Annotated in this window: 421 protein-coding genes, 15 tRNA genes, 3 rRNA genes, 1 other RNA gene, 1 pseudogene and 3 riboswitches (2 of these 444 only partly in view); of the genes and pseudogenes, 219 read left to right on the forward strand and 222 right to left on the reverse strand. The window is 71.1% G+C overall.

The features are described from left to right. The 5 genes from OG462_RS22500 to OG462_RS22520 form a co-directional block, all read right to left on the reverse strand. On the reverse strand, positions 1-648 hold the 5' portion of the coding sequence (locus tag OG462_RS22500) for a zf-HC2 domain-containing protein (protein ID WP_406060140.1). 303 nt of this gene lie to the left of the window's left edge; 648 of the gene's 951 nt are visible here — the first part of the coding sequence; its start codon is at positions 646-648; its stop codon lies beyond the left edge, outside the window. Next, positions 645-1349, reverse strand: a complete 705-nt coding sequence (sigM, locus tag OG462_RS22505) for an RNA polymerase sigma factor SigM (RefSeq protein WP_406060141.1) — start codon at positions 1347-1349, stop codon at positions 645-647. The genes OG462_RS22500 and sigM overlap by 4 nt, the downstream gene beginning before the upstream one ends. A gap of 25 nt (positions 1350-1374) precedes the next feature. Continuing rightward, positions 1375-3063, reverse strand: coding sequence for a protein kinase family protein (locus OG462_RS22510; protein WP_406060143.1), 1689 nt, complete (start codon positions 3061-3063; stop codon positions 1375-1377). A 118-nt stretch (positions 3064-3181) separates the two neighbouring features. Next, the gene (murJ, locus tag OG462_RS22515; RefSeq protein WP_406060145.1) at positions 3182-5419 is read right to left on the reverse strand and encodes a murein biosynthesis integral membrane protein MurJ; all 2238 of its coding nucleotides are present in this window, start codon (positions 5417-5419) and stop codon (positions 3182-3184) included. A 45-nt stretch (positions 5420-5464) separates the two neighbouring features. After that, on the reverse strand, positions 5465-7849 hold the full coding sequence (locus OG462_RS22520; protein WP_406060146.1) for a DUF6049 family protein: 2385 nt from the start codon (positions 7847-7849) through the stop codon (positions 5465-5467). A gap of 212 nt (positions 7850-8061) precedes the next feature. Between OG462_RS22520 and OG462_RS22525 the strand changes: the two genes are divergently transcribed. Beyond that, complete coding sequence (locus OG462_RS22525; RefSeq protein WP_406060148.1) at positions 8062-9528, forward strand: CCA tRNA nucleotidyltransferase; 1467 nt, start codon at positions 8062-8064, stop codon at positions 9526-9528. A gap of 81 nt (positions 9529-9609) precedes the next feature. Here OG462_RS22525 and OG462_RS22530 read toward each other — a convergent pair whose 3' ends face one another. The 3 genes from OG462_RS22530 to OG462_RS22540 all read right to left on the reverse strand — a co-directional run bounded on the left by OG462_RS22530 (position 9610) and on the right by OG462_RS22540 (position 12756). Then, positions 9610-10869, reverse strand: coding sequence for an MFS transporter (locus OG462_RS22530; protein ID WP_406060150.1), 1260 nt, complete (start codon positions 10867-10869; stop codon positions 9610-9612). Between the two features lie 75 nt (positions 10870-10944). After that, complete coding sequence (locus OG462_RS22535) at positions 10945-12027, reverse strand: inositol-3-phosphate synthase (protein WP_406060152.1); 1083 nt, start codon at positions 12025-12027, stop codon at positions 10945-10947. Positions 12028-12075: 48 nt separating this feature from the next. Continuing rightward, positions 12076-12756, reverse strand: coding sequence for a PadR family transcriptional regulator (locus tag OG462_RS22540; protein ID WP_189833684.1), 681 nt, complete (start codon positions 12754-12756; stop codon positions 12076-12078). 372 nt (positions 12757-13128) lie between these two features. Here OG462_RS22540 and OG462_RS22545 point away from each other — a divergent pair, with 372 nt between their 5' ends. Further along, positions 13129-15888, forward strand: coding sequence for a transglycosylase domain-containing protein (locus tag OG462_RS22545; protein WP_406060154.1), 2760 nt, complete (start codon positions 13129-13131; stop codon positions 15886-15888). 135 nt (positions 15889-16023) lie between these two features. Further along, positions 16024-17541: a glycosyltransferase family 87 protein gene (locus OG462_RS22550; RefSeq protein ID WP_406060156.1), complete on the forward strand. Its 1518-nt coding sequence runs from the start codon at positions 16024-16026 to the stop codon at positions 17539-17541. 58 nt (positions 17542-17599) lie between these two features. On the opposite strand, the gene OG462_RS22555 is transcribed toward OG462_RS22550, so the two are convergent. The 3 genes from OG462_RS22555 to OG462_RS22565 all read right to left on the reverse strand — a co-directional run bounded on the left by OG462_RS22555 (position 17600) and on the right by OG462_RS22565 (position 20266). Next, positions 17600-18631 (reverse strand): alanine racemase, encoded by a 1032-nt coding sequence (locus tag OG462_RS22555; RefSeq protein WP_406060157.1) that lies wholly within the window; start codon positions 18629-18631, stop codon positions 17600-17602. A gap of 82 nt (positions 18632-18713) precedes the next feature. Further along, positions 18714-19832, reverse strand: coding sequence for a lipid II:glycine glycyltransferase FemX (locus OG462_RS22560; protein WP_406060159.1), 1119 nt, complete (start codon positions 19830-19832; stop codon positions 18714-18716). A gap of 119 nt (positions 19833-19951) precedes the next feature. Continuing rightward, positions 19952-20266, reverse strand: coding sequence for a hypothetical protein (locus OG462_RS22565; RefSeq protein ID WP_406060160.1), 315 nt, complete (start codon positions 20264-20266; stop codon positions 19952-19954). 285 nt (positions 20267-20551) lie between these two features. Between OG462_RS22565 and rpsF the strand changes: the two genes are divergently transcribed. The 4 genes from rpsF to rplI all read left to right on the forward strand — a co-directional run bounded on the left by rpsF (position 20552) and on the right by rplI (position 22271). Then, positions 20552-20842, forward strand: coding sequence for a 30S ribosomal protein S6 (rpsF, locus tag OG462_RS22570; protein WP_015034882.1), 291 nt, complete (start codon positions 20552-20554; stop codon positions 20840-20842). A 74-nt stretch (positions 20843-20916) separates the two neighbouring features. After that, entirely contained in the window at positions 20917-21513 is a 597-nt protein-coding gene (locus OG462_RS22575; RefSeq protein ID WP_406060162.1) for a single-stranded DNA-binding protein, read from the forward strand. 56 nt (positions 21514-21569) lie between these two features. Beyond that, on the forward strand, positions 21570-21806 hold the full coding sequence (rpsR, locus tag OG462_RS22580; RefSeq protein WP_003956534.1) for a 30S ribosomal protein S18: 237 nt from the start codon (positions 21570-21572) through the stop codon (positions 21804-21806). A gap of 18 nt (positions 21807-21824) precedes the next feature. Continuing rightward, complete coding sequence (gene rplI, locus OG462_RS22585) at positions 21825-22271, forward strand: 50S ribosomal protein L9 (protein WP_030317964.1); 447 nt, start codon at positions 21825-21827, stop codon at positions 22269-22271. 157 nt (positions 22272-22428) lie between these two features. Here the strand turns inward: rplI and OG462_RS22590 are convergent, their stop codons facing one another. Next, the gene (locus OG462_RS22590; protein WP_406060163.1) at positions 22429-23766 is read right to left on the reverse strand and encodes an MATE family efflux transporter; all 1338 of its coding nucleotides are present in this window, start codon (positions 23764-23766) and stop codon (positions 22429-22431) included. A gap of 423 nt (positions 23767-24189) precedes the next feature. Here OG462_RS22590 and dnaB point away from each other — a divergent pair, with 423 nt between their 5' ends. Beyond that, complete coding sequence (dnaB, locus tag OG462_RS22595; RefSeq protein WP_406060164.1) at positions 24190-25674, forward strand: replicative DNA helicase; 1485 nt, start codon at positions 24190-24192, stop codon at positions 25672-25674. A gap of 79 nt (positions 25675-25753) precedes the next feature. Next, a complete protein-coding gene (locus OG462_RS22600; RefSeq protein WP_406060166.1) occupies positions 25754-27136 on the forward strand; it encodes a serine hydrolase domain-containing protein in 1383 nt (460 codons plus the stop codon). An 84-nt stretch (positions 27137-27220) separates the two neighbouring features. On the opposite strand, the gene OG462_RS22605 is transcribed toward OG462_RS22600, so the two are convergent. The 3 genes from OG462_RS22605 to OG462_RS22615 all read right to left on the reverse strand — a co-directional run bounded on the left by OG462_RS22605 (position 27221) and on the right by OG462_RS22615 (position 29231). Continuing rightward, positions 27221-27673: a GNAT family N-acetyltransferase gene (locus OG462_RS22605; RefSeq protein WP_406060167.1), complete on the reverse strand. Its 453-nt coding sequence runs from the start codon at positions 27671-27673 to the stop codon at positions 27221-27223. Positions 27674-27785: 112 nt separating this feature from the next. Further along, entirely contained in the window at positions 27786-28244 is a 459-nt protein-coding gene (locus OG462_RS22610; protein ID WP_406060169.1) for a MarR family winged helix-turn-helix transcriptional regulator, read from the reverse strand. Between the two features lie 123 nt (positions 28245-28367). After that, positions 28368-29231, reverse strand: a complete 864-nt coding sequence (locus tag OG462_RS22615) for a GNAT family N-acetyltransferase (protein ID WP_406060171.1) — start codon at positions 29229-29231, stop codon at positions 28368-28370. A gap of 117 nt (positions 29232-29348) precedes the next feature. Between OG462_RS22615 and OG462_RS22620 the strand changes: the two genes are divergently transcribed. Both OG462_RS22620 and OG462_RS22625 read left to right on the forward strand, forming a co-directional pair. Then, a complete protein-coding gene (locus tag OG462_RS22620; RefSeq protein WP_406060173.1) occupies positions 29349-30002 on the forward strand; it encodes an HAD family hydrolase in 654 nt (217 codons plus the stop codon). Positions 30003-30108: 106 nt separating this feature from the next. Beyond that, positions 30109-31341 carry a globin domain-containing protein gene (locus OG462_RS22625; RefSeq protein ID WP_406060175.1) on the forward strand — a complete coding sequence of 411 codons (1233 nt, stop codon included), beginning with the start codon at positions 30109-30111 and terminating at the stop codon, positions 31339-31341. Here OG462_RS22625 and OG462_RS22630 read toward each other — a convergent pair. The 5 genes from OG462_RS22630 to OG462_RS22650 all read right to left on the reverse strand — a co-directional run bounded on the left by OG462_RS22630 (position 31284) and on the right by OG462_RS22650 (position 35007). After that, positions 31284-31763 carry an NUDIX domain-containing protein gene (locus OG462_RS22630; RefSeq protein ID WP_406066657.1) on the reverse strand — a complete coding sequence of 160 codons (480 nt, stop codon included), beginning with the start codon at positions 31761-31763 and terminating at the stop codon, positions 31284-31286. The two genes, OG462_RS22625 and OG462_RS22630, sit on opposite strands and share 58 nt — an antisense overlap. A gap of 90 nt (positions 31764-31853) precedes the next feature. Continuing rightward, positions 31854-32750 carry a LysR family transcriptional regulator gene (locus OG462_RS22635; RefSeq protein ID WP_406060177.1) on the reverse strand — a complete coding sequence of 299 codons (897 nt, stop codon included), beginning with the start codon at positions 32748-32750 and terminating at the stop codon, positions 31854-31856. 246 nt (positions 32751-32996) lie between these two features. Further along, entirely contained in the window at positions 32997-34121 is a 1125-nt protein-coding gene (locus OG462_RS22640) for a cystathionine gamma-lyase (RefSeq protein ID WP_406066658.1), read from the reverse strand. A gap of 5 nt (positions 34122-34126) precedes the next feature. Beyond that, a complete protein-coding gene (locus OG462_RS22645) occupies positions 34127-34618 on the reverse strand; it encodes a low molecular weight protein-tyrosine-phosphatase (protein WP_406060179.1) in 492 nt (163 codons plus the stop codon). 11 nt (positions 34619-34629) lie between these two features. Further along, positions 34630-35007, reverse strand: a complete 378-nt coding sequence (locus tag OG462_RS22650; protein ID WP_406060181.1) for a phage holin family protein — start codon at positions 35005-35007, stop codon at positions 34630-34632. 51 nt (positions 35008-35058) lie between these two features. On the opposite strand from OG462_RS22650, the gene OG462_RS22655 reads away from it, so the two are divergent. From OG462_RS22655 to OG462_RS22670, 4 genes are all read left to right on the forward strand, one after another. Continuing rightward, positions 35059-35376, forward strand: a complete 318-nt coding sequence (locus OG462_RS22655; RefSeq protein WP_406060183.1) for a cupin domain-containing protein — start codon at positions 35059-35061, stop codon at positions 35374-35376. 257 nt (positions 35377-35633) lie between these two features. Continuing rightward, complete coding sequence (locus OG462_RS22660; RefSeq protein ID WP_406060184.1) at positions 35634-35852, forward strand: DUF5326 family protein; 219 nt, start codon at positions 35634-35636, stop codon at positions 35850-35852. A gap of 237 nt (positions 35853-36089) precedes the next feature. After that, complete coding sequence (locus OG462_RS22665) at positions 36090-36860, forward strand: IclR family transcriptional regulator (RefSeq protein ID WP_406060186.1); 771 nt, start codon at positions 36090-36092, stop codon at positions 36858-36860. A gap of 138 nt (positions 36861-36998) precedes the next feature. Beyond that, positions 36999-37442 (forward strand): SsgA family sporulation/cell division regulator, encoded by a 444-nt coding sequence (locus tag OG462_RS22670; RefSeq protein WP_055599121.1) that lies wholly within the window; start codon positions 36999-37001, stop codon positions 37440-37442. 9 nt (positions 37443-37451) lie between these two features. Here the strand turns inward: OG462_RS22670 and OG462_RS22675 are convergent, their stop codons facing one another. Further along, positions 37452-38870 carry a YibE/F family protein gene (locus OG462_RS22675; protein WP_406060188.1) on the reverse strand — a complete coding sequence of 473 codons (1419 nt, stop codon included), beginning with the start codon at positions 38868-38870 and terminating at the stop codon, positions 37452-37454. Positions 38871-38941: 71 nt separating this feature from the next. After that, positions 38942-39088, forward strand: a riboswitch (TPP riboswitch). Between OG462_RS22675 and thiC the strand changes: the two genes are divergently transcribed. Continuing rightward, positions 39082-40875 (forward strand): phosphomethylpyrimidine synthase ThiC, encoded by a 1794-nt coding sequence (gene thiC, locus OG462_RS22680; RefSeq protein ID WP_406060190.1) that lies wholly within the window; start codon positions 39082-39084, stop codon positions 40873-40875. (Overlaps the previous riboswitch by 7 nt.) Positions 40876-41007: 132 nt before the next feature. Here the strand turns inward: thiC and OG462_RS22685 are convergent, their stop codons facing one another. The 3 genes from OG462_RS22685 to OG462_RS22695 form a co-directional block, all read right to left on the reverse strand. Then, on the reverse strand, positions 41008-41670 hold the full coding sequence (locus tag OG462_RS22685) for a hypothetical protein (protein WP_406060192.1): 663 nt from the start codon (positions 41668-41670) through the stop codon (positions 41008-41010). Positions 41671-41830: 160 nt separating this feature from the next. Beyond that, on the reverse strand, positions 41831-43213 hold the full coding sequence (locus tag OG462_RS22690) for a metallophosphoesterase (protein ID WP_406060194.1): 1383 nt from the start codon (positions 43211-43213) through the stop codon (positions 41831-41833). A 273-nt stretch (positions 43214-43486) separates the two neighbouring features. Continuing rightward, complete coding sequence (locus OG462_RS22695) at positions 43487-44593, reverse strand: LacI family DNA-binding transcriptional regulator (RefSeq protein WP_406060196.1); 1107 nt, start codon at positions 44591-44593, stop codon at positions 43487-43489. Positions 44594-45161: 568 nt separating this feature from the next. Between OG462_RS22695 and hisC the strand changes: the two genes are divergently transcribed. The 5 genes from hisC (at position 45162) to OG462_RS22720 (ending at position 54380) form a co-directional block, all read left to right on the forward strand. Further along, entirely contained in the window at positions 45162-46265 is a 1104-nt protein-coding gene (gene hisC, locus OG462_RS22700; protein WP_406060198.1) for a histidinol-phosphate transaminase, read from the forward strand. Positions 46266-46480: 215 nt separating this feature from the next. Beyond that, positions 46481-47989, forward strand: coding sequence for a cytochrome ubiquinol oxidase subunit I (locus OG462_RS22705; protein ID WP_406060200.1), 1509 nt, complete (start codon positions 46481-46483; stop codon positions 47987-47989). Between the two features lie 18 nt (positions 47990-48007). Continuing rightward, on the forward strand, positions 48008-49009 hold the full coding sequence (gene cydB / locus OG462_RS22710; protein WP_406060201.1) for a cytochrome d ubiquinol oxidase subunit II: 1002 nt from the start codon (positions 48008-48010) through the stop codon (positions 49007-49009). Positions 49010-49038: 29 nt separating this feature from the next. Further along, the gene (cydD, locus tag OG462_RS22715) at positions 49039-52647 is read left to right on the forward strand and encodes a thiol reductant ABC exporter subunit CydD (protein WP_406060203.1); all 3609 of its coding nucleotides are present in this window, start codon (positions 49039-49041) and stop codon (positions 52645-52647) included. 20 nt (positions 52648-52667) lie between these two features. Further along, positions 52668-54380 (forward strand): GAF domain-containing sensor histidine kinase, encoded by a 1713-nt coding sequence (locus OG462_RS22720; RefSeq protein ID WP_406060205.1) that lies wholly within the window; start codon positions 52668-52670, stop codon positions 54378-54380. 56 nt (positions 54381-54436) lie between these two features. Here OG462_RS22720 and OG462_RS22725 read toward each other — a convergent pair whose 3' ends face one another. Continuing rightward, positions 54437-55318, reverse strand: a complete 882-nt coding sequence (locus OG462_RS22725; protein ID WP_406060207.1) for an HAD hydrolase family protein — start codon at positions 55316-55318, stop codon at positions 54437-54439. Positions 55319-55502: 184 nt separating this feature from the next. Between OG462_RS22725 and OG462_RS22730 the strand changes: the two genes are divergently transcribed. Further along, entirely contained in the window at positions 55503-56204 is a 702-nt protein-coding gene (locus OG462_RS22730) for a DUF6083 domain-containing protein (RefSeq protein WP_406060209.1), read from the forward strand. A gap of 43 nt (positions 56205-56247) precedes the next feature. On the opposite strand, the gene OG462_RS22735 is transcribed toward OG462_RS22730, so the two are convergent. From OG462_RS22735 to OG462_RS22760, 6 genes are all read right to left on the reverse strand, one after another. After that, positions 56248-57141 carry an LLM class flavin-dependent oxidoreductase gene (locus tag OG462_RS22735; protein WP_406060211.1) on the reverse strand — a complete coding sequence of 298 codons (894 nt, stop codon included), beginning with the start codon at positions 57139-57141 and terminating at the stop codon, positions 56248-56250. Between the two features lie 58 nt (positions 57142-57199). Then, positions 57200-57652 (reverse strand): hypothetical protein, encoded by a 453-nt coding sequence (locus OG462_RS22740; protein WP_406060213.1) that lies wholly within the window; start codon positions 57650-57652, stop codon positions 57200-57202. 138 nt (positions 57653-57790) lie between these two features. Continuing rightward, a complete protein-coding gene (locus OG462_RS22745; protein ID WP_406060215.1) occupies positions 57791-58351 on the reverse strand; it encodes an RNA 2'-phosphotransferase in 561 nt (186 codons plus the stop codon). A gap of 122 nt (positions 58352-58473) precedes the next feature. Further along, complete coding sequence (locus OG462_RS22750; protein ID WP_406060216.1) at positions 58474-59421, reverse strand: MerR family transcriptional regulator; 948 nt, start codon at positions 59419-59421, stop codon at positions 58474-58476. A 139-nt stretch (positions 59422-59560) separates the two neighbouring features. After that, a complete protein-coding gene (locus OG462_RS22755) occupies positions 59561-61396 on the reverse strand; it encodes an SDR family oxidoreductase (protein ID WP_406060218.1) in 1836 nt (611 codons plus the stop codon). Beyond that, on the reverse strand, positions 61396-62241 hold the full coding sequence (locus OG462_RS22760; protein ID WP_406060220.1) for a M24 family metallopeptidase: 846 nt from the start codon (positions 62239-62241) through the stop codon (positions 61396-61398). The genes OG462_RS22755 and OG462_RS22760 overlap by 1 nt, the downstream gene beginning before the upstream one ends. A gap of 263 nt (positions 62242-62504) precedes the next feature. Between OG462_RS22760 and OG462_RS22765 the strand changes: the two genes are divergently transcribed. The 4 genes from OG462_RS22765 to OG462_RS22780 are packed head-to-tail and all read left to right on the forward strand — an operon-like array spanning position 62505 to position 66011. Beyond that, positions 62505-63470, forward strand: a complete 966-nt coding sequence (locus tag OG462_RS22765; RefSeq protein ID WP_406066661.1) for an ABC transporter ATP-binding protein — start codon at positions 62505-62507, stop codon at positions 63468-63470. Beyond that, the gene (locus OG462_RS22770) at positions 63467-64369 is read left to right on the forward strand and encodes an ABC transporter permease (RefSeq protein ID WP_406060222.1); all 903 of its coding nucleotides are present in this window, start codon (positions 63467-63469) and stop codon (positions 64367-64369) included. The genes OG462_RS22765 and OG462_RS22770 overlap by 4 nt, the downstream gene beginning before the upstream one ends. Continuing rightward, positions 64366-65277 (forward strand): ABC transporter ATP-binding protein, encoded by a 912-nt coding sequence (locus OG462_RS22775; RefSeq protein ID WP_406060224.1) that lies wholly within the window; start codon positions 64366-64368, stop codon positions 65275-65277. Before OG462_RS22770 ends, OG462_RS22775 begins: the two co-directional genes overlap by 4 nt. 14 nt (positions 65278-65291) lie before the next feature. After that, positions 65292-66011: an ABC transporter permease gene (locus OG462_RS22780; RefSeq protein WP_406060226.1), complete on the forward strand. Its 720-nt coding sequence runs from the start codon at positions 65292-65294 to the stop codon at positions 66009-66011. Between the two features lie 85 nt (positions 66012-66096). Here the strand turns inward: OG462_RS22780 and OG462_RS22785 are convergent, their stop codons facing one another. Together OG462_RS22785 and OG462_RS22790 are read right to left on the reverse strand one after the other, a co-directional pair. Next, complete coding sequence (locus OG462_RS22785; RefSeq protein ID WP_406060227.1) at positions 66097-67506, reverse strand: MFS transporter; 1410 nt, start codon at positions 67504-67506, stop codon at positions 66097-66099. Continuing rightward, positions 67506-68183, reverse strand: a complete 678-nt coding sequence (locus OG462_RS22790; protein WP_406060229.1) for a FadR/GntR family transcriptional regulator — start codon at positions 68181-68183, stop codon at positions 67506-67508. Before OG462_RS22790 ends, OG462_RS22785 begins: the two co-directional genes overlap by 1 nt. Positions 68184-68306: 123 nt before the next feature. On the opposite strand from OG462_RS22790, the gene lpdA reads away from it, so the two are divergent. Both lpdA and OG462_RS22800 read left to right on the forward strand, forming a co-directional pair. Further along, positions 68307-69710, forward strand: a complete 1404-nt coding sequence (lpdA, locus tag OG462_RS22795; RefSeq protein ID WP_406060231.1) for a dihydrolipoyl dehydrogenase — start codon at positions 68307-68309, stop codon at positions 69708-69710. 65 nt (positions 69711-69775) lie between these two features. After that, positions 69776-70432: a rhomboid-like protein gene (locus tag OG462_RS22800; RefSeq protein WP_406060232.1), complete on the forward strand. Its 657-nt coding sequence runs from the start codon at positions 69776-69778 to the stop codon at positions 70430-70432. A gap of 142 nt (positions 70433-70574) precedes the next feature. Here the strand turns inward: OG462_RS22800 and OG462_RS22805 are convergent, their stop codons facing one another. The 9 genes from OG462_RS22805 to OG462_RS22845 all read right to left on the reverse strand — a co-directional run bounded on the left by OG462_RS22805 (position 70575) and on the right by OG462_RS22845 (position 80433). Then, positions 70575-71381 (reverse strand): HAD family hydrolase, encoded by an 807-nt coding sequence (locus tag OG462_RS22805; protein WP_406060234.1) that lies wholly within the window; start codon positions 71379-71381, stop codon positions 70575-70577. After that, on the reverse strand, positions 71378-72667 hold the full coding sequence (serS, locus tag OG462_RS22810) for a serine--tRNA ligase (RefSeq protein WP_406060236.1): 1290 nt from the start codon (positions 72665-72667) through the stop codon (positions 71378-71380). Before serS ends, OG462_RS22805 begins: the two co-directional genes overlap by 4 nt. A gap of 497 nt (positions 72668-73164) precedes the next feature. Beyond that, positions 73165-74100 carry a prephenate dehydratase gene (gene pheA / locus OG462_RS22815; RefSeq protein WP_406060237.1) on the reverse strand — a complete coding sequence of 312 codons (936 nt, stop codon included), beginning with the start codon at positions 74098-74100 and terminating at the stop codon, positions 73165-73167. Positions 74101-74214: 114 nt separating this feature from the next. Then, entirely contained in the window at positions 74215-75486 is a 1272-nt protein-coding gene (efeB, locus tag OG462_RS22820; RefSeq protein ID WP_406060239.1) for an iron uptake transporter deferrochelatase/peroxidase subunit, read from the reverse strand. Positions 75487-75489: 3 nt separating this feature from the next. Continuing rightward, positions 75490-77466 (reverse strand): copper resistance protein CopC, encoded by a 1977-nt coding sequence (locus tag OG462_RS22825; protein WP_406060241.1) that lies wholly within the window; start codon positions 77464-77466, stop codon positions 75490-75492. Between the two features lie 45 nt (positions 77467-77511). Then, on the reverse strand, positions 77512-77970 hold the full coding sequence (locus OG462_RS22830) for a copper chaperone PCu(A)C (protein ID WP_406060243.1): 459 nt from the start codon (positions 77968-77970) through the stop codon (positions 77512-77514). Continuing rightward, on the reverse strand, positions 77967-78701 hold the full coding sequence (locus OG462_RS22835) for an SCO family protein (RefSeq protein WP_406060245.1): 735 nt from the start codon (positions 78699-78701) through the stop codon (positions 77967-77969). The genes OG462_RS22830 and OG462_RS22835 overlap by 4 nt, the downstream gene beginning before the upstream one ends. A 47-nt stretch (positions 78702-78748) precedes the next feature. Continuing rightward, positions 78749-79525, reverse strand: a complete 777-nt coding sequence (locus OG462_RS22840) for a YcnI family protein (protein ID WP_406060247.1) — start codon at positions 79523-79525, stop codon at positions 78749-78751. 113 nt (positions 79526-79638) lie between these two features. After that, on the reverse strand, positions 79639-80433 hold the full coding sequence (locus tag OG462_RS22845) for a hypothetical protein (protein ID WP_406060248.1): 795 nt from the start codon (positions 80431-80433) through the stop codon (positions 79639-79641). 213 nt (positions 80434-80646) lie between these two features. Here OG462_RS22845 and OG462_RS22850 point away from each other — a divergent pair, with 213 nt between their 5' ends. Further along, positions 80647-81156 carry an ATP-binding protein gene (locus OG462_RS22850; protein WP_406060250.1) on the forward strand — a complete coding sequence of 170 codons (510 nt, stop codon included), beginning with the start codon at positions 80647-80649 and terminating at the stop codon, positions 81154-81156. 79 nt (positions 81157-81235) lie between these two features. Here OG462_RS22850 and OG462_RS22855 read toward each other — a convergent pair whose 3' ends face one another. After that, positions 81236-82696 (reverse strand): aminopeptidase P family protein, encoded by a 1461-nt coding sequence (locus OG462_RS22855; RefSeq protein ID WP_406060252.1) that lies wholly within the window; start codon positions 82694-82696, stop codon positions 81236-81238. Between the two features lie 139 nt (positions 82697-82835). Further along, positions 82836-84287: a PP2C family protein-serine/threonine phosphatase gene (locus OG462_RS22860; RefSeq protein ID WP_406060254.1), complete on the reverse strand. Its 1452-nt coding sequence runs from the start codon at positions 84285-84287 to the stop codon at positions 82836-82838. 565 nt (positions 84288-84852) lie between these two features. Between OG462_RS22860 and OG462_RS22865 the strand changes: the two genes are divergently transcribed. Both OG462_RS22865 and OG462_RS22870 read left to right on the forward strand, forming a co-directional pair. Next, complete coding sequence (locus tag OG462_RS22865; RefSeq protein WP_406060256.1) at positions 84853-85533, forward strand: bifunctional DNA primase/polymerase; 681 nt, start codon at positions 84853-84855, stop codon at positions 85531-85533. A 199-nt stretch (positions 85534-85732) separates the two neighbouring features. Continuing rightward, on the forward strand, positions 85733-86353 hold the full coding sequence (locus OG462_RS22870) for a hypothetical protein (RefSeq protein WP_406060258.1): 621 nt from the start codon (positions 85733-85735) through the stop codon (positions 86351-86353). Positions 86354-86572: 219 nt separating this feature from the next. On the opposite strand, the gene OG462_RS22875 is transcribed toward OG462_RS22870, so the two are convergent. The 3 genes from OG462_RS22875 to OG462_RS22885 all read right to left on the reverse strand — a co-directional run bounded on the left by OG462_RS22875 (position 86573) and on the right by OG462_RS22885 (position 89384). Next, entirely contained in the window at positions 86573-87550 is a 978-nt protein-coding gene (locus OG462_RS22875; RefSeq protein ID WP_406060260.1) for a DUF5926 family protein, read from the reverse strand. Between the two features lie 265 nt (positions 87551-87815). Further along, a complete protein-coding gene (locus OG462_RS22880) occupies positions 87816-88439 on the reverse strand; it encodes an ATP-binding protein (protein ID WP_406060262.1) in 624 nt (207 codons plus the stop codon). Positions 88440-88562: 123 nt separating this feature from the next. Then, positions 88563-89384, reverse strand: a complete 822-nt coding sequence (locus OG462_RS22885; RefSeq protein WP_406060264.1) for a glycerophosphodiester phosphodiesterase — start codon at positions 89382-89384, stop codon at positions 88563-88565. Between the two features lie 205 nt (positions 89385-89589). On the opposite strand from OG462_RS22885, the gene OG462_RS22890 reads away from it, so the two are divergent. The 13 genes from OG462_RS22890 (at position 89590) to OG462_RS22950 (ending at position 102103) form a co-directional block, all read left to right on the forward strand. After that, positions 89590-91089: a S1C family serine protease gene (locus tag OG462_RS22890; protein WP_406060265.1), complete on the forward strand. Its 1500-nt coding sequence runs from the start codon at positions 89590-89592 to the stop codon at positions 91087-91089. Positions 91090-91137: 48 nt separating this feature from the next. Next, positions 91138-91224, forward strand: a tRNA-Ser gene (locus OG462_RS22895). 233 nt (positions 91225-91457) lie between these two features. Next, a complete protein-coding gene (locus OG462_RS22900) occupies positions 91458-91667 on the forward strand; it encodes an antitoxin (protein WP_406060267.1) in 210 nt (69 codons plus the stop codon). A 122-nt stretch (positions 91668-91789) separates the two neighbouring features. Continuing rightward, positions 91790-92323 (forward strand): O-acetyl-ADP-ribose deacetylase, encoded by a 534-nt coding sequence (locus OG462_RS22905; RefSeq protein ID WP_406060269.1) that lies wholly within the window; start codon positions 91790-91792, stop codon positions 92321-92323. Positions 92324-92707: 384 nt separating this feature from the next. Continuing rightward, positions 92708-93013, forward strand: coding sequence for a hypothetical protein (locus OG462_RS22910; RefSeq protein ID WP_406060271.1), 306 nt, complete (start codon positions 92708-92710; stop codon positions 93011-93013). A 224-nt stretch (positions 93014-93237) separates the two neighbouring features. After that, positions 93238-94404 (forward strand): acyl-CoA dehydrogenase family protein, encoded by a 1167-nt coding sequence (locus OG462_RS22915; protein ID WP_406060273.1) that lies wholly within the window; start codon positions 93238-93240, stop codon positions 94402-94404. Then, complete coding sequence (locus tag OG462_RS22920) at positions 94401-95399, forward strand: bifunctional MaoC family dehydratase N-terminal/OB-fold nucleic acid binding domain-containing protein (protein WP_406060275.1); 999 nt, start codon at positions 94401-94403, stop codon at positions 95397-95399. Before OG462_RS22915 ends, OG462_RS22920 begins: the two co-directional genes overlap by 4 nt. Position 95400: 1 nt before the next feature. Continuing rightward, complete coding sequence (locus tag OG462_RS22925) at positions 95401-96519, forward strand: acyl-CoA dehydrogenase family protein (protein ID WP_406060277.1); 1119 nt, start codon at positions 95401-95403, stop codon at positions 96517-96519. Between the two features lie 8 nt (positions 96520-96527). After that, positions 96528-96911 carry a MaoC family dehydratase gene (locus OG462_RS22930; protein ID WP_406066663.1) on the forward strand — a complete coding sequence of 128 codons (384 nt, stop codon included), beginning with the start codon at positions 96528-96530 and terminating at the stop codon, positions 96909-96911. Beyond that, positions 96908-98074 (forward strand): lipid-transfer protein, encoded by a 1167-nt coding sequence (locus OG462_RS22935; protein ID WP_406060278.1) that lies wholly within the window; start codon positions 96908-96910, stop codon positions 98072-98074. Before OG462_RS22930 ends, OG462_RS22935 begins: the two co-directional genes overlap by 4 nt. Before the next feature lie 415 nt (positions 98075-98489). Next, positions 98490-99371 (forward strand): DUF1906 domain-containing protein, encoded by an 882-nt coding sequence (locus OG462_RS22940; protein ID WP_406060279.1) that lies wholly within the window; start codon positions 98490-98492, stop codon positions 99369-99371. A 246-nt stretch (positions 99372-99617) separates the two neighbouring features. After that, entirely contained in the window at positions 99618-100163 is a 546-nt protein-coding gene (locus tag OG462_RS22945; protein ID WP_406060281.1) for a SigE family RNA polymerase sigma factor, read from the forward strand. Positions 100164-100450: 287 nt separating this feature from the next. Then, positions 100451-102103 carry a long-chain fatty acid--CoA ligase gene (locus OG462_RS22950; RefSeq protein WP_406060282.1) on the forward strand — a complete coding sequence of 551 codons (1653 nt, stop codon included), beginning with the start codon at positions 100451-100453 and terminating at the stop codon, positions 102101-102103. A gap of 90 nt (positions 102104-102193) precedes the next feature. On the opposite strand, the gene OG462_RS22955 is transcribed toward OG462_RS22950, so the two are convergent. Then, positions 102194-106291, reverse strand: a complete 4098-nt coding sequence (locus OG462_RS22955; protein ID WP_406060284.1) for a PAS domain-containing protein — start codon at positions 106289-106291, stop codon at positions 102194-102196. Between the two features lie 145 nt (positions 106292-106436). Next, positions 106437-106865 (reverse strand): SSI family serine proteinase inhibitor, encoded by a 429-nt coding sequence (locus tag OG462_RS22960; RefSeq protein ID WP_406066664.1) that lies wholly within the window; start codon positions 106863-106865, stop codon positions 106437-106439. Between the two features lie 430 nt (positions 106866-107295). On the opposite strand from OG462_RS22960, the gene OG462_RS22965 reads away from it, so the two are divergent. The 4 genes from OG462_RS22965 (at position 107296) to OG462_RS22980 (ending at position 109147) form a co-directional block, all read left to right on the forward strand. Next, positions 107296-107386 (forward strand) — tRNA-Ser (locus OG462_RS22965). Positions 107387-107619: 233 nt separating this feature from the next. Then, positions 107620-107692 (forward strand) — tRNA-Arg (locus OG462_RS22970). Positions 107693-107799: 107 nt separating this feature from the next. Next, the gene (locus tag OG462_RS22975) at positions 107800-108165 is read left to right on the forward strand and encodes a PH domain-containing protein (protein WP_030204774.1); all 366 of its coding nucleotides are present in this window, start codon (positions 107800-107802) and stop codon (positions 108163-108165) included. 157 nt (positions 108166-108322) lie between these two features. Continuing rightward, complete coding sequence (locus tag OG462_RS22980) at positions 108323-109147, forward strand: BRO family protein (RefSeq protein ID WP_406060287.1); 825 nt, start codon at positions 108323-108325, stop codon at positions 109145-109147. Here OG462_RS22980 and OG462_RS22985 read toward each other — a convergent pair. Further along, positions 109132-109533: a hypothetical protein gene (locus OG462_RS22985; protein ID WP_406060289.1), complete on the reverse strand. Its 402-nt coding sequence runs from the start codon at positions 109531-109533 to the stop codon at positions 109132-109134. The two genes, OG462_RS22980 and OG462_RS22985, sit on opposite strands and share 16 nt — an antisense overlap. A 26-nt stretch (positions 109534-109559) precedes the next feature. Between OG462_RS22985 and OG462_RS22990 the strand changes: the two genes are divergently transcribed. From OG462_RS22990 to OG462_RS23030, 9 genes are all read left to right on the forward strand, one after another. Beyond that, on the forward strand, positions 109560-110429 hold the full coding sequence (locus OG462_RS22990) for a DUF2797 domain-containing protein (protein ID WP_406060291.1): 870 nt from the start codon (positions 109560-109562) through the stop codon (positions 110427-110429). Between the two features lie 96 nt (positions 110430-110525). Beyond that, entirely contained in the window at positions 110526-110861 is a 336-nt protein-coding gene (locus tag OG462_RS22995; RefSeq protein ID WP_406060293.1) for an antibiotic biosynthesis monooxygenase family protein, read from the forward strand. Next, positions 110848-111783 carry an amidohydrolase family protein gene (locus OG462_RS23000; protein WP_406060295.1) on the forward strand — a complete coding sequence of 312 codons (936 nt, stop codon included), beginning with the start codon at positions 110848-110850 and terminating at the stop codon, positions 111781-111783. The genes OG462_RS22995 and OG462_RS23000 overlap by 14 nt, the downstream gene beginning before the upstream one ends. 89 nt (positions 111784-111872) lie before the next feature. Beyond that, entirely contained in the window at positions 111873-112616 is a 744-nt protein-coding gene (locus OG462_RS23005; RefSeq protein ID WP_406066666.1) for a response regulator transcription factor, read from the forward strand. Between the two features lie 99 nt (positions 112617-112715). Then, complete coding sequence (locus OG462_RS23010; RefSeq protein ID WP_406066668.1) at positions 112716-114356, forward strand: sensor histidine kinase; 1641 nt, start codon at positions 112716-112718, stop codon at positions 114354-114356. A 40-nt stretch (positions 114357-114396) separates the two neighbouring features. Further along, on the forward strand, positions 114397-115668 hold the full coding sequence (locus OG462_RS23015) for a glycosyltransferase (protein ID WP_406060297.1): 1272 nt from the start codon (positions 114397-114399) through the stop codon (positions 115666-115668). Further along, positions 115665-117899, forward strand: coding sequence for an ArnT family glycosyltransferase (locus tag OG462_RS23020; RefSeq protein ID WP_406060300.1), 2235 nt, complete (start codon positions 115665-115667; stop codon positions 117897-117899). The genes OG462_RS23015 and OG462_RS23020 overlap by 4 nt, the downstream gene beginning before the upstream one ends. A 90-nt stretch (positions 117900-117989) precedes the next feature. Then, positions 117990-119543 (forward strand): MFS transporter, encoded by a 1554-nt coding sequence (locus OG462_RS23025; RefSeq protein WP_406060301.1) that lies wholly within the window; start codon positions 117990-117992, stop codon positions 119541-119543. A 35-nt stretch (positions 119544-119578) separates the two neighbouring features. Next, a complete protein-coding gene (locus OG462_RS23030) occupies positions 119579-120349 on the forward strand; it encodes a TetR/AcrR family transcriptional regulator (protein WP_406060304.1) in 771 nt (256 codons plus the stop codon). A gap of 81 nt (positions 120350-120430) precedes the next feature. On the opposite strand, the gene OG462_RS23035 is transcribed toward OG462_RS23030, so the two are convergent. Further along, complete coding sequence (locus tag OG462_RS23035) at positions 120431-122050, reverse strand: MDR family MFS transporter (protein WP_406060306.1); 1620 nt, start codon at positions 122048-122050, stop codon at positions 120431-120433. Between the two features lie 15 nt (positions 122051-122065). Further along, entirely contained in the window at positions 122066-122509 is a 444-nt protein-coding gene (locus OG462_RS23040; RefSeq protein ID WP_406066670.1) for a MarR family winged helix-turn-helix transcriptional regulator, read from the reverse strand. 214 nt (positions 122510-122723) lie between these two features. Between OG462_RS23040 and OG462_RS23045 the strand changes: the two genes are divergently transcribed. Then, the gene (locus tag OG462_RS23045) at positions 122724-122954 is read left to right on the forward strand and encodes a hypothetical protein (RefSeq protein WP_406060307.1); all 231 of its coding nucleotides are present in this window, start codon (positions 122724-122726) and stop codon (positions 122952-122954) included. A 73-nt stretch (positions 122955-123027) separates the two neighbouring features. Here OG462_RS23045 and OG462_RS23050 read toward each other — a convergent pair whose 3' ends face one another. Continuing rightward, entirely contained in the window at positions 123028-123660 is a 633-nt protein-coding gene (locus OG462_RS23050) for a TetR family transcriptional regulator (RefSeq protein ID WP_406060309.1), read from the reverse strand. A gap of 100 nt (positions 123661-123760) precedes the next feature. Between OG462_RS23050 and OG462_RS23055 the strand changes: the two genes are divergently transcribed. Next, a complete protein-coding gene (locus tag OG462_RS23055) occupies positions 123761-124699 on the forward strand; it encodes an oxidoreductase (protein ID WP_406060311.1) in 939 nt (312 codons plus the stop codon). Here the strand turns inward: OG462_RS23055 and OG462_RS23060 are convergent. The 9 genes from OG462_RS23060 to OG462_RS23100 form a co-directional block, all read right to left on the reverse strand. After that, a complete protein-coding gene (locus tag OG462_RS23060; protein WP_406060313.1) occupies positions 124686-125555 on the reverse strand; it encodes a hypothetical protein in 870 nt (289 codons plus the stop codon). The genes OG462_RS23055 and OG462_RS23060 overlap by 14 nt on opposite strands. Positions 125556-125605: 50 nt before the next feature. Further along, entirely contained in the window at positions 125606-126511 is a 906-nt protein-coding gene (locus OG462_RS23065) for an RNA polymerase sigma factor SigF (protein WP_406060314.1), read from the reverse strand. A 235-nt stretch (positions 126512-126746) separates the two neighbouring features. Continuing rightward, positions 126747-127592 carry an RNA polymerase sigma factor SigF gene (locus OG462_RS23070; RefSeq protein WP_030318136.1) on the reverse strand — a complete coding sequence of 282 codons (846 nt, stop codon included), beginning with the start codon at positions 127590-127592 and terminating at the stop codon, positions 126747-126749. Between the two features lie 244 nt (positions 127593-127836). Then, positions 127837-128130, reverse strand: coding sequence for a Dabb family protein (locus tag OG462_RS23075; protein WP_406060316.1), 294 nt, complete (start codon positions 128128-128130; stop codon positions 127837-127839). A 9-nt stretch (positions 128131-128139) separates the two neighbouring features. Further along, positions 128140-128304: a hypothetical protein gene (locus OG462_RS23080; RefSeq protein ID WP_015034987.1), complete on the reverse strand. Its 165-nt coding sequence runs from the start codon at positions 128302-128304 to the stop codon at positions 128140-128142. Positions 128305-128760: 456 nt separating this feature from the next. Further along, positions 128761-128845 (reverse strand) — tRNA-Ser (locus OG462_RS23085). A 55-nt stretch (positions 128846-128900) separates the two neighbouring features. Continuing rightward, complete coding sequence (gene tadA, locus OG462_RS23090) at positions 128901-129329, reverse strand: tRNA adenosine(34) deaminase TadA (RefSeq protein ID WP_406060318.1); 429 nt, start codon at positions 129327-129329, stop codon at positions 128901-128903. A 62-nt stretch (positions 129330-129391) separates the two neighbouring features. Continuing rightward, on the reverse strand, positions 129392-129928 hold the full coding sequence (locus OG462_RS23095; RefSeq protein WP_406060320.1) for a hypothetical protein: 537 nt from the start codon (positions 129926-129928) through the stop codon (positions 129392-129394). A gap of 202 nt (positions 129929-130130) precedes the next feature. Continuing rightward, complete coding sequence (locus OG462_RS23100; RefSeq protein WP_406060322.1) at positions 130131-130340, reverse strand: hypothetical protein; 210 nt, start codon at positions 130338-130340, stop codon at positions 130131-130133. A 92-nt stretch (positions 130341-130432) separates the two neighbouring features. On the opposite strand from OG462_RS23100, the gene upp reads away from it, so the two are divergent. Then, the gene (gene upp, locus OG462_RS23105; RefSeq protein WP_024756127.1) at positions 130433-131068 is read left to right on the forward strand and encodes a uracil phosphoribosyltransferase; all 636 of its coding nucleotides are present in this window, start codon (positions 130433-130435) and stop codon (positions 131066-131068) included. Positions 131069-131180: 112 nt separating this feature from the next. Here the strand turns inward: upp and OG462_RS23110 are convergent, their stop codons facing one another. Then, positions 131181-131810: a LytR C-terminal domain-containing protein gene (locus OG462_RS23110; RefSeq protein ID WP_406060323.1), complete on the reverse strand. Its 630-nt coding sequence runs from the start codon at positions 131808-131810 to the stop codon at positions 131181-131183. Between the two features lie 117 nt (positions 131811-131927). Beyond that, on the reverse strand, positions 131928-132224 hold the full coding sequence (locus OG462_RS23115; RefSeq protein WP_015034993.1) for a type II toxin-antitoxin system VapB family antitoxin: 297 nt from the start codon (positions 132222-132224) through the stop codon (positions 131928-131930). A 96-nt stretch (positions 132225-132320) separates the two neighbouring features. Between OG462_RS23115 and OG462_RS23120 the strand changes: the two genes are divergently transcribed. Then, positions 132321-134003 (forward strand): helicase HerA-like domain-containing protein, encoded by a 1683-nt coding sequence (locus OG462_RS23120; protein WP_406060326.1) that lies wholly within the window; start codon positions 132321-132323, stop codon positions 134001-134003. Positions 134004-134037: 34 nt separating this feature from the next. On the opposite strand, the gene OG462_RS23125 is transcribed toward OG462_RS23120, so the two are convergent. The 4 genes from OG462_RS23125 to OG462_RS23140 all read right to left on the reverse strand — a co-directional run bounded on the left by OG462_RS23125 (position 134038) and on the right by OG462_RS23140 (position 138002). After that, complete coding sequence (locus tag OG462_RS23125) at positions 134038-135591, reverse strand: M28 family metallopeptidase (protein ID WP_406060327.1); 1554 nt, start codon at positions 135589-135591, stop codon at positions 134038-134040. Positions 135592-135706: 115 nt separating this feature from the next. After that, on the reverse strand, positions 135707-136351 hold the full coding sequence (locus OG462_RS23130) for an HhH-GPD-type base excision DNA repair protein (RefSeq protein WP_406060329.1): 645 nt from the start codon (positions 136349-136351) through the stop codon (positions 135707-135709). Positions 136352-136393: 42 nt separating this feature from the next. Further along, positions 136394-137419 carry an alpha/beta fold hydrolase gene (locus tag OG462_RS23135; RefSeq protein ID WP_406060331.1) on the reverse strand — a complete coding sequence of 342 codons (1026 nt, stop codon included), beginning with the start codon at positions 137417-137419 and terminating at the stop codon, positions 136394-136396. 10 nt (positions 137420-137429) lie between these two features. After that, positions 137430-138002: an RBBP9/YdeN family alpha/beta hydrolase gene (locus tag OG462_RS23140; protein ID WP_406060332.1), complete on the reverse strand. Its 573-nt coding sequence runs from the start codon at positions 138000-138002 to the stop codon at positions 137430-137432. 50 nt (positions 138003-138052) lie between these two features. Between OG462_RS23140 and OG462_RS23145 the strand changes: the two genes are divergently transcribed. Further along, entirely contained in the window at positions 138053-139234 is a 1182-nt protein-coding gene (locus OG462_RS23145) for an erythromycin esterase family protein (RefSeq protein ID WP_406060334.1), read from the forward strand. Between the two features lie 13 nt (positions 139235-139247). Here the strand turns inward: OG462_RS23145 and OG462_RS23150 are convergent, their stop codons facing one another. Further along, entirely contained in the window at positions 139248-141527 is a 2280-nt protein-coding gene (locus tag OG462_RS23150; protein WP_406060336.1) for an ATP-binding cassette domain-containing protein, read from the reverse strand. Positions 141528-141647: 120 nt separating this feature from the next. On the opposite strand from OG462_RS23150, the gene OG462_RS23155 reads away from it, so the two are divergent. After that, entirely contained in the window at positions 141648-142427 is a 780-nt protein-coding gene (locus OG462_RS23155; protein WP_406060338.1) for a TetR/AcrR family transcriptional regulator, read from the forward strand. A gap of 90 nt (positions 142428-142517) precedes the next feature. Here OG462_RS23155 and OG462_RS23160 read toward each other — a convergent pair whose 3' ends face one another. Beyond that, positions 142518-143153 (reverse strand): TetR/AcrR family transcriptional regulator, encoded by a 636-nt coding sequence (locus tag OG462_RS23160; RefSeq protein ID WP_406060340.1) that lies wholly within the window; start codon positions 143151-143153, stop codon positions 142518-142520. A 175-nt stretch (positions 143154-143328) separates the two neighbouring features. Between OG462_RS23160 and wrbA the strand changes: the two genes are divergently transcribed. Beyond that, complete coding sequence (gene wrbA, locus OG462_RS23165; RefSeq protein ID WP_406060342.1) at positions 143329-143937, forward strand: NAD(P)H:quinone oxidoreductase; 609 nt, start codon at positions 143329-143331, stop codon at positions 143935-143937. Positions 143938-144089: 152 nt separating this feature from the next. Here wrbA and OG462_RS23170 read toward each other — a convergent pair whose 3' ends face one another. Together OG462_RS23170 and OG462_RS23175 are read right to left on the reverse strand one after the other, a co-directional pair. After that, positions 144090-144377, reverse strand: coding sequence for a metal-sensitive transcriptional regulator (locus OG462_RS23170; protein WP_030318196.1), 288 nt, complete (start codon positions 144375-144377; stop codon positions 144090-144092). A 79-nt stretch (positions 144378-144456) separates the two neighbouring features. Then, positions 144457-145197 (reverse strand): TetR/AcrR family transcriptional regulator, encoded by a 741-nt coding sequence (locus OG462_RS23175; RefSeq protein WP_406060344.1) that lies wholly within the window; start codon positions 145195-145197, stop codon positions 144457-144459. 64 nt (positions 145198-145261) lie between these two features. Here OG462_RS23175 and OG462_RS23180 point away from each other — a divergent pair, with 64 nt between their 5' ends. Continuing rightward, positions 145262-146719 (forward strand): DHA2 family efflux MFS transporter permease subunit, encoded by a 1458-nt coding sequence (locus tag OG462_RS23180; protein ID WP_406060346.1) that lies wholly within the window; start codon positions 145262-145264, stop codon positions 146717-146719. Positions 146720-146768: 49 nt separating this feature from the next. Here the strand turns inward: OG462_RS23180 and OG462_RS23185 are convergent, their stop codons facing one another. After that, positions 146769-148904 (reverse strand): TerD family protein, encoded by a 2136-nt coding sequence (locus OG462_RS23185; RefSeq protein WP_406066672.1) that lies wholly within the window; start codon positions 148902-148904, stop codon positions 146769-146771. Between the two features lie 196 nt (positions 148905-149100). Then, on the reverse strand, positions 149101-149517 hold the full coding sequence (locus tag OG462_RS23190) for a YciI family protein (RefSeq protein WP_406060348.1): 417 nt from the start codon (positions 149515-149517) through the stop codon (positions 149101-149103). 151 nt (positions 149518-149668) lie between these two features. On the opposite strand from OG462_RS23190, the gene OG462_RS23195 reads away from it, so the two are divergent. Next, a complete protein-coding gene (locus OG462_RS23195; protein ID WP_406060350.1) occupies positions 149669-150298 on the forward strand; it encodes a MarC family protein in 630 nt (209 codons plus the stop codon). Positions 150299-150397: 99 nt separating this feature from the next. Here OG462_RS23195 and OG462_RS23200 read toward each other — a convergent pair whose 3' ends face one another. Together OG462_RS23200 and OG462_RS23205 are read right to left on the reverse strand one after the other, a co-directional pair. Further along, positions 150398-151654 (reverse strand): winged helix DNA-binding domain-containing protein, encoded by a 1257-nt coding sequence (locus OG462_RS23200; RefSeq protein ID WP_406060351.1) that lies wholly within the window; start codon positions 151652-151654, stop codon positions 150398-150400. Positions 151655-151670: 16 nt separating this feature from the next. Continuing rightward, positions 151671-152516 carry an alpha/beta fold hydrolase gene (locus OG462_RS23205; protein ID WP_406060352.1) on the reverse strand — a complete coding sequence of 282 codons (846 nt, stop codon included), beginning with the start codon at positions 152514-152516 and terminating at the stop codon, positions 151671-151673. Between the two features lie 202 nt (positions 152517-152718). Here OG462_RS23205 and OG462_RS23210 point away from each other — a divergent pair, with 202 nt between their 5' ends. Further along, positions 152719-153570, forward strand: a complete 852-nt coding sequence (locus tag OG462_RS23210) for a helix-turn-helix transcriptional regulator (protein ID WP_406060353.1) — start codon at positions 152719-152721, stop codon at positions 153568-153570. Positions 153571-153672: 102 nt separating this feature from the next. Here OG462_RS23210 and OG462_RS23215 read toward each other — a convergent pair whose 3' ends face one another. The 3 genes from OG462_RS23215 to OG462_RS23225 form a co-directional block, all read right to left on the reverse strand. Further along, complete coding sequence (locus tag OG462_RS23215; RefSeq protein WP_406060354.1) at positions 153673-154731, reverse strand: aldo/keto reductase; 1059 nt, start codon at positions 154729-154731, stop codon at positions 153673-153675. A 141-nt stretch (positions 154732-154872) separates the two neighbouring features. After that, a complete protein-coding gene (locus OG462_RS23220) occupies positions 154873-155724 on the reverse strand; it encodes an alpha/beta fold hydrolase (protein WP_406060356.1) in 852 nt (283 codons plus the stop codon). Between the two features lie 14 nt (positions 155725-155738). Further along, positions 155739-156719 carry a DUF5937 family protein gene (locus OG462_RS23225; RefSeq protein ID WP_406060357.1) on the reverse strand — a complete coding sequence of 327 codons (981 nt, stop codon included), beginning with the start codon at positions 156717-156719 and terminating at the stop codon, positions 155739-155741. 116 nt (positions 156720-156835) lie between these two features. Here OG462_RS23225 and OG462_RS23230 point away from each other — a divergent pair, with 116 nt between their 5' ends. Then, the gene (locus OG462_RS23230) at positions 156836-158056 is read left to right on the forward strand and encodes an MFS transporter (RefSeq protein ID WP_406060359.1); all 1221 of its coding nucleotides are present in this window, start codon (positions 156836-156838) and stop codon (positions 158054-158056) included. Between the two features lie 9 nt (positions 158057-158065). Here OG462_RS23230 and OG462_RS23235 read toward each other — a convergent pair whose 3' ends face one another. The 4 genes from OG462_RS23235 to OG462_RS23250 all read right to left on the reverse strand — a co-directional run bounded on the left by OG462_RS23235 (position 158066) and on the right by OG462_RS23250 (position 161763). After that, on the reverse strand, positions 158066-158275 hold the full coding sequence (locus OG462_RS23235) for a DUF4287 domain-containing protein (RefSeq protein ID WP_406060360.1): 210 nt from the start codon (positions 158273-158275) through the stop codon (positions 158066-158068). Between the two features lie 98 nt (positions 158276-158373). After that, entirely contained in the window at positions 158374-160605 is a 2232-nt protein-coding gene (locus OG462_RS23240; protein ID WP_406066674.1) for an FtsX-like permease family protein, read from the reverse strand. A gap of 17 nt (positions 160606-160622) precedes the next feature. Then, entirely contained in the window at positions 160623-161297 is a 675-nt protein-coding gene (locus OG462_RS23245) for an ABC transporter ATP-binding protein (RefSeq protein ID WP_406060362.1), read from the reverse strand. Between the two features lie 58 nt (positions 161298-161355). Beyond that, on the reverse strand, positions 161356-161763 hold the full coding sequence (locus tag OG462_RS23250; protein ID WP_406060364.1) for a hypothetical protein: 408 nt from the start codon (positions 161761-161763) through the stop codon (positions 161356-161358). 211 nt (positions 161764-161974) lie between these two features. On the opposite strand from OG462_RS23250, the gene OG462_RS23255 reads away from it, so the two are divergent. Then, positions 161975-162544, forward strand: a complete 570-nt coding sequence (locus OG462_RS23255; RefSeq protein WP_406060366.1) for a hypothetical protein — start codon at positions 161975-161977, stop codon at positions 162542-162544. Positions 162545-162624: 80 nt separating this feature from the next. Here OG462_RS23255 and OG462_RS23260 read toward each other — a convergent pair whose 3' ends face one another. Together OG462_RS23260 and OG462_RS23265 are read right to left on the reverse strand one after the other, a co-directional pair. Next, on the reverse strand, positions 162625-163509 hold the full coding sequence (locus tag OG462_RS23260; protein ID WP_406060368.1) for a VOC family protein: 885 nt from the start codon (positions 163507-163509) through the stop codon (positions 162625-162627). 121 nt (positions 163510-163630) lie between these two features. Continuing rightward, on the reverse strand, positions 163631-163864 hold the full coding sequence (locus OG462_RS23265; protein ID WP_406060370.1) for a hypothetical protein: 234 nt from the start codon (positions 163862-163864) through the stop codon (positions 163631-163633). A gap of 112 nt (positions 163865-163976) precedes the next feature. Between OG462_RS23265 and OG462_RS23270 the strand changes: the two genes are divergently transcribed. Then, positions 163977-164657 (forward strand): TetR/AcrR family transcriptional regulator, encoded by a 681-nt coding sequence (locus OG462_RS23270; protein ID WP_406060372.1) that lies wholly within the window; start codon positions 163977-163979, stop codon positions 164655-164657. A gap of 69 nt (positions 164658-164726) precedes the next feature. Here OG462_RS23270 and OG462_RS23275 read toward each other — a convergent pair. Next, positions 164727-164814 (reverse strand) — tRNA-Ser (locus tag OG462_RS23275). A 151-nt stretch (positions 164815-164965) separates the two neighbouring features. Between OG462_RS23275 and ffs the strand changes: the two genes are divergently transcribed. The 6 genes from ffs (at position 164966) to OG462_RS23305 (ending at position 173592) form a co-directional block, all read left to right on the forward strand. Further along, positions 164966-165064, forward strand: an RNA gene (ffs, locus tag OG462_RS23280) — signal recognition particle sRNA small type. Positions 165065-165144: 80 nt separating this feature from the next. Continuing rightward, positions 165145-167322, forward strand: coding sequence for a DNA polymerase III subunit gamma and tau (locus OG462_RS23285; RefSeq protein WP_406060374.1), 2178 nt, complete (start codon positions 165145-165147; stop codon positions 167320-167322). Between the two features lie 61 nt (positions 167323-167383). Next, a complete protein-coding gene (gene purD / locus OG462_RS23290; RefSeq protein ID WP_406060376.1) occupies positions 167384-168634 on the forward strand; it encodes a phosphoribosylamine--glycine ligase in 1251 nt (416 codons plus the stop codon). A 251-nt stretch (positions 168635-168885) separates the two neighbouring features. After that, positions 168886-170853, forward strand: coding sequence for a hypothetical protein (locus tag OG462_RS23295; protein WP_406060377.1), 1968 nt, complete (start codon positions 168886-168888; stop codon positions 170851-170853). A gap of 281 nt (positions 170854-171134) precedes the next feature. After that, positions 171135-172595, forward strand: a complete 1461-nt coding sequence (locus OG462_RS23300) for a N,N-dimethylformamidase beta subunit family domain-containing protein (protein WP_406060379.1) — start codon at positions 171135-171137, stop codon at positions 172593-172595. Between the two features lie 88 nt (positions 172596-172683). After that, entirely contained in the window at positions 172684-173592 is a 909-nt protein-coding gene (locus OG462_RS23305) for a phosphoribosylaminoimidazolesuccinocarboxamide synthase (protein ID WP_406060381.1), read from the forward strand. A gap of 70 nt (positions 173593-173662) precedes the next feature. Here OG462_RS23305 and OG462_RS23310 read toward each other — a convergent pair. From OG462_RS23310 to OG462_RS23345, 8 genes are all read right to left on the reverse strand, one after another. After that, positions 173663-173738: transfer RNA gene (locus tag OG462_RS23310), tRNA-Gly, on the reverse strand. A gap of 22 nt (positions 173739-173760) precedes the next feature. After that, a complete protein-coding gene (locus OG462_RS23315; RefSeq protein ID WP_406060383.1) occupies positions 173761-174363 on the reverse strand; it encodes a response regulator in 603 nt (200 codons plus the stop codon). Between the two features lie 116 nt (positions 174364-174479). Further along, positions 174480-175838 (reverse strand): sensor histidine kinase, encoded by a 1359-nt coding sequence (locus OG462_RS23320; RefSeq protein WP_406060384.1) that lies wholly within the window; start codon positions 175836-175838, stop codon positions 174480-174482. Positions 175839-175876: 38 nt separating this feature from the next. Then, positions 175877-176677, reverse strand: coding sequence for an ABC transporter permease (locus OG462_RS23325; protein WP_406060386.1), 801 nt, complete (start codon positions 176675-176677; stop codon positions 175877-175879). Continuing rightward, positions 176674-177624: an ABC transporter ATP-binding protein gene (locus OG462_RS23330; protein ID WP_406060387.1), complete on the reverse strand. Its 951-nt coding sequence runs from the start codon at positions 177622-177624 to the stop codon at positions 176674-176676. The genes OG462_RS23325 and OG462_RS23330 overlap by 4 nt, the downstream gene beginning before the upstream one ends. Positions 177625-177849: 225 nt before the next feature. Then, positions 177850-177925 (reverse strand) — tRNA-Gly (locus tag OG462_RS23335). 81 nt (positions 177926-178006) lie between these two features. Then, positions 178007-178078: transfer RNA gene (locus tag OG462_RS23340), tRNA-Gly, on the reverse strand. A gap of 158 nt (positions 178079-178236) precedes the next feature. Beyond that, positions 178237-178578, reverse strand: coding sequence for an Lsr2 family protein (locus OG462_RS23345; protein ID WP_406060388.1), 342 nt, complete (start codon positions 178576-178578; stop codon positions 178237-178239). Between the two features lie 366 nt (positions 178579-178944). Between OG462_RS23345 and purS the strand changes: the two genes are divergently transcribed. From purS to OG462_RS23370, 5 genes are all read left to right on the forward strand, one after another. Beyond that, complete coding sequence (purS, locus tag OG462_RS23350) at positions 178945-179190, forward strand: phosphoribosylformylglycinamidine synthase subunit PurS (protein WP_030221400.1); 246 nt, start codon at positions 178945-178947, stop codon at positions 179188-179190. Next, positions 179187-179867, forward strand: a complete 681-nt coding sequence (gene purQ / locus OG462_RS23355) for a phosphoribosylformylglycinamidine synthase subunit PurQ (protein ID WP_030318250.1) — start codon at positions 179187-179189, stop codon at positions 179865-179867. Before purS ends, purQ begins: the two co-directional genes overlap by 4 nt. Beyond that, on the forward strand, positions 179867-182116 hold the full coding sequence (purL, locus tag OG462_RS23360; protein ID WP_406060390.1) for a phosphoribosylformylglycinamidine synthase subunit PurL: 2250 nt from the start codon (positions 179867-179869) through the stop codon (positions 182114-182116). The genes purQ and purL overlap by 1 nt, the downstream gene beginning before the upstream one ends. Positions 182117-182217: 101 nt before the next feature. Next, complete coding sequence (locus tag OG462_RS23365) at positions 182218-182724, forward strand: ArsR/SmtB family transcription factor (protein WP_406060393.1); 507 nt, start codon at positions 182218-182220, stop codon at positions 182722-182724. A gap of 25 nt (positions 182725-182749) precedes the next feature. Further along, a complete protein-coding gene (locus tag OG462_RS23370; protein ID WP_406060395.1) occupies positions 182750-183577 on the forward strand; it encodes a M23 family metallopeptidase in 828 nt (275 codons plus the stop codon). On the opposite strand, the gene OG462_RS23375 is transcribed toward OG462_RS23370, so the two are convergent. Next, positions 183565-183969 (reverse strand): nuclear transport factor 2 family protein, encoded by a 405-nt coding sequence (locus OG462_RS23375; protein WP_406060397.1) that lies wholly within the window; start codon positions 183967-183969, stop codon positions 183565-183567. The two genes, OG462_RS23370 and OG462_RS23375, sit on opposite strands and share 13 nt — an antisense overlap. Before the next feature lie 75 nt (positions 183970-184044). Between OG462_RS23375 and OG462_RS23380 the strand changes: the two genes are divergently transcribed. The 4 genes from OG462_RS23380 to purM all read left to right on the forward strand — a co-directional run bounded on the left by OG462_RS23380 (position 184045) and on the right by purM (position 188823). After that, on the forward strand, positions 184045-184836 hold the full coding sequence (locus OG462_RS23380) for a sterol carrier family protein (RefSeq protein ID WP_406060398.1): 792 nt from the start codon (positions 184045-184047) through the stop codon (positions 184834-184836). Between the two features lie 213 nt (positions 184837-185049). After that, positions 185050-185901, forward strand: a complete 852-nt coding sequence (locus OG462_RS23385; protein ID WP_406060400.1) for an META domain-containing protein — start codon at positions 185050-185052, stop codon at positions 185899-185901. Positions 185902-186172: 271 nt separating this feature from the next. Continuing rightward, positions 186173-187699 (forward strand): amidophosphoribosyltransferase, encoded by a 1527-nt coding sequence (gene purF / locus OG462_RS23390; protein WP_406060402.1) that lies wholly within the window; start codon positions 186173-186175, stop codon positions 187697-187699. A 44-nt stretch (positions 187700-187743) separates the two neighbouring features. Beyond that, a complete protein-coding gene (gene purM, locus OG462_RS23395; RefSeq protein WP_406060404.1) occupies positions 187744-188823 on the forward strand; it encodes a phosphoribosylformylglycinamidine cyclo-ligase in 1080 nt (359 codons plus the stop codon). Positions 188824-189011: 188 nt separating this feature from the next. Here the strand turns inward: purM and OG462_RS23400 are convergent, their stop codons facing one another. After that, positions 189012-189266, reverse strand: a complete 255-nt coding sequence (locus OG462_RS23400) for a DUF3073 domain-containing protein (RefSeq protein WP_030318267.1) — start codon at positions 189264-189266, stop codon at positions 189012-189014. A 323-nt stretch (positions 189267-189589) separates the two neighbouring features. Beyond that, positions 189590-190681, reverse strand: a complete 1092-nt coding sequence (locus tag OG462_RS23405) for a Leu/Phe/Val dehydrogenase (RefSeq protein ID WP_406060406.1) — start codon at positions 190679-190681, stop codon at positions 189590-189592. 155 nt (positions 190682-190836) lie between these two features. Here OG462_RS23405 and OG462_RS23410 point away from each other — a divergent pair, with 155 nt between their 5' ends. Next, complete coding sequence (locus OG462_RS23410; RefSeq protein WP_406060408.1) at positions 190837-191721, forward strand: hypothetical protein; 885 nt, start codon at positions 190837-190839, stop codon at positions 191719-191721. Between the two features lie 583 nt (positions 191722-192304). After that, on the forward strand, positions 192305-192511 hold the full coding sequence (bldC, locus tag OG462_RS23415; protein ID WP_003949541.1) for a developmental transcriptional regulator BldC: 207 nt from the start codon (positions 192305-192307) through the stop codon (positions 192509-192511). Positions 192512-192852: 341 nt separating this feature from the next. On the opposite strand, the gene OG462_RS23420 is transcribed toward bldC, so the two are convergent. The 3 genes from OG462_RS23420 to hrpA form a co-directional block, all read right to left on the reverse strand. Beyond that, the gene (locus OG462_RS23420) at positions 192853-193065 is read right to left on the reverse strand and encodes a DUF6274 family protein (RefSeq protein WP_406060409.1); all 213 of its coding nucleotides are present in this window, start codon (positions 193063-193065) and stop codon (positions 192853-192855) included. 127 nt (positions 193066-193192) lie between these two features. Beyond that, a tRNA-Asp gene (locus OG462_RS23425) sits at positions 193193-193266 on the reverse strand. An 87-nt stretch (positions 193267-193353) separates the two neighbouring features. After that, the gene (gene hrpA, locus OG462_RS23430; RefSeq protein WP_406060411.1) at positions 193354-197301 is read right to left on the reverse strand and encodes an ATP-dependent RNA helicase HrpA; all 3948 of its coding nucleotides are present in this window, start codon (positions 197299-197301) and stop codon (positions 193354-193356) included. A 177-nt stretch (positions 197302-197478) separates the two neighbouring features. Here hrpA and OG462_RS23435 point away from each other — a divergent pair, with 177 nt between their 5' ends. From OG462_RS23435 to OG462_RS23445, 3 genes and pseudogenes are all read left to right on the forward strand, one after another. Beyond that, a complete protein-coding gene (locus tag OG462_RS23435) occupies positions 197479-197838 on the forward strand; it encodes a hypothetical protein (protein ID WP_406060412.1) in 360 nt (119 codons plus the stop codon). A gap of 57 nt (positions 197839-197895) precedes the next feature. After that, positions 197896-198675, forward strand: a pseudogene (locus OG462_RS23440) (DsbA family protein); the annotation flags it as partial. A gap of 233 nt (positions 198676-198908) precedes the next feature. Continuing rightward, positions 198909-199751, forward strand: coding sequence for a cytochrome c biogenesis CcdA family protein (locus OG462_RS23445; protein ID WP_406060413.1), 843 nt, complete (start codon positions 198909-198911; stop codon positions 199749-199751). A 138-nt stretch (positions 199752-199889) separates the two neighbouring features. Here the strand turns inward: OG462_RS23445 and OG462_RS23450 are convergent. The 3 genes from OG462_RS23450 to OG462_RS23460 all read right to left on the reverse strand — a co-directional run bounded on the left by OG462_RS23450 (position 199890) and on the right by OG462_RS23460 (position 200172). Beyond that, positions 199890-199963: transfer RNA gene (locus OG462_RS23450), tRNA-Phe, on the reverse strand. A gap of 22 nt (positions 199964-199985) precedes the next feature. Next, positions 199986-200059, reverse strand: a tRNA-Asp gene (locus OG462_RS23455). Positions 200060-200099: 40 nt separating this feature from the next. Then, positions 200100-200172, reverse strand: a tRNA-Glu gene (locus OG462_RS23460). Positions 200173-200276: 104 nt separating this feature from the next. On the opposite strand from OG462_RS23460, the gene OG462_RS23465 reads away from it, so the two are divergent. The 6 genes from OG462_RS23465 to OG462_RS23490 all read left to right on the forward strand — a co-directional run bounded on the left by OG462_RS23465 (position 200277) and on the right by OG462_RS23490 (position 206455). After that, entirely contained in the window at positions 200277-200627 is a 351-nt protein-coding gene (locus OG462_RS23465) for a metallopeptidase family protein (RefSeq protein ID WP_033208941.1), read from the forward strand. Between the two features lie 175 nt (positions 200628-200802). After that, entirely contained in the window at positions 200803-201522 is a 720-nt protein-coding gene (locus OG462_RS23470) for a hypothetical protein (protein ID WP_406060415.1), read from the forward strand. 198 nt (positions 201523-201720) lie between these two features. Beyond that, on the forward strand, positions 201721-204078 hold the full coding sequence (locus tag OG462_RS23475) for a DEAD/DEAH box helicase (protein ID WP_406060416.1): 2358 nt from the start codon (positions 201721-201723) through the stop codon (positions 204076-204078). Positions 204079-204231: 153 nt separating this feature from the next. Continuing rightward, positions 204232-204304: transfer RNA gene (locus OG462_RS23480), tRNA-Lys, on the forward strand. A gap of 154 nt (positions 204305-204458) precedes the next feature. After that, on the forward strand, positions 204459-205874 hold the full coding sequence (locus OG462_RS23485) for a diacylglycerol/lipid kinase family protein (protein ID WP_406066676.1): 1416 nt from the start codon (positions 204459-204461) through the stop codon (positions 205872-205874). Further along, the gene (locus tag OG462_RS23490) at positions 205871-206455 is read left to right on the forward strand and encodes a phosphatase PAP2 family protein (RefSeq protein ID WP_406060418.1); all 585 of its coding nucleotides are present in this window, start codon (positions 205871-205873) and stop codon (positions 206453-206455) included. The genes OG462_RS23485 and OG462_RS23490 overlap by 4 nt, the downstream gene beginning before the upstream one ends. An 84-nt stretch (positions 206456-206539) precedes the next feature. Here OG462_RS23490 and sigJ read toward each other — a convergent pair whose 3' ends face one another. Continuing rightward, entirely contained in the window at positions 206540-207481 is a 942-nt protein-coding gene (gene sigJ, locus OG462_RS23495; RefSeq protein ID WP_406060420.1) for an RNA polymerase sigma factor SigJ, read from the reverse strand. 198 nt (positions 207482-207679) lie between these two features. On the opposite strand from sigJ, the gene OG462_RS23500 reads away from it, so the two are divergent. The 3 genes from OG462_RS23500 to OG462_RS23510 all read left to right on the forward strand — a co-directional run bounded on the left by OG462_RS23500 (position 207680) and on the right by OG462_RS23510 (position 209147). Further along, complete coding sequence (locus tag OG462_RS23500; RefSeq protein ID WP_406060422.1) at positions 207680-208174, forward strand: rhodanese-like domain-containing protein; 495 nt, start codon at positions 207680-207682, stop codon at positions 208172-208174. A gap of 52 nt (positions 208175-208226) precedes the next feature. Continuing rightward, positions 208227-208300 (forward strand) — tRNA-Met (locus tag OG462_RS23505). A gap of 106 nt (positions 208301-208406) precedes the next feature. Continuing rightward, positions 208407-209147 carry a MerR family transcriptional regulator gene (locus OG462_RS23510; RefSeq protein ID WP_406060424.1) on the forward strand — a complete coding sequence of 247 codons (741 nt, stop codon included), beginning with the start codon at positions 208407-208409 and terminating at the stop codon, positions 209145-209147. A 31-nt stretch (positions 209148-209178) separates the two neighbouring features. On the opposite strand, the gene OG462_RS23515 is transcribed toward OG462_RS23510, so the two are convergent. Further along, positions 209179-210312, reverse strand: a complete 1134-nt coding sequence (locus OG462_RS23515) for an FAD-dependent oxidoreductase (RefSeq protein WP_406060426.1) — start codon at positions 210310-210312, stop codon at positions 209179-209181. A 294-nt stretch (positions 210313-210606) separates the two neighbouring features. Between OG462_RS23515 and OG462_RS23520 the strand changes: the two genes are divergently transcribed. From OG462_RS23520 to OG462_RS23550, 7 genes are all read left to right on the forward strand, one after another. Then, positions 210607-211212, forward strand: coding sequence for a TetR/AcrR family transcriptional regulator (locus tag OG462_RS23520; protein ID WP_406060427.1), 606 nt, complete (start codon positions 210607-210609; stop codon positions 211210-211212). A gap of 302 nt (positions 211213-211514) precedes the next feature. After that, entirely contained in the window at positions 211515-211895 is a 381-nt protein-coding gene (locus OG462_RS23525) for a hypothetical protein (RefSeq protein WP_406060429.1), read from the forward strand. A gap of 65 nt (positions 211896-211960) precedes the next feature. Continuing rightward, a complete protein-coding gene (locus tag OG462_RS23530; protein ID WP_406060431.1) occupies positions 211961-213001 on the forward strand; it encodes a PLP-dependent cysteine synthase family protein in 1041 nt (346 codons plus the stop codon). Beyond that, positions 212998-214221, forward strand: coding sequence for an MFS transporter (locus OG462_RS23535; protein ID WP_406060433.1), 1224 nt, complete (start codon positions 212998-213000; stop codon positions 214219-214221). The genes OG462_RS23530 and OG462_RS23535 overlap by 4 nt, the downstream gene beginning before the upstream one ends. Positions 214222-214416: 195 nt before the next feature. After that, the gene (locus tag OG462_RS23540; protein ID WP_406060435.1) at positions 214417-215622 is read left to right on the forward strand and encodes a PP2C family protein-serine/threonine phosphatase; all 1206 of its coding nucleotides are present in this window, start codon (positions 214417-214419) and stop codon (positions 215620-215622) included. 201 nt (positions 215623-215823) lie between these two features. Further along, positions 215824-215969, forward strand: a riboswitch (cyclic di-AMP (ydaO/yuaA leader). An 11-nt stretch (positions 215970-215980) separates the two neighbouring features. Further along, on the forward strand, positions 215981-217138 hold the full coding sequence (locus OG462_RS23545) for a M23 family metallopeptidase (RefSeq protein ID WP_406060437.1): 1158 nt from the start codon (positions 215981-215983) through the stop codon (positions 217136-217138). A gap of 150 nt (positions 217139-217288) precedes the next feature. Then, on the forward strand, positions 217289-218236 hold the full coding sequence (locus OG462_RS23550; RefSeq protein ID WP_406060439.1) for an aldo/keto reductase: 948 nt from the start codon (positions 217289-217291) through the stop codon (positions 218234-218236). Positions 218237-218291: 55 nt separating this feature from the next. Here OG462_RS23550 and OG462_RS23555 read toward each other — a convergent pair whose 3' ends face one another. From OG462_RS23555 to OG462_RS23575, 5 genes are all read right to left on the reverse strand, one after another. After that, the gene (locus tag OG462_RS23555) at positions 218292-218705 is read right to left on the reverse strand and encodes a peptidoglycan-binding domain-containing protein (RefSeq protein ID WP_406060441.1); all 414 of its coding nucleotides are present in this window, start codon (positions 218703-218705) and stop codon (positions 218292-218294) included. 101 nt (positions 218706-218806) lie between these two features. Then, a complete protein-coding gene (locus OG462_RS23560) occupies positions 218807-220135 on the reverse strand; it encodes a PrsW family intramembrane metalloprotease (protein WP_406060443.1) in 1329 nt (442 codons plus the stop codon). A 149-nt stretch (positions 220136-220284) separates the two neighbouring features. After that, a complete protein-coding gene (trmB, locus tag OG462_RS23565) occupies positions 220285-221022 on the reverse strand; it encodes a tRNA (guanosine(46)-N7)-methyltransferase TrmB (RefSeq protein WP_406066677.1) in 738 nt (245 codons plus the stop codon). A gap of 151 nt (positions 221023-221173) precedes the next feature. Further along, positions 221174-222358, reverse strand: a complete 1185-nt coding sequence (gene lhgO / locus OG462_RS23570; protein ID WP_406060445.1) for an L-2-hydroxyglutarate oxidase — start codon at positions 222356-222358, stop codon at positions 221174-221176. A gap of 122 nt (positions 222359-222480) precedes the next feature. After that, a complete protein-coding gene (locus OG462_RS23575) occupies positions 222481-223962 on the reverse strand; it encodes an MFS transporter (protein WP_406060447.1) in 1482 nt (493 codons plus the stop codon). A 570-nt stretch (positions 223963-224532) separates the two neighbouring features. Between OG462_RS23575 and OG462_RS23580 the strand changes: the two genes are divergently transcribed. The 3 genes from OG462_RS23580 to OG462_RS23590 all read left to right on the forward strand — a co-directional run bounded on the left by OG462_RS23580 (position 224533) and on the right by OG462_RS23590 (position 231066). Further along, entirely contained in the window at positions 224533-226782 is a 2250-nt protein-coding gene (locus OG462_RS23580; protein ID WP_406066679.1) for an asparagine synthase-related protein, read from the forward strand. Between the two features lie 128 nt (positions 226783-226910). Continuing rightward, entirely contained in the window at positions 226911-227507 is a 597-nt protein-coding gene (locus OG462_RS23585; protein ID WP_406066681.1) for a Uma2 family endonuclease, read from the forward strand. A gap of 58 nt (positions 227508-227565) precedes the next feature. Beyond that, on the forward strand, positions 227566-231066 hold the full coding sequence (locus OG462_RS23590) for an AfsR/SARP family transcriptional regulator (protein WP_406060448.1): 3501 nt from the start codon (positions 227566-227568) through the stop codon (positions 231064-231066). Between the two features lie 84 nt (positions 231067-231150). Here OG462_RS23590 and OG462_RS23595 read toward each other — a convergent pair whose 3' ends face one another. Together OG462_RS23595 and OG462_RS23600 are read right to left on the reverse strand one after the other, a co-directional pair. Further along, complete coding sequence (locus OG462_RS23595) at positions 231151-233262, reverse strand: sigma-70 family RNA polymerase sigma factor (protein WP_406060450.1); 2112 nt, start codon at positions 233260-233262, stop codon at positions 231151-231153. Between the two features lie 209 nt (positions 233263-233471). Continuing rightward, positions 233472-234257: a TetR/AcrR family transcriptional regulator gene (locus OG462_RS23600; protein WP_406060451.1), complete on the reverse strand. Its 786-nt coding sequence runs from the start codon at positions 234255-234257 to the stop codon at positions 233472-233474. A gap of 353 nt (positions 234258-234610) precedes the next feature. On the opposite strand from OG462_RS23600, the gene OG462_RS23605 reads away from it, so the two are divergent. Further along, the gene (locus tag OG462_RS23605; RefSeq protein ID WP_406060453.1) at positions 234611-235975 is read left to right on the forward strand and encodes an NAD(P)/FAD-dependent oxidoreductase; all 1365 of its coding nucleotides are present in this window, start codon (positions 234611-234613) and stop codon (positions 235973-235975) included. A 106-nt stretch (positions 235976-236081) separates the two neighbouring features. Then, positions 236082-237734 (forward strand): SpoIIE family protein phosphatase, encoded by a 1653-nt coding sequence (locus OG462_RS23610; RefSeq protein ID WP_406060454.1) that lies wholly within the window; start codon positions 236082-236084, stop codon positions 237732-237734. Between the two features lie 4 nt (positions 237735-237738). Here the strand turns inward: OG462_RS23610 and OG462_RS23615 are convergent, their stop codons facing one another. Then, positions 237739-239007: an MFS transporter gene (locus OG462_RS23615; protein WP_406060456.1), complete on the reverse strand. Its 1269-nt coding sequence runs from the start codon at positions 239005-239007 to the stop codon at positions 237739-237741. Positions 239008-239162: 155 nt separating this feature from the next. On the opposite strand from OG462_RS23615, the gene OG462_RS23620 reads away from it, so the two are divergent. The 4 genes from OG462_RS23620 (at position 239163) to rrf (ending at position 245501) form a co-directional block, all read left to right on the forward strand. Beyond that, positions 239163-239729 carry a MarR family winged helix-turn-helix transcriptional regulator gene (locus tag OG462_RS23620; protein ID WP_030318311.1) on the forward strand — a complete coding sequence of 189 codons (567 nt, stop codon included), beginning with the start codon at positions 239163-239165 and terminating at the stop codon, positions 239727-239729. Between the two features lie 644 nt (positions 239730-240373). After that, positions 240374-241899, forward strand: a 16S ribosomal RNA gene (locus OG462_RS23625). Between the two features lie 288 nt (positions 241900-242187). Beyond that, positions 242188-245310, forward strand: a 23S ribosomal RNA gene (locus OG462_RS23630). Between the two features lie 74 nt (positions 245311-245384). Further along, positions 245385-245501, forward strand: a 5S ribosomal RNA gene (gene rrf, locus OG462_RS23635). The 16S, 23S and 5S rRNA genes sit together here, the layout of an rRNA operon. Before the next feature lie 102 nt (positions 245502-245603). Here rrf and OG462_RS23640 read toward each other — a convergent pair. The 4 genes from OG462_RS23640 to OG462_RS23655 are packed head-to-tail and all read right to left on the reverse strand — an operon-like array spanning position 245604 to position 249249. Beyond that, a complete protein-coding gene (locus tag OG462_RS23640) occupies positions 245604-246272 on the reverse strand; it encodes a response regulator (RefSeq protein ID WP_406060458.1) in 669 nt (222 codons plus the stop codon). Next, entirely contained in the window at positions 246269-247519 is a 1251-nt protein-coding gene (locus OG462_RS23645; protein ID WP_406060460.1) for a sensor histidine kinase, read from the reverse strand. Before OG462_RS23645 ends, OG462_RS23640 begins: the two co-directional genes overlap by 4 nt. Positions 247520-247531: 12 nt before the next feature. Beyond that, positions 247532-248350 carry an ABC transporter permease gene (locus tag OG462_RS23650; protein ID WP_406060462.1) on the reverse strand — a complete coding sequence of 273 codons (819 nt, stop codon included), beginning with the start codon at positions 248348-248350 and terminating at the stop codon, positions 247532-247534. Continuing rightward, positions 248347-249249, reverse strand: a complete 903-nt coding sequence (locus OG462_RS23655) for an ABC transporter ATP-binding protein (RefSeq protein ID WP_406060464.1) — start codon at positions 249247-249249, stop codon at positions 248347-248349. The genes OG462_RS23650 and OG462_RS23655 overlap by 4 nt, the downstream gene beginning before the upstream one ends. Before the next feature lie 135 nt (positions 249250-249384). On the opposite strand from OG462_RS23655, the gene OG462_RS23660 reads away from it, so the two are divergent. After that, the gene (locus OG462_RS23660) at positions 249385-249942 is read left to right on the forward strand and encodes a GNAT family N-acetyltransferase (protein WP_406060466.1); all 558 of its coding nucleotides are present in this window, start codon (positions 249385-249387) and stop codon (positions 249940-249942) included. Positions 249943-249961: 19 nt separating this feature from the next. Here the strand turns inward: OG462_RS23660 and OG462_RS23665 are convergent, their stop codons facing one another. The 6 genes from OG462_RS23665 to OG462_RS23690 form a co-directional block, all read right to left on the reverse strand. Next, the gene (locus tag OG462_RS23665; RefSeq protein ID WP_406060468.1) at positions 249962-251518 is read right to left on the reverse strand and encodes a type VI secretion protein; all 1557 of its coding nucleotides are present in this window, start codon (positions 251516-251518) and stop codon (positions 249962-249964) included. Next, entirely contained in the window at positions 251519-252913 is a 1395-nt protein-coding gene (locus OG462_RS23670) for an ATP-binding protein (RefSeq protein ID WP_406060470.1), read from the reverse strand. A 20-nt stretch (positions 252914-252933) separates the two neighbouring features. Then, entirely contained in the window at positions 252934-254487 is a 1554-nt protein-coding gene (locus tag OG462_RS23675; RefSeq protein ID WP_406060472.1) for an SCO6880 family protein, read from the reverse strand. Continuing rightward, positions 254484-255800 (reverse strand): hypothetical protein, encoded by a 1317-nt coding sequence (locus tag OG462_RS23680; RefSeq protein ID WP_406060474.1) that lies wholly within the window; start codon positions 255798-255800, stop codon positions 254484-254486. The genes OG462_RS23675 and OG462_RS23680 overlap by 4 nt, the downstream gene beginning before the upstream one ends. Next, a complete protein-coding gene (locus OG462_RS23685) occupies positions 255790-256626 on the reverse strand; it encodes a hypothetical protein (RefSeq protein ID WP_406060475.1) in 837 nt (278 codons plus the stop codon). The genes OG462_RS23680 and OG462_RS23685 overlap by 11 nt, the downstream gene beginning before the upstream one ends. Positions 256627-256734: 108 nt before the next feature. Next, positions 256735-257043: a hypothetical protein gene (locus tag OG462_RS23690; protein WP_024757447.1), complete on the reverse strand. Its 309-nt coding sequence runs from the start codon at positions 257041-257043 to the stop codon at positions 256735-256737. Between the two features lie 365 nt (positions 257044-257408). Here OG462_RS23690 and OG462_RS23695 point away from each other — a divergent pair, with 365 nt between their 5' ends. Both OG462_RS23695 and OG462_RS23700 read left to right on the forward strand, forming a co-directional pair. Continuing rightward, positions 257409-258437 (forward strand): NlpC/P60 family protein, encoded by a 1029-nt coding sequence (locus OG462_RS23695; RefSeq protein ID WP_406066683.1) that lies wholly within the window; start codon positions 257409-257411, stop codon positions 258435-258437. Between the two features lie 232 nt (positions 258438-258669). Beyond that, positions 258670-259392 carry a phosphatase PAP2 family protein gene (locus OG462_RS23700; RefSeq protein ID WP_406060477.1) on the forward strand — a complete coding sequence of 241 codons (723 nt, stop codon included), beginning with the start codon at positions 258670-258672 and terminating at the stop codon, positions 259390-259392. Between the two features lie 54 nt (positions 259393-259446). Here the strand turns inward: OG462_RS23700 and OG462_RS23705 are convergent, their stop codons facing one another. Next, positions 259447-259611, reverse strand: a complete 165-nt coding sequence (locus tag OG462_RS23705; RefSeq protein ID WP_406060479.1) for a hypothetical protein — start codon at positions 259609-259611, stop codon at positions 259447-259449. 133 nt (positions 259612-259744) lie between these two features. Here OG462_RS23705 and OG462_RS23710 point away from each other — a divergent pair, with 133 nt between their 5' ends. Both OG462_RS23710 and OG462_RS23715 read left to right on the forward strand, forming a co-directional pair. Next, positions 259745-260590 (forward strand): hypothetical protein, encoded by an 846-nt coding sequence (locus tag OG462_RS23710; RefSeq protein WP_406060480.1) that lies wholly within the window; start codon positions 259745-259747, stop codon positions 260588-260590. 127 nt (positions 260591-260717) lie between these two features. Then, positions 260718-260903, forward strand: a complete 186-nt coding sequence (locus OG462_RS23715; RefSeq protein WP_406060481.1) for a hypothetical protein — start codon at positions 260718-260720, stop codon at positions 260901-260903. Positions 260904-260952: 49 nt separating this feature from the next. On the opposite strand, the gene OG462_RS23720 is transcribed toward OG462_RS23715, so the two are convergent. Then, positions 260953-261309 carry a metal-sensitive transcriptional regulator gene (locus OG462_RS23720; protein ID WP_148003210.1) on the reverse strand — a complete coding sequence of 119 codons (357 nt, stop codon included), beginning with the start codon at positions 261307-261309 and terminating at the stop codon, positions 260953-260955. 192 nt (positions 261310-261501) lie between these two features. Between OG462_RS23720 and OG462_RS23725 the strand changes: the two genes are divergently transcribed. Then, the gene (locus tag OG462_RS23725; RefSeq protein ID WP_015035093.1) at positions 261502-262122 is read left to right on the forward strand and encodes a DUF47 domain-containing protein; all 621 of its coding nucleotides are present in this window, start codon (positions 261502-261504) and stop codon (positions 262120-262122) included. Between the two features lie 6 nt (positions 262123-262128). Then, entirely contained in the window at positions 262129-263127 is a 999-nt protein-coding gene (locus tag OG462_RS23730; RefSeq protein WP_406060483.1) for an anion permease, read from the forward strand. Positions 263128-263403: 276 nt separating this feature from the next. Here the strand turns inward: OG462_RS23730 and pstB are convergent, their stop codons facing one another. The 4 genes from pstB to pstS form a co-directional block, all read right to left on the reverse strand. Next, positions 263404-264180 (reverse strand): phosphate ABC transporter ATP-binding protein PstB, encoded by a 777-nt coding sequence (pstB, locus tag OG462_RS23735; protein ID WP_406060485.1) that lies wholly within the window; start codon positions 264178-264180, stop codon positions 263404-263406. 26 nt (positions 264181-264206) lie between these two features. Continuing rightward, positions 264207-265283 carry a phosphate ABC transporter permease PstA gene (pstA, locus tag OG462_RS23740; RefSeq protein ID WP_406060487.1) on the reverse strand — a complete coding sequence of 359 codons (1077 nt, stop codon included), beginning with the start codon at positions 265281-265283 and terminating at the stop codon, positions 264207-264209. Further along, a complete protein-coding gene (pstC, locus tag OG462_RS23745; RefSeq protein WP_406060488.1) occupies positions 265280-266254 on the reverse strand; it encodes a phosphate ABC transporter permease subunit PstC in 975 nt (324 codons plus the stop codon). The genes pstA and pstC overlap by 4 nt, the downstream gene beginning before the upstream one ends. 105 nt (positions 266255-266359) lie before the next feature. After that, complete coding sequence (pstS, locus tag OG462_RS23750) at positions 266360-267502, reverse strand: phosphate ABC transporter substrate-binding protein PstS (RefSeq protein WP_406060490.1); 1143 nt, start codon at positions 267500-267502, stop codon at positions 266360-266362. 309 nt (positions 267503-267811) lie between these two features. Between pstS and OG462_RS23755 the strand changes: the two genes are divergently transcribed. After that, positions 267812-269464, forward strand: a complete 1653-nt coding sequence (locus tag OG462_RS23755; protein WP_406060492.1) for a recombinase family protein — start codon at positions 267812-267814, stop codon at positions 269462-269464. Here the strand turns inward: OG462_RS23755 and OG462_RS23760 are convergent. The 7 genes from OG462_RS23760 to mshD all read right to left on the reverse strand — a co-directional run bounded on the left by OG462_RS23760 (position 269415) and on the right by mshD (position 276496). Beyond that, on the reverse strand, positions 269415-269867 hold the full coding sequence (locus OG462_RS23760; protein ID WP_406060494.1) for an NUDIX hydrolase: 453 nt from the start codon (positions 269865-269867) through the stop codon (positions 269415-269417). The two genes, OG462_RS23755 and OG462_RS23760, sit on opposite strands and share 50 nt — an antisense overlap. Further along, entirely contained in the window at positions 269864-270865 is a 1002-nt protein-coding gene (locus tag OG462_RS23765; protein ID WP_406060496.1) for a CHAD domain-containing protein, read from the reverse strand. Before OG462_RS23765 ends, OG462_RS23760 begins: the two co-directional genes overlap by 4 nt. Beyond that, positions 270852-273107 carry an RNA degradosome polyphosphate kinase gene (locus OG462_RS23770; protein ID WP_406060498.1) on the reverse strand — a complete coding sequence of 752 codons (2256 nt, stop codon included), beginning with the start codon at positions 273105-273107 and terminating at the stop codon, positions 270852-270854. Before OG462_RS23770 ends, OG462_RS23765 begins: the two co-directional genes overlap by 14 nt. A 233-nt stretch (positions 273108-273340) precedes the next feature. Continuing rightward, on the reverse strand, positions 273341-274258 hold the full coding sequence (locus OG462_RS23775; RefSeq protein WP_406060499.1) for an ABC transporter permease: 918 nt from the start codon (positions 274256-274258) through the stop codon (positions 273341-273343). Beyond that, positions 274255-275097, reverse strand: a complete 843-nt coding sequence (locus OG462_RS23780) for an ABC transporter ATP-binding protein (RefSeq protein WP_406060501.1) — start codon at positions 275095-275097, stop codon at positions 274255-274257. The genes OG462_RS23775 and OG462_RS23780 overlap by 4 nt, the downstream gene beginning before the upstream one ends. Next, the gene (locus OG462_RS23785) at positions 275094-275480 is read right to left on the reverse strand and encodes a GntR family transcriptional regulator (RefSeq protein ID WP_030323302.1); all 387 of its coding nucleotides are present in this window, start codon (positions 275478-275480) and stop codon (positions 275094-275096) included. Before OG462_RS23785 ends, OG462_RS23780 begins: the two co-directional genes overlap by 4 nt. Positions 275481-275569: 89 nt before the next feature. Then, positions 275570-276496 carry a mycothiol synthase gene (mshD, locus tag OG462_RS23790; protein ID WP_406060502.1) on the reverse strand — a complete coding sequence of 309 codons (927 nt, stop codon included), beginning with the start codon at positions 276494-276496 and terminating at the stop codon, positions 275570-275572. 164 nt (positions 276497-276660) lie between these two features. On the opposite strand from mshD, the gene OG462_RS23795 reads away from it, so the two are divergent. Together OG462_RS23795 and OG462_RS23800 are read left to right on the forward strand one after the other, a co-directional pair. After that, entirely contained in the window at positions 276661-278481 is a 1821-nt protein-coding gene (locus OG462_RS23795; RefSeq protein ID WP_406060504.1) for a bifunctional metallophosphatase/5'-nucleotidase, read from the forward strand. 115 nt (positions 278482-278596) lie between these two features. Further along, positions 278597-279463 carry a phosphatidylinositol-specific phospholipase C gene (locus OG462_RS23800; RefSeq protein WP_406060505.1) on the forward strand — a complete coding sequence of 289 codons (867 nt, stop codon included), beginning with the start codon at positions 278597-278599 and terminating at the stop codon, positions 279461-279463. Here OG462_RS23800 and OG462_RS23805 read toward each other — a convergent pair. The 5 genes from OG462_RS23805 to OG462_RS23825 all read right to left on the reverse strand — a co-directional run bounded on the left by OG462_RS23805 (position 279428) and on the right by OG462_RS23825 (position 284841). Beyond that, positions 279428-280855: a sensor histidine kinase gene (locus tag OG462_RS23805; protein ID WP_406060507.1), complete on the reverse strand. Its 1428-nt coding sequence runs from the start codon at positions 280853-280855 to the stop codon at positions 279428-279430. The two genes, OG462_RS23800 and OG462_RS23805, sit on opposite strands and share 36 nt — an antisense overlap. Continuing rightward, on the reverse strand, positions 280852-281580 hold the full coding sequence (locus tag OG462_RS23810; protein ID WP_406060508.1) for a response regulator transcription factor: 729 nt from the start codon (positions 281578-281580) through the stop codon (positions 280852-280854). Before OG462_RS23810 ends, OG462_RS23805 begins: the two co-directional genes overlap by 4 nt. A gap of 32 nt (positions 281581-281612) precedes the next feature. Beyond that, positions 281613-282833: a S1C family serine protease gene (locus tag OG462_RS23815; RefSeq protein ID WP_406060510.1), complete on the reverse strand. Its 1221-nt coding sequence runs from the start codon at positions 282831-282833 to the stop codon at positions 281613-281615. A 124-nt stretch (positions 282834-282957) separates the two neighbouring features. Further along, a complete protein-coding gene (locus tag OG462_RS23820; protein WP_406060512.1) occupies positions 282958-283986 on the reverse strand; it encodes a LacI family DNA-binding transcriptional regulator in 1029 nt (342 codons plus the stop codon). 24 nt (positions 283987-284010) lie between these two features. Beyond that, the gene (locus OG462_RS23825; protein WP_406060514.1) at positions 284011-284841 is read right to left on the reverse strand and encodes a response regulator transcription factor; all 831 of its coding nucleotides are present in this window, start codon (positions 284839-284841) and stop codon (positions 284011-284013) included. Between the two features lie 257 nt (positions 284842-285098). Between OG462_RS23825 and OG462_RS23830 the strand changes: the two genes are divergently transcribed. The 8 genes from OG462_RS23830 to OG462_RS23865 all read left to right on the forward strand — a co-directional run bounded on the left by OG462_RS23830 (position 285099) and on the right by OG462_RS23865 (position 290345). Continuing rightward, positions 285099-285929 carry an alpha/beta hydrolase gene (locus tag OG462_RS23830; protein ID WP_406060516.1) on the forward strand — a complete coding sequence of 277 codons (831 nt, stop codon included), beginning with the start codon at positions 285099-285101 and terminating at the stop codon, positions 285927-285929. Positions 285930-285974: 45 nt separating this feature from the next. Then, complete coding sequence (locus tag OG462_RS23835; RefSeq protein WP_030323286.1) at positions 285975-286229, forward strand: MoaD/ThiS family protein; 255 nt, start codon at positions 285975-285977, stop codon at positions 286227-286229. Positions 286230-286239: 10 nt separating this feature from the next. Beyond that, a complete protein-coding gene (locus tag OG462_RS23840; protein ID WP_406060518.1) occupies positions 286240-287490 on the forward strand; it encodes a hypothetical protein in 1251 nt (416 codons plus the stop codon). A gap of 148 nt (positions 287491-287638) precedes the next feature. After that, positions 287639-288325: a DUF2993 domain-containing protein gene (locus OG462_RS23845; protein ID WP_406060520.1), complete on the forward strand. Its 687-nt coding sequence runs from the start codon at positions 287639-287641 to the stop codon at positions 288323-288325. A 217-nt stretch (positions 288326-288542) separates the two neighbouring features. Then, the gene (locus tag OG462_RS23850) at positions 288543-288623 is read left to right on the forward strand and encodes a putative leader peptide (protein ID WP_350497993.1); all 81 of its coding nucleotides are present in this window, start codon (positions 288543-288545) and stop codon (positions 288621-288623) included. A 176-nt stretch (positions 288624-288799) separates the two neighbouring features. Then, positions 288800-289645, forward strand: a complete 846-nt coding sequence (locus OG462_RS23855) for a sulfurtransferase (protein ID WP_406060522.1) — start codon at positions 288800-288802, stop codon at positions 289643-289645. A gap of 52 nt (positions 289646-289697) precedes the next feature. Beyond that, complete coding sequence (locus OG462_RS23860; protein ID WP_015035121.1) at positions 289698-289985, forward strand: DUF1416 domain-containing protein; 288 nt, start codon at positions 289698-289700, stop codon at positions 289983-289985. A 96-nt stretch (positions 289986-290081) separates the two neighbouring features. Beyond that, a complete protein-coding gene (locus OG462_RS23865; RefSeq protein WP_073911713.1) occupies positions 290082-290345 on the forward strand; it encodes a DUF3099 domain-containing protein in 264 nt (87 codons plus the stop codon). 63 nt (positions 290346-290408) lie between these two features. On the opposite strand, the gene OG462_RS23870 is transcribed toward OG462_RS23865, so the two are convergent. Further along, complete coding sequence (locus tag OG462_RS23870) at positions 290409-290774, reverse strand: DsrE family protein (protein ID WP_406060525.1); 366 nt, start codon at positions 290772-290774, stop codon at positions 290409-290411. Between the two features lie 211 nt (positions 290775-290985). Between OG462_RS23870 and OG462_RS23875 the strand changes: the two genes are divergently transcribed. From OG462_RS23875 to OG462_RS23900, 6 genes are all read left to right on the forward strand, one after another. Next, the gene (locus OG462_RS23875; protein WP_406060526.1) at positions 290986-291732 is read left to right on the forward strand and encodes a hypothetical protein; all 747 of its coding nucleotides are present in this window, start codon (positions 290986-290988) and stop codon (positions 291730-291732) included. After that, the gene (locus OG462_RS23880) at positions 291729-292520 is read left to right on the forward strand and encodes a hypothetical protein (RefSeq protein WP_406060528.1); all 792 of its coding nucleotides are present in this window, start codon (positions 291729-291731) and stop codon (positions 292518-292520) included. Before OG462_RS23875 ends, OG462_RS23880 begins: the two co-directional genes overlap by 4 nt. Continuing rightward, on the forward strand, positions 292517-293362 hold the full coding sequence (locus OG462_RS23885; RefSeq protein WP_406060530.1) for a hypothetical protein: 846 nt from the start codon (positions 292517-292519) through the stop codon (positions 293360-293362). The genes OG462_RS23880 and OG462_RS23885 overlap by 4 nt, the downstream gene beginning before the upstream one ends. 241 nt (positions 293363-293603) lie before the next feature. Further along, positions 293604-294176, forward strand: coding sequence for an FABP family protein (locus tag OG462_RS23890; RefSeq protein ID WP_406060532.1), 573 nt, complete (start codon positions 293604-293606; stop codon positions 294174-294176). 40 nt (positions 294177-294216) lie between these two features. Then, entirely contained in the window at positions 294217-294744 is a 528-nt protein-coding gene (locus OG462_RS23895) for a Fur family transcriptional regulator (RefSeq protein ID WP_406060533.1), read from the forward strand. Positions 294745-294754: 10 nt separating this feature from the next. Next, positions 294755-295735, forward strand: coding sequence for a YgfZ/GcvT domain-containing protein (locus OG462_RS23900; RefSeq protein WP_406060535.1), 981 nt, complete (start codon positions 294755-294757; stop codon positions 295733-295735). A 57-nt stretch (positions 295736-295792) separates the two neighbouring features. On the opposite strand, the gene dtd is transcribed toward OG462_RS23900, so the two are convergent. Beyond that, the gene (dtd, locus tag OG462_RS23905) at positions 295793-296218 is read right to left on the reverse strand and encodes a D-aminoacyl-tRNA deacylase (RefSeq protein ID WP_364290993.1); all 426 of its coding nucleotides are present in this window, start codon (positions 296216-296218) and stop codon (positions 295793-295795) included. A gap of 137 nt (positions 296219-296355) precedes the next feature. Here dtd and OG462_RS23910 point away from each other — a divergent pair, with 137 nt between their 5' ends. Further along, positions 296356-296976 carry an ABC transporter substrate-binding protein gene (locus OG462_RS23910; protein ID WP_406060537.1) on the forward strand — a complete coding sequence of 207 codons (621 nt, stop codon included), beginning with the start codon at positions 296356-296358 and terminating at the stop codon, positions 296974-296976. A 64-nt stretch (positions 296977-297040) separates the two neighbouring features. Next, the gene (locus OG462_RS23915) at positions 297041-298285 is read left to right on the forward strand and encodes a GNAT family N-acetyltransferase (RefSeq protein ID WP_406060539.1); all 1245 of its coding nucleotides are present in this window, start codon (positions 297041-297043) and stop codon (positions 298283-298285) included. Positions 298286-298329: 44 nt separating this feature from the next. Here OG462_RS23915 and OG462_RS23920 read toward each other — a convergent pair whose 3' ends face one another. Next, positions 298330-299097 carry an ABC transporter permease gene (locus OG462_RS23920; RefSeq protein ID WP_406060540.1) on the reverse strand — a complete coding sequence of 256 codons (768 nt, stop codon included), beginning with the start codon at positions 299095-299097 and terminating at the stop codon, positions 298330-298332. Beyond that, positions 299090-300055 carry an ATP-binding cassette domain-containing protein gene (locus tag OG462_RS23925; RefSeq protein WP_406060542.1) on the reverse strand — a complete coding sequence of 322 codons (966 nt, stop codon included), beginning with the start codon at positions 300053-300055 and terminating at the stop codon, positions 299090-299092. The genes OG462_RS23920 and OG462_RS23925 overlap by 8 nt, the downstream gene beginning before the upstream one ends. A gap of 230 nt (positions 300056-300285) precedes the next feature. Between OG462_RS23925 and OG462_RS23930 the strand changes: the two genes are divergently transcribed. The 3 genes from OG462_RS23930 to OG462_RS23940 all read left to right on the forward strand — a co-directional run bounded on the left by OG462_RS23930 (position 300286) and on the right by OG462_RS23940 (position 303794). Beyond that, the gene (locus tag OG462_RS23930) at positions 300286-301038 is read left to right on the forward strand and encodes a TetR/AcrR family transcriptional regulator (RefSeq protein WP_406066685.1); all 753 of its coding nucleotides are present in this window, start codon (positions 300286-300288) and stop codon (positions 301036-301038) included. After that, a complete protein-coding gene (locus OG462_RS23935) occupies positions 301035-301688 on the forward strand; it encodes a TetR/AcrR family transcriptional regulator (RefSeq protein WP_406060544.1) in 654 nt (217 codons plus the stop codon). The genes OG462_RS23930 and OG462_RS23935 overlap by 4 nt, the downstream gene beginning before the upstream one ends. A gap of 111 nt (positions 301689-301799) precedes the next feature. After that, positions 301800-303794: a HelD family protein gene (locus OG462_RS23940; protein ID WP_406060546.1), complete on the forward strand. Its 1995-nt coding sequence runs from the start codon at positions 301800-301802 to the stop codon at positions 303792-303794. Here the strand turns inward: OG462_RS23940 and OG462_RS23945 are convergent. From OG462_RS23945 to OG462_RS23960, 4 genes are all read right to left on the reverse strand, one after another. Then, positions 303706-304119: a WYL domain-containing protein gene (locus OG462_RS23945; protein WP_406060548.1), complete on the reverse strand. Its 414-nt coding sequence runs from the start codon at positions 304117-304119 to the stop codon at positions 303706-303708. The genes OG462_RS23940 and OG462_RS23945 overlap by 89 nt on opposite strands. Positions 304120-304176: 57 nt before the next feature. Further along, positions 304177-304713, reverse strand: a complete 537-nt coding sequence (locus OG462_RS23950) for a helix-turn-helix transcriptional regulator (protein ID WP_406060550.1) — start codon at positions 304711-304713, stop codon at positions 304177-304179. Then, positions 304710-306146 (reverse strand): MFS transporter, encoded by a 1437-nt coding sequence (locus OG462_RS23955; protein WP_406066687.1) that lies wholly within the window; start codon positions 306144-306146, stop codon positions 304710-304712. The genes OG462_RS23950 and OG462_RS23955 overlap by 4 nt, the downstream gene beginning before the upstream one ends. Positions 306147-306332: 186 nt before the next feature. Further along, positions 306333-306818 carry a MarR family winged helix-turn-helix transcriptional regulator gene (locus OG462_RS23960; RefSeq protein ID WP_406060552.1) on the reverse strand — a complete coding sequence of 162 codons (486 nt, stop codon included), beginning with the start codon at positions 306816-306818 and terminating at the stop codon, positions 306333-306335. Between the two features lie 126 nt (positions 306819-306944). Between OG462_RS23960 and OG462_RS23965 the strand changes: the two genes are divergently transcribed. Together OG462_RS23965 and OG462_RS23970 are read left to right on the forward strand one after the other, a co-directional pair. Beyond that, positions 306945-307424: a hypothetical protein gene (locus tag OG462_RS23965; RefSeq protein ID WP_406060554.1), complete on the forward strand. Its 480-nt coding sequence runs from the start codon at positions 306945-306947 to the stop codon at positions 307422-307424. 166 nt (positions 307425-307590) lie between these two features. After that, positions 307591-308337: a class I SAM-dependent methyltransferase gene (locus OG462_RS23970; protein WP_406060556.1), complete on the forward strand. Its 747-nt coding sequence runs from the start codon at positions 307591-307593 to the stop codon at positions 308335-308337. 81 nt (positions 308338-308418) lie between these two features. Here OG462_RS23970 and OG462_RS23975 read toward each other — a convergent pair whose 3' ends face one another. The 3 genes from OG462_RS23975 to OG462_RS23985 form a co-directional block, all read right to left on the reverse strand. Continuing rightward, positions 308419-308835 (reverse strand): VOC family protein, encoded by a 417-nt coding sequence (locus tag OG462_RS23975; RefSeq protein ID WP_406060558.1) that lies wholly within the window; start codon positions 308833-308835, stop codon positions 308419-308421. Positions 308836-308984: 149 nt separating this feature from the next. After that, positions 308985-309380 (reverse strand): helix-turn-helix transcriptional regulator, encoded by a 396-nt coding sequence (locus OG462_RS23980; protein ID WP_406060560.1) that lies wholly within the window; start codon positions 309378-309380, stop codon positions 308985-308987. A 120-nt stretch (positions 309381-309500) separates the two neighbouring features. Then, complete coding sequence (locus tag OG462_RS23985) at positions 309501-310169, reverse strand: TOPRIM nucleotidyl transferase/hydrolase domain-containing protein (RefSeq protein ID WP_406060562.1); 669 nt, start codon at positions 310167-310169, stop codon at positions 309501-309503. Positions 310170-310264: 95 nt separating this feature from the next. On the opposite strand from OG462_RS23985, the gene OG462_RS23990 reads away from it, so the two are divergent. From OG462_RS23990 to OG462_RS24000, 3 genes are all read left to right on the forward strand, one after another. Beyond that, positions 310265-310750: a helix-turn-helix domain-containing protein gene (locus OG462_RS23990; RefSeq protein ID WP_406060563.1), complete on the forward strand. Its 486-nt coding sequence runs from the start codon at positions 310265-310267 to the stop codon at positions 310748-310750. A 42-nt stretch (positions 310751-310792) separates the two neighbouring features. Then, positions 310793-311401: a hypothetical protein gene (locus OG462_RS23995; protein ID WP_406060564.1), complete on the forward strand. Its 609-nt coding sequence runs from the start codon at positions 310793-310795 to the stop codon at positions 311399-311401. An 89-nt stretch (positions 311402-311490) separates the two neighbouring features. Continuing rightward, positions 311491-311835 (forward strand): DUF2516 family protein, encoded by a 345-nt coding sequence (locus tag OG462_RS24000; protein ID WP_030323240.1) that lies wholly within the window; start codon positions 311491-311493, stop codon positions 311833-311835. A gap of 90 nt (positions 311836-311925) precedes the next feature. On the opposite strand, the gene OG462_RS24005 is transcribed toward OG462_RS24000, so the two are convergent. From OG462_RS24005 to OG462_RS24015, 3 genes are all read right to left on the reverse strand, one after another. Then, positions 311926-313179: a PP2C family protein-serine/threonine phosphatase gene (locus tag OG462_RS24005; protein WP_406060566.1), complete on the reverse strand. Its 1254-nt coding sequence runs from the start codon at positions 313177-313179 to the stop codon at positions 311926-311928. A gap of 423 nt (positions 313180-313602) precedes the next feature. Beyond that, positions 313603-314652, reverse strand: a complete 1050-nt coding sequence (locus OG462_RS24010) for a C40 family peptidase (protein WP_406060567.1) — start codon at positions 314650-314652, stop codon at positions 313603-313605. 353 nt (positions 314653-315005) lie between these two features. Continuing rightward, positions 315006-315800, reverse strand: a complete 795-nt coding sequence (locus OG462_RS24015) for a class I SAM-dependent methyltransferase (RefSeq protein WP_406060569.1) — start codon at positions 315798-315800, stop codon at positions 315006-315008. A 289-nt stretch (positions 315801-316089) separates the two neighbouring features. Here OG462_RS24015 and mshA point away from each other — a divergent pair, with 289 nt between their 5' ends. The 3 genes from mshA to OG462_RS24030 all read left to right on the forward strand — a co-directional run bounded on the left by mshA (position 316090) and on the right by OG462_RS24030 (position 319742). After that, positions 316090-317457: a D-inositol-3-phosphate glycosyltransferase gene (mshA, locus tag OG462_RS24020; protein WP_406060571.1), complete on the forward strand. Its 1368-nt coding sequence runs from the start codon at positions 316090-316092 to the stop codon at positions 317455-317457. Continuing rightward, positions 317450-317950, forward strand: coding sequence for a YbjN domain-containing protein (locus OG462_RS24025; RefSeq protein ID WP_406060573.1), 501 nt, complete (start codon positions 317450-317452; stop codon positions 317948-317950). Before mshA ends, OG462_RS24025 begins: the two co-directional genes overlap by 8 nt. Before the next feature lie 121 nt (positions 317951-318071). Then, positions 318072-319742 carry a glycosyl hydrolase family 28-related protein gene (locus tag OG462_RS24030; RefSeq protein WP_406060574.1) on the forward strand — a complete coding sequence of 557 codons (1671 nt, stop codon included), beginning with the start codon at positions 318072-318074 and terminating at the stop codon, positions 319740-319742. On the opposite strand, the gene OG462_RS24035 is transcribed toward OG462_RS24030, so the two are convergent. Beyond that, positions 319729-320676, reverse strand: a complete 948-nt coding sequence (locus tag OG462_RS24035; protein ID WP_406060576.1) for an AraC family transcriptional regulator — start codon at positions 320674-320676, stop codon at positions 319729-319731. The two genes, OG462_RS24030 and OG462_RS24035, sit on opposite strands and share 14 nt — an antisense overlap. Positions 320677-320792: 116 nt before the next feature. Between OG462_RS24035 and OG462_RS24040 the strand changes: the two genes are divergently transcribed. Then, positions 320793-321707: an MBL fold metallo-hydrolase gene (locus tag OG462_RS24040; RefSeq protein WP_406060578.1), complete on the forward strand. Its 915-nt coding sequence runs from the start codon at positions 320793-320795 to the stop codon at positions 321705-321707. A gap of 19 nt (positions 321708-321726) precedes the next feature. On the opposite strand, the gene OG462_RS24045 is transcribed toward OG462_RS24040, so the two are convergent. After that, positions 321727-323061: an MDR family MFS transporter gene (locus OG462_RS24045; RefSeq protein ID WP_406060579.1), complete on the reverse strand. Its 1335-nt coding sequence runs from the start codon at positions 323059-323061 to the stop codon at positions 321727-321729. Between the two features lie 126 nt (positions 323062-323187). Here OG462_RS24045 and OG462_RS24050 point away from each other — a divergent pair, with 126 nt between their 5' ends. Then, on the forward strand, positions 323188-323946 hold the full coding sequence (locus OG462_RS24050; RefSeq protein WP_406060581.1) for a phosphoglyceromutase: 759 nt from the start codon (positions 323188-323190) through the stop codon (positions 323944-323946). Positions 323947-324049: 103 nt separating this feature from the next. On the opposite strand, the gene OG462_RS24055 is transcribed toward OG462_RS24050, so the two are convergent. Continuing rightward, the gene (locus OG462_RS24055; RefSeq protein ID WP_406060583.1) at positions 324050-325195 is read right to left on the reverse strand and encodes an epoxide hydrolase family protein; all 1146 of its coding nucleotides are present in this window, start codon (positions 325193-325195) and stop codon (positions 324050-324052) included. Positions 325196-325258: 63 nt separating this feature from the next. Between OG462_RS24055 and OG462_RS24060 the strand changes: the two genes are divergently transcribed. From OG462_RS24060 to OG462_RS24075, 4 genes are all read left to right on the forward strand, one after another. Beyond that, entirely contained in the window at positions 325259-326227 is a 969-nt protein-coding gene (locus OG462_RS24060) for a helix-turn-helix transcriptional regulator (protein WP_406060585.1), read from the forward strand. Between the two features lie 250 nt (positions 326228-326477). Beyond that, the gene (locus OG462_RS24065; RefSeq protein ID WP_406060587.1) at positions 326478-327815 is read left to right on the forward strand and encodes a S41 family peptidase; all 1338 of its coding nucleotides are present in this window, start codon (positions 326478-326480) and stop codon (positions 327813-327815) included. Between the two features lie 117 nt (positions 327816-327932). After that, positions 327933-328328: a hypothetical protein gene (locus OG462_RS24070; protein WP_406060589.1), complete on the forward strand. Its 396-nt coding sequence runs from the start codon at positions 327933-327935 to the stop codon at positions 328326-328328. 146 nt (positions 328329-328474) lie between these two features. After that, entirely contained in the window at positions 328475-328942 is a 468-nt protein-coding gene (locus tag OG462_RS24075) for a GNAT family N-acetyltransferase (RefSeq protein ID WP_406060591.1), read from the forward strand. Between the two features lie 47 nt (positions 328943-328989). Here OG462_RS24075 and OG462_RS24080 read toward each other — a convergent pair whose 3' ends face one another. Further along, positions 328990-329145, reverse strand: coding sequence for a hypothetical protein (locus OG462_RS24080; RefSeq protein ID WP_406060593.1), 156 nt, complete (start codon positions 329143-329145; stop codon positions 328990-328992). Positions 329146-329388: 243 nt separating this feature from the next. Further along, positions 329389-330069 (reverse strand): phosphate signaling complex protein PhoU, encoded by a 681-nt coding sequence (gene phoU / locus OG462_RS24085; protein ID WP_030323218.1) that lies wholly within the window; start codon positions 330067-330069, stop codon positions 329389-329391. Between the two features lie 265 nt (positions 330070-330334). Between phoU and OG462_RS24090 the strand changes: the two genes are divergently transcribed. Beyond that, positions 330335-331564 (forward strand): sensor histidine kinase, encoded by a 1230-nt coding sequence (locus OG462_RS24090; protein WP_406060595.1) that lies wholly within the window; start codon positions 330335-330337, stop codon positions 331562-331564. Then, positions 331561-332241, forward strand: coding sequence for a response regulator transcription factor (locus OG462_RS24095; protein WP_015035162.1), 681 nt, complete (start codon positions 331561-331563; stop codon positions 332239-332241). Before OG462_RS24090 ends, OG462_RS24095 begins: the two co-directional genes overlap by 4 nt. 142 nt (positions 332242-332383) lie before the next feature. Here OG462_RS24095 and OG462_RS24100 read toward each other — a convergent pair whose 3' ends face one another. Beyond that, complete coding sequence (locus OG462_RS24100) at positions 332384-333034, reverse strand: DUF461 domain-containing protein (protein ID WP_406060597.1); 651 nt, start codon at positions 333032-333034, stop codon at positions 332384-332386. 639 nt (positions 333035-333673) lie between these two features. Here OG462_RS24100 and OG462_RS24105 point away from each other — a divergent pair. The 6 genes from OG462_RS24105 (at position 333674) to OG462_RS24130 (ending at position 340089) form a co-directional block, all read left to right on the forward strand. Continuing rightward, positions 333674-334156 carry a CarD family transcriptional regulator gene (locus OG462_RS24105; protein ID WP_003953493.1) on the forward strand — a complete coding sequence of 161 codons (483 nt, stop codon included), beginning with the start codon at positions 333674-333676 and terminating at the stop codon, positions 334154-334156. Positions 334157-334475: 319 nt separating this feature from the next. Further along, positions 334476-335225 carry a 2-C-methyl-D-erythritol 4-phosphate cytidylyltransferase gene (gene ispD / locus OG462_RS24110; RefSeq protein ID WP_406060599.1) on the forward strand — a complete coding sequence of 250 codons (750 nt, stop codon included), beginning with the start codon at positions 334476-334478 and terminating at the stop codon, positions 335223-335225. Next, positions 335215-335715 (forward strand): 2-C-methyl-D-erythritol 2,4-cyclodiphosphate synthase, encoded by a 501-nt coding sequence (gene ispF / locus OG462_RS24115; protein ID WP_406060601.1) that lies wholly within the window; start codon positions 335215-335217, stop codon positions 335713-335715. The genes ispD and ispF overlap by 11 nt, the downstream gene beginning before the upstream one ends. 212 nt (positions 335716-335927) lie before the next feature. Next, the gene (gene cysS / locus OG462_RS24120) at positions 335928-337328 is read left to right on the forward strand and encodes a cysteine--tRNA ligase (protein ID WP_406060602.1); all 1401 of its coding nucleotides are present in this window, start codon (positions 335928-335930) and stop codon (positions 337326-337328) included. Between the two features lie 77 nt (positions 337329-337405). Further along, positions 337406-338365 (forward strand): 23S rRNA (guanosine(2251)-2'-O)-methyltransferase RlmB, encoded by a 960-nt coding sequence (gene rlmB / locus OG462_RS24125; RefSeq protein ID WP_406060603.1) that lies wholly within the window; start codon positions 337406-337408, stop codon positions 338363-338365. A gap of 107 nt (positions 338366-338472) precedes the next feature. Then, positions 338473-340089 (forward strand): DoxX family membrane protein, encoded by a 1617-nt coding sequence (locus OG462_RS24130; protein ID WP_406060605.1) that lies wholly within the window; start codon positions 338473-338475, stop codon positions 340087-340089. A gap of 155 nt (positions 340090-340244) precedes the next feature. On the opposite strand, the gene OG462_RS24135 is transcribed toward OG462_RS24130, so the two are convergent. The 3 genes from OG462_RS24135 to OG462_RS24145 all read right to left on the reverse strand — a co-directional run bounded on the left by OG462_RS24135 (position 340245) and on the right by OG462_RS24145 (position 342768). Next, positions 340245-340961 carry a nucleotidyltransferase family protein gene (locus OG462_RS24135; RefSeq protein ID WP_266894701.1) on the reverse strand — a complete coding sequence of 239 codons (717 nt, stop codon included), beginning with the start codon at positions 340959-340961 and terminating at the stop codon, positions 340245-340247. 65 nt (positions 340962-341026) lie between these two features. Beyond that, the gene (locus OG462_RS24140; protein WP_406060607.1) at positions 341027-341437 is read right to left on the reverse strand and encodes a hypothetical protein; all 411 of its coding nucleotides are present in this window, start codon (positions 341435-341437) and stop codon (positions 341027-341029) included. 233 nt (positions 341438-341670) lie between these two features. Then, positions 341671-342768 carry an ABC transporter ATP-binding protein gene (locus OG462_RS24145; protein WP_406060609.1) on the reverse strand — a complete coding sequence of 366 codons (1098 nt, stop codon included), beginning with the start codon at positions 342766-342768 and terminating at the stop codon, positions 341671-341673. A gap of 182 nt (positions 342769-342950) precedes the next feature. On the opposite strand from OG462_RS24145, the gene OG462_RS24150 reads away from it, so the two are divergent. Next, a tRNA-Thr gene (locus OG462_RS24150) sits at positions 342951-343027 on the forward strand. A 77-nt stretch (positions 343028-343104) separates the two neighbouring features. Here the strand turns inward: OG462_RS24150 and OG462_RS24155 are convergent. The 10 genes from OG462_RS24155 to OG462_RS24200 form a co-directional block, all read right to left on the reverse strand. Beyond that, positions 343105-344271 (reverse strand): tyrosine-type recombinase/integrase, encoded by a 1167-nt coding sequence (locus tag OG462_RS24155; protein ID WP_406060611.1) that lies wholly within the window; start codon positions 344269-344271, stop codon positions 343105-343107. After that, positions 344271-344468 carry a helix-turn-helix domain-containing protein gene (locus tag OG462_RS24160; RefSeq protein ID WP_395361925.1) on the reverse strand — a complete coding sequence of 66 codons (198 nt, stop codon included), beginning with the start codon at positions 344466-344468 and terminating at the stop codon, positions 344271-344273. Before OG462_RS24160 ends, OG462_RS24155 begins: the two co-directional genes overlap by 1 nt. Then, positions 344465-345865: a replication initiator protein RepSA gene (repSA, locus tag OG462_RS24165; protein ID WP_406060613.1), complete on the reverse strand. Its 1401-nt coding sequence runs from the start codon at positions 345863-345865 to the stop codon at positions 344465-344467. The genes OG462_RS24160 and repSA overlap by 4 nt, the downstream gene beginning before the upstream one ends. A 90-nt stretch (positions 345866-345955) precedes the next feature. After that, positions 345956-346276 carry a SpdD-like protein gene (locus OG462_RS24170; protein ID WP_406060614.1) on the reverse strand — a complete coding sequence of 107 codons (321 nt, stop codon included), beginning with the start codon at positions 346274-346276 and terminating at the stop codon, positions 345956-345958. A 26-nt stretch (positions 346277-346302) separates the two neighbouring features. Continuing rightward, a complete protein-coding gene (locus tag OG462_RS24175; RefSeq protein WP_406060616.1) occupies positions 346303-346461 on the reverse strand; it encodes a hypothetical protein in 159 nt (52 codons plus the stop codon). A gap of 13 nt (positions 346462-346474) precedes the next feature. Beyond that, on the reverse strand, positions 346475-346669 hold the full coding sequence (locus tag OG462_RS24180) for a mobile element transfer protein (RefSeq protein WP_406060618.1): 195 nt from the start codon (positions 346667-346669) through the stop codon (positions 346475-346477). A gap of 17 nt (positions 346670-346686) precedes the next feature. Beyond that, positions 346687-347337, reverse strand: a complete 651-nt coding sequence (locus tag OG462_RS24185; protein ID WP_406060620.1) for a DUF2637 domain-containing protein — start codon at positions 347335-347337, stop codon at positions 346687-346689. Between the two features lie 90 nt (positions 347338-347427). Continuing rightward, the gene (locus OG462_RS24190) at positions 347428-348795 is read right to left on the reverse strand and encodes an FtsK/SpoIIIE domain-containing protein (RefSeq protein ID WP_406060621.1); all 1368 of its coding nucleotides are present in this window, start codon (positions 348793-348795) and stop codon (positions 347428-347430) included. 2 nt (positions 348796-348797) lie between these two features. Continuing rightward, positions 348798-349154: a hypothetical protein gene (locus OG462_RS24195; RefSeq protein WP_267044160.1), complete on the reverse strand. Its 357-nt coding sequence runs from the start codon at positions 349152-349154 to the stop codon at positions 348798-348800. Between the two features lie 138 nt (positions 349155-349292). Continuing rightward, positions 349293-350072, reverse strand: coding sequence for a GntR family transcriptional regulator (locus OG462_RS24200; RefSeq protein WP_406060624.1), 780 nt, complete (start codon positions 350070-350072; stop codon positions 349293-349295). Positions 350073-350090: 18 nt separating this feature from the next. On the opposite strand from OG462_RS24200, the gene OG462_RS24205 reads away from it, so the two are divergent. Continuing rightward, positions 350091-350558 (forward strand): NUDIX domain-containing protein, encoded by a 468-nt coding sequence (locus tag OG462_RS24205; RefSeq protein WP_406060626.1) that lies wholly within the window; start codon positions 350091-350093, stop codon positions 350556-350558. A 20-nt stretch (positions 350559-350578) separates the two neighbouring features. Further along, positions 350579-350785 (forward strand): e9imm peptide, encoded by a 207-nt coding sequence (locus OG462_RS24210; RefSeq protein ID WP_406060628.1) that lies wholly within the window; start codon positions 350579-350581, stop codon positions 350783-350785. Positions 350786-351401: 616 nt separating this feature from the next. Here the strand turns inward: OG462_RS24210 and OG462_RS24215 are convergent. The 10 genes from OG462_RS24215 to OG462_RS24260 all read right to left on the reverse strand — a co-directional run bounded on the left by OG462_RS24215 (position 351402) and on the right by OG462_RS24260 (position 357380). Then, positions 351402-352301, reverse strand: coding sequence for an S-4TM family putative pore-forming effector (locus OG462_RS24215; RefSeq protein ID WP_406060630.1), 900 nt, complete (start codon positions 352299-352301; stop codon positions 351402-351404). Positions 352302-352308: 7 nt separating this feature from the next. Next, entirely contained in the window at positions 352309-353187 is an 879-nt protein-coding gene (locus tag OG462_RS24220; RefSeq protein ID WP_406060632.1) for a nucleotidyltransferase, read from the reverse strand. A gap of 454 nt (positions 353188-353641) precedes the next feature. After that, positions 353642-354010 carry a hypothetical protein gene (locus OG462_RS24225; protein WP_406060634.1) on the reverse strand — a complete coding sequence of 123 codons (369 nt, stop codon included), beginning with the start codon at positions 354008-354010 and terminating at the stop codon, positions 353642-353644. Next, the gene (locus tag OG462_RS24230; RefSeq protein ID WP_406060636.1) at positions 353988-354488 is read right to left on the reverse strand and encodes a hypothetical protein; all 501 of its coding nucleotides are present in this window, start codon (positions 354486-354488) and stop codon (positions 353988-353990) included. The genes OG462_RS24225 and OG462_RS24230 overlap by 23 nt, the downstream gene beginning before the upstream one ends. Next, entirely contained in the window at positions 354485-354766 is a 282-nt protein-coding gene (locus OG462_RS24235; protein ID WP_406060638.1) for a hypothetical protein, read from the reverse strand. Before OG462_RS24235 ends, OG462_RS24230 begins: the two co-directional genes overlap by 4 nt. Positions 354767-355371: 605 nt before the next feature. Beyond that, positions 355372-355716, reverse strand: coding sequence for a hypothetical protein (locus tag OG462_RS24240; protein WP_406060640.1), 345 nt, complete (start codon positions 355714-355716; stop codon positions 355372-355374). Then, the gene (locus tag OG462_RS24245) at positions 355713-356384 is read right to left on the reverse strand and encodes a GntR family transcriptional regulator (RefSeq protein ID WP_406060641.1); all 672 of its coding nucleotides are present in this window, start codon (positions 356382-356384) and stop codon (positions 355713-355715) included. Before OG462_RS24245 ends, OG462_RS24240 begins: the two co-directional genes overlap by 4 nt. An 8-nt stretch (positions 356385-356392) precedes the next feature. Further along, positions 356393-356617, reverse strand: coding sequence for a hypothetical protein (locus tag OG462_RS24250; protein WP_073917670.1), 225 nt, complete (start codon positions 356615-356617; stop codon positions 356393-356395). 172 nt (positions 356618-356789) lie between these two features. Continuing rightward, positions 356790-357089, reverse strand: a complete 300-nt coding sequence (locus OG462_RS24255; protein WP_406060643.1) for a hypothetical protein — start codon at positions 357087-357089, stop codon at positions 356790-356792. Positions 357090-357101: 12 nt separating this feature from the next. After that, positions 357102-357380 carry a hypothetical protein gene (locus tag OG462_RS24260; RefSeq protein WP_406060646.1) on the reverse strand — a complete coding sequence of 93 codons (279 nt, stop codon included), beginning with the start codon at positions 357378-357380 and terminating at the stop codon, positions 357102-357104. A gap of 78 nt (positions 357381-357458) precedes the next feature. Between OG462_RS24260 and OG462_RS24265 the strand changes: the two genes are divergently transcribed. Both OG462_RS24265 and OG462_RS24270 read left to right on the forward strand, forming a co-directional pair. After that, positions 357459-358214: a GntR family transcriptional regulator gene (locus tag OG462_RS24265; RefSeq protein WP_406060647.1), complete on the forward strand. Its 756-nt coding sequence runs from the start codon at positions 357459-357461 to the stop codon at positions 358212-358214. Between the two features lie 35 nt (positions 358215-358249). Next, positions 358250-358657, forward strand: a complete 408-nt coding sequence (locus OG462_RS24270) for a hypothetical protein (RefSeq protein WP_406060649.1) — start codon at positions 358250-358252, stop codon at positions 358655-358657. A gap of 253 nt (positions 358658-358910) precedes the next feature. On the opposite strand, the gene OG462_RS24275 is transcribed toward OG462_RS24270, so the two are convergent. Then, a complete protein-coding gene (locus OG462_RS24275) occupies positions 358911-359204 on the reverse strand; it encodes a hypothetical protein (protein ID WP_406060650.1) in 294 nt (97 codons plus the stop codon). 248 nt (positions 359205-359452) lie between these two features. Between OG462_RS24275 and OG462_RS24280 the strand changes: the two genes are divergently transcribed. Both OG462_RS24280 and OG462_RS24285 read left to right on the forward strand, forming a co-directional pair. Continuing rightward, positions 359453-360928, forward strand: coding sequence for a hypothetical protein (locus OG462_RS24280; protein ID WP_406060651.1), 1476 nt, complete (start codon positions 359453-359455; stop codon positions 360926-360928). Positions 360929-361059: 131 nt separating this feature from the next. Next, positions 361060-363150, forward strand: a complete 2091-nt coding sequence (locus OG462_RS24285) for a restriction endonuclease (RefSeq protein ID WP_406060653.1) — start codon at positions 361060-361062, stop codon at positions 363148-363150. A 169-nt stretch (positions 363151-363319) separates the two neighbouring features. On the opposite strand, the gene OG462_RS24290 is transcribed toward OG462_RS24285, so the two are convergent. Further along, on the reverse strand, positions 363320-364708 hold the full coding sequence (locus tag OG462_RS24290; protein ID WP_406060655.1) for an NAD(P)/FAD-dependent oxidoreductase: 1389 nt from the start codon (positions 364706-364708) through the stop codon (positions 363320-363322). Between the two features lie 164 nt (positions 364709-364872). Here OG462_RS24290 and OG462_RS24295 point away from each other — a divergent pair, with 164 nt between their 5' ends. The 4 genes from OG462_RS24295 (at position 364873) to OG462_RS24310 (ending at position 367492) form a co-directional block, all read left to right on the forward strand. Further along, complete coding sequence (locus tag OG462_RS24295; protein ID WP_406060657.1) at positions 364873-365631, forward strand: DsbA family protein; 759 nt, start codon at positions 364873-364875, stop codon at positions 365629-365631. A gap of 9 nt (positions 365632-365640) precedes the next feature. After that, positions 365641-366528 carry an aminoglycoside phosphotransferase family protein gene (locus OG462_RS24300; protein ID WP_406060658.1) on the forward strand — a complete coding sequence of 296 codons (888 nt, stop codon included), beginning with the start codon at positions 365641-365643 and terminating at the stop codon, positions 366526-366528. Between the two features lie 139 nt (positions 366529-366667). Beyond that, a complete protein-coding gene (locus OG462_RS24305) occupies positions 366668-367147 on the forward strand; it encodes a GNAT family N-acetyltransferase (RefSeq protein ID WP_406060659.1) in 480 nt (159 codons plus the stop codon). 9 nt (positions 367148-367156) lie between these two features. Continuing rightward, the gene (locus tag OG462_RS24310) at positions 367157-367492 is read left to right on the forward strand and encodes a hypothetical protein (protein ID WP_406060661.1); all 336 of its coding nucleotides are present in this window, start codon (positions 367157-367159) and stop codon (positions 367490-367492) included. A gap of 33 nt (positions 367493-367525) precedes the next feature. On the opposite strand, the gene OG462_RS24315 is transcribed toward OG462_RS24310, so the two are convergent. Together OG462_RS24315 and OG462_RS24320 are read right to left on the reverse strand one after the other, a co-directional pair. Further along, entirely contained in the window at positions 367526-368524 is a 999-nt protein-coding gene (locus tag OG462_RS24315; protein WP_406060663.1) for a zinc-binding dehydrogenase, read from the reverse strand. Positions 368525-368674: 150 nt separating this feature from the next. Beyond that, positions 368675-369865 (reverse strand): NAD(P)-binding protein, encoded by a 1191-nt coding sequence (locus OG462_RS24320; protein WP_406060665.1) that lies wholly within the window; start codon positions 369863-369865, stop codon positions 368675-368677. Between the two features lie 124 nt (positions 369866-369989). On the opposite strand from OG462_RS24320, the gene OG462_RS24325 reads away from it, so the two are divergent. Beyond that, entirely contained in the window at positions 369990-370664 is a 675-nt protein-coding gene (locus tag OG462_RS24325; RefSeq protein WP_406060667.1) for a pentapeptide repeat-containing protein, read from the forward strand. Between the two features lie 22 nt (positions 370665-370686). Here the strand turns inward: OG462_RS24325 and OG462_RS24330 are convergent, their stop codons facing one another. Genes OG462_RS24330 through OG462_RS24340 form a run of 3 tightly spaced genes read right to left on the reverse strand, consistent with a single transcriptional unit; the run spans position 370687 to position 373161 of the window. Continuing rightward, entirely contained in the window at positions 370687-371187 is a 501-nt protein-coding gene (locus OG462_RS24330; RefSeq protein ID WP_406060669.1) for a hypothetical protein, read from the reverse strand. Between the two features lie 13 nt (positions 371188-371200). Continuing rightward, positions 371201-371884, reverse strand: a complete 684-nt coding sequence (locus OG462_RS24335) for a response regulator (protein ID WP_406060671.1) — start codon at positions 371882-371884, stop codon at positions 371201-371203. Beyond that, the gene (locus OG462_RS24340; RefSeq protein ID WP_406060673.1) at positions 371881-373161 is read right to left on the reverse strand and encodes a sensor histidine kinase; all 1281 of its coding nucleotides are present in this window, start codon (positions 373159-373161) and stop codon (positions 371881-371883) included. The genes OG462_RS24335 and OG462_RS24340 overlap by 4 nt, the downstream gene beginning before the upstream one ends. Positions 373162-373443: 282 nt before the next feature. On the opposite strand from OG462_RS24340, the gene OG462_RS24345 reads away from it, so the two are divergent. Continuing rightward, positions 373444-374442, forward strand: coding sequence for an ATP-binding cassette domain-containing protein (locus OG462_RS24345; RefSeq protein ID WP_406066689.1), 999 nt, complete (start codon positions 373444-373446; stop codon positions 374440-374442). Then, positions 374439-375242 carry an ABC transporter permease gene (locus OG462_RS24350; RefSeq protein WP_406060674.1) on the forward strand — a complete coding sequence of 268 codons (804 nt, stop codon included), beginning with the start codon at positions 374439-374441 and terminating at the stop codon, positions 375240-375242. The genes OG462_RS24345 and OG462_RS24350 overlap by 4 nt, the downstream gene beginning before the upstream one ends. 19 nt (positions 375243-375261) lie before the next feature. Here OG462_RS24350 and OG462_RS24355 read toward each other — a convergent pair whose 3' ends face one another. The 3 genes from OG462_RS24355 to OG462_RS24365 all read right to left on the reverse strand — a co-directional run bounded on the left by OG462_RS24355 (position 375262) and on the right by OG462_RS24365 (position 378449). Then, complete coding sequence (locus OG462_RS24355) at positions 375262-376485, reverse strand: FAD-dependent monooxygenase (RefSeq protein ID WP_406060676.1); 1224 nt, start codon at positions 376483-376485, stop codon at positions 375262-375264. A gap of 147 nt (positions 376486-376632) precedes the next feature. Further along, positions 376633-377253, reverse strand: coding sequence for a response regulator transcription factor (locus OG462_RS24360; RefSeq protein WP_030223700.1), 621 nt, complete (start codon positions 377251-377253; stop codon positions 376633-376635). Further along, on the reverse strand, positions 377253-378449 hold the full coding sequence (locus tag OG462_RS24365) for a sensor histidine kinase (protein WP_406066691.1): 1197 nt from the start codon (positions 378447-378449) through the stop codon (positions 377253-377255). Before OG462_RS24365 ends, OG462_RS24360 begins: the two co-directional genes overlap by 1 nt. Positions 378450-378853: 404 nt before the next feature. On the opposite strand from OG462_RS24365, the gene OG462_RS24370 reads away from it, so the two are divergent. Both OG462_RS24370 and OG462_RS24375 read left to right on the forward strand, forming a co-directional pair. Next, a complete protein-coding gene (locus OG462_RS24370; RefSeq protein WP_406060678.1) occupies positions 378854-379393 on the forward strand; it encodes a heme-binding protein in 540 nt (179 codons plus the stop codon). 101 nt (positions 379394-379494) lie between these two features. Continuing rightward, complete coding sequence (locus tag OG462_RS24375; protein ID WP_406060680.1) at positions 379495-380985, forward strand: M1 family metallopeptidase; 1491 nt, start codon at positions 379495-379497, stop codon at positions 380983-380985. 14 nt (positions 380986-380999) lie between these two features. Here the strand turns inward: OG462_RS24375 and OG462_RS24380 are convergent, their stop codons facing one another. Further along, positions 381000-381527, reverse strand: coding sequence for a GNAT family N-acetyltransferase (locus OG462_RS24380; RefSeq protein ID WP_406060682.1), 528 nt, complete (start codon positions 381525-381527; stop codon positions 381000-381002). 93 nt (positions 381528-381620) lie between these two features. Continuing rightward, a complete protein-coding gene (locus OG462_RS24385) occupies positions 381621-382196 on the reverse strand; it encodes a TerD family protein (protein ID WP_266894750.1) in 576 nt (191 codons plus the stop codon). Between the two features lie 115 nt (positions 382197-382311). Between OG462_RS24385 and arfB the strand changes: the two genes are divergently transcribed. Next, the gene (gene arfB, locus OG462_RS24390) at positions 382312-382749 is read left to right on the forward strand and encodes an alternative ribosome rescue aminoacyl-tRNA hydrolase ArfB (RefSeq protein ID WP_406060684.1); all 438 of its coding nucleotides are present in this window, start codon (positions 382312-382314) and stop codon (positions 382747-382749) included. Positions 382750-382859: 110 nt separating this feature from the next. Here the strand turns inward: arfB and OG462_RS24395 are convergent, their stop codons facing one another. Then, the gene (locus tag OG462_RS24395) at positions 382860-383423 is read right to left on the reverse strand and encodes a flavin reductase family protein (RefSeq protein WP_406060686.1); all 564 of its coding nucleotides are present in this window, start codon (positions 383421-383423) and stop codon (positions 382860-382862) included. A 364-nt stretch (positions 383424-383787) separates the two neighbouring features. Between OG462_RS24395 and cdgB the strand changes: the two genes are divergently transcribed. Next, complete coding sequence (gene cdgB / locus OG462_RS24400; RefSeq protein ID WP_406060688.1) at positions 383788-385569, forward strand: diguanylate cyclase CdgB; 1782 nt, start codon at positions 383788-383790, stop codon at positions 385567-385569. A gap of 95 nt (positions 385570-385664) precedes the next feature. After that, the gene (locus tag OG462_RS24405; protein ID WP_406060689.1) at positions 385665-386642 is read left to right on the forward strand and encodes a CBM35 domain-containing protein; all 978 of its coding nucleotides are present in this window, start codon (positions 385665-385667) and stop codon (positions 386640-386642) included. A gap of 49 nt (positions 386643-386691) precedes the next feature. Here OG462_RS24405 and OG462_RS24410 read toward each other — a convergent pair whose 3' ends face one another. The 3 genes from OG462_RS24410 to OG462_RS24420 form a co-directional block, all read right to left on the reverse strand. After that, positions 386692-387618 (reverse strand): 1-phosphofructokinase family hexose kinase, encoded by a 927-nt coding sequence (locus tag OG462_RS24410; RefSeq protein ID WP_406060691.1) that lies wholly within the window; start codon positions 387616-387618, stop codon positions 386692-386694. 148 nt (positions 387619-387766) lie between these two features. Continuing rightward, a complete protein-coding gene (gene nagA, locus OG462_RS24415) occupies positions 387767-388921 on the reverse strand; it encodes an N-acetylglucosamine-6-phosphate deacetylase (RefSeq protein WP_406060693.1) in 1155 nt (384 codons plus the stop codon). Further along, positions 388921-389880 (reverse strand): ROK family protein, encoded by a 960-nt coding sequence (locus tag OG462_RS24420; protein WP_406060695.1) that lies wholly within the window; start codon positions 389878-389880, stop codon positions 388921-388923. Before OG462_RS24420 ends, nagA begins: the two co-directional genes overlap by 1 nt. Positions 389881-390075: 195 nt before the next feature. On the opposite strand from OG462_RS24420, the gene OG462_RS24425 reads away from it, so the two are divergent. The 3 genes from OG462_RS24425 to otsB all read left to right on the forward strand — a co-directional run bounded on the left by OG462_RS24425 (position 390076) and on the right by otsB (position 392817). Next, positions 390076-391383: an ABC transporter substrate-binding protein gene (locus tag OG462_RS24425; protein ID WP_406060697.1), complete on the forward strand. Its 1308-nt coding sequence runs from the start codon at positions 390076-390078 to the stop codon at positions 391381-391383. A gap of 12 nt (positions 391384-391395) precedes the next feature. Next, on the forward strand, positions 391396-391659 hold the full coding sequence (locus OG462_RS24430; RefSeq protein ID WP_406060699.1) for a DUF3263 domain-containing protein: 264 nt from the start codon (positions 391396-391398) through the stop codon (positions 391657-391659). A 315-nt stretch (positions 391660-391974) separates the two neighbouring features. After that, the gene (gene otsB, locus OG462_RS24435; RefSeq protein ID WP_406060701.1) at positions 391975-392817 is read left to right on the forward strand and encodes a trehalose-phosphatase; all 843 of its coding nucleotides are present in this window, start codon (positions 391975-391977) and stop codon (positions 392815-392817) included. A 25-nt stretch (positions 392818-392842) separates the two neighbouring features. Here otsB and OG462_RS24440 read toward each other — a convergent pair whose 3' ends face one another. Next, complete coding sequence (locus OG462_RS24440; protein WP_406060703.1) at positions 392843-393733, reverse strand: NAD(P)-dependent oxidoreductase; 891 nt, start codon at positions 393731-393733, stop codon at positions 392843-392845. A gap of 99 nt (positions 393734-393832) precedes the next feature. Between OG462_RS24440 and OG462_RS24445 the strand changes: the two genes are divergently transcribed. Then, positions 393833-394180, forward strand: a complete 348-nt coding sequence (locus OG462_RS24445) for a winged helix-turn-helix transcriptional regulator (protein ID WP_406060705.1) — start codon at positions 393833-393835, stop codon at positions 394178-394180. On the opposite strand, the gene OG462_RS24450 is transcribed toward OG462_RS24445, so the two are convergent. The 3 genes from OG462_RS24450 to OG462_RS24460 form a co-directional block, all read right to left on the reverse strand. Beyond that, a complete protein-coding gene (locus tag OG462_RS24450; protein ID WP_406060707.1) occupies positions 394177-395616 on the reverse strand; it encodes a trehalose-6-phosphate synthase in 1440 nt (479 codons plus the stop codon). The two genes, OG462_RS24445 and OG462_RS24450, sit on opposite strands and share 4 nt — an antisense overlap. Positions 395617-395715: 99 nt before the next feature. Further along, complete coding sequence (locus OG462_RS24455) at positions 395716-397536, reverse strand: hypothetical protein (protein ID WP_406060709.1); 1821 nt, start codon at positions 397534-397536, stop codon at positions 395716-395718. A 38-nt stretch (positions 397537-397574) separates the two neighbouring features. After that, positions 397575-398543 carry a glucosyl-3-phosphoglycerate synthase gene (locus OG462_RS24460; protein WP_406060711.1) on the reverse strand — a complete coding sequence of 323 codons (969 nt, stop codon included), beginning with the start codon at positions 398541-398543 and terminating at the stop codon, positions 397575-397577. Positions 398544-398703: 160 nt separating this feature from the next. Then, positions 398704-398899: riboswitch (SAM riboswitch) on the forward strand. On the opposite strand from OG462_RS24460, the gene thrC reads away from it, so the two are divergent. The 5 genes from thrC to OG462_RS24485 all read left to right on the forward strand — a co-directional run bounded on the left by thrC (position 398893) and on the right by OG462_RS24485 (position 403764). After that, on the forward strand, positions 398893-400203 hold the full coding sequence (thrC, locus tag OG462_RS24465) for a threonine synthase (protein ID WP_406066692.1): 1311 nt from the start codon (positions 398893-398895) through the stop codon (positions 400201-400203). (Overlaps the previous riboswitch by 7 nt.) Before the next feature lie 63 nt (positions 400204-400266). Further along, on the forward strand, positions 400267-400545 hold the full coding sequence (locus OG462_RS24470; protein WP_406060713.1) for a MoaD/ThiS family protein: 279 nt from the start codon (positions 400267-400269) through the stop codon (positions 400543-400545). 458 nt (positions 400546-401003) lie between these two features. Continuing rightward, entirely contained in the window at positions 401004-401207 is a 204-nt protein-coding gene (locus OG462_RS24475) for a cold-shock protein (RefSeq protein ID WP_015035246.1), read from the forward strand. A gap of 332 nt (positions 401208-401539) precedes the next feature. Beyond that, the gene (gene groL / locus OG462_RS24480) at positions 401540-403168 is read left to right on the forward strand and encodes a chaperonin GroEL (protein ID WP_017238234.1); all 1629 of its coding nucleotides are present in this window, start codon (positions 401540-401542) and stop codon (positions 403166-403168) included. Positions 403169-403293: 125 nt separating this feature from the next. Then, positions 403294-403764 carry an SRPBCC domain-containing protein gene (locus tag OG462_RS24485; RefSeq protein WP_406060715.1) on the forward strand — a complete coding sequence of 157 codons (471 nt, stop codon included), beginning with the start codon at positions 403294-403296 and terminating at the stop codon, positions 403762-403764. A 10-nt stretch (positions 403765-403774) separates the two neighbouring features. Here the strand turns inward: OG462_RS24485 and OG462_RS24490 are convergent, their stop codons facing one another. Further along, positions 403775-404095 (reverse strand): deoxyxylulose-5-phosphate synthase, encoded by a 321-nt coding sequence (locus OG462_RS24490; protein ID WP_406060717.1) that lies wholly within the window; start codon positions 404093-404095, stop codon positions 403775-403777. A gap of 61 nt (positions 404096-404156) precedes the next feature. Continuing rightward, entirely contained in the window at positions 404157-405023 is an 867-nt protein-coding gene (locus tag OG462_RS24495; RefSeq protein ID WP_406060719.1) for a class I SAM-dependent methyltransferase, read from the reverse strand. 380 nt (positions 405024-405403) lie between these two features. Here OG462_RS24495 and OG462_RS24500 point away from each other — a divergent pair, with 380 nt between their 5' ends. Together OG462_RS24500 and OG462_RS24505 are read left to right on the forward strand one after the other, a co-directional pair. Continuing rightward, complete coding sequence (locus OG462_RS24500; RefSeq protein WP_406060721.1) at positions 405404-408604, forward strand: FG-GAP-like repeat-containing protein; 3201 nt, start codon at positions 405404-405406, stop codon at positions 408602-408604. A 518-nt stretch (positions 408605-409122) separates the two neighbouring features. Then, positions 409123-410415, forward strand: a complete 1293-nt coding sequence (locus tag OG462_RS24505; RefSeq protein WP_406060723.1) for a lysine 2,3-aminomutase — start codon at positions 409123-409125, stop codon at positions 410413-410415. A 50-nt stretch (positions 410416-410465) separates the two neighbouring features. Here OG462_RS24505 and OG462_RS24510 read toward each other — a convergent pair whose 3' ends face one another. Together OG462_RS24510 and OG462_RS24515 are read right to left on the reverse strand one after the other, a co-directional pair. Continuing rightward, a complete protein-coding gene (locus OG462_RS24510) occupies positions 410466-411203 on the reverse strand; it encodes a transporter substrate-binding domain-containing protein (protein WP_406060725.1) in 738 nt (245 codons plus the stop codon). Between the two features lie 11 nt (positions 411204-411214). Continuing rightward, a complete protein-coding gene (locus OG462_RS24515) occupies positions 411215-412153 on the reverse strand; it encodes an aldo/keto reductase (protein ID WP_406060727.1) in 939 nt (312 codons plus the stop codon). A gap of 383 nt (positions 412154-412536) precedes the next feature. Here OG462_RS24515 and OG462_RS24520 point away from each other — a divergent pair, with 383 nt between their 5' ends. Further along, entirely contained in the window at positions 412537-414081 is a 1545-nt protein-coding gene (locus OG462_RS24520; protein WP_406060729.1) for an alpha/beta hydrolase, read from the forward strand. A 74-nt stretch (positions 414082-414155) separates the two neighbouring features. Here OG462_RS24520 and OG462_RS24525 read toward each other — a convergent pair whose 3' ends face one another. The 3 genes from OG462_RS24525 to OG462_RS24535 all read right to left on the reverse strand — a co-directional run bounded on the left by OG462_RS24525 (position 414156) and on the right by OG462_RS24535 (position 417606). Beyond that, positions 414156-415640 carry a PTS transporter subunit EIIC gene (locus OG462_RS24525; protein WP_406060731.1) on the reverse strand — a complete coding sequence of 495 codons (1485 nt, stop codon included), beginning with the start codon at positions 415638-415640 and terminating at the stop codon, positions 414156-414158. A 48-nt stretch (positions 415641-415688) separates the two neighbouring features. Further along, complete coding sequence (gene murQ / locus OG462_RS24530; RefSeq protein ID WP_406060733.1) at positions 415689-416624, reverse strand: N-acetylmuramic acid 6-phosphate etherase; 936 nt, start codon at positions 416622-416624, stop codon at positions 415689-415691. A gap of 64 nt (positions 416625-416688) precedes the next feature. Then, a complete protein-coding gene (locus OG462_RS24535; RefSeq protein ID WP_406060735.1) occupies positions 416689-417606 on the reverse strand; it encodes a MurR/RpiR family transcriptional regulator in 918 nt (305 codons plus the stop codon). Between the two features lie 112 nt (positions 417607-417718). Here OG462_RS24535 and OG462_RS24540 point away from each other — a divergent pair, with 112 nt between their 5' ends. Further along, positions 417719-418075, forward strand: a complete 357-nt coding sequence (locus OG462_RS24540) for a hypothetical protein (protein ID WP_329281424.1) — start codon at positions 417719-417721, stop codon at positions 418073-418075. Positions 418076-418219: 144 nt separating this feature from the next. Then, on the forward strand, positions 418220-418489 hold the full coding sequence (locus OG462_RS24545; RefSeq protein WP_406060737.1) for a DUF4031 domain-containing protein: 270 nt from the start codon (positions 418220-418222) through the stop codon (positions 418487-418489). Positions 418490-418510: 21 nt separating this feature from the next. Here OG462_RS24545 and OG462_RS24550 read toward each other — a convergent pair whose 3' ends face one another. The 6 genes from OG462_RS24550 to OG462_RS24575 all read right to left on the reverse strand — a co-directional run bounded on the left by OG462_RS24550 (position 418511) and on the right by OG462_RS24575 (position 423394). Beyond that, entirely contained in the window at positions 418511-419863 is a 1353-nt protein-coding gene (locus tag OG462_RS24550; RefSeq protein WP_406060739.1) for a hemopexin repeat-containing protein, read from the reverse strand. 73 nt (positions 419864-419936) lie between these two features. Next, positions 419937-420167, reverse strand: coding sequence for a hypothetical protein (locus OG462_RS24555; RefSeq protein ID WP_406060741.1), 231 nt, complete (start codon positions 420165-420167; stop codon positions 419937-419939). Between the two features lie 73 nt (positions 420168-420240). Then, positions 420241-420441, reverse strand: a complete 201-nt coding sequence (locus tag OG462_RS24560; RefSeq protein ID WP_406060742.1) for a hypothetical protein — start codon at positions 420439-420441, stop codon at positions 420241-420243. Positions 420442-420486: 45 nt separating this feature from the next. Then, entirely contained in the window at positions 420487-420687 is a 201-nt protein-coding gene (locus tag OG462_RS24565; RefSeq protein ID WP_406060743.1) for a hypothetical protein, read from the reverse strand. 28 nt (positions 420688-420715) lie between these two features. After that, positions 420716-420898 carry a hypothetical protein gene (locus OG462_RS24570; protein ID WP_406060745.1) on the reverse strand — a complete coding sequence of 61 codons (183 nt, stop codon included), beginning with the start codon at positions 420896-420898 and terminating at the stop codon, positions 420716-420718. 33 nt (positions 420899-420931) lie between these two features. Beyond that, complete coding sequence (locus tag OG462_RS24575) at positions 420932-423394, reverse strand: S8 family serine peptidase (RefSeq protein ID WP_406060746.1); 2463 nt, start codon at positions 423392-423394, stop codon at positions 420932-420934. 560 nt (positions 423395-423954) lie between these two features. Here OG462_RS24575 and OG462_RS24580 point away from each other — a divergent pair. Continuing rightward, positions 423955-424437 carry a BTAD domain-containing putative transcriptional regulator gene (locus OG462_RS24580; RefSeq protein ID WP_406060748.1) on the forward strand — a complete coding sequence of 161 codons (483 nt, stop codon included), beginning with the start codon at positions 423955-423957 and terminating at the stop codon, positions 424435-424437. Between the two features lie 75 nt (positions 424438-424512). Here the strand turns inward: OG462_RS24580 and cpt are convergent, their stop codons facing one another. The 3 genes from cpt to OG462_RS24595 form a co-directional block, all read right to left on the reverse strand. Further along, the gene (gene cpt, locus OG462_RS24585) at positions 424513-425043 is read right to left on the reverse strand and encodes a chloramphenicol phosphotransferase CPT (RefSeq protein ID WP_406066694.1); all 531 of its coding nucleotides are present in this window, start codon (positions 425041-425043) and stop codon (positions 424513-424515) included. A 114-nt stretch (positions 425044-425157) separates the two neighbouring features. Continuing rightward, the gene (locus OG462_RS24590) at positions 425158-425478 is read right to left on the reverse strand and encodes a putative quinol monooxygenase (protein WP_406060750.1); all 321 of its coding nucleotides are present in this window, start codon (positions 425476-425478) and stop codon (positions 425158-425160) included. A 34-nt stretch (positions 425479-425512) separates the two neighbouring features. Beyond that, on the reverse strand, positions 425513-426715 hold the full coding sequence (locus tag OG462_RS24595) for a Cmx/CmrA family chloramphenicol efflux MFS transporter (RefSeq protein WP_406066695.1): 1203 nt from the start codon (positions 426713-426715) through the stop codon (positions 425513-425515). 460 nt (positions 426716-427175) lie between these two features. On the opposite strand from OG462_RS24595, the gene OG462_RS24600 reads away from it, so the two are divergent. The 3 genes from OG462_RS24600 to OG462_RS24610 all read left to right on the forward strand — a co-directional run bounded on the left by OG462_RS24600 (position 427176) and on the right by OG462_RS24610 (position 435605). After that, positions 427176-427412, forward strand: coding sequence for a hypothetical protein (locus tag OG462_RS24600; protein ID WP_406060752.1), 237 nt, complete (start codon positions 427176-427178; stop codon positions 427410-427412). Positions 427413-427822: 410 nt separating this feature from the next. After that, positions 427823-435178 carry a polymorphic toxin type 27 domain-containing protein gene (locus OG462_RS24605; RefSeq protein WP_406060754.1) on the forward strand — a complete coding sequence of 2452 codons (7356 nt, stop codon included), beginning with the start codon at positions 427823-427825 and terminating at the stop codon, positions 435176-435178. A gap of 19 nt (positions 435179-435197) precedes the next feature. Continuing rightward, positions 435198-435605, forward strand: coding sequence for a hypothetical protein (locus OG462_RS24610; protein WP_406060756.1), 408 nt, complete (start codon positions 435198-435200; stop codon positions 435603-435605). 75 nt (positions 435606-435680) lie between these two features. On the opposite strand, the gene OG462_RS24615 is transcribed toward OG462_RS24610, so the two are convergent. Continuing rightward, positions 435681-436433, reverse strand: coding sequence for a hypothetical protein (locus OG462_RS24615; RefSeq protein WP_406060758.1), 753 nt, complete (start codon positions 436431-436433; stop codon positions 435681-435683). Between the two features lie 101 nt (positions 436434-436534). Continuing rightward, entirely contained in the window at positions 436535-437233 is a 699-nt protein-coding gene (locus OG462_RS24620; protein ID WP_406060760.1) for a hypothetical protein, read from the reverse strand. A 165-nt stretch (positions 437234-437398) separates the two neighbouring features. On the opposite strand from OG462_RS24620, the gene OG462_RS24625 reads away from it, so the two are divergent. The 16 genes from OG462_RS24625 to OG462_RS24700 all read left to right on the forward strand — a co-directional run. After that, positions 437399-438832, forward strand: coding sequence for an MFS transporter (locus OG462_RS24625; RefSeq protein WP_406060762.1), 1434 nt, complete (start codon positions 437399-437401; stop codon positions 438830-438832). An 86-nt stretch (positions 438833-438918) separates the two neighbouring features. Further along, positions 438919-440124, forward strand: coding sequence for a trans-sulfuration enzyme family protein (locus tag OG462_RS24630; RefSeq protein ID WP_406060764.1), 1206 nt, complete (start codon positions 438919-438921; stop codon positions 440122-440124). A gap of 64 nt (positions 440125-440188) precedes the next feature. After that, entirely contained in the window at positions 440189-440728 is a 540-nt protein-coding gene (locus OG462_RS24635) for a MaoC family dehydratase (protein ID WP_406060766.1), read from the forward strand. A gap of 94 nt (positions 440729-440822) precedes the next feature. Continuing rightward, positions 440823-441671 (forward strand): class I SAM-dependent methyltransferase, encoded by an 849-nt coding sequence (locus OG462_RS24640; protein ID WP_406060768.1) that lies wholly within the window; start codon positions 440823-440825, stop codon positions 441669-441671. Further along, positions 441668-442711, forward strand: coding sequence for a class I SAM-dependent methyltransferase (locus tag OG462_RS24645; protein WP_406060770.1), 1044 nt, complete (start codon positions 441668-441670; stop codon positions 442709-442711). Before OG462_RS24640 ends, OG462_RS24645 begins: the two co-directional genes overlap by 4 nt. Before the next feature lie 26 nt (positions 442712-442737). Next, positions 442738-443631, forward strand: coding sequence for a diiron oxygenase (locus tag OG462_RS24650; protein ID WP_406060772.1), 894 nt, complete (start codon positions 442738-442740; stop codon positions 443629-443631). A 47-nt stretch (positions 443632-443678) separates the two neighbouring features. Beyond that, positions 443679-444578 (forward strand): hypothetical protein, encoded by a 900-nt coding sequence (locus tag OG462_RS24655; RefSeq protein ID WP_406060774.1) that lies wholly within the window; start codon positions 443679-443681, stop codon positions 444576-444578. 1 nt (position 444579) lies between these two features. After that, complete coding sequence (gene acpS, locus OG462_RS24660; RefSeq protein ID WP_406060775.1) at positions 444580-445047, forward strand: holo-ACP synthase; 468 nt, start codon at positions 444580-444582, stop codon at positions 445045-445047. A 22-nt stretch (positions 445048-445069) separates the two neighbouring features. Then, positions 445070-445321, forward strand: a complete 252-nt coding sequence (locus tag OG462_RS24665; protein ID WP_030322008.1) for a phosphopantetheine-binding protein — start codon at positions 445070-445072, stop codon at positions 445319-445321. Then, on the forward strand, positions 445318-446526 hold the full coding sequence (gene metK / locus OG462_RS24670) for a methionine adenosyltransferase (protein ID WP_406060777.1): 1209 nt from the start codon (positions 445318-445320) through the stop codon (positions 446524-446526). The genes OG462_RS24665 and metK overlap by 4 nt, the downstream gene beginning before the upstream one ends. A gap of 3 nt (positions 446527-446529) precedes the next feature. After that, positions 446530-447513: a carbohydrate kinase family protein gene (locus OG462_RS24675; RefSeq protein WP_406060779.1), complete on the forward strand. Its 984-nt coding sequence runs from the start codon at positions 446530-446532 to the stop codon at positions 447511-447513. A 19-nt stretch (positions 447514-447532) separates the two neighbouring features. Next, a complete protein-coding gene (gene metH, locus OG462_RS24680; protein ID WP_406060781.1) occupies positions 447533-451018 on the forward strand; it encodes a methionine synthase in 3486 nt (1161 codons plus the stop codon). After that, complete coding sequence (metF, locus tag OG462_RS24685) at positions 451015-451875, forward strand: methylenetetrahydrofolate reductase [NAD(P)H] (RefSeq protein ID WP_406060782.1); 861 nt, start codon at positions 451015-451017, stop codon at positions 451873-451875. Before metH ends, metF begins: the two co-directional genes overlap by 4 nt. Continuing rightward, positions 451868-453268 (forward strand): adenosylhomocysteinase, encoded by a 1401-nt coding sequence (ahcY, locus tag OG462_RS24690; RefSeq protein ID WP_406060784.1) that lies wholly within the window; start codon positions 451868-451870, stop codon positions 453266-453268. The genes metF and ahcY overlap by 8 nt, the downstream gene beginning before the upstream one ends. Beyond that, the gene (locus tag OG462_RS24695; RefSeq protein ID WP_406060786.1) at positions 453268-453939 is read left to right on the forward strand and encodes a maleylpyruvate isomerase family mycothiol-dependent enzyme; all 672 of its coding nucleotides are present in this window, start codon (positions 453268-453270) and stop codon (positions 453937-453939) included. Before ahcY ends, OG462_RS24695 begins: the two co-directional genes overlap by 1 nt. 505 nt (positions 453940-454444) lie before the next feature. Further along, on the forward strand, positions 454445-456778 hold the 5' portion of the coding sequence (locus OG462_RS24700; protein WP_406060788.1) for an amino acid adenylation domain-containing protein. The gene runs 1416 nt beyond the window's last position; only the first 2334 of its 3750 coding nucleotides appear in the window; it begins with the start codon at positions 454445-454447; its stop codon lies off the right edge, out of view.

Consider the following 456778-nt stretch of genomic DNA (forward strand, 5'->3'; position numbering starts at 1 on the left):
CTGGGCCGCGTCGCCCTCGGCCAGGAGCTGGTGGACCCGGTCCTCGACCGGAGAGCCGGAGAAGGGGCTCAGGGCCGCCCCGGCGGCGGTGTCGGCCTTCTTGGTGTCGGTCGCGTCACCACCGGCGGTCAGGTTGCCCGCCTGGCTGAGGTACAGGCTGGTCCCGAGGACCACGGCTCCGAAGGCGGCGCCGAGCGTCGAGAGCAGCGCGATGCGACGGCGACGCGGCTTCCTGGAGCGGCCGGGCCCGGTGGCGGCGCTGGGACGACCGGAGGGGCGGTCCGCGGGGCGGTCCGTGACAGGAGCGGGAGAGACAGCGGGAGCCGTCTCGGCCGCGGCGCGCGATGTTTCACGTGAAACAGCGGTGTCGCTCTCCGGCGTGGTGGCGTTGAGGAGGGCTTCGGCGGCGAGGGCGGCATCGATCCGTCCGGCGATCTCCGCGGGCATGCGGGGCGGCCCGGGAAGAGTGCCGAGCAGCCCTCGGATCTCCTCCAGGGAGGACCGTACGTCCGCGCAGAGGGGACAGCCGTCCAGATGCCGGCGGACGGCGGCGGAGCGGGTCGGCGAGAGCAGCCCCTCGGTCAGATCGGAGATTTCCGAGACGTCCGGGTGCTGTGTGGTGTTGGCCCTGTCGGCCGTGGAAGTCACGTGCGCCCACCTCCGCCCTTCACAGCAGCTGGATCAGTCGGTCCGGTATCCGTCGGCCCCGGCACCGGTGGGACGGATGTCCCCGGCGTCCGGTTCCTTCCCCCATCGAGGGGCTGGTTACCCACAGTGTCGGCGCGCAGATGAGTGACCATCGGAAGCAGTCGTGCCCGCCCGCGCGCGCAGCGGCTCTTCACCGTGCCGGTGGGAACGCCGAGGATACGGGCCGCCTCCGCGACCGGGTATCCCTGCATGTCGACCAGGACGAGGGCGGCGCGCTGGTCCGAGGGCAGCGTGGCGAGAGCGGCCAGCAGCTCCCGGTGGAGGTCCTGGCGCTCGGCGGGGGCCTCGGCCGACTCGTGGGGTTCGAGGAGCTGCTCGAACCGGGCGGGGTCGTCGACGGACGAGGTCTTGCGGGAGGCGGTCTTGCGAGCGCGGTCGATACAGGCGTTCACCGTGATGCGGTGGAGCCAGGTTGTGACGGCCGACTGGCCCCGGAACGTGTGGGCGGCCCGGAAGGCAGAGATGAGGGCGTCCTGGACGGCGTCAGCGGCTTCCTCGCGGTCGCCGAGGGTCCGCAGGGCCACCGCCCACAGCCGATCGCGATGACGGCGCACGAGTTCCCCGAAGGCGTCCGGGTCTCCCGCGACATGGCGTGCCAGGAGTTCCCGGTCGTCGGTGGCGTCGTCTATCGGTCGGTCCAACGGTGAGCCCCCTCCCCTGCGGTCGTCAGCTCATGATCTTGATTTCGCTCAGCTTGCCGCGGAAGCCCCCGTCGTTGGAGGGAAGCTCCGTCAGCCAGACGAGAACGTAGCGGGTCGTGACGGGCTTCGTGGGCTTCAGCATCACCTGGCTGCCGGCACCGTCCGCCTGGGTGGTGTACGCGTCGGGCAGGGACGGCTCCGACGAGGCGTCCGAGGGCGCGGTGCGCAGTTCCACCGAGGTGTGGCCCACGAACGACAACTCGACCGAGCTGATCTTCTGGGCCTTGCCCAGGTCGAGCACGAGGCCCACGCCGGTCTTCAGATTGGCGAAGTCGGCGCCGTAGTAGTTCTCGGTGTACCAGAAGGTGCTGGGATCGCCGTCGAAGGCGAGATCTATGGCCTGGGGCTTCTCGGAGCCGTTCCCCAGCGGGTCGAAGTCGTGCGCCGACTCGATGGTGACGGGCTTGGGAGGCTCGGGCTTCTCGTCGGCCGTCGGTGACGTGACCGGAACTTCCTTCTGCGTGGAGTCCGGGGCGAGGAGACGGTTTGCGATCTGCCAGCTGCCGAGGCCCAGGGCGGCGATCAGGAGGGCCGAGACGGCCCACTTCAGCGCCTTGCCGGTACGGCTCTGCAGCGGGGGCGGCGGGACGACCACCGGCTGGGTGACCACCGGGCGCACCTGGGGACGCCCGTAGGTGCCCTGCTGGTACGTCGTGCGCTGGTACTCCGGCGGAGGGGTGAACTCCGGCTCTGGCGGCTTCACACGGGGCATCGCGGCCACGGCCTTGGCCAGCTCGTCCGGGGTCGTGCAGGGCGGCTCCTGGCGCGAGGCGGTGGCCCCGTCGTTGGCCAGGGCGCGCATGGCGATCTCGGAGAGGCCCCGGTGGACACCGGCGCGGACCTGGTCGGGCGGGAGCAGGCCGACGCCCTTGGGCAGGCCGGAGAGCCCGTAGGCGTCGCTGTCGTACGGCCAGCGCTGGGTGAGCGCGGCGTACAGGAGTGCGCCGATGGCCTCGGTGTCGCTGCGCTGCGGCCGCTCGGCGGTGATGCCGCGCAGGGCTGCGTTCACGGCCAGGCCACGGATCCGGTACTGGCCGGTGGAGCTGCGCAGGACGGCGCTCGGCGTCAGCCGGAGGTGGGCGAGGCCTTCGCGGTGGGCGGCGGCCATGGCCTGGGAGACCTGGCTGACGAGCTGGTAGGCGTCGTGGGGCTCCAGGGGGCCGGCCGCGAGCAGCGTGGTCAGCTCGGTGGAGTCGGGCAGCCACTCGTGCACGACGTACACGAGGTCGTTCTCCTCGACGGCGTCGAGGACCTGCACGAAGCGAGGGTCGCCGAGGAGGGCCGAGGAACGGGCCGCGGCCAGGACCGAACGGGCCCTGGGGTGGTCGGCGGGCAGCAGGTGGACCCCGACGGCACGCCGTAGTTTCTCGTCGACGGCACGCCAGCTGCTGAACCCGTCCAGACGGGTGACGCACTCCTCCAGCCGGTAGCGTCTGGCCAGCTTGTGGCCGCTGTGCAGCTCCGGAGCCGTGATGGAGGGCTGTTCGCCGCTCTGTCGTTCGACCGCCTTCTTGTCCGTGGTCTCGGCGGTCTGTTCCGCCGTCTTCTGCTTGTCCGCCACCCCGTCGGTCGCGGCCGTGTCCGCCTTGGCGGTCAGCGGGTCGTCACCGCTGTTGTCGGCCACGTCGACGGCAGCCGTGCTACGTTCCGCCACCGTCGTTCCTGCCTCCCCATCCGTTGCGCCACATCCAACAGCCAAGCCAATTGTGCCCACAGTCGGACGCTATGCACGACACGCGGTTCCCCCCGATGGTTGTGCGGGCCCGGCCGGTTCAGCGTCCCAGGCGTCCGCGCACCATCCCGACCAGGGTGTTCAGCTCCGCGATCCGCATGCGCTTGGCCGCGACGAAGAAGACACCGAGGAGCACCGCTCCACCGACGAACAGGGCGACGAGCGAGCCCAACGCGCCTTCTCCGAGGAGCTTCAGAAGGCCGAAGCCCACGGCGCCGGAGACGATCGCGGCGGGCACGGAGGCCATGCAGAGGCGCGCGTAGGTCCGCATCACGTGGGTGCCGTCCAGATCGCCTCCCAGCAGCTTGCGGAGGCGGCGCCAGGCGATTCCGACACCGACGGCGTAGGCGAGCCCGTACGAGCCGGCCATGCCGACGACGGCCCACTGGGCGGGCAGGACGACGTAACAGATCGCCGAGGCGGCCGCGTTGACGGCGGCGACGATGACCGTGTTGTAGAAGGGCGTCCGGGTGTCCTCGTAGGCGTAGAAGCCACGGAGCACGACGTACTGGACGGAGTAGGGAATCAGGCCCAGGCCGAAGGCCATCAGGATGAAGCCCATGCCTTGGGCGGCCTCGACGCCGCTGGAGGCGTAGAGCAGGGTGCACATCGGGACGCCGAGCGCCAGGAAGGCGAAGGAGACCGGGACGATCGCGACGGCCGAGTTGCGCAGCCCCTGCGAGATGTCGTCCCGGACGGCGCCCGGGTCGTTGTCGTGGGCGGCGCGGGAGATCCGCGGCAGCAGGGCGGCCATGACGGAGACCGTGATGATGGCCTGCGGCATGCCCCAGATCAGCTGGGCGTTCGAGTAGGCGAGGAAGCCGGCGCCGTTCCTCCCGGACTCCTCACCGGCCGCCGTGGCGAGCTGGGTGACGACCAGGACGCCCGCCTGGTTGGCGAGGACGAAGAGCACGGTCCACTTGGCGAGCTTGACCGTCTTGCCGAGCCCGTGGCCCTTCCAGTCGAAGCGGGGCCGGAACCGGAAGCCCGTCTCACGCAGGTAAGGGATCATCGCCAGAGCCTGGACGACGAGCCCGAGCAGGGTGCCGATGCCGAGCAGGCGGATGCCGTCGTCGGGGATGGTCTGCACACCCATGTGGGACTCGGCGGAGGTGCCGTAGACCCAGATGAACAGGCCGAAGGTGACGATCATGACGATGTTGTTGAGGGCCGGGGTCCACATCATCGCGCCGAACTTGCCGCGTGCGTTGAGGATCTGACCCATCACCACGTGCACGCCCATGAAGAAGATCGTGGGCAGGCAGTAGCGGGCGAACGTCACAGCCACACTGTTGGCCGCGGCGTCGTCGGCGATGGTGTTCGACATCAGCCGGATGAGCAGCGGCGCCGCGAAGACGGCGAGAAGCACGATCGCGCCGAGCGCCACCATGACCAGGGTGAGCAGACGGTTGGCGTAGGCCTCGCCGCCGTCCTCGTCGTTCTTCATCGAGCGGACGAGCTGCGGGACGAAGACCGAGTTGAGCCCGCCGCCGACGGTCAGGATGTAGATCATCGTCGGCAGGGTGTAGGCGATGGTGAAGGTGTCACCGAGCAGGGCGGCGCCGAGTGCGCCGGTGATCACCAGGCTGCGGACGAAGCCGGTGAGCCGGGACACCAGGGTGCCGGCGGCCATCACCGCGCTCGACTTCAGCAGCCCGGAGGCACGACCGGACTTCTTGGGGGCGGGGGCGGGCATGGGATCCGGCTCCGGGGCGGGCGGGGGCACCTGGCCGGGCGTCTGCTGGTCCCGGTAGAGGTGTGCGAAGGCGTCCGGCTCGGGCTCCTCCTCACCGGCCCGGGTCACCAGGTCGTCGACGCCGGTGAACTGGACGGTGCGCGCGTCGTCGCCGTACGGCAGGTGGCGCGAGGGACCCTCGGGTTCCGGCGCCGGGGTCTGCGCCCACACACGGGGGTCGGGAGCGTGGTGGGGCGCGGCCGGCTGCTGGTAGAGCGGCTGCGGCTCCTGGTACAGGCCGGGCGGGGGCGGCGGGTGCGCGGCGCGGTCGTAGAGCGCCTCGGTCACCGGGTCCTGCGCGGACAGGTCCTGGGCCCGGTACGGGTCATGGGTGAAGGCGTCCTGGACGTAGGGGTCCTGGGCGTACGGGTTCTGCTGGTAGGCGTCCTGGGCGTAGGGGTCGTGCCCCTGCGGGCCAGGGGCGGCCTGCTGCGGGGGCGGCACCGGCGGGTAGCCGGAGCCGGCGGGTGCCGCGGGCGTCTCACCGGACGGCGGGGTGCCGCCCGTGCCCTGGCCGCGGTCACCGTCGTACGGCGCGTTCATGGTTACCCCACCTCATCGTCCCCGGCCGACCGGCCACGACATCGCTCAACGGTCCACTTTCTCACCCGGGCCGGACGGGTCGCCGCTTTCGGGCCCGGTGTCCGGTGTCGGGTCACTCGGCTGCTCGGGTTCGCCCGTGTCGGGCTCCTCCGTCGGGGCCTCCGCCTCCTCCGGTGACGCCGGGTCCGGCTCCGTCCCGGGCTCCGTCTCCGGCTCCTCCGGCTCGGTGTCCGCCTTCGCCGCTTCGGCCTCGGCGTTCCGCGCGGCCACCCGCTTGCGCTGGCTGTACATCCGCACGCCGGCGAGGACGAGCAGGAGGACGCCGCCGGCGATCACGAGCATCACCGTGGCGGTGATCTCGGAGACCTTCACGGTGAACGTCATCGGCTGCCCGTAGGGGGTGCCGTCCTCGGTGTAGAGCTGGGCCGTCATCGGCACCTGGCCGTTGACGTTGGCGGAGGCGGAGAACTTCACCGACTGGCTGTGACCGCCGTTGATCCTCACCGGCAGCTCTTTGTACCTCTCGCCGCTCAGGTTGAGCCGGTTCTTGCTGCCGGAGGTGAGCCGCAGCACGAGGTGCACGTCCTGCAGCAGCTTGTTCTGGACGGTCACGGGGATCGTCGCGCTGCGACCGGAGAGGGTGAGGTCGGACTTGTCGACCAGCTGGACCCCCTCGGTGAGGGTCTGCAGATACTCCAGGACGTTGATCCGGTAGAGCGCCGCGGCTCTCGCCTGCCCCCGCCACGAGGTCGACATCTCGCGGTTGATCGCGTTGGTGAACGGGGGCACGACGCGGTACTGGGCGGTGAGGATGACCTTGAAGTCGTCCAGCTCGTCGCGGGTGGTCTTCATGTCCCGGAAGGCCTGGACCGGCAGCTCCCGGTCGCGCAGCTTCTTCGGGTACCGGGAGGTGCCGGGCACCGCCGTGGAGGCGTCCGGGTCCGGCTTGGCCGCGGCGGCCGCCAGGAGGTCGCTCGGCTGGCTCCACCGCTTGCCGGAGAGCCCCTGCAGGGCAGCCGCCATGGTCTGCGCCTGCGCCGCCGTCGGCACCCGCTGCGGGGCGACCACGATGCTGCGCTGGTCCTCCGGCTGTTCCAGGGTGATCGCGAGGGACTGGGAGAGGAACTCCTGGATCGCGAGCGTGGAGTTCTCCGCACGGACCATGTCGCCGTCGAACGTCGTGGACAGGAGCGCGTCGCTCACCACGGCCGTGGTGCTGCCGTCGCCGAGAGGGCGGGCCGCCGTGGCCGTGTACGAGAGATCGTCACGGACGCTGTCGCTGCGGGCGATCACCTTGTCGGCACCCGCCGAGGTCGCCACCGACACGATGGAGGGGTCGACGGCCCCGTCGACGGGCCAGGCGAAGTCGGTGGCGGGCTGGACGTGGAGGACGGTCTCGACCGTCGCCCCGGCGAGCGCGGTCGCCGACTGGAGGTGTCCCAGCGAGCCGGGAACGTCCTTGCCCCGGTGGGCCAGCGAGGCGAGGTCGGGGTCCGCGAAGGGAAGGGCGACGACCTTGTGGCCCTGGATCGCCTTCTCCAGCGAGTTCAGCCACCGCTCGGCGACGGCCTGGTTCTTGCCGGGGACGTGCAGGGTGCCGTCCTTGACGCGGTAGCCGTTCGCCATGGCGTCGACGGAGGCCAGCAGGTCCGGGTCGACCACCCAGGTGACCGGGAGGTCCTTGCCCAGCGAGACCAGCTCGTCGAGCCGCCCGCCCGGCTTCAGCTCGGCCGCCAGGGCGTCGTCCTCGAACACCGGGGTCTGCTGATCGTCGGTGGCCGTCTCCGCCGACACATGGGCCGCGGAGATCAACGGCCAGAGATAGGTGAGCTGGGTCTTCTTCTCGGTGGCCTCGGGCTGGTACGGCACGAAGGTCCGCTCGATGCCGAGGACCCGGTCGTAGCGCCGGTCCGAGGTCTGCCCGGTGAGGGAGACGCCCAGCTGGTAGACGCCCGCCTCGTCGAGCCCGAGGTCGGAGACCGGCACGGAGAGCGAGAAGTCCGCGCTGAGGCCTGGGCCCAGTCGGGGGACCTTGATGGTGGGGGCGTCCTCGACGGGGGCGGGATCGCTGTCGCTCCGGTAACCGGTGCGCCCGGTCACCTGCTCGATCTCGCTGCGGCTCGTCATCCGCGGCCCGACACGCAGGTCCACGGTCGCGTCGGTCACCGTCTTCTTGCCGCGGTTGGTCACCGTCCCGGTGACGGTGACCGTGTCCCCCTCGACGGGTGCGCTCGGCGTCAGCGTGGCGAGAGACACATCGACGGTCTTCGAACCGGTGGCGTCCTCGGCGGCGGACGCCGGTGACGTCACAGCCGGGGCCTGGAGCAGGCCGGCGAGGAGCGGCGCCCCGAAGGCGACGGTGACCGTGCGCCGCAGCCATCGGCGGGCAGGTGAGGGACCGGTTCCCTGGATGTCTGCCGCCTCGGCCACGCGTTCGCCCGTCCTCGTCGTTGTCTGTGATGCCAGTGGTGTAGGTGGTTCCCGGTTGCTGTGTCCAGGCATGGTAACGAGGCACGCTGGGAGCAAGTGCCGGGGACTGCTCCAGCCGATCTTCGACGGGCCTCCGTCCGGCGGTCCCCCGGGCCTTGCCCACGGGAAAACGAGGACGTCACCGCGAGCCGGGGCACGTACCCTTTTCTGTTGTGCCGAACGCCAACGAAGACACCCCGACTGCACTGAGCCAGGTGCAACGCCGCGCGGTCAGTGAACTGCTGCGTGTGTCCCCTGTCGCCGACGACCTCGCCCGCCGCTTCCAGGAGGCCGGGTTCAGCCTCGCGCTGGTCGGTGGCTCGGTACGGGACGCGCTGCTCGGCCGGCTCGGCAACGACCTGGACTTCACCACCGACGCCCGCCCCGAGGACGTACTGAAGATCGTCCGCCCGTGGGCCGACGCGGTGTGGGAGGTCGGCATCGCCTTCGGGACGGTCGGCTGCCAGAAGGAGGCCCGCGTCGGAGACGCTGATCAGAGCTTCCAGATCGAGGTCACCACGTACCGCTCGGAGGCGTACGACCGGACCTCGCGCAAGCCCGAGGTGTCCTACGGCGACTCCATCGACGAGGACCTCGTCCGGCGTGACTTCACCGTCAACGCCATGGCCGTGGCCCTCCCGGAGAAGACGTTCATCGACCCGTACGGCGGCCTTGAGGACCTCGCCGCTCAGGTGCTGCGGACGCCGGGTACGCCGGAGGAGTCCTTCTCGGACGACCCCCTGCGCATGATGCGGGCCGCCCGGTTCGCCGCTCAGCTGGACTTCGAGGTCGCCCCCGAGGTCGTCACGGCGATGAAGGAGATGTCCGGCCGGATCGAGATCGTCTCCGCCGAGCGGGTCCGTGACGAGCTCAACAAGCTGCTGCTCTCCGCCCACCCGAGGAAGGGCCTCGGGCTCCTCGTGGACACCGGTCTCGCAGACCATGTGCTCCCCGAGCTGCCCGCACTGCGCCTGGAGAGTGATGAGCACCACCGCCACAAGGACGTCTACGAGCATTCGCTGACCGTGCTCGACCAGGCCATCGACCTGGAGGAGGACGGGCCCGACCTGGTGCTGCGCCTCGCGGCCCTGCTCCACGACATCGGCAAGCCGCGTACGCGTCGCTTCGAGAAGGACGGGCGGGTCTCCTTCCACCACCACGAAGTGGTCGGCGCGAAGATGACCAAGAAGCGCATGACCGCGCTCAAGTACTCCAACGAGATGATCAAGGACGTCTCGCGGCTCGTGGAGCTGCATCTCCGCTTCCACGGTTACGGGACCGGTGAGTGGACCGACTCGGCCGTGCGCCGCTACGTCCGCGACGCCGGGCCGATGCTCTCTCGTCTGCACAAGCTGACCCGCTCGGACTGCACCACCCGCAACAAGCGCAAGGCGGGCGCCCTCTCCCGCGCCTACGACGGCCTGGAGGACCGCATCGCACAGCTCCAGGAGCAGGAGGAGCTCGACGCGATCCGTCCCGACCTCGACGGCAACCAGATCCAGGAGATCCTGGAGATCGGCCCTGGTCCCGCCATCGGTCAGGCGTACAAGTTCCTGCTGGAGCTCCGGCTGGAGAACGGGCCGATGAAGCACGACCAGGCCGTGGCCGCGCTCAAGGAGTGGTGGGCCACGCAGGGCTGAGCCGCGTCCGGGTGCAGCGACGTTTCACGTGAAACATCGGTGCGCGCAACGCCTGTGAGGGGTGATGTTTCACGTGAAACATCACCCCTCCGCGCGTTCCCCTCGCAAGGCCAGTGCGATCGCCGCGTAGATCACGGCCACCAGCACGACCAGTAGGGCGGAACGGCCGTCGGGCGGCAGCATCAGCGCCGCGACCCCCGCCGCGGCGACGAAGGCCACGTTGAACAGCACGTCGTACAGCGCGAAGACCCGGCCCCGGTAGGCATCGTCCACGGAGGTCTGCACCACCGTGTCCGTCGCGATCTTGGCTCCCTGGGTGATGAGTCCGAGGACGAAGGCGGCGACGAAGAAGGGCGTGGGGGCGAAGGTCAGGCCGAGCAGCGGTTCCAGCACGGCGGCCGTCGCCGCGCACACCGTCATCCAGCCGAAGGGGCCGAGCCGTCCCACCGCCCACGGGGAGAGCACGGCCGCCGCGAAGAAACCCGCGCCTGAGGCGGCGACGGCGATGCCGAGGAGCTTGAGACCCTCGGACTCCGTGGAGCTCCACTCGTAGCGGCAGAGCATGAGCACGGTGACGAGCAGGGCTCCGTAACAGAAGCGCATGAGGCCCACCGCGGCGAGAGCCCGGGCGGCGGGCCGTCGCTCGGAGAGGTGCCGCAGCCCCTCGGTGAGGCCTCGGGCCGTGGAGGCCAGGGCCGAGGTGAGCCGCTGTGGCACGAGGCCCGGATCGGGCCCCAGGAGCTCCCGGGACATGCGGAGCGAGGCGAGGGCGGCGCAGAGGTAGAGGACGGCGCCGAAGGCCACCACGGCCGCGTCGGACTTGTCGGCGATCAGTTGGATGCCGAAGGCGAGACCGCCTCCCAGGGTCGCGGCGAGGGTGCCGGCGGTGGGGGAGAGCGAGTTCGCCACGACCAGCCGTTCGGGGTCGACGACACGCGGGAGCGAGGCCGAGAGCCCCGCGAGGACGAAGCGGTTGACGGCCGTGACGGAGAGCGCGGAGGCGTAGAAGAGCCACTCGGGGACCGAGGCGAGGACGAGCACGGCGGTCCCGCAGGCGAGCAGGGCGCGCAGGAGGTTGCCGTACAGGAAGACCTGGCGGCGCTGCCAGCGGTCGAGGAGTACACCGGCGAAGGGCCCGACGAGCGAGTACGGGAGCAGGAGGACCGCCATGGCGGAGGCGATGGCGGTCGGGGAGGTCTGTTTCTCGGGGGAGAACACGACGTACGTGGCCAGGGCCACCTGGTAGACGCCGTCGGCGCACTGGGAGAGCAGCCGGACGGCGAGCAGGCGGCGGAAGTTCGTCAGGCGCAGGAGTACGCGCAGATCACGTACGACGGACATGGCAGCAAGACTCACATACGACGAGGGCCCCCGGGCAGTGCCGCGGGGACCCTCGATCGACAAGCGTGTGGCGCTTTAGCGCTCGACCTCGCCCTTGATGAACTTCTCGACGTTGGCCAGGGCCTCGTCGTCGAAGTACTGCACCGGCGGGCTCTTCATGAAGTAGCTCGACGCGGAGAGGATGGGGCCGCCGATGCCGCGGTCCTTGGCGATCTTCGCGGCGCGCAGGGCGTCGATGATGACACCCGCCGAGTTCGGGGAGTCCCACACCTCGAGCTTGTACTCGAGGTTCAGCGGAACGTCACCGAAGGCACGGCCCTCGAGGCGCACGTACGCCCACTTGCGGTCGTCCAGCCAGGCCACGTAGTCCGACGGACCGATGTGGACGTTCTTCTCGCCCATCTCGCGGTCGGGGATCTGCGAGGTGACGGCCTGGGTCTTGGAGATCTTCTTGGACTCCAGGCGGTCGCGCTCGAGCATGTTCTTGAAGTCCATGTTGCCGCCGACGTTGAGCTGCATCGTGCGCTCAAGACGGACACCGCGGTCCTCGAACAGCTTCGCCATCACGCGGTGCGTGATGGTGGCGCCGACCTGCGACTTGATGTCGTCGCCGACGATCGGGACGCCCGCCTCGGTGAACTTGTCCGCCCACTCCTTGGTGCCGGCGATGAAGACCGGAAGGGCGTTGACGAAGGCGACCTTGGCGTCGATGGCGCACTGCGCGTAGAACTTCGCGGCAGCCTCGGAACCCACCGGCAGGTAGCAGATGAGAACGTCGACCTGGCGGTCCTTGAGGATCTGGACGACGTCCACCGGCTCCTCGGCGGACTCCTCGATGGTCAGGCGGTAGTACTTGCCGAGACCGTCGAGCGTGTGACCGCGCTGGACCGTGACGCCCTTGTTCGGGACGTCGCAGATCTTGATGGTGTTGTTCTCGCTGGCGCCGATGGCGTCCGAGAGGTCGAGGCCGACCTTCTTCGCGTCGACGTCGAAGGCGGCGACGAAGTCGATGTCACGGACGTGGTAGTCGCCGAACTGGACGTGCATCAGGCCGGGCACCTTGGCCGCCGGGTCGGCGTCCTTGTAGTACTCGACGCCCTGCACCAGCGAGGCGGCGCAGTTGCCCACGCCGACGATGGCTACGCGAACCGAACCCATTCCGGTTGCTCCCTGTTAGATCGTGGAAGCCCTGCTGTGCGCAGGGTTTCACTTGGCGGTGTCGTCGGACGGATCCGGCCGGGTACTGCCCCCGTGCCGGGGCAGGCCGCCCGTCTCTCCAGAATCGTTGTCGTGCAGAGCGGGGGCGTCGGGGCCGGATCGCTGATCCCGCCCTGCACGCTCGCTCTCGATGAGCTCGTTCAGCCAGCGCACTTCGCGCTCCACGGACTCCATACCGTGGCGCTGCAGCTCAAGCGTGTAGTCGTCGAGGCGCTCTCGGGTCCGGGCCAGGGAGGCGCGCATCTTCTCCAGACGCTCCTCCAGCCGGCTGCGGCGGCCCTCGAGGACCCGCATCCGCACCTCGCGCTCGGTCTGCCCGAAGAAGGCGAAGCGTGCGGCGAAGTGCTCGTCCTCCCAGGCGTCCGGGCCGGTGTGGGACAGGAGCTCCTCGAAGTGCTCCTTACCCGCGGCCGTCAACCGGTAGACGATCTTGGCTCGGCGTCCTGCGAGTGAAGCGGCGAGCGCCTCCTCGGGCGCGCTGCCCGGTTCCTCGATCAACCAGCCGTTGGCGACCAGCGTCTTGAGGCAGGGATACAGCGTTCCGTAGCTGAAGGCTCGGAAGACGCCCAGCGAGGTGTTGAGGCGCTTTCGCAGCTCGTACCCGTGCATCGGGGCCTCGCGCAGCAGGCCGAGAACGGCGAACTCGAGGATGCCGGAGCGTCTGCTCATTCGTCGCCTCCTCCTCCGCCTTCGGGGCCCTTATGCCGTGCTGATGTATCGACTCGATACATCAGCACGATAGAACGGCCTCTCTGTCTCGACAAGTGGGACCGCCGTGACCGGCGTCACATCGTCAATTCACAGCGTTCGACTTGCCTGATTTGGGGTGAAGTCCGGCCCTAGGAGGGTTTTGGCCGTGCGTAGTCTGTGCGGCATGCAGAACACCGGGAACCGAGCGCTGCCGCGGGGCGTCAGTGCTCCGGGTGACCGGCTGCGATACGGAGGGGCCTCCGATGGGGTTCCGGCCGTACGCATTTCGGGGGGACCGGAACTCAACTGCCGCTTCCAGGCGTATGTGCCTGCCCGAGGAGTAGTCGTTCGATGAGCGAGCATCGTCGCAAAATGCCGCCGCAGCAGCCGCCGACGGGCGGACGCGCGGCGGCACGGCGCGCTGCCCAGCAGCCGGTGGGCCGCAGGTCGGCCCCGGCCCAGGATGTCGGTACGGGGGCCCCTTCGGCCTCGTACGGGCCCGCTTCCTCCCATGGGGAGGAGCAGCGCCCCTACGGAGGTCGCGCGGAGGCCCGCAGGGCCGCCCAGCGTGGCAGCCGCCGGAAGGGGGCCGAGGCCGGCCCCGGGGGCCCTGGTGGTCCTGGGGGCGGACGGCGTGGTGGCGGCGGTGGCGGCCGCGGCAGCGGTCCGGGACGGGGCTCAAGCGGCCGTGGGCCGGGCAAGAAGCGGGCGATCGACTACCCCCGGTACGGCAAGTACGGCTGGCGTCGCTGGATGCCGTCGTGGAAGCTCGTGACGGGTACGTTCCTGTTCTTCGCGGCGAGCCTGATGGGCGCTGCCGCGTTCGCGTATTCGCAGGTGGACGTCCCGAACGAGGCCTTGACCGCGAAGTCGCAGAACAACATCTACTACTGGGCCGACAAGTCCCGGATGGTCGCGACGGGCAGCGGTACGAATCGCCAGATCGTCCCGTTCGAGAAGATCCCGAAGTCCATGCAGAACGCGGTGATCTCCGCGGAGAACAAGACCTTCTGGGACGACTCCGGAATCGACCCCATGGGTATCGGCCGTGCCGTGTGGAACATGGCCAAGGGCGGCGAGACGCAGGGTGGTTCGACGATCACCCAGCAGTACGTGAAGAACAACCGCCTTGACGACCAGTCGCAGACCCTCAGCCGGAAGGTGAAGGAACTCTTCATCTCCATGAAGGTCGGCAACGAGACCGGCAAGCCCGAAATCATGGCCGGATATCTGAACACCGCGTACTACGGGCGTGGCGCCTACGGCGTTCAGGCGGCGGCGCGCGCCTACTTCAACACGGACGCCGAGCACCTCAATCCCAGCCAGTCGGCGCTGCTCGCCGCGGTCCTCAAGGGCGCGACGTACTACGACCCGGCCGGCTATCCCGAGATCGACGCCGAGGCGACGCCCGAGAAGAACACCGTGCGCGCCAAGAAGCGCTGGGCGTGGATCCTCGACGAGATGAAGAACGACGGGCACATCACGGCCGAGGAGCGCGCGAAGTACACGGAGTTCCCCAAGGTCGAGGGGCCCAAGAAGAGCGCCAACCTGAGCGGTCAGATCGGCTATCTGGTGACCACCGCCAAGGCGAACGTCAAGGCTCAGTTCGGTATCACCGAGCAGGATCTGGAGCGCGGCGGCTACGAGATCTACACCACCTTCGACAAGAAGAAGGTGAATGCCCTCGAGAAGTCGGTCACGAAGATCCTGGACGAGTACATCGACCCGAAGAAGCGCCCGAAGGAGGACACCAACGTGCAGTTCGGTGGTGCCTCCGTCGACACGGCGACCGGGAAGATCGTCGCCCTCTACGGCGGCGTCGACGCGACCAAGCACTTCCGGAGCAACGCCGACAACACCGGTGCGCAGGTCGGATCGACGTTCAAGCCCTTCGTGCTCGCCGCCGCGATGACGGACGGGGTCCGGGACAAGGAGCTGGGGGAGAGCCAGGACGCGTCGACCCGCACGATCGTGGACCCGGACAAGAGCCGCTACTCCGGCAAGAACGAGCTGACGATCCGCAAGTACAACGGCGAGATCTGGCACAACGACAAGGGCGAAGAGTGGCGCCAGACCAATGACGACGACGCGAGCTACAAGGACATGACCCTGCGCAGGGCCATGATCAAGTCGGCGAACTCGCCGTACGTGCAGCTCGGCATGGACGTCGGCATCGACAAGGTCCGCGATGCGGCCATCAAGGCGGGCCTGCGCTCCGACTCGCTCGTCCCGGGCGAGTTCCCCTCCTTCTCCCTCGGTGTCTCCAGCCCGAGTGCCATCCGCATGGCCGGCGCCTACGCGACGTTCGCCAACGAGGGCAAGCAGAACGACCCCTACTCGGTGGAGTCCGTGAGCAAGGGGGGGGTCGAATTCAAGCACCACGAGGCGAAGGAGAAGATCGCCTTCACCCCCGCTGTCGCCAACAACGTCACCGACGTCCTCCGGGACGTCGTGGAGGACGACGAGGGCACCGGCCGCAAGGCGCGGATCCCGGGCCGTGACGTGGCCGGCAAGACCGGTACGACCGACGGCAACAAGTCGGCCTGGTTCGTGGGCTACACCGCGCAGCTGTCGACCGCGATCGACATGTACCGCTTCGACGACGACGAGACGAAGAAGAAGCGCGAGTTCCAGAAGATGTACGGCACGGGTGCCCAGCCGCGTATCCACGGTTCGTCGTTCCCGTCACGGATCTGGCAGGACTACATGACCGGGGCCGTGGCGAACGACCCGATCAAGGACTTCCCGGAGCCGGAGAAGCTGGAGGACGCCAAGCCCGTCTTCGGCGGTGGTGCCACCAGCCCGACGCCGAGCCCGACGGCCACGCCGACGCCCACCGAGACCACGATGGCGCCGACGACGACTCCCCCGGCCACGACGCCGCCGCCGACGACTCCCACGCCGAGCCGGACGCCGAAGCCGGGCAAGACGACCTGTGGCGTCTGGGACTGGAACTGCAGCACCGGGGATCCGGGCAACCCCGGCGGCAACACCGGGCAGCCGACCACCACGCCACCCGCCACCAGCCCGACGCCGACCGACACAGCGACGGGCGGCAACGGCCCAGGCGGGGGAAACGGCAAACCCGATGACGGGACCTGGATTCCCTGATCCTCCGCCGAGGTGCTCCCCGCTCCTCGGCCAAGGCGCCACCTGAGGGCCGCCGCGTCCGCTCCGTACCTTCCGTACGGGCCGGCCGCGGCGGCCCTCGCCGTTTTCCCGGAGACGTACGGCAGGATGTCCCCCATGCCGAGCCTCCAGAAGACGAGCGCGCCGCAGGACCGGTCGCAGGGCCGTTCGCAGACGGTCAGCCCCACCCACCGGGACAAGGTGGCCGCCGCGGGCAGCGAACTGATCGGCGGCCCCTACGGCCGCCGGGCGGCGCGCGGCACCGGGCAGCTGACGCCGGTGCGGGTGATCGCCCTCGTGGCCATCGGCATGTTCGCCCTCGGCATGGTGCAGAAGCTGCCCTGCTACAACTGGGCCTGGTTCCGTGGCACGACCTCCCAGTACACCCACGCCTGTTACTCGGACATCCCGCACCTCTTCTCGGGGCGGGGCTTCGCCGACGGCCTGGTGCCCTACTTCGACCGGCTGGGCGGCGACATACCGTTCCTCGAGTACCCGGTTCTGACCGGGCTCTTCATGGAGGTCGCGGCCTGGCTGACGCCGGGCGGCGGCGACACCATGCAGCAGGAGCAGTCGTACTGGCTGGCCAACGCGGGTCTGCTGATGGTCTGCGCGGCCGTTCTAGCGGTCTGTGTGGCCCGGACGCACCGTCTGCGCCCCTGGGACGGGCTGCTCGTCGCCCTGGCGCCCTCGGTCGCGCTGACCGCCACGATCAACTGGGACATACTGGCCGTCGCGCTGACCGCCGCCGCGATCCTCATGTGGTCGCGTGAGCGGCCCCTGGCCTTCGGAATCCTGCTCGGCCTGGCCACCGCCGCCAAGTTCTACCCGATACTGCTCCTCTGCCCGCTGCTGCTGCTCTGCTGGCGGGCCGGGAAGTGGCGGGAGTACGGGACAGCGGTGCTCGGTGCGGGCGGCGCGTGGCTGGTGGTGAATCTGCCCGTGATGCTGATGGCGCCCGAGGGCTGGAAGCAGTTCTACCTCTTCAGCCGGGACCGGAACGTCGACTTCGGTTCGATCTGGCTGCTGGTCAGCCAGCGGACGGGTGACGCGATCACGCCGGGCCGGGCCAACCTGTACGCGCTGCTGCTGATGCTGGCGGCGGTCGCGGGGCTCGTCTACCTGGCCTTCACGGCGCCCCGCAGGCCCCGCTTCGTCCAGCTGGCCTTCCTGATCGTCGCCGCGTTCGTGCTGACCAACAAGGTCTACTCACCGCAGTACGTGCTGTGGCTGGTGCCGCTGGCGGCGCTCGCCCGGCCGCGCTGGCGCGACTTCCTGGTCTGGCAGGCGTGCGAGGTCATGTACTTCGTGGGCGTCTGGATGTACCTGGCGTTCACGGCCAGCGGCAACAGCAAGCAGGGACTGCCGGTGGACGGCTACCAGTTCGCCATCGTGCTGCACCTGCTCGGCACCCTGTACCTGTGCGCGATGGTCGTACGCGACATCCTCACGCCCGAGAAGGACCCGGTCCGGCAGGACGGTGCGGACGACCCCTCGGGGGGCGTCCTGGACGGTGCGGAGGACGTCTTCGTCGCGGGCAGGGCCGCCCATCCGGCCCGGCATGCGGCACCGGCCGCCGAGGACGGGCCGCTGGTGGAATGGGGAAACCCCCAGGAGCTGAGCTCCCGGGGGTGAGGGGGACCGGCCGCAGCAGTTCGCGGCGGCCGGCCCGGGCCACCTCGATCTCCTCGGCTCAGCGCTCGACGATCCGGTCGAACTGCGTCGTGGTGTGGCGCAGATGGGCCACGAGCTCGTCGCCCACCCGGGGCTCCTGGGCGTCGGCCGGCACGAACAGGATCGACACCTGCATGTGCGGCGGCTCGGCGAACCAGCGCTGCTTCCCGGCCCAGACGAAGGGCGAAAGGTTCCGGTTGACGGTGGCGAGACCGGCCCGCGCGACGCCCTTGGCGCGCGGCATGACGCCGTGCATCGCCTTGGGGGCCTCCAGGCCCACGCCGTGCGAGGTGCCGCCGGCCACGACGACCAGCCAGCCGTCCGACGCGGCCTTCTGCTGGCGGTAGCCGAAGCGGTCGCCCTTGGCGACCCGGGTCACGTCGAGGACCGCGCCCCGGTACTCCGTGGCCTCGTGGTCGCCCAGCCACAGCCGGGTGCCGATGCGGGCGCGGAAGCGGGTCTGGGGGAACTGCTGCTGGAGCCGTGCCTGTTCCTCGGCCCGCAGGTGGCTGACGAACATGGTGTGCAGCGGCAGCCGGGCGGCCCGCAGCCGGTCCATCCAGCCGATGACCTCCTCGACGGCGTCGGTGCCGTCGGGGCGGTCCAGCGGGAGGTGGAGCGCGAAGCCCTCCAGGCGGACGTCCTCGATGGCGGAGTGGAGCTGCTGGAGCTCCTCCTCGCGGACGCCGTGCCGCTTCATCGAGCTCATGCACTCGATGACGACGCGGGCCCCCACCAGGGCGTGGACGCCGTCCACGGACGAAACGGAACGGATGACCCGGTCGGGCAGCGGAACCGGTTCCTCACCACGGCGGAAGGGGGTGAGGACCAGCAGGTCGCCGCTGAACCAGTCCTTGATCCGCGCGGCCTCGTACGTGGTGCCCACGGCGAGCATGTCGGCGCCGAACCGGGCCGCCTCGTCCGCGAGGCGCTCGTGGCCGAAGCCGTAGCCGTTGCCCTTGCAGACCGGGATGACACCGGGGAACTGATCGATGACGGTCTTCTGGTGCGCGCGCCAGCGAGCGGTGTCGACGTAGAGGGAGAGCGCCATGGCCGGCCCGGAACCTTTCTGATGGCAGCGGTGTATCAAAGGTATGTACGAGACTACGGAAACGTCAGCAGCACGGCACGGGTCAGCGGCGCGACATGTAGATGTCGAGCGCCTTGTGCAGCAGCTTGTTCAGCGGGAAGTCCCACTCGCCGACGTACTCGACGGCCTCGCCGCCCGTGCCCACCTTGAACTGGATGAGCCCGAAGAGGTGGTCGGTCTCGTCGAGCGAGTCCGAGATGCCGCGCAGGTCGTAGACGGTCGCGCCCATCGCGTAGGCGTCGCGCAGCATGCGCCACTGCATCGCGTTCGAGGGCCGGACCTCACGGCCGATGTTGTCGGAGGCGCCGTAGGAGTACCAGACGTGGCCGCCGACGACGAGCATCGTCGCCGCGGAGAGGTTCACGCCGTTGTGGCGGGCGAAGTAGAGCCGCATGCGGTTGGGGTCCTCGCTGTTGAGGACGGTCCACATGCGCTGGAAGTACGAGAGCGGGCGCGGCCGGAAGTGGTCACGGACGGCCGTGATCTCGTAGAGCCGCTGCCACTCGGCCAGGTCCTCGTAGCCGCCCTGGACGACCTCGACACCGGCCTTCTCGGCCTTCTTGATGTTGCGGCGCCACAGCTGGTTGAAGCCCTTGAGGACATCGTCGAGCGAGCGGTTCGCGAGCGGTACCTGGAAGACGTAGCGGGGCTGCACGTCGCCGAAGCCGGCACCGCCGTCCTCGGCCTGCTGCCAGCCCATCTTCCGCAGCCGGTCCGCGACTTCGAAGGCGCGCGGCTCGATGTGGGTGGCCTCGACGTCCTTGAGCCGCTTGACGTCCGGGTCCTGGATGCCGGACTTGATGGCGGCCGAGTCCCAGCGCCGGATGACGACCGGCGGGCCCATCTTCACCGAGAAGGCGCCCTGCTGCTTGAGGTGCGCCAGCATCGGCTGCAGCCAGTCGTCGAGGTTGGGCGCGTGCCAGTTGATGACCGGGCCCTCGGGCAGATAGGCCAGGTAGCGCTTGATCTTCGGGAGCTGGCGGTAGAGCACCAGGCCGGCCCCGACGAGCTCGCCGTTCTTGTCGAACCAGCCGAGGTTCTCCGAGCGCCACTCGGTCTTCACATCAGCCCACGCCGGGACCTGGCAGTGGCTCGCCGCGGGCTGGCTCTGGATGTACGCCAGATGCTGCTCACGGCTGATGGTCCTCAGGGTCAGGCTCATGCGGGGCGCTCCTCGGCAGGTGTGTCCCCATCGGTCAGGGGCTCCGGCTCTCGCGCCGAAGCCTACTGTGACCGGGGAGCGCCCCGGATGGGCGTGTACGCCCTGACGTGCCGTTCGGCTCAGCTGATGACGCTGCCGAAGAGACCGCCGTGGGCCATACCGAGGTAGAAGCCGAACGCCGATGCGCCGAGTCCGAGGATCAGCAGGAAGCGTTCGCGGGTCGTCACGGAGATGAACTGTCCGTAGCCGCCGGTCAGGATGCCGATCAGGCCCGCCCAGGAACTCAGCAGGTGCAGGCTGTGGAACTGGGCGGTGACGAAGGCGACGACGCCCAGCACCAGTGTCACTCCGACCAGGGTGTCCTGGATCGGATGCGGTTTGCCGTCGGTGGCGAAGAGGGAGTGGCCGGGGTCGGGTCGCATTGCCTGTGCCATGGGGCACCTCCTGGCGTGGCTACCGGAAGGCGGCGCATCGTAGCGCCGCCGACATCCGTTGTGTACAGATTGCGTCCCCTCACCAGTGAATTTCAACCGCAGGGGGATGAGCGGGTAGTCTGTACGGTCTGCACCGGTGTCTGCCCTGGTCCGTCCTGGATCCCGGCGGTGCCCCTCGTTCGCCGAGGGGGACTGTCAGTGGTGGCCGATACCGTTGCTTACGCATCACGACCCTCCTGCCACGGAACGACCGTGGCCGCTGAGTCCAAAGGAGGTGGGTTCCACATGCGTCACTACGAAGTGATGGTCATCCTCGACCCCGATCTCGAGGAGCGCGCTGTCTCCCCGCTGATCGAGAACTTCCTTTCCGTCGTCCGTGAGGGCAACGGAAAGGTCGAGAAGGTCGACACCTGGGGCCGTCGTCGTCTCGCCTACGAGATCAAGAAGAAGCCCGAGGGCATCTACTCGGTCATCGACCTGCAGGCCGAGCCTGCAGTCGTCAAGGAGCTCGACCGACAGCTCAACCTGAACGAGTCGGTCCTCCGGACCAAGGTCCTCCGTCCCGAGACCCACTGAGCATCTAGCTCAGTGGTCATCGGATCCGAGTAGCAACAAAGCAGCCAGAAGCAATCCCGCCGAGAGGTTCCCCCATGGCAGGCGAGACCGTCATCACGGTTGTCGGCAATCTTGTCGACGACCCCGAGCTGCGCTTCACCCCGTCCGGTGCGGCGGTCGCGAAGTTCCGTATCGCGTCCACCCCCCGCACCTTCGACCGTCAGACCAATGAGTGGAAGGACGGCGAAAGCCTGTTCCTGACCTGCTCGGTCTGGCGTCAGGCGGCGGAGAACGTCGCCGAGTCGCTTCAGCGAGGCATGCGCGTCGTCGTGCAGGGCCGGCTGAAGCAGCGGTCCTACGAGGACCGTGAGGGCGTCAAGCGCACGGTCTACGAGCTGGATGTCGAGGAAGTCGGCCCCAGCCTCAAGAACGCCACGGCCAAGGTCACCAAGACCACCGGTCGAGGCGGCCAGGGTGGTTACGGCGGGGGCGGCGGCGGCCAGCAGGCCGGCGGCGGTGGCAGCTGGGGTGGAAACTCCGGCGGTGGCCAGCAGGGTGGTGGCGGTGCTCCCGCCGACGACCCGTGGGCGACCGGCGGTGCCTCCTCCTCCGGCGGCGGCCAGCAGCAGGGCGGCGGAGGCAGCTGGGGTGGAAACTCCGGCGGCGGCTACTCGGACGAGCCCCCCTTCTAGGGCACGCCCCCAGAAGCAGCTCGTACCCCCATTCTTGATCACACAGGAGAAACACCATGGCGAAGCCGCCTGTGCGCAAGCCTAAGAAGAAGGTCTGCGCGTTCTGCAAGGACAAGACCGTCTACGTGGACTACAAGGACACGAACATGCTGCGGAAGTTCATTTCCGACCGCGGCAAGATCCGTGCCCGCCGCGTGACCGGCAACTGCACGCAGCACCAGCGTGACGTCGCCACGGCCGTCAAGAACAGCCGTGAGATGGCGCTGCTGCCCTACACGTCCACCGCGCGATAAGGAAAGGGTGACCGAATAATGAAGATCATCCTGACCCACGAGGTCTCCGGCCTCGGCACCGCCGGCGACGTCGTCGACGTCAAGGACGGCTACGCCCGCAACTACCTGGTCCCGCGTGGTTTCGCGATCCGCTGGACCAAGGGTGGCGAGCAGGACGTGGCGCAGATCCGCCGCGCCCGCAAGATCCACGAGATCGCGACCATCGAGCAGGCCAACGAGATCAAGGCCAAGCTCGAGGGTACGAAGGTGCGCCTGGCCGTTCGCTCCGGCGACGCCGGCCGTCTCTTCGGCTCCGTGACCCCGGCCGACATCGCCTCGGCGATCAAGGCTGCGGGTGGCCCCGACGTCGACAAGCGTCGCGTCGAGCTCGGTTCGCCGATCAAGACCCTGGGCTCGCACCAGGTGTCCGTGCGTCTGCACGCCGACGTCGCCGCGAAGCTCGGCGTCGAGATCGTCGCCGCGTAACGCTGCCCTCGGCAGTCTGCGCTCAGCAGTGAGGAAGGGCCGCACCCCTCGGGGTGCGGCCCTTCCGCTGTTCCACGCGTCTCTCTGTTTCCCGGGCCTTAGTTGTTTCCCGGGTCTTCGTTGTTTCACGTGAAACAGGGCGTTTCACGTGAAACATTCAGCGCGTGGCGCCGGTGACGATCCAGCGACCGGAACGGGAACGGAGCCAGAGCGTGGCCATCCGGACCGACATCATCAGCGTCATCGCCCACCAGAGCGCCGTGAGCCCGCCGCCGAACGCCGGGACGAGGAGGGCGACCGGGGCGAAGACGACGAGTGTCAGCAGCATTGCCCAGGCCAGGTAGGGGCCGTCCCCCGCGCCCATCAGGACGCCGTCGAGGACGAAGACGACCCCGGAGATCGGCTGCGAGAGCGCGACCACGAACAGGGCCGGGAGCAGAGTGTCCTGGACGGTGGTGTCGCCGGTGAAGAGCGGGATGAACAGGGGGCGGGCGACGATGAGCAGTGCGCCGAGCACCACGCCGGAGACGACACCCCACTGGACCATGCGGCGGCAGACCTGGCGTGCGCCGTCGGCGTCGTCCGCGCCGAGATAGCGGCCGATGATGGCCTGGCCGGCGATGGCGATCGCGTCGAGGGCGAAGGCCATCAGACTCCACAGAGACAGGATGATCTGGTGGGCGGCGACCTCCGCATCGCCCATCCGGGCCGCGACGGCCGTGGCGATCATCAGGACCGCACGGAGCGAGAGCGTACGGACGAGGAGCGGGACACCGGCCTGGGCGGAGGCGCGTATGCCGGCGGCGTCGGGGCGGAGGGAGGCTCCGTGGCGCCGGGCGCCCCGTACGACCACGACGAGGTAGGCGGCGGCCATGCCGCACTGGGCGATGACCGTGCCCCAGGCGGAGCCCGCGATACCCAGACCGGCGCCGTAGACCAGCCCGACGTTGAGCGCGCCGTTGGCCGCGAAGCCGCCGATGGCCACGTAGAGCGGTGTACGGGTGTCCTGGAGGCCGCGCAGGACGCCTGTGGCGGCCAGGACCACGAGCATCGCGGGAATGCCGAGGCTGGAGATCCGCAGGTAGGTGACGGCGTGGGGAGCCGCAGTGTCGGAGGCCCCGAAGATGCCGACGAGCCACGGCGCCGCGGGCAGGGTCAGCACGACGACGACGGCGCCGAGGAGAAGGGCGAGCCAGATGCCGTCCATTCCCTGCCGGATCGCGGCCGGAAGGTCCCCGGCACCGACACGGCGGGCGACGGCGGCCGTGGTGGCGTAGGCGAGGAAGACGAAGACACTGACGGCGGTGGACAGCAGGGCGGCGGCGATCGCGAGACCCGCGAGCTGGGGGGTGCCGAGATGGCCGACGATGGCACTGTCGACCATGAGGAAGAGCGGCTCGGCGACAAGAGCGCCGAAGGCCGGCAGGGCGAGGGAGACGATCTCGCGGTCGTGCTGTCGGCGGACGGCCTTGGGCGTCGCGGGGGCCTGGGTCATGGGGTCAATCTAATCTTCCACAGGTAAGAGATGCAATGCATCTATGGTCCTTACTTTTGGGGGGCAAGGTGCTTCGGGTGTGGGTCGTTTGTTCTGATCTTGGTCCAGGGGGGAAAGTTTTTCTCCCCCACAGCCCGTGGATGGGAAAAGGCCAGGTCAAGCCCGTAAGGCCAGGGGTCCTATGAGTTTGTCCACATGGCTGTCCCCCGGTCCGTGCACAGGTTCCGGCGAGTTCTCCACAGACTCGGGCCCTTCACCCACAGGGCCTGTGGATAACCAGATTGGCTGACGCCCTCCGCGGGCCTACCGTGGACCGGCGCCCGACGCGCCAGAAGCGGTCGCGAAGCCACTCGTCGATCAAGGCGTGGCGTAAGAAAGAGTGGCACGGCGAGGGTCCGCGCAGCGGACGGGAAGAGGTGCTTGGTGAGCGTTCCCGAGCCGATGGACGACCCCTGGGCGGACAGCGGACCGAGTGACCGACTGCCCACCCGTACCCGAGGCGAAGGGCGTGGCCGCGGCCGCGGGCGCGACGACCAGCACGAGCGGGGCGGCGAAGGCGGGCCGTGGGACGGCGGGCTCTCCGGCTTCGAGCGGGTTCCCCCACAGGACCTCGACGCCGAGCAGTCCGTCCTCGGCGGCATGCTCCTCTCCAAGGACGCCATCGCGGACGTCGTGGAGATCATCAAGGGCAACGACTTCTACAAGCCCGCCCACGAGACCGTCTACGCCGCGATCCTCGACCTCTACGCCAAGGGCGAGCCGGCCGACCCGATCACGGTCGGCGCCGAGCTCACCAAGCGCGGCGAGATCACCCGTGTGGGCGGTGCCTCCTACCTCCACACCCTGGTGCAGTCGGTACCGACGGCGGCCAACGCCTCGTACTACGCGGAGATCGTCCACGAGCGGGCCGTCCTGCGCCGACTCGTCGAGGCCGGTACCAAGATCACGCAGATGGGCTACGCGGCCGACGGAGACGTCGACGAGATCGTGAACTCGGCCCAGGCCGAGATCTACGCGGTCACCGAGCAGCGCACCACCGAGGACTATCTGCCGCTCGGCGACATCATGGAGGGGGCGCTCGACGAGATCGAGGCGATCGGCTCCCGCAGCGGTGAGATGACCGGTGTGCCCACCGGCTTCACCGACCTGGACTCGCTGACCAACGGCCTGCACCCCGGCCAGATGATCATCATTGCGGCGCGTCCCGCCATGGGTAAGTCGACCCTCGCCCTCGACTTCGCCCGGGCGGCGTCCATCAAGCACAACCTGCCCAGCGTCATCTTCTCGCTCGAAATGGGCCGCAACGAGATCGCGATGCGCCTGCTCTCGGCGGAGGCCCGGGTCGCCCTGCACCACATGCGCTCCGGCACGATGACCGACGAGGACTGGACCCGTCTCGCCCGCCGGATGCCGGACGTCTCGCAGGCGCCGCTCTACATCGACGACTCCCCGAACCTGTCGATGATGGAGATCCGGGCGAAGTGCCGCCGCCTCAAGCAGCGCAACGGGCTCAAGCTCGTCATCATCGACTATCTGCAGCTGATGCAGTCCGGTGGTTCGAAGCGGCAGGAGAGCCGGCAGCAAGAGGTCTCCGACATGTCGCGAAACCTGAAGCTCCTCGCCAAGGAGCTGGAACTGCCGGTGATCGCGCTCTCCCAGCTGAACCGTGGCCCCGAACAGCGCACCGACAAGAAGCCGATGGTCTCCGACCTGCGTGAGTCCGGCTCGATCGAGCAGGACGCCGACATGGTGATCCTGCTGCACCGCGAGGACGCCTACGAGAAGGAGTCACCGCGAGCGGGCGAGGCGGACATCATCGTGGGCAAGCACCGTAACGGCCCGACAGCCACGATCACCGTGGCCTTCCAGGGCCACTACTCCCGCTTCGTGGACATGGCCCAGACCTGACCTTTCCCGAGGAGTGCGGGATCGCGGCGCACCGGTAATCCGGAAGCCGTCACGGGGGAGATCACGTTGGATGGGTCCCATGACGACATCTTTCGAAGACCTGTTGCCCGGTACCGCGCGGGCTCTGCTGCATCGCGTCGCGGTCGCCCAGTCCGAAGGGCGGGCGCCTTCGTTCGTGGGGGCGGTGGTGCGCGACGGAGCGCTGGTGTGGAGCGGTTCGCGCAGTTGCGTGGACGGGCACGCGCCGGACGCCGAAACGCAGTTCAGGATCGGGTCGATCACCAAGGTCTTCACCGCCGTGCTGGTGATGCGGCTGCGGGACGAGGGACTCCTCGGGCTCGACGATCCGCTGGAGCGGCACCTCAAGGGCACGGGCGCCGGTGAGGTGACGATCGCTCAACTCCTCGGGCACAGCGGCGGTCTCGCGGCCGAGACGCCCGGTCAGTGGTGGGAGCGCTCGTCCGCCGCGCTGCGGCCGGAGCTCTCCGACGTTCTGGGGGAGCAGCCCTTCCTCAGGGCGCCGGGGCGCCGTCACCACTACTCCAACCCCGGTTACACACTGCTCGGTTCGCTGATCGAGGCTGTGCGAGGAGTCTCCTGGGAGGAGGCGCTGCGGCGCGAGATCCTGGAGCCGCTGGGGATGAGCCGTACGACGCTCGATCCGGTCGCCCCGCACGCGGGCGGCTGGGCGGTGCACCCCTGGGCCGACGTGATGCTTCCGGAGCCGTCCGAGGACCTTGGGCTGATGGCGCCGGCCGGGCAGCTCTGGTCGACGGCGGCGGATCTCGCCCGCTTCGCCGCGTTCCTCGCGGCGGGTGACGAGCGGGTGCTCGCCGCGGCCTCCGTGGAGGAGATGCGGGCTCCGGCCTCCGCGGCCGGGGAGGGGGACTGGGACGGGAGCTACGGACTCGGGCTCCAGCTGCTCCGCAAGGACGGCCGGACTCTGATCGGTCACACCGGATCGCTTCCCGGCTTCGTCGCCGCCCTGTGGGTGAGCGTGGAGGACGGGCTGGCGGCGATCGCCCTCTCCAATGCCACCTCAGGGCCGCTGACCGGGGTCGTGGCCGCCGATCTCGTACGGATCGTGGCGGAGGCGGAGCCGAGGTTCCCGGAGCCCTGGCGACCGCTTCCGGAGGCCGAGGCCGACGAGGAACTGCTGGCCCTGACGGGGCCCTGGTACTGGGGTACCTACGCCTACGGGCTCCGGCTCGCCCCCGATCGGGGTGTGGTTCTCGAACCCCTGCGGGGAGCCGGGCGGCGGGCCCGCTTCCGGGCGCTGCCCGAAGGCGGCTGGGTCGGGCTGAACGGCTACTACGAGGGGGAGACGCTCCGGGCGGTGCGGCGTGCCGACGGCAGCGTGAGCCATCTCGATCTCGGCTCCTTCGTCTTCACACGCGAGCCGTACGCACCGGCGGACGCGGTGCCGGGTGGAGTGGACGAGGCGGGCTGGCGCGGGCTCTGAGCCGTTCTGTGGTGTTTCACGTGAAACACGCGTGATCGGCGCGCCGGGACCGTGTCCCGGCGCGCCTTCGGAGAGCTCGCTGCCTCAGAGGTTCTTCTTGAAGCCCAGGTGAGAGGCCTCGAAGCCGAGGCGCTCGTAGAAGCGGTGGGCATCCGTGCGGCTGACGTCGGAGGTCAGCTGGACGAGTCGGCAGCCCTGGCGTCCGGACTCCTCGACGGCCCACTCGATGAGCTGGGTCCCGAGGCCGCTGCCGCGCTCCTGGGCGTGGATACGGACGCCCTCGATGATCGAGCGGGTGGCGCCCCGGCGCGAGAGGCCCGGGATGATCGTCAGCTGGAGGGTGCCGACGACCTTGTCCTCGCGGACGGCCACGACGAGATGCTGCTGGGGGTCGTTCGCGAGGCGCTCGAACGCGGTGAGGTACGGGCCGAGGTCGTCCGGGGATTCGCGCTGCGCGCCCAGGGGGTCGTCGGCGAGCATCGCGACGATGGCTTCGAGGTCCTCCGCGGTGGCGGGACGCATCTCAAGATCACTCATGCCTCGCAGCGTACGCCGGGCCTCTCAGCCTTGCTCATGGCGAGTGACGCGCCTCGGGCTCCGGCTATCCGACCTCCTCGGAGCCCTTAAGGAGCGGCGTCGGCCCGTGCCCTCAGGCGGGAACGCTCACGCCCTCCACGACCTGGACCAGCGGGGCCAGCTCGGGGTTCTTGGCGGCCTCGTCGAGGGCTTCGCGCAGCGCGCTGTCGTTGGTGGGGCGGGCCTCCGCCAGGAGCTTCTGGCCGGCCTCGGTGACGTCGGTGTAGATACCGCGCCGGTCGGTGGCGCAGAGGTACCGGGTGAGCAGGCCGCGATCCTCGAGCCGGGTGACCAGCCGGGTGGTGGCGCTCTGGCTGAGGACGACCGCGTCGGCGACCTGCTTCATCTGGAGGTGGCCGCCCGGTCCGCTGTGCTGCCGGCTGAGGACGTCGAGGAGCGAGTACTCCCGCACGCTCAGACCGTGCCCGGTCTCCAGGGCGCGCTCGATGTGCGACTCGATCCTGCCGTGCAGCAGGGAGAGGGCGCACCAGCGCTGGGAGAGCGCGGTGAGTGCGGGGTCCGTCGCGGTCATGGTCTCTCTCCTCGGTCTCTCCTGGGCACCGGAGTGGCTCTCGACCCAGGGTAGACGATGCGGCGCAATAATGCGCGTGTGCAAGTAAATCTTCTCCGGGCCTCGCCCTGGCCCGGCCTCCGGCTAGCCGGCCGCGACGGTCAGGGGAGCGAAGCGGCGGCGCCAGTCTCCGGGGAGGTCGGGGAGGGAGCGGACCATCACCGCGTTGGAGGCGATCGAGTCGATGCCGTTCCCCTTCACCCAGCTCAGCAGCTCCGAGTGGCGCACATCGATGTCCGTGCGCAGAGGGCGGTCGGTGGCCGCCGCGAGCGAGGCGATCAGGGCCTGGGCGGTGGCAGGGTCCCGGGCGATCAGCGGTCCGACGACATGGGTGTCCATGTTGGGCCAGGCTGCCGCGAAGCCGGTGATCTCGCCGTCCTCCTCCGCGACCCGGAGATGGTCCGCGAAGGCGGGGAGCCGGGTGATCACGTGTGTGCGGTCGAGGCCGAAGACCTCGCGGTCCAGGCGCAGGATCGCCTGGAGGTCCTCCGCTGTCACCGGACGGACCGGAACGGCCGGGGCGGGTGTGGTGAAGGTGAAGCGTCCGCGCACCATCTCCGCGCGGCTCGTCTCCCTGAAGCCCAGCTGCTCGTACAGGGGCTGCCCGTTCGGCGTGGCGTGCAGGGTGAGCGGGGTGTCCCCGGCTTCCGCCAGGACGTGTTGCATGAGCCGCCGTCCCACTCCTTGGCGTGCGTACTGCTCGGCGACGAGCACCATGCCGATCGCGGCGAGCCCCGAGCCGTAGGACGTGACCACGGAACAGGCGATCAGCCCGGCTCCGGACGGGTCGTCGATGCCGTAGCCGGTGCCCGCGGTGAGCAGCAGACCCCACTTGTGTTCCTCACGCGGCCAGCCCCGGTTCTCGGAGAGGTCGGAGCAGGCGAGGAGGTCGTCCCCGGTGAGGCGCCGGACGGGGAGCTGCGTGAGCGTGGAGGGGGAGATCGGCATGCTGTCAGGCTGTCCGACACGGCGATCTTCCGTCCACCGCTTTTGTGGATCTGGCCGATACCGTGTGCGGCGCGTAGTCGGGCGAGGGCGTTGATTCCATCCCGTGGGATGAGGACGATGTTTCACGTGAAACATCGAAAGCAGCGACTGCACTTCTTCGACCTGGACGGCACCCTCATCCGAGGGTCGGCCGCGGCGGTGGAGATCTCCCGGCAGCTGGGCGTCGACGATGAGATCGCCGCTCTGGAGGCGGGCTTTCTGCGGGGGCTCACCCCGGACGAGTTCGCCGTCCGGGCCCGCGAGCTGTGGTCCGCCCTCACGGTGGACCAGGTCGCGGCGGCCTTCGAAGGGGCGCCCTGGCTGCTGGGCATCCGCGACGTCTGGGCCGACATCCGGGAGCGGGGCGACCGCTGTGCGGTCATCTCCCTCTCGCCCGACTTCTTCGTCGAGCGGCTTCTCGACTGGGGCGTCGACGTGGCGCATGGTTCGCGCTGGCCGACTGTCCCGTTCACCGAGCCGATCCACCGGCCCGACATCCTCGACGCGCGGGCGAAGGTGCGGATCGCACGGGGCCTCTGTGCGGAGTACGGGGTGGACCCGGCCGACTGCGTCGCGTACGGGGACTCGATGTCCGACGCGGAGCTCTTCGCGATCGTGCCGGACACCGTGGCGGTGAACGCGGACCACCATCTCGCCGGGCTCTCCCGCCACAGCTACACCGGGGGAGATCTGCGCGAGGCCTACGCCTTGGTCCGAAACAGCGCAGCTTAGCCAGAAACCCTGCCCTATGGCCCGAGAACGCCGCTTTCACTCCGAAGCGGCGTTCGGACGGGTCATGCTGCGACCACGGAAGCCGGCCAGCGCGAGGGCGAGGCACATGATGGATGCTCCGACCACCACGAGGGCAGCGGAGGACGGGGACGAGCCGCGAATACCCCGGGAAGCGTCCGCCGACGCGGTGCTCGTCCGCCGCACCCTCGCGGAGATCGCGCCGGTCGCCGACCGGGTGACCTCGTACTTCTACGCCCTGCTCTTCATCCGGAACCCGGGGCTGCGCGAGATGTTCCCCGCGGCCATGGACACCCAGCGGGACCGACTCCTGAAGGCGCTCCTCACCGCGGCGGAGCACCTGGACGACACCCCGGTGCTCACCGCCTACCTGCAGAACCTCGGCCGGGGCCACCGCAAGTACGGCACCCACTCCGCCCATTACCCGGCCGTCGGCGAGGCCCTCATCGGCGCGCTCGTGCGGTACGCGACGACGAGTTGGGACGAGGAGACCGAGGCGGCCTGGGTCCGTACGTACACGACGATCTCCCAGATCATGATCGACGCGGCGGCGGAGGACGAGCGCTCGGCGCCCGCCTGGTGGCAGGCCGAGGTGGTCTCCCACGATCTGCGCACCCCGGACATCGCCGTCGTCACGCTCCGGCCCGACCAGCCGTACCCCTTCCTCGCGGGGCAGTACACGACGCTGGAGACCCCGTGGTGGCCGCGGACATGGCGCCACTACTCGTTCGCGGCGGCACCCCGGCCCGACGGGCTGCTCTCCCTGCACGTCAAGGCGGTCCCGGCGGGTTGGGTGTCCAACGCGCTGGTCCACCGGGCGCGTCCCGGGGACGTCCTGCGCCTCGGTCCGCCGGCCGGCTCCATGACCGTCGACCACGAGACGGACACCGGCCTGCTCTGTGTGGGCGGCGGCACCGGGATAGCGCCCATCAAGGCCCTGGTGGAGGACGTCGCCGAGCATGGGGACCGGCGCCCGGTCGATGTCTTCTACGGGGCCCGCAGCGGCCACGACCTGTACGACATCGACACGATGCTGCGGCTCCAGAAGACCTTTCCCTGGCTCTCCGTCCACCCGGTCACCGAGGAGCAGGGGCGGCTTCCGGAGGCCGTCTGCCGCTACGGCCCCTGGAGCGAACGCGACGCCTATCTCTCGGGGCCGCTCGGCATGGTCCGTCGCGGGGTGGACGCGCTGCGGGGAGCGGGGGTCCCCGCCGAGCGCATCCGGCACGACTTCCTCGCCGAACTGGCCCCGGCGGCCGACGATCAGCCCAGGTCGGGGGCGTGCATCGCCCGGACGCCCTCGATGTTGCCGTCGAGGTAGTGGCGCAGGGAGAGCGGGACGAGGTGCACGGCGGCGATGCCGACCCGGCTGAAGGGCACCCGGACGATCTCGTACTCGCCGACGGGTTCGTCCATCTCGGGGCCGTGCCGCAGTGAGGTGTCCATCGAGTCGAGCCGGCACACGAAGAAGTGCTGGACCTTCACCCCGGAGACCCCGCCGTCGACGATGTGCTCGACGGTGTCGACGAAGCAGGGCACCACATCGATGATCTTGGCGCCGAGCTCCTCGTGCACCTCGCGGTGCAGGGCCTCGACGACGGTGGTGTCGGTGGGTTCCACGCCGCCACCGGGCGTGAGCCAGTAGGGATCCATCCCCGGCTTGGTGCGCTTGATGAGGATGAGATCGTCCCCATCGAGCAGGATGGCGCGTGCGGTGCGCTTGATCACGGGCCGTTCGTTCATGGGCCGTTCGTTCATGGGAAGAAAATGGCCCGTCCGAGGTGTCCTGAAACTCGCTGTCCGCGGCGGAAACTCACCATGCCCCGCGGAAGCTCACCAGTCCCCCGCGGCCCGCAGCAGTTCCTCGTGCGCCCGGGCGATGGGCGAGAGCGCGAGCGTCCCCGTACGCACGACCAGGAAGTAGGTCCGCAGCGGCGGGACCGGGGGATCGAGCAGCGCCACGAGTCGCCCGTGCTCCAGGGCGTCCTCGCACAGATAGCGGGGCAGGACGGCGAGCCCGGCGCCGGAGGCTGCGGACTCCCGCACGGCGCGCAGATCGGGAGCGATCACGGTGGCGGCGACCGCCGGCTTGGTCTCGAAGACGCTCGCCCAGTAGCGGGCGACGAACGGCAGCGACTCGTGCACCTCGACCACCGGAAGCTGCTCCAGGACCACCGCGCCCTTGCGGAGGAGCACGTCGGGGGAGAGCCGGGCCGCCCATCGTGGGGCCGCGACCAGGACGTACTCCTCGTCGCAGAGCGGGGTGGAGACGAGCAGGCCGCCCCGGGGGCGGGCGGTCGCGACGGCCAGATCGTGGTGGCCCGCGGCGAGCCCGTCGAGGATTTCTTCGGTGTTGCCGAGGAACGACGCCCGTACGGCGAGCCCCTGGCCGACCAGCGGCGTGAGGGCGGGCAGGACGCGGAGCGCGGTGAACTCCGGGGGCCCGGCGACATGGAGGGTACGGACGCCGCTCTCCTCGTCGAGGCCGGTCTCGGCGATCTCGACGAGGGCGTCCAGATGGGGAGCGGCGCGGTGCGCGAGCTCGTCGCCGATGGTGGTCGGCGTGACCCCGCGCGCCTGTCTGAGGAAGAGAGGACGCCCGAGCTGTCGTTCGAGCGTCCGGATCTGGCTGGTGACGGCCGGCTGGGAGAGCCCGAGGAGCGCGGCGGCGCGGGTGAACGAGCCGGCCCGGTGCACCGTGACGAACGTGCGCAACAGGGCCAGATCCATGTCCGCCCCCTCCCGGCCATGCGGCCGTTCGACTCAGGCGGTCGGCTGACTTCGCCTCAGGACCGTCCAACTATAAATAAGTCGATAGGTCTCTGTCGCTACCGTGATTGGACACTGACGCACAGTCAACTAGCCTTGTTCAGGCGGTCTCCGCGCATGGAACCGAGGCGTTCCGAGCCACGAGGGGGGAGGCTCGGAACGCCTCGTTCCGTACGCCGTCCCCACCCCGTCCCGGCTAGGCCCCGGCTAGGCGCAGGCCTCGTCGAGGGCCCGCAGCACATCGGCGATCAGGTCCTCCGGGTCCTCGGCACCGACCGAGAACCGGATGAAGCCCTCCGCGACCGCGTCCCCGCCCCAGCGCCCGCGTCGCTCCGCCGTGGAGCGCACACCGCCGAAGCTGGTGGCGTCGTCCACGATCCGCAGCTCCTCCAGGAACCGCTCGGCCCGCTTCCGGTCCGCCAGCTCGAAGGAGACCACGGACCCGAAGCGCCGCATCTGCCGGGCGGCCACCGCGTGCGAGGGGTCGTCGGGCAGCCCCGGGTACCGCAGCCCGGTCACGTCCGCGCGCCCGGCGAGCGTCTGCGCGAGCACGAGCGCGGTGGAGCACTGGCGGTCGATCCGCAGCTGGAGCGTGGCGAGCGAACGGTGGGCGAGCCAGGCCTCCATGGGGCCGGGGATCGCGCCGACGACCTTGCGCCAGCGCCGTACCTCCGCCGCCCGCTCGGGATCGCGGCAGCTGACATGGCCGAGCAGGATGTCGCCGTGCCCGGTCATGCCCTTGGTGTCGCTGGCGACGGAGAAGTCCGCGCCCAGTTCGAGCGGCCGCTGGCCGAGCGGGGTGGCGAGGGTGTTGTCGACGGCGACGAGCGCGCCCGCGGCATGCGCCTCGCGCACCAGACGGCGGATGTCGCAGACGTCGAGCCCGGGGTTGGACGGGGTCTCGATCCACAGCAGCCGGGCTCCTTCGAGGACGGCGAGCTGGCCGTCGCCACCGGTGGGCGCCGTGCGGACCTCGATGCCGAACGCCCTCAGCTGCTCGTGGAGCAGGGGCAGGGCCTGGTAGCCGTCGGTGGGCAGCACCACGGCGTCGCCCGACTTCAGCTGGGAGAGGAGGACGGCGGAGATCGCAGCCATGCCCGAGGCGAAGACCAGTGTCTCGACGTCCTGCTCCCCCGGTGCCTCCAGCTCGCCGATCGCCCGTTCCAGATGCGTCCAGGTCGGGTTCTCGTCCCGGCCGTACGCGTATCCGCCCGTCGGCTCGCCCGGCAGATGGAAGTGCGCGGCGAAGACCGGCCCCGGCAGGGTCGGCTCGTACTTCACGGGTTCGGGAAGCCCGGCCCGTACCGCGCGCGTGCCGTCGCCGATGTCCATGTCCGTCACAGTGTCCGGTCCTCCAGTTCCAGGCGTATGGCCGCGAGCAGTCCTCCGCTCGCGGCCTCCACCATCTCAAGGCACTGCTCGTAGTCCTCACGGCCCCCGGAGTACGGGTCGGGGACGTCGAGCGCGTCCCCGGCGGCCGGGTCGAAAGAGCGCAGCAGCCGTATCCGCGCCGCCTCCTCGGGTGTGCGGGCGAGCCGGAAGAGCTCCCTCAGATGCCCTTCGTCCAGCGCGATCACCAGGTCGAGGGCCGGGAACCAGGAGGCCCGGAACTGACGGGCGGTGTGCGCGGAGGCGTAGCCGTTCTCCTCGAGTACGGAGACCGTGCGCGGGTTGGCGGCGTCGCCCTCGCGCCAGACTCCGGTGCCGGCACTCTCGATCACCACCAGCCCGCCGAGGCCGGCGTCCTCCACATGTCTGCGGAAGACGTGCTCGGCCATCGGCGAGCGGCAGGTGTTGCCGGTGCAGACGAAGCAGACGCGGTAGGTCACGGGTCCTCCAGTCAGTCGCTGTCGGGGAGCACGACGTTCAGCGCCCACGAGACGACGGAGATGATCAGGCCGCCGAGGACGGCGGTCCAGAAGCCCTCCACGTGGAAGCTGAGATCGAACTTGTCGGCAAGCCAGGAGGTGAGGAGCAGCATCAGGGCGTTGATCACGAGGGTGATCAGACCGAGTGTCAGGATGAAGAGCGGCAGCGTGAGCAGCTTGACGATCGGCTTGACCAAGAAGTTCACGAGCCCGAAGACCAGGGCGACGAGAATGAGGGTCAGGGCCTTCTTGCCGGTGCTCTCACCGGTCAGGGTGATGTCCTGGAGCAGCCAGATGGCGACTCCCAGGGCGCCCGCGTTGGCGAGTGTCTTGACTACGAAATTCATCATGTGTCTGATCGTGGCAGACGTGATCGGGCCGAGGGCAGGGGCTGACAGGCGATGAAGGCATTCCGACTTGATGAACTGGAGGCGGAGCGTGCCGCGAACAAGGGCGCGTACCTCCAGTTCCTGCGGGAGCGGAACATGTCGGTGGGCCTGTACGCGCTGGACGCCGGGGAGCTCGACCCGCAGCAGCCGCACGGTCAGGACGAGGTGTACTTCGTGGTGAGCGGCCGGGCGGCGATCACGGTGGGGACGGAGACGACCCAGGTGGCGCGCGGCAGCGTGGTCTACGTGCCGGCCGGGGTGGAGCACAAGTTCCACCACATCAGCGAGGACCTGCGGGTGATGGTGGTCTTCTCCCCGCCGGAGGCCTGACGCACGGGGACGCCTGTCGCACCGGAGGCCTGACGTACCGGAGCCCTGGCCCTCCCGAGCCCTGGTCCGCCCGAGCCCGGGCCCGCCCGACAGCCGGCCCGTCCGAGACCTGAGGGTCGGACGGGCGAAGCCCCTAGGGGGCGGATCAGGGGAGAGCGGGGGCCACAGGGCCCCCGTGGGCCTGCCCCGGCCCCTAGCCTTGAGGTTGTTCGGCGCGGAGTGCGCGGAACGGATCTTCGAGAGCGAGGGAGAGGTCGATGGCCGTACAGGAGGTTCTCGCGGGGATGCCCTGGTGGGTGAAGTGGGTCGCCATACCCGTGCTCGCCCTGCTCGTCTTCGGCGGACTGATCACCAGCGTTCTGGCCTTCGTGGTCGGACTGCTCTTCAAGGTGCTGCTCTTCGTGGCCCTCGTCGCCGGACTGATCTACGTCGTACGGAAGTTCAGCTCCTCCGACCGGTCGCGCGACGAGTGGTAGCACAAGCTACCGATCGGTATGCAGGCGACGCAGGGTATTAGCCCAGCCGGGGGAACGCGCTGGTCGAATCAGGGCGTGGGCCCAGGGGCTGCCACTAGAGTGGAATCCCTCCGCCGCGTAGGGGACTACAGGTGTAGACCTCCGTTCTGACCAGCGGTTTCCCAGGCCCGGCGGGCGCGCGGGGGCGGCCCCCGCGGGCGGATGCAATGCATCCGTCGTCACGCCTGGGGGTGACCTTTGGCCACGGCTACGCAGACGGCTGCGCCTACCCTGATCGGCTCGGTGCAGCGAGCGCTGAGACTTCTGGAGGCCGTGTCCTCCCACGCGGACGGCGCCCCGGCCAAACAGCTCGCCCGTGAAACGGGCCTTCCGCTGCCCACCACGTACCACCTACTCCGCACCCTGACGCACGAGGGCTATCTGGTCCGCGAGAAGGGTGTGTTCGTCCTGGGCGACGCCGCGGTCCGACTGGCCGGCGGCGGAGATGTGCAGAATCGTCGCATCAAGATCGAAGACTCCCTTGCCCGCTGGCGGGACACGATCGGTGTGCCCGTCTACTTCGCCCTCTACCGCGAGGGGGAGATCGAGCTCGTCGCTGTCGCCGACACCCCCTCCGCTCCCGCGGTGGAGGAATGGGCCGACTTCCGAGAGACCGCGCACGCCCATGCGATCGGGCAGTGCCTGCTGAGTCAACTCGATCTGAAATCTCGTCAAGACCACCTTGACCGCCACCCGGTGGAAGCCATCACTCCGTACACGGTGCGTAACCGTCGTGTGCTTTTGGAGCGTTTGGGCGGTTTGGGGCGAATGGAACCCTTGGTAGAACGTCAGGAATATGCGCTCGGCACGGTCTGTGCCGCAATCCCCATCACTGCGGGCTCCACAGCGGCCGCAATGGCCATTTCCCTCCCCCTTCACCAGGAAGAACGGTTGCTCCCAGCAGTCGAGCAGCTACGTACAGAGATCGGGAAGCTCTTCAGTTCGCTCGCGTTCTCTATCAGTATCTGAAAAATCACTCCTTGTGATCTGGTAGCGCTTACAGCACGATTGCGTCAAGAGGGCCACGGGGGATCATTCCTGGCCGTTTCGGTCACAGCTTTCAGCAGCTGTGTTTACACAACTGCTTCATCTACTGCGGGGTACATGATGCGAGAGTCGGTTCAGGCCGAGGTCCTGATGAGCTTCCTCGTCTCCGAGGAGCTCTCCTTCAAGATCCCGGTGGAACTGCGATATGAGACCCGGGATCCCTACGCGGTGCGGATGACCTTCCACCTCCCCGGGGACGCGCCTGTCACCTGGGCGTTCGGCAGGGAGCTGCTGCTCGACGGGATCAACCGGCCGAGCGGGGACGGCGATGTGCACATCGCCCCGACGGAGCCCGAGGGCCTCTCGGACGTCTCCATCCGGCTCCAGGTCGGTGGCGATCGCGCCCTGTTCCGGGCCAGCGCGCCGCCGTTGGTCGCTTTCCTCGACCGTACGGACAAACTGGTTCCACTCGGTCAGGAACGGACACTCGGCGACTTCGAGGACAACCTGGAGGCCGCACTGGGCCGGATTCTGGCCGAGGAGAACGCGGGCCCGGCTGCCTGAGACGGGACCTCACTTCGCGCGACGGCGCCGTCCGCCCCGTACCGCCGCGGGCTTTCGGGTGCCCGTCCCCGGCCCCCCGGCCTCCGCCCGGTCGGCGGAGACCACCATGGCCGCGAGCGCCGTGGTGACCGGCACGGAGGCGACCAGACCGATCGAACCGACGAGCGTCCGGACGATCTCCGCGGCGACCAGCTCGCTGTTGGCCACCGTCCCCATGCTGCTCTGCGCGATGGTGAAGAGCAGCAGCAGCGGGAGGGCGGCACCCGCGTAGGCGAGCACCAGCGTGTTCACGACCGAGGCGATGTGGTCCCGGCCGATCCGGATCGCGGCCCGGTACAGCGCGCGCGGACCCATGCCCGGATCGGCCTGGTGCAGCTCCCAGACCGCCGAGGTCTGGGTGACCGTCACGTCGTCGAGCACGCCGAGGGAACCGATGATGATCCCGGCCAGCAGGAGGCCGGACATGTCGATGCTCGGGTACAGGCCGTGGATCAGGCCGGTGTTGTCGTCGGTGTTGCCGCTGAGCGACGCCCACTCGATGAAGAACGAACCGAGCAGTCCGATCAGCATGAGCGAGATCAGTGTGCCGAGCACCGCGACCGAGGTGCGGGCCGAGAGCCCGTGGCACATGTAGAGCGCGATCAGCATGATCGCGCTCGACCCGACCACCGCCACGATCAGCGGATTCGATCCCTCCAGGATCGCCGGCAGGATGAAGAGCGTCAGCACCAGGAAGCTCGCGGCGAGCGCGATCAGCGCCATCACGCCCCGCATGCGGCCGACGAGCACGACCACGAGGGCGAAGATCCCGGCGAGCACCGCCATCGGGACCTTCCGGTTCACGTCCGTCACCGAGAACTGCAGGTCGCGCGGGGCGTCGGGCGCGTACGCCACCACCACACCCTGCCCCTCGTGCAGTTGGCGCGGTGCGTCCGGCTGCACGATCTCGGTGAACGTGCGCCCCTTCTCCGGGCCGGTGGTGACCTCGATCGTCGCCTTCCCGCAGTCTCCCTGCTGGGCGTTGACCGCCTCGCGCCCCTCCGGGGTGGAGGTGTCCCCGGTCGGTGGGACCTGCCCGGCGTTCACGTCCTTGCAGTCGACCTGCTCGACCGATACGACCTTGCCCTGCTCGGTCTGCCGGTCGAAGCCGACTCCGGTGCGCTCGTGCGCCGGGGTGCCACCGGGCCACAGGACCACGAGCCCGACCGCGACGGCCGTGGCGAAGGGGATCAGGATCGCGGCGATGACCTTGCGCAGATGCCGGGACACCGGGGCGGCGGGCCCGTGGCTGTGGCTGTGGCCGTGCCCGTGGGAGCTGTGCTCCCGGCCGTTCTCGTGGGACGCGCCGTGCCCCTGACCGTGCCCGTGGGAAGGGCCGGGACCGTGGTCGTGGCCGTGCGGCTCGGGAGTCTGTTGGGGGGAAGTCACCGACCGATCATCGCAAGAACGGCGGGGGCCCACTGTTCAGCACGCCAGGGATGACGCTAGCGTGGTGGCACCTTTGCACACGCGGGAGCTCGGAGCACCGGGCTGAGAGGGCGCTGATCACCGTACGCGCGTACTGATGTACGTACGGGAGGAGGCTGCGCCGACCGCCGAACCTGTTACCGGGTAATGCCGGCGTAGGGAGATCGGTCTCATGACCATTCAGGATGCACGCACGCCTGCCTCCAAGCAGGACGACACCTCTGCCGACGGCGCCCGCACGCCGGGCTGGCACAAGGGGTACGTCCAGGGCTCGCGCCCCGACCTCCGGGTGCCGGTCCGTCAGGTGCACCTCACCAACGGCAAGGACGTCACGCTGTACGACACGTCCGGCCCGTACACCGACCCCACCGTCGACACCGACGTGCGGCGGGGCCTTCCGCCGCTGCGCGAGAACTGGATCATCGCGCGCGGCGACACCGAGGAGTACGCGGGCCGCCCGGCCCGCCCCGAGGACGACGGCATCAAGCACACCTCGCCGCGCGGCGGCGGGCTGAAGAACCTCGACGCCGTCTTCCCCGGCCGCCCGCGCGTGCCGCGCCGTGGCCGCGACGGCCAGGCCGTGACCCAGCTCGCGTACGCCCGCCGGGGGGAGATCACCCCGGAGATGGAGTACGTGGCGATCCGGGAGAACGTCTCCCCCGAGGTCGTACGGGAGGAGATCGCGGCGGGTCGCGCGGTGCTCCCGGCCAACGTCAACCACCCGGAGATCGAGCCGATGATCATCGGCAAGCGGTTCCTGGTGAAGGTCAACGCCAACATCGGCAACTCCGCCGTCACCTCCTCCATCGAGGAGGAGGTGGAGAAGATGACCTGGGCGACCAAGTGGGGCGCCGACACGGTCATGGACCTGTCCACCGGTCGCAACATCCACACCACCCGCGAGTGGGTCCTGCGCAACTCCCCCGTACCGATCGGCACCGTGCCGCTCTACCAGGCCCTGGAGAAGGTCGACGGCCGGGCCGAGGACCTGACCTGGGAGATCTACAAGGACACGGTCATCGAGCAGGCCGAGCAGGGCGTGGACTACATGACGGTGCACGCCGGCGTACTCCTGCCGTACGTGCCGCTCACCGCGCGCCGCAAGACCGGCATCGTCTCGCGCGGCGGCTCGATCATGGCCGCCTGGTGTCTCGCCCACCACAAGGAGAACTTCCTCTACACGAACTTCGAGGAGCTCTGCGAGATCCTCGCGACGTACGACGTCACGTACTCGCTCGGCGACGGACTGCGCCCCGGCTCGATCGCGGACGCCAACGACGCGGCCCAGTTCGCGGAGCTGCGCACGCTCGGCGAGCTGAACACGATTGCCAAGCGCCACAACGTGCAGACGATGATCGAGGGCCCGGGCCACGTCCCGATGCACAAGATCAAGGAGAACATCGACCTCCAGCAGGAGATCTGCGAGGAGGCGCCGTTCTACACGCTCGGCCCGCTGACCACGGACGTCGCGCCCGCGTACGACCACATCACCTCCGGCATCGGTGCGGCCATGATCGCCTGGTGGGGCACCGCGATGCTCTGCTACGTCACGCCCAAGGAGCACCTGGGCCTGCCGAACCGGGACGACGTGAAGACCGGTGTCATCACGTACAAGATCGCGGCCCACGCGGCGGACCTCGCCAAGGGGCACCCGGGCGCGCAGGAGTGGGACGACGCGCTCTCGGACGCGCGGTTCGAGTTCCGCTGGGAGGACCAGTTCAACCTGGCGCTCGACCCGGACACCGCGCGTGAGTTCCACGACGAGACGCTGCCGGCGGAGCCCGCGAAGACCGCGCACTTCTGCTCGATGTGCGGTCCGAAGTTCTGCTCGATGAAGATCTCGCAGGACATCCGTCGGGAGCACGGCGGCGATCTGAAGGCGGACGAGATCGAGGCGGGCATGGCCGCGAAGTCCGCCGAGTTCGCGGCGACCGGCAACCGCGTGTACCTCCCGCTGGCGGACTGACCGCCGCCGGCGCTCGGGGGACCGACCCCCACCGGCGCTCGGGGGACCGACCCCACCTGTGCTCCGTGGACTGACCATCACCGGCGCATGGACCGGCCCGCGACCCCGGGGGAGTCGCGGGCCGGTGGTGTGTCAGGGGTCCATCGGGCCGCTGGGTGGGGTCGTGGCCGCGAGGACGTCGCGGAGGAAGGGGAGGATGCCGCGTTCGAGGAGGGCGCGGCGCCAGGCCTCGCGGGCGCGGGACAGTTCGTCGTCCGGTGCGCCCGGAGGCGGGCCGCCCGCGCTCACCTCGGCGGGGCTGTTGCGCAGGGCCGTCACGAGGAGCCCGGCGGCCGCGCCGAGCAGTCCTGCGGCGGCGACGGCGCCGAAGACCAGGCCTGCGGTGAGGAGTGTCGCCCCGAACACCACGGTGGGGGCGATGGCGTGCAGGACCGCGCCGACCAGCAGGAATATGACGGCGGCCGCGCCTGCGAGGACGGGCACCATGACGGTGAAGATCGCGACGACGCCGGGGCCGGGGCCCGGGCGGTCCGAGGACGCCGCCGGTATCGGGGTCCCCAGGGCCGCGCGGTTCTGTTCGCGGACCTTCACGAAGTGGTCGTACTCGCTCGCTGCGGCGCTGGTGACCAGAGTTGTCGCGTTCAGGGTCAGGGAGCGCAGCTGTGCGAGCGTGAGCCGGGTTCCTGCTCCGGCGAGATCCGGACGTGCGTGGGCGGTGCTCAGTGCGTCGTCGAGGACCCGCTCGTACTCGGCGCGGTCCTCGGTCAGCAGGTGCGGAGCCACGTTCATGTGCATCCCCCGATGCTCCGTAGGCCCGGATCAGCCGTGGGAAACGGTCGGTTGGGCGGAAACGGAGGAGAGCCTGCTACGGATGGACCCGATGGTATTGCGGTCGTGCCACGCGTTGACAGGGTGTTTCCGGAATTCGACTTCCCCGGATGCGCAGGGTTATGCGTCAGCTGTTCAGGGGGAGTTGGACGACCAGTAGCTTTCCGGCCATGGTCACTCCGCCGTCCATGGCGATCGCCAGCCCGTCGGCGTACACGTGCGGTCCGTCGACGATCGGGCCCGAATTGCCCTCGCTGTCCTCCGTGCCGACCTGGCCGAGGAGGTACGGGATCGGGCTGTGGCCGTGGACGATCCGGTGGCCGCCGTAGGTGGAGAGCAGCTCCTGGACGGCCTGCGGGCCGCCTTCGTCGCGGAACGCGAAGCGCTTGGTGAACTTCCGGAAGACGTCCCAGACCTCGTCGGCGTCGTTCCGGTTGAGGATCTCGTGGACCGTGTCGTTGACGTCCTCGATGGTCTGGCCGTATTCGAGGTACGCGGTGGTGTCGGAGTGCAGGAGAAGGTGGTCGTCCTCCAGCACCACGGCGTCGAGCCGGGACATCCACTGCAGGTGGACGTCCTGGAGCCGGTCCATGTCGTGCTTCTGGCCGCCGTTGAGCAGCCAGGCGGCCTGGAAGGTGGCGGTGCCCGCGCCGGAGTTCACGGGGGTGTCGCCGAAGCGTTTGGCGCCGATGAGCAGCAGTTCGTGGTTGCCCATGAGGGCCTTGCAGTAGCCGCCGGCGGCGGCGGCCTCGGCGGAGAGGCGCATGACGAGGTCGATGACGCCGATGCCGTCGGGGCCGCGGTCGGTGAAGTCGCCGAGGAACCAGAGGCGGGCGTTGCCGGCGGCCCAGCTGCCGTTCTGGTCGATGAGGCCCTGGGCGCGGAGGGCGGCGACGAGCTCGTCGAGATAGCCGTGGACGTCGCCGACGACGTAGAGCGGGCCGGGGCCTTCGCCGTTCGCGGGAGCGGGCTCGGCGGCGGAGCCGGGCTCGGGGGTGACCGGGACCTGGACGGTGTCGCCGCGGTTGATGACCGGGAGGTCGCGCTCGGTCGGGGTGTAGCCCTCGGGCATCGCGCCCTCCGGGAAGGCGTTGCCGGGGTGACCGGTGGCGACGGAGACGATGGAGGAGCCGGTCGGGGCGGGGTACGCGGGCGCGGTACGAAGCCCCAGATGCAGGGTCGGCGCGGCGGGCGCAGGCGCGTGCGCGGGCACGACGGGTACGGGGGGGTGCGCGGGTACGGCGGGGGCGGGTGTGGCTACGGCCGAGGGCACGGCCGGGGCGGCAGCGGGCACGGCCGGGGCGGCAGCGGGCACGGACGCCGCAGGCACGGAGGCCGAGGGCGCGTGGTGCATGGGAGTGGTCTGGGCCGGTGGAGGCACCGGTAGAGGCTCCATGGACGTCGGTTCGGTGGCATGGCCCTGTACGGGCACGCGGGCGTACGGCGGTACGCGGAAGTCACGCAATGTCGCCGTGCGCACCACGGGCTCCTGCCCGGCCCCCTGAGTCATGGACCCCTCCACCACCGTCGCGATGCCCTGCACATCGCGGACCGGCCTGGTCGGGGTGGTCCGCGATGTCGTGCGCCCATCATAGGAATGAGGGTCCTCCTGTGTGACGCACCAGGGGTGGTGAATCCGGGTCCACTCCGGGTTCACCGGTTGTTTCGCCCGAATTGAGACGGTCGAGTCCAGGGTTGAGACCGGTTCGGTGGCCGGTTTCGCCGTCCCGGCCCACGGGCAGGGGCGGGGACGGCGGATTCGGTGGGGCCGGTTGGCGGGGTGTCAGTCCTTCGTGGGTGAGCGCGGCGGGCTGACGGTCGTGCGCGGTGAACGGCGCTGCGAGGAGGTGCGGACGATGAGTTCGGTCGGTATCACCTGCTCGACCGGGCCGTCGGTGTCGATCCCTTCGATGGCGTCGATGAGGAGCTGGACGACGGCCGTGCCGATCCGGCGCGGCTTGAGCGAGAGCGTCGTGATGGGCGGTTCGGTGGTGGCGTAGACGGTCGACTCGCTGCAGCAGACCAGCAGCAGGTCGTCCGGGACGCGCAGACCGTAGCGGCGCGCGGCCGCGAGGAGGTCGGTTCCGTTGGGGTCGAAGAGGCCGTACACGGCGTCGGGCCGGTCCGGTCGGGCGAGCAGCCGGTCGGCCGCGACGGCACCCGCGCACGGGTCGTGCGCCGGATAGGCCTCGTAGACGGGGTCCTGGCCCACCCGCTCGCACCAGTTGAGGTACGCGGTGGTGGACAGGCGGGTGTAGGTGTCGGTGGTGGTTCCGGTGAGGAGACCGATGCGGCGGGCGCCGGCGTCGGCGAGGTGGTCGAGAAGATCGAGGACGGCGGCTTCGTGGTCGTTGTCGACCCAGGCGGTGACCGGAAGGGTGCCGGCGGGGCGTCCGTCGGAGACGACGGGCAGGCCCTGGCGGACCAGTTCGGTGACGACCGGGTCGTGGTCGGAGGGGTCGATGACGACGGTGCCGTCGAGGGCGACGTTCGACCAGACGTCATGGCGGGAGGTGGCGGGGAGGATGACCAGGGCGTAGCCCCGCGCGAGCGCCGCCGATGTGGCTGCTCTGGCCATCTCCGCGAAGTACGCGAATTCGGTGAAGGTGAAAGGTTCATCCCCGTACGTGGTCACGGTCAGGCCGATGAGTCCCGACTTCCCGGTGCGGAGCGTGCGGGCCGCCGCGGATGGGCGGTAGCCCAGCCGATCGGCGACCTCGCGCACGTGACGGCGGGTGGCGTCGGGGAGTCGGCCCTTGCCGTTGAGCGCGTCGGAGACAGTCGTGATGGAGACCCCGGCGGCGGCGGCCACGTCCCGGATGCCTGCCCGGCCCTGCCGGCTTCCCCGGGTCTGTGCCCGGCTCACCTGGTGCTTCCCTGCTGCTGTCATGGCGAGCCGATAGTAGGGCGATGAGGGGCGGTTGGGCCGGTCGCATATGCAGGCGTTGACAGGCACGTTTCTGCATGGCCGAAAGGCGTCAAGAGGCAATGAATCCAAGGTAGTTAGGGCCTTTGCCGTGGGATCAGGGGTTGTCGAACGGCGTAGGCCTGGTGTGGGGGCGAGGTCTCGAAGAGGTCTCAACTCACCTCTACGGGGGATGCGCGCCACGGCGCCCGCCACCGGCGCGCGCCACCCGGGCGCGCGCTCCCCCCGCTCCGGCGGCCGGGACGGGGCCGTACCCGGGACCCCACGCGGGGCCGCGCCCCGGAGCCGGTCCGGGACCCCACGCAGGGCCGCACCCGGAGCCGCTCCGGGGCCGCTACGGGGTCGTATCCGGAGCCGCTCCGGGGTCGTATCCGGGACTGCCCCGGGCCCACACCCGGGACCGCCCCGGGCTCGCTCCGGGCGGTCGTGTCCACAGCGTGTCCCTCCTGTTGTCCACAGCCCATTCGCAGCGGAGGGGAATCCTCTTAAGGTGAGGAGTATTGGCGGTACGGACGGTCGAGGAGGCCACACTGTGAGCGAGACCAGCGGGACCAGCGGGACGAGCACGGGCCCGAAGCTGCGCGCCGAGCTGGACGGCGTCCCCACCTACAAGCCGGGCAGGCCGGCGGCCTCGGGCGGTCCCGTGGCCTTCAAGCTGTCCTCCAACGAGAACCCGTATCCGCCGCTGCCGGGGGTCATGGAGAGCACGCTGGCCGCCGCCGCGAACTTCAACCGGTACCCGGACATGGCCTGCACGGGCCTGACGGAGGAGCTGGCGGACCGTTTCGGCGTGCCCGTCTCGCACCTGGCCACCGGCACCGGCTCGGTCGGCGTCGCCCAGTCGCTCCTCCAGGCCACCTCCGGCCCCGGCGACGAGGTCATCTACGCCTGGCGCTCCTTCGAGGCGTACCCGATCATCACGCAGATCAGCGGGGCCACCTCGGTGCAGGTGCCGCTGACCGAGGGCGAGGTGCACGACCTCGACGCGATGGCCGCGGCGATCACCGAGAAGACCCGGCTGATCTTCGTCTGTAACCCCAACAACCCCACGGGCACCGCGGTGCGCCGGGCGGAGCTGGAGCGCTTCCTCGACCGGGTGCCCTCCGACGTCCTGGTCGTGATCGACGAGGCGTACCGCGAGTTCGTCCGCGACACCGACATCCCGGACGGCATCGAGCTGTACCGCGACCGGCCGAACGTCGCCGTGCTGCGGACCTTCTCCAAGGCGTACGGCCTGGCGGGGCTGCGGGTCGGCTTCGCGGTCGCCCACGAGCCGGTGGCGGCGGCGCTGCGCAAGACGGCGGTGCCGTTCGGCGTGAGCCAGCTGGCGCAGGACGCGGCCGTGGCCTCGCTGCGGGCCGAGGACGAACTGCTCGGGCGGGTCGGCTCGTTGGTGGCCGAGCGCGAGCGGGTGCACGCGGGGCTCGTGGGGCAGGGCTGGACCGTGGCGGACACCCAGGCGAACTTCGTCTGGCTGCGGCTCGGTGAGCGGACCCTGGACTTCGCGGCGGAGTGCGAGCGGCACGGTGTGATGGTGCGGCCCTTCGCCGGCGAGGGCGTGCGCGTCACGATCGGCGAGACCGAGGCGAACGATCTGTTCCTCAAGGCGGCCGAGGGCTTCCGCAAGGAGGGCTGACCGGCCTGCCGCCCTGGTGCGAGGGCCCCCGCGAGCGCTTCGCTCGCGGGGGTCTTTTCGTAGGGGGACCCCCGGTAGAAGGTACGGATTTCGTATGAGCCATAATGCTTGTGAATGTGAACGCGTTCACAAGCGTGTCCCGGTTCATCCCGATGTGGGTGGGATTAACGGGGCAAACTGCCGATGTGACCACGGCGATGTAAGGAGAAAACGACGTGGACCTCGCTCTAGCGCCAGAGACCCTGGCGCGCTGGCAGTTCGGCATCACCACCGTCTACCACTTCCTCTTCGTCCCCCTGACGATCTCCCTCGCCGCACTCACCGCCGGTCTCCAGACCGCATGGGTCCGGACGGAGAACGAGAAGTACCTCAGGGCGACGAAGTTCTGGGGCAAGCTCTTCCTGATCAACATCGCCATGGGTGTCGTCACCGGCATCGTGCAGGAGTTCCAGTTCGGCATGAACTGGTCCGACTACTCCCGATTCGTCGGCGACATCTTCGGTGCGCCGCTCGCCTTCGAGGCGCTCATCGCCTTCTTCTTCGAGTCGACCTTCATCGGCCTGTGGATCTTCGGCTGGGACAAGCTCCCGAAGCGGATCCACCTCGCCTGCATCTGGATGGTGTCGATCGGCACCATCCTCTCCGCGTACTTCATCCTCGCGGCCAACTCCTGGATGCAGCACCCGGTGGGCTACCGGATCAACGAGGAGCGCGGCCGGGCCGAGCTCACCGACTTCTGGCACGTGCTCACCCAGAACACCGCCCTCACCCAGTTCTTCCACACCATGACGGCGGCCTTCCTGGTCGGCGGCGCGTTCATGGTCGGCATCTCCGCCTTCCACCTGGCGCGCAAGAAGCACATCCCGGTGATGCGGACCTCGCTGCGGCTCGGCCTGATCACCCTGATCATCGCCGGCCTCGGCACCGCCATCAGCGGTGACCTGCTCGGCAAGGTCATGTTCAAGCAGCAGCCCATGAAGATGGCCGCCGCCGAGGCACTCTGGGACGGCGAGGCGCCGGCACCCTTCTCGGTCTTCGCGTACGGGGACGTCGACAAGGGCCACAACTCGGTGGCCATAGAGATTCCGGGACTGCTGTCCTTCCTCGCCAACGACGACTTCAGTTCGTACGTCCCGGGCATCAACGACATCAACAAGGCCGAGCAGGAGAAGTTCGGCCCTGGCGACTACCGGCCCAACATCCCCGTCGCGTACTGGGGATTCCGCTGGATGATCGGCTTCGGCATGGCCTCGCTGACCATCGGCGTGATCGGCCTCTGGCTGACCCGCAAGAAGTTCATGCTGGCGCCGGGGCTGCGGACCGGTGAGGACGAAGTGCCGAACCTGGTCCTGTTCAAGCGGAAGGCGCTCAGCCCCCGCCTGGGCAAGTGGTACTGGATCGTCGCCCTCTGGACCATGGCGTTCCCGCTGATCGCCAACTCCTGGGGCTGGATCTTCACCGAGATGGGCCGTCAGCCCTGGGTCGTCTACGGCGTCCTGCGCACCCGGGACGCGGTCTCCCCCGGCACCACGACGGGCGAGGTGCTCACCTCGATGATCGTCTTCACCGCGCTCTACGCCGTCCTCGCCGTGATCGAGGTCAAGCTCCTCGTGAAGTACGTCAAGGCCGGCCCGCCGGAGCTCACCGAGGACGACCTCAATCCGCCCACCAAGATCGGCGGGGACTCTCGTGACCCCGACCGCCCGATGGCCTTCTCGTACTGAGGCTCAGGAGATCGAGGCATGGAACTCCACGACGTCTGGTTCGTACTCATCGCCATCCTCTGGATCGGCTACTTCTTCCTCGAGGGCTTCGACTTCGGGGTCGGGATCCTCACCAAGCTGCTCGCCCGCGGCCGGTCCGAGAAGCGGGTTCTCATCAACACCATCGGACCCGTCTGGGACGGCAACGAGGTGTGGCTGCTCACCGCCGGCGGCGCGACCTTCGCCGCGTTCCCCGAGTGGTACGCGACGCTCTTCTCCGGCTTCTACCTGCCGCTGCTGATCATCCTGGTCTGCCTGATCATCCGCGGTGTCGCCTTCGAGTACCGGGTGAAGCGGCCCGAGGAGAACTGGCAGCGGAACTGGGAGCAGGCCATCTTCTGGACCTCGCTGATCCCCGCGTTCCTCTGGGGTGTGGCCTTCGGCAACATCGTCCGGGGCGTGAAGATCGACGCGGACATGGAGTTCGTCGGCAGCTTCTGGGACCTGCTCAACCCGTACGCGCTCCTCGGCGGCCTGGTCACGCTCACGCTCTTCACGTTCCACGGCTCGGTCTTCGTCTCGCTCAAGACCGTCGGTGACATCCGGACCCGGGCGCGGGCCCTCGCGCTCAAGCTCGGTCTGGTCACGGCGGTGGTCGCGCTCGCCTTCCTGATCTGGACCCAGGTCGACACCGGGGACAGCTGGAGCCTCGCGGCGATGCTGGTCGCCGTGGTGGCCCTGGTCGGCGCGATCGGCGCGATCAAGGTGGGGCGCGAGGGCTGGTCGTTCGCGCTCTCGGGCGTCACCATCACCGCAGCCGTGGCGATGCTCTTCCTCGCGCTCTTCCCGGACGTCATGCCGTCTTCGCTCAACCCGGAGTGGAGTCTTACCGTGACGAACGCGTCGTCGAGCCCGTACACGCTCAAGATCATGACCTGGTGCGCGGCGATCGCGACCCCGCTGGTGCTGCTCTACCAGAGCTGGACCTACTGGGTGTTCCGTAAGCGGATCGGTACGCAGCACATCGCCGAGGCCCACTAGCCGGCCCTTCCCAGGGGAGCATGTTTCACGTGAAACCGATCGATCCGCGCCTGCTCCGGTACGCCAGAGCCACCCGTGTCTTTCTGATCGCGGTGGTCGTCCTCGGCCTCGTCGGGGCGGCGCTGGTCATCGCCCAGGCGATGCTCATCGCCGAGATCGTGGTGGGGTCCTTCCAGAAGGGCCAGTCGGTTTCCGCTCTGACCACCCCCCTGCTGCTGCTCGCGGGCATCGCGGCGGCACGGGGGCTGGTCTCCTGGCTGACCGAGCTCGCCGCCCACCGGGCGAGCGCGGCGGTCAAGTCCGAACTCCGCGGCCGCCTTCTCGACCGCGCGGCCGCGCTCGGGCCGGGCTGGCTGAGCGGCCAGAAGGCCGGTTCGCTGATCGCCCTCGCCACCCGGGGCGTGGACGCCCTCGACGACTACTTCGCCCGCTATCTGCCCCAGCTCGGCCTCGCGGTCGTGGTGCCGGTGGCCGTCCTGGCCCGGATCGTCACCGAGGACTGGGTCTCGGCGGCGATCATCGTCGTCACCCTGCCGCTCATCCCGGTCTTCATGATCCTCATCGGCTGGTACACCCAGGCGCGGATGGACCGGCAGTGGAAGCTGCTCTCCCGGCTCTCCGGACACTTCCTGGACGTGGTGGCCGGGCTTCCCACCCTCAAGATCTTCGGCCGGGCGAAGGCCCAGGCCGAGTCGATCCGCGCGATCACCTCGGAGTACCGCCGAGCGACCATGCGCACGCTGCGGATCGCCTTCCTCTCCTCCTTCGCGCTGGAACTCCTCGCGACCCTGTCGGTCGCGCTCGTCGCCGTGACCATCGGCATGCGGCTCGTCCACGGCGAACTCGATCTGTACACCGGTCTCGTCATCCTGATCCTGGCGCCCGAGGCGTATCTGCCGCTGCGGCAGGTCGGCGCGCAGTTCCACGCGGCGGCGGAGGGGCTCGCGGCGGCGGAGGAGATCTTCGACGTCCTGGAGGAGCCGGTGCGGGGCGGGGGCGGGAGCGCCGCCCCGGAGTCCGTACGGCTGGAGCTGGAGGGCGTGACGGTACGTCATGCCGGGCGCACCGATCCCTCGCTGGACGCGATGTCCCTGACGGTCGAGCCCGGAGAGACGGTGGCCCTGGTCGGGCCGAGCGGTGCCGGGAAGTCGACGCTGCTCGATGTCGTCCTCGGGTTCGCCGTGCCGGAGGAGGGCGGTTCCATCCGTGTCGGGGGCGAGTCGCTTGCCTCGCTCGACCTGGAGGCCTGGCGGTCGCGGATCGCCTGGGTGCCGCAGCGGCCGTATCTGTTCGCGGGAACGGTCGCCGAGAACGTCCGTCTCGCCCGTCCGGACGCATCGGACGAGGCGGTACGGGAGGCCCTGCGGGACGCCGGGGCGGACGGGTTCGTCGCGGGGCTGCCGCAGGGGCTCGACACCCCGCTCGGTGAGGACGGCGCCGGACTCTCGGCGGGGCAGCGGCAACGGCTCGCGCTCGCCCGGGGGTTCCTCGCCGACCGGCCGCTGCTGCTGCTCGACGAGCCGACGGCCGCGCTCGACGGGGAGACGGAGGCGGGGGTGGTCGACGCGGTGCGCCGGCTGGCGGCTGGGCGGACCGTGCTTCTGGTGGCCCATCGGCCGGCGTTGCTGGCTGTCGCGGACCGGGTGGTCCGGGTCGATGCGACCCCGTCGGGTGAGGGTGCGGGTGCCAGCGGTGCGGCTGCGGTTGCAAGTGCGGAAAGCGCGGGTGCCGGTGGCGCGGGTGCGGAGCAGGGGCGCGACGCCGCTGTGGGGGTGTTCCCACCCGTTCCGCCTTCTGCGGAACAGATGCCCACACGGGGCGGATCGGTCCTGACGCGGGTGCGGGGGATGGCCGGGGAGCTCAAGGGGCGGATGGGGCTCGCCCTGTTGCTCGGGAGTCTTGCGCTCGCTTCCGCCGTCGGGCTCATGGCCGTGTCCGGCTGGCTCATCTCACGCGCCTCCGAACAGCCGCCCGTGCTCTACCTGATGGTGGCCGTCACCGCCACGCGCGCCTTCGGCATCGGGCGGGCCGTCTTCCGGTATGCCGAGCGGCTCGTCTCGCACGACGCCGTCCTCCGGATGCTCGCCGAGCTCCGGGTCTCCGTCTACCGGCGCCTGGAGCGGATCGCCCCCGCCGGACTGCGCCGCACGCGCCGCGGGGACCTGCTCTCCCGGCTCGTCCAGGACGTCGACGCGCTCCAGGACTACTGGCTCCGCTGGCTGCTCCCCGCGGGCGCCGCGCTCGTCGTGGGAGTCGCGTCCGCCGGGTTCACCGCCTGGCTGCTGCCCGAGGCCGGTGCCGTCCTCGCCGTGGGCCTGCTCGTCGCGGGTGTCGTCGTACCGGCGGTCAGCGGGGCGCTCGCCCACCGTGCCGAACGGCGCCTCGCCCCGGCTCGCGGCGCCCTGGCGACCGCCGTGGCCGATCTGCTGCGCGGCTGCGCCGAGCTGACCGTGGCCGGCGCCCTGCCCGGCAGGCTCGACCGGACGCGGGCCGCCGACCGCACCCTCACCGGCATCGCCACCCGGCAGGCCGCGGCCGCCGCGCTCGGCGCCGGGCTCTCCGCCCTGGTCTGCGGCCTGACGGTCGCGGCCGCCGCGGTCGTCGGCGTCCGGGCCGTGGCGGACGGACGGCTCGACGGTGTGGCCCTCGCCGTGGTCGTCCTCACGCCGCTCGCCGCCTTCGAGGCCGTCACCGGGCTGCCGCTCGCCGTCCAGTACCGGCAGCGCGTCAAGCACAGCGCCGAGCGGGTCTTCGAGGTGCTCGACGCCCCCGTTCCCGTACACGAGCCCACCCTGCCCGGGACTCCCCCGGCGAGCCCGTTCCCGCTGGAACTGTCCGGGCTCTCCGCCCGGCACGCCGGGCAGGACCGGGACGCGCTCGCCGACTTCCGGCTCACCCTGGAGGCCGGGCGCCGGGTGGCCGTCGTCGGCGCCTCGGGATCCGGCAAGACGACGCTCGCCCAGGTGCTGCTGCGGTTCCTGGACGCGGAGCACGGCATCTACCGGCTCAGCGGGGTGCCCGCCCGCGAGCTCGACGGCGACGCGGTGCGGCGACTCGTCGGCCTCTGCGCCCAGGACGCCCACCTGTTCGACAGCTCCGTCCGCGAGAACCTGCGGCTCGCCCGTACCGGCGCGAGCGACGACGAGCTGCGCGAGGCACTGCGCCGGGCCCGGCTGCTCGACTGGGTGGACGGGCTGCCCGAGGGCCTCGACACCCTCGTGGGCGAGCACGGCTCCCGGCTCTCCGGCGGACAGCGGCAGCGCCTGGCGCTCGCCCGCGCGCTGCTCGCCGACTTCCCCGTCCTCGTCCTCGACGAGCCGGCCGAGCACCTCGACCTGGCCACCGCCGACGCACTCACCGACGACCTGCTCCGGGCCACCGAAGGCCGTACGACCGTCCTCATCACCCACCGGCTGCACGGACTCGACGCGGTCGACGAGGTGCTGGTCCTGGACGAGGGCCGGACCGTGCAGCGCGGCCCGTACGCGGAGCTCGCCGAGGCGGACGGCCCGCTGCGCCGGATGCTGGAACAGGAGCGGGAGACCGACCTGCTGGCTGTCGGCGCGGGCGCGGAGACCACGACCGGGACCACCTCGGCCCACGGCAACAAGGACCGGCCGACTTTTCTCGCCAAATAGGACTTACTAGGCTCAAGCCCATGACCGCCGCAGCGTCCGACGCCTCGGACCCCCTGGAAGCCGCCACCCAGGCCACCCGCAGCCTCCAGGGGCTGTCCACGGAGCTCACCGCCCGCGTGCCACAGCTCCTGGAAGCCATGCGCTCGGTGGGCACCGGGCTCGAACTCCACTCCACCCTCGACCGCATCTGCGAGACCGCCGCCGAACTCGCCGACGCCCGCTACGCCGCCATCGGCGTCGTCGACGAGGAGGGCAAGGGCCTCTCCGACTTCGTCACCTTCGGCGTCGACGAGGACGTGGCCCGCCGGATCGGGCACCGCCCCGACGGTCACGCCGGGCTGCTCGGCGCGCTGATCCGCGACCCCCAGACGATCCGCCTCGCGGACCTCTCCACCAATCCGCGCGCGGCGGGCTTCCCTCCCGGACACCCCCCGATGCGGACCTTCCTCGGTGTCCCCATCCGGGTCCAGGGCGAGATCTTCGGCAATCTGTACCTCGCGGAGAAGCACGGCGGGGGCGAGTTCAACGACTACGACGTGCACATGGTCCGGGTGCTCGCCACCGAGGCGGGCATCGCCATCGGCAACGCCCGCCTGTACGAGGCCGCCCGACAGCGCGAACGGTGGATCGACGGCTCCGTCGCCGTCACCACCGCGCTGCTCTCCGGCGGTGACGCGGACGACGCCCTCACCGTCGTCGCCGAGCAGGCCCGCCGCCTCGCCGACGCCGACGCGGGGATCGTGCTGCTGCCCGCCGAGGACGGCGGCCTGGAGATCGTCGCCGTCTCCTCGCCCCGGCCCACGAAGTCGCTGGGCGTGGTGATCCCGCCCGAGAGCGCCGTCGTGCAGCGGCTCCTGGAGGGCGAGGCGGTCTTCGTGACGGACGCCTCGACGGACCCGCGCATGATCAGCCGGCTGACCTCGCCGTACGGCCCGAGCATGATGCTGCCGCTGCAGAGCGGCGGGCGGGTGCTCGGCGCGCTCGCCACACCCCGGGTGAGGGGCGGCCGCCAGTTCACCGAGACGGAGCGGACGCTCGCCACCCAGTTCGCCTCGCAGGCGGCGCTCGCCCTGATGATGGCCGACGCGCAGCGGGACCGGGAGCGCCTCGCCGTGTACGAGGACCGCGACCGGATCGCCCGTGACCTGCACGACCTCGTCATCCAGCGGCTCTTCGCCACCGGCATGATGCTGGAGAGCGCACAGCGCCGGTCGATCGTGCCGGCCGTGCGCGAGGGCGTCGGCAAGGCCGTGGACGAGCTGGACGTGACCATCCAGGAGATCCGTACGGCGATCTTCGCGCTCCAACAGGGGCCTGCCGAGGCCCCGTCGGGGCTGCGCACCCGGGTGCTGCGGGAGATCAACATGGCGGCCGTGCCGCTCGGCTTCAAGCCCGCGCACCGTTTCCTCGGCGCGATCGACTCGACGGTCGGCGAACTCACCGGCAAGAACCTCATCGCCGCCCTGCGCGAGGCGCTGTCCAACGCCTTCCGGCACGCGGAGGCGAGCCGGATCGAGGTGGTCGTCGACGCCGGTGTCACCCTGCCCGACGGCTCCGCCGGGGTACGGCTCGAGGTCGCCGACGACGGCATCGGCATCCCGGCGGGCGGGCGACGCAGCGGCCTGCGCAACCTGGCGCGCCGGGCCGAGTCGTTGGGCGGCGCGAGCTGGTGCGGGCCGGGCATCGGGGAGGACGGCGGCGGTACGACGGTGGTGTGGGAGGCCCCGCTGTAGCCCTGTGGCCCTGTAGCCCTGTAGCCCTGCTGTCCCGCGGGGGCCGGCGGTGCGTCTCAGTCCTGTGGCGCCGGGTTCCCCGCCGCGCGCAGTGCCTCGGCCACCAGCTCTTCGACGACGACGGCCACGCCGTCCTCGTTGTTGCCGACCGTACGGCCGGAGGCGGCGGCGATCACGTCGGGGTGGGCCTTGCCCATCGCGTACGAACGGCCCGCCCAGCTCAGCATCTCGATGTCGTTGGGCATGTCGCCGAAGGCGACGACCTCCTCGGCCGTGATCCCGCGCTCGGCGCAGCACCGGGCCAGGGTGGACGCCTTGGAGACGCCGAGTCCGCTGACCTCGATGAGGGCGGTGGGACCGGACCGGGTGAACGAGGCTCGGTCCCCTGCGGCCTCCCTGGCCACCGCCAGGAACACGTCGGGGTCGAGCTCCGGGTGCCGGGCGAGCAGCTTCAGCACCGGGGCCGCGGCGCCGGGCGCCTCCTCGAAGAGGAGCTTCTCGGCGGTGGCGACGGTCGCGCCGGGGTCGAGGTGGAACGGCGGGTAGTGCGGCTCGTAGTGGATGCCGGTGGTGAGCTCGACCGCGAAGGAGGTCCCGGGCGCGGCGGCGCGCAGGGCCCGGACGACGTCCATGGCGGCCGGCCGCTCCAGCGGGCGCACCTCGAGGAAGGTGCCTCCGGCGTGGAGGTCGACGACGGCGGCGCCGTTGGCGCAGATCGCCAGGCCGTGACCGTGGACGTGGTCGCTGACGACATCCATCCAGCGGGCCGGGCGGCCGGTGACGAAGAAGACCTCGATCCCGGCCTCCTCGGCTGCGGCGAGGGCGGCGACCGTGCGCTCGGAGAGGGACTTGTCGTCGCGCAGGAGCGTGCCGTCCAGGTCGGTGGCGATCAGTCGGGCCGTCGGGGCGGGTGTGCGCGGGGAACGGGGAGAGGTCACCGCCCCATTCTTCCGCACCGGACGCACGGGCGTGCGGGGAGCCGCACATATGAGTGGTCGGTTTCGGGCGGCATCTGCCCCGGCGGCCGGGTGTTTACGCCCCGACGTGGCCGTAAACGTCCGTTCGTTTTCGGGGTGACGGGGAAGATCCCTGAGAGCTGATGGCGTCTCAAGGGGGCGGGGCATGGGCTCGGGCCGGAGAAACGACGAGTGCGACTCCTGCGGCGCGCCGTACGGGACGTGGGTGCCGAGCCTCGGCATGGCCCTCTGCTCGGCGTGCGAGGGAACGGGGTCGGCACACCCCGCACGGGACCCGGTGCTGGTGGGCGATGTCCTGGCGGGTCTGGTCGACGCCGCGTCGTTCGCGGTGCGCGGCGGGGGTGCCGTACGGGATACGCGCTTCGGGGACGCGATACGGGATGTCCGGCCGGGGGGCGGCCTGGTGCCGGAGCCCCGTTCCGGGGATGCGGTACGGGATGCCTGGTCGGTGGGCGGCGCCGTACCGGAACCTCGGTCCGGTGATTCCGTGCGGGATGCCTGGTCCGAGGCCGCCGTCGTACCGGAGCCCCGGTCCGGCGGAGTCGTACGCGGCGCGGCGAGTCCGGCCGGCTCGGTCTGTCGTCGGTGCGGGGCGCGCGCCGAGTGGCACCGGACGGTGCGGGGCCGCTGGATCTTGATCGAGCCCGGGGAGCTGACGACCGCCGCCGTTCCGGCGGGCAGCCGCTGGCGCGTCGCGGGTGACGGAACCGCGGTCAACCTGGGTTCCGCGGTGCCGTCCGACACCTGTCGGGTCAGCCACTTCGACGTCTGCGCGGCGGGTCCGGAACCGGTCGGCTCCCCCGTCCTGCTCGCCCTGTGGCGGGGCCACGCCCGGCGGACCACCTGATCCACCGGGCGAACGTCTCGGCGCGCGGACGTCGGTGTCGCCGTCAGCCCAGCTGCGCGAGCGCCTCCGTGGCGATCCGCTCGAAGACCGTCTGGTCGGCGGCGAAGTCCGAGTCGGGGATCGGCCAGTGGATCACGATCTCGGTGAAGCCGAGCTCGCGGTGGCGCCCGGCGAAGTCGACGAACGCGTCCACGGACTCCAGCGGCCGGCCGCGGTCCGGGGTGAAGCCCGTCAGCAGGACCTTGTCGAGCTCGGCCACCTCACGCCCGGCATCGGCGCACGCCTTGCCCAGCTTCTCGATCTGGCCGCGCAGCGCCGCCACGGACTGCTCCGGGGTGCCCTCCTCGAAGATCTTCGGGTCACCCGTCGTCACCCACGCCTGCCCGTACCGCGCGGCCAGCTTCAGCCCGCGCGGACCGGTCGCCGCGACCGCGAACGGCAGTCGGGGGCGCTGGACGCAGCCGGGGATGTTCCGGGCCTCGTCCGCCGAGTAGAACGTGCCCTGCTGTGTCACCGCGTCCTCGGTGAGCAGCCGGTCGAGCAGCGCCACGAACTCGCCGAAACGGTCCGCGCGCTCCTTCGGCGTCCACGGCTCCTGCCCCAGCGCGGTGGCGTCGAAGCCGTTGCCGCCCGCTCCGATGCCGAGCGTGATCCGCCCGTCGGAGATGTCGTCGAGCGCCATCAGCTCCTTCGCGAGCGTCACCGGGTGGCGGAAGTTCGGCGAGGTCACGAGCGTGCCGAGGCGGATCCGCTCGGTGGCCGTCGCCGCCGCGGTGAGCGTGGGCAGCGCCCCGAACCACGGGCCGTCCCGGAAGGTCCGCCAGGACAGGTGGTCGTAGGTGTACGCGGCGTGGAACCCGAGGTCTTCGGCCCGCCGCCAGGTCTTCTGCCCCTCGCTCCATCGGTGGATGGGGAGGATCACCGTACTCAAGCGCATGACGCCACGATACGCGCGCGCGTATCGACGGACCTCGGACGCACGACACGCGAGCCGCTCAGCGGACCCGGCCGTTCATCCAGGGGGTGAGCGACGCGCCGGGGACGAGCTCCTTGTACGTCACGTCGCCCGGCAGCGGGACGATCAGCCACCAGCCGGGCGGGAAGAAACGGCCCTTCACATGGGCGAGGCCGCCGTGGACCGAGCGGAGGAAGGCGGGGACGGCGTCGCGGGGAACGTCCGCGAACTCGATGCCGTCCACGATGATCCTCGCGTCGTCCTCGGGGAAGATCTGGACCGTGACCAAGGGCGAGCCGCCCAGTTCGACGTAGGCCTCGTGCGGCAGCGAGCCGTCCGCGTCGAGGACGGCGAACGCGCCGGAGGAGGTACGACGGGACGTCTGGTCCGCGCCGATGTCGTCGGTCACCGTCATCTCCAGGTTGAACTCCTGGGCGAACGCACGGATCGCGGTGACGGCTGCTTCGGTGCTGGGCAGGTGCGGGTGAGCCATGGCAACGATCATGCCTCAGCCGGACCGAAAGCGGGCAGGCTCGGACGGAAACGGGCCTCAGTCGGGCCGAAGGTGGGCAGCCTCGGACGGAAACCGGCCCTCAGGCGGGAAACCGGCCTTCAGTCGGGAAACCGGCCCTCAGCCGGGAAAGCGGAGGAATTCCGGTGGGACGGTGTCCGCGAGCCAGACCCCGTTGGCGCTGACGCGGAAGACGTGTCCGGCCCGGTGCATGGCGCCGGCGTCGACACTGATCACGACCGGCCGTCCGCGCCGGGCGCCGACCCGGGTCGCGGTCTCCCGGTCGGGGGAGAGGTGCACGTGGTGGCGGGCCATGGGGCGCAGCCCCTCCGCCCGGATCGCGGGAAGCACGGCGGCGACCGTACCGTGGTAGAGGTACGCGGGCGGTTCCGCGGGCGGCAGGTCCAGGTCCACCTCGACGGTGTGGCCCTGGCTGGCGCGGATGCGGGTGCCTTCGATCGCGAAGCGCTTCTTGTCGTTGGCGGCGACGACGTGGTCGAGTTCCTCGCGGGTGATCGGGAAGCCGTTCCGGGCGAGGGCCCCGAGCAGCGCCTCGATCTCGGTCCAGCCGTGTGCGTCGAGGACGAGACCGATGCGCTCGGGCTGATGGCGCAGGTGCTTGGAGAGGTACTTCGAGATTCTCACCGTACGGCGCTCGTCCGGTGGTTGTTGTCGGGTCATTCCGTCAGGATGACGGAGCCCGGATCGCTGGGCCATCGATTTGAATGCACAGGTTTGATCCACAGCCAAAGCGACTTATCCACAGGCTAGTTGGCGATTCTGTGGACAACACCTCTTTATTTTCAGGTGGATTGAGTAAATTCACCATCAATGAGGTGACTTGAGGTGAGAGTGTCCAATGTCCGTTTGTGGACTTCTCGTTCCGTGGCGGCGGCGACGAAGGCGGCGACCCCCTCCTGACCCACCAGACTCTGAACGGCCCGCACCGTCCCGGCCGGTAGGGCCACCGGGCGCGGTTCGTCGTCCTTCGCCGGCGGAGCGTTCGGCGACAGATGGAGCTGGAGATGGCGGGTGGCCAACAGACGCATGGCCCGGGCCAGTTCGGCGTCCACTGTCTGCTGGGCCAGTGGCCGGAGTCGCCGGACCATCGTCGCCGCCTCGTTCGCGTCCGCGTCCGTCGGCGGCCGGTGCTCCAGATAGCGCGCGAAGACGTGCTCGGTCGTGAACTCCAGGAAACGGGACGCTATGTGTTCCACCTGATCGCGAAGTTCCCTCAGATGCCCGGTGATTGCCGCGAGCGGCACCCCCGCCGCGTACAACTCGGCGGCCACGGCGAGCTCCTGGGGGCTCGGTACGAGGTACTCCTCCGTCTCCCGGTCGGGAAGCGGCTCCAGTACGCCGAGCTCGACGGCCTCCAGAATGGCCGCCTCGTCCGGCGTGCCGCCGAAGCGGGCCTCCAGCTCCGCGCGGGAGATCCGGTCCGCCTCCTCGTCCGTCCACGGACCGTGGACCTCCGCGACCAGACCGAGCACCCCGCCGAGTCCCCGGCCGGTGTCCCAGGCCTCCAGGAGCTCCTTGATCGAGGCCAGGGTGTAGCCCCGGTCGAGGAGGTCGGCGATCTGCCGGAGCCGCGCGAGGTGCGCGTCCCCGTACACGTTCGACCTGCCCCGCCGCTCCGGGCGGGGCAGCAGCCCGCGGTCCTGGTAGGCGCGGATCGTCCGGACCGTGGCCCCGCTGCGATGGGCGAGATCCTCGATCCGGTACTCCGGCTGTGCTGACTGCTCGGACAAACCCGCTCCCACCGACCGCTCGCTCCGCCCCGCAGCCGCGGGGCCCCTTCTGCAAGGGGGATCGTACGACCGCCGCCCCGGACCGACCCCCGCGCGGGCAGGGACCGACAGCCGCCACGGACACTCGACCCGCCCCTCCCTATGCCGGCGGCTGCCACCGCGCGAAGGCCCGCAGGGTTCCCGGGCTCAGCCGGGACAGGAAGTGCGCACCCTTGGCCTCGGGCGTCACCGGGACGACCGCGCGGTCGTGCAGCACGGCCCCCAGGATCGCGTCCGCCACCTTCTCCGGCGGGAAGTTCCGCAGGCCGTACAGCCGGGACGCCTTCTTCTGGCGCCGCTTCTCCTCCGCCTCGTCCGTGACGCCCGCGAACCGCGCGGTCGCCGTGATGTTGGTGTTGACGATGCCGGGGCAGATCGCGGACACCCCGATGCCCTGGTCGGCCAGTTCGGCGCGCAGGCACTCGCTGAGCATCAGCACCGCCGCCTTCGACGTGCTGTACGCGGGCAGGGCGCGGGAGGGCTGGAACGCCGCGGCGGACGCGGTGTTGACGATGTGGCCGCCCTGGCCGCGTGCGGTCATCTGGGCGCCGAAGACCCGGCACCCGTGGATCACGCCCCACAGATTGACGTCGAGGACCCGCTTCCACTCCTCGCTCGTCGTGTCGAAGAAGGAGCCGGTGAGGCCGATGCCCGCGTTGTTGACGAGGACGTCGACGATTCCGTACTCGCTCGCCACCTTGGCGGCCAGCTTCTCCATCGCCTGCTCGTCGGCGACGTCGACGGTCTCGCCCCAGGCCTCCGGGGCGCCGATCAGCCGGGCCATCTCGGCCGTGCGGACCGCGCCCTCGGTGTCCCGGTCGACGGCCACGACCCGGGCGCCGGCCTCCGCGAACGCGAAGGCGGTGGCCCGTCCGATGCCGCTGGCCGCCCCGGTCACCAGGACGAGCTGGCCGCCGAACCGCTCCGCGTACTCCGGCTTCACCCCGCTCTTCGCCACCGTCGCCGCGACCGGCTCGGGCGCCCTGGTCGCCGGTTCCTCGTTGGCGCGGACGAACGCGCCGATCCAGGCGGACAGCTGGTCCGGCCGGGTGCGCGGCACCCAGTGCTTCGCGGGCAGCGAGCGCCGGGTCAGGTCCGGCACCCAGTCGCCCAGGTCGTCGTAGAGCCGCTCGGAGAGGAAGGCGTCACCGGTCGGCGTGATCAGCTGCACGGGTGCGTGCGCGTACGCGTCGGGGCGCGGCCTGCCGAGGCGGGCGCGGACGTTGTCCCGGTAGAGCCAGGCGCCGTGCGCCGCGTCGCTCGGCAGCGACGGGGTCGGGTAGTCGCCGGCCGGGACCTTCTCGACGCGCTCCAGGATCTTCGGCCAGCGCTTGCCGAGCGGCCCCCGCCAGGCGAGCTCCGGCAGCACGGGCGTGTGCAGCATGTACACGTACCAGGACTTGGCGCCCTGGCCGAGGAGCTGGCCGACCCGGCGCGGGGTGGGCCGGGTCATCCGCCGCTTGATCCAGTGCCCGAAGTGGTCGAGGGAAGGCCCCGACATCGACGTGAAGGAGGCGATCCGGCCCTCGGTACGCGCGACGGTGACGAACTCCCAGGACTGCACCGAGCCCCAGTCGTGGCCCACGAGGTGGACCGGCCGGTCCGGGCTGACGGCGTCGGCGACCGCGAGGAAGTCGTCCGTCAGTTTCTCCAGGGTGAAGCCCCCGCGCAGCGGGGCGGGCGCGGTCGAGCGGCCGTGGCCCCGGACGTCGTAGAGGACGACGTGGAAGTCCTCGGCGAGCCGGGTGGCGACCTCCGACCACACCTCCTTGGAGTCCGGGTAGCCGTGCACGAGCAGGACGGTGGGCCGGCCGGTCTCGCCGAGCTCGGCGACACACAGCTCGATCCCGCCCGTACGGACCCAGCGCTCCCGCGCGCCCGCGAGCCCCGCCGTCGGTCCGCCGGTTCCTGCCGCCGGCTTCTTGAGCCCCGCCATCAGACCGCTCCCTCGTTCCAGCGCCGCACGTGCGGCAGATCGTCGTCCAGCCAGAACGCGCTCTGCTCGGGGTCCCGGGAGTCGGTGACGACCAGGATCTCCTCGAACTTCGCGCCCGTCCCCCGGAATCCGAGGTGCGGCTCGACCGCCCACAGGCCGGGCTTCGGCGGGTGGTCGGAGAACTTGTACGGCGACCAGAGCGGCGACCAGCCGTCCCGGTGGCCGTGCAGGGCGTCGCTCGCGAGGCCCTTGAGCGCCTGGGTGCCGAAGCCGAAGACCGTCGGCGACCAGCGGCGCTCCTTCACCCGGTCGATCTTGTGGGCGATGACGCCGAAGGGGTAGGCCCGGTGCCGGTTCGCGTACCCCTGGCGGATCATGAGCCGGTCCACGTCCTGGTAGATCTCGCGGAGCGTGCGGCGCTCGCGCACCTCGCGCAGGATCAGCTCGCGGTGGTCCTTCAGGTCGGCGAGCAGCTTGTCGTGCAGGGGGTTGAGGCCCAGGCAGCCGCTGTAGCCGATGTCGGCCGTATGTCCCTTGTAGACGGGGGCCATGTCGAGGATGAACGGCATCCCCGCCTCAAGGCGCCGGTTCGTCGGGAAGAACTGCAGCGGGATCTTGAAGTCGACGAAGGCCGTGCGGTCCCCGAACCAGGCGAACGGCCGGTGGAACCAGTCCCGCACCCCCCGCTCGTACAGCCACTCGCGCTGCATCCGCGCGGCCTCGCGCTCGGTCACCCCCGGCTTGAGCTGTGCGGCGACGGCCTCCGCGCACTCGTAGGAGAGCCGCTGTACTTCCCTGAACCCCCGCAGCTCCGCGGAGAGTTCCCCTGTCACTGCTGAGGCCATGCCACCCGCCGTCCCGTGTGAGCGCCCGACTGCGCTACGCGTCCGTAACTTGACATCGATGAATGTGACAATGCCCGGCGGCTGCGTCAAGGGGTCGGACGACGCCCTGTGGAAAAGCGGCCGTCCCGGCCACCGACCGGCCTGTGGAAAAAGACTTTCGTCGCGACCGCCCCTACTGGCTTGTACTCCTATGGTCGGAGAAGGATCGAGCCGTTGGGCTGACGACCGCTGTGGCGCACACCACTACCGTCGAAGGCGTGACTGTGATCGCGACCGAAAGCCTCAGCAAGCGGTTCCCCCGGGTGACCGCTCTTGACCGGCTCTCCCTGGACATCGGACCCGGTGTGACCGGACTCGTGGGTGCCAACGGAGCCGGCAAGTCCACCATGATCAAAATTCTGCTCGGACTCTCCCCGGCCACGGAGGGCACCGCCCAGGTCCTGGGCATGGACGTACGGACGTCCGGCGCCCAGATCCGTGAGCGCGTGGGATACATGCCCGAGCACGACTGCCTCCCGCCGGACGTCTCGGCCACCGAGTTCGTCGTCCACATGGCGCGGATGTCCGGGCTGCCCGCCACCGCCGCTCGCGAGCGGACCGCCGACACCCTGCGGCACGTCGGTCTGTACGAGGAGCGGTACCGCCCCATGGGCGGCTACTCGACGGGCATGAAGCAGCGGGTGAAGCTCGCCCAGGCCCTGGTCCACGACCCGAAGCTGGTCCTCCTGGACGAGCCGACCAACGGTCTGGACCCGGTCGGCCGGGACGAGATGCTGGGACTGATCCGCCGGGTCTGGACCGACTTCGGCATCTCCGTCCTCGTCACCTCGCACCTCCTCGGCGAGCTGGAGCGCACCTGCGACCACGTCGTCGTCATCGACGGCGGCCGGCTGCTGCGCTCCAGCTCCACCAGCGACTTCACCCGGACGACCACGACGCTCGCCGTCGAGGTCACCGACTCCGACACCCACACCGACGGCACGGCGGCGCTCCGCGCGGCCCTGTCCGCCGCGGGTGTCACCCTCCACGCGGGCGTGGAGGACGGCCTGCCCGGCGCCGGCCACATCCTTCTCCTGGAGGCCCCCGGCGAGGAGACGTACGACCTCGTGCGGGACACCGTCGCCGATCTCGGCCTCGGTCTCGTCCGCATGGAACAGCGCCGCCACCACATCGCCGAGGTCTTCCGCCCCGAGGCGTCCCCGCAGCACGAGGAGGTGCCGGCCCGATGAGCACCCCCGCCCCCCAGGCCGCTCCCGACACGACCCGGATCCACAACATCGGCTACCGGTCCTACGACGGCCCGCGTCTCGGCCGGGCGTACGCGCGGAGGTCGCTGTTCTCGCAGTCCCTGCGCGGCGCGTACGGCCTGGGCCGCAGCGCCAAGTCGAAGGTGCTGCCGATGCTTCTCTTCGGCGTGATGTGCGTTCCCGCGCTCATCATCGTCGCGGTCGCGGTCGTCACCAAGCAGACCAAGCTGTCGATCGAGTACACGCAGTACGCGATCTTCCTGCAGGTCGTCATCGGCATCTACCTGGCCTCGCAGGCGCCGCAGTCGGTCTCCCGCGACCTCCGGTTCAGGACCGTGTCGCTGTACTTCTCCCGGCCGATCGAGCGCGCGGACTACGTGCTCGCCAAGTTCGGCGCGATGGCCTCGGCACTCTTCCTGCTGACCTGCGTCCCGCTTCTCATCCTCTGGATCGGCTCCCTGCTGGCCAAGATGGACTTCGGCACCCAGACGCAGATGTTCGGTCAGGGACTGGTCTCCATCACCCTGCTCTCGCTGCTCTTCGGCGGCATCGGGCTGGTCATGGCGGCGCTCACCCCGCGCCGCGGCTTCGGTGTCGCCGCCGTGATCGGCGCGCTGACGATCTCGTACGGAGCGGTCTCGACGCTCCAGGGCATCGCGTACGGCACGGACAACCTGGGCGCCATCTCCTGGCTGGGCCTCTTCTCGCCGATCACGCTCATCGACGGCGTACAGACCGCCTTCCTCGGCGCTCCCTCCTCCTTCCCCGGAGGCGAGGGGCCGGGCGCCGGTGTCGGCGCGGTCTATCTGCTGGTCGTCCTCGCGCTCGTCGCCGGCTCGTACGGCATCCTGATGCGCCGCTACCGAAAGGTCGGGCTGTGACAACGCTCCACATCGACCACGTCTCCCGCTGGTTCGGAAACGTCGTGGCCGTGAACGACGTCACGATGACGGTGGGCCCGGGTGTCACCGGTCTCCTCGGGCCCAACGGCGCGGGAAAGTCCACCCTGATCAACATGATGGGCGGCTTCCTCGACCCCTCCACCGGCAGCGTCACCCTCGACGGGCAGACGATCTGGGGGAGCGAATCGGTCTACCGCGAGATCGGCGTCGTGCCCGAGCGGGAGGCGATGTACGACTTCCTCACCGGCCGCGAATTCGTCGTGGCCAACGCGGAGCTGCAGGGCCTCGGCGCCAAGGAGGCCCAGCAGGCCCTGGCGACGGTCGAGATGGAGTACGCCCAGGACCGCAAGATCTCCACGTACAGCAAGGGCATGCGGCAGCGCGTGAAGATGGCCTCGGCCCTCGTCCACGACCCGTCGGTGCTCCTGCTCGACGAGCCGTTCAACGGCATGGACCCGCGCCAGCGCATGCAGCTGATGGACCTGCTGCGGCAGATGGGCGCGGACGGCCGCACGGTGCTGTTCTCCTCGCACATCCTGGAGGAGGTCGAGCAGCTCGCCTCCCACATCGAGGTGATCGTGGCCGGACGCCACGCGGCCTCCGGTGACTTCCGCAAGATCCGCCGGCTCATGACGGACCGGCCGCACCGCTACCTGGTCCGCTCCAGCGACGACCGGGCACTCGCCGCGGCGCTGATCGCCGACCCGTCCACGGCCGGGATCGAGGTCGACCACGCGGAGGGCGGACTGCGCATCCAGGCGGTGGACTTCGGGCGGTTCACCGAACTGCTGCCGAAGGTCGCGCGCGAGCGGGGGATCCGTCTCCTGACGGTCTCGCCCTCGGACGAGTCCCTCGAATCGGTCTTCTCGTACCTCGTCGCGGCCTGAAAGGAGCCTGACCGATGTACAACCCCACAGTCGCCCGGCTCACCTACCGGGCCCTCCTCGGCCGCCGCCGGGCCTTGATCCTCTTCCTGCTGCCCGGCATGCTGCTGCTCATCGCGGCGGCGGTGCGCGCCTTCAACGGTGCGGACGACCAGGTCGCGGCCGATGTCCTCGGCGGCTTCGCGCTGGCCACGATGGTGCCGCTGATCGGTGTGATCGCCGGTACGGGCGCGATCGGACCCGAGATCGACGACGGCTCGATCGTCTATCTGCTGTCCAAGCCGGTGAAGCGCCCCTCGATCATCTTCACGAAGCTGATCGTGGCGATCGCGGTCACGATGGTCTTCTCGGCGGTACCGACGTTCATCGCCGGTTTCATCCTCAACGGCAACGGCCAGCAGGTGGCCGTCGCGTACACGGTGGCGGCGCTCGTGGCCTCCATCGCGTACAGCGCGCTGTTCCTGCTGCTCGGCACGATCAGCCGGCACGCGGTGGTCATCGGCCTGGTCTACGCCCTGGTGTGGGAGGCCCTGTTCGGCTCCCTGATCGCGGGCGCACGCACCCTGAGCGTCCAGCAGTGGGCGCTGGCCCTCGCGCAGAAGGTCACCGGCGACGGCCTGATCACCTCCGAGGTGGGACTCACGACGTCCGTCGTGCTCCTCGTGGCGGTCACGGTCGCGGCGACCTGGTTCGCCGGCTTCAAGCTCAGCAGACTCACCCTGGCGGGCGAGGAGTAGAAGCAGACGGAGAAGCGGTACGGCTCCGAGGCCGGGCGCCCCACCCCGGGAGCCCCACCCCGGAGCCGCACCGCACCCCCTCCCCTCACACCGTCCGGTCCCGGGCGGCGAACAGACCCACGGCGAGGGCCGCCGCACAGACGGCGAGGACCACGCAGATCGGCAGGGTCCAGGAGCCGGTGGCCTGGTGCAGGGCGCCGGCCGCGAGCGGGCCCGCGGCGGCGAGCAGATAGCCGACCGTCTGGGCCATCCCGGACAGCCGGGCCGCGGTGACCGCGTCCCCGGAGCGCAGCACGATCAGGGTCAGGGCGAGACCGACCGCACCGCCCTGGCCGACCCCGAGCGTCGCCGACCAGAGCCAGGCACCCTCCACCGGCGCCACCATCAGACCGGCGTAACCGGCCGCGACCAGCGTGGTGACCAGCACGATCAGCGGACGCTGGCTCCGCATCCGGCCGGCGAGCAGCGGCACCACGAAGGCGCCCGCGACCTGGATCAGGTTGTTGAAGGCGAAGATGACACCGGCCGTGGAGCGGCTCATCCCGTGGTCGGTGAAGATCGTCGGCATCCAGGCGATCAGCACGTACGACCACAGCGACTGCAGGCCCATGAAGAGCGTGACCTGCCAGGCGAGCGCCGAGCGCCAGACGCTCGCCGGGCGGGCGCCGGCGGCCTGGACGGCCCGTCCCTCATGGCCCGTACGGCCCCGGGCGATCAGGACCTGAGGCAGCCAGGCCACCGCGGCGACCACGGCGAGCAGGGACCAGAAGCCGAGCGAGGCCTCCCAGCCGCCGCCGAGCGCCTTCTCCAGCGGCACCGCGGCCGCCGCCGCGACCGTCGCGCCGGCGATCATCGCGCCCGTGTAGACCGAGGTCATCGCCGCGGCCCGGTCCGGGAAGTCACGCTTGATCAGACCCGGCATCAGCACATTGAGCAGGGCGATCGCGGTACCGACGAGGATGCCGCCGCCGTACAGCGCGTACACGGAGGGCAGTACGCGCGCGAGGATGCCGACGCCGAGCAGGAGCAGGGCCGCGAACAGCACGCGCTCGGCGCCGAAGCGGCGTCCCAGCCACGGCGCGACCAGCGCGCCCACGCCGAGGAACAGCACCGGCACCGAGGTCACGAGCGAAGTCGCCGTCGCGGAGAGCCCGAAGGCCCCGGATATCTCGCCGACCAGGGGCGCCACGCTCGCGAGGGCGACCCGCATGTTCAGCGAGGCCAGCACGATCCCGATCAGGAGCAGCGCCGGATGCGCGAGCAGCGCCCGCCGCGCGGCCGCTCCGGCGGCCGTCGCCCGGACCCCGGCCTCGGCGTCGGCGTCGGCGTCGACGAGCACGGGCGCAGGCGCCGTCGCGGGCACGGACGCAGGCGCGGGCGCGGACGCGCGCACGGATGCGGGCACGGGCGCGGGCATGGATGCGGGTCCCTGGACTCCGGCCCCGCCCGCGACTTCGGCGCGTGCCTGTTCCGTCGTACGCGTCTCCGCGCTCATCAGGAGTTCTCCGTCAGCGCCGCGACCGTCTCCATCGGGGCCCGCAGCAGCTCGCGGGCCTGGCGCTCCGCCGCCTCCGGGTCGCCCGCCTCGATCGCCGTCACCAGGGCCTCATGGGCGTCGATGTCGACCGGAGGCATCTCCCGGTCGCCGAGGGCCTCCACGAGCACCTCGTGGACCTGGGCGGAGAAGAACCGGTACACCTCGACGAAGGCCGCGTTGTGGGTCGCGCCGACGACCGCCAGGTGGAAGGCGAGGTCGGCGTCCGCGTCCCGGTCGCCCTCCTCGCGCAGGGTGGTCAGGGCCGCCCGGAGCCGCAGCAGGTCGTGGGTGTCCCGCCGGGCCGCCGCGAGCCGCGCGGCCTCGGCCTCCAGGGCGACCCGGAGTTCGAGGACGTCGGCCGCGCCCGCATGCCGCACGCCGCGCAGGACGGCCGCCGGATCCGCCGTCGACCTGACGAAGGTGCCGTTGCCCTGACGGGACTCCAGGAGGCCCGCGTGGACGAGGACCCGGACCGCCTCGCGGACGGTGTTGCGGCCCACACCGAGCTGCTGCGCGAGCTCGTGCTCGGTCGGAATGCGGTCGCCGACCGCCCACTCGCCGTCCGCGAGCTGCGTCCGCAGCTGGTCCACCACGGAGTCCACCAACGAGGTCCGCCCCGCCGCCCTGAGTGCCATGCCGTTCCGACCTCTCCATTTGCCCGGTTGCCCAGTCATCCTACAACTGACCGTGTGGGGGACACGCGACTACTGTGGGCCCGTACGTGGACCGAACACCCTCACCACCCTCGGGAGTCAGTCATGTCAGACCGCTTCGACGTCGTCGTACTCGGAGCTGGCCCCGGCGGCTACGTCGCCGCCATCCGCGCCGCCCAGCTGGGCAAGCGGGTTGCGGTCGTCGAGGAGAAGTACTGGGGCGGTGTCTGCCTGAACGTCGGCTGCATCCCCACCAAGGCGCTGCTGCGCAACGCCGAACTGGCCCACATCTTCAACCACGAGGCCAAGACCTTCGGCATCAAGGTCGACGGCACCGTCTCCTTCGACTACGGCGAGGCCTTCAGCCGCAGCCGTTCGGTCGCGGACGGCCGCGTCAAGGGCGTCCACTTCCTGATGAAGAAGAACGGGATCACCGAGTTCGACGGCCGGGGCACCTTCCTCGACGCGCACACCCTCCAGGTGGCCAAGTCCGACGGCACCTCGGAGACGATCAGCTTCGACAACTGCATCATCGCGACGGGCGCCACCCCGCGACTGCTCCCGGGCACCGCCCGCAGCGAGCGCGTCGTGTCGTACGAGGAGCAGATCCTCGCCGCGGACGCCCCGAAGTCGATCATCATCGCCGGCGCCGGCGCGATCGGCATCGAGTTCGCGTACGTCCTCAGCAACTACGGCACCAAGGTCACGATCGTCGAGTTCCTCGACCGGATCGCGCCGCTGGAGGACGAAGAGGTCTCCAAGGAGCTGGCGAGGCAGTACCGCAAGCTCGGCATCGACGTCCTGACCTCGACCCGCGTCGAGGCCATCGACGAGTCCGGCCCGCAGGTCCGCGTCACCGTCACCGGCAAGGACGGCGTCCAGAAGGTCCTGGAGGCCGACAAGGTCCTCCAGGCCATCGGTTTCGCCCCGAACGTCACCGGCTACGGCCTGGAGGCCACCGGTGTCGCGCTCACCGAGCGCGGCGCGATCGACGTCGACGGCCGCTGCCGCACCTCCGTGCCGCACATCTACGCCATCGGTGACGTCACCGCGAAGCTGATGCTCGCGCACACCGCCGAGGCCATGGGTGTCATCGCCGCCGAGACCATCGGGGACGCCGAGACCATGGAGCTCGACTACCCGATGATCCCGCGCGCCACCTACTGCCAGCCGCAGATCGCCAGCTTCGGCTGGACCGAGGCGCAGGCCCGCGAGAAGGGCTACGACGTCAAGGTCGCCAAGTTCCCCTTCGTGGCGAACGGCAAGGCGCACGGCCTCGGCGACACCACCGGCTTCGTCAAGATCATCGCGGACGGGACGCACGGCGAGATCATCGGCGCCCACCTGATCGGCCCCGACGTCACCGAGCTGCTGCCCGAGCTGACCCTGGCCCAGCAGTGGGACCTCACCGTCCACGAGGTCGCACGGAACGTCCACGCGCACCCGACCCTGGGCGAGGCCGTGAAGGAAGCGATCCACGGCATTGCCGGACACATGATCAATTTCTGAGGTTTCTCCCGGCTTCGGGTGATAGGCACTGAAAGGTGCCGACCGAAGCCAGCGGAAACAGCGGAATGAGCAGAACCCTGCCGGGTGGCGAACCGTCCCGACCGATCAGGTCGTGGGTGACTTCGTCACCCGGTACGCATCTCTGGCTGGCGGTCATCGCGATCACCAGCCTCGTCATCGCGCTGTCCCCAGAAGGTCTTGAGACCTATCTCCTGCACCGCAACAGCAGCAATCTCCACCAGCTGTCCCACCACCCGGTGCGGGCCCTGCTCGGCAGCGCGTTCTGGATCGAGGACCCGGCCGGCCTCGTGCTGTACGCGGTGCTGTTCGAGCTGATCCACGCGCCCGTGGAGCGGTGGCTCGGCACACCGAAATGGCTCTTCGTCGTCGCCACGGCCCATATCGCGGCCACGCTGATCAGCCAGCAGGTCGTCCTGGCGGCCATCCGCGACCACGACGTGCCGCGCAGCATGGCGCACGTCGTCGACATCGGGGTCAGCTACGGCCTCGCCGCCTCGGCCGGCATCCTCACCTACCGGCTGGCCCGCCCCTGGCGATGGCTCTACCTCCCGGCGGTCGTGGCCTTCTTCGTCGTCCCGCTCCTCTGCGACCGCACGTACACCGACCTCGGGCACGCGATCTCCCTGGCGGTCGGCCTCGCCTGCTACCCGCTCACCCGCGGAAAACCAGTCGCACCCGAACAGGGGCCCGGCGCACACTAGTTGTACGGGGGGCACGGGGGATCCCCCGAAGGGAGCGGCCGCTTCGAGCGCGCGGACCTGGTCCACGCGGGCCGCTCCCTCCCGGAACCACGAAGGCCCGCACCCTCTTGGGGTGCGGGCCTTCGCGTGGTTCCGGAAGCGGTCAGGCCGCCAGCAGGCGTTCCAGGACGACGGCGATGCCGTCCTCCTCGTTCGAGGCCGTGACCTCGTCCGCCACCGCGCGCAGTTCGGCGTGCGCGTTGCCCATGGCCACGCCGTGGGCCGCCCAGCCGAACATGGGGATGTCGTTCGGCATGTCGCCGAAGGCGATCGTCTCCGCCGCCTTCACGCCCAGCCGGCGCGCCGCGAGCGAGAGACCGGTCGCCTTGGTCAGGCCGAGCGGCAGGATCTCCACGACACCCGGCCCGGCCATGACGACGTCGACCAGCCCGCCGACCGTCTTACGGGCGGCCCGGGTCAGCTCGTCGTCCGTGAGCGTCGGGTGCTGGAGGTAGAGCTTGGTCAGCGGCGCCGCCCACAGCTCCGCCGGGTCCTCGTACGGCACGTACGGCAGCGGGCCCTCGTGTGCCCGGTAGCCGGGGCCCATCAGGACCTCGCCCTCCAGACCGTCGCGGCTCGCGGCCAGCGCCAGCGGGCCCACCTCCGCCTCGATCTTGGCGAGCGCGAGCCCCGCGAGCTGCCGGTCCAGGGTCAGCGAGGTGAGCAGCCGGTGCTCACCCGCGTGGTACACCTGCGCGCCCTGCCCGCACACCGCGATCCCCTCGTAGCCGAGGTCGTCGAGGATGTGCCGGGTCCAGGGCACCGCCCGGCCGGTGACGACGATGTGCGCGGCGCCCGCCGCGGTGACGGCGGCGAGGGCGTCCCGCGTACGGTCCGAGACGGACTCGTCGGCGCGCAGCAGCGTGCCGTCGAGGTCCGTCGCGACCAGGCGGTAGGGGAAGGGGCTCACTTGGCGATCGGCTCCAGGACCTCACGGCCGCCGAGGTAGGGCCGCAGCATCTCCGGCACCCGGACGGACCCGTCGGGCAGCTGGTGGTTCTCCAGGATCGCCACGATCGTGCGCGGTACGGCGCACAGCGTGCCGTTCAGGGTGGCCAGCGGCTGCACGGTCTTCTTGCCGCCCTGCTCGTCGCGCATGCGGACGGAGAGGCGGCGGGCCTGGAAGCTGTCGCAGTTCGAGGCCGAGGTCAGCTCGCGGTACTTGCCCTGGGTGGGGATCCACGCCTCGCAGTCGAACTTGCGGGAGGCGGAGGCACCGAGGTCACCGGTGGCGACGTCGATGACCTGGAACGGCAGCTCCAGAGCGGTCAGCCACTGCTTCTCCCAGTCCAGGAGCCGCTTGTGCTCGGCCTCGGCGTCCTCCGGCGCGACGTACGAGAACATCTCGACCTTGTCGAACTGGTGGACGCGGAAGATGCCGCGGGTGTCCTTGCCGTACGTGCCGGCCTCACGGCGGAAGCAGGGCGAGAAGCCCGCGTACCGCAGGGGCAGCTTGTCCGCCTCGATGATCTCGTCCATGTGGTACGCCGCGAGGGGCACCTCGGACGTGCCGACGAGGTAGTAGTCGTCCTTCTCCAGGTGGTACACGTTCTCCGCGGCCTGGCCGAGGAAACCGGTGCCCTCCATGGCGCGCGGACGGACGAGCGCCGGGGTCAGCATGGGGATGAAGCCGGCCTCGGTGGCCTGCGCGATCGCCGCGTTGACCAGGGCGAGCTCCAGGAGGGCGCCCACGCCGGTCAGGTAGTAGAAGCGCGAGCCGGAGACCTTGGCACCCCGCTCCATGTCGATGGCGCCGAGCGCCTCGCCGAGCTCCAGGTGGTCCTTGGGCTCGAAGCCCTCGGCCGCGAAGTCGCGGATGGTGCCGTGCGTCTCGAGGACGACGAAGTCCTCCTCGCCGCCGACCGGGACGTCGGTGTGAACGATGTTCCCGAGCTGGAGCAGCAGCTGCCTGGCCGTCTCGTCGGCCTCGTTCTGCTCGGCCTCGGCGGCCTTGACGTCGGTCTTGAGCTGCTCGGCCTTCTGGAGGAGCTCGGCGCGCTCCTCCGGGGTGGCCCTGGGGATCAGCTTGCCGAGCGCCTTCTGCTCGGATCGGAGCTCGTCGAAGCGGACGCCCGACGACCTGCGCCGCTCATCGGCGGAGAGCAGGGCGTCGACGAGCGCGACGTCCTCTCCACGGGCGCGCTGGGAGGCGCGAACACGGTCGGGGTCCTCACGGAGCAGGCGAAGGTCAATCACCCCACCAGGCTACCGGTGCGCGTTCGCCCGCCCCCACCGGATAACGTCACGCGTGTTGTCACGCGTGACGTTATGCCCGAATTGATACCCGTGAAAATACCGGGAGGCGGGCTCCGCATTCAGTTATCCACAGGCTGTGCGGAAGATCTGTGGACTACGGAGAAGATCGCGCGGATTTCCCGCCCCGCACCTCGGAATTCCGTGATCAAACGTCATTGAGGCACTCATTTGGGTGGGAATTGCTCGCTCCAAAGAGTTGATCGAGCGAACCGTGCTGACGAGGGCGTCTTTCGCGAACTGTGGACAGTCGGACAGGGCCGGGGAGTGGCTAGGGCGATTTGTCGACCTTGTCGGGGCGAGCTGTCGACTTGTCCCCAGGTCGAGCGGGGAGCCTGTGGATAACCGCTGTGGGTAACTGAAAAATATGCAGGTAGGACTAGTGGTTCGCACCTGTGGACGAACGCTCCCGTCGCCGGGAGCGTTCCGTCACCATCGGGTCAGGCCCGACCGTCCTGGGCCCTCGCCAGCCAGTCGGAGGCCGCCATGAACTCCACGTCCGAGGTACCGCGCCGCAGCGCCGCCACGTCCTCGACCGCGACGCCCGCCCTCGGGTACGAGCCGAGGAAGCGCACCTTGGGGCAGATCCGCTTGAGCCCCATGAGCGCCTCGCCCACCCGCCGGTCCGAGATATGGCCCTCGGCGTCCACCGCGAAGCAGTAGTTCCCGATCCCCGCCCCCGTGGGCCGGGACTGGATCAGCATCAGGTTCACCCCGCGCACCGCGAATTCCTGGAGCAGTTCGAGGAGGGCACCCGGATGATCGTCACCCAGCCACAGCACCACCGAGGTCTTGTCCGCGCCGGTCGGCGCCGCCGGCCGGGCCGGCCTGCCCACCAGGACGAACCGGGTCTCGGCGTTCTCCGCGTCGTGGATCTCGGTGACCAGCGCTTCGAGGCCGTACGTCACCGCCGCGAACTCCCCCGCGAAGGCGGCGTCGAAGCGGCCCTCCTGGACCAGCCGGGCCCCGTCCGCGTTGGAGGCGGCCGACTCCCACATCGCCTCGGGCAGGTGCGCCCGCAGCCAGTTGCGGACCTGAGGCTGGGCCACCGGGTGGCCGGTCACCGTCTTGATGTCCGACAGCTTGGTCCCCGGCCGTACGAGCAGCGCGAAGGCGATCGGCAGGAGCACCTCGCGGTAGATCATCAGCGGCTCGCCGGAGGCGAGCTCGTCCAGGGTCGCGGTCACCCCGCCCTCGACCGAGTTCTCGATCGGTACGAGCGCGGCGGCGGCCTCCCCGTTCCGTACGGCGTCGAGCGCGGCCGGGACCGAGACCATGGGGACGAGTTCCCTCGTCGCGGCCTCGGGCAGCGTACGCAGCGCGGCCTCCGTGAAGGTGCCCTCGGGGCCGAGATACGTGTACCGGGTGGCGGACATACCGTCACCCTAATGGGCCCCGGAGCCGGGGGCCGCCCGTCCGAGGGGGCACGTTTGTCCGTGGGCCGCCCGCTCCGGTGGCCACGCATCCCCGTGGGCCGCCCGGCCAAGGGGTCACGACTCCAGGAGCCGCTGTCCCACGTACTCGCCCTCGGCAGGTCCGCCCGGGACCGCGAAGAGGCCGCTCGCCTCGTGCCGGATGAACGCGGACAGCGCGTCGCCCCGGTCGAGCTTGCGCTGCACCGGAACGAAGCCCCTGAGCGGGTCGGCCTGCCAGCAGACGAAGAGGAGACCGGCGTCCGGCGTCCCGTCGGGAGCGATGCCGTCGTGGAAGGAGAACGGCCTGCGCAGCATCGCCGCCCCGCCGTTCTGTTCGGGGGCGGAGATCCGGGAGTGTGCGTTGTCCGGGATGACCGTCTTCCCGTCGGGACCGCGCTTGTCCAGGTCGAGCTCGGTGGTCTCGCTGCCGCCGGTGAGCGGGGCCCCGTCGGACTTCCGGCGCCCGATCACCTTCTCCTGCCGGTCGACCGGCAGCTTCTCCCAGTCGTCGAGCAGCATCCGGATCCTGCGCACCACCGCGTACGAGCCGCCGGCCATCCACTCCTCCGCGCCGGCGGCACCCGCCGGGACGAAGATCCGCCGGTCGAAGTCGGGATCGGTGACCTTCGGGTTGCCCGTGCCGTCGATCTGACCCATCAGGTTGCGCGCGGTCATCGGCTTAGCGGTGGCACCGGCCGAGCGGTTGAAGCCGTTCATCTGCCAGCGCACCCGGGCCGCGTCGCCGGCGTCCTTCTGAAGGGCGCGCAGCGCGTGGAAGGCGACGAGCGCGTCGTCGGCGCCGATCTGCACCCACAGATCGCCCTCCGAGCGCCGTGGGTCCAGGGCGTCGGCGGAGAACGCGGGCAGCGGGTCGAGCGCGGTGGGGCGGCGCGCGATGAGCCCGGTGCGGTCGAAGAACGTACGGCCGAAGCCGAAGGTGACGGTGAGGGAGGACGGGCCCGCGTCGAGCGCGACCCCGGTGTCCCCGGCCGGTGCCTTGCCCGCCATCAGCGCCTGCGCCGTCACCGACCAGCGGCGCAGCAGGGCGATCGCCTCCTTGCGACCGGCGCCCGGGGCGAGGTCGAAGGCGATCAGGTGACCGCGGGACTGCAGGGGCGTGGTGATACCGGCCTGATGTTTCCCGTGAAACATCACCTCGGTCGAACCGACGGTCGACAGCGCCGGGGCGCCACCCGCTCCGGTCCCGGCGGAGGTGTCGTCGCCCGACCCGGCCGCGGTGACTCCGACGCCGCCGGCCGCGCCGATGACGAGTCCGGCCGCGCCGGCCGCGCCGACGGTGCCGAGCAGACGCCGCCGGGAGATCTCAAGGTTGTCGTTCTCGGTCACGCGTCAGCCGATCTTCACGTTCTTCTCGATGGTGGTCTGGTCGATCTCGGAGGTACGGACGGTCACCTGGATCCGCCAGTCGCCGGGCATCGGGATCTGGACGCCGCTCGCGCTCCAGTGTCCGGTCTGGATCCGGTCGGGGGCGACGGGCAGCGGGCCGACGTCCTTCGCCTCCAGGGTGAGGGCGACCTTGATCTCGGGGACGTCCAGCGGCTTGCCGTTGGGGCGCTCGACGAAGAGGTGGAGCGCGTTCGCGCCGGTGCGGCCGGGGTCGAGGCTGAGCCGGACGACGCCCTTGCCGTCGACGCCGCCGGTGTCGAAGGGCAGCCGGATGTCGACGGGCCGGTCGGGCACGGCGGCCGGGCCGGAGGCGGCAGTGCCCCGCCCCGCCTCCTCCTCGGTGCGGCCGGGCTCGGTCGAGGTGAGGACGGTGGTCACGGCGAGGAGCACGACGGCGACGGCGGCCTCGGTCAGCACCGAGCGGCGCAGACCGGCCCGCTCGGGGTCGGCGTCCCGCTCCCGCTTCCGCCGTGCGATGGCGACGGCGGCCCGCTGCCGGGCGAGCTGAGCGGCTCGCTCGGGATCGGCGGCGCGGGCCTCTTCGGCCTCGCCCGCCTCGCCCTCGTCCGCCTCGTCCGCCTCATCCGTCCCGTCCGCGGAGGCCTCCTCGGCCGCTGCGGCCTCCCGGGTCTGCTCCGTCTCCTCGGCTTCCTCGGCTGCCTCGGCCTCGGCGGGCTTCGGGTCGGCGAGGCGCTGGGTCCAGCGGCGCGAGATCCAGGCGATGCCGATGAGGACGCACATCAGGCCGATCTTGACGAGCAGCAGCTGCCCGTAGCGGGTCCCGGTCAGCGCGGACCAGGAGCCGACCTGGCGCCAGGACTGATAGAGCCCGGTGGCCGCGAGGACGGCCACGGAGCCGAAGGCCACCTTGGAGAAGCGCTCGATCGCCGAGCGGTCGACGGACGGCGCCTTGTAGAGGGAGACGAGCAGCACCGTGAGTCCGCCGAGCCAGGCGGCGACGGCCAGCAGGTGCAGGATGTCGACCGGCATGGCGATACCGGGCTGGATACCGGTCGAGGCGTGCTCCGCCAGGGCCCAGGTACCGGCGATTCCGGCGGCGATGACGGTGCCGCCGATGCCGAGTCCGAAGGCGAGGTCCTTCTTCTCCTTGGGGTCGGTCCGCCGGGCGTAGGCGCCGAAGAGGACGGCCACGAAGAGCGCGGCCGCGCCGAGCAGCAGCAGCCGGGAGGTGAGCGCGGCGCCGGTCTTCGTCTCCAGGACGGCCTTGAGACCCGCCAGGTCGAAGGCGTCGGAGAGTTCGCCGGAGCCGGTGTACGGGTTGCGCAGGAGCAGCATCACGAGGGTGGCGCCGGTGAGGGTGAGCCAGCCCCGGACCACGGTCTGCTGGACCGGGCGGACGCTCGCGCCCCGCGGCCAGCAGGCCAGGACGAAGGCGCCGCCGCCGACGAGGACGGCGAACCCGGCGTACGAGACGTAGCGCGCGATGCCGTAGAGGGTGCCGACGAGACCGCCGCCGGCCGTCCGGTCGGGCAGGGCGACGGACGTCGTGGAGGGGGCGCCGATGGAGAAGGTGAAGGCGCCGGAGATCGGGTGGCTGTCGGCCGAGACGGTCTGCCAGGCCACGGTGTACGTGCCGTCGGGCAGCCCGGCACGGAGCCCCACCCCGTAGCGGACGATGGAGCCGCTGCACAGGTCGCGTATCTCGCCGGTGTCGGCCCGCCGGCCCGCCGGGTCGAGGACCCGGATCGAGTCGGCGCTCATGGCGACCTGTTCGGAGAAGGTGAGGTTGACCTCCTTGGGAGCGGTGGCGACCACCGCCCCGTCCTTCGGATCGCTGCCGGTCAGCGCCGCGTGCGCGGACGCGGGGGCGGCACCGGCGAGCAGCGTGCCGAGCAGCGCGGCCGCGAGGATCAGCAGCCGGGCCAGGGCGGTACCGAGGCGCGGGGCGGTGGTTGTCATCTTCCGGTTCACTCCGTCAGTTCTGTGAGAACTCCGTCAACGCGCTCAGTGCTGCTGCGGGTTGTGGCCGGCGGCTTCGACGGGAAGGTCGACCTTGATGGGGTCGGACTTCTCGAAGTGGAGCTCGATGCTGACCTTCTCGCCCTGCTTGGGCTTCTTCTTCAGCTCCATGAACATGATGTGGTTGCCACCACGGGTGAGCTTCAGCTCTCCGTTCGCGGGGATGTCGAAGGACTTCACCTGCTGCATCTTCTGGTTCTTCGTCTCGTGGATCGTGACGTCGTCCGAGATGGCGCTGGTGACCGAGGTGAGCTTGTCCGCGGTGCCGCTGTCGTTCTTGATGGTGAGGAAGCCGCCGGCCATGTCCAGCACCGGCTGCGGCATGAACGCGCCGCTGACCTGCAGTTCGGGCTTCCCGTCCTCGGACGAGGACGAACACCCGGTCATGGCGAGCGCGGCGGCGAGCGCCACGGAGGCGGACAGGGTGGTGGTGCGGCGGTTCACGGGTTCTCCCCCTTGATGAGCTTCGGCAGATCCTTGGCGTAGTCGTCGATGGTCGCGTCCTCGCCGTACAGGACGTAGCCCTGGTCGGTCGTCGGCGAGAAGGCGATCACCTGTGCTCCGTGCATGGAGACGACCGTGCCGTCCTTCTCCTTCTTCGGCGGGTCGATGCCGATGCCGATCTGCCGCGCCCCCGCCTGGATGGTGGAGAAGTCGCCGGTGAGACCGATGAAGGAGGCGTCGCCGGCGGCGGGCAGCCACTTGGCGAGCTCGGCGGGGGTGTCCCGCTCGGGGTCGGTGGTGACGAGGACGACCTGGAGCTTGTCCTGGTCGGCCTTGGGGAGCTGCTTCTTGGCGATGGCGATGTTGCTCATCGTCATGGGGCAGACGTCGGGGCAGTGGGTGTAGCCGAAGTAGATGAGCGTCGGCTTGCCCTTGGTCCGCTCCCGCAGGTCGTACTTCTGGCCCTTGGTGTCGGTGAGGACGAGTCCGGGCTTGGTGAACGGCCGGTCGAGGACGGTCGCGGCCTTGGTGGAGTCGTCGCCGCCGGAGACCACGGCGACCGAGCCGGAGCCCGCACCGGGGGCCTTGTCGTCGTTGCCGCCGATGCCGACGGCCGCGGTGATGCCGATCGCGGCGACGATCGCGACCGTGGCGACGATCAGCGGGGTGCGGCGGCCGGGCCGGGCCGAGCCGTCCTCGGGCTTCGGAGAGGGTGTCTTCTCTGCGGACATGCTGGTTCTTCCGCTTCTTTCCGGGTTCTCTGGATGAGGTGCGGCCGTCAGGCCGAGCGGCGGCGGCCGGCGAGGACACCGAAGGCGACGCCGGCGATGCCGACGAGGATGCCGATGACGCCGAGGATCCGCGCCGTGGTGTCCGAGGAGTCGGCGGCGGCCGTCTCCTTCTTCGCGTCCGCCTTGTCGTCGTGGCCGGCCTTCTCGTCCGTCGCGGCCGAGGCGGAGGCGGACGGGGCGGCGCCGCCGTGGTGGTCGGCGGAGGCGGCGGAGAGCTTCAGGACGGGGGCGGGGTTCTGCGGCTCCTTCGCGCCCTCCTTCTCCTCCTCGATCCAGCGCACGACCTCCTTGTTGTCGTACGTCTGGATCGCCTTGAGGACCAGCTGGTCGGCGTCCTCGGGCAGCTGGCCGAGGGAGAGCGGGAACTGCTGGAACTGGCCGGGGCCGATCTTCGAACCGTCCGCGGTCCACGTCACCTTGGAGACGGCCTCGTTGATCGTCTTGCCGTGCAGCTCCAGCGGCTTGCTGAGCTTGCTCTTGGTCACCTCGGCCTTCCAGCCGGGGATGGGCTGCGGCATGACGGAGGCCAGCGGGTGGTCGAGCGGGAAGTTGACCTCGACCTTCACGGTGGAGGCGTTGTCGCGCTCGTTCGGGACCTTGATGTTGACGGTCGCGTAGCCACCCTTGGCGGCCTCGCCCTGCGGCTGGACGCTCACGTGCGCGAAGGCGGTGCCGGACAGCAGCACGACGGAGGAGAGAGCGATGCCACCGGCGAGGGCGACACGGGTGGCGGAGAGACGGGAGGAGACACGGGAAACGCTCATGGCAGAGGACACTCCAGCTCGGAGGAAGGCGAGGGAGTCCGGCGCGCCGAGGGACAGCGACCCTGGACCGGCGTGCGGACGAGCACGGCCCCGCTCCCTGTGAGCGGTCCGTGTCAGGCTGCGAGGACGCAGTCGGCGGCCGGCGGGCCGCGCCTGATCACCGTGTGCTGAAGTGCCTCGGCCGTCGGCGGCGGCGAGGAGTCGAAGGCCGTACGGACCGTCTGCCGCGGCCCCGTGCCGGGCGCCGCCGAAAGGCCGGCGAGCAGCGTCCGTACGAGACGGAGCGCGGCCCGCAGCGAGCGGACGAGGGCGCACTCGGCGAGCTCCGTCGCACCCTGCTCGGAGAGTTCGACGAGACGGACGAGGGCGCGGTCGCCGCGGCGCAGCAGCCAGCCCGTGGCCACGGCGGCGAGCAGGTGGCCGAGGAGCATGGGCAGGCCGGGCAGCAGCTCACCGGCGGGCAGGGTCGCCGTGGCGGCCGTGTGTCCGAGGTGGGCGTGGGCGCCGGTCTGCGCGGTGGCCGGGTCGAGTCCGGCGTCGCGGATGATCCGGGTGGCGTCGGCGGAGCTGAGGGACGAGGTCCCCGCGCCGCAGACGAGCCGGGCAGCCAGCCGCACGAGGGCGTCGTCGGCCTGCGGGCTCAGGCCGAGTTGACGCTGGCCGAGGCCGAAGAGGACGTGCAGGCCGAGCTGTCCGCCGGCGAGGGCGCCGACGACGAAGCCGAGGGAGCGTTCCCGTCCGGCGAAGAGGACGGTGACGCCGAAGACGCCGAGGAATCCGGCGAGCAGCGTCCACAGGGCGATGCCCGCGCAGGCGGCGATGGCGTGCCCGAGCGCGGACAGCACGACGCAGACCGCGGTGAACACCGCGGCCCTCAGCAGCCGTGGAGCGAGCGCGGGGGCAGTCATGGCGGGCCCATCATCGCACCACGGGCACCACCGGCATGAGGCAGGTCCAGAAGGTCGTTCTTGGGGCTCTTGGGGGTCTTCGGGGTGACATACACCGGCGCACGGGCCCGGTGCATCCGCCGAACGAGCGCTCTTGACGCGTCCGTGCGCTTACGAAGGGTTCTGTCCGGCAATAGGTATCGGTATGTCGAGCCGCTGCCGGGAGGCTGGAGCATGAGCATCTGGTGGTCACTCCATCTGCGGCGCGAGGCCGCGAGCGTGCCGCTCGCCCGAAGGCTGCTGATGGGCACGATGGAGACGGCGGGCGTCGATCCCGACGTGTCGTACGAGCTGTCGGTCGCGCTGACCGAGGCCTGTGCGAACGCGGTCGAGCACGGCGGTGGCGGCGGAGGCGAGTCCGGCGCGGCCGGCAGGGCCTACCGGGTGACGGCGTACCTGGACGGCGAGACCTGCCGTATCGAGGTGGCGGACTCGGGCCCCGGTTTCCCCGGCCCCGACGCGGGCGCCCGGGGCGCGGGCCCCACCAGTGCTCTCCCCGGTGCTCTTCCCGGCGCCGAACTGCCCCTGGCGCCGGCGGACGCCGAGCACGGCCGGGGCCTGCGGCTGATCGAGGAGCTCGCCGACCATGTGCACTTCGGCAACAGATCGGGCCGGGGCGGCGCGGTGGTCAGCTTCGACAAGATCCTGAAGTGGAAGGACAGCCCTTCCCTGCTCATGGCGTGAACCCGCGGACGCACGGGCACGGGGAAGGGCCCCCGCCGGTCGGTCGGCGAGGGCCCTTCGGTTCCAACGTACGCGGAGGTCAGCCCTTCAGCGCGGCCATCCACGCCTCGACCTCGTCGGCGTGGCGGGGCAGCCCGTCCGAGAGGTTCCGGTTGCCGTCCTCGGTGACGAGGATGTCGTCCTCGATCCGGACACCGATGCCGCGGTACTCCTCCGGCACGGTCAGGTCGTCGGCCTGGAAGTACAGACCCGGCTCGACGGTCAGGCACATGCCCGGCGCGAGGGTCGTGTCGACGTAGGCCTCGGTGCGCGCGGCGGCGCAGTCGTGGACGTCCATGCCGAGCATGTGACCGGTGCCGTGCAGGGTCCAGCGGCGCTGGAGGCCCAGCTCCAGGACACGCTCGACCGGGCCCTCGACGAGGCCCCACTCGACGAGCTTCTCGGCGAGGACGCGCTGAGCGGCGTCGTGGAAGTCGCGGTAGGCGGCGCCGGGCTTCACCGCGGCGATGCCGGCCTCCTGCGCCTCGTAGACGGCGTCGTAGATCTTGCGCTGGAGCTCGGTGTACCGGCCGTTGATCGGCAGGGTGCGGGTGATGTCCGCGGTGTAGAGCTCGGTGGTCTCCACGCCGGCGTCGAGCAGCAGCAGGTCGCCGGAGCGGACGTCGCCGTCGTTGCGCACCCAGTGCAGGGTGGTGGCGTGCGGGCCGGCGGCGCAGATGGAGCCGTAGCCGATGTCGTTGCCCTCGACGCGGGCGCGCAGGAAGAAGGTTCCTTCGATGTAGCGCTCGCTGGTGGCCTCGGCCTTGTCGAGGACCTTGACGACGTCCTCGAAGCCGCGGGCGGTGGAGGCGCAGGCCTTCTCCAGCTCGGCGATCTCGAAGGAGTCCTTGATGAGACGGGCCTCGGAGAGATAGACGCGGAGTTCCTCGTCGCGCTCGGCGGTGACCTTGTCGGTCAGCGCGGCGTCGATGCCGGCGTCGTGGCCGCGGACGTCGCGGACGGGGCCGGTGGCCTCGCGCAGCGCATCGGCCAGCTCGCGGACGTCCTTCGCGGGGACGCCGAGGAGCTGCTCGGCCTCGGTGAGGGAGTGACGGCGGCCGACCCACAGCTCGCCCTGGCCGTCGAGCCAGAACTCGCCGTTCTCGCGGTCGGAGCGCGGCAGCAGGTAGATCGTCGCCTCGTGGCCGCTCTTCGTCGGCTCCAGGACGAGGACGCCGTCCTGCGTCTGGTCGCCGGTGAGGTACGCGTACTCGGTGGAGGCGCGGAAGGCGTACTCGGTGTCGTTCGAACGGGTCTTGAGCCTGCCGGCCGGGATCACCAGGCGCTCGCCCGGGAAGCGGGCGGAGAGCGCGGCGCGGCGCGCGGCGGTCTTGTCGGCCTGGGCGATCGGCTCCAGTCCGTGCAGCTCGGTGTCGGCCCAGCCGGACTTCATGTTCTCGGCCAGCTCGTCGGAGACGCCCGGGTACAGGCCGTTCTTCCGCTGCTTGATCGCCTGCTCCTCAGTCTCTTCCGGGGTCTCCGGCGTGAGCTCCTCGGCCACGGGTCTGCCTCCTCTTGGTACGACACTGAACCCCCACCATCGTACGGTCGTACGGAAGGGGGCCCAGGGCCGGAAGACCCATTACCGGAATCTCACGCTCCGCTTACGTGTGCCCACGCGGGCGGCCGCCGGGTGCCGCTCACTCGAAGCGGGCGGCGAGCAGGACCACGTCCTCCCCGTCCACGATGGTGTCGAGACCCTCGGGCAGCATGGTCCGCAGGACGTGGTCGGCGACGGCGCCCGGGTCGCCCCGGTCGGCCTTCGGCACGCTCGACGCAGCCGCGTGGAGCCGGGCGAAGGCCCGGTCCATGGCGTCGCCGGTACGGCGAAGCAGCCCGTCCGTGTAGAGAAGCACCGTTTCTCCGGGTGCCGGGGACAGCTCCACGCTCGGCGCCTCCCAGCAGGAGAGCATCCCGAGCGGGGCCGAGAGCGAGGTCTCGACGAACTCGGTGCGCCGCTCCCCGATGACCAGCGGCGGGGCGTGCCCGGCCCCGGCGAGGACGATCCGGCGCTGCGCCGGTTCGGCGTACGCGAAGAGCGCGGTCGCCGAGCGGGCCGGCTCGGTGAGCCGGAGCAGGAGCTCCAGGTCGGAGAGGACGGCGACGGGGTCCTCGCCCTCCATCACCGCGTACGCGCGCAGGGAGGCGCGCAGCCGTCCCATGGCGGCGAGCGCGCTCGGCCCGGTCCCGGAGACGGAGCCGACGGCGAGGCCGAGGGCGCCCTCGGGCAGCGGCAGCGCGTCGTACCAGTCGCCGCCGCCCCGGGGGCCGGTGCGGTGACGGGCGGCGAGCTGGACGCCGGGGACGCGGGGGAGACGGCTGGGGAGCAGCTCCTCGGCGATGGTGGCGACCTGCACGCGGGCGCGTTCGACCTGGAGGAGGCGGGCGAGGTGCTCGGTGGCGAAGCGGCCGTAGAGCCCGATGAGGTGGCGCTGGCGGTCGGTGGGCTCGGCGGGCTCGTCGTAGAGCCAGACGGCCGCGCCGAGCCGGCCGGCCTCCTCGGTGGCGAGGGGGAGGGCGTAGCTGGCGGCGTAGCCGAGGCGGGCGGCGACCTCGCGGTGGCGCGGGTCGAGTCCCTCCTCGGTGCGGACGTCGCGGATGGCGATCGGATCGGGGACCCGCTCGGGGTGGACCGGATCGGGGAGGCCGTCGAGGAGGCGGCCGTAACTGCTGGTGCCGCGCGGGACCGTCTCGATGGTGCCGAGATCGGAGTGGGCGAGGCCGAGGCCGATGGTGGAGGCCGGGCCGAGGCCGTCGGCCGGTTCGAGGACGGCCATCCCGCGGCGGGCCCCGACGAGGGCGGCGCCGGCGCCGAGGACCTCGCGGAGGGCCTCGTCGAGGGAGGCGGTCCTGATGAGGCGCTCGGTGAGTTCGTGGAGGGTGGTGAGATCGGAGACCCAGGCCGCGAGCCGGTCCTGGATCAACGCTCCCGGCGGGGAGACCGGATCGGAGGGTGCTGCCGCCGCGGGTACCCCGGGGAGGGGCGCCGTAGTGTGCGGGGGCCCGGAAACCGTGGAATCGATTCCGGCCACTTTCGGCATGTGTGGGGCGCTCATGTCAGTCGGCTTTCCGACCGGTGCGTTTGACGCCATAGCATCGCAAACCCCCATGTCATTCTGAGCCGCTCGATGCATCCACATGTACACGCACAAGAGGAACGATGTCCAGCATTGTCCCCACGGGACTTGTGGTGTCCGTGAGGTCGTGCGAGAGGGTTGAAGTCCTGGCGAAGTTGGCCGAAAATTGTCCCCGGTGTGCACCTTTTGCGGTCGACTGGCGTCGTTTGAAAGCGCGTCATTCCGAGCGTGCTGGGTACGTAATCGGTGACAGGCAGGGGCAGTTGAAGCTGCCCCGGAACGCGAGGCGGAACCCCGGCGTCTTACATGCCGCAGGCCGCAGCCCGTCACCGAGTGGCGGGGAACGTGTTCTGACCCGCCCCTGGTGCTGACCTGGCTCCACCTCGTTCTGACCTGGCTCCACCTGGTTCTGATTCCGCTCCATCTGGTTCCACGTGGTTCCACCTGGTTCCGGCCCGGCCGGCCCCGCTCCGACAGGGGCCGCCACCCCGCCGACCCGGTACGCGCTGATACGCACAGTGAAATGTCCTGCACATGGTGTGATGTGGATTCGGCGTTCAACGGAAAGGAACGAGCGCTCATGCGCGAGATCCTCGGAAGGCGACGCAGGCTCCGGTTCCGGCGCAAGGCGAGGACCGCCCGGCTCGACGCGGCGGTCACCTTCGCCGTCGAATGGGACTGGCCCGTCCTGCCGGGAGCGGGCCTGAGAGCGACGACCCGTACGGCCGCGGGAGCCGCCTGCTCCTGCCCCGACCCCGAGTGCGTGGTGCCCGGCGCCCACCCCTACGACCCCGGACTGCTCGCGGCCACCACGGACGAGCGGATGATCCGCTCGTGGTGGACCCGGCGCCCGGACGCCCCCGTGGTGCTCGCCACGGGCGGCCGCGCGCCCTGCGCGGTCAGCCTGCCCGCGGTGGCGGGCGCGCGGGCGCTCACCGCGCTCGACGCGATGGGCATGCGACTCGGCCCGGTGGTGGCGACCCCGACGCGATGGTCGATCCTCGTCGCCCCGTACGGCCTCGAACGGCTCGGCGAGCTGCTGTACGCGAAGGACAGCGTCCCCAGCTCGCTGCGCTTCCATGGAGAGGGCGGCTATCTACTCCTGCCGCCCTCGGTCGCCGGGACCGGACAGGTCCGATGGGAACGGGCACCCCTCGCGGGCTCGGCCCGGCCGTGGCTGCCGGACGTGGAGGCGGTGGTCGACGCGCTGGTGGAGGCCAGCACGAGCACACCGGGCGGCGGGAGCCGACTGGCGTACTAAGGCCTGTCCGGCGGATCAGGGTCGGACAGGCCGGCCGGACAGACCCTAGGGGCGGCTGAGGCACCTCTTCACCCGAACGGGTGTGTCCTGGTCCGACTTGTACGGGAAACGGGCGCGCGGCCGACCGCGCGCCCGCCGGCCGCCGATATGTTCACCCCACCGTTCAAGATCTCCAGCCGAGCAGGAGCAGGTGGGGCGCATGAGTCCGGTGAACCTCCGCGTGGTCGGACTCGGGGCCGCCGTCACGGTCGCCGTCCTGCTGCCGCTCGTCGCGATGGCGGGGTCGGCGGGCGAGCCCGTACGACCGGCCGGCGCGACGGACGCCGCCGACGCGAAGCCCGGGGACCTGCTGAGCGGGCTCGGCCTGGGACCCCGTACAGAGCCCTCTCCTGTCCCGGCCGCTCCGGCCGCTCCGGCCGCTCGCGCTGCCGTCCCCGCGTCTCCGGCGTCCCCGGAGCGGGTCACGGAGCGGGTCACGAACTGTGGGCCGGAACTCGCCTCTCCCGAGGGGGTCGAGGCACAGACCTGCGTCCTGGCGGAGGGACCCGACACCTGGGCGCGTACGTACTACCGGAACGCGACCGGCCAGGATCTCGACGCGTTTCTGACCCTCATGGCCCCCGGCGGGCGGACCGTGCAGGTCCGCTGCCCGGTCCCGGCGCAGGACGAACCGGGAACCTGTGAAACGCCCAGGGAGCGGGGCCGGGGGGTGACCACGGCGTATACGGCGGTGGCGGAATTCGCGGGCACCGGCGAGGGGGACAACACCCCGCTGCTGCTGCGGGCGGGCAGCAACACGGTGGACAGCGAAGGAAGTTGAGCGTCGACGCCCCGGACCTGCCGGAAGCGGACATGGAAAGGCCCGATCGCTGGCGACGGGGGATGCACCAGCGACCGGGCTTCCAGAACGGTAACAAGAGATCTGCGGTTCGCAAATTCGATCTCGGTTATTCGGACAGGGATTTACCTGTCCGCAGACCGGGTTGTGGTGGAAGTCACCGACTGGTCGGTCTGTCAGTCACCGATACCACGTGGGGTATCAGCTGAGAGTCACCTGACGGTTCGTGAGGCCGCCACGGGCACGCCGCTCCTCCGCGGTGAGCGGGGCGTCCGAGGCGAGCGCCTCGGTCAGCCGCTCGGCGAACTCGGCGGCCGGCTTCTCGCACTCCTCGGCGGTCATCGAGGTCGGCAGGTCCCAGACCGGCACCATCAGACCGTGCGCGCGGAACGAACCGACGAGGCGGGTGTCCGCGCCGATGGAGGTCCCACCGGCGGCCTGGAGACGGGCGAGCGCGTCGAGGAGCTTCTCCTCCGGGTACGGCATGACCCAGCGCAGGTGGTTCTTGTCCGGGGTCTCGCACCAGTACGCGGAGTCGACGCTCTCCAGCTTCACGGTCGGGATCGCGGCCGCGTTGGCCCGCTCCAGGGAGGCGGCGACCTCCGGGTCGGCACCGTCGGCGGACTGCGGGATCCAGAACTCGAAGCCCGAGTGGACCTCCGGGGCGAACGTGGCGTCCGCGTCGAGCAGGTCCTGCAGACGCGGGCCCTCGGCCGGAACGCGGCGCGGCGGGACCGGGGTGCCCGGCTCGGTCTCCAGGGCGCGCTGGAGGGTGTCGGCGAGGTCGCGGGCGAGATCGCCGGAGGTGGAGTCGTTCTGCAGGGCGAGCAGGACGGAGCCGTCGTCGCGGCGGAGCGCCGGCCACGCCATCGGCAGCACGGTCGCGAGCGTCACGGAGGGAACGCCCTCCGGGAGTCCGCCCTTGAGGGTGAGCGGCACGGTGGCGGCGGGCACCAGCTCGCGCAGGGCGACCCAGTCGCACTCGCCGGCCAGGCCCTCGAAGGGGCGCTGGACGAGCTCGGTCACGGCGTGCGCGGCGGCCCGGCCGTGACACGCCTTGTAGCGGCGGCCCGAACCGCACGGGCACGGCTCGCGCGCGCCGACGACCGGGATCTCCCCGTTCGTGACCTGTGCCTGACCGGTCTTGCCGGCCTTCGTCTGGGGGCGCTTCTTGGCCATGGTGTGGCTTTCTCCCGATCGCGGCGGTGCGGTGCTTGTTCCGGGCGCGAGCCTAGCCGCACCGCGCACCGACGCCCTTCAGGCAGGCCCGCCGCCCCCATGCGGGGGCGCGGCCACCGGACGTCGTACGCCGCCGGGATGGTCGTATGCGGTCGGGATAGTCGTACGCCGCCGGGATCGTCGTACCCGGTCGGGATGGTCGTACGCCCTCGCGACCGTCGTGCACCGTCGCGACCGCGGTAAGCCGTCGCGACCGTCGTGCGCGTCAATCCAGATCGTCGTACGCGTCCAGGATGTCGAAGCGGGAGCCGCCGCCGACGCGGGAGGCGAAGTCCTCGCGGCGGTGTCCCGCGGTGACCACCACCCAGACCGTGACCTCGCCGGTCGCGCTGTCCCGTACGCCCCAGTCCTGGGCCAGCGCGCTGATGATGTTCAGCCCGCGGCCGCCCCGTGCGGTGACCGACGGCGTCGCCGGAACGGGCCGGGTCGGACCACCGCCGTCCGTCACCTCGACCCTGAGGCCGCCCGCCGGGTCCACCCGCCAGGCCGCCCGTACATCCCCGTCGCCCCGATCCGCGTGCCCCAGCGGCCTGCCGTATCGACAGGCATTGCTGAGCAGCTCGGAAAGGATCAGTACCGCGTCGTCGACGACCGATTCGGACACCCCGCTGCGGTACAGCTCGTCCCGCATCCGGTGCCTCGCCTCACCCACGCCCGCAGGGCCATGGGGTACGGCCATGCTCGACGACGTGGGCACCTCCTGTGCCACCACCAACGCCACCCCCGAGACCTCCTTTGCCCCACGCCACCGTGTGGATGCCCCAATGGACTGGACCGGAAACCGGCCAATCCGCGTTCGATGAGGCACTCGTGACGATCGCGTACGCATGGAACGCGCCGGTGCACTCCCTGGAAGCCCTGTGAACCCTTGTGACGTAAGGGAAGAGGGAGTTTTTCGAGGCGAGAGGGGGGTCTTCGGAGGCGAGAAGGGATCAGAAGGGATCGGAGGGAATCAGTCGCGGCGCAGCTGGGAGAGCACCTGCTTGGGACGGTTGGTGATGATCGCGTCCACGCCGAGGCGCTCGCAGAGCTCGACGTCCTCGGCCTCGTCCACCGTCCAGACGTGGACCTGGTGCCCGGCCTTCTGGAGCCGCAGGATCACGGCCGGGTGGTGGCGGACGATCCGGATCGAAGGCCCGGCGATGCGCGCGCCCGCGGGGAGCCGCCCGTCGCGCAGGCGGGGCGAGACGAACTGGGCGAGGGAGACGGTGGGGAGCGTCGGTGAGGCGGCCGCGATCCGGTGCAGGGAGCGGGCCGAGAAGCTCATGACGCGTACGGGGGAGTCGTCGGGGGACGCGGGCGCGTCCAGGCCGAAACGCTTCAGGAGCTGGAGCAGCCGCTCCTCGACCTGGCCCGCCCAGCGGGTGGGGTGCTTGGTCTCGATGGCCAGCTCGACCCGGCGTCCGGCGTCGGAGACCAGCTCCAGGAGCCGCTCCAGGGTGAGGACGGAGGTGTACCCGGGGTCGCCCCAGTCGGGGCTCTCGCCGGAGTCGTCACGGCCCTTCCAGGTGCCGAAGTCGAGGGCGGCGAGATCGGCGAGTTCCAGGGCGGAGACGGCGCCGCGACCGTTCGAGGTGCGGTCGACGCGGCGGTCGTGGACGCAGACGAGATGGCCGTCGGCGGTGAGCCGGACGTCGCACTCCAGGGCGTCGGCGCCGTCCTCGATGGCCTTCACATAGGCGGCCAGGGTGTGTTCCGGTGCGTCCTCGGAGGCTCCACGGTGGGCGACGACCTGGAGGGGGACGCGGTTCGGGTGCTGCCGTGCGTGAGTCACGGCGTCATGGTGCCATTGGCGGGGTGAAGCGGGCACACCGGAAGGCGTCCGTTCTGTCCGTATATAAAGGTAGGGGGGTGAACGCACAGCTCCGCCTTACAGCGGCCTGACGTCCTGTGGGAAAAGCTGGTGCAGCACCCTGGAACCAGTAGGTGACCAGTAGGCAGGTACCACCACCCCGCGCAGTCAACGAGGAGAGCGAGCTGTGAGCACCGAGAACGAGGGCACGGCGGTACCGGCGGACCCGGCTGCCCCGTCCACCCCTCCGACGCCTCCGACGACTCCCTCGGCCTCGGCGCCGCCCCCGGCCCCGACGGACGCGCCGGCGGTCGCGCAGACCCCGGCCCCGACGGACGCCCCGACGGTCGCGCAGAGCCCGGTTCCGGAAGCGGCCCACGCTCCGGAACCTGTCGGGAACCCGACTCCGGCCCCGGAACCGGCCGCGGCCAGCCCGACCTCCACCCCGACCTCCACCCCCGCCCCTGCTCCCGCCGCCGCGGGGGCCGGCTGGCCTCCGCCCCCGCCGGCCGTGCCGGCCTGGGGTGCCCCCCTCCCGCCCGCGCCCCCCGCGCAGGCGGCGCCGCGCAGGCGGACCGGCGGCCTCGTGGCGGCGGTCCTGGCCGCGGCGCTCGTCGCGGGCGGTATCGGCGGCGGCATCGGCTACTGGGCCGCCCAGCGCGGTGACGAGGGCGTCAGCTCGACGACGGTCACCTCGGGCGAGGCCCCGGCGGCCTTCAAGCGCGAACCGGGGACGGTCGCGGCGGTCGCGGCGCAGGCGCTGCCGAGCGTGGTCACGATCCAGGCGAAGTCCGGCGGTACGCAGGGCGAGGGCGGTACGGGCACGGGCTTCGTGTACGACCAGGAAGGCCACATCGTCACCAACAACCACGTGGTGGCGTCGGCGGCGGACGGCGGGACGCTCTCCGTGACGTTCCCGAACGGCAAGTCGTACGACGCGGAGGTCGTCGGCCGGGCCGAGGGCTACGACGTGGCCGTACTGAAGCTCACGAACGCGCCGAAGGGGCTGAAGCCGCTGCCGCTGGGTGACTCCGACAAGGTGGCGGTCGGCGACTCGACGATCGCGATCGGCGCGCCCTTCGGCCTGTCGAACACGGTGACGACGGGCATCATCAGCGCCAAGAACCGGCCGGTCGCCTCGGGCGACGGCTCGGGCGGCAGCAACTCGTACATGAGCGCGCTGCAGACGGACGCGTCGATCAATCCGGGCAACTCGGGCGGACCGCTGCTCGACGCGAGCGGCGCGGTGATCGGCATCAACTCGGCCATCCAGTCCACGGGCAGCGGCTTCGGCCAGTCCCAGGCGGGCTCGATCGGCCTGGGCTTCGCGATCCCGGTGAACCAGGCGAAGAACGTGGCCCAGCAGCTGATCAAGACGGGCAAGCCGGTGTACCCGGTGATCGGCGCGACGGTGAACATGCAGGAGCAGGGCGAGGGCGCGACGATCGCCTCGCAGGGCTCGGGCGGCACCCCGTCGGTGATCCCCAACGGCCCGGCGGCGAAGGCGGGCCTGAAGGCCGGCGATGTGATCACGGGCTTCGGCGACCACCAGATCGACAGCGGCCCCACCCTGATCAGCGAGATCTGGACCCACAAGCCGGGCGACCAGGTCAAGATCACCTACGAACGCGACGGCAAGACCTCCACGGCCACGGTCACCCTCGGCGAGCGCACCGGCGACAGCTGACCGGCTAGGCTGTCCCCCGCGCCGCACGTGGACACACCGCCGGCGCGGGGTGGGTTGCCCGAGCGGCCTAAGGGAACGGTCTTGAAAACCGTCGTGGCAGCGATGTCACCGTGGGTTCAAATCCCACACCCACCGCGCAGGTCAGAGAAGTAGCAGGTCAGAGGGCGGGCCCCGGATTCCGGGGCCCGCCCTCTGCGTACCCGTTGAGGCGGGAAGTGGCAGGTCAGAAGGGGTACTCCGGATTCGGGGTGCCCCTTCTGCGTGTGTGGGGGCCGGGTGTTTCCAGGGGGTGGGGCGGTTCTGCGGATGCGGGACTCGGGTGGTGCCGTGATGCTGGAGGGGCTGGAACAGTGGCTAGGAGGGCCAGGATGTCTGTGTTCGACAAGCTCAAGGGAATGCTGAAGGGCCACGAGGATCAGGCCTCCAAGGGCATCGACAAGGCCGGCGACTTGGTCGACGACAAGACGCAGAGCAAGTACAGCAGTCAGGTCGACACCGCCCAGGAGAAGCTCAAGGAGCAACTGGGAGGTACGGGTCAGCAGCCGGACTCTCCGCCGCAGCCCCCGCCCCAGCAGTAGCGCGGAGGCGCGAAGCGACCGTCAGGGGCGCCCCGGATCTCAAATCCGGGGCGCCCCTTCGGGGTTCACCGGGCTTCAATGGACTCGTCGGGAAGGGCGTGACCGGAGGAAAGGGTTCTGTCGTGGTGCGGATCGTGCTCGTGCAGGGGGACATCACCGCCGAGGCCTCGGACGCGATCGTGAACGCCGCGAACTCCTCGCTGCTGGGCGGGGGCGGGGTCGACGGGGCCATTCACCGCAAGGGGGGACCCGAGATCCTCGCCGCCTGTCAGGACCTGCGCCGCTCGCACTACGGCAAGGGGCTGGCGACCGGGCAGGCCGTGGCGACCACGGCGGGGCGGTTGCCGGCCAGGCATGTGATCCACACGGTCGGGCCGGTCTGGTCGCGTGACGAGGACCGTTCGGAGCTCCTGGCCTCCTGCTACCGCGCGTCTCTGCGGATCGCCGACGAGTTGGGCGACCGTACGGTCGCGTTCCCCGCCATCTCCACCGGGATCTACGGCTGGCCGATGGACGACGGCGCCCGGATCGCCGTGGAGACGGTACGAGCCACCCGTACCGACGTGGAGGAAGTCCGCTTCGTGCTCTTCGACGCGTCGGCCTACGCGGCGTTCGAGGCGGCTGTGGGGGACCGGGACGTTCGGGACGTCCCGTAGGGGTCGAACTTCCTTTTCTTTCTGTCCTCCCGTTCGATTTCTGTGTTTCGGGGACTCGCCGTCGCGATCTTCGGAGGGCGGGATTGGCGGAAAATCTGCCGGAACGCTTCCTCCCTTGTGGCGTACGGGCCGTGACTGTCCTGAACCGTTCCCGCCCGCCTGAGCTGGGCCTTTCCTCGGGCCGCCGGGTTTATCGGCTTGTCCTCACGCTTGCGGGGGAATCGGGTGCTCCGGGGTGGTTCGCCGGGGATTCGGTGGGCAACTCTGGATTCGCGACGTCGAGCACGAAACGACCGGGGCGGTCGGCCAACTGCCTTGGACATGGCCGTACTTCAGAGCAGTTCCGTGCAACAGCACCAGCTTTCAGTTCCCGGAGGAACAGACATGGCAAGCATCCGTACCGCCCGCATCCTCGCCGCTGCCGCCGCCCTGCCCCTCGCCGCCGCGCTCTTCAGCGGGGTGGCCCAGGCCGACAACGGTGGATTCGCGGACGACGGATCGAACACGAGCGTCGCCACGATCATCGGCAGCGGCGTGGGTGGGGACAACTTCGGCAACTCGACCACGACGCAGCAGGTGGCGACCGGTTCCGGTGCCTCCAACCAGAACAACACGGCCAGCGTGAACGGCTCCGCCTTCACCCACATCGCCCAGAACAACGCGGTGGTCAACTTCAACCCGTGGTGGTGACCGCCCGAGCACGGCAGCCGGCCCGACGGGGGGCGTGACCGCGGTGTGAACGACGGCCTGTGCGGCGGTACTTCGGTACCGACGCGCGGGCCGTCGTGTTTTTGCCGCAGGGGTGGGCGCGTTTTCGCTCCCGGGCGCGGGCGCGGTCGGTCGTCGACCTTGACAGAGGTCCTGAATCTGACGGACAGTCAGAAACCTCAGTCGTCCCACGGGAGGCCGTCGCCGTGCACCTCGCCCCGACCGAGCGGCAGCTACGGCTGCGCGCCGAACTCCGCGCGTACTTCCGGGACGTGATGCCCGAAGGCCCGCCGCCCGCCACCGACACCGCCGCCCAGCGCCGACTGCTCCGCCGGATCGGCGCCGACGGGATGCTCGGTCTCGGCTGGCCCGAGGAGTACGGAGGGCAGGGCCGCGGCCCCGACGAGCAGTTCGTCTTCTTCGACGAGGCGTACCGCGCGGGCGCCCCCGTCTCGATGGTCACCCTCAACACCGTCGGCCCCACCCTCATGGCCTACGGGACCCAGGAGCAGAAGGCCTTCTTCCTGCCCCGGATCCTCCACGGCGAGACCGTCTTCGCCATCGGGTACAGCGAGCCCGAGGCGGGCACGGACCTCGCCTCGCTCCGGACGCGCGCGGTCCGCGACGGCGGTTCCTGGCTGATCGACGGCCAGAAGATCTTCACCTCCAACGCCCAGAACGCCGACTGGATCTGGCTCGCCTGCCGCACCGACCCCGACGCGCCCCCGCACAAGGGCATCTCGATCGTGCTCGTTCCCACCGACGCCCCCGGCTTCTCCTGGACCCCGATCGCGACCGTGGGCGGGCTGACGACCACCGCCACCTACTACGACGGGATACGGGTCCCCGCCGGGAACCTCGTCGGGCCCGAGCACGGCGGCTGGGGGCTCATCACCAACCAGCTCAACCACGAGCGCGTCGCTCTCGCCGCGATCGGCATGCAGGCCGAGGACTTCTTCGCCGCCGTGCTCGACCGGGCCCGTACCCCCGATCCGGTGACGGGCAGGCGCCGCATTGACGAGCCGTGGGTCCGGATCCGAGCGGCCGAGGCGCATGCCCGGCTGGCGGCGACACGCCTGCTGAACTGGCGTTTGGTGGGGGACGTGGGGGCCGGCCGACTGGCCCCGGGGGATGCGAGCGGCGTGAAGTTCGCGGGAACCGAATCGGCGGTGGAGGTGTATCGAATATGTCAGGAGATCGCGGGTGGGTCGGGGACGGTGCGAGCGGGATCGCCGGGGGAGTTCGACGGCGGTGAGCTGGAGCGCATGAACCGGGCCGCGCAGATCAACACCTTCGGGGGAGGGGTGAGCGAGGTGCAGCGCGAGATCGTCGCGAGGATGCGGCTCGGCATGAAGGGGAGGGGGCGGCGATGACCCTCACGCAGAGGCAGGACGGATCGGACCCGTCGCCGGACGGGCTGTACGAGCGGCTCGCGGGGTTCGCGGGGCGGGCCGCCGCCACCGCCGGCAGCGGCAAGGACCCGGTCAACCTGCCCATGATCCGGCACTGGTGCGAGGCCATGGGGGACGCCCACCCCGCCTACCGTGGGCCCGACGCCGTCGCGCCGCCGACGATGCTCCAGGCCTGGACGATGGGCGGTCTCTCGGGGCACACGGACCGCTCCTCCGCCTACGAGGAGCTGTTCGCCCTCCTCGACGGGGCCGGATACACCTCCGTGGTCGCGACCGACTGCGAGCAGGAGTACCTGCGGCCGCTGCGGCCCGGCGACGAGATCACCTTCGACACCGTCATCGAGTCCGTGTCGGCGCTCAAGACCACCAAGCTCGGGTCAGGGCACTTCGTCACCACCCGGACCGACGTCCGTGCCGGCGGCGCGTTGGCGGGCACCCACCGCTTCCGCATCCTCAAGTACGCGCCCGCCGCGCGGTCACGGGTGCCGGAGTCTCCCGGCGGGCCCGAGGGGAATCAGTCCGAGGGGAAGCAGTCCGAAGGGAAGCTGCCCCAGGCGCGGCGGCCCCGGCCCGTGATCAACCGGGACAACGCCGGATTCTGGGAGGGCGTGGCCGCGCACCGGCTGCTCATCCAGCGCTGCGGCGCCTGCGCGGCCCTCCGCTTCCCCTGGCTGCCGGGGTGCGCCGACTGCGGCTCGCGGGAGTGGGACACGGTCGAGGCGAGCGGGGCCGGGACGGTCTTCTCGTACGTGGTGATGCATCATCCGCCCTTCCCGGCGTTCGATCCTCCGTACGCGGTCGGTCTCGTCGAACTGGTCGAGGGCGTACGGATGATCAGCAACGTGGTGGGGGTGCCGTACGACAAGGTGCGGATCGGGATGCCGGTGCGGCTGGAGTTCCTGCGGGTCGACGAGGAGCTCGAGCTTCCCGTCTTCCGCGCGGGAGGGGAGGACTGACATGGACTTCACCCCCACCGAGGAGCAGGAGGCGGCCCAGGAGCTGGCCGCCCGGATCTTCGCCGACCTCGCCACCCACGAGCGGCTCAGGGCGGCCGGAAGCGGCACCGACGCCGAGCTCTGGAAGGCGCTCTGCGCCGCCGGACTGCCTGGTTCCGTCGAGGAGACCGGCCTGCTCGGCCTGGTCCTGCTCCTGGAGGAGCAGGGACGCGTCACGGCCCAGGTGCCGTTCGCCGTGACCTGTGTGTACGGGATCCTCGCCGTCGCCCGGCACGGTACGGACGAGCAGCGCGCCCGGCTCCTGCCAGGCCTCCGCGACGGTACGACGGTGGTGACGGGGGCCTTCCCGGCGCCCGGCGCGGTCGTCGCGCGGGAGGGGCGGCTCAGCGGGGCCGTGGACTGGGTGCCGTGGCTCAGGGACGCCACCCACGTCCTCGTACCGGACGAGGACCATGCCCTGTGGCTGGTCCGCACCGAGGACACGGCACGGGTCGATCCCGTCGAGCTCACCGCACCCTGGTCCGCCGGCCGGCTCGTCCTCGACGGGACGGTGGGGGAGCGGCTCGGGGCGGGCGGGCTGAAGGGGGAAAGGGAGCTGAAGGGGGAGGAGGAGCTGAAGAGGGAGGAGGAGCTGAAGGGGGAAGAGGAGCGGCTCGGGGAGGGTGCTGCCTACGCGGACGTGCTCGCCGCCGCGCGGGTCGCCTTCGCCGGGCTGCAGGCCGGGGTCTGCGCCGGGTCGCTCGCCAGGGCCGTGGAGTACACCTCCGTACGGGAGCAGTTCGGCCGCCCGCTCTCCACCCACCAGGCCGTACAACTGCGCGCCGCCGACGCCCATATGGACACCGAGGCCATCCGGGTCACCGCCTACGAGGCCGCCTGGCGCTACGACGAGGGGCTGGCCGCCACCGGAGCGGCCGTGACCGCCGCCTGGTGGGCCTCCGAGGCGGGGAAACGGGTCGTGCACGCCGGACAGCATCTGCACGGCGGCATGGGCGCGGACCTCGACCACCCAGTCCACCGGCACTTCCTGTGGGGCCGGCAGCTCGACGCCTACCTCGGCTGCGGCACCGAACTCCTCGCCGAACTCGGGGACCTGCTCGCGGAAGGAGACCCGTCATGAGTCCCGTCATGAAGCCCGGGGACGAGCTGCCGCCGCTGACGGTCCCGATCACCCGCACCCTGATCGTCGCCGGCGCCGTCGCCTCCCGCGACTACCAGGACGTGCACCACGACGCCGAACTGGCCCGGGAGAAGGGATCCCCGGACATCTTCATGAACATCCTCACGACCAACGGTCTCGTCGGCCGGTACATCACCGACCACTTCGGCCCCCGCGCGATCCTCCGCAAGGTCGCCATCCGGCTCGGCGCCCCCAACCACCCCGGCGACACCATGGTCCTGACCGGCACGGTCACCGAGATCGACGGGGACACCGCACACGTCCGGGTCGTCGGGGCCAACGGGCTGGGGCACCACGTCACCGGGACGGTCACCGTGGAGGTGCCGCGATGAGCCTCCGCGCCAGGGACGGACTCGGCGGCCGGGCGGCCGTGGTGGGTATCGGGGCGACCGAGTTCTCCAAGGACTCCGGCCGCAGCGAACTCTCCCTCGCCGTCGAGGCGGTGCGGGCGGCCCTCGACGACGCCGGGCTCGCCCCCGCCGACGTGGACGGCATGGTCACCTTCACCATGGATACCAACCCCGAGATCACCGTCGCCCAGGCGTCCGGCATCGGCGAGCTGTCCTTCTTCTCCCGCGTGCATTACGGAGGAGGGGCCGCCTGCGCCACCGTGCAGCAGGCCGCGCTCGCCGTCGCCGCCGGGGTCGCGGAGGTCGTCGTCTGCTACCGGGCGTTCAACGAGCGCTCCGGGCGGCGCTTCGGCTCGGGAGTCCAGCAGCGCGAGCCCTCCGCCGAGGGCGTCGCGCTCGGCTGGCAGCTGCCCTTCGGACTGCTCACCCCGGCCTCCTGGGTCGCGATGATCGCCCAGAGGTATCTCCACACCTACGGGCTGACCCCGGACGCCTTCGGCCACGTGGCCGTCACCGACCGGCGCCACGCCGCCCGCAACCCCGCCGCGTACTTCCACGGGAAGCCGATCACCCTCGCCGACCACGCCGCCTCGCGCTGGATCGCCGAACCGCTCCGGCTCCTCGACTGCTGCCAGGAGACCGACGGAGGTCAGGCGATCGTCGTCACCTCCGTGGAGCGCGCCCGCGACCTGCGGCGCCCGCCCGCCGTGATCCTGGCGGCGGCGCAGGGCGCCGGACGGAAGCAGGAGGCGATGACCAGCTTCTACCGGGACGAGCTGACGGGCCTTCCGGAGATGGGCGTGGTGGCCCGGCAGCTCTGGCGGACCTCGGGGCTCGCACCGAGCGACATCGACGTGGGCATCCTCTACGACCACTTCACCCCGTTCGTGCTCATGCAGTTGGAGGAGTTCGGATTCTGTGGTCCGGGGGAGGCGGCCGACTTCGTCGCGGCCGACGCGCTCCCGCTGAACACGCACGGAGGGCAGCTCGGCGAGGCCTATCTCCACGGCATGAACGGCATCGCCGAGGCGGTACGGCAGCTGCGCGGCACCTCCGTGAACCAGATACCCGGGGCGGAGCGGACCTTGGTCACGGCGGGCACGGGGGTTCCCACGTCCGGGTTGATCCTGGGCACGGACGGCTGAGGCGACGGCCCCTGCGGTGGCCGGGCGGCGCGGGCGGTCCTTCACTCGCGCCATGAGCACTCACGCACCACCGCCTGAGCCCACGCCCGTACCGACCCCGGCCGGTCCGCCGTCGGTGACCCCGGCTGGTCCGCCGTCGGTGACCCCGACCCCTCCGCCGTCGGTGACCCCGGCCCGTCCGGCATCGGTGACCCCGCCCCCTCCGCCGTCGGTGACTCCGTCGGCGGCCCGTCCGCCGTTCCCGTTCCCGTCACGGACCCGTCCGCTGCCCCCGTCCCCGACCCGTCCGGCGCCCCCGACCCGTCCGCCGTCGGGATCACCGTCCCCGTCCCCGACCCGTCCGCCGTCCGCGTCGGCTCCCGGGGTGCGGGTGCGGGCGCGGGTGCAAGCCCGGTCCAGGGCCCGGGTGCGGGTCGTGGTCGGGGCACTGGTGGCGGTGGTGGTCGGGGCGGCGCTGTTCAGCGCTCCCGCCCCGGCCTCGGCGGGGGCGGGAGCGGGAGCCGCGTCCGGGGCCCCGGTCCGTCCCGCCGCCCCCGCCGCCCCCGTGCACTACGTCGGCCGTGCCTTCGACACCTGTGAGGCGCCGTCCCTCGCGGTGATGAAGGCCTGGCGCAGTTCGCCGTACGGGGCCGTCGGGATCTACTTCGGCGGCCGGGGGCGAGGCTGCCCCGTCCAGCGGGAGCTGAGTCCCGCCTGGGTCGCCTCCGTCCACGCCATGGGCTGGCGGCTGCTGCCGCTGTTCGTCGGTTCCCAGGCGCCGTGTGTCGTCGCCGCCGCCAAGCGGCCGTTCGCCATCGGCAGCAGTCCCTCCAGCCAGGGCACCCGGGAGGCGGGCGACGCGGTGCGGGCCGCGCGGGCCCTGGGGCTGGACGTGAGCAGCCCGCTCTACCTCGACATCGAGGCGTACCAGCCGGGTGACGCGCGCTGCGTCGAGACCACCCTCTCCTTCGTCCGCGCCTGGAACAGGGAGGTGCGTCGCCTCGGCTACGTACCCGGGTACTACAGCAGCGCGGACTCGGGGGTGCGGGACATCGAGGCGCAGCGGCGGGCGGGTACGCAGGACCTGCCGGCCGTGATGTGGTTCGCGCGCTGGCTGGGGCGGCCCGGGCTGTACACCGAGTCGGTGCTGCACCCGGAGGCGTGGACGCCGCACGCCCGGATCCACCAGTACGCGGGCAATGTCGCCGAGGCGTACGGGGGCCGCCGCCTCCTCATCGACCGGAACGCGATGGACGCGCCCGTCGCCCGTGTCACGCCCGTCGCGGAGCGTGTCACCGGCGCGGTTGCCCGAGGCTGAGGAGGCCGCCCCTGCCTCCATCCGGCCTCCGCCGTGCCTCGCCCCGGCCCTGCTCCGTCCTCGCCCGTGCCTCGGTCCTGCCTCGCCCCTGCCTCGCCCCCTGCCCCGGTTCCGACCCTGAGGCGGACCCGAGGGGTCTCCACCCAGAGGAGGTGGGGGCGTCCCCACCCCTACAACCTGAGGCGGACTGCGGGTCGGGACCTGGGGCCGATCCGCCGGGTACCCCTCCCCTCCTAGCGTGGAGTCATGACTCCGCCACCCTCTGGCCCCGTCTGCGCCGGTGCCTCGCAGTACGCGTCGTACTCGACCTTCTCCTCGTACGTACGGGCGCGTGGGCCCGTGCTCCTGCGCACCGCGCGCTCCCTGACCGCCAACCCGTGCGACGCCGAGGACCTGCTCCAGACCGCGCTGGCCAAGACCTTCGTCGCCTGGGAGCGCATCGAGGACCACCGCGCCCTGGACGGCTACGTCCGCCGCGCGCTGCTGAACACCCGTACGTCGCAGTGGCGCAAGCGCAAGGTCGACGAGTTCGCCTGCGACGAGCTGCCCGAGCCCGCCGGTCTCCCGGAGCCGGACCCGGCGGAGCGGCAGGTACTGCACGACGCGATGTGGCGTGCGGTGCTGAAGCTGCCCGAGCGGCAGCGTCAGATGGTGGTCCTCAGGTACTACGAGGACCTCAGCGAGGCCCAGACCGCCGAGGTGCTCGGGGTGTCCGTCGGCACGGTGAAGAGCGCGGTGTCGAGAGCGCTCGGCAAGCTCCGCGAGGACCCGGAACTGACCCCCGTCCGGTAGACGGTGGACGGCCGGCTCTCGGTCGCTACCTCGCCCGTACCCAGCCTGTACTCAGCCCGCACCCAGCCGAACGAGAACCCGTGCCCAGCCCGTACGAGAACCCGTACCCAGCCCGTACGAGAACCCGTACCCAGCCGTACGAGAAACAGTAGGAATCAGCACAGAACGACACTCGTGCCAGCGATCACTGGCAATTTCCGTACTCTCGGGTAGTGACATACCGCGCGGTACGTGCGCAGAATCACCACACCCTTTCTGCCACGTAGCGCCCACCGGGAGGACGCCCCGTGTACAGCACCATGCAGGACGTACAGCTGACCGTGAGCCGCATCCTCAAGCACGGGATGACGATTCACGGGAAGTCGATCATCACCACCTGGACGGGCGAGCCCGAGCCGCAGCGCCGCACGTTCGCGGAGGCCGGAGCACGCGCGCACCAGCTGGCCAACGCCCTGCGCGACGAACTCGGGGTCACCGGCGACCAGCGGATCGCGACCCTCATGTGGAACAACTCGGAGCACGTCGAGGCGTACTTCGCGATTCCCTCCATGGGTGCGGTCCTGCACACGCTCAACCTCCGTCTTCCCCCCGAGCAGCTGGTGTGGATCGTCAACCACGCCGCCGACCGGGTCGTCCTCGTCAACGGCTCCCTGCTCCCCCTCCTCGCCCCGCTGCTGCCGCATCTGCCGACGATCGAGCACATCGTGGTCGCGGGCCCCGGGGACCGTTCCGTCCTGGACGGCGTGGCTCCCCGCGTGCACGAGTACGAGGAGCTGATCGCCGGCCGTCCGACCACGTACGACTGGCCCGAGCTGGACGAGCGTTCGGCCGCCGCGATGTGCTACACCTCCGGCACCACGGGCGACCCCAAGGGCGTCGTCTACTCGCACCGTTCGATCTACCTGCACTCGATGCAGGTGAACATGGCCGAGTCGATGGGCCTCACCGACAGGGACACGACCCTGGTCGTCGTCCCGCAGTTCCACGTCAACGCCTGGGGCCTGCCGCACGCCACCTTCATGACCGGCATCAACATGCTCATGCCGGACCGTTTCCTCCAGCCGGCCCCGCTCGCCGACATGATCGAGCGGGAGAAGCCGACCCACGCGGCCGCCGTTCCCACCATCTGGCAGGGCCTGCTGGCCGAGGTCACCGCGAACCCCCGCGACCTCTCCTCGATGTCCCAGGTCACCATCGGCGGCGCGGCCTGTCCGCCCGCCCTCATGGAGGCGTACGACCGGCTCGGCGTCCGTCTCTGTCACGCCTGGGGCATGACCGAGACCTCCCCGCTGGGCACGATGGCCCACCCGCCGCACGGCCTGACCGCCGAGGAGGAGTGGCCGTACCGCGTCACGCAGGGGCGTTTCCCGGCCGGTGTCGAGGCGCGGCTGGTCGGCCCGGCCGGCGAACACCTGCCCTGGGACGGCGAGTCGGCCGGCGAGCTGGAGGTGCGCGGCACCTGGATCGCGGGCTCGTACTTCGGTGGCATCGACGCCGAGGCCATCCGCCCGGCGGACAAGTTCAGCGAGGACGGCTGGCTCAAGACCGGCGACGTCGGCGTGATCAGCCCCGACGGCTTCCTCACCCTCACCGACCGCGCCAAGGACGTCATCAAGTCCGGCGGCGAGTGGATCTCCAGCGTCGATCTGGAGAACGCGATCATGGCGCACCCGGAGGTCGCCGAGGCGGCCGTCGTCGCCGTGCCGGACGAGAAGTGGGGCGAGCGCCCGCTGGCGACCGTCGTCCTCAAGGAGGGGGCGACGGCGGACTACGAGACGCTGAAGGCCTTCCTCGCCGACGAGGGCGGCATCGCCAAGTGGCAGCTGCCGGAGCGCTGGGCGATCGTGGCGGCTGTGCCGAAGACGAGCGTGGGCAAGTTCGACAAGAAGGTGATCCGCAAGCAGTACGCGGAGGGCGAGCTGGACGTGACCGAGCTGTAGTCGTTCGGCGGATGTGAACCGGTTACGGGGAGGGCTTCGGCGACGAAGCCCTCCCCGTAACCGTATCCCCGTACTCGTCGGCGCCGACTTCTAGTTGGTGCCGATCTTCGCGAGCAGGTCGACGATCCGGGCCTGGACCTCGGCGCTGTTCGAGCGCTCGGCGAGGAAGAGGACCGTCTCGCCGGAGGACAGCGTCGGCAGCTCCTCCTCGGCGAGGTCGGCCGAGGTGTAGACGACGAGCGGGGTGCGGTTGAGCTGCCCGTTCGCCCGCAGCCAGTCGATGATCCCGGCCCGGCGGCGGCGTACCTGCATCAGGTCCATCACGACCAGGTTGGGCCGCGTCTGGGTGGCGAGCGTGACCGCTTCGGTGTCCGTGGCCGCCCGCGCGACCTGCATCCCGCGCCGCTCCAGGGTGGCGGCGAGCGCCTCCGCGATGTCCTCGTTCTCCTCGATCAGCAGGACCCGGGACGGGTGCTGCTCGCTGTCGCGCGGCGCGAGCGCCTTGAGGAGTACGGCCGGATCGGCGCCGTACGCCGCCTCCCGGGTCGCCTGCCCGAGCCCGGCCGCCAGGAGTACGGGCACCTCGGCGGCGACGGCCGCCTGGCGCAGCGACTGGAGCGCGGTACGGGTGATGGGCCCGGTCAGCGGGTCCACGAAGAGCGCGGCCGGGAAGGCGGCGATCTGGGCGTCGACCTCCTCGCGGGAGTGCACGATCACCGGGCGGTAGCCCCGGTCGCTCAGCGCCTGCTGGGTGGAGACGTCGGGCGCGGGCCACACGAGCAGCCGGCGCGGGTTGTCGAGGGGCTCCGGGGGGAGTTCGTCGTCGACGGGGCGCGGCGCGGGCCGGTTGGCGACCTCGACGGCGCCACCGGGGCCGTCGAGCGGCTCGGGACCCTCGTCGGAGCCCTCGGCGGGCGCTCCTATGGCGTACGCACGCCCCTCGGGCGCGGCGGGGACGAGTCCGAGCGCGGCCTCGGGCTGGGACGCCGGGGCCGATGACTCCGCCTGCGGGTGCGGCCTGGCCTCGCCGTTGGCCGGTACGGGGAGCGCGGCCGGGGCCGGCGGGTCGACCTCCGGCGGGGTGGCGAGCTTACGCCGCCGCCCGGAGCCGTTGGAGCCCGAGCTGTTGGAGGGCGCTCCGGGGGCCACGGGGGCCACCGGGGCCGCCAGGACGGGGGAGGCCGTCGGGGCGGAAGGGGCAGGAGCGGGCAAGGAGGCCGCAGGGGCCGGAGGGACGAAGGGGACGCCCTGCCCGAGCGTCCGAACGCTGAACGCCCGCCCCTGGGTCGAGTCCTTCGGCATGGGCAGCTCGGGCGGCAGCGGTACGGAACCGGTGCCGGTCCCGGAATCGGCACCAGTGCTGTTCCGGGGCTCGGGCCGCGCGGAGGAATGCGACGGGAGCTGCGGCTGAGCCTGGGAACGGCCATCCTGCGGCGGGGCCTGCGGCAGCGACTCGGGCTCGGACGGCGGGGGAGTGACGGCCCGGCGACGCCCGGTCGGTTCGGCCTGCGGGCTCGCGTGCGGGGCCCCCGACGGGCTCACCGGCGCGGACACGGCCTGGACCGGGCCCTGCGGCTGCGCGTGCGGATGGGGCTGCGGAGGCGTGTGATCCGCCCCCGGGACACCCCGTACGGCCTCGTGCTGCCCCTCGTCGGAGACCGGCAGCGGACCGGCGACGGGAGCGGTACCCGGCGCGGCGAACGGTTCGCCGAACGGAGCGGCGACCGGCTCGGAGGCGCGATCGGCATCGGCCGGCGGGAGCGCGAACGGCGTCCGGGGCCCGGAATCGGCCGCGGCCGCCCGCTCCTGCGCGGCGGCGAGCGCACGCCGACGGCGGCCGCTCGGCTGCGCCTCGGGCGCGGCCTCGGGGGAGGCGACGGCCGGCAGGGCCCGAGCGAGGGCGGGAGCCGAAGGAGCCCCCGAGGGTTCGACGGCGACACCCTGCGGCGGCACGGCGGCGCCGAGCGCGGCCCGCCCCTGCGCACCCTCGGCGGCCGTCACGACGGACCCCTCGGCGGGCCGACCCCGCCGACGCCCGGTCGGCTCGACGACGGAAGCGGCGGAAGTGCCGGTGGCGACCGAGGCCGAACCGGTGGCGGGAACAGCCTGTTCCACGCCCGAGTTCTGCTGGGCCGGGATCAGCTCGGCGGATCCGCCGGCGGCCGCTCCCGTACGGGCTCGGCGGCGCCCACTGGGCTCGGCACCGCCCTCAGGGGCGACCGAGCTCTCCAGGAAGGCGTCCGTGGAGCCGCGCCGGGCCCGCCGCCGCCCCCCACCGGAGGTCTCCGAGGCGTCGGTGGAAGACGCGGAAGGCGCGGAAGGCGCGGAAGGCCCGGAAGGAGCCGTGCCGGGCGCGGAAGCCTGCGCGGGCAGCGCGAGAGCCTCCCGACCACCACCGGCCGGCCCCAACGCCGGCGCACCTACCAGCCCACCGGCCGGTCCAAGTGCCGGCCCGCGGGTCGGTCCGAGAGCGGGCACACCGGCCGGCCCACTCGCCGGCCCCCCATGCCTCGTCTCCGCCGTACCTGCCGTCCCCGCCGTCCCCGCCGTCTCCGTTGAGGGAACCGTGCCCCGCCCGCTGCCCAGCGGGACTTCGAGGACGTACGCGCCACCGCTCGTCCCCGGCACCTCGTGGGTCTGCACGACACCGCCGTGCGCCGCCACGATGCCGCGCACGACCGGCCCGTGGACCGGGTCGCCGCCCGCGTACGGGCCGCGCACCTCGATCCGTACGACGTCACCGCGCTGTGCGGCCGCGACGACGATCGTGGAGTCGCCCGGCGCGGAGCCCTGGGCGGTGGCGCGGTTCTTGCCGGTCGCGTCGACGCCGGCGACGTCCGCGACGAGGTGCGAGAGCGCGGTCGCGAGCCGGGCCGCGTCGACCTCGGCCTCGATGGGCGGGGCGTGCACGGCGAACTGGGCGCGGCCGGGCCCGATCAGGTCGACGGCTCCGTCGATGCCCGCCGTCACGACCCCGTCGAGCAGCGCGACGCGCTTGTCGAGCGCTTCCGTGCCCGCGTCGAGGCGCTGGTAGCCCAGGACGTTGTCGACGAGCGCCGTCATCCGCGCGTACCCGGCGGCGAGGTGGTGCAGGACCTGGTTGGCCTCGGGCCAGAGCTGTCCGGCGTCGTCGGCAGCGAGGGTGCCCAGCTGGGTGCGCAGCTCCTGGAGGGGGCCGCGCAGGGACTCGGCGAGGACGGCCGTGAGCTGCTCGTGCCGGGCGGCGAGGGCGGCGTACCGCTCCTGCTGCGCTTCCCGGTCGGCGGCGTTGCGCTCGGCGCGGTCGGCGAGTTCGGCCGCGTTCCGTTCGGTGAGCTCGGCGAGTTCGGCGGCGTTCCGCTCGGTGAGCTCCGTGACCTCGGCGGCGTGTTCCTCGGCGAGCTGCTCGTACGGCCTGCGGTCGGTGAAGGTCATGACGGCGCCGACGAGCTGGTCGCCGTCGCGGACGGGGGCGGTCGTCATGTCGACCGGTACCCGGTCGCCCTTCTTCGCCCACAGGACCTGCCCGCGGACGCGGTGCTTGCGGCCGGACTTGAGGGTGTCGGCGAGCGGCGACTCCTCGTACGGGAAGTCCTCGCCGTCGGCCCGCTTGGCGAGGATCAGCGAGTGCAGCTCCTGGCCGCCGAGTTCGCCGGCGCGGTAGCCGAGGATCTGGGCGGCGGCGGGGTTGACCAGGACGACCCGGCCGTCGGTGTCCGTGCCGACGACGCCCTCGGCCGCGGCGCGCAGGATCATCTCGGTCTGCCGCTGCGAGCGGGCGAGTTCGGCCTCGGTGTCGAGGGTGCCGGTGAGGTCCCGGACGACCAGCATGAGCAGTTCGTCGCCGGTGTAGCCGCCGTACGAGTCGTAGGCCTCGCGGCCGTCCTCCAGGCTGGCGCTGGTCACCTCGACGGCGAACTCGCTGCCGTCGGTACGGCGGGCGATCATCCGGGTCGGCTTGGTGCGGCCGCGCTCGTCCGTGCCCTCGGGGCGCCGCATGGAGCCGGGGATGAGCCGGGAGTCGAAGCCGGGCAGGAGGTCGAGCAGACCACGCCCGACGAGCGCGGTGCCCGGAGTCTCGAACATGCCGAGGGCGATGGTGTTGGCGTTGACGACCGTGCCGTTGCAGTTGACGAGCACGAGGCCGTCGGGGAGGGCGTCGAGTATGGCTGCGAGGCGAGCAGCGCCTCGGGATGGCCTGCTGCTCACGACGACGTTCCTCCCTGACGCACTGCACGTGCATGCCTATCGGCCGGCCGGCCCCATCTTGCCCCTCGGGCCGCAGCCTGTCACTGAGGGGAGTCTAAGGGAGCCTCCGGGGGGCGACCCCGGTCTCATCCCGTCCCATCCCGTGTCATCCCCGGACAAGAGGAAGGACCGGCTCCAGATTCTCCCAGCGGTCGATCTCGCAGCCGTTGGCGCGGGAGAAGCGGGCGTCGACCGTGCGGCCCTGCCAGGTGCCGGTGATGTGCGCGTCGGCGGGTCCGCCGTAGACCTGCGCACAGAACTGGTCCGCGGGCACGGGCTTGAACGGGTTCCCGCCCTCCTTCGCGAGCTGGTCGAGGCGCTCGCAGGCGTCTTCGCGGGCCGGGTGGTTCCCGTCGGCCTGGTCGTCGCACGTCAGCTCGAAGGTGCCGTCGGCGTTCGGGTACCCGCTCTTCGTGACGGTCACGGTCAGCGTCTCGGGCGGCGGCGAGAGCAGGGGCAGCGGCGGCAGCGGGCCGAACCCGGCGGTGCCGGCGGCGGTGGTGGCGAGGGTCGCGAGGACGAGGCGGCGCAGCATGCGGATCTCCAGGAGCGGGGGAGCGGGGGTGTACGACGGGCGCGGGTGCACGACGTGCCCCGCCCCCTCTAACGCTCCGGGCGCCGTGGCGTTGCGCAAGCGGGGTGCGCCGGGCGGGCGGCGAGGTGCCTCGGGTGGGGAGGTGGCTCCGGCGGGAAGGGCGCTCGGGCGAGTGGAGGGGTGGCTCCGGGCGGGTGCGGCGGTTCCCGGCAGTGGCGTCCGGCTGCGGCGGGGGCGGGCTCGGATGCGGCGGCCGGCTGCGGCGGGGACGGGGCTCGGATGCGTGCGATCGCTCCGGCGGACGGCACGTCGCGGGGCGCTGGGCTTTGCCCTCGACCCCGGAGGGCTAGTACGGTGAGAATCGATTGGTGACAGCCGGTTCGCCTGTGTCATCATCTGCACGCACCCCCCGCGTATGCGCGAGGTGCATGGAGGCGTCGCCTAGTCCGGTCTATGGCGCCGCACTGCTAATGCGGTTTGGGTCTTAAAGCCCATCGAGGGTTCAAATCCCTCCGCCTCCGCCCCTACCGAAGCCCCGGCCCCACAGGCCGGGGCTTCGGCCGTTTCCGGGTCGGCCACGCTCCGGGCCGACTGCCCCGCCGGTCGGCCGGACTCCGGCCCTGGGCGACGTTTTCGCAGGTCACAAGGGGTGTGGCCAATGGATTTCACATGGCGGCGGCAGTCATGTAATGTTCTGTCTGTCGCCGCGAGCGGGTCGAAAAGACCGGGGAGCGGAGACAAGACAAAAGAACAAGCACTCGTAGCTTAACGGATAGAGCATCTGACTACGGATCAGAAGGTTGCAGGTTCGAATCCTGCCGAGTGCACAGCAGGTCGAAGGCCCCGGACGAGAGTCCGGGGCCTTCGGCGTTGGGGGGTCGGAGAGTTAGGGTCGGATGATCGTTCTTTTCTCTTCGAAGGTGGGGGTTGGGGCATGGCGCTCTTCGGGAACGCGCACGCGATTGATCCGGCGCAGGCGCAGCAGGACTTCGCGCGGCTGCTCGGGCCGGGGGAGCAGGTGCACGCCGCGTACCTGCTGATCCGCGACACGATCTTCTTCACCGACCGGCGGCTCGTGCTGGTCGACAAGCAGGGCATCACCGGCAAGAAGGTCGAGTACCACTCGATCCCGTACCGGAGCATCACGCACTTCGCCGTCGAGACCGCCGGCACCTTCGATCTGGACGCCGAGCTGAAGATCTGGATCTCCGGCAGCCAGCTGCCCGTCCAGAAGACCTTCACCAAGGGTGTCGACATCTACGAGGTGCAGGCGATCCTGACGCAGTTCGTCGCCAAGTAGGCGCGACGCGGGCCTCGGCGGAGGCGTATGCGTATGTGTAGGGGAGGGATTCCCGGGGTCATACCCGGGAATCTCTCCCCTTTTGGGTGAACCTGTCTGATTTACGTGTCAGTTGAATATGCCCTCGGCCTAGCTTGCGAGGCGGAGGTGATGATCGATGGATGCGATCGACATCGATGACTTGGTGTACGCCGCCACCGGTGCGCCCCTGCGGCGGCTGACCGCGCCCGACGGGACCCACTGGTTCCCCGTCGTGGACGTGGCGAAGCGGCTGGGGTACGCGGGGACCCGGGAGGCGCTGCGGACGGTGGAGCTGCCCGAGACGTGCCTGGCGGCCGCGCGGGAGCTCGCCGGGGGCGAGGAGTTCCTCGGCCGGTGCGGGATCAGGGCGGCGACGCGGATGGTGAGCCTGCAGGGGCTCGTCCAGCTCGTCGGGGCGTGCCGGAGACCGGAGGCCGGGCCGTTCCGGGCGTGGACGGCCGAGGTCATAGCGGCGGTCCAGCGGCACGGGGGCTACGGGCTCGAACCCTCCCCCGTGCACCCCGGGTTCGTCCTGCCGCCGGAGCTCGTCGAGGTCCTCGTACGGCTCGACGGGCAGTTCGACGAGCGGGCCGCAGCGTACGCCGAGCACACCGAGTACGCGGAGCTGCTCCGCGAGACTCGGCGGAGCCTCTCAAGGGTCGCCGACTCCCTTGAGAGGCTCTCCGTGCCCCGTCAGCGCACCGGCGCCGTCGTCGCGCTCACCCCGCAGCAGCTCGTCGAGTCCTGGGCCATCACCGGGGACATGCGCACGGTGGCCACCTGCCTCGCCCCCGCCCTGGTCCGCGGCGGGGTCCGCTACCGGGCCCAGGACGTCACCCGGCGCACCGGCCTCTCGTGCGAGCGCGTCCGGGACTGCGTCCGTCTCCTCATCGAGCGGGGCTGCATGCGGGAGGTCGGGGGGCCCGACGCGGACGGGGCACGGATCTACGTCCTGCCCTGAGGTGCCTCTGCCACCGCCACCACCTGGTACGCGTCCGCGTAGACGATCCTGCCCGGGGCCGCCGACTCCAGGCGGACGCAGGGCACGCCGTGGTCGGCCAGGATGCGGAGGTAGGGGGAAACCCGGGCCAGTGCCTCGGTCGCCGTCGGGCGGAACCAGGCGGCTGCGCCCGGGTTCAACTCCGGGTCGTAGACCGTCGGGTCGACCGTCGTCGGGTTGGGGACATGGGCGTCGTACCAGTCGTTCGAGGCGCGCCAGACCCGCCACTCGTCGGGGGAGAGCCGGCCCTCCCGGGCCAGCGCGTTGGCGAGGCCGAAGACCCCGGGGTGATGGCCCCGGGGGCACCGGGTCGGGGACTGGAAGCGGATGTGGCGGAGACTGGACATCCGGGGAGCATAGGGAGGCGCGGGGCGTGGAGTGGCGGTGTCGGGGGATCACCTGGGGCGATGGAGTGCCCGGGCTTCGGTGGCACGGCGGGAAGGTCAGCGCCCTCGCTTACGGGCAGGGGCTCGCCTTCCGGGCCGTGGGGGAGCGGCGGTGCCCGGGCGCCCGGGGGAATCCCTGCCCTCTGGAGGCCGTCGTGCCCGGCCGGGCCACCGGTGGACGGTGCGCCGAGTGCGCGCGGCTCGACCGGGCCCACTCGGTCGCCGCCGACACCTTCCTGGACGATCCGCAGCCGTACCGCGTCTACCTGGCCTGGTTCGGGCCCGGTATGACCAAGGTCGGGATCACCGCCGAGGCCCGGGGCGAGGCCCGGCTTCTCGAACAGGGCGCCGTCACGTTCAGCTGGCTCGGGCGGGGTCCGCTGATGGCCGCCCGGCGGACCGAGGAGGTGCTGCGGCAGGCGCTCGGGGTCCCCGACAGGGTGGCGTACGAGCGCAAGCGGGCCGCCCGGCACACCCTGCCGCCCGCCGCGGACCGGGCCAGGGAGGTCGGGGAGCTGCACCGGCGGGCGCGGGAGGTCGGCGGCTGGACGGAGACGCTGGAGCCGCTGGAGTTCGCCCCGCGCGACCACGTCGAGGCCTTCGGGCTCGACGGGCTGCCGCCGCTCGCCGGCACGGTCACGGAGCTGGTCGACGGGGGTGTCGTCACCGGGCGACTGCTCGCCGCCGCCGGGCCCGACCTCCACCTCCTCGACCCCGGCGGACGCTGTCTCGCCCTCGACACCCGGCTGATGGGCGGGTGGGTGCTCCAGGGCGCGGGGGAGGGGGACGCCTTCTCCGTGCCGGTGTCGGAAGCGGTGTCCGCCGCCGACCCGAGCACCCAGGGCGAGCTGTTCTGAGGGGCCGATCACCTGCGGCGGGCGCTTTCGTAAAGTCTTGGATCCCTTTGCCCGGGGCCGTGGACATCCCCGCCGCGCCCCGGCGAGGGTGATCACATGACCCCCAAGCTGGTGGCGGACATCGAACCGCCCTACTACACAGCTGTGTTCACTTCCGTCCGCCCCGAGGCCCCCGAGGGCTACGCCGAGACCGCCGTCCGGATGCGCGAGATCGTCGGCGCGGTCCCCGGCTTCCTCGGCTACGAGACCGCCCGTACCCCCGGCGGCATCGGCATCAGCGTGGCCTACTTCCGGGACCTGGAGTCGCTCGACGCCTGGCGGCTCGACACCGAGCACCAGGCCGCCAAGGCGTACGGGCGAGAGCACTGGTACGACAGCTTCAGCGTCCACATCGGCAAGGTCGAACGGAGCTACAGCTATGAGCGCGAGTAACGGGAGCAGTGCGAGTAGCGGAAGCAGCGGGCACGGCGAGAGCGATGACATCCGGGCCCTCGTCGAGCGGCTCGGGATTCCCGGGCTCGTCGATGTGCACACGCACTTCATGCCGCAGAACGTCCTCGACAAGGTCTGGGCCTATTTCGACGCCGTCGGTCCCCTGACCGGCATGGAGTGGCCCATCACCTACCGCGAGGAGGAGGAGCGCCGGCTCGCCCTCCTCCGCGGCTTCGGGGCGGTCGCCTTCACCGCGATGCTCTACCCGCACAAGGCCGGCATGGCCGCCTGGCTGAACTCCTGGGCCGCCGACTTCGCCGCCCGTACCCCCGACTGTCTGCACACCGCGACCTTCTTCCCCGAGCCGGGCGTCGACCGGTACGTCCGCGAGGCGCTCGACGCCGGCACCCGGGTCTTCAAGGTGCACCTCCAGGTCGGCGGCTTCGATCCGACCGACATCCAGCTGGACGGGGTGTGGGGAGCGCTCGCCGACTCCGGTACTCCGGTCGTGGTCCACTGCGGCTCCGGGCCCACCCCGGGCAACTTCACCGGCCCCGGGCCCATGGCGCGGCTGCTCGCCCGCCACCCCCGGCTGCGGGTGATCGTCGCCCACATGGGGATGCCCGAGTACGGCGACTTCCTCGACCTGGCCCAGCGGTACGAGGGCGTCCACCTGGACACCACCATGGCCTTCACCGACTTCAGCGAGCGGCTCGCGCCCTTCCCCGAGGCGGAGCTCAAGCGGCTGGTCGACGTCGGCGACCGGATCCTCCTCGGCTCCGACTTCCCGAACATCCCGTATCCGTACGTGCACCAGCTCCACGCCCTCGAACGCCTCGGGCTCGGGGACGACTGGCTCCGGGGTGTCCTGTACGAGAACGGCGCCGCGTTGTTTCACGTGAAACCGACCCGGGACCTCTGAGTCCTTTCTCAGCGAATTCACAGGAAAGGGAAAGAGCCCTCTCAGCGGCGGCCGACAGCGTGGGTCCCATGACCGTCACCTCACGCCCCATGACCGTCACCACACGCCGTACCGGCACCCGCGGCGACATGCTCCGGGCCGACGGGACCGCCGTCCGTGTCCTCGTGGTCGACGACGAGGCCTCGCTCGCCGAGCTGCTCTCCATGGCCCTGCGCTACGAGGGCTGGCAAGTGCGCAGCGCCGGGGACGGGGCCGAGGCCCTGCGCTCGGCGCGGGAGTTCCGGCCCGACGCCGTCATCCTCGACATCATGCTGCCCGACGTCGACGGGCTGAGCCTGCTCGGCCGGATCCGGCGCGAACTGCCCGACGTGCCGGTGCTGTTCCTGACGGCGAAGGACGCCGTCGAGGACCGGATCGCCGGGCTCACGGCGGGCGGCGACGACTACGTCACCAAGCCCTTCAGCCTGGAGGAGGTCGTGGCCCGGCTGCGCGGGCTCATCCGCAGGTCGGGGGCCGCGCTCGCGCGCAGCGAGTCGCTGCTCGTCGTCGGGGACCTGACCCTCGACGAGGACAGCCACGAGGTCACCCGCGGCGGGGACTCCATCCACCTCACGGCGACCGAGTTCGAGCTGCTGCGCTATCTGATGCGCAATCCGCGGCGGGTGCTCAGCAAGGCGCAGATCCTCGACCGGGTCTGGTCGTACGACTTCGGCGGCCAGGCCAATGTCGTCGAGCTCTACATCTCGTACCTGCGGCGGAAGCTCGACGGGGGGCGCGCCCCGATGATCCACACCCGGCGCGGGGCGGGTTACCTCATCAAGCCGGGGGAGTAGCGGCTCGTGTCCCGTCGCGCAGCACGGCGGCCGCGGTCGTCGTCACCAGGTGCGGAGCCGCAGTCGTCGTCCCGAGGTGCGGGGCCGCGGCCGTGGTCGCTGCGGACCCGGCTCGTCGTCTCGGCGGTCGCGCTGATCGCGGTCGTCGCGGCCGTCATCGGCACGGTCACGACGATCGCCTTCCGCTCGTACCTCTACGACCAGGCCGACGAGCAGGTCCGCGGGCTGTCCAACCGGGCCGCCGGACCGCCGGTCGTCCTCGGCGGCACGCCCGACCCGATACGCGACCGGCAGCCGCTCGCCTTCCTCGGCGGACCGGGGGCCCCGATCGGGACCCTCGGTGCCGTCCTGACCGACCAGGGCGTCGCCGCGGCCGGGTACTCGACGGAGGAGGCGGGCAACGGCGGGTCGGACGGGCCGAAGTTCCCGACCAAGGATCTCGACGAGGCCCAGCGGGCCGCGCTCGCCGCCGTCCCCCGCGACGGCGAGCCGCACACCGTCGATCTGCCCGGCGGCCTCGGCTCCTACCGGGTCGAGTACGCGGAAGGCAGCCACGGCGCCTTCCTCACCGGCATCCCGCTCACCGAGGTCGAGGACGCCCTCTCCACCCTCGTCCTCGTCGAACTGAGCGTCACCGGCGCCGGGCTCTTCGCCGCCTCGCTCGCCGGGACCGTGCTCGTCCGGGTCGCCCTGCGGCCGCTGCGGCGGGTCGCCGCCACCGCCGGTCAGGTCGCCCAGCTGCCGCTGCACAGCGGCGAGGTGGCGCTCCATCAGCGCGTCCCGGACACCGAGGCCGATCCACGGACCGAGGTCGGCCAGGTCGGCGCGGCCATCAACCGTATGCTCGACCACGTCCACTCGGCGCTCGACGCCCGCCAGCAGAGCGAGACCCGCGTCCGGCAGTTCGTCGCCGACGCCAGTCACGAACTGCGCACACCGCTCGCCTCGATCCGGGGGTACGCGGAGCTGACCCGGCGCGGCCGGGAGGAGTGCGGGCCCGACACCCGCCACGCGCTCGGCCGGATCGAGTCCGAGGCGACCCGGATGACGGGCCTGGTGGAGGACCTGCTGCTGCTCGCCCGGCTCGACGCCGGACGCCCCCTCTCGTACGAGCCCACCGACCTCGTGCCCCTCGTCGTGGACGCCGTGAGCGACGCCCGCGCCGCCGGGCCCGACCACCACTGGAGCCTCGAACTGCCCGAGGACGGCGGCACCCCCGTACACGCGGACGGTGCCCGGCTCCAGCAGGTCCTCGTCAACCTCCTCGCCAACGCCCGTACGCACACCCCGCCAGGGACCAAGGTCACCGCCAGGGTCCGTACGGAGTCCGACGCGGTCGTCGTCCGGATCGAGGACGACGGGCCGGGTATCCCGGCCGCCCTGCTGCCCACCGTCTTCGAACGGTTCGCGCGGGGCGACGCCTCCCGTTCCCGCAACGCCGGATCCACCGGTCTCGGGCTCGCCATCGTCCGCGCGGTCGTGTGCGCGCACGGGGGTGAGGTCGGCGTCGAAAGCACCCCCGGCCGGACCGCCTTCACCGTCCGGCTGCCCGCCGACGCTTACCGGCATGGGCCTGCAGACACGTACGGGCATGGGCCTGCAGACACGTACGGGCATGGGCCTGCAGACACGTTCCGGCATGGGCCTGCCGACACCTACCGGCACGGCCCCGCCGACACCTACCGGCAGGGGCCCGCCGACACGTTCCGGCAGGGCACTCACAGGCAGGCCACAGGCTGATCACACAGCCGTGACAGCAGCCCCCGCGAGGGTCGTCCGTATGCGAACCCCAACGATCGCGGGGCCCACGTCCGGGGCCCTCCCCGCCCGGGAACACCTGCCGGTGAACATCGCGGGACGGCCCGTCCTGGACGTGGTGATCCCCGTCTACAACGAGGAGAAGGACCTGGAGCCGTGCGTCCGCCGGCTCCACGAACACCTTCTCCGGACGTTCCCGTACGGCTTCCGCATCACCGTCGCCGACAACGCCTCCACCGACACCACCCCCGCCGTCGCCGCCGGCCTCGCCGCCGAGGTGCCCGAGGTGCGCTCCGTACGGCTGGAGCAGAAGGGGCGCGGCCGGGCGCTGCGGACGGTGTGGTCGGGCTCGGACGCGCCCGTCCTCGCCTATATGGACGTGGACCTCTCCACCGACCTGAACGCCCTGCTCCCGCTGGTCGCGCCGCTCATCTCCGGCCACTCCGACCTGGCGATCGGCTCCCGGCTCGCCCGCTCCTCGCGGGTCGTGCGAGGGCCGAAGCGGGAGTTCATCTCGCGCGCGTACAACCTGATCCTGCGCGGCTCGCTCGCCGCCCGGTTCTCCGACGCGCAATGCGGCTTCAAGGCGATCCGGCGGGACGTGGCCGAGCGGCTGCTCCCGATGGTGGAGGACACCGGCTGGTTCTTCGACACCGAGCTGCTCGTCCTCGCCGAGCGGGCCGGGCTGCGCATCCACGAGGTGCCGGTCGACTGGGTCGACGACCCCGACTCGACCGTGCACATCGTCAGCACGGCCACCGACGACCTGAAGGGCGTCTGGCGGGTGGGGCGGGCGCTCGCGACGGGTTCGCTGCCGCTCGACCGGCTGGCCAGGCCCTTCGGGGACGACCCCCGGGACCGCGAACTCACCGGCGTGCCGGGCGGACTGGCCCGGCAGCTGGTCGGCTTCTGCGTGGTCGGCGTCCTGTCGACGCTCTTCTACATCGCCCTGTACTCGCTCTTCCGGCTCGGCATCGGCCCGCAGTTCGCCAACGCCGGCGCGCTCCTCGTCTCCGCCGTCGCCAACACGGCGGCCAACCGGCGGCTCACCTTCGGGGTACGGGGCCGGGACCGGGCCGTCCGCCACCAGGCGCAGGGGCTCGTGGTCTTCGCCATCGGCCTGGCCCTCACCAGCGGTTCGCTCGCCGCCCTCGGCGCGGCGACCGGCGATCCGGCGCACTCCACCGAGCTCGCCGTCCTGGTCGTCGCCAACCTCGCCGCGACCGTCCTGCGCTTCCTCCTCTTCCGGCTCTGGGTCTTCCCCGAGCGGTCCACTGCAAGGAACGACCGATGACTTCGACCTCCCCGGAGACCCCTCCGGAGACCGCTCCGGTGTCACCCGTGGCCGGGCCGGGCCGTGGTGCGGCGCACGCCGCCCCGCCCGGTGCCGGCCGACTCACCCGGCTCTGGCGCGGCCGCGCCGAGGACGCCCCCTGGGTCCGGCCCGCGTTCCTCGGCCTGCTCGCCGTGACCGCCGTGCTCTACCTGTGGAACCTGAGCGCCTCCGGCTACGCCAACTCCTTCTACTCCGCCGCCGTCCAGGCGGGCGGTGCGAGCTGGAAGGCCTTCTTCTTCGGCTCGCTCGACGCGGCCAACGCCATCACCGTCGACAAGCCGCCGGCCGCGCTCTGGCCGATGGCCCTCTCCGTCCGCCTCTTCGGCCTCGGCTCCTGGCAGATCCTCGTGCCCGAGGTGCTCATGGGCGTGGCCACCGTCGCCGTGCTCTACGCGGCCGTACGGCGCCGGTTCGGCGCGGGCGCGGGCCTGATCGCGGGTGCGGTCCTCGCGCTCACGCCCGTCGCGGCGCTGATGTTCCGCTTCAACAACCCGGACGCGCTGCTCGCCCTGCTCATGACGGTCGCCGTGTACTGCGTGCTGCGCGCCCTCGAACAGGACCGGGGCGCGGCGAAGTGGCTCGTGTGGGCCGGGGTGGCCTTCGGGTTCGCATTCCTCGCGAAGACCCTGCAGGCCTTCCTGATCCTTCCGCCGCTCGCCCTCGTCTACGGGGTGTGTGCGCCGGGCGGGATCGGGCGCCGGATCGGCCGTCTCGCCCTCGCCGGGCTCGCGATGCTGGTGTCGGCGGGCTGGTGGGTGGCTCTGGTCGAGCTGTGGCCGGCGTCCTCCCGCCCGTACGTCGGAGGCTCGCAGAACAACAGCTTCCTGGAGCTGACCTTCGGCTACAACGGCCTCGGCCGGATCAACGGCAACGAGACCGGCAGCGTCGGCGGCGGCGGTCGTGGCGGCGGCCAGGGCGGCGGCTGGGGCGAGACCGGCATCGTCCGGATGTTCAACGACTCCATCGGCGGCCAGATCTCCTGGCTCCTGCCGGCCGCGCTGGTCCTGCTGGTCGCGGGGCTCGTCGTCACCTGGCGGGCGCCCCGGACGGACACGGCGCGTTCGGCGTTCCTGGTGTGGGGTGGTTCGCTGCTGATCACGCTGGCGGTGTTCAGCTTCATGGCCGGCATCTTCCACGAGTACTACACGGTGGCCCTGGCCCCGTACCTCGCGGCGCTCGTCGGCATGGGCGCGGCCGTGCTCTGGGAGGAGCGCACCCGGCCGCTCGCCTCGGCGACCCTCGCGGTGACGGTGGCGGTGACCGCCTGGTGGGGCTGGACCCTTCTCGGGCGTACGCCGGACTGGCTGCCGTGGCTGCGCTGGACGGTGCTGGTCGCGGGCGCGGTGGCCGCGCTCGGGCTGCTGTTCGCGGGCCGGGTGGACCGGCGGCTCGGCCTCGGGGTCGCGGGCCTCGGCCTGGCGGCGGGACTCGCGGGTCCGTTCGCGTACACCCTGGCGACGGTGGACTCCGGCCACCAGGGCTCGATCGTGACGGCGGGCCCGGCGGGCGGGGCGATGGGCGGCCGGGGTCCCGGCGGCGGTGGCGGTATGCGGATGTTCGAGGGCGGGGCATTCCCCGGCGGGCAGATGCCCGGCGGCCAGGGAGGCGGTCAGATGCCCGGCGGCGGCCAGGGTGGTCAGGTCGGTCAGATGCCCGGCGGTCCCGGCGGCCAAGGGGCCCAAGGCCAGGCCCAAGGCCAGGCCCAAGGTCAGAACCAGATGCCCGGCGGGACCCCGTCCCAGGGACAGGGCATGACCCGCGGCGAAGGCCCGGGCGGCGGTGGCGGCGGCATGGGCGGCCTGCTCAACGGTGCCAGCGTCGGTGCGGAGGCGAAGGCCGCGCTCCTCGCGGACGCCGACGCGTACACCTGGGTCGCGGCCACGGTCGGCGCCCAGAACGCGGCCAGCTACCAGCTCGCCACCGAGAAGCCGGTCATGGCGATCGGCGGCTTCAACGGCAGCGACCCGTCCCCGACGCTCGCGCAGTTCAAGCAGTACGTCGCCGAGGGGAAGATCCACTACTTCATCGGCAGCGGCGAGAGCGGCGGTACCGGTGAGGACGGCGGCGGCCGCATGGGCGGTGGCGGTGGTCCCGGCGGCAACTCGGAGATCTCCACCTGGGTCTCGGAGACCTTCGAGAAGGTGACGATCGGCAACGCCACCTTCTACGACCTGACCGCCGCGAAGTAACCGCGGAACATAATCGCTATACAGCGTACGAGAGTCCTTGTACGGTGTACGAGAACAAGTTTCCCGTACACCGTACAAGGAGTTCTGCCCATGACGGCGACGACCGCCGCGACCGAACGGACCGCCACAGGCGGTCACCCGCAGCGCTGGCTGATCCTCGGCGTCATCTGCCTCGCCCAGCTCACCGTGCTGCTCGACAACACCGTGCTCAGCGTCGCCATCCCGTCGCTGACCTCCGAACTCCACGCGACCACCACCGACATCCAGTGGATGATCAACGCGTACTCGCTCGTCCAGTCCGGCCTGCTGCTCAGCGCCGGCAACGCCGCCGACCGCTACGGCCGCAAGAAGCTGCTCGCGATCGGTCTCGCGCTCTTCGGCATCGGCTCGCTCGCCGCCGGACTCGCCGACTCCACGGCGCAGCTGATCGCCGCCCGCGCGGGCATGGGCGTCGGCGGCGCGCTCCTGATGACCACCACCCTCGCCGTCGTCATGCAGATCTTCGACGACTCGGAGCGGGTCAAGGCCATCGCACTCTGGTCGACCGTCGCCTCCCTCGGCTTCGCCGGCGGACCGCTGATCGGCGGCGTGATCCTGAACCACTTCTGGTGGGGAATGATCTTCCTGATCAACATCCCGGTCGCGGTCGTGGCGCTCGTCGCCGTCCTCAAGCTCGTACCGGAGTCCAAGAACCCGCAGGGTGAGCGCCCCGACCTGCTCGGTGCGCTGCTCTCCACCATCGGCATGACCGCCGTCGTGTACGCGATCATCAGCGGCCCCGAGCACGGCTGGGTCTCCGCGCAGGTGCTGGTCCCGGCCGCGATCGGGCTGCTCGGCCTCGGCGCCTTCGCGCTGTGGGAGCTGCACACCCCGTATCCGATGCTCGACATGCACTTCTTCCGGAACCAGAAGTTCATCGGCGCCATCGGCGGATCGATCCTGGTCGTCTTCGGCATGGGCGGCTCGCTCTTCCTGCTCACCCAGCACCTGCAGTTCGTGCTCGGCTACGAGCCCCTGGAAGCCGGTCTGCGGATGGCGCCGCTCGCGCTGACGATCGTCGGCCTCAACCTGACCGGCATCGGCCCGAAGATCGTGATGAAGCTGGGCACCCCGCCGACGGTCGTCCTCGGCATGACCCTGGTGGCCGCCGGCCTCACCTCGATCTCGCTGCTCGGCGGCGGTACGGACGGCAGCTACGCGGGCATGCTCCTCGGCCTGGTCCTGATGGGCGGCGGCATCGCCGTCTCCTCCCCGGCCATGGCCAACGCGATCATGAGCTCGATCCCGCCGGAGAAGGCGGGCGTGGGCGCCGGGATCAACGGCACCCTCGCCGAGTTCGGCAACGGCCTCGGTGTCGCCGTCCTCGGCGCCGTCCTCAACGCGCGCTTCGCCGCGCTCGTCGCCGTCACCGCGACCTCCCTCCCGGCGGCCCTGGCCGCCGCCGGCGGCGAGGCCGAGCGGCAGGAGATCTCCGACGCCTTCGCCTCCGGTCTCCAGACCAGCCAGCTGGTCGGCGCGGCCGCCGTCTTCGTGGGCGGTCTGGTGGCGGCGGCGCTGCTCAGGCGGGCCGAGCGGACGGAGGCCAGGGCGGCGAAACAGCAGGCGGAGCAGCAGGCGGAACAGACCGAGAACGCTGCTGCATAGCATGGTGCCGAACCACTGACAGACGGAGGAACGCGATGGTCAAGGCAGCCGACCGGGCCAAGAACCCGGCGCGTTCCAGCGTCTGGCTGGAGGTGCGGACGCCCCGCAGCGGCGGCGGTCCGGCCGGGCTCGACCGGGACCGGATCGTCGCCGCGGCGATCCGGATGCTCGACGAGGAGGGCCTGGCCGGGCTGTCGATGCGCAAGCTCGCGGCCGAGCTGAACGTCACCGCGATGTCCCTGTACTGGTACGTGGACACCAAGGACGACATCATCGAGTTCGCCATGGACAGCGTGTACGGCGAGTTCGACCTCGCGGCGATCGCCGCCGCCGACGGCTGGCGGGACATGATCCGCGTGCTCGCCCTGGAATACCGCCGGATGCTGGTCCGCCACCCGTGGATGTCGCCGAGCGCCGGGCAGTACCTGAACATCGGCCCGCACGCGATCGCCGTCGGCGGCAAGATCCAGGAGGCGATCGGGGGCACCGGCCTGCCGGTCGACCGTCAGCCGAGCGCGACGTCGGCGGTCTTCCAGTTCGTGTACGGCTACGGGACGATCGAGTCCCAGTTCGGGCGGCGTGCGGCGGAGGCCGGGATGTCGCAGGACGACTTCTACGTGGAGTCCGTCAAGGCCTTCCGCGACAATCCGGGCTTCGTGGAGGCCATCGAGCCCATGGCGGAGATCCTCGACGTACGGGCCTCGCAGGGCAGCGTCACCGAGATGTGGGACCGGGACTTCGCCTACGCCCTGGACGTCCTGGTCGCCGGCATCGAGACGATGGTTTCCCGTGAAACCGGAAAATGACGGAGCGGCGGGCCGTCCCCTGCCCGCCGCTCCGTACTCGACCCGGCCGCGCCTCCGCTCGAAGCGCGGCCGGGAGCTTTTCTAGACCTCCGCGGCCACCGGCTTCTCGTCGGCCTTCACCGAGCTGCTCTTCAGGGCGACTTCCTTGATGAACAGGGTCACCACGAAGGCCAGCAGCGCGAACGGCGCCGAGTAGAGGAAGACATCGGCGACACCGTGTCCGTACGCGTCCTCCATGACCGTACGGATCGGGGCCGGCAGCTTGTCCATGTCGGGGATGCCGCCGCCCGTGCCGCCCTTGCCCATGGCGCCCGCGGCCTTCGGACCGAGCTCGGCCAGGCCTTCCTTGACGTAGCTCGTGACCCGGTGGGCCATGACCGCGCCGAGCGCCGAGACACCGATCGCACCGCCCAGGGAGCGGAAGAAGGTGACGACGGAGGAGGCGGCACCGAGGTCGGCCGGGGCCACCTGGTTCTGGGTGCAGAGCACCAGGTTCTGCATCATCATGCCGAGGCCGAGGCCGAGGAGCGCCATGAACAGCGCGATGTGCCAGTACGCCGTGTCGTAGCGGATCGTGCCGAGCAGGCCGAGACCGCCCGCGGCGAGCGCGCCGCCGCTGACCAGCCACGCCTTCCACTTGCCGGTCTTGGTGATGACCAGACCGGAGACGGTGGAGGAGACGAACAGGCCCGCGATCATCGGGATGGTGAGGACGCCGGACATCGTCGGCGACTCGTTCCGTGCCAGCTGGAAGTACTGGCTGAAGAAGACCGTGCCGGCGAACATCGCGACACCCACGAAGAGCGAGGCGAGCGAGGCCAGGGTGATCGTGCGGTTGCGGAAGAGACGCAGCGGGATGATCGGCTCGCTGGCCTTCGACTCGACGAGCAGGAAGATCCCGCCGAGCGCGATCGCGCCGAGCACCATGGCGGCGGTCTGCCAGGACATCCAGTCGTACTTGTCGCCCGCGAAGGTGACCCAGATGAGGAGCAGGGAGACGGCGGCGCTGATGAAGAAGGCGCCGGCCCAGTCGACCTTGACCTTGCGCTTCACGACGGGGAGCTTGAGCGTCTTCTGCAGGACGACCAGAGCGATGAACGCGAAGGGCACGCCGACGTAGAAGCACCAGCGCCAGCCGAGCCACTCGGTGTCGGTGATGACGCCGCCGAGCAGCGGGCCGCCGACGGTGGCGACGGCGAAGGTCGCGCCGAGGTAGCCGCTGTACCGGCCGCGCTCACGCGGGGCGATCATCGCGGCCAGGATGATCTGGGAGAGGGCGGTCAGACCGCCGACGCCGATGCCCTGCACGACGCGGCAGGCGATGAGCATGCCGGTGCTCTGCGAGAGACCGGCGACGATCGAGCCCGCCACGTAGATGATCAGGGCTATCTGGACGAGCAGCTTCTTGGAGAAGAGGTCCGCGAGCTTGCCCCAGAGCGGGGTGGTCGCGGTCATCGAGAGCAGCGCGGCGGTGACCACCCAGGTGTAGGCGGACTGGCCGCCGCCCAGGTCGGTGATGATCTGGGGGAGGGCGTTGGAGACGATCGTCGAGGACAGGATGGCGACGAACATGCCGAGCAGCAGCCCGGACAGCGCCTCCATGATCTGCTTGTGCGTCATCGGGGCGCCGCCGGAGGCGGTGTCCCCCTGCTTGGCGCTCCCGCCGCTCACACCGGTCTCTGGTGTGGTGGTCGTAGCCATCAACTTCCTTCGTTCTCAAGCGTGGTGGGCCCGGCAGTCCCCGAAGGAATCGCGGAGGCGGGCGAGCAGGGTGGTGAGCAGTTCGACGTCGTCGTCGGACCACTCCGCGAGGGTGCGGGCGAGCATGTCGGTCAGCCGTCGGTCGAGGACGGCGAGCATGTCTTCGCCCGCCCGGGTCAGGTGGAGGATGCGGGAGCGTTTGTCGGCGGGGTCGGGCAGGCGCTCGACCCAGCCGCGGTCCACGGTGTGGGCCACGTGTCGGCTGCTGACCGACATGTCGACGGCCATCAGTTCGGACACCCGGCCCATCCGCATGTCGCCGTGATGGTTGAGCAGGGCGAGGACGATGGCGGATCCGCTGGGGCACTCGGTGGGCAGGACCCGCGCGAGCCCGCGCTTCACCGCTCCGATGGCGCTCACCTGGCGGGCGAGGTTCTCGTATCGATTGCCCCGGTCCATCGAGCCGTCCATCGAGCCGTCCATCGGGCACTCCGTAGATGTTGTTGCTTAGGGCAACCATAGAGATCGATGGTTGCTCCAGGCAAACTAAATCGGTCAAACGGCGCTAAAGAATAGGCAAAGGTGGAGCGGGGGTGCGGGGCGTGCCCGCACGTGTGGAGGTAGGGGTACGGGGCTTGGGCGCGTCACCCGTACTTCGCTAGGGTCCTGACCCATGGCACACAACCCCCAAGCACCGTACGGCCAGGGCCAGGGCCCCGAGGGCTCCTACGACCCCGCCGGCAGCACCCAGATGTTCCGCGCCTTCGTCGATGAGGGCGCCCCGCAGCAGCGGCAGCCGCAGGTCGCGGCCACGTCGTCGGGCGGCCCGAAGGTCGGCCTGATCGTGGGCGTGGTCGCGGTGATCGTCGTTCTGGCGGCCGTCGCCTGGCTGGCCCTGGGCTGACCGCCCCGTCCTTCACCGAGCCCCGGGTGGGCCGGATCCGCGTCACGCGGACCCGGCCCACCTTTTCGTTGTCCTACCGCGGGGTGACGGAGTCCAGCGCGGGCGCGAGCACCGCGAAGGCCTCCCCGATCAGCGTGGTCGGGTCCTCCGCGCTCTTCGCGCCCTCCCCCTCGCTCCACCGGCGCAGCACGGCGTCGAACGCGGCCAGCGCCATGCCCGCGGCCAGCCGGGGGTAGAGGTCGGCCCCGGGGTCGCGCCCCAGGCGGGCCGCCAACTCCTCCGTCAGTTCCTCGCGCCACTGCGCCTGGTGTTCCAGGAAGCGGGCGAGCAGTGCGGGGGTCCGCAGGATCAGCCGGACCACCGGAAGGGCGCGCTCGGCGTGATCGCCACACGTCTTCAGGGGTACGGAGACGGCGTGCAGGAGTGCCCCGGAGGGGCGCTCTCCGGCGGGCCGGGCCGCGAGCCCCACGCGCATGTCGGCGCCCATGCCGGCCAGGAACTGGACGACCACGTCCTCCTTGGACGCGAAGTACCGGAAGAAGGTCCGCTTGGAGACCCCGGCGGTGGTCGCGATCTCGTCGACTGTGACCGCGTCGAAGCCCTTGAGGGCGAGCAGCTGGAGGGCCGCCTCGGTGAGCTCGGTCGCGACGAGCTGACGTTTGCGCTGGGCCAGGCTGACAGGGCCGGCGTCGGGGCGGGTACTCACCGGGGAATGGTAACGCGGTGACTTCGATGACACCAAGGCCCCTTGGCGGCATTCAGATGCATGCTTGACACTCGGTGACACAAACGGCAGCGTGTGTCGCATGACCAAGAAGCAGAGCTGGACCGCCGACCTGATCCCGGACCAGACCGGGCGGCTCTTCGTCGTCACCGGGGCCAACAGCGGTCTCGGCCTCGCCACCACCCGGGAGCTCGCCCGCCGGGGCGGTCGTGTGATCCTCGCCGTACGCGACGAGGAGAAGGGCCGCCGGGCCGCCGACGAGCTCGTGGCGGCCGGAGTCGCGCCGGACCTCCTCGACGTACGCCCGCTCGATCTGGCCGACCTCGACTCGGTACGTGCCTTTGCGGGCCGGATGCGCGAGGAGCACGCCCGCCTGGACGTGCTCGTCAACAACGCGGGCGTGATGGCCCCGCCCCGCACCCTCAGCCCCCAGGGTCACGAGCTCCAGTTCGCCACCAACCACCTCGGCCACTTCGCGCTCACCGGGCTGCTGCTCGATCTGCTCGCCGCGGGGCGCGACTCCCGGGTGGTCACGGTCAGCTCGATCAACCACCGGCAGGGCCGCCTCCGCTTCGACGACCTCGCCGGCGAGCGCGGCTACGCGCCCATGGCCTTCTACAACCAGTCGAAGTTCGCCAACGCCGTCTTCGGGCAGGAGCTCCACCGACGCCTGACCGAGGCCGGCAGCCCGGTCCGCGGGGTGCTCGCCCACCCTGGCTACACCGCCACCCGGCTCCAGACCCGGGACACCTCCGGCCTCCTGCGATGGGCCTTCAGTCACCTCGGCAACCCGCACTTCGCCCAGAGCCCGGAGCGGGGCGCGCTGCCGCAGCTGTACGCGGCGACCGAACCAGGCCTGGCGGGAGGCGAGTTCATCGGCCCCGACGGCCTGGCCGAACTGCGCGGCGCACCGACTCGCGTACGCCTCTCCGACGCGGCGGCCGACCCCGGGACGGGCCGCAGGCTGTGGGACCTCTCGGAACGCCTCACCGAGGTGCGCTTCCCCGTCACTGCCAGCTAGCGGAGACCTTCCGGGTGTCGATCCGCATTCCCAGCGGCACCCGCCAGGAGTCCACGCACACGGTGTACGTCTCCGTCCGCGCCGCCCCGGCGGCGATCGGCGCGGGCAGCGGCTGGGTGGACGTGAGCGTCGCCCAGTCGATGCCGAGGGCCCCGATGACGTGGGTGGCGAAGGTGACCGTGCCCGAACGGGCCGCCGTTCCCCCGCTGTTCCGGAAGGAGACGGTCACCTTCTCGCACCAGCGCCGGTCCCCGTCGGCGAGGACGGGCGCGGAGACGGTGACCACGGCGGGCCCGGGTGCGGGCGTGGGCGGGGGGACCGGGGTGGGAGAGGGGGCGGGGGTGCCGGTGCCGGGCTCGGAGGGCGGAGTGGAGGGCGTACGGGGAGGGGTGCCGGTGCCGGAACCCGGAGGCGTACTGCCGGAGCCGGTGCCGGAGCCAGTGCCGCCCGGCGTGGTCGTCGGAGCCGTGGCGGACCCCGTACCCGTACTCGATCCCGTACCCGTACCCGTACCCGTACCCGTACTCGACCCGGTACTCGATCCCGGTCCCGAACCCGTATCCGTACCGGAAGACCCGGACGTGCCCGTGGGCGCCGTGTCTCCGCCCGCCGGCGGCGGCATGGGCGGCGTTTCCGGAGCCGGCGAGGGTGAGGACGTGCTGGACGTGTCTCCGCTCGTCGTCGGGCCGTCCAGGGGCACCAGCGTGACCGCGCCCGAGGGGGTGCCCGCGACTCCCGGGGAGGGGCCGGCGCCCACCGCCGCGTACCCCTCGCCGTCTCCTCCGCCGCCACAGGCGGTCAGCGCTCCGCCGAGGCAGAGCGCCACCGCCACGAGTCCCGGCTTCCTTCGCCTCATGGTCGCCAGTGTGGCTGACGATCCGTCAGGAAGGGAGTCCTTCGGGAAACTCAGTCCGCGATGAGGCCCTCGCGCAGCTGGGCGAGGGTGCGCGTGAGCAGCCGCGAGACGTGCATCTGGGAGATGCCGACCTCCTCGCCGATCTGCGACTGGGTCATGTTGGCGAAGAAGCGCAGCATGATGATCTGCCGCTCCCGGGGCGGGAGTTTGGCGAGCAGCGGCTTGAGCGACTCGCGGTATTCGACGCCTTCGAGCGCCGTGTCCTCGTAGCCGAGGCGGTCGGCGAGCGAGCCCTCGCCGCCGTCGTCCTCCGGGGAGGGGGAGTCGAGCGAGGAGGCGGTGTACGCGTTGCCGACGGCGAGGCCGTCGACGACGTCCTCCTCCGACACCCCGAGCACGGCGGCGAGTTCGGGCACGGTGGGGGAGCGGTCGAGCTTCTGGGCGAGCTCGTCGCTGGCCTTGGTGAGGGCGAGGCGCAGCTCCTGGAGCCGGCGCGGGACGCGCACCGACCACGAGGTGTCGCGGAAGAAGCGCTTGATCTCACCGACGACCGTCGGCATCGCGAACGTCGGGAACTCCACGCCCCGTTCGCAGTCGAAGCGGTCGATCGCCTTGATCAGGCCGATGGTGCCGACCTGGACGATGTCCTCCATCGGCTCGTTGCGGGAGCGGAAGCGGGCCGCCGCGTACCGCACGAGGGGGAGGTTGAGCTCGATGAGGGTGTCGCGGACGTAGGTCCGCTCCGGGCTGTCGGCGGCGACGCCTTCGGTGTCGAGGGCGCGCAGCCTCAGGAAGAGGGAGCGGGAGAGGGTGCGGGTGTCGAGGGCTCCCGACGTGACGACCATCGGCGGAGGCGCGGTCTCCGCGCTCTCGGCCGCGGTCGGCGCCGTCGTCTGCGTGGGCACGGGAACGGGCGTGAGCGTGAGCACCTTCGAGCTGCCCAGTTCTGTGGACATGCCACCCCCTTGAGGTCGCGGACGGTCGCGGTGGCCGCGACCATCTGAGGAACGCAGCCTCCACCTGAATACCGGCGGGGGGGCTGCGGCAAACTCGGTTCCAGCAGAATGTCACATGTCGGCAACACGCTGTAGTGACTTGTCGACAAGGTGAGGGTGTATATCCGCAGGAAACAAGGGGTGTACGGCATTTGGGGCGCCGCAGAACTGCTCCGAACCGGTCTACCCGATCCGGTTACGCCTCGATTCTGTTTGCGGATCTCAAACGCGCGAAGCTGCGGGCGAGGAGCCTTGACACATGCATCTGGGAGACACCGAGTTCCTGGCTGATCTGAGACTGGGTCAGGTTGCTGTAGTAGCGCAGCATCAGAATCCGCTGCTCCCGCTCGGGCAGTTGTACGAGCAGATGCCGGACGAGGTCGCGGTGCTCGACGCCGGCCAGGGCCGGGTCCTCGTAGCCGAGCCGGTCGAGCAGCCCGGGCAGCCCGTCGCCCTCCTGTGCGGCCTCCAGGGAGGTCGCGTGGTACGAGCGTCCGGCCTCGATGCAGGCGAGCACCTCGTCCTCGCCGATCCGCAGCCGCTCGGCGATCTCCGCCGTCGTGGGGGAGCGGCCGTGGGCGGTCGTGAGGTCCTCGGTGGCGCCGTTCACCTGGACCCAGAGCTCGTGCAGCCGGCGGGGCACGTGCACGGTGCGGACGTTGTCGCGGAAGTACCGCTTGATCTCGCCGACGACGGTCGGCATGGCGAAGGTCGGGAACTGGACGCCGCGGTCGGGGTCGAAGCGGTCGATGGCGTTGATGAGGCCGATGGTGCCGACCTGGACGACGTCCTCCATCGGCTCGTTGCGGGAGCGGAAGCGGGCCGCCGCGTACCGGACGAGCGGGAGGTTGGCCTCGATGAGGGCCCCGCGCACCCGGTGGTGCTCGGGGGTGCCCGGCTCCAGGTTCTTGAGCTGCCCGAAGAGCACCTGGGTGAGGGCGCGGGTGTCGGCGCCGCGGGTGCTCTGGGGCCGGGGGCGGGGGGTCTCCGCGCCGCCCGCCTCGTGCTGGGGCGGGACCTGAGGCGCTGTACTGGCCGGCACGTTCACGCCACCCCTTTGGCTGGTCTTGCTGGTCGACTGGGTCAACTACGGTCAACTCATCCGTCAAAAGCGGTCATAGCATCACAAGACATGTCCACTGTGTGCAAGCACCGCATAGCCACGTGTTGAGGGCATGTTGGCGGAAAAAGGGGAGGTCACGCACGGATTCGCGGACGAAATAGGCCCCCCACCTCGACGGTGGAGGGCCTGAGGGGCATCTGGTCGATCCCCGGCGCGGAACGGACTAGAACGCGTAGTCCGCGATCACCCAGGTGGCGAACTCGCGCCACTGGGCGACGCCCGCCTGGTGCGCGGGGTGGTCCAGATAGCGCTGGAGCGCGTCCGTGTCCTCGACGGCCGAGTTGATGGCGAAGTCGTACGCGATCGGCCGGTCCGTGATGTTCCAGTCGCACTCCCAGAAGCGGAGCTCCGGGATCTGGCCGCCGAGCGCGCGGAACGCCTCGACACCGGCGACGACACGCGGCTCGTCACGCGTGACACCGTCGTTGAGCTTGAAGAGGACCAGATGGCGGATCACGAAGGGCTCCTAGTTGATGAGTTCGGTCATGAACTCGCCGACACCCTGGGCGGCGCTGGAAATGCCCTCGAACCCTACCTGTACGAGATCGGCCGCCCGAGCCGGGGACGTGACGATCGTGTACAGCACAAAGACCACGACCGCGTACAGCGCGACCTTCTTCGCTTGCACCATTGCCCAGCCCTCCCCTGTTCCCCCGCTTGTTCCCCCGCCGTACGACCGCGCCACTCTAACCGAGCCTTTATGGACCAAGGGCCCGGAGATCGAGGCCTTTTGCCGCCCCCCGGAAGAGTGACGGGCGAGCAGTATGGATGTCGAGCCCGGAGGATCTGGCAGGAATCCGAAGGGCTCCTGGAACCGGCCCGCACTGCGGGGTCCGCGCCGCGAGCTTCCCCCCTGACCGCGGCGCAGGACTTGGAGGACCGGTTCTCATCGGGGGGAGCGGCTTGTCCCCCCGATGCCGCTCCCCCCGTCCTAGCTCCCGTCCCCACGGAAGAAGGCCCCGGCCGCGCCCCCGAGCGCGCCGGGGCCTTTTCCGTGCGGGCACGAGGGTGCTGGGGGGCTACGGGGATGCGCCGAAGCGGATACGCCGAAGGGCCCGGTGCAATGCACCGGGCCCTTCGATCGAAGCGGTAGCGGAGGGATTTGAACCCTCGGTGACTTGCGCCACACTCGCTTTCGAGGCGAGCTCCTTCGGCCGCTCGGACACGCTACCGAGAGAGAGCTTAGCCGAAACTCGGGCTGCGATGAAATCCGTATCCCGTGGCAGGTCAGCGGGTGCGGAAGAAGGCCGTGAGCTGCTCCGCGCACTCCTCGCCGAGCACGCCCTGGATCACCTCGGGGCGGTGGTTGAGCCGGCGGTCCCGTACGAGGTCCCAGAGCGAACCGGCCGCGCCCGCCTTCTCGTCCGGCGCGCCGAACACCACCCGCTCGACCCGCGACTGGACGAGCGCGCCCGCGCACATCACGCACGGCTCCAGGGTCACGACCAGCGTGCAGCCCGGCAGGCGCCACTCCCCGGTCGCCGCGGCCGCCCGGCGCAGGGCGAGCACCTCGGCGTGCGCGGTGGGGTCGCCGGTCGCCTCCCGCTCGTTGTGCCCGCGGGCGATCACGGCGCCGTCGGGGCCGAGCACGACCGCGCCGACCGGTACGTCACCGGCCGGCACGGCCGCGTCGGCCTCGGCGAGAGCGAGCCGCATGGCGTCCCGCCAGGGGTCCCGAACGGGGTCGGGCGCAGGTACGACAGGTACAGCACGGGCCACTAGCGGACGGCCTCCAGGACCTCGGCGGCCCCCAGCGCGTCCGCGATCTCCGCGAGCGCGTCGCTGTCGAGCGCCAGCAGATCGGCCGGGGACATGCCGAGGTCCGCCAGGATCAGCCGGTCGCCGACCGGAGCGGCCGGCACGGCCTCGGCGGCGACGCTCGTCTCCTCGTCGTCGTCGTCCGAGTCGCCGTCGAGCGGCTCCCCGTCCTCCGTACCGTCCAGGTCCAGCGACTCGAGCTCGTCGACGATGTCGTCCAGGTCGTCGCCGAGGATCTCCCGGGTGAGGATCTCCCCGTACGAGGAACGGGCGGCGGCGGCGCCGTCCGAGACGTAGATGCGAGGGTCTTCCTCACCCTCGATCCGTACGATCCCGAACCACGCGTCCTCCTGCTCGATGAAGACGATCACCGTGTCGTCGTCCGAGGCCTCGCGGGCGAGCTCGGTCAGATCCGACAGGGTCTCCACGTCGTCGAGCTCCGTGTCGCTCGCTTCCCACCCGTCTTCGGTGCGCGCGAGCAGTGCGGCGAAGTACACCTGACTCTCTCCCACTGATCAGAGGTGTGACGATCCGGCGGTGCGTTCCTGGCCCCGCCCAATCGGCATCGTGACAGATACGGCGCCCACAGGAGAGGTCTTCGGCTCTTGCGTCGTGCATCAGTCTGAACGACGCCGCCATAGGGCGGGCGTGCGACCCCGGCGCACGCGGGGGGCGCACAAGGGGTCCCTGACGGGCTCCTCACCAGCGGAAGGTCCGCATCCGCATGGCCTGGCGCATCCGGGCCGCCCGCGCGCGTCTGGGCTGTACGCGCTCGCGCAGCGCCTTGGCCTCGCCCAGTTCGCGGAGGAACTGGGCGCGGCGCCTGCGGCGCTCCGCGTCCGTCTCCGGTGCCGGTGTCCGGGCCGCCCGATCGGCGGCGCCCTCGGCCGGTTCTTCCAGGTCGGGCATCGGCCACTCCACCCCGTCGCAGGGTCCCCGTGTCCCCACCTTCCCCCAGTGGCGAGGGTCGACGCCAGTGCGCGGCGGGCTACTGTTGGGTCATGCGTCTCCACGTCGTCGATCACCCGCTGGTCGCCCACAAGCTCACCACGCTGCGCGACAAGCGCACGGATTCCGCGACCTTCCGTCGGCTCGCCGACGAGCTGGTCACCCTGCTCGCCTACGAGGCCACCAGGGACGTCCGGACCGAGCAGGTCGACATCGAGACCCCCGTCACGCCCACGACCGGCGTGAAGCTGTCGTACCCGCGTCCGCTGGTGGTCCCGATCCTGCGCGCCGGGCTCGGCATGCTCGACGGCATGGTCCGACTGCTCCCGACCGCCGAGGTCGGCTTCCTGGGCATGATCCGCAACGAGGAGACGCTGGAGGCGTCGACCTACGCCACGCGGATGCCGGAGGACCTGTCGGGCCGCCAGGTGTACGTCCTCGACCCGATGCTGGCGACCGGCGGCACGCTCGTCGCGGCGATCCGGGAGCTCATCAAGCGCGGCGCCGACGATGTGACCGCGGTCGTGCTCCTCGCCGCCCCGGAGGGCGTCGAGATCATGGAGCGCGAGCTCGCGGGCACCCCCGTCACCGTCGTGACGGCCTCGGTCGACGAGCGTCTCAACGAGAACGGCTACATCGTTCCGGGCCTGGGCGACGCGGGCGACCGCATGTACGGCTCCGCCGAATAGCGGGCTGTCGGCTCCGCCGAACAGCGGGCTGCGGCTCCGCCGAATAACAGGCTGTCGGCTCCGCCGAACAGCGGGCTGCGGCTCCGCCGGACGGCAGAGCCGCTCTAACTCCTCAGCACTTTCCGGTCGGTACGGGCGCGGGCTTGGTCAGGGCGACCAGGGCCGCGTCCGCCGTCGCTTTCGGGGCCAGGTTCTTGAACGCGGTCCCGATGATCAGGTCCACGTCCGCCGTGCCCCGGGTGTCCGTCTTGGTCGTGGCGCCCTTGAGTTGGGTGCCGAGGACCGGGAAGGCGCCCTTGGTGGCGGTCGTGGCGCCGAGCAGCAGGCCGGTGCCGGGGACCTTCTTGTCGTAGGCGGTGGGTGCGTTCCCCACCTTGCCGATCTTGAAGCCGCGTTTCTTGAGCTCGTCCGCGGTCGTCCTGGCGAGCCCGCCGCGCGGGGTCGCGTTGTAGACGTTGACCGTGATCTGGGCGGGCTTGGGGAGGGCGGCGGCGGGTGCGGTCGTCGCCTTGGCGACGGGTTTGCAGTCGGTCTGGTTGCCGGCCGTCGTCTTCTTGCCCTCGTCGCCCGAGAAGACGTCGACGAGCTGGAGCGTGCCCCAGCCGGCCGCGCCGAGCACGACCACGGCGGCCGCGGCCGCGAGGACGATCCTGCGACGGCGCCGCGGGCGGCGCATGCGGGGGTAGATGTCCCCTGTGATGCGGTACTTTCCGCCCATTCCGGGGGGAGTGAGCATGCTCATGAACGCAGCGTAATGCCGCCCGTCGGCGATGCCTACTTGATGATCATGTGATCGCGTCCGGATGGGGGCGAACTGACCCCGAAAGGGTCAGCGAGTACGGTGCCGGTCGGCGCCGTCTCAGTCCATTTCCAGGACGCGGGCGTGCAGCACCTGGCGCTGCTGGAGCGCCGCGCGGACGGCGCGGTGCAGTCCGTCCTCGAGGTAGAGATCGCCCTGCCACTTCACGACGTGCGCGAAGAGGTCGCCGTAGAACGTGGAGTCCTCGGCGAGCAGCGTCTCCAGGTCCAGCTGGCCCTTGGTGGTGACCAGCTGATCGAGGCGGACCGGGCGCGGGGCGACGTCCGCCCACTGCCGGGTGCTTTCCCGGCCGTGGTCGGGATACGGCTTTCCGTTTCCGATGCGCTTGAAGATCACACGGAAAGCCTACCGGGCGAGCGGCTCCCGGCGCAGCCATGCACGGGCAGTGGGATGCTGGTGCGAACCGTGACAAACCGGAATTGGGGTGCCGTGATGAGCGTGAGCGAGCAGCCACCGGCCGCTGCCGAGGGAGCCCAGGAGCCCGAGGGAGCCCAGGCGGTTCCCGCCGCCCAGGAGCCCGGGGCGGCCCAGTCGACCGCCCCGGCCGGCGCCCTGCCCGGCCCCGCCGCCGAGATCGCCGCCGGGTACGCCTTCGAGGGGGCGGCACTCGATCTGGGGGCACTGCTCTGGGACGGTGTCTGTCACCCGGACGCGCCGATCCGTATCCCGCTGCCCGTGCTCAACCGGCACGGTCTGGTCGCCGGCGCCACCGGCACCGGAAAGACGAAGACGCTCCAGCTGATCGCCGAGCAGCTCTCGGCGAACGGCGTGCCGGTCTTCCTCGCCGACATCAAGGGCGACGTCTCCGGCGTCTCGGCCCCCGGCGAGGACGGCGAGAGGGTCCGGGAGCGGGCCGCCCAGGTCGGCCAGGAGTGGCGGGCGACGGGCTTCCCCTGCGAGTTCTACGGGCTCGGCGGGACCGGCCCCGGTATCCCGGTGCGCGCCACGGTGACCAGTTTCGGCCCCGTACTCCTCTCGAAGGTGCTCCAGCTCAACCAGACGCAGGAGCAGTCGCTCGGCCTGATCTTCCACTACGCCGACTCCAAGGGTCTGGAGCTGGTGGACCTCAAGGATCTCCGGGCGGTGGTGGCCTTCCTGGTCTCGGACACCGGGAAGGCCGAGCTCAAGGGGATCGGCGGTCTCTCGACGGTGACGGCCGGGGTGATCCTGCGGTCGATCACGGCCTTCGAGCAGCAGGGCGCGGGGGGCTTCTTCGGGGAGCCGGAGTTCGACACGGCCGAGTTCCTGCGGACGGCGGCGGACGGGCGCGGGATCGTCTCGGTCCTGGAGCTGCCCGCGGTGCAGGACAAGCCGCAGCTCTTCTCGACCTTCCTGATGTGGATGCTGGCGGATCTCTTCAACGACCTTCCGGAGGTCGGCGATCTGGAGAAGCCGAAGCTGGTCTTCTTCTTCGACGAGGCGCATCTGCTGTTCAGCGGTGCGTCGAAGGCGTTCCTGGCGTCGATCACCCAGACCGTGCGGCTGATCCGCTCGAAGGGTGTCGGCGTGTTCTTCGTGACGCAGACGCCGAAGGACGTGCCCTCGGACGTGCTCGCGCAGCTCGGCAACCGGGTGCAGCACGCGCTGCGCGCCTTCACCCCGGACGACGCCAAGGCCCTGAAGGCGACGGTACGGACGTTCCCGAACTCGCCGTACGACCTGGAGGAGGTCCTCACGGGCCTCGGCACGGGTGAGGCGGTGGTCACCGTACTGAGCGAGAAGGGTGCCCCGACCCCGGTGGCGGCGACCCGGCTGCGGGCGCCGCAGTCGCTGATGGGTCCGATCGACGCGGCCGCCCTGGACGCGGCGGTGAAGGGCTCCCCGCTCCACGGGCGGTACGCGGAGGCGGTGGACCGCGAGTCGGCGTACGAGAAGCTGACGGCCGAGCAGCGGGCGGCGGAGGCGGCGGCGCTACAGGCGGCGGCCGCGAAGGAGGCCGAGAAGGCAGAGAAGGCGGAGAAGCCGGGTGGAGCGAGGGCTCCGAAGCCGGAGCCCTCGCTCGCCGAACAGGTGGTGGGCAGTGGGATCTTCAAGTCCCTGGCGCGGTCGGTCGGTACCCAGCTGGGCCGGGAGATCAGCCGCTCGATCTTCGGTACTGCCCGCCGTAGGAGGTGACAGGACCGACAGGACTACTGCGTGACCTCCAGGACTACTGCGTGACCTCGTCGTGGTCGCTGTGCAGGCCGCCGCCGCTGCTCTCGCCGCCCGTGGCCGGCGTGGAGACGACCGGCTTGCGCAGGGACGAGATGTCGTGGGCGTAGGTGCCCACGGCGTTGGCGATGACGGCGATGTTGGCGTTGAAGGCCTTCATGTCGATGTTCTTCAGGTCGTCGCCCTTGGCGTGGTAGTTCACGTCGTACGCGACGCCCGCCGTGCCGCCGAACTTGGCTGCCTGGGCAGCGGTCTTGATGCCCTCGGCGCCGGTGAAGGTGCCGCCGGAGGGGATGCCGACCTTGATGAACGGGCCGTAGTCGGAGCGGCCGGAGAAGTCGGTGCCCTCGTGCGGGAGCCCGCGCTGGTCCATGAAGTCGGCGATGTCGCGCTCCAGCTGGGCGGAGCCCGTGGGGCCCGCGCCCTCGCCGACGTTGTCCGAGTTGTCGCCGTCGTACACGAACAGGCCGTAGTTCGGCGAGGCGATCATGTCGAAGTTGAGGTAGAGCTTGATCTCGCTCTTGTCGAGCGCGGTGAGGTTCTTGACGTAGTGGTCGGAGCCGAGGAGGCCGTTCTCCTCGGCCGACCACCAGGCGAAGCGGACCTTGTTGCGGACCTTGTCCTTCGACTTGGCGAGTTCCAGGGCGGTCTGGAGGAGACCGGCGGAGCCGGAGCCGTTGTCGTTGATGCCGGGGCCCGCGGTGACGGAGTCGAGGTGCGAGCCGAGCATCACGGTGTTGGCGGCGTTGCCGCCCTTGGTCTCCGCGATGACGTTGTTGGTGACGCGCTTCTCCTGGAGCTGGCGGATCTCGAAGGAGAGGTTCACCGGGCCCTTGGCGAGGTCGGCGGCGAGCTTCTCGCCCTCGGCCAGGCTGATGCCACCGGTCGGGATCTTGCCCGCGGCCGGGTCGCTGAGGGTGCCGGAGAGGATGCCCTCGACGTTGTTGTAGACGATCGCGCCGGCGGCGCCGGCCGCTGCGGCCTGCTCCTGCTTGATCGCGAAGGAGCAGCCACCGCGCTTGATGAGCGCGACCTTTCCGGTGAAGGCGCCGGCGGCGTAGTCGCCCGGCTCGCAGCCGGTGGTGCCGTCGGCGTCTACGGGCACGGCGGCCAGACCGGCCTTGATGCCGCCGACCGGGGTGGACTTGGTGTACGTCATCGCCCGGATCTCGAGGGTGCGCGGCGCGGGCGTCACCACGGAGACCTTCTCGGCGAGCGTCTCGGTGTAGATGAAGTCGAACTGCTCGTACGAGACGTCGTAGCCGGCCTTCTTGAGCTGCTGGTACACGTACGCGGCCGAGGCGTCGTGTCCGAGCGTTCCGGCCGCGCGGTTGCCGCCGGCCGAGTCGGCTATCGCCTGGAACTTCTGCAGGTGCTTGTAGGCGTCCTGGCCAGTGGTTTCGCGGACCAGCTTCTTCGCCAGCCTGGCGGCATCGCGGGCGGGTGCGGCCGTGGGGTCCTTCACCGCGGTGGCGGGGGAGGCGAGGACCAGGGGGGTGGCGAGGGCGGCGGCGGCCAGAATGGCCGCGGCTCGGCGCTGGGTAGCGTTCACAGAAGTCCTTCCCGTTACGGACGAGGTTGAGGGGAAGTTAGCGATCAGCAGGGCATCCTGTGAACACCTTCTCCACAATTCCTGTCACATAGAGCAGGATTGAAATCTGGAATTATCAATTCCCTGCTGTTTTGGTCTCCTTGGCGGCTTTCGCCGCTTTCGCCGCCGCCTTCATCTCCTGCTTGTGGGCCCGCACCTTCGCCAGCGACTCCGGACCCGTGATGTCGGCGGCCGAGCGGTACGCGCCCTGCTCGCCGTACGCACCCGCCGCCTCCCGCCAGCCCGTCGGCCGTACCCCGTACTGCTTGCCCAGCAGGGCCAGGAAGATCTGCGCCTTCTGCTTCCCGAAGCCGGGCAGCGCCTGGAGCCGCGCGAGCAGCTCCTTCCCGGTCGCCGCGTCCGCCCAGACGGCCTCGGCATCGCCCCCGTACTCCTCGACGAGGAACGCGCACAGTTGCTGTACGCGCTGGGCCATCGACCCCGGGTAACGGTGCACGGCGGGCTTCTCGGAGAGCAGCGCGGCGAACTCCTCCGGGTCCCGGGCGGCGATCTCGTGCGCGTCGAGATCGTCCGCGCCGAGCCGCGAGGCGATGGTGTACGGCCCGGAGAAGGCCCACTCCATCGGCACCTGCTGGTCGAGGAGCATGCCGACGAGCGCGGCGAGCGGGGACCGGCCGAGCAGCGCGTCGGCGTCCGCCTGCTGGGCGAGACGGATCTCCGGGTGGGAGGAGGGGGCGGGGCTCTTGGACACGGGACTCATGTCTCGATCATCCCGCCCGGGCGGGGCGCCCGCCCGGTGGACTCACCCCTTCGCGAAGCCGTCCAGGGCGGCGAGGATCAGCTGCCGGGTCTCCTCGCCGCCCAGGTGACCGGCGCTCTCGACCACGTGCAGCCGGGCGTCCGGCCACGCGCGGGACAGCTGCCAGGCGGTGTCGAGCGGCCCGCCCATGTCGAGCCGGCCGTGGATCAGGACGCCGGGGATGCCGGCGAGCCGGTGGGCGTCGCGGATCAGGGCGCCCTCCTCCAGCCAGGCGCCGTGCGCGAAGTAGTGCGAGCAGATCCGGACGAAGCCGAGCCGGGCGTCGTCGACGCGGTCGGTGTACGGGGTGCCCTGGCCCTCCATCGAGAGGACCGCGTCCTCCCAGCCGCACCAGTCGGCCGCGGCCTTCTCCCGTACGGCCCGGTCGGGATGGTTCATGAGGGCGGCGTACGCACCGACGAGGTCCGCGGCCGCGCCGGCAGCGGTCCCGCCGCCCCCTGCTCCGTCGCCCCCTGCTCCGTCGACGCCCGCTCCGCCGACCCCTGCTCCGCCGATCCCGGCTCCGTCGATCCCCGCCCGGAAGCGCTCGTGGGCCTCGGGGAAGAAACGGCCGACGCCCTCGTACAGCCAGGCCGTCTCGGAACGGCGGGTGGTCGTGACGGCCGCGATCACGATCTCCGTGACCCGCTCCGGGTACGCCTCCGCGTACGCCAGGATCAGGGTCGAGCCCCAGGAGCCGCCGTACAGCAGCCAGCGGTCGATCCCGAGGTGCTCCCGCAGCCGCTCCATGTCCGCGACCAGGTGCGCGGTGGTGTTCACACTCATGTCGGCGGCCGGGTCGCTCGCGTGCGGGGTGGAGCGCCCGCAGCCGCGCTGGTCGAAGAGGACGACCCGGTACGCCGCCGGGTCGAAGAGACGCCGGCTGCGCGGCGAGGACCCCGAGCCCGGCCCGCCGTGCACGACGAGCGCGGGCCTGCCCGCCGGGTTGCCGGAGACCTCCCAGTGGATGAGATTGCCGTCGCCCACGTCGAGCAGGCCCTGGTCGTACGGTGCGGTCTCGGAGTACATCCGCCCGAGGCTACCGACCCTTGACGCGCACCGCCGGGTCCTCGCACCACTCCAGGAGCGAGGCCCACTCCCCGTACCCCGAGTCGGGGTTGAGGTGCGCGCCGCCCGGGACGTGGTCCGTGTCGAGGCCGAGCGGGGTGCCGTAGTGGACGTCGGCGCCCTCGGGGCAGTACGGGTCCCCGTCCCCGTACACGAGTCGTGCCCGTACGCCCTTCTCCGCCAGGTCCAGCCCTTCGGCGAAGGCGGCGATCGCGGGGATCGACGCGGTCACCGGCGGGGAGGGCGGGGCGACGAGCAGCACCCGGTCGGCGAGCGGCCTGCGCGCGCCCGCCCGCAGCCACAGCAGCACCGACAGGCTGTGCGCGAGCACCACGAACTCGCCCCCGGCCGGCCGCTCCCCGTGCTCCTCCAGGGCCGCGAGCCAGTCCGCGAGCACGGGCGCGTCCGGTTCCGGCAGCTGCGGATGGCGCACCTCGTGGCCGCGCGCCCGCAGCTCCCCGGCGAGCCAGTGCTGCCAGTGGCCGGGGGGACGGTGGTTCTGGAAGCCGTGCAGGATCAGGAACGTCTTGGAATCGCTCGTCATGGCGTGATCGTGCGCTCGTCGGAAGGGCCCGGTCCAGATAGTTTCAGTGGGTGGACGGAGCAAGGGAAGACGGGCCGTCGGGGCAGTTCGACGGGGTGGAGTTCGGGGCTGAGTTCGGGGCGGCGCTGGACGGAGTGCGGGTCGTCGGCATGGGCGAGTCCACGCACGGTACGGCGGAGTTCTTCCGTCTCAAGCACCGGATCTTCGAGTACCTGGTGGTCGAGCACGGCTTCCGGACGTTCGCGATGGAAGCCAGCGCGTCCGCCGGGCCCGCCGTCGACGCGTACGTCAGGGGCGGCGCCGGCGACGGGGCGGCCGTCCTGACCGGCCTCGGTTTCTGGGTCTGGCGGACCCGGGAGGTCCTGGACCTCCTGGAGTGGATGCGGGACTACAACCGGGGACGCCCCCGCGCGGAGCAGGTCGGTTTCGTGGGCATCGACCCGCAGCGGTGCGGGGCGTCGCTCGCGCACTTCGGGGAGGAGCGGGCCGGGGTCCTCGCGGCGCTGGCGGAGGCCTACCCGGGCCAACTCCCGGAGCGCCGGGAGGAACTGCTCACGGCGGCGAAGGCCCTGGAGGCCGGGGTGCGGGGGTCCGGGGAGATCCCCGAGGCCGGAGGGCATGAGGCCCTGGAGGCGGCCGGTCGGGCGTCCGCCGAGGACCGGCGTCATGCCCGCATCCTGCTGAGGGCGGCCGACGTGGTCACCCGTGAGCCCGGCGCGGAAATGTGGCGGGCCAGGGACGGTTTCATGGCCGACGGGGTCGACGAGGCCGTGGCCGCCGGCGGCGGCGCCGGGGTCGCGGTCTGGGCCCACAACGGCCACATCGGCGTCCGGGGCGCCGCGCTCGGGGCCCGGCTGCGGGAGCGGTACGGATCCGCGTACTACGCACTCGGCCTGGTCTTCGGCGAGGGCGCCTTCCGGGCCCGCCGGATGTGGCCCGGGCCGTGGCGCCCGCGCGTGAAGCGGCCCTCGCCCGTGGCTGTGAACCGGCTCGGGCCCGCCCGCGAGGGCACGCTCGAAGCGCTCCTCGCGGCACGGGCGCCGGGCACGCACCTGGTGGACCTGCGGTCCCGCGCGGACGAGCCGTGGGTGACGGAGACGCACCTCACCCGCACCCACGGGGCGTACGTCTCCCGCCTCACCTACCGCTGGAACGTCGCGCCGACGGTGCCGGGCGCCGAGTACGACGGTCTGGCGTACGTCCCCGTCTCGACGCCCTCACGGCCCTTGTGATCCCCGGGGCGCCTCAGCCGCCCACGTACTCCCGCAGGTGGCGGGCCGTCAGGGTGTCGCCCTTCTCGACCAGTTGGGCGGGTGTGCCCTCGAAGACGATCAGGCCGCCGTCGTGGCCCGCGCCCGGGCCGAGGTCGATCAGCCAGTCGGCGTGGGCCATGACGGCCTGGTGGTGCTCGATCACGACGACCGTGTTGCCGGCCTCGACGAGGCGGTCGAGGAGGGCGAGGAGCTTGTCGACGTCGGCGAGATGGAGGCCGGTGGTGGGTTCGTCGAGGACGTAGACGGCGCCCTTCTCCGCCATGTGGATGGCGAGCTTGAGCCGCTGGCGCTCGCCGCCGGAGAGGGTGTTGAGGGGCTGCCCGAGGCGGAGGTAGCCGAGGCCGACGTCCTTGAGGCGACCGAGGATCGTGCGGGCCTGGCTCTTCGCCGAGAGGGCCGTGAAGAAGTCGTACGCCTCCTCGATCGACAGGGACAGGACCTCGTGGATGTTCTTGCCGTTCAGCTCGTACGTGAGCACCTCGGGCGTGAACCGCTTGCCCTCGCACTCCTCGCAGACCGAGGCGACGCCCGCCGCGATGGCCAGGTCGGTGTAGACGAGCCCGAGGCCGTTGCAGCGGGGGCAGGCGCCCTCCGAGTTGGCGCTGAAGAGGGCCGGCTTGACGCCGTTGGCCTTGGCGAAGGCCGTACGGATCGGGCCGAGGAGCCCCGTGTACGTCGCCGGGTTCGAGCGGCGCGAACCGCGGATGGGGGACTGGTCGGCGACGACGACCCCCTCGCGGCCCGGCAGGTTGCCGTGGATGAGGGAGGACTTGCCGGATCCCGCCACGCCCGTGACGACGGTCAGGACCCCGGTCGGGATCTCGACACTGACGTCCTTCAGGTTGTGCTGCGTGGCGCCGGTGATGCTCAGGGCGCCGGTGGGGACGCGTACCTCCGTGCGGAGCTTGGCGCGGTGCGCGAGGTGGTTGCCGGTGAGGGTGCCGGAGGTGCGCAGACCGGGAACGTTTCCGCTGTAGCAGATCTCGCCGCCGGCGGTCCCGGCGCGCGGGCCGAGGTCGACGACGTGGTCGGCGATCTCGATGACCTCGGGCTTGTGCTCGACGACGAGGACGGTGTTGCCCTTGTCGCGCAGCCGCAGGAGCAGGTCGTTCATGCGCCGGACGTCGTGCGGGTGCAGCCCGGTGGTCGGCTCGTCGAAGACGTACGTGATGTCGGTGAGCGGGGAACCGAGGTGGCGGACCATCTTCACGCGCTGGGCCTCGCCGCCGGAGAGCGTGCCGGAGGACCGGTCGAGGGAGAGGTAGCCGAGGCCGATCTCGACGAGCGAGTCGAGGAGTTCGCGCAGGCCGGCGAGGAGCGGGGCGACGGAAGGGTCCTCGATCCGGCGGACGAACGCGGCGAGGTCGCTGATCTGCATCGCCGAGCACTCGGCGATGTTCACCCCGTCGATACGGGAGGACAGCGCGGCCCGGGTGAGGCGGGCGCCCTCGCACTCGGGGCAGGTGCCGAAGCCGACGGCCCGGTCGACGAAGGCCTTGATGTGGGCCTGGAGGGACTCGCGGTCCTTGGCGAGGAAGAGCCGCTGGACCTTGGGCACCAGGCCCTCGTAGGTGAAGGAGTTGCTGCCGACCTTCACCTTGCAGGAGGGCTTGTGGAGGAAGTCCTCCCACTCCCGCTCGGTGAAGTCGGCGAGCTTCTTGTCGGGGTCGTAGAAGCCGGACTCGGCCATGATCCGCCAGTACCAGGAGTCCACGGCGAAGTTGGGGACGGTGATCGCGCCCTCGTTCAGGCTCTTCTCGCGGTCCACGAGCTGGTCGACGTCGATGTCCGAGATCTCGCCGGCGCCCTCGCAGCGGGGACACATGCCCTCGGGCAGGTTGAAGCTGAACGCTCCCGAGGTGCCGATGTGCGGGGTGCCGAGGCGGCTGAAGACGATCCGCAGCATCGTGTACGCGTCGGTCGCGGTGCCCACGGTGGAGCGGGAGTTGGCGCCCATCCGCTCCTGGTCGACGACGATCGCGGCGCTGAGGTTGTGGAGTCCGTCGACGTCGGGGCGGGCGAGCGACGGCATGAAGGACTGCAGGAAGGCGCTGTAGGTCTCGTTGATCAGGCGCTGCGACTCGGCGGCGATGGTGCCGAAGACGAGGGACGACTTCCCGGAGCCGGAGACCCCGGTGAAGACGGTGAGGCGGCGTTTGGGGAGGTCGACGTCGACGTTCCTGAGGTTGTTCTCCCTGGCCCCGCGGACCTGGATGACGTGGTGGCTGTCCGCTGCGACGGGGTGGTTCATGCGTGCGCCCTCCGGTGGTCGGCCTGCTTGCCCGGGAAGGGTACTCTATACAGCGTATAAAGTTATCGGGGAGCGGTCTGACCTGCGAGAACCCGCGAGAACCTGTGAGAACGGAACGACATGGTGGCGGCGAAGGGGAAGAACAGCAGCGGCGCCGGCGACCCCGCGCGCACCCTGGAACTCCTGTGGCGCGACGGCTCGGCCGCCCCGGCGGGACGCCGCGGCCCCCGGCAGGGCCTCACGGTCGACGCGGTCGTCGACGCGGCCCTCGCCCTCGCGGACGGCGGCGGCCTCGACGCGCTGACCATGCGCGCGGTGGCCCAGCACCTCGGCGTGACCCCGATGACGCTCTACACGTACGTCCCCGGCAAGGCCGAGCTCCTGGACCTCATGCTGGACGCCGTCTTCCTGCGGATGGACCGGCCGCCGTTCCGCCCCGACGAGCCCTGGCGGGCCCGGGTCACCGCGGTCGCGGACGCGAACCGGGCGCTGCACCTGCGCCACCCGTGGCTGGTCGAACTGCGCATCGTGCGTGCCCCGTTGGGGCCCGGCGTGATGAGCAAGTACGAGTACGAGCTCGGGGCCTTCGAGGGCCTCGGTCTCGACGACGTGGCCCGGGACTCGGCGCTGACGTACATCCTCGGCTTCGTGCAGTCCGGCGCGCGGGCGGAGCTGGACGCGCGGGCCGTGGAGCGGGAGAGCGCGATGTCCGACGCGGAGTGGTGGGAGGCCCATGAGCCGCTGCTCGCCAGGGCGCTGGACGAGTCGCGGTTCCCGCTGGCGGCGCGGGTGGGGGAGGCTGCGGCGATCGCGTACGACGGGCTGTACGACGCGGAACACGCGTACGGCTTTGGTCTGGCGCGGGTGCTCGACGGGCTGGCGGCGCTGGGATCGGTCTGAGGCGGGGCCCGGTCGGGCCTGGCCGCACCGGTCAAGCCTGGTCGTGCCTGCCGGGCCTGGTCACGCCCGGTTGCGACTGTCGGGCCCGGGTCAGGCCCGCAGCCGGAGCAGCTCCCGCACCCCCGCCTTGAGGCGATCGGCCGACAGCTCCTGCTCGACCGTGAGGTGGTGCATGACGTCCGGTGAGAACGACGCGAGCAGCAGGTGCGCGAGGAGCGTGCTGTCGGAGCCGGGCCGGAGCCGTCCGATGAGCATGGCCACGTGCGTGTGCATCACCCGGTACGCGCCGCTGTGGTACCGGGCGCGGGGCGCGGCGGAGTGCGCGGCGAGCAGGATCTCGCGCTGCTCGCCGACGCGGTCGACGAGCGCGTCGAGGAAGGCGTCGAGCCGCGCGTCGGCCGGGGCGCCCGGTCCGAGCGGCGGCGGGCCGCTCATGTACGCCTCCTGGAACTGGCGCTCGCGGTCGTCGAGGAGCGCCCACAGGAGCTGGGAGACGTCGCCGAAGCGGCGGTAGACCGTGCCGACGCCGATGCCGCTGGCGTGGGCGACCTGGTTCATGGTGACGGCCTCGGGGCCGTCCTCGGCGACGATCCGGGCGGCGGCGTCGAGGATCTTGCGCCGGTTGCGGGCCGCGTCGGCGCGCTCGGGTGCGGGGGCGTCGACGGTGGGGAGCAGGCCGAGCAGGGGTGCCGCCGCGCCTCCGGCCTGCGGATTCTCCGTGCTCATCTGCCGACTCCCTGTCCTTGGTGCGCCGCCTGCGCGCGCTGTTCCTCGTGTCGCGCCCCGTCTCCCCGTTCCGGTCGCCCTCGATGTGAGCATACCCGTTCCCCTTGCAAACCGGATAGCAATCCGTTTAACTCGAAGCATCGAAACGGAAATTGATCCGCTTGAGGAGATCGCCATGTCCGTGAAGGTCGCCGTCATCTACTACTCGGCCACGGGTGCCGTCCACCAGCTCGCCCAGGCCGTCGCCGAAGGCGCCGAGAAGGCCGGCGCCGAGGTGCGCCTGCGCCGGGTGCCCGAGCTCGCCCCCGCCGCCGCCATCGACTCGAACCCGGCCTGGCGCGCCCATGTGGACGCCACCGGTGACATCGAGGTCGCCACCCTTGAGGACCTGGAGTGGGCGGACGCGTACGCGCTCGGCTCCCCGACGCGTTTCGGCAACGTGGCCGCGCAGCTGAAGCAGTACATCGACACGACGGGCGGCCTCTGGCAGCAGGGCGTCATGGCGGACAAGCCCGCGACCGCCTTCACCAGCGCGCACAACCTGCACGGCGGCAACGAGTCGACGCTGCTCGCGCTCTACAACACCTTCCACCACTGGGGCTCGGTCATCGTCTCCCCCGGCTTCACGGACCCGTCGGTGTACGCGGCCGGCGGCAACCCGTACGGCACCGCGCACCCGGGCGCGAACGGCGCGCCGGAGGAGAACGTCCTCGCGGCCGCCCGCTACCAGGGGCAGCGGCTGACGACGTTCGCGAAGCGGCTGAAGGGCCTGGCGGTCGACTGATCGCCACGGCAGACCGCGACATGCCATGACATGTCATGACAGATGTGCCCCCGGGGGAACTTCCCTCCGGGGGCACTTCTGTGGTGGTGCTGATGTGTCCTTGGGGCGCCGATGCCGATGCCTATGCCTATGCCTATGCCTATGCCTATGCCTTACGCCAGCGACAGGAAGAGCTTCTCCAGCCGGGCCCGCATCGCGTCGCGGTCCTCGCCGTTCCGGCGGGCGTCCTCGACATCGGTCAGGCACTGCTGGAGGCCGGTCGCGATGATCGCGAATCCGGCCCGGTCGAGGGCCCGGGAGGCGGCGGCCAGCTGGGTCACGACCTCCTCGCAGTCGCGGCCTTCCTCGATCATCCGGATCACGCCGGAGATCTGGCCCTGGGCCCGGCGCAGCCGGTTCAGTACCGACTTCAGCTCCGCACCAGCGAGATCCAGTTCCACAGCCACTCCTCACAGATACCCCAGGGGGTAATTTACTCCCCGCGCGGGGCTCCGTCGAAGACCAAGGATGACACCTGCGTCAGGGTGCGGGCGTGGAGGAGCGCGCGGAGGAGTGCGCGGGCCCGGGCGTGGACCCGGGCGGGGAGGCGTACCGCCGGAGGAACATCTCCACCCCGTCGACGACGAGGCGCTCGCCCAGCTCCTCGGTGAGCTCCGTCCCGTACTGCTCGAACACCATCTGCGGGAAGACCAGCAGCGAGTAGAGCTGGAGGACGGCGACCTCCAGATCGGGGATGTCGAGGAGACCCCGCTCCGCGAGGGTGCGCAGGGCGTCCGCGACGGCGGGGTGGTGGCCGGCCGGGCCGTGCGCGCGCCAGGCGCGGCCCAGCTCGGGGAAGCGGTGGAGCTCGGTGGCGACGAGGGTGCGCAGGGCGCGCCCCTCGGCGTCGGTGCGTACGGCCAGGCCCCAGGCGCGACCGGCGTCGGTGAGGGCGGCCTTGAGTGCGTCGGGCCCGTCGGCCTGGACGAGCCGCGCGAGATCGGGCCCGTCGCCGCGGCCTCCCTCGCCGTGTCCGCCGTCCCCGAGGGGCTCGTCGAGGACGCCCGCGACGACGGCGGTGAAGAGGGCTTCCTTGCTGCCGAAGTGGTTGTAGACGGTCACCTTGGAGACGCCGGCCTCGGCGGCGATGGCGTCCATGCCGACGCCGAAGCCCTCGCGGAGGAAGAGGTCGCGGGCGGCCCGTACGACCGCCTGTCGCTTACGGGCGGCGCGCGGGCCGGTGGGGGCGGGCTTGGCGGCCGGTACGGGCTGGGCGTCCATGGGCCCACCCTACCAACGGAACTGTACTCTTGAGTTCAACTGTACTGTGCCGTACAGTTCAGTTATGCCCACCGATGCCGCCGTACCCTCCCCGGCCCATGCCCAAGCCCAAGCCCATGACCACCCGCGCCCCGACCCGCGCCGCTGGACGGCCCTCGCGCTGATCTGCGCGGCCCAGTTCATGCTGGTCCTCGACGTGACCGTGGTGAACGTCGCCCTGCCGGCGCTCGCCACCGACCTCGACCTCGGGCGCACCGCCCTGACCTGGGTCGTCACCGCGTACACCCTCTGTTTCGGCGGGCTGATGCTCCTCGGCGGACGGCTCTCCGACGCCCTCGGCGCCCGCCGGGTCCTCCTCACCGGACTGGCCCTCTTCACCGCCGCGTCCCTGGCCTGCGGCCTCGCGCCGAACGCCGGCGTCCTGCTCGGCGGCCGGATCGCCCAGGGCGTCGGCGCCGCACTCCTCTCCCCGGCGGCCCTCGCCCTGGTCACCACGATGTTCCACGGCCCCGAAAGGCCCAAGGCGCTGGGCGTCTGGGCAGCCATCGGCGGTACGGGCTCGGCGGTGGGCGTCCTCCTCGGCGGTGCCCTCACATCGGGCCCGGGCTGGCCGTGGATCTTCTACGTCAACGTCCCGGTCGGCCTGGCGGTCCTGGCGACGCTCCCGAGGTTCGTACCGGCGTCGGCGAAGCGTGTGAAGGGGGGCGGCGGCCTGGACATCCCGGGCGCCCTGCTCGTCACGACCGCGACCGGCGCACTCGTCTACGGCCTGGTCACCGCGGGCGACTCCGGCTGGACCTCGGCGGCGACCCTGTTGCCGCTGCTGGGTGCGGTCGCGCTCTACGGAGCGTTCGCGGCGACCGAGCGCAGGACCCGCACGCCGCTGATGGACCTGCGCATGTTCACCCGGCGACCGGTCGTCGCGGGCTCACTGCTCATGCTGGTCGCGACGGCGCTCCTGATCTCGTTCTTCTTCCTGGGCTCGATGCAGCTCCAGCACGTCCACCGCCTCGACGCCCTGCGCACCGGCCTGCTGTTCCTCCCGGTGGCACTCACCACGGCGATCGGCGCCCACCTGGGCTCCCGCCTGGTGAGCACGATCGGCCCACGCGGCTGCGCGACCGGAGGCCTGACGGTCGCGGCCCTCGGCTGCCTGCCGCTGATCTTCCTGGACCCCGCGTCCGGCCCCTGGACCACGCTCCTGCCGGCCCTCGCGACGGCGTCGTTCGGCCTCGGCGCGGTCTTCGTCACGGCGACGACGACGGCCCTGGGCCTGATCGCCCCGCACGAGGCGGGCCTCGCCTCCGGCATCGTGAACACCTTCCACGAGCTGGGCGGTTCCATCGGCGTCGCGCTCGTCTCCACCCTGGCCCTGACCACCACGATCACCCCGACCCCGACCGGCCTCACCGCCGCGTACACCCTCTGCACCCTGACGGCCGCGGCCACAGCCCTGGCGTCCCCCTTCCTCATCCCCCGAGGCCGCCCCCACCTGACGGGCGGCCCGCACGGGATGCACTGAGATCCGGAACACCGTTGCGGCAGCGGCAGGCAAGGTGGGCGGCGGAGGCTCAGTGGGCCCCGGACGTGTCGGCGGCGGACGCCACCCGCGGAGCCCGTCGCTGCTCGAACTGACCCAGATGAGCGACGACCGAGCTGTAGAAGCGGTCGACGGCCTCGTCGATGCTGCGGATGAACCCCGACTCCGTGCCGCCCCGGCTGCTGCCCATGCCCTTGAAGAGGGACAGTCGGAAGCCGGAGATGGCCACGCCGTCCTTGGGCAGCAGATCCCCCGGCTCGGGGCGGAGCCGCTCCAGGGTGCCGCGTGGTCCGCTCCGGCCCTCCAGCAGCGTCTCGACGTGCAGGTCGGCGGGTGCGTCGTCCAGCACACGCAGGAGCCGCTTCGCGACCGACAGGGGGTAAGCGCCGTCGGGTGCGGGGACGTCGATGGACGTGCGGATCTTGCCGGTCCGGAGATCCGCGGTGAGGGAGAGGATGCTCTGCGCACCGTCGACACGCAGCTCTGCGGAGAGCTTCCCCTCTTCGCAGAGCCGGTCGGCCAGCTCCGTGCGCCGGGACTTCGGGTCGGAGCCGCGCTTGGCCCTCTGCACCGGCAGGGCCTTCTGTCCGAGCTCGCCGCCCAGCCGGAGGCAGACCTGGCGGATCAGCCGCTCCCAGCTCTCCACGACCTCCACCGCGCGGGGATCGCCCTGGCACAGGGTCTCGCCGTCGATCCCGTTGCGGACGGGAACCCATGACGGTCCCATGTTCTGGAAGCCGTGGCAGCCGGAGTTCTCGTGCTGGAGGTAGTGGAGCAGCTCCTGGAGGAGCCAGGCATGCGCGGCATTGCCGACGCCTTCGTGCCGGATCAGCATCTGTGCCTGGTGCGCCACCTCCGCCCACGAGAGGTGCCAGAGTGAGACCTTGTGCTTGCGCCTGCCGTCCGTCTTGACCTCGACGAGCGGACTGCCCTCCAGGGCCACGTCGTTGGACAGGGTGATGACGGCCTCATAACCGCGCCTCGCGGCGATGTCCATGTAGTTCTGGACCTGTTCCGACTTCAGCGGGTTGCCGTTGGTCTTGGTCTCCACGAGCGCGGTCCAGAGCTTCCCGGCCCGCTCCGTCCGGATGACCCCGTCCGGGCGCTTCGGGCTGTCGCCGTGGGGGAGCGATACCTCGGTGAACGTCTGCATCCGGCCGGCGGGAGCCCCGAAACCAGCGGTGAGGCGGCGACCGAACTCCGGCACTTCCGCCATGACGGAGAGCAGGACCGATGTCGCGCGCACCTCCCGCTCCCGGTCGCTCTTGTAGGAGGGAACGGGGAAGAGCCGGGCCGGCTTCCACGAATCGTTCTCCGCCAGGGACTTCTTCGCGGCCTTCGGGAGGGTGACCTTCTTCTTGGCCGTGCGCGTTCCGCGGCGGCGGGCGGGCTGGGGCGTGTCCGAGAGCGGGGCAGGAACGGCGGCCGTCCCGTCCGGGGCCGATGCCGCGCGATCCGTGGAGGCGTTGGCCTGCGCCGGGATCCGGAGGGCGTCGGATGCCCGTAGGTCGGTTTCGGTCACGCCGGGGGACGTCTCCCCGGCTCCCCTTGCGGCCTCGGAGCGGCCGGCCGCGCTGGCTTCCTCTCCGCCGCCGCCCTGGATCTCCGCGCCCTCGACGTCCTCGTCCTCGCCCTCGTCGACCGTGATGCCGAAGTCGGTGGCGAGACCGGCGAGACCGGTTTCGTATCCCTGGCCCACGGCACGGAACTTCCACTGGTCGTTGCGCCGGTACAGCTCGCCGAAGATGAAGGCCGTCTCGATCGTGGCGTCCGGGATGGAGAACCCGAGGAGCGCTTCGCCCGAGCGGTCGGTGACGGTCATGCGCAGGTCGTCCAGATCCCCGAAGCAGGCACCGCCGTACTGACTGGCCGCCACGACGACGGTGGCGACGTCCGAGGGGATGGCCGTGAGGTCGAGGCTGATCCGGTCCTCGCTGCCGTTCTCCGTGGGGACCTTGCCCAGGAGCTGCACACTGCCGTCCTCGGCGGCGGCGTGGTTGTAGAAGTAGAAGTCCGAGTCACTGCGGACCTTGCCGTCGCCGTCGACCAGCAGCACCGAGACGTCCGCGTCGCCATCGCCGGCCGCGCTGCTCCAGCTCAGACCGACGACGACCGACCCAGCGTCGTCACTGAGTGCAGCCAGTCCGATGTTGGCTCCCTTGGCCATCTCGTGCATGCGTCCCCCGGACCTCGCGATGTGATGTGCATCTCAGGGGACCGTAGCGTCCTCAACAGGAGGATGGGGAGGGAATGTGAAACCTGGACTAACGGTGTGCGTCGATGGCCTGAAAGGGCCACTCGGCAGGCGGATGACAGGCCTGCCGAGCGGCCTCGGTGGACTGCCGAAGGCCGGTCCGCGCCCCTCAGTCCTGGCTCGGGCCCGCCTCGTCGACCGGGCGGATGACCACCGCGTACTCCGGGGCGCCGGCGGGCTGCGGGCAGCGGGCGACCTGGGCGGCGATCTCCGTCACGCGCTCCAGGGAGGCGCAGTCGAGCAGCCAGAAGCCGGCGATGACCTCCTTCGTCTCCGCGTAGGGGCCGTCCGTGACGACCGGCTTGCCGTCGCCGTCCACCGTCACGAACCGGGTGGTGGCCGGGGCGGCGAGGCCCTGGGCGTCGATGATCTCGCCCTTCGCCGTCAGTTCCTCGTTGATCGTGTTCATGTGCGCGAACATCGCCTTGACGTCCGACTTGCTCCAGGCGGGGCTGCTGTCGGTGGGGCGGCCCACCATGGCCTCGTAGTCGGCCTGGCTGCCCTGCACCATCACCAGATACTTCATGACGTCCTCCTCGCTTCTCGTTTCCCGCTTCCTGCGGGGTGCCGCGTACTGCCTCTCGCAGGACAGTCGGAGCCGAGGACCGGTTCTCGACACCGCGCGGGCATCGACCGGAAAAACCGGAGAAATCACCCGCCCGCACCATGATTCCGGTGTGAACGCCTTCAGCTACTCCGCCGCCTTCATCACGTTCTTCTCCGTCGTCGGCCCCCCGAAGGTCCTCCTCGCCTTCGCCGGCCTCGCCCAGGTCCACCCCGTAGGCCAGATGCGGACCATCGCCCTCATCTCCTCGGGCGCGGCCGTCCTCGTCGGCCTGGTCATGGGCATCACCGCCCCCTGGCTGCTGAACGTCTTCCACATCAGCACCCCCGCGCTTCAGCTCGCCGGCGGCGTCATCTTCTTCATCTACGCGGTCGGGCTCGTCCTCGGTCTCCACCTCGGCTCCAACACGACCCACCAGGACGCCCCCGACCTGGTCAGCGGCGTGCGTGAGCTGCTCATGCCGTACGTCGTGAGCCCGCTCGCCATGACCGCCGTGCTCATCGAGGCGGCCGCCCGCGACTCCTTCACCTGGCGCTCGACCGTCGTCGGCTCGTACGTGTCCGTCATCGCGCTCGACCTGGTCTGCGTCCTGCTGCTCGCCCGCGTCCTGCGCCGCACCCACCACGCCACGATCGAGCTCCTCGGCCGCCTGCTCGGCCTGCTGCTCGCCGCCGTCGGCGTCGACCTGGTCCTCGACGGCCTCTCGGAACTGGGCGTCCCGGGCCTGTACTTGCGTCACTGAGCCGCGGGACGGAGCAGGCCGGGGCGGAGCGGACCGTGGGGGAGCAGGCTGGGACGGAGCGGACCACGGGGGAGCGGACCGGAGCAGGCCGGGGTGGAATCAGGCGCCCAGTTCCCGTTCCAGCGGCGTGCGGAAGCGAGGTGTCACCCGTACGTCCCCGACCCAGCCCGCCAGCCGCTCCGTCTCCGCCCCGATCGCCCGCGCCGCCACCGAGCCCACGTCCGTCAGGAGCCGGTGGACGATCTCGCCGTCCGGGCGTTGCGCCCAGCCACCGACGATCCGGCCGTTCCACCACACCGTCGGCCCGATGTTCCCGCTGCGGTCGTAGAGCGCGGCCCGGTGCTCCGGGTCCAGGTACCAGTCGCGGGACTGCCAGCCCATCGGCGTCGGATCGAGCGCGGGCAGCAGCGCCGCCCACGGCTCGGGCTCGGGTTCCCGGTCCGTCACGGGGTCGAGGTCGTCCGGCAGGACGAATCCGACCCCCTCGTCGAGCGTCACCGGCAGCGCCCCGACGGTGGCGAGCGCCGCACGCACATCCGTCACCTTCCACGCCGTCCACCACTTCAGATCCGCCTCGGTCGCCGGCCCGCAGGCCCCGAGCCACCGCCGGATCAGTTCGGCCCGCGCTTCGGCGGGATCGGGCGCGGGGTGGGAAGAGGGCCGGGGAGAAGAGTGGGCGGAGATGTCGGAAGAGGCGTGGGGAGAGTCGTCGGAAGCGGAGTCGGTCGCGCCGGGCGTCCAGCGGAACCGGCTCGACGTCCACGTGCCCTGAGGCCGGCCGCGTACGATCCGCCCCTCCATACCGAGCACCCGCAGGACCCGGCTCGCGACGGACTGGACGCCCTCCTGCCGCGTGCCCTTCCCGTACACATACGTCGATCTCAACGCCGGGACGGCTTCGCCGAGTTCGCTCCCGGTCGCCTCGCCGCGCACGGCCAGCTCGGCGAGGACGAGCCGCTCGGTCTCCGCCAGCCACTCGGCGTCGAAGGCGCTGCCCGCCGCCAAGTGCCGGATCAGCGTGGCGCGTTCGCGAACGGCGGCCGGGTCGGTCGTCGAAGCCTGTACGGCGGGGGCGAGCGCGGACGGGAAGGCGAAGAGCGTGTGCCGCATGCCGTGCATCCGGACCAGCGACCGGTCCTCGTACAGCGCCCGCTCGACGTCCGCCACCGGCCGCACCTTCCCGGTCAGCCGCGCCCCGACCGCGAGGAACACACTCGCCGGGTCCGTCCCGTGCAGCGCGACGAGCGAGCCCGCGACCTCCTCCGCCGACCCGGCCCGCGCGCCCCCTGCCAGCCGGTGCCGCACTCCGAGCCGGGCCCTGCGTTCGGCGGCGTCGATCGTCCTCGTCTCACCCATGTGGCCAAGCATGGCCTCAGGCGCTGACCGAAACGCGGAGATCGGAGCCGCGGAAGTCCGAGTCCACGGTGTCGGAGCCGAGGAAATCCGTCACCGTCCGCACGAACTCGTCCTCCTTCTCGAAGAAGACGACATGGCCGGCATCGATCTCCGCGTACGCGCTGCCGCCGATCGCCGCGTGCAGTTCCCGGCTGTTCTCCACCGGGACGGTGGCGTCCTGCGCGCACCCCACGACCAGCGTCCGCGCCGCGATCCGGGGGAGCAGCGCGCGGATGTCGACCGCCAGGTCGAGCGCCACGTGCCGCAGGGTGCCCGGGGTGGGCGGCATGTTCGGGATGAGCGCCTCGACGCCCTCGCGGCCGATGGAGTTGAGGAAGCCGCGGCTGAACCCGGTCATCGTCACGCTCCGCCCGAAGCCGGCCGGGTCGAACTCCCCGAGCCGCTGCCAGAGGGTGAACAGGTTCCGCAGGTACTCGTCGCCGTCGGTGTACGCCCACCCCGCGACCAGGACGAGGCGGTGGACCAGATCGGGGCGGAGGGCGGCCACGGCCGCCGAGACCGGGGAGCCCATGGAGAACCCGAGCAGGTCGACGGGCCCGGTGCCCGCGTCCTCGATCACCGCGATCACCTGCGCGGCGAGCGATTCGACGGTCAGCGGACCGCCGTCGTCGACCGTCCGGTCGGCGCCGGACAGGTCCAGGGTGATGACCGCACGGCCGGCGGTGAAGCGGGGCGCGGTCTGCCCCCAGTTGACGACGGCGCCACCGGAACCGGTGCCGTGGACGAGGAGAAGGGCGGGCCCGGCGCCCGAACCCTCGACGTCGTAGCGGACGTGGGCGGTGCCGACGGTGACGGTGGCCATGAGTGCTGCTCCAGGGGGGCGAGGTGGGGTGTCGTTGGCTGACACCGAGAACCCTGCCGCCCGCCGGCAACACGCGGGAGAGCCCTCCTGACCCTGGGATCGGCGATCCTAGGGAAGCCCCTGAGGACGCCCTGAGGACGCCCCGAGGACGCCCTGAGAACCTCCTGAGAACGCCCCGGGAGGGATCCGGCAGGATGGCCGCATGACGACGATCGACCGCCGTGAACTCGCCGACTTCCTACGCCGTTCCCGCGACCGGATCCGTCCGCAGGACGCGGGCCTCCCAGCCGGTCCCCGGCGCCGCACGCCCGGACTGCGCCGCGAGGAGGTCGCCCAGCTGGCCGGCATGTCCGCCGACTACTACATCCGCCTGGAGCAGGCCCGCGGCCCGCAGCCCTCGCCGCAGATGCTCGCCGCGCTCGCCCGCGCCCTGCGGCTAGACACCGACGAGCGCGACCACCTCCACCTCCTGGCCGGCCACCGCCCGCCGGCGGGCCCCATGGCCGGAAACCACGTCTCACCCGGCCTCCTCCACCTCCTGGACCAGCTGGAGACGACGCCCGCGCAGGTCCTGAGCGACCTCGGGGACGTACTGGCGCAGAACGCGATGGCCCGCTCGCTGCTCGGCGGGGTGTGCACGGTGTCGGAGCACGGCCGGAACGTGGTGTGGCGCTGGTTCGCCGATCCGGAGGCCCGTACGGCGTACCCGGCCGAAGAGCACGCGTACTACAGCCGCCTCCATGTCGCCGACCTGCGCGCGGCGTTCGGCCGCCGCTCGGGCGACCCCGCGGCGACCCGGCTGGTGGAACGGCTGCAGGGGACGAGCGAGGAGTTCGCGGAGCTGTGGGAGCGGCACGAGGTGGCGGTCCGCCGGCACAGCCGGATGCGGGTCGCGCACCCGGTGATCGGCCCGGTGGATCTGGACTGCCAAGTGCTGCTCGCCCCGGAGGGCGAGCAGCGGCTCGTCCTGTTCACACCACCGCCGGGCACGGACGCGGGGGAACGGCTGGCGCTGCTCGGCGTGGTGGGCACGGAACAGTTCACCGCGACCTGACCGGGGCGGCACGGCCGGCCCGCTGCTTGAGCGGCCCGCCCCCGCAGGCCCCGGTCACCCGGCCGCTGCCTCCATCACCCCCGCACCCGTCACCCCACCGGCTCAACCAGCCGCCCGCTCCTCCAACGGCCGTCGCCGCAGGGTGGGTTCGGTGAGGACGGGCGGCTGCCAGGCACCGTCCGCGCGGTAGAGGTTCGTGCCCGGCGGCACGATCGCGTCGATCCGGTCCAGGACCTCGTCCGTGAGGACGACCGGTGCGCCCTTCAGCAGCCCTTCGAGCTGGTCCATCGTCCGCGGCCCGATGATGACGGAGGTCACCGCCGGGTGCGCGGCGGCGAAGGCGATCGCGAGCTCGGGCAGGGAGCACCCGATCTCGTCGGCGAGCGCGACGAACTCCTCGACGGCGTCGAGCTTGGCGGCGTTGCCGGGGAGGGTCGGGTCGAAACGGTGCGGGGTGAGCGCGGGGCGCCCGCTGGTGAGGTCGATCGGCCGGCCCTTGCGGTACTTGCCGGTGAGGAAGCCGGAGGCGAGCGGCGACCAGGTCAGGACGCCCATGCCGTACCGCTGGGCGACCGGCAGGACGGAGGTCTCGATGCCCCGCGCGAGCAGCGAGTACGGCGGCTGCTCGGAGCGGAAGCGGCGCAGCCCGCGCCGCTCGGCGACGGCGTGGGCCTCGACGATCTCCTCGGCGGGGAAGGTGGAGCAGCCGAAGGCCCGGATCTTGCCCTGGCTGACGAGGTCGCCGAGGACGTCGAGGGTCTCCTCGATGTCCGTGCGGTGGTCGGGCCGGTGGACCTGGTAGAGGTCGATCCAGTCGGTGCCGAGCCGCTTGAGACTGTTCTCGACGGCGCGGGTGATCCAACGGCGGGAGAGCCCGCCCCGGTTGGGGCCCTCGCCGCCGACGGGGAAGTACACCTTGGTGGCGAGTACGGTCTCCTCCCGCCGACGGGAGTCGCGCAGAGCCTTGCCGACGATCTCCTCGGACTCGCCGGCGGAGTACATGTCGGCGGTGTCCAGGAAGTTGATGCCCTGGTCGAGGGCGGCGTGGATGATCCGTACGGACTCCTGGTGGTCGGGATTGCCGACGGCGCCGAACATCATCGTGCCGAGGCAGTACGTACTTACTTCGAACCCGGTCCCGCCGAGTACCCGATAGCGCATGCGCGCACTCTAGGAATTCGAGTGCACTCCAACGCAAGAGCAAATCGACGCGGCCCAGGGGGCGTCGACGCGGCCCAGGGGCCGTCGAGGGAGCCGAGGGAGCCGAGGGAGCCGAGGGAGCCGAGGGAGCCGTCAGAGTCGTCAGTCGTCAGAGGCGGCGGAGTCATCGGCGAGGAAGTCGACGATCAGCCGATGCAGGATCCCGGGCTGCTCCAGGTGGACGTCGTGACCGGCTCCGGGCAGCCCGGCGCCGCGCAGCGCGGGCCGGAGCCGGACCATCTCCGCGTACTCCTCGCCGCCGATGATCCCGCCCTGCTCGCCCTGCCCGAGGACCGCGAGGGTGGGGCAGGAGAGGGCGGCCCACTCCTCCCAGAAGGCGCGGGTGGCGTTCTCGTCGAGGGACCGCACCATGACCTCGGGGTCGAAACGCGGCCACAGCCCGTCGGCCCGTTCCTCGAGCCCGCCCGCCCAGCCCTCCCCTACGGGTTCCTTCCCGCCGCCCAGGTACGCGACGGCCACCTCCCGTGAGGGGAACGGCACCGGCCAGGCCCGCAGCCAGCCCCCGATCTGCTCCTGGACGCCGGGGTTCGCCCTGCCGGGCCCGGCCTCGACGAGGACGAGGGCGCGCGGGAGGCCGGGGTGGGCGGCAGCGGTGAGGAGGGCAGTGCTCCCACCCAACGACTGACCGATCAACACGGGCCGATCGAGCCCGAGCTGATCGATGACGGCGACGGCGTCGGCGACGTACGCGGCCCGCGAGACGTCCCCGGGGTGCCGCTCGCTGCCGCCGTGCCCGCGCTGGTCGAGGGCGACGACGCGATGGCCGGAGTCCCGCAGCAGCCGGGCCGTGTCGTCCCACTCGCCGGCGTGCCCGGCGAGCCCGTGGAGGAGGAGTACGCCGGTCCCGGAGCCACCCCAGTCGCGACACGCGAGCCGCACGCCGTCACGTGTCACGAACCGCTCTGACCAGGAGGGACAGGAGGAAGGAGTCATCCCTCCATGATCCCTTACGGGTTGAGGAGTTGATCGGCGACGGCGGTACGGGCGTAGAGGACGGAGCGCCCGCTGCGGTGCGCGGTGACGAGGCCGGCGTTCCGCAGGGCGATGAGGTGCTGGGAGACGCCGGCGGCGGACAGGCCGCAGTGCGCGGCGAGTTGGGTGGTCGACGCGGGGGTGTCGAGCTCGGTGAGCAGCAGGGTGCGGGAGCGCCCGAGGACGGCGGCGACGGCCTCGGTGGCATCAGCGGTACGGGGCTCCCAGACGGCACCGAATCCCTTGGCGGGATAAGCGAGTTGGGGCGGATCGGGATGAACGGAACGCGTGAGGACCCGGGGCCAGGCGAAGACGGACGGGACGAGCAGAAGCCCGGAACCGGCCTGGTCGCGGCTGATCGAGCAGTGCCGCCGTACGAGCCGCAGGGTGCCGTCGTCCCACCGCACGGTCTCGTGGAGCTCGCTCAGCACCCGCGCCGAACCGTGCTCGGCGACCTGCCGGGCCCGATGGAAGACATCGGCCTCCAGGACGTGCTGGATCCGGGCCCAGTAGGGGGCGAGGGCGAGCTCCCAGTAGGTCTCGATCTCGTCGGCGACCTTGCGGAGGGCGGCCGGGGGATCTTCGTGCAGGAGCCCGGCCCGAGGCCCGGGCTCACCTTCCCTGGCCAACTTGGCGAGGTCGTTGCGCACCTGTTCGGCGGGGGTGCGGCGGATGGCGTCGAGCTCGGCATCGAGGGTGGGGAAGGGCCCGGCGGGGCTCGGGTTGAGGAAGTCCGCGAGGTAGCCGCCGTGGGCAGGGATGAGCATGGCGAGCCACCCGCGATCGAGCCCGGCCCGCGCGATCCGCGGCTGGACCTGCGCGGCCCAGCGCCGATGGGGGGCGGAGTCGGGCCGGCCGACGAGGATGCGGTAGCTGGTGACGACCTCCCACATGGGGGAGACGGCGAAACGGGTCTGGGCGAGGTCGGCGGCGGAGAAGCTGAGCCCGGATTCCAAAATTCCACGTCCTATGAGCCGCAAAAGGGGAGGGGAGGAGACCGAATCGGATCGGATCGGATTCGGTCTGAGCTTAATCAATGGAGGGTGACGGGACGGTGCCGCAGTCTCCTCTCATGCCCTCACTCATCCCGACCTCCTTCCGAGGCCTCCCGCCCGTCGTCTGGACGCTCTTCGCCGGAACGATCGTCAACCGCCTCGGCTACCTCGTCACCCCGTTCCTGGTCTTCTTCCTCGCCTCGCGTGGAGTGACCGGCGCCGAGACCTCGTACGTCCTCGGTGCCCTCGGCGCGGGCAACCTCCTCGGCCCGGCCGTCGGCGGCATCCTGGCGGACCGCATCGGGCGCCGCCCCACGATGCTGATCGGCCTGATCGGAGCGTCGGCGGCGCAGGGCGCGCTGTTCCTCGCTCCCGGGGTGTGGACGATGGCGGCTGCGGCGCTGCTGATCAGTGCGGCGGGCAGCACGGTCTCCCCGGCGGCGTCCGCGCTCCTCGCGGACGCCGTGGACAGCGAGCGGCGCCAGCGCGCGTACGCCTTGTTCGGCTGGGGCGTGAACATCGGCACGGCGGTGGCGGGCATCCTGGGCGGCTACCTGGCCGCACAGGGCTACTGGCTGCTCTTCGCGGTCGATGCGGGCTCGATGCTCGTGTACGCCCTGGTCGTGGCGATCCGCCTGCCGGAGCCGCAGCGGGCGACGTCGCCGCGGCAGCCGGAGGGGACGAAGGCCGGAAAGGACGGGATCGGCTACGGGGTGGTGCTCCGCGACCGCCTGGCGATGCTCCTGCTCCCGCTCCTCGGCGTCCAGCTCTTCGTCTACTCGCTCACCGAGGTCGCCCTCCCGCTCGCGGTCCACGACAGCGGCCTGTCGCCGGCGGTGTACGGGGCGATGGCGGCGGTCAACGCGGTCCTGGTCGTGGCGCTGCAGCCGTTCGCGACGGCCTGGCTTGCCCGGTTCCCGCAGCTCGCGGTGCAGGGAGCGGGCGGCACGCTGATCGCGGTGGGCGTCGCACTCACGGGCATGGCGGACGGAGTCGTCGGCTACACGGTGTCGGTCGTCGTCTGGTCCCTGGGAGAAGTGGTGGTGGCGGGCATCGCCGCGGGCGTGGTGGCCAACCTGGCCCCGGCACACGCGCGGGGCCGCTACCAGGGCGCCTTCAGCTGGACCTGGGGCGTGGCCCGCTTCGCGGCCCTCACCGTGGGGGTCGCCGCGTACACGACGCTCGGCCCGGCGGTCCTGTGGTGGACGGCCCTGGTGGCGGGCACGGCCACGGCGGCGGCGACGGTGGCGCTGACGGCCCGGGTGAAGGCCCGCACGGCCCACGAACTCGCGGCGTGAGCGCGGCGGCTACTTCCCCTCGGCAAGGGTGTGGACCACGAGCGCGTTGGCGTGCCCGTGGCCCAGCCCGTGCTCGGCCTTCAGCCAGGAGACGAGCTCCATGTGCTTGGTGAGCGGCGAGGAACGGATGAGGTCCTGCCACTCGGAGATCGGCCGGCCGTACTTCTTCTCGATGGAGGGGAAGTAGCTGGCGGGGCCCTTGACGACGTTCTCGGCCACGGGAATCTCCTAGGTGAGTGAGCGGATGAGCGGTCAACTGAAGCTAAGACCCCCACCCCACCGAAAACTCATCGGCCCCGCAATCTCAATCCCACATCTCAGTCCCGTCGGATGTGCTCGGGATCGATGTGCCGCCGCACCATGGGCACGGAGGCGAGCGCGGCGGCGAGCAGCACGCCCAGCGCACAGGCGAACAGCAGGGGCAACCCGTCCCAGTCCCAGTGCACCGCGCCACCCCCGGTGATCAGATAACTGGACTCGGCAAGCCACCCGGTGACAATCGCGGCCCCCAGCCCCACCACGAGCGGCAACAACACCTGCACGACCTGCACCCCCCGCAAGGTCCCGGCCCGAGCCCCCAACAAGGCAAGCGCGGCCACCTGCCCCCGCCGCTCCATGGCCCGATCGGCCACGGACACAACGAACGCAGCCACCCCGATGACGAGCCCGAGCACCATCCCGACGGCAAGAAGACTCCGGATGACGGTGAGCTGAGCGAGGGAGTCGATGACGATGCCGACGGGCTCGACGGAGGAGGTGGGCGCGACGGCCCCGATGCCGTCGAGAACGGAGCGGATGGTGGCGGGGTCGGCGTCGCTGACGAGGGTGAGGGTGCCGGCGGAATCGGCGAGGGGGGCCGGAAGGAGGGCAGGGGGGACGAGTAGGACGCCCGAGTCGAAGACGGAGACGTCCCAGGGATGGACGTCGATCCTTTCCCGGGGAACGGTGAACACGGTCTTCTGGCCGTCATTCAACGCGAACGAGTAGCGTTCTCCCGCCTTCGGCTCGTAGTCGATGTTCGAGCGGTCATCGCGTAGTTGCATGACCTTGCCGTCTTCGCAGCCTGTGGACCGCTCTGTGTAAGCGGCGAGTTGCCTGCACGTGGAGACCACCAAATGGGCGGGAGGCACGTCACTTCCGTCCGATGGATCCCAGGAGCTGTACGAAGCCACCTGCGCCCGAACACCCGGCACCTTCGCGAACGCCTGCCGCTGCGCCGGTACGAGTTCGTTCAAGCGGATGTTGTACTCCTGAAGGGGAGCCGTCCGCCGACTGACCTGGTCCATCTCAACAAGTACGCCCTGCGTGAGGGATGCCCCGAAAATCAACAGGACCAGTCCGGTGACCACCCGCAGCGAGGACCCGGGGTCAACCTCGGTACGCCGCATCGCCAACACCACCGGCAGTGACTTCGCCGCACCAGCCAGTCGCCGCGCGAGCCACGCAGTGATGGGCGCCAACCCGAAGACGAGCCCGGCACCGGTAAGCAACACGGCGCCGGGCACCAGCAGGGAACTGGCCGACCCTCCGGACGGGTCCCGCCCCATGACGCTGAGGACGCAGTATCCGACGATGATCCCGAGCCCGGGGACCAGAAGTAGCGTCCCGAATTTCCTCGGAGGCTTATGCTCCCCGGTTCGGCGCACACTGATCGGGGAGAGGGCGGCACGCCGAGCACTGAACTGCCCCACGACCCAAGCGAGCGCCGGACACCCCAGCAGACACACGGCAACGGTCGTCGGTTCGGGGCGCCCGTCTGTCTGATACCAGTGCAACCCGGGCAACCCGACCCGTGCCATGACCTCGTTGACCCCGAGGTATCCCACGATCCCGAGCGTGGCCCCCACCAAGGCGGCAGCCATGCTCTCCCCGGCATTGACCCGCAGGGTGTCCTTCACGCTCAGCCCGACGAGCCGGAGAGCCGCGAGCCGCCTGGCACGCGATTCTCCGGAGAGCCGCGCGCAGACGGAGAGGAAGATGACGAGGGGGAGCAGCACGATGCACCCGAGGGTGAAGCGCAGGATGTTGAGGGTCGACGGCTCGACGATCTGCCGCCATGCCCTGCCGGTGCCGAAGCTACCCAGTTCCCTTGCTTCGGTCAGCTCGGCCGGAGTGGTGCCGATATAGGCATACAGATCTTCGGTGTCGCCCAAACCCTCCGGCGCGATGGTGCCGGTTACTCGGCCGGGGACAAGGCCGGCTGCCCGCGGATTGGCGGCCAGAATTTCAGCGAGTCTCGGTGAAACTAGCGCCTCGCCGGCGCCAGGAAGGCTTTCGATTCCCGGGGGTACGGGACTGGGCCCGGGGCTGGTCCGTGCGACGAAGACGCGATGGAGCGGTTGCGACCCATACGGATCCCGAAACTCTTGGTAGAGGGTGTTACTTGTCCCCGGGCGCGGCTCCCGTGCAGCCGTGCGAGTGTCATGTGCAGTGAGGATCGACGGAATCGTGAGGACGGCGGCAAGACATGCCACCCCGAGTGCCGAGCCGAACGCCATCAGCAGGAAGCGGACCTGTCCCCGAGGCCCGCTGCCCCACAACAAGCGCATCCCGAGGGTGAACGCGTTCACACCGCCACCCGCTGGCCCAGAACACCGTCCGACATCGTGTACTGCGTATCGGCCCGCGCGGCGACGTCGGCATCGTGCGTGACGATGACAACGGCCGTCTTCTGCCTGCGTGCCAGCTGAAGGAACTCCTCCAACACAGCTGCTGCGTTAGCACTGTCGAGCGCCCCGGTCGGCTCGTCCGCGAACACCACGTCCGGCCGGTGAACCAGAGCTCGCGCAACAGCAACACGCTGACTCTGGCCCCCCGACAGCTTCGAGGTCCTGCGCCGCAACAGATCGCCCATCCCAAGACGCCCCAGTACCTGGGCGGCCACCGCGTGGGCATGTGTCTTGCTGATGCCGGCGAGCCGGAGGGGAAGCGCCGCGTTCTCTTCGACAGTCAGCTCCGGCAGGAGCTCGCCGTACTGGAAGACGAACCCGAGGCGAGTACGGCGCAGGGCGCTCAGCTCTCCGTCAGGGAGGCTTGAGAACTGCACCCCGTCAAAGGTCACAGTGCCGTTGGTCGCGGGCAGAACTCCAGCGAGGCAGTACAGCAGCGACGACTTACCCGACCCGCTACTCCCCATGATGGCGGCCACTTCGCCGCGCTTGAGCGTGAAATCAGTGTTACTGACGGCCTGCTCGGTGCCGTAGAAGAGATCCACGCCCTCGGCGCGGAGGATGACGTCCATCGTGGTGTGCTCCCTGCGGAGGGGGAGCCACGGGTCAGCGGCTCCCCGGAACCGTTGACTAATTCCGTGAGAACTGCCGCTCCGGTGAGCAGTAGTCGGGTCGCAAGGAGCCACGGTCGATGCACGCGTGCATCCGCACTTCCTTGGTCTTCAGAACAGCGCCGTCGTAGAAGACCTTGTCGACCTTGACGTGCTTCTTCTGGACGCCATTGAGGTGGCCCCAGGCGTAGCCCTCAACCTTGGTGCGGAGATAGACGTTGTGGCCGTCGTTCTTGTTTTCGTCCCGCAGTTCACCCTTCACGTGGAGACCGCTCGGCACCTTGGTCGTGGACTGCCACTGGTAAGTCCCGACGAACGCAACACCCGGCGTCGTCATGACGAGTTCGTGCTCCGAGTCCGCCATCGCCACCCCCATCCCCCCGAAGAACAGCCCCGCGGCCACCACCGCCGTAGCGAACTTCCTCATCGATAACCCCTGTTTGGTCGAGCCGACTGGTCATCACAGAAAGTATCGGCATCACTACACACCGGTGACCGCAGTAACGTCCCTCCCTTCCACGACCCCCCGATCCGGTGAACCGCGTCCACCTGACGACACCAAGCGCCCGCCGCCCCGTAGGAGTGATCACCGGTGCGCCTGCGTGAAGGGGTGCGGTGGCGTCCCCAAGGATGCGCGCATGCGCTCTTCCTCTTTCCCTTCCTCCAGGCTGCGCCGCGCCCTGCTCCCGTTCGTCGCCGCCGTCGCCCTGCTCGGGACGGCCGGTTCCTCCGTCGCGGGTGCCGTGGAGGCGTGTGGGTCGGTCATCACCGCCCCGCTCGCCCGGCCTGTGTCCGCCGACGACCCCTGTCCCAGCACCGACCCGGTCGTGTGCCGGATTCGCGTGCTGCCGATGGACGAGAAGGTCGAGGCCCAGCGGACCCGGATGCAGTACCACGGGCTCCTGGAGGACATGCACCGCACCGAGGCCGCCATGCGTGAGGCGGGTGCCACGGACGAGGAGATCGCCCGCGAGCTGGTCGAGATGCGGAACCAGGCCAAGGAGATCACCCGCGCGGGCATGACCCGGGAGGAGGTCCGGATCCTGGAGCAGCGGAACATCGCCAAGTACGGCAACCCGCTCGGCCCCACCGCGGACCAGCTGTACGTCAAGTACGGCTCCTGGCAGCAGGTGATCGACGCGTCGATGCGGACCAGCTACGCCGTCGACCGCGAACTCAGCCTGGAGTACCGCCCCTGCCCCGTGTAGGCGGGGCGGCACACCCACATGCCGGTGGGCCGGGACGCATCAGCGTCCCGGCCCACCGGCATGTGGTGCGGAGTGCTCTTCTACTCGGCCCAGGGCAGCGTACGAGTGCCCTCCGTGCCCGGCACCGTGGCGTGGGCGTCGGCGCGCATCGCGACGTGGGCCTCCGCGGCCTCGGGCGCGTGGACCCGGCGGACCAGGTCCGCCGGGAGGACGACGGTCTGGCCGGCGGCGACCGTCTCGGTGCGGCCCGCGCAGGTGACGTCCAGGGTGCCGCTGGTGACCGTCCAGACCTGTTCGCGACTGATGGTGTGCTCGGGGCCGGTGGCCCCGGCGGCCATCTCGACCGTCCAGGTGCTGAGTTCGGCGCTGCCGCGGCTCGGTGCGGCGAGGCCGGTCATGGTGGCGTTGGGGGAGACGGTGACGGATTCGGGCGACGGGGTGATCACGTGCACGACGGGTGCCTCCTCTTCGCTGGGCTCTTCGACGGGCTCTTGGCTGGGCTGTTCGATGAGGTCTTCGATGAGTTCGTCGATGGGGTCTTCGGTGGGGTCTTCGGTGGGGTCTTCAGTGGGGCTGTCGGCGGGGGGCGGCGTGACCCATTCGACCAGCTGGACGACGACGCCGTTGGGGTCGGTCAGCTGGAACAGGCGCTCGCCCCAGGGCTCTTCGCGCAGCGGCATCGTGATGGGAGCGCCCTCGGCGCGAAGCCGGGTCTCCTCCGCCGCGAGGTCGGTGACGGTGAGCGCCAGGATCAGGCCGGCGGCCTGCTGGTCGCGCTGCTCGGGCGGGAGGACGTCGGTGCCCCGGCGGAGCAGCACGATGTCGACGGCGGCGTCCTCGCGGGTCAGCGAGGCGAAGCCGTCGGCGGCCATGGCCACCTGGTAGCCGAGGTGGGTGGTGAGGAACTCCCGGGAGGCGTCCACGTCGGCGACGGTGAGGGAGAGGGTGGAGGTCGAGACGTTCACGGCGGCTCCTCGGTGAGCAGGTGAGCAGGTGAGCAGGTGAGCAGGTGAGCGGGTGTTTGGGTGCGTGGGTGCGTCAGTGGATACGCAGGCACCCACGGCTACGCAGGTGCGCGGTCCTGTCTCAGTACGTGCGACGCGGCGCCTGGAACCGGTTGCGGGCGGCGGGGGCGCCACGGCGGCCGGTGCGCGGCAGCTCGCGGAGCGGGGGGCGCCGGGCGGTGGTCGGCGCCGGCCCGGTGTCCTGGGCGGCGCCGGGCTCGGTAGTACGGAACGCAGAGTTGGACGCGGAGCTGTACGCGGAGCCGTAGGGGGTGCTGAACACGGTGCGGAACGCGGCGGGATCCTGCTTCGGCATACACAGCCTCTTCCCTTTGGTTCTACGGGGCGATTTTTGCGACGGACGTAACTTTATGCACGGCGGCGCGAGTGCGTCAAGGATATTTTTACGTCGCGTGTAAGATTCGCTCATGGGTACCGAGAGCATGGGACTCCGTGAGTCCAAGAAGCAGGAGACCAGGCAGCTGATCTCCGACCACGCCACCCGCCTCTTCATGGAGCAGGGCTTCGAGCAGACGACCATCGCCGAGATCGCCACGGCGGCCCGCGTCGCCAAGAAGACGGTCACCAACTACTTCCCGCGGAAGGAGGACCTGGCCCTCGACCACCACGAGGCGTTCACCGCGAGCCTGGCCCGCGCGGTCGCCGACCGGGCCGCGGGCGAGTCGGCGCTCACGGTGCTGCGGCGCGAGTTCGCCGCCGCGGTCGAGCAGTGCGACCCCGTCGCGGGCTTCGCCGGCCCGGAGTTCGCCCGCATGATCGCCGAGAGCCCCATCCTGAGCGCCCGTCTGCGCGAACTCCACGACCTGCGAGAGGAGGCCCTGGCCGAGGCCCTCGCGACCGCCGCCCCCGGCGAGAGCCCCGCCGAGAGCCCCGCCGGGACGTCCACCGATGTCTCCGCCGATGCCCCGGCCATCGCCCCCCGGGCGGCCGCGGCACTCCTCGGCGCCGCCCACCGCCTGCTGTTCCAGCGCATCCAGGAGCTCACCCTCGCCGGGGAGTCCAACGACCGGATCGCGGCCACCGTGGCCCCGGAGGCGACGTACGTCTTCGATCTCCTCGAATCCGGCCTTCCCGTCAGCGAAGGCTGACCGCCCCGGAAAACGTCGAAGGCCCCGCTGCAAGCAGCGGGGCCTTCGACATCGTGCCCGGTGAGGCACTGGCGGAGGATACGAGATTCGAACTCGTGAGGGGTTGCCCCCAACACGCTTTCCAAGCGTGCGCCCTAGGCCACTAGGCGAATCCTCCGCGGCGAACATTACATGACCGGAGAGGGTGCTCGCGAACTCGATCCTGGTGGGGGGTGGTGAGGTGTCCGGCGGGGTGTCCGGCGAGGTGTTCCGGCAGGGGGAGCGAGGGGGCGCTGGGCTTTGCGGCGTCCGCCATCGGGTACTCTGGGCGGAGCCCCTCACGCGGTGCTATCTGACTGAACTCCCCCAGGGCCGGAAGGCAGCAAGGGTAGGTCGGCTCTGGCAGGTGCGTGGGGGGCGCTTGCGTTCCCGTACGAGGCAACGGCCGAGACAGTGACCGGTGGCGGTTTTTCCCGGGTTGTCGGTGGGCGCCTATAACCTCGTACATGTGTCGTCTCTCGCGCTCTACCGCCGCTATCGCCCCGAGTCCTTCGCCGAGGTCATCGGGCAGGAGCATGTCACCGACCCGTTGCAGCAGGCCCTGCGGAACAACCGGGTCAATCACGCGTACCTGTTCAGCGGGCCCCGTGGCTGTGGCAAGACGACCAGTGCGCGCATTCTGGCGCGGTGTCTGAACTGCGAGCAGGGGCCCACGCCGACGCCCTGCGGGGAGTGCCAGTCCTGCCGTGACCTCGCGCGGAACGGGCCGGGGTCGATCGACGTCATCGAGATCGACGCCGCCTCGCACGGTGGTGTGGACGACGCCCGTGACCTGCGGGAGAAGGCCTTCTTCGGGCCCGCCTCCAGCCGGTACAAGATCTACATCATCGACGAGGCCCACATGGTCACCTCGGCGGGCTTCAACGCGCTCCTGAAGGTGGTCGAGGAGCCGCCGGAGCACCTCAAGTTCATCTTCGCCACGACCGAGCCCGAGAAGGTCATCGGGACGATCCGGTCCCGTACGCACCACTACCCCTTCCGCCTCGTGCCCCCCGGCACCCTGCGGGAGTACCTGGGCGAGGTCTGCGGGCGCGAGGGCACCCCCGTCGAGGACGGCGTGCTGCCGCTCGTCGTGCGCGCCGGTGCCGGTTCCGTGCGTGACTCGATGTCCGTCATGGACCAGCTCCTCGCCGGAGCCGCCGACGACGGTGTGACGTACGCCATGGCCACGTCCCTGCTCGGCTACACGGACGGGTCGCTGCTCGACGCGGTCGTGGAGGCCTTCGCGGCAGGCGACGGCGCCGCCGCGTTCGAGGTCGTCGACACGGTGATCGAGGGCGGCAACGATCCCCGCCGCTTCGTCGCCGACCTTCTGGAGCGGCTGCGCGACCTGGTGATCCTGGCCGCCGTGCCGGACGCCGCCGAGAAGGGGCTCATCGACGCCCCGGTCGACGTGATCGAGCGCATGCAGGCGCAGGCGTCCGTGTTCGGTGCCGCCGAGCTCAGCAGGGCCGCCGACCTCGTCAACACCGGTCTCACCGAGATGCGGGGCGCCACCTCGCCCAGGCTCCAGCTGGAGCTGATCTGCGCGCGCGTGCTGCTGCCCGCCGCCTTCGACGACGAGCGTTCCGTCCAGGCGCGCCTGGACCGGCTGGAGCGCGGTGCGGCCGCCGCGCCCGCGCCCGTCTTCACGCCCGGACCGCCCGCGACTGCCATGGCGTACGTCCCCGGGCCCGAGGCCCACACCCCGATGGCCCCGCCCCCGCCGGCCCCCGCGGCCCCGCCCGTACAGGCTCCCCCGCAGGCGGCACCGGCCCCCGTACAGGCGCAGGCTCCCGCACCCGCCCCCGTGCAAGCGCAGGCTCCCGCACCCGCACCCGCCCCCGTGCAAGCGCAGGAGCCCGCTCCCGCCGCGCCCCGGCCCGGTGCCTGGCCCGGCGCCGCGACTCCCGGCGGCGGCGCACCGGGCGCGTGGCCCGGCGCGTCCGCCCCGGCGGCCCCGGCTCCGGCCACCCCCGCCCCCGCCCCCGTACAAGCTCCGCCGCAGGCCCCCGCGCCCGCTCCGGTCGCCTCGGGCGGCGGCGACACCGCGCAGGTGCGGAACCTCTGGCCGCAGATCCTCGACGCCGTGAAGAACCGGCGCCGCTTCACCTGGATCCTGCTCAGCCAGAACGCGCAGGTCGCGGGCTTCGACGGGACGACCCTCCAGCTCGGCTTCCTCAACGCCGGCGCCCGCGACAACTTCGCGAGCAGCGGCAGCGAGGAGGTCCTGAAGCAGGCCCTCGCCGAGCAGTTCAACGTGAACTGGAGGGTCGAGGCGATCATCGACCCCTCGGGCGGCGCCTCGCCGCCGCCCGCTGCCACCGGTTTCGGCGGCTCGGGCGGAACCGGAGGCTTCGGCCGTCCGGCCGCCCCCGCCCCCGCGCCGGCCTTCCAGCAGGCCCCGCCGCCCGCCCCCGTACAGCCGCAGACGCAGTCCCCGCCCGCCTTCCCGCAGGCGTCCGCCCCCGCCCCGGCGCAGGCTCCCGCGCCCGCGTACACGCCGCCCGCGCCGCAGCCCGTGGCGCCCGAGGACGACGTGCCCGAGGAGGACGATCCGGACCTCGTCGACTCCGCCCTCTCCGGGCACGACCTGATCGTGCGCGAGCTCGGAGCCACCGTTGTGGAGGAATACACGAACGAGTAGGGGCGTCTCGTTCAGTGGCCCGCACAAGGGGCATCCCGGCCAGCGGGCTACTCTGGCTGGCGTGAAGGTCCTCGTCATCGGCGGCGGCGCCCGCGAACACGCCCTGTGCCGCTCTCTCTCCCTCGATCCCGACGTCACCGCTCTGCACTGCGCGCCCGGCAACGCCGGAATCGCGGAGGTCGCCGAGCTGCACCCCGTCGACCAGCTGGACGGCGACGCCGTCGCGCGCCTCGCCACCGAGCTCGGCGCCGGCCTGGTCGTCGTCGGCCCGGAGGCTCCGCTCGTCGCCGGTGTAGCCGACGCCGTCCGCGCGGCCGGCATCCCCGTCTTCGGCCCGTCGCGGGAAGCGGCGGAGCTGGAGGGCTCCAAGGCGTTCGCCAAGGACGTCATGGCCGGCGCCGGCGTGCCCACAGCCCGCAGCTACGTCTGCACGACCCCCGAGGAGATCGACGAGGCGCTCGACGCCTTCGGCGCTCCGTACGTCGTGAAGGACGACGGCCTCGCCGCCGGCAAGGGCGTCGTCGTCACCGACGACCTCGCGCAGGCACGGGCCCACGCGCTCGCGTGCGACCGCGTGGTCATCGAGGAGTTCCTCGACGGCCCCGAGGTCTCCCTCTTCGCCATCACCGACGGCACCACCGTCCTCCCGCTCCAGCCCGCGCAGGACTTCAAGCGCGCGCTCGACGGCGACGAAGGCCCGAACACCGGCGGCATGGGCGCGTACTCGCCGCTGCCCTGGGCCGAGCCGAAGCTGGTCGAGGAGGTCCTCGCGACCGTCCTCCAGCCGACCGTCGACGAGCTGCGCCGCCGTGGCACGCCGTTCTCGGGTCTGCTGTACGCGGGTCTGGCGATGACCAGCCGCGGCGTACGGGTCATCGAGTTCAACGCGCGCTTCGGCGACCCGGAGACCCAGGTCGTCCTGGCCCGGCTCCGCACCCCGCTGGCGGGCGTCCTGCTGAACGCCGCCAACGGCACCCTGGACGACCAGGCGCCGCTGAGCTGGAGCGACGACGCCGCGGTCACCGTGGTCATCGCCTCGCACAACTACCCGGAGACCCCGCGTACGGGCGACCCGATCGAGGGCCTCGGCGAGGTCGCCGAGAAGGACGCCCCGCTCGCGTACGTGCTGCACGCCGGGACCAAGCGGGACGGCGACGCGATCGTGAGCGCGGGCGGCCGCGTCCTTTCGGTCACCGCGACCGGAACGGACCTGGCGCAGGCCCGCGAGCGTGCCTACGCGGCGGTCGGCCGTATCCGCCTTGACGGCTCCCAGCACCGTACGGACATCGCGCGGAAGGCCGCTGAAGCCTGACCCGGCGCTGGATTTTCCGCGCGGCCGTGCGGTGAACCGTACGGCCGCGCGAAATCCATCACCTTTGCCCAAAGCCATACCTTCGAGTGACGGCTGGGCCATCCGGATGACGTCCGCCGAACCCCCAACTAGGGTGCGGCGAAGGCGTTCCGGCACTTGGCCCACCGGCATTGCGATGTCAGTGGCGGGTGCCACAGTGGGGGAGTGAGCAACACCGCCACAGGCAGTCCCGACGTGGGCAGGAGGGGGTGATGTACGGCGTGTCCGGTACCGGTTCCGTTGTGGGCGAGGAGTGGGGAGCGCGCGCCGCGCGCTCCCGGGCCCTCGCCGTTCTCCGGGTCCGCGGCAGGGCGCTGGGCCTCGCGGTCCTGCCCGCCGCCGTGGCCGTCGTCCTGTACGCGGGCGGGGTCACCGGCCACTTCACCGGCTCCGGCTGGGACACGGCCCGCTGGGTGGTGACCGTCCTCGCGGTCCTTGCCCTCCTTGCGGCCACGGCCGTCGCCCTCGTCGTCGCCCGGGCCCGTCCGGCCGCCACGCCGACGGTGGAGCTCTCCGAGACCGCCGCCCCCGATCTCTACCGGCTCGTCCGGGACCTGGCCGACCGGCTCGACGTACCGGCTCCCGCCGGGATAGCCCTGACCCCGGACTGCGACAGCTGGCTGGAGGACCGCACCCACCGGGCCCACCGCGCGCTGCGCACGCCGGGCAGCGGGGACGGCGAAGGTGCCCCGGTCCTCGTCATAGGTTCGCCCTTCCTGTGGTGGATGCGCGTCGGCGAGCTGCGGGCGGTCCTCGCCCCCGTCGTCGCCGGTACGGGCCCCGCCGCGCACCCCGACATAGCTGCCGCCCGCCGCTTCGTCCGGGGCCTGGACGCCGCCGTGGCCGTGCCCGGTACCCCTGGCCTCGACCCGGTCCGCCGACTCGGCGCGCACGGCGTCGGGCAGGTCGCCCGTGTCCTCCTCCGCGCCTGCCGCGGGCACGCCGCCGAGATGGAGCGCGGGGTCGCCGCCGCCGGCTCGGAGCGCGCCCAGGCCGTGGACTACGGCGTACGGATCGTCGCCCAGGAGCAGGTCGGCCTGGCGTACGCGGGCTGGGACCGGCTCCTGACCAGGGTCGCGCTGCCCGCCTGGCGCATGGGCCGCTGGCCCGCCAAGCTCGACGCCGGCGTGGTCTCCGCCCTGACCGAGCTCTCCCGCCGCGACCGGCTCGCGGACGGCTTCTCCTCCCGGCTCGGCGAGCGCCCCGCCTGCGACCTCCTGGAGGAGCCTGGCGCGGTCGACGAGGCCACCTCGCTGCTTGCCGCCCGCCTCTTCCACGGCGGCCCGGCCGAACCCGGCCCCGACTGGTCCCCGGTGGAGTGGAGTCAGTACCCGGAGGAGGTCGTCGACCGGAAGTGGCGCACCGACGCGGCCCGGCTGCACCAGGTCCTCGACGGCCTCGGCCTGGCGGACTCCGCGGCAGGGAGCGCGCGCGGTGAGGGTGTCGCCGACGGCCCGACCCTGACCCGGGTGATCGCCCACCTCTCCACGGAGCCGACGAAGCCCGCCGACGCCGACGGGGCAGTGCCCGAGGCAGCCGCCGACGAGCTCCCGCCCCCTGGGGACGGCGCCGACGATCACGCCGACGCCCACAGCACCGCCCACGACGTCCACAACACCGCCCACGACGTCCACAACACCGCCCACGACGTCCACAGCACCGCCCAAGACGCCCACGGCAGTCACCTCGACAACGACAGCGACGACGATGACGACGAAGAACCCGTCAACCCCGCCGCCGAGGTGCTCGCCGGCGCGCTCAGCGCGCTCCTCGCGCGCGAGGAGGCCGCCCGGGAGGAGCGCGTGGCCGCCACCGTCCTGACCGCCGAGGCGGCGGCCCGGAGCGCGGAGAAGGACGACCGGACCGGCACCCCACCCCCCGTGGTCGTCAGCGGCCCGGACGGGCCGCTGCCGCTCTTCCCGCTCCAGCCGCCCCGTTCCGGCCGCGACCTGCTCGCCGACCACGTCACCGCGATGGTCTGTTGCGCGGCCGTGGACACCGCCGAGGCCGCCCCCGGCCTCGACTGGCTCGACGGGCCCGCCCTCCTGGTCGGCGGCGAGCGGGCGGCGGACCTCGGCCCCCGTGTCCTCGCCCTCGTCGAGGACGGCGACCCGGAGCCGCTGCGGCTCTGGCTGGCCCGTACGGGAGTGCGCCCGGAGAAGCCCGTACGCCTGGTCTGAGGCCGCCCGGAGGCGCCCCGGAGATCACCCGTTTCGGAGCCTTGGCTTCCACTCTCGTCAATTCACGACGAACGGTGACGGAGTGCGTGCGTTATGTGATGTGCTGGAGACCGCCACTGACAGAGGCACGAACCAGGGGCCTGAACCAGGGGCCTGAATCAAGGCCTGAACCAGGGGCCTGAACCGGACGCCTGACCGGGCGCCTGATCCAGGGGCACGAGCCGAGGCAAGCACACAGGCACTGACCAGCCGACCCGGGGGAGTCGAGGGAGGGGCGCAGCATGGGGGCGGACCAGATCAGACGGTGGGAGTCGGGCGCGCTCGCGCACGCCGTCACCGATCCCTTCGGCCAGGGCCCGTTGCCCTGGTTGCGCGGTTCCGAGAACTACTTCGACGACACCGGCCAGGTGGTCCCCTGGTACGCGGACGAGATCCTGGCCCGGGGCGGCAGCGGCGGCCCGCGCACGGCCGACGACGTCCGGCGCCAGATCAAGGGTTTCGCGTCCGACGGCGCCGTGGCACCGGGCGAGTCGATCGACTTCCACATCACGGTGGACCCGCCGCAGCAGTTCTCGGTCGACGTCTACCGGATCGGTCACTACGGCGGCGACGGCGCCGCGAAGATCACCACGAGCCCGCGGCTCTCCGGGATCGTCCAGCCGGCCCCGCTGACCGCCGACCGCACGGTCTCCTGTCACCACTGGTGGCAGTCCTGGCGGCTGCAGGTCCCCAGCTACTGGTCGATCGGGGCGTACGTCGCCGTCCTCACCACCGCCGACGGCTACCGCTCGCACATCCCGTTCACGGTCCGCGACAACCACCCGGCCGATCTGCTCCTCGTCCTCCCGGACGTGACCTGGCAGGCGTACAACCTCTACCCGGAGGACGGCCACACCGGCGCCAGCCTCTACCACGCCTGGGACGAGGAGGGCCGGCTGCTCGGCGAGCAGGACGCCGCCGTCACCGTCTCCTTCGACCGCCCGTACGCGGGCGCGGGGCTGCCCCTCCACGTCGGGCACGCCTACGACTTCATCCGCTGGGCCGAGCGCTACGGATACGACCTGGCGTACGCCGAGACCCGCGACCTGCACGCGGGCCGGGTCGACCCGAGCCGCTACCGGGGGCTGGTCTTCCCGGGGCACGACGAGTACTGGTCGGCGCCGATGCGCAAGACCGTCGAACTCGCCCGTGACCAGGGCACGTCGCTGGTCTTCCTCTCCGCCAACACCATGTACTGGCAGGTGGAGCTGGGCCCTTCGCCGTCCGGGGTGCCGGACCGGCTCCTCACCTGCCGCAAGCGGCGCGGCCCCGGCCGCCCCGCGCTCTGGCGCGAGGTGGACCGGCCCGAGCAGCAGCTGCTCGGCATCCAGTACGCGGGCCGGGTGCCCGAACCGCACCCGCTGGTCGTACGGAACGCCGAGCACTGGCTCTGGGAGGCCACCGGCGCCGGCGACGGCGACGAGCTCCCCGGCCTGGTCGCCGGCGAGGCCGATCGCTATTTCCCGCGTACGGCGCTCCCCGAGCACCAGGGCCGCATCCTGCTCGCCCACTCGCCCTACCGGGACGGCGACGGGGCGGTGCGCCACCAGGAGACCTCGCTCTACCGGGCACCCTCGGGCGCCTGGGTCTTCGCCTCCGGCACCTTCGCCTGGTCTCCGGCGCTGGACCGGCCGGGCCATGTCGACGCCCGCGTCCAGCGCGCCACCGCGAACCTTCTGGACCGGATCTGCAAGAGGGACTGAGCGGGGGGTCACAGGGCCTGGCGGCCGAGGCCGCCCGGATGTGCGAGAGAATCGGACACGCTCCTGGATCAACCTACGCGGAGGAACCGTGTCCGGATTCGTAGAAAAGCCCGAGCCCGTCCAGGTCCCGGGCCTCACCCATCTCCACACGGGCAAGGTGCGCGACCTGTACCGGAACGAGGCCGGTGACCTCGTGATGGTGGCGAGCGACCGCATGTCCGCGTTCGACTGGGTGCTGCCCACCGAGATCCCCGACAAGGGCCGGGTCCTCACCCAGCTCTCCCTGTGGTGGTTCGACCGGCTCGCCGACCTGGTCCCGCACCACGTGCTCTCGACCGAGCTGCCGGCCGGCGCCCCCGCCGACTGGGCGGGCCGCACCACGGTCTGCAAGTCGCTGAACATGGTCCCGGTCGAGTGCGTGGCCCGCGGCTACCTCACCGGCTCCGGCCTCCTCGAGTACAACGAGTCCCGCACGGTCTGCGGCCTCGCGCTCCCCGAGGGCCTCAGTGACGGCTCCGAGCTGCCCGCCCCGATCTTCACCCCGGCCACCAAGGCCGCGGTCGGCGACCACGACGAGAACGTCTCGTACGAGGAGGTCGCCCGCCAGGTCGGCGCCGAGACGGCGGCGCTGCTGCGCCGGACGACCCTCGCCGTGTACGGCCGGGCCCGGGACATCGCCCGCGAGCGCGGGATCATCCTCGCGGACACCAAGTTCGAGTTCGGCTTCGACGGGGAGACGCTCGTCCTCGGCGACGAGGTGCTCACCCCGGACTCCTCCCGCTTCTGGCCGGCCGACCAGTGGGAGCCGGGCCGCGCCCAGCCCTCGTACGACAAGCAGTTCGTCCGCAACTGGCTGACCTCCCCGGCCTCCGGCTGGGACCGCAAGAGCGAGCAGCCCCCGCCGCCCCTCCCGCAGGAGATCGTGGACGCCACGAGCGCCAAGTACCTGGAGGCGTACGAGCTGCTGACCGGCAAGGCCTGGTCCGACAGCTTCTGATCCCGGGCCCCCGGCGTACGCGTCGGGGGCACGAGAAAGCCCCCGGTCGATTCGACCGGGGGCTTCTTCGTGGAGCGGACGACGAGATTCGAACTCGCGACCCTCACCTTGGCAAGGTGATGCTCTACCAACTGAGCCACGTCCGCATGCGCCGTAGCGCGGAGCCAACTATACCCAACCTTTCGCCTGTGCGAGACGCACTGCCGTATGACGGTTCTCGGCACCGAGTTTCGCGGCGGCCGAGGAGAGGTAGTTCCGGACGGTTCCGGGGGAGAGCGAGGCGCGTCGGGCGATCTCCGCGACGGGCGCCCCGTCGGCGGAGAATTCGAGCACCTCGGCCTCCCTCGCGGTCAGCGGGGAGTCCCCGGCGGCGATGGCGTCGGCCGCCAACTCCGGGTCCACGTAACGGTTTCCGGCGTGCACGGTACGGATGATCTCCGCGAGCCGCTGGGCGCTGACGGTCTTCGGAACGAAGCCGCGGACGCCGGCCGAGAGGGCCCGCTTGAGGTGCCCGGGACGACCGTGACCGGTCACGATCATGGTGCGACAGCCGGGGAGTTCGTCCCGCAGTGCTGTGGCGACCCTCACGCCGTCCGCGCCCGGCATCTGCAGATCGAGCACGGCGACATCGGGGCGATGGGCGCGGGCCATGGCGAGCGCCTCGGGCCCGGTCGCGGCCTCGGCGACGACGACGAGATCGTCCTCCAGACCGAGCAGCGCGGCGAGCGCACCACGGATCAGATGCTCGTCATCGGCGAGCAGCACACGCACGCGTACGGGCGCAGGTGCAGGTGCAGGTGCAGGTGCAGGTGCAGGCGCGAGCTCGGGCACAGCCACAGCCACAGCCTCCGGTGCAGGCTCAGGCTCAGGCGCGGGTACGGCCTCGGTCATCGGGTCACCCCCGTCCGCGACACGGGAATCCGGGCCGTCACCAGGAACGTACCGCCGTCCCCGTCCCCGTCCCCGCCCCCGGCCCCGTCCCCGCCCCCGTCCCCGCCCCCGGCCCCGTCCCCGCCCCCGGCCCCGTCCCCGGCCCCGTCCCCGGCCCCGGACCCGTCCCCGGACCCGCCCCCCGGCCCCGGCCCCGCCTCCAGCGTTCCGCCGACCGCCGCGAGCCGCTCCCGCAGCCCGACGAGCCCGGTTCCGGAAGCGGCATCGGCGCCCGCACCGCCACCCGCATCCGCCCGAACGCCGTCGTTCTCCACCGTCAGCAGCACCGTGTCCCCCTCCTCCCGCACGGCGATGGCGCAGCGCCGCGCGTCCCCGTGTCGCAGTACGTTCGTCGTGGTCTCGCGGACCACCCACCCGAGCGCCGCCTGGACCTCGTCGGGCAGATCGAGTCCCGGCCCCGGGGAGTAGACGGCGCAGTCGATCCCGGCCGCGTCGAGCACGCCCCGCGCGCCCTCCAGCTCCACCCGCAGGTTCGCCTCGCGGTAGCCGCGCACGACGTCCCGCACCTCCCGCTGGGACTCCTGCGCGATGCGCTGCACCTCGATCATCTGGTCGACGGCCTCGGGGCGTTCGCGCCGCGCGAGCTGGACGGCGAGCTCGCTCTTGAGGGCGATCACGGAGAGGTTCCGGCCGAGGATGTCGTGCAGGTCCCGCCCGAAGCGCAGCCGTTCCTCGGCGACCGCGAGCCGGGCCTGTACGTCGCGTGCCTCGCGCAGCTCGAAGACGACACCGAGCACCCAGAGCGAGAGGCGGACGGTGACGGCGAGCCAGCCGGTGATGAAGACGACGGTGGTCACGGACGTGAGGCTCTGTTCCGTGCCCCGGCCGGTGAGCGGGACGAGGACCAGGAGCACCCCGGCGAGCAGCGCCTGGTGCAGGGCGACGGTCCGGCCGGGAAGGATCAGGCAGTGCCCGGCGAGGAAGGGGGCGAGCGCCGCTCCGAGCATGCCCGGCAGCAGCCCGGTCAGGTCGGCGGTCGCCGACTCCAGGAGGACGGCCCCGGCGGTCGCGGCCCCGGCTGCCGCGGCGGGCAGCACCTCACGCGGCCGGAGTACGGTCCCGGGCTTCAGGTACGCGTCCATGGCGCGGCGCAGGAAGCGGTGACAGAGGACCCCGTTGGCGAGGTTGAGCAGCGGGGCGACGACGACGAGGAGGAGCGGGGCCTCGTCCCGGATCGGCCGGATCAGCAGCAGGAGGCCGAGGACGAAGACGGCGGACCACAGCAGCATGTACGCGGTGACGCGGGTGTAGAGGTCGACCTTGGCCAGGCCGCTCCGGCCGCTCCAGCTCTTCACGGGCGCAGGTCCGTCCTCTCGGTCGCGCGCCGGGTCCCTCAGCGCCGGGGCTCCCAGCGGAACCACCGCTGGACAGCAAACACCGAGACCGCGGTCCAGGCCACTGCGGCCGTTGCCGCGCCCAGCAGGTCTCCCGCCGCCACGCCGCCCGTCCAGCCTGCGCGTACGAGCGTCATGACCCCTGTCAGCGGCAGCAGTTCGCAGACGGACGCGAGCCACTCGGGAAGCATGGAGAGGGGGACGAAGAGTCCGGAGCCGATGGACGAGAGCAGGACCAGCGGCAGGGCGGTGAGCTGGGCGCTCTCGGGGGTGCGGGTGACGGCCGAGGTGGCCGCGGCGACGGTGGTGAGCAGGACGATGCCGAGGACGACGCCGGCGAGGAGCAGTTCGGGCCGGGCGGGTACGGGCAGGTCGAGGACGGCGATGCCGCCGATCGTCAGGACGGTGCACTGGGCGAGGGCGAGCGTGGCGGCCGGCAGTGAGATCCCGGTCAGGATCTCGGGGTCGGTCGGCTCTCCCGTACGCAGCCGCTTGAGGACGAGGGCTTCGCGGCGGGCGACGAAGGCGGCGACGAGGTTGCTGTAGACCCCCATGAGGAGGGCCATGCCGATGGCGCCGGTCACGGCGACCTCGGCGATGCTCGTGCCGGCCTCGCCGAGGTCGACGCTCCGGAGGGAGCTGCGGACCGCCTCCACCATGAGGAGGGGGACGAGGAGGGCGCCGAAGAGCGCGGTGCGGTTGCGCACGAGCAGCGTCAGCTCGGCACGCCCGAGCGCGAGGAGCCGTGTACGGGACGCGAGGAGCCGCGTACGGGAGGGGAGCTGGGCGAGGGAGCTCATCGAGCGGCCTCCGGTTCCGGGGTCCGGGCGTCCGTCACGGTGTCCGCGGCGGCGGCGATGTCGAGGAAGGCCTCTTCGAGCGAGGCGGAGCGGGCGTCGAGCGCGTCGAGCCGTACGCCCTCGTCCCGGGCCCAGCCGAGCAGCGCGGCGAGGTCGTCCTGGAGGGATTCGGTACGGATCTCCACCCGCCCGTCGTCCTCGGCGGCCCGCAGGTGCAGCGGGAGACGGGCGGCGGGGACGCCGGCGGGGAGGGTGAAGCGGATACGGGCGGGCCGGGCGGCGGTGACCTCGGCCGGGGTGCCGGAGAGGACGATCTGCCCGCGGTGCATGATCGCGAGCCGGTCGGCCAGGGTCTCCGCCTCCTCCAGGTAGTGGGTGGTGAGCAGCACGGTGGTGCCGCCGTCGCGGAGGGCGCGGACGAGTTCCCACGTGTCGCGGCGGCCTTCGGCGTCGAGGCCGGTGGTGGGTTCGTCGAGGAAGAGGACCTCGGGGCGGCCGAGGAGCGCGAGGGCGAGGTCGAGCCGGCGTCGTTCGCCGCCGGACAGCTGCTTGACCCGCACGTCTTCGCGGCCGGTGAGCCCGGTGGCGCCGAGCGCTTCGCCGGCGGGCCGGGTGTGGGTGGTGCACCCTGCCCACATCCGTACGGTTTCGGCCACGGTCAGTTCGGAGGGGAAGCCGCCTTCCTGGAGCATCACGCCGATGCGGGGGCGGACGGCGGCCCGTTCGCGGAACGGGTCGTGGCCGAGGACGCGGGCGGTGCCGGCGCTGGGGGCGGCGAGCCCCTCGAGGAGTTCGACGGTGGAGGTCTTCCCGGCGCCGTTGGTGCCGAGGAGGGCGAAGATCTCGCCGCGCGGGACGGTGAAGGAGATGCCGCGTACGGCCTCGAAGTCGCCCGAGTAGCCGCGGCGGAGGCCTTCCGCCTCGATCGCGTGGGTCGCGTTGGTCATGTGTCCAGGCTTCCGGCGGCGGGGGCCGTCCGGCAGTGCGCGCTGTCACCACCCGCTTCTGACAAATGTCATGGAGAGGCGCGCAGATACAGAGGGAGACGCCTGGATCGCGCAGATGCAGAAGGAGACGCAGATACGGAAGGAGACGCGGAGACAGAGGGAGCCGCAGAGACAGAAGGCGGACACGACGAAGGCCCCGGTTCCAGAGAACCGGGGCCTTCGATCTGGAGCGGACGACGAGATTCGAACTCGCGACCCTCACCTTGGCAAGGTGATGCTCTACCAACTGAGCCACGTCCGCATTGCTGCCGCTCAGCTCTCACTGGGCGGTGCGAGCACCACTCTACCCGATGCACCGGAGTGCTTCGGTCTTGCGATGCAGAGCGGGTGACAGGAATTGCACACTGCGCCTTCCCCCTGGAAGGGGGATGTTCTACTACTGAACTACACCCGCACGCTGCGTGAGGGTGGGGCTTTGCGGCCTCGCCCCTCGGCGTGTTCCAGACTTTAGCGGATCATGGGGGGTGCAATGCAAATCGGCTCCGTGTCGGCGCGGAGCGACCGGCTCCGTCCGCCCCTGCCCCGCCCTGCCGAGGGCAGGGCCCGCCCCGCTCAACTCGCGGCGCGGAAGGCCTCGTAGACCCGCTTCGGGATGCGACCGCGAGCGGGCACCTCCATCTTGTTGGACTGCGCCCAGGCGCGGACCGCCGCCGGGTCGGGGGCGAGGGAGGTGTGGGTGTACGTCTCCAGAGAGGGGCTCCGGTCGGCCACGGCCCTCGCCGGCAGCTTGCGCCCGGCGGCGAGGTACGGGGCGAGAGCCTTGCGGAGTTTCTTTGCATTGGCAGCATTCAGGTCGATCTCGTACATCTTCCCGTCGAGTCCGAACGCGACCGTTTCAGCTGCTTCTCCGCCGTCCATGTCGTCGGAGATTGTGACCACCACACGCTGCGCCACGGATATCGGTCCTTTCCTGCGGTCGGCGCCGCAGAGGGGGCGCTTGTGACGCCTCTGACGTGCGGCGATGCCGACCGTACGGCTGTGCCCGGACAATGCTGCTTTCTTCTCGATTCCTTTGTACAGCGGTGGGCGTCGCATTGTGAAGCCCTGGCAATTGTTTCAGCGTGTCCCGGTGCAATGAGGTCCGCAATATTTCACTCGAATTTTGCGTGGGTGTGCTCGGGCGGGGGCATGGGGTGTGTTCGCTGGTGGAGCGCCGCTGTGGCCTGGCTTTTGGAGGATCCTTCAGATCTCTACCCGCGTAGAATTTGGAGACAGGTACGCTGAGGGAACCGCCCACGCAACACACCACCGGGAGTGCCAGTGGCACGCGTCGTAGTCGACGTCATGCTCAAGCCGGAGATCCTCGACCCTCAGGGGCAGGCGGTGCAGCGTGCACTGCCCCGCCTGGGATTCGCCGGAATCGCCGACGTCCGTCAGGGGAAGCGTTTCGAGCTGGAGGTGGAGGGACCGGTCGACGAGGCCGCCCTCGCCCGCATCCATGAGATGGCCGAAACCTTCCTTGCCAACACCGTGATCGAAGACTTCATCGTGAAGGTGGAATCGTGACCGCACGCATCGGCGTCGTCACGTTCCCCGGAACGCTCGACGACCAGGACGCGCTGCGTGCCGCCCGCCTCGCGGGCGCCGAACCCGTATCGCTCTGGCACCGCGACAAGGACCTCAAGCAGGTCGACGCCGTGGTCCTGGCCGGCGGTTTCTCCTACGGCGACTACCTGCGGGCCGGAGCCATCTCCCGCTTCTCGCCGGTGATGGAGACGATCATCGAGCAGGCGAAGGCGGGCATGCCGGTCCTCGGTATCTGCAACGGCTTCCAGATCCTCACCGAGGCGCATCTGCTGCCGGGCGCGATGCTGCGCAACAACCACCTCCACTTCATCTGCCGCGACCAGAAGCTGCGGGTGGAGAACGCGGAGACCGCCTGGACCTCGGACTACACCGAGGGTCAGGAGATCGAGGTCCCGCTCAAGAACATGGACGGCCGGTACGTCGCCGACGAGCGCGTGCTCGACGAGCTGGAGGCCGAGGGGCGGGTCGCCTTCCGCTACCTGGACGTCAACCCCAACGGCTCGCTGCGTGACATCGCGGGCATCACCAACGCCGCGGGCAACGTGGTCGGCCTCATGCCGCACCCCGAGCACGCCGTCGAGCCGCTCGTCGGTACGGGCAAGACGGACGGCCTCGGTTTCTTCACCTCGATCCTCAAGAAGCTGGTCAACGCCTGATGAGCCTCGACACCGTCAAGCACGCGAGCGAGACGCCGGACAGCGAGCAGCCCTGGAAGGAGCTCGGCCTCAAGGAGGACGAGTACGCGCGCATCCGCGAGATCCTCGGCCGCCGTCCCACCGGCGCCGAGCTCGCCATGTACTCCGTCATGTGGTCCGAGCACTGCTCCTACAAGAGCAGCAAGGTCCACCTGAAGCAGTTCGGCGAGAAGGTCCCCGAGAACGACGCCATGCTCGTCGGCATCGGTGAGAACGCGGGCGTCGTCGACGTCGGCCAGGGGTACGCGGTCACCTTCAAGGTCGAGTCGCACAACCACCCCTCGTACATCGAGCCCTACCAGGGCGCGGCCACCGGCATCGGCGGCATCGTCCGCGACATCCTCGCCATGGGTGCCCGCCCGGTCGCGGTCGTCGACCCGCTCCGCTTCGGCGCGGCCGACCACCCCGACACCAAGCGCGTGCTGCCCGGTGTCGTCGCCGGCATCGGCGGCTACGGCAACTGCCTCGGCCTGCCGAACATCGGCGGCGAGGTCGTCTTCGACGAGTGCTACCAGGGCAACCCGCTGGTCAACGCCGGCTGCATCGGCGTGATGAAGCACGAGGACATCCACCTCGCCCAGGCCTCCGGCCCCGGCAACAAGGTGATCCTGTACGGCGCCCGCACGGGTGGCGACGGCATCGGCGGCGTCTCGGTCCTCGCGTCCGAGACCTTCGACGACACCAAGCCCACCAAGCGCCCCGCCGTCCAGGTCGGCGACCCCTTCCAGGAGAAGCTCCTCATCGAGTGCACCCTGGAGATCTTCAAGGAGAAGCTGGTCGCGGGCATCCAGGACCTCGGCGGCGCCGGGCTCTCCTGCGCCACGTCCGAGCTGGCCTCCGCCGGTTCCGGCGGCATGCGCGTCGAGCTCGACCGGGTCCACCTGCGTGACGCGACCCTCTCGCCCGAGGAAATCCTCATGAGCGAGTCGCAGGAGCGCATGTGCGCGATCGTCGAGCCGGAGCACGTCGAGCGCTTCCTGGAGATCTGCGAGAAGTGGGACGTCATCGCCACCGTCATCGGTGAGGTGACCGAGGGCGAGCGCCTGGAGATCTTCTGGCACGGCGAGCAGATCGTCGACGTGCCGCCGCGCTCCGTCGCCCACGAGGGTCCGACCTACCACCGGCCGTTCGCGCGCCCGGAGTGGCAGGACGCGCTCCAGGCCGACGACGCCGGCAAGCTGCCCCGGCCGCAGACGGGCGAGGAGCTGAAGGACCAGGTCCTGAAGCTGGTCTCCTCCCCGAACCAGGCGTCGAAGTCCTGGATCACGGACCAGTACGACCGGTTCGTGCAGGGCAACACGGTCCTGGCGCAGCCCGAGGACGCGGGCATGGTCCGTATCGACGAGGAGACCAACCTCGGCGTGGCCATGGCGACCGACGGCAACGGCCGGTACGCGAAGCTCGACCCGTACACGGGTGCGCAGCTCGCGCTCGCGGAGGCGTACCGCAATGTCGCCGCCTCCGGCGCGAAGCCGCTGGCGATCTCGGACTGCCTGAACTTCGGTTCGCCCGAGGACCCGGCCGTGATGTGGCAGTTCGCCGAGGCCACCCGTGGTCTCGCGGACGGCTGCCTTCAGCTCGGCACCCCGGTGACCGGCGGCAACGTCTCCCTGTACAACCAGACCGGTGAGGTCGCGATCCACCCGACGCCGGTCGTGGCCGTGCTCGGTGTGATCGACGACGTGAACCGGCGTACGCCGATCGCCTTCGCGGAAGAGGGCCAGCTCCTCTACCTGCTCGGCGACACGCGTGAGGAGTTCGGCGGCTCGGCCTGGTCCGAGGTCATCCACCAGCACCTCGGCGGTCTGCCGCCGGCCGTGGACCTCGACCGGGAGAAGCTGCTCGGCGAGATCCTGATCTCGGCCTCGCGCGACGGCATGATCGACGCCGCGCACGACCTGTCCGACGGTGGTCTCGTCCAGGCGGTCGTCGAGTCCTGCCTGCGCGGCGGGAACGGCGCGCGCCTGGTCGTCCCGGAGGGCCTGGACGCCTTCACGTTCCTCTTCAGCGAGTCGGCCGGCCGTGCGGTCGTCGCCGTCCCGCGCAGCGAGGAGCTCCGCTTCACCGACATGTGCGGTGCGCGGGGTCTGCCGGCGGCCCGGATCGGTGTCGTCGACGGAGACGCGGTCGACGTCCAGGGCGAGTTCGCGCTCTCCCTGACGGAGCTGCGCACGGCGCACGAGGCGACGATCCCGGCCCTGCTGGCCTGACGTCCAGTCTCAGGGAAGCCCCCGTCCGGCCTTCGGGTCCGGGCGGGGGCTTTCTCGTTCCCTGCTTGCGAGAGATTACGTAATTACGTAATCTCGACGGTATGGAGCTGGAAGAGCGGGTCGCCGCGCTGGAACGACGTATGGCGGCCCTCGAAGGCGCTGAGCGCCCCGCACCCGAGGTCGTCGATGCCACCTTCTGGGCCCTCGAAGGGCTCAAGGCGGAACTCGCGGAGGCCGGCGAGCAGGGCGAGGACGGCGCGGTCCTCTTCACCGGATCGGTCCGACTGCCGACCCACGAGCGGTACGAGTGGCAGTTCGGCGCCTTCACCGAGCGGCTGCTCGACGAGGACTGGACCGAGATCGCCGAGTCCTTCGCCGCGCTCGGCCAGCCCGTACGGCTCCGCCTGCTGCGGGAGATCCTCGGCGGCCGGCGCACGGCCGCCGAGCTGGCGGAGCTCGAAGAGATCGGCACGACCGGCCAGATCTACCACCACCTGCGCCAGCTGACCGGCGCGGGCTGGCTCAAGACCGTCGGACGCGGTCGCTACGAGGTCCCGGGAGCCCGCGTCGTCCCGCTTCTGGTGGCCCTGACCGCGGCCCGTCCGTAACCACGATCGTTCAGGGGGGATCCGGATGTCCTCGCGCTCATCAGCGGTGGTCCTCCACCGCGTGCTCTGGCTGGTGTTCATCGTCCAGGCCATCGCCTCGCTCGTGGTCGAGCCGCCGTACCCGTACTGGGCGGGCTGGCTGCCGGCGATCGCCGCGATGATCCTCGGTGTCGGCCTCTCCCGGACCGCCCGCAACCGGGTCAAGGGCACTCCCCGTGACACGGTCGAGGTGGATCCGCCGGTCACCGGCCGCTGGTCGGCGCTCAACAGCCCGGCGGACCGGACTCCCAGCCACGGCACGCACCAGCTGGGCCAGACGTACGCCATCGACATCGTGCGGGAGGACGAGTCGTGCCCCCGCCCGGCCTTCGCGTGGCTGTGGCCGGTGTTCCGGCGGAACGAGGACTTCCCGGCCTTCGACGCGCCGCTGCTCGCGATCGCCGACGCGACCGTCGTGCACGCCGAGGACGGACAGCGCGACCACCTCAGCCGCAACTCGCTGCTCGGCATCATCTATCTGATGCTGGTCGAGTCCAGTGCCCGGGGCCTCGGGGGAGCCCGCCGGGTCACCGGGAACCACCTCGTCCTCGAACTCGGCGACGGCACGTACGCGATGTACGCGCACCTGAAGCGCGGCTCGCTCGCCGTCCGCGCGGGCGACCGGGTCGCGGCCGGCCAGGAACTCGCCCGGTGCGGGAACTCCGGCAACTCCACCGAGCCGCACGTCCACTTCCAGCTGATGGACGGCCCGGACCTGGACACGGCGCGGGGTGTGCCGTTCACCTGGCGCGGTGTCGGCGTACCGAAGAACGGCGAGACGTTCGTCGCGGGAAGCTCGGCCTACACGTCCTGACCCCAGAAGGCGTCGGACTCGTCGATGTCCTCGACGCACTCGTCGATGTCGCTGATCTTGCCGCCGACGATGGTGAAGAAGAGCCCGCCGTGCATCTCGATTCCCCGGTCGCCCCGGTCGCCGTGGGCCTTGTGCGCCGCGATGGCGTGACCTCGGCCGTCCACGGAGACGCTCTGCAGCTCGACCCGGAACGTGCCCTGGGTGAGCTCGCCGAGCTGTCCGTAGTAGGCGAGAACCTCGTCCACGCCCTTGTGGTGCCCGGACAGCCGGCTGGTGCCCGGCACATGGTGGGTGCAGTCCGAGGTCAGCAGCGACCGCATGGTGTCCATGTCTCCCTGGACGAACGCTTCGTAGCCCCGGCGAACCAAGGCGGCGTCAGGATGCTCAGCCATGGCCGATCGACTCCTCTTGTACGGGTGGGTGAGCGGGCGGCCCTTCCCTTCCAGTCTCCGACTACCCTCGCCCCCATGCCACCGGCCAAGAAGCGCACCCGCCGCTATGACTCCGCCAAGACCAGGGCCGCCGTGCTCGCCCAGTTCACACACGTACGGGAGGCGGTCGCGGCGCTCACGCCCGAGCAGCTCGACGGGCCGACCCGGCTGGGGGAGTGGACGGTACGGGACCTGGCGGCGCACCTCGCGTGGATGGTCGACTCGGTGCCGCAGCTCCTGGCCGCGCCGGAGCGGGTGGGGCAGGACCGGCTCGCACTGCTCGACTGGCCGTTCGTGACGGCCGGAGCCGCCGAGCGGATCGACGAGCACACCCGGGGCATCGACGCCTCCGACGTGCCGGGGCTCTACGCGCGCGTGGCGGACGATTACGAGCGGGCGCTGGACGTCGCCTCCGACGAGCGGCTCCTGCCGGTGAGCTTCGGCGCGATGACCGTCGGCGACTTCCTCGTCACCCGGACCGTCGAGCTCGTCGTCCACACCGACGACCTGAACGCGGCGACCGGCGGCGGCATCCCGTACGACCGGCAGGCCCTCGCGGCCTGCACCCGGCTGCTCGCCGACGCGCTCGCGGCGAAGGCCCCGGGCGGTGCGGTCGAGGTGCGGGTCCCGCCGTACGCGGTGGTGCAGTGCGTGGAGGGCCCCCGGCACACCCGGGGTACCCCGCCCAACGTGGTCGAGACGGACCCGCTGACCTGGATCAGGCTCGCGACCGGGCGGGCGGAGTGGGCGACGGAGCTGGACGAGGCCCGTGTCGGCGCGAGCGGCGAACGCGCGGACCTGAAGGACCTCCTGCCCCTGATGGGCTGATCCGTACGCGGGCCCATCCGTACGCGGGCCCATCCGTACGCGGGCCCATCCGTACGCGGGCCCATCCGTACGCGGGCCCATCCGTGCGAGGGCTGACCCGTACGGGGGCTGATCCGTGCGAGGGCTGATCCGTACGGGGGCTCATCCGCACGAGGTCTGATCCGTACGGGGGCGGGGGCGGAACCGACTTCCGTCCCCGCCCGTCCCACCGCCATGCAGACGCAGACGCCGCGCACCCTCGCCGCCGCCGCCCTGGTCCTCCTCCTCGCCGCCTGCGGCACGGAGGGAGGCACGGGAGCGGGCTCCGGATCCGGAACCGGTACGGGCTCCGGATCCGACACCGTCTCCCCCGACCTGCCCGTCGCCGGTACCCACTGGACGATCGGCGCCGTCACGGTCGACGGGCGCCGGTCCGTCGCCCCGGACGGCGCCCGGGTCGAGTTCGGCGCGGACGGCCGTGCCCGGGGGAACAGCGGCTGCAACACCTTCGGCGCGACCGTCGCCGTGAAGGGGGACACCCTCACCGTCTCCCCGCAGGAGATCACCGAGATCGGCTGCCCCGAGGACCGGCAGCGCTTCGAGGCGGAGCTGGTCAAGGCCTTCAGTGGCGTGCTCAAGGGGAAGCAGGAGAAGGGCGACGCCCTCACCCTGACCTCCCTGGACGGCCGCAACGGCCTGGAGCTGACCGCCGAGGCGGACCTTCCGCTGCGCGGCACCACCTGGAAGATCGACGGGCTGATCTCGGGGGACACCGCGTCCTCCCTGCCCGCCGGCAGCGGGGAAAAGGCCCGTCTCGTCCTCGGCGCGGACGGCCGGGTCTCCGGAAACCTGGGCTGCAACAACTTCTCCGCGACCGCCCGGGTCGAGGGGAAGACGCTCACGATCGAGGGCCCGGCGGCGACCACCCGGATGATGTGCACGAGCCCGCAGATGCAGCTGGAGACCAAGCTGTACGAGCTCCTCGACGGTCCGCTCACCTACCGCCTGGACCACCGGACGCTGACCCTCGTGAACGCCGCGGGCGAGGGCCTGGGCGCCACGGCGGCCGCCGGGACGACTGGCTGAACCTCCGACGGAGCAGCCGGAACGGACGGCCAAGAAGCCCCGGCGTCCCGGTGAACGGACCTTCCCGAGGTGCACTCCGTCACATCGCGGAGAGGCTCACGGCCTGGTACGAGCGTCCGCTCGGGAAGGCCGTGGAGCCGGAATCCCTTCCGGCGCCTGCTTCGTAGCCCTCTCCAAGCCGGAGATGATCATTTCGTGCGATCGCACGAGCGCGCCGACCCCGGATTTCCTCAATTCGGACCAGTGGTCGAGCCCGTCTACACTCGGAAACGTGCCACGTGGTGACGGTCGACTCAATCACGACTTGCTCCCCGGAGAGAAAGGCCCCCAGGACGCTTGTGGCGTCTTCGGTGTCTGGGCTCCGGGTGAAGAGGTCGCAAAGCTCACGTACTTCGGGCTCTACGCCCTCCAGCATCGGGGCCAGGAATCCGCGGGTATCGCGGTCAGCAACGGCTCCCAGATCCTCGTCTTCAAGGACATGGGGCTTGTCTCCCAGGTCTTCGACGAGACCTCTCTCGGTTCCCTCCAAGGTCATATCGCGGTCGGTCACGCCCGCTACTCGACCACCGGGGCCTCCGTGTGGGAGAACGCGCAGCCGACGTTCCGGGCAACCGCCCACGGCTCGATCGCGCTCGGCCACAACGGCAACCTGGTGAACACGGCGCAGCTCGCCGAGATGGTCGCGGACCTGCCCAAGAAGGAAGGCCGCTCGACCCGAGTGGCTGCCACCAACGACACCGACCTGCTCACGGCGCTCCTCGCCGCCCAGGTCGACGAGGACGGCACGCCGCTCACCATCGAGCAGGCCGCCGCGAAGATCCTCCCCGATGTCCGGGGCGCCTTCTCCCTCGTCTTCATGGACGAGCACACGCTCTACGCGGCCCGTGACCCGCAGGGCATCCGCCCGCTGGTCCTCGGCCGCCTGGAGCGTGGCTGGGTGGTCGCGTCGGAGTCCGCCGCCCTCGACATCTGCGGCGCCAGCTACGTCCGCGAGGTCGAGCCGGGCGAGCTGATCGCGATCGACGAGAACGGCATGCGTACCTCGCGATTCGCGGAAGCGAAGCCCAAGGGCTGTGTCTTCGAGTACGTGTACCTGGCTCGCCCCGACACCGACATCGCCGGACGGAACGTCTACCTCTCCCGTGTGGAGATGGGCCGCCGTCTCGCGAAGGAGGCGCCGGTCGAGGCCGACCTGGTGATAGCGACTCCGGAGTCCGGCACGCCGGCCGCCATCGGCTACGCCGAGGCCTCGGGCATCCCGTTCGGCGCGGGCCTGGTGAAGAACGCCTATGTCGGGCGCACCTTCATCCAGCCCTCCCAGACCATCCGCCAGCTGGGCATCCGGCTGAAGCTGAACCCGCTCAAGGAAGTCATCAAGGGCAAGCGCCTGGTGGTCGTCGACGACTCGATCGTCCGCGGCAACACCCAGCGCGCGCTCGTCCGGATGCTCCGCGAGGCCGGCGCGGCCGAGATCCACATCCGGATCTCCTCGCCGCCGGTGAAGTGGCCCTGCTTCTTCGGCATCGACTTCGCCACCCGCGCGGAGCTGATCGCCAACGGCATGTCGATCGACGAGATCGGCAAGTCGCTCGGTGCGGACTCGCTCTCGTACATCTCCCTGGAGGGGATGATCGAGGCGACCACGATCCAGAAGCCGAACCTCTGCCGTGCCTGCTTCGACGGCGTGTACCCGATGGAGCTCCCGGACCCCGAACTCCTCGGCAAGCAGCTCCTGGAGACCGAGCTGGCCGCTGGTCCGGCCGCCACCGCGGCCTCCGACGCCCTGCGCCGCCCGTAAGACCCCGCTGCACACCCCGCAGTACGACACGAAAGTTCTTCAGCATGTCTGAGTCCACCAGTGCCGGAAGCGGCGCCAGCTACGCGAGCGCGGGCGTCGACATCGAAGCGGGCGACCGCGCCGTCGACCTCATGAAGGAGTGGGTGAAGAAGACGCAGCGCCCCGAGGTCCTCGGCGGCCTCGGCGGTTTCGCCGGCCTCTTCGACGCCTCCGCCCTCAAGCGTTACGAGCGTCCGCTGCTCGCCTCCGCCACCGACGGTGTCGGGACGAAGGTCGACATCGCCCGCCAGATGGGCGTGTACGACACGATCGGCCACGACCTGGTCGCGATGGTCATGGACGACATCGTCGTCTGCGGCGCCGAGCCGCTCTTCATGACCGACTACATCTGTGTCGGCAAGGTGCACCCGGAGCGGGTCGCCGCCATCGTCAAGGGCATCGCCGAGGGCTGTGTCCTGGCCGGCTGCGCCCTGGTCGGCGGCGAGACGGCGGAGCACCCGGGCCTCCTCGGCCCGGACGACTTCGACGTCGCCGGCGCCGGCACGGGCGTCGTGGAGCACGACCGGCTGCTCGGCGCCGATCGCATCCGTACGGGGGACGCGGTCATCGCGATGGCCTCCTCGGGTCTTCACTCCAACGGGTACTCGCTCGTCCGGCACGTGGTCTTCGACCGCGCCGGCATGACCCTCGACCAGCAGGTCGAGGAGCTCGGCCGGACGCTGGGCGAGGAGCTCCTGGAGCCCACGAAGATCTACTCGCTGGACTGCCTGGCCCTCACCCGGACCACGGACGTCCACGCGTTCAGCCACATCACGGGCGGCGGTCTCGCGGCCAACCTGGCCCGGGTGATCCCGGACGGCCTGCACGCCACGGTCGACCGTTCGACCTGGGCGCCGGACGCGATCTTCGACCTGGTCGGCAAGGCCGGTCAGGTGGAGCGCCTGGAGCTGGAGAAGACCCTGAACATGGGCGTCGGCATGATGGCCGTCGTGCCGGCCGACTCCGTGGACGCGGCCCTGACGACGCTGGCGGACCGGGGCGTCGAGGCCTGGGTCGCGGGCGAGATCACCGAGCGCGGCGCGCACACCACGGGCGCCGAGCTGGTCGGCGACTACGCGAAGTAGAGCAAGCGGGAGCAGTACGCGACGGGGCGCCCTGAGGGGCGCCCCGTAGGCGTTGTACGGGTCCCCACGCGGCCCGGACGCAAACAGCCATGCAGCTCGGACGCGGACAGCCACGCGACTCGGACGCGGACAGCACAGAAACCCGGCCGGGTGATCCCGGCCGGGTTTCGGCGATGCGATTCAGAAGGTCAAGCGCGACGCGGGGACGCACTCGGACCGGACTCGTCGTCCTCGTCCTCGTCGTCCTCGTTATAGAGATCCGCGTACTGGGCGTACGGGTCGTCTTCCTCGTCGTCGTCCTCGAACGGCTCGCCATTCGGCGGCTGGTTCGAAGTCGAAGCGCCCAGCTCATTGGCCAGACGCGTCAGGTCTGTCCCGCCGCTGCTGTACTTCAGCTGGCGGGCGACCTTGGTCTGCTTGGCCTTTGCCCGGCCGCGCCCCATGGCTCGACCCCCTCGGTGACGGGGCTCGGTGGCCCCAGAGTCTTGACACGCGTTCATGATTCGGAACGGACTCTCGACAGAGAGACCGGTCCGTAGGGCTTCAACGGTACCTGTTTCCGCGGGTCTACGGTACGCCGCGCGCATCACATACCCCGGTACAGAACCATCGAGGTGCCCTTTCCTCGCTGGTCAATCGCGATTTTAACCTCTTCTTGAGGGCCGACCCGCCGAGGGGCGTGAGCGAAGTCTCTCCGTGGTCTCTCCGCGGTCTCCCCAGGGACTCCTCACGGTCACTCCTGCGACGGGCCGGACCCCGGTACGACTCAGGCGTGTCGCGCGTCCGCCATCCGCTGTTCGGCGATCCGGTCGGCCGCCGCGGCCGGCGGAATTCCGTCAGCCTTCGCACGTGCGAAGATTTCGAGCGTGGTGTCGAAGATCTTCGTCGCCTTCGCCTTGCAGCGGTCGAAGTCGAAGCCGTGCAGCTCGTCGGCGACCTGGATCACGCCACCGGCGTTGACCACGTAGTCGGGCGCGTAGAGGATCCCGCGGTCCGCGAGGTCCTTCTCGACGCCGGGGTGGGCGAGCTGGTTGTTGGCCGCGCCGCAGACGACCTTCGCGGTGAGGACCGGCACGGTCTCGTCGTTCAGGGCACCGCCCAGCGCGCAGGGCGCGTAGATCTCCAGGCCCTCGACGCGGATCAGCGCGTCGGTGTCGGCGACGACGGTGACCTGCGGGTGCTTGTCGGTGATCCGGCGCACCGAATCCTCGCGCACATCCGTGATCACGACCTCGGCGCCGTCCTCCAGGAGGTGCTCGACGAGGTAGTGGCCGACCTTGCCGACGCCCGCGACGCCGACCTTGCGGCCGCGCAGCGTCGGGTCGCCCCACAGGGTCTGCGCGGAGGCGCGCATGCCCTGGAAGACGCCGAAGGCGGTGAGGACGGAGGAGTCGCCGGCGCCGCCGTTCTCGGGGGAGCGGCCGGTGGTCCACTTGTTCTCGCGGGCCACGACGTCCATGTCGGCGACGTAGGTGCCGACGTCGCAGGCCGTGACGTACCGGCCGCCGAGGGAGGCGACGAAGCGCCCGTAGGCGAGGAGGAGCTCCTCCGTCTTGATCTTCTCCGGGTCGCCGATGATGACGGCCTTGCCGCCGCCGTGGTCGAGACCGGCCATGGCGTTCTTGTACGACATGCCGCGGGCCAGGTTGAGCGCGTCGGCGATCGCGTCGGCCTCGGTGGCGTACGGGTAGAAGCGGGTGCCGCCGAGGGCCGGGCCCAGGGCGGTGGAGTGGAGGGCGATGACGGCCTTGAGGCCGGTGGCGCGGTCCTGGCAGAGCACGACTTGCTCGTGGCCACCCTGCTCCGAGTGGAACAGAGTGCGCAGTACGTCAGCAGGAACGCCGGTCACATCGGTCACGGTGGTGACTCCCAAGTACGAAGCGGCGGTTTCGGCCCTCCCTGTGGGTGGGGGAGGACCAGTTCGGCAAGAGAGTAAGTCCTACCTGGGCGTAGATCAGCGGCAGTGCTCAGGATCACCCCCTCGCGGAGTACCTCCGTGGAAGGATTCGCGACATGTCGGTCGCCTCCTCGGTCCTCATTCCCTACGCGTCCTATCTGCGCGTGTACGAGCCGCTGGCCGCGTTCCCCGAGCCGGAGCGGACCCACTGGGCGCGGTACGCCCGCCGGCCGCGCACGCCGGGGGCGCAGGAGGAGCTGCGGCGCTCGCTCGCCGACCTGCTGCCGACGCCCCCGGTCCCGGTGCCGGTCCACGAGAGCGGGGAGGCCTTCGTCGCCCATCTGGACGGCGTGGTGGTGATCTGCCCGTGGCGGACCCGGCTGCGGGGGTGGCTGGCGCTGCAGGAGCTGGCGGACCAGTTCCCGGAGCCGGTGCTGGACGCGATGCTGCCGCCGGTGGTCCGCGTCCAGGTGGCGAGCGACTACGAGCGGTGGCTGGGCAGGAACCCGGACGCGCGGCCGTGGATCCGTACGGCGGTCTGGCAGGTGCCGTTGCGCTGGTTCGCGCTCTTCGGGGACGAGGACCGGGAGTACGAGCCGGGGGAGCCGGGCGGCAGGGGCACGAAGGGCGGCGAGGGCGGTAGGGAGCCGGGCCGGGCGCCGGTGCTCCGCTACCGGACGACGATGGCGCAGGCGCGCCGCCGGCTCGCGCGGGCGCTGCGGGCCCTGCGGGAGTCGATCGACGACGGCCCCATGACGGAGGGGCTGATCGAGGTGGGGCGCTGGCTGGAGGAGTTCCATCCCCGGGCGCTCGTGGAGCTGGATTTCGGCGGTCTGGTGCACGCCGTCCCGGAGGAGTGGCTGGCGGCGGACCGGTCGGCGGCGCAGCTGGCGGAGGGGATCGCGGCGCTGCGGGCCGGCGACGGCGAGGGGGCGAGCGATGCGTACGGGCGGCTCGCGGAGCGCTGGCGGACGGTCAGGGATCTTCGCTTCGCGAATTGACATCAGTCGGGCATCTTCGTCAGGTCGGTATCGACAAGACATGTCCGACGGGTGTAAATGATCATCAGGGCTGTCCGGATACCGCCTGCCCGGTTTTCTATGCTGGGCGGTCTCCGGGTCTTTCGGCACCCTCCGGGCGGGGACGTTGGTCCCGATCCGGGCCTTTGGCTCAAGCGTGACGGACAGCACGTAACGCACCCTTGCGCCCATCACCCACCCTCGTGCCAAAATAGGACAAGGAGTCCGGGGAGGGTTCCTTCCGTCCATCTATGGGCGGAACGCTCAGCATTGCACTCTATGGGGGGTCTGAGGACTCCTGATCGCTCTGTGACTGATCGTCACAGTGGCGTGACTGTCCGTTATGGCATGGTCCATCGACTTCCGCCGCTGATGAACACCTGCGAGGGCAATTCCATCGGTTTGGCCGACGTGGCTGGACGGATGGTGTAGTTGTAGTGCCGAGGACAAGCCGTTCGTCCTATAACCGACTCGGCCCGCTTCTGCCATTTCGGGCAACGCGGGTCAAGGTGCAGAATTTAGAGGAAAGAACCGAGAAGGTTCGGTTCTCCCGAGGAGGCCGCTCATGACCGCTCGCACCCCTGATGCCGAGCCGCTGCTGACCCCTGCCGAGGTTGCCACGATGTTCCGCGTGGACCCGAAGACGGTGACCCGTTGGGCGAAGGCCGGGAAGCTTACGTCCATCCGCACCCTGGGTGGGCATCGCCGGTACCGCGAAGCTGAGGTTCGCGCGCTGCTGGCGGGTATTCCGCAGCAGCGCAGCGAGGCCTGAGGTCGCGCAAACACCCCGTAGTACCCCGCAGTACCCCGTAACACCGGGCCTGTCCGGATCCCCCAATCCGGTCGCCCACACCTAGCTCTGCCGACGGATTCCTGCCCCAACAGGCCTTCGTCAACGATCGCGCTGGACTCCGCCGGGTCTGGCGCGATCTTCTTTTGTGCCCGGCGCCACTCTTCGGAGAGCGGTGCAATTGCACATATTAAATCGGGCCTGTGTAGGGAGGGTGTAAGTGAAGCGGTTTCTGAAACTGCTTCAGTGACTCCCGTCACATCGGGGAAGTCTTGCCAAAGAACAGCCTCCCACTTCGCGGAACGCTCCCAACCCGCCGTTGGTCATGGGTCGGTAGGACTTTCGTCCTCAGTGCCGTCCGCCGGCCCCTCGGGCCCTTCCCCCGGCTGCGGGAGCTCCGGAAGGTCCATGGAGAGCCGCAGGAGGCGGTGGCAGACCACGCAGTGGCGCGTGAGGTGTCCGTACCGGGACGCGGCCGCCAGATGGGCGCGCAGCAGCGCGCGCGTGTCGTGCCGTGCTGCGGACGCCGCGGCCATGCGCGACCACCTCCGGTGTGGGCCCCCGAATCCCTGATGTCCGGGGTACCGGCGGGCCCGTGGCCCCGTCAAGACACGGGAACACAAAGAAAGGCCCGCATCTCGCGATGCGGGCCTTTCTTGAAAGCGAACCTGACGGGACTTGAACCCGCGACCTCCACCTTGACAGGGTGGCGAGCTAACCAACTGCTCCACAGGTCCTTGCTCGCAGCCCCTCGTAAGTGGCTGCGAGGAAGACTGTACAGCAGGTCAGCGGTCCGGTCGAACTCACCGACGGCGAATCCCCCGTTACGGGGCCGCCGCGTCGATCGCCTTCACGATCCGCTTGTCCGAGACCGGGTACGCCGTGCCGAGCGCGTGCGCGAAGTAGCTCACCCGCAGCTCCTCGATCATCCAGCGGATGTCGGTGACCTCGGACGGCACCGGGCGGCCCTTCGGAAGCTGTTCGAGCAGCCAGGCGTACTCGTCCTGCATCTCCTGGACCTTCTCCATCCGGGTGGTGTCGCGCTGGACCCCGGTCGGCATCTGCTGGAGCCGCCGGTCCACCGCCACCAGATAGCGCATCAGGTCCGGGAGCCGCTTCAGCCCCGTCCGAGTGACGAAGCCGGCCGGCATCAGCCACGCCAGCTGGGCGCGTACGTCCGCCAGGTTGTTGATCAGGGCCAGACTGCCGGTGGACTTCAACCGGCGCTCGCACGCCTGCCAGGCCGCCAGGATCTGCTGGACCTGGCCCACCGTCCGTACGGTCGTGTCCACGAGGTCCGCACGGACCTTGTCGTACAGCTTCCGGAACGACTCCTCGTCCCACGCCGGCCCGCCGTGCTCCGCCATCAGCCTGTCGGCCGCCGCGGTCGCGCAGTCGTCGAAGAGGGCCTGGATCGAGCCGTGCGGATTGCTCGACAGGGCCAGCTTCTGCTGGTTGGTCAGCTTGTCCGAGGCGAACTTCGCCGGGTTCACCGGGATGTTCAGCATGATCAGCTTCCGGGTGCCCCGCCACATCGCCTGGGCCTGCTCGGCCTCCGTGTCGAAGAGGCGTACGGCGACGGTCGCGCCCTCGTCCACGAGCGCCGGGTACGCCTTGACCGGCTGGCCGCCCCGCTTGGTCTCGAAGACCCTCGTGAGCGTCCCGATCGTCCAGTCCGTGAGCCCCGTGCGCTCCAGGGAGGGCCCGGAGCCGTCCGGGCCGCCCGTGGCCGCCGCGGCGGCCTGGGAGAGCGCCTTACGGGCCTTCGGGCGCAGCTGCAGCCGCAGCGTCTCCAGGTCCTTGTCCTCGGCGAGCTTCCTGCGCCGCTCGTCGACGATCCGGAACGTGACCTTGAGATGCTCGGGGACCTTCGCCCAGTCGAAGTCGTCGGCGGTGACCGGCACCCCGACCATCCGCTGGAGCTCCCGGGCGAGCGCCCCCGCCAGCGGCTCCTGCACCGGCACGACCACGTCCAGGAAGCGGCTCGCGAAGTTCGGCGCGGGCACGTAGTGGCGGCGGATCGGCTTCGGGAGGGAGCGGATCAGCTCGGTGACGACCTCGGCGCGCAGACCCGGGATCTGCCACTCGAAGCCGTCGTCCGTCACCTGGTTCAGCACCTGGAGCGGGACGTGGACGGTGACACCGTCGGCGTCCGCGCCCGGCTCGAACTGGTACGTCACCCGGAACTTCAGCGGACCCTGCCGCCAGGAGTCCGGGTAGTCGTCCTTGGTGACCCCGGCGGCCTTCTCGTTGATGAGCATCTCGCGCTCGAAGTCCAGGAACTCCGCCGCAGCGCCTCCTTCGTGGAGCTTGTGCTTCCACCAGGAGTCGAAGTGGGCTCCGGACACGACGTGTTCGGGGACGCGCTTGTCGTAGAAGTCGAAGAGCGTCTCGTCGTCGACGAGGATGTCCCGGCGCCGCGCCCGGTGTTCCAGCTCCTCGACCTCGGTGAGGAGCTTGCGGTTGTCCGCGAAGAACTTGTGGTGGGTGCGCCAGTCGCCCTCGACGAGCGCGTTCCTGATGAACAGGTCGCGGGAGACCTCGGGGTCGATCCGGCCGTAGTTGACCTTGCGGTCGGCGACGATCGGGACGCCGTACAGCGTCACCTTCTCGAAGGCCATCACGGCCGCCTGGTCCTTCTCCCAGTGCGGCTCGCTGTACGTCTTCTTCACCAGGTGCTGGGCGAGCGGCTCGATCCACTCCGGCTCCACGCGCGCGTTGACCCGGGCCCAGAGGCGCGAGGTCTCCACCAGCTCGGCGGACATGACGAAGCGCGGGGGCTTCTTGAAGAGCGCGGAACCGGGGAAGATCGCGAACTTGGCGCTGCGGGCACCCAGGTAGTCGTTCTTGGCCCCTTCCTTCACGTCCTTCATGCCGATGTGGCTGAGGAGGCCCGCGAGGAGGGAGACGTGGACGGACTGCTCGGGCGCGTCCTCCTCGTTGACATGGATGCCGAGCTGCTTCGCGACCGTCCGCAGCTGGGCGTAGATGTCCTGCCACTCGCGGATGCGCAGGAAGTTCAGGTACTCCTGCTTGCACATCCGGCGGAAGGAGCTGGATCCGCGCTCCTTCTGCTGCTCACGGACGTACCGCCACATGTTCAGGAAGGCGAGGAAGTCGCTCGTCTCGTCCTTGAACCGGGCGTGCTGCTGGTCCGCCTGCGCCTGCTTCTCCGACGGCCGCTCGCGCGGGTCCTGGATGGAGAGGGCGGCCGCGATCACCATGACCTCGCGCACACAGCCGTTCTTGTCGGCCTCCAGGACCATCCGGGCGAGCCGCGGGTCCACCGGGAGCTGGGAGAGCTTCCGGCCCTGCTGCGTCAGCCGCTTCTTCGGATCCTTCTCGTCCGGGTCGATCGCGCCCAGCTCCTGCAGGAGCTGCACGCCGTCCCGGATGTTCCGGTGGTCCGGCGGGTCGATGAAGGGGAACTTCTCGATCTCGCCGAGGCCGGCCGCGGTCATCTGCAGGATGACGGAGGCCAGGTTCGTACGGAGGATCTCGGCGTCCGTGAACTCCGGCCGGGAGAGGAAGTCGTCCTCCGTGTACAGCCGGATGCAGATGCCGTCGGACGTTCGGCCGCAGCGGCCCTTGCGCTGGTTGGCGCTGGCCTGGCTGACCGGCTCGATCGGCAGCCGCTGCACCTTGGTCCGGTGCGAGTAGCGGGAGATGCGGGCGGTGCCCGGATCGATCACGTACTTGATGCCGGGGACGGTCAGGGAGGTCTCGGCGACGTTCGTCGCGAGGACGATCCGACGGCCGGAGTGCGCCTGGAAGACCCGGTGCTGCTCGGCGTGGGAGAGGCGGGCGTAGAGCGGGAGGACCTCGGTGTTGCGCAGGTTCCGCTTGAGGAGCGCGTCCGCGGTGTCACGGATCTCGCGCTCGCCGGAGAGGAAGACGAGGACGTCGCCGGGGCCCTCGGACTGGAGCTCGTCGACGGCGTCGCAGATGGCCGTGATCTGGTCGCGGTCCGAGTCGTCGGAGTCCTCTTCCAGGAGGGGACGGTAGCGGACCTCGACCGGGTACGTACGGCCGCTGACCTCGACGATCGGGGCCTCGCCGAAGTGGCGGGAGAAACGCTCCGGGTCGATGGTCGCCGAGGTGATCACGACCTTGAGGTCGGGGCGCTTCGGGAGCAGCTGGGCCAGATAGCCGAGCAGGAAGTCGATGTTGAGGGACCGCTCGTGGGCCTCGTCGATGATGATCGTGTCGTAGGCGCGCAGCTCGCGGTCCGTCTGGATCTCGGCGAGCAGGATGCCGTCCGTCATCAGCTTCACGAAGGTCGCGTCGGGGTTCACCTGGTCGGTGAAGCGGACCTTCCAGCCGACGGCCTCGCCGAGTGGGGTCCTCAGCTCCTCGGCGACCCGCTCGGCGACCGTGCGGGCGGCGATCCGGCGGGGCTGGGTGTGCCCGATCATGCCCCGGACGCCCCGGCCGAGCTCCAGACAGATCTTGGGGATCTGGGTGGTTTTGCCCGAACCCGTCTCGCCGGCGACGATCACGACCTGGTGGTCGCGTATCGCCTCCAGGATCACGTCCTTCTTCTGCGAGACGGGGAGCTGTTCGGGATACGTGACCGCGGGCATGCGGGAGGCGCGCCCGTCGACGCGCTCCTTGGCCTTGGCCGCCTCGACGGCGATCTCGTCCAGGACGGCCTCGCGGGCCTCGGGCTTGCGGATGCGGCGGGCGCCTTCGAGACGACGGCCGAGCCGGTGGGAGTCCCGCAGCGAGACCTCGGCCAGGACGGACTGGAGGGCGGCGAAGGAAGTAGACATACGGCATCCAGGATCGCACCTGCGGCCGAGAAGCGGCGAACCCATTTACGAGCGGCCAGCCGGGGCGGGTGCTTCCCGGGGGCGGGGTGATTGCCCGGGTAAGGGCACGTCCTCGGGGGCGGGTGCGCGGGTGCGTACTATTTCGGGCACGTCGACCCGGACCCGGAGAGGTTTCGTATGTTCCGCACCACCCGCGCGCCGGCGGCGTACGCCGCGCTTGCGGCTCTGGTGCTCGGCCTCCTGGTGTGCGGGGTGACGGGCCCGTCCTCCCCCGTGGTGCCGGTGACCGCCCCGCTCGTCGCGGTCGCGGCCGTACCCGGCTGCGACCCGGGCCACCCCGTCGAGGAAGGGGCCGCGGGTCCCGTCGTACCGCCGCGTGCGTACGGCTTCGCGGAGCTGCTGCCCGCGCTCGCCGCCGACCGGACGCCGTGCGGGGCCCGGGTGCCGGATCCGGGCGTCCGGGGCGTGTCGGCCGGGCGGGAGCCACCTGCGCGCGTACTCCTGTCTCCCGTGGAGCTGTCGGTCCTGAGGGTGTAGACGGACGGCCGTCCTCCGCCGTCCGTCCCGTCCTGCGTACCTCAGGAGCACTTCCGCATGTCCAAGTCCCAGTCCGGATCCAAGGCCGATTCCCGGTCCAGGTCCAAGTCCAAGCCGATCGTCATCGTCTCCGGCGTGGCGGTCGCCGCCGTCCTGCTCGGTGTCGTCTCGTACACCGCGACCAGGCCCACGTCCCCCGGCGCCGCCGGTTCCTCCGTCGTCGCCGAGGTCTCCGCCGACCCGTCCTCCGGCGTCTACGCCGAACTGGAGGCGTACGCCCGCCGCGACGCCTCCGACAAGCTCGCCCTCGGCCGGGCCGACGCGCCCGTCGTGCTCATCGAGTACGCCGACTTCAAGTGCGGCTACTGCGGGAAGTTCGCCCGGGACACCGAGCCGGTCCTGGTGAAGAAGTACGTCGACAACGGCACCCTGCGCATCGAGTGGCGGAACTTCCCGATCTTCGGCGAGGAGTCGGAGGCCGTCGCCCGCGCGTCCTGGGCGGCCGGGCAGCAGGGCCGGTTCTGGCAGTTCCACCGGGCGGCCTACGCGGAGGGCGCCAAGGAGAAGGGCTTCGGGAAGGACCGGATCGCCGCCCTCGCCGAGGAAGCGGGCGTGCCGGACGCGGCCCGGTTCGCGAAGGACGCCGACGGGGCGGCGGCCCGCGAGGCCGTCCGCGCCGACCAGGAGCAGGGGTACTCCCTCGGCGCCACCTCCACCCCGTCCTTCCTGATCAACGGCCGGCCGATCGCGGGCGCGCAGCCCCTGGAGACCTTCACGGAGACGATCGAGGCGGCGGCCGAGGCGGCCAGGGCGGCGAAGCCGACAGAGGCGGGCAAGGAGGCGAAGGCGCCCAAGGCGACGGACGCCCCCAAGGGGACGGACGCCCCCAAGGCGACGGACGCCCCCAAGGGGACGGACGCCCCCAAGGGGACGGACGCCCCCAAGGGGACGGACGCCCCCAAGGGGACGGACGCCCCCAAGGGGACGGACGCCCCCAAGGGGACGGACGCCCCCAAGGGGACGGACGCCCCCAAGGCGACGGACGCCCCCGAGAAGCCGGGCGCCGGGCAGTGACCTCCGGCATCGGCTACTTCGCCGCCTTCCTCGGCGGGCTGCTCGCCCTGCTCAGCCCGTGCAGCGCCCTGCTCCTGCCGGCCTTCTTCGCGTATTCGATCGACACGCGCGCGAAGCTGGTGGCCAGGACCGGCATCCTCTACGCGGGTCTGGCGACCACCCTCGTCCCGCTCGGCGCGGCCGGCTCCTTCGCGGGCCGCCTCTTCTACGGCCACCGGGACCTGCTCGTCACCGCCGGCGGCTGGCTGATCATCGGGCTCGGAGTGCTCCAGATCCTCGGTCTGGGCTTCGCCTCCCGGCGGATCGCCGAGGCGAGCGGCCGGATCCGGCCCACGTCGGCGCTCTCCGTCTACGCCCTCGGCCTGGTCTACGGCCTCGCGGGCTTCTGCGCGGGCCCGATCCTCGGCAGCGTCCTCACGGTGGCGGCGCTGAGCGGCAGCCCGGCGTACGGAGGACTGCTCCTCGCCGTGTACGCGCTCGGCATGGCCGTCCCGCTGTTCGTCCTGGCGCTGCTCTGGGAGCGGTACGACCTCGGCCGCCGGTCCTTGCTGCGCGGGCGGCCGCTCCGGGTGGGCCCCCTCACGCTCCACTCGACCTCGCTGCTCTCGGGCCTGTTCTTCGTGGCTCTCGGGACGCTCTTCCTGGTCTTCGACGGGACGACCGCGCTGCCGGGCCTGCTGTCGGTGGACGACTCGTTCGCGGTGGAGCAGCGGGTGGCCTCGCTCGGCCGGGCGGTCCCGGACTGGGCGCTGCTCGTCGCGGTGGTGGCCGTGGTGGCGCTGGTACTCGCGCTGCGGGCCAGGCGGGGGAGCCGTACGGGGGAGCGCGAGGAGGTGTGACGGTACGGGGAGGGGGCGCCGGCCTCTTCCCCGTACGGACCATTCCCGTCCTGGGAGGGGCCCGGGACGGGGGAGGGGCCCGGGAACAGTCCTGGGAACGACGAAGGCCCCGTTCTCTCGAACGGGGCCTTCTGTTTGTGGCTGGGGCCGGGGTCGAACCGGCGACCTATCGCTTTTCAGGCGATCGCTCGTACCAACTGAGCTACCCAGCCACGAAGCCGTTTCCAGCTTCAGCGACTCTGACGGGACTTGAACCCGCGACCTCCACCTTGACAGGGTGGCGAGCTAACCAACTGCTCCACAGAGCCAAGCTTGTGCGCGATCACTAGTCTCGCACACGGTAATGCGTGCCCCCAACGGGATTCGAACCCGTGCTACCGCCTTGAAAGGGCGGCGTCCTGGGCCACTAGACGATGAGGGCTAGGGGCTCACCTGGGCGCTTCGCAGCGCGTCGGGGACGTGAGAAGCATATGGGATGCCGGGCGCTATCGCCAAAACGGTTTCCGGCGGGGGGACAATGGGCGCGTGCTGGAGATGACGCGCGAGGAGTTCGAAGAGCTTGTCGCCGAGGCCCTGGACCGGATTCCGCCGGAGCTCACGCGGCTGATGGACAACGTCGCGGTGTTCGTGGAGGACGAGCCGGCCCCCGACGATCCCGAGCTGCTCGGGCTCTACGAGGGGACGCCGCTGACCGAGCGCGGTGAGTGGTACGCCGGTGTGCTGCCCGACCGCATCACGATCTACCGGGGGCCGACGCTGCGGATGTGCGAGTCGCGCGAGGACGTGGTCGCGGAGACCGAGATCACCGTGGTGCACGAGATCGCCCACCACTTCGGCATCGACGACGAACGGCTGCACGCGCTGGGCTACGGCTGAGCCGACTGCCGGCTCACGGGTCCGGTCGACGCCCGGGTCCGGTCGGCTTACGGGTCCTGCCGGCTCACGGGTCGGTCGACGCTCGGGCCCTTTCGGGCGTGTCCCTTGCGGCGCCAAGGGAGTTGGGCAGTGCAACGCGTTCCGTTCCTGCCTGTTGTGTCCTGGAGGTGCCCCCGTGCGCCATTTGCCCACCCGTGTCAGATGGGCCGCCACCGCGCTGGCCGTCGCGGCCTGCGCCGGCCTGAGCGGCTGTATGAGTGTGAGTGACGACGGGGCGAAGCCGGCGCCCGGCGCGTCCGGCGGGAAGCGGGGCGTGGCGACCGAGTCCGACGGCGGCGCCGCCGGGCTCCCGGGCGGTGCCGGCGGTTCGTGGAACGGCCGGCCGGACGCGGGCGGTCCCGAGGCGGCCGGCTCGGGTACGGAGTCCCCGGTGCCGAGCGGCTCTCCCTCGGGTACGGCCAAGCCCTCCCCGGGCGCGGTGCTGCCCGTGGAGGGTCCCGGCGGCCCCGGCGGCCCGGTGAAGCCGCAGCCGACGGGCGGCGGCCACGACGGCCCGGGCGGCGGCGCGGGCGGCTCCGCCGGGAACGGCGACGGCGGCAACGGCGGAGGCGGTGACGGGGGCGGCGGAAACGGCGGCGGGGCGAACGGCGGCGGGTCCGGAGGCCCGGGCGGCGGCGAGGTCACGCCGACGCCGGAGCCGACCTCGAATCCGACCCCCGAACCGACGCCCGAACCGACGTCGAATCCGACCCCCGAACCGACGCCGGAACCGACGTCGAATCCGACCGATCCGCCGGCGCCCGGAGCCGACACCCAGATGGGTGCGATGCGTGCGGCGGACGGGCCGGGCGCGCCCCCGGAGCCGGTGGCATCCCCGCAGGTCGGACCGGTGTGACGGAGTCCGATTTGCCATAGGTGGGGGAGGGTGCGTATGGTGGTAGATCGTTTGATCCCATTGCCCGGCGCCGACACAGAAGAGCGCCGTGTGGCGCGTACTCTCCCTAGCCGTGGCTGACCGCATTGAGGCGGTCGATTTGCGAATTCACGGAGTTGACGGGCGCGTGCCGAGACTCCGGAAGGTTTCGCATTTCGCATGTCCATTTTCAGTTCTGACCACGCCGTCATGCCCGAGAACGACGAGATCGTCGAGACCGCAGAGGTCACCGCGATCGTCGCGATCGACACCGACGACCTCGTCGACGCCGTAGAGGCGCTCGACATCGACACCGACTCGGACGACTCCGTCGAGGAGCCCGCCGAGCCCACCATCACCTTCGGCGACCTCGGTCTGCCGGACGGCGTCGTGCGCAAGCTCGCGCAGAACGGCGTCACCACCCCCTTCCCGATCCAGGCCGCGACCATCCCGGACGCCCTGGCCGGCAAGGACATCCTCGGCCGTGGCCGTACCGGCTCCGGCAAGACCCTCTCCTTCGGTCTGCCGCTCCTGGCCGGTCTGGCCGGTGGCCACACCGACAAGAAGAAGCCCCGCGGCATCATCCTCACGCCGACCCGTGAGCTCGCGATGCAGGTCGCGGACGCCCTCCAGCCCTACGGCGACGTGCTCGGCCTCAAGATGAAGGTCGTCTGCGGCGGTACCTCCATGGGCAACCAGATCTACGCCCTGGAGCGCGGCGTCGACGTCCTCGTCGCCACCCCCGGCCGTCTCCGCGACATCATCAACCGCGGCGCCTGCTCCCTGGAGAACGTGAAGATCGCGGTCCTCGACGAGGCCGACCAGATGGCCGACCTGGGCTTCCTGCCCGAGGTCACCGAGCTGCTCGACCAGATCCCCGGCGGCGGCCAGCGCATGCTCTTCTCCGCCACCATGGAGAACGAGATCGGCACCCTGGTCAAGCGCTACCTGACCGACCCCGTCACGCACGAGGTCGACAGCGCCCAGGGCAACGTCACGACCATGACCCACCACGTCCTCGTCGTGAAGCCGAAGGACAAGGCGCCGGTCACCGCCGCCATCGCCGCCCGCAAGGGCCGCACCATCATCTTCGTCCGCACCCAGCTGGGCGCCGACCGCATCGCCGAGCAGCTGTGCGACGCCGGTGTGAAGGCCGACGCGCTGCACGGTGGCATGACGCAGGGCGCCCGTACCCGCGTCCTGGAGGACTTCAAGAAGGGCTACGTCAACGCGCTCGTCGCGACCGACGTCGCCGCCCGAGGCATCCACGTCGACGGCATCGACCTGGTCCTCAACGTGGACCCGGCCGGCGACCACAAGGACTACCTGCACCGCTCGGGCCGTACCGCCCGTGCCGGCCGCTCCGGTGTCGTCGTCTCCCTGGCCCTGCCGCACCAGCGCCGTCAGATCTTCCGTCTGATGGAGGACGCGGGCGTCGACGCCTCGCGTCACATGGTCGGTGGCGCCGGCGCGTTCGACCCCGAGGTCGCCGAGATCACCGGCGCCCGTTCGCTGACCGAGGTCCAGGCCGACTCGGCGAACAACTCGGCCAAGCAGGCCGAGCGCGAGGTCGTCGACCTGACCAAGCAGCTGGAGCGCCTGCAGCGCCGCGCCGTCGAGCTCCGCGAGGAGGCCGACCGCCTGGTGGCCCGCGCCGCCCGTGAGCGTGGCGAGGACCCGGAGGCCGCTGTGGCCGAGGTGACCGAGGCCGCCGAGGCCGAGGTCGCGGCCGCCGCCGTGGAGGCCGAGCGTGCCGCCCGCGCCGAGGAGCAGCGCCGCGAGGAGCGTCCGGCCCGCGACGAGCGCGGCAACTTCGAGCGTCGTGACCGCGGTGGCGACCGCGGTGGCTTCAACCGTGACGACCGTGGCGGCGACCGCGGTGGTTTCCGTGGCGGTGACCGTGGTGGCGACCGTGGCGGTTTCCGTCGCGACAACGACCGTCCGTCCGGTGGCTTCCGTCGTGACGACCGTCCCTCCGGTGGCTTCAACCGCGATGACCGTGGTGGCGACCGTGGTGGCTTCCGTCGCGACAACGACCGTCCGTCCGGTGGCTTCCGTCGTGACGACCGTCCCTCCGGTGGCTTCAACCGCGATGACCGTGGTGGCGACCGTGGTGGCTTCCGTCGCGACAACGACCGTCCGTCCGGTGGCTTCCGTCGTGACGACCGTCCCTCCGGTGGCTTCAACCGTGACGACCGTGGTGGCGACCGTGGCGGCTTCCGTCGCGACAACGACCGTCCGTCCGGCGGCTTCCGCTCGGGTGGCGGCGACCGCCCCTCCGGCGGTTTCAACCGTGACGACCGCGGCGGCCGTTCCTTCGAGCGCCGTGACGACCGTCCGGCCGGCGGCCACCGTGGCAGCGACCGTCCGTTCAACCGCGACCGTCGCGACGACCGCCCCGCCGGCGGCTTCCGCTCGGGCGGCGGCGACCGCCCGTACGGCCGTCGTGACGACCACCGCGGCACCGGCTCGACCGGCTCGACCGGTGGCTCCTTCGGCCGCCGCGACGACAAGCCGCGCTGGAAGCACAACGGCTGAGGTCGCCTGACCTGACAGCGAAGCAGGGCCCGTACGACACTTCGGTGATGTACGGGCCCTGCTCGTTGTTCCGGCGGCTGATCCGCGCCGTGTCGGATACCCGATCGGTTCGGGGGATCTCTCGGGCTATGCTGCACGGGTGTGCTTGTCCACGGGCCGTTAGCTCAATTGGCAGAGCAGCGGACTTTTAATCCGTTGGTTGTGGGTTCGAGTCCCACACGGCCTACGTGTGGCGGGCGGGGGTTTCGATCTCCGAACTGCCGAGAAGCGCCCCGCCCGGTTCCGACCGGGCGGGGCGCTTCCGTGTTCGGGGCGCGGTGTGCGGCACCGTGGGCGAATCTGGATCGTGGACGCTGAGCGTGGAGGTGGGGACCGTGACGGTGGACGGAGCCGGTGATCCGACGGGGCAGGCCCGGACCCTGGCCCGGTGGGCGCTCGCCGCGGCAGCGGCGACGGTGGTGCTCCTGCTGACGGGGCTCGGGGGCGGCGGGCTGCTGGTCCTCCTGAGCGCGCTCGTGGGGCTCGCCTGTTCGGCCGTGGGCATCTGGTGGTTCCTCGCCCACCGCGGGCCGCTGCGGGTGTCAGGCGCCCTGCTCGCCGTCGCCGCGCCCCTCGCCGTCCTCGTCCTGTACGTCGTCTGGGGTCTCTGGCTGACCGCGCTCACCGCCATCGCGCTGTGGAGCGTGGCGCTGGTCTGCGCGCGGGCCGCCCTGCGGCAGATCCGGTCCATGGGGGGCGCGGCGGAACTCCCACGGGGTGAGCGGCGGCCCCGGCCGCAGCGGCCCGTGCTGATCATGAACCCGAAGTCCGGTGGCGGGAAGGTCGCCCGCTTCGGGCTCGTCGAACGCGCCCAGAAGCTGGGCGCCCGGGTCGTCCTCATCGACCCGTCCGTCGAGACCGATGTCGCCGCGCTCGCCCGGGAGGCCGTCGCCGGCGGCGCCGACCTGCTCGGGGTGGCCGGCGGCGACGGCACGCAGGCGCTGGTCGCCGCCGTGGCCGCCGAGCACGACCTGCCCTTCCTCGTCATCTCCGCCGGAACCCGCAACCACTTCGCCCTCGACCTGGGCCTCGACCGCGCCGATCCGGCCACCTGCCTCGACGCGCTCGTCGACGGCGAGGAATTCCGGGTCGACCTCGGCTCCGTCTCCGGGCGGGCCTTCGTCAACACCGTCTCCTTCGGCGTGTACGCCGATGTCGTCCAGCGTCCCGAGTACCGCGACGCGAAGGCGGGCACCGCCGTCGACGTCCTTCCCGACCTCCTCCAGGGCGGCGGGGGCGACCGCCTCGACGCGACCGCCGACGGCCTCAGGCTGCCCGCCCAGCAGGCGCTCCTCGTCAGCAACAACGCGTACGCGGCGCCCGATCCGTTCAGCGCCGCCGCCGCCCGGAGACCGAGGCTGGACGGAGGCGAGCTCGGCGTGATCGCCATCCGGGTCGACGGGGCCGCACAGGCCGCCGAGATGGCCGTACGGGGCACCCAGTCGACCGGGCTGAACGTCCTGACGGCCGCTCGGGTCGAGGTGACGGGGAAGGCGGCGGCCCCCGTCCCCGTTCCCGCCTCGGCCTTCGTCCCCGCGCCGGCCCCTGCCCCCGGCGCCCCCGGCACCATCGCCGTCGCCGTGGACGGTGAGGCGCTGATCCTCCCCACCCCCGTCGTCTGCACCCTCCGCCCCCGCGCCCTGCGGGTCCTCGTGCCGCGCCACCGGCCCGGCGTCATCGAGCCCCGGCCGCCCCTCGACTGGCGGCGCGTCACCGAAATCGCCTTCCAAACTTCCCCGAGGAGCAGCGGCACATGACCGGGACCACCACCACGAACCCCGTCCGGGCCGTCCTCAGGGACCTCCGGGCGATCGACGGGGCCGTGTACGCCGCCGTGGCCGCCACCCCCACGCCCACCCTCGACACGGGCTTCCGCAGGCTGTCGAACGCGGCGAACCACTCCAAGATCTCGTTCACCGTGGCGGCCGCGTTCGCCCTGGTCCCGGGCCGGCCGCGGCGGGCCGCCCTCGCCGGTATCGGGGCCGTGGCCGTCGCCTCGGCCTCGGCCAACCTGCTGGGCAAGCGCCTCGTCCGCAGGCCGCGGCCGGACCGGGAGGCGGCCCGGGTCGTGGTGGGCCGCCATGTGTCGATGCCGGACTCGGCCTCGTTCCCCTCCGGGCACACCGCGTCGGCGGTCGCCTTCGCGACCGCCGCGGGCGTGGTGTTCCCGCCGGCCGCCGTGCCCCTGCAGGTCCTGGCCATGGCCGTGGGCTACTCCCGCGTCCACACAGGGGTGCACTACCCGGGCGACGTCGCCGCGGGCGCGGTCCTCGGCATCGCGAGCGCCGCCGTCTCCCTGGCGGCCGGAGCCTCCTTGGCGGCCGCCAGGGGGAAGTGACCGGGCGTCAGAGCAGTCGGCCGCTTCCGTACGCCGTGGAGGCCGGGCCGCCTCCCAGTACGTCGTGAGGACCGGGTCCGCCGCTCAGTACGCCGCGCGGGCCAGGTCCTCCTCCGAGAAGTCGAGCGCGGCGAGACGCTCCGGGTCCGCCAGGATGTGCAGCTCGACGATCCGGTCGCCGACGATCGTGAACGCCATGAGCGCGCCGGGGCGTCCGTCGGTGACCGAGAGGACCGCGGGCGCGCCGTTGACGACCACCCGCAGTGCCGCCGTACGGAACTTGGCGTACGTGAGGGCCTGCGAGATGACGGCCTCGGCGCCCCGGACGACCTTGGAGACGGCCGCGAGGGTCCTGCCGCCGTCCGCGCGCAGCACCACGTCCGGGTCGAGGACGGCGAGGAGCCCTTCGAAGTCGCCGCCCTGCGAAGCGGCGAGGAAGGCGTCGGCGATCTCCCGCTGCCGGCGTGCGTCGGGTCCGGCGGCGGGGGTGGTGTCCTGCACGCGGCGGCGGGCGCGGCTGGCGAGCTGGCGGGTGGCGGCCGGGGTGCGGTCCACGATCCGCGCGATCTCGTCGAAGGAGACGGCGAACATGTCGTGCAGGACGAACGCGAGCCGCTCGGCCGGGGCCAGGGTCTCCAGGACGACGAGGAGCGCGAGGCCGACGGACTCGGTGACCTCGGCCGCGTGCTCCGGGTCGGTGGTGTCGGCGACCCGGACGATCGGGTCGGGGACGTAGTACTCCAGCGGGTCCTCGCGGCGCGAGCCGCGCGAGCGCAGCATGTCGAGGCAGACGCGGCCGACGACGGTGGTCAGCCAGCCGCTGAGGTTCTCCACCGCGCTGACGTCGCTGCGGCTGAGCTTGAACCAGGCCTCCTGGACGGCGTCCTCGGCCTCGCTGAGCGAGCCCAGCATCCGGTACGCCACTGCTCGCAGGTGGCCCCGGTCGGCCTCGAAGCGCCGGGCCAGCAGTTCTTTGTTGTCGCGGTCCTGGTCCACTCGTCGATCTCCCCGTTCGCGTACCGTCATGCCGTCATGACGGATGAAACCTCGCCGATGTGACACGGACGCGGAGCCGGACCGAAGCGTCACGGCAGGGGTCGATCAGTCCCGGCACGTGAGATCCACGCCGGCCCCCGTCGAACGCCCGGGATTCCCCGGCTGATGCTTCCGACCGCCGTGGATCCTCACTTCAGCGCGGTCGTCCTCGTCCGTAGATTGATCACCATGACGACGACAACGCCGCAGGTCAACCCCGTACTCCGCACTCCGCCGGCCTCTCCCGCCGCCGCTGCCGCGTACTTCTCCGCGAGCCTCGCCTTCCACGCCGATGTCTCCGATGTGGCCTCCGCGCTCGCCGCCGCGGCCGCCGACGGCACCGACCCGGGCTTCGTGGTGATCGACTCCCGCTCGACGGCCTCCTGGGACCAGGGGCACGTCCCCGGTGCGATCCACCTGCCGACCGCGCTCATCGCCGAGCAGGCCGAGCGGCTGCTCGACCGGTCCGTGCCGGTCGTCACGTACTGCTGGGGTCCCGGCTGCAACGGCGCCACGCGCGCCGCGCTGGCCCTCGCCGAGCGGGGTTTCCAGGTGAAGGAGATGCTCGGCGGCTTCGAGTACTGGGTGCGTGAGGGCTTCGCCTACGAGACCTGGGAGGGCCCCGCCGAGCAGGCCGCGGACCCCCTCACGGCGCCGGTCGACTCCGACGACTGCGGGTGCTGAGCAAACCGATTTCGTGATCGCCCCGGTCATGCCGTAGAGTCGTGTTTACCGACGCGGGGTGGAGCAGCTCGGTAGCTCGCTGGGCTCATAACCCAGAGGTCGCAGGTTCAAATCCTGTCCCCGCTACTCAGTAGCAACGAAGGCCCGGATCCAGTCACTGGATCCGGGCCTTCGTCGTGTCCGCCCTGCTTCGCTTGACCTTTACGCAACGTCAAGATTTAGCGTTCTCGGTATGGAGTGGTCGATCCAAGAGATCGCCAAGAAGGCCGGCACCACCAGCCGCACCCTCCGGCACTACGGAGAGCGCGGACTGCTGGAGCCGAGCCGGATCGGCGCGAACGGTTACCGGTACTACGACCAGGCGGCGCTCGTGCGGCTGCAGCGGATTCTGCTGCTGCGCGAGCTGGGGCTCTCGTTGCCCGCCATCGCCGAGGTCCTCGCGGGGCAGCGGGACACCTCCGCCGCCCTGCGGACCCATCTCGCCCTCCTGGAGCAGGAGCGCGAGCGCATCGGACGTCAGATCGCCTCGGTGCGGACCACTCTCCACAAGACCGAGAACGGAGAAGAGCTCATGGCCGACGAAGTGTTCGACGGTTTCGACCACACGGTGTACGAGCAGGAGGTCACCGAGCGCTGGGGCCGCGACGCCTACGAGAGCGGCGACCGCTGGTGGCGTTCGCTCGCCGCCGCGCAGAAGAAGACGTTCATGGACGAGCAGGCCGGCATCGCCCGCGACTTCGCGCGGGCGCTCAAGGACGGCCTCGCCGCCGACAGCGACGAGGTGCAGGCGATCGCGCGGCGCCAGGTCGCGTGGCTGTCCACCACCACGACCCCGAACAAGGAGTACGTGATCGGTCTCGGCCGCATGTACGTCGACGACCCGCGCTTCACCGCGAACTACGACAAGCACGGTGAGGGCACCGCCGTCCTCGTCCGGGACGCGATGGAGATCTACGCGGAGCGGAACCTGTAGCCCGCCCTTCCTCCGGGTGTGACCGAGCGCTTCACTCCGGCCAAGCGGCGTCGGGGAAGAGGGCTTCGTCGGTGTCGGTGTCGGGCATGAGGGTGGTCAGCATGTGCTGGGCGGTCTTGGCGGTCTCGATGGCGCGGGGCAGCATGACGCTTTCGTAGGCGTCGAGGGCCTCGTCGATGGTGGGATGGCCGATGACGGCTTGGGCGAGTTCGGCGCCGTCGAGCAGGGCGAGGTTGGCGCCGACGCCGATGGGCGGCATCAGGTGGGCCGCGTCGCCGAGCAGGGTGATGCCGGGGACGCGCTGCCACGTGTGGGGAACGGGAAGGACGAACATGGGCCGGTTGATGAAACCGCCCTCGTTGTCGCGCAGGATGTCCAGCAAGCTCTCGTCCCAGCCCTGGTACTGGGCGAGGAGGCGGGCGCGTACGGCTTCGGTGTCGGCGAGGTCGAGGCCGGCATGCCAGTCCTTGGGTCCGCGGAAGGTGATGTAGGCGCGGACGTGTCCGTTGCTGTTGCGCTGGAGCACCAGGCTGCGGCGGCCCGCCTTGGCCGACATGGTGCCGCGGCCGACCAGCTGGGCGATGCCGGGGTGACGGTGGTCGACGTCGTCGAAGTGGGCTTCCACCATGGTGACGCCGGCGTAGGAGGGTTGGGCGTCGGAGAGCGCGGGGCGTACCCGGGACCAGGCGCCGTCGGCGCCGATGACCAGGTCGAAGTCCTCGACGGTGCGGTCGTGGTGGTGCAGGCGGGCGGTGCCGTGGGGCAGCGGGGTGACGGCCCTTACGGAGTGGCCCCAGCGGACCGTGCGGGGGGCGAGGGAGTCCAGCAGGAGCGCGCGCAGCTGGCCGCGGTCGATTTCGGGGCTGCTCAGATCGTCCTCGTCGGCCTGGTCGTGGCGTATCAGGGTCGCGTGGCGATCGTGCAGGCGCCACTCCTGGCTCTCGGGCCGGGACAGGGCGAGGAACCGGTCGAACAGTCCGGCTGCGCGAAGGGCGACCTGGCCGGTGTCTTCGTGGATGTCGAGAGTGCCGCCCTGCGAGCGGGAGTCGGGGTCGGGTTCATGCTCGAAGACCGTGACCGGTACGCCGTGCTGCTGCAGGACGCGCGCGCAGACGAGGCCGCCTGGGCCGGCACCGACGATCGCGATGCGAGGGATGGTGGACATGAGGGTCACGCTCCGTTCTACGGATCAAGAGAGTGCAGGTGTCTTGCGGGCCTTCTTGGAATGGGGCGAGGTGGCCGGTGTGCAGCGCAGGTTCTCCTCCAGCGCCTTCCGACGGGCCGATTTCGGGCATGGCGGCATTCGTTCCGGTGCGGGAACGCGCCCCGGGTTCCGGCATCCGAGTGCCGGTCAGGCTCGCCGCCAACAAAAACACAGCCGCTGTAAAAGTACAACCGCTCCGACTTTCTATCCGAACGCCTTTGTGATCGAATCCCCTCAAGCGGGTAGGGTGAGGGCATGGCCGAGACGACGACAGGGCGCCGCGAGCGCAAGAAGGCCCAGACCAGGCAGGCGCTGGCGGATGCCGCACTGCGGCTGTTCACCGAGCGCGGCTTCGACAACGTCGGTGTACGCGAGGTGGCAGAGGCGGCCGACGTCTCACTGAGCACGCTCTTCAAGCACTTCTCCAGCAAGGAAGCCCTCGTCTTCGACCTGGACGCGGACATCGAGAGCGCCCTGGTCGCGGCCGTCCGCGACCGAGCCCCCGGGCAGTCCGTGCTGCACGCCCTGCGCGACTACCTCGTGTGCACCCGAACCGCTGTGCGGACCGACGACCCCACTTTCGTCCTCGTCGAATCCACCCCCGCGCTCCGGGATTACGCCCGGCGCATGTGGTCGCGCCACGAGGAGGCACTGGCCGCCACCCTCGCCGATGCCACCGGGCTTGCCCCGGATGTCCCCGCCATCACCGGCCTGGCACGCTTCGCCATGGAAGCCCCCGGCATCGCCCGCGCAAGCAAAGACCCGGCCCGGACCATGCGCGACCTGTTCGCCCTGCTGGAACACGGCTGGGCCACCACCCTTCTGGCGCGACAGGAAGACCGGCCCGGCCAGGACGGGTGACGGCGACCCGATGCCGCATCACGGCGCCCCCGGCAGCCCCTCGACGACTCGTTCGCTCCACCGCTGACGGTCGGGAATCGAGGCGCCAGGCTGCTCGACCAGAAGTCGTCCCTCTCGAAAAGTCGCACCTGCCCGCCAACCCGATTGCTCGGCCCCGCCCACGCAAGCGCTCACGCGCCGAGTGAAGGGCCCAGCCACACCGGGAGGGCAGGAAGGCAGGAGTAGTCGGAAGTAAACGGTGGCCAAAACCGTGCCCGCCTCTTTGCAGGCGCGCACTGCCCCACCGTAATGTCACGCGCACCATGAGTGACGAGCGTGTGAGCGACGTACGACGGCGGGCGCCCGCCGTCCTCGTCCTGCTCGCGCTCCTCGCCCTCCTCGTCAGCGTCTGCCACGGCTCGCACGGGCACGTGCTGCCGCCGCCGGGCTCCGCGACCGTCGTCTCCGCCCCCGCGCTGCCGCACGGCTGCGAGCGGTCCGGGGAGGCGTGGTCCTTCGACATCCACCTCCCCGCGCAGGCCGCCGCCGCGCCCCTCGCCGCGCCGGACGCCGGCGGAGCCGTACTCCTGCCGTACGCGGCGGACCTCCGCACCGATCCCCGCGCGCGCTGTGTCCGGGGCAGGGCGGGACCCGGCCCCGAGCCGGGCCGGCTGCTCATCGCCCTCGGAGTGGACCGGAACTGAACCGGGTCTCGCCCTCGCGTGACCAGGTCCCCTTCCGCGTACCACCCCAAGGACGTGTCCCACCCATGAACAACCTGCTGTCCGGCAGCCTGCTGCCCGTCGCCGAGCAGACCGTCGGCAACACACCCGTCCTCCGCACGGACGACGGCTACTGGGCCAAGCTCGAAGGCTTCAACTTCGGCGGTATCAAGGACCGCGCCGCCCTCTACATGGTCGAACAGGCCCGCCGGCGCGGTGAACTGCGGCCCGGCGCCCCGATCGTCGAGTCGACCTCCGGGACCCTCGGCCTGGGTCTCGCCCTCGCCGGAGTTCTCCACGGGCATCCCGTGCACGTCGTCACCGACCCCGGTCTGGAGCCGATCGTCGAAAGGATGCTCGTCGCCCACGGCGCCCGGGTCCATGTCGTACGGGAGCCGAGCCCGCAGGGCGGCTGGCAGCAGGCCCGGATGGACCGGGTCGCCGAGCTGCTCGTGAGCCTCGACGGGGCCTGGTGGCCCAACCAGTACGGGAACCCCGACAACCCCGACGCGTACGCGGGGCTCGCCGCCGAACTGTCCGGGCAGCTCGACCGGATCGACGTCCTCGTCTGCGCGGTCGGCACCGGCGGCCACTCGGCCGGGATCTCCCGGGCCCTGCGCGCCACCAGCAGCCCCGCGCTCGAACTCGTCGGCGTGGACTCCGTCGGCTCCACCGTCTTCGGCCTGCCCGCCGGGGAGCGGCTGATGCGCGGCCTCGGCTCCTCCATCCACCCGGGCAACGTGGACCACGACGCCTTCGACGAGATCCACTGGGTGGGTCCCGCGGAGGCGGTACGGGCGGCCCGCCGCCTGGCCTCGCGTCAGTTCGCCACGGGCGGCTGGAGCGTGGGCGCGGTCGCGCTGGTCGCCGGGTGGCTGGCCCGCACCCGGCCGCGCGGGACCCGCATCGCGGCCGTCTTCCCCGACGGGCCGCAGCGGTACTTCGACACCGTCTTCAACGACGAGTTCTGCGCGGCCCACGGTCTCCTCGACGGACCCGTACGGGAGGATCCGGCCGGGTACGAGGACGGCGCGCCCGTCGACGGCTGGACCCGCAAGGTCATGGAGCGGGCGGGGCGGGTCCGTTGAGCGCCACCACCGCGGCGGCTCCCCGGGGCGGGGTCTGGAAGCAGAGCCGCACCTTCGAACCGGCCGTCCGGCTCCTCTTCCTCAACCAGCTCACCATCAACCTCGGCTTCTACATGCTCATGCCGTACCTTGCCGCGCACCTCGCGGACGGGCTCGGGATGGCGGCCTGGGCCGTCGGGCTGGTGCTCGGCGCCCGGAACCTCTCCCAGCAGGGCATGTTCCTCGTCGGCGGGGCGCTCGCCGACCGGCTCGGCTTCAAGCCGCTCATCGTGGCGGGCTGCGCGCTGCGGACGGTCGGCTTCGGGGCGCTGGCGTTCGCGCAGTCGCTGCCGATGCTGATCGCCGCCTCGCTCGCGACCGGGCTCGCGGGGGCGCTCTTCAACCCCGCCGTCCGGGCCTGTCTCGCGGCGGAGGCGGGGGAGGAGCGCCGGGTCGAGGCCTTCGCCCTGTTCAACGTCTATTACCAGGCGGGCATCCTGCTCGGGCCGCTCGTCGGGGTGGCCCTGACGGGGGTGTCGTTCCGGCTGACGTGTGTGGTGGCGGCGGTGCTGTTCGCCGGGCTGACCCTCGTACAGCTCAGGTACATGCCCGTACGGGGTGGGACGCGGGCGCGGGACGGGGCGGAGCGGGGGCAGTTCCGTACGGTGCTCTCCCACCGCACCTTCTGGCTCTTCTCGCTCGCGATGACCGGCTCGTACGTGCTGTCCTTCCAGGTCTATCTGGCGCTGCCGCTCGCCGCCGGCGGTACGGGGCCCACGACGGCGCTCTTCGTCGTCTCCGCGCTGGTCGCGCTCGCCGCGCAGCTGCGGATCACCGCCTGGTGCAGGCGGCGGCTGAGCCGGGAGCGGTGTCTGGTCCTGGGGCTCGCCCTGATGGGCGGGGCCTTCCTGCTCCCGGCCGCCCTGGGCCGGGGCCTGGTGGGGCTGCTGCTGTGCGCGGCGGTCCTGGCCGTCGCGAACGCGGTGCTCTACCCGTACGAGATGGACACCGTCGTCGCCCTGTCCCGGGGGCGCTGGGTGGCCACCCACTACGGGCTCTACAACACCGTGTGCGGGATCGGGATCACCCTCGGGAATCTCGGGACGGGCGCGCTGCTCGACGTGACCGGGTGGTCGGCGGCGCCGTGGCTGGCGCTGTGCGCGGTGGGGCTCGTGTGTGCGGCGGCCATGGCTCTCCTGGCGAGGGGCGGGCGGCTGGCGGAGGGGGCGGGCACGGACTGAGCCGGCCACGGCCCCTCCACGCGCGCGTGGCCGGGTCCGGCGCGCGCCTGGCCTGGCCCCGCCCCGTGCGTGCCCGCCCCGCCCGCGTCCGTACGCCAGTCGGCCCCGTGGGAGTCGCCGCCCGGTACGGCGGCGGCCACCCTGGGAGGGCGCGGTACGGTCCGCGGCCGGAACGGACCGGGCAGGAGAGCACAGGTGGGGCACCCCCTAGGAGCGGTCGGCGGGCGGCGGGGCGGCGACCGCCGTCGCCCGTACGGGGGCGCCCGGAGGTTCATCCGGGCGCTGCCGCCGCTGATCATCGTGGGTGGTGTCGTCTTCGACGTCCTGACGCCGCCCAAGTACAGCGCGGCGCCGATGTTCTCCGCCGCCCCGCTGATCGCGGCACCGTTCTTCTCCACCCTCACGACGCTGCTCACCGGGATCGCGGCCGTCCTCGCCTCCGTCGGGCTGCACATCTACAACGGCACTGCGACCGAGATCCCGTCGCTCACCGAGTTCCTGACCGTGCTCACGGTCGCCGTGCTCGCCGTGCTCATCAACCGGGTCGTCCTCCGCAGCGGCGAGCGGCTCGCCTCCGCGCGGGTCATCGCGGAGACCGCGCAGAAGGCGGTGCTGCCGACGCCCGCCGAGCGGATCGGCGGGCTGCAGTGCGCGGCACGGTACGAGGCGGCGCAGGCGGACGCGTTCATCGGCGGCGACCTGTTCGCCGTCCAGGACACCCCCTACGGGGTGCGCCTCGTGGTCGGCGACGTCCGGGGCAAGGGGATGGACGCGGTCGAGGCCGTGGCCGTCGTCATCGGGGCGTTCCGGGAGGCGGCCGAGCAGGAGCGGAGTCTGGAGGGCGTGGCGCAGCGCCTCGAACGGGCCCTCGCCCGGGAGGGCACCCGCCGGACCGGGCTCGACGCCTTCGAGGGGTTCACCACGGCCGTCCTCGCCGAGATCCCGCGCGGTGACGGCGGCGGCACCTTCGACGGTTTCGTACGGGTCGTCAACCGCGGGCACCCGCCCCCGCTGATGCTGTTCGGGGACGGGCGCCTGGACATGCTGGAGCCGGGCGAGCCGGCGCTGCCGCTCGGCATGGGCGATCTGGCGGCGTGGCCGGACCGGGCCGAGGCGCGGCCGTACCCGCCGGGCGCGACGCTGCTGTTCTACACCGACGGCCTCTCGGAGGCGCGGAACGCGGAGGGCGTCTTCTACGACCCGGGGGAGCGGCTCGCGGGGCGGATCTTCCCGGGCCCCGAGGAACTCCTCGACGCGCTCGTGGACGACGTACGGCTGCACACGGGGGGCGGGTCGACGGACGACATGGCACTGCTCGCACTGAGCCGTCCCGCGACGGGGCAGCCGGAGCGGCGCCGGACGATGCCGGTGGTGCCGCCGGAGCCCGGTCACCGGCCGTAGTCGCGAGGTGTCACTGCGATAACAATTGACATAACGTCAGATCGCCGGGGTTTCGCCGCCCCTTGTTGAAGGGGGGTCAACTCGGACCATTCCCTATCAATTCAATGAATGATCAAGAGGAACAGCTTGGAATCGGGACCCCCTGTCTATTAACGTTCGATAACGCAGCGCGGTCGTCCCAGCCGTCGCAAGAGGCGGCACCGTGCGCACGCGCCGAATCCTGAAAAGGAACCGGGGAACCACTACTTGGGGTGAATCGGGCCCTTCGCACCTGTGCGACGAGCCCGTAGGAGACCTTCCTGCTCCGAACCCGTCAGCTAACCCGGTAGGCGAGAAGGAAGGAAAGGAGCGCGCCTTCGTGGCGTCCAACACTCCCGCACCCGAAGCCCCCTTCGATGCCTTCGGTGGTGGTGCGGGTCCCGCCGCCCCGGACACCGAGTGGAACCCCACCGAGGGCTCCCTCCGCGCCGAGAGCCGCTCCGGCGGCCGGCACCGTGTCGTCAAGCAGCGCTCCAACTTCGCCCGTTCCTCCACCGTCCTCGGCGTCGGTGTGATCGCCGCCGTCGGCGCGGGCGGCCTCGCCACCGCGCAGGAGAGGCCCCCGGTCGCGATATCGCTCCCCGACCTCCCGGACCTCAACCTGCCGGACGCCCACGACCTCCCCGGCGTCGGCGACCTCCTCCCCGAGGAGCACCAGGAGACGGTCAGCGCGGCCCGCGCCAACCCGAACCCGCTCACCGTCGAGACGTACGCCGTGCTCGACGACGAGCAGGGCACGAACACCCAGGTCGAGCAGGCGGTCCTGAACGGCCAGGACGGCCGGGCCACCATGGTCGCGACCGGCGCCGGCGACGCGGGCGAGGCGCTGCGCGCCCGCATCCTCCAGCAGGCCGAGCAGCAGCAGGCCTCCGCCGACGCCGCCGACAAGGCCGCGGCGGAGAAGGCGGCCGCCGAGAAGGCGGCCGCGGAGGCCGCGGCCAAGGCCGACGCGGCGGAGAAGGCGGCCGCCGAGGCGAAGGCCAAGGCCGAGGCGGAAGCCAAGGCGAAGGCGGAGGCCGAGGCCAAGGCGAAGGCCGAGGCGGCGGCAGAGGCCGAGCGCCTCGCCAAGCTCGCCGCGAGCTACTCGCTGCCGCTCTCCTCGTACAGCCTCAGCGCCACCTACATGCAGTCCGGCTCGATGTGGTCCTCCGGCTACCACACCGGCCTCGACTTCGCCGCTCCCACCGGCACCCCGCTCAAGGCGGTCCACGGCGGCACCGTCAAGTCGGCGGGCTGGTCCGGCTCGTACGGCTACCGGGTCGTCCTGGAGCTGGAGGACGGCACCGAGGTCTGGTACGCCCACATGTCGTCCATGACGGTCGCCGCGGGCCAGACCGTGGGCACCGGCGAGACGATCGGCCGCGTCGGCGCCACCGGCAACGTCACCGGTGCCCACCTCCACATGGAGGTGCACACGCCCGGCGGCTCCGGCCTCGACCCGGCGGAGTGGCTCCGCTCCAAGGGCCTGAGCCTGTAACACCGGGCACGCCCGTCACACCGGGAACGCCTGCAACGCCGGGGTGCCTGTCTCGCCGGGCACGCCTGCAACGCCCGGGTGCCCGTCACACCGGGCACGCCCGTCACGCGGTACGGAATAGGCCAGGCGGCCCGGAGGGTTGTGTCGATCATGACCTCCCTCCGCCCGCTGGGCTCCTCCGATCTGCACGTCTTCCCGCTCGCCCTGGGCGGCAACGTCTTCGGCTGGACCGCCGATGAGGCCCAGTCCTTCGCCGTCCTCGACGCCTACACCGCCGCCGGCGGCAACTTCGTCGACTCCGCCGACGTCTACTCCGCCTGGGCCGAGGGCAACGAGGGCGGCGAGTCCGAGACCGTCATCGGCCGCTGGCTCGCCTCTCGCGGCAACCGCTCTGATGTCGTCGTCGCCACCAAGGTCGGCGCCCACCCCCACTTCAAGGGGCTGTCCGCCACCACCATCAAGGCGGCCGCGGAAGAGTCGCTGCGCCGCCTCGGCACCGACTACATCGACCTCTACTACACGCACTTCGACGACGAGTCGGTCCCCGTCGAGGAGATCGTCACCGCCCTCGACCAGCTCGTGAAGGACGGCACGGTGCGGGCCGTCGCCGCCTCCAACATCTCCCCGGAGCGGCTGCGCGCCTCCCTCGACTTCGCCGAGACCGAGGGCCTCGCCCGTTACGTGGCCCTCCAGCCGCACTACAACCTGGTCTCCCGCGACACCTACGAGGGCCCGCTCCTGGAGACCGTCGAGCGGGCCGGGCTCTCCGCCGTCCCGTACTACGGCCTCGCCTCCGGCTTCCTCACCGGCAAGTACCGCCCGGGCACCACCGTGGACAGCGCCCGCGCGGCCGGAGCCGGCGGGCACCTGGAAACCGAGCGGGGCCGGGCCGTGCTCTCCGCGCTCGACACGGTCGCCGAGGCGCACGGGGCGGAACTCGCCACCGTCGCCCTCGCCTGGCTCGCCTCCCGCCCGACCGTCGCGGCGCCGATCGCCTCGGCGCGTACGGTCGAGCAGGTCCCGGCACTCGTCGCGGCGGCCGAGCTCACGCTCACGCAGGCCGAGCTGACGCTCCTCACGGAGGCCGCCTCGGTCTGAGCGACGACGCCCCCGGTCCGGCGGCTGCCGGACCGGGGGCGTCGCCACACCCGGATCAGGTCAGGTGGGTGGGGGTGTACATGCCGGCGAGACCGTCGCTGGGCAGGTACCAGAAGCAGTAGCCGTTCGGGCTGCCGTAGTACTGGTCACCCGAGTAGAGCAGCCAGTTGCCCGTCAGAGGGCCGACGATCCCGTCCGGCTTCAGGCCGAGGCGGTCCTGGAGCCAGACGATCTGGGCCTTGGTCGCCGGTCCCCACTGGCCGTCCTCGGCGATCTCAGCGCGGCCGTACTTCCTGGCGATGTCGTTGACCAGGTGCTGGGCGCACCAGACGTTCGAGCCGCTGGTGGAGTACCCGTAGCCGACGTATCCGGCACCCTCGACGGCCGCCGCCGGGCCGCTCGTTCCCCCGACGACCAGGGCCGCCACACCGAGTGCCAGGCCCGCCTTGGCCGCGATCTTCTTGAGCACGTATGTCTCCGTTCTCGGATGATCTTCGAGAGTGACGCTACGTGCGTTCGAGGCTCGTGCGGCTGTCCCATGGCCCATGAGACGTCCCGGGACCGTCCCGATCAGCTCCGGTACGGGTTGAAGCCGTCGTAGTCCAAGTACTGCGGCGGCGCCCACACCTTGCCCGTCGCCCGCGCCGCGTACGTGAGGGCCGGCGAGGCCACCGCCCTGCGCTGCCACAGGTGGTGGAGCAGCTCCTGCTCCCGGGCCGGGAAGTCGGCCCCGGCCGTACCGCGCCGGGCCCGGTCCCGCAGGAACGCCAGGGTCGTCGCGAAGGACTCGTACTCGCCGACGGCGCGCGCGGCCGTCGGCCCGTACGTACGGGCGGCGAAGGAGCGGGCCAGCTGGCGGGCGCGCATCGAGGAGAGCGCGAGCGGCTCGGCGGGGGAGAGCCAGCCGGCCGCCGCGTACGCCGGGAGCTCGCCGGATATCGTGCGCAGCTCGCGTTGCCGGCTCCACACCGCGAGCCAGGTCAGCAGGCCGAAGGCCGGGACCATGAGTGCCCCGTACACCGCGTAGAAGGCCAGGGGGCCGCCGAAGGTGGCCGAGCCGTTCCAGGCGGCGTGCAGGCCCATGGCGAGCAGCAGCCCGGCGAGCGGCAGCAGTACGCGGCGCAGGCGCTTCCCGCGCGGCGCGAGGGCGGCGAAGCCGAAGCCGATGCCGGTGAGCACGGTGAAGAGCGGATGCGCGAACGGTGACATCACGACCCGGACGAAGAAGGTCGCGGCGGTCACCGAGCCGATGCCGGTGGCACCGAACTCCTGGTCCTCGCCGAAGGCGTTGCCGAGGTAGAGGATGTTCTCGGTGAAGGCGAAGCCGGTCGCGGTGAACCCGGCGACCACGACGCCGTCGACGAGTCCGCCGAAGTGCTTCCTGCGGAAGAGGAAGAGCAGCAGGATCGCGGCGGCCTTCGCGCTCTCCTCCACCACGGGCGCGACCACGGTCGCGCCGAGGGTGTCCGCCGAAGTGGGATCGGCGGTGGCCGTGGCGATCCAGCGGACCGCGAAGGAGTTCGCCAGGATCGCGACGAGCGCGGCGGCGAAGGCGCCCCAGGCGAAGGCGAAGAGCAGGTTCTTCCAGGGACCCGGCTCGACCCGGTCGAGCCAGCGGAACGCGGCCATCAGCAGCGGTACGGGGAGCACCGCGAGACCCAGGCCGACGAGGAAGCCTTCGGTGCCGGTCTGCTCGCGGACCAGGCCGAGGATGAACAGGGCGCAGATCGCGAGCACGGTGATCAGGGCGACGGCCCGGACCACCCGGCTGCGCCAGAAGGCCCGGCGGGGCCGGTAGCGCCACTGGGACCGGTCGGCGGCGGCCGGGAAGGCCGGCTCCTCGGTGTCCCGGTGGGGGACGGGAGCGGTACCGGCTGCGGTGGGGGCGGGGAAGGACACGTGAGCGACCCTAACGACCCCCACCGACAGGGGGCGAAGGAGTTAAGACCCCCCTGTCGCTTTCTCCGGCTTCCTCCGGATAACTCCCTCCGGATGCCTCTCGCCGGATACCGCTCGCCGGGTCACTTCCTCGGGAAGCGTCCGCCGGGTCACTTCCTCCGGAAGAGAAGGTCGTGCACGAGGTGCCCCTTGTCGAGCCCCTGCCCCTCGAAACGGGTGAGCGGCCGGAAGTCGGGCCGAGGGGCGAAGCCGCCGTCGGCCTGGGTGTTCTCGAAGTCCGGATGCGCGGAGAGCACCTCCATCATCACCTCGGCGTACGGCTCCCAGTCGGTGGCGCAGTGGAGCACGCCGCCGGGCTTGAGCCGGGTCGCGAGGAGGCTGAGGAACTCGGGCTGGATGAGGCGCCGCTTGTGGTGGCGGGCCTTGGGCCAGGGGTCCGGGAAGTAGACGCGGCAGCCGTCGAGGGCGTCCTTGTCGAGCATCTCGCGGAGCAGGATGATCGCGTCGCCGTTGGCGACCCGGACGTTGGTCAGGCCGTTCCGGTCGGCGAGGCCGAGGAGGTTGCCCTGGCCGGGGGTGTGCACGTCCACGGCGAGGATGCCGGTGCCGGGGTCGGCGACGGCCATCTGCGCGGTCGCCTCGCCCATGCCGAAGCCGATCTCGAGGACGACGGGAAGCCCGTCGAACATCTCGCCGAGGTCGAGGACCCGCTTGCCGTCGATGTCGAGACCCCAGTCGGGCCACCGCTTCAGCAGGGCCTCGGCCTGCCCGGTGGTGACGCGACTGCGCCGCGGCTGGAAGCTGCGGATCCGCCGCTCGTGATGAGACCCGGCGGGATCGGGCAGGGGCCCCTCACCGGGCGCGAACCGCTGACTGCCCCGCTGCACGACGTGCGGTACGGGGTCGGCGGACGCGGCGACGGGCGGCGCGATGTTCTCTGGCTGCTCAGACACAATGCCCCGATTCTACGGCGCACACCGTGGTGTCCACCGCCCCGCGCGTCCGGGCCGTCGGCCCCCGCGGCCCGCAGGACCCGGGCTACAACAGCGCCAGCGCCCGCCCTGCCACCTCGCGTCCGATCGGCAGCGACGCCGTCGCCGCCGGCGACGGTGCGTTCAGGACGTGGACCGTCCGGGACGCCTCCCGGATCAGGAAGTCGTCGACCAGCGTCCCGTCCCGCAGCACCGCCTGCGCCCGCACCCCCGCCGCCGCCCGCCGCAGGTCCGACTCCTCCACCACCGGAAGCAGCCGCCGCACCGCCTCCGTGAAGGCCCGCTTCGACACCGACCGCCGCAGCTCACCCGCCCCGTACCGCCAGTGGGCCCGGGCGATCGCCCACGAGCCGGGCCACGCCAGCGTGCCGGCGAGCTCGCGGGGCCGGACGACGGACCAGCCGTACCCCTCCCGCGCGAGTGCCGGGACCGCGTTCGGCCCGATGTGGACGCCGCCGTCGATCCCCCGCGTCAGATGCACGCCGAGGAACGGGAAGGCGGGGTCCGGCACCGGATAGACGAGGCCCCGCACGAGCGAGGGGTCCCGGAGCTCGTAGTACTCCCCCCGGAAGGGCACGATCCGCATGCCCGGGTCGTCGCCCGCGAGCCGCGCGATCCGGTCGCAGTGCAGCCCCGCGCAGTTGACCAGGACCCGCGCCCGCACCACCCGGCCGTCCGCCGTCCGCACCGCGACCCCCCAGGGCCGTCGGTCGATGACGGTGACCTCCGCCCCGTACAGGATCCGGGCCCCGGAGGACTCGGCGAGCCGCTGCGACACCGCCCCGTAGTCGCAGATGCCGGTCGTGCCGACGTGGATCGCGGCCAGGCCCCGCACCCGTGGCTCGTACTCGCTGATCTGCGCGGGGCCGAGCTCGCGCACCGGGATGCCGTTCTCCCTGCCGCGCTGCACGAGTGCGTGCAGCCGGGGCAGCTCCTCACGCGCGGTGGCGACGACGAGCTTGCCCGTCACCTCGTACGGAATGTCCCACTCCGCACAGAACTTGACCATTTCGGCCGCGCCCTCGACCGCGAACCGGGCCTTGAGCGAGCCCGGCCGGTAGTAGATCCCGCTGTGGATCACCCCGCTGTTGCGCCCGGTCTGGTGGCGCGCGAGCGCGTGCTCCTTCTCCAGGACCGTGACCCGGGTGCCGGGAGCGGCGCGCGTCAGGGCGTACGCCGTCGACAGACCGACGATCCCGCCGCCGATCACCAGCACGTCACAGTCAAACACCAGCGCCACCTCCCACCCCCGATAGTGCACTGGCCCACTGACAATCCCGTGAAACCTCGCGCGACGTCACGAGACGCAGGTCACGCCCCTGGGCTGCAGGAGGCGTGAGCTGCCGGACGTGGTCACGCCGGCGTGACGAGCAGCGGCCTGGCCCGCTCCCGCAGTTCCATCACCCGGGGCTCGTCCCCGTACGGCTCCAGGCGGTGCAGCAGATCCCGTACGTACTCCGTCGTCCGCGCCGAGGAGATCCGCCCCGCCACCTCCACCGCGCGCGTGCCCGCCGCGCAGGCCGCGTCCAGATTGCCCGATTCCAGTTCGGCGACGGCGGAGACCACGAGCCGCAGCCCGTGCGAGCGGACGAACTCCTCCGTCGGCCGGGAGAGCGCCTGCTCGGTGAAGCGGCGCACCTCGCGCGGCGCCTTCAGGTCGCTGTAGCACTCGGCGGCGTCGGCGCAGAACCGGTCGTACGAGTAGAAGCCCAGCCAGGTCGGGTCGCCGTCGCCCTCCCGGGAGCGCTCCAGCCAGCCCTCGGCGGACTTGAGCGCGGCCGCCGCGGCGACCCCGTCACCGGCCTTCGCGTGCGCGCGTGCTTCGACGAGCCGGAAGAAGGACATGGTGCGGGCGGTCGCGAGCCCCCGGTTCCGTTCGAGCGCGGCCTGGGCGAGGTCGACGCCCTCGTCGGCGAAGCCCCGGTAGGTGGCCTGGAGGGACATGGAGGCGAGGACGTACCCGCCGAGGGGCACGTCGGCGGCGGCGCGGGCGAGCCGCAGGGCCTGGATGTAGTAGCGCTGGGCGGCCTCCTGCTGCCCGGTGTCGAAGGCCATCCACCCGGCGAGCCGGGTGAGCTCGGCGGTCGCGCCGAAGAGGGCCCGGCCGACCTCGTCGGAGTACGAGGCGAGCAGCAGCGGGGCCGCGTCCACGCGTAAGCACTCGGGGACCATCGACGAACGCCAGTCCCCGCCGCCGTACTTGGAGTCCCACCGGCGGGCGTCCTCGGCGGCCTCGCGGAGCTTGGCGACGTCGCTGTGCCCCACGCGCACGTGCTCCGGCGAGGCCGAGGCGGCGGCCCCGGGCCCTGTCGCGGACCCGCCTCCGCCCGTGACGCCGGCGGCCGGGGAGCGCGGGGCCTCGCGCTCCACCGACGGGTCGGCCGGGGTTATCAGCCAGCGGGACGCGGGCGTCGCGTACGCGCTCACCGCGAAGGATCCGGCGAGCGACTGCCAGATCCCGCCACCGCCGGCCCGCCGCCCGGCGAGGTCCAGCCGGTACAGGTCGGTCGCGGAGCGCACCGCCTCGCCCACGTCGCGCGGGAAGGCGAGCCCGACCTCGGGCGCGGGGTCGGCGTCGGCGAGCCCGATCTCGTGCAGCGGCACGGGCCGGCCGAGCTTCTGCCCGATCGCGGCGGCGATCAGGTGCGGGGCGGCGCCCTGCGGCACCATGCCCTTGGCCACCCACCGGGCGACCGAGGTCTTGTCGTAACGAAGCGTCAGACCCCGTTGCGCACCGAGGTCGTTGACGCGCCGGGCCAGCCCGGCGTTGCTGATTCCCGCGAGGGCGAGAACCGTGCCGAGCTTTTCGTTCGGCCCGCGTTGCTCCCTGGACATGACGCCACCCCTCGACAACCCAGACGGCCGCCACGACGCCGGGCATAGGCGTGCGGCATTCGTAAACACAGCGTAGTTCGCCGCATCCCTACCGTTAAGGGGCGGTGTTCCGTATGGCGAGATTGTTGTGTGAAAGGCCGACAGGCGGGCCCGGCGGACCGGCTCGTGCTCCCGCCGTGTGGCCGTGCGCCCGGCCGTGCGCTCTCTCGGCGCGGCCGGGGGAGCGCTTCCATGAGTACCGCGTGGGTCGGCCCGCTCGGCCGGGAAAGTGTCCCGGACCAGTGGGCTGGGGGATACCGCCGCCCCATTCCCCGCGGGCGGCGGACGGCGCCGGGAGGCGGGAGCGCCTCCCGGGCTGCCGGTGACCGGTGTGAAGCGGTGTGCGCGGGCGGGTGCCCCGGATGCGTTTCACACCCATCGGGGAGGGTCGATATTTGGCCGAATGACGCCGTCGGTCAACTGGCCCATGCCAGGGGCGCATTCGGCTTTCGCGCGCGTGCGCCCGGACTCCGCCCCGTGCGCCGTTGTCGTGGCAGCATGTCTCCCACCGAAACGGATGTGGAGGCGCCGATGCGATGGCTGGTGGGCTGGAGCAGTGTCGCCGCGAGCTTCGCAACGACGGCCGGGGCCCGGGCGGGGTCGGTGAGCGGCTCGTACGGCGGCGGGTACGGCGCAGGTTCAGGCTCCAGCTACGGCTCCGGCTCCAGCTACGGCTCAGGCTCCAGCTCCAGCGCAGGCTCCAGCTACGGATCCGGCGCCGGCTACGGCCAGGCCGCCGCCACCGAGGGGCGCACGGTGCAACCGGTCGGCGCGCAACTCCTCTGGGGCGACCCCGATCCGCTGTGGGCGGTCGGCGACTGGCGCCCCGACGAGGTGCGTGTCCTGGCCGTCGACGACCACACGCGCCTCGCCGTCCTCGGCTGTTGCGCCGCGAGCGACGAGGAACTGCGGATCGGCCTGCTCACCGCGCGCGGGGGCGCGTTGCGGCATCTCACGGCCTGGCCCGGCAGCTACACGGCGGTCGTCAAGGCCGGCCGCCGGGTCACCGTCACCGGTGATCTCGCGGGCGCCCGGCCCGTGTTCCACACCCCGTGGGCCGGCGGCACCGCCTTCGCCACCGCCGCCCTGCCGCTCGCCGACCTCGTCGAGGCCCAGCTCGACATCGGCCATCTCGCCGCGCTGCTCGCCTGCCCGGAGACCCCGGAGGCGCTGCGCGACTCCACCCCGTACGAGGGGGTCCGGCGGGTGCCGCCGGGACACGCGCTGATCCTGCGGGAGGGCTCGCGCGAGATCACCGGGTACGAGCAGGTCTCCTCGCTCGCGGTCGCGGCGGCCGAGGCCGACCCCCGGCAGGCCGTCGAGGGGGTCAGGGACGCCCTGATCGAAGCCGTACGCGCGCGGCTCACCGCCCCCCGGCACGCGCCCGAGGCCCCGCTTCCCGACCCGGGCCCCGTGCCCGGCATGGGGCCCGCCGACCGGCGCGCGGCCCGGGGCGCGGGCCCGGCGCCCGGCATCGGCGCCGATCTGTCCGGCGGCAGCGCGTCGGGCACGCTCGCGCTGCTCGCGGCGGGCCTCCCCGGGGTGCCGGGCACGATCGTCGGGCACGGTACGGGCGCGGGGGAGCGGCTGCTCGCCGTCACCTTCAACGACCTGGCCACGCGTGCGGGTTCGGATCGTGAGGACGAGCTGAAGCGCGCCGGGGAGATCGCGGCCGACCCGCGCCTGCACCATGTGGTCGTCGCGGGCGGCGAGGAGGCGCTGCCGTACGCCGCTCTGGACGGGCCGCTCACCGACGAGCCGGGGCCCTCCCTCGTGACGGCCGAACGGCATCGGAGGCGCCTCGCGAGCGGCAGCGCCGACCACTTCACCGGCATGGGCGCCAAGCAGGTCCTGGACGCGCACCCGGCGCGCCTCGCGGACCTCCTGATGGACCGCAGGCGTCGCTCCCTGGTGCGTCCGGTGACGGCGCTCGCGAAGGCCTCGGGGCCGTCGGCGGGCTCGCTCCTGGTGCCGCTGACGGTGTACCGGGCGGCGCGGAAGCTGGCCCGTACCCCGTACCGGACGGGCCTGGAGGCGGCCGCCCAGCGGGTCCTGGAGGCGAACCGTACGGCTCCGGACGGCTTCGGCCCCCTGGAGGCGTCCCTCTCGGCGCTGACCTGGTCGCGGCCGGGTCCCGCGGCCCGTTGGCTGAAGGGGGAGGCACTGGCTGAAGTATCGGTTCGCCTGAACCGGGCGGCGACGCTGCCGACCTCCGTCCAGCGCCCGGGTGAAGCACGTGCGCGTGCCGCACTCGCGCGTGCGGCGGCCGACCACCGGGTCCTGGAACAGGCCGCCGAGATCCGCGGCCAGCGCCTGCACGCCCCCTTCCTCGACAACCAGGTCGTACGCGCCTGCCGCGAGCTCCCGGAATCGCTCCGGGTCCAGCCGGACGCACGCGCGGGCGTCCTGCGCACGGTCCTCTCCGGCGCCGGCATCCACGACCTCCCCCCGGGCTGGGGCGCCCCCCACCCGGCGGTCCCGGCCGGCGCCACGCGCGCGGGGCTGCGCGCCGCGCTCCCCCACCTGATCGCCCTCTTCGACGCGCCGTTGCTCGCCGACGCGGGCCTGATCGAGGCGCGCGTGGTCCGCAAGGCCCTCCGCGCGGCGGCGGACGGCGAACCGGTCCCCCTCGACGGCCTCGCCGACCTCGTCTCCACCGAACTCTGGCTCCGCCGCCTCCTGTCCCGCCGAGGCTCCTGCTGGACCAACACGACAGAACCCCGCGCCCACCGCGCGGTTCAGGGCCCCCTGATCCCGGCGACGAGGTCGCTTCCGGCGTGAGGGCGGGCCGTGGCTTCCTGGCGAAACGTCACAGCACGCCCGTTCGAGTGAACGCTTGCCGGACTCCGACCTGGAGCCGGACCTAAGCTGAAACTGTCGCACCCGAGCGAAGGAGGTCCGCCATGACTATGCCGTTGCCGGTCCCGGAGGATGCGTTCTCCGAGGGCTTGCCCGACCGTGAGGGCGCGAGTACCCAGGAGACCTTCGAGCTGTTCAGTGCGCTGGCCCCCAAGGGCTGGCGTGTGGAGCTGATCGAAGGGGAGATCTACGTGGTGCCTCCGGCCAATGGTGAGCACGAGAAGATCGTGACCGAGCTGGTGGAACAGGTCATTGCCCGCCGCGTCGACAAGGAACTGCGGAACTCCACGGGTATCGGCCTGTACCTTCCCGGAACCAACGGGACTGTGCGCGTCATTCCGGACCTCGTCATCGCCCCCCGAGACAGCTTCGACGATCAGCAGGAGTGGCACGCGCCCGACCCCGTGCTCCTCGTCGCCGAGGTGTCGTCCTCGTCCACAGCGAGCCGCGATCGCGTACAGAAGATCCGGGCCTACGCGCGGGCCGGCATCCCCGTCTACCTGATGATCGACCGCGAGGCGGGCGAGGCAGTCGTCTGCTCCGGTCCTACCACTGACGACTACAGCCACAAGTCCATCCACAAGCTGGGGACACAGGTCCCGCTCCCGTCCCCGCTCGGCTTCCAGCTCGACACGTCCGAATTCTGAGGGTCGCCCCCAGGTAAACCCCGAGGCGTACGCAACGGCCACCGGACACAATGAGCCGGTGCGGTATCTCATCCTCGGCACCACCGAGGCCCTCGACCCCCGCGGCACCCGCCTCCCCGTCGGCGGCGCCCGGCTGCGCGCGCTGCTCGCCGCCCTCGCGCTGCGCGGGGGACGCGCCGTCTCCGTCACCGAACTCGCCGACGACGTGTACGGGGATTCCCCGCCGCAGGACGCCCCCGCCGCCCTCCAGGCCCTGGTCGGCCGCCTCCGCCGGATCATCGGCAGCGAGGCCGTCGCCTCCACCCCCGGCCCCGGCTACCGGCTCGTCGCCGCCCCCGAGGACATCGACCTGTACGTCTTCGAGCGTCGTGTCAGGGACGCGGGTGCCCACCTCGACGCCGGCGACCTCGAAAGAGCCTCCGCCCTCCTCGGACGGGCCCTCGGGCTCTTCCGGGGCCCCGCCCTCGCCGACCTGTCCGACGCGGCGGGCGTCCGTCCCGAGGCCCAGCGGCTCGCGGCCCTGCGACAGCGCGTCGAGGCCGATCTGCGCCGGGGCGCCACCGACGGACTCGTACCGGAGCTGACCGAGCTCACCACCACGTACCCGTACGACGAGGCCTTCCGCGCCCAGCTCATCCGTGCCCTGCGGGCCGAGGGCCGCCACGCCGACGCCCTCACCGCCTACGAGTCGGCCCGCCGTACCCTCGCGGACGCCCTCGGTGCCGACCCGGGTCCCGAACTCGCCGCCCTCCACCAGGAACTCCTCGCGGGTCCGCCCCCGGGCCCGCCCCGTACGAGCAGCCCGTGGGGACCGCCGCCACCCGCCCACCCGCGGTCGGAAACGCCGCCGGATCCGTGGCAGCGCCCCGATCCCGGTACCGCGCGGGAACCCCGTCCCGGGCCGCCCACGCCGGACCATCCGCGCCCCCTCACCCCGGCCCCCACCCACGCGGATCCCACCCCCGGCAACATCCGCCCCCGTCTCACCTCCTTCGTGGGCCGTGAGCCCGAGCTGGCCGCGCTCCACGCCGATCTGGCCCGTTTCCGGCTGGTCACGCTCACCGGCCCCGGCGGTTCCGGCAAGACCCGGCTCGCCGAGGAGGCCGCCCTGAGGGTCTTCGCACCGGCCGCGCCGGCCGTGGCGCCCGCCGGACTCGCCCCCTCAGCGAGTCCCGAGGCTCCCGCCTCCGTAGCGAGTCCCGACGACCCGGACCTCGCCCCCGCCGCCTGGATCGCCGAGCTCGCCCCGCTCGACGACCCCGAGGCCGTCCCCGGCGCCGTGCTCTCCGCGCTCCGGCTCCGCGAGATCAACCTGATCACCCGCGACGGCGTGACCCTCCAGGACGACCCCACGGCCCATCTCGTCGAGCACCTCGCCCGCCGCCCCTTCCTCCTCGTCCTCGACAACTGCGAGCACGTGGTCGACGCGGCCGCAGCCCTCGCCGAGACCCTCCTCACCCACTGCCCACAGCTCCGGATCCTCGCCACCAGCCGCGAACCCCTCGGCGTCCCGGGGGAGTCGGTCCGACCGGTCGAGCCCCTGCCGCCGGATCCCGCGCACCGCCTCTTCGCCGAGCGCGCCCGCGCCGTACGCCCCTCGTTCGACCTCGCCCGGGACGGCGGCGCGGCCGTCGACGAGATCTGCCGCCGCCTCGACGGTCTGCCGCTCGCCATCGAACTGGCCGCCGCCCGGCTGCGGCTGCTCACCCCGCGCCAGATCGCCGACCGTCTCGACGACCGCTTCCGGCTCCTCACCTCCGGCTCCCGTACGGTCCTGCCCCGCCAGCAGACCCTCCGCGCGGTCGTCGACTGGTCCTGGGACCTGCTCGACCCCGAGGAGCGCACCCTGCTCCGCCAGGTCTCGGTCTTCGCCGGCGGCTGGGACCTCGCCGCCGCCGAATCCCTCTCCTCGCGCGCGGCGGACTCGCTCGGCGCCCTGGTCGACAAGTCCCTCGTCGTCGCCACCCCCACCGAGGGCGGTGAGATGCGCTACCGGCTCCTGGAGACCATCCACGAGTACGCGGCCGAGCGCGCCGCCGAGACCCCGGCGCTCCTCGCCGCCGCCGAGGCCACCCACACCGCCCACTTCACGGCCCTCGCCGAGACCGCCGAGCCCAAACTCCGCTCCGGCGAGCAGCTTCCGTGGATCGAGCGGATCGAGCGCGACCTCGACAACATCCGCGCCGCCCTGCACCGCACCCTCGTCACCTCCCCCACGCTCTCGGCTTCGCTCGAGCAGGGGGGACCCTCGCCCGACGAGGCCGCCGCCCTCCGCCTGGTCTTCGCCATGGGCTGGTTCTGGTGGCTGCGCAACTACCGCCCCGAGGGCCTGGCCTGGGTCGATCGCACGGTCACGCTCGGCGACGACCCTGCCGACCCCGAAGACCCCCGCTACTGGCCCCGTATGCGGCTGCGCATGATGCAGTTCTTCCTCGCGGTCGAGAGCCGCACGATGGGGGACTTCCAGGAACCGGAGACGATCGCGCTCGTCCGCCGCGTGCGGGCCGCGTTCGGCGAGCCACCGGGCCCCGAGTCCGCCCGGTTCCCCGGCCTGCTCTGGCCGTTCACCGCGTACCTCACCGAGGAGCCGGCCGTGGTCCGCGACCTCCTCGACGCTGCCGTGGCCAACTGCCGTCGCCACGCCGGCGACTGGGAGGTCGGCGTGAGCCTGATGTTCCGTACGCACATGGTCGTCGACATGCCCGGCGGCATGCCCGGCGTCGACGAGGACCTGGCCGAGCTCCGCTTCCTCGCCCGGCGCGTCGGCGACCGCTGGATGGGGGCCCAGATCGCGAGCGCGGCGGGTGAGGCCCATATGCTGCGCGGCCGCAGGGAGGAGGCCGGGGAGGCGTACGAGGAGGCCCTCCGCCTGGCCCGCGAGGTCGGCGCGCACGCCGAGTCCCCGTTCCTCCTCGCCCGCCTGGCCGAGCTCGCCTACCGGGCAGGGGACATGGAAGCGGCCGAGAAGGGCATCGACGAGGCCTCACGGGAGGCGGAGCGCTACCGCGTGGGGGACACCGGTGTGTTCGTCTGCTTCCTGCGCGCCGCCCTCGCCCTGTACCGCGGTGAGGTCGCGGAGGCCCGTGCCCAGCTGGAGGAGGCGGGCCGCACGGTCGCGACGGGTGCGCCCCCACCGCATTTCCAGGCGGTGCTGGTGGGGATGTCCGCGCGTGTCGAGGCGGGTGAGGGCCGGGATTCCGCCGTCGCCACGGCCACCGCGGCGCTGCGCTCCGCGCGGGACGCGCAGTGCGCGGAGTTCATCACCACGGGCCTGGCGGAGGGCCTCGCGGTCGTCCTGTCCTCGGCAGGCGAACCGGCCCTGGCCGTACGGATCATGGCGGCCGTCGAGGGCTGGTGCGAGGAGCTGCCTCGCTCGGTCCCGGGCCTGCGGGACCTCCAGGCCGTGACCGACCGGGCGCTCGCGGCGCTCGGCCCGTCGGGCCTCGCCGCCGCCCGTGCGGCGGGGGAGGGCCTCGGCATCGACGACGTACTGGCCCTCGCGGAGACCGTCACCGCGAGGCCCGAACCGGACGGACACGGCAACGTCGGGAGCAGCTGACCCGGCCCGGAGGGGAATGTCGGGAGCAGCTGACCCGGCCCGGAGGGGACCTCAGGAGCAGCCGACCCGACACGGACGGGGACGTCAGGAGCAGCTGATACGGGACTGCGCCCAGTCGGCGACCGCGGCCCGCCCGAACGGCGTGTGCTCCTCCACCACCAGCCGGATCGTGCTGCGGCCGGTGATGTCGACGTGCACCGGGATCGGCGGGTCGCCGGCCTGGACCACGTCGGAGCGCCAGAGCCGCTCCTCGTCCCCGTACACGGAGAAGCGGACGCCGCCGATACCGAGCAGGGCGCTCAGGTCGTCGACGCCGACGATCGCGTCGTAACCGGTGCACTGCCGGTTGAGGTTGATGAGCAGGGACGAGGGTGCGTGGACGCTCACCCCGTGCGCGTACTGCGTGCCGCCGATGGAGAGGCTGTTGCGCTGCCACATCCAGCTGCTGTCGGCGAGGTCGACCTCGGGCTTGGAGCCGTCGCCGAAGATCCCGTAGTCCAGCTGGTTGACCTGGTAGACGGTCGGCGGTGCGGGCGGCGGCGTCGGCTTCGGCGAGGGCTTCTCAGGGCTCGGCGTAGGCGTCGGCGTGGGCGTCGGCTTCGGGCTGGGCTTCGGCGGTGGCGTCGGCTTGGGTGAAGGCTTCGCCGGCGTCGGCTTCGGCGAGGGCTTCTCGGGAGTCGGCGTCGGGGTCGGCGTCGGTGTGGGCGCCGGCGGCTCCGACCGTACGGGCGGGGGCGGCGGTACGGGCTTCGGCGTCGGCTTCGGCGGGGGCGCGGGCTCCGCCGGTACGACAGGGGTGACGACCGGCTGTGTGGGCTTGGGCGCGGCCACGGGCTGCGGATCCCCGGCCATGGCCCAGACGAGCCCGGCGGCCGCGGCGACGGCCACGGCCGCCGCGATACCGGCCTTCGCGGGTGCGCCGAGCCCCTCGGCGGCGGCGCTGCCGGAGGCCGCGCCGCCGGAGGATCCGGAGGCCGCGGCCGCCGCGCCTGCGGCACCCGCGCCGACGGCGCCACCGGCGACGACGCCGGCGGCCTTGAGCGAGTACCCGGCGGCGAACCAGCCGATGACGGCGACCGGAAGCAGCGCGGGGATCCCGGCGTTGACATGGGCCAGCTCACCGGCGGCGAGCCGGCACTTGGCGCACTCCTCCAGGTGCTTGCGCAGTCCGCGCTCCGCGTGCATGCGCAGGCCCCCGCGCGCGTAGGCGCCGAGCCGGTCCGCGTACCGGGCGCAGTCGCCGCCGGCCGTCAGGGACTGGCTGACGTGGGCCTGGAGGTAGGCCTGCTTGAGGCCCTCACGGGCGCGGCTGGCGAGTACGGCCGTGGCGTTGGCGGTCAGGCCGAAGAGCGGCGCGACCTCGCTCGGGGACTCCTCCTCGACGGTGGTGTGCCACAGCACGGCCTGCCAGCGCTCGGGCAGTGAGCGGAAGGCCTGCATGGCGAGCGACTGCTCGGCCTCGTGCATGGCCCGGACGTCGGCGCCGAGGTCCATCCCCGCTCCGAATGAAGCAGTCTGGTCGGAGACCTCGGAGGAGCGGGCGGCCTCGGCCGCGAACACCGCGAAGTCCTCGACGAGGTGTTCCCGCTTCTGCGTCCTGGCCCAGTTCGCCGCGACCCGTCTGACAGTGGTCATCAGATAGGCGCGGACGGCCTGTTCGGGCCCGGCTCCGCCCCGGACCGCCTGCAGCGTACGGGCGAAGACCTCGGCGGTCAGGTCGTCGGCGGTGTGCGCGTCCCGGCAGCAGGTCCTGGCGTAGCGGCGCACGGCGTCGGAGTGCCGGCGGAAGAGTTCCTCGTACGCGGAGTCGTCGCCGTCCCGCATGAGCTGGACGAGCTCGGAGTCGGAGGGCGGCAGTTCGACGGGCGGCGGGAGCACGGTGTCGTGCTCGTCGTCCTCGGCAGCCGTATCGGCCCAAGTCGTATCGGCCCCGGAGTGGCCGGCGAAGCCCTCGGGGGCGGCAGCTCCCGCGACGGCACTGGATCCGGCGCCCGCACCCCACCCGGACGCCTTGCCCTCTCGCTGTTGCGGCACGCTCGCGTCGAGGGGATCGACGGCGCCCACCGCACCCACGCCCACCGCATCCGGCGCACCGGAGAGGCCTCCCGGCCCGCCCTGACTCGGCACCTGCCGGGAGGGCAGGCCCCCCGCATCCGCGGGGCCGCCCAGCGGCTCGTCCCGACTGTCACCGCTCATCGCGGAAGCCCCCGTACGCACGCTCGGACCCGAACACCGGCCAAGCCTGCCACAGAGCGCGGGCACGCCGAAGCGCCGCGTCCACTTACCACTCGTCCGGGGCGACTTCGTGTATCCGGGCGTAACCGCTCACACGTTCGTGTCATGCTCGTTGGTCCGCCCGGACCACGAAAGCGCCGAAACGCGGGAAGCCGAAGCTCCCGAGCTTCCTACCGGGAGCGCAGACCCTCGAGCAGGATGTCGAGGAGCCGCGTCGAGGCCGCCGCCTGCTGCACCGCGTCCGGCAGGGCCGGGGCGGCGGTGGCGATGACGAGGAGGACGTCGGCCACGGTCACGTCGGTCCGCAGCTCACCCGCCTCACGCGCCCGGTCGACCAGCCGGCCGACCACCTCGAGGAGCTCCGACGCGCCCGCGTCGTCCTTCTCGTCGGCCGGTACGGCCCGCGGCGCGACCACGCGCGCATCGGTCTGCTCGCCGACACCCCGCTGGTAGGGCACCCGCGCCGCGTCGTCCTGTTCGCCGCCGAACGGCAGCACCGTGACGTCGTCGACGCCCACCCGCAGCACCTGCGGCGGAAGGAGCCGACCCGCGCCCGAGGCCACCGAGGTCCGCAGGAACCGGGAGAGCGCCGACCACGGCTCGTCCTCCTGGCCCAGCGCGGCCCGCGCCTGCTCGGTCAGCCGGGAGGTCTCCTCCTCGGCTATGCGCCTGACCAGCACGTCCTTGCTCGGGAAGCGCCGGTAGACGGTGCCGACGCCGACGCGGGCGCGGCGTGCCACGTCCTCCATCGGGGCCCCGTAACCGAGCTCGCCGAACACCTCGCGCGCGGCGCGCAGCACGTGCTCCAGATTGCGCTGGGCGTCCACCCGCAGCGGCGCGGATCTGCCGCCGACCGGTGCGCCGTTGCGCTCGGAGCCGACGACGCCCGCGTGCGGGCCGTCGTCCACGGTCGCCGTCCCGGCGCCCGTCTGCCATCGTGAATCCTGAATCTGCATAAGCGTTCCCCCGCTCATGATGTCTCCCCCCGGAGACTCCCCGCCCTGACACGGGGCTTCCGGTCGACGAGCGCTTCGGTCCACGCGCTCCCATCCGACACCCCGACGAAGTACGAACATAGTTGAGTCCGGGTCAATTCAGAAGGGGGAGTTCCGTACGGTGCGCCCCCCGATCGGAGCAAGGACCGGAACACTCCCGATTCCGACCCCCCACCGAACCCGGCGCGGCCGCCCTGACCTGCACTGTTGTGGCCACACCCCCCTCATGCGCCACCCCGCGCCTCCGTACCCCTCCGGTCACACAATTTGCCGGGGCTGTGGACAAACAACGGACGGGGGTGCGTCATGGGACAGTGACCGAACCTGCGCGCATTCTCGTCGTCGGCGGTGGCTACGTCGGCATGTACACCGCGCTGCGCCTCCAGCGGCAGCTCCGGGCCGAGCTGAGAGCCGGCGCCGTCGAGATCGTGGTGGTCACGCCCGAGCCGTACATGACGTACCAGCCGTTCCTGCCCGAGGCCGCCGCCGGCTCGATCTCCCCGCGCCATGTCGTCGTGCCGCTCCGCCGGGTCCTCGACCGCTGCCGGATCGTCATCGGCGAGGTCCTCTCCGTCGATCACGCCAAGCGGACCGCGATCCTCTCCACCCTCGCCACGGCCGAGGAGGGCACCGGAGCGGTCGACCTCACGTACGACGAACTGGTCATCGCGCCGGGCTCGGTCTCCCGCACGCTCCCGGTCCCCGGCCTCCCCGACCACGGCATCGGCTTCAAGACCGTCGAGGAGGCCATCGGCCTGCGCAACCACGTCATCGAGCAGATGGACATCGCCTCCTCGACGCGTGACCCGGCGCTCCGCGACGCGGCCCTGACCTTCGTCTTCGTCGGCGGGGGCTACGCGGGCGTGGAGGCGCTCGCCGAGCTGGAGGACATGGCCCGCTACACGGCGCGGTACTACCACAACGTCAAGCCCGAGGACCTGCGATGGGTCCTCGTCGAGGCCTCGAACCGGATCCTGCCCGAGGTGGGCGCGGAGATGGGCCGGTACGCCATCCGCGAGCTGCGCGGCCGGAACATCGACGTACGCCTGGAGACCCGTCTCGAGTCCTGCGAGGACCGGATCGCGGTCCTGAGCGACGGCACCCGGCTGCCCACCCGTACCGTCGTGTGGACCGCGGGCGTCAAGCCCGCCCCCGTCCTCGCCGAGACCGACCTGCCGCTGAACGAACGCGGCAGGCTCCGCTGCACGGCCCAGCTCGCCGTCGAGGGCGTCGGCCACGCCTGGGCGGCCGGTGACGCCGCCGCCGTCCCCGACGTGACCTCGGACGAACCGGGCAAGGAGTGCGCGCCCAACGCGCAGCACGCCGTCCGCCAGGCCAAGGTCCTCGCCGAGAACATCGTGGCCTCCCTGCGCGGGCAGCCGCTCAAGGAGTACGCGCACGCGTACGTGGGTTCCGTCGCGTCCCTGGGCCTCCACAAGGGAGTCGCCCACGTCTACGGACGGAAACTCAAGGGATATCCGGCATGGTTCATGCACCGCGCCTATCACCTGAGCCGGGTGCCCACCTTCAACCGCAAGGCCAGGGTCCTCGCCGAATGGACCCTGTCCGGCCTGTTCAAACGGGAGATCGTCTCCCTCGGCTCGCTGGAACACCCCCGCGCCGAATTCGAACTCGCCGCCGCTCCGCCACCCGACCACGGCGACAAGCTGTCGTCCTGACATCACTGTCAGTGCACTCGTCCACACTGGACGTGTGACCATAGGTGGGCTCACACCTGCACAGCGTGACTCTGCACGGCACCGACACCACGAGGCATAGAGATCCGTGAACTTCACCCGTTGGAGCGCCCGGCTCCCCGGCACACAGCGCCGCGCGGCGCGGGGGACCGAAGGCTCCGTGCCCGCCGCCCGCGGTGAGTACGCACAGCAGCTGGAGCACCTCGCCGAACAGGCGGGCGAGGCCGGCGAGGCCGACGACGTACCCGCACTGGAGGACTTCTCCGTACGGGAGCTCCTCGGCCGTCTCCCCGGCCTGGTCGCGCTCGCGTACGGCCCGGAGCACCGCATCGCGTACGTCAACGACGCCTATGCCGCCGCCTTCGGACCACGCCCCGCGGGCGTGCCCGTCGCCGACACCTGCCCGGAGGCGGAGGAGCTCGGCCTGCTGCCCCTGATGGACCAGGTGCTGCGCAGCGGCAAGCCGCGCACGGTCAAGTCCCGCCGCACCCAGGACGGCGGCTCGTACACGGTGACGTGCCTGCCCGTGGACAGCCCGCACCTCGACGGTGGCGGAGTCCTCGTCCACGCCGCGGACGTCACCGACCACGCGGACGCCGCCGAGCGGCTGCGGGCCAGCGAGCGCCGCCACCGCGAGACCGCCGTCACCCTCCAGCGCTCCCTGCTCCCGCAGGACCTGGAGCAGCCCGACGACCTGCGGATCGCCGCCACCTACCAGCCCGGCGGCACCGACGCGGCGGTCGGCGGCGACTGGTACGACGTGATCACCCTCGGCGCCGGCCGCACCGCGCTCGTCATCGGGGACGTGATGGGCCGGGGCGTGCGCGCCGCCGCCGTCATGGGCCAGCTCCGCACCGCCGTCCGGGCCTACGCGCGCCTGGACCTGCCCCCGCACGAGGTGCTCCAGCTGCTCGACGGCCTCGCCGCCGAGATCGACGCCAGCCAGATCGCGACCTGTGTGTACGCGATCCACGACCCCAACGAGGGGAAGCTGGTCTACGCCTCCGCGGGCCACCTCCCGATCCTCGTACGGGACGAGGACGGCAGCGTCCGGCGCGCCGAGGACCCGACGGGGCCGCCGCTCGGGACGGGTGGCTGGCTGCACGCCTCGGGCTCCATCGCCCTGCCGCCCGGTTCGACCGCCGTCCTCTACACGGACGGCCTGGTGGAGCGGCGCCGCGAGGACATCGACGAGGGCGTCGCCGCCCTGGCCCGCGCGCTCTCCGGCGCCAGCGGCACCCCGCAGGTGGTCTGCGACCGGCTGCTCCGCTCCCTGGGGGTCACCGCGGAGCACGACGACGACGTGGCCGTCCTGGTCGTCCAGCACCCGTCCCGCAAGGGGGCGGACGCGGAGCTCTTCCACAACGCGGCCCTGGAACTCCTCGGCGGCGTCGAGGCCGCTCCCCGCGCGCGTGCCTTCGCCTCCGGGGTCCTGTCGTCCTGGCGCTTCCCGGTCGAACTGCGCGACCTGGGCGTCCTCGCCACCAGCGAGCTGGTGGCGAACTCCCTCCAGCACGGCACCCCGCCCATGCGGCTGCGCCTGCGCCGCACCGACCGCCGCCTGATCATCGAGGTGACGGACGGGGACGACCATCTGCCGCGCCGCCGCCGGGCGGAATCGGAGGACGAGGCGGGTCGCGGAATCTCGATCATCGCGACGATCGCCTCGTCCTGGGGGAGCCGCCGCACACCGGGCGGCGGCAAAGCGGTCTGGTGCGAGTTCGCCCTGCCCGACCAGTAGGGCGTCAGGCGGCCGCGGTCTCCTTCTCGGGCACGTGCTGTGCCACGACCCGGGACGGCTTCACGGCGAGCGACGGCTGGTTCTGCTCCGGGGTCAGCTGCTTGCCGAGCCGCACGGCGAGGAACGTGATGCCGAGCGAGAAGAGCACGAACGTCACGATGTACGGACCGTGCAGCGCGGCACCCATGGGCCCGCCCACGGCCGGACCGACGGCCAGCGCCAACTGCTTGACCAGCGCGAAGGCCGAGTTGTACTGCCCGACCATCGACTCCGGCGCCAGGTCGGCGACCAGCGGCGCGACGGTCGGCGACAGCATCGCCTCACCGAGCCCGAAGAGGGCGTACGTGGAGACGAAAGCGGCCGTCGCCATGGTCTGGCTGCCGTGCCCGAGACCCGCGTACCCGGCGATCAGCCAGGCCACGGTCCAGATCAGACCGACGGCCGCGATCACCCGGCTCCGCCTGCGGCGCTCGACGAACTTCAGCACCAGGAACTGGGCGGCCACGATCACCGCGGTGTTGGCGGCCAGGGCGATACCGAGCGTCGAGGGCTGGATGCCGGCGGCCTCGGTGCCGTACGCGGCGAGCCCCGACTCGAACTGTCCGTAGCAGGCGAAGAAGAGGACGAAGCCGAGGACGCACAGCTGGACCATGGCCTTGTGCCCGAGCAGCGCACGGATGCCGCCGCCCTTGCCGCCCTCGGAGGGACGGGCACCCTGGAACGCGGGGGAGCCCGGCATCCGCACGGTCCCGACGATCGCGGCCAGGACGAGGAACATCGCCGCCTCGATCGAGAACAGCAGGATGAAGCTGCCCGGCCGGCTCGTGTCGACCAGCAGACCGCCGATCAGACCACCGACACCGAGACCCAGGTTCTGCAGGAAGAACTGCATGGCGAAGGCCCGCGTGCGGCCGGCGGGCGTCGAGCACCAGACGATCATCGTGGCGAGGGCCGGCTGGAGCACGGCGGTACCGGCACCGAGCAGCGCCGCGGCGCCCACGGCCGCGGGCACGCTGGAGGCGAAGCCCATCGCCACGGCACCCACGGCGGCGACGACCGAGGCGACCAGAAGAACGGGCACGGGCCCGCGCCGGTCGATGGCCCGCCCGCTGAAGGGCAGCACCACCAGTGCGGCCATGGCGAAGACGGCCAGGACGATGCCCGCCGTGGCGGCGCCCAGATCCCGCACCTGAGCCACGTACACATAGAGGTACGGGACGGTGAAGCCGAGTCCGAACGCGCTCAGCGCGCTGCCTGCCTGAATACGGCGCATCGCTGCGCCCCTCGCCTTGGTCACACTCACCCACTTCGGTCGCAGGTTCAGAGGTGTAGCCCTGAACCTTGAAGACTTCAACACTAAAGTTAGAGCCTTAACAGTACACACCGAAGGACTTCAACGCCAACGAGACCCGTGGGATACTCGCCTCCATGTCCGACAACCCCGAGCGGTCCGGCCCGCAGGCTCCGCAGGAGCCGAGCCTCGACGAGCAGATCGCCGCCTACCAGCGCGAGTTCCGCGACCTCGACCCCCAGGTCGAGAAGGTCGTCTCCGCCCTCGGCCGGCTGAACCGCCGGATGAACGTGGCGTACGGACGCCAGCTCGCCGACCTCGGCATCAGCAACGCCGAGTGGGAGGTCCTCAAGACCCTGGTCCTCGCCGGTGAGCCCTACCGACTGGGCCCCGGCGAGCTCGCCAAGCGTCTTGGCCTCACCCCGGCCGCGATGACCCATCGCATCGACCGCATGGCGGGCGAGGGCCTGGTCACCCGCGACCGCGACGAGAACAACCGCGTCCGCGTGATCGTCGAGCTCACCGACGAGGGCCGCTCGAAGTGGCTGGAGGCCATGCGCATGGCCACGGACTTCGAGGAGGAGCTCCTCCAGGACCTCACGTCCGACGAGAGGGGAGTCCTCGGCGAGATCCTCATCCGGCTCCTGCGCCGCGTGGAGCTCACCCAGCCCGACGCCGGCGGCCGCCTGACGGACCTCGACTGAGGTCATCTGAGGGGGGTTGACACGCCCCTGCTGGATGCGTAGTGTTCTCCGAGTTGTCACAGAGCCGGAACGGTTCTTCGACAACCACTCCGCCGCTGATAGCGGCACCTCTACTCCGCACGATCTCCCCACCGGGATGAATTTCGGCATGCCGAAATTCATTTCGAAAGACTCGATTATGAGCCGCCGGGGAAATCCGCTAGAGTTTGAGACGTCGGAACGGCCCAACAGCCGCAAAGACAAACCCCGCTGACTGGGAATCAGACGCCGAAAGGATCTGATAGAGTCGGAACCGCCGGAAGGGCCCGAAGCGAAAGCGAATGGGACCGGAAAGCACCGAGGAAATCGGATCGGAAAGATCTGATAGAGTCGGAAACGCAAGAACGAAGGGAAGCCCGGAGGAAAGCCCGAGAGGGTGAGTACAAAGGAAGCGTCCGTTCCTTGAGAACTCAACAGCGTGCCAAAAATCAACGCCAGATTAGTTGATACCCCGTCCATCTTCGGATGGCGAGGTTCCTTTGAAAGTCCTGCTCGGCCCTTGTGGCGGGTAGGCAACATACACAGCGAGGACGCTGTGGACAGTCGGCCTTATTCCGGCCTGACTGTCCCGCTCAACGCGAGTGTCACCCGATTACGGGTAAACATTCACGGAGAGTTTGATCCTGGCTCAGGACGAACGCTGGCGGCGTGCTTAACACATGCAAGTCGAACGATGAAGCCCTTCGGGGTGGATTAGTGGCGAACGGGTGAGTAACACGTGGGCAATCTGCCCTTCACTCTGGGACAAGCCCTGGAAACGGGGTCTAATACCGGATAACACCGGCTTCCGCATGGAAGCTGGTTGAAAGCTCCGGCGGTGAAGGATGAGCCCGCGGCCTATCAGCTTGTTGGTGGGGTAATGGCCTACCAAGGCGACGACGGGTAGCCGGCCTGAGAGGGCGACCGGCCACACTGGGACTGAGACACGGCCCAGACTCCTACGGGAGGCAGCAGTGGGGAATATTGCACAATGGGCGAAAGCCTGATGCAGCGACGCCGCGTGAGGGATGACGGCCTTCGGGTTGTAAACCTCTTTCAGCAGGGAAGAAGCGAAAGTGACGGTACCTGCAGAAGAAGCGCCGGCTAACTACGTGCCAGCAGCCGCGGTAATACGTAGGGCGCAAGCGTTGTCCGGAATTATTGGGCGTAAAGAGCTCGTAGGCGGCTTGTCACGTCGGGTGTGAAAGCCCGGGGCTTAACCCCGGGTCTGCATCCGATACGGGCAGGCTAGAGTGTGGTAGGGGAGATCGGAATTCCTGGTGTAGCGGTGAAATGCGCAGATATCAGGAGGAACACCGGTGGCGAAGGCGGATCTCTGGGCCATTACTGACGCTGAGGAGCGAAAGCGTGGGGAGCGAACAGGATTAGATACCCTGGTAGTCCACGCCGTAAACGTTGGGAACTAGGTGTTGGCGACATTCCACGTCGTCGGTGCCGCAGCTAACGCATTAAGTTCCCCGCCTGGGGAGTACGGCCGCAAGGCTAAAACTCAAAGGAATTGACGGGGGCCCGCACAAGCAGCGGAGCATGTGGCTTAATTCGACGCAACGCGAAGAACCTTACCAAGGCTTGACATATACCGGAAAGCATTAGAGATAGTGCCCCCCTTGTGGTCGGTATACAGGTGGTGCATGGCTGTCGTCAGCTCGTGTCGTGAGATGTTGGGTTAAGTCCCGCAACGAGCGCAACCCTTGTCCTGTGTTGCCAGCATGCCCTTCGGGGTGATGGGGACTCACAGGAGACCGCCGGGGTCAACTCGGAGGAAGGTGGGGACGACGTCAAGTCATCATGCCCCTTATGTCTTGGGCTGCACACGTGCTACAATGGCCGGTACAAAGAGCTGCGATGCCGCGAGGCGGAGCGAATCTCAAAAAGCCGGTCTCAGTTCGGATTGGGGTCTGCAACTCGACCCCATGAAGTCGGAGTTGCTAGTAATCGCAGATCAGCATTGCTGCGGTGAATACGTTCCCGGGCCTTGTACACACCGCCCGTCACGTCACGAAAGTCGGTAACACCCGAAGCCGGTGGCCCAACCCCTTGTGGGAGGGAGCTGTCGAAGGTGGGACTGGCGATTGGGACGAAGTCGTAACAAGGTAGCCGTACCGGAAGGTGCGGCTGGATCACCTCCTTTCTAAGGAGCACAGTACCGATTGCAGGCAAATGTTCTGCACGGTCAGCTCATGGGTGGAACGTTGATTAGTTGGCACAGTCTCTCTCCGAGAAATCGTTAGTACTGCTTCGGCGTGGAAAACGGGATCGAGGAACGGACTGTGCTTGGCACGTTGTTGGGTATCTGAGGGTACGGCCGTAAGGTTTGTATCTTCGCGATGCCGGCCCCAGTGAACTCATCTGCTTGTCGGGTGGGGTGATGGGTGGCTGGTCGTTGCTTGAGAACTACACAGTGGACGCGAGCATCTGTGGCCAAGTTTTTAAGGGCGCACGGTGGATGCCTTGGCACCAGGAACCGATGAAGGACGTGGGAGGCCACGATAGTCCCCGGGGAGCCGTCAACCAGGCTTTGATCCGGGGGTTTCCGAATGGGGAAACCCGGCAGTCGTCATGGGCTGTCACCCATGCCTGAACACATAGGGCATGTGGAGGGAACGAGGGGAAGTGAAACATCTCAGTACCCTCAGGAAGAGAAAACAACCGTGATTCCGGGAGTAGTGGCGAGCGAAACCGGATGAGGCCAAACCGTATGCGTGTGATACCCGGCAGGGGTTGCGCATGCGGGGTTGTGGGATCTCTCTTTCACAGTCTGCCGGCTGTGAGACGAGTCAGAAACCGTTGATGTAGGCGAAGGACATGCGAAAGGTCCGGCGTAGAGGGTAAGACCCCCGTAGCTGAAACATTAACGGCTCGTTTGAGAGACACCCAAGTAGCACGGGGCCCGAGAAATCCCGTGTGAATCTGGCGGGACCACCCGCTAAGCCTAAATATTCCCTGGTGACCGATAGCGGATAGTACCGTGAGGGAATGGTGAAAAGTACCGCGGGAGCGGAGTGAAATAGTACCTGAAACCGTGTGCCTACAAGCCGTGGGAGCGTCGCTCATTGAGTTTACTCAATGGGTCGTGACTGCGTGCCTTTTGAAGAATGAGCCTGCGAGTTTGCGGTGCGTTGCGAGGTTAACCCGTGTGGGGAAGCCGTAGCGAAAGCGAGTCCGAATAGGGCGATTCAGTAGCGCGCTCAAGACCCGAAGCGGAGTGATCTAGCCATGGGCAGGTTGAAGCGGAGGTAAGACTTCGTGGAGGACCGAACCCACCAGGGTTGAAAACCTGGGGGATGACCTGTGGTTAGGGGTGAAAGGCCAATCAAACTCCGTGATAGCTGGTTCTCCCCGAAATGCATTTAGGTGCAGCGTCGTGTGTTTCTTGCCGGAGGTAGAGCACTGGATAGGCGATGGGCCCTACCGGGTTACTGACCTTAGCCAAACTCCGAATGCCGGTAAGTGAGAGCACGGCAGTGAGACTGTGGGGGATAAGCTCCATGGTCGAGAGGGAAACAGCCCAGAGCATCGACTAAGGCCCCTAAGCGTACGCTAAGTGGGAAAGGATGTGGAGTCGCAGAGACAACCAGGAGGTTGGCTTAGAAGCAGCCACCCTTGAAAGAGTGCGTAATAGCTCACTGGTCAAGTGATTCCGCGCCGACAATGTAGCGGGGCTCAAGCGTACCGCCGAAGTCGTGTCATTGCAGCAATAGGGCCAACGCCCGCTGTGATGGGTAGGGGAGCGTCGTGTGCCGGGTGAAGCAGCCGCGGAAGCGAGTTGTGGACGGTTCACGAGTGAGAATGCAGGCATGAGTAGCGATACACACGTGAGAAACGTGTGCGCCGATTGACTAAGGGTTCCTGGGTCAAGCTGATCTGCCCAGGGTAAGTCGGGACCTAAGGCGAGGCCGACAGGCGTAGTCGATGGACAACCGGTTGATATTCCGGTACCCGCTTTGAAACGCCCAATATCGAGCCCATTAATGCTAAGGCCGTGAAGCCGTTCCGGACCCTTCGGGGAAAGGAAAGTGGTGGAGCCGCTGATCCAAGGTGGTAGTAGGTAAGCGATGGGGTGACGCAGGAAGGTAGTCCAACCCGGGCGGTGGTAGTCCCGGGGTAAGGGTGTAGGGCGTTGTCCAGGTAAATCCGGACAGCACATAGCCTGAGACCTGATGCCGAGCCGATTGTGGTGAAGTGGATGATCCTATGCTGTCGAGAAAAGCCTCTAGCGAGTTTCATGGCGGCCCGTACCCTAAACCGACTCAGGTGGTCAGGTAGAGAATACCGAGGCGTTCGGGTGAACTATGGTTAAGGAACTCGGCAAAATGCCCCCGTAACTTCGGGAGAAGGGGGGCCACGTCTGGTGATCGGATTTACTCCGTGAGCTGGGGGTGGCCGCAGAGACCAGCGAGAAGCGACTGTTTACTAAAAACACAGGTCCGTGCGAAGCCGTAAGGCGATGTATACGGACTGACGCCTGCCCGGTGCTGGAACGTTAAGGGGACCGGTTAGCTCTGTTTCGACAGGGCGAAGCTGAGAACTTAAGCGCCAGTAAACGGCGGTGGTAACTATAACCATCCTAAGGTAGCGAAATTCCTTGTCGGGTAAGTTCCGACCTGCACGAATGGCGTAACGACTTCTCGACTGTCTCAACCATAGGCCCGGTGAAATTGCACTACGAGTAAAGATGCTCGTTTCGCGCAGCAGGACGGAAAGACCCCGGGACCTTTACTACAGTTTGATATTGGTGTTCGGTTCGGCTTGTGTAGGATAGGTGGGAGACTTTGAAGCCGTGACGCCAGTCATGGTGGAGTCGCCGTTGAAATACCACTCTGGTCGTGCTGGATGTCTAACCTCGGTCCGTGATCCGGATCAGGGACAGTGTCTGATGGGTAGTTTAACTGGGGCGGTTGCCTCCCAAAGGGTAACGGAGGCGCCCAAAGGTTCCCTCAGCCTGGTTGGCAATCAGGTGTTGAGTGTAAGTGCACAAGGGAGCTTGACTGTGAGACCGACGGGTCGAGCAGGGACGAAAGTCGGGACTAGTGATCCGGCGGTGGCTTGTGGAAGCGCCGTCGCTCAACGGATAAAAGGTACCCCGGGGATAACAGGCTGATCTTCCCCAAGAGTCCATATCGACGGGATGGTTTGGCACCTCGATGTCGGCTCGTCGCATCCTGGGGCTGGAGTCGGTCCCAAGGGTTGGGCTGTTCGCCCATTAAAGCGGTACGCGAGCTGGGTTTAGAACGTCGTGAGACAGTTCGGTCCCTATCCGCTGCGCGCGTAGGAATATTGAGAAGGGCTGTCCCTAGTACGAGAGGACCGGGACGGACGAACCTCTGGTGTGCCAGTTGTCCTGCCAAGGGCATGGCTGGTTGGCTACGTTCGGGAGGGATAACCGCTGAAAGCATCTAAGCGGGAAGCCTGCTTCGAGATGAGTATTCCCACCTCCTTGAGAGGGTAAGGCTCCCAGTAGACGACTGGGTTGATAGGCCGGATGTGGAAGCCCAGTAATGGGTGGAGCTGACCGGTACTAATAGGCCGAGGGCTTGTCCTCAGTTGCTCGCGTCCACTGTGTTAGTTCTGAAGTAACGAACTGTGCCGATTTCCGGTTGGTTAACTTCATAGAGTTTCGGTGGTCATAGCGTTAGGGAAACGCCCGGTTACATTCCGAACCCGGAAGCTAAGCCTTTCAGCGCCGATGGTACTGCAGGGGGGACCCTGTGGGAGAGTAGGACGCCGCCGAACAATCATTGTGGGAAAGCCCCGCACCTTATGGTGCGGGGCTTTTCTGCGTTTACGGGCCGGAACCCTTTCGGGGCAGGCCCGTAAACGGCAGGCCGGTTCGGGTCAGGCCGGCGCGACCAGTTGGGTGTCGTAGGCCAGGATCACTGCCTGGACGCGGTCGCGGGCGCCCGTCTTCGCCAGGATGCGGCCGACGTGGGTCTTCACCGTCGATTCCGCGAGGTGGAGGCGTTCGGCGATCTCGGTGTTCGTCCAGCCCTGGCCGATGACCGTGAGGATCTCGCGTTCCCGTTCGGTGAGGGAGGCAAGACGGGGGTCCTCCGGGCGCGGGTCCGCGGTGGGGGACGTCGGCAGGTGGTGGATGTAGGCGTCCAGGAGGCGGCGGGTGAGGCTCGGGGCGACGACCGCGTCGCCGCTCGCGACCGCGCGGATGCCGGCGAGGAGTTCCTCCGGCTGGGCGTCCTTCACCAGGAAGCCGCTGGCCCCGGCGCGGAGGCCGTCGTACGCGTACTCGTCCAGGTCGAAGGTGGTGACGATCAGGATCCGGGTGCGGTCGCCGCCGGCGACGATCCGGCGGGTGGCCTCGATGCCGTCGAGGCCGGGCATCCGGATGTCCATCAGGACGACGTCGGGGTGGTGCCGGTCGACCAGCCGGATCGCCTCGGTGCCGTTCGCGGCCTCGCCGACGACGGTCATGTCGTCCTGGCTCTCCAACAGCATGCGGAAGCCGAAGCGCTGCATCGGCTGGTCGTCCGCGATGAGAACGGTCGTCACGAGGGGGAGCCCTTCCGGGGAAGTCGGGGAAGTCGGAGGCTGACGTGCCAGCCGCCGGTCGGCAGCGGGCCGCTTTCGAGTGTGCCGTCGTAGAGGGCCGCGCGTTCGCGCATGCCCGTGAGTCCCTGGCCGGGAGGCGAGGCCGGGGCGGGTGCTCCCGTGTTCGTGATCTCCGCCCGTACCTCTTGGGGGGTGTAGGTCAGGAGGACGGTCGCCGTCGCGCCTTCGCCGGCGTGCTTGAGGGTGTTGGTCAGGGCCTCCTGGACGGTTCGATAGACCGTCAGCTGGGCGCCCGGCGTGAGCGGTTGAGCGGTGGGGGCGTCGCGGAGGTCGAGCCGTACGGGCAGGCCTGCCTTCCGTACGCCGGTGATCAGGGTGTCGAGGTCGGCCAGGGTCGGCTGGGGGGCGCGGGCCGCCTCCTGCTCGTCGTCGCGCAGGACGCCGAGGAGGCGGCGGAGTTCGGCGAGGGCCTCGCGGCTCGTCGTACCGATGGCGTCGAGGGCCTGGGTCGCACGTTCGGGGTGCTTGGCCGCCGCGTACCGGCCGCCGTCCGCGAGGCCCGTGATGACCGAGAGGTTGTGGCCGATGATGTCGTGCATCTCCCGGGCGATCCGGGTGCGTTCGGCCGCCGCGGCGAGCCTGACCTCCTGGTCGCGTTCGATCTCCAGGCGGCGGGCCCGGTCGACGAGGGCCGCCGTGTGGTCCTTGCGGGAGCGGACAGCGATGCCGAGGAGGGCGACGAGCGCGTACGTCCACAGGGTGGGGACGACGTGCTGGTCCCAGCTGCCCCGGGGGAAGCGGAGCGCGCCGGTGAGGAGTGGCGGGAGGAGCAGGGCGAACGCCCCGAGGAGGGCGCGGGGCGGTCGTACGAGGGCGATGTGGAAGAGCGGGATCAGCTGGAGGTAGCCGGCCTGGAGGAAGGCGCCCGAGGCGGCGCTGACGAGCGCCGCGCAGGCCATCGTGGCGAGGGCGGCCGTGGGGTGGCGGCGGCGCGCGTACAGGGGAAGGGCGAGGGCCAGGCTGAGGGCGACCACGAGCCAGGTCGGGACGGTCGGGTCGGGGGCGGTGGTCCGCCAGCCGCCGGACGCGTCCACGAGCGCGGCTCCGGTCCAGAAGAGCGTCAGGGTGGTGTCCCACAGCCAGGGGCGGCGGGCGTCGACGGCGCGGGCGCGGGTGAGCAGCTGTTGGGCGGAGAGGCTGAGGCCCGTCGTGCCGGTTGCCGCTTCCCGCGCCGTCTCCGTGGTCACCTGATCATCTCCTCATACGTCCCGGCGCTTGAGCAACAGCGCGGGGACGGTGATCGCCGCGGCCGCCCACAGGAGCAGGGCGAGGAGTGCGCCGCCGGGGGAGGCGCCGCCCGGCAGCGGGGTGGCCGAGCCGAGGGCGCCGGCGGCCTGGGTGGGGAAGTACCGGACGACCGTCTCCATCGCCTCGTACGGGAGCATCCCGAGGACCTCGGGCAGGATCATCACGCCGCCGACGAAGGCGCCGATCGCACCGGGTACCGAGCGGAGGGCCGCGCCGAGGCCGAGGGCGATCAGGCCGAGGAGGGTGATGCCGGCGGCGTTGCCCGCGACGGCGGCGAGGACGCCGTCGTCGGTGAGGGAGGCGGCCTGGTCGGTGTCGGAGAGGAAGACCTGGGCGGTGAGGAAGGTCAGCAGGTTGGTGAGGAACGTGAGGGTGAGGACGACGCCGGTGTAGACGGCTGCCTTCGCCCCCAGGACGGGGAGGCGGCTCGGGACTGCGGTGAGGGAGGCGCGGATCATGCCCGTCGCGTACTCGCCGGCCGTGACCAGGATGCCGAGGACGGCGAGGGCGATGGCGCCGAGTTGGGTGCCGTAGAGGGTGAGGATGACGGTGTCGACGTCGGAGTCGCCGCCGTCGGCGGTGTAGGTGGAGCCCATGAGGATGCCGACGCCGAGGACGAGTGCGACGGCGCTGAGGACGGTGATCCAGGTGGAGCGGACGGTCCAGAGTTTGTGCCACTCGGAGCGGAGTACGCGCGCGTGGGTGAGGGTCGGCGTGGGGGCGGGACGGTCGGTGGGGGTGGCGGCCGACGTGACGGTCCGGGTGGTCATGCGGAAGCTCCCTGGTATTCGACGGAGTCGTGGGTGAGGGCCATGAACGCCTGCTCCAGGGAGGCGGCCTGAGGGGTCAGTTCATGGAGGGGGAGGCCGTGGGCGGCGGCCGTGCGGCCGATCTGCGGCGCGTCCGGGCCGGTGACGAGGAGGGTGTCGGGGGTCTCCACGGTGATCCCGGCGCCGGGGAGCAGGTTCCGCAGCCGGTCGGCCTCGGGGGTGACGACCTTGACGGAGGCGCTGCCGGAGGTGCGGACGAGCTCGTCGACCGTGGTGTCGGCGAGGAGCCGGCCCTTGCCGATGACGATCAGGTGGTCGGCGGTGAGGGCCATCTCGCTCATGAGGTGGGAGGAGACGAGGACGGTACGGCCTTCGGCGGCGAGGGACTTGAGGAGGGTGCGGATCCAGAGGACGCCCTCGGGGTCGAGGCCGTTGACCGGTTCGTCGAGGACGACGGTGGCCGGGTCGCCGAGGAGCGCGGCGGCGATGCCGAGGCGCTGGCCCATGCCGAGGGAGAAGCCCTTCACGCGTTTGCGGGCGACATGGGTGAGACCGGTGAGGGCGAGAACCCGCTCCACGCGTGCGTGGGGGATGCCGTGGGTGTGGGCGAGGGCCATCAGGTGGTGGTACGCGGAGCGGCCGGGGTGCACGGAGCGGGCTTCGAGGAGGGCGCCGACGCGGGTGAGCGGGGCGCTGTGCCGGGCGTAGGGGCGGCCGTCGACGGTGGCGTGGCCGCGGGTGGGGGCGTCGAGGCCGAGGATCATGCGGAGGGTGGTGGACTTTCCGGCGCCGTTGGGGCCGAGGAAGCCGGTGACGGCGCCGGGGTGGACGGTGAAGCTGAGGTCCTGGACGACGGTGGTGTCCCCGTACCGCTTGGTGAGGTTCTCTGCTCGGATCATGTCTTCGACGTTAGGGAGCGGGCGGCGGCGGGACGTCCGACCGGGGGCGGGAGCCGGGGCGTGCGCGTAGTACCGGGGTACGACGGAGGAGAAAAGCCCTTGTCAGGGGGGTGCGGTCGTCGGAGGATCGGGCCCATGGACTTTTCGATACGTGTCATCCGCGCCGACGAGTGGGAGCAGACCCGCGAGATCCGTCTGGCGGCCCTGCGGGACCCGGTCGCGCATCTCGCGTTCCTCGACACGTACGAGGCGGCCGTGCAGCGCCCGGACGCCTTCTGGCAGGAGCGCGCCGAGGGGGGGTCCGAGAGCGGCGAGGGGAACGCGCGGCAGTTGGTGGCCGAGGCCCCGGACGGGAGTTGGGCCGGCACCATCTCGGTCCTGGTGGAGCGGCCTTCGGACGAGGTGCGCTTCGGGGAGCCGGCGAAGGTCGACCAGACGCACATCGTGGGTGTCTACGTACGGCCCGAGGCGCGTGGGACCGGTGTGATCGACGCGCTGTTCCGCGCGGGCGTGGAGTGGTCCTGGTCGCTGGCGGAGCCGGTGGAGCGGGTGCGGCTGTACGTCCACGAGGACAACGCGCGCGCCGCCGCCTTCTACCGCCGCTTCGGCTTCGTGGCGACGGGGGACCGGGTGGCGGTGCCGGGGCACGACACGGCGATGGAGGACGAGTACGAGATCCGGCGCGTCTCCTAGGGCGGCGCGGGGGCCTTGCTCAGTGGCTGAGGGAGGTCTCCGGCCACCTGGTGCGGGCCTGTTCGGGGGAGCGCATGAGGGCCAGGGTCGGGAGGCCCTGGGTGTGGCCGGTGGCGAGGAGCTCCGGGAGTTGGGGGAGCGGGGCCACGGCGGCGACGTCGTCGAGGACGAGTGTCAGTGGTGGGTCGAGCCGACCGTCGGATGACCGTGCGGCCATGCGGCGGCCGTGCTCGACCACGCTTGCGGCGAGCGCCGTCAGGAGCGGCATCGCGCCGGGGTGGGTGCGGGGATCCTCGATCGGTTCCCCCACCACGTAGAGGGTGCCCCCTTCGGGGAGGAAAGATGCCAGCGCCAGCGAATCCGTTCGATTCGGGGTGCAGGCCTCCCTGATGTGGATCGAGGAGAGCGACGCCAGCGCACGGGCTGTCAGTTCCTGTGCCAGGCGGCGGCTTTCGGGGTGGGCCGTCAGCGCCGATTCCAGCAGTCCCGCGTGGCCCGAGGCCGCTTTCGGGTGGCTGCGGAGGATCCGTACCGGCTCGTGGGCGCCGGCGCCCTGCGCCCAGCGGTGGACCTGACGGAACGGGCGCCCGTCCACGGCCGCGGCGTGCAGCCAGCAGCGCAGGAGCGTTTCCGCAGTGTCGGCGGTGGCCGCGTCCAGGCGGGAGTGGGGGCGTACGGGGGCCAGCAGGGCGACCGCCCGCTCCGTGGCCACGGCCGGGTCCTCGCAGTGCTCGGCCGGCGACCAGTGGAGCCGCGCGGGGGTGTCGCACAGGTGGCCGGGGTCGTGGACGAGGACCTGGCCGAGCTTGCCGCGCGCGTCCTTGGTCGCGGACCAGATCGCCGGGTCGGAGGTGACGACCAGGACCGGGCCCTCGGCGTCCTGGACGGCCTGCACGGCTGCGGGGCGGCGGGCGTCCGGGGGGCCGTAGAACGTGCGGAGGGTCCCCGTGGGGGCCGGGGTCGGGGTCGGGAGCGGTGGGACCGAGGCCGTTGCCGGGATCGGGGCGGTCGGCGGCTCCGGTGCCTGCTGCAGTGCCTGTTCCGGTTGTGGTGCCGGTTGCGGTGCTTGCTGGGGTGCTTGCTCCGTGGTGGGGCGGCGGGGAGCCGGCGGAGCACCCTTCCGTATGGGTTCCTCGCGTACGGGCTCCTCGTGGGCGGGCTCCTCCCGTACCGGCTCACGGACCGGCCCGTACGTCCCCGCCTGCCCGTACGTCCCCGCCTTCCTGCTCGCCCGTACCGCTCGCCAGCGGGCCAGGGTGCCCAGGGCGAACACCGCGAGCACGAGGAGGATCATCGCCTCGCCGATCAGCAGGCCCCAGAAGAGGCCGTACCCCGACAGCTGGCCCGGCGGGGTCGTCGGCCAGGCCGCCGCGAGGTCCGTCGGGGCCGTCGCCAGGGAGCGCAGGGCCGCGGGCGTGCCCGTGTAGGCGACGTCCTGCGGCCAGGCGCCGTGGGAGAAGAGGCCGGCCAGGCCGGTCGCCGTCCACACCAGGACCGTGAAACAGAGGAGGAGGCCGAACAGGCTGAGGAGCAGCCCGTCGGAGACGCCTCCTCCCCCCTTCCGTGTGCCGTCCATCTATGCCACCGTCGACTGCGAAGTGCCGTTCATCTGCTGCTCGATGAGGATCGCGCGCTGCTCCGTCTCCCATTCGAGTTCCGGGTCGGCGACCGAGGACTCGGTCATCGCGCGGTCGGTGTAGACGAGGGGGCGTTCTCGCTCGGTGATGAGGTGTTTGACCACCTGCACGTTGCCGTTGACGTCCCAGACCGCGATGCCGGGGGTGAGGGTCGGGATGATCTCGACCGCCCAGCGGGGCAGTCCGAGGACCCGGCCGGTGCTGCGTGCCTCGTCGGCCTTCTGGGCGTAGATGGTCCTGGTGGAGGCCATCTTGAGGATCGCCGCGGCTTCCTTGGCCGCCGCTCCGTCGACGACGTCGGAGAGGTGGTGGACGACGGCGACGAAGGACAGACCGAGGCGGCGGCCGAACTTGAGCAGCCGCTGGAACAGCTGCGCCACGAACGGGCTGTTGATGATGTGCCAGGCCTCCTCGACGAGGAAGATGCGCTTCTTCCGGTCGGGGCGGATCCAGGTGTGCTCCAGCCAGACGCCGACGATCGCCATGAGGATCGGCATGGCGATGGAGTTGCGGTCGATGTGGGAGAGGTCGAAGACGATCAGGGGCGCGTCGAGGTCGATGCCGACGGTCGTCGGCCCGTCGAACATGCCCCGCAGGTCACCGTCGACCAGCCGGTCCAGGACGAGGGCGACGTCCAGGCCCCAGGCCCGTACATCGTCTATGTCGACGTTCATCGCCTCGGCCGATTCCGCCTCGGGGTGGCGGAGCCGCTCCACGATGTCGGTGAGGATCGGCTGGCGGTGGGTGGTGTGCTCGGTGACATAGGCATGGGCGACCTTGAGCGCGAAGCCGGAGCGCTCGTCGAGGCCGTGGCCCATCGCCACCTCGATGATCGTCCGGAGCAGGGCGAGCTGCCCGGTCGTGGTGATCGACGGGTCGAGCGGGTTGAGGCGGATCCCGGAGTCGTTGGCGACCATCGGGTCCAGGCGGATGGGGGTTATCCCCAGCTCCTGGGCGATGAGGTTCCATTCGCCGACGCCGTCCTCGCCCTGGGCGTCGAGGACGACGACCTGCCGGTCGCGGAAGCGGAGCTGGCGGAGCACGTACGTCTTCTCCAGGGCCGACTTGCCGTTGCCGGACTCGCCGAGGACCAGCCAGTGGGGGGCGGGGAGCTGCTGCCCGTACAGCTGGAAGGGGTCGTAGATGTAGCCCTTGCCGCTGTAGACCTCGCGGCCGATGATCACGCCGGAGTCGCCGAGTCCGGGGGCGGCGGTCGGCAGGTAGACGGCCTGGGCCTGCCCGGTGGAGGTGCGGACGGGCAGCCGGGTCGTCTCCACCTTCCCGAAGACGAAGGCGGTGAAGGCGTCGGTGAGGACGGACAGCGGATCTCGCATGGGTCTGTGCCCCTTCGGCCCTAGCGGCGGATGCCGGTCGCGAACGGCAAGGTGTTCACAAAGGCCCGGTGGTGCTCGCGGTCGCACCACTCCAGCTTCAGATACGACTTGCCGGCGGAGGCCCTGATCGTGCGCTTGTCCCGGGCCAGGGCCTCGGGCGAACGCGACGACACCGTGATGTACCCGACGAGGTTCACTCCGGCCGCGCCACTGGCGAGATCTTCACCCCGCTGGTCGAGCCGGCCGTGGGCGGCGATGTCGCGCGGGTCGACCGTGCGGTTCATCTTGGCGGCGCGGCTGGCGTCGGCCTCGTCGTTGGTCTTCTCGGTGAGCATCCGCTCGATGGCGACCTCGGTGGGCTCCAGGTCCATGGTCACGGCGACCGTACGGATCACGTCCGGGGTGTGGACGAGCAGCGGGGCGAGGAAGTTGACGCCGACCGGGGTCATCGGCCACTCCTTCACCCAGGCGGTGGCGTGGCACCAGGGCGCGCGCGTGGAGGACTCGCGGGTCTTGGCCTGGAGGTACGTCGGTTCCATCGCGTCCAGTTCGGCGGGCCAAGCGTTTCGTTTCGTCATGGCCTGGATGTGGTCGATGGGGTGGTCCGGGTCGTACATGGAGTGCACGAGGGAGGCGAGCCGGGACTGGCCCAGGGGCTGGCGGACGCGGATGTCGGCCTCGGCGAGGCGGGCGCAGATGTCGGTGAGCTCGCGGGCCATGACGACGGCGAGGCCGGCGTCGCGGTCGAGCTTGCGGGCGCCGGAGGCGTGCCGGGCGGCGCGGGCCATGGCATTGGCCTCGGCGGCGAGTTCGCGCGTGTAGTGCATGCAGGCGACGAGGTAGGCGCGGTGCTGCTCGCTGGAGGTGGAGACCATCGACTGGAGCTGTTCGTACGACTCCATGAGCCACGCGGGCGCGTGCGGGTCGCCGCGCTGGCCGACGTCCTTGGCGTGCGCGTCGGGGTCGGCGGGGAGGGTGCGGGCCAGCATCTGAAGGCGGGTCACGAACCCGTCGCCGTTGGCGACATGCTTCAGGAGGGTGCCGAAGCGGTCGACCAGGGCCTCCTGGTCCTCGCTGTCGCGCAGGCCGACGCCGGGGCCCTCGATCTCGATGGCGGCGGTGACCGTACGGCGGTCGGCGTGCAGGAGGACGGCGATCTCGTCGGGGCCGAAGGGGGCGGCGAGCCAGCCGACGCGGCCGATGCCGGGCGGCGGGCCGACCTCGACCTCGCGGCCGTCGATACGGGTGCCGGCCTCGGTGACGACGGAACGGTAGGCCGTGCCGCGCTTGAGCATCCGCTTGAAGCTGCGGTTGATCTCGAACCACTTGTAGAACGTGCGGTGCTTGTACGGGAGGTACACGGCGGCGATCGCGAGCATGGGGAGGCCGGCGAGGAGGGCGATCCGCAGGGGGAGGAGGGGGACGAGGAGTCCGCTCATCATGCCGAGGAAGGCGCCGACGATGATCAGGGCGATCTCGCCGGTCTCGCGGTTCTTGCCGACGATCGCGTTCGGCCGGGCCCGGCCCACGAGATACGTACGGCGGGGCGCGACCGGCTGGGACTGGGTCGTCAACGCCCTGCACCTCCAGAGTTCTTGCGGTTGCTGTGCGGGGTTCCCGCGGTGGGGCTGCTGCTACGGGGCGGAGGCGGGGGAGTCGCGCCGCCGCCGCTTCCGCCGCGACTGCTGTGGGCGGCCATGCCGCCGGACATCGGGTTGGCGGGGCGGGCGGGCTGGGAGGCCTGGCCGCCGCCGTCGCCGCGGGAGCTGTGGGTCTTGATGCCCTGGGAGACGAGGGAGGCGGGAGAGGAGATGACGGCCGCGGCCGCGTTCTCGCCGGCGCGGTGGAGGCGGTTGTTGCGGGAGGCGGCGATCTCGTCGCCGAAGCCGGGGACGAAGCGGTAGATCATCGCGGAGGCGAAGATCGCGAGCAGGATGATCGCGAGGCCGGACACGACGGCGGAGAACGAGTCGGGGCCGGTGCCGGAGGAGAGCGCGCCGGCCAGGCCGAGGACGATCACGATGACCGGCTTGACCAGGATGATCGCGATCATGATGCCGGCCCAGCGGCGGACGTGGCCCCACATGTTCTTGTCGACGAGGCCGGAGTAGACGACGACGCCGAGGAGAGCGCCGACGTACAGCATGACGGCGCGGAGGAACAGCTCCAGGTACAGCACACCGGCGGCGAGGACGGTCACCAGCGACACGATGATCAGCATGATGGGGCCGCCACCGATGCTGTCGCCCTTCTCGAGGGCCTGCTTGAAGCTGCCGAAGAAGACGTCGGTCTGCTGGCCGGTGCCGGAGGCGATGACCTCGGTGACGGCGTCGGTGGCGTTGACGACGGTGTAGAGGATCAGCGGCGTGAAGGCGGAGGCGAGGACCGTCAGCCAGAGGAAGCCGATGGCCTCGGAGAGCGCGGTGGTGAGCGGGACGCCGCGGATGGCGCGCTTGGCGACGGCGAGGAGCCAGAGGAGGAGGGTGAGGACGGTGGAGGCGGCGAAGACGATCGCGTACCGGCCGAGGAACTCCGTGTTGGTGAAGTCGACGTCGGCGGTCTCTTTGACGGCCTTGGAGAGGTAGTCGATGGTCGCGATGGCGGCGTCGGCGCAGCCGCGGGCGAGGGAGGAGAGGGGGTCGACCGCGGAGGTGGGGTCGGTGACGGGTGCGCCGCCGCCGCCGGTCTGGCCCTGCTCGCACAGTTCTCGGGCCTGTCCGACGATGAGGCCGCAGTCGTTGGCCGAGGCGCTCGGGGACGGGGTGGGCGCCGTCGGCGTCGGGGTGGGCGCGGCCTGGGCGGTCGAGAGGGACAGGAAGGGCGCGGCGAGGAAGGCGGCGGTGAGCGTGGCCGACGCGCGGCCCGCCAGGCTGCGGCTAGCGGGCATAGGTGAAGCCTCCGTATCCCTCGACGGCCTCGGCGATCTCGTCGGCGACGGAGGCGCGGTTGTCTCCGTTGACCGGGGTCGGGCCCTCGGTCTGGGTGGACGAGGTGATCCGCCAGTCGCCGCCGACCCAGGTGAGCTTCTGGGTGAGGGTGAACCAGGTGGACGTGACGGGCTTGGTCGAGCCCGCGCCGGCCAGGCCGACCAGGCCGGTGCACCAGACGTCGACCGTCGCGGAGGTGTCCGTGTAGTCGCGGACCTTGGCGCCGACCGGGACGGTGCGGGAGACGAAGGTCAGGCCGGAGGGCGCGCTGCCGTTCGCGTCGAGCCCGATGCTGGTCAGGAAGTCGGCGGAGTAGGAGGCGTCCAGCCGCTTCAGCAGGTCGTCGGCGATGGCGGGGTCGTGGGTGGCGCGCACGAGGTCCTCGCGGGGGCCGTCCTGGAACATGCCGACCGAGCCCAGCGCCACCGCGTAGTTGGTGGCCGCGCTCTGGGCGCCCTGGTCGTCGTGGGCGTAGCCCGTGGGGATTCGGCCGTTCTTGCCGGTGACCGGGCGGACGCCCGTCGCCGCTGTGGGGGCCGCCTTGCCGGAGGTGTCGGAGGGGGGGCCGGCCGCGTCCGCCGGGTCGCCGCCGCCGCGGTTGGCGAAGGCGATGGCCGCGACGAGGAGGACCACCACGCCGACGACCGTGATGAGGGAGCGGGAGCTGCGGACGGGGCGGCGGGCGCCGCCGTACACGTCACCGCTGTTGCCCTCGGGCAGGCGGGTCCGGGTCTGGCCCGAGCCGCCCACGCCGCCGAAGCTGTCGTGCTCGTCACCGGGACTCATGCCGGGTACGCCCCCTCACTGGTTCGCGGTACGGGCAGTGCTGCAACATGACTGGTCTGGCTGGGCATCAGGGAACGCATTCTCAGGAGGGCGGAGTCCGACGGGGAGTCAGACGGCCATCCCGTACACGATGGTGAACAGCGTCCCCAGGGATCCGATGATGAAGACGCCGGTCAGGCCGGCCACGATCAGACCCTTGCCCTGCTCCGCGCTGAACGTGTCGCGGAGGGCGGTCGCGCCGATGCGCTGTTTGGCCGCTCCCCAGATGGCGATGCCGAGGCAGAGCAGGATGGCCACGGCCATCACGACCTCGATCATCACCTTGGCCTCGTTGCCCAGGCTCCCGAAAGGCCCCCAGTTCGGGGCGATTCCACCGATGATGGTGGTGATGTCGCCCTTTTCGGCCGCCAGGTACATGTAACTCACCGCCCCTGTATGGATAGTTGGTCACCCCTGCCGGACGGCATGGGTCATCGCCCTATCTTCCCTGATGAAACCGTCCGCGTGTGACGGCTTGACAGCTCTCTTTACCCGATCCCCGCACATCTGACCGACTTGACCGTCTTGACCTGCGGTGGTGTGGCCGGTTTCTATGCAAAGAAGCGTATGGTCACTCTGTGTATCACGGAGAGTGACTCCGGGCAATGATTGTCGTTGTTGCACTCTTGGGGCGGTGTCGGCGGCTGGTGCGCGGGGGTGTCGCACAATCGACCCCTCCGGGACCCTCACCGCCTAGACTCGGTCCCCGGGGCGTACTGCCATGAGCCGAGGGGTGGTTGACGGTGCGTAGGGCCGGCAAGGCGTGGCTGGTGGCCGGCGGGGCCTTCGGGGTCTGTCTGAGCTTCGTCGCACTGCTCGTCATCGGTACGTACTCGGCGGCGGCGGGTCTCGCGGGCGGTGCGGGCGGTGTCACGAACGGCAGCGTCGCGCTTGCCAAGGGTGCGGTTCCCGCGCTCTACCAGGGCCTGGTGCAGCGGTGGGGGAACCTCTGCCCCGCCATCAACCCGGCGCTGCTCGCCGCCCAGCTCTACCAGGAGAGCGGCTGGAACCCGCAGGCCGTCTCCTCGGCCGACGCCCGGGGCATCGCCCAGTTCATCCCCGGCACCTGGGCCGGTCACGGTGTGGACGGTGACGGGGACGGCGACCGGGACATCTGGGACCCCAAGGACGCGATCCCGTCGGCGGCCTCGTACGACTGCGAGCTCGCCGGCTATGTGAAGAACGTGCCCGGGGACCCGGCGAGCAACATGCTGGCCGCGTACAACGCGGGCGCGTACCGGGTGATCAAGCACGGTGGCGTGCCGCCCATCAGCGAGACCCAGAACTACGTGCGCATCATCAAGTCCCTGGAGAAGAGCTTCGCCCGGCCGACGGGCCGCGTCGACCCCTCCCGGCAGGCGGCCACCGCGATCCACTACGCGCAGCAGAAGCTCGGCACCCCGTACCTCTGGGGCGGTACGGGCACGGCAGCGCAGAATGGCCGGTTCGACTGCTCCGGGCTGACCCAGGCCGCGTACGAGAGTGTCGACATCCGGCTGCCGCGGGTGGCCAACGACCAGTACAACGCCGGGCCGCACCCCTCGCGCGAGGAACTGCTCCCGGGGGACCTGGTCTTCTTCTCCGACGACCTGACCAACTCCCGGGCCATCCGGCACGTCGGCATCTATGTCGGCGGCGGGTACATGATCGACGCGCCGCGCACCGGGGCGGTGATCCGTTTCGACCGGATCGACACCCCGGACTACTTCGGCGCGACGCGGGTCACCGCGGAGGGGGCGGCGGCGCTGCCGACCCATCTGCCGCAGGCGTGACGGCAGAAGACGGACCGTCGGGTCGACGGGGGCTGTCCGGCCGTATCGGACATGGCCGGAACTCTCCGTCATGCACAGGCCCTGAGCTGCGGTGAACCGTCACTCTTCGATAACGTCATCATGATCCATCGGAGAGATCGGAACGTGCGCCTCAGCCGGTTCGTTCCCTGATCCGACCGCTCTGACCACGGGGGTTGGAAAACACAGACACGAGAGCAAGGGGCCTCAGCAGATGGCTGGACTCGCATCGGACGGTTCGAACCCCGATGTCAGCCTGCTCTACGACATCAACGGGCTGGCCAAGGCGGCTCCGCCGTGGTTCGACCGCGTCATGGAGTTCGTCGGCGAGTACGGGATCATGCTCGCGATGGCCCTCGTCGTGCTCTGGTGCTGGTGGAGCGTCCGCCGCCGGGGCACCCTCGCGGACTCCGTCTCGGCCGTCGCCGGACTCGTCTGGGCCCCGCTGGCCGCCGGAATCGCCCTCCTGGTGAACATCCCCATCCGCGGCTTCGTCGAGCGTCCCCGGCCCTTCAAGGACCATCAGGGGCTCGACGTCCTCATCGACGGGAAGACCGACTTCTCCTTCGTCAGCGATCACGCCACCCTGGCGATGGCGCTCGGCGTCGGCGTCTTCGTCGCCCACCGCAGGTTCGGGCTCGCCGCCATCGGCCTCGCCCTCGCCGAGGGCTTCGCCCGGGTCTACATGGGCGTCCACTACCCGACCGACGTGATCGGCGGTTTCGCCCTCGGTACGGCGGTGGCGCTGCTCCTCGCCCCGCTCGCCCTCGCGCTGCTGACCCCGGTGATCTCCGCCGTCGCCCGCTCGGGCCGCGGCGCCCGGCTGGTCCGCTCCCGCCGGGTCGAGGCGCCGCGGCACCCGGAGGCGATCGACATCCCCGAGCCCCGCGTCGGCGGCCCGGCGGCCGGCACCGGCCGCAACGACCTCGCGGCCTAGGCCGGACGCGCGACCCGGTCCGGGGCCGGACCAGGACCGCCGCGCGGAGGCGGCCTAGGCCTCCGTGCCCTCGGCGGTACGGATGTGGTCCGCCGCGTCCGTACGGGCGCGGTCGCGGGATCTTCGGGCCGGTCCCGTCCAGCCGCAGCTGCAGCGTGCCAGCGCGAACGAGCCGCGCTCCGACATCGTCGTGGTGTGAGGGGAGGACTGCGCGTGCACCTCACCACCGTACTGCGCGTGACGGCACGCCCCGACCGTCGTTATGCGGATCGGGTGTCCCCAGGGCCCGCGCGGCCCGGGGAAGGGCGGGTCCCGGGCAAACAGCGGTGAGGCGTTGGGGGTTGGGCAGACGATGGTGGTGCAGCTGCGGTACGGGCGTCCGGGCGCTCGCGGGAGCGGGGCGTTCGCCGTCACCGCCGTCCTGGTCGGCTCCCTCGTCGGGACCGCGGCGGTCACGGGGTGCGGCGCCCCGGAGGACCCGAAGCCGACCGTCGATCCGGCCCTCGCCGTACGGAACGCCGCCGACGCGCTGACGAAGGCCGGCACTTCCAAGGCGAGCACCTCCATGGAGATGGCCGCCGGCGGGACCCGGGTCACCATCCGGGGCGAGGGCGGCTACGACTTCCGGCGCCGCACCGGCCGGCTCCAGGTGGTGCTGCCGAAGGACGCGGCCGGGACCAGCGAGCACCGGCCGATCACCGAGCTCCTCACCCCCGGCGCCCTCTACATGAAGAACCGGGGGGCCGGGGTGCCCGCCGACAAGTGGGTCCGGGTCGACACCACCACCCTCGACGACGGGAACCTCGTCACGGGCGGGGCCACCGACCCGGCCGCCGCGGCGGAACTGCTGCGGGGCGCCCGGCAGGTCACGTACCTCGGCGAGGTCGATCTGGCAGGGGTGAAAGTCAGCCACTACCGGGGGGTCGCGGACATCGCGCACGCCGCCCGGGTCGCCTCGCCGCAGCTCCGGGGCGCGCTCGCCGCGGCGGCGAAAGGGTTCGCCAAGGACACCGTGCCCTTCGACGCGTATCTCGACGGGGAGGGGCGGCTGCGGAAGGTGCGCCACCAGTTCAGCTTCAGCAACCAGGGCCGTACGGTCGCGGTCGCGTCGACGACCCTGCTCTACGGCTTCGGGGTCCCCGTCGAGGTGACGCTGCCGGACCGCCGGGACATCTACGCCGGGAAGATCAAGGCCTGAACGGCCTGACCTGGCCCGGTGCTGGCGTGGACCATCGGCAAATGGTCCGGACGTGTCATGCGCGGTGCGTGTCGCCGTCCCTACGCTGGGAGACCGCTGGGAGACCGACGCCGGCAGGAAGAGGTGGATGCGCGTGGCCCCGCCCGGTACAGCAACCGTGCCCGCAGACCCGGACTGCGTCGCCCTCGCCGAGATCGAACTGTGCGGCGAGCTGATCATCGCCGCATCGGCCACGGAGGGGGAGCGGCTCAGCGCCGACCGGATCGACGAGGTGCTGAGGGTGGCGGCGGAGCGGGCCGTGGAGGACCTCTGACGGAACGGCCCGGCTCAGCACCACGTACGGGAGGAACGGAGGGAAGGCCTCAGGTGCGCATCATGCGGGCGATGGCCTTCGTGGCCTCCTCGACCTTCGCGTCGATGCCCTCGCCGCCCTTGGCCGCCGCGTCCGCGACGCAGTGCCGCAGGTGCTCCTCCAGGAGCTGGAGCGCGAAGGACTGGAGCGCCTTCGTCGAGGCGGAGACCTGCGTGAGTATGTCGATGCAGTAGACGTCCTCGTCGACCATCCGCTGGAGACCGCGGATCTGGCCCTCGATCCGACGGAGTCGCTTGAGGTGCTCGTCCTTCTGCTTGTGGTAGCCGTGCACGCCGTGCTCGTGGTCGGCCGGCCCGACGGCCTCGACGGCCTCGGGGGTGACCTGGTCGGCCTCGGTGGTCGTCATGGCGTCCTCCCGTTGTCCATTAAGGGGGTGTATACCCCTCGTGGGTATATGGTACCGATCCCCGCCGATCCGGACGGGGGCCCGTGCTGTTCACTGTGCCTGATGGGCGACACTGAGAGACGCCGGTTAGCCGTGGCCGGATGATGCGCCTAGCATCAGCCTGACCGAAACCCAGCACCCCGAGGACCTCACGTGCGATTTCGTCTGACCCCCAGGGAGACGAGCTTCTACGACATGTTCGCCGCGTCCGCGGACAACATCGTCACGGGCTCGAAACTCCTGATGGAACTGCTCGGAGCGGAACCTTCCGCCCGGGCCGAGATCGCGGAGCGGATGCGGGCAGCGGAGCACGCCGGCGACGACGCGACCCATGCGATCTTCCACCAGCTGAACTCCTCCTTCATCACGCCGTTCGACCGTGAGGACATCTACAACCTCGCGTCGTCCCTCGACGACATCATGGACTTCATGGAAGAGGCCGTCGACCTGGTCGTCCTCTACAACGTCGAGGAACTCCCCAAGGGTGTCGAGCAGCAGATCGAGGTCCTCGCGCGGGCGGCGGAGCTGACCGCCGAGGCGATGCCGAACCTGCGGACGATGGCCAACCTCACCGAGTACTGGATCGAGGTCAACCGGCTGGAGAACCAGGCGGACCAGATCCATCGCAAGCTGCTCGCGACGCTCTTCAACGGCAAGTACGACGCCATCGAGGTGCTCAAGCTCAAGCAGATCGTCGACGTGCTGGAAGAGGCGGCCGACGCGTTCGAGCACGTTGCCAACACGGTGGAGACCATCGCGGTCAAGGAGTCCTGAGGCTTCGTGGACACCTTTGCTCTGATCGTGACCATCGGTGTCGCGCTCGGCTTCACGTATACGAACGGCTTTCACGACTCCGCCAACGCCATCGCCACCTCGGTGTCGACGCGGGCGTTGACCCCTCGGGCGGCCCTGGCCATGGCCGCCGTCATGAACCTCGCCGGTGCCTTCATGGGCAGCGGGGTCGCCAAGACCGTCAGTGAGGGGATCATCGAGACCCCGACCGGCGACAAGGGGATGGGCATCCTCTTCGCCGCGCTGGTCGGCGCGATCATCTGGAACCTGGTCACCTGGTACTTCGGTCTGCCGTCCTCCTCCTCGCACGCGCTGTTCGGCGGCATGGTGGGCGCGGCGCTCGCCGGTGGCACCGAGGTCATCTGGAGCGGGGTGCTCGACAAGGTCGTCATCCCGATGTTCGTCTCGCCGGTGGTCGGCCTCGTGGTCGGCTACCTGGTGATGTGCGCGATCATGTGGATGTTCCGCAAGGCCAACCCGCACAAGGCCAAGCGCGGTTTCCGTATCGCGCAGACGGTGTCGGCGGCCGGCATGGCGCTCGGCCACGGTCTGCAGGACGCCCAGAAGACGATGGGCATCGTGGTGATGGCCCTCGTCATCGCCGATGTGCAGCAGTCCGGCGACGACATCCCGGTGTGGGTGAAGATCGCCTGTGCCGTGATGCTCTCGCTGGGTACGTACGCGGGTGGCTGGCGCATCATGCGCACCCTCGGCCGGAAGATCATCGAGCTGGACCCGCCGCAGGGGTTCGCGGCGGAGACCACGGGTGCGTCGATCATGTTCGGCTCCGCGTTCCTCTTCCACGCGCCGATCTCGACGACTCACGTCATCACCTCCGCGATCATGGGTGTGGGCGCGACGAAGCGGGTCAACGCGGTGCGGTGGGGTGTCGCCAAGAACATCATCCTGGGGTGGTTCATCACCATGCCGGCCGCGGCGCTGGTCGCTGCCGGCAGCTATTACGTGGTGCAGCTCTTCTTCGGCTGACGCGCGGTGCCCCGCTGGTCTGCTGGGGGTCCGGGGGTCGTCCCCCGGGGGGATGCAGCGTGGTGCAGCTCTTCTTCGGCTGACGAGCTCTTCTTCGGCTGAGGCCGACTCGTGGCTTGAAATGGTCGGGCCCGGCTCCCCTGTGGGGGAGCCGGGCCCTTCGTCGTACGGTGGCACCGCCATGCAGCACCGCAGACGTGCGTGCCCCGCACGTGGTGACCCTGGGCCGGGGGCGTTGTCGCTGCCCCGGTGGTGGGTACACACGTGCTGGACGTCTTATCCGAAGCGGCCGGAGATGTAGTCCTCGGTCGCCTGGACGCTCGGGTTGGAGAAGATGCGCTCGGTGTCGTCCAGCTCGATCAGCTTGCCGGGCTGGCCGACGGCCGCCAGGTTGAAGAAGGCCGTACGGTCCGAGACACGGGCGGCCTGCTGCATGTTGTGCGTCACGATGACGATCGTGAAGCGCTCCTTCAGCTCGCCGATGAGGTCCTCGATCGCCAGGGTCGAGATCGGGTCGAGGGCCGAGCAGGGCTCGTCCATCAGCAGGACGTCGGGCTCGACCGCGATGGCGCGGGCGATGCACAGACGCTGCTGCTGACCGCCGGAGAGGCCGGAGCCCGGCTTGTTCAGGCGGTCCTTGACCTCGTTCCAGAGGTTGGCGCCCTTGAGGGACTTCTCGACGATCTCGTTGAGCTGGGACTTCCTGTACGAGCCGTTCAGCCGCAGGCCCGCCGCCACGTTGTCGAAGATCGACATGGTGGGGAAGGGGTTGGGGCGCTGGAAGACCATGCCGACCGTACGGCGCACGGCGACCGGGTCGACGTGGGTTCCGTACAGGTTCTCGTCGTCCAGCATCACCTTGCCCTCGACGCGGCCGCCGGGGGTGACCTCGTGCATCCGGTTCAGGGTGCGCAGGAAGGTGGACTTGCCGCAGCCGGAGGGGCCGATGAAGGCCGTCACGGAGCGGGGCTCGACGGTCATGGAGATGTCGTCGATCGCCTTGTGGGCGCCGTAGTAGGCGGAGAGGCCGCTGACGTCGATTCGCTTGGCCATATCAATTCACTTCCAGGGTGACCGCGTCAGCGGCCGGTCTTGGGGGCCTTCCAGCGGGCGATGCCGCGGGCCACCATGTTGAGGATCATGACGAAGGCGATCAGGACGAGCGCGGCGGCCCAGGCACGGGACACGGCGGCGTCGGTGCCGACCGCGTACTGCTCATACACGTACAGCGGCAGCGAGGACTGAGCGCCTTCGAAGGGGTTCGGGTTGATGAGCTTCGTACCGAACACGAGGAGCAGGACCGGGGCCGTCTCACCGGTGATACGGGCGACCGCGAGCATGACGCCCGTGGTGATGCCGCCGATCGCGGTGGGCAGGACCACCTTCAGGATCGTGCGCCACTTCGGGATGCCCAGCGCGAGGGAGGCCTCGCGGAGCTCGTTGGGGACGAGCTTGAGCATCTCCTCGGTGGAGCGGACCACGACCGGCATCATCAGGATCGCGAGGGCCATCGCGCCGGCGAATCCGGAGGGCCCGAAGCCCAGCATCAGATTCCAGGTGGCGAGGATGAAGAGGCCCGCGACGATCGACGGGATGCCCGTCATGACGTCGACGAAGAAGGTGACGGCCTGGGCGAGCTTCCCGCCGCCGTACTCCACCAGGTAGACCGCGGTCAGCAGGCCGATCGGCGCGGCGATCAGGGTCGCGATGAGGACCTGCTCGATGGTGCCGAGCAGTGCGTGGTAGACGCCACCGCCGGCTTCGGCGTCCAGGACACCGTTCATCGAGTGGGTGAGGAAGTACGGGTCGAGGACCTCGATGCCCTTGCTGATCGTGACCCAGGCCAGCGAGAGCAGCGGGATCACGGCCAGGATGAAGCAGACCCACACGAGGCTGGTCGCGACGCGGTCCTTGGCCTGGCGGCGGCCTTCCACCTTCGAGGTGATCAGGTAGGTGGCCAGGACGAAGAAGAGCGCGGAGAGCAGGCCCCACTGGATGCGGCTGTGCCAGCCGGCGACGAGACCGAGGCCGCAGCCGGCGGCGATCGAGCCGACGGCGATGGCGAACGGGGTCCAGCGGGGGAGCCGGGCGTGCTTGAGCGGATCGTGCTTGACCCGGGACTTCACGGGGGGGCGATCCTGTATGGCGTGGCTCATGCGTTGGCCCCCGAGTACTCCTTGCGGCGGCCGATGATCCAGCGAGCAGCGCCGTTGACCAGCAGGGTGATGACGAAGAGGACGAGACCGGAGGCGATCAGCGCGTCCCGGCCGTACTCGTTGGCCTCGTTGAACTTCGCGGCGATGTTCTGGGCGAACGTGCCGCCGCCCGGGTCCAGCAGGTGACCGGAGATGAGGAAGCTGGGGGAGAGCACGACGGCGACGGCCATGGTCTCGCCGAGCGCGCGGCCCAGGCCCAGCATCGAGGCGGAGATGATGCCCGAGCGGCCGAAGGGGAGGACCGACATGCGGATGACCTCCCAGCGCGTGGCGCCGAGGGCGAGGGCTGCCTCTTCGTGCATCTTCGGGACCTGGAGGAAGACCTCACGGGTCACGTTGGTGATGATCGGCAGGATCATGATCGCCAGCAGGATGCCGACGGTGAAGAGCGAGCGGGCGGGGCCCTCGTTGGCCTTGTCGAAGATGTACGTCCAGCCCATGTACTCGTCGAGCCAGAGGTTCAGGCCGTCCAGGTACGGCACGAGGAAGATCGCGCCCCAGAGGCCGTAGATGATGCTGGGCACGGCGGCGAGCAGGTCGACCACGTACGCGAGCGGCTTGGCCAGCTTGCGCGGGGCGTAGTGCGAGATGAAGAGCGCGATGCCGATCGCGACGGGCACGGCGATGGCCATCGCGATGACCGAGGAGACGACCGTGCCGAAGGCGAGGACGGCGATGCCGAAGACCGGCGGGCTGCCCGCCGGGTTCCACTCGAAGGTGGTGAAGAAGTTGGCGCTGTCGTCCGAGATCGCGAGGACGGCGCGGTAGGTGAGGAAGCCGGCGATCGCGGCCATGATCACGAGGAGGGTGATGCCGGAACCTCGGGAGAGACCGCTGAAGATGCGGTCCCCGGGGCGGGAGGCGCGCTTGGCGCTCCGGCTCCCCTGTATGTCTGGTGTGGTGGTAGCCATCTGCTTCTCCGGTCTGCGGGGCCCCTACGGACGTACGGGCTCCTGGCGGCGGTGCACCGGATGCCGGGTCCGGCCCCCGAGCGGGGGGCCGGACCCGGCCGGGGGTCAGGACAGGGTGGGGACGATCGCGCGGACCTTCGCGGCGATCTCGGCCGGGAGCGGGGCGTAGCCGGCGTCGGCGAGGACCTTCTGGCCCTCCTCGCTCACGGTGTAGTTGAGGAAGGCCTTCAGGGTCGGCAGGGTCTCCGCCTTGTTGCCCTTGTCGCAGGCGATCTCGTAGGTGACGAGGACGATCGGGTAGGCACCCTCGGCCTTGGTCTTGTAGTCGAGGGAGAGGGCGACGTCGTTGCCCGTGCCCTTGACCTTGGCGGCGGCGATGGCCTTGGACGCGTTCTCCGAGGAGGCGGCGACCGGGGCGGCGGCACCGGTGTTGATGCTGACCGTGGAGGACTTGTTGGCGGTGGCGTACGAGAGCTCCATGTAGCTGATGGAGCCCTCGGTGTCCTTGACCGCGGTGGCGACACCGGAGGAGCCGTTGGCGGCCTGGCCACCCTGGGCGGGCCACGACTTCGACTTCGGGTCGTGCTTCCAGTCGGCCGGGGCGGCGGTCGAGAGGTACTTGCCCAGGTTCTGGGTGGTGCCCGACTCGTCCGAGCGGTGGAAGGCCTGGATCGTGCTGTCGGGCAGCTTGGCGCCCGGGTTCAGCTTGGCGATCGCCGGGTCGTTCCACTTGGTGATCTTGTTGTCGAAGATCTTGGCGATGGTGGAGGCGTCCAGGACGAGGTTGTCCACACCGTCCAGCTTGTAGGCGATGGCGATGGGGCCGCCGACCATGGGCAGGTTGATGCCCGTGCCGCCCTTGCAGATCTTCTGCGACTCGGCGACTTCCTCTTCCTTCAGGGCGGAGTCGGAGCCCGCGAAGGCGACCTGGCCCTGGTTGAACTTGGTGATGCCGCCGCCGGAGCCGATGCCCTGGTAGTTGATCTCGACGCCCTCACAGGCGGCCTGGAAGTTCTTGACCCACAGGTCCATGGCGTTCCGCTGCGCGCTGGAGCCGGCTGCGAGCAGCTTGCCCTTGGCGCCCTCGCACGCGATGTTCGACGCGGCGGCGGAGGTCTTCGTGCCGCCTTCCTTGGCCGGCGTCTCCGTGTTGTTGTCCGACCCACACGCCGAGAGGACGAGCGCACCGGAGACGACGAGGGCACCGATCGCGGAGGCGCGAAGCCCGTTCTTGCGCGAAAGCTTCACTTTCGGGTGTTCCTTCCAGAAGCCGCCCTGTCGCGGACCGAGTGTCCTGAACGTTCTACGGCGGCGTGTGTCGGTTGGCGGTGCATCGCTGTGCTCTGTGCACCGTGTAAGGCCGAAATTAGGCAGAACAGGTGAAGCCGTCGACGGAACAGAGTGAACGGAAAGTGAACCGTGCCGTAAGGCCGGGTGCGGGGTCCTTCGGCGGACGGCGGCGGGGACATGGGCGGGTGGGATCGTTCGGTCCGGCCGCGTGCCCTTCCGGTGCTACCACCCGTTGTCCTGGTATCGACTACGGTGCAGGAGGGCGGCATGCTCGATACCCGTGATCCGGAGAGGCCGTCCAGGACGTTCTCCCGCTGCTCCATCGCCCCGGAGCTACGGGCGTGGCTCGACGGGGGCGGGACCGCAGAGGGCTGGTTGCGGGGGCGCACGCCCTTGATCTCGTACGCACGGGTCTCCGCCGACAGACTGGACGGGGACTCCGTCGGCGTCATGCGCCAGCACCGGAACAACACCAGGAGTGCGGCGGCTCTGGGGTGCGCCGTGGTTCTGCACTACGAGGACAACAACCTGACGGCGGCCAAAAATACGGTGCCGCGTCCCGCGTTCCGGCGTATGTGTCAGGACATCGTCCACGGCCGTGAGAGGGAGACCGGCATTCCCGTCCGTGGGTGCGTCAGTGTCGAGCGAGAGAGGGTCTACCGACTTCCCCGTGACTTCCTCGCCTTCCAGGATGCTCTGACCATGGCCGGTGGCGGGGTCTTCGTCGAAGGGACCGCGGCGGTGCGTCTCACCGAGGACGACGGTCCGGCGTCGGGGCCGGGAGAAGTGGACAGAGCGCGGACGCGTACCGCCAGGAGTCGCGCCGACTGTGCGGAGGAAGGCAGGGCATACGCGGGACCACGCCGGTTCGGCTGGTTGGGGGCTTCCACAGACCCCCACAGGATCGGCAACAAGCACAGGAACGACGAGGAGTGGCCGTGCCTGTTGGGCATGATCAAGTCGCGCGCTGCGGGAGGGTCCTGGCGGGGCATCGCCGCCGACCTGAACCGGCAAGGAGTCAGGACGGCGCGAGGAGGCCGCTGGTCCGAGCAGGGAGTGAAGGGCCTGGTGGCCAATCCCGCGTGGTGGGGCGGCCGGATCCTCGGCGGCGAGCTGGTGAAGGATCCCGAGACCGGTGAACCGGTGATCGGTCGGTGGGATCACGCCGACGAGACTCGGGACGGGGTCGGTTACGGGACCTGGATCGGCATCATGAACGAGGTGCGGGCCGGGCGGGCACGCCGAGGCCTGGATCAGGGCGGAGACGCGCCCCCTGCCGCGGCCACCACAGCTCCCCGGTCCTATCTGCTCTCCGGCGTGCTCCGGTGCGGACGTCTCAACGACCTCGGGCAGGTCTGCCGCTCCAGACTCTGCGGCAACAGGGCGACCGGGAGGAACGCGAAGTACGGCGACTACTACCGGTGCGGAGACCCCAACTGCAAGGGCGTCGGCCGACGGGCGGCCCCCGTGGACGAGTTCCTGGAAGGGCTGGTTCTGGACCATCTCGGTGAACATTTCACGGGCGGCGCACCCGAGCCGGCCGCGTGGCGCGGCGAAGGGAAGCTGGCTGAGCTGCGCAGAGCGCGGGGCGGGATCGCGTCGTCGGTCGTCAGCGGTGAGGTGGCCTGGGGCGATGCCCGGGATCTGCTGGCGAGACTCGGGCGGAACATCGAGAGCCTGGAGGCGGAGCGGCGGGAGCACGCCGAGGCGCAGGCGAAGGAGGGCCTTCTGCGCGGGTGGAGCCGGGAGTCATGGGGCCGCATGACAGTGCGCGAGCGGCGTGAGGTGATCACGCGAGTGCTCGTCTCGGTAGTCGTCCTGCCCGTGCCGGAAGGGGTCAGCGACAAGGCGCCGTTCGACCCCGCTCTCCTCAGGCCCGAGTGGCGCCAGGAGCCGTCTTCCCCGCGCCGCGCACCCTGAGGAGCGCACCGACCAGGTCCTTGTCCCTGTCCTGTGTCAGGCGAGCCCATGCGGCTTCCGGGGTGAGCCACAGCAGCCGCGTCACTTCGCGGTTCGGTTCGAACGAGCCGCCGGTGGCCTCGGCCGCCCAGTAACGGACCTCCTTGGGGCGGTCCTGTACCCGGTAGCGGACGGTGGGCAGCTCGACTCCCAGGGCGCACGTCATGCCGGTCTCCTCCTGGACTTCCCGGACCGCTGCCGCACGTGCCTCTTCTCCGGGCTTCAGCTTTCCCTTCGGATGGGACCAGTCGGACCACTTCGGTCGGAAGACGAGGGCGATCTCGATGCCATGGCCGGAATGCGCCGGGCGCCAGAGGACGCAGCCGGCGGCGCGGATCGGGGGCTCGGGGGTGGGGACGCTCACGGGACCGGCGCCGTCGTTCTCCGCCAGGCCCGCTGGAAGGCGAAGCGGGCCGCTTCGACCTCGTGGCGTTGGTCGGCGTGGAGGACGCCCAGGGCGTACGCGGTCGCCGGGGCGATGCGCGGGGTGCGGGCGGCGGCCGCCGCGGCCGCTGCGGCTTCGGCGGCGTCGCGGTGCCGGTCCAGGGCCCGGGCGGCCTCGTACAGGACGGAGTCGGGTTCGCCCCCGGTGTGCAGCGCCTCGGTGGCGTAACGGTGGAGGCGGAGGAGGAGCCGTGTCTGGTGCCAGGGCGCGTCCTGGCTCTCTGCGGCCGGCGCGAGGGCGTCCGCGTTGTACGGGTGGGCCGCCCGCGTCAGGGGCAGTGTGGCCACCGCGTCCAGGAGGCGTCGCTCGGCGACCTCGGCGGGGCCGTCCAGGACCTCGACGGCCGGGGCCGCGCCCACGGGGCCGAGCGGGACCTCGGAGGCCAGGAGCGCGACGGCGTCGGCGACCGCGTGGAAGCGGGCCGAGCCCAGCGCCTGGAGCGATGCCGAGTGGGCGCGCGTCCGGGCGAGGGTCAGCTGGCGTTCCAGGAGGGCGCCCGCCCGGGCGGCGCCCACGGTGAGGCCGGCCGCCTCACTGCCGCGGGCGGCGGGGACGGGGCCGCCGCCGTCGTTCAGCCCGTTCACTCCGCTCGACAGGCGGGACAGGGCGTCCACCAGGCGGATCAGCCGCGAGGTGCAGGCCTGCTCCAGGGCGAGCGTCCCCGAGAGCCAGGCGAGCTCGGTGCGCAGCTGGTCGGCCCAGGACGTGTCGAGCAGCGGCCGGAACGTGTGGAGCGTCCCGCTGATCCGGCGGGCCGCGCCGCGCAGCGTACGGGCCGCCTCCTCCGATCCGGCCGTGTCCGAGCCGCTCTCGCCGTGGAGCCGCAGGCCGCGGAGGAAGTCCGCGGCACGGGCGTGCAGGTAAGGGGCCAGGACCTCGCCCGCCGAGACGTCCTGCGAGTGGTCAGGGTTGTGCACGCCGGCGCCTCCGCGCGTCGATGAGCATCTCCTGGACGTGCCGCAGGGGCCGGCCCTCGGGGTCGGTCGCGTGCCGCGTCCAGTTCCCGTCGGGGCCGAGGTGCCAGGAGGAGGTGGTGTCGGACATCCCGGTCTCCAGGAGCCGGGTGAGCGCTGCCCGGTGCGCCGGGTCCGAGACCCGTACGAGGGCCTCGATCCGGCGGTCCAGGTTGCGGTGCATCATGTCGGCGCTGCCGAACCAGACCTCGGGTTCGCCGCCGTTGCCGAAGGCGAAGATCCGGGAGTGCTCCAGGAAGCGGCCGAGGATCGAACGGACCCGGATGTTCTCCGAGAGGCCGGTGACCCCGGGGCGTACGGCGCAGATGCCGCGGACCCAGATGTCGACCGGGACGCCGGCCCGCGAGGCCTGGTAGCAGGCGTCGATGACGGCCTCGTCGACCATCGAGTTGACCTTGATCCGTACGTACGCGGGCCGGCCGGCGCGGTGGTGGGCGATCTCCTTGGTGATCCGGGAGACCAGCCCGTCGCGCAGCGACTTCGGGGCCGTGAGCAGACGGCGGTAGGTCTCGCGGCGGGAGTAGCCGGAGAGCCGGTTGAACAGGTCCGAGAGGTCCGCGCCGACCTGCGGGTCGGCGGTCAGCAGGCCCAGGTCCTCGTAGAGGCGGGCCGTCTTCGGGTGGTAGTTGCCGGTGCCGACGTGCGAGTAGCGGCGAAGGAGCTCGCCCTCCTGCCGGACGACGAGCGACAGCTTGCAGTGGGTCTTGAGGCCGACGAGGCCGTACACGACGTGGCAGCCGGCCTCCTCCAGCTTGCGCGCCCACTTGATGTTGGCCTGCTCGTCGAAACGGGCCTTGATCTCGACGAGGACGAGGACCTGCTTGCCGGACTCGGCGGCGTCGATGAGGGCGTCCACTATCGGGGAGTCGCCCGAGGTCCGGTACAGCGTCTGCTTGATCGCCAGCACGTCCGGGTCGGCCGCGGCCTGCTCCAGGAAGGCCTGCACGGACGTCGAGAACGAGTCGTACGGGTGGTGGAGCAGTACGTCCCGCTCGCGCAGCGCAGCGAAGATGTCCGGCGCGGACGCCGACTCGACCTCGGCGAGGTCACGGTGCGTGCCCGCGACGAATTTCGGGAACTTCAGCTCCGGCCGGTCCTGCCCGGCGATCCCGAAGAGCCCGGTCAGGTCGAGCGGCCCCGGCAGCGGGTAGACCTCGGCGTCGGAGACCTTCAGCTCGCGGACCAGGAGGTCCAGGACGTACGGGTCGATGGACTCCTCGACCTCGAGGCGCACCGGGGGCCCGAAGCGGCGCCGCATGAGCTCCTTCTCCAGGGCCTGGAGCAGGTTCTCGGCGTCGTCCTCCTCGACCTCCAGGTCCTCGTTCCTGGTCACCCGGAACATGTGGTGCGCGAGCACCTCCATGCCGGGGAACAGCTCCTCCAGGTGGGCGGCGATGACGTCCTCGAGGGGGACGTACCGCTGCGGGGAGGCCTCCAGGAAGCGGGCCAGCAGCGGCGGCACCTTCACGCGCGCGAAGTGGCGGTGGCCGCTCACCGGATTGCGTACGACCACGGCGAGGTTGAGGCTCAGGCCGGAGATGTACGGGAAGGGGTGCGCCGGGTCCACGGCCAGCGGGGTGAGGACGGGGAAGATCTGCTGCCGGAACAGGGTGAAGAGGCGGGCCTGCTCCTTCTCCGTGAGCTCGGGCCAGCGGATCAGGTGGATGCCCTCGTCGGCCAGGGCCGGGGCCACGTCCTGCTGGAAGCAGGCCGCGTGGCGGGCCATGAGCTCGCGCGAACGCGTCCAGATCAGATCCAGGACCTCGCGGGGCTGGAGGCCGGAGGCCGAACGGGTGGCGACGCCGGTCGCGATACGGCGCTTGAGGCCGGCGACCCGGACCATGAAGAACTCGTCGAGGTTCGACGCGAAGATCGCGAGGAAGTTCGCCCGTTCGAGGAGGGGGGTCGTGGGGTCCTCGGCGAGTTCGAGCACGCGCTCGTTGAACGCCAGCCAGCTGCGCTCCCGGTCGAGGAAACGCCCCTGCGGCAGCTCGTCGCCGAGCGCGCCGTCGTCCTCGTAGGTGTCCGGGTCGGCATCCAGGTCCGGGTCGATGTCGGTCACCACGGCCCCGTTGGCCACCTGCGCGCCGCGCGGGGCTATGGGGTCGGCGGACGGCGAACCGGACGACGGGAGGGACTGCGGGGCGGAGGACTGGACCGGGACCTCGGCGGGCTGCTGGCTCATGGCCCCATTCTTCCGCGCAAAGGGGTGGTCGGGCGCGTCGGAGCGGGCCGTGGGGGAGGGAAGTCTCCCCTTGGGGAGGGCCGCCCTTCCGGGCGGCGTCACGGAGCGCTTCATTGCGTGAGCGTCGCAAGCGCGTCTGAATGGCCGGTAACGACGACATGTCGTACGGGAATCGGGGGCGGGGCCGTGTGCGGGCCCCGCCCGGTTGATCCTTTACGGGTGCGGGTGATCCTTTACGGGTGCCGGGCCCGCAGGACGCGGAAGGCGGCGTACAGCGCGAGGGCGGCGAGCGCGAGGACGATGCCGGTCTCGATGAGCTGGATGGGCCAGTAGTGCGACGCGGGGTGGTAGTCCGAGTACTGGCCGGTGACGTTCATGTCCGCCGGGCAGACGTCCCACTGCTGGGTCCGGTCGAAGCAGGCATGGCTCGGCAGGCGTTCCCCGGTGGTCGTGAGCAGCCCTGCGTCGGTCTCGAGGGAGGCGATGTCCACGGGGACACCGAGGGTTTCGGCGAGGGGCCCGGTCAGGGTCTTCACGGGCATCAGCGACCAGCGGAGCTGGCCGACGACGAGCAGGACGAGGCCGGTGACGAGGCCGGTGAGGGCCATGGCCGTCACGGTGCGGCGGACCAGCTGGCCGATCAGGGCGCCGAGGCCGAGGGCGAGCAGGGCCTGCGCGACGAGGACGGGTCCGGTGGACACGTACGTGCCCGGCTCGTACCAGAGGAAGGATCCGGTCCCGCCGAGATTCGCCCAGCCGAGCCGGTAGACGCCGATCAGTGCGATCGTGCCGACGACGGTCACGGCACCGGAGACCGCGAGCTTCGCGCCGAGCCAGCGGGTCGGGGAGACGGACTGGGTGAGGGCGAGTTTGTACGTGCCCGATTCCAGCTCGCGCGCCACCATCGGGCCGGCGACGAACGCTCCGACGAGGAAGGGCACGAGGATGATGCCGCTCTCGGCCCACTCCACGGCGATGCGAAGGAGGGAGTGGCCGGTGTCGTGGCCGGTGCCGACCGTCCGGCCGTCCCAGTAACGGAGCCAGGTCATGCCCATGAGGCTCAGCAGGACTCCGGCGCCCGCCAGCCACAGCGTCCGCCGGTACTGGCGGACCGTCACCCAGTAGGGGCCCGTCAGGGTGAGGGTGCTCATGCCGGGGCTCCTTCGGTGGCGCGGAGGTGGGCGAGGAGGAGGTCCTCCAGGGAGGGTTCCGTCGTTTTCCAGGGGCCTTCGACGGGGCCTTCTCGGCGGATCAGGGCGGTGAGTTGACGGCCCGTCGTGCGGGACTCGACGACCGTGTGCGGGGCGAGGTCGGCGACCGGGCCGGTGAGCAGGGTGTGGGCGGCGAGGAGTTCCTCGACGGAGCCGTCGAGGCGGATCCGGCCGTCGTGGAGCAGGAGGAGGTGGTCGCAGGCGCCTTCCAGCTCGGTGAGGATGTGGGAGGACATGACGACGGTGGTGCCGTGTTCGGCGGCGTCGGCCATGAGCAGGCCCATCAGCTGGTGACAGGCGAGCGGGTCGAGGTCGGCCATCGGTTCGTCGAGGAGCAGCAGTTCGGGCCGCTTGCCGAGGGCGAGTGCGAGGGCGACGCGGGTGCGCTGGCCGCCGGAGAGGGTCCGTACGACGGCCCGGGGGTCGAGCGTGTCGGCCATGACGCGCCGGGCGGCGGCTTCGTCCCAGCGGCCCGGGTTGAGTTCGCGGCCCATGCGCAGGGTGTCGGCGACGGTGAGCCGGGGGTGGAGCGGCTTGTCCTGGGCGACGTACGCGAGGTGTTCGCGGGCCGGGGCGTGGATCGTGCCCTCGGTGGGGCGGAGGAGCCCGGCGGCGAGGGCGAGGAGGGTGGACTTGCCGGCGCCGTTGGGGCCGACGAGGGCGCAGATCCGTCCGGTGGGGAGGGCGAACGCGCACTCCCGCAGGGCCCAGCCGTGGCCTCTGCCCCCGTATGTCTTGCCCAGGAGATCGGCCTCCAGAGCGATGCCGTCCCTTGTCATGCGTCGTCCCCCTCGAAGTGTTCCTTCAGTACGGATGTGAAGAGCGCGGCCACGTCCTCGCGGTCGAGTCCGGCGGTGCGGGCGCGGCGGGCCCAGTCGGCGAGTTCGCCGCGCAGGGGCGAGTCGGCTGGGCCGGTGCCGAGCGTGGTGCGGACGAAGGTCCCGAGGCCTCGGCGGGCTTCGACGAGCCCTTCGCGTTCGAGCTCGCGGTAGGCCTTGAGGACCGTGTTGGGGTTGATGGCCGTCGCTTCGACGACCTCGCGTGCGGTGGGCAGTCGGTCGCCGGGTTCCAGGAGGCCCATCCGGAGGGCCTGTTTCGTCTGCTGGACGATCTGGAGGTAGGTGGCGACGCCACTGCGCCGGTCGATGCGGTACTCGACCACGATCCCTTCCACCACCCTTTCACTAATCAAGTAGTGAAAGGGTGGTGCAAAGAAGGGGGCGGTGTCAACCGCCCCCTGGGTAACAGCTGTTACGACTCGGTGCGGTACATGAGGTCCACCTCGTGCGTGACGAAGCCGAGCCGCTCGTACACCGTCACGGCCGCCGTGTTGTCGGCGTCCACGTACAGCATCGCCGTCGGCAGCCCCTGCGCCGCCAGGTGCCGCAGGCCGATCGCCGTGAGCGCCTTGCCGAGGCCGCCGCCCTGTGCCTCGGGCAGGATGCCGACCACGTACACCTCGCCGATCTGCTCCTCGGCGTGGGTCTTCGTCCAGTGGAAGCCGATCAGCCGGCCGTCCTTCTCGGCGAGGAAGAAGCCCTTCGGGTCGAACCAGGGCTCGGCGATCCGGTCGTCCAGGTCCCGCTGGGTGAGCGAGCCCTGCTCGGGGTGGTGCGCGAAGGCCGCGGAGTTGACCGCGAGCCAGGCCGTGTCGTCCTGACCGGGGACGAAGGTACGGACGGTGACGCCCTCGGGGAACACCGGCTCCGGGATTTCGAGGGGGGCCAGGGAGCGGCGGAGCTGGCGCAGTTCACGGAAGAGCGTCAGGCCGAGGACCTGCGCGAGGTGCCGGGCGGCGGACTTGCCGCCGTGCGCCCAGACGCGCAGCCGCTTGCCGGAGGCGCCGAGGAGGGCGGTGCCGAGCGCCCGGCCGTGGCCGCGGCCGCGGTGGGAGGGGTGGACGACGAGCTCGGCGGCCGGGGCCTCGATGGGGTCGGTCTCCTCCAGCTGGGCGTAGCCGTAGAGGTGGGCGCCGACGGTGAGGAGGAAGTGCGTGACGCCCTCGCGGCGGCCGTGACGGAGGTAGAGCCGGCCCTGCTCGGAGACGGCGTGCACGCCGTCGGCCTGGTCCGCGGCCTCCAGCAGGTCCAGTACGTCCTGGATGTGCTCGGGCGTGAGCTCGTCGTAGGTGTGGATCTGCCGTCCGGGTTCGAGGGCCGGCGCCGCGTCGGAAGTCATGGACCCGAGCCTACGGGGACGCGCGGCCGCCCCGGGGAAAGGCGACGGCAACTGTCTCGTAACCCGCTACCCCCTGTTGCGCTACGCGCGTTGACTCTAGGCTGCACCCGCATACGGGGAAGTACGTCAAGGCCGCGAACAGGGGCAAGGGGCTTAGGGGAGAGATGGCAGCGACACCGAGGAAGAACAAGACGGCGCGGCGGATTCTCGCCGCCGGGGCGGGACTTGCGACGGTCGGGGCGCTCGTCGCCGCGATGCCGTCGGCCGGGGCCGGCGTGGACACGTTCGCCGGGCACGGCAAGGACCGGGGCCGGATGGTCGACGTCCAACTGCTCTCCTTCAACGACCTCCACGGCAACCTGGAGCCGCCGGCCGGTTCGTCCGGGCAGGTCACCCGGGTCAAGGAGGACGGGACCACGGAGAAGATCGACGCCGGTGGCGTCGAGTACCTGGCCACGCACCTGCGCCAGGCCCGTCAGGGGAATCGTTACTCCATCACGGCGGCGGCCGGCGACCTGATCGGTGCCTCGCCCCTGCTGTCCGGCCTCTTCCACGACGAGCCGACCGTCGGGGCGCTGAACAAGCTGGACCTCGACGTCACCTCGGTGGGCAATCACGAGTTCGACGAGGGCGCGGTCGAGCTGGCCCGGATGCAGAACGGTGGCTGTCACCCGACCGCCGGCTGCTTCGTCCAGGGCAAGAAGTTCAAGGGCGCCGACTTCCCGTACCTCGCCGCGAACGTGACGAAGGAGAAGACGGGGAAGCCGCTGCTCGACCCGTACTTCATCTGGGAGAAGAACGGGGTCCGGATCGGCTTCATCGGTGTGACCCTGGAGGGCACCCCGAACGTCGTCACCGCCGAGGGCGTCAAGGGCCTGCAGTTCGGTGACGAGGTCGAGACGATCAACAAGTACACGAAGATCCTGGAGCGCAAGGGCGTCAAGTCCATCGTCGCCCTGGTCCACGAGGGCGGCATGCCGGCCTCGGCCGCGTACAACTACAACTGCGACGGTGACGGCGACGGTGACGGCGAGGGCGTCTCCGGTGCCATCGTCGACATCGCCAAGAACGTCTCGCCGCAGGTCGACGCGCTGGTCACCGGCCACACGCACCAGGCGTACGTGTGCTCCATCCCCGACCCGTCGGGCAAGCCGCGGCTGGTCACCTCGGCGTCCTCGTTCGGCAAGCTGTACACGGACACGACGCTGACGTACGACCGCCGCACCAAGGACATCGTGCGGACGGCCGTCGCCTCGGCCAACCACGTCGTCACGCGTGACGTGCCGAAGGCCGCGGACCTGACGAAGCTGATCGAGGACTGGCGCACGCTCGCCGCCCCGATCGCCAACCGCCCGCAGGGCTGGATCGCCGCCGACATCAACGGCCGCGGCTCCACGGCGTACGAGAAGCCGCTCGGCGACGTGATCGCCGACGCGCAGCTGGAGGGCCTGGCCCCGTCGGACAAGGGCGGCGCGCAGGTCGCGCTGATGAACCCGGGCGGCATCCGCTCGGACCTGGTCCACAAGGCGTCCGGCTCCGAGGGCGACGGTGTGGTGACGTACGGCGAGTCGTTCACCGTGCAGCCCTTCACCAACATGATGAACGTGGTCGACCTCAGCGGCGCGAACCTGATCGGTGCGCTGAAGCAGCAGGTCAGCGGCTCGAACCTGAACTCCATCAAGATCCTTCAGGTTTCGAAGGGCCTCACCTACACGCTCGACATGACCAAGACGGGCGCGGACCGCGTCGTCGACGGCACGATCAAGCTGAACGGTGAGCCGATCGACCCGGCGAAGAGCTACCGGGTCGCGATGAACGAGTTCCTCGCGGGCGGCGGCGACGGCTTCCCGGCCCTGGCCACCGGCACGAACAAGCTGGTCGGCGCCTCGGACCTGGACGTCTTCAACGCCTACCTGGCGGCCCACTCCTCGGCGACGGCCCCGCTGCCGGTCCCGGCGGCGGACCGCATCACGGTCGTGCAGTAGGAGTTCTCAGGAGCCCCATGAGGGGGCGACGGGCCGCTTCGGCGGACCGTCGCCCCCTCTTCCGTGGCCGACGCACCCTGGCGAGTATTGTTGTGAACCTGTCATAGTGCGCCTCATGGAGCGACGACGCTTTCTCGCAGGAGCTGTGGGGGCCATCGGTGCCGGGGCGGTCCTTCTCGTGGGAGCCCCCACCGCCTCGGCCGTGGACACGCGCGCGTGGATGGGCGGACACGGGGACGGGACGGCCCTCCAGCGGCTCACCATCCCCGGCACCCACGACTCCGGCGCCCGGTTCGGCGGCCCCTGGTCCGAGTGCCAGAACACCACCATCGCCCAGCAACTGGACAGCGGCATCCGGTTCCTGGACATCCGGTGCCGGGTGACCGGCGGCTCCTTCGCCATCCACCACGGCGCCTCCTACCAGAACATGATGTTCGGCGACGTCCTCGTCGCCTGCCGCGACTTCCTCGCAGCCCATCCCTCCGAGACCGTCCTCATGCGGGTCAAGCAGGAGTACTCCTCGGACTCCGACGCCACCTTCGGCGCCCTCTTCAACGACTACCTCGACAACCGCGGCTGGCGTTCGCTGTTCCGCATCGGCGACGGAGTCCCGCTGCTCGGCGAGGCCCGCGGCCGCGTCGTGCTGATCGCCGACAACGGCGGACTGCCCGGCGGCCTCAGGTGGGGTGACAGCTCGCGCCTCGCCATCCAGGACGACTGGAACGCCCTCCCGAACGCCAAGTACCCCCAGATCGAGGCCCACTTCCGCAAGGCCGTGGAGCAGCCCGGCAGGCTCTACATCAACTTCGTCAGCACGTCCGCGTCCCTGCCGCCCCGCTGGAACTCCGACAACCTCAACCCGCGCGTCCACGGCTACCTCGACAGCGCGGGCGCGTCCGGTGCGAAGGGCCTCGGGATCGTCCCCATGGACTACCCGAACACCCGCTCAGGCCTCGTCGAGGCCCTGCTCCGGCACAACTGACCCCGCCGGCGGCGGGGTCGGCGCCCCCGGCAGCCGCACCGTCGCCACCGTGCCGCCGCCGGTCCCCGCCGGGGTCAGGGCGACCGTGCCGCCCGCGTGCCGGACCGTACGGGCCACGATCGAGAGGCCGAGGCCCGAGCCCGGGAGACTGCGGGCCGACGGGGAGCGCCAGAAGCGGTCGAAGACGTGCGGGAGCTCGTCCGGCGCGATGCCGGGGCCCTGGTCGCGGACCGTCAGTTCGCCCCGCATCAGGGTCACCTCGACGGTGCCGCCGGGCGGCGAGAACTTCACCGCGTTGTCGAGGACGTTCATCAGGGCCCGCTCCAGGGCGGCCGGTTCCGCCCGTACGTACCAGGGCGCCAGGTCCGTGACGAAGGTCAGCTCCGGGCCGCGCAGCCGTGCCCGGTCCAGGGCCGCCCGCAGGATCGTGTGCAGCGGCACGACTTCGAGGTGGCCCGGCTGCGCCGTGTCCGGGCGGGCCAGTTCCTGGAGGTCGCCGATCAGCGCCGCCAGCTCCGTCATCTGCGCCTTCACCGAGGCCATCAGGGCCCGCCGGTCGTCCGGCGGGATGGCCCGGCCGGTCTCCTCGCTGCGCGCGAGGAGTTCGACGTTGGTACGGAGCGAGGTCAGCGGCGTACGCAGTTCGTGTCCCGCGTCCGCGATCAGCTGCGCCTGCCGGTCCCTGGACGTCGCGAGCGCCGCCGTCATCGCGTTGAACGAGCGCGACAGGCGGGCGATCTCGTCCTCGCCCTCGACCGGGATCCGCACGGTCAGGTCCTCGGTCGCGGCCACGTGCTCGACCGCCCCGGTCAGCCGGTTCACCGGCTCCAGGCCGGTTCGCGCCACCCACAGGCCGGCCGCGCCCGCGCCGACGACGCCGATACCGGAGACCAGGAGCAGCACCCAGCGCAGGGTGGACATCGAGTTGTCGATCTCGTCGAGGGGGCGGGCGACGGAGACCGCGAGGCCGAGGGGGCCGTCCTGCCGGTAGGTGAAGACCCGCATCTCCCGTCCGGCGTCGTCCTTCACCGTGTGCAGCGTGTCCTCCAGCTGCCCCCGGGCCACGGCGAGATCCCCGTCCCCGGCCGGGATCGCGGCCGTGCCGGAGGTGCACACGCTGCCGTTCGCGAGGATCACCTGCACCGTGTACGAACCGGGCGCCAGCGGCTCTGTGGTGCCCTGCCGGCAGGAGGACAGCAGGCTCTGCACCCCGTCCGGGTTGAGCCGGGTGCTGCGCAGCGCAGCGTCCATCTCGTTCTCCAGCTGCTGCCGCGTCACGAACCAGCACGCGAGGGACACCGCGCCCACGGCCACCGCCACGGCGACCGCGGTGAGCAGGGCGAGCCGCGAGCGGAGGGGACGGGAGCGGAACCAGCTGAGGGGACTTCTCACTCCCCGCCTCCTCCGCGCAGCGCGTAGCCCACGCCCCGCACCGTGTGGACGAGGCGCGACTCGCCGCCCGCCTCCGTCTTGCGTCGCAGATACATCACGTACACGTCCAGTGAGTTCGAGCTCGGTTCGAAGTCGAAGCCCCATACGGCCTTCAGGATCTGCTCCCGGGTCAGCACCTGCCGCGGGTGCGCCAGGAACATCTCCAGGAGGGTGAACTCCGTCCGCGTCAGCTCGACCGTCCGCCCGCCGCGGGTCACCTCGCGCGTGGCGAGGTCCATCCGCAGGTCCTCGAAGGCCAGCACGTCGCCGGCGTCCTCGGCGACCGCCGTGGACCGGGCGTACGAGCTGCGCCGCAGCAGTGCCCTGATCCGGGCGAACAGCTCGTCCAGCTCGAAGGGCTTCACGAGGTAGTCGTCCGCGCCCGCGTCGAGCCCGGTGACCCGGTCGCCGACCGTGTCGCGGGCGGTGAGCATCAGGATCGGCACGGTGGAGCCTGACGCCCTGATCCGGCGGGCGGCCGTGAGCCCGTCCATGCGGGGCATCTGGACGTCGAGGACGACGAGATCGGGGGCGTACGACTCCATCCGGGCGAGCGCGTCCAGGCCGTCGACGGCGTCCTGCGTCCCGTACCCCTCGAAGGCGAGGCTGCGGCGCAGGGCCTCCCGTACGGCGGGCTCGTCGTCGACGATGAGGATGCGTTCGGGCTCGTGTCGCTGGGCGGTCATGGGCTCAGCGTCGCACGTCGCCCCGTCGCCGGTCAGTTGTCGCCGCCCGCGCGCAGGCTCTCCAGGTCGGCCTTCACGGTGTCGACCGGGATCGCGAATCCGAGGCCGACGCTGCCGGCCGTCGAACCGTTCGAAGAACTGGGCGAATACATGGCGGAATTGATTCCGATGATCTCGCCGTTCATATTGATCAACGCGCCGCCGGAATTCCCCGGATTGAGCGAGGCGTCGGTCTGCAGCGCCTTGTACGTGGTCTTCGACGAGCCGGTGTCGCCGTTGAACTGCTGCCCGCCGAACTCGAACGGCCAGCCCTGTCGGGGGTCGTACTGCTGCTCCTGCTGCTGCTGGTTCCGGCCGGCGCTGTCGTCGTCCTTGGCGACGGTCACGTCCCGGTCGAGCGCGGAGACGATGCCGCTGGTGACGGTCCCGGTCAGGCCCTCGGGGGAGCCGATCGCGACGACCTGGTCGCCGACCTGCACCTTGGACGAGTCGCCGAGCGTGGCGGTCTTGAGGCCGGAGGCGCCCTTGAGCTTGATGAGGGCGAGGTCCTTGTCGGGGTCGGTGCCGACGACCTCGGCCTCGTAGGACTTGCCGTTGCTGAGCTGCACGGTGATCGTGGACGCGCCGGAGATCACGTGGTTGTTGGTGACGATCTCGCCGTCGGAGGTGATGATCACGCCCGAGCCGGTGGACTTGCCGGAGTTCGAGGCCGCGGAGATCTCGACGATGGAGGGGGAGACGGCCTCGGCGACGCCGGCGACCGTGCCCGCGCTGCTCGCGGAGACGTTGGTGCCGTTCACGTTCGACGAAGCGGCGACGGGGGTGTCCGAGGTGAGCTGCTGGACCAGCGTCGCCGTACCGCCGCCGATCGCCGCGGCCGCGATGGCCACGGCGGCCATGAGGCCGACCCCGCGTTTGGCGCGGCGACGGGGGGAGCCGGGGCCTCCGGCGGGAGCGGCGGCCGGGGCGCCCATGTCGGTGACGGGCGGAACCGGCGGCCCCGACGGCGGCACGTGCCCACCGGACGGCCAGATGGTGGTGCCGGGCTCGGTGACGATCGGCTGGGTGGCGTGCGGCTGCGTCTCGTACGGCTGGTGGGCGTGCGCCTGCTGGGCGTGCGCCGGCGTCGCGTACGGCGGCTCGGTGGCGGCCCGCTCGGCGCCCGACGGCTGCGGGGCCGGGGCGTACGGCGGCCTCGGCGGCTGCGGCGGGTAGTAGGGCTGCTGCGGCTGCTGCTCCTGGAAGTCCGTCATGGCTACGACTCTCGGAGCCGTACATGAGAGCCGTCTGAGGACCGGCTGAGAAGCCCGACAGAAGCCTGTATGCCCGATATAAAGAGCCCTCCTGGAAGGGAGGGCTCTCGGTGGGGCGAACCGCTCAGCCGCCGTCGCAGCCGCAGGAGCGGCGGACGACCAGGGCCGACGGGAAGAGCTTCACGCGCTCGCGGCGCGAGCCCGCCACCCGGATCGAGTCGTCCAGGACCAGGTCCACCGCCGCCCGGGCCATCGCCGGACGGTCCGAGGAGATCGTGGTCAGCGGCGGGTCGGTGAGCGCCGCCTCCTTCACGTCGTCGAAGCCGGCGACCGCCAGCTCCGTCGGCACCTCGATGCGCAGCTCGCGCGCCGCCCGGAGGACGCCGAAGGCCTGGTCGTCGGTGGAGCAGAAGATCGCCGGCGGCCTGTCGGGGCCCGCGAGCAGTTTGAGGGCCACCTGGTAGGCGTCGTAGCGGTTGTACGGGGCCTGGAAGAGCCGGCCCTCGATCGAGAGGCCCGCCTCCAGCATGGCCCGCCGCCAGCCCTCCTCGTGGTCGGCGACCGGGTCGCCGACGGCCGGGGTGTTCGGAACGCCGCCCATGCAGGCCACGTACGGGTAGCCGTGCTCCAGGAGGTGCCGGGTGGCGAGCTGGGCGCCGCCGATGTCGTCGGTGACGACGGCCACGTCGTCGAGGGCCTCGGGCCGCTCGTGCAGCAGCACGACGCGTGCGTCCCAGGCCTCGATCTCGCTCGCGGCCCGCTCGCTCATGCCCTGGCTGACGAGGATGAGCCCGGAGACCCGCATGCCGAGGAAGGCCCGCAGGTAGTGGACCTCGCGCTCGTCGCGGTAGTCCGAGTTGCCGACCAGGACCATCTTTCCGCGCTCGGCGGCGGCCTGCTCGACCGCGTGCGCCATCTCCGCGAAGAACGGCTGCCGCGCGTCCGGGACGATCATGCCTATGAGATCCGTGCGCCGGGACGCCATCGCCTGGGCGACCCGGTCGGGGCGGTAGCCCAGTTCCTTGATCGCGGCGAGGACACGCTCGCGCGTGGCCGGGGCGACCGGCCGGGGTCCGTTGTTGATGACGTAGCTCACGACCGCGGTCGAAGTACCTGCCAGTCGAGCTACGTCATCCCGCGTCACCTTGGCCACGCGCGGCAGTCTACGCGGGGTGACCTACCTACCGGCAGGTCGCACTGTGGCGTCCGCCACGTTCCTGTCCTCCAGGGGGGTGACATCGCCCGTGGCGTCCTTGACGCGGGCGTTCACCCGGGCCTCTTCCTTCACACGGGCCTCCTCGGCCTTGGCACGGGCCTCCTCCGCAGCCCGCTCGACCTTCTCGGGGGTGACGAAGCGGTAGCCGACGTTACGGACGGTGCCGATGAGCGACTCGTGCTCCGGACCGAGCTTGGCCCGCAGACGCCGTACGTGGACGTCGACCGTCCGGGTGCCGCCGAAGTAGTCGTACCCCCACACCTCCTGCAGGAGCTGCGCGCGCGTGAAGACCCGGCCCGGATGCTGCGCCAGGTACTTGAGGAGTTCGAACTCCTTGAAGGTCAGGTCGAGGACCCGGCCCTTGAGCTTCGCGCTGTACGTCGCCTCGTCGACCGACAGGTCGCCGTTGCGGATCTCCATGGGGGAGTCGTCCGCGACGATCTGCTGGCGGCCCATCGCGAGGCGCAGCCGCGCCTCGACCTCGGCCGGTCCGGCGGTGTCGAGGAGGACGTCGTCGATGCCCCAGTCGGCGGTGACGGCCGCGAGACCGCCCTCGGTGACGACGAGGATCAGCGGACAGCCGGGCCCCGTGGAGCGCAGCAGCTGGCACAGCGAACGCACCTGCGGGAGGTCGCGCCGCCCGTCGACGAGGATCACGTCCGCGCCGGGGGTGTCCACGAGGGCGGGGCCCTCGGCCGGGGCGACCCGGACGTTGTGCAGGAGCAGGCCGAGGGCGGGCAGCACCTCGGTGGAAGGCTGGAGAGCGTTGGTCAGGAGCAGCAAGGCGCTCATCGCGCACCACCTGCCGTACCTGCCGTCGGTCGGTCGTGCTTCGGTCGCTCGCTCATAACGTCGGTTCCTCCTCGGTCCCTGCGAGGACGTGCACTGCTTCGTACAGACACTGTTCGTACGGGCACTGCTTCGTACGGATCACTGCCGGCTCTCGCGCCCGGAGAGCTTTTGTTCATCCGTCCGTAACAACGGTCGGAAAACGCAAAAGGACCCGGGGGCTGCGTCGCCCGGATCCTCTGCACAGGAGAATAGCCCACATGAGTTCAGAGGGAGAGGGCGGATTTCATATGGTGGATGTCTCCCTGATCACTTCCGGCTCCCGGCGAGCAATGTTGCGTACGGATGACGATGTCCGGATCGAGGCGGTTTACGAACCCTCCACGGCAAGTGTCACCGATACGGCGGTCACCGGTACGGCGGCCACGGCGGTCGTCGTGGCCCACGGGTTCACCGGGGCGGCCGACCGGCCCGCCGTCCGGCGCGCGGCCCGGGTCTTCGCCGGGCGCGGCGCGGCCGTGATCACCTTCTCGTTCCGGGGCCACGGCGGCTCCGGCGGCCTTTCCACCGTCGGCGACCGGGAGGTCCTCGACCTGGCCGCCGCCGTCCGCTGGGCACGTGAGCTCGGCCACGCGCGCGTGGCGACGGTCGGCTTCTCCATGGGCGGGTCCGTCGTCCTGCGCCACGCGGCCCTCGACCGCGAGACGGACGGACGCGCCGACGCGGTGGCCGCCGTCTCCGCGCCCGCCCGCTGGTACTACCGGGGGACGGCTCCGATGCGCCGCGTTCACTGGGTGGTCACCCGGCCGGCGGGCCGCCTCGTCGGGCGGTACGGGTTCCGCACCCGGATCGACCGCCGCGCCTGGGACCCCGTACCCCTGTCGCCCGTGCAGGCCGTGCCGCTGATCGCGCCGACCCCGCTGCTGATCGTGCACGGCGACCGGGACGCGTACTTCCCGCTCGACCATCCGCGCATGCTGGCCGGGGCGGGCGCGGCGGAACTGTGGCTGGAGCGGGGGATGGGACACGCCGAGAACGCGGCGGACGAGGAGCTGCTCGCCCGGCTCGGGGACTGGCTCACGCGCACATAGCCCATCATGGGGGGCGGCGCGCACACGAACGAAGGGAGCGCCGCTATGGCAGCGGGAACCATCCGCTACTGGGCCGCGGCCAAGGCCGCGGCCGGTGTCGCGGAGGAGCCGTACACCGCCGAGCACCTCGCGGAGGCCCTCGACGCGGCCCGCGCGAAGCACCCGGGCGAGCTCGTCCAGGTCCTCAAGCGGTGCTCGTTCCTGGTCGACGGTGACCCCGTCGGGACCCGGAGCCATGAGACGGTACGGCTTGCCGAGGGCGGCACGGTCGAGGTGCTCCCCCCGTTCGCAGGAGGGTGAACCACAGAGCATGAGCAACGACCAGTACTACGGCGGTCAGCAGTACGACCCGTACGCGAACGGGAACGCGAACGGGCACCAGGAGCAGCAGAGCCCCGACGTCACGCAGACGTGGGAGGGCCAGACCTGGGACACCCAGTACCAGCCGGCCGTCACGCACGAGCAGGTCCAGGCCGACCGGGCGGCGCAGGCCGCGCAGGCCCAGCAGCCCCAGCCGCCCCAGGGTCCGGTGTCCTACGGGGCACAGGAGGCCTACCAGCAGCACAAGCACCAGCACCAGCAGCAGCCGTACGAGGCGTACGCGACGCCGCACCAGGCCTCCTACGCGTCGTACGGGGCCCCCGCCGCGTACGACGCCGAGCCGCAGCAGGCGCAGGCCCCGGCCCCGGCCTCCGTGCAGGTCCAGGCGCCCGTCCAGGCCCCCGAGCCCGTCCCGGCGGCCCCGGCCCCCTCCGGTGAGGCGGGTCCCGGCTGGTCCTCGCCCACCACCTCCGGGAACACCCGGATCACCGACGCCCAGCGCGCCCGCGCCGAGGGCCGCTCCCCGATCATCGAGCCCGGGATGCAGCCGGCCGCGCTGACCGCCGTCCTCGGACTGCTGCTCGCCGGTGGCGCCGCCCTCGGCACGTACGGGCTCCTCGTCCCGCTCGTGCTGCTCCAGGGCCTCACCGCCGCCGGCTGGTTCCGGCTCAACGGCATGTGGCCCGCCCGGCAGGGCATCGCCCTCGCCTTCGCCGGCGGCCTCGCCGCCGACGCCGCCCTGCTCGCCACCGGCCGGGAGAACGCGGCCGCCGCGATCCTCGGCACGCTCGGCGTCTGGGTGCTGCTCTGCCTGGTCCTCCAGCTGCGCAGCCACGCCGACCCGGACGAGCGCATGTACGGCCTGATGGCCACCATCGCCTCGGCGGCGCTCACCGTGATCGCCACCGGACACCTCGGCGCCGACCCCGACGCGGTCGTCGTCGGCGGGGTCGCGGTCGCCGCGGCCGTCCTCGCCCGGGCGCTCCCGCTGCCCGGCCCCGTCTCCCTGGTCGCCGCGCTGCTGGCCCCGGCGGGCGCGGGGATCGCGGCCGGCGGTCTCACCGACCTGGGCTCCTCGGGGGCGCTGCTCGGCCTCGGGGCCGGGGTCTGCGCGCTCGTCGGCCTGCGGGTGGCCAGCTACGACTACCCGTCGCGCTTCGTGCACATGACGGCCGGGGTCGCGCTGCCGCTGACGGCCGCCGCGCCTGCCGTGTACCTGCTGGGCCGGGCCCTGGTCTGACCTCGCACACAGCCCTGAGCGGACCCTGATCCGGCCCCGATCGGACCCCGATCCGGCCAGGGCGCGGGAACCAACCGGCCCCCCGACACGTCGATCTTCGTGTCGGGGGGCCGGAATTCATCCATTTCCATCAGGGGGACGCACACCCATGCGAGCACTGCGGATTCTGTTGATCGTGGCCGTCGTGCTGGGCGGGGTCCTGGTGGGGATCGACCGGCTGGCCGTGGCGTACGCCGAGGACGAGGCGGCGGGCCGCGTGAAGCTCGCCTCCGTGGACAGCGATGCCATCGAGGTCGACATCAAGGGTTTCCCCTTCCTGACCCAGGTCGCGGACAAGCACTTCGACGAGGTCGACGTGAAGGCGACCGGCGTCAAGGCGCAGGCGGGCAGCAAGCTCGTCCGGGTCGGCGAGCTGACCGTGGCGCTGCGGGACGTGACCGTGACCGGTGACTGGTCGGGTGCGAAGGCGGGTTCCGCGAGCGGGACCGCCCTCATCTCGTACGCGGACCTCACCGCCGCCTCCGACCAGGAGGCCACCGTCGCCTACGGCGGCAACGGCAAGGTGAAGGTGACCGGCGGAGTGAAGTTCATGGGCCGCACGCTGACCCGTACGGTCCTCTCGACGGTGACCGTGGTGAACGGCGACACGATCCGGGTCCGGGCCGACGAGGTGCCCGGTGAGGGCATCCCGGGCATCGAGGACCTGGTGCGCGAGCGCACCGACTTCGAGCGCCCGATCGGGGTCATCGCCGGGATGAAGGTGGAGAAGGTCGAGCCGAGGCCGGACGGTCTGGCCGTCTCGGTGACCGGCAAGGACGTCGTCCTCGCGGGCTGACGGCACCGGAAAGCCGCCCGGGCGTCCTCTGGCATGTACCCGTTGGTCACATGCTGAGACACCACTGTCCGACCAGCAGAATCAGAACCGGACGTCCCGTTACGCGGGCGTCCGGGGCCTGCTCGCACGGTGATCGCGTCTCGCATCTCGGACGATCGCGTCTCAAAATACGACACACCGGTGACACGGCCGCCTGTCCATCCCTACGATCGAGGGCATGAAGCGACAGGCGGATCTCACGAAGCGGCGGGCAGTAGACCTGTGCCGCGTCGCCGCCATGCTCTGTCGCTCTGTCTGAGCGGGACTCACCACTCCCGTATTCCTCAGGCCCTCCCACCGAGGTCAGGGCCACCCCGTGTAGCCGTACGCACGTCCGTCCCGCACGTCACTTCTTGCCCGACGAGCCGCCCGCGACGAGGCGTACCGCACCACACCCGCACCACACCGCCGCACACTGCCCCGGAGGAGAACAGCATGGCTCGCAGCGACGTCCTGGTCGACGCGGACTGGGTCGAGGCCAACCTCGACAACCCGCAGGTCGCCATCGTCGAGGTCGACGAGGACACTTCGGCCTACGAGAAGAACCACATCCGCAACGCCATCCGTATCGACTGGACCCAGGACCTGCAGGACCCGGTCCGCCGCGACTTCATCGACCAGGAGGGCTTCGAGAAGCTCCTCTCGGCCAAGGGCATCGCGAACGACACCACGGTCGTCCTCTACGGCGGCAACAACAACTGGTTCGCCTCCTACGCCTACTGGTACTTCAAGCTCTACGGCCACCAGGACGTGAAGCTCCTCGACGGCGGCCGCAAGAAGTGGGAGCTCGACTCCCGCGACCTGGTCGACGGCTCCGCCGTGCCGGCCCGCCCGGCCACCGCGTACAAGGCCCAGGCCCAGGACTCCTCGATCCGTGCCTTCCGCGACGACGTCGTGGCCGCGATCGGCGCCCAGAACCTGGTCGACGTCCGCTCGCCCGACGAGTTCTCCGGCAAGCTGCTCGCCCCGGCGCACCTCCCGCAGGAGCAGTCGCAGCGCCCCGGCCACGTGCCGAGCGCCCGCAACATCCCGTGGTCGAAGAACGCCAACGACGACGGCACGTTCAAGTCGGACGACGAGCTCAAGGCCCTCTACGAGGACGAGCAGGTCGATCTGGCGAAGGACACCATCGCCTACTGCCGCATCGGTGAGCGCTCCGCGCTGACCTGGTTCGTGCTGCACGAGCTGCTCGAGGTCACGAACGTCAAGAACTACGACGGCTCGTGGACCGAGTACGGCTCCCTCGTCGGCGTGCCGATCGAGCTCGGCGCCAACAAGTAATTCCCCGGATCCTCCCCTCCTCCGGACCCCTCGACCGTAAGGACAGAACGACATGTGTGGAGCGCAGCCCGGCGGCCCCGACGCCTCGACGATCAAGCCCGGTGAGACCACCATCCAGGGCTTCGTGACCAAGGACGGCCAGCCCGTCACCGGTTACGTCCGCCTCCTGGACTCGACCGGCGAGTTCACGGCCGAGGTCCCGACCTCCGCCACCGGCCAGTTCCGTTTCTACGCGGCCGAGGGCACCTGGACCGTCCGCGCCCTGGTCCCCGGCGGCACCGCCGACCGCCAGGTCGTGGCGCAGCACGGTGGCCTCGCCGAGGTCGCCATCGCGGTCTGATCCGCGACACAGAACCGGCCGAAGGGTCGTGCCTCCTGGGGGGTTGGACGCCATTCCGGGACTTGAGGCACGGCCCTTCGGTCGTACCCTGAAGGTGTGTACGCACGACGTCGGCACGTCTACTTCTGGATGATGGGCGCCTGCCTGTTGCTCTTCGTGGGCGCCTGGGCGGTCGTGCGCCTCTTCTCGATGCCGGTGGCCATCGGCATGTGCGTGGTCGCCATGGTCATCCCCCCGGTCGCCGCGATGGTCGCGAACCGCCGGGGCCCGGAGGACCGCTGGTGGGACGACCCCTCGGGCGATCCGAAGTCGGACGAGTGGTGGGACGAGCTGGACGGCAAGAAGCGCCGGGAGCCCTAGGGCCGGACAGGCCTTGGCGGGCGCCGAACGGGATCCGTCGGGCGCCGGAAGCAGATCCTCGTCCTAGTAGACGAGCGCCTGCGTCTCGTCCGCCATCGCCTCCTGGACGAAGAGCTGGGCGCCGGCGATGCGGAAGCCCTCCAGGAGGTCCTTCTCCTCGATCTCGCGGCGGGCCGCGCACTGCGTGCAGACCGTGATGCGGCCGCCGCCCGCCAGAATCCCGTCGATCAGGTCCGGCAGCGGTGCGGCGTGCGGGAGCTCGAACTCGGCGGCGCGGCCCGGGAGGGCGAACCACGAGGACTCGCCGGTCAGCCAGAGCGAGACCGCGACGCCGCTGGCGGCGGCGACGGCGGCCACGGTGAAGGCCTGCGAGCAGCGTTCGGGGGCGTCGGCCCCCGCGGTCACCTTGATCACGAGCTTCTTCGGCATATGCCGAACTGTAATCTGCGGCACCGCAACCCCCCGTACCCCTCGCGTGTCTCGTGGGTGCGCGGATATCGGAATCCGCGCTTCAGGTCTCGTGGGGGGACTCTTGAGCAACGAAGAAAGTATCCAAAATCCGGAAACGGCACCGCCGCCGGATCCGGAGCCGGGGGCGGAAACCGCCCCTCCGGTCGCCTCCGACGAGGTGCCTGCGGATGTGGCTCCCGTCACCGCGCCGGCCGTACGGCCCCGCCGCCGGGTCCTCCGTACCGTCGGGCTGATCGCCGTCGCCGCCGTCCTCGGCCTCGTCGGCGGCACAGCCGTCGGCTACGGCATCCAGGCCGATCGCGAACCGACCCCGCTGCCCGCCCTGAACCAGCCGGGCCTCGCGTATCCCGCGAAGCCGCTGCCGAAGGGCGAGGAGCCGGAGCCGCTGTCGGCGAAGGAGGACCACCAGGCGAAGGCGCAGGGCGACCTGCGCAAACTGCTGCTGCCGAGGCCGGCGGGCGCGCGGGTCGACGGAGACGACGGGTGGCAGGCGCTGGACGCGTACGCCGACGGTTTCACCCGGCCCGATGGGGCGCTGGAGGCCGAGCTCGACTCGGGGGTCCGGCGGATCGCCACGCGCGCATGGCTGGTGGGCGAGTACAAGAGGGTCCAGATCAACCTCGTGCAGTACCGCTCCGGCTCCCTGCTCGGCGCCGCGGAGCACGTGATGGACCAGCAGCGCCTCGCCATCAGTGAGGAGAAGTCCGCCTCCCTCGGGAAGGCGGTGAAGGGCTCCTCGGACGGCCGCTACTTCGTCTACCCGGTAAGCCGTAAGGCGGGATACCTGGACGTGTACGAGGCCCGCGCCTTCATCCAGCGTGGTGACATCGCGATCACGATCCTCATGCACGACACACACAAGATCGCCGAGAACGAGATCCGTTCTCTGGCCGAGCGGCAGCTGGGGCGCCTGTGAGCGAGAAGTCGGGGAGCCGCAAGCGCCGGATCCTGAAGAACGTGCTGTCCTCCGTGCTGGTCCTCGGGGCCGTCGGCGGCGGTGTCGCGTACACCGCCGTCACCGTCGACGGTGCCGACCGGACCGCCCCCACGTCGGCGTGGGCGGATCCCAGCGCCACCGCGACCGCCGAGGACCCGGCCGCCGCCGGCCTCCTCCGGGGCCGGGCGTCCACGCCGATGAGCAAGCTCCTCCTGCCCGTGCCGGAGGGCTACGCGCTCGGGGCGGACATCGAGGGATACGGCAACGACGACGAGGTGCCCGCCAAGCAGGCCGCCGCCCTGCTCAAGCAGTCGGGCAAGGGCTTCTACGGCAAGAAGCGCCGTGCGTACGAGAAGGAGGTCGACCGGCTCGGCATCCAGGGCATGGCGATGCGCGCGTACGCCAAGGAGGACAGCACGCTCCAGGCCGAGGTGCTCATCCTGCGGATGAAGGACAAGAAGACGGTCCGCGAGTTCTTCGAGCTCCGTAAGGAGATGTCCGAGTTCCTCGAGCTGCGCAAGGGGCCGAAGATCAAGGAGTACGCGAAGAACTCCGCCTGCTACCTCGGACCCGAGCCCGCGAAGCCCGAGAACGACGATGACGACGTGCGGACGCCCGAGCTCCAGGACATGACCTGCTCGGCGTACGACGGCGAGGTCATGGTCACCGTCAGGGCGTTCGGCGCCCCGCCCTTCGACCAGAAGGCCGTGGCGGGCCTCGTCGAGAAGCAGCTCCGCCACATCGAGTCCCCGGGGGAGTACGTATGACCGTGACCGTGACCGAGACCGTGACCGAGCAGCCGGCCGAGCCGGAGGCCCCCGCTTCCCGGCCGGAGGTCTCCGCTCCCCGCCGCACCCGCCGTGTCCTGTGGGCCGTAGCCCGCTGGACCGCCGCCGTCGTCGTGTGCGGCGGCGTGGGTGCCGGGACGGCCATGGGGATCACCGCGCTCGACCGGAACGAGGTACCCGGTCTGGCGACGGAGAACGACGGCCGCTGGGAGTACCCGGCGCTCCGCCTCCCCGCGCTCCCGGCGGACCGGCCGCGCCCCTTCACCGAGGGCAACGACGGCGAGATCCACTACGCCGACGTCCGCGAGCTGCTGCTGCCCGCGCCGGCCGGTGCCACGCCCGACCCGAAGCTGACCGGCGGGTTCGTGTCCACGGACACCTACCTCTCCCTCTACGCGAAGGAGTCCCGCGACGATCTGCGGAAGAGCCTCGCGGACTCCACCCTGCGGCACATCGCCGCCTGCGGCTGGACGACTCCGGACGGCACCCGCACCAGCATCCATCTGCTCCGGTTCAGCTCCGTGGCGTACGCCGAGTCGTTCAAGGACCTGGCCCTGGAGGCGGACGGCGCGGACGGCCCCAAGGCCCTGCCGGACGGAGTGGACGGCGTCGTCCCGGAGACCTTCGCGGACGACATCGAAGTGCCGGAGACGAGCGCGTACACCTTCCGGGAGAAGAAGCCGTACGGCCCCGACCAGGTCCGTTGGGCCTACGTCCAGGCCGGCGACACGCTCGCGCTGATCACCCAGACCCGTGAGGGCGAGGCACTCGCCGTGCCGTTCCAGCAGACCGTCACCCTGCAGAACCAGCTGCTCGGCTAGTCACAGCGCGCGAGACCCACCTCACCGAGTGGGCCGGGTCCCCGCCCACTAAGCTGGGGTCCGGCCCGTTCCGCCTTCACTGCTCAGTCGAGGAGCACCCTGTGATCATCTTCTTCGAAACCCTCCTGGTCCTGGTCGCCGTCGGCGTGATCGCCTTCGCCGGTCTGGCCGTGAAGAAGCTGTACCAGGGCCAGCGCTAATCCTTCTCGCCAACCACTCCTAGAGAACGACAGAGCCGCTCATGATCGAGATCCCGTCCGACCTCAACCCGGGCCTCGTCCCCCTCGCGTTCCTGCTCGGTACGTGGGAGGGCGCGGGCGTCGCCGACTTCCCCGGCGCCGAGAAGTGCAACTTCGGCCAGTCCGTGACGTTCAGCCACGACGGCCGGGACTTCCTCGAGTACACGTCCCACGCCTGGGTCCTGGACAACGAGGGCAACAAGGTCCGTCCGCTGGAGAGCGAGAGCGGCTACTGGCGCATCGACAAGGACCGCAAGGTCGAGGTCGTCATGGTCCGTGACCAGGGCATCGTCGAGATCTGGTACGGCGAGCTCGCCGACCAGAAGCCGCAGATCGACCTCGCGACGGACGCCGTCGCCCGCACCGCGGCCTCGGGCCCGTACTCCGGTGGCAAGCGCCTCTACGGCTACGTCAAGAGCGACCTCATGTGGGTGGGCGAGAAGGCGACCCCCGAGGTCCCGCTGCGGCCGTACATGTCGGCGCACCTGAAGAAGGTCGTGACGCCGGAGGAGGTCGCGGAGATGGCCCGCAACCTGCCCGACATGCCGGACGACGGCATCGCCTTCTTCCGTTAGAACCTGGGGCGGTGCGCCGCGCCCTCCTACACTGGGGGGCGTGGTGAGCACCGACTGGAAAAGCGACCTGCGGCAGCGCGGCTATCGGCTGACGCCGCAGCGTCAGCTTGTCCTGGAGGCCGTCGACGCCCTCGAACACGCGACGCCCGACGACATCCTCGTCGAGGTCCGCAGGACCGCGTCCGGCGTGAACATCTCCACCGTCTACCGGACCCTGGAGCTCCTGGAGGAGCTCGGGCTCGTGAGCCACGCCCATCTGGGGCACGGGGCTCCGACGTACCACCTCGCCGACCGGCACCACCATCTGCACCTGGTCTGCCGGGACTGCTCCGAGGTGATCGAGGCGGACGTCTCGGTGGCCGCCGAGTTCACCGGGAAACTCCGCGAGACCTTCGGCTTCGAGACCGACATGAAGCACTTCGCCATCTTCGGGCGGTGCGCGGACTGCGCGAAGAAGGCCGCAGGGGCCGGGGAGCCCGCGGTCGAGCCTGTCGGGAAGGCCGCCGGGCACGGTGCCGGGAAGCCCGCCGACGACCGTGCCCGGAAGGACACCGGCGCCGAGTCGTAGGCTTTCTTCCATGCAGCGACATTCAACGACCAGCCCTCTGCTGTCCCTGCCCGGCGCCGTCGCCGCGGAAGGTCGCGACGAAGGTGTCGCCGCGCACTACGGCGACCTGTTCCGTGAGCAGCGTGCCCTCGCCGACGGACGCGGTTTCGTCGACCTCTCGCACCGCGGTGTCGTCGCCGTCACCGGTGACGACCGGCTGAGCTGGCTGCACCTGCTCGTCACCCAGCACATGACCGACCTGGCGCCCGGACAGGCCACCGAGGCGCTGATCCTCTCCGCGAACGGGCACATCGAGCACGCCCTGTACCTCGTCGACGACGGCGAGACGGTGTGGGCGCACGTCGAGCCGGGGACGCGGGAGGAGCTCGTCGCGTACCTGGAGTCGATGAAGTTCTTCTACCGGGTCGAGGTCGCCGACCGTACGGACGACATCGCCGTCGTCCACCTCCCGGCCGGCTCCATCGCCGAGGTGCCCGAGGAGGCCGTCGTACGGGAGACGCCGCACGGCCGCGACCTCTTCCTGCCCCGCGCCGACCTGGAGGCCTTCGGCGCCTCGCACGGCCCGGCCGCCGGCATCCTCGCGTACGAGGCGCTGCGGGTGGAGGCCCACCGGCCCCGGCTCGGCTTCGAGACCGACCACCGGACCATCCCGCACGAGATCGGCCTCATCGGCAGCGCCGTCCACCTCCAGAAGGGCTGCTACCGGGGCCAGGAGACCGTGGCCCGGGTGCAGAACCTGGGGAAGCCGCCGCGCCGCCTGGTCTTCCTGCACCTGGACGGCAGCGAGGTGCTGCTGCCCGGGCACGGCACGCCGCTCCGCCTCGCGGCCGACGGCGAGGAGGGCCGTCAGCTCGGCTTCGTGACCAGCTCCGTCCGCCACCACGAGCTGGGGCCGATCGCCCTGGCCCTGGTGAAGCGGAACGTGCCGGTGGACGCCCCGCTGATCGCCGGGACGACGGCGGCCGCGCAGGAGACCGTCGTCGAGCCGTAGGACGGCGCCAAGGTGGGCTGGATCCCGATGAGGTGGGCTGCAGCTCGATCAGGTGGGCTACACGTCGATCAGCACCGTGAACGGGCCGTGATTCGTGAGCGAGACGCGCATGTCCGCTCCGAACCGGCCCGTCTCCACGTGCGCGCCCAGTTCGCGCAGCCGGTGCACGACCTCGTCGACGAGCGGTTCGGCGACGGGGCCGGGCGCGGCCGCGTTCCAGGTGGGGCGGCGGCCCTTGCGGGCGTCCCCGTAGAGCGTGAACTGGGAGATGACCAGCAGCGGCGCGTTCACGTCCGAGCAGGACTTCTCGTCGTCCAGTACCCGGACGGACCAGAGCTTTCTGGCCAATTGGGCGGCCTTCTCCGGGGTGTCGTCATGGGTCACCCCGACCAGCACACACAAGCCCTCGCCGGTGATCTCACCGACGGTCTCCCCTGCGACGACGACGCTCGCGCCGTCCACCCTCTGCACCACTGCACGCATACGCCCCAACCTACCGAGCCGTGGTCAGTCCGACGGATGAGGGGCCGAACGGGTGCAGAGCGCCTGCACGCGCCCATGCAGAGTGGCACCATGCGTTGAGGCGGTGCGGCTCCGCACCGGTCGAGGGGACGATTCTCATGAGTGCATCTGGCACCGGGCCGACGCCGTCCGGCCCCGTACCGCTGATCCGTGCCGGAACCAGGGGCGGTGGACCGGGCGGAGGCCCGGCCACGCGCCCACCCGTACAGAGGACCGCCGAGCCCGCCCTGCCGGACCGGACCCAGCCCGAGCTCGGTGCACTGCGGCTCCCGGAGCTGCGTGCGCTGCGCCGCGACGCGCAGAGCGACGAGGCCGACCTGAGCTACGTACGACGGATGCTCCAGGGCCGGATCGACATCCTGCGGGCCGAGCTGGCGCGGCGGACCGATCCGGAGACCCCGGTCCTCGACCGGCTCTCCGAGATCCTCGCAGACGTGCCCTCGCGGCACCGCACGTCGGCCCGGCACGTGACGCTGTCGACGCCGCGCAGCGAGGAGTACCGGCGGCTCGCGTCCGAGATGCTGTCGGAGGTCGAGCTGTCGGACCTGACGGCCCGTACGGACGACGAGCTGCACACGGGGATGGGGCGGCTCGCGGGGTACGAGCAGCAGATCTCCCGGCGTCGCCAGCACCTTCAGCGGACCGCCGACGACTGCAGCGCGGAGATCGCCCGCCGTTACCGGGAGGGCGAGGCGCAGGTCGACGATCTGCTGGCCTGACTGCCGGGGCGCTGCCGGGAAAACTCGGGTGCGGGTGCGCCGGGGCCGTGCGTAGGGTCGAAGGATGACTGTCGACGTACGCGCGGTGACGGAGTCCGAGTTCCCCGACTGGCAGCGCGCCCTGCGGACCGGCTTCCTCAACCCGCCGGTCGTGACCGACGCGGAGGTCGCCGACCGCCTGCCGCACGTCGACCTCGCGCGGACGGTCGGGGCCTTCGACCGGGACCGGGTCGTCGCCACCTTCCGGTCCTTCCGGCAGGAGGTCAGCACGGTCGGCGGCGGCAGCCTCACCGCCGACGCGATCACCCAGGTCACCGTCTCCCCGACGCACCGCAGGCGTGGGCTGCTCAGCCGGATGATGACCGCCGACCTGGCCGTGGCGAAGGAACGGGGCGACGCGATCGCGACCCTGATCGCCGCCGAGTACCCGATCTACGGGCGGTTCGGCTTCGGTGCGGCGAGTTCGGCCGCCGAGTGGAGCGTGGAGGTGGGCCGGGCCGGGCTCGACCCGCGCCGCTCGGGCCGCCCGGAGGACGGCGGCCGGATCGATCTGACCGACGCCGACGAGATCCGCAAGGTCGGCCCCGAGGTGCACGGCCGGCTCGCCGGCGTCCGCGCCGGGGTCACGAACCGTTCCCCGCGCGACTGGCAGGTCGGCACCGGCCTCGGCGTGTCGACCCAGCCGTGGCGGGAGCCGTACTACGCGCTGTACCGGGCGGAGTCCGGCGAGGTCGAGGGCTTTGTGGCCTACACGTCGAACGACAAGTGGGACGACGCCAAGCAGCCGAACAACACGGCGACCGTACGGGATCTGATCGCCGTCACCCCGGCCGCCGAGCGCGCACTGTGGCACTACCTCTGCTCCGTCGACTGGATCACCACCGTCCGCTCCGGCTACCGGGCGCCCGACGACCTGCTGCCGCTGCTCCTGCCGGACCCGCGCGCCGCGAAGATGCTGACGTACGTGGACATGCTGTGGGTCCGGGTGCTCGACGTCGTCCGGGTCCTGGAGAGCCGGACGTACCCGGTGGCGGACAGCCTGGTGCTCGACCTGCGGGACGGGGCCGGGTTCGCCGGTGGGCGGTTCCGCCTGGACGCCTCCCCGGACGGCGTCTCCTGCGTCCGTACGACCGAGTCCGCCGATCTCGCCTTCGACATCGCCGAGTTGAGCACGCTCGCCTTCGGCGACGAGTCGGCGGTACGGCTCTCCCGGCTGGGGCGCGCCGAGGAGCTGACGGCGGGCGCCGCCGCCCGTGCCGACCTGCTGTTCCGTACTCCGCTGCGGCCCTTCTCGCCCGACATCTTCTGAGACCGACACCTACCGAGACCGACATCTTCTGATCCCCGTGGGGATCAGCGGGTGCGGAGCCGGAAGAGGAACCCTGCCGCGGCGAGCGCAAGGGCGAGCAGGCCCGCGCACCAACCCAGGGCGATCCACGGGGAGTTGTCGACCGGCTGGTCGAGCAGCAGGCCGCGCATCGACTCGATCAGCGGGGTCACTGGCTGGTGCTCGGCGAAGCCGTGCAGCCAGCTCGGCATCGTCTCGACCGGCACGAACGCGCTGCTCGGATACGGGAGGAACATCATGAAGAAGGTGACCGCGCCGGCCGCCTCCGCCGTCCTGGTGACCAGGCCGATCGCCGCCGAGAGCCAGGACACGGCGGTGATGTAGGCGAGCAGCAGTCCGATCGCCGCGAGCCAGCCGCCCGGTGTGGCGGCCGGGCGGAAGCCGATTGCGAACGCGACGCCGAGGACGAGCGCGGTCGAGAGCGCGTTACGCGTGACGGCGGCGGCGACGTGCCCGGCGAGGAACGGCGTCCCGCCGACGTCGAGCGTGCGGAACCGGTCGACGACCCCGAGTCGCATGTCCTCGCTGACGGAGACGGCGGTGCCCGACGCGCCGAAACCGGCGCAGAGGACGAGCACGCCGGGGACGACGTAGGTGACGTACCGGGTGCCGGTGTCGATCGCGCCGCCGAAGAAGTAGACGAAGACCAGCATCAGCATGATCGGCAGCATCATCGAGGTGATGACGGCGTCGAGGTTGCGGCGGCTGAGGCGGATGCCGCGCCCCGCGAGGGTGCTCGCGGCGGTGAGCCCGCCCGTGAGGGTGTCAGACATGGCTGGGCTCCTTGGCGGCTGCGAGGGTCTTGTCGGCGGTGAGGGTCAGGAAGACGTCGTCGAGCGTGGCGGTGTGCAGGCTGAAGCGGGCGATGTCCCGGCGCTCGGGGTCGAGCGCGTCGAGCAGCTCCCGTACGTGGTCGGCGCTGCCGTCGGTGGGGATGCCGAGCGTGCGGGTCTCGGGGTCGTGGGTGGCGGTGGGGCCCGCGAGAGTGCCGAGCCGTAGGCGGCTCTCCTCGTCGTGCGCCACGACGTCGAGGCGGTGGGCGGCGTAGCGGGCCTTGAGGCCGGCGGGGGTGCCCTCGGCGAGGGTGCGGCCCTTGCCGAGGACCGCGAGCCGGTCGGCGAGCCGGTCCGCCTCCTCCAGGTACTGGGTGGTGAGGAAGACCGTCGTGCCGCCGTCGGAGAGTTCGCGGACCGCCTCCCACAGTTCCTGGCGGCTGCGCGGGTCGAGTCCGGTGGTCGGTTCGTCGAGGAACATCACCTGGGTCGCGCCGGGGTCGCGGACGAGACCGGCGGCGAGGTCGAGGCGGCGGCGCATGCCGCCCGAGTACGTCTTGGTGAGGCGGGCGCCCGCCTCGGTGAGGCCGAAGCGTTCGAGGAGTTCGGTGGCGCGGCGGGCGGCGGCGGGGCGGGAGAGGCCGGAGAGGCGGGCCGCCATCCGGAGGTTCTCGGTGCCGGTCTGGTTCTCGTCGACGGCGGCGAACTGTCCGGTGAGGCTGATCGCGCGGCGGACCCGGGAGCGCGCGGTGACGACGTCGTGCCCGGCGACGCGCGCGTGGCCGGCGTCGGGCGTGGTGAGGGTGGCGAGGATGCGGACGGTGGTGGTCTTCCCGGCGCCGTTGGGGCCGAGGAGGGCGAAGACGGTGCCGCGCGGGACGTGGAGGTCGAGGGCGTCGAGGACGCGGACGTCTCCGTAGGTCTTGGTGAGGCCGGTGGCTTCGATGGCCGGAGGCATGGGTGTGCTCCCTGGGCGTGTGGACTGCTCTGCCGTACTGCGTATGCCATACGCGTTACTGCGTAAGGGTTACGCATTACTAGGATGGGCGTCAAGCGTGCGAGGTGGCCGGGAGGCGGCGGGTTGTGACGAACGGCGAGGAACGTACGGGCGGCGGTGGCGTCGACGGCGGCGCGGCGGGCATCGGTGGCGGCGGCGCGGCGGGCTCCGGCAATTTCGTCGACGGCGGTGTGGCCGGTGGCGGCGGGAGCTTCCTGCCGCCGAGCATCGAGGCGGCCTGGGGGCTGCGGGAGCGCCCCTCGAAGGGCCCCAAGCCCGGCCTGACTCTGGACCGGATCGTCGACGCGGCCGTCTCCCTCGCCTCGGCCGAGGGGATCGGGGCCGTCTCCATGGGCCGGGTCGCCAAGGAGCTCGGCGCCTCGACGATGTCGCTCTACCGGTACGTCTCCGCCAAGAGCGAGCTGTACGTCCTCATGCAGGAGGCCGCCACGGGCGCCCCGCCCGAGCTCTTCCCGCCCGGCACCGGCTGGCGCGAGGGGCTGGAGTCCTGGGCCTGGGCGCTGCGCGAGATCTACCACCGCAACCTCTGGATGCTGCGGCTCCCCGTCTCGGGCCCGCCCGCGACCCCGAACCTGGTCGCCTGGTGGGAGAAGGCCCTCGTCGCCCTGGAGGGCACCGGCCTCGACGCGGGCAGCAAGATCTCGGTGACCCTGCTGGTCGGCGGTTTCGTCCGGAGCGACGCCCTGGTCATGGCCGACCTCGCCACCGTCATCGCCGCGGGCGAGGCGAGCCCGGAGGAGATCCTCGCCCGCTACGGCCACACCCTGCGGCGGCTCGCCGACCCGGAGAAGTACCCGGAGGTGGCGCGCATGCTGGAGTCGGGCGTGATGGACGTCGCCGACGAACCCGAGACCGAGTTCCGCTTCGGCCTCGATCGGATCCTGGACGGGGTCGCCGTGCTGGTGGAAGGGCGTGCCTCATGACGCCGGACCGCGATGCCGCCGCCGTCCCCGGGCTGCGTGAACGGAAGAAGGAGCGCACCCGGCAGGCCTTGTCGGACGCGGCCGTCGCGCTCTTCCTGGAGCGGGGCTTCGACGCCGTCTCGGTCGCGGAGGTGGCCGCCGCCGCCGAGGTCTCCAAGCCGACGCTCTTCCGGTACTTCCCGGCCAAGGAGGACCTGGTCCTCCATCGGTTCGCCGATCACGAGGACGAGTCGGCCCGGGTGGTGGTCGCGGGCCGCCGCGCCGGTACGGCCCCGCTCGACGCGCTGTACGCGCACCTGCTCGACGGCCTCGCCCGGCGCGATCCGGTCACCGGGCTCTGCGACCATCCGTCGGTTCTGTCGTACCTCCGGCTCCTGTACGGGACGCCGGCCCTGGTCGGTCGCCTCCATGCGTACCGGGTGAGGTCGGAGACGGCCCTCGCGGACGCGCTGGCCGCCGGTGCCGAGGGGGTGGATGACCCTCTTCTCGCGCGGCTCGCCGCCGGGCAGATCGTGACCGTGCTCCGGGTCCTCGCGGAGGAGAACACGGCCCGGATCGCGGGCGGGGAGACGGCCGACGCGGTGGCGGCGGACGCGGTGGCGGCGGCGGGTCTTGCCTTCGGGGCGTTGCGGGAGGGGCTCCCGTACTGAGCTCCCGTACTGATCCCGCACAGGGCACGACTTCCGTGGCCGGCCCGTCGCCAAGTCCCGTAGACAAGTAAAAAATGTAACCCAGTAACGTTTTCGATTAGGCTTGTCGGAATGACGTCACTGGACCTTGAGCTTGCCCGCGAACGCTCCCACCACGACGCCTGCCGCGCCGCCCTGACCCGGATGACCGAGGACGTCGCCGAGCAGGTCGTCACCGGCGAGGACACCGCCGCGTCCGGCGCCGACGCCGAGGCGCTCGGCCGCCATCTGCGCAGCCGCGCCAAGGAGATGCGGGAGCAGCCGCCGGGGCCGCTGTTCTTCGGGCGCCTCGACCTCGACGACGGCCAGGTCCACCACATCGGCCGCCGCCGGATCGGCGAGGACCCCGCCGCCCCGCCGCTCGTCGTCGACTGGCGCGCGCCCGTCTCCCGCGCCTACTACCAGGCCGGCGCCCGCGACCCGCAGGGCGTGCTCAGGCGCCGCCGCTTCGGCTGGGCCCCGTACAGCGAGGGCGCCTCGGAGGACCTGACCGCGCTGGAGGACGAACAGCTCACGGCCGGTGGGGCGGTGACGGTCAGCGCCCTGCTCGCAGGGGAGATCGAGCGCCCCCGGGTGGGCCCGATGAGGGACATCGCGGCCACCATCCAGCCCGAGCAGGACGACCTCGTACGCTCCGATCCGGTCGCCTCCCTGTGCGTGCAGGGCGCGCCCGGCACCGGCAAGACGGCGGTGGGCCTGCACCGGGCCGCGTACCTCCTCTACACCCATCCGCAGCGGATCCGCCGTTCCGGACTGCTCGTCCTCGGCCCCCACCGCGCGTTCCTCTCGTACATCTCCGAGGTGCTGCCCTCGCTCGGCGAGACCGGTGTCCGCCAGGCCACCCTCGACGACGAGATCGCCCGGCACCCGGTCCGCGCCGAGGACGGCGAGGCGGCGGCCCGGGTCAAGCACGACGCCCGGATGGCGGAGGCGCTGCACCGCGCGCTGTACGGCAGGGTCGACCCGGCGCCGGCGGACGACCTCGCCGTACAGGACGGCTCGTCGCACTGGCGGCTGCCGGCCGCGCAGCTCGCCGAGATCGTCGCCGCCGTACGGGAGGAGGCGCCGCCCTACGCGACGGGCCGGGAACGGGTCCGTGCCCGGATCGTGCGGGCCCTCCAGCTCCGGGCCGAGCGCCGGTGGGGGCCCATGGGCGCGGCCTGGGCGCGGCGGATCGAGCGGGCGCGGGCGCTGACGGCGTTCCTCGACGCGTGCTGGCCGAAGGCGACCCCGGAGGAGGTGCTCGCGGCCTTCCTCACGGACCCGGCCGATGACGTGCTCGCGGAGGCCGAGCGGGCGGCGATCCGCTGGGAGCGGCCGCCGCGCTCGTACCGCTCGGCGCGCTGGACCGCCGCCGACCTCGTGCTCCTCGACGAGCTCGCGGGCCTGATCGAGCGGCCCGAGAGCTACGGCCATGTCGTCGTCGACGAGGCGCAGGACCTGTCGCCCATGGAGTGCCGGGCGATCGCCCGCCGCACCGAGTTCGGCTCGCTCACCGTCCTCGGTGACCTCGCCCAGGGCACGACGCCGTGGGCGGCCCGCGACTGGGACGAACAACTGGCCCATCTGGGCAAGGCCGGGGCGCCCGTGGTGCCGCTCACCCTCGGCTACCGGGTCCCGGCGGCGATCGTGGAGCTCGCCAACCGGCTCCTGCCGCACCTGGGCACGGACGTGCCGGCGGGCCGGTCCGTCCGGACGGACGGCGAGGTGACGGTCACCCGGACGACGGACCTCCTCGCCGCCACGCGTGAGGCCGTGCGCGAGGCGCTCGCGGCGGAGGGGTCGGTGGGGGTGATCACGGCCGACGGCCTGGTCGGTGAGGTGGCGGAGGCCGTACGTGAGGGGGGCGCCGGAGAGCGGGTGACCGTGCTGCCCGCGAAGGTCGTGAAGGGCCTGGAGTTCGACCATGTCGTCGTGGTCGAGCCGGCCGCGATCGTGGCGGCCGAGGCGCGGGGGCCGAACCGGTTGTACGTGGCGCTCACCCGGGCGGTGTCCCGGCTGACGCTGGTGCACGCGGAGGAGCTTCCGGAGTGGCTGGGACGGCCGGCTCCCCGTACAGAGCCGTGAGTTCGGCGGCGATGCGGGCGAGGGCCGCGCGGGCCTCCGGCGGGTCGAGGAGCTCCACGCGGGCGCCGAGGCCTGCCAGTTGGGCGGCGACGACCTCGGGAGAGGGGCCGTCGGCCTCGATGGACGTCCAGCCGTCCGGAGTGCGTTCCCCGTACCGTATCCGTCCGCCGAGCAGGCCCTCCAGGACCGATTCCGTGCCGGGGGCGGCCCGGCCCCGTACCGTCGCGGCGACCAGCCGGTCCTCCATCCGGGCGGCGAGCGTGCGCCAGGCCGTGGGCAGGTCGAAGCCCTCGGGGCGCTCGGCGGGGGCGCCGGTCTCGGCCACGGAGGTGACGCGGCCGATCCGGAAGGTCCGCAGGCCGTGCTCGGTGCCGGCGACGAGTTAGCGGACCCCGGACTTCGCGGCGATGCCGAGCGGCTGGACGGTCCGCTCGTGGGGCTCCCGGCCGGGTCGGGCGTACCCGATCCTGACCTCCCTCGCGTCGATCACCGCCCGCTGGAGCGGGGCGAGTTGTGCCTCCTCGGTCTCCGTACCCGCCCAGTCGGTGCCGTCGGAGATCCCGGCGCGGGCGGCGGCCTCGGCGCCCTCCCGAAGGGTCGCGGGGAGGGCCCGTACGAGCTTCCGCAAGGCGGTCCGGGTCTGGGGGTCGGCGTCGGTGTCCGGCCCGGTCAGGAGGAAGAGCGCGCGGATCTCAGGGGCCGTGAGACCGGTCAGATCGGTACGCGCTCCGCCGACGAGGGACCAGCCGCCGCCCTGGCCCGCCTGCGAGTACACCGGGATCCCGGAGCTCGCGAGAGCTTCGAGATCCCGGCGTGCGGTGCGCTCGGACACGTCCAGTTCGGCGGCCAGTTCGGCGGCGGTGACGCGTTGCCGGGTCTGCAGGAAGAGCAGGGCGGCGACGAGTCGGTCGGCTCTCATGCCGTCATTGTCGCGGTGGCCTTCGTCTCGGCGGGCGTTTCGGGCTGCTGTCCGGCGTCCGTCTTCTGGCCGGTGGCCGCCCGCCGTCCGGTGGTCGGGCGGCGCAGGACAGTGAAGGCGATGGCCAGGGCGGCGAGGAGGAGACCGGCGCCGACGGCGAAGGCCAGGTGGTAGCCGCCGGTCAGGGCTTCGGCGGCGGGGCGGCCGGCCGCGGTGAGGGACTCGGTGCGGGTGGCGGCCAGGGTGGAGAGGACCGCGATGCCGAGGGCCATGCCGATCTGCTGGGTGGTGTTGAAGAGACCGGAGGCCAGGCCCGCGTCCTTCTCCTCGGCGCCCGACATGGCCAGCGAGGTGAGGGCGGGGAGCGCCAGGCCGAAGCCGGCGGCGAGCAGCATCACGGGCAGCAGGTCGGTGACGTACGAGGCGTGGACGGGGACGCGGGTCAGCAGGCCGAGGACGCCGACGAGCAGGACGAGGCCGGCGAGCAGGACGTTCCGCTCGCCGAAGCGGGCGATGAGGCGGGCCGAGACACCGAGCGAGACGGCGCCGATGACGGCGGCCGCGGGCAGCATCGCGAGGCCGGTCTCGGCGGCGCCGTACCCGAGGACCTTCTGCAGGTAGAGGGCGACGAGGATCTGGAACGAGAAGAGCGCGGCGACCATCAGCATCTGGACGGCGTTGGCGCCGGAGACGCTGCGCGAGCGGAGGATCCGCAGCGGCATGAGCGGGTTCGCGGTCTTCGCCTGACGGACGAGGAAGCCGGCCAGGAGAGCGAGTGCGAGGGCCCCGAGGCCGAGGGTGTGCGCCGAACCGGCCCCGTACTCCTCGATCTTGACGACCGCGTAGATCCCGGTCATGAGGCCGCTGGTGACGAGCACCGCGCCGAGGACGTCGGCGCCCGCCCTGAGTCCGAGGCCCCGGTCGGAGGGGAGGGCGCGGAGGGCCACGAGGAGGGTGGCGAGGCCGATGGGCAGGTTGATGAAGAAGATCCAGTTCCAGGTGAGGGCGTCGGTGAGGACACCGCCCAGGACTTGGCCGAGGGAGGCGCCGGCGGCGCCCGTGAAGCTGAACACGGCGATGGCGCGGGCCCGTTCGCGCGGCACGGTGAAGAGCGTGACGAGGATGCCGAGGCCGACGGCGGAGGACATCGCGCTGCCGACGCCCTGGAGGAAGCGGGCGGCGATGAGGACGCCGGGGGAGGTGGCGACGCCGGCGAGGAGCGAGGCGGCGGTGAAGATCCCGGTGCCCGCGAGGAACATCCGCTTGCGCCCGATCAGGTCGCCGAGGCGGCCGGCGAGGAGGAGGAGCGAGCCGAAGGCGATCAGGTAGGCGTTGACGACCCAGCTGAGGCCGACGGGGGTGAAGCCGAGGTCGCTCTGGATGGCGGGCATCGCGACGGTGACGATGCTGCCGTCGAGGATCGTCATGAGCATGCCGGTGGCGAGGACGCCGAGGGCGAGCTGACGGGAGGGGGCGCGGGGGGTGGTGCGGGCGGGCGTGGGCACGGGGATCACTCCTGTTCGGTGGAGCCGACAGGAGAGACGTTAGCAGAAGGTTTTGTTGCAGACTATTTTTTACGGAACGGATTCGGGGTCCCCGGCGGGCGGGGAGGGTGGAGGCTAGCCGCGCTGGCGCGCCCGGCGGGCCGGCCTCGGGCTCTCGGTGGGGGTCTCCAGGTGGCCGGTGACCAGCAGGTTCAAGGCGCGCAGCAGGGCGGTGCGCGCGTCGTCGGGGAGGGAGGCGAGGGCGCTCTCGTGCACGCCGTCGACGATCCTCTGGCTCTCCCGGGCGACCTTGACTCCCGCCTCGGTGACGGCGATGATCCGCGCGCGTCGGTCGGTGCTCGACGGACGGCGCTCGGCGAGCCCGGCCTTCTCCAGGGCGTCGACGGTGACGACCATCGTGGTCTTGTCCATGTCCCCGATCTCCGCGAGCTGCGCCTGGGTGCGCTCCTCCTCCAGGGCGTGGACGAGGACGCAGTGCATCCGGGGGGTGAGTCCGATGGCGTCGAGCGCGGCGGTCATCCGGGTGCGCAGGACGTGGCTGGTGTGGTCGAGGAGGTAGGAGAGGTCGGGCTCGGTGCGGGTGGGTGCCATGGCTGTCATGTCTGCCAGGGTAACGAGAATCGATCCGTCGCGGATTATCGAGAAGTGGACGAGTGTGCAGGTGGGCGCGTGGAGGGGCGGGAGGGGTGAGGGCGGCGGCCGTCTTCGACCGGTGAGGATGGACGCATGGCGACCCCCCTGCTGTTCCTGGACGTCGACGGCCCGCTGATCCCCTTCGGGGCGAGCGGGCGGGAGTACCCGACGTACGCACCGACACCGCCCGCGTCCGTGAGCCCGCTCCTCGCGCGGCTCGATCCCGCGCTGGGGCCGCGGCTCGCGGCACTCCCGTACGCACTCGTCTGGGCCACGACCTGGGAGGACGACGCGAACGCCTGGGTCGCGCCGCGCCTCGGACTTCCGGCCCTGCCCCTGGTCCGGTGGCCCGAGGACGGGCCCGGCCCTGCGGTGGGCGTGCACTGGAAGGCGCCGGGCGTGGTGGCGTGGGCGGACGGGCGGTCGTTCGCCTGGGTGGACGACGAGATCGGCGCGGCCGATCGGGCCTGGGTGGCCGCTCGCCATCCGGGGCGGGCGCTGCTTCACCGGGTGGACGCGCGGCGGGGACTCGTGGCGGCGGACTTCGAGGCGCTCGCCGCCTGGGCGAGCTGAGTGGCACTCCAACTCCGGTCCCTCTGGCGGGTGTTGGGTGATACGAGGGTCGTCCTGCCGACTTCTCGTGCCATCTGCCAGTACGGGCGGCGGGGCAGGGCGGAGCAGACTCGACGGGCGCGCAGGACTTCGGGACCACAGGACGAAGTACACGAGGGGGCGCCATATGGGCGTGCAGCAGCAGTACGACGCGATCGGTGAGGCGTTCGAGGGGTTCAAGTCCCTGCCGCTGATGCGGTACGGGGAGGTGCCGAGCTTCCTGGGCATGGTCGGGGACGTGAGCGGCGCGTCGGTTCTCGACCTTGCGTGCGGAACCGGCTTCTACAGCAGGGAGTTCAAGCGGCGCGGCGCCACGGATGTCTTCGGCGTCGACATCTCCGTCGAGATGATCGCCGCCGCGCGGGAGATCGAGGGGCGTGACCCGCTGGGCGTGCGGTACGAGGTCGGTGACGTGGCCGAACTTCCGGTTCTCGACCGGCGCTTCGACATCGCCTTGGGAGTGCAGTGCCTCAACTACGCCGAGGACGTCGCAGGGCTGGAGCGGATGTGCCGCGCCATCCACCGGAACCTGGTGCCGGGCGGCGCGTTGTTCGTGCTCGCCCAGCGGCCGGACTACCGGTTCGACTGCGCGTCCCTGCCCACGTACGGCTTCCGCTGTGAGCCGACCGGCGAGACGACCGAGATGGGTCTGCGCGCGCGTGTCACGGCTCTGCTCGACCCGGAGCCGATCAGCATCGTCTCCACGGTGCCGCGCCGCGAGGTCTACGAGGAGTGTCTGCGGGCGGCCGGGTTCCGTGACGTGGAGTGGGTTCCGCTGCAGGTGTCGGAAGCGGGCGTCCGTGAGTTCGGCGAGGACTTCTGGGCGGACCTTCTGGAGAGGCCGCCGCTGGTGATGCTGCGCTGCCGCGCCTGATCCGGCTCCGAGGGACACCCCCCTGGTCCTCACCGGGGCGAGCATCGCGCTCGCCCCGGTGAGGATGCCGGGGGCGGCGGGCTACGAGGAGCGGGGCTGGGTGAACCGCAGCATGTTGCCGGCCGGGTCGCGGAACGCGCAGTCGCGGACGCCGTACGGCTGGTCGACCGGTTCCTGGAGGACCTCACCGCCGGCCGCGCGGATGTGCTCGAAGGTGGCGTCGACGTCCTCGGTGGAGAAGATCACGCCGCGCAGCATGCCCTTGGCGAGCAGCTCGGCCATGGCCTGGCGGTCGGCGGGGGAGGCGTTGGGGTCGGCGAGCGGCGGTTCGAGGACGATCTCCACGTCCGGCTGCGTGGGGGACCCGACGGTCACCCAGCGCATCCCTTCGAAACCGACGTCGTTCCGGACTTCGAGGCCGAGGGCGTCGCGGTAGAAGGTGAGCGCCTTGTCGTGGTCGTCGACTGCGATGAAGCACTGCGAGAGCTTGACGTTCATGCCATCGAAGCTACGGCGGACCATGGGTTTCCGCTTCTTCGAAACTGACCGATGGGCAGCAACGGGCCGATGGACGGGAGGGTGGGACTGCGGGACTGCGGGACTGCGGGACTGCGGGGAGGGCGGGACGGCGAGACTGCAGGACCGGCTCAGGTCTTCCGCACCGGCCGGGTGCGGACCTTGGCGACGCACGCGGGGATCGCGGCGCCGTCCTCGTGGCGGCGGGCCCGGTAGGCGGACGGCGTCTCGCCCACGAGCTCGGTGAAGCGGGAGCTGAACGATCCGAGCGAGGTGCACCCGACGGCGAAGCACACGTCCGTGACGCTCAGGTCACCCCGCCGGAGCAGCGCCTTGGCCCGTTCGACGCGGCGGGTCATGAGGTAGCTGTACGGGGTCTCGCCGAAGGCGGCGCGGAAGCTGCGGGCGAAGTGCCCGGTCGACATGAGGGCGACGGAGGCGAGGGCGGGTACGTCGAGCGGCAGCGCGTAGTCGCGATCCATCACGTCCCGCGCACGGCGCAGCCGTACCAGGTCCTCCAAAGTCACGCCCACCAGCATGGCACGGCGGGTGCGACCGGGCCCGGGCTCGACGGACGGGCCCCGGGCCGGGCGCTGCGGGCGACGATCGGCGGCAGGGTGCGACCGGACCCACCAGCGCCTCGGGGCTCAGCTCGCGGAGACGTGCGCGAGCAGACGGTCCAGCGGGCGCGGCGCCCGGGTGAGGTCCAGGGCGTCGACGAGCGAGCGCGCGTACTGGCTCTTCCGGCCGCTGATGGTGCCCATGAAGCGCCGCAGCTGCCGCTCGACGTCACGCTCCCGCTGGGCGGGCTGCTTCTGGAAGATGCGGAAGGCCCGCAGGTCGCCCTGGGCGTCGACGACCTGCTGCACGGTTTTGGTGCCGAGAGAGCGGATCAGCTCCTCTTCCAGGTCGGCGACGCACACGTAGAAGCCGAGCGGCTCCATGTCGGCGCGCGCGAGGTCGTGGCCGAGTCCTTCTCGTTCCAGCGCGCGCGAGAAGTGGCCTTCCTCTCCGGCGTCGCACAGGCCGGCCAGCCCGACGCCGAGCCCCTGCGGTCCGAGGAGATGCACGAATCTGCCGATGTTGGTCGCCCCTCCGAGCGGGATGACGACGATGCCCTCGGCGTCGAGGGAGCGGCCGTGACGGGCCGCCAGCGCGTCGAGCGCGACCTGGTCACTGACCCCCTCCACGAGCACGGCCGCGCGCAGACCGGTGCCGACCGCGAGTTCGCGCGCGATCTCGGCGGCGGCCGAGGCCCCCGCCCCCTCGGCCGCCCACTCCACGACCGCCAGCCGGAACCGTCCCATCGCATCCATGCGCCCCAGTCTCACCAGCCGTGCGACGCGAGTCGAGGGGTGACTCTTGCAAGCGACTGCTTGCAATAGTTAGCAAAGGCTGGCATGGTCGGAGCATGGCATCGCTCAACGTCGGCAATCTCGGTGAGTACCTCCGCGAGCAGCGGAGGACCGCGCAGTTGTCCCTGCGGCAGCTCGCCGACGCCGCCGGGGTGTCGAATCCGTACCTGAGTCAGATCGAGCGGGGGCTGCGGAAGCCCAGCGCCGAGGTGTTGCAGCAGGTCGCGAAGGCGCTGCGGATCTCCGCCGAGACGCTCTACGTACGGGCCGGAATCCTCGACGAGAAGGAGCGGGAGGAGCTGGAGACGCGCGCCGTCATCCTCGCCGATCCCTCGATAAACGAGCGGCAGAAGCAGGTGCTGCTCCAGATCTACGACTCCTTCCGCAAGGAGAACGCCGCAGAGGCAGCCGAGGCCGCCGAAGCGGCCCAGGCCGCGGCCGCCGCAGCCGCCGAAGCTGCCCGAGTCGCAGCCGCGGCCGCCGAGTCGGCCGCCGGCCGGCCCGTCGACACGCCCGATGCCGAACCGCCGAACCGCCCCTGAGCCAGCGCTCGCTCGTACGTCACATCCGGGAGGACCACCAGCATGGCCATCATCGACGAACTGCGTACCCCTCTCTACTTCGCCGCCGGCACCGCCGACCTCGCCGTGCAGCAGGCCAAGAAGGTTCCCGGCCTGATCGAGCAGATCGCCGCCGAGGCGCCCGCCCGCATCGAGGCCGTACGGAAGACCGACCCCAAGGCCGTGCAGGAGAAGGTGACCGCGCAGGCCAAGGAGGCCCAGGCCACCGTGCAGTCGAAGTTCGCCGACGTCGTCGGCGGTCTCGACACGGACCTCAGGAAGCTCGGCGAGACCGCCCAGGACCTCGCGCTGCGCGGCGTCGGCGTCGCCGCCGAGTACGCCGTCAAGGCGCGCGAGAAGTACGAGGAGGTCGCCGCCCACGGCGAGGAGGCCGTCAAGGCCTGGCGTGGCGAGGCCGCCGAGGAGATCATCGAGATCGCCGTCGTCGTCGAGCCGGAGGAGAGCAAGGCCGAGGACACGAAGGCCGAGGAGCCGGTGAAGGCCTCCGCCGCGTCCGAGTCCGAGTCCGCGTCCGTCGAGGAGCCCGTCGAGGCCAAGAAGGCGCCCGCCCGGAAGCCCGCAGCCCGCAAGGCCCCCGCCAAGAAGGCGGCCGTCGCCGCCGAGAAGGAGTAGGGCCGGGCACCAATACGGGTACCTGGTGCGTTGAACCGGGTACCTTGACCGCGAGGCGCTCTTCCCCTCTTCCCTAGGCGGTGCTCAGCATGTTGCGCGCGGGATTCGACTCCCTCCTCTCCCTGGTGATGTTCCTGATCTTCACCGGCTTCGCCGTCGCCGCGCTCGTCTTCGCCGCCATGGCGCGCGAGGACGCCTACCGCGCCGCCGAGAAGCAGACGAAGAAGTTCTGGCTGATCGTCCTGGGCATCAACCTCGCCCTGAACCTGCTCTTCCCGATGCTGTTCCTGCAGATCGCGGGCGTGATCGCGGCCATCGTCTTCATGGTCGACGTCCGCCCCGCGCTCCAGCAGGTGTCGGGTGGCGGAGGCGGCCGCCGAGGCGGCGGCTCCAGCAGCGACGGACCGTACGGTCCCTACAACGGCGGCCGGTAGCCGTAGGACGGGGTAGCCGTAGGACCGGTAGCGGTAAGAGCGGTAGCCGCAAGACCGCCGACCGCAAGAAGTGACATCAGGGCCCGGGGGTCATCCCCGGGTCCTGTCCCTTTCCCTGTCCCGGTCTCTTTCCAGGGCCAGGACCGCGACGTCGTCCGTCAGCTCGCCGCCGTTCAGGGACCGGACCTCCGTCACCGCCGCCTCCAGGAGCTCCTCGCCCCGCAGGCCCGACGCGAGCTGCCGGTTGATCATCTCGACCATCCCGTCCTGGCCGAGCCGCGGCGAGCCGGGCCCGGCCGAGCGTCCCTCGATCAGTCCGTCCGTGTACATGAGCAGGCTCCACGCTCCGCCGAGCTCGACCTGCCGGCGCGGCCAGCGGGCACGCGGCAGCAGTCCGAGGGCCGGGCCGCCGTCCTCGTACGGCAGCAGCCGTGCCGCCCGCCCCTGCCGGGCGATCAGCGGCGACGGGTGGCCGGCCAGGCACAGGCCCGCGCGGCGCCCGTCGGGCGCGATGTCGACGGTGCAGAGGGTCGCGAAGATCTCCTCGCTCTCCCGCTCGTGCTCCAGGACCTGCTGCATCGTCGAGAGCAGCTCGTCCCCGCACAGCCCCGCGAAGGTCAGGGCCCGCCAGGCGATCCGCAGCTCGACGCCGAGCGCGGCCTCGTCCGGGCCGTGTCCGCACACGTCGCCGATCATCGCGTGGACGGTGCCGTCGGGCGTACGCACGGTGTCGTAGAAGTCGCCGCCGAGCAGTGCGCGCGAGCGGCCGGGCCGGTAGCGGGCGGCGAACCGCAGGTCGGAGCCTTCAAGGAGCGGCGTGGGCAGCAGCCCGCGCTCAAGGCGGGCGTTCTCCTGCGCCCGCAGCCGGGACTCCGCCAGCTTCACCTGGACGGCGTCGGCCCGCTTGCGCTCGACCGCGTACCGGATGGCCCGGCTGAGCAGCCGCCCGTCGAGCTCCTCGCGGAAGAGGTGGTCCTGGGCCCCGACCCGTACGGCCTCGGCCGCCAGCTCCGCGTCGGCGGAGGCCGCGAGCGCGAGGACGGCGTGGCGCGGGGCGAGCTGCAGGATGTGGCGCAGCGGGGCGAGCGGGTCGTCGCCCGCGGCGGCCCGGGGGCCGGGCAGGGACAGGTCGACGAGGATGCAGTGGACGTCGTCGGTGAGGAGCCGCTCGGCCTCGGTGAGGTTGCGGGCGGTACGGATCCGGACCCGGGTGCCGGCGGCGTCCGCCGCGTCGAGCAGTTCGGGTACGGCGAGGGCACCCGCCGGGTCGTCCTCGACGACCAGGAGAGTGAGATCGGTGCGATCGGTTCCTGTGACTGTGCCTGTCATAGCGGTGGCGTCCATAGCGGTGGCGTCGCCGGGTCCCGCAGCAGCAGAGACGATTCTCTGACGCGGTACGGATACGGGCATCGGTCCGGTCTTCCTTCCCTCCCCCCGAGGGTGCGCGCGGGCGCCGGGTGGCGTCCCGCCCGTCCCGGACCATAGCGGTAGGGCGGTGCGCAGCGGAATGGCGATCAGCGGGTCGGCATCCGCGTCGCGATTGGCATATGCCGCGGAAGGGGAGGTACTTGCCCCCGCACGGCTGACGGGCCGGCCCGGAGGCAATGAGAAACGTCACGCCGGGGCGGCGCCCGCGGTTCCGCCGCCGCGCGTGGACTCCGTCACGTCCTACGGGCGGTGTCCCCCGTCACCCCGGACGCCCCCGTCACGTCGCGCGGACCTCGTACCCCGTCACCCAGGACGCCCCCGTCACGCCGGACGCGTCCGTCACGTCGGGCGGACGACTCCGAGGATCTCCATCGAGCCCGCGCCCGCGAGCGTCACGTCCCGTCCCGGGCGCGGCGCGTGCACGATCGTGCCGCCTCCGACGTACATCCCGATGTGGCTCGCGTCCTTGAAGTAGACGATCAGGTCGCCCGGTCGCATGTCCTTGATGTCCACGCGTGGCAGCAGACGCCACTGCTCCTGCGAGGTGCGCGGTATCGGCCGGCCCGCCGTGCCCCAGGCGAGCTGGGTCAGCCCCGAGCAGTCGTACGTGTTCGGGCCCTCCGCGCCCCACTCGTACGGCTTGCCGATCTGCGCGGTCGCGAACTCGATCGCCTTCTTCGCCGCCGGCGTCGTGTCCGCCTTCAGGCCGGCGAGGACGCCGGTGCCGAGCCAGGTCGTCTGGGCCCGGGACTGCGCCAGCTCCTCAAGGCGCCGCAGCCGCTCCCGCTCCTCGGCGGCGAGTTCGGACTCCAGCTTCTTCGCGGCGGCGATCTTGCCCTGGATCTCCTTCTTCGCCTGGGCCTGCCGCACGCGGTTGGCCTCCAGCTTGGTCCAGTTGACGCCCGCGTCCTTGGCGTAGACGTCCAACTGGGCCTGGGTGCGGGTCATGTCGCCGAGCAGGTCCGTGGTGGCCTTCGCCCCGGCCTTGAGGCGTCCCGCGTTGTCGAGGAAGAGCTGTGGGTCGTTCGTGAGGACGAGCTGCGCGCCGTCGGGGAGCCCGCCGTTGCGGTACTGGGCGCGGGCGGTGGCACCGGCCTTGGCCTTGAGGGCCTCGATCTTCTCGCGGCCCTCCACGATCATCACGGCGACCCGGACGATCTCGGCGGACTGCTCCTCGGTCTTCTCCTCCGCGAGGTTGTACGCGTCGGTGGCGACGGCGGCCTGCCGGTAGAGGGTGTCTATCTCCTTGCGCACCTCCTCCAGGCTCTTCTTCGGCGGTGGAGGCGGGAGCGGTGCGGCGGCGGCCTGGAGGGTCAGCGCGGGCGAGGCCAGCACGGTCAAGGCGCAGATCATCGTGATCGCGGCGGTGGCGTGGCGGCGTCGGTTCACGAGCTCCCCCTCGAGTGACCAAATCTGATTTACCGTCAGTAACTTGACGGTGACCTTGGCGATAGTGCCATGCGAAACCGTAAAGCAACAGGGGAAACCGGGGCCTGTCGGGCCTGCTCCCCCCCCGGGGGACGAGAGATACGTGCGTGGCGTTCCCGACGTACCGGAAATTCAGCAGGAGTTAGGGAAAGAAGGGGCCCATGTGGTCACCTGCAAGGCGCTGATGCCCCCTCGACGCGCCGATGCCCCCCTCGCCGTCCCCGCGCCACCCGAGGTGGTCGTCCCCTCGCCCCCGAGGTGGTTCCCCTCGCCCCCGAGGTGGTCGTCCCCTCGCCCCCGAGGGGATCGTCCCCTTACCCCCGAGGTGCCAGCGCCTCCCACCGCACCGTCACTTCGCCCTGGCGCCACCGCCGGGGCCCGTCCGTCAGCGGCCAGTCCGCCGCCAGGTCGCGGACCGAACGGATCCACCGCTGCCGCGCGCCGAGCGAGGCGTACGGGGCCGCCGCCGCCCATGCCCGGTCGAAGTCCCGCAGGAACGCGTGCACCGGCTCGCCCGGCACGTTGCGGTGGATCAGCGCCTTCGGCAGCCGCTCCGCGAGGTCCGACGGCCGCTCCAGCGAACCGAGACGGGTCGCGAAGGTCACCGTCCGCGGCCCGCTCCCGTCGAGCGCCACCCATGCGTGCCGGCGCCCGATCTCGTCGCACGTGCCCTCCACGAGCAGCCCGCCCGGCGCGAGCCGCCCGCACAGGCGCTCCCAGACGGCCGCGACCTGCTCCTCGTCGTACTGGCGCAGCACGTTCGCGGCCCGGATCAGGGCGACCGGGCCGGGCACGGGCACCTCGAAGCCGCCGTGCAGGAAGGAGAGGCCCTCGTGTTCGTACGGCTTCGCCGCCTCGACGCGGGCGGGTTCGATCTCGATGCCGTAGAGGCGGGTGCGGGGTTCGGCGGTGCGCAGCCGGGCGAGGAGTTCGACCGCGGTCCAGGGGGCGGCTCCGTACCCGAGGTCCACGGCGAGCGGAGGCTCGGGGGAGCGGCGCAGGGCGGGTCCGTGGACGGCGGCGATCCAGCGGTCCATGCGGCGAAGTCGGTTGGGGTTGGTGGTCCCGCGGGTCGGGGTGCCGACGGGGCGGGTGGTGCGCGGGGCCATGCCGAAAGGTTACGGGGTGGGGGTGGAGGGCGGTGCGCCCTGGTAATGAATTGGTAAAGCGGCACCGGCGATGGAAATGAAAGGGTCCATTCCGGTGTTGTCCGGGCCGGAGGGCGCACCACGCCCTCCCGCCGTCATGCCCGCGGTGCACGAGCTCAGCCACGACGTGCTCAGCCGACTTGTCAGCCCGGACATGCCGGCCCGGACAGGTCAGCACCGACACGTTTCAGCACGACATGCCCGACATGTCAGCCCGACATGTTCGTCCCCGAGCGGAAGGACCGCCGACGTGAGCCAGTACGTGTCCCGGTTCGCCGGTACCCGGCACCGGCACCCGGCGCCGACCCGGCTCCGGCTCCCCGGCCGGAACCGCACCCCGCGCCGTGTGGCCATGCTCAGCGTCCACACCTCCCCGCTGCATCAGCCCGGCACGGGCGACGCGGGTGGCATGAACGTCTACATCGTCGAGCTGGCGAAACGACTCGCCGCCATCGACATCGAGGTCGAGATCTTCACCCGGGCCACCGCCGGCGGCCTCCCCCCGGTCGTCGAGCTCACCCCCGGCGTCCTCGTCCGGCACGTCGACGCCGGCCCCTACGAGGGCCTGGCCAAGGAAGAGCTGCCGGCCCAGCTGTGCGCCTTCACGCACGGCGTGATGCAGGCGTGGGCGGGCCACCGCCCCGGCCACTACGACCTGGTCCACTCCCACTACTGGCTCTCCGGCCATGTCGGCTGGCTCGCCGCCGAGCGCTGGGGCGTCCCGCTCGTCCACGCCATGCACACCATGGCGAAGGTCAAGAACGCGGCGCTCGCCGAGGGCGACACTCCCGAGCCCGCCGCCCGGGTGATCGGCGAGACGCAGATCGTCGACGCCGCCGACCGGCTGATCGCGAACACGGCCGAGGAGGCCGACGAGCTCGCCCGTTTCTACGACGCGGACCCCGGCAAGATCGCGGTCGTCCACCCGGGCGTCAACCTCGACCACTTCCGCCCCGCCGACGGCCGCGCCGCCGCCCGCGCCCGGCTCGGGCTGCCGCAGGACGCCTTCGTCCCGGTCTTCGCCGGCCGTATCCAGCCGCTGAAGGCCCCGGACATCCTGCTGCGCGCCGCCGCGGAGCTCCTGGACCAGGACCCGTCCCTTCGCTCCCGCATGATCGTTCCTGTGGTCGGCGGTCCGAGCGGCAGCGGCCTGGCGAAGCCGGAGGGCCTGCAGAAGCTGGCCGCCCGGCTCGGCATCGCCGACATCGTGCGCTTCCACCCGCCGGTGGGCCAGGACCGGCTCGCCGACTGGTTCCGCGCGGCGAGTGTCCTCGTCATGCCCTCGTACAGCGAGTCGTTCGGCCTGGTCGCGATCGAGGCGCAGGCGGCCGGCACTCCGGTCGTCGCGGCCGCGGTGGGCGGTCTGCCCGTCGCCGTACGGGACGACGTGACCGGCTTCCTCGTCCAGGGGCACGACCCGGTGGACTACGCCCGCGCGCTCGGCCGGTTCGTGGCGGACCCTTTGCTCTCGGCCCGGATGGGTGCGGCGGCGGCCCTGCACGCCGGGTCCTTCGGCTGGGACACGGCGGCCTCGGGCACGGCCGATGTGTACACGGCCGCCGTGCACGACCATCGCCTGCGCGAGAACCGCCGTCGCGTACGCTCCCACCATGGCTGAGGCTGAGGACGTCCGAAGGATCATCGAGGACACTTTCAAGGACGCGGAACTGGAGTGGGAGTCCCCCGAACCGGGCTCCTACGTGGTCAAACTGCCCGGCACGCGCAAGCTCTTCACCACGCTGTCGCTGCGCGCCGGGCGTCACTCGCTCTCCCTCAACGCCTTCGTCATCCGCCACCCGGACGAGAACGAGGCGGGCGTCCACCGCTGGCTGCTCGAACGCAACCTCAAGCTGTACGGGGTGAGTTACGCGGTCGACGGCCTCGGCGACATCTACCTCGCCGGCAAGCTCCCGCTCTCCGCCGTCACGCCCGACGAACTCGACCGGCTGCTCGGCTCGGTCCTGGAGGCCGCGGACGGCGATTTCAACACGCTCCTGGAGCTGGGCTTCGCGTCGGCGATCCGGCGCGAGTACGAGTGGCGGGTCTCGCGGGGCGAGTCGACCCGGAACCTCGACGCGTTCAAGAACCTGACCCAGAAGCCGACCAAGTAGCCGGCTGGCCAGGCGACGTAAATACCTGCCAACTGACCTCTTCCCGCAAGGGGCTTCCAGTGCCATGCTCACGCCCGACGCAGATCTGAACACCGTTCATATACGTGAAAGGTTCAGGGGCATGGCACTCAGCAGAAGGCAGTTCGTCGGCGGCGCGGTGGCAGTGGCGGGAGCGGCGGGCACGACGGGTTTCTCCCGGCCCACCCGCCCCGCGGGGCTCTGGGAGGAGTTCGAGGCCACCCCCTACACCCACCCCCAGATCCCCTACGTGGGCCGGGCCGGAGCCCACGGCGGCGCCCGCCGCTCACCCCGCCCGCGCGTGGTCGCGAACGCCCTCGCCCACGGAGCCACCCCCGACGCCCGTCGCGGAACGACTGATGTGCACGGCACCGACTCGGCGCCCGCGATCAACCGCGCCCTCGCGGAGGCGGGGGAGCGCGGCGGCGGCACGGTCCTGCTGCCGCCGGGCACGTACCGGATCGACGACTACCTCCGGATCGGCCACAGCGGCGTCGTCCTGCGCGGCGCGGGCTCCGGCCGCACGAAGCTGCTCGCCACCCGGAACCTCACCGAACTGATCGGCCCGTACGGCTCCCGCTACGGCGGCGACAAGTCCTCCTGGTCCTGGGCCGGCGGCCTGATCTGGCTCTCCCCGCGGGCGCGGCACGACTCCCTCGTCGCCGCGATCCGGGACCGGGCCTGGCCCTTCGAGGGCTGGACCGGCAACAAGCGCGACGAGTGGACCACCCTGACGACCGTCCGCCCGGCCCGCCGGGGCGACCGCTCGGTCACGGTCGACGACCCCTCGGCACTCAGACGCGGCCAACTGGTCGTCCTCCGCCTCGCCGACGACGCCGCTCACACCCTCCTGGAGCACATGGCGGGCGACGGCCCGGGCCCCCAGGCGTACGTCTGGGACGACAAGACGAAGCTGACCAGCTACGTCCCCTACGAGTGGCCCGTACGGATCACCGCCGTACGCGGCCGGACGGTGACCCTGGAGCGCCCGCTCCCCCTCGACGCGCGCCCGGAGTGGGACCCCCGACTGATCTCAGGGGCCGAGGCGCTCACCGACTCCGGGGTGGTGGGCCTGACCCTGGAGGCCATGGAGACGCCACAGTCCCCGCACCTCCTCGACAAGGGCTACAACGGCGTCACCCTCCAGTGCGCGTACGACTGCTGGGCGGAGGACGTGGTGGTCCGGCACGTCGACAACGGCTTCGGGCTCGTCGCCGCCTCCGCCTGCACCCTGCGCCGTACGCGGGTGGAGGGGCGCGGTTCCCACCACCCGTACTTCTGCCGGGAGGGTGCGCACGACAACCTGGTCGAGGACTTCCGCATCGCCGCCCGTACGGTCCCGGCTCCGGCCGGCACCCAGCTCCACGGCATCAACGTCGAGGGCCTGTCCAGCTACAACGTCTGGTCGCGCGGGGTGATGGAGACGGGCACCTTCGACACCCACCGGGGCATGCCCTTCGCGAACGTACGGACCGAGATCACGGTCGAGAACAACGGCCGCCACGGCGGCGACGCCTCCGCAGGCCCCCTCTACGGGGCCCGCTTCACGCACTGGAACGTGACGGTGACGAACGGCCGGGCCGGCCTGGTGAAGATCGACACCATCGCCCCGTACAGCGCGACGGTCGGGATCAGTGAAGTCCGCGAATTCGACCAGACCGACGTCCCGGACTTCACGGGCGACCTCCACGCGCGCGTGGAGGCGTACGGAAGCCCGGGATCGGTGCGTCCCCGGAACCTGTACGAGGCCCAGCGGGCGCTCAGCCGGAGGTAGCGCGGCCCCGGCCGCTCCGGTACTGGCCCGGCGTCGTGCCGAACTCGCGGCGAAAGGCGTGCGAGAGGGCGTACGGGGTGGCGTAGCCGACGCGGCGCGCGACCGTCGCCAGCGGATCCGGGGTGTCCCGGAGCAGGGCGGCGGCGCGCGTCAGCCGCCACCACGTCAGGTACGCCATCGGCGGCCGGCCGACCAGCGTGGTGAAGCGGCGGGCCAGCGTGGGCCGGGAGACGCCCGCCTCGGCCGCCAGCCGGTCGTTGGTCCAGGGGGCGGCCGGGTCGGAGTGCAGCGCCCGCAGGGCGGCGGCGGTCACGGGGTCGCCGAGCGCGGCAGGCCAGGTGCCGTCCGTGGTCTCGGCCAGCCAGGACCGGATCATGTAGACGAGCAGCAGGTCGAGCAGGCTGGGCAGCGCGACGGCCGAGCCGGGCCGCCGCTCGGCCGGCTCGCCCAGCTCGCCGCCCAGCAGGTCGACGGCGGCGCGGAGCTCGGGGTGGCGGCCGACGCGGTTCGGCAGGTGGACGAGCGGGGGCAGCTCGGCCAGGAGCGGGTGCGCGCGGCCGTGGTCGAGCCGGTACTTGCCGCAGACCATCTCGACCTCGCGCTCGCGCGTGTGGAAGGCGGGCAGGGGAGGCTGCGGCAGGGCCCGGTCGGCCCACCGGGCGAACGGCACCGCTCGTGCCACGGTCGCCGCGTCGGCGGGCGAGTCGGCGATGACGTGCCCCGTGCCGTGCGGGAGCAGCACGGCGTCCCCGGCGCCGAGCGCGACCGGGTCGCCGCCGTCGGGCAGCAGCCAGCAGCCGCCCTTCAGGACGACGTGGAAGCCCGCGCCGTCGTAAGGGTCCAGCCGGGCGCACCAACTGCCGCCGACCCGTACACGGTCGGAGGAGGGCCGCCCGATGCGTACGGCCGAGATCGCGTCGCTCACCAGGTCCATGGCGGCAGCGTAGACCGCCCTGACTCTCGCTCATGAGCGCTCATGAGACACACGCGTATTCGGTGGAGCAGATCAAGCATTGAGAGGCTCAATCGGCCCTCCCTAGGCTCGGCGACATGAACACGGAGAGCGCGCAGCGCATCGTGCTGGGAGACGTCGAGATCATCCGGGTCGTCGAGTGGCAGGGGCCGTTCGGCCCGGCCCGCGGCATCGTCCCGGGAGCCGGGGCCGAGGTGTGGAAGGACAACGAGGAGTGGCTCGCACCGGACCACTGGGCTCCGGACAGCGGCAGCGCGGTCATGGCGCTGCAGAGCTGGGTGCTGCGGAGCGGGGGCCGGACGGTCCTGGTCGACACGGGGGTGGGCGACGGGCGCGAGCGGCCGCACTCGCCGCACTTCCACCGGCGGCAGGACGACTTCCTGGGCCGCCTGGAGCGGGCCGGCATCCGCCCCGAGGACGTCGACGTCGTCGTCAACACCCACCTGCACGCCGACCACGTCGGCTGGAACACGCACGATGTCGACGGGGCGTGGGCGCCGACCTTCCCGAACGCCCAGTACCTCGTCCCGGCCGCCGACGACTTCCACTACGGCCCGGACAACGCGTACGGCAACGGCCTCCAGGAGGAGGACCGGCTCGTCTACGAGGACAGCGTCGCGCCCGTCCACCGCGCCGGGCAGGTCCGGCTGTGGGACGGCGTCCACCGCATCGACGAGAACCTGACCCTGGAGTCGGCGCCCGGCCACACGCCGGGTTCGGCGGTGCTGCGGCTCGCGTCCGGGGGAGACAGGGCGGTCTTCGTCGGAGACCTGCTGCACAGCCCCGTACAGATCCTCGACCCCTCGTGCGCCAGCTGCTTCTGCCTGGACCCGGGCCGGGCGGCGGCGAGCCGCCGCCGGATCCTGGAACGGGCCGCCGACGAACGGGAGCTGGTCGTGCCCGCGCACTTCGGCGGGGCCGGTGCCGCCGAAGTGCGCAGGGAGGGGGAGGGGTTCGGCCTCGTACGGTGGGCGGCGTACGGGACGGAGTGAGGGGCGCCGGGCCGGGGCGTCAGGCGCTGACGGAGGCCTGCCCGGGAACAGCGTCGGAGCCGGAGACACCGGCGTCGGCGCTCTCGCCCTTACGGGCCTGGGGAGCGTCCTGCGGCGAGGTGCCGTCCTGCCCCGAGGTGTCGTCCGCCAGGGCCTTGCGCAGTCGGGTCGTGTAACCGACGGCGGCGAGGACGCCGATCGCGGCGGTCGCCGCCCAGAGGACGTTCGGGCCGGGGCCGTCGACGATCGCGCCGGCGCCGATCGGGGCGACGAAACCGGCGACGGCCCAGGACATGCCCATGACGCCCTGGTAGCGGCCCCGGGCGTGCTCGGGGGCGAGGCGGGCGGTGGCGGCGGCGTTCGTCGGGACGTGGATCATCTCGCCGACCGTCCAGACGACGACGGTCGCGGCGAAGGCGACGGGGGACCCGGCGAGGGCGGTGGCGCCGGTGCCGAGGGCGAAGAGGAGGGAGGAGAGGCTGAGCAGGAGGACGGGGGAGCGCTTGTCGGTCAGCTTGTTGACGAGCAGTTGGAAGCCGACGATGACGATGCCGTTGACGGCGATGACGACGCCGTAGGAGGAGGGGGAGAGGCCCTGGCCCGCCATGGTGAGGGGCAGGCCGATCCAGGGGGCGGTGAAGACGAGGCAGACGAGGAGGTTGAGGAGGACGAGCGTGCGGAAGGGCGCGTCGCGCAGCACGGTGAACATGCTGACCTTGGCCTCGACGACCGGCTCGCCGGCCTTGTCGGTCCGGGCCTCGGGCCGGGTCTCGGGAAGGCGGAGGAAGACGATGACGGCGCACAGGACGGTGGCGACGGCATCGACGACGAAGAGGGTGCGGTAGCCGAGGAAGATCGCGGCACCGCCGCCGATGGAGGCGATGGCGAAGCCGAGGTTGAGGGCCCAGTAGTTGAGGGCGTAGGCCCGGCGCACCTCGTGGGCCGGGACCATGTCGGCGATGGTCGCGTTGATGGAGGGGCGGACGGCCTGCATGGCGACGCCCATGAGGAGGACGACCGTCGCGATGGCCCAGGCGCTGGTGACGACGGCGAGGGCGGCGGCGCAGGCGGCGGCCGCGAGGTGCATGGTGACCATGGTGGGGCGGCGGCCCCAGCGGTCGGTGAGCGTGCCGCCGAGCGGGGAACCGGCGACGCCGCCGAGGCCGTGGAGGGCGACGACGAGTCCGGCGAACCACGCCGAGTGCCCGAGTTCCACCGTCAGATAGAGGGAGAGGAAAGTCAGGACGAAAGCCCCGGTCCGATTGACCAGGGTCGACAGCCACAGCCACCAGAAGCCCTGCGGGAGGCCGGAAACCGTCGCGCGGGCTGATCGTCTGAGCGAGTCGATGGACATGTGTGGCCGGCCCCCTGGTGCATGTAAGTCCCTCTTATGGCACTCGTAACTTACGCATCTCGCAGGCCGGACGCCAGCGGATTGACGACGCGCGTCAATCGTCAGCGGTCTATTAGGCTCGTACGCATGGCCGACGCACCGTACAAGCTGATCCTCCTCCGCCACGGCGAGAGCGAGTGGAACGAGAAGAACCTGTTCACCGGTTGGGTGGACGTGAACCTCACCGCGAAGGGCGAGAAGGAGGCGACGCGCGGCGGCGAGCTGCTCAAGGACGCCGGCCTGCTGCCCGACGTACTGCACACCTCCCTCCAGAAGCGCGCCATCCGCACCGCCCAGCTCGCGCTGGAGTCCGCGGACCGCCACTGGATCCCGGTCCACCGCTCCTGGCGCCTGAACGAGCGCCACTACGGCGCCCTCCAGGGCAAGGACAAGGCCCAGACGCTCGCCGAGTTCGGCGAGGAGCAGTTCATGCTGTGGCGCCGCTCGTACGACACCCCGCCGCCGGCGCTCTCGGACGACAGCGAGTTCTCGCAGGCGCACGACCCGCGCTACGCGACGATCCCGCCGGAGCTGCGCCCGGACACCGAGTGCCTGAAGGACGTCGTGGAGCGGATGCTCCCGTACTGGTACGACGCGATCGTCCCGGACCTCCTGACGGGCCGCACGGTCCTGGTCGCGGCCCACGGCAACAGCCTCCGCGCCCTGGTCAAGCACCTCGACGGCATCTCGGACGAGGCCATCGCGGGCCTCAACATCCCGACGGGCATCCCGCTTGCCTACGAGCTGGACGAGAACTTCAAGCCCCTCAACCCGGGCGGCACCTACCTCGACCCGGAGGCCGCGGCGGCGGCGATCGAGGCGGTCAAGAACCAGGGCAAGAAGTAGCCCTACGCGTGATCAAGGCCCCCACCTGCGGTTTCTCCGCGAGTGGGGGCCTCGCTCATGCCGGGGCCGTGAGGCGCCGGCACCCAGGGGGGGCATGCCGGGTTCAGCCGGCGAGTGCGCCGAAGAAGGCGCGGACGTCGGTGACGAACGCCTCGGGCTGCTCCAGCGCGAGGAAGTTGCCGCCGCGCTCCAGCTCGGTCCAGTGGGTGATGTTGTGGTCCCGCTCTGCGAAGCGGCGGATGGCGACGTCGGTGCCCAGGGCTACGGCAACACCGGTCGGGACGGTGCCGCGAGCCTTCGGGGCCCACGCGCTCGCATCGTGGCCGGCCTCGTAATAGAGGTTCGCCGAGGAGCCGGCCGTGCCGCTGAACCAGTAGACGCTGATGTTCGTCAGCAGGCGGTCTCGACCCACGGCGTCCTCGGGAAGCTCGGCGGCGGGGTCCGTCCACTCCTTGAACTTCTCGGTGATCCAGGCGAGTTGGCCCACGGGCGAATCGTGCAGTCCATAGGCGAGGGTCTGCGGGCGGGTCGACTGGATGGCGTTGAAGCCCATCTTGTCCTGCTGGAAGTCCTCCAGCCGGGCGAGCCGCTCCTGCTCGCGCTCGGTGAGCCCCTCGAATTCGGCGGGGTCTCCCGAGGGGAAGGTGATCAGGCCGTTGACGTGGATGCCGATGACCCGATCGGGTGCCTGGCGCCCCATCTCGGCGGCGATCCAGGCGCCGCCACCCGTTCCCTGGACGCCGTAGGAGTCGTAGCCGAGCCGGCCCATCAGCTCGACGAACGCGCCGGCGATGCGTCCGGTGTTCCACCCGGCCTCGCCGAGCGGACCGGAGAAGCCGGTGCCGGGCGTCGAGGTCACGATGACGTGGAAGTCTTCCGCCAGTGGTCGGATCACCTCGACGAACTGCACGAACGAGCAGGGCCAGTCATGCAGCAGAAGCAGCGGGACGGCCGCCGGATTCTGCGAACGGACGTGCAGGAAGTGGATGTTCTGGCCGTCGATCTCGGTGGTGAACTGGGGGAACTCGTTGAGCTCCGCCTCCGCCTTGCGCCAGTCGAAACCGTCGGCCCAGTACGCGGCCAGGGCCTTGAGGTAGTCGGTGGGGACCCCCCGGCTCCAGCCGGTGCCGGGAATCTCGCTGCCCCAGCGGCTACGGGCCAGCCTGTCGTGCAGATCGTCTATCTCGGCCTGCGCGATGTCGATGCGGTACGGGTGGATCCGGGCGCCGGTGCTGCTGCTGATCTCCATGGATGAAACAGTATTCTCGATATAGGCACGTTGCGTTCCTAATGACACAACAGGCTGGGTTTCATGCTCGACACCTCTGCACGACTGCTGCGCCTGCTCTCTCTCCTGCAGACCCCGCGGGCTTGGCCGGGATCCGTACTGGCCGAGCGCCTGGGGGTGAGCGGCCGCACCGTCCGCAACGACATCGACCGACTGCGCGAGCTCGGCTATCCCGTGGACGCCACACGCGGATCCACCGGTGGCTACAAGCTGGGTGCCGGGGCGGCGGTGCCCCCGCTGCTCCTCGACGACGAGGAGGCCGTCGCGGTGACGATCGCGCTGCGCACCGCCGCGCAGGGCGCTGTCCCGGGCGCCGAGGAGAACGCGCTGAGGGCGCTGGTCAAGCTGGAGCAGGTGTTGCCCTCGCGGCTGCGCCGACGGGTGCGGGCACTCCAGAACTACACCGTGGCCGTGCCCGCCGACCGTCCGGCGCCGACCGTCTCCGCAGAGGTGCTGACCACCCTGGTGTCCGCCTGCCGCGACCAGGAACGACTGCGCTTCGACTACCTGGACCACGCCGGCGCGTCCACACGCCGCGTGGTGGAGCCGTACCGGGCGGTGAACTGGGGACGGCGCTGGTATCTGGTCGCGTGGGACGTCGAGCGCGAGGACTGGCGTACGTTCAGGATCGACCGGATCCAGCCCCGCACCCCGACAGGACCGCGCTTCGCTCCGCGCGAGCTGCCCGGCGGCGACGTTGCCTCGTACGTCTCCCGACGGGTGTCGAGCGCGGCCTGGCGCCACCACGCGCGCGTGACCGTCCATGCGCCGGCGACGGCGGTGATCGAGCGGATCAACCCTGCGGTCGGCACGGTCGAGGCCATCGACGCCGACAGCTGCGTCCTGACCACCGGGGCCGACACGGTGCAGACCCTCGCCGTCTATCTCGGCATGCTCGACTTCGACTTCGACGTCACCGAGCCGGAGGAACTCGTCACCCACCTCCGCCGGCTCGCGCTCCGCTATGGCCGCTCGACTCCGCCGCCCCGCTGAGGCGAGCCCCGGTTGGTGAGACCCGGGACTCGGGACTCGGGACTCGGGACTCGGGACTCGGGAGCCGGTACCCGTGGGCCGGGGGCGTCCGGGGGTTACCCCCCCGATCGGGCTACGGGTTCGCCGGATGTTCCCCGGGCATGAGTCCCGACCATGATCGTTTTCTGTGTCGGGCCGCACAGGCCCGGCACGCCGTGGACGAGAACGGGGAAACCGAATGCGACACAAGAGGCTCGGAGGAGCCATCGCCATGACGATCGTCATGGCATCGACCCTGGCCGCCGGGACGGCCCTGCCCGCCGTCGCGGCGGGACACCCGACCGGCGCCGGGAGCTCGGTCGACGGCGTCTGGCGCGTCGACGGCTACGGCACGGTCCTGTCGATCGCGGACGGGCACCTGCAGGAGTACCAGACCACGGCGATCAGCTGTGTACCCGGCGAGGAGGCCGTGCAGACGGCCCCGGGCACCTATCGCACCGAAGACAAGACCCTGCTCACGGTCCGCCCGCAGGGAACCCTGCACGTGGCCGGCTCCACCGGCGACCGCCGACTGCGGCGCCTCGCAGCGCTGCCGAAGACCTGCGACCACGTGCTGCCCACCGACCAGGTGACGGCATTGACGGCCTTCGACGTCTTCTGGCAGACCTTCGAGGAGAACTACCCCTTCTTCGCGGACCGGGGCATCGACTGGCACGCCGTCCGGGACACCTACCGCCCCAAGGTCCACGCGGACACCACCAGGGAGGAACTCCTCGCCCTCTTCGACGACATGGTGGCTCCGCTGAACGACGCGCACGTCTCCGTCTCCTACGGGAAGCTCCGTTCCGACCCGCACGTCCGGCCCGGCACCACGATCAGGCCCGATCTGCTGGACGCCAGGGCCAAGGCGCACATCATCCGTCGGGACCTCGGCGGGAAGAACCCGCAGGAGTTCGGGAACGGTCGCATCTCCTACGCCGACCTGCCCGACGGGCAGGGTTACCTGCGGATCTCCGGATTCGCGGGCTACGACCCGAACGACCGCACGTACGCCGGCCAGCTCGCCGAACTGGACCGGGCACTGGACGCAATCCTCACCCGTGAGCGCACGGACTCCCTCCGAGGACTGATCATCGACCTCCGGCTCAACGGCGGCGGCGACGACGCCCTGGGTGTGCACCTCGCCGGACGCCTGACCGACACCCCGCACCTCGCCTACCGCAAGCGCACCCAATACACCCCGCCGCAGTCCGTCCGGGTGGAACCGGCCCACGACGCCCCCCGCTACACCGGCCCCGTCGCCCTGCTCACGGCCGACACGACGTTCAGCGCGGGGGAGACCTTCACCCAGGCCCTCATCGACCGACCCGGCCGGACCGTCCGCGTCGGCGGACCGACCCAGGGCGTCTTCTCGGACATGCTGGAACGCTCGCTCCCGAACGGCATGGAGTTCTCGCTCCCGAACGAGGAGTTCCTGACCCGCACGGGGAGGACCTTCGACATCACCGGCATCCCCCCGCACCTGCCGACACCGGTCTTCACCGAGGAGGAGTTCGAGCAGAACCGCGACTCGGCCTTCGACACGGCCGTCGCGGCGCTGAAGCGCTGAAACCCTGAAACGCTGAGGCCCGGCACGCCGAGGCCCGAAGCACGGGAGCTGCGCCGGACGGGTGAGGGGGAAACCTTCCGGCGCGCGCTCTCCGCGTGGAGGCTGTGAGGAGGAGGCATGAGTGCGAAGGAATCCGTCCCCTCCCATGAAACGAGAACGTTCGTGCGTCTCCGGCACTCCTTCGCCGCCGCTTGCGGCGCCCTTGCCCTCACCGCCACCCTGGCCACGCCCGCCCACGCCGCGACCGGCGAGTTCCACTACCGGTACATCGGTATCAGCGGAGAGCCGCAGACCGGCACGCTGCTCGATCCGGCGAGCGGCGAGTGCGTCACGATCCCGGAGGCCGCCGACCCCGGCGCCTCAGAGCCCGCGTTCGCGCCGCACAACGACACCGACGAGTTCGCGATCGTCTTCACCGAGCCCGACTGCACGGGAGACTCCTGGACCCTGCGCCCCCACGGCCGGCCCGCCTCGGACCGGCTGAAGCTCCGCTCCGTGGTGTTCGTGCGCTAGGAGGCGGAAGGCGAGCGGGCGGCGGCTGGATCACTCGCGCCGCCCGGTTCCGTACCGGTCGTCGCCGCCGGGGCCGCCACCGCCCAGCCGCCGCCCCTCGCAGAAATCACGCGATGGCTGCCTGCGATCCGGCTATCGTCCGGGCCATGACCACCGCACTCCGCCTGGAGAAGATCACTCCCGCCACGATCGACGCCGCGCTCGACCTGCGCGTCCACCCCCACCAGGAGCGGAACGTCTCCCCCGTCGTGCGTTCCCTCGCCGAGGCGTACGCCTTCGGGGAGGCCGCCTGGCCGCGGCTGATCTTCGACGGCGACCGGCTCGTCGGCTTCCTGATGGCCTTCCTCGACCTCCCCTGGAACCCGAAGAAGGACCCCACCGACCGGCGCAGCGGTCTCTGGCGGCTCAACATCGCCGCCGAGGGGCAGGGCAAGGGGTACGGCCGCTTCGCCGTCGAAGCCGTCCGCGACGAGCTGCGGCGGCGCGGCGAGCAGCACCTGTACGTCACCTGGGAACCCGGCGACAACGGGCCCGGCGCCTTCTACCACCGTCTCGGTTTCCGTACGACGGGGGAGACCAGCGGCGACCAGACCGTCGGCGTGCTGGACATATAGAGGGAGAGGGGGTGGGGTGCGGATGCCGCACTCCACCCCCGCCCGGGTCAGCCGGAGCAGCCGCCGCACTGGCACGGGCCGCCCGACTGGCAGCCGCAGCCGCAGCCCGAGCCGCATCCGCAGGCGCCCAGGAGGGGCAGGTGCACCGCCTCGCGCGGCGCCTCCGGCCCGGAGTCGGTCACGGTCGTGGGGGATTCGGCCATGGTGGGTCCTCCCTTTCGAGGCGCACGTCGCCTCCCCCCATTGCATGCCCACCCGGACCGGCGCATCAACGGCGCATCGGCGCCCGCGCGGGTGAGCCGGTGGAGCCCGTGGGGCCCGTGGGGCTCGTGGGGTCCGTGGAGCCCGTGGAACCTGTAAGGCCTGCCCGGCGTCCCGTGGAACCCGTAAGGCCTGCCCGGCGGATCATGGCCGGAGCGACCCGACCCTGATCCGCCGGACGGGCGCTACGCGCCCTCGACCGGTGCGTCCGCCGCCTGCAGCTCGTCCGCGTGCTCACCCGTCACCAGGTACACCACACGCTTCGCCACCGACACCGCGTGGTCGGCGAACCGCTCGTAGTAGCGGCCGAGCAGCGTCACGTCGACCGCCGTCTCGATGCCGTGCTTCCAGCGGTCGTCGATCAGGTGCTGGAACAGCGTCCGGTGCAGCAGGTCCATCTCGTCGTCGTCCTGCTCCAGCTGGAGCGCCAGGTCGACGTCCTTCGTGATGATGACCTCCGCCGCCTTCGCCATCAGGCGCTGCGCCAGCTGCCCCATCTCCAGGATGGTCGCGTGCAGGTCCCGCGGCACCGCCGACTCCGGGAACCGCAGCCGCGCCAGCTTCGCCACGTGCTGTGCCAGGTCGCCCGACCGCTCCAGGTCGGCGCTCATGCGGAGCGAGGTCACCACTATCCGCAGATCCGTCGCCACTGGCTGCTGCCGCGCGAGCAGTGCGATGGCCCGGGCCTCCAGCTCGTGCTGGAGGTCGTCGACCTTCTGGTCCGCCGCGATCACGCTCTCCGCGAGCTTGAGATCCGCGTCGAGCATCGCCGTCGTGGCGCGCCCGACCGCCGACCCGACGAGTCGGGCCATCTCGACCAGGCTCTCGCCGATCGAGTCCAATTCCTCGTGGTACGCGTCCCGCATGGATGTCCCTCTCTACGCAAAGCTCCGGGGTCCGGGTGGGGCTTCGGACCCCCACGCTCCCACGTTCGGCCCCCTACGCGTCCGGTTCCACCCCCTCACATGAACCGGCACTTTCCCCAAGGTGAACTCTGGGCGACACGCGCCACCGCCCCCTGCGGGGCAAATGAACCGGCCCCGTCTTCACAGTGAACTCTGGGCGACGACTGTTCGAGCAGCCACTCGGACGGCTGGGAGGGAGTCGTCGCACCCGCATAACCTTGGAGGCATGGACGTGAACGCGGCGGTTGCCGCATTGGCCGCGATCGCCGGAGTGTGCACCGGCGTGATCGCCATGCTGGCGTTCCGCTGGAGCGAGCGCGACCAGGCGAGACCCACCCGAACCTCCCTGCACACCGACGCCGTGCTCCCGCCCGGCGTCGACACCGTGCTGTCCGTGCTGCGCTCCTCCGCGGTCGTCCTCGACGAGAGCGACTCCGTGGTGAAGGCGAGCTCGGCGGCGTACGCACTCGGCCTGGTCCGCGGCGGGAAACTGGCCATCGAGCCGATGCTCAACATGGCCCGCGACACCCGCCGTGACGGAGAGATACGGCAGGTCGAGCTGGACCTCGCCCGGCGAGGCAGCGGACGCGGCGAGGTCCTCGCCGTCTCCGCCCGGGTCGCCCCGCTGGGCTCGCGCCTCGTGCTGCTGCTGGTCGAGGACCTCACCGAGGCCCGTCGTATCGAAGCGGTGCGGCGCGACTTCGTCGCCAACGTGAGCCATGAGCTCAAGACCCCGACGGGCGCGCTGTCCCTGCTCTCCGAGGCGGTCATGGACGCCTCGGACGACCCCGAGGCGGTCACCCGCTTCGCCGGCCGCATGCAGATAGAGGCGACCCGCCTCACCAACCTCGTACAGGAGCTCATCGACCTCTCCCGCGTGCAGAACGACGACCCGCTGGAAGACTCCGAGCCCGTGTCCGTGGACGAACTCGTCGCCGAGGCGATCGACCGCTCCCGGCAGCCCGCCTCCACCAAGCAGATCACCATGGTGTCGGGGGGCGCGGCCGACCTGTACGTCTGGGGCAGCCGCGGTCAGCTCGCCGCCGCCCTGGGCAACCTCGTGGAGAACGCCGTCAACTACTCACCGGCCCGTACGAGGGTGGGCATCGCCGCCCGCCACATCGCGGCGCCCGGCGGGGACCTGATCGAGATAGCCGTGACCGACCAGGGCATCGGCATCTCCGAGAGGGACCGCGAGCGGATCTTCGAGCGCTTCTACCGCGTCGACCCGGCCCGCTCCCGTGCCACCGGCGGTACGGGGCTCGGCCTGGCCATCGTCAAGCACGTGGCCGCCTCCCACGGCGGAGAGGTCACCGTCTGGAGCACCGAGGGTCAGGGCTCCACCTTCACCTTGCGGCTGCCCGAGGCGGGCGCCGTACGGGACCGCCGACCCGCCTCGTCCCTCACCCCTGATCTCATGACCGAACCGCTTCCTGCCCCGGAGGTCCTTCCGTGACCCGAGTGCTTGTCGTCGAGGATGAGGAATCCTTCAGCGACGCTCTGTCCTACATGCTTCGCAAGGAAGGCTTCGAAGTCGCTGTAGCGGCGACCGGGCCCGACGGCCTCGACGAGTTCGAGCGCAACGGGGCCGACCTCGTTCTCCTCGACCTGATGCTTCCGGGGCTGCCCGGTACCGAGGTGTGCCGTCAGCTGCGCGGCCGCTCGAACGTCCCCGTCATCATGGTGACGGCCAAGGACAGCGAGATCGACAAGGTCGTCGGGCTGGAGATAGGAGCCGACGACTACGTGACGAAGCCCTTCTCCTCGCGGGAGCTGGTCGCCCGCATCCGCGCGGTCCTGCGCCGCCGCGGTGAGCCGGAGGAGGTCACCCCCGCGGCCCTGGAGGCCGGCCCGGTCCGTATGGACGTCGACCGCCACGTGGTGACGGTCGCGGGCGGCAAGGTCGACCTGCCCCTGAAGGAGTTCGACCTCCTGGAGATGCTGCTGCGCAACGCGGGCCGCGTGCTGACCCGTATGCAGCTCATCGACCGGGTCTGGGGCGCGGACTACGTCGGCGACACCAAGACCCTCGACGTCCACGTCAAGCGCCTCCGCGCCAAGATCGAGCCGGACCCGGGCGCCCCGCGCTACCTGGTCACGGTCCGAGGCCTGGGCTACAAGTTCGAGCCGTAAACCGGTACGCGGGCCCGTCCGCTCTCCAGCGGTACGCGGGTCCGCACGCTCTCCAGCGGTGAAGAACAGCACGCCATACGCCTGAAGGGCGCCCTCCCCGGCCGGGGAGGGCGCCCTTCAGGCGTATGTACGGCCGTACCGGTCAGTGACCGGCCGTGTGGCTCGCCTCGCCCGACGGCTCGCCCGTGGCCTCGCCGCCGTGCTCACCGCCGTGCTCGCCCTCGGCCTCGCCCGACGGCGACGCGGTGGCGGTCGGCTTGGTGCCCGGGGGCGCCGGGACGACGGTCGGGCCGAAGTCCTTGAAGTACGTGGTCGCCGGGACGACGAAGGCGCTCAGGCTCACGTCGCCGGTCTTGCTCAGCTTGAAGACGACCCTCTGCGCGTCACCGTTGCGGGCGGCCTCGCTGCCGTTCTCGATGACGGCGGAGGCGTTGCCCGCGCCGCCGAGGATGACGGAGCCGCCGGCCGGGACGGTGATCGGGCCGGTGCCCTCGGCCGCCTTCAGCGTCACGGACGCGCTGCTGCCCGGGAGGCTGATGGAGTCGAGCGTCTGGGGCAGGTCACCGTTGTTGAAGACGGTGGCCGAGACGACGGCCGGGCCCTTGACGCCGGGCTCGGGCTGGGTGATCACGAGCGCGTTCTGGATCTTGACGTCGTCCACCGTGACGGCGGCGTTGTCCGGCCGGACGCCGAGCGTCTGCGCGTCGTTGCCCGCCCCACAGGCGGACAGTGCGGCAACGGAGAAAACGATGGCGGTGGCGGCGAGGGCGCCGCGTCGAAGGCTGCGGCTCACGGCGGCGGCATCTCCTATGACGTACGGACAGGCTATGGACAGGCTTCGGAACCAAGGTCCAACTAAAGGTGCGTCAGCGCGCTTAGGTTACCGAGCCGCACTCTCCGTCCCGCACCCGACCCGCCCCTAACCGGCCATGGGCGTCTCGGGGGCGCGCCGGGGGCGCCCCGCGGGCCGTCCTGCTCGTCGCCCTACGTGAGCAGGCCGTGGCCGGATCACGACCCATTGACCTGTTGTTCACATAACCGCCTTGATCAATTCGAGGGCCGCCCCGCATTCCCCGGAGCCGTGCCTCCGGAAAATCCCGGACCCGCGTCCGCTGATCAATTGCGGAATCACCCCGTGATGCATCCGTACGGGTGGACGATCCTCGAACGGAGTACGTTGGTAAGCCCACTCCGAACCCGACAAAACGGGGCATCGACCCTCCCTGGAGGGGCTTCGGGTAGGTGTAACGTGCGCGTTTCTCTCCGTCCGCGCAGCCGCTCCGACCTGCGAATACCGCCTTCCGGAAGCCCTCCGCAGCACGTTCGTGTCGCTGTTGTCAAGCCCCGAGATATGCCCTGACCTGCGAAAACGCCATTCAGAAGAAGCCGTATCCGTGTTACCCTGGATAGCCACGGAAGGGGTACCTGTCACATGACGTTCAAGGTTGGCGACACCGTGGTCTATCCCCATCACGGGGCCGCGCTGATCGAGGCCATCGAAACTCGCCAGATCAAAGGCGTGGACAAGACCTACTTGGTGCTCAAGGTCGCGCAGGGCGACCTGACGGTTCGTGTACCGGCGGACAATGCGGAGTTCGTCGGTGTTCGCGACGTAGTCGGTCAGGACGGGCTGGACCGGGTCTTCGAGGTGCTTCGCGCGCCGTACGCAGAAGAGCCGACGAACTGGTCCCGTCGCTACAAGGCAAATCTCGAGAAGCTCGCCTCTGGCGATGTCATCAAGGTCGCCGAAGTAGTCCGCGACCTGTGGCGGCGTGAGCGCGAGCGCGGTCTCTCCGCCGGTGAGAAGCGCATGCTCGCCAAGGCTCGGCAGATCCTGGTCAGCGAGCTGGCCCTCGCGGAGAACACGAACGAGGACAAGGCCGAGGCTCTCCTCGACGAGGTCCTCGCGTCCTGAGCGTGCTCTGACGACATCCGAGCGCGCTCCCAAGTGAAGCGATGCCGCGGTGCCCGCTGGCGTGCTGTGACCCACACAGTGCTGCCGCCGGGCGCTGCGGCATGTTCATGTACGTACTGTCCACGTACGCGTACGCCACGTACGCATGTTCATGTACGTACGTCCACATCCCCCTCTTACTTACTCACGTCCGAACCCCTGTGCTCGGGCGGCACGCCTCGACCGTCGTCACGGAAAGGGCCCGGTCAAGGCGGAGCGTCCGGCACGGTGAGGCCATACCCATGTCGGCCGCGGAAACAAACCTGCCGGAGTGCAACCGATGTCAGACGAAGCGCGTCCTCCTCGTACCGCCGTGGTGATCCCGGCGGCCGGACGGGGCGTACGCCTCGGTCCGGGCGCCCCCAAGGCGCTGCGCGCGCTGAACGGCACCCCCATGCTCATCCACGCCGTCCGTGCGATGGCCGCCTCCCGCGCGGTCTCGCTCGTCGTCGTGGTCGCCCCCTCCGACGGCGCCGCCGAGGTCAAGAACCTCCTCGACGCCCACGCCCTCCCCGAGCGGACCGACTACCTCGTCGTTCCCGGCGGTGACACCCGCCAGGAGTCCGTACGCCTCGGGCTCGACGCGCTCCCCGAGGGCATCACCACCGTCCTCGTCCACGACGCGGCCCGCCCGCTCGTCCCCGTCGACACCGTCGACGCGGTCATCGAGGCCGTTCGGGACGGGGCCGTCGCCGTCGTCCCCGCGCTGCCCGTCGCCGACACCGTCAAGGAGGTCGAGCCGGCCGAGAAGCCGGGCGACCCCGAGCAGGTCGTCGCCACCCCGGTCCGGGCCCGGCTGCGCGCCGTCCAGACCCCGCAGGGCTTCGACCACGACACCCTGGTCAACGCCCACGCCACCATCGCCCTCACCGGTGAGGGCGCCACCGACGACGCCGGCATGGTCGAGCGGCTCGGCGCGCCCGTCGTCGTCGTGCCCGGCCACGAAGAGGCCTTCAAGGTGACCCGCCCCCTCGACCTCGTCCTCGCCGAGGCCGTACTCGCCCGCAGGAGGGCCAACGATGGCTTCTGATCTCCCCGTGCTGCCGCGCACCGGCATCGGCACCGACGTCCACGCCTTCGAGGAGGGCCGCGAACTCTGGTGCGCGGGCCTCCTCTGGGAGGGCGAGGAATACGGTCTCGCCGGGCACTCCGACGGCGACGTCGCCGCCCACGCCGCCTGCGACGCGCTCTTCTCCGCCGCCGGCATCGGCGACCTCGGCGCCCACTTCGGCACCTCGCGCCCCGAGTACTCCGGCGCCTCCGGCGTCACCCTCCTCGCGGAGGCCGCCCGGATCGTCCGCGCCGAGGGGTACGAGATCGGCAACATCGCCGTCCAGGTCATCGGGGTCCGCCCCAAGGTCGGCAAGCGGCGTGCCGAGGCCCAGAAGGCGCTGAGCGAGGCGGCCGGCGCACCGGTCTCCGTCTCGGGCACCACGACGGACGGGCTCGGTCTGACGGGCCGCGCCGAGGGCCTCGCGGCGCTGGCGACGGCCCTCGTGTACCCGGTGGCGCGCGCGTAACCACGCTCAAGCGCGCGCGCAACAAGCGCTCTGGCGCGCGCGTGACCACTTCGAGCGCGACCTCGTCACGTTCGACCCGCGACCGTCGTCACGTTCCGGCGCGACGGTCATCACGTTCACCGGTACCGGCATCCGCCGGTACCGGTGAAAAACGTCATCGGAGACGGCGAACAGGTATCGGGGCACTACCACACGCCCACTACCCTGGAGTGGTGACTATTCGCCTGTACGACACCAGCGCCCGGCAGATCCGTGACTTCACCCCGCTCACGCCGGGCCAGGTCTCGATCTACCTCTGTGGTGCCACCGTCCAGGCGGCCCCGCACATCGGGCACATCCGGTCGGGGCTGAACTTCGACATCATGCGCCGCTGGTTCGCGTACCGCGGCTACGACGTCACGTTCATCCGCAACGTCACCGACATCGACGACAAGATCATCGCCAAGGGCGTGGACCAGGGCCGCCCCTGGTGGTCCATCGGCTACGAGAACGAGCGCGCGTTCAACTCGGGCTACGACGCCCTCAGTTGCCTGCCGCCCACCTACGAGCCCCGCGCCACCGGGCACGTCCCCGAGATGATCGAGATGATGCGCGGCCTCATCGAGCGCGGTCACGCGTACGAGGCCGACGGCAGCGTCTACTTCGACGTGCGCTCCTTCCCCGGCTACCTGGAGCTGTCCAACCAGGACATCGACGACCTGCGCCAGCCCGCCGAGGACGGCATCACCGGCAAGCGCGACCCGCGCGACTTCGCGATGTGGAAGGCGACCAAGCCGGGCGAGCCCGACTGGGAGACGCCCTGGGGCCGCGGCCGCCCCGGCTGGCACCTGGAGTGCTCGGCCATGGCCCACAAGTACCTGGGCTCCGCCTTCGACATCCACGGCGGCGGCCTCGACCTGATCTTCCCGCACCACGAGAACGAGATCGCCCAGGCCAAAGCCTTCGGCGACGCGTTCGCGCAGTACTGGGTGCACAACGCCTGGGTCACCATGAGCGGCGAGAAGATGTCGAAGTCGCTCGGCAACAGCGTGCTGGTGTCCGAGATGGTGAAGAAGTGGCGCCCCATCGTGCTGCGCTACTACCTCGGCACCCCGCACTACCGGTCGATGATCGAGTACAGCGAGGAGGCCCTGCGCGAGGCCGAGTCGGCGTTCGCCCGGATCGAGGGCTTCGTCCAGCGCGCCACCGAGAAGGCCGGGAAGGACGTCGCCCCCGCCGCCGAGGTGCCGCCGGCCTTCGCCGAGGCCATGGACGACGACCTGGGCGTGCCGCACGCGCTCGCGATCATCCACACCACCGTCCGCCAGGGCAACAGCGCCCTCGCCGCGGACGACAAGGACGAGGCCATCGCACGCCTCGCCGAGGTCCGTGCCATGCTCGGCGTCCTCGGCCTGGACCCGCTCGACCCGCACTGGGCCGAGGAGACCGGTGGCGGCGAAGAGCTCCACGGCGCCGTCGACACCCTCGTACGGCTCGTGCTCCAGCAGCGCGAATCGGCGCGTGAGCGCAAGGACTGGGCGACCGCGGACGCGATCCGCGACCAGCTCAACCAGTCCGGCCTCGCCATCGAGGACAGCCCCGACGGCCCCCGCTGGACGCTGGGCAACCGTTAGAAGACGTGCCGCTCGGGCCTCCGGGCGGCACACTTCAGTTACAGACCTATGTACGCAACACCGAGGATTAGGTAGTCATGGCCGGGAACAGCCAGCGCAGGAACCGTCGCACGTCCAACAAGAAGGGTGCGACGATCGGCAGCGGTGGCCAGCGGCGCAAGGGCCTCGAAGGCAAGGGCCCGACGCCCAAGGCCACCGACCGCAAGGGCCACAAGGCGTTCCGCGTCAACAACGCGATGGCCCGGAACGTGGCCAAGCGCAAGCCCGTCGTCCGCCGCGGCGGCAAGGGCCAGTCCGAGATGGTCGTCGGCCGCAACCCCGTCTTCGAGGCGCTGCGCGACGGCGTGCCCGCCTCGACCCTGTACGTGCAGCAGTTCATCGACAACGACGAGCGCGTGCGCGAGGCCCTGAACCTCGCCACCGGCCGCGGCAACATCAACATCATGGAGGCGCCGCGCCCCGAGCTCGACCGGATGACGAACGGCCTGAACCACCAGGGCCTCGTCCTCCAGGTCCCGCCGTACGAGTACGCGCACCCCGAGGACCTCGTCACGGCCGCGTTCGACGACCACGACGACCCGCTGATCGTCGCCCTCGACGGCATCACCGACCCGCGCAACCTCGGCGCCGTCGTCCGCTCCGTCTCCGCCTTCGGCGGCCACGGAGTCGTCGTCCCCGAGCGGCGCGCCGCCGGCATGACCGCCGGTGCCTGGAAGACCTCGGCCGGCACCGCCGCCCGTACCCCGGTCGCCCGCGCCACCAACCTGACGCGCTGCCTGGAGCAGTACCAGAAGGCCGGTGTCACGGTCGTCGGCCTCGCCGCCGACGGTGACCGCGACGTGCACGAGCTGGAGGAGCTGGGCGGTCCGGTCGTCATCGTCGTCGGCTCCGAGGGCAAGGGCCTGTCCCGCCTCGTCGGCGAGACCTGCGACTTCCTCGTCCGCATCCCGATGCCGGGTGGCGCCGAGTCGTTGAACGCCGGTGTCGCCGCCGGTGTCGTGCTCTACGAGGCGGCCCGCCGCCGGATGGCCCGCTGACACCGCGCCTGTAGTACTTTCCGGCCCCGGCCGTGGCGTGATCTTGACGGGTCTCGGACATTTGCGAGCTGTCAAGGCAGTGTCCTAAACCCAGATCACTCGGTTAGATGAGTGTGGACACCAGAACGCCCCGGCCGGGGTTCGACGATCAGCCCGCGTTGAGCATGGTCAAGGTGGATTCCGATCCCGCCCAGGTGATCGTGAACCACGCCAGCTTCCGTGTGCGGCTCGCGCCTGCCCCGCAGCCGAAGATCGGCGCCGGCGCCCGCACCGCAGCCCTGTCCGGGGCCGCGGCAGGCGCGGGCGGACCGCGCCGTCGTCCCGTCGTATGGACCGGAAAGTCCTCGCCGGGCGCGACCGGCCTCCTCCAGGCCGTACGCGAGTCCTCCGTCTCCACGCTCGACCCGGCGGTCGGCCACGGCGGTCGTGGCGGCGGTCTCGGCCATGGGGGCCACGCGGGTCTGGACGCGGGCGCCACCCAGGCCATGCCGCGCGTCGACGACACCATGCCCACCCCCGTGGTGACCGCCGACTCCGGCCCCCTGCTGCCGCCGATGCGCCGCGCCGAGGGTGCGTACGACGAGCTGTACGAGCTCCGGCCCGAGACGGACGGACCGGGATCGTACGAGGCGGAGACGGCGGAAGGCCGGCGCGCGCAGCGCCACGGGCAGGACACCGTCCGGCACGCCTACTACCCCGGCCGCCGGATGAACCTCGGCGTCGTCCTCCTCCCGCTCCGCGTCTTCCTCGGCTTCATCTCCATCTACGCGGGCATGGGCAAGCTCTGCGACCCCGTCTACTTCGACGGCGGCGAGCGCGGCTCCATGGTGAAGTGGCTCAACTCCCTGCACCCCTGGGCCCTCGCCGAACCCCTCCGCGACTTCGCCCTCCAGCACCCGGTCGGCGCCGGACTCACCGTCGCCTTCCTCCAGGTCGTCGTCGGCGTCCTGACCGTCCTCGGACTCTGGCAGCGCGTCGCAGCCGTCGTCGGCGCCCTGCTCTCCGCCGCGCTCCTCCTCACGGTCAGCTGGAAGACCGTCCCGGTCTACGACTCCGCCGACATCATCTTCCTGGCCGCCTGGTCGCCGCTGATCATCGCCGGCGCCCCCGTGTACTCGATCGACGGCCGCCTCGCCGGAGAGGCCTGGCGCACCCTCGGCCCGCGCGCCGACCTGTGGGACCTGCGCCGGCGCGTCACGCGCCGCAGCACCCTCGTCGCCGCGGTCGTCGTCGGCCTCACCCTCCTCATCGGCTCCGTCCTCGGCGGCGCCGTCCGCTCCACCGAGATGGTCACCGTCCCGGGCCCCAACGACGACCCGATCAACCACCTCCCGGGCCGTCCGCTCCCCACCGAGCCGAAGCGCGGTACCCCCTCCAAGGCCTCGTCCACCGCGCCCAAGCCCGCCGCGACGAGCGAGGCCCCGGCGGAGCGCGAGGAGACGCAGGAGGCGAGCCGGCCCACCGAGACCACCCGCGAGGCCACCCGGACGCAGGAGCAGCGCCCGACGGCCACGCAGGGCACCGGCACCGGCGGCAGCAGCAGCCGTACGCCCACGCGGTCCGACCCGGAGCCCCCGCCGTCCACCAGCGACACCCCGACCAGCACGGGCGGCACGTCGAGCGGCGGCTCCGGCGGCGGTTCGACCGGCTCGACGGGCACGCCGTCGGAGAGCAGCTCGACGTCGGGCGGGGCGAGGAACCCGATCGGCGGGCTGCTGGGCTGAGGCCTCCGTCCGTACGGAGTCCGTACGGACAGGGAAAGGGCGGCACCCGCGAGAACGCGGGTGCCGCCCTTTCGCGTACGTGGCCTTCCGCGTACGTATCCACGTACGTGGCCTTCCGCGTACGTGGATACGTACGTACCGGCCGGGGTGTCTGGTCAGCCCCTCTGGGCGGCGAGTTCCTTCGCGGCCTCGGTGAGGTCCTTCGCGGTGTCGATGGCCCGCCAGTACGCCCCCTGGGGCAGCGGGAAGCCCGCCAGACGCCGCTCACGGGCGAGCCGGGGGAAGGTGGTGCGCTCGTGGTCGCCCAGGTCCGGGAGGAGCTCCGTGAAGGCCGCGGAGAAGACGTACACGCCCGCGTTGATGAGGAACGGCGACGGCGGCGACTCGATGAAGTCGGTGATGTGCCCGAAGGTGTCGGTCTCGACGGCGCCCCACGGGATCCGGGGACGGGCCAGGGCGAGGGTGGCGAGGGCGTCGCGCTCGGCGTGGAAGGCGGCCATCTCGCGCAGCGAGAAACGCGTCCAGATGTCGCCGTTGGTGGCGTACCAGGGCTGGTCCGGCGCAGGCAGGTGCGCGGCGGCGTACTTCAGGCCTCCGCCGCGGCCCAGGGGCTCGGTCTCGACGACCGTCGTCACCTTGAGGGGGAGGTCGGCGCCTTCGAGCCACTCCTGGAGCACCTCGGCGAGATGGCCGCAGGAGACGACGGCGTCGGTCACGCCCTCGGCGGCGAGCCAGGAAAGCTGATGGCCGATGATCGGGGTCCCGGTGCCCGGGATCTCGACCATCGGCTTGGGGCGGTCGTCGGTGTACGGGCGGAGCCGTGAGCCCTGGCCGCCCGCCAGGACCACGGCCTGCGTCGGAGAGGTGTGCATACGGGGAACGATAGGCGCCCCGTACGCCCGGCGGCCGGACGCGCGACGGCGCTCAGCGTCGGCCCTCAGCTCGCGCGCATCACGCCGGTCGCGTACGAGGTGTCGCAGACCGGTCGCGAGAACGACTGGGCGCGGGAGGGGCCGTACTGCTCGACGGCGGCGCGGCCGAGGGAACGGGCGATGGAGATGCAGTGCTTGGCGAGCGAGGGACGGTTCTCCACCTCGCGCTGGAGGTGGGTGAGGGCGACCCCGGGGTCCTTCTCCTGGAGCTCGGCGAGGAGCTGGTCGCGCAGAATGTCCTGCGGGGCACGGGACTTGGCCCGGACGGAGACCTTGGAGGAGGACGCCGTCAGCTGGGTCCCGGAGTCCTCGCCGGCCCACGGAACGGCGGACACCGCGAGCGTTCCCGAGAGCACCAGGACGACGGGCAGGACGAGGGCGAGAGAGCGGCCGATTCGGCGGGCAGTAGGCGTCACGCAGGCGAGCGTAGCGGCCGGTAGTGATATGGCGACATTTAGTCACTCTCGCGGGGGATGGTTCGAAGCGGCTTTTCGAATCCCGTGTTGACGCGGGGAGTGGGGGCGGACCCGGAATGCCGGGGTTTTCGCCGGTAAACCCCCAGTGAGCCCCTTGGAGAAGACGAACGGCCCCGCATCTGCAAGAGAGCAAGAGATGCGGGGCCGTTCGGTCGGCTTGGTGCCTGCTGGGATCAGTCGCTGAGGCGGGCGCCGGTGGACGTCGAGAAGACGTGGAGCTCGGCGGCGCGCGGGACGACGTGCAGCGTGGTGCCCTTGGAGGGGACGTCACGGCCGCCGACGCGGACGACCAGGTCCTTGTCCTCGCCGCCGACGCGGGTGGAGCCGTACACGAAGCCGTCGGAGCCGAGCTCCTCGACGACGTTGACGGTGACGGCCAGGCCGTCCTTGCCGGTGGGGCCCTGCACGTCGAAGTGCTCGGGGCGGACGCCGACGGTGACGGTGGTGTCGCCGTTGGCGGAGGCGGCGGCGATGGCGTCGCGGGAGACCGGGACGACGCTGTTGCCGAACTTCACGCCGCCGTCGGTGATCGGGACCTCGACCAGGTTCATCGCCGGGGAGCCGATGAAGCCGGCGACGAAGAGGTTGGCGGGCTTGTCGTACATGTTGCGCGGCGAGTCGACCTGCTGGAGAAGCCCGTCCTTGAGGACGGCGACGCGGTCGCCCATGGTGAGGGCCTCGGTCTGGTCGTGGGTGACGTAGACCGTGGTGATGCCGAGACGGCGCTGGAGGCCCGCGATCTGCGTACGGGTCGAGACGCGGAGCTTGGCGTCGAGGTTCGACAGCGGCTCGTCCATGAGGAAGACCTGCGGCTCACGCACGATGGCGCGACCCATGGCGACACGCTGACGCTGACCGCCGGAGAGCGCCTTCGGCTTGCGGTCGAGGTACTCGGTGAGGTCCAGGATCTTCGCGGCCTCTTCGACCTTGGTGCGGATCTCGGACTTGTTGACACCGGCGATCTTGAGCGCGAAGCCCATGTTGTCGGCGACGCTCATGTGCGGGTACAGCGCGTAGTTCTGGAACACCATCGCGATGTCCCGGTCCTTGGGCGGCAGGTGCGTGACGTCGCGGTCACCGATGCGGATGGAGCCGGCGTTGACGTCCTCGAGACCCGCGAGCATGCGCAGGGAGGTCGACTTGCCACAGCCGGAGGGCCCGACGAGAACGAGGAACTCGCCGTCGGCGATCTCGATGTCGAGCTGGTCGACGGAGGGCTTGGTGGCACCGGGGTACACCCGGGTCGCCTTGTCGAAAGTGACGGAAGCCATGGTGATGTGTCCCTTCACCGGCAGGAACGTGCCGGACGATCCGAGTAAAGGAAGGATTGAGGTCTAGTCCACCTGGGTGAACTGCACGTGACGCTACCTGCCGCCGCCGGATCTGTCAGCAGTCCGGCCCCGGTGAGATTTCCGACCGCCGCCGGGAAGAGGTTGGTTACACTGCACTCGCTGCCTCCTTAGCTCAGCTGGCCAGAGCACCGCTCTTGTAAAGCGGGGGTCGTCGGTTCGAACCCGACAGGGGGCTCCAGGTAGGACATGTCAAAGACCCCCAACCGATCTTGGTTGGGGGTCTTTGACATCTACGGGTGACATCAACGGCTGCGGTCAGCCGCGGTCGGGGCGGGGCCCGGGGCGCTTTCGCTTGAGCAGCCGGTCCATGTGGCTGATGGCCTCGCGCTGGGTGTCCTGGACGACGTGGGTGTAGACGTCCATGGTCAGGCTGATCTGGCTGTGACCGAGGATCTCCATCACGACGCGGGGCGCCACGCCGGCGGCGGTGAGGAGCGTCGCGCAGCCGTGCCGGGTGTCGTGGAGGCGGATCAGCCGGAGGCCGGCCGTCTCGCTGACGCGGACGAAGGAGCGGTGGACGTTGCGGGGCTCGACGGGGCGGCCGGTGCGGGTGGCGAAGACGTAGCCCCCGGGCGACCACTCGGTTCCGGCAGCTGCGTACGTCGCCCTCTGCCGCAGCCGGTGCCAGCGCAGGGGAGCGAGGCACATGGCCGGGAGCGGGATCGCGCGGGAGCGACGTCCCTTGGTCTCGTCGTTGTAGAGGACCCCGCGACGACGCTGGACCTGTTGGCGGACCAGGAGGACGCGGTTCTCCAGGTCGATGTCGTTCCAGCGCAGTCCGACGAGCTCACCCCGGCGGAGCCCCATCGCGATGGCCAGCACGAAGGCGGCGTACAGCGGGTCTCGGCGGGAGGCGGCGAGGAAGTCGAGCGTCTCGTCGAGGGACCACGGGCTGAGGTCGCGTACGGCGGCCCTGGGCGGTTCCACGAGCTTGGCGACGTTCCGGACGATCAGCTCCTCCCGGCAGGCGGCGGAGAGGGCCGTACGCAGCACGCGGTGGGATTCCTTGGCGGTGGCGGCGGTCGTCTTCTTCTCCAGCTGGAGCAGGAAACGCCGAACGTCGGGAACGCTGAGGGACTCCAGCCGCTTCGTACCGAGCATGGGGGAGAGGTAGAGGCGGACGTGCGCCTCGTACTTGTCGTACGTGCTGAGCTTGCGGCGGGGCTGCACGACGTTGTCGAGCCAGTACGCCAGCCACTCGGAGAGCTTCGCCGAGCGGGTCGGCACGGGGGTGCCGCTCGCGACCTTGTCGAGGAGCGCGCGGCGTTTGGCGTCGCACTCGGCCCAGGTCTTGCCGTACGCGAACTTGCGGGCGCGGGTGCCGTCGGGCTGGAGGACATAGACGGCGGCCTGGAAACGGCCGTCCTTGCGCTGGGTGATGGTGCCAGCGCCGTTCGGGTTGCGCTTGCGCTTGGCGGGCATCAGGCGGCCTCTCGGATTTCGTGGGTGATGAAGTTCCGTACGGCGTCGACGGGTACGCGGCGGGCGCGGCCGACGGTGATCGAGGTGAGGCGGCGCGAGCGGATGAGGTCGTAGACGGTGGAGCGTCCGAGCTTGAGCCGGGCCATGACCTCGGGCACGGTCAGCAGTTCGTCGGTGGGGAGGGTGGCGGTGGTCATGCTGCGGCTCCTTCCGGTACTTCCAGGGCTTCCAGGGCGAGTTGGTCGCGCAGGACTTCGCGGGCGGTCTGGCGGTTGAGCTGGATTCCGCGCGAGATGGTCGCGGCGAGGGCGGCCTCGCCGGGGGTGTGGCCGTGTCCGGCGTACTGCCAGGAGGCGAGGACGAGGACGGTGTCCGGGTCGGTGTCCACGTGTTCCTGGGCGGCGCGGTAGTCGGCGCGGATCTGGCGGAGGGCCCCGAGGGTGGTCGAGTACCGGCGAGACTTGGTGGAGAAGTGGCCACGGAAGCCGAGCATGTGGGCCCAGGCGGTGAGCTTGCGGTCCGGGTAGAGCGGGGCCAGGTCGAGGCAGGCCTCGATCAGGCGGCGGGGGTGGTCGGCCACGTCCAGGAGGTCGAGCACCTCCCGGTTGCCAATCCGCCGGTCGAGGCTGCCCGTGGTCTCGGCGGCCTTGGTGGCGTACTTCGCGACGTACGCGGCGACGGCCTGTTCGGTGATGTCGGAGCCGTCACCGAATGCTTTGACCGGACGGATGTCGAGCTGGCGGCCCCACTGGAATCGTCGGCGCGGCTGGTCTCCGGCGGCCGGAACGGTGATGGTCGTGTACGCGTGGACGGCGGCGGCGCGGATCGCGTCGTCGAGGAGCCGCACAGTGGCCCACGAGGGTGGGGTGGTGCCGGGCCCGTCCGGTCCGTCGAGCCGGATCACGGCGTGGAAGTGGATGGCGCCGCGCTTCTGGAACTCGGCGACCTTCCCGTACGAGACCCGTAACGCGTCCTTCAGCTCGCGCTGGGTGAGCCCGGCGCGGGCGGCGAGCTCACGGCGCAGACGGTTAGTGAAGCGCTGCCAGAGCTGTCCGGCGTGGTTGTTGAAGAGGACGGCTCCGGCGTAGTCGTACGAGTCGGGGTCTAGCGCCGTCCCCAGGGCGGGGTCGTTCTCCGGGTGGCGGGTGCCGCAGCGGCAGGCGCCGCGGTCGGGCCGGTTGTGCACGGGGCCGAAGGACGGGGCGGTGAGGGTGGCGAAGACTCGGGGGTGGTCGCGGACGGTCAGGGGAATGGCCTTGGACTCATCGCCCGCCAGGCCCGCACGGATCAGGTGGTAGGTGTCCCCGGCGTACGTGTGGGCGCAGGAGGGGCAGCGGGAGGCGCGGCGGTTGCCGCAGGCGACGCGGAGACGGCCGCCGGGCTCGGCCTCCGTGGAGTATCGGCGGAGGGTCTCGCCGGACGTGCGGTCCTTGGCGAGGGACCAGCCGGTCAGGTGGATGGGATCGGAGCAGCCACCGGTGCGGTGCACCTGGTCCCGCCAGCGGTCGAAGTCGGGGGCGGCGGCGACTCGGAGAACGTCCTGGAGCGTGGCCGGGTCCAGGCCCGCCGTGGTGGCGGCGGTGCGCTGATCCATGATGGGTGTTCCTTCCGGTTGAGAGATCGGCGAGGGGTACGGCTCCCGGGCGGCGGATGCTTGGCGGTATCGAGGCCGCCCGGGGGCCGGTCAGCGCCGCTTGGCCGAGGACGCGATCAGCGAACGGACGACGACGGCGCAGACGGCGACCGATGCGGCGGTGACGGCGGTCGCGAGGAGCATCGAGACCAGGACCGTTCCGACGACCAGGACGACGGCGGTGCCGGCGCCGATGACGGCGAGCGCGGTGCCGGGGGTGATCTGGACGGTGGGCCGCTGGGCAACCGGAGCCGGGTACGACTGCATGGGCTCAACGGCGGTCGGCTGGAGGACGGCAGACGGCTGGACGACGGCGGGCGGGGTGACGAGACCGGTCGGCGTCGGCATGGTCGGGATCTTGGGTCGGAGCATGGAGTGGTTCTCCCTTCCGGGTCAGGTCACTTGGAGATCGCGGTGTCGATGACGGGGGCCAGCAGGCTGTCGGCGAGGAGGAAGCCGCCGAGGAGGAGCACGGCGACGAGCCACCAGGGCGGGCGGATGAGCTTGATGCCGAGGGTGCCGACGACGATCAGGGCAAGCCAGAGCGGGACGTCCACGAGGAGCTTCCGTTCAGTCGGAGATGCGGCAGCGGTGGGTACGGGCCGCGAGCTGGGCGGCGGAGGAACTGGAGTAGTCGGAGGACCAGCCGCAGCGGTCGGAGGTGCAGACGGCGGCGTACTTGGTGCGGCCGTGGCGGTCGCGGTGGCTACCGATCTGCACGGGACCGATGCGCATGACGGAGTGGAAGTGGTCGCGAGGGGACATGGCGTTCTCCGTTCTGATCAGGCGAGTTGGGCAGCGATGGCGTCGGCCATGGGTGCGGGGACGCCGAGGCGGACGCGCAGGGTGTCGGTGTCGATGGACTGGCCGGTCCGGGTGCGGTGATCGGCCGCGAGCTTGCGGGCGTGCTCGACCAGGGCGGCCGGGACTGGCACGGCGGGTGCGGTCGTCGGCACGGGCGGGGTCGGCTCCAGCTCGGCGGCGGCATCGGACTCGGGGACGCGTTCCGGATCGACCGACGTCTCTCCGATCGGCTCCGGCTCGACCACGGGGTGGGTCTCCGAGGCCGGCGGTGCCGGGGAGTGGGCGAGGAGCGTGCCACCGAGGAAGGCGACCGCGGGCCACCCGGCGATGCCGAAGCGCAGCCAGCCGGGTGGATGGGCGAGGTCGAGGAACCCGGCGGTGGCGACGTTCGCACCGAGCGAGGCGAACAGGGAGACCAGGAACCAGCACCAGGCGAGCCGGGACGAGCCGTCCGAGCGGAGGCGGCGCCAGGCGGCGACCAGGAGTAGGTCGACGGAGACGGGGTAGGCCCACGCCTTCCAGCCGGTCTGCCCGGCAGCGGCAGCCAGGTCGTGCAGGTGGGCGAAGGACAGCGCACCGGCGATCAGGGCTTGGACCAGCACGGCGTCGACGCGGAGCTTGCTGGTCATGTCGGCACCTCCTTTGCGGGCGTTCTGGGCATGGCGGGGTAGGGACGTGGCGCGTGAAGCGGTCGCGCCGACCGGGTGAGGTGGGGAGGGTCAGGCGGTAGCCGGGGACTCGGCGGACGCCGGGGCCGGAACCTTGACCGGGTGCACGGGCGGCTCGACGGCGGGCCGGAAGGCGGCGAGGCCGGGCAGGTCCGGGACGAGGTGCGCGTACTTGTTGCAGGCGTTGACGGCCGTACGGAGCGAGGTGTGCGGCGTACGAATGCGGGCCCAGCCGCCAGAGGCGTCGCCGGTGATCGCGAGGCCGGGCGAGTCGACGGGGATCTGGACGGTGGCGAGGACGGCGTCCGGCGCGATGTCGCCGAAGGCCATGTTGGCGCTGGTCTCGTCGTTGACGCGGTGGGCGGTACGGACGCTGAGCTGAGCGCGGAGCATGGTGATGCCCTTGCCGAGTTCGGAGCCGAAGCGCTGCCCGCAGATCTCCAGATAGATGCCGGCGGCGCGACCGAGCTGGGCGAGCCGAGCGAGTGAGGTGATGATCCGGTCTCGCCGCTTCTCTTCCTCCTTCGTGGCGAAGAGGGCGAGTTCGGCGACCTCGTCGACGAGGAGGACGACGGGAACGGGACGGAGGTGGTCGGGCAGGTCCCAGATGTCGGCGGCGATGTCGGCGTCCGGGGTGTCGGCGGTGATGCGCTGTTCTGCGCGGATGAGTTGGTAGACGCCTTCCATGTGCGCGATGAGGGCGTCGAGGAGATCGGCGGCGGTGTCGGGGTTGTCGGCGAGGGCGGAGAAGCGACGGGCCAGAGGGAACAGCTCGACCCCTTGCTTGCAGTCGATCCCGATCAAGGCCACTTCCTGGGCGGCGAGTTCGGCAACCAGGTTCCGCTGGTAGACGGACTTCCCGGACTTGGTGGCTCCGATCGTGAGGGCGTGCGGGGTGGTGCGGTAGTCGCGGTAATGAACGGCGCCGTCCTCGCGCAGAGCGACCGGCAAGCGCATGGTCGAGCGCTCGACGCCGACGGGCATCTGAACCCGCTTGAGCACGTCGTAACCCGTCATCCGCAGTTCGACCACGCCGGAGCGGATCTCCCGCGAGGCCACGCCGTGCATGCCGAACGAGTGCCGCAGCCGGTCGCACGAGGCAGCCACGTCGAAGGCGTCCTGTCCGGGCCGGAGCCCCAGCCGTAAGACGAGGCCGGTCCGGGTGGGCCGAAGCCGCAGGATGCGCGGCGCCCGGGGCTCCGGCACGGGCCGGTTGGCCATCCGGGCGATGGCGAGACGCCACCGGGGCGGAGGAACGGTCAGGCCGCAGGCGTCCATGACCGAGGAGTACCGACCCAGAACCCGAAGGGTGGCGAGCACGACCCCAAAGGACAGCCAGTACCAGCCGGGCCGCCGCCACCGCAGAAGACCGGCGAAGGCGACGACGGCCACCACGGCGGAGACGATCAACCACTCCATGATCAGGCAGCCTTCGGGGTCGCCGCGCTGCCGACGAGCGAGGTGACCGCGACGGCGCGAAAGGCGATTCCGTGCCGACGCTGCCCGTTGAACTCGTTCTCCCAGGGCCGGGCGATGAGGCCGGTGACCGCGACCGGGGTGCCCATGACGAGGTCGGCGGAGACGCCGGTCTCCGGGACGGTGACGGTCAGGATCTCGACCTCGCCGTTCGCGGCGAACATGACGTCCACGGTCGACAGCGCGGCGCCGGTCTCGGCGTCCATGGCGCGCTCGCCGGTGCGGCGGTCCTTCACCTTGGGCTGTGGGGGCTGGGCGACCATCACGGAGGCCGCGGAGGTGTCGACGGGGATCTGACGCACAGAGATCACTCCTGTAGAAGTGCTGGACTCCGTCACTCATGTATATGAGTGACATGAAGAAGAGTGCCTGACTCCTATACATGAGTCAACCCGCCCGGACGAAGAAGTCCGAGCGGGCTGAGGAGAGTTGACCACGCGTCAGTCGGAGGCAGGGATCCGATACTCGAAAACGAACTGGTCAGCAGCCATGAGGGTGTCGCAGACCTCGACCACGCGACCGGTCTTGGTGACGGCGTTCCGCAGCAGGTGAACGACGGGGGCCCCGGGGCTCAGCGCGAGTTCGGAGGCTTCAGCCTTGGCGGCCGGCCGAGCCTGCAACGTCTCGACGAACTCGGTGAAGACGTGCCCGTCGTCCTCCAGGCGGGCGTAGATCCCCCCGGGCCCGGGGTTCTCGGAGAAGAGCTGAGGGATGTCCTTGACCACGTCCCACGGGAGGTAGGAGGAGGCCGTCTCGACGGGAACGCCGTTGCGGAAGTACAGACGCCGCCGCGCGAGCACCTGCGTACCGGCGTCGACGCCCAGCCGCTCGGCAATGTCCTGCGGCGCTTCCATCGGCCCGATGTAGAGGACGCTCACCTTGGCGGTGGCACCGGACTGGGCAGACTCGGCGAGGTAGGCAGCCTTCCCACCCCGGCGGTGCGAGGCCCGGAACCGATCCGAGGAACGCAGCCGCACGGGCGGCCGGTCCTTCACGATCGACCCCTTACCGTGCCGCGTCTCCACGAGCCCACTCGCACGAACCTCGACCATCGCCTTACGGATGGTCCCGCCGGCAACGCCGTACCGCTCGACGAGCTCGGACTCACTCGGCACCAGGTCGCCAGGCTTGAGAACCCCAGCCTGGATCTGCCGAACAATCTCCTCGGCGATCTGGACGTACCGAGGTACGGACCGACCACCTCCTACTGGAGTTCCCACAGTCTTTTCCACTCTCCTATGCTCCTGTACATGAGTAACAGCGCCCGAGAGACGACGTCAACGCCACTGCACTCCGTGTCCGTCGCGGGCGCGGTCGTACGCGAAGACGGCCGACTCCTGGCGATCCGCCGCGCGGACAACGGCACCTGGGAACTCCCGGGCGGAGTCCTCGAACTCGCGGAGGCCCCCGAAGAGGGTGTGGCCCGCGAGGTCTGGGAGGAGACGGGCATCCGGGTAGAGGTCGAGGAACTGACCGGCGTCTACAAGAACACGACCCGAGGCATCGTGGCGCTGGTCTTCCGCTGCAAGCCCGCAGGCGGCGAGGAACGAACCTCCGCCGAGTCGACTGCGGTCGCATGGCTCACCCCGGAAGAGATCACCGAGCGCATGGCAGAGGTCTACGCGATCCGTCTCCACGACGCTCTGGACGGAGCGGGCCCCCACGTGCGCAGCCACGACGGCCGGCAGCTGATCAGGCAGCAGTGACCATGCAACCGGCGCGACGGATGTCCCGCGAGGAAGCGATCCTCCTCGTTCAGCGCCTGATGAGTCCTGAGACGTCCGAGGAGGAGTCTTCCGAGATCCTTGTCGCCATCGAACGGGGCCTGGCCTGCCCGCACATCAGTGACTACGTCTTCTGGGACCTTGACCCAGAGCCGACACCCGAGAAGGTCGTCGACAAGGCTCTGGCCTACAAGTCGATCGCTCTCTGAGGACAGCGCGGTAAGACTTTCCCTACTTCATCAAGGCACCCGCCGCGCACGGCGCGGCGCGTGCGGCCCGTCGTCCGGGCCGCCGCTCCTGTCTGCGCCCCGCTCCGGCCCGGCCGCCGTCCGCACGCCTGACAGCTTGGGTTGATGGGCAGCATAAGCAGGGCTTCAGGCACGGCAACCGTCACATGGCATGCGTAGCCACGAGCGCTGCCGACTGCGGCCAAGACGGGCGACCAAAAGACTGCCAGCGGCGAGGGAGGGGTGGCCTCTTGCGCATGGCCGGCCGACTACCGGGCCTGAGGAGGGCGAGGCGCCGTACCCCCGCCGTCACAGATGACGGGAGCGTGAGGCGACCGCACCACCGGGAAGGGGCGGCGGGGAGCAGCTGCTGCCGCGAAGTGGCACAGGCCGGTGTGGTCGCTCCGCGTCGGTACGCATATCACGGTGGCTGATGAGCGTGCCGTCTGGACACCAGAGCCTGTGCCAGCTTCACGGCTGGTCGACGGCAGACGGGATGGGAGCCGGAGGGTCCGGCAGGCTGGCAGACCACAACCTCGAAGCGACTCTAACTCGTAGCTGCTTAGCTGATGCCTTGACCGTGCCGAATAGTGCCTGGTCAGAAGCCCGCTTCCCGGGACTGGCTAACATAGTCGTTGGTACCCAAGCGCATCACGGACTCCTCTCGCTTCCTGAGAAGGGCGTTAAACCAGTCCGGGATCAGAGCACCGTTCAGGCGAGTCTCCAGGATCCTGTCTTGGAGTTTTCTGCATTGACTCTCGCTTGGGGGCCTCTTGGTCTTGATTGATGAGTTCCATAGCTTGGCGGCCTCTGAATCCACTTCTTCCTTCAGTTTCGCACTTTGTGAATTCTTCTGCCATGCGTCGATGAGCTCCTTGAAGATCGGCACGAGAGGGGCGTAGATCCCCACGACTGCTTCGAGGAGTGCAAGTCGAGCCAGAACGGCCGAACAGGTTGCGACTGCAAGAAGACCCACTCCAAGCCAGAGAGTTAGCGCGGCCCAGGCTCGATGAGTTGCGATTCCCCAGCCAAGATTTGCCCTCTGGCAGATCAGTACGTCGAGGGGTCGCGCGACCGGCGAATTCAGACCGTACCAATCTTGCAGATTTCCCCCTTTGTGCCTAAGGGCGGCCCTGGCCACATCGGCAGCGCTCGGTTTGGTCAGCGTCGAGCTTCCCGGCCAAGGGATTCGAAATACATCAGTATCGAATCGCTCCTGAATGGCGGCGGCTGACTCGATCTTGCGCTTCTCTCGTGAGGATGAGGCGACGCTCAGGATCAGTAGAACGAAGCTGGCCGCAGCGCCCACCATAGGACGAAATGGATTCAGGATGAACGTTGAAACGGCGATGAGTGATCCAGCGGTCGCGATGATTGAAACTCGCACAAAATGAAGGACTTTAGCGTCTGAGTAGGTTCGCCGCTGGGCTGCTAGCAGACGCAGAGATGCATCTGAATTCTGGGCCTCCCAGATCGGAGGTGTAGTTGAGTTGCTCACTTCGGTCCTACACCACCGTCGGGAAGGACGCACCGAAGACCGCCTGATACTCCTGCGATGCCTCCGAGTCATTAACCGTCCACTTCTCGCAGGCGGTGAGTAGATGCGGCAGGGCCGACTTCATGGACCTCATGACGCTGAGGCGATCTGCTTCCGATCCGCATGGCGTGATTCGATTGACAAGGCCTGTCGGGTCATTCATGGACCGCAATTCGTTGTCGATCATCGTGCGGACCAGTGACAGCAGAGCGTAAGGGTATGTGAAGTCACCGGCGGTTCCCCCGTATTGGGCAGCGCGCATCTCAAGGTAGAAAGACGAGATTGGAACTGAGTTCTCATACTTCCACGCCTTCAGGAGGCGGGTTAGGCCCTTGACCTTCCCGCCATGCAGGCCATCGACGGTGCGGACATATTCAAGGTGCGCTTTCGGTGCCGCTTCTCTCCAAGAGTTACCCGGCCCGGGAATTAGGAAGACGTCTTGTTCGCTATGTCCCGTGCGGCAATAGAAGGCGGGTGTAATTTCGTACTGAGTTACCATCTGTCGAAAATCGATACACACAGTCGGACGGGAAACTCGAACGTCGTACGCTTCCCATAGCTCTCGCTTGAGTAGCTCCTTCATTGAATTTAGAAAGGATGCGGGGAGGGTGGTCTTTCTGTCTAGTGGGATGCGGGTGAAGTAGTCGACGTCGCTTTTCTGTGTAATCCCGGTCCCGTTGGAGAATGACCCACTCTGAAAGAAGCTTAGAACCCCGTACTCCCTGTCCAGGACCTCGTGGATGCGTGCTCGATATTTGGTAACCTCGTCGCGTTCCCACTGCTTGGGAGTTTTCGCCTTGAGGTATTCGGAAAAAGCCTCTGTGATGGTCTTTGTGAAAAGAGCCACTTATCCCCGCCCCTTCATGCTTCGCGCCCCCCTGGGCTGTGGAGGACATTATGCAGCGCGACGAGGTTTTGTGGAGGCATACGGCATCGCCAGCATCATCGGCCCTGTAGAAGTGCTGGCCACAGCCTCTGCCGCCGTCCGGGCATCAGCTGCAGCGGACGGGCAGGGCTGGGGCACCTCTGGGCCGTGCGAGGGAGCTCAGAGGGAGCTCAGGGGTGACCAGCCGCGACCAACAATGACTCGCTGCGAGGTGCCCCGGGAACGCGCAGGTCAGGGGTCCCCTCGCCTACTGGTTCACCCGGGGGTGGAGGTCAGGCAAGTTGGCGTATTTCCAATGAGCTCAGGGCAATTGGATCGTAGACACACGCGAGCTATGCAGCCCCGCGCCGCGGGAGCGAACTAAAGTGCACGGTCACACCTCGCTGATCCGCCACGCATCATCTGATGCGGGGAGTCAGAGCCAGAGGATCAGAGCGACGGCCACGATGAGCACGAGGAACGGAGCGGCGATGGCCTTACGGAGCTCACGTTCCCCCTTGCCGGGAAACATAGGATCATCGCCGGCATCAGTGAATGGAGTAAGCGCCCTGTCGTTGCCGGACAAGATATTTCCTGCATCTCGAATTAGCGCCGCGGCCGCCTTCGAATCACCGGTCTTCTCCAGCATCATATCCAGCTTCGACAGCATCTCGGGCGCGGAGACAGCAAGATGCCTCAGCTGCCGCTTGGTCGCTTCATCAACTCCCTCATTGTTGATGATCTTCTGATAGACGCGACCGTTGTTGGTTTGAATGTATTGATCAATCGCCTGGATTTCGGCCACGGCTCCCCTCCCCGCATGCGGTGTTGCTCACCAGTGAAGGCGTGTGATCCACCCGCAACTCGAAGGATGAGACACACTCGCCTTTTGTTTTAGACTGACCAAGCGGGCCGGCCAAAATGAGCGCGACCAAGACAGCGGCGACCGCCGAGACGGTGGCAACACCAATGCGGGCGAACGGGTTGAGCGCCTGCCCGAGGGTCTTCACAAGTGTTGGCCACTTATGCGTTACCCATAAGGCGAATGCGATACCGATGACAGCAAAGACGAGAACTCGGTCCCGAACGAAGGATGCAACATACTCATCGGACGAGAGTTCCAGCAGGTCGACGAAGAACCGGCCGACAGCCGGTATGGCCTCCGGGAACTTTTCACTAATGAGCTCTACGCTGAACAGAGCAAAAAGTGCGGCGAGAGTAACGCCGAGAACCCCTTGAGCGAGCCCAAGTAATGCCGCAGCGCTAATTGTTGGGAGTTTCACCGCTTACTGTTGCGGTAGTTGGTCTGCGAGACTGTTCCGTGGTTCGTCCCGATGACTTGCCCGCTGTTCTGTGCATTGATGTTGACGCCATCTGGGCTTGTGCTGCCGATGGAGTGAGAGTCAGCGACCGGGGAATCGCCGGGATGGGCGGCATCGGCAGGAGGCAGTTGATCGGGACCGCCATCACTGTTGGAGCGTGAGCGCGTCCACCGCACGGTGATGACGGCAGCGCCGAGCGCGAACGCTCCGCCGATGACGGCAGCGATGATCTCGGTCATCTATCTCCCCCTGGAGTCCATGAAGATCCGCAAAAGTCCATTTGATGGCGGGAGTGACGCTCAACGCTGATTGAGCACGGTGAGCATGGCCGAGCACCGCAAGAATCCGGCCATGCCTGGCCTGTTTTCGCAGTTGCGGAGCTCGCCACGTCAACTTTCGTCCCCCCCCCAGGACTATGAGTTTGGCACAACTGCCTTTGAAGCAAGGGTGTTCCAGTAACTTTCGACCTTTTCTCGTGCAGCACTGATCGATTGGTGCCTGGAACGACGGCGGCTGCCTGTGTGTGACATGAAGGCAGCAGCACAGCACCTGGCCGACCGGGTCAACCAAGTGAGACGGGCGCCTGGAAAGATGTTGCGCGGTAGGAGGCGACGCATCTGGCAGGCACCAGTGGCATGGCTTCTGTTGTACATGCCACCGCAGCAGGTCCATGAGACGTGGCCTGTTCGTGGACTGATGAGGCTCGACATGTCACGCGCAGGGCGCTGACCTGGGCGGACAGTGGAGATCGGCACGGCCTCCGGAGCCGTGGGCGGAGTTGGTGCAAGGAAGAAGGCCCCGGCGTAACCCGAGGCCATCTTTTTTGCCAGCTGAGGCAGCATCGCTACCCGAAGGCTGCTGCCGGCAGTTGAGGGTTGTCGTCTCCTCCAGGAGCGGAGGGCCGCGAGGTCGATAGGCGCTGGCCGCGGCTTGTTGCTACGCGGAGAGTGTCCCGTAGGGCTCCGACCAGGTTCGCGGACAGGTTTCGAAGGTCTTCCGGAGCCGTCTTCTCGTCGTTCAGGACTTCCAGCGCGCGAGTCACGAGGTCAGTCGCCAGGCCGAGCTGGGTCGCTTCGGTGGAGTCAGCCAGGCGGGACAGGTGGCTGCTGTCGTCGTCGGTGCTCAGGTAGCAGGGCTTCCCATCGGGGCCCGACCACGGGAGGAGGCGGAGCTCGCTGTGGGCTGTCATCCTTCCGTTCCCCTCTCTTCGGTCGTGTGGTGGGTGATGAAGAGTGCGTTGGCGCGGTCGCCAGGGAGCACCAGGCGGGCCGCCTCGACCACGCGGCCGGTGGTGTCGGATGAGACGCGAGTGATCGCGAGGACGGCCAGCATCGAGCCGATCCGGAGGATGGAGGCCTCTTCCTGGGTGGGAAGTCGGGCGGTGACCGTTTCTCGGGTTTCCGCCCACCCGGGTCGACAGCACGGCAGTTCGGCCGGCGCCAGGTCTTGCGGGACGTAGATGCGGGCCAGGCTGTGCGGCGACTCCCCCTGGTGAGTGAGGTAGAGGAGCTCTGTCAGTGGGGTGCGCGAGGGGACCTTGAGTAGGGGGATCAGGTCTCCGCGAGCTCGGAGGTTGGTGGTGCGGATCGTGACGTGGAGGTCTGTGTCCGGGGTGAGACAGCCTCCGGTGTACGTGAGTCTGCGGAGGGGGTGGCGGACGAAGTTGCCCTTGCCGTGGATCTTCTCGATCAGGCCCTCGGCCTGGAGAAGCGCGAGGGCGTTGCGCAGGGTTGGGGTGCTGACCTTGTACTGAGCGGCGAGTCTCGGTTCCGAGGGAAGGCGGGCGCCGGCCTTCAGGTGGCCGGTGGTGATCTGCGTTCGGAGGTCGTCGGCGATGGTGTGCCGGAAGGACGGCATGGGGTCAGTCACCACCTTCTGAGCACGCGTACGGCGATCAGGCGCGTACGGGTGTGCATCGTCAGGAGCTCGCCCGACTCGAAGAGGAGGCGCTTGGCGCCGCCGGGCAGTTGCCGGAGGTCAGCTACTCGGCACGGTTGGCCGCCGATCTGGATGACGTCGCCGCGCTGCACGGTGGCCGTGGTGATCTCGACCGGGGAGGCGAGTGCGCCGCCGGAGGGGAAGCTATTCATGAGGCGGCCTCCGGTGATGTGGTCGGGGAGTGGCAGGGGCAGATGCACGCCTCGTAGATGACGGGGATATCGATCGGTGCCGTCGTCGGGCACGAGTGCGCGCACTCGTGGTGGGTGCCGATATGGCATGAGCTGGACCGGTAAGGAGTGGCCGCCGACGATGGAACGCGCGTCATCCGTGGACCTCCGCCGGCGTGAAGCACGTGTGGGTGAGGAGGTGGTGCGGGACAGGTGTCGAGCGCTGTCGTGTGCGCTGCTCGCTGGCCAGGACGTACGGGCGGACGAGGGCCGTCTCCTCGCCCGGGAGGAAGTCCGTGCGGTCTTGGAGCTGCCGAAGGAGCAGCGTCAGTGCCTCGGACGGGTTGGGGTGGATGCGTACCGGGCGGGTGGGCTGTAAAGCGTCGTGGTGCCGGGGCTGTTGGGAGTACCGCTCTCTGGTGCGCGCGATGGCACGGCGGATACGGTTGAACACGCTGATCAGCTCCTATCGCTGATGGCCAGGTCCCCGGACATCGCCCGTCGCGGGGACCGCTTTGTTCACGGCGGCCCAGAGGGTTCGGCCGCCCAGGCTGGTGGCGAGGAGACCGAAGCGGTCCGCCTGTGCCACGACTTCCAGGGCCTCCCGCCATGTCTCGGCGGGGAGGGATTCCGGTACCTCCGCTTCGATGGACGTGTGTCTGGTGTGGTCGAGCACGCGTGTGGTGAGTCCGATGGCGGACAACCGGGCGGCGAGGGCCTCCGCGCTTACTTCTGGAGCAGGCACAGGGCAGCCTCCGTCACCGGCGATCACTTTCAGTGAAGCTAGTTAACTAGATTAGAGCTAGTGGACTAGATTTTCCATATGCCTGAGCAGCCGCCATACCTCCGCATCGCCGACGAACTGCGGCGGCGGATCGCGGAGCACGAGTGGACTCCTGGAGACCGGCTGCCCTCGCGGGCCCAGATCGGCCAGGAGTGCGGGGTGGGTGAGAACGTCGTTCGCCGGGCCCAGGAGCTGTTGATCTCGCAGGGGGTACTGGAGGGGCGAGCCGGGTCCGGGACCTACGTGGCCGAGCCCCGGGCGCGGGTGCGGATGGTTCGGTCTGCGGCGCGTGAGCAGCCCGACGGATCACCGTTCCGGGCAGACATGAAGGCCGTCGGGCTGAACGGCGGTTGGGAGAGCCGGACCGACGCGAAGGTGCCCGCGCCGGCCGAGATCGCTGCGCGGCTCGGGATTGGTGAAGGTGAACTGTGCGTCCGGACCGTGTACGAGTTCCTCGCCGACGGGCGGCCCGTGCAGCTGTCCACGAGCTGGGAGCCGTACGACCTGACCGGCGGGACCCTTGTCGTTCTGCCTGAGGGTGGGCCGCTTGCCGGGGTCGGCGTCGTGAACCGGATGGCGGAGATCGGCGTCACCGTCAGCCATGCCGTCGAGCAGCCCGAGCCGCGGCAGGCCACCGCCGAGGAAGCGTCGCTTCTCGGGATCCAGAAGGCCGCGCTCGTTACCCACATCCGGCGGACCTACTACAGCGACCAGGGGCGGCCCGTCGAGACCGCTGACATCGTCGTACCCGCCGCACTGTGCGAGATCGTCTACGAGATCCCCATCAACCACTAGGCAGCGATGTCAGTGCTCCGGCATACCTTCTCGCCATGGCGAACAGACCCCCTGAAAACTGGCGTGCCTGGATGGCGGAAGTGGCCCGCGACGTCGAGGCCGGAATCCTGGAGCCCGAGTGCGCCAGCGCGGCGGAGATGTACCCCGAGTCCTTGCTGAAGGCGACGGACGCAGCGCTGGAAGCGTTTGAGGCAGAGGTCCGAGGGCTCACTGAGCCTTCTGACGGCGACGTCTTCGGTGCGGTCGAGAGGGTCGTTCTCGCGCTCAACGCAGTCGATGACGGCGTTAGCCACGGTGGCGCCGGCTACTGCACCGAAGAACGGGAGCAGTTGTGCGAGTACATCGACCGCACCCTGGGCGAGCACGGTGTCGACGTGGCGGCCCTGGCGGCGAGGAAAGGCATCAACCGAGCCGAGATCACCGACGCCTGGCGCGACTGGTGACCGAAGAGCAGGCGGCCAGTCCTGACATCTACAGCTGACATCAACGGCCCCGAACGAGGGCGGTGCCAGGCGACTGCTGAGAGCGGGACCTGATCCGGTGCAGGGCCCTAAAGGACCTGCCTGACCGAACTTGTAAAGCGGGGGTCGTCGGTTCGAACCCGACAGGGGGCTCAAGGGCGAAGACCCCCGACCGATCACGGTCGGGGGTCTTCGACGTCCACGGGCCGAAGTGCGGGCGCAGCCTGAACCGTTCCTACCGGACGACGACGTTGTGCGCCGGGATGATCGTGGGCTGCACGTCGGCATGGCCGAGGTCGGCCAGGACCGGGCCGAAGGTCCTCGCGTGGGTTTCGAGGGCCTCTGCGCTCTCCCAGACCTCGGTCACGCGGAAGCCTCCGTCGACCGGCCCCGCCGCGTGAGAGATGAGACCCGTATTCGGCAGGTCGGCGAACTGTGTGAAGCCCTGCCCGGCGGTCACACGCTCGATGACCGCGTCGTAGAGCTCCTGCCCGGCGCCAGGGAGCTCGAAGGTGACGATGATGGCCATTCAGATGCCCCTATCTCGGTCCGCCGCATGGCTGCGGCAACGCCCGCGATCCTAGCGGTAGGTATTTGGGTGAGTTCGCAGAGTGACGAACCCTTGCGGTAGGCAACGCCCCGGCGCAGGAGGGGCGATTCCCCGGCGCCGGCCCTTTCCGTCACGGGGCCGTGCGGCGCCTGCTCGCGAGGCCTCCGATTCAGTCCAACGCAGCAGTTCGGCGTGCACATGGCGGGTGGGGCGCTGAGGGTGGGGTCATGGGCATACGACCTTGGGTAGTCGTCGAGCCACCTGACCGGCGTGGTCTGCGCCGGATCACCATTCATGGCAAGACAGTGGGCAGCGCCTGGTCGCTCGGTGAACTGCGAAAGGTCATCCGGCGCCTGGGCTACCCCGACGACATGGACCTCGACGACCCCTCGCGCGTTCACTGGCGTGGCGGTGACAGCAGCGTCTGGCCCGACGACCGGGGCTGGAGGCGGCACCTGGTCATCGGCCTCATGCTCGTGGGCCTGCTCGGCTCGACGGGTCTCCATCTCGTCATCGGCTGGGCGGACGCCCTGGGGGCGCTGACCTTCGCGCAACGGCTGGTCGGTGTTCTGTTCCTGTTGGCAGGCTTGGTTCAGGGGGCCGCGTTGCCCGCGGTCGTCGACCACTGGGGCCGCCGACAGGTCACGCTCTCCGGAGCGCTGGTCCTGCTCGGCGTGCTCATGGCGCTGGCCACCAGCACCCTTCTCCTGTTCCTGTGGCTGCAGGAGCGAGAGTTCATCGCCACCGTCCCGCTTTTCCTCGCCCTGTGGCTCTGGTCGCTGTGGGCCCTCCGCGTCCTCATCCTGGAAAAGGTGTGGAGAGGGATTCCCCACCCCAGGAAGTTCGCGGCAGGGATCACCATCACGGCGATCCTCACAGCCGTCAGCCTGGGCTACTCGTTGGTGTACCAACCCATCGCCGCTCCCCTGCACTTCGTCCTGAGAGCGGAATTCGGAAAACCGCAGACGGATGCCGATTCGCCCTATGTTCACGTTCCCCTCAAGCTCTCCGCGAAGAATGCCGGGGGGATCCCCGTGTACATCATCGTCGACGACTACTCGGTCTACGGGAAGACAGCGGAATTCGCTGGCGACGGCCAGGGGATGAAGGAATGGAAGAGTGACGAGGGAGACGTCTACTGGAACTCGGATGCGCAGGCCTTCGAGAAGGGGGCAACCGATGAGATCATCGCATCCGGGCAGTTCCAGGGACCTTGGTCGACCTTGGACATCGGGGAGGAGTTCAAGATGGAGAGAGTGATCACTCTCCCCAAGGCCACGAAGTTCGAGACGCTGGACGCCGAGCTTTCCTTCACCTTCCTGAGGCAGGATCGCGGAAAGCTCGACGATGATTTCTACGCCGACCCGTCCTGGGTCGAGGCGGACGGTGGGCGCTGCGCACCCGACGACTGCGGTGAGCAAGTCATGTATCACGGCAGGGTTCGCTACAACGCCAATTTGATCAACGTGACACGCAAGCCGCGCTATGCGGTGGCGTTCTGGTCGCCGCAAGACGTGATCAATGGCTTCGTCACCTCGATCGACCTCGCGGGGCGGGAGAAGACTCCGTCGGTCGACGAATTGTACGGAGACCTGGACGAGAACGAAACGCAGACAGAGGCCGAGAGGTACGGTCTCGGCTGGGTCTCCGTCAACTCGACGGTGTCCGTCAAGGGGCTGCTGAAGCAGGCGGCGGAGCCCTGAGCCGTGCGCGCAAGGTCGCGTCGGATCGCACCCGAGCCCGTCGTTCCTGTGTCCCGGACCGTCTTGGTCCGGGACACTTGTGCGTTACGGGGGCGTCAGCGTGTGGGGTGTTTTGGGGAGGGGTGCGGCGGATGAGTCGGCGGGCCGGTGGGCTGATCGGGGTGTGGGCCGAGCAGCAGCGGGTGGCGCAGCGGCAGCGGGAGGGGCAGCATCAGGCCGTCCTGCGGCAGCAGCGGGATGCCGAGCGGGTGCAGCGGGCGTACGAGCGGGACGTCGCCCGGATGCAGCGGGAGCAACGGGCCGCCTATCGGCAGCAGCGGGACGCGGATGCGTTGCGGCGGACCCAGGAGTTGGACGCGCGCGTGCAGGCGCTCGAGGGCTTGTTGGCCGCCGGGTGTCGAGCGCCTGCCTTCAGCGTCGAGGCGCTGCGGCGGGGGGAGGAGGTCGAGCCGTTCTCACCCGGGCCCTTGGGCGAGCCCGTACCCATGCCCGATCAGCGCTTCTATCAGCCCGAGAGTGCCTGGACCGCTTCCGGGCGGGCCCAGGCCGAGCGGGACGCGCGGGCCCGGTTCGAGCGTGACTGGTACGCGGCCCAGGCCGCCGAGGCCCGGCGGGTCGAGCAACTGGCCGCATACCGACGGGAGTACGACACTTGGGCCGCCGCGCGACTCGCCGAGATACGCGTGCACAACAGTGGGGTTGCCGGGACCGAGGCCGCCCTCGGCGGTGGGGATCCCGAGACCGTCGTCGAGTTCTTCTCCGCCGTGCTCTTCGCCTCCTCCGCATGGCCCGAGGGGTTTCCTCGTGAGGTGTCCGCCGCCTACGAGCCGGGTCGGCGCCGGCTCGTGCTCGATTGGGACCTGCCCGGGTACGACGTGGTGCCCGAGGCCAAGGGGGTCAAATACCTGCCCGGTACGGATCAGGAGAGGGAGGTTCCCCGGCCCGTCACCCAGCGGCGCGCCCTCTATCGGGACGTGGTCGCCCAGAGTGTGCTCCTCGCCCTGTACGAGCTCTTCGGAGCTGATCGCTTCGGCGTCCTGGAGGGCGTCACCCTCAACGGGTACGTAGGTGGGGTCGATCCCGCCACCGGGCTCGCCGGGCGCGTGTGCGTGGCCTCCGTCGCCGTGGAGCGGGGTGTCTTCGAACGGCTGAATCTTGAGTTCGTGGGCGCTGTGGAGTGTCTGACCGGGGCGCTTGCCGGGCGGCTGTCCGCCAAGCCCGACGAGCGGGTCGCCGTCGCGCCCCTGCTGACCCCTGAGCAGGTCGGGGCCGACGTCGTCGTGCAGGGGGACGGGGAGGAGCCCGATCTGCTCTCCATGGATCCCATCGCCTTCGAAGGGCTCGTCGCCCAGTTGTTCCAGGCCCGGGGGCTTCAGGCCGTCACCACCCAGCGGTCCAATGACGGCGGTGTGGACGTCGAGGCCCTCGACCCCGACCCCATCAGCGGCGGGTCCATCCTCGTCCAGGTCAAGCGGTACCGGAACACCGTCCCTCCCTCCGCCGTACGCGACCTCTTCGGGACCGTGCAGGGCGCGGGCGCCAACAAGGGCGTCCTCGTCACCACCTCCAAGTTCGGTCCCGGCTCCTACACCTTCGCCAACGGCAAGCCCCTCACCCTCATTTCCGGGACCGAGCTTGTCGATCTGCTTCATCAGCACGGGCTTCGGGGCCGGTTGGGGTCCGGGGCGTCACCCGTGGCCGCCGCTCCCACCGCCACCTCCACCCCCGAAGCCGATGCCGACTTCAATCTGCTCGGGATGGTGTGGGCCGGGGCTGCCGCGCTCGACGTCTGCGCGCTCGTCTGCGCCGGCAACCAGGTCCTCGGCGACGAGTGGTTCGTCTTCTTCAACAACCCCTCCACACCCGATGGTTCCGTGTCCATGGTCGCTGCCGCACCCGGCGACCGGGCCGCCGTCCGGGTCGGCTTCGACGCGCTGCCGGCGCGCGCCGATCGTCTTGTGCTCGTCGCGGCCGTCGATCCGGAGGTGAATCCGGAAGCGGATCTCGGGGGGTTCACCGACGCCGGGATTCGGCTGCGCGACGACTCCGGGGCCGAGCTCGACCGGCTCGTCGTCTCCGACGGGCGGCCCGGGGAGACCGCGCTCGTCCTCGGGTCCTTCCGGCGGCGCTCCGGGGGCGACTGGGACTTCGTCCTGGGCGGGAAGGGGTACCGGGGCGGGCTTGAGGAGCTCGTCGGGGACTTCGGCATTCAGGTGGAGTGAATCCGATGCGGACCGGCCAGGTGGAGTGAATCCGGTGCGGACCGGCCAGGTGGAGTGAATCCGGTGCGGACCGGCCAGGTGGAGTGACCCCCACGCGGACTGGCCGGAGGTGGGACCCCCACGCGGACTGGCCGGGGGTGGGAGCGCCCGGCGCTCCCACCCCCCTCCCTCAGCGACCGCTCAGGCGGTTCGCCAGGATCGCCACCCTGTCCGTCGTCGCCGCGTGGCCCGTCGCCTCGCGGCGGTCCGCGCCCCGGAAGGCCGCGTACATCGTCTGGACTCCCAGCCAGCGCAGCGGCTCCGGTTCCCACTTGCGGACCTTGTGGTTGACCCAGGGGAGGGCCGTGAGGTCGGTCGGGCCCGACTGGCCCGAGTCCTGCTGGATCAGGTCGCGGAGGGTGCGGGCCGCGAGGTTCGCCGTGGCGACGCCGGAGCCCACGTAACCGCCCGCCCAGCCCAGGCCCGTCGAGCGGTCCAGGGTGACCGTGGCGCACCAGTCGCGCGGGACGCCGAGGACGCCGGACCAGGCGTGGTCCACCCGTACCCCCGCCAGCTGGGGGAAGAAGCGGACCAGGATCTCGCGGAGGGCCTCGATGGTCTGGGGCTGCGTGCGGCCGTCGTTGTCCGTCTTCGAGCCGAAGCGGTACGGGACTCCCCGGCCGCCCAGGGCGATGCGGCCGTCGGCGGTGCGCTGGGCGTACATGTAGGCGTGCGCCATGTCGCCGAGGGTCTCGCGGCCGGCCCAGCCGACGGACTCCCACTGGGCGTCCGTGAGCGGCTCGGTGGCGATCATCGAGGAGTTCATGGGGAGCCATGTGCGGCGCTGGCCGGCGAGGGAGGCGGTGAAACCCTCCGTGCAGCGCAGGATGTACGGGGCGCGGACCGTCCCGTACGGGGTGACCGCGTGCTTCGGCTTGATCTCGGTGACCGGGGTCGATTCGTGGATCGTCACGCCGAGCGCCTCGACGGCCGCCGCGAGGCCCTTCACCAGCTTCACCGGGTGAAGGCGGGCGCCGTGCGGGGTCCAGGAGGAGCCGACCGCGCCGGTGACGCGGATGCGGTCGGAGGTCTCGCGCGCCCCGTACATCTCCCGATCCGTCTCGCCGAAGGCGATCTCGACCGCGTGGAAGTCCTTGAGGCGGGCGAGCTGGGCGGGGGAGAGGGCGACTTCCAGGACGCCGCCGCGGTGTTGATCGGCCTCGATCTTCTCGGTCTCGCAGACGTCGAGGACTTCGGTGACGGTGGCGTTCATGGCCTGCTGGAGGCGGACGGCCGCCTCGTGGCCGTGGAGTTTCGCGTAGCGGTCGCGGCCGGCGATGCCGTTGTAGAGCCAGCCGCCGTTACGGCCGGAGGCTCCGTACCCGCAGAACTTCGCTTCGAGGACGGTGATGTTGAGGAAGGGGACGGCCTTCTTGAGGTAGTAGGCGGTCCACAGGCCCGTGTAGCCGCCGCCGACGATGCAGATGTCGGCGGTGGTGTCGCCGGGGAGCGGTTCGCGGGGGTCGGGGGCGCCGTCCTGCGCGTACCAGAACGAGATGCCGCCGTTGACCGTACTCATGTGTATCCCTCTTCCGGGTGCGTGGGCGGGAGGTTACCGGGGGCCTTGGTCCTGTGGATACGGGTCCTTCGGCAGCGATTCCCGGACGGGGCCCGGCCTAGGTTCGAGGGTGGCCGGCGCAGGCGTGGCGGCTGCGGATTCCGTTGCTCCGGAAGGACTCTCCCATGCCCGTACGCAGGACCCGGCGCCTGGTCGCCGCGGCTGTCTCAGCAGGTCTCATCGGCCTTGTGGTGGTGGGGTGTTCGGAGGGAGGGACGCCGGTGGCCGCGGCGGTGGCCGTGGTTCCCGCGGAGCACGCGGACGTGTTGGCGAGGCTTCCCGCGGCCGCGGACGGTACGAAGATCGTCGTCGGTGACGCGAAGGCTCCGCACACGGTGACGGTGTACGTCGATCCCCGGTGCAGCTACTGCGCGAGGTTCGAGGCGAGCGCCGGCACGGTCCTCGCGGAGGAGGCCGCGGCGGGCAGGGTGAAGGTCGAGTACGTCGTCGCCTCCTTCCTCGACGCACGGACCGGCGGTACGGCTTCGGCGCGGGCCGCGAGCGCGCTGCGGGCGTCGGTGGACGCGGGGCCGGGGAAGTTCGCCTCGTTCCAGACGGCGCTCTTCGCCTCGCAGCCCGGCGGGGAGGCTTCGCAACCGGGAGGGGAGGCTTCGCAGCCCGGCGGGGAGTCCGAGGACGGCTTCTCGGCCGATTACCTGCTGCGGATCGCGGACCAGGTGGAGGGGCTGCGGAGCGCGGCCTTCGACCGGGCCGTGCGGGAGGACACGTACCGGCGGTGGGTGGTGGAGGCGGAGAAGGCCTTCGAGGACTCGGGAGTGGGCGGGACGCCGACCGTCCTGGTGGACGGGACGGCGCTGCCGGGCGGCGACGCACTGTACGACGCCACGGAATTCTCGAAGGCGCTCCGCGACGCCGGTGTCTAGGGTCGTGGGGTGATTCACGTACCCGAGGAACTGGCCCGGTCGCAGGCGAAGTACAACGGTGAGGCGGGGCGGGCGTTCGTCGCCGGGCTGCCCGATCTGGCCGAGGACTTCCTCGGCCGGTGGGGGCTGCGGGTCACGGGCCCCTCGATGTACGGGATGGCCTCCCTGGTCCTGCCCGTCGAGCGGGTCGCGGACCGCACCCGCGCGGCGCTCAAGATGCAGATCCTGGACGAGGAGACCGAGGGGGAGCCGATCGGCCTGCGCGCCTGGGACGGGGCCGGCTCGGTACGGCTCCTCGACCACGACGCCGCCACGGGCACGATGCTCCTGGAGCGGCTCGACGAGGCCCGGCCGCTGACGTCCGTCACCGACACCCGGGAGGCGCTGGGCATCGTCGCCGGGCTGCTCGCCCGACTGGTGGCGGTCCCGGCGCCGGCCGGACTGCGGGGGCTCGGCGACATCGCGGCCGGGATGCTCGCGGAGGTCCCGGAGGCGACGGCACACCTCGGCGCGGAGGACGCGGCGGTGCTGCGGGACTGCGCGGCCGCGGTACGGGATGTGGCGGGCGAACCCGGCGACCGGCTGCTCCACTGGGACCTGCACCTGGGGAACGTCATGGCGGGCGAACGCGAACCGTGGCTGGCGATCGACCCGAAACCGCTGGCGGGCGACCCGGGCTTCGAGCTGCTGCCGGCCCTGATGGACCGCTTCGATCCCGACGACGTCCTGTGGCGCTTCGACCTGCTGGCGGCGGTCGTCGGGGACCGGGAGCGCGCGGTGGCGTGGACGCTGGGCCGGGTGCTGCAGAACGGCCTGTGGGACGTGGAGGACGGGGAGCCCGGCCTGGACGCGGAACAGGTGGAGGTGGCACGGATCCTGCGGGCCGCGAGGGCGTGAGCGGTGCGACTGGTGTGACCGGCACGACCGGCGCGACCTGCGCGACCAGTGCGACCGGCACGACCTACGCGACCCGTGCGTCCCATGCCTGTGCGGAACTCGCTCGCCAGGACCGCCGGGTCCTTGGCAGGCTGGTCCCATGATCCGTACAGCCACGCCCGCCGATGTTCCCGTGATCCACGCCCTCGTCCGTGACCTCGCGGAGTACGAGAAGGCCCTCGACGAGGTCCGTACGACCCCCGAGCAACTCCACGAGGCCCTCTTCGGCGAGCGCCCCGCCGCCTTCGCGCACGTTGCCGAGACAGAGTCCGGCGAGGTCGTCGGCTTCGCGATCTGGTTCCTCAACTTCTCGACCTGGCGAGGAGTCCACGGCATCTACCTGGAGGACCTGTACGTCCGCCCGGAGGTGCGGGGCGGCGGCCACGGCAAGGCACTGCTCACCGAACTGGCCCGGATCTGCGTCGAGCGCGGGTACGAGCGCCTGGAGTGGTCCGTACTCGACTGGAACAAGCCGTCGATCGACTTCTACGAGTCCCTCGGCGCCCGCCCGCAGGACGAGTGGACGGTCTACCGGCTGACGGACGGGGCGCTGGCCGAGCTCGGTGGGGCGGGGGTGTAGGAAGGGTGCATGGATAAGGACATTGAGCAGCGGTTTCAGCGGATCACGGCCTTCATCGAAGCGCGGTTGACGCCGCTCTTCGACCCGGCGAACGGCAGCGACCACGGCTTCGGCATGGACGACACCTCCCGGGCCCTGCGCGCCACGCGCTACACGGTGCAGGCCGCCTCCGCCGTCAACGGGCTCGTGGAGAAGCGGGAGTCGGCGCCGGAGCTGCGGCAGGTGGTGGACCAGGCGCTGGAGCACAACTGGGACGTGCTGCGCTCCATCGCCCGGATGTGGGAGGACCACCCCGACTTCCTGAAGGAGTTCAAGGCGCACTCCTGGGATGTGGTCGGGGTCTGAGACCCCGAAGACCTCCTGAACGGTCGGGCGGGCTCAGGGCACCAGCACCACCTTGCCCGTCGTGCCCCTGGTCTCCAGGGCGCGGTGGGCGCCCGCCGCGTCCGCGAGCGGGAAGCGGTGGACGGCCGGGCGGAGGGTGCCCGTGGTCGCCGCGTCGAGGGCGGCGAGTTCGAGGTTGCGGACGTCGCCGCCCGCCTTCTGGATCATGACGGGGCCGAGGACGGACTCCGAGGTGATGCCGCGCGCGGCCAGCTCCTCCGGCGTGAAGGTGAGTGCCTCGCCGTCGTGGAGTCCGGCGCCCGACCAGCCGAACACGACGTGCTGCCCGCCCTTGCCGAGGAGGTCGACGGCGGCCCGGCCCGTGTCGCCGCCGACCGAGTCGAAGACGACGGTGGCGGTGCGCCCGCCCAGGTACGCGCGGACCTTCTCCGGCCAGTCGGGCTGCTTGTAGTCGACGGCCAGGTCGGCGCCGTTCTCCCGGACGAGTGCGACCTTCGCCGGGCCGCCGGCGAGGCCGATGACGGTGGCGCCGGCGTTCTTGGCGTACTGGACGAGCAGGGTGCCGATGCCGCCGGCCGCGGCGGGGACGATCGCCACCGAGTCGGGGCCGAGTGCGGTGAACTGCAGGATGCCCAGGGTGGTGCGGCCGGTGCCGATCATGGCGACGGCCTCCGCCTCGCCGAGGTGGTCGGGCAGGGCGTGGAGGCGGGCGGCGTCGGTGACGGCGAGTTCGGAGTACCCGCCGGGGGCCATGCCGAGGTGGGCGACGACCCGCTTGCCGAGCCAGCCGGGGTCGGTGCCCTCGCCGAGCGCGTCGACGGTGCCGGCGACCTCGCGCCCCGGGATGGTGGGCAGTTCGGCGGGCGCCGGGAACGGGCCCGTCATCCCCTGCCGGAGCGCGGTGTCGAGGAGGTGCACGCCGGCCGCCGCGACCTTGATGCGGACCTGGCCGGGGCCCGGTACGGGGTCGGGGGTCTCCTCGTACGTGAGGTTCTCGGCGGGGCCGAAGGTGTGGAGGCGGATGGCGTGCATGGTGTTCCCCTGTCGTGGTGAGCCGTGGTGAGCAGTGCTGCGACTCGGTGAGCCGTGCTGCGACCCGGTGAGCCGTGCAGCGACCCGGTGAGCCGCGCTGCGACCCGGTGAGTCGTGTGGCGACGTGGTGACAGGGGCAAGCCTCTTACCTCAAGCATGCTTGAGGTCAAGGCCCTGCCTGAGATCGACGCGTTCCGCGCGCAGCGCCAGCGACACCGCCTCGACCGCGCTCGTGAACGACACCTCCGCGAGGACGCCGGGCGCCGCCACCTGGTCGCCCACCAGGTACACGCCGTCGCCCCGGTCGATGGCCGGCCGGTCGCGCCAGGTGGTGCCCGGCCGGTCGACTGCTCCCGTACGCCCCTGGGACACCGACTCCCGACGCCACACCGTCCGCTCGCGCCAGCCGGGGAAACCGAGGTCGAGGAGGCGTTCCGCGTGGGCGACGCCGTCCGCCTTCGACTCGCCGGGGCCGATCGGCAGCTGGGCCTGGATCAGCTGCTGCCCGGCCGGGGCCAATGAGGGGTCCTGGGCCGTGAACCGCTCGATCCAGCCCGGCGCGTCCAGGTCCGAGATCACGAACGGGTCCCCCTTCCGGGTGCGCAGCGCGAGGTCGAACAGGACCGTACGGCCGCTCTCCCAGGTCAGCGACGGGTCGCCGAGGAGCCGGGCGGCGGCGGGCAGGGAGGTGGCGACGACCACGGGTCCCTCGCCGAGCGGCAGGCCGTCGAGGCAGTCGACACGGGACGACGTCTCGATCCGTACGCCGGTCTCCCACGCGCGCGCGACCATCCGCTCGATCAGCTCGCCCCAGCCGCCCCGGATGAAGTGCGCCTCGGGCGGCACGGCGGCGGCACGGTGCAGGCGTTCCTGCACGAAGCGGGCGGAGAGCGCGCCGGGGTCGTGGTGGAACAGCGCGACCCCCGCGTACGCGGCGGCCGCGTGCGCGGTGCGCTCGCCCGCGAGCCCGGTGGCCCAGGTGCGGAAGTCGAGGTCCACGGGGGCCTTTTCGGCGGTACGGAGGGACTGGCGCAGCAGCCCGAGCGGCGGCGCGAGGCGCAGGGCGCCGGCGCGGTGGAAGCGGAAACGGAGGGATTCGGAGGCCGGGAGCGGGGCCAGCGGGCCGAGGAGGCCGCGCTGCTTGAGCCAGGTCCAGTGGGGGCCGCCGGAGTAGATCGCGTGCGGGCCTTCGTTGGTGCGGTACGGGCCCTCGGCGGTACGCGCCCGGCCACCGGGGGTCCGGTGCGCCTCGTGCAGGGTCACCTTGACGCCGGCCTCGGCGGCGGTGATGGCCGCGGTCAGTCCGGCGAAGCCGCCGCCGATGATCGTGAGCTTCCGCATGCCCGTCTCCCATTCCCTCGTTCGACCTCGTGTCCGGCTCGTGTCCGGTCGCAAGGGGGACGGGGGGAGGGGCCGCGTTCGTGACATCGGAGGCGTTGTCAGTGGCGTACATCACTATGAGGTCATGGCGACGACTCGGAAGAAGAAGGCGGCGGTTGCCGGGGCGCGGAGGCCGGAGGTGCGGCTTCCTCCCCTGGAGACGTACGAGGGAGGGCTCGAACCGGACGGGGACTACGACGGCCTCGAACTGGCCGGGCTCGACCTCACGGGCCAGTCGGGGGAGGGTGCGCGGTTCCTGGACTGCGCGCTGCGGGAGTGCGGGCTCGACGAGGCGCGGCTGACGGGGGCCCGGTTCCTCGACTCGGTGCTGACCGGCGTACGGGGGGTGGGGACGGTCCTCGCCGGGGCGCAGCTGCGGGACGTGGAGCTCGTCGACGCGCGGCTCGGCGGGGCGCAGTTGCACGGGGCGGTGCTGGAGAGAGTGGTGGTGCGGGGAGGGAAGAGCGACTACCTGAATCTGCGGTCGGCGAAGCTGAAGGACGTCGTCTTCGAGGGGTGCGTGCTGAGCGAGCCCGACTTCGGGGGCGCGGTGCTCGAACGGGTGGAGTTCGTGGACTGCGTGCTCACGGGGGTGGACTTCAGCGGGGCGCGGCTCAAGGACGTGGACCTGAGAGGGGCCCAGCGGCTGGAGATCGCGCGCGGGGTGGAGTCGCTCGCGGGCGCGGTGATCTCGACGGCCCAGCTCTTCGACCTGGCGCCGGTGCTCGCGGCGCAGCTGGGAGTGCGGGTGGAGGGGTAGGGGCGGGGGAGGACCCGGGGGGTCAGGGCAGGCGGGGGAAGCGGGCCTGGAGGGACCAGACGGCCGGGTTGTCGGCGAGGCCCTCGTGCATGTCCGTGAGGTCGGCGATCAGGTCGTGCAGGAAGTCGCGGGCCTCGCGGCGCAGCGCGGAGTGGTTGAACGTGATCGGCGGTTCGTCGCCCGGCATCCAGTCGGCCTCGACGTCCACCCAGCCGAAGCGGCGCTCGAAGAGCATGCGGTCCGACGACTCGGTGAAGTCGAGCTCGGCGTACTGCGACTTGGCGGAGCGGTTGCCGCGCGGGTCCTGGTCGAGCTGCTCGACGATGTCGCACAGGGCCCAGGCGAAGTCGAGCACCGGCACCCATCCCCAGGCTGTGGAAACTTCGCGGTCCACCTTGGTGTCGGCGAGGTACACGTCCCCGCAGAACAGGTCGTGGCGCAGGGCGTGGACGTCCGCGTGGCGGTAGTCGGTCTGCGGCGGGTCGGGGAAGCGACGCGAGAGGGAGTAGCCGATGTCGAGCACGGGACCGATGGTGTCACGGCGCCAGGCCCACCTCGTACGCGAGGATCACCAGCTGCACCCGGTCGCGGGCGTCCAGCTTGGTGAAGAGACGCGCCACGTGCGCCTTGGCGGTGGCCGCGCTGATGTGGAGCCGTTCCGCGATCTCGCCGTTGGACAGGCCCCGGCCGACGAGGGCGAGCACCTCGCGCTCCCGCGCGGTGACCCCGGCGAGGGCGCGCGGCGGGAGGGACGCCGGGCCGAGGTCGGGGGTGGGCTCCGGGCGGGCCGCGAACTCCTCGATCAGGCGGCGCGTGACACCCGGCGCGATCAGGGCGTCCCCTGCGGCGACGACGCGGATCGCCGCGAGGATGTCGTCCAGGGCCATGTCCTTGACCAGGAAGCCGCTCGCCCCGGAGCGGAGCGCACCGTACACGTACTCGTCGTCGTCGAAGGTGGTGAGGACGAGGACCCGGGGCGCGCCGGGTCCGGCCGTGACGATCCGGGTCGCCTCGATGCCGTCCATGCGGGGCATCCGCACGTCCATCACGACCACGTCGGGCCGCAGGTCGCGAGCGAGCCGGACGGCCTCGTCGCCCGTGCCCGCCTCGCCGACCACGAGGAGGTCGGGGCTGTCCGCCATCAGCACGTGCAGGCCCGCCCGGACCAGCGGCTGGTCGTCGACGAGGAGGACATGGATCGGGGCGGCGGCGCTGCTCATGGGGCGGGGGTTCCTTCCGGAGCCGGGAGGGGTGACGTCGGCGGCAGCGGCAGCGGCAGCGGCCGGGGCAGGGGCAGTACGGCGGTCACGTGGAAGCCGCCGCCGGGGCGCGGGCCCGCCGAGAAGCGGCCGCCGAGGAGCGCGGCGCGTTCCCGCATACCGACGATGCCGTACCCGGTCGAGGCCGGTGCGGTGGGTGCAGTGGGTGCGTTGCCGGGCTTCGCCGGGTGGCCGTCGTCCGTGATCTCGACGAGGAGGCTGTCCTCGCCCCGCTCCACGGTCACCCGGCAGGCGGGCGTGCCCGCGTGGCGTACGACGTTGGTCAGCGACTCCTGCACGATGCGGTACGCGGCGAGGTCGACCTCCGGTGGCAGTGACCGCTCCGGGTCGCCGAGGTGCCGCATCTCGACCCGTACGCCCGCGTCCGCCGTCGATGCGACGAGCCGGTCCAGGTCGGCGAGGCCCGGCGCCGGATCGCGTGGTGCGGGCGCGTCCCCCGCCCCGTGCCCGGGGGAGTCCTTCGCGGAGGCCCGCAGTGCGCCCAGGGTGCGGCGCAGACCGGCGAGGGTCTCCCGGCTGGTGGTCTCGATGGTGGCGAGGGCGTTGCGGGCCTCGGCGGGCTGGGTTTCGATGACCCGGCGGCCGACGCCCGCCTGGATGGCGATGACGCCGATGCTGTGCGCGATCACGTCGTGCAGCTCGCGGGCGATCCGCAGCCGTTCGGCGGTGACGGCCTCGGCCGCCGTCCGGGCGCGCAGCTCGGCCGCGTGCGCGCGCCGCTCACGGGTGGAGTGACCCAGCAGCCCGGCGGTGAACAGTGCGAGCGTCAGGGTCACGACCGTGGTGACGAACATGTCCTGGCCGGAGGTCACGTACAGCGCCGAAACGATCTGCACGGTGAGCGTCACCGCGGCGGCGGGCAGCGTCACCCGGAACGGACGGTGGGCCGCCAGCCATCCGACGCAGGCGTCGGCGGCGAGGACCGGAAGGTACGTCAGCTCGGGGTACGGCCGGGTCGTCGACGCGGCGAACAGGGCGACGAGGAGCAGGCCGAGGGCCACCTCGGGCCTGCGCCGCACGAGGGGCAGCAGGAGGCCCACGCCGACGGCGGTGAGGAAGAGTCGCAGCTCGGTGGAGCGGAACGGCCCCGCCTGCACGCCCATGAAGAGGACGAAGGGGTGCGCGGCGGCCGCGCACCAGGCCAGGACCGCGGAGGCGCGCCCGCCCGGGGCGAGGGTGGACGTGGGGGTGCTGGTGGGCGGGGCGGTGGCGGGCATGGGCCGATCGTAGGCGCGGGCGGGCGGCCGGACATCGGCCTCCGGGCGTACGCCCGTGGGCCACTGCCGGCTGCTCGTTTGCCGCCGGCGGGCCGATGCCGGCGGGGGTGCGGTCCCGGCAGCGTGGACCGGGTGATCGAAGTCGACGAACTGACCAAACGTTACGGCCGCCGGCCGATCGGCCCGCAGAGGCTGATCCGCCCGCTGAGGTCGATCCGCCCACAGCGGCTGATCCGCCCGCACCGCGCTCCCGCCGACCGACCCGCCACCGACCGCCCTGACGTGGACCGACCCGCCGCCGACCGACCCGCCGCCGACCGGCTCGCCGTCGACCGGCTCGGATTCACCGTCCGGCCCGGGCGCGTGACCGGGTTCCTCGGGCCCAATGGGGCCGGGAAGTCCACGACCCTGCGGTTGATCCTCGGGCTCAACGAGCCCACGTCCGGGAGCGCGACCGTCGGGGGGCGCCGGTTCAGGGACCTGCCCCGGGGGCTGCACCACGTCGGGGCGCTGCTCGACGCGCACGACGTGCACGGCGGACGGACCGCCGAGGGCCATCTCGCCGCGCTCGCCCGTACCAACGGCATCCCGCGCCGCAGGGTCGGCGAGGTCCTCGACGAGGTGGGTCTCGCCGAGGCGGCCCGCCGCCGGATCGGCGGCTACTCCCTCGGCATGAAGCAGCGGCTCGGGATCGCCGCCGCCCTGCTCGGCGACCCGCCCGTGCTGCTGTTCGACGAGCCGGTCAACGGCCTCGACCCGGAGGGTGTGCTGTGGGCGCGCGGGCTGTTCCGGCGGCTCGCCGCCGAGGGACGCACGGTGTTCGTCTCCAGTCATCTGATGAGCGAGATGGAGCACACCGCCGACGATCTCGTCGTCATCGGTCGCGGCAGGCTGATCGCCGCCGAGAGCCTGGCGGACTTCGCCGCGCGCGGCACCGGCCGGGGCGTGACCGTACGGACCTCCGACCCGGCGGCCGGACCGGGCCTCGCCGCCGTACTGACCCGCGCCGGGGCGACCGTGCGACTGCCTGAAGAGGGAGCCGGGCCGTTCACCGTGACCGGGATGGGCGAGGACCGGATCGGGGTGCTCGCCTTCCGGAACGGCACGCCGCTCGCCGAACTGGCGTCGCGCGGCTCGTCCCTGGAGGACGCGTTCATGGAACTGACCGCCGACAGCGTCGAGTACCAGAGAAAGACCGAGTACCAGAGAAAGAACGAGCACCAGAGGAAGAACGAGCACCAGAGGAAGGCCGAGCACGAGAGGAAGGAGGGAGCCCGATGAACGCCCGTTTCCGTGATCTCCTCGCCGGCGAGTGGATGAAGCTGTGGTCCCTGCGCTCCACACCCTGGGCGTTCGGCGTCGGGGCGGTCGCCGTCCTCGGCGTCAACCTCAACGCGACCTTCGCCGACTACCGGAACTACCCGCACTATGCCGAGGGCATCCGCGAACTCTTCGTGCCCATCTGGGCGATGCGGGACGCCTTCACGCTCGGCGGGGCCATGGTGTTCATGCTCGCGACCGGCGCCATCGGCGCGCTCGTGATCGTCGGCGAGTACGGCACCGGGCAGATCCGTACGACCTTCACCGCCGTGCCCGACCGGCGGGCCGTGGCGGCGGCGAAGACGCTCGTCCTGGCGGGCGTCATGCTCGTGTACGGGGCCCTCGTCGCCGGAGTGTCCTTCGCCGCCACGCAGGCGGTGCTGTCCGGCCGGGACGTGGGCATGTCGATCGACCACCCGGGTGCGGCGGCGGCCGTCGCCGCGTCCGCGCTGCTCGCCCCCGTGTGCGCGCTCGTCGGTTTCGGCCTCGGGGCGCTGCTGCGGCACACGGCGACGACGATCGTCACCCTCACCTGCGTGCTGCTCCTGCTGCCGGCCCTGATGGACGCCCGCAACCGCTGGGGTGCGACGTTCCTGCACGCTCTGCCGCAGGGTGCGTGGAAGCGGCTGACGGAGGTGGGGGACTCGCCGGTTCCGGTGGACTACCCGTGGACGACGGGCGGGGCGTGGACGGTGTACGCGGTCTGGTCGCTCGCCGCGGTGGCGGTGGCCCTGGTCGCGGTCCACCGCCGGGACGTATGAGACCCGTGCGGCACACGGTTCAGCGGCGGCCGTGCACCGCGCGGGCGACCCGCGGGCCCAGCCAGCGCTTGAAGCGGCGCAGTGGTTCCAGCTGTTCGGCGGCCCGGTCGATGCGGTAGTAGAGCTGCGGCGGGATGTGGGGGAGCAGCGGCGAGTGGCGCTGGCCCAGGAGCGCGAACATCTGCGCCGGTTCCAGGCGCATGTAGCGCGGGAGGTTCTCGTACCACTGGGCGCTGTAACGGGCCGCGCTCTGCGCGGAGACGAGCTCGGCGCGGCGCCGCTTCCCGTACGTGGTGAGGGCGGCGTCGAGGCCGGCGGGGGAGCGCAGTGCCTCGGGGCCGCGCAGCGCGTCCGCCAGGGCGAGCGCGTCCTCCAGCGCCAGCGTCGTGCCCGCGCCGATCGAGTAGTGCGTGGTGTGGGCGGCGTCGCCGAGGAGGACGAGGTTGCCGCGGTGCCAGACCCGGTTGGTGAGGGTGCGGAAGGTGAGCCACTGGGCGGCGTCGTCGGCCCGGTCCCGGCCGATCAGCTCGTGCCCGTCGAGGAGGTCGTGGAACAGCTTCTCCAGGAGGTGCAGGCTGTCGGCCTCGCCGAGCGTGTCGAGACCGAGACCGGTCCACGTCTCCCGGGAGCACTCGACGACACAGGTCGATCGTTCGCCGCTGAACCCGTAGGCGTAGCACCAGATCCAGCCGTGCTCGGTCTCCTTGAAGGCGAAGCTGAAGGAGTCGAAGACCTTGGTGGTGCCGAGCCAGATGTACTGGTTGCGGCCGCTCGTGACCGTGCTGCCGAAATGCTCGGGGTGGGCCTCGCGGAGCGCGCTGTTGACGCCGTCGGCCGCGACGACCAGATCCGCGTCGGCCAGCGCGGGCGCGTCCGGGCCCGCGATGTCGTGCTCGAACTCGACCCGTACGCCGAGCTCCTCGGCCCGGTCGGCGAGCAGCGCGAGCATCCGCCGCCGCCCGATGCCGAAGCCCGCGTCGCCCCGGTGGACGGTTCGTTCGTCACGGACGATCGCGACCCCGTCGGTCCAGGTCACCGACGCCTCGGCGACGGCGGCAGCGGACTCGGGGTCGCCCGCGCGCAGCTTGTCGAGGAGCCCGGCCCAGTACGTCACACCCCAGCCGTACGTGGAACCCGCGGGGTTCCGCTCGTACACGGCGATCTCATGGGCGGGGTCCTGCCGCTTCAGCAGGATCGAGAGGTAGAGGCCGGCGGGTCCGCCGCCGACGATCGCGAGCTTCACGTGCGCTCCCACTGGACTGACCGGGCCTGAGGCATGACACCGTGCTGTCGGACGGCAACGCACAGTAGCAGTGGTGGGGCCCTGGGTACGCACGAGGCGCGGTCTGCCGCAGCAGTCGGCGGTCCTTCGCCACCGCGACCGCACCGTCTACGGCAGGAGGCGCCGTTCCTTCGCCACCGCGACCGCGCCCGCGCGCGTGTCGACGCCGAGCTTCGCGTAGATGCGGCCGAGGTGGGTCTTCACCGTCGCCTCGCTGATGAACAGGGCCCGCGCGATCTCGCGGTTGCCGAGGCCCCGCCCCAGCTGGCCCAGGATGTCCCGCTCCCGGTCCGTCAGGCTCGGGCCCGCCGCGCCGCGCATCCGGTCCATGACCCGGCTGGCGACCGGCGGGGAGAGGGCGGTGCGACCCTGGGCGGCCGAGTGGATCGCGGCGAACAGCTCCTCCGGGCGCTCCGCCTTCAGGAGGTAGCCGGTCGCGCCCGCCTCGATCGCCCGCGTGATGTCGGCGTCCGTGTCGTACGTGGTGAGGACGAGGACGTGGACACCCGTGGGCGCGATCAGGCGGGTCGCCTCCACGCCGTCGATGCCCGCGCCCAGCTGGAGGTCCATCAGGACGACGTCCGGCTTCAGCTTCGCGGCCATCGCGACGGCCTCCTCGCCGCTGCCGGCCTCGCCGACGACCTCGATGTCGGGGGTGCTGCCGAGCAGGGCCAGCAGGCCGGCGCGGACGACGACATGGTCGTCGCAGAGGAGGATCCGTACGGACATCACGACTCCAGGGAGAGCGGGTTCGGGAGCGGGTTCGAGGGCGGGCCCGGCGGTGGGGTGGAGTGCGGGTTCGAGAGCGAGTTCGAGTGCGGGTTCGAGAGCGGGATCGAGGCCGAGAGCACCGTGCCCTCGCCCGGCGTCGACTCGACTGTCAGGGTGCCGCCCAGTTGCCGCGCCCGCACGCGCATCGCGGGCAGCCCGTGCCCCCGTACCCCGCCCGGCTTCTCGACCGGGTCGAAGCCGCGGCCGTCGTCGGCGATGTCCAGGACCACCTGGTCGTCGAGGTACGTGAGGGTCAGGGCGGCGGAGTCGGCGCCGGCGTGCTCGCGGATGTTGGCGAGCGCGCCCTGCGCGATCCGGAGCAGCGCCGACTGCACCCGTTCGGGGAGCGGCACCGCGGCCCCGTCGACCCGGAAGGCCGCCGACTCGCGCGCGGCCAGGCCGCGCAGCGCCTCTTCGAGGCCGCCGCCCTCGGCGAGGTCGGCGGGGGCGAGGTCGTGCACGAAACGGCGGGCCTCGGCAAGGTTGCGCTCCGCGATGGACTCGGCCGTACGGACATGGCGGCGGGCGGTGGCCGGGTCGCTGTCCCAGGTGCGGTCGGCCGCCTGGAGCAGCATCTGCTGGCTGGACAGGCCCTGCGCCAGGGTGTCGTGGATCTCCATGGACAGCCGCTGGCGCTCGGCGAGGGTGCCCTCGCGGCGCTCGATCGCGGCGAGTTCGCGCCGGGTGCGGATCAGGTCGTCGATGAGTGCCCGCTGACGGGCCGCCTGCCGGTCCGAGTACACGAACACCCCGGTGGCGATCGCGGCGACGGCCGGCGGGGCGACGATCAGGTTCGGGTCCCAGCCGCCGTGCGCGAGCTGCACCTGCGCGAACACCACGAACGCGGTGAGCAGGGTGACCAGGCCGAGCGCGGCCCGCGCCGGGAGGGTGCGCAGGCCCGTGTAGAAGAGCGGCACCGCGCACCAGGCGAAGCTCGGCGCGAGGACGACGAGCAGGATCCAGACGGCGACGACCGTGCCCAGCCAGGCGATCCGGCGGGGCGCGGCGCGGGTGCCGACGACGGGGCCGAGGAGGTAGAGGGAGGCGAGGGCGCCGGAGAGGGCGACGATCCAGGGGCTGCGGTCCTCCCAGGGGTGGCGCAGCAGGAAGCGGGCGAGCGAGGCGCCGAGGAGGAGGAAGAAGGCGATGTGCATGACCCGCGCGAGCCAGGGGGCGTCGGGGTCCTGCTCGGTCGCGGGCGGGCGGTTCGCGTGTCTGCCGCTGTGGTCCTTGGGCCGTGTCACGTTCCCACCTCCCTGCCTTCCTGACCTGGGGATATCTGTCCATCCTGACCCGGAGGGACCACGAGGGCATCAGCCGATCGGCTGACCCGGCCGTCCTCCAGTGTGCGTGAGGAGGGCAGCCGGACCGTGGACCGTACGGCCCGGGCTCCGGCCACAGGATTGGTTGCAGAGCGAAGGAGCAGCACCCCGCCCCGCAAGGAGCGGCCCCCCGCCCCGCAAGGAGCGGCACACACGGCTCCGCAAGGAGCGGTACAACGCCCCGCCGCTCGGCCGACCTCCTCCTCCCGACCCTCACTCACCTCACGGAGTTCCTCATGAAGAAGATCCTCTTCGGTGCCACCGCCGCAGCTGTCGTCGCCGCCGGTACGTTCGGCGCGGTCTCCGCGAACGCCTCCGCCCCGGCCGCCGCCCCCGCCGCCGTGGTCCGCGCCGACGCCGGCAACGACAACCTGCAGCAGTCGACGCACCTGACGATCGAGGCCGCCACCAAGGCCGCCCAGGCGACCCTCGACGCCGCCGAGAAGGAGAACCAGCGCGTCTCCGTCGCCGTCGTCGACCGCAACGGCAACACCATCGTCACCCTGCGCGGCGACGGTGCCGGTCCGCAGTCCTACGAGTCCGCCGAGCGCAAGGCGTACACCGCGGTCTCCTGGAACGCCCCGACCTCCGTCCTCGCCGGCCGCCTCGCCCAGGCCCCGACCCTCAAGGACATCCCCGGCACCCTCTTCCTCGCCGGTGGTGCCCCGGTGACCGCCAAGGGCGCCCCGATCGCGGGCATCGGTGTCGCCGGCGCCCCCTCGGGCGACCTCGACGAGAAGTTCGCCCAGGCCGGCGTCGCCGCCCTCGGCAAGTAGCCGGGCCGTAGCCCACGGCTACCCCACAGCTGGTGACGGCGCCCGGATCCCCCGCCGGGCGCCGTCACCTTTTCCGTATCGGCCCTGCTTAGGATCGATACGTGACCCAGCGCAACCGGACCGGAGCAGCCGCCGGCGGCCTCGCCGCCGCCCTCACCGCGCTCGCGCTCCTCGCGGGCGGCTGTACGGAGGCCACCGGTGGTGTCCGGGGGACCCCAGGGTCCGCCGGGCTGCGCGACCCCTACTTCCCGAAGCTCGGCAACGGCGGCTACGACGTGCGCCACTACGCCCTCACCCTCGCGTACGACCCCCGGACCGGGCGGCTCGACGGCACCGCCGAGATCACCGCCCGCGCCACGCAGGACCTCAGCGCCTTCAACCTCGACCTCTCCGGGCTCACGGTCGACCGGGCGTCCGTCGACGACGCCCCCGCCGCGGTCAACCGCGCCGGGAACGAGCTGACCCTCCGGCCGAGCGAGGAGATCCGCGAGGGCGCTGCGTTCAAGGCCACCGTCACGTACGGGGGCGTGCCCGAGTCGATCACGGACGCGGACGGCTCCGAGGAGGGCTGGCTGCGCACCGACGACGGAGCCGTCGCGGTCGGCGAACCGGCCGGCTCGATGACCTGGTTCCCCGGCAACCACCACCCCTCCGACAAGGCCGCGTACGAGCTCACGCTCACCGTCCCGGCCGGGCTCGAAGGCCTCTCCAACGGCGTCAGGACCGCCCGCAGGACGGCGGCCGACGGCCGCGTGACCACCGAGTGGCACACGACCGAGCCGATGGCGAGCTATCTGGCGACGGTCGCGATCGGCCACTTCGTGACGGACGAGACGGGCGGGAAGGACGAGACGGGCAGGAAGGACGAGACAGGCAGCGCAAGCCCGCCAGCGACGGCGAAGACCTCTCGCCCCGTCCCCGTCCCCGTCCCCATCCCCGTCCTCACCGCCGCCGAGCCGTCCGTCGCCGCCGCCAGTGCCACCCTGCGCGGTGAGATCCCCCAGATCCTCGACCGGCAGGCGAAGCGCTTCGGGCCGTACCCCTTCTCCACCGCCGGGGCGATCGTCACCGAGGACGGGACGCTCGGGTACGCCCTGGAGACCCAGAGCCGGCCGGTCTTCCCCGCCGCCTCCTTCGACCGGACGACCCTGGTGCACGAGCTGGCCCACCAGTGGTTCGGGAACTCGGTCACGCCCGCGAGCTGGCGGGACCTGTGGCTGAACGAGGGCTTCGCGACGTACGCCGAGTGGCTGTACACGGAGGAGTACGAGCACGTCCCCGCGCGGACGCACTTCGAACGGGCCTTCGCCCAGGACGCCAACTGGGCCTTCCCGCCGGCCGACCCGCCCACCGCCGAGAACCTCTTCGACCCGCCCGTGTACCAGCGGGGCGCGATGGTCCTTCACAAGCTCCGCGAGACCGTCGGGGACAGGACCTTCGACGAGATCCTGCGCGGCTGGCCCGCGAAGTACCGTCACGCCAACGCCACCACGGCCGACTTCACCGCCTACGCGGAGTCCGTGGCCGGACGCGATCTCGACGCGCTGTGGGACGTCTGGCTGTTCGGCGGCGAGAAGCCGGATCGCCCCTAGCGGCTCTGACCGCTCTAGTGGGTCAGCGGCTTCCGCATGACCACGCACGCGCGGCCGTGGGCGAGGTCCGGGCGGCGGTCGGTCTCCTCGTAACCGAGGGAGGTCCAGAAGGCCAGGGCCTTCGGGTTGTTCTCCAGGACGGCGAGCCGCAGCCCGGTGCGGCCCTCGGCGCGGAAGCGGTCCTCGACGTACGCGGCGAGCCGGCGTCCGTGGCCCGTGCGCCGTTCGTCCCCGTGGACCATGAGGAGTCCGAGCCACGGTTCGGGCTCCGCCGGGTCGGGGTGCCGGCCGAGCGTGATGGCGACGGCGACCAGCCGGCCCTCGGAGCGGGCCAGAAGGACCTCGGCGGTGGGCTGGGCGAGCTCGTCGGCGAGCGCGGCCGCGACCTGTTCGGGGCGAATGTCGGACGGGTCCGGGAAGTCGCCGCTGAGCTGCTGGAACTCCTCGTTGGAGGCGTACAGCGCGGTGAGTTCGGTGAGCAGCGGGCCGGGGAGAGCCGCACCGTCCTCCAGGGCCTTGGGCGCGAGGGCTTCGACGATCACGCGGCAAGGGTAGAGCCCCGGCCGGGATTCCGGCCGGGGCTCAAGGGTGCTGCGGGGCGTCGGTCAGAGGGTGACGCCTAGGGAGCGGTGACGTCAGAGGTTGACGCCGAAGTCGCGGGCGATGCCCTCCAGGCCCGAGGCGTAGCCCTGGCCGACCGCGCGGAACTTCCACTCGGCGCCGTTGCGGTACAGCTCGCCGAAGACCATGGCGGTCTCGACGGCGGCGTCCTCGGAGAGGTCGTAGCGGGCGAGCTCGGCGCCGCCGGCCTGGTTGACGATGCGGATGTACGCGTTGCGCACCTGGCCGAAGTTCTGCGAGCGGTTGACCGCGTCGTAGATGGAGACCGGGAAGACGATCTTGTCGACGTTCGGCGGGAGGGCCGCGAGGTTGACGTTGATCTGCTCGTCGTCGCCGCCGCCCTCGCCGGTGCGGTTGTCACCGGTGTGGACGATGGTCTGGTCCGGCGTCGACTTGTTGTTGAAGAAGACGAAGTGCGCGTCGGAGGCGACCTTGCCCGCCGGGTCCACGCCGATCGCCGAGGCGTCGAGGTCGAAGTCGGTGCCGGTGGTGGTGCGGACGTCCCAGCCGAGGCCCACGGTGACAGCGGTGAGGCCCGGGGCCTCCTTGGTCAGAGAGACGTTGCCGCCCTTGGACAGGCTCACAGCCATGGAAAGTCCCTTTCATCGTGATGTCTTCGCCTGGAGAAACGCGTGGTGCCCTCCGACGGTTCCCGGCGCCCTCCCGGCGAAAACAGGATGACTCCGATGGCCCTCTGCGGGGAACATGGAGGGCATGTCCGGTCCGTATCCCATCCGCGGCTCCGTCTCGCTCCCCGAGGCCGAGCTCCAGTGGCGTTTCTCGCGTTCGTCGGGCCCGGGCGGACAGCATGTGAACACCAGCGATTCCCAGGTCGAGCTCCGCTTCGACCTCGCGGCCACCGAGTCGCTGCCCGAGGTGTGGAAGGCCCGCGCCCTGGAGCGCCTCGCCACCCGGCTGGTCAACGGTGTCGTGACGGTCCGCGCCTCGGAGCACCGCTCCCAGTGGCGCAACCGTGAGACGGCGGCGGTCCGGCTCGCCGCGCTCCTCGCCGAGGCGACGGCCCCGCCGCCGAAGCCCCGCCGGCCGACGAAGATCCCGCGCGGTATCAACGAGCGGCGGCTGCGGGAGAAGAAGCAGCGCTCGGAGACGAAGCGGACGCGCAATTCTCGCGACTGGGGCTGAGCCCGCCCCGTACGCGCGACTGGGGGCTGAGCCCGCCCCGTACCGCGACCGGGGCTGAGCCCGCCCCGTACCGCGACTGAGTCTGCCCCGTACCGCCGTACGTCCCGGGCTCAGGACAGGTGCCGGTACTTCCCCTGGTAGTACGTCAGCGGGCCGCCGTCCGCCGCCACGGCGCCGACGGTCAGGACCCGGCCCACCACGAGCGTGTGGTCACCGGCCACGACCCTGCTCTCCGTACGGCACTCCAGGGTCGCGAGCGCGCCGCCCATGAGCGGGGCGCCGCTCTCCTCGCCGCGGGTGTACGGCAGGTCGGCGAAGAGGAGCCGGTCGCTGACGCGGTTCTTCATGGCGAAGCGCCCGGCGATGTGGCGCTGGTTCTCGCCGAGGATCGACACCGCCCAGACGGGCACGTCGGTGAGCAGGTCGTCCATGCGGGAGCCGTTGCGGAGGCTGACCAGAACCAGGGGCGGGTCGAGGGAGACCGACACGAAGGCCGTGGCGGTCATGCCGACGTCCTCGCCGCGCGGGCCGTCGTCGGGGTCGTGCGCGGTCACCAGGACCACGCCGGCCGCGAGGCGGGACATCGCCGCCCGGAACTCGTCGTTGCTCACCCCCTCAGCATGAGGGATGGCCAGATCGGACACGGGGGGCGAGGCGGGGGTCTTCTGCAGCACACCCGCACGCTAGTCCGGGCCTTCGGGGGGCCGCATCGGGCCGGGGGACCAGTCCGCCACCCCCGCCGGTCCTAGGACCCGCTTCCTAGGACCCGCTTGCCGGGCCCGCTTCCCGGGCCCCGTTTTCCATACCCCTTCCCCACCCCCGCTTCCCAGGGCGCGCTTCCTCCCGCGGGGTGCGGCACGACCCGCCACGACCTGCTGTGACTTGAGTCACAGCGACCAGTATTTGCTGACCCTGTGTACCGGGTGCGCAGCTCGCTGTGATTCAGTGGCAGTGACAGTGCAATACGAACGGTGACTGTGCAACACGAAGCCGATGAGAACCCTGGAGTTGCTGTCGAGGTCTCGGGGAGAGCGAGCGATGGAGACCGAGTCGGAGCCGTACGTCCGTCTCTCGACCCTGCGGCAGCTGCATCAGGTCGTGGCGGACCTCAACACTGCGCGCAGCCTGGCGGACACCCTGCAGACCGTCGCCGACGGTGTGGTCGCCGGTCTCAACTACGAGCTGGCCTGCGTCAACCTCGTACGCCCCGACGGTGACCTCGTCGTCGCCGCCTTCGCCGGAAGCTCCGCCGCCGAGGCCCTGATCACCGGCCGGGTCGGCTCCCGTTCCTCCTGGGAGCGGCGCCTGTCCATGGCGAGCGCCTGGGGTGACCTGCGGTTCATCCCGCACACCGAGGGCTGGGTGCTGATGGAGGACGACGTCCCCCAGTGGCACACGGACGGCCCCGCGCCCCGTTTCGAGGACGAGTGGCACCCGCACGACCGCCTCTACGCCCCCATGTACGCGTCCGGCTCCGGCCGTGAGCTGCTCGGCGTCATATCCGTCGACCGCCCGCGCAACGGCCGGCACCCGGGTCCCTGGGGCCAGGAGGCGCTCCAGATGTACGCCTCCCAGTCGGCGATCGCCATCAGCAACGCCCGGCTCCGTTCCAACATGCAGCGGGCCCTCGTCCGTCTTGAGCGGGAGCAGCAGGCGCTGCGGGCCAGCGAGGAGTCCTTCCGACAGGCCTTCGAGTACGCGCCCTCCGGCATGGCCATCGCCGAGATGGGCGGCGACCAGCACGGCCGTCTCCTCCGCACCAACGACGCCCTGTGCCGGCTCCTCGGCCGGCCCGCCGCCGCCATGCGGCGCTACTCCTTCGCCGACCTCGTCCACCCCGAGGACATAGGGACGCTTCTCCGGACCTCCGCCGAGGGTGGCCGGGCCGAGCTGCGGCTCGGGCGACGCGACGGCACCTATGTATGGGTGTCCCTCCGTAACTCCGTCGTCGCCGACGCGGCCGACGGCCCCCGCTTCCTCCTCACCCACGTCGAGGACATCGAGGAGCGCAAGCGGCACGAGCTCCAGCTCGCCCACCGGGCCTCGCACGACGCCCTCACCGGCCTCCCCAACAGTGCCGAGCTGCGCTCCCGGCTCTCCGCCCGGCTGTGCGAGCGCCCGGCGGCGCACGCGGCGGTCGACCAGGCCGCCGGGTACGGCGGGGGCTACGAGTCCGGGCGGGACGGCGGGTACGAGACGGGCCGCGAGTCCGGTTACCCCGGCCACGACGCCGGACAGGACCCCGGTCACTCCGGATACGACTCCGGTCACTCCGGTCAGCCCGGTCACTCCGGTTACGAGGTGTCGCCGTACGAGCACGAGCACGAGCACGGCTTCGGTTTCGAGCCGGCGGGCGGCGTCGGCCCGTACGACCACCACGTCCACACCGTCGCTCCTTCGGGCGGTGACATCGACGACGGCACCAAGGGCCTCGCCGTCCTCTTCTGCGACCTCGACGGCTTCAAGTCGATCAACGACCGCTTCGGGCACCACACCGGTGACGCCGTCCTCATCGAGGTCGCCCGCCGCCTCACCACCGGGGTCCGCGACGGGGACACGGTCGCCCGGCTCGGCGGTGACGAGTTCGTCGTCCTCGCCGACGGTCTCGGCGCGGCCGACGCGGCCGACCTGGCCGTACGCCTGCGCAACGCGATCATTCCGCCGATCCGGGTGGACGGACGGGCGGTCCGTGTCGGCGCGAGTTTCGGCATCGGCTGGGCCGAATGCGGGATGACCGTGGAAGAGGTCCTGAACTCCGCCGACCAGCGGATGTACGTGGAGAAACGCTCCCGCGCCAAGGTTCACCGCCGCGCCGGCTGAGGCTTCTGACACGCCCGGGTCCGCATCGGGGGCTGGTCCGTTCGGGGTAGGCTCGGCCGGTCGGCGACGGCTGGCGAGCATGGAGAGGAACCCGGATGGCTGCCGGTAACGACGGCGCGAACAAGCCCGAGAACGACGACCCGTTCGGCTACCTGTACGAGGACGGTCAGGCAGCGGGCGCCCAGCCCCCGCAGGGCGGTGGCTACGGCTACCCCGGCCCCGCGGCCGCTCAGCCCGGCGTGCCCCGGACCTCGTACAACCAGGTCAGAACGGTCGGCGAGCGCCAGTACGGCGGTCACGGCGGCCAGCAGCACGGGCAGCCCTACGTACCGCCGCAGCAGCAGGCCCCGTACGGCCAGCCGCAGGCGCAGTACGCCGCCCCCGAGACCTACGGCGGTCCGCCGACCCGGCAGTCCCCGCCGCAGCAGCACCACGGCGGCTCCGGTCGCGGCCCCAACACCAGGGGCATCCTCATCGGCGCGGTCGCGGTCGTCGCGGTCGTCGTGGTGGGTATCGCGGCCGCCGTGATCACCAACTCGGGCAACGACGACAAGGACAAGCAGGCGGGCGGCGGCACCACCGCGACCACGCCCGTGAAGCCCTCGGACGAGCCCAGCACCGAGCCGAGTGCCGACGAGACCCCGGTCGAACTCCCGAAGCAGGACGCGGCCACGCTGAAGCTGGGCGGCACCGCGGGGCTCGCCACGGACGTCAAGGGAGCCGAGGGCTCGAACGGCACGTACGTCGCGGGCTTCAACCAGGTCGGCTCCTCGGTGACCTGGAAGGCGAACATGCCGGCGGAGGGCAAGTACCGCCTGACCGTGCGCTACGCCATCCCCGCGGTCGACGCCAACGCCACCCTGACGGTCAACGGCAAGGCGAACACCCAGCCGATAGGCCTGAAGAACTTCATCCACTCCTCGGACCCGAACCTGGAGAAGAACTGGCAGACCACCTGGGCGCCGGTCGACCTCAAGAAGGGCGACAACGAGATCCGTATCTCGTGCGAGACGGGCAATCAGTGCGACGTGCTGCTCGACTGGCTGGAAGTCACCCAGGCCCCGACGAGCTAGTCCCGGTGAGCCGGCCGCCCCGGTGGGCCGGCCCCGGCGGTGAGTGCCGCTACGGCCGGTCCGGTTCCTCGGTGACCTTCACCCGGGGCAGCAGCTCCTCGTAGGCCGTCGGGTCGAATTCGCCGGCCACCGGGGAGAGCACCGTCGCCGCCGAGAGGGCCACCGCCCGGGCGAGGCGGTCGGGCCATTGTGTGCCGTCGACCAGGCCCGACAGCAGGCCCGCGACGGCCGAGTCGCCCGCGCCCGTGGGGTTGCCCTTCACGGCGGCGGGCGGGGCCGCGCGCCAGAGGCCCTCGGGGGTGGCGGCGAGCAGTCCTTCGGGGCCGAGCGAGGAGACGACCGTGCGGGCGCCCCGGCCCCGTGCCTCCCGGGTCGCGCGCAGCGGGTCGCGGGAGCCGGTGAGCTGGGCGAGTTCGTCCGCGTTGGGCTTGACGAGGTCCGGGCGGGCGGCGATGCCGCGCCGCAGGGGTTCGCCGCTGGTGTCGAGGAGGACGGGCACGCCGGCGGCGCGGGCGAGCCGGACGAGTTCCGCGTACGCCCCCACATGGATGCCCGGCGGGAGGCTGCCGCAGAGCGCGACCGCCGCGGCGCCGTCGAGGAGCGTGGTGAAGCGGGTGCGGAACGCGGTCCACTCCGTGGCGGTGACGGTGGGGCCCGGTTCGTTGAGCTGGGTGGTGTCGCCGGTCGCGTTGTCGACGATCGCGACGGTACGGCGGGTGGGTCCCGCGGTCTCGACGAGCTCGTCCCGGACGGGCGTCGCGGCGAGCCGGTCCCGGAGCATGGCCCCGGTGGCGCCGCCCGCGAAGCCGGTGGCGACGGTCTCGTATCCGAGCGCGGCGAGCACCCGGGCGACGTTGAGGCCCTTGCCGCCGGGGCGCTCGATGACCTGGGTGACCCGGTGGGAGGCGTGCGGGGTGAGGGCGGGGACCCGGTAGGTCAGGTCCACCGCCGTGTTGAGGGTGACCGTGAGAATCACCTGACCAACCCCCGTACTCCGTGTGAAGTCCTGTGGAACGCACGCTCCGACGGGCACTGATCATGCCAAACGAAAGGCGGTTGGCCCAGACCCCCGGCCGACCGCCCTTTCGTGTGACCCGTGCTCAGGCCTTCCGTGTGACCCGTGGTCAGGCGGCCGTGTCCGCCTTCGGGTCGACGATCCACTCGCCCTTGCGCATGACGCCCTTGAGGTTGAACTCGGCGTCGAGGACGACGATGTCGGCGTCCTTGCCGGGCTCCAGGGAGCCGACGCGGTCGTACACGCCGAGCAGCCGGGCGGGGTTGGCGGAGATGGCCTGGACGACCGACTCGACGGGGAGGCCGTCGATGGTGGCGGCGCGCTTGAAGGCGCGGTCCAGGGTGAGGGTGGAGCCGGCGATGGAGCCGCCCTCGACGAGGCGGGCGACGCTGTCCTTCACCTCGACCTCCAGGGGGCCGAGCATGTAGCGGCCGTCGCCGAAGCCCGCGGCGTCCATGGCGTCGGTGATGAAGGCGACGCGCCGGGGGCCCGCGTGGTGGAAGGCGAGCTCCAGGGCGGCGGGGTGGAGGTGGGTGCCGTCGTTGATGAGCTCGACGGTGATCCGCTCGTCCTCCAGGAGGGCGGCGATCGGGCCGGGGGTGCGGTGGCCGAGGGCGGGCATCGCGTTGTAGAGGTGGGTGGCGACGGTGGCGCCCGCGTCGATGGCCTCGACGGTCTGCTCGTAGCTGGCGTCGGTGTGGCCGATGGCGGCGATCACGCCGTGCTCGGCGAGCAGGCGTACGGAGTCGAGGCCGCCGGGCAGCTCGGTGGCGAGGGTGACCATCTTGGCCTGGCCGCGGGCGGCGTCGATCAGCTTGCGGACGTCGGCCGGGTCGGGGTCGCGGAGCAGCGTCTCGTCGTGGGCGCCCTTGCGGCAGGGGGAGATGAACGGGCCCTCGAAGTGCAGGCCGGCGATCTCGCCCTGCTCGGCGAGCTCGGAGAGCAGCCCGGCCCGCTGGGTGAGGAAGTCCATCTCGCCGGTGACGAAGGAGGCGACGACGGTGGTCGTGCCGTGCAGCCGGTGGGTGTGGACGCCCTTGAGGACCTCGTCGACGCTGCCGGAGGTGAAGGAGGCGCCGCCGCCGCCGTGGTTGTGCATGTCGACGAAGCCGGGGACGAGCCAGTGCCCGGTCAGGTCGAGGGTCTCGGCGCCTTCCGGGGTGCTTCCGACGATGCGGTCGCCGTCGACGATCACGCGTCCGTTCTCGACGATCCCGGTGGGCAGCACGACGTGTGCGCCGGCGAGAACCTTGTGATCGGCCATCAGGCGGAAACCTCCGAGTCGGTGGGGCGCTGGGGGCTCTGGTCGGCGAGCAGGTCCCAGGCGAGGAGGCCCGCGCCCAGGCAACCGGCGGTGTCCCCGAGGGCCGCCGGGACGATGGCGGGCAGCTTCTGGAACGTGACTCGCTCCTCCACCGCGGCCCGAAGTGGTGTGAACAAGGTTTCCCCGGCCTCGGCCAGCCCGCCACCGATGATGAGCGTGCGGGGGTCCAGCAGGGTGAGCGCGGTGACCAGGCCGTCGGCGAGGGCGTCGACGGCGTCCTGCCAGACCCGGAGGGCCGTGGCGTCGCCGGATTCGACGGCCTTGGCGCAGTCGGCGGCGTCGGCGTCCGGGTCGCCGCTCGCCTCGGCCCAGGCCTGGGAGACGGCGGAGGCGGAGGCGTACCGCTCCAGGCAGCCGCGCTGGCCGCAGCCGCAGGCGGTGCCGCCGGGGCGGACGACGATGTGGCCGATCTCGCCGGCGTAGCCGTGGGCGCCTGCCTCGATGCGGTCGCCGATGCCGATGGCTCCGGCGATGCCGGTGCCGAGGGGCACGAAGAGGAAGCGGTCGGCGCCGTTGCCCGCGCCGATCCGGCCTTCGGCGAGGCCGCCGGTGCGGACGTCGTGGCCGAGGGCGACGGGGATGCCGTCGAGTCTCTCGCTGAGGAGTTCGCGCATGGGAACGTCGCGCCAGCCGAGGTTGGAGGCGTAGACGGCGATGCCGTTCTCGGCGTCGACGATGCCGGGGACGGCGACGCCGGCGGCTGCCGCGGGCTCGCCGTACCGCTCCTGGCCGAGCGCGCGGAGGTCTTCGGCGAAGCCGAGGATCGTCTCCACGACGGCCTCGGGGCCGCGGTCGCGCCCGGTGGCGCGGCGGGCCTCGTGGAGCAGGGTGCCGTCCGCCCCGACGAGGGCGGCCTTCATGCCGGTGCCGCCCACATCCAGGGCGATGACGTGTCTCACGGGTGACAGTTTGGCGCGCGGAGACCCAAAAGGTCTAGTCCACTGCCGAGGATTGTTGCGTACGGATACAAATTCGGAGCCCGTCATGGGGTCATCGTCCCCGTGACGTTGCGGAAGTGATACCCGAGTGGTGTAGACCTCATACCCGCGCGCGGGAGAGACTTACGGCCCTGCGCAGAGCAAACGTGCGGCTCGATGCAGCTCAACGACGAGCAAAAGGTGGATGAAGCCGTGGAGCGGCGACGATTCCTTGGACTGACCGCGGCCGTCGCCGCACTCGGACTGACCGCCACGGTCGCCGGCTGTGGCTCCCTCGGAGGGGACTCCGGCGACGTGACCCTCAGACTGGTCGCCGCCGACTACGACCTCACCGGCGGCGACACCACCAAGAAGTACTGGACCGACCTCGTCGCCGCCTTCGAGGCCGGGCACCCCGGCGTCAAGGTCGAGGTGCAGATCGAGTCCTGGGACGACGTCGACCGCAAGGTCGCCGAGATGGTCGAGGCCGACAAGGCCCCCGACATCGCGCAGATCGGCGCCTACGCCGACTACGCGGCCGCCGGTGAGCTCTACGCCGCCGAGGAGATCCTCTCCGTACCCGTCCAGGCCAACTTCCTCGCCCCGCTCGTCGACGCCGGAGAGCACAAGCGGACCCAGTACGGCCTGCCCTTCGTCGCCTCCACCCGGCCGCTGTTCTACAACCAGGCCCTCTTCGAGGCGGCCGGCGCCAAGGCCCCCACCACCTGGGACGAGCTTGCCGCGGCCGCCGAGAAGCTGAAGGACAACGGTGTCCGCACCCCCTTCGCGCTGCCCCTCGGCCCCGAGGAGGCCCAGGCCGAGGCCCTGATGTGGATGCTCAGCGGCGGCGGCGGCTGGACCGACGGCACCGACCGCTACTCGGTCGACTCCGAGGCCAACGTCAAGACCTTCGAATGGCTCAAGAACAACCTGGTCGGCAAGGGCCTCACCGGGCCCGTCGCCCCCGGCAAGCTCAACCGCAAGGCCGCGTTCGCCGCCTTCGCGAACGGCGAGGTCGGCATGCTCAACGGCCACCCCTCGCTCCTGAAGGAAGCCGCCAAGAAGGGCGTCAAGGTGGGCCAGGTCCCGCTCCCCGGCATCGACGGCCAGGCCGAGGCCGCCATGGGCGTCGCCGACTGGATCATGGGCTTCAAGCAGAACGGTCACCGCAAGGAGATCGGCGACTTCCTCAACTTCGTCTTCAGCGACGAGAACGTCCTGAAGTTCGCCGGCGACAACGACCTCCTGCCGGTCACCGTCAGCGCCTCCACCCGCATGGAGACCGAGCCCGAGCACGCCAACCTGCGCGTCTTCCTCAAGACGCTCCCGGACAGCCAGCTCCCGCCGGTCGGCAAGACGTCCTGGGCCAAGGTCAGCGAGAACGTCAAGCAGAACATCGGCAAGGCCGTCACCCCGGCCGGCCGTCCCGCCGACGTCCTCGGCTCGATCGGTCGGGCGGCGACGGCGGCGGAGAACGCCGAGTAATAGGTTGTTCGTATGACCGAGGAGCGGGAAGCGGCGGACGGCGACGACGAGAGCGGGCTCGGTGAGCGCGAGCAGGCCCTCCTCGCCGTCGAGCGCCGCTCCTGGCCCGGCCCCGGTGCCAAGGAGCGCGCGGTCCGCGAGCGCCTCGGACTCTCCCCGACCCGCTACTACCAGCTGCTCAACGCCCTCCTCGACGACCCCAGGGCCCTCGCACACGACCCGGTGACGGTGAACCGGCTGCGGCGGGTCCGGGAAGAGAAGCAGCGACGGCGCTGAGGCTTGGGCTGCGCCCGGGCCGGACCGGGCTGAGGCCGGACGTTTCGGGAGGGTGCTCGGCTGAGGTCGGGTGTTGTCGGGAGGGCGCTCGGCTGAGGTCGGGTGTTGTCGGGAGGGCGCTCGGCTGAGGTCGGGTGTCGTCGGGAGGTCGCTCGGATGTCACCGAGAGCCGGTCGGGAGCAGGTCAGGGGCAGGCCGGGGGCAGGTCAGGGGCGGGGCGGGGGCTGAGGTCGCGCGTCGGCGAAGGCCGGTGTCGCCGGGCCCGTCTCGTTCGTGGCCCTGACGCGGGCGCCTCGCGTCGGTAGGGTCGGAGGCATGGTCAGCAGCCTCCCGCACCCGACCACATCCGCCGGCCGCGACGGTCTGGCCGCGCTCCTCGCGCGGCCCGCGAAGGCCGTCGTCGCCCTCGACTTCGACGGCACCCTCGCCGAGATCGTCCCCGACCCCGAACGGGCCCGCGCCCACCCCGGCGCCGTCGAGGCGCTCGCCGCCCTCGCCCCCGAGGTCGCCTCCGTGGCCGTCGTGACCGGCCGCCCCGCCGGGGTCGCCGTCCGGTACGGCGGCTTCGCCGGTGTCCCCGGCCTGGAGCACCTCGTCGTCCTCGGCCACTACGGCGCCGAACGCTGGGACGCCGTCACCGGCACCGTCCGGGCCGCGGCCCCGCACCCGGGCGTGGCCTCCGTCCGCGCCGAACTCCCCGGCTTCCTCGACCGGGCCGGTGCCTGGCCGGGCGTCTGGATCGAGGAGAAGGGGCGCGCGGTCGCCGTCCACACCCGCCGCGCCCTCGACCCCGAGGCCGCCTTCGAGGCCCTCAAGGGCCCCCTGGGCGACCTCGCCGCCCACCACGGCCTCGTCCTGGAACCCGGCCGCATGGTCCTGGAGCTGCGGCCCCCCGGCATGGACAAGGGCGTCGCGCTCGCGGAGTACGTACAGGAGGTGGGCGCCGGGTCCGTGCTGTACGCGGGCGACGACCTGGGTGACCTGCCCGCCTTCGCCGCCGTCGAGAAGCTCCGCTCCGACGGCACCCCGGGCCTGCTGGTCTGCAGCGGCTCCACGGAGGTCCCGGAGCTCGCCGACCGCGGGGACCTCGCGGTGGCGGGCCCGCCGGGGGTGGTGGAGTTCCTCGCCGCGCTCGCGGAGGCCGTACGGGGTTCCTGACCCCCGTACGGGGTTCCTGCCCCCCTCACTCCCCCCGGACGAGCAGGTCGACCACGCCCGTGAGGCCCTCCTCGCCGCTGCCCAGGGCCAGACGGCGGCGCATCAGTTCGAAGTACGGGCTGATCAGCTCCGGGCTCACGCCCTGCTCGTCGGCCGTGGCGAGGAAGGTCGGCACTCCCGCCACCTGCATGGCCAGGTTGGAGACCACGTCCTCGGCGAGGGTGCCGCTCGCCAGCTGCCGGCCGGTCTGCGTGATCGACGGACCGGCCATCGCCGTGATCCAGTCCACGAGCAGCGGGGCGAAGGCGACCGGGTCGATGTCCTCCTTCCGGATCAGGGCGAAGGCGTGGTGCACCCCGGCGAACATCCCGTACATGGCGCTGAGCAGGGCCACGTCGTGCAGGGCCGCGTGGCCCGCGTCCTCGCCGACGTACGTGGTGCCCGCGGGGACGGCCAGGGTCTCCCGGTGCTGCGCGAACAGTTCGCTCGCGCCGCTGTAGAAGACGTACCCGCCGGCCTCCGGGACGCCGATCATCGGCGGTACGGCCATGATCCCGCCGTCCAGGTAGCGGGCTCCGCGCTCGCGGGCCCACTCGGCGCGGGCGCGGGCCTGGGCCGGGGTCGTGGTGGTGAGGTTGACGAGGTCCTTCCCCGTCAGGTCGGCATCGGCGAGGGCCTCGCCCACCGAGGTGTCGTCGAGGAGGCAGACGACGACCAGGGTGCTCGCAGCGACGGCCTCGGCGGCGCTGCCGGCGGGCTTCGCGCCCTCGCCGACGAGTCCGGACGCGCGGGCAGGAGTGCGGTTCCAGACGGTGAGGGGGTGGCCGGCGGCGAGCCAGGTACGGGCCAGGGCGGTGCCCATCGCGCCGAGGCCGAGGAGGGTGACGGGGGTCTTCTCAATCGGGTTCGCTGTCATGACCGCAAGGCTGCTCCAGGGCTCTGACCTGCTCAAGTACCCACTTCGAAGTGGGTGGTTACCCTGGGGTGAGCGAACAGGTCAGGAGGGTGGGGGCACATGGCGACGCTGAACCGGCCCGGAGCCGAGGACGGGCACGTCTGCGGGATCGACACCTCGATGGAGGTGATCGGCGGCAAGTGGAAGGTGCTCATCCTGTGGGCGCTCCACCAGCAGCCGCACCACCGCTTCGGGGAGCTGCGCAGACTCGTCCCGGGCATCACGGAGAAGGTCCTCGCCTCCCACCTGCGGGAGATGGAGGCGGACGGCATCGTGGACCGCGTCTCGTACGACGAGGTCCCGCCCCGCGTCGAGTACGGCCTCACCAAGGACGGCATCCGCCTCAACGAGGCCCTGGAGCCGCTCGCGGCCTGGGGACGCGAGCGGCGGGAGCGGGGCGCTTCCTAGCGCTCCAGCGCCTCCAGCTGGTTCAGGAACCAGCGCTGTGGGGGCAGGGCCGTTGCCGCCGCCGCGAGGCGCTTCGAGCGGTCGGCGCGTTCGGCCGCCGGCATCGTCAGGGCCGTGTGGAGGGCGTCGGCCGTCTGTGAGACGTCGAAGGGGTTCACCGTGAGGGCGTCGTCCATCAGCTCCCGGTACGCGCCCGCGCCCGTCGACAGGACGAGCGCGCAGCCCGCCTCGGAGACCACCGGTATCTCCTTCGCGACCAGGTTCATGCCGTCGCGCACGGGGTTCACCAGGGCCACGTCGGCCAGGCGGTACGCGGCCAGGGAACGGGTGAAGTCGTCCTCCACGGAGACGATGACCGGCTGCCAGTCGGCCGTGCCGAACTCCGTGTTGATCTCCTCGGCCAGTTCCGTCACCGAGGCGGTGTACTCCCGGTACGAGGCCAGGTCCTGCCGGGAGGGGTACGCCGAGGCCAGGTGGACCACCCGGTCGCGCCACTCGGGGTGGACGGTGAGCAGCTCCCGGTAGGCGAGCAGGCCGCGCAGGATGTTCTTCGACAGCTCCGTGCGGTCGACGCGGACGATGGTCTTCCGGTCGCCGACCTCCTCGCGGAGCCCGGCCAGCCGCTCGTCCACCTCCGGGCGGTACGCGAGGGCCCGCAGCTCCTCGCCGTCCACGCCCAGGGGGTACGCCCGGACCCGGGTGCGGCCCTTCCCGATGCCGTGGCGGCGCCACTCCACCCCGCGCCAGGGGTCGCCGCTCGGCCAGACTCCCTGGGCCACGCCGGTCGAGTCGTCCCGCGGGGAGCAGCAGCCGATGAAGGCCGACGCCCATCCCCAGGTGTGGAAGCCCAGCTCGTCCGCGCCGAGCATGCCCCACAGGAGTTCTTCGACGATGTCGTCCGGCACCATCCGCAGGTACTCGGACGACACCCACGGCGTGTGGGTGAAGTGCCCGATCCGCAGGTCGGGGCGGAGTTCGCGGAGCATTCCGGGGACCAGTGCCAGGTGGTAGTCCTGGACGAGGACGGCCGCGCCCTCGTCCGCCTCGGCGGCCAGAGTCTCGGCGAAGGCGCGGTTGTAGGCGCGGTAGGACTCCCAGCGGCGCCGGAACTCCGCGTCGAAGACCGGCTCGCGCGGGATGTCGTACAGGTGGTGGTGGAGGAACCACAGCACCGAGTTCGCGATGCCGTTGTACGCGTCGGCGTACACCTCGGGGTCGATGTCCAGCATCCGTACGCCCGGTTCGCCGATCCCGCGCCGGACGGCCTCCCGGTCGCCCTCGCCGAGTGCCGCGCACACCCACAGGCTGTCCTGCGAGGAGACGGCGCTCAGCCCGGAGACCAGGCCGCCGCCGCCCCTGCGGGCGTCGAGCTCGCCGTCCTCGCCGAGTACGTACGAGACGGGGCCCCGGTTGGATGCCACAAGCACAGATGCCATGGGGCGAACCTAGCCCGTCCCGTAAACGCTCAAACGTACGTATACGAGACGGGCAGATCCGGCCACGGAGGGTGAACGGGGCGAACGGGGGTGCCGGGGTCAGTTCTCGCGTCGGCCGCGCATCGCCGCCTTCGCCACCAGACCCGTCGCCGCGAGCGCCAGTCCGAGCGCGCCGAGCAGCCACAGTCGCTCACCGTTGCCGCCGGTCTCGGCCATCGAGCCGCCGCCGTTCCCGTGCGGTCCCGGGGCGGGGGGCGGCGGGGAGGCCGGCTCGGACGTCGCCGGAGCGGTGGGGGTGGGTGTCGGTGTGGGGTCCACGGGGGTCGGGGTCGGGTCCACGGGGGTGGGGGTGGGGTCCACCGGCGTCGGCGTCGGATCCACCGGTGTGGGCGTCGGCTTCGGCTTCTCGATCTGCGGGGTCACCCCGCACGCCGGGTCCTCGCTGCCGTCGCCGCAGTTGGAGCGCGGGGTCTCCACCTCGACGCTGTTGCGGAGCTTCCCGTCGCCGGTCACCGGGTCCTTGATCTTCACCGAGTAGGTGACGGTCGCCGTCTTCCCGGCGGGGATGTTCCCCACGAAACCGATCTTCGGCTTCGCGTACGACACCCTGCCCAGGTTCGTCTTCACGTCGCCGTTGTAGTCGGCGTCGTCGAGGTTGCCGGTCAGGTCGTCGCTGAACTTGGCGTTCGGGTAGTCGAGCGTGCTGACGTTCTTCGCGGTGATCGTGTACGTGAGCGTGTCGCCCGGTTTCACCGTGCGCGGGCTCGCCGTCTTGGTGATCTCCAGGTCGGGGACCGGCACGGAGAAGGCGAGCGCGGACGGCACGTAGGTGTCGCCGCGGGTGGCGAACGTCAGATCGGCCGAGGTGGCGCCCTGCGGGATGGCGCCTTCGGGGATGTCGAAGGCCTTCGCGTCGATGCTCAGGTTGTTGTTCATCTTGGGGGCGACGGCACCGTCGTCCTCGCTGATGAAGAAGTTGTTGGTGTTGCCCGTGTGGGCTTCGGTGACGTTCTTGCCGTCGACGCGGAAGGTGTCACCCGGGGTGTTCCAGTCGCCCTCGTACGCGGTGACGCTGGCCCGCGCCTTGCCGCCGCTCCGGTGGAAGCCGTCCACGGTGATCGTGGTGGCGGGGGAGGTCGAGCGCTGGAGGACATGGCCGCCGTACACGTACACGTTCCGCCGTTCGGGGGCGCGGACCGGGTCGGGGCCGGGGAACTTGTGGACGACGGTCAGGGACCAACCCGCCACGCAGCCCTTGCCGTTGGGCGCCCAGACGTTGCCGACGGCGACCTGCGCGTCCGTCCCCGAGACGCCCGCGAAGGCGGCCGTCACGTCCGACTCGCCCGTGTAGTAGTGCGGGCCGTTGGTGTCGGCCGGGTCGGCGACCATGCTGTCGATCGAGACCGGGGCCGCGGCCCCCGCGCCGATCCTGATCACCGGGGCGGTCGTCGTGGGGTCGCCGGGCGAGGGCACGACATCCGCGCCGGAGATGTCGCAGCGCTTCAGCCGCGCCCCGCTCGGACCCTTGTACGTGCCGTCGTTGCCGCCCCAGAAGAGCCGGGCGTACGCGACCTCCGCGCCCGCCGGGATCTGCACGTGGCCGGTGCTGGAGCCGTAGTCGCCCCCCGTGCCGCCCGCGTCGATCCGCTGCATCACGAAGGTGTTGTTGTTGTCCGAGCCCTGGCCGCTCGCCGCGGTCGCACAGCGGGCGGCCAGGTCGGCGGGGGCGGTCGGGCAGCCCATGACCGTGTTGCCGATCGTCGTGAAGTCGCCGTACAGCGACTCGTCGTACCGCTTGCCGAAGGGCTCGACCACGTCCGCCGCGGCCGGTCCCGCGGTGAACGCGAGCGAGCCCGCCGCCAGGCCGACGGCCGTGACGGCCGCGAGCACCCTGCCCAGGTGATGTTGTCTGAAGCGCATAAAAGGGCAATGTAGGCAAAGCGGATCATCATCGGGCGTTACGCCACGCGGCGGCGCGCGTACTCCACGATTTCGGCCATCGGCGGCCGCTCCTCCGTGTCCACCGCGTACGTCCGCGGCTCGAAGCCCTTCTCGCCCCGCTCGAACTGCGTCAACCACGGCCGCACCAGATGACCCCGCGAGAGCCGCAGCTGCGCCGTCCGGTAGATCGCCGCCGCCATCCGGCCCAGCGCGAGCCCGTCCTGGTGCCGGTGCTTGCGCACCCCCACGTCCACCTGTGCGAGCGCGTCCAGACCCACCGTGTGCAGGGCGTCCACGAGCAGCCCCAGCTCCACCCCGTAACCGACCGGGAACGGCAGCCGTTCGAGCAGCGAGCGGCGCGCCGCGTACTCGCCGCCGAGCGGCTGTACGAAGCCGGCCAGCTGCGGCCAGTGCAGATTCAGCAGCGGGCGCGCCACCAGCTCCGTCACCCGACCCCCCTGGCCAGGGGTCTTGCCGGAGGCGAGCCCGTTGAACTCGGGGCCGAACGGGCGGTCGTACATCGCCTTCACGAGGTCGACGTCCGGATCGGTGAGCAGCGGGCCGACGATCCCCGACACGAAGTCCGCGGAGAAGTCCCGCAGATCCGCGTCGATGAAGCACACGATGTCCCCGGTGGTCACCATCAGTGACCGCCACAGGACCTCGCCCTTGCCCGCCACGGCCGGTATCCGGGGGAGTATCGCGTCCCGCGCGACCACCCGCGCCCCGGCCGCCGCCGCCACCTCCGCCGTACGGTCCGTGGAGCCCGAGTCGATCACCACCAGCTCGTCGACGAGCGGCACCGCCTCCGACATCAGCTCGCGCCGGATCACGGCGACGATGTCTCCTACCGTCGCCTCCTCGTTCAGCGCGGGCAGGACGACGCTGACCTTCGTGTTCCGCTTGGCGGCGAGGATTCGCTCCAGCGGCCGGTCCGCCACGGACCAGGACCGCCGGTCCAGCCAGCGCTCCACCTCTTCCAGCACGTGATCTCCATCTCGCGGTTCGGACGGCCGGTCCAAGCGTCCGGGCCTTCGGTTACAGTCTTGAACAACGCGGATGCCCGATGCACGTCGGGGTGCCGCCCGCGCCGGAGCGCAGGAACGAAGTCCGCAAGGAACTTCACCGCGCTTCACAATCGAATACCGCTCATCCAGAGGGGCAGAGGGAAACGGCCCGTTGAAGCCCCGGCAACCCTCCAGTCGGTTACTCGCCCACCCGTCTCCCGGCCACCACCCCTGGTGGAGCCCTGACGGGCACAGCTTTTTTGCGCGAGGCTCCCGACTAGGGAAGGTGCCAAATCCGTCTCATGGCGAAAAATTCGTCATGGGAAAGATGAGGAGAAAGGGCCTCGCCTCCATGGCTGTACAGACTGTTACCCCCGCCACTTCGGTCGACCTCGGTCCCGCGTCCGGGCTTTCCTGTCGCGAATGCGGTGAAGTCTTCGCACTTGGTCCGATCTTCGCCTGCGAACTCTGTTTCGGACCGCTCGAAGTCGCGTACGACCTCCCCACCGGTGACCCCGAGGCACTGCGCAAGCAGATCGAGGCCGGCCCCGCCAACATCTGGCGCTACGCCCCCCTGCTGCCCGTCCCCGCCGACGTCGCCGACAAGCCGAACCTGAACCCGGGCTGGACCAAGCTCGTCCAGGCCGACAACCTCGCCCGCGAGATCGGCGTCGCCCCCGGCAAGCTCTTCGTCAAGGACGACTCCGGCAACCCGACCCACTCCTTCAAGGACCGGGTGGTCGCCCAGGCCATCGAGGCCGCCCGCGCCTTCGGGTTCACCACCCTCTCCTGCTCCTCCACCGGCAACCTGGCCGGCGCCGTCGGCGCCGCCGCCGCCCGCGCCGGCTTCCGCTCCTGCGTGTTCATCCCGCACGACCTGGAGCAGGGCAAGGTCGTCATGGCCGGTGTCTACGGCGGTGACCTCGTCGCCATCGAGGGCAACTACGACGACGTCAACCGCTTCTGCTCCGAGCTCATCGGCGACCCGCTGGGCGAGGGCTGGGGCTTCGTCAACGTCAACCTCCGCCCGTACTACGGCGAGGGCTCCAAGACGCTGGCGTACGAGATCTGCGAGCAGCTCGGCTGGGTCATCCCCGACCAGCTCGTCATCCCGATCGCCTCCGGCTCCCAGCTCACGAAGATCGACAAGGGTCTCCAGGAGCTCATCAAGCTGGGCCTCGTCGAGGACAGGCCGTACAAGATCTTCGGCGCGCAGGCCGAGGGCTGCTCCCCGGTGTCGGTGGCCTTCAAGGCCGGCCACGACGTCGTCCGCCCGCAGAAGCCGAACACGATCGCCAAGTCGCTCGCGATCGGCAACCCGGCCGACGGCCCGTACGTCCTCGACATCGCCCGCCGCACCGGCGGCGCCGTGGAGGACGTCGACGACGAGCAGGTCGTGGACGCGATCAAGCTCCTCGCGCAGACCGAGGGCATCTTCGCCGAGACCGCGGGCGGCGTGACCGTCGGCGTCGCGAGGAAGCTCGTCGAGAACGGTCTGATCGACCCGAACCTCACCACCGTCGTCCTCAACACCGGCGACGGACTCAAGACCCTGGACGCGGTGGCCGACACCTCTCAGGCGACCGTCACCATCCGCCCGAGCCTGGACGCGTTCCGCGACGCCGGCCTGGCCCTCTGAGCCGGTCCGCATCCCCGGCCCACTGAGGCCCGCTTTCCTGGCCCACTGAAAGGTTTCGAAGACATGGCCGTGAACGTCCGCATCCCCACCATCCTCCGCACCTACACGGGCGGGCAGTCCGAGGTCCAGGCCGAGGGCACGACCCTCGCCGAGGTCATCGCGGACCTGGAGAAGAACCACACCGGCATCTCCGCCCGCGTCCTGGACGACCAGGGCAAGCTGCGCCGCTTCGTCAACGTCTACGTGAACGACGACGACGTGCGCTTCGAGCAGGGCCTGGAGACGGCCACCCCGGCCGGCGCCGGCGTCTCGATCATCCCGGCCGTCGCCGGCGGCTGCTGAGCCGTACTGCGGACCTGCTCCGCCGAGCCGCTCTGCCGAGCCGCTCCGGCGAGCCCCGCTCGGCTCGCCGCTTGTCCTGTCTTTCTTGAATTGCCCCTTCCGCGCCATAAAGCGGAAGGGGCAATTCTGTATGGTTGAGCGCGGTAGAGTTGGGGAAGTCCCCTCCGCTGCTCATGCCGGACGCATATGAGAATGCGTCCCCGCACGACAAGAAGCAGCCAAAGTGCGTGTGCGTTGTGTACCTTCTGCACGCTTTGCCGGGCCCGACTTGCCCCGTAATTCAAGGGATTCTCCCCAATTCGCCTTTCCACGGCGCCCAGAATTCTCGCTCGATTGACCTGTTGCAGAGGGCAGTTGGGCAGATACATTCAGCCGCGGTCGACGCGTTCCGGCGAGGGTCTGACCCGGGTCCGCGAAGTGCGGGTCCCGCGCAAGGGCCAGTAATAGGGGAGTTAGGCATGGCTCAGGGCACCGTCAAGTGGTTCAACGCGGAGAAGGGCTACGGCTTCATCGCGGTCGACGGTGGTGCGGATGTTTTCGTCCACTACAGCGCGATCCAGATGGATGGCTACCGCAGCCTCGAAGAGGGACAGCGAGTCGAGTTCGAGATCTCGCAGGGCCAGAAGGGTCCGCAGGCGGACATGGTCAAGCTCGCCGTCTGAGCGCGGCGCGATCGGCCACCGACGCAGCGCCGTCGAGGGGCCCGCATCCCTGAGGGGATGCGGGCCCCTCGTGCGTTCCCGGACCCGCCCCGGACCCCCCGGGAGGGGCGCCGGGAGAGGGCCCGAAACCTGAGAGTCGCTTGCACTCTCCTAGGGCGAGTGCTAATCATTGGCGTTAGCACTCGGAAGGTGAGAGTGCTACGAGGATCGGGCAGACGAGGCCGCCGGCCGGGTGGGGCAAGGAACCACGCGGAGCTGCGGAGGCCGTCCGTCGCGGGCGTCGGCGCGGTCCTGGAGCGTTATCCACCCCATGTCCGGGAGGACCACTTCACATGGCCAAGATCATCGCGTTCGACGAGGAGGCCCGGCGCGGTCTCGAGCGCGGCATGAACCAGCTCGCTGACGCCGTCAAGGTCACCCTCGGCCCCAAGGGTCGCAACGTCGTCCTCGAGAAGAAGTGGGGCGCCCCCACGATCACCAACGATGGTGTCTCCATCGCCAAGGAGATCGAGCTCGAGGACCCGTACGAGAAGATCGGCGCCGAGCTGGTCAAGGAAGTCGCCAAGAAGACGGACGACGTCGCCGGCGACGGTACGACCACCGCCACCGTTCTCGCCCAGGCGCTCGTCCGCGAGGGCCTGCGCAACGTGGCCGCCGGTGCCAACCCGATGGCCCTCAAGCGCGGTATCGAGAAGGCCGTCGAGGCCGTCTCGGGCGCCCTGCTCGAGCAGGCGAAGGATGTCGAGACCAAGGAGCAGATCGCTTCGACGGCCTCCATCTCCGCCGCCGACACCCAGATCGGCGAGCTCATCGCCGAGGCGATGGACAAGGTCGGCAAGGAAGGCGTCATCACCGTCGAGGAGTCCCAGACCTTCGGTCTGGAGCTGGAGCTCACCGAGGGTATGCGCTTCGACAAGGGCTACATCTCGGCGTACTTCGCCACCGACATGGAGCGCATGGAGTCGTCGCTCGACGACCCGTACCTCCTCATCGTCAACTCCAAGATCTCCTCGGTGAAGGACCTGCTCCCGCTCCTGGAGAAGGTCATGCAGTCGGGCAAGCCGCTGCTGATCATCGCCGAGGACGTCGAGGGCGAGGCCCTGTCGACCCTGGTCGTCAACAAGATCCGCGGCACCTTCAAGTCCGTCGCGGTCAAGGCCCCGGGCTTCGGCGACCGTCGTAAGGCCATGCTGAACGACATCGCCATCCTCACCGGCGGCACGGTCATCTCCGAGGAGGTCGGCCTGAAGCTGGAGAACGCGGGCCTCGACCTGCTGGGCCGCGCCCGCAAGGTCGTCATCACCAAGGACGAGACCACCATCGTCGACGGTGCCGGTGACAGCGAGCAGGTCGCCGGTCGCGTGAACCAGATCCGCGCCGAGATCGAGAACTCGGACAGCGACTACGACCGCGAGAAGCTGCAGGAGCGCCTGGCGAAGCTCGCCGGCGGTGTTGCGGTCATCAAGGCCGGTGCCGCGACCGAGGTCGAGCTCAAGGAGCGCAAGCACCGCATCGAGGACGCCGTTCGCAACGCGAAGGCGGCCGTCGAGGAGGGCATCGTCGCCGGCGGCGGCGTGGCCCTGCTCCAGGCTTCCTCGGTCTTCGAGAAGCTCGAGGCCGACCTCTCGGGCGACGAGGCCACGGGCGCGAACATCGTGAAGCTGGCCCTTGAGGCCCCGCTGAAGCAGATCGCGGTCAACGCCGGCCTCGAGGGCGGCGTCGTGGCGGAGAAGGTCCGCAACCTGCCCGTCGGCCACGGCCTGAACGCCGCGACCAACGAGTACGTCGACCTCATCGCCGAGGGCATCATCGACCCGGCGAAGGTCACGCGCTCCGCGCTGCAGAACGCCGCGTCGATCGCCGCGCTGTTCCTCACCACCGAGGCCGTCATCGCCGACAAGCCGGAGAAGGCGTCCGCGCCGGCCGGCGGCGGCATGCCGGGCGGTGACATGGACTTCTGATCCTCCGGGATCGGTTGTTCATCGCTGAACGCGAACGAGGGCGGCACCCCCACCAGGGGGTGCCGCCCTCGGGCGTTCGGCGGATGCTGGAAGAGGCGGGGTTCCGCCGGGAAGGGGTCGCAGCCATGGTCACGCTCCTCACGACGCCGGCCGACCGCGAGCTGGTCGTCACCCGCACCTTCGACGCCCCGCCGGCCCGTGTCTGGGAGGCCTGGACGCACCCCGGGCACGTACGGGAGTGGTACGGCATGTCCGGCCTGACCACGTCCGTCGTCGACATCGACCTGAGCGTCGGCGGCGCCTGGCGCTGGGGCCAGACCGCGCCCGACGGCCAGGAGATCGTCTTCTCCGGCACGTACGAGGACATCGTCCCGGCGGAGCGGCTCGACTACACGGAGTTCTTCGAGCAGATGCCGGACGCCGACCCGGTCCGGGTCACCCTCACCTTCGACGCGACCCCCGACGGCGGCACGGCCCTGACCAGCACCTCCTTCTGGCCCTCGAACGAGATCAGGGACCAGGCGCTGGCAGCGGGCATGGAGGCGGGCGTCAGGGAACAGTACGACCGGCTCGCCGAGTACCTGAAGACGATGTGAGGCTGCGGCCTCAGCCGTGGAGCAGGGCCTTCGCGACCGGCTCTCCGGTGCGGCGGGCGCGTGCCAGGCCGGCCTTGACCTCGGAGAGGGTACGAGGGCGGTAACCCGGGCCGCCGCAGCAGGACTTGTGGAAGCGGATGCCGGCGTGGAGCACGACCGACAGCGCCCGCCAGGCCGAGGTGTCCCGGCGGCGGGGCGGCGCGAACGCGGAGCCCACGTGGATGAGGGCGCGGGCGCAGCGCGGACACCGCCGCTCGCGCTGCTTGTCGTACGGCTGCTTGTACGAGGCGCGGCACGGCAGGCAGACGTACGAGGTCTTGGCATGGCCCATGGGGCGAGCGTAGGGGCCCGGGTGCCGGGCCCCCACCGAATTACTCGAGACCTTGTCCGAGTCACCCGGGGCTTTGTCCGAGGTGGCGCCGGAAGAGGCCCGTCCAGAGGAAGGACTCACCGAAGGCCGGGGAGTCGGCGGGCTCGTCGCGCATGCGGCGGACCTCGATCTCCGTCAGATCGGCGAAGATCGCCTTGAGTGACGTGTCCGTGTAGGCGAGTCCGCCGTCGAGCCGGCCCTGCCGGTAGAGGTCGGCGTCCGGGAGTTCGGATCCCATGCCGCCCTCCCCGGCGGCGAACGCGGTGAGCGTGAAGTGTCCGCCGGGCGCGAGGACGCGGTCCAGGAGCGCGAGGTAGCTGACGCGGCGGTGCGGCGGCAGGTGGTGGAAGCAGCCGGAGTCGTGGACGAGGTCGTACGGCCCGTCGAGGGCGGTCCCGGGCGCGAAGGCGTCGCCGCGGACGAACCGGATGTTGGTGGCACCGGCGTTCCCGGCCCGTTCCTCCGCCCAACGGATGGCGGTGGGGGAGAGGTCGACGGCGTCCACCCGGTAGCCGAGCGACGCGAGGTACAGGCTGTTCCGGCCGGGCCCGCACCCGAGGTCGAGGGCCCGGCCGCCGCCGGCCGGGAGCAGCCCCCGCTCGACGTACGACACGAGGCTCTCGTCGGGCTTGGCGACGAAGAACGGCACCGGCTTGTCCCGGTCGGCGTAGAACCCGTCCCACCAGTCGGCCCCGCCGCCGGACCAGCGGTCGGCGTCGGGCGCGAAGAGCCCGTCGAGCAGGCTCAGGACGTCGTCGACCGTGCGGATGTCGCGGTCGTTGCGGATGCCGTGGCCGCCGTGGCCGCCGTGGCCGCCGTGGCCGCCGTGGCCGCCGTGGCCGCCGTGGCCGCCGTGGCCGTCGCGGTCGTTGTGGTCGTTCAGACCCATGTGGATCTCCCCTCCGAGTCCCCCAAGGATAGGTCGAGTTGATGCAAAAGCCCAGGTCAGAGGTGGTGCGCGGATCCACTGGAGGTCGCTCCGTGACCCTGGGGACCGAGGTGCGGCCCTGCGGGGCGGGCCCGCCCCCGGGGGGCTCCTCGCGCCCGTCCCAGCCCCGGGAAGGGGCCTTCCAGGGCGTCGCCCGGCCCGGTTTCCGTACGGGATTCCGGCACGACGCAGCGGCGCGCGCCGAGCCGGATTGAACGGGTTCGAAAACGTGTTTCTGTCGCCACTCGCCTCTGCTAGGGTCGGCCTGCTCGCGCGGGGAACGAGAGGCGAGATCATGTGACCCCTTCCCCGCGCCGTATGCCCTGGGGAGGGACTTCTACGTGATCAGCCCGTTGGATCGACGGCCGCGCCGCCATGCGCTCGGCCGCATCGCGCTCGCCGTCAGCCTCGCGGTGACGGCCGGCGTCGGCACCACCGTGGGGGCTGCGGCCGAGACGCCCGGCACGACCGGCGAGGCCGTCGTCGTCAGCCCGGGCGCGCGCTTCGTGCCCCGCGCCACCATCGTCCTGAACGCCGGTGAGACCGGCTTCCTGACCGCGCAGGAGGGCGACGACCGGCTGCGCTGGATCGACTACGCGACCGGTCGGACCACCGTCCTCGACCACCGTCTGCCGAAGCCGCTCTCGTACGACGTCGACGAGTTCCGCTTCACCGAGTACCCGGCGGACTTCGGACACGGCTCCGACACCGTGGCCGTCCACTCGGAGAGCCCGGCCCCGCACGTGACGCTCCAGCAGCGGGCCGGCGGCGGCGCGACGACCACCGTCGCCATCCCGGAGGGGCAGACCTACGTCGGCACGTACGGCGACACGGTCATCACCCGGACCGGCACCGAGAGCGCCGTCACGAGCCTGCACCTCCTCCACCCGGAAGCCGGCGGGGTCAGGGAGCAGAAACTGGAGGGACTGCCCGAGGGCTGGAACCTCTCCATCAGCGAGGGCGACGCGCGGTCGATCGCCGTCCGTGGCATCAAGTGGGTCGACTCCACGATGAGCCAGGGGTGGTGGGTCGTCGACCTGGCGAGCGGGAAGATCAAGACACTGTCCACCCACGGTGAGAGCGTCTCCTTCGACAAGGACACCGTCTTCCACCTCGGAGCCCCGTCCGGCAGCGACGCCCAGGTGTACCGCCGCGACGACCTGGACGCGGCCCCGACCACCCTCGACCTGCGGGACGTCGCCTCGTACGACGACGTCGTACGCAGGCTCGGCGACGCCCTGGTCACGGTGAGCCCGCCCAACCCGGGCAACAACGAGTACCGGGGAAACCGCCTCGCGCAGTACGTTCCGGACGGCATCGACACCTCCCTGCTCGACGTCGCCTCCACCTCCCTCAGCCGTACGCCCGACGGCTCGCTCCTGGTGGCCGGTGCGGAGCAGCGCACCGACTACGGCGCCCTCGACTGGGGGTACTACCGCTTCACGGCGGCCGCCGACGGCACTGTGACGCGCAAGCGCCTCGCGGACATCGAGGACATGGAGGCCAAGCCCGCCGGCATCTCCCTCGGCAGCGGCATCCTGACCACGGCCGACGACTCGAAGCTGTACCAGCCGGGCGGCATCATCGGCGGATACCGGAGCACCTGGCTGAAGACCTCCGGGCGCCCCGAGGAGCTGCGCTCGGCCACCGACGGTTTCGTCACGGGCCGGGACGACGACTGCAGCCCCACGTGGCGCGTCTACTGCGTCTCCATGTTCGCGAGCGGTGACGGTCACCACGGGCGCAAGGCGGGCACGGAGCAGGACATGACCGTGCTCCACCGGAACGGCTCCGCCACCTGGGGCCCGAGGCTGACGACCGGGCTCAGCAGTCCCCAGCTCGTCGACCTGTCCGGCCGGTTCGGTGTCGTGAACCAGGCCTCGGGAGGGTCCCAGGCGATCGTCGAATTCCGCGGCACCGACTCCGGAGCCGTACTTCAGAAGCGCGAGCCGGTGGCGTCGGCCCTCTGGGGCAACACGCTCTGGAGCGCCACGAAGGGCTCGAACACCGTCACCTCCAAGGCCCTTCCGGCGGGAACCGCGGGCGAGTCGTTCACGACGACCAACCGCTGTGAGCCCACCGACCTCCAGGCCGTGGGCCGCTGGGTGTACTGGAAGTGCCAGGACGAATCGTGGGACGTCCGAGGCGGCGGCCTGTACGACCGGTCCACCAAGCGCTTCATGAGCCTCGGCTCGGACGACACGCTCCTCGGCGACGGCTACCTCGTCTCCCGCTCGGACAGTACGGGCCTCACCCTGGTCGACCTGCACAACGGGATTCCCGGCAGTGGAAAGGTCGCCGACCTGCCGCAGCGCGTGGTGGCGACCCCTGCCCAGCTCGGCGCGAACACCACCCGCCGCGCAGGCTGGACCGTCGACCGCTTCGGCGGGCACGTCGCCTTCACCGGTGACGACCGCCGGGTGCGCGTCGTCCCGTCCGGCGTCCCGGCCTCCCGGATCGCGATCATCGACACGGACGCGGCAGCGTCCGTCAACGTCAAGTCGGGTGCCTGGAAGCCGCGTTGGTGGCTGTCCAAGCCCGCCGCCTCCTGGTCCCTGGCGCTCAGGCACAAGGCGACCGGCAAGGTCGTCCGCACCCTGACGGGCGGCGAGGCCCGCGGTCTGGTCGCTTCCGCGTGGGACGGCAAGGACGCGACGGGCCGGACCGTCGCGAACGGGGCGTACGCCTGGACCCTGACGGCGAAGGCCGCCGACGGCCAGGCCGCCGACCTGTCGGTCTCGGGAGCCGTGTCGGTGACCGGTGGCGCCGCGGTGTGGCGCGACATGGGCGGTGACGACGGCGTCGGCGACCTGCTCGTGATGGACACGGCGGGCCTGGTGTCGATGTACCGGGGTACGGGCACGGGCGCGCTCACGGCGAAGATCGCCGGTACGGGGACGAAGTTCGCCACCTCGTCGACGTTCGTCCCCTTCGGCGACGTGAACGCCGACGGCTGCGCGGACGTCCTCGCCCGGGTGGGCGACCAGCTGCGGGCGTACCGGCCGGGCTGCGGAAAGGTCGTGTCGGCCTCGTCGCCGTACGCGTCGATCGGCTCGGGCTGGGGTCAGTACGACGTGCTGACGTCGCCCGGTGACGCGAACGGCGACGGATACATCGACCTGATCGCGCGTCAGGCGTCCACCGGTGACCTGTACTTCTATGCCGGTACGGCCGACCACCGGGTCAAGTCCCGCGTGAGGATCGGCACCAACTGGAAGCTGTACAAGAAGATCGTCGGCGCCGGCGACCTGAACGGCGACGGCCGGGGCGACCTCCTCGGCGTGGACGCGGCGGGCGTGCTGTGGCGGTACTACGGCACGGTGACCGGCGGTGTGACGGCGCGCGTGAAGATCGGCCCCGGCTGGAACGCCTACTCCGCCCTCGCCGCCGTCGGCGACCTGTCCGGTGACGGTCGCGCGGACCTCGTCGCCCGCGACACCGCCGGCAAGCTGTGGCGGTACAGCAGCAACGGAGCGGGGCTGTACGGCGCGCGGGTGCTGATCGGTTCGGGCGGCTGGAACGGCTTCAAGGGCCTTTACTGACGCTCCCGCCCATCCGCTGCCGAGGGCCCGGCCACCACGTGCGTGTACGTGGGGGCCGGGCCCTCGGTGCGTGACAGGTGTTCCAGCCGAGCCAAGTTCTCCAGCCGTTCCAGCAGTGCCAGGTCCTCCATGCCGCGCCAGGTCTTCCGTACCGGGCCAGGTCTCCCAGACGAGCCAAGTTCTCCAGCCGTTCCCCTCCCTGCCGGAGGAAAGGCGCCAATCTGACAGATGCCCCACCCGTACGCGCCCGTACGTCCCGGCCGAAAGTCCCCGGGTGTGAACCCGGTCGTATCGGCGCGGACCGGCCGTCGGTGCCGAGCGCCACTGTCCGGTACGCGTCGCGGACGATTGGCCGGAGTCCTGGGTTGCCCCCGACCCGGGCCACCGCTAGCGCTCTTGGCGGCTGCGGCCGCACTCCCCATCATCGCCCTGGGGTGCGCCGCCGCACCGGCCCTCAGCGAACCCTTCGGGGAGGCAAAGACCGTGCAGACGACCGACGTTCCGGCCAGGGGGGACGGGTGACCGTCTACTCCGGTCACCGCCTCGTCCGACTCATCGCCGACCGCACCGGGCAGCCCGCCCTCGCCCACGACGCCGACGTCGTCGGCCGGGTACTGCCCTTCAGGGTCGGCTCCCACGTCGCCGACGAACTCATCGACTGGTCGCGCGCCCCCGACGACCCCCTCTACCGGCTCGCCATGCCCCATCGCGACCTGCTCGCCCCCGCGGACTTCACCGCCGTCGAGCAGACCCTGCGGAGCGGAGACCGGGACCGACTACGGCTCGTCGTGGACGGCCTGCGCGAACGGCTCGACCCGCACCCGGCCGGCCGGGACCCCGGGGGCGTCCGCCACACGTACCCGGACACTCTGCTCGTCCTCGCCGACCAGGGCCGGACCGCCTGCCCCAGCCACTGCGCGTCCTGCTTCCGCTGGCCCCGGTTCACCGGCGACCCGGCGCGCGGCCGGGCGGACGGCGGGCCCGCGGCGATGACCGCCTATCTGACCGGGCACCCGGAGATCACCGACGTCGTCCTCGGCGGCGAGGACCCGCTCGCCATGGGGGCCGCACAGCTCGACGCGTACGTCTCACCGCTCCTGGACCGTCCCCACGTACGGACGATCCGCATCGGCACAAGGGCGGTGGCCTCCTCCCCGGAACGCTTCCTCGACGCAGCCGACGCAGCTGACACTCCTGCTGCTGCTGCTGCCGACGACCTCCTCCGCCTCCTCGAACGGATCGTCGCCTCCGGCCGCCACCTCTCCCTGCTGCTGTACGTCTCCCACCCCCGGGAGCTCGACCCGGAACCGGCCCGCCGAGCCGTCGGCCGCCTCCTCGCCACGGGTGCGGTGCTGCGCACCGAGTCCCCGGTTGTGCGGCACGTCAACGACGACGCCGGAGTCTGGGCCCGGATGTGGCGGGAACAGGCCGGACTCGGCCTCGTCCCGTACCGCATGCTCGTCGAACGCGGCGCGGGCGCACGCCGTTGCTTCGGTCTGCCGCTGGCCACGGTCCTGGACGTCCATGCGGAGGCGGTACGGCAGGCCCCGGGGCTCGCACCGACGGCGGGGAGCCCGGTGATGTCCACGGAGCTCGGCCGCCTCGCCGTCGAGGGGATCGTCCAGCTCCGGTACGGCCCCGCCTTCGCCCTCCGCGCGCTCCGACCACGCGATCCCGCCCTGGCCGGCACGGTGGCGTACGCCCGCTTCGATCCGGCGGCGAGGTGGTGGGACGAGCTCGTCCCGTACGGACCCCGGGACCGGATTCTGATCCCGGGGAAGCCGCTGACGCCGGCGGACGTGGTCGGCTGAGGTCTACCAGGCCTTCCACGTCTCCAAGGCCTCCAGGCCTTCCGAGGAACTCAGGCGGGCGGGGCGAGCAGCGCCGAATCCTGCCCGGCGCGGCGGAGCGAGTCCGCGACGAAGCCGTTCGCCTTCAGCTCCTCGACGGTGGCGCGGAGGAAGGCGACGGTCTCCGGGGCGCGGGTGACCGTCGTGCCGACCGCCTGCCGGATCTCCATGAACCGGCCCTCGATCAACCGGACTTCGGGATGCTCGGCGACGTACGAGGTCATCGGCTGCCGGATGCCGGCGCCCACCTCCAGACCCTCCTTGCGGAACGTGTCGACGCCCTCCTCCCCCCGGACGACCGTCGCGTGGGCGAGGGAGCGCGAGAGGAAGAGGTCGTAGGCGGACCCCTGCTTGACCCCGATCCGGATGCCGGGGACGTCCACGTCCTCGACGGTCGTGAGGCCGGAGTCGCGCGGGACGGCGTACACACCCTCGATGACGACGTACGGGGCGGTGAACGCGACCTCCGTCTCCCGCGCCGGATCCACGGCGAGGAAACAGAGGTCGGCGCGGCCGTCGGCCATCGCCTCGAAGGACTTCCGCGCCGCATCGAAGCAGAGCAACTCGACCGGCAGACCGAGTCGTGCCCCGATCTCCCGTGCCAGATCGACGGTGATCCCGGACGGCGCCTCGGGAGTCCCCTGCGCGAGCACGGGGTTCCCGAGGTTGACGGAGGCCCGGAGGGTGCCGGTGGGGGCGAGGTCGGCGGCGATGGCGGGCGTGGGAGCGGGGCGCGGCGTGGTCGTCATGAGGGTGGAGTCTAGGGAGCGTCGGAAGCGGGCTTGCGGTGCAGCCCGTCGAGGAGGGCGAGATCCTCGGCGGTGAGGCGGAGGGCGCCTGCGGCGACGTTGGCGGTGAGGTGGGCCGGGTCGCCGGTGCCGGGGATGGCGAGGAGGTGGGGGCCCTGGTGGAGGGTCCAGGCGATGCGGACCTGGGCGGGGCTCGCGCCGTGGGCCTCGGCGACGGTGAGGACTTCGGGGCTCTCGGGGGCGGTGGCTCCGCCCTGGCGTCCGGCGGCGGCGATCGCGTAGAAGGGCACGAAGGCGATGCCCTGCTCGCCGCAGAGACGGACGAAGTCCTCGTACTCGGGGCGGACCCCGATCCCGTACATGTTCTGCACGCAGACGACGGGGGCGATCTCCTGGGCCTCGGTGAGGTGGGCGGGAGTGATGTTGGAGAGGCCGAGGTGGCGGATGAGGCCGGCCTCGCGGAGCTCGGCCAGGGCGCCGAAGCGCTCGGCGATCGAATCGGTGCCGACGATACGGAGGTTGACGACGTCGAGGTGGTCGCGACCGAGCTGGCGCAGGTTCTCCTCGACCTGGCCGCGCAGGGCGGCGGGGGTGCGAGCGTGCTCGCTCCAGGCGCCGGAGGCGTCGCGACAGGGGCCGACCTTGGTGGCGATGACGAGATCGTCGGGGTAGGACCCGCCGAGGGCGCTGCTGATCAGCTCGTTGGCGGAGCGGAGCGGGGAGAAGTAGAAGGCGGCGGTGTCGATGTGATTCACACCGAGGTCAACGGCCTTGCGCAGAACGGCGATCGCCTCGTCGCGATCTCTGGGTACGGCGTGCTCGACGAGGGCCGCACCGCGCTGAGGCAGCCGCATGGCTCCGAAGCCGATGCGATTGACGGTGAGGTCGCCGAGGGTCCAAGTACCGGAGGCGGACGCGGGGGTGGTGGGCAGGGTGGGGGTGGTGGTCATGCGGGGGATGATCCCTCAGGGGTGCGCGCGACTTCCATCGGTTATGGCGCGGGGGCGGGGTGGGGTGGGGCGGGACCCGGCGTAGAGGTGCTGGGGGTGGGGGTTTCGGGTGGGGTGCGGGTGCGGCCGCCCTCTTTCCGAGTGTGGCGTCCTCCACCGCCGCGTCGAAGGAGCGCCCTTGACGCACCACCGGAAGGAGCGACTCTCGGAAAGAGGGCGGTCCCACCCGCACCCCGCCAGGTGCGATCACCTTCGGGGCCTGGGGGCCTGAGCCCCGTACCCCTCGCGCCCGAACGCCCCCCGTTCCTGCGGGGGTTGGCCCTACCCCTGACTCGCCTGCTTGCCGGATGGGGGCCGGCCTTTCGGTCCGCGAGGCTGTGCGCATGACAACGAACCGTGGTCGCAAGGCCCTCCTCCTCGCCCTCTCCGCCGCCGCCGTCGCCGGGGCCGCCCTCACCGGGGGCAGTGCCACCGCCGCTGCCGCCGCCGGCGGAGCCGGGCGCGCGGCCGGGTTGACGTGGGGCGACTGCTCCCCGGCCGTGCGGCCGCTGCCCGGGCAGCGGTGCGCCACCCTCTCCGTACCCCTCGATTACTCCGATCCCCATGGGGAGCAGATTCAGCTCGCCGTCTCCCGGCTGCCCAGCGCGCGTCCCGAGGCGCGGCGCGGGACCCTCATGGTGATTCCCGGTGGGCCCGGTAGTTCCGGTGTGCAGCGGCTGGCGCAGAAGGGTGCCGCCCTGGCGAAGGAGATGGACGGGGCGTACGACCTCGTGGCCTTCGACCCGCGTGGGATCGGCGGTTCCGCCAAGGCGCGGTGCGGGCTCGACGAGGGCGACCGGTGGATGATGACGCTGCGGTCGTGGCCGAGTGCCGATGGGGGGATCGAGGAGAACGTGGCCCGGTCGAAGCGGGTCGCCGAGGCCTGTGCCCGGAACGGGGGTGCCATGTTGCGCGGGCTGACCTCCGCCAATCAGGTGCGGGACCTGGAGCAGCTGAGGAAGGCGCTCGGCGAGCGGAAGCTGTCGGCGTGGGGCGTGTCGTACGGGACGTACGTGGCGGCCGCGTACGCGGAGAAGTATCCGCACCGGACCGACCGTTGGGTCCTGGACAGCAGCAACGACCCCGACCCGAAGCGGGTCGCCCGGGGCTGGCTGGAGGGCATGGCGCAGGGCGCCGAGGACCGGTTCCCGGACTTCGCTGCCTACGCGGCGCACCCGGACCGGGCGGTCGAGGGGCTGCGGCTCGCGGAGCGGCCGGAGGACGTACGGGCGGTCGTCATGGATCTGGCGGGCCGGCTCGACCGGGAGCCGCACGCCTCCGTGCTGCCCGGTGCGCCGGGCGAGCCCGTGAAGCCCGGGCCCCCGCTCACGGGGTCGATGCTGCTCCAGGGGCTCCAGCTCGCGCTCTACTCCGACGGTTTCTTCCCGTCCTTCGCGCAGTTGGTGACGGAGGCGCTCGACCCGAAGGGCGAGCCGGTGCTGCCGCGTGAGCTGGCGGGGGCGATGCCGGACGACGCCGCGGCCATCACCGTGGGCGTGATCTGCAACGACGTGAACTGGCCCGCGTCCGTACCGGCGCACGAGCGGGCCGTCGCGGCCGACCGGGAGCGGTTCCCGCTGACGGCGGGGATGCCGGCGAACATCACCCCCTGCTCCTTCTGGAAGGGCGGGGCGGTGGAGAAGCCCGTCCGCATCACCGACCTGGGGCCGTCCAACATCCTGATGATCCAGAACCTGCGGGATCCGTCCACCCCGTACTCCAAGGGGATGGGCATGCGGCGCGCACTCGGCGACCGCGCGCGGCTCGTCTCCGTCGACCACGGCGGGCACGGGGTCTACCTCGGGAACGGGAATGCTTGTGGCGATCTGGCCGTGACCCGGTTCCTGACGGACGGTGTCCGGCCCGGTGAGGACGTTCTCTGTAAGTGACGGGTGCAGCCGAGGGCCCGGTCGGATTCCTTCCGGCCGGGCCCTTTCGTACGCGGGTGCTCAGATGCGGGTGCTCAGACCTTCACCGGCTCCCGCTCCGGCGTCGGGCCGCCCTTCGCCACCGTGACCTCCGCCTGTTCCGTCTCCGTGTCCACGTTGAACTCCTCCAGGAGTTCCTTGCTGAAGCCCCAGAAGTACGTCGCCACGAAGCCGGCCAGGTAGCCGACGATCAGGCCGCCCGCGTAGATCGCGATCGTCTCGCCCAGGCCCTTGTTTCCGTCGAGCAGCGGGAACAGCGCCCAGCCGGACGGGCCGATCGCGGTCGAGCCGACCGTGTCGCCCAGCATGCTGAACAGTCCGATGAAGCCGCCGCCGAACGCTCCGCCCACGCAGGCCGTGATGAACGGGCGGCCCAGCGGGAGCGAGACGCCGTAGATCAACGGCTCGCCGACGCCCAGGAAGCCGGCCGGGAGCGCGGACTTGATCGTGCGGCGGATCGAGCCGTTGCGCGGGAGCTTCAGGTAGACGGCCATCGCCGCGCCGACCTGGCCTGCGCCCGCCATCGCGAGGATGGGGAGGAGGGCCGTGTAGCCCTGCTGCTCGATCAGCGTCGTGTGGATCGGGATGAGCGCCTGGTGCAGGCCCAGCATCACCAGCGGCAGGAAGAGGCCGCCGAGGAGGAAGCCGGCTCCGGCGCCCGCGTTCGCGAGCAGCCAGTTGGCGAACTCGCCGATGGCGGTGGAGATCTCACCGGCCACGAACATCAGGCCGAAGATCGTGACGAGGCCCGAGATCAGTACCGTGAGGGTGGGGGTGACCAGGACGTCGAGGGACTCCGGCACCCAGCGGCGGCACCACTTCTCCACGTACACCGCGAGGATCGCCGCGCCGAGCGCGCCGAGCACACCGCCCTGGCCGGGGGAGAGCGTCTGGCCGAAGGCGTCGATCTTGGCGACGCCGGGGAAGACGATGATCGCCGCGACCGCGCCGCCGAGGATCGCCGTGCCGCCGAACTCCTTCGCCGTGTTGTAGCCGACGAAGACCGCGATGAGGGCCATGAAGCCGCTCGCCATCGCCGCGAGCGCGGGGGTGACGCCGGGCAGCCAGCCGAGGTTGATCAGCAGGCCGTTGAGGCCGGCGATGATGCCGCAGCCGATGAGCGCGGGGATCAGCGGGACGAAGATGTTCGCGATCCGGCGGAGGAAGAGCTTGAACGGGGTGGAGTTCTTCGCCTTCTGCGCCGCCTTGAGGGCCGCGCCCTGCGCCGCGAGATCGTCTGCCGAGTGCGTCGGTTGCGGGGCCGCCGCCACCAGGGCCTCGATCTCCGGGGTCACGCGGGCGACGGTGCCCGGGCCGAGGACGATCTGGTACGTGTCGTCCTCCACCACACCCATCACGGAGGGCAGGGCCTTGAGGGCCTCGTCCTGGACGAGTGAGCGGTCGTGCAGTCCCAGCCGGAGGCGGGTCATGCAGTGGGCCACGGAGCTGATGTTCTCGGCGCCGCCGACGAGGGGGAGGATCGCGGCGGCGATGGCGCGGTTCTTGTCGTCTGTGCTCATGGTGCGGTGGTGCCTTGCTGTGAGGGGTGCCTCTGGGGGGTGAGGGGGTTACGGGGTGGGCTCGGTCGCGTGCAGCGCCGCGCGCAGGTGGCCCTGGGAGACGGTCAGCCGCTGGGCGGCCGTCGGGGCGTCGATGCCGGCGAGGATCATGAGGATCGCGTTCTTCACCTCTCCGTCGGCGGCGGCGAGGGCGGTCTCGATCTGCTCGTCGGGCGCGCCGGTGGCCAGCGCGACGATGCGCCGCGAGCGGGCCTGGAGCTTCTCGTTGGAGGCGCGGACGTCGACCATCAGGTTTCCGTACGTCTTGCCGAGCCGGATCATGGTGATCGTCGAGATCATGTTGAGGACGAGCTTCTGGGCGGTGCCCGCCTTGAGCCGGGTCGAGCCGGTGAGCAGCTCCGGGCCGGGGACGACCTCGATGCCGTGCTCGGCGGCGGCGGCGAGTGCACTGTCCTCGTTGCAGGAGAGGCCGATGGTGAGCGCGCCCTGTGCGCGGGCGTGCTCGACGGCGCCGATGGCGTACGGGGTGCGGCCGGAGGCGGAGATGCCGACGACGGTGTCGTTCGCGGTGACGCCGAGCGCGGTGAGGTCCTCGGCGGCGAGCTCCTTCGAGTCCTCGGCGCCTTCGACGGCCTTGACCATGGCGGACGGGCCGCCCGCGATGAGGCCGACGACCTCGCTCGGGTCGGTGTTGAAGGTGGGCGGGCACTCGCTGGCGTCGAGGACGCCGAGGCGGCCCGCGGTGCCGGCGCCCATGTAGATGAGTCGTCCGCCGCGGGCCATGCGTGCGGCGGTGGCGTCGATCGCGGCGGCGATGGCGGGGAGCTGCCGGGCGACGGCGGCGGGGACGGTGGCGTCCTCGCCGTTCATGAGCGCGGCGATCTCGGCGGTGGGGAGCTGGTCGATCTCGGCCAGTTCCGGACGGAACGCTTCGGTGGTGAGGGTGGCCAGCTGGGCGCGGAGTTCGGAGTACGTAGCAGACACGAGCGGCTCTTTCGGTGCTGTGGTCGTCAGCGGGTGCGGTGGTCGTCGGCGAGTGCTGTGGTCGTCAGCGGGTGCGGGGTGAGTGGCGGTGGGCGAGGGCTTCGTACGAGGCGGCGAGGGCAGGGGCCGCCGTCTCGTACGTACGCTGCGTGACGCAGGTGAACAGGCAGTCCACGACGAGGAGTTGGCTGGTCCGGGACGACATGGCCGCGGGGCGCAGTTCGCTCTCGCGGGCGGTGGAGGTGGTGAGGATGTGGTCGGCGTACTGCGTCACCGGCCCGTCCGGGCGGCCGGTGATCGCGACGGTCGTCGCCCCGTGGTCGAAGGCCACGCGGAGGGGTTCTATGACGTCGCCGGTCGAGCCGGAGTGGGTGATGGCGATGGCGACGTCGCCGGAGCGGAGCTGTACGGCGTTGGTGACGGCGAGGTGCGGGTCGCTGTGGGCGTGCGCGATCAGGCCGATGCGGAGGAGTTTCTGGCCGAGGTCCTGGGCGACGAGGCCGGAGGCTCCGACGCCGTAGATGTCGATGCGGCGGGCGGTGGCCAGGGCGGCGACGGCGGCGCCGAGCTGGACGGTGTCGAGTGCGGCGGCGGTGTCGGCGAGGGTCTGCTGTTCGTCGTAGGCGAGCTTGGCGACGACGTCGGCGATCGGGTCGTCGACGGCTATGTCGGCGGTGACGGCGGGTGCGCGGCCGGACTGCTGCTGGGCGGCGAGCCCGGCGAGGGCGAGTCGCAGGTCGCGGTAGCCGGGGTAGCCGAGGAGGCGGGCGGTGCGGACGACGGTCGCCTCACTGGTGCCGGTGAGCTCGGCGAGGCCGGTGACCGTGAGTGCGGCGCAGCCGGCCGGGTCTCCGGCGACGGCCTCGGCGACCCGCTGCATCGAGCGGGTCATGGACGGCGCGAGGGTCCGTACCTTGGCCGCGAGAGCGGCGGGGGCGGGGGGTGCGTCGCCCGTGAAACTTTCCTTCACTTCGTTGGTCACATCTGAAAGATACTTTCGGAGGGGTGGTGCGACAAGACCCCATCGGTCCCGGATCCGGGCAGGACCTTCGCCCTTTTCGCGTGGTGCGCGCGCATCGGGTGACAATGGGTCCATGGACGACATCGACCCCGTGGAGCAGGCTCTGCACGCCGCTCGCGCCCTGGTACTGGCCGACCTGGTGGCCCGGGAGGTCGCCGCCGCCGAGGTCGTGTCGATGGTCGAGGACGCGGTGACCCACCGGCGCTGGTGGGTCGAGCAGTGGCCCGAGGGTCTGACGTACGTCGCGGGTCTCGTCGCCCAGGACGTCCAGGACGCCCTGCTCGAACGGTACGGACGCTGGCCGCTCTGCCCGGTCTGCTCAGCGGGTGACCCGCACGCCCTGGACGTGGAGCCCGAGCTGGGGCCGGACCCGCACTGGGTCTGCGGGAAGCAGGGTGTCGTGGTCGCGCCGGTGGGCGGGCTGACGTGAGCGGGCGGGCGGATGTGAGCGGGTGGCGGATGTGAGCGGGCGGGCGGATGTGAGTCGGCGGGCCGATGTGAGCCGGCGGGCGGACGTGAGCGGGCGGGCCGGCGTGAGTCGGCGGGCCGGCCTGGACGAGAGCGGGGACACAGCGTGACCTTGTACATCGACCCGCCCACCTGGCCTGGCCACGGCCGAATGTGGTCGCACCTGGTCAGCGACCTCTCCTTCGAGGAGCTGCACGCCTTCGCCGCCTCGATCGGCGCCCCTCCCCGCGCCTTCGAGCGGGACCACTACGACATCCCCTCCGACCGGTACGCGGACGCCGTGGCCGGCGGTGCGGTCGAGGTCGGCTCCAAGGAGCTGCTGCGGCGTCTCACGGAGGCGGGGCTGCGGCGGCCGAAGAGCCGGCCGGTCGCCTGACGTTCTTCGGGTGCCGGGGCCTCAGGGCAGCCTGGTGACGCCGATCTGAAGGTGGAAGTGGTCCTGGTGGGCGGCGCGGAGTGCCGCGTTGTCGCTGCCGGGGGCGGCGTCCGGGGCGTAGTCCGGGTAGATCACGAAACCGGTGCCGGCGAGTTCCGGCATGGGCCACTTGTTGGCCGGGCCGATCGCCGTCGCCTCGCACTCGAACGTGGCGAACCGGAAGGTGGTCGTGAAGAGCCCGAACCCGAGCGGGTCCACGGCGGGGTCGATGCGGACCTTGACGCCGGGCGGGCGCGGCAGGTTGCCCCAGTCCTTCTTCACCGACCGGGTGAACGCGGCCCCGTCCAACTGCCCTGTGATGCCCGAGAGATCGAGCGCGCGGCCCTGGTTGTGGCAGTCCTTCAGGTTCGGCCCGCCGTGGCCGATGCCCAGGTGGAAGAGTTCGGCGACGTCCGGCGCCGAGGAGTTGATCCAGCGGGTGAGGCGGTACAGCGCGATCAGCATGCGCTGGTCGAGGTTGTCGATGACCGCGGACGCCGGCGCGATCTGGTTCGTGTAGCGGATCCCGCCGAACGTCGGCGGGCTCACCACGACCCGCTCGGCGGGCGTCGGTGACACGATCCCGGACGGTCCGTCCACGAACACCGGGCTCTTCAGGGTCAGTTTGCCGCGCCGGATCAGGTCGGCCATGAGCTTGTTCGCCTGGGTGGGCGTCAGCATGCGGGCCGGGGCCACGGCCCCGGACGGGGTGGGCGCGAGACGGAAGGAGGCGTCCAGAGGACCACTCGCGTCCACCCGGTCGGCATCCACGTCGAAGCGCTGGAACTGCTCGCCGCGGAAGAAGTAGGCGAACTGGCCGCCCGGGTACACGGCGGCGTCCACGCCGGCGGGGAAGAGCCCCGTCCAGTTGTCCGCGATGGGGCGGGGGTAGTCGGGGTCGACGCGGTCCGCGGTCATGTCGTACCGCGCGTAGGAGCCGCCCTTGAAGAGATACACCTTGCCGTTTCCCCAGTTCACGGCCGCGTCGATGCCGGTACGCCAGTCGGGGCCGCCGCCGGCTCCGGTGGGCAGTCCCGGCCAGCCCTGCTCAAGGGTGAAGTGGGGCGGCAGGTACTCGGCCTCGACGGTGTCCGCGCTGTTGTCGGTCGGGTTGTCGTAGCGGACGTAGGTGCTGCCCAGGAAGGCGTACGCCTTGCCCGCACCCCACCAGACGAAGGCGTCCGGGGAGCGGGGGAGGTCCGGCCAGTTGGCGAGGGGCAGTCCGGAGTCCTCGCGGACGCCGGTGACCGAGTCGTACCGGTCGTAGGTGTCGTTGTCGTGGAAGAGATACGTCTTGTCGTTCGGCCAGGAGACGGCCGACCTCACTGTGGCCATGACGGTCTCGGCTCCTTCCTGCGGGGACGGGCCGCCGGTGGGGCGGACCGTCCCCTTCCCTTTCCCTCATCCCTCACAGGACGCCGGTCCACCGGCAACCTGTGGGGGCGCATTGCCAACCGCGGCCGTAGCTGTGCACGAGCGGTCCAGGGGCCCCGGGCAGACTCCCGAAGTTGCCCCGCGGCTGGACGTGCACCCGCTGCTCCACCCCGTTGACGTCCACGAAAGTGACGACGAAGCGATACGGCGGGTAGTGCTCCCGCCGGTCCACCGCCGGTGCCAGCTTCGGAAGATCGAGTCGCATGATGCTTCCTCGGATCGGGCGGGACCGGTGCCGGGTGCGTGCCCCGGCACCGGTCCCGCCGGTGACTCAGGACTCAGAACGGCAGGATGTCGCCGAGCAGGCTGCCAAGGAACCCGCTGGCCGCCGCACCGCCGGAGGTGTCGCCGTTCTCGGGGTGCTTGCCGCGCTGGATGGGTGCGGACTGCTGGGGGAGTTGGAGCCGGAGCTGGCCGGCGGTGGACCGGCGGGGCGTGTCGCCGCGGGCCTCGGGGGTGGCGTGGGTCTCGTCGAACATGATGCTCTCCTTTCCTTTCGTCTCCTGCCGCGGGGCAGGAGGCCGTCAGAACGGCAGGATGTCGCCGAGCAGGCTGCCGAGGATGCCGCTGGCCGCCGCACCGCCGGAGGTGTCGCCGTTCTCGGGGTGCTTGCCGCGCTGGACGGGTGCGGACTGCTGGGGGAGTTGGAGCCGGAGCTGGCCGGCGGTGGACCGGCGGGGCGTGTCGCCGCGGGCCTCGGGGGTGGCGTGGGTCTCGTCGAACATGATGCTGTCCTTTCCTCGAAGGCTCCGGTCAGGTGGCCACGCCGTAGCGCGCGTAGCACATCTGCCTGGCCGGGCCGGTCATGGTGGCGCAGGAGGACTTGGCGGCCGCGACGCCGGTACGGGCGTCTCGGGCTCCGGCCTCGGGGCCGTCGCGCTGGACGGGGCGGGCCTGGAGCGGCATGCCTCCCGGGCGGTTGCGTCGGGTGTCCATGGCGGTGTCTCCTCTCGGTGGTCGGCGGGGGTCTCAGAAGGAGCCGAGGAACGTGTGGACCGGGGCGAGGGTGACCGGCAGCTCGTCGCTCACGTCGATGGTGAACAGGTACGAGAGCCGGGACCTGCGTTCGTCCTCGGGGTCGTAGAAGGTCACGGTGACGTCCTGGCAGTCCGAACCGACCCTGCAGTAGGGGCTCTTGGCGACGGTGATGGTGTCGAGCGCGTAGAGGTTCTTCGTGGACCCCGGCACCTTGCTGGCCGAGAGCAGGCCTTCCGCGATCTTGTCGCCGAAGAGGAAGGCGTTGGTGCCCATGAAGTTGAGCGCGCGGTCGGCGGAGGTCTGGCCGAGGTTGCGGAACTGGTAGTAGATCTTGTCGAGCAGGGACCGGATCGTCAGCTTCAGGTCCTCCTCGTCGCGGAGCTGGACCTTGCCCTGCTTCTTGTCGGCCACCGGCGGGGCGTCGGTGTCCTTCTTGACCTGGTCGAAGACGAGGTCGACGAGCGCTGCCTCGTTCCACGTGTACAGACCGCGGCTCTTCACCTCGACGACCGGCACGATCTGACCGGAGTAGAGGCGAGTGGTGCGGTTGGTGAGGACGCCGGGCACGGAGACGCGGGAGATGTATCCGTCGCGTTCGACCGGGTCGTCCGGGTTGAGGGACTGGCCCGCGATGGCGTCACGGAACACCCGGTAGACCGTCGAGACCGGCGGATTGGCGAAGAGGCGGAACAGGTCGGCGTCGGTCTTGCCCTGCTCGGTGGCGATCCGGTCCGGCGCCTTGCGGGCGCGCTGGGCCTCCACCGGAGGGACCAGCGGCTCGCTCCAGTCCATGCCGGCGGAAGGCTCGGCCTCCAAGGCGTACACCGCGGCGCCGTCCAGGGTGAGGGTCCAGGTGACCTTGTCGGAGGCCCAGGGGGCGGTCGCGAGGTAGTCGCGGAGCTGGCGGGGACTGTACGGGTCCGGAATCTGCTCGACCACCTTGCCGTCGACCGTCGCGTCGACGAACGGCATCGACTGCCGGAAGCTGTCCCGGCGCGCCTCGGTCGGGTAGTCGAAGCCGATGGCGCCGATGGCGTAGATCAACTGACGGGGGGAGCCGCCGCCGGCGCCGCCGCAGGCGCAGGCGGCCGGGTCGCCGCCGCAGCCGCACGAGGGGCGCACTCCGGCGCTTGTTGAGACGTAGGGGGCGTGAACAGGGGGTGCAGTAGCACTCGGTGAGGAGACCGGGGCGGCCTGGACGGGGGCGGCTTGGACCGGAGCGGCCTGGACCGGGGCTTGGGCGGCCTGGACCTGAGCGGCCTGGACCGGGGCTTGAGCGGCCGGGGCCGTCGGCGGTGCCTGGATCGGGGCCGGCGCCTGCACCGGAGGCGGTGTCGCCTGGGCGGGCGCCACCGCGGGCGGCGCGCCGCCGTCGGCAGTGATGCCCGCCGGTACGGGAGGGGCCGCCGGTACGGGAGGGGCCACTGGTGCGGGGGCCATGGGCTGCGTGGGTGCGGGGGCCGCTGGTGCCCCGTACGGCTGGGGAGTCTCGTACCCGGCCGGGGCGACCTGCGGTACCGGGGCCTCGGACGGGGTGGGGGCGGCTGCGGGAGTGGTCACGGCTGTCTCCTCTTTCCTGGTGACGAAGGCGAGGGCCCGGACGGCGTCCAGGCTGCCGCCGAGCCCGCGGCGGCAGGACGGGGCGTCCGGGTCGCCACAGTCGGGGGCTGTGGCGGTCGCGAGCAGTACCTGCCCGGCGGCCTTCGGGTCCGCCGCCCCGCCGCCGGCCAGCTGCGCCGCGACGAGGAGCGCCGCGGTGCCGGCGACGAGCGGGGTGGCGAAGCTGCTGCCGGTGAGGGCGGCGAGCCCGCCGCCGGGTGCGGCTCCTTCGATGTCCTGCCCGGGGGCGAGGACGCCGTGGGTGCGGTAGGCGGTACCCCAGTTGCTGATGTCGAGCGGGGTGCCGTCGGCCGCGGCGGCGCCGACGGCGAGGACGGAGGGGACGGCGGCCGGGACCTGGAGGGCGTCGGCGCCGTCGTTGCCGACGGCGGAGACGACGAGGACTCCTCGGTCCTCACAGAGCCGCAGGGCCCGTTCGAGAAGGGCGTCGGCCTGGTCGGCGTCGGTGCGCTCGCCGCCGCTGATGTTGATGACGTGCGCGCCCTCCTCGACCGCCCGCTCGATGGCGCGGGCCAGGTCCACCTGGGGTACGCGGCCGTCGCCGCCGTCGCGGAAGACGGGGAGGATCAGGCCGCGGCAGTGCGGGGCGAGCCCGGCGACGGGGCTGTCGGGCCTGCCGAACAGCAGGCTGGCGACGTGGGTGCCGTGCAGGGACATGGGGCCGTGGCCCGCGGGCTCCTGCACCAGTGTGTCCAGGCGCGTAAGATCCGCGCCGGCGAAACAGGGGTGGGTCAGGTCCACGGGGCCGTCGAGCAGGGCCACACACACTCGGGGGTCGCCGAACGGCTCGCCGGGCCGAGCGCGGAGTTCTCCCAGGACTGCCCGAGGCTTCATCTCGGACCTGCTTTCCGTGCCCGAGGGCACCGCGTGCGGAAAGGCTTGTCGGTCCGACCGTCGGGTGTCGTCGTGGGCGGTTCGTCACCCGGAATGTGCAAGCGGCGTCGCCGGAGCGTTTCCGGTCCGTTGCCGGGGTGTCCTGCGGGCCGTCTGTCCGCCGGTCAGGCCAGGGGCGCGGCGGGCCCCGGCGCGTTCCGATCCGCTGTGGGGACGGTCGGGGCGGTGCGGTGGACCCGTGCGGCGGGGGGCCGGCGCGGGCGGATGCGCGGATGCGTGATCCACCTGCCGGTTGCACAGTGAGGGATGTGTCATCGAACGGCGTATACCTCGAACTGCTCGGTGCTTTCGAGCTCTCATACGCCGGATGCCGCATCCCCCTCCCTTCAGGGGCACAGCGCCTGTTGGCGCTTCTCGCCGTGCATTCGGCCGGCGGCGTGTACCGGGGTGCGGCAGCCGAGCGACTCTGGCCCGACTGCAGTCCCAGCAGAGCTTCAGCGAACCTCAGGACCGCGCTGTGCCACGGCCGGCGCGCGGGTCCCGTGACGACGGTGGAGTGTGTGGACCACAGGCTGCGGCTGGCTCCGGTGGTCCAGGTCGATCTGCACACCGTACGGGGCCTGGCGCAGGGCGCAGTGGCGGATGCCGAGCCGCCCGCCGACCCGGAGTGGCTGGTGGCGAGGCTCGGTGAGGAGTTGCTGCCCGTCTGGGCGGACGAGTGGCTGGTCCTGGAGCGGGAGCGCTGGGACCAGGTGCGGCTGCACGCGCTGGAGAGTCTGGCGCAGCGGCTGCGGCGGGACGGCGAGTATCTGGCGGCGCTCCAGACGGCGCTGACCGCGACCGAGATCGACCCGATCCGGGAGACGGCGCACCGCATCCTCATCGAGATCCATATCGCGGAGGGCAACACGGCGTGCGCGGTGAAGCGCTACAAGGCGTATCAGCGGCTGCTGCGGAGCGAGTTGGCGGTCGAACCGTCGCCGCTGATGACCCGCCTGGTCCAGGACCTGACTACGGCCCAGTCCGACGTGGGCCGGGCCTGACGTCGGTCTGTGCGACCCCGGCCCGGCTTGATGTCGACCCGACCCGACCCGACCAGACTCGACCCGGGCTTCTGCCTAGTCGGTGGCCGTGATGTGGGCGGCGATCGTGCGGGCGCACTCCAGCGACTCGGTGTGCGTGCTGTCGACCTCCACGTCGTAGACGACGCCCTGGTGCACGATGTCCGCCTGTTTCGCGGCCATTCCGGCGACCCGGTCGCCGCGCGCGATCTCGCGGCCCTCGGCGACGGCGCTGTCGCACCGGACGCCGACCCAGAGCACGTCCAGGTCGCCGACGAAGCTCCGCCAGCGTTCCTGGGCGGCTGCCCCGCTGAGGAAGACGTCGTCGATGATGACGCGGGCGCCCGCGCGGCACATGGTGACGACGCCCTCGGCCCAGGCGCCTTCGAGTGCGCGGAAGTCGGCCCCGATGTTCACCCCGCCGTCGGCGTCGAAGGCGATGCCGCCGTCGGAGCTCTGCATCTTCAGGGGCATCGCGTCGATGAGCGAGTCGACCCCGAACGCCAGCCAGGGGTCGGGCAGTACGGCCTGGAGACACCGCACGATCCCGGACTTCCCCGCGCTGGAACCGCCGTTGAGGATGATCATCTGTGTCGTCACCGCGTCACAGTACGGCGGTGACGACACCGTACGAAGTGAATTTCAGCCGCCGGGCCGGGCATGCCGACGCCTGTCAGCCGCCGGGCCGGGCGTCGACGCCTGTCAGCCGGCGCGCACCAGGACGGTCTCCTGGGGCGGGCCGCTGAGCAGTGCGGGCCCGGCGGCCATCGCGGCGGCGAGGTGCGGGCTCCTGAGGTGGGCCTCGAAGGCGTCCCGGTCGACCCACTCCTCGACGACGATCCAGGAGCCGGGCTCCAGCGGGTCCTCGTACGGCCGGTAGGAGAGGCAGCCGGGCTCGTCGAGGGTCGGCGCGACGAGCGAGAGCGCCTGCTTCCGTACGGCCTCCTCCTGCCCGGGTGCGGCCTGGAGCCGTGCGATGACGGTGACGGCGGTGGTGTCGCTCTGGGTCGTGCTGGTGGTCACGGATTCCCCCCGTGGGCGAGTGATGAACGTCGGGTCAGCGGGACGATACGGCCTTCTCGGTCAGGGGGGCGCCGGAAGTCACCACGCGGGACGGTGACTTGTGGAGCTTGAGGGCCACTGCCGCCGTCGCGAGGCCGAGTGCCGTCATCGTCGCGCCCGCCCAGGCCGTCGAGGCGAAGCCGAGGTTCGCGTCGATGACCGTGCCGCCGAGCCAGGGGCCGCCCGTGTTGCCGAGGTTGAAGGCGGCGGTGGTGGTGGCGCCCGCCAGGGTGGGGGCGGCGCCGGCGACGTTGAACATGCGGGCGTTGAGGGCCGGGGCCGTGTAGAAGGCGGAGACGCCCAGGAGGAAGGTCAGCACGATCGTGGCGACCGGGCTGGAGGCGAACAGGGCCAGGGCGACGAGGAAGACGGTGGAGGCGGCGATGCCGGTGAGCAGGACGCCGAAGAGGTGGGCGTCGGCGACCCGGCCGCCGATCGTCGTACCGATGACGGCGCCGATGCCGAAGAGTCCGAGGACGCCCGAGACCCAGGCCTCGTCGAGGCCGGACACGTCGGTGAGCAGTGGGGCGAGGTAGGAGAAGGCGCAGAAGACGCCGCCCGCCGCGAGGGCGGTGACGGCGATCGAGAGGAGGACCTGGCGGTCGCGGTAGATGGCGAGCTCGCGCTTGAGGCGGGGCTTCGCGTCGGGGAGCGGGATGCGGGGGATGCGGGTGACGACGCCGACGAGTGCGATCGCGGAGGCGAGGCCGACCGCCCAGAACGCGGAGCGCCAGCCGAGGTGCTCGCCGAGGAACGCGCCGGCGGGGACGCCGAGGACGTTGGCGATGGAGAGGCCGCCGATCATGACCGCCATGGCCCGGGCGCGTGAGCCGATCGGGACCATCGCGATGGCGACGGCCGCGCCGACGGCCCAGAAGCCCGCGCAGGCGAGGGCGCTGATGATGCGGGAGGCGAAGAGGATCGCGTAGTTGGGGGCGAGCGCGCCGGCTATCTGGCCGAGGCCGAAGACGGTGATGAGGGCGATCAGGGTGGTCTTGCGGGGGAGCCGGAGGGTGGCCACCGCGAGGAGCGGTGCGCCGACGACCATGCCGATCGCGAACGCCGAGATGAGGAGGCCGGCGCGGGGGATGGAGACGTTCATGTCCTCCGCGATGGGCGGAAGCAGCCCGGAGAGCATGAATTCGCTCGTGCCGAGCGCGAAGACGGACAGCCCGAGGATGTAGACGGCCAGCGGCATGCGGGTGCCGGGGGCGGTGGGCGCGGCGGCCTGCGCGGCGGACTCAGTGACCTGCGCGGCGGGCCCGGCGGCCTGCGCGGCGGGTTCGGTGGCCCGTGCGGAGGGTCCGGCGTCCGGTTCGGGGGCGGGTGTCGTGGGCTCGGCGGAGGGAGGCGGCATGACATGTGTCAACCTGCGGTTCATGCCTGTCATTCCCGGACCGCGGGGGATCTCGGCATACGGGACGGTGCTGGTCCAGGCCTTCTTACGGCCGGTAACAACATGATCAACCGGCGCGGCGCCTTGTCCCTCGCTGGGTGATTGTGTGCGCTTGGCTCCGGGCTGCCTGGTCAAGCCGAAGGGCGGGTCCGCCAGTTCGGCGTCGTTCGGCACGTCGTCCGGCAAGGCGTCGTTCAGCACCGGAGAGATGGGCCTTGGGGTTCGGGTTCTCGACGGAGGCAAAGGCATCCGGTCGGAGTTCGTGGACGACGACGAGGAGAGCCTGCTCCGCTTCGTCATCGAGGCGCCGGACACCGCCGTGCGCTGGGGAGTGAGCGGGCACGACGAGACGCTTTTCAACTCCAAGCAGGCGTATCAGCTGCTCCGCGAGATCGCGGAGATCCCTGCGGAGCGGGCGACCCCGGTCCTTCGGCTCCTGAGGGACGGCACATGGTGGGTCTACCGGAACAACGGATACGTCCAGTTCCTCGGTGACTGATCCATCGCACGGCAGCGCCCGGCCGGGACCTTCCCGGCCGGGCGTTCGTGCGTCCGGCCGCCGTCCCAAGAGGTTCCTTACGGCGGGTAACAAGATGATCAAAAAGCGGCTTGTTTTGTCCGTCGGTGGGCCCCGGCGTGCTGTTGGTGAAGATTGTTTGATCTTCCCGTGTAGAACCCCGCGTGACATGGTCGCCGGGTAAGCGGCAGCGCCGGCTCGTGGGGGAGGCGAGCGCGCCGGCTGTTGCCGTGCCGAGGGGGACACCGCCTGGGCCGTACGCCGCCGTCTGTCATGCCCATGCCGGGATGCTGTCGAACGATCGAGAGATTGCCAGGCAGAACATGTCATTGCTCAGAGACGCCGGCAGACGCCGGCGTCGCCTACGGTCCGCCGCGGCCAGAGCCACCGGCGTGGTGGCTCTCGTCACCGCCTCGGCCGTACTGACCGGCCTCGTCCAGGCCGTGCCCGCCGCGGCCGACACCGTGCCCGAAGAGGACACCGGTCTCTACCGCAACACCATCGGCCAGGACCGGCGGCTCGACCGCTGTCTCACCGGGGTGGCGCTGCACGTCGGCGGCCCCCTGATGAAGGCCAAGGCCATCGAGGGCCTGACCGGCACCGAGCAAATCCTCCGGGACACCGTCGGCGACATCGGCTGGATCGGCTTCGGCCCCCTCGGCCAGGCCGCCGACGCCGACAAGGACGCGGCCAGTGCCTACTCCACCCTGAACACGGAGCGCACCACAGCCCTCGACGACGGCAACAAGCCCTACCGCGAGTCGGCCTGGGCCGAAGAGGGCATGGAGTGGCACGCGCCGAGCTTCGGCGAGGACGTCACCCGCTTCGCGCTCGTCACCCAGACCGAACTCGCCTGGCGCCTCGGCAAGGACGAGCACAGCCACGCCAGCCCCGAGGCCATCGCCCGCGCCAAGGCCGTCACGGAGGAGAACCGCGGCAAGGACGACTGGCACGACTGGGCCGCGGACTCCATGCTGGGGGACAGCGACGTCGGCTCGGACTACTCGGGCGGTACGACCTCCAGCGACATCGCGTCCTACCTGCGGCGCGGCGGCTACGCGAAGGAGGCCCTCGCCAAGGACTCCCCCGCGTACCGCGTCGAGGTCGAGGACCTCAAGCAGGCCTGGGCCGCCTGTGACTGGCAGAACCCCGTCGACCCGCGGCGCACGCTCAACGAGCCCGTCATGAACGCGATGGTCGAATGGGAGCTGGAGTACGCCGGACAGGCGACCCAGCGCGCCACGATCATCAAGGCCGAGGCCGAGGCCTCGTCGGCGGCCCGCCAGGCCGCCGACCAGATGATCCAGGCCATCGGCCAGGCGTGGCGCGCCGACCAGATCCTGACCTGGCGCAAGTACTGGCAGGACACGCTCGCCAACGACCCCGACACCATCTTCGAGAAGCCCGACCAGGCGTTCTACGACAAGGCCACGGCCGATCTGGCCCAGGCCCGTACCAACGCCACCGCGCTCGTCACCTCGGCGAAGGCGCAGGCGGCCAAGGCCGCGGCCGCCGCGCAGAAGGCGGCGACCGCGCAGCAGGAGGCGTGGGCCGTCGCCGACACCTCTCACGTGCCGCGTGGTCGAGGTCTGATGTACGCCCAGCAGTCGGTGCAGGTCGCCCGCGCCTCCGCCGCGGCCGCCGAGGCCGCCGCGAAGGCGACCGAGACCGCCCTGGCCGCCGCGAACGCGACGATCGCCACCAGTGACGCGCTGCTCGCGAAGGCGCAGACCGAGTCGCACGCGATCAACACGGAGTTCCGCCGGGTCGCCGCCGAGGAGGCCGCCGCGCAGGCGAAGGCCGCCGCCGACAGCGCCGAGGCGAACGCCACGGCCGCCGCCGAGAGCGCGAACACGGCTAAGTCCGCGCGGACGACGGCCGAGCAGAAGCGAGACAAGGCCAAGACCGCCGCGACCACCGCCGCTTCCGAGCGCGCGAAGGCGCAGGCGGAGCAGGCCACCGCCGTCGCCTCCCGGGCCAAGGCCGCCACCGAGCGGACCAAGGCCGCGGAGGCCGAGGAGCGGGCCACCACCCAGCAGACGACGGCGAAGAACGCCGATACGTCCGCGGGAACGGCGACCGCCGACGCCACGGCGAAGCGGAAGCTCGCCGACGAGAAGGCGAAGGCCGCGCAGACCGCGCGCGAGAAGGCGATCGAGGCCCTCCGGACGAAGCAGGCCACCGCGGCCCGCGCCGCCGCCCTCGAAGCGGCGGCCACCGCTGCCGAGGGCAGCGCCGCCGCCGCCGAGACGCGGGCGGCTGCGACCACGGCCCGTACGGCCGCGAACCAGGCCGTCCAGGCCGCGACCGCCGCGCAGACCGCCGCCGACCAGGCCACCACGGCCGCCGTCGGCGCGCGCACCGCCGCGACCACGGCGGAGGGCGCCGCCGAGCGCGCCCAGGCCAACGCGACCAGTGCGTGGTCGGCGTACCGCGGCTCCCTCGACGCGGCCTCCACGGCGCACGCCGCTGCGGCCACCGCGCTGGACGCGTCGCAGGACGCCGCGATCCGTGCGGACAACGCGGCGACGGCTTCGGAGAACGCGACCGAGCTGGCCAAGAAGGCCCAGCAGGAGTCGCTCGCCGCCGGGACCAGCGCCGCCGAGGCGGTGAAGTCGGCCGGTACCGTCGTGGGCCGCGCCTACGCCGCCGGTCAGGCTGCGCTAGCCGCCCGCGACAGCGCCACGGCCGCGGTCGCCGCTGCCGGTGACGCCGTCTCGATCGGTACGCCGTATCAGGAGAAGGACAGTGCGGCCGCGTTCGCCGTGCTGGTCGGTCAGTCGTCGAAGACGGTCGCCGAGCAGCAGGCAGCCGCCGCCGAGGCGAAGGCCACCGCGGCCGCTGCCGCGGCGGAGTCCGCGCAGCAGACCGCCGCGCAGGCCACGGGTGACGCGAAGCTCGCCGCCGAGGCCGCCGCGCGTGCGGCGAGTGATTCGGCGCGCGCCGTCGAGGCCGTGACCCGGGCCCAGGCGTCCGCCGTCGAGGCCACCGACGCCCAGGCGGGCGCGAAGACGGCGTCCGACGCCGCCGCCGGCCACGCCCAGCAGGCCGGTGACGACGCCGCCTCCGCCCGCCTCACCGCGGACGGCGCGAGCAACGCCGCCACCGAGGCCGACCGTGAGGCGACCGACGCCGAGCGCCACGCCGCCGAGGCGAACGAGAAGGCCGGCCGGTCTTCCGAGGCCGCGCAGGAGGCCGCGCGCAAGGCGGCCGAGGCCGAGCAGGAGGCCAAGGACGCCGAGACGAAGGCCGGCGACGCGGCGGGCAACAGCTCCGCCGCCGAGGAGGCCGCGAAGAAGGCCGAGCAGGAGCAGCGCGAGAAGAACGAGGCCGCGCACCAGGAGGCCCTGGACCAGGGCGCCACGCCCATCAAGGGCGGCGCCTCCAACTGGCCCGTGCTCGGTGAGCGCGAGGAGCAGATCCTGCTCGACGCCTGCGGTCAGACCTGTGTCGACGACTACCGGAAGGGCCTTGCGGCCGTCTCCGTGAACGTCGTCGAGTGGGCGAGCGCGAACGGCGGGCAGATCCTCTTCGAGCAGCTCGACGCCGCCAAGGTCAAGGAGTGCCTGGCCGGTTACGACGTCGAGGACTGCCTCTGGGAGCTCGTCGACGTCGCCTCGTCCTCCGTGATCGTGGGCCGCATGCCCGCGCTGGCCCAGGCGATCGAGAAGGTCGCCGACGGCATGCGGACGATCTTCAACGACGCCGACAACGCCCTGCGCCGGCTCAACGACCTGGCGGCCGTCATCCGTGACGTCCGCTCCACCCCGCGCCTCAACCGGTGCCTCGCGGGAGTCGCCCTGCACGCGGGCGGCGCCAAGACGAAGGCCATGGCCATCCAGGGCCTCACCGGCGGCAACGAGGGCCTGGAAGCCGTCATCGGCGAGCGCGGCTGGATCGGGTTCATGCCCCTGGGGCAGGCCAGTGACCAGGACCGCGAGGCGGGTTACGCCTACCTGGACGCCTTCGCGGCCCAGAAGGCGATCCTGGAGGACGCCAACCGGCCGTACGCGATGAGCTCGTTCGACGACGGGATCACGCTGCACGCGCCGGAGTTCGGCGCCGACATCAGCGCCTACACCTACGCCACGCAGGCGAAGCTGGCCGGCCGCATCGGCTGGGACGCGCACACCAACGCGAGCCCCGAGGCGATCAACAAGGCCCGGCAGATCACCGAGCAGAACCGCGGCAAGGACGACTGGCACGACTTCGCGGCCGACTTCATGCTGCGGGACTCCAACGTCAACAACACCCGCTTCTTCGGCGGCACCACCGCCGCCGACATCGCCATCTACCTGCGGCACGGCGGCTTCCCCGCCCAGAAGATCGCCGAAGGCACGCCCGAGTTCCGCGTCGAGGTCGAGAACCTCAAGCAGGCCTGGGCCACGTGCAACCACGCGGACCCGGTCGACCCGCGCAACGCCCTCAGTGAGGCCGTCTCGCAGGCCTCGGCCGAGTGGGAGACGGAGTACGCCGGGCAGGCCGCCCCGCGCGCCGTCATCATGCAGGCGGAGGCCGACGCCGCCGCCGCGACCCGCACCGCCACCGCCACCATGATCGAGGCCATCGGCCAGGCGTGGCGTGCCGACCAGATCCTGCGCTGGCAGAAGTACTGGCACGACGAGCTCGAAGCCGACCCGGACCACATCCTCAAGCCGAAGCAGGCCCTCTTCGACAAGGCGAAGACGGACCTGGCCAACGCCCGGGGCAAGGTCCAGGCACTGGTCACCAAGGCCAAGGAGCAGGCCACTCTGGCCACCGCCGCCTCCCAGCGCGCGGTGACCGGCCAGCAGCAGGCCTGGACGATCGCGGACGCCTCCGAGGTGCCGCGCGGCCGCGGCCTGATGTACGCCCAGCAGTCGGTGCAGGTCGCCCGTGCCTCGGGCGCGGCCGCCACGGCCGCCGCCAAGGCGACGGAGACCGCGCTGAACGCGGCGAACGCCACGGTCTCGACGTCGGAGGCGCTCCTCGCCCTGGCGCAGACCGAGGCGCACGCGGTGAACACCGAGTTCCGCCGTATCGCCGCGCAGGAGGCCGCCGCCCAGGCGAAGGCCGCCGCGGACAGTGCCGACGCCTATGCGGCCTCGGCCGCGGCGAACGCCGAGAAGGCCAAGAAGGCCAAGGAGACGGCCCTCGCGGAGGAGCAGGACGCCAAGAAGGCGGCGGCCGACGCGCAGGCGTCGCGTGCCGTCGCCGAACTGGAGCGCGCCAACGCGGCGGCCTACCGGGCCACCGCGGAGAGCGAGCGGGACAAGGCGGCCGGCCACGAGGCCGACGCCGTCGCCCAGGGCCTGATCGCCGGCAACGCCCGTACGTCGGCGGAGGCGGCGGGATCCACGGCCTCCTCCCAGCGGGCCGTCGCCGAGCAGGCGGAGCGCGACGCGGTCGCCGCCCGCGACAACGCCCTCGAGGCCGAGCAGCGGCGGGACTCGCTGAACGCGAAGGCGGCGGCCATGGAGGCCGACGCCGCCGCCGACGAGGGTACGGACGCGGCTGTGGCCTCCCGCGCCGCCGCGACCGACGCCCGGTCGGCCGCGAACACGGCGACCACGGCGGCCACCAACGCGCGTGCGGCGGCGAACGCGGCCACGGCCGCGGCCACCAACGCCCGTGAGGCGGCCACCAAGGCGCAGGGCTCCGCGTCCCGTGCCAAGGCGGCGGCCGACAGCGCCTGGTCGTCCTACATGATCGCGGCCGGTTCCGCCGCCGCGGCGCACGCGGCCGCGGCCGATGCCATCGACGCCTCCGAGGCGGCGGCGGCCGACGCCAAGGGCGCCAAGGCGCAGTCGGAGAAGGCCTCCGCGGCGGCGAAGGTCGCCAAGACGGAGGCGGCGGCGGCCCGCAGCGAGGCGCTGCAGACCGCGGCCTGGGCGGCGACCACGGCGGGCAAGGCCCTCGCGGCCGTGAAGTCGTCGCTCGCGGCCCGTGACTCCGCCGCGGCGGTGATCAAGCCGGCCAACGAGGCGATCGCCCTCGGCGGTCCGTTCCAGGAGGTCGACAGCTCCGCGGCGTTCGCGGTGCTGACGGGGCAGCAGTCCCTGACGATCTCGCAGCAGCAGGCCGCCGCGGCGGCAGCCACGGCGAACCAGGCCGAAGGGTTCTCCGCCGAGGCGCAGGCCCTGGCCGCGCAGGCCGCCGCGGACATGAAGCTCGCGGCGCAGGCCGCAGCGGCCGCGGCGACCGACGCGCTCCGCGCCGCCAAGGCGTACGAGCGGGCCCAGGCCTCGGCCACCCAGGCGGCCAAGGACGCCAAGGAGGCCCAGGCGGCCGCGGGTCGTGCCGACGGCTACGCCATGGCGGCCGGCGAGGACGCCCTGGCGGCGTCGTGGGCGGCGATGGACGCGCAGGCCGACGCCAACGCGGCGGACGCCGCGGCCACCGAGGCCGAGGAGGACGCCGCCAACGCCCGCGCCGTGGCCACCAAGGCGGAGGAGGACGCAGCCAGCGCCCGTGCCACCGCCACCGAGGCCGAGGAGGACGCGACGGCGGCCGAGACGGCCGCGGCCGGTGCCAGGGACGCGGCGGAGGAGGCCCAGGACGCCGCGGACCGCACGGAGAGGGGCGGCAGCAGCGAGCAGATCTCGCAGGGTGTCACCACTGGCATCAGCGACGTGTGGGCGGTCCTCGACCACATCGAGTACATCGGCGAGCCGAAGAACGTCAAGAAGGACAACTGCAACCCGATCATCCACTTCGGGGACTGCAAGATCACGTCCGACGTCACGTACAAGTCGCACGTCGACGTGTACATGTGCATGGTGTCGTGGGAGTCGTACACGGACGCGGGCAGCTGCCCGGCCGCCGAGACCGTCTACCTCGGCCCCGAGGTGACGAAGGCCGAGACGAAGACCCTCAGCATCACGCTGACGATGACCGAGTTCAACTCGGGCATCGATCCGGTCGAGATCCTGCTCGGCGACTTCATCGGCTGCGCCAAGCTGCTCACGCCGGGTGTCTCCGGCGGCAGCTGGGGCGACTGCGCGTGGGCGGCGAGCTGGTTCGTCGGCGGCGTGATCTTCCGGTCGGCGAAGGCCGGAGTGATGGCGCTGGACGCCGCCATGAAGACGGGCATCGGGTTCATCGACGCCTATCGGGCGCTCCGCACCATCGGCCTGACCGAGGCCGCCGTCCAGGGCATCATCAGCCGTCTCCTCCGGAAGCTCGGCGATGCTTGCGAGGCGGCGAACCCCGCGACCTTCAAGCTCGCGGCGTTCTCCGTCGCGGCGGTCGACGACGACGTCGTCAAGGAATGCACCAAGATCCTCAGCGATCTGGTGAAGGACGGCGATCACATCGTCCTCGGGGTCAACCCCTACTCGGACAATCTGGCCAAGTCCATCGGCGCGGAGACGTTCAACAACAAGGCGTTCGGGACCAACCTGCCGGCAGCCATGGGCATGGGGGAGCGCCCCATCTGGACGGTGGGAGTGGAGCGAGCGGTGGGCAACCCCAACGTGAAGATCTCCGTTTCCCTGGACGGTGTCGCCGGTGCCAAGAACGCCGACGAGGCGCTGACCCTGCTTCTGCAGCGAGGGGACACGATCCCGAACAGCGACTGGGAGCTCATCCGGAAGACCGGCTGGGGAACCGCGTGGGAGATGGTCAAACTCCGTGCGGCCCTCCGGATGGAGTACCGCAAGTGGTCGTCCATCGAGTGGCACATGACCGTCACCGAGGACGGCAAGCAGGTGGTCAAGCAGGTCTACCCGACGCGCTTGACGTACGCCAACGGAACGCCGGTCGACTAGTGAGAAGAAGATGGTGGGCATGACGGATTTCATCCGGGAGGGGCGGCTCTTCAGAGTCACCGGTTTCCTCCCCTCGCACCGGCAGCTCTTTCTCACCAGTGAGGCCACACTGGTGGACCGGACCACGACGAGGGTCGAGGTCTCTATCGGGCATGTGGAACTGATGTTCCTCAAGCCCTTCTACGAGAACGGGCTCCACATCCGGCGGGCGTCCGCCGCCGAGTTCGGCGTGCTCAGCGAACGGCACGGCATTCCGGCGGAGGACGCCGCCTACACCTGGATGCTGGAGCGGGACGGCGACAGCTTTGTCGTCAGCTCCCACCCGAACTGGCGGGAGGCGGAGTACGAGCTGATGGGCGAGCGGGAGTCGTTGTACGACGGCCCCTGGCCGCCGGAGTTCCCGGCGGAATCGGGGAATGTCGGCTGACCGTCGAGAAAAAGGGGGCCGTCCTCAGTGCGGATGCACTGGGGACGGCCCCTCTCCGTTTCCGCGGCCGCGGTGTCAGCCGGTCGCGTCCGCGAGCCGCTCCAGCTGGGCCTTGATCACCGGCTCCGGGATCGCGGCCTTCTTCTGGTCCAGCATGTTCACGCCGTAGAACGCCGCGATGACGCCGCCGCTGCGCACCACCGTGTACGTCATGGGCACCTTCTGCTTGCCGATGTCGCCGGTGATCCGGTAGCCGACGGCCTCGTCGCCGAGCTTCGGCGCGGGGAGGTTCTCGACCTTGCCGTAGGTGAGGCCCAGGGTCTTGAAGCCCTTGGGGCATTCGGTGACGGCCGCGCGGAGTTCCTTCATGACCCGGGTGGCGTTCTCCTCGGAGTGCGAGGCGAGCCACATGGAGCCGACGGTCGCGTTGGTGGCCTCGCCGGGCTGGAGGGAGCGGTGCACCGTGCTCACGGCGGGGATGTGCGTGAAGCCGCCGATGAGGCTGGCGAGCGGCTGGCAGGCCTTCTTGTCGGCCTCCATGCCGCGGCCGGCCTCGACCTCCGCCTTGGCGATCTTCTTGGCGTCGAAGCCCGCGGTCCTCCCGGTGATGGCGGCCTTTTCGAGGGCCTTTCCGTCGAGCGCTCCCAGGCGCTTCGCCTCGGCGGCCTCTTTCTCCTCGGGGCTCTGCTTGTTCTTCGAGCCGGCGTCGGCGCTCGTGCTCGCCTTCGGCTTCTTGGAGTCGGATTCCCCCGATTCGCCGCTGCACGCGGACACCGCGAGAAGGGCCGGTATTACGGCGGCAATAGGGAGGGCCCTGCGCAGTTTCATGGTCTTTCCTGGCATCTCTCGCTGGCGAAGAATGAGCAGAATGATCTTACCGACGGTAGAGGCTTGCTCTTATCACGTTTTGACGTCGGATCGGCCCGCGCTCAGCCGGCGTCGGAGATGCCCGTCAGTTCTTTGAGTTCTCTTTCCAGGTTCGCCCGCGCCTTCTCCTCCCAGACCGCCGCTCCGTAAGGCGTACGGAATAGCCGCGGCAGGCCGAGGAGCTGGCGGAGGACGGCCGCGCGGCCTTCGCGGAAGGCGGCGTCGGGGACGAAGGCGTACTCCTCGCGGACCGCCGCCGCATACCCCCTGTACGTATGGGCGTCGGTCGCCAGGATCGCGAGGTCCGCGTCGCAGAGGGTCTCGCCGTTCAGGTCGCCCGCGGCCGGGTCGTGCGTGGTCGTCAGGCGCACCAGGCGGGCGACTTCGGCCACTTCGTGCGGGGTGAGTCCGGCCTCGGTGAGCGCCTTCTCGGCGAGGACCGCCGAGCGTTCCTCGTTCTCGGAGCGGTCGGGCCGGTAGACCGCGTCGTGGAACCAGGCGGCGAGTTGTACGAGCTCCAACTCCCCGCCCTCGCCGCCCTGGTCGGTGAGTTCGTCGATGCGGGCGAGGACCGCCCGGAGGTGGTCGACCGTGTGGTAGCGGCGCTGCGGCTCGGCCCAGCGGGTCAGCAGGTTCCGGCCGTACGGGGTGGGGTCGGGGCCCGCGCGGCCGGCGCGGGCGGCGTGCAGGGTGGCGTTCCAGCGCTGGAGGAGTGCGGCGTCCCCGTCTGCGGTCATCTGGTGCTCTTCCTCGGCGGTCATGGGGGCATTCTGCCCGCCGGGGGGTGCGGAAGCGCTGCTTCCCACGCGCCCTCACCTCACACTTACATACCCCCCATGGGTATGCTACGGTGCACCGCACAGGTACCCCCTAGGGGTATGCCCCGACTCCCGGTCGGGGGTCGTCGCGAGCGAAGGGTCAGGGCAATGTCAACCGTCAATCCCCGGCGCTGGTGGGCACTTGTCGTGCTCGCCGCCGCCCAGTTCATGGTCATCATGGACACGTCGATCATCGGGGTCGCGCTCCCCGAGATGCAGAAGGACCTGGGCTTCTCGCAGAGCGAGCTCCAGTGGATCTTCAATGCCTACGTGATCGTCTTCGGCGGCCTTCTGCTCCTCGGCGGACGCCTCTCCGACCTCGTCGGAGCCCGCAAGATCTTCGTCTCGGGCTGGGCGGTCATGATCGCCGGTTCCGTCGTGGCCGCCGCCGCGCAGACCGCCTGGGTCGAGATCGTCGGACGCGCCGTCCAGGGTGTCGGCGGTGCGCTCATCGCGCCCTCCGCCATGACCCTGCTGATGATGCTCTTCATGCACGACCCGAAGGAGCTCGGCAAGGCGATGGCGCTCTACGGTGCCGCCGCCCCGGCCGGCGGCACCGCGGGCGTCTTCCTCGGTGGTGTCTTCACCGAGTGGATGAGCTGGCAGTGGGTCTTCATCATCTACATCCCGATCGGCCTCGCGACCCTCGCCGCCACCAAGCTCCTCCCGAACGTCGAGTCCCGCCGCGGCTCCGTCGACATCCTCGGCGCCGTCGCCGTCACCGCCGGACTCGCGCTCGCCGTCTTCGCCGTGGTCCGCGCCCCCGAGGTCGGCTGGGGCTCCACCGGCACGATCCTCCAGCTGGTCGGCGCCGCCGCTCTCCTGGTCCTCTTCTTCGTGATCCAGAAGAGCATCAGCGAGCCGCTCATGCCGCTCAGCGTCTGGCGGGTTCCGCGCCTCGGCTCCGCCAACCTGGCGATGACGCTGCTCGGTGCCGCCTGGATCCCGATGTGGTACTTCCTCAACCTGTACCTCCAGCAGGTCCTCGGCTTCGGCGCCTTCGAGTCCGGTGCCGCGCTGCTCCCGATGACCGTGCTCCTCATGATCTTCATGACGGCCATCACCGCCCGGCTCATGATGAAGTTCGGCGCCAAGCCGCTCATCGGCATCGGTCTCCTCGTCCTCGCCGCCGGCCTGGTCTGGCTCGCCGCAGTCCCGCCCACCGGCACCTTCATCGTCGACGTCCTGCCGGCCTCGCTCGTCGCCGCGCTCGGCATGTCCCTCGCCTACATCCCCGCGATGATCGCCGCCATGTCCGGCGCCCCGCAGGAGCAGGCCGGTCTCGCCTCCGGCATCGTCAACACCACCTACAACGTCGGCTCCGCGCTGGGTCTCGCCGCGCTGACCGCCGTCGCCATGTCCCAGGGCGCCGACCAGCTCGGCAACCTGCCCGCCCTCACCGACGGGTTCTCGGCCGCCTTCATCGGCGCCGCGGTCATCGCCGCGCTGGGCGGAGTGATCACGCTCCTCGTCATGAAGAGCGACAAGGCCGTCGCCGGAGCCCCCGCCCCCACCTCCGAGGGTGAGAAGGTCTCGGCCTGAACCGCCCCGAAGGGGCCGCCCGATGTCCGTGTCCAGGACGTCGGGCGGCCCCTTTTCCGTACCCACGCCATGCAAAGGGGTAAGCGATGGAACTGAACACCCGAGCCGTCCACGTCGTCAACGATCCGCTTCCACAGGGGAGTTGGCCGCTCTCCGTCCCCCTCGTGCAGTCCTCCGCCTTCGCCTTCGAGTCCGCCGCCGAGCTCGCGGACGCCATGGCCGGGCCCGACGGGACGTACGTCTACAGCCGCCGCGGCAACCCGACCGTACGGGCCCTGGAGCAGACCCTCGCAGGCCTTGAGGGCGGCGCCGGGGCCATCGCCTTCGCCTCCGGCATGGGCGCCATCAGTGGCGTCCTGCTCGCCCTCCTGAGGCCCGGCGACCGGGTGGTGGCCCAGCGCTGTCTTTACGGCGGGACCCATGCCGTACTGGGGGACCTGGCCGAGCGGTACGGGATCGAGGTCGTACGGATATCCGGCGACGATCCGGCCGAACTGGAGGCCGCCGCCGTGCACCCCGCCACCCGGCTCCTCGTCCTGGAGACCATCGCCAACCCCACCGGCGAGGTCCCCGATCTCCCGGGGCTGCTCGCCGCCGCCCGCGCGCTCGGGGTGACGAGCGTCGTCGACAACTCCCTGGCCTCGCCGGTCCTGTGCCGCCCGCTGGAGCACGGCGCCGACATCGTCGTCCACTCCACCACCAAGTACCTCTCGGGGCACTCGGACGTCCTCGGCGGCGCCGCCGTGTTCGCCGACGACGAGCTGCGCCGCCGGGTCTGGCCCCGGACGGTCGAACTCGGAGCCTGCGCCGACCCGTTCGCCGCCTGGCTGACCCTGCGGGGGATCCCCACCCTGCCGCTGCGGATGCGCGAGCACTGCGCCAGCGCCGCCGCCCTCGCCGAGCGGCTCACCGCCCACCCCGGCGTCACGGCCGTCCACTACCCCTGGCTCCCGGGCCACCCCTCGTACGAGCACGCCCGCAAGGCGCTCTCGGCCGGCGGGGGGCTGCTCGCCTTCGAGCCGGCGGGGGGCCGGGAGGCCGGCCGGGCCTTCATCGAGCGGGTGCGGGTGGCCAGGCTCGCGCTCTCCCTCGGCGGGGTGGAGACCCTCGTGACGCACCCCGCGTCCACGTCGCACCGGGAGCTGGACGAGGCAGCCCTGGGGGCTGCCGGGATAGCTCCGGGGCTCGTGCGGATGTCGGTCGGCATCGAGGACGTCGAGGACCTGTGGGCCGATGTCGAACAAGCCCTCGGACAAGAGTCCTTGAGTCTTTCTTTTGGGTTGACAAAATAAATGGTCGATTCGTAGATTGGGGGGTGCCAGGAAAAGACCACTCCTAGGTCAAGGGGGGCGCGCGATGCGCTACTTCGAGGACTTCCGGCCCGGCGACGTCCACGAGCTGGGCGCCGTCACCGTCACGGCGGAGGAGGTGCTGGAGTTCGGCAGGCGCTTCGACCCGCAGCCCTTCCACACGGACCCCGAGCGCGCGGAGCAGTCGCAGTTCCGCGGACTGATCGCGAGCGGATTCCACACCCAGGCGATGTTCATGCGTCGCTACGTCGACGGACTGCTCGCCTACAGCGCCTGTATGGGCTCGCCCGGCATCGACGAGGTCCGCTACCTGCGGCCCGTCCGCCCGGGCGACGTCCTCACCGCGCGCGTCGAGATCCTCGGCTCCACCCCGTCGCCGTTCAATCCCGCCACCGGCACCGTCAAGCCGCGGTGCACCCTGGTGGCCTCCGACGGGACGGCCGTGTTCAGCATGATCCTGCACAGCATCTTCCGCCGGCGCCCCGCCGATGCCGAGGCCGACCATCTGTCGTCGATGCCCGCGGCCGAGGATCCCGTCGCCTGTGTGCGACCGGCCAAGACCTGTGTCCCGGTCATGAGCGCCTGACGAACCGTCCTTCGTCCGGCCCTGAACACGGCCGTCCGTACATCCGGACCCGTCCGAAGCCCCGTATATCCACCGAAGTGAAGGGGGACCTCCTGTGGAGGCCGTATCCCGCACCGCCCAGTGGACCGCCGCCGCGCGCGCCCTGGAGACCGAGCGCGAGGACCGGCTGTTCGCCGATCCCTACGCGCGCACCGTCGCCGACCGCATCGGCTTCGAACTGCTCGAGCGCTACGCCGGGGGCGGCACCGTGCCGTTCCTCGCCATCCGCACCACCTACCTCGACCGCGCCATAGTGAAGGCGGTGGAGGAGCGCGGCATCCGCCAGGTCGTCTTCCTCGCCGCCGGCATGGACACCCGTTTCTTCCGGCTGCCCTGGCCCGACGGCGTCACCGTCTACGAGCTCGACCGCCCGGCCCTCCTGGAGGCCAAGGCCGAGATGCTCGCCGGCGAGCCCGCCCCCGCCGGCCGCACGAGGATCACCGTCCCCGTCGACCTCACCCAGGACTGGACCGGCCCCCTCAAGGAGGCGGGCTGGAAGAGCGAGGAGCCCGTCCTGTGGGTGGTCGAGGGGCTGCTGTTCTTCCTGCCGGAGCAGGCCGTACGGACCCTCATATCGACGCTCTCCGCGCACGCCGCTCCCGGCTCCGTGCTGCTCGGCGACGTCATCTCCAAGGCCGCCCTGGAGAACCCGCTCGCCCGCACCTTCCTCAGCGCCCTGAAGGACGACGGCAACCCGTGGCTCTTCGGCACCGAGGAGCCCGAGGCGCTGCTCGACGACTGCGGCTGGGCCGTACGGGAGGTCAGGCAGCCCGGTGAGGACGGCGCCGACTTCGGGCGCTGGCCCTACCCGGTGCCGGCCCGCTCGGTCCCGCGCGTGCCCCGGTCCTTCCTGTTCACCTGCGACCTGCCGGGATCGAACGGCTCCGAGGAGACGGCCGCATGAGCGCCCACGACTTCCACCAGAGGGTCATCACCGACGCCGGTGCGGCCGTCCGCGGTCTGACCGTCTCCCTCGGCGAGCGCCTCGGCCTCTACAAGGCGCTGGCCGAGCAGGGCCCGCTCACCGCTGCCGCACTCGCCGAGGCGACCGGCACGAACGAGCGGTACATCGAGGAGTGGCTGCACGCGCAGGTGTCCGCCGGGTACGTGGAGCGGCACCCGAGCTCCCTCACGTACACGCTCCCCGCCGACCACGTCGAGGTGCTCGCGGACCCGAAGGCCGTCACGTACGCGGCCGGGTTCTTCACCGCCCTGAAGGCGCTGTACGCCACCGAGGACCTGCTCGTGGAGGCCTACCGCACCGGTGACGGCGTCGGCTGGGCCGAGCACGACGCGGCCCTCGACACCGGCATGGGCTCCTTCTTCCAGCCGACGTACGAGCACAAGCTCGTCGCGGACTGGCTGCCCGCCCTCCACCAGGTCACCGACAAGCTGGCGAACGGCGGCACCGTCGCCGACGTCGGCTGCGGGGTCGGCCACACCACGCTGCTCATCGCCAAGGCCTTCCCGAACGCCACCGTCCACGGCTTCGACTACTCGGAGGAGGCCATCTCGATCGCGCGGGAGCTCGCCGAGGAGGCCGGTCTCTCCGGGCGGGTCGTCTTCGAGGTCGCGTCGGCCGACGACTACCCGGGCTCCGGCTACGACCTGGTCTGCTTCTTCAACGCCCTGCACGACATGGGCGACCCGGTGGCCGCAGCCCAGCACGTCCACAAGTCCCTGGACGCGGACGGCACCTGGATGCTCGTCGAGTCGAACGTGGCCCCGCAGGACATCGACGTCCAGACGCCCTCCGCCCGCATGTTCATGGCCCTGTCCGCCGTCATGTGCCTGCCCGTCGCGGTCGCCCAGCGCGGCCCGCACGCGCTCGGCAACCACTCCGGCGAGAAGGCCTTCCGGGCCATCGCGGAGGAGGCCGGCTTCACCCGCTGGCGCCGTGCCACCGAGACCCCGGTGAACGCGGTCTACGAAGTCCGGCCCTGAACACCCCGAAGCCTGGAGGAACCATCATGGGCGCCACCGCCCCCCTGCCCGTCACCGACCGGTTCATGGAGGTCCTGGAGCGGCTCAGCGAGCGCTCCGTCGAGGACTACTACAACCCGTACCAGACCTTCCAGTGGCCCGAGACGCTGGAGGAGAACCGTTTCTGGATGACGCCGGAGCTGCTCACCGTCTACGGCACCGAGCACTACGACACCCTCGGTGAGGAAACGCTTCAGCGCCTGTCGAAGTGGGAGTCCATCAACTTCTACAGCCTCAACGTGCACGGCATCCGCGAGCTCCTCATCGAGGTCGTCGGCCGCATCCACATGCCCGGCTTCGAGGTGCCCTCGGACTTCTTCCACCACTTCATCGGTGAGGAGAACGAACACATGTGGTTCTTCTCCGAGTTCTGCCGCCGCTACGGCCACAAGATCTACGGCTCCACCGCCATGCGCGCCGACGCGGCCTGGGAGCCGGAGGTCGAGAACTTCCTCGTCTTCACCCGCATCCTCTTCTTCGAGGAGCTCGTCGACCACTACAACTCCCGGATGGCGAAGGACACGTCGCTGTGCCACACCATCCGTGAGGTCAACCGCATCCACCACCAGGACGAGTCCCGCCACATCGCCTTCGGGCGCGAGCTGGTCTCCCTCCTGTACGGCCGGATGTGCCAGGCGGTCGGCGCCGAGCGGGTCCGCGAGGTGGAGGCGTACCTCAAGCGGTACGTCGTCTACAGCGTCAACTCCCTCTACAACCCCCACGTGTACCGCGACGCCGGCATCCCCGACCCGCTGGCCCTGCGCAACGCGCTGGTCGCCGACGAGAGCCGCCGCCCCCACGAGCGCAAGGCGATCCGCAAGCCGCTCGCCTTCTTCCTGAAGACCGGGATCTTCTCCGACGACACACTGCCCGTCGTCTGAGCGGCCAGGGCCTGTCCTGGACCTCCCACCCGAGAGGTGAAGAGAACATGACCGTGACGACCCCCGCGCATGCCGGGGAGAACGTGGGATCGACGAGGGGCCTTCCCTCGCTCGGCCCCGAGGGGACACGCCTGCTGCGGCTCCTCGACGACACCTTCGAGAGCTGGGGCGTGACCGCGGGCGCCCGCCCGATGACCATGCCCCCGCTCCTGCCGGCCGCCGACCTGGCGAAGCTGGACTACTACGACAACTTCCCGCACCAGGCCGTCCTCGCCGCCCCGCTCGATCTGGAGGGGCGCCTCACCACCCCCTTCGACGGCGAGCAGGGACACTGGCCCGCCGCCGCCCTCGAACCGGCCGGCCTCGGCCTGCCCTCGGCGTCCTGCTACGCCGTCTACCTCGACCACCAGGGCACCCAGGTCGCCGACGACACCCTCGTGACGATCTGCTCCTGGTGCTTCCGCAAGGAGACCCACTACGAGGGTATGCGGCGCCAACTCGGCTTCCGCATGCGGGAGATCGTCGCCATCGGCGCGCGCGAGCACGCCGAGACGCATCTCGCGGACTTCACCACCCGGATCCAGTCCTTCGCCGCGGCGCTCGATCTGCCGCTGCGCAAGGAGGCCGCCTGCGACCCCTTCTTCGACAAGGGCGGCTCGAAGGCGCTCCTGCAGCGGCTGACCCCGGTGAAGTACGAGTTCCTGTACGAGGACCTGGCGATCGCCTCGGTCAACACGCACCGGAACTTCTTCGGCGACCGCTGCGACATCACCCTCGCCTCCACCGGCGGACCGGCCTTCACCAGCTGTGTCGCCTTCGGCCTGGAGCGCTGGCTGTCCGCACTGACCCGGCGCCACGGCGGCTGGGAGGCCGCCACCGCGGCGGTGCTCGACGCGAACGCCCGCCTGCGGGCCGGTGCGAGTGGCGCGGCCGGGCCGGTGATCTGACGTGCCGGCCCGTCCCGCCGCCCCGCCGGCGGGCGGCCTGGGGTGGGCGAACCTCGGCATGGACATCGTGTCCGTCAACCGTGTCCGCAGGCTCCTCGCCCAGTACGGGGAGCGGTTCTTCGAGCGGATGCTCACCCCCGGCGAGCTCGCCGACTGCCGTACCTCCTCCGGGCTCGACGTACTGAGCCTGTGCGGGCGGATCGCGGCCAAGGAAGCGGCCTTCAAGACCTTACGGGTCAGGGGCAGGTTCCTGCCCTGGCCGGACATCGTGGTGCGGCGTTCCGAGGGCGGCTGGCCGCTCGTGGAACTGCACCGGGCGGCCGCCGAGATGGCCGCCGAGTCCGGCATCACCGAGATCACCGTGTCCATCAGCCACGACGTGGACTACGCGGTGGCGGTGGCCGCACCGATCATCGCCCCCGCCCCGTACACCGCCCCCACCCCTTACGTATCCAGCAGCAGTAGCTAGCAGCAGCTAAAGGAGAGCAACCATGGCCGACGGCCTGCAGACGGTGAAGAACTGGATCCTCGAGCGTCACCCCGAGCGCGACGACATCGCGTCCGACCTCGACCTGATCGAGAACCGGCTCATCGACTCGCTGTCCTTCGTCGAGTTCGTCTTCCTCCTGGAGCAGGAGAGCGGCACCGCGATCCAGATGGAGACCCTCGAGGTCGAGTCCATCCGCACCCTCGGTGCCATCGAGCAGCACTTCTTCAAGACCCCGGTGGAGGCCCAGGCATGAGTCGCCGCCTCTTCACCTCGGAGTCGGTGACCGAGGGACACCCCGACAAGATCGCCGACCGGATCAGCGACACCATTCTCGACGCGCTGCTCGCCGAGGACCCGTCCTCGCGGGTCGCGGTGGAGACCCTGATCACCACGGGTCTCGTGCACATCGCCGGCGAGGTCACCACCAAGGCGTACGCGCCGATAGCGAAGCTGGTGCGCGAGGCCGTTCTCGACATCGGCTACGACTCCTCGGCGAAGGGCTTCGACGGCGCCTCCTGCGGCGTCTCGGTGTCCATCGGCGCGCAGTCGCCGGACATCGCGCAGGGTGTCGACACGGCGTACGAGTCCCGGGTCGAGGGCGCGGGCGACGAGCTCGACGCGCAGGGCGCCGGCGACCAGGGCCTGATGTTCGGCTACGCCTGCGACGACACCGCCGAGCTGATGCCGCTGCCGATCGCGCTCGCCCACCGGCTGTCGCGCCGGCTGACCGAGGTCCGCAAGAACGGCACCGTGCCGTACCTGCGGCCCGACGGGAAGACCCAGGTCACCATCGAGTACGACGGGGACCGCCCGGTCCGTCTCGACACGGTGGTGGTGTCCTCGCAGCACGCGGCCGACATCTCCGTCGAGGGCCTGCTCACCCCGGACGTGCGCGAGTACGTCGTCGAGCACGTCCTCAAGGAGCTGGTCGAGGAGGGCGTGAGCCTGGAGTCCGACGGCTACCGGCTCCTGGTGAACCCGACCGGCCGCTTCGAGGTCGGCGGCCCGATGGGCGACGCCGGACTCACCGGCCGGAAGATCATCATCGACACGTACGGCGGGATGGCCCGGCACGGCGGCGGCGCCTTCTCCGGCAAGGACCCGTCGAAGGTCGACCGCTCAGCCGCCTACGCGATGCGCTGGGTCGCGAAGAACGTCGTCGCGGCCGGTCTCGCGTCCCGCTGCGAGGTGCAGGTGGCGTACGCGATCGGCAAGGCCGAGCCGGTCGGTCTCTTCGTCGAGACCTTCGGCACGGGCACCCTGCCGGACGAGCGGATCCAGGAGGCCGTCACCGCGGTCTTCGACCTGCGCCCGGCGGCGATCATCCGCGACCTGGACCTCAAGCGTCCGATCTACGCGAAGACGGCGGCGTACGGCCACTTCGGCCGCGAGCTCCCCGAGTTCACGTGGGAGCGCACGGACCGCGTGGAGGCCCTGAAGAAGGCAGTGGGGGAGTAGGCCATGCGTATCGCTGTCACGGGATCCATCGCGACCGACCATCTGATGACCTTCCCCGGCTGGTTCAGCGAGCAGCTGCTCGCCGACCGGCTCGACCGGGTCTCCCTGTCGTTCCTCGCCGACAACCTGGAGGTCAGGCGTGGCGGAGTGGCAGCGAACATCGCCTTCGGACTCGGTGTGCTCGGCCTCCGTCCCGCCCTCGTGGGCGCGGTCGGCGCCGACTTCGAGCCGTACCGGGTCTGGCTGAAGGACCACGGTGTGGACACCGACTCGGTGCGCGTCAGCGAGTCGCTCCACACCGCCCGGTTCGTCTGTACGACCGACCGGGCCCAGAACCAGATCGCCACCTTCTACGCGGGGGCGATGGCCGAGGCGCGCGAGATCGACCTTCGGGAGGTCGTCGCGCGCACCGGCCGGCTGGAACTGGTCCTGGTCTCCCCGGACGACCCCGAGGCCATGCTGCGGCACACCCGCACCTGCCGTGACCTGGGGATTCCCTTCGCCGCCGATCCGTCGCAGCAGTTGGCGCGGCTCGACGGGGAGCAGGTGCGGGAACTGGTGGACGGGGCCCGGTTCCTGTTCACCAACGAGTACGAGACGGCTCTGCTCCTGGAGAAGTCCGGGTGGACGGAGGCGGACGTGCTGCGCCGGGTCGGCACCTGGGTCACCACCCATGGTGAGGCGGGCGTCCGCATCCGGGGCGAGGGCCGGGAGCCGCTCGCCGTGCCGGCGGTGGAGGTCGCCGCGGTCGTCGACCCGACCGGGGTCGGGGACGCCTTCCGGTCCGGGTTCCTCGCCGGCTGGCTGTGGGGCGTGCCGGAGCGGTGCGCGGCGCAGCTGGGCTGCGCGGTGGCCGCGACCGTCCTCGACTACGTGGGGACGCAGGAGTACCGGCTGCACCGGGAGCCGCTCCTGGACCGGATCAGGACGACGTACGGCGTGGGCTGCACGGCGACCCTGGTCACCCATCTCAGGGGGCTCTCATGAGGGCATCGAGGAGGCTGTCATGACCGTCGTACGGAGGTCCCTGCGCGAGGAGTTCGCGAAACGGGTCGTGGTGGCCGACGGGGCGATGGGCACGATGCTCCAGGCCGCCGACCCGACGATGGACGACTTCCAGGACCTCGAAGGCTGCAACGAGATCCTCAACCTCACCCGCCCCGACATCGTCGCCTCCGTCCACGACGCCTACTTCTCGGTGGGCGTGGACTGCGTCGAGACGAACACCTTCGGGGCGAACCTGGCCGCGCTCGCCGAGTACGGCATCGAGAACCAGGTGTACGAGCTGTCCGAGGCCGGCGCCCGGATCGCCCGCACCACGGCGGACGCGCACACGGCCGCCGACGGGCGCCCCCGCTGGGTCCTCGGCTCCATGGGCCCCGGTACGAAGCTGCCGACCCTGGGCCACGTCACGTACGTGCCGCTGCGCGAGGCCTTCCAGCAGAACGCGGAGGGCCTGATCCGGGGCGGCGCGGACGCCCTGCTCATCGAGACCTCGCAGGACCTGCTCCAGACGAAGGCGGCCGTCATCGGCGCCCGCCGGGCCCTGGACCGGTCCGGCGTGGACCTGCCGGTGATCGTGCAGGTCACGGTGGAGACGACGGGCACGATGCTGCTCGGCTCCGAGATCGGGGCGGCACTCACCGCCCTGGAGCCGCTCGGCATCGACATGATCGGCCTGAACTGCGCCACGGGGCCGGCGGAGATGGCCGAGCACCTTCGGCACCTGTCCCGGCACGCCCGTATCCCGATCTCGGTCATGCCGAACGCGGGCCTGCCCGTCCTCACCTCCGACGGCGCCCACTACCCCCTGTCGCCGGCCGAACTGGCGGACGCTCAGGAGGCGTTCGTCCGCGAGTACGGCCCCGCTCTCGTCGGCGGCTGTTGCGGTACGACTCCGGAGCACCTGCGGGAGATCGTGGTCCGGGTGCGGGGCGCGGCCGTCCTCGACCGGCGGCCCGAGCCGGAGCCGGGCGCGTCCTCCCTCTACAGTCATGTGCCGTTCCGGCAGGACACCGCGTACATGGCGATCGGCGAGCGCACCAACGCCAACGGTTCGAAGAAGTTCCGCGAGGCCATGCTGGAGGCGCGCTGGGACGACTGCGTCGAGATGGTGCGGGACCAGATCCGCGAGGGCGCGCACATGCTCGACCTGTGCGTCGACTACGTGGGCCGGGACGGCACCGCGGACATGGCGGAGCTGGCCGGCCGCTTCGCGACGGCCTCCACGCTGCCGATCGTCCTCGACTCCACCGAGATCGCGGTGCTGCGCGCCGGTCTGGAGAAGCTCGGCGGCCGGGCGGTCGTCAACTCGGTCAACTACGAGGACGGCGACGGCCCCGAATCGCGGTTCGCGCAGGTCACGGCCCTGGCGAAGGAGCACGGCGCCGCGCTGATGGCGCTGACGATCGACGAGCAGGGCCAGGCCCGCAGCGTCGAGCAGAAGGTGGCGATCGCGGAGCGCCTCATCGAGGACCTGACCGGGAACTGGGGGATCAGGGAGTCGGACATCCTGATCGACACCCTCACGTTCACGATCTGCACCGGTCAGGAGGAGTCCCGCAGGGACGGCATCCACACGATCGAGGCGATCAGGGAGCTGAAGCGCCGCCACCCGGACGTGCAGACCACGCTGGGCCTGTCCAACATCTCGTTCGGTCTGAACCCGGCCGCGCGGATCGTCCTCAATTCGGTCTTCCTCGACGAGTGCGTGAAGGCGGGCCTGGACTCGGCGATCGTGCACGCGTCGAAGATCCTGCCGATCGCCCGGCTGGAACCGGAGCAGGTGGAGGTCGCGCTCGACCTGATCCACGACCGCCGCAGGGACGGCTACGACCCGCTGCAGCGGCTCCTCGAACTCTTCGAGGGCGCGACGGCGAAGTCCCTGAAGGCCGGCAAGGCGGAGGAGCTTCTCGCGCTGCCGCTGGACGAGCGTCTGAAGCGCCGGATCATCGACGGTGAGAAGAACGGTCTGGAGGCGGATCTCGACGAGGCCCTGGCCGGGCGTCCCGCCCTGGAGATCGTCAACGAGATCCTGCTCGACGGCATGAAGACGGTGGGTGAGCTGTTCGGCTCCGGCCAGATGCAGCTGCCGTTCGTCCTCCAGTCCGCCGAGGTCATGAAGACGGCGGTCGCCTACCTCGAACCCCACATGGAGAAGACCGACGCCGACGGCAAGGGGACGATCGTCCTCGCCACCGTCCGCGGCGACGTCCACGACATCGGCAAGAACCTCGTCGACATCATCCTCTCCAACAACGGCTACAACGTCGTCAACATCGGCATCAAGCAGCCGGTCTCCGCGATCCTGGAGGCGGCCGAGGAGCACCGGGCCGACGTCATCGGCATGTCCGGACTCCTCGTGAAGTCCACCGTGATCATGAAGGAGAACCTCCAGGAACTGAACGGCCGCGGACTCGCCGCCAAGTTCCCCGTGATCCTCGGCGGAGCCGCCCTCACCCGGGCATACGTCGAACAGGACCTGCACGAGATCTACCAGGGCGAGGTCCGCTACGCCCGCGACGCCTTCGAGGGCCTGCGCCTCATGGACGCGCTCATGGGCGTCAAGCGGGGCGTCCCTGGAGCCGTCCTCCCGCCGCTCAAGCAGCGCCGGGTGCCGAAACGCACTGCGACACCGGGGGGCCCGGCCCTGATCACGGAGGCGCGGGAGCCCGAGCCGGCCGGCCGCTCCGACGTCGCCGCCGACAACCCCGTCCCCGAACCCCCCTTCCTCGGGACCCGCGTCGTCAAGGGCATCCAGCTCGCCGAGTACGCCTCCTGGCTCGACGAGACCGCCCTCTTCAAGGGCCAGTGGGGCCTCAAGGACACCGAGACCATCGAGACGGAGGGCCGGCCGCGGCTGCGTGCCTGGCTCGACCGCCTCCAGACGGACCACCTCCTCGAAGCAGCGGTCGTCTACGGCTGGTTCCCCTGTGTGTCCAAGGGCGACGACCTGATCGTCCTGGACGAGGACGGAGGCGAGCGGACCCGCTTCTCCTTCCCCCGCCAGCAGCGGGGCCGCCGCCTCTGCCTGGCCGACTTCCACCGCGCGGAGGACTCCGGCGAGATCGACGCCGTCGCCCTCCAGGTGGTCACCGTCGGCTCCCGGATCGGCGAGGCGACGGCGAAGCTCTTCGCCGCCGACGCCTACCGGGACTATCTCGAACTCCACGGCCTCTCCGTCCAGTTGGCCGAGGCGCTCGCCGAGTACTGGCACGCCCGGGTGCGCTCCGAATGGGGCATCGCCGGGGCCTCGGAACCGGCCGGCATCGAGGGGATGCTGCGCACCGAGTACCAGGGCTGCCGCTACTCGCTCGGCTACCCGGCCTGCCCCGACCTGGAGGACCGGGCGAAGATCGCCGCCCTCCTGCGCCCCGAGCGGATCGGGGTCGAACTGTCGGAGGAGTACCAGCTGCATCCCGAGCAGTCGACGGACGCGATCGTCGTCCACCACCCGGAGGCGAGCTACTTCAACGCGGGAGGCCGCAGGTGAGTGTGACCTTCTCCTTCGAGTTCTTCCCGCCGAAGACGGACAAGGGCGAGCGGACCCTGTGGGACGCGATCCGCCGGGTCGAGGCCCTGTCCCCGGACTTCGTCTCGGTGACGTACGGCGCGGGCGGCTCGTCCCGCGACCGGACCATCGAGGTCACGAAGCGGATCGCGGCCGAGACCACCCTGCGGCCGGTCGCGCATCTGACGGCCGTCGGTCACTCGGTCGCGGAACTGCGGGCGATCATCGGCGCGTACGCGGACGCGGGCGTACGGGATGTGCTCGTCCTGCGCGGCGACCCGCCGGGCGACCCGCGCGGCGCGTGGACGCCGCACCCGCAGGGATTCGCGTACGCCTACGAACTGGTGGAACTGGTCCGCTCGTTGGGCGACTTCCGCATCGGGGTGGCGGCCTTCCCGGAGGGGCATCCCCGGTCGGCCGGTCCGGCCGACGACCTGGCGCACTTCGTGGCCAAGTGCCGTGCGGGCGCCGACTACGCCATCACCCAGATGTTCTTCGACCCGGAGGACTATCTGCGGCTGCGGGACCGGGTCGCGGCGGCCGGCTGCGACACCCCGATCATCCCGGAGATCATGCCGGCGACGGACGTACGCCAGATCCGGCGCTTCGCGGAGCTGAGCGACGCCGCGTTCCCCGAGGTCCTGGCGCACCGTCTGGAGGCGGCGAAGGACGACCCGGCCGCGGCGTACCGCATCGGCGTGGAGCACGCGACGCAGATGGGTCTGCGGCTGCTCGACGAGGGGGCGCCCGGCCTGCACTACATCACGCTGAACAAGTCGACGGCGGCCCTGGAAATCCACCGCACCATCATGAGCGCAAGGAGCGTTGTCCATGTCTGAGTTCACCGACTACAAAGTGGCGGACATATCCCTGGCCGAGTTCGGCCGCAAGGAGATCACCCTTGCCGAGCACGAGATGCCGGGCCTGATGTCCATCCGCCGGGAGTACGCGGATCAGCAGCCGCTCGCCGGCGCCCGCATCACCGGCTCGCTCCACATGACCGTGCAGACGGCGGTCCTGATCGAGACCCTGGTCGCGCTCGGCGCCGAGGTCCGCTGGGTGTCCTGCAACATCTACTCGACGCAGGACCACGCGGCCGCCGCGATCGCCGCCGCCGGAATCCCGGTCTTCGCCTGGAAGGGCGAGACCCTGGAGGAGTACTGGTGGTGCACGGAGCAGGCCCTGACCTGGCCGAACACGCCTACCGGCGGCCCGAACATGATCCTGGACGACGGCGGCGACGCGACGGCCCTTGTCCACCTGGGCGTCGAGCGCCAGAAGACTGGCAGGCTGCCGGAGGCCACCAACGAGGAACTGGCCGTCATGCGGGCCCTGTTGGAGAACAGTGATCTCGACTGGTCGACCATCGCCACCGACATCCGTGGCGTGACGGAGGAGACCACGACGGGCGTGCACCGGCTCTACGAGATGCACCGCGAAGGCGCGCTGCTCTTCCCGGCGATCAACGTCAACGACGCCGTGACGAAGTCGAAGTTCGACAACAAGTACGGCTGCCGGCACTCGCTCATCGACGGCATCAACCGTGCGACGGACGTCCTCATCGGCGGCAAGACGGCGGTCGTCTGTGGATACGGGGACGTCGGCAAGGGTTCGGCCGAGTCGCTCCGCGGCCAGGGGGCCCGTGTCATCGTCACGGAGATCGACCCGATCTGCGCGCTCCAGGCGGCGATGGACGGCTACCAGGTCGCCACCCTGGAGGACGTCGTGGAGACGGGCGACATCTTCATCACGACCACCGGCAACAAGGACATCATCATGGCGTCCGACATCGCCCGCATGAAGCACCAGGCGATCGTCGGCAACATCGGCCACTTCGACAACGAGATCGACATGGCCGGCCTGGCGCGGATTCCGGGGATCGTGAAGGACGAGGTCAAGCCGCAGGTCCACACGTGGACGTTCGAGGACGGCAAGGTGGTGATCGTCCTGTCGGAGGGGCGGTTGCTGAACCTCGGCAACGCGACCGGCCACCCCTCCTTCGTGATGTCGAACTCCTTCGCGGACCAGACCCTGGCGCAGATCGAGCTGTTCACGAAGCCGGAGGAGTACCCGGTGGACGTGTACACGCTGCCGAAGCACCTGGACGAGAAGGTGGCACGACTGCACCTGGCCGCGCTGGGCGTACGCCTCACGACCCTCCGCCCCGAGCAGGCGTCGTACATCGGGGTCCCGGTCGGTGGCCCGTACAAGCCGGACCACTACCGCTACTGATGTGTACCGCCGACGATGAGCGCGACCCGTGGCTCCCGGACCGCCTCCTGAGAACGGAGCGGGACCTGCTGATGCCGCTCCTGCGCAGGACACCCGAGAAGGCGTACGAGCTCCGCACCGCATGCCCCGGGTGGACGGCGAGGCAGGTCCTCGCCCACTGCGGAGCGGCCCTGGTCAGGATCGTCGAGGGCCGCCTGGAGGAAGGCGTCTTCCTGCCGGAGGCGAACGCCTGCGACGTGGCCGAACGCGAGGACTGGCCCATCGCCCGGATCCTCGACGAACTGGAACGCGGCCTCACCGAGGCCGGCCCGGTCATCGCCGAACGCGAGGACGGCCGGCTCGACGCGGTGGCGCTCGGCGAATGGGTCCACGCGGGAGACGTGAGGGAGGCCTTCGGCGAACCCGGCGCGTACTGCGGTGAGGCGCTGACCCTGGCACTCCCCCTCCTGACGGTGACGAGCCGCAAACGCGAGACGCCGCGACTGGTGGGAGTCCTGGAGGACCGCGAGGACACCCCGGTGGCGCTGGGCAACGCCATAGAAGGCCGCCCGGCAGCGACCTTCAAGGGCGACGCCTCCACCCTGATCCGCATCTACGCGGGCCGCCCCTTGGTGAGAACCCGCTACGAACTGACAGGCGCAACAGAACACGAACTCCTCATCTACCGCTGACCCCGCCCCGCCCGCCGGGCCCTCGGGGCTGACCCCGCCCCGCCGGGCACTCGGGGCTGACCCCGGCTCGCTGGCCCCGGCTCCCTGGCGCGCGCCCATCCCGCCCGCCCACCCCCGTGTGGCTGCGCCCCGCAGGACGGCGCCCCGCCCCACCCCCGTGTGGGCAATCGTCCCGCTGGGCGGGACGGGTGGGCACACGGGACGGCGCGCTCTGGCGGCGCCTCCGCCCCTTGTGCCTGGACCCGCACCACCGAGTGCGGCGCGCATGGGGTGCGGGTTCAGGCGCGGAAGCCTGGGCCCGGCAAGGGGCGCCGTTCCGTTGTGCCCACCCGTTCCGCCCCTGGGGGTCCCCCCGGACGGAGTCTGGGGGAGGAACAGTTGCCCACAACGGGGTGGACGGAGGCCCACAACGGGGGGCTCGGCCCACAACGGGGGGCTCGGCCCACAACCGGGGGCTCGGCTCACGACGGGCGGCTCGGCGGACCCGCAGACCGAAGGGACCACCATGCGCACGCTCGACCGTCTCCTCTACGCCGAGACGCTGCACCGCCCCGACGCCACCGCCGTGGTCTACGAGAACGAGACCCTCAGCTTCCGGGAGCTGTCGGAGGGCGCCCTGGTCCTGGCCCAGTACCTCCGGGCCCTCGGCGTGCAGGCCGACGACCGGGTCGGCATCCACACCGATCCGTCGCTCGAACTGGTCACGGCGACCTGGGGCACCCTCTGCTCCGGCGCCGCCTACGTCCCTCTCTCCCCCGAGTACCCGGAAGAGCGCGTCCGGTACATGATCGAGGACAGCCGTACCCGCATCGTCGTCACCCAGGACCATCTCCGCGCCCGCGTCACCGACCTCGCCCCGGCCGGCACGACCGTCGTCACGCTCGGCGACGCGGTGCAGCACGCCTGGCGTACCGCAAGCACCGCAGGTCAGGAGGCGGAGCCGTACGCGACGGTCCGCGAGAGCGACCTGGCGTACGTCATCTACACCTCGGGTTCGACGGGCAGGCCGAAGGGCGTGATGGTCGAGCACCGCTCGATCGTCGCCCAGATGCGCTGGATGGCGGCGGAGCACCACCTCGCCCCGGGCGCCGTCGTCCTCCAGAAGACGCCGATGAGTTTCGACGCGGCCCAGTGGGAGATCCTCGCCCCGGCCGTGGGCGCCCGTCTCGCCGTGGGCCCGCCCGGTGTCTACCGCGACCCCGAGGCCCTCATCGACACCATCCGTACCCATCGCGCGACGATGCTCCAGGGCGTCCCGACCCTCCTCCAGGCCTTGGTCGACACCGAGCGTCTCGCCTCCTGCACCACCCTGCGCCGCGTGTACTCGGGCGGGGAGATCCTGTCCCGTAATCTCGCGGCGCAGCTCCTCGCCGAGCTCCCCTCCGCGGAGCTGATCAACCTCTACGGCCCCACCGAGTGCACGATCAACGCCTCCTCGCACACGGTGGACCGCGCGACCCTGACCGCGGCCGCGAGTCCGTCCGCGATCCCCATAGGCAGACCGGCGTACGACACGACCTTCCACATACGCGACGGTGAACTGTGCATCGGTGGAGTCCAGGTGGCGCGGGGGTACCTGGACCGGCCCGAGCTGACGGCGGAACGCTTCATCACGACCGAGACCGGCGAACGCCTCTACCGCACCGGCGACCTGGCCCACTGGAACGAGGACGGCACCGTCCAGTTCGCCGGCCGCGCCGACAACCAGATCAAGCTGCGCGGCTTCCGCGTGGAGCTGGACGAGATCGCGTTGGCGATCGAGGACCACGACTGGGTGAAGAACGCGGCGGTCATCGTGAAGGACGAGCCCCGCACGGGTTTCCAGAACCTCGTCGCGTGCGTCGAGCTGTCGCCCAAGGAAGCCGCTCTGATGGACCAGGGCAACCACGGCGCCCACCACCAGTCGAAGGAGTCGAAGCTCCAGGTCAAGGCGCAGCTCTCGAACGCCGGCACCCGCCCCGACGCCGACCTCGCCGGCTGCCCCGCGGTCGCGCTCCCCGGCAGCACGCCCACGGACCGGATGCGCCGCACGGTCTTCGCCCGTAAGACGTACCGCTTCTACGAGGGCGGGGAGGTCACGCGCGCGGACGTCCTGGCGGCCCTGGCCCGCCGCCCGGAGGGCATCGGTTCCCGGGCGGTCGGCAGCCTCACGGCAGCGGACCTGGGTGAGATCCTCCGCTGGTTCGGCCAGTTCACGAGCGAGGAGCGGCTGCTCCCGAAGTACGGTTACGCCTCACCGGGCGCGCTGTACGCGACCCAGCTGTATGTGGAGCTGCGCGGCATCGCGGGCCTGGAGCCGGGCACGTACTACTACCATCCGGTCCGCCATCAGCTGTATCTGACGGGCGAGGACGAGGACGAGGACGAGGACGAGGACGCGGGAACGCCCGGGGCGACCGGCCCCTTCCTGGGCCTGGTCTTCCGGGGCCGGCGGTCGGCGATCGAACCGGTCTACAGGAACAACATCCAGGAGGTCCTGGAGATCGAGACGGGCCACATGGTGGGCCTGTTCGAGGAGATCCTGCCGGGCTACGGCCTGGACATCAGGCCGCGCTCCGGGGGCGCGTACGGGACCTTCGAGGTGATCCCGTACGACGAGGAGTCCCGTACGGCCCCGGAGGTGGACGTCTACGTCCAGACCCACGGCAACGGCATGGCCGGCCTTCCGGAGGCCCAATACGCCTACGAGAGCGGCGACTTCACGCGCATCTCCTCCTCCCTGATCGAGAAGAAGCACGTGATCGCGATCAACCAGGCGGTCTACGAGCGGGCGCGGCTCGGCATCACGGTGATCAGCCGGACGACCGACACGAACCGTGCGTACATCGACCTGGGGCGA

It is taken from the genome of Streptomyces sp. NBC_01077 (genome assembly GCF_045162855.1).
GTDB lineage: Bacteria > Actinomycetota > Actinomycetes > Streptomycetales > Streptomycetaceae > Streptomyces.

Coding starts and splice junctions, on each gene's coding strand:
- murJ (WP_406060145.1), bottom strand. CDS start 5,419: ATGAACGCGCCGTACGACGGTGACCGCGGCCAGGGCACGGGCGGCACC.
- OG462_RS22530 (WP_406060150.1), bottom strand. CDS start 10,869: ATGTCCGTCGTACGTGATCTGCGCGTACTCCTGCGCCTGACGAACTTC.
- OG462_RS22535 (WP_406060152.1), bottom strand. CDS start 12,027: ATGGGTTCGGTTCGCGTAGCCATCGTCGGCGTGGGCAACTGCGCCGCC.
- OG462_RS22540 (WP_189833684.1), bottom strand. CDS start 12,756: ATGAGCAGACGCTCCGGCATCCTCGAGTTCGCCGTTCTCGGCCTGCTG.
- OG462_RS22545 (WP_406060154.1), top strand. CDS start 13,129: ATGAGCGAGCATCGTCGCAAAATGCCGCCGCAGCAGCCGCCGACGGGC.
- OG462_RS22550 (WP_406060156.1), top strand. CDS start 16,024: ATGCCGAGCCTCCAGAAGACGAGCGCGCCGCAGGACCGGTCGCAGGGC.
- OG462_RS22555 (WP_406060157.1), bottom strand. CDS start 18,631: ATGGCGCTCTCCCTCTACGTCGACACCGCTCGCTGGCGCGCGCACCAG.
- OG462_RS22560 (WP_406060159.1), bottom strand. CDS start 19,832: ATGAGCCTGACCCTGAGGACCATCAGCCGTGAGCAGCATCTGGCGTAC.
- OG462_RS22565 (WP_406060160.1), bottom strand. CDS start 20,266: ATGGCACAGGCAATGCGACCCGACCCCGGCCACTCCCTCTTCGCCACC.
- rpsF (WP_015034882.1), top strand. CDS start 20,552: ATGCGTCACTACGAAGTGATGGTCATCCTCGACCCCGATCTCGAGGAG.
- OG462_RS22575 (WP_406060162.1), top strand. CDS start 20,917: ATGGCAGGCGAGACCGTCATCACGGTTGTCGGCAATCTTGTCGACGAC.
- rpsR (WP_003956534.1), top strand. CDS start 21,570: ATGGCGAAGCCGCCTGTGCGCAAGCCTAAGAAGAAGGTCTGCGCGTTC.
- rplI (WP_030317964.1), top strand. CDS start 21,825: ATGAAGATCATCCTGACCCACGAGGTCTCCGGCCTCGGCACCGCCGGC.
- OG462_RS22590 (WP_406060163.1), bottom strand. CDS start 23,766: ATGACCCAGGCCCCCGCGACGCCCAAGGCCGTCCGCCGACAGCACGAC.
- OG462_RS22600 (WP_406060166.1), top strand. CDS start 25,754: ATGACGACATCTTTCGAAGACCTGTTGCCCGGTACCGCGCGGGCTCTG.
- OG462_RS22605 (WP_406060167.1), bottom strand. CDS start 27,673: ATGAGTGATCTTGAGATGCGTCCCGCCACCGCGGAGGACCTCGAAGCC.
- OG462_RS22610 (WP_406060169.1), bottom strand. CDS start 28,244: ATGACCGCGACGGACCCCGCACTCACCGCGCTCTCCCAGCGCTGGTGC.
- OG462_RS22615 (WP_406060171.1), bottom strand. CDS start 29,231: ATGCCGATCTCCCCCTCCACGCTCACGCAGCTCCCCGTCCGGCGCCTC.
- OG462_RS22620 (WP_406060173.1), top strand. CDS start 29,349: ATGTTTCACGTGAAACATCGAAAGCAGCGACTGCACTTCTTCGACCTG.
- OG462_RS22625 (WP_406060175.1), top strand. CDS start 30,109: ATGATGGATGCTCCGACCACCACGAGGGCAGCGGAGGACGGGGACGAG.
- OG462_RS22630 (WP_406066657.1), bottom strand. CDS start 31,763: ATGAACGAACGGCCCGTGATCAAGCGCACCGCACGCGCCATCCTGCTC.
- OG462_RS22635 (WP_406060177.1), bottom strand. CDS start 32,750: ATGGATCTGGCCCTGTTGCGCACGTTCGTCACGGTGCACCGGGCCGGC.
- OG462_RS22640 (WP_406066658.1), bottom strand. CDS start 34,121: ATGGACATCGGCGACGGCACGCGCGCGGTACGGGCCGGGCTTCCCGAA.
- OG462_RS22650 (WP_406060181.1), bottom strand. CDS start 35,007: ATGATGAATTTCGTAGTCAAGACACTCGCCAACGCGGGCGCCCTGGGA.
- OG462_RS22655 (WP_406060183.1), top strand. CDS start 35,059: ATGAAGGCATTCCGACTTGATGAACTGGAGGCGGAGCGTGCCGCGAAC.
- OG462_RS22660 (WP_406060184.1), top strand. CDS start 35,634: ATGGCCGTACAGGAGGTTCTCGCGGGGATGCCCTGGTGGGTGAAGTGG.
- OG462_RS22670 (WP_055599121.1), top strand. CDS start 36,999: ATGCGAGAGTCGGTTCAGGCCGAGGTCCTGATGAGCTTCCTCGTCTCC.
- thiC (WP_406060190.1), top strand. CDS start 39,082: ATGACCATTCAGGATGCACGCACGCCTGCCTCCAAGCAGGACGACACC.
- OG462_RS22685 (WP_406060192.1), bottom strand. CDS start 41,670: ATGCACATGAACGTGGCTCCGCACCTGCTGACCGAGGACCGCGCCGAG.
- OG462_RS22690 (WP_406060194.1), bottom strand. CDS start 43,213: ATGACTCAGGGGGCCGGGCAGGAGCCCGTGGTGCGCACGGCGACATTG.
- OG462_RS22695 (WP_406060196.1), bottom strand. CDS start 44,593: ATGACAGCAGCAGGGAAGCACCAGGTGAGCCGGGCACAGACCCGGGGA.
- cydB (WP_406060201.1), top strand. CDS start 48,008: ATGGAACTCCACGACGTCTGGTTCGTACTCATCGCCATCCTCTGGATC.
- OG462_RS22720 (WP_406060205.1), top strand. CDS start 52,668: ATGACCGCCGCAGCGTCCGACGCCTCGGACCCCCTGGAAGCCGCCACC.
- OG462_RS22730 (WP_406060209.1), top strand. CDS start 55,503: ATGGGCTCGGGCCGGAGAAACGACGAGTGCGACTCCTGCGGCGCGCCG.
- OG462_RS22735 (WP_406060211.1), bottom strand. CDS start 57,141: ATGCGCTTGAGTACGGTGATCCTCCCCATCCACCGATGGAGCGAGGGG.
- OG462_RS22740 (WP_406060213.1), bottom strand. CDS start 57,652: ATGGCTCACCCGCACCTGCCCAGCACCGAAGCAGCCGTCACCGCGATC.
- OG462_RS22745 (WP_406060215.1), bottom strand. CDS start 58,351: ATGACCCGACAACAACCACCGGACGAGCGCCGTACGGTGAGAATCTCG.
- OG462_RS22755 (WP_406060218.1), bottom strand. CDS start 61,396: ATGGCGGGGCTCAAGAAGCCGGCGGCAGGAACCGGCGGACCGACGGCG.
- OG462_RS22760 (WP_406060220.1), bottom strand. CDS start 62,241: ATGGCCTCAGCAGTGACAGGGGAACTCTCCGCGGAGCTGCGGGGGTTC.
- OG462_RS22770 (WP_406060222.1), top strand. CDS start 63,467: ATGAGCACCCCCGCCCCCCAGGCCGCTCCCGACACGACCCGGATCCAC.
- OG462_RS22780 (WP_406060226.1), top strand. CDS start 65,292: ATGTACAACCCCACAGTCGCCCGGCTCACCTACCGGGCCCTCCTCGGC.
- OG462_RS22785 (WP_406060227.1), bottom strand. CDS start 67,506: ATGAGCGCGGAGACGCGTACGACGGAACAGGCACGCGCCGAAGTCGCG.
- OG462_RS22790 (WP_406060229.1), bottom strand. CDS start 68,183: ATGGCACTCAGGGCGGCGGGGCGGACCTCGTTGGTGGACTCCGTGGTG.
- lpdA (WP_406060231.1), top strand. CDS start 68,307: ATGTCAGACCGCTTCGACGTCGTCGTACTCGGAGCTGGCCCCGGCGGC.
- OG462_RS22800 (WP_406060232.1), top strand. CDS start 69,776: ATGAGCAGAACCCTGCCGGGTGGCGAACCGTCCCGACCGATCAGGTCG.
- pheA (WP_406060237.1), bottom strand. CDS start 74,100: ATGTCCGCCACCCGGTACACGTATCTCGGCCCCGAGGGCACCTTCACG.
- OG462_RS22825 (WP_406060241.1), bottom strand. CDS start 77,466: ATGACAACCACCGCCCCGCGCCTCGGTACCGCCCTGGCCCGGCTGCTG.
- OG462_RS22835 (WP_406060245.1), bottom strand. CDS start 78,701: ATGTCCGCAGAGAAGACACCCTCTCCGAAGCCCGAGGACGGCTCGGCC.
- OG462_RS22840 (WP_406060247.1), bottom strand. CDS start 79,525: ATGAGCGTTTCCCGTGTCTCCTCCCGTCTCTCCGCCACCCGTGTCGCC.
- OG462_RS22845 (WP_406060248.1), bottom strand. CDS start 80,433: ATGACTGCCCCCGCGCTCGCTCCACGGCTGCTGAGGGCCGCGGTGTTC.
- OG462_RS22850 (WP_406060250.1), top strand. CDS start 80,647: ATGAGCATCTGGTGGTCACTCCATCTGCGGCGCGAGGCCGCGAGCGTG.
- OG462_RS22860 (WP_406060254.1), bottom strand. CDS start 84,287: ATGGCGTCAAACGCACCGGTCGGAAAGCCGACTGACATGAGCGCCCCA.
- OG462_RS22865 (WP_406060256.1), top strand. CDS start 84,853: ATGCGCGAGATCCTCGGAAGGCGACGCAGGCTCCGGTTCCGGCGCAAG.
- OG462_RS22870 (WP_406060258.1), top strand. CDS start 85,733: ATGAGTCCGGTGAACCTCCGCGTGGTCGGACTCGGGGCCGCCGTCACG.
- OG462_RS22875 (WP_406060260.1), bottom strand. CDS start 87,550: ATGGCCAAGAAGCGCCCCCAGACGAAGGCCGGCAAGACCGGTCAGGCA.
- OG462_RS22880 (WP_406060262.1), bottom strand. CDS start 88,439: ATGCGTACGCGATCGTCACGAGTGCCTCATCGAACGCGGATTGGCCGG.
- OG462_RS22900 (WP_406060267.1), top strand. CDS start 91,458: ATGTCTGTGTTCGACAAGCTCAAGGGAATGCTGAAGGGCCACGAGGAT.
- OG462_RS22910 (WP_406060271.1), top strand. CDS start 92,708: ATGGCAAGCATCCGTACCGCCCGCATCCTCGCCGCTGCCGCCGCCCTG.
- OG462_RS22920 (WP_406060275.1), top strand. CDS start 94,401: ATGACCCTCACGCAGAGGCAGGACGGATCGGACCCGTCGCCGGACGGG.
- OG462_RS22925 (WP_406060277.1), top strand. CDS start 95,401: ATGGACTTCACCCCCACCGAGGAGCAGGAGGCGGCCCAGGAGCTGGCC.
- OG462_RS22930 (WP_406066663.1), top strand. CDS start 96,528: ATGAAGCCCGGGGACGAGCTGCCGCCGCTGACGGTCCCGATCACCCGC.
- OG462_RS22935 (WP_406060278.1), top strand. CDS start 96,908: ATGAGCCTCCGCGCCAGGGACGGACTCGGCGGCCGGGCGGCCGTGGTG.
- OG462_RS22945 (WP_406060281.1), top strand. CDS start 99,618: ATGACTCCGCCACCCTCTGGCCCCGTCTGCGCCGGTGCCTCGCAGTAC.
- OG462_RS22960 (WP_406066664.1), bottom strand. CDS start 106,865: ATGCTGCGCCGCCTCGTCCTCGCGACCCTCGCCACCACCGCCGCCGGC.
- OG462_RS22975 (WP_030204774.1), top strand. CDS start 107,800: ATGGCGCTCTTCGGGAACGCGCACGCGATTGATCCGGCGCAGGCGCAG.
- OG462_RS22980 (WP_406060287.1), top strand. CDS start 108,323: ATGGATGCGATCGACATCGATGACTTGGTGTACGCCGCCACCGGTGCG.
- OG462_RS22985 (WP_406060289.1), bottom strand. CDS start 109,533: ATGTCCAGTCTCCGCCACATCCGCTTCCAGTCCCCGACCCGGTGCCCC.
- OG462_RS22995 (WP_406060293.1), top strand. CDS start 110,526: ATGACCCCCAAGCTGGTGGCGGACATCGAACCGCCCTACTACACAGCT.
- OG462_RS23000 (WP_406060295.1), top strand. CDS start 110,848: ATGAGCGCGAGTAACGGGAGCAGTGCGAGTAGCGGAAGCAGCGGGCAC.
- OG462_RS23005 (WP_406066666.1), top strand. CDS start 111,873: ATGACCGTCACCACACGCCGTACCGGCACCCGCGGCGACATGCTCCGG.
- OG462_RS23015 (WP_406060297.1), top strand. CDS start 114,397: ATGCGAACCCCAACGATCGCGGGGCCCACGTCCGGGGCCCTCCCCGCC.
- OG462_RS23020 (WP_406060300.1), top strand. CDS start 115,665: ATGACTTCGACCTCCCCGGAGACCCCTCCGGAGACCGCTCCGGTGTCA.
- OG462_RS23025 (WP_406060301.1), top strand. CDS start 117,990: ATGACGGCGACGACCGCCGCGACCGAACGGACCGCCACAGGCGGTCAC.
- OG462_RS23030 (WP_406060304.1), top strand. CDS start 119,579: ATGGTCAAGGCAGCCGACCGGGCCAAGAACCCGGCGCGTTCCAGCGTC.
- OG462_RS23035 (WP_406060306.1), bottom strand. CDS start 122,050: ATGGCTACGACCACCACACCAGAGACCGGTGTGAGCGGCGGGAGCGCC.
- OG462_RS23040 (WP_406066670.1), bottom strand. CDS start 122,509: ATGGACCGGGGCAATCGATACGAGAACCTCGCCCGCCAGGTGAGCGCC.
- OG462_RS23045 (WP_406060307.1), top strand. CDS start 122,724: ATGGCACACAACCCCCAAGCACCGTACGGCCAGGGCCAGGGCCCCGAG.
- OG462_RS23055 (WP_406060311.1), top strand. CDS start 123,761: ATGACCAAGAAGCAGAGCTGGACCGCCGACCTGATCCCGGACCAGACC.
- OG462_RS23060 (WP_406060313.1), bottom strand. CDS start 125,555: ATGAGGCGAAGGAAGCCGGGACTCGTGGCGGTGGCGCTCTGCCTCGGC.
- OG462_RS23065 (WP_406060314.1), bottom strand. CDS start 126,511: ATGTCCACAGAACTGGGCAGCTCGAAGGTGCTCACGCTCACGCCCGTT.
- OG462_RS23080 (WP_015034987.1), bottom strand. CDS start 128,304: ATGGTGCAAGCGAAGAAGGTCGCGCTGTACGCGGTCGTGGTCTTTGTG.
- tadA (WP_406060318.1), bottom strand. CDS start 129,329: ATGCGGCTCGCTCTCGCCGAGGCCGACGCGGCCGTGCCGGCCGGTGAC.
- OG462_RS23100 (WP_406060322.1), bottom strand. CDS start 130,340: ATGCCCGACCTGGAAGAACCGGCCGAGGGCGCCGCCGATCGGGCGGCC.
- upp (WP_024756127.1), top strand. CDS start 130,433: ATGCGTCTCCACGTCGTCGATCACCCGCTGGTCGCCCACAAGCTCACC.
- OG462_RS23110 (WP_406060323.1), bottom strand. CDS start 131,810: ATGAGCATGCTCACTCCCCCCGGAATGGGCGGAAAGTACCGCATCACA.
- OG462_RS23120 (WP_406060326.1), top strand. CDS start 132,321: ATGAGCGTGAGCGAGCAGCCACCGGCCGCTGCCGAGGGAGCCCAGGAG.
- OG462_RS23130 (WP_406060329.1), bottom strand. CDS start 136,351: ATGAGTCCCGTGTCCAAGAGCCCCGCCCCCTCCTCCCACCCGGAGATC.
- OG462_RS23135 (WP_406060331.1), bottom strand. CDS start 137,419: ATGTACTCCGAGACCGCACCGTACGACCAGGGCCTGCTCGACGTGGGC.
- OG462_RS23140 (WP_406060332.1), bottom strand. CDS start 138,002: ATGACGAGCGATTCCAAGACGTTCCTGATCCTGCACGGCTTCCAGAAC.
- OG462_RS23150 (WP_406060336.1), bottom strand. CDS start 141,527: ATGAACCACCCCGTCGCAGCGGACAGCCACCACGTCATCCAGGTCCGC.
- OG462_RS23155 (WP_406060338.1), top strand. CDS start 141,648: ATGGTGGCGGCGAAGGGGAAGAACAGCAGCGGCGCCGGCGACCCCGCG.
- OG462_RS23160 (WP_406060340.1), bottom strand. CDS start 143,153: ATGAGCACGGAGAATCCGCAGGCCGGAGGCGCGGCGGCACCCCTGCTC.
- wrbA (WP_406060342.1), top strand. CDS start 143,329: ATGTCCGTGAAGGTCGCCGTCATCTACTACTCGGCCACGGGTGCCGTC.
- OG462_RS23175 (WP_406060344.1), bottom strand. CDS start 145,197: ATGGACGCCCAGCCCGTACCGGCCGCCAAGCCCGCCCCCACCGGCCCG.
- OG462_RS23180 (WP_406060346.1), top strand. CDS start 145,262: ATGCCCACCGATGCCGCCGTACCCTCCCCGGCCCATGCCCAAGCCCAA.
- OG462_RS23185 (WP_406066672.1), bottom strand. CDS start 148,904: ATGGCCAAGGGAGCCAACATCGGACTGGCTGCACTCAGTGACGACGCT.
- OG462_RS23190 (WP_406060348.1), bottom strand. CDS start 149,517: ATGAAGTATCTGGTGATGGTGCAGGGCAGCCAGGCCGACTACGAGGCC.
- OG462_RS23200 (WP_406060351.1), bottom strand. CDS start 151,654: ATGGGTGAGACGAGGACGATCGACGCCGCCGAACGCAGGGCCCGGCTC.
- OG462_RS23205 (WP_406060352.1), bottom strand. CDS start 152,516: ATGGCCACCGTCACCGTCGGCACCGCCCACGTCCGCTACGACGTCGAG.
- OG462_RS23210 (WP_406060353.1), top strand. CDS start 152,719: ATGACGACGATCGACCGCCGTGAACTCGCCGACTTCCTACGCCGTTCC.
- OG462_RS23215 (WP_406060354.1), bottom strand. CDS start 154,731: ATGCGCTATCGGGTACTCGGCGGGACCGGGTTCGAAGTAAGTACGTAC.
- OG462_RS23220 (WP_406060356.1), bottom strand. CDS start 155,724: ATGACTCCTTCCTCCTGTCCCTCCTGGTCAGAGCGGTTCGTGACACGT.
- OG462_RS23230 (WP_406060359.1), top strand. CDS start 156,836: ATGCCCTCACTCATCCCGACCTCCTTCCGAGGCCTCCCGCCCGTCGTC.
- OG462_RS23240 (WP_406066674.1), bottom strand. CDS start 160,605: ATGCGCTTGTTGTGGGGCAGCGGGCCTCGGGGACAGGTCCGCTTCCTG.
- OG462_RS23245 (WP_406060362.1), bottom strand. CDS start 161,297: ATGGACGTCATCCTCCGCGCCGAGGGCGTGGATCTCTTCTACGGCACC.
- OG462_RS23250 (WP_406060364.1), bottom strand. CDS start 161,763: ATGAGGAAGTTCGCTACGGCGGTGGTGGCCGCGGGGCTGTTCTTCGGG.
- OG462_RS23255 (WP_406060366.1), top strand. CDS start 161,975: ATGCGCTCTTCCTCTTTCCCTTCCTCCAGGCTGCGCCGCGCCCTGCTC.
- OG462_RS23265 (WP_406060370.1), bottom strand. CDS start 163,864: ATGCCGAAGCAGGATCCCGCCGCGTTCCGCACCGTGTTCAGCACCCCC.
- OG462_RS23270 (WP_406060372.1), top strand. CDS start 163,977: ATGGGTACCGAGAGCATGGGACTCCGTGAGTCCAAGAAGCAGGAGACC.
- OG462_RS23295 (WP_406060377.1), top strand. CDS start 168,886: ATGTACGGCGTGTCCGGTACCGGTTCCGTTGTGGGCGAGGAGTGGGGA.
- OG462_RS23300 (WP_406060379.1), top strand. CDS start 171,135: ATGGGGGCGGACCAGATCAGACGGTGGGAGTCGGGCGCGCTCGCGCAC.
- OG462_RS23325 (WP_406060386.1), bottom strand. CDS start 176,677: ATGAGCTCCCTCGCCCAGCTCCCCTCCCGTACGCGGCTCCTCGCGTCC.
- OG462_RS23330 (WP_406060387.1), bottom strand. CDS start 177,624: ATGACCAACGCGACCCACGCGATCGAGGCGGAAGGCCTCCGCCGCGGC.
- purL (WP_406060390.1), top strand. CDS start 179,867: ATGAGCCTCGACACCGTCAAGCACGCGAGCGAGACGCCGGACAGCGAG.
- OG462_RS23365 (WP_406060393.1), top strand. CDS start 182,218: ATGGAGCTGGAAGAGCGGGTCGCCGCGCTGGAACGACGTATGGCGGCC.
- OG462_RS23370 (WP_406060395.1), top strand. CDS start 182,750: ATGTCCTCGCGCTCATCAGCGGTGGTCCTCCACCGCGTGCTCTGGCTG.
- OG462_RS23375 (WP_406060397.1), bottom strand. CDS start 183,969: ATGGCTGAGCATCCTGACGCCGCCTTGGTTCGCCGGGGCTACGAAGCG.
- OG462_RS23380 (WP_406060398.1), top strand. CDS start 184,045: ATGCCACCGGCCAAGAAGCGCACCCGCCGCTATGACTCCGCCAAGACC.
- OG462_RS23385 (WP_406060400.1), top strand. CDS start 185,050: ATGCAGACGCAGACGCCGCGCACCCTCGCCGCCGCCGCCCTGGTCCTC.
- purM (WP_406060404.1), top strand. CDS start 187,744: ATGTCTGAGTCCACCAGTGCCGGAAGCGGCGCCAGCTACGCGAGCGCG.
- OG462_RS23400 (WP_030318267.1), bottom strand. CDS start 189,266: ATGGGGCGCGGCCGGGCAAAGGCCAAGCAGACCAAGGTCGCCCGCCAG.
- OG462_RS23410 (WP_406060408.1), top strand. CDS start 190,837: ATGTCGGTCGCCTCCTCGGTCCTCATTCCCTACGCGTCCTATCTGCGC.
- bldC (WP_003949541.1), top strand. CDS start 192,305: ATGACCGCTCGCACCCCTGATGCCGAGCCGCTGCTGACCCCTGCCGAG.
- OG462_RS23420 (WP_406060409.1), bottom strand. CDS start 193,065: ATGGCCGCGGCGTCCGCAGCACGGCACGACACGCGCGCGCTGCTGCGC.
- hrpA (WP_406060411.1), bottom strand. CDS start 197,301: ATGTCTACTTCCTTCGCCGCCCTCCAGTCCGTCCTGGCCGAGGTCTCG.
- OG462_RS23435 (WP_406060412.1), top strand. CDS start 197,479: ATGTTCCGCACCACCCGCGCGCCGGCGGCGTACGCCGCGCTTGCGGCT.
- OG462_RS23475 (WP_406060416.1), top strand. CDS start 201,721: ATGTCCATTTTCAGTTCTGACCACGCCGTCATGCCCGAGAACGACGAG.
- OG462_RS23490 (WP_406060418.1), top strand. CDS start 205,871: ATGACCGGGACCACCACCACGAACCCCGTCCGGGCCGTCCTCAGGGAC.
- sigJ (WP_406060420.1), bottom strand. CDS start 207,481: ATGACGGTACGCGAACGGGGAGATCGACGAGTGGACCAGGACCGCGAC.
- OG462_RS23500 (WP_406060422.1), top strand. CDS start 207,680: ATGACGACGACAACGCCGCAGGTCAACCCCGTACTCCGCACTCCGCCG.
- OG462_RS23510 (WP_406060424.1), top strand. CDS start 208,407: ATGGAGTGGTCGATCCAAGAGATCGCCAAGAAGGCCGGCACCACCAGC.
- OG462_RS23515 (WP_406060426.1), bottom strand. CDS start 210,312: ATGTCCACCATCCCTCGCATCGCGATCGTCGGTGCCGGCCCAGGCGGC.
- OG462_RS23520 (WP_406060427.1), top strand. CDS start 210,607: ATGGCCGAGACGACGACAGGGCGCCGCGAGCGCAAGAAGGCCCAGACC.
- OG462_RS23525 (WP_406060429.1), top strand. CDS start 211,515: ATGAGTGACGAGCGTGTGAGCGACGTACGACGGCGGGCGCCCGCCGTC.
- OG462_RS23530 (WP_406060431.1), top strand. CDS start 211,961: ATGAACAACCTGCTGTCCGGCAGCCTGCTGCCCGTCGCCGAGCAGACC.
- OG462_RS23550 (WP_406060439.1), top strand. CDS start 217,289: ATGACCTCCCTCCGCCCGCTGGGCTCCTCCGATCTGCACGTCTTCCCG.
- OG462_RS23575 (WP_406060447.1), bottom strand. CDS start 223,962: ATGTCCAGGGAGCAACGCGGGCCGAACGAAAAGCTCGGCACGGTTCTC.
- OG462_RS23580 (WP_406066679.1), top strand. CDS start 224,533: ATGCGATGGCTGGTGGGCTGGAGCAGTGTCGCCGCGAGCTTCGCAACG.
- OG462_RS23585 (WP_406066681.1), top strand. CDS start 226,911: ATGCCGTTGCCGGTCCCGGAGGATGCGTTCTCCGAGGGCTTGCCCGAC.
- OG462_RS23595 (WP_406060450.1), bottom strand. CDS start 233,262: ATGAGCGGTGACAGTCGGGACGAGCCGCTGGGCGGCCCCGCGGATGCG.
- OG462_RS23600 (WP_406060451.1), bottom strand. CDS start 234,257: ATGCAGATTCAGGATTCACGATGGCAGACGGGCGCCGGGACGGCGACC.
- OG462_RS23615 (WP_406060456.1), bottom strand. CDS start 239,007: ATGCGCCGTATTCAGGCAGGCAGCGCGCTGAGCGCGTTCGGACTCGGC.
- OG462_RS23620 (WP_030318311.1), top strand. CDS start 239,163: ATGTCCGACAACCCCGAGCGGTCCGGCCCGCAGGCTCCGCAGGAGCCG.
- OG462_RS23650 (WP_406060462.1), bottom strand. CDS start 248,350: ATGACCACCCGGACCGTCACGTCGGCCGCCACCCCCACCGACCGTCCC.
- OG462_RS23655 (WP_406060464.1), bottom strand. CDS start 249,249: ATGATCCGAGCAGAGAACCTCACCAAGCGGTACGGGGACACCACCGTC.
- OG462_RS23660 (WP_406060466.1), top strand. CDS start 249,385: ATGGACTTTTCGATACGTGTCATCCGCGCCGACGAGTGGGAGCAGACC.
- OG462_RS23665 (WP_406060468.1), bottom strand. CDS start 251,518: ATGGACGGCACACGGAAGGGGGGAGGAGGCGTCTCCGACGGGCTGCTC.
- OG462_RS23670 (WP_406060470.1), bottom strand. CDS start 252,913: ATGCGAGATCCGCTGTCCGTCCTCACCGACGCCTTCACCGCCTTCGTC.
- OG462_RS23680 (WP_406060474.1), bottom strand. CDS start 255,800: ATGCCCGCTAGCCGCAGCCTGGCGGGCCGCGCGTCGGCCACGCTCACC.
- OG462_RS23685 (WP_406060475.1), bottom strand. CDS start 256,626: ATGAGTCCCGGTGACGAGCACGACAGCTTCGGCGGCGTGGGCGGCTCG.
- OG462_RS23690 (WP_024757447.1), bottom strand. CDS start 257,043: ATGTACCTGGCGGCCGAAAAGGGCGACATCACCACCATCATCGGTGGA.
- OG462_RS23700 (WP_406060477.1), top strand. CDS start 258,670: ATGGCTGGACTCGCATCGGACGGTTCGAACCCCGATGTCAGCCTGCTC.
- OG462_RS23710 (WP_406060480.1), top strand. CDS start 259,745: ATGGTGGTGCAGCTGCGGTACGGGCGTCCGGGCGCTCGCGGGAGCGGG.
- OG462_RS23715 (WP_406060481.1), top strand. CDS start 260,718: ATGCGCGTGGCCCCGCCCGGTACAGCAACCGTGCCCGCAGACCCGGAC.
- OG462_RS23720 (WP_148003210.1), bottom strand. CDS start 261,309: ATGACGACCACCGAGGCCGACCAGGTCACCCCCGAGGCCGTCGAGGCC.
- pstB (WP_406060485.1), bottom strand. CDS start 264,180: ATGGCCAAGCGAATCGACGTCAGCGGCCTCTCCGCCTACTACGGCGCC.
- pstA (WP_406060487.1), bottom strand. CDS start 265,283: ATGAGCCACGCCATACAGGATCGCCCCCCCGTGAAGTCCCGGGTCAAG.
- pstC (WP_406060488.1), bottom strand. CDS start 266,254: ATGGCTACCACCACACCAGACATACAGGGGAGCCGGAGCGCCAAGCGC.
- OG462_RS23755 (WP_406060492.1), top strand. CDS start 267,812: ATGCTCGATACCCGTGATCCGGAGAGGCCGTCCAGGACGTTCTCCCGC.
- OG462_RS23770 (WP_406060498.1), bottom strand. CDS start 273,107: ATGAGCCAGCAGCCCGCCGAGGTCCCGGTCCAGTCCTCCGCCCCGCAG.
- OG462_RS23775 (WP_406060499.1), bottom strand. CDS start 274,258: ATGAGCACCCTCACCCTGACGGGCCCCTACTGGGTGACGGTCCGCCAG.
- OG462_RS23780 (WP_406060501.1), bottom strand. CDS start 275,097: ATGACAAGGGACGGCATCGCTCTGGAGGCCGATCTCCTGGGCAAGACA.
- mshD (WP_406060502.1), bottom strand. CDS start 276,496: ATGACTTCCGACGCGGCGCCGGCCCTCGAACCCGGACGGCAGATCCAC.
- OG462_RS23795 (WP_406060504.1), top strand. CDS start 276,661: ATGGCAGCGACACCGAGGAAGAACAAGACGGCGCGGCGGATTCTCGCC.
- OG462_RS23800 (WP_406060505.1), top strand. CDS start 278,597: ATGGAGCGACGACGCTTTCTCGCAGGAGCTGTGGGGGCCATCGGTGCC.
- OG462_RS23810 (WP_406060508.1), bottom strand. CDS start 281,580: ATGACCGCCCAGCGACACGAGCCCGAACGCATCCTCATCGTCGACGAC.
- OG462_RS23815 (WP_406060510.1), bottom strand. CDS start 282,833: ATGACGGACTTCCAGGAGCAGCAGCCGCAGCAGCCCTACTACCCGCCG.
- OG462_RS23825 (WP_406060514.1), bottom strand. CDS start 284,841: ATGAGCGCCTTGCTGCTCCTGACCAACGCTCTCCAGCCTTCCACCGAG.
- OG462_RS23830 (WP_406060516.1), top strand. CDS start 285,099: ATGAGTTCAGAGGGAGAGGGCGGATTTCATATGGTGGATGTCTCCCTG.
- OG462_RS23835 (WP_030323286.1), top strand. CDS start 285,975: ATGGCAGCGGGAACCATCCGCTACTGGGCCGCGGCCAAGGCCGCGGCC.
- OG462_RS23840 (WP_406060518.1), top strand. CDS start 286,240: ATGAGCAACGACCAGTACTACGGCGGTCAGCAGTACGACCCGTACGCG.
- OG462_RS23845 (WP_406060520.1), top strand. CDS start 287,639: ATGCGAGCACTGCGGATTCTGTTGATCGTGGCCGTCGTGCTGGGCGGG.
- OG462_RS23850 (WP_350497993.1), top strand. CDS start 288,543: ATGAAGCGACAGGCGGATCTCACGAAGCGGCGGGCAGTAGACCTGTGC.
- OG462_RS23855 (WP_406060522.1), top strand. CDS start 288,800: ATGGCTCGCAGCGACGTCCTGGTCGACGCGGACTGGGTCGAGGCCAAC.
- OG462_RS23860 (WP_015035121.1), top strand. CDS start 289,698: ATGTGTGGAGCGCAGCCCGGCGGCCCCGACGCCTCGACGATCAAGCCC.
- OG462_RS23870 (WP_406060525.1), bottom strand. CDS start 290,774: ATGCCGAAGAAGCTCGTGATCAAGGTGACCGCGGGGGCCGACGCCCCC.
- OG462_RS23885 (WP_406060530.1), top strand. CDS start 292,517: ATGACCGTGACCGTGACCGAGACCGTGACCGAGCAGCCGGCCGAGCCG.
- OG462_RS23890 (WP_406060532.1), top strand. CDS start 293,604: ATGATCGAGATCCCGTCCGACCTCAACCCGGGCCTCGTCCCCCTCGCG.
- OG462_RS23900 (WP_406060535.1), top strand. CDS start 294,755: ATGCAGCGACATTCAACGACCAGCCCTCTGCTGTCCCTGCCCGGCGCC.
- dtd (WP_364290993.1), bottom strand. CDS start 296,218: ATGCGTGCAGTGGTGCAGAGGGTGGACGGCGCGAGCGTCGTCGTCGCA.
- OG462_RS23910 (WP_406060537.1), top strand. CDS start 296,356: ATGAGTGCATCTGGCACCGGGCCGACGCCGTCCGGCCCCGTACCGCTG.
- OG462_RS23915 (WP_406060539.1), top strand. CDS start 297,041: ATGACTGTCGACGTACGCGCGGTGACGGAGTCCGAGTTCCCCGACTGG.
- OG462_RS23920 (WP_406060540.1), bottom strand. CDS start 299,097: ATGTCTGACACCCTCACGGGCGGGCTCACCGCCGCGAGCACCCTCGCG.
- OG462_RS23925 (WP_406060542.1), bottom strand. CDS start 300,055: ATGCCTCCGGCCATCGAAGCCACCGGCCTCACCAAGACCTACGGAGAC.
- OG462_RS23935 (WP_406060544.1), top strand. CDS start 301,035: ATGACGCCGGACCGCGATGCCGCCGCCGTCCCCGGGCTGCGTGAACGG.
- OG462_RS23940 (WP_406060546.1), top strand. CDS start 301,800: ATGACGTCACTGGACCTTGAGCTTGCCCGCGAACGCTCCCACCACGAC.
- OG462_RS23950 (WP_406060550.1), bottom strand. CDS start 304,713: ATGAGAGCCGACCGACTCGTCGCCGCCCTGCTCTTCCTGCAGACCCGG.
- OG462_RS23955 (WP_406066687.1), bottom strand. CDS start 306,146: ATGCTCATGACGATCCTCGACGGCAGCATCGTCACCGTCGCGATGCCC.
- OG462_RS23960 (WP_406060552.1), bottom strand. CDS start 306,818: ATGACAGCCATGGCACCCACCCGCACCGAGCCCGACCTCTCCTACCTC.
- OG462_RS23965 (WP_406060554.1), top strand. CDS start 306,945: ATGGCGACCCCCCTGCTGTTCCTGGACGTCGACGGCCCGCTGATCCCC.
- OG462_RS23970 (WP_406060556.1), top strand. CDS start 307,591: ATGGGCGTGCAGCAGCAGTACGACGCGATCGGTGAGGCGTTCGAGGGG.
- OG462_RS23975 (WP_406060558.1), bottom strand. CDS start 308,835: ATGAACGTCAAGCTCTCGCAGTGCTTCATCGCAGTCGACGACCACGAC.
- OG462_RS23985 (WP_406060562.1), bottom strand. CDS start 310,169: ATGGATGCGATGGGACGGTTCCGGCTGGCGGTCGTGGAGTGGGCGGCC.
- OG462_RS23990 (WP_406060563.1), top strand. CDS start 310,265: ATGGCATCGCTCAACGTCGGCAATCTCGGTGAGTACCTCCGCGAGCAG.
- OG462_RS23995 (WP_406060564.1), top strand. CDS start 310,793: ATGGCCATCATCGACGAACTGCGTACCCCTCTCTACTTCGCCGCCGGC.
- OG462_RS24000 (WP_030323240.1), top strand. CDS start 311,491: ATGTTGCGCGCGGGATTCGACTCCCTCCTCTCCCTGGTGATGTTCCTG.
- OG462_RS24005 (WP_406060566.1), bottom strand. CDS start 313,179: ATGGACGCCACCGCTATGACAGGCACAGTCACAGGAACCGATCGCACC.
- OG462_RS24015 (WP_406060569.1), bottom strand. CDS start 315,800: ATGGCCCCGCGCACCACCCGCCCCGTCGGCACCCCGACCCGCGGGACC.
- OG462_RS24025 (WP_406060573.1), top strand. CDS start 317,450: ATGGCTGAGGCTGAGGACGTCCGAAGGATCATCGAGGACACTTTCAAG.
- OG462_RS24030 (WP_406060574.1), top strand. CDS start 318,072: ATGGCACTCAGCAGAAGGCAGTTCGTCGGCGGCGCGGTGGCAGTGGCG.
- OG462_RS24035 (WP_406060576.1), bottom strand. CDS start 320,676: ATGGACCTGGTGAGCGACGCGATCTCGGCCGTACGCATCGGGCGGCCC.
- OG462_RS24040 (WP_406060578.1), top strand. CDS start 320,793: ATGAACACGGAGAGCGCGCAGCGCATCGTGCTGGGAGACGTCGAGATC.
- OG462_RS24045 (WP_406060579.1), bottom strand. CDS start 323,061: ATGTCCATCGACTCGCTCAGACGATCAGCCCGCGCGACGGTTTCCGGC.
- OG462_RS24050 (WP_406060581.1), top strand. CDS start 323,188: ATGGCCGACGCACCGTACAAGCTGATCCTCCTCCGCCACGGCGAGAGC.
- OG462_RS24055 (WP_406060583.1), bottom strand. CDS start 325,195: ATGGAGATCAGCAGCAGCACCGGCGCCCGGATCCACCCGTACCGCATC.
- OG462_RS24060 (WP_406060585.1), top strand. CDS start 325,259: ATGCTCGACACCTCTGCACGACTGCTGCGCCTGCTCTCTCTCCTGCAG.
- OG462_RS24065 (WP_406060587.1), top strand. CDS start 326,478: ATGACGATCGTCATGGCATCGACCCTGGCCGCCGGGACGGCCCTGCCC.
- OG462_RS24070 (WP_406060589.1), top strand. CDS start 327,933: ATGAGTGCGAAGGAATCCGTCCCCTCCCATGAAACGAGAACGTTCGTG.
- OG462_RS24075 (WP_406060591.1), top strand. CDS start 328,475: ATGACCACCGCACTCCGCCTGGAGAAGATCACTCCCGCCACGATCGAC.
- OG462_RS24080 (WP_406060593.1), bottom strand. CDS start 329,145: ATGGCCGAATCCCCCACGACCGTGACCGACTCCGGGCCGGAGGCGCCG.
- phoU (WP_030323218.1), bottom strand. CDS start 330,069: ATGCGGGACGCGTACCACGAGGAATTGGACTCGATCGGCGAGAGCCTG.
- OG462_RS24090 (WP_406060595.1), top strand. CDS start 330,335: ATGGACGTGAACGCGGCGGTTGCCGCATTGGCCGCGATCGCCGGAGTG.
- OG462_RS24105 (WP_003953493.1), top strand. CDS start 333,674: ATGACGTTCAAGGTTGGCGACACCGTGGTCTATCCCCATCACGGGGCC.
- ispD (WP_406060599.1), top strand. CDS start 334,476: ATGTCAGACGAAGCGCGTCCTCCTCGTACCGCCGTGGTGATCCCGGCG.
- ispF (WP_406060601.1), top strand. CDS start 335,215: ATGGCTTCTGATCTCCCCGTGCTGCCGCGCACCGGCATCGGCACCGAC.
- rlmB (WP_406060603.1), top strand. CDS start 337,406: ATGGCCGGGAACAGCCAGCGCAGGAACCGTCGCACGTCCAACAAGAAG.
- OG462_RS24130 (WP_406060605.1), top strand. CDS start 338,473: ATGAGTGTGGACACCAGAACGCCCCGGCCGGGGTTCGACGATCAGCCC.
- OG462_RS24135 (WP_266894701.1), bottom strand. CDS start 340,961: ATGCACACCTCTCCGACGCAGGCCGTGGTCCTGGCGGGCGGCCAGGGC.
- OG462_RS24145 (WP_406060609.1), bottom strand. CDS start 342,768: ATGGCTTCCGTCACTTTCGACAAGGCGACCCGGGTGTACCCCGGTGCC.
- OG462_RS24155 (WP_406060611.1), bottom strand. CDS start 344,271: ATGCCCGCCAAGCGCAAGCGCAACCCGAACGGCGCTGGCACCATCACC.
- OG462_RS24160 (WP_395361925.1), bottom strand. CDS start 344,468: ATGACCACCGCCACCCTCCCCACCGACGAACTGCTGACCGTGCCCGAG.
- repSA (WP_406060613.1), bottom strand. CDS start 345,865: ATGGATCAGCGCACCGCCGCCACCACGGCGGGCCTGGACCCGGCCACG.
- OG462_RS24170 (WP_406060614.1), bottom strand. CDS start 346,276: ATGCTCCGACCCAAGATCCCGACCATGCCGACGCCGACCGGTCTCGTC.
- OG462_RS24180 (WP_406060618.1), bottom strand. CDS start 346,669: ATGTCCCCTCGCGACCACTTCCACTCCGTCATGCGCATCGGTCCCGTG.
- OG462_RS24185 (WP_406060620.1), bottom strand. CDS start 347,337: ATGACCAGCAAGCTCCGCGTCGACGCCGTGCTGGTCCAAGCCCTGATC.
- OG462_RS24190 (WP_406060621.1), bottom strand. CDS start 348,795: ATGGAGTGGTTGATCGTCTCCGCCGTGGTGGCCGTCGTCGCCTTCGCC.
- OG462_RS24205 (WP_406060626.1), top strand. CDS start 350,091: ATGCTCCTGTACATGAGTAACAGCGCCCGAGAGACGACGTCAACGCCA.
- OG462_RS24210 (WP_406060628.1), top strand. CDS start 350,579: ATGTCCCGCGAGGAAGCGATCCTCCTCGTTCAGCGCCTGATGAGTCCT.
- OG462_RS24235 (WP_406060638.1), bottom strand. CDS start 354,766: ATGACCGAGATCATCGCTGCCGTCATCGGCGGAGCGTTCGCGCTCGGC.
- OG462_RS24240 (WP_406060640.1), bottom strand. CDS start 355,716: ATGACAGCCCACAGCGAGCTCCGCCTCCTCCCGTGGTCGGGCCCCGAT.
- OG462_RS24245 (WP_406060641.1), bottom strand. CDS start 356,384: ATGCCGTCCTTCCGGCACACCATCGCCGACGACCTCCGAACGCAGATC.
- OG462_RS24250 (WP_073917670.1), bottom strand. CDS start 356,617: ATGAATAGCTTCCCCTCCGGCGGCGCACTCGCCTCCCCGGTCGAGATC.
- OG462_RS24265 (WP_406060647.1), top strand. CDS start 357,459: ATGCCTGAGCAGCCGCCATACCTCCGCATCGCCGACGAACTGCGGCGG.
- OG462_RS24270 (WP_406060649.1), top strand. CDS start 358,250: ATGGCGAACAGACCCCCTGAAAACTGGCGTGCCTGGATGGCGGAAGTG.
- OG462_RS24275 (WP_406060650.1), bottom strand. CDS start 359,204: ATGGCCATCATCGTCACCTTCGAGCTCCCTGGCGCCGGGCAGGAGCTC.
- OG462_RS24280 (WP_406060651.1), top strand. CDS start 359,453: ATGGGCATACGACCTTGGGTAGTCGTCGAGCCACCTGACCGGCGTGGT.
- OG462_RS24285 (WP_406060653.1), top strand. CDS start 361,060: ATGAGTCGGCGGGCCGGTGGGCTGATCGGGGTGTGGGCCGAGCAGCAG.
- OG462_RS24290 (WP_406060655.1), bottom strand. CDS start 364,708: ATGAGTACGGTCAACGGCGGCATCTCGTTCTGGTACGCGCAGGACGGC.
- OG462_RS24295 (WP_406060657.1), top strand. CDS start 364,873: ATGCCCGTACGCAGGACCCGGCGCCTGGTCGCCGCGGCTGTCTCAGCA.
- OG462_RS24305 (WP_406060659.1), top strand. CDS start 366,668: ATGATCCGTACAGCCACGCCCGCCGATGTTCCCGTGATCCACGCCCTC.
- OG462_RS24310 (WP_406060661.1), top strand. CDS start 367,157: ATGGATAAGGACATTGAGCAGCGGTTTCAGCGGATCACGGCCTTCATC.
- OG462_RS24315 (WP_406060663.1), bottom strand. CDS start 368,524: ATGCACGCCATCCGCCTCCACACCTTCGGCCCCGCCGAGAACCTCACG.
- OG462_RS24320 (WP_406060665.1), bottom strand. CDS start 369,865: ATGCGGAAGCTCACGATCATCGGCGGCGGCTTCGCCGGACTGACCGCG.
- OG462_RS24325 (WP_406060667.1), top strand. CDS start 369,990: ATGGCGACGACTCGGAAGAAGAAGGCGGCGGTTGCCGGGGCGCGGAGG.
- OG462_RS24335 (WP_406060671.1), bottom strand. CDS start 371,884: ATGAGCAGCGCCGCCGCCCCGATCCATGTCCTCCTCGTCGACGACCAG.
- OG462_RS24340 (WP_406060673.1), bottom strand. CDS start 373,161: ATGCCCGCCACCGCCCCGCCCACCAGCACCCCCACGTCCACCCTCGCC.
- OG462_RS24350 (WP_406060674.1), top strand. CDS start 374,439: ATGAACGCCCGTTTCCGTGATCTCCTCGCCGGCGAGTGGATGAAGCTG.
- OG462_RS24360 (WP_030223700.1), bottom strand. CDS start 377,253: ATGTCCGTACGGATCCTCCTCTGCGACGACCATGTCGTCGTCCGCGCC.
- OG462_RS24365 (WP_406066691.1), bottom strand. CDS start 378,449: ATGCACATCGCCTTCTTCCTCCTCCTCGGCGCCTCGCTCGCCCGCTTC.
- OG462_RS24370 (WP_406060678.1), top strand. CDS start 378,854: ATGAAGAAGATCCTCTTCGGTGCCACCGCCGCAGCTGTCGTCGCCGCC.
- OG462_RS24385 (WP_266894750.1), bottom strand. CDS start 382,196: ATGGCTGTGAGCCTGTCCAAGGGCGGCAACGTCTCTCTGACCAAGGAG.
- arfB (WP_406060684.1), top strand. CDS start 382,312: ATGGAGGGCATGTCCGGTCCGTATCCCATCCGCGGCTCCGTCTCGCTC.
- cdgB (WP_406060688.1), top strand. CDS start 383,788: ATGGAGACCGAGTCGGAGCCGTACGTCCGTCTCTCGACCCTGCGGCAG.
- OG462_RS24405 (WP_406060689.1), top strand. CDS start 385,665: ATGGCTGCCGGTAACGACGGCGCGAACAAGCCCGAGAACGACGACCCG.
- nagA (WP_406060693.1), bottom strand. CDS start 388,921: ATGGCCGATCACAAGGTTCTCGCCGGCGCACACGTCGTGCTGCCCACC.
- OG462_RS24425 (WP_406060697.1), top strand. CDS start 390,076: ATGCAGCTCAACGACGAGCAAAAGGTGGATGAAGCCGTGGAGCGGCGA.
- OG462_RS24430 (WP_406060699.1), top strand. CDS start 391,396: ATGACCGAGGAGCGGGAAGCGGCGGACGGCGACGACGAGAGCGGGCTC.
- otsB (WP_406060701.1), top strand. CDS start 391,975: ATGGTCAGCAGCCTCCCGCACCCGACCACATCCGCCGGCCGCGACGGT.
- OG462_RS24440 (WP_406060703.1), bottom strand. CDS start 393,733: ATGACAGCGAACCCGATTGAGAAGACCCCCGTCACCCTCCTCGGCCTC.
- OG462_RS24445 (WP_406060705.1), top strand. CDS start 393,833: ATGGCGACGCTGAACCGGCCCGGAGCCGAGGACGGGCACGTCTGCGGG.
- OG462_RS24450 (WP_406060707.1), bottom strand. CDS start 395,616: ATGGCATCTGTGCTTGTGGCATCCAACCGGGGCCCCGTCTCGTACGTA.
- OG462_RS24455 (WP_406060709.1), bottom strand. CDS start 397,536: ATGCGCTTCAGACAACATCACCTGGGCAGGGTGCTCGCGGCCGTCACG.
- thrC (WP_406066692.1), top strand. CDS start 398,893: ATGAGGAGAAAGGGCCTCGCCTCCATGGCTGTACAGACTGTTACCCCC.
- OG462_RS24470 (WP_406060713.1), top strand. CDS start 400,267: ATGGCCGTGAACGTCCGCATCCCCACCATCCTCCGCACCTACACGGGC.
- OG462_RS24475 (WP_015035246.1), top strand. CDS start 401,004: ATGGCTCAGGGCACCGTCAAGTGGTTCAACGCGGAGAAGGGCTACGGC.
- groL (WP_017238234.1), top strand. CDS start 401,540: ATGGCCAAGATCATCGCGTTCGACGAGGAGGCCCGGCGCGGTCTCGAG.
- OG462_RS24485 (WP_406060715.1), top strand. CDS start 403,294: ATGGTCACGCTCCTCACGACGCCGGCCGACCGCGAGCTGGTCGTCACC.
- OG462_RS24490 (WP_406060717.1), bottom strand. CDS start 404,095: ATGGGCCATGCCAAGACCTCGTACGTCTGCCTGCCGTGCCGCGCCTCG.
- OG462_RS24495 (WP_406060719.1), bottom strand. CDS start 405,023: ATGGGTCTGAACGACCACAACGACCGCGACGGCCACGGCGGCCACGGC.
- OG462_RS24510 (WP_406060725.1), bottom strand. CDS start 411,203: ATGACGACCACGCCGCGCCCCGCTCCCACGCCCGCCATCGCCGCCGAC.
- OG462_RS24515 (WP_406060727.1), bottom strand. CDS start 412,153: ATGACCACCACCCCCACCCTGCCCACCACCCCCGCGTCCGCCTCCGGT.
- OG462_RS24520 (WP_406060729.1), top strand. CDS start 412,537: ATGACAACGAACCGTGGTCGCAAGGCCCTCCTCCTCGCCCTCTCCGCC.
- OG462_RS24525 (WP_406060731.1), bottom strand. CDS start 415,640: ATGAGCACAGACGACAAGAACCGCGCCATCGCCGCCGCGATCCTCCCC.
- OG462_RS24540 (WP_329281424.1), top strand. CDS start 417,719: ATGGACGACATCGACCCCGTGGAGCAGGCTCTGCACGCCGCTCGCGCC.
- OG462_RS24550 (WP_406060739.1), bottom strand. CDS start 419,863: ATGGCCACAGTGAGGTCGGCCGTCTCCTGGCCGAACGACAAGACGTAT.
- OG462_RS24555 (WP_406060741.1), bottom strand. CDS start 420,167: ATGCGACTCGATCTTCCGAAGCTGGCACCGGCGGTGGACCGGCGGGAG.
- OG462_RS24560 (WP_406060742.1), bottom strand. CDS start 420,441: ATGTTCGACGAGACCCACGCCACCCCCGAGGCCCGCGGCGACACGCCC.
- OG462_RS24565 (WP_406060743.1), bottom strand. CDS start 420,687: ATGTTCGACGAGACCCACGCCACCCCCGAGGCCCGCGGCGACACGCCC.
- OG462_RS24570 (WP_406060745.1), bottom strand. CDS start 420,898: ATGGACACCCGACGCAACCGCCCGGGAGGCATGCCGCTCCAGGCCCGC.
- OG462_RS24575 (WP_406060746.1), bottom strand. CDS start 423,394: ATGAAGCCTCGGGCAGTCCTGGGAGAACTCCGCGCTCGGCCCGGCGAG.
- cpt (WP_406066694.1), bottom strand. CDS start 425,043: ATGATCATCCTCAACGGCGGTTCCAGCGCGGGGAAGTCCGGGATCGTG.
- OG462_RS24595 (WP_406066695.1), bottom strand. CDS start 426,715: ATGCCGCTGGCCGTCTACATCCTCGGGCTGTCCGTCTTCGCGCTCGGC.
- OG462_RS24610 (WP_406060756.1), top strand. CDS start 435,198: ATGACGGATTTCATCCGGGAGGGGCGGCTCTTCAGAGTCACCGGTTTC.
- OG462_RS24615 (WP_406060758.1), bottom strand. CDS start 436,433: ATGAAACTGCGCAGGGCCCTCCCTATTGCCGCCGTAATACCGGCCCTT.
- OG462_RS24620 (WP_406060760.1), bottom strand. CDS start 437,233: ATGACCGCCGAGGAAGAGCACCAGATGACCGCAGACGGGGACGCCGCA.
- OG462_RS24625 (WP_406060762.1), top strand. CDS start 437,399: ATGTCAACCGTCAATCCCCGGCGCTGGTGGGCACTTGTCGTGCTCGCC.
- OG462_RS24630 (WP_406060764.1), top strand. CDS start 438,919: ATGGAACTGAACACCCGAGCCGTCCACGTCGTCAACGATCCGCTTCCA.
- OG462_RS24635 (WP_406060766.1), top strand. CDS start 440,189: ATGCGCTACTTCGAGGACTTCCGGCCCGGCGACGTCCACGAGCTGGGC.
- OG462_RS24645 (WP_406060770.1), top strand. CDS start 441,668: ATGAGCGCCCACGACTTCCACCAGAGGGTCATCACCGACGCCGGTGCG.
- OG462_RS24650 (WP_406060772.1), top strand. CDS start 442,738: ATGGGCGCCACCGCCCCCCTGCCCGTCACCGACCGGTTCATGGAGGTC.
- OG462_RS24655 (WP_406060774.1), top strand. CDS start 443,679: ATGACCGTGACGACCCCCGCGCATGCCGGGGAGAACGTGGGATCGACG.
- OG462_RS24665 (WP_030322008.1), top strand. CDS start 445,070: ATGGCCGACGGCCTGCAGACGGTGAAGAACTGGATCCTCGAGCGTCAC.
- metK (WP_406060777.1), top strand. CDS start 445,318: ATGAGTCGCCGCCTCTTCACCTCGGAGTCGGTGACCGAGGGACACCCC.
- OG462_RS24675 (WP_406060779.1), top strand. CDS start 446,530: ATGCGTATCGCTGTCACGGGATCCATCGCGACCGACCATCTGATGACC.
- metH (WP_406060781.1), top strand. CDS start 447,533: ATGACCGTCGTACGGAGGTCCCTGCGCGAGGAGTTCGCGAAACGGGTC.
- ahcY (WP_406060784.1), top strand. CDS start 451,868: ATGTCTGAGTTCACCGACTACAAAGTGGCGGACATATCCCTGGCCGAG.
- OG462_RS24695 (WP_406060786.1), top strand. CDS start 453,268: ATGTGTACCGCCGACGATGAGCGCGACCCGTGGCTCCCGGACCGCCTC.